The sequence below is a fragment of the Lactococcus sp. KTH0-1S genome (genome assembly GCF_052544945.1).
Window position 1 is genome coordinate 519,042 of record NZ_CP195165.1, and the last position, 461,373, is coordinate 980,414.

Below are 461,373 nucleotides of genomic sequence, written 5' to 3' on the forward strand. Positions count from 1 at the left end.
TTACTAGATTTTATTGTTTATCTCTGCATCATTAAATTTTCAAAAATTAATAAGTGGTCTGCATTCCTTCTAATTCCTTATTTTATTTGGATTATTTTCGCAACATATTTGAGTATATCAGTTGCTATCTTGAACTAAATAATTTGAGGAGAATCTGATGGTTTGGGCAATAAATAATAATTATATAATATAAAAATTTTGATATTCATGAGTATATACATCTGTAAAACTGAAAGTTATTGATTGGAGAAAAATAATGAATTTTATTAAACCCTTTATTATAAGTGGAGTAATTTTTTTAATTTTAGATATTTGCTGGCTCTTTTTTGCAAATAAAAAAATCTATCAGCCAAATATTGGCAACTTGATGGGAGATTTTAAAGTTATTCCGGCCATTATCTTCTATATTATTTATCTAGGAGCACTAACCTTTTTTGTATTAATGCCTGGACTTGAAAAAAATAGTATAACTTACGTCTTACTGAGTGGTGCTCTACTAGGATTAGTATGTTATTCTACATACGATTTAACAAATTTGGCATCAATTAAAGGCTGGTCACTAATGGTAACGACAATTGATATTATTTGGGGGACTTTTGTAAGCTCTTTAAGTGCAAGTCTTTCGTTTCTTGTGATTACAAAATTTATGGAAGGATAAAGAATGGAAAAGTTAAAATCTGAAGACCGTCTACTAGAAAGTATCATAGCAGGAGCGCAAAAGGTTATTAGTGGAAAAGATGAACTAAACAAAATAAATGTATTCCCAGTTGCCGATGGAGATACAGGGAGTAATTTAGCATCTTTAATGCAAACAATCATTGATAATTTATCTAATAATAATTATTCAACGAACCTTTTATTTGATGAAGTAGCTTCGGCAGCGCTCATTGGGGCTCGGGGAAATTCTGGAATTATTTTTGCCCAGTACTTAAATGCCGTTTCAGATTACTATAGTGTATATGAAACGAACTTAGAAATACTTGTTTTAGCTTTCAACAGAGCAGTAAAGAGCGCCTATGATTCTTTGATTGAGCCTAAAGAAGGAACGATTTTATCAGTTATGAAAAGATGGGCAGAAGTATTACTGATCACTTTTAAAGAAAGTACATCTTTTGAAAAAGCCTTGCTAGAAGCAAAAGGAGAAGCTTGGGAAGCTCTTAAGGAAACACAATTTCAGATGTCAATTTTAAAAAAGAATAAACTCGTTGACTCTGGAGCAAAAGGTTTTTACTACTTTATATCCGGTTTTACTGACGCTTACTGTGGAGAAAAGGTAAGTAAGATACAAGAAGAACTTATCCCTGCCATAAAAGAAGTAAATAAAGAAGCGATTAAAGAACACTTTATCTCTGATGCACCTAAAAATAGGTATTGTTCAGAATTTATTATCAAAGAACCCTTAAAACAAGAAAAAGACTTAAAAGAATCACTAAGGAAATGGGGAGATTCTTTAGTTATCGCTGGAAGTAAAAAACAAATAAAGATTCATATCCATACTAACCATCCAGAAAATATATTAGCATTGTTAGAAAAAACAGGAACGATTATCTACCAAAAAGTTGATGATATGCAATTACAATATGAAATATCACAAAATAGAAAATCATCCATTGCTATTGTCACAGATTCTGTTGCCGATCTATCTGCTGATTTTATACTTGAAAATCAAATTTTTGTTTTACCATTAAATGTTTCAGTTGGTGAGCAAGCCTTTTTAGATAAACTTACAATCAATCCTCAAATTTTTTCAGAAAAGTATAATAAGAATTTAAAAATGACAACTTCTCAACCAAGCATTCAATCTGTTGATTCACTTTTCTCCTTTTTAGAAGGAAAATATGAACATATCATCGTGATTTCAGTTTCTTCAAAACTAAGTGGCACTTATCAGCTTCTCAACCAAAGAATTACAGCAAAGAAATCCTTAGAAAACCGAGTACATCTCATAGATTCCAGATTAAATTCAGTGGCTCAAGGACTACTAGTTAAACAAGTTGCCAAATTGATTAGTGAAGAGCGTTCTATTGAATCAGTACTTAATGAAACAGAAAAAATAACTGACCGGATATTTATTTATGTGGCAGTAGAAGATTTATCGCCAATGATAAATTCGGGAAGAATTCCAAAAATTTTGGGAGAAACCGCACAAAAACTTTCAATGCATCCAATTATTAGTCTTGATAAAAGAGGAAACGGAAAGCTGATTGGTGCTTCTTTTAGTCAAAATAAGAGTATGGATAAAATTTTGAAAAAAATTAACCTATTGTCAAAAGAAGGACAAATCGAAGAATTAGCTTTGACACATGTTTTATCCGAAGAATCAGCTTTAAAGATAAATGAACTATTGAAAGAAAAAACTACTAAAAACTGTGAAATTATAGACAGTTCAGCAGCAATTGGAATTTCTGCAGGGATTGGAAGTTTAGCAATTGCCGGACTATTAAAGGAGGTCAAATGAATTATATAGCCGTTTTGGTAACTTTATTACTTTATTTCATCTGTTGGTTTCTTATTGCGACATCTAAGAAGAATTACGGATTGATAGATATTGCTTGGGGCGGAGGATTTGTTCTTACAGCTGTGGTCTCTTATTTATTTTCTCCGAGAATTACGATTCAAAATAGCCTAATCTTAGTATTAGTCATATTATGGGGAGTACGTTTAGCAATTCATTTAGGAAGACGAAATTGGAATAAACCCGAGGATTATCGCTATACAAATATGCGTAAAAGGTGGGGCAATAATTTTCCGAAATTGAAAGCTTTTCTAACGGTATTTATGGTGCAATATCTTTTGTTAATCATCATTTCACTCCCAATTATTCAAGTCAATTCAAATGTTAATTCTCAATTTTATTGGTGGCAAATTTTAGGTATAATAATTTGGATATTTGGCTTTATCTTTGAAGTTTTTGGAGATCGTCAGTTAGAAGTCTTTAAAAAACTACCCCAAAATAAAGGAAAACTATTGACTAGTGGCCTGTGGTCACTAACACGACATCCTAATTATTTTGGCGAGTCAATGTGTTGGTGGGGAATATTCTTGATCTCTTTGACGACTTTATCAACGCTTTGGTTGGTTATTAGTCCACTATTGATTACTAGTCTCCTTTTATTTGTATCTGGTGTACCAATTCTTGAAAAAAAATATAAGAATCGTGAAGATTTTAAAAAATATGCAAAAACTACCCCGAAGTTTGTTCCTTTTATTGGTAAAAAGGGCTTGTAGACTAAGTTCTCAATCATAAAGGCCCATAATTTTAGTAATTTCCTTTTTATTCTTATATAAAACAACATTCGTATGCTTTCAAAATTGTAAGCTTATTAATCCAGCTCCTTGATATAATAAGGGTATAAAATAAAGGAGAATATATTGTGAAGAAAGTATTAGTAGGATTGTTAGCTATTATGGTTATGATAATCGCTTCTGGATATACATATTATAAAATGAATTATGGTGGGGAAAGTTACTTTGTTCAAATATTAGTTAATGGTGAGCGGGAAGAGACGACTGCTGATGATCATACACCAATGGTAATTTATCACTACAAACTTGATTCTTTCAATTCAAAAGGAGATAAAAAGTTAGTAAAGTTTATGGCTAGTCATAATTTAAGAAACCAAGCCTATTTAGAACTGACTTATAACAAGCATAAAGGTGTAACAAACTGGAATGAGGTCCAAGAGAAAGAAATACCAAAACCTGCATTAAAAGAGCTACAAAGCTTAGAAAACTAATTTCTATTTTCCTTATCTAGATAAAGAATTTGTAAGCTAGGGAGCTAAAAGAAGTTAGTGGATATATTAAATATTTTAGCGATATAATGATAGTGTCAAAGGAAAAAAGGAAAATAAATATGGTTTTTGATATCTGTATCAATCTTTATGTAAAAGAAGTAGAAAAAGAAGTAGATTTTTTCAGGTCAATCGGTTTTTTAGAAATTGAAAGACATAAGATGGAAAACTCAGATTCAGTTGTAATTGCACCGCTATCAGATGGCAATGCTTTTTTACAAATTTGGGATATCGAGTTTATAAAAAAAGTCTCACCCGAAGTTGCGAATGATAAACCGTCATTACTATTCACAGTAGATAATATAGAAGAGATGAATGAAAAATTAAAGAAGATTACTCCTACAACAAGCGACTTGATGGATGCTAACGGGAAAAAAGCATTTAATTTCCAAAGCCCTTCGGGTAACTATTATGCTTTTATGGAACTTTAATTATATCTAATTTTATAATAGTCCTTAAAACTGTCATTAAAGGCAGTTCTTTTTATTTAAATGAGAAAATAAAGAAATCATATAAATTTTTATTCTGTGTAATCTAAAATATTTGCAAAAACAAGTAAAATATTTTATTATATGACTTATCAATCATTGACTCGTCAAGTATTTATTTTTCCAAAAATGGAAAAATAAATATCAATAAATAAAAAGGAATAAAAATTATGATTATTGTAAATGCTAAATTTTATATTAAAGAAGATAAAAAAACTCAATTCTTAAAAGAGATAGAAGGTCTGATTTCGGCTTCCAAAAAGGATGAAGGATGTCTGGAATACTCTCTTTATGAATCTACGGATAATCAGCTTGAATTTGTGATGATAGAAAATTGGGAATCACAGGAAGCGATCGAAAAACATAACACTAATCCCCTTTTGGTAGCGTTTGCTAAGAACTTGAGCACTTATAGTTCAAAAAAACCAGTTCTACAAATTGCGGAAACAAAGTAAAAAATAATTAACAATATAAAAAGATAGAGCAAGAAAAATATTGCTCTATCTTTTTATATTATAGGGAAAGAAATTAGTGAAGAATCTTCTAAGGTTTAGAAGGTAAAACGGGGAAAGGAAAAGTAATCGCTCAACTATATTTTAGATATGTAAATATTACTGGATTCCTTTATAACAATGCATTATAGAAACTAAAATAAAATTTAGTGTGCAGAATTTAAAAGACATAAAACAACAAGATACCATTGAAAAATATGAAAACTTATAAAATAAAAAGCCACTAAAGTTTAGTGACTTTTTATTTATCCTTTACTTGGTATGAATGGAATGATTGACTGTGCGAGGGCTTCAACATTTCTACTTTGAATCAGGATTTTTCCCTTACCTCGAAATTTATTAACTAACCCTTCTCCTGTCTTAAAACCAAATGTTCCGGAAGCAACTTCAATTGAATAACTCAAAGATTCAGTCCATGCTAAAACATGTTGGTTATCAACTACAAAATCTTCTGTTCCATCAAGAGCTATTTCTACAATATCCCCGTAACCGCTGATTAACATCTTTCCGCTGCCCTGTGTTTTCATCACAAAAAGACCACCAGTTCCTCCAAATAATGCTCCATCTAATTTTTGACGTTCCATTATGTAATGGACACCACCCTCACTAACGAGGAATGCCCCTGTGTTAAGATTCCACTGTTCTTGACCGACAAGAATTTCCTTGATTGAACCAAGGCTAGCAGGAGCAAGCGAAATTTTACCATTTGTACCTATTGCGCTTGCTTTAGTAATAAAGAAACTTTCTCCACTTGTAATTGAACGACCAAGAGCTTTTAAAGCACCTCCAAGTCCTCCTTTTCCATTGCTGTTCATTTTTCCTTCAAGTTTAACAGCAGCGTTATGATAGACCATCGCTCCAGACTCAATTTGAATCTCTTCATTATTGTTAAGACTAATCTCCACTAGTGGTGCCATTGATGTTGAACTTAGTTGATATTCCATAAATCTTCTCCTTTTGAACTTATTCTTTAAACAATTATATCATGAGATGTCATCTGAATAAATATTAAAAATTATTCTTATTTATGAAATTATTGTATTCAAAGAAGCTATAATAATAAAAAATGCATGTTTGGACATAACATGCATTTTTTATTAATTATGAAATATTTATAATTTTTTCGATAGATATGAGGTGAATTTTATCTGTGGATTTTATTCTAACTTGATTATTGATAAATTCTGATACAAAACCAAAAACTTCAGTTATTTTATCCTTAGATTGATATTTAATTTTGACTTGTACTTGATTAGTAAATGACTGGTTGAGAAGATGAAGTATAATGTGATGTGATAAAGGTTGTAAGATTTTATCACTATTTTGCTCTTTAACAAATGCATTTTGGGCCTCGGTCAACTCTCCGGTCGCAAATGATCCCCATTTCATCATTCCTCTATCCTGATATGCTCGAATGACTTCATAAGTACTATAAGAACGGTCAACTGACATCTTTATCCTCCTTATTTTGACTTACTGCATGACCTCCAATAAGTTTATTTCGATAAATCACACGTGAACCTTCGGATAAACTACTTGCTTTTTGAATGGATAGAAAATCAAATTTTTCTCTGATTTCGTCAATTGCTTTTTGAAGAGATTCCTGCTTTTCGTTGGCTTGACTTTCTTCAACAGTTTCAAATAAAGAAAGTTGTTTGACGGAATTATCAGAAAGTTGATTACCACTTATTCCTATTTGCCTTACTGCTCCACCTTGATATTTTTCACGAAATAAACGAATTGCGAGGTCTTGCAGTTCCTTTGTATTTTGCGTTGCTTCAATATTGCGTGAAATTTTAATAGAAGAGTGTTCAGAGCTTGCTGCAGCACCCACATAAAGTGAAAGATTGCTTGCCATTTTTCCACCCTTTCTTAGCCTTATCGCTAAGTTTTCAGCCATTTCTTTAATCACAAGTTCTATTTCTTTTTGTTTATGGTAGTCACGGGGTAGAATTTGAGAATTGCTGAAGCTAGAAGATTTAGGAATATATTTTTCCCTTACATTACTTTCATCAATTCCATTTGCATGGAAAAAATGTTGGAGTCCAATTGTGCCTAATTTTTGTTTAAGGAGAAGAGGGTCAGCATTTGCAAGCGCTTTAATAGAACTGATTCCTAACTTGTTCAAACGTTTCTCAGTTCGTTTTCCAATTCCCCAGAAGTCAGTCATCTTAGGAAGAGTCCAGAGTTTACTAGGCACATCTTCATACCGTATTAATGCTCTCATATTCTGATTATGTTTGGCATAGTTATCCATGGCAAGTTTTGCAAGTAGAGGATTATCACCCATCCCTACAGTTACATAAAGCCCTAACTTATCCAAAATCTCACGTTGTAAATCTAAAGCAATCAGATTCATTTGCTCATATCGGTTTCTAATATCAGGATAGAAGAAGTTAAGAGACTCTGTGATATCTAAAAATGATTCATCAATTGAGTAAGAGTGAATTTCTTCAATTGATGTGTAATTGGTTAGAATTTCAGTAACTTTGATTTTATAATCTACATAGAGCTGCATTTGAGGCGGAACAAGCCATGTTCGTTTTGCCCAAGATTCGATGAAAGCGACATACTGCAAAGTTGGTTCAGTCCGTTGTCCGTAAATATCTGTATGTGTTCGATACCATTGTGGGAAATTGAATTTTCTTGTTTCAATAATAAAGGGTAAATCACTGGCACGACTTATGTTTTTCATTCCAAAGACTTTTTTAAAAGTAGGACTAGAGGCAAGCGTTAAACCTTTAGTGTTATCTGCACGACTCATGACGCAAAGAGAAGTTGTCAAAGGGTTAAGATTTCGTTGAACGCATTCAATAGAGGCGTAATTTGATTTGACATCTTCAAAAAGGATAGCTCTGCGAGGTTCAAGTGAGTAGTCAAAAAAGTTATTTAATTTATTTTTATCCATCTCTCCCCTCCAGTAGCATATTTAACACAAAACATCTGTTTATCTGATATTATACTCCAAAAAAAACCATTAATCAATAGATAATATCACAAAAAATAGTAAAATGATATTGAGAAAAATATCTCAGTTTATTCCTTCACCCAAAAAAGAGCTTATTTTCTGATATAGTTAGATTTAGAGAAAGGCAAAGATGTTGTGTATTTAATTCATTATTTAAAAATATTTAAGAATAATTGATGTAAGTTTTAGGAAAACTCTAATTTTTAGGAAAAATATTTAATCAGTTCAAATATGTAAATATTACTGGTCCTCTTTGTAGCAATTAATTTAAAGAAATTATAATAAAATTTAATAAGTAGAATTTAAAATAAATTGAAAAATATTGTTCAAAAAAGAAAATTTATAAAATAAAAAACCACTAAAAAAAATAGTGGTTTTTACTTATTTTTAGATTTTCAATTATTTAAGACAAAATTCATAAAATACGCAATCGTCCCATCCTTTGTTATCAAAGCTCTTGAGATTGGTTCTCCCGCGAAATACAAATTGATGTTTTTCATAAAGTTTCTGTGCAGGTGTATTTTTAAAATTAGTATCTAATCTAATAGTTACCATACTATTGCTTTTGCCAAATTCTTTTATAAAGTTGATCATGGCACTTGCGATTCCTTGATTTAATTTTTTAGGATCTATAATTAAAGTATGGATTACCAAGATTTGATTAGGATCAAGCTCTGGAGTACCCCAGGTAATATTTTCATACTCTTTATCTGATTGATTATTTAGAATCACAGTTCCTGAAACAATATCATTTGAATCATAACAAACAAAGAGCTGAGATAAGTCAATTGCTTTTAGAGCCGTATCAATTGAGGGATAAATATTTTTTATCCAACTCGTTTGTTTTTCATCAATCAATGGTAAAGAATTATCATAGAATTTAGCAACTGCGGGTTTATCTTGCTCTGTAGCAAGGCGTACAAAGTATTTCATTTTATATTCTCCTATTTTAAGGTTGGAAAATTATAGCATAAAATAGCATGAATGTAAATCTTTTCTTTAATTTTTATCTGGGATTTTTGTATATATTATCAAAGAGGGATAATGCATGTTTTATATGTTATGCATTTATTGTTGTTCTTAGTTATTATTTCACAAGCATTTAAAGGGTATAGTCTTTGTGTGTGTGTATTGGTATCAAATCATTAGCGGATAATTATTGGACAGGACAATGATCAAGCATTGCGAGAAGTTCAAGATGCTCGAGCAAAATCTGATCAGGCTGTAAAAGATGTACAATAAATATAAAAACCTGACTTAAGTCAGGTCTTTTTATACAAATAATCAAAAATATTTAAATCTCTGTTTTCAAACTTTTATTTAAAGTGAGTAATTGCGAGAGAAGTAAGTCATAATTGATATTCTCGTTGCAAGAAACTAAATTGTCACCAATTTCAAGAGAGATAGAAGGTAATTCCTTTTTAACTTGCGCTCCCTTATCTGTGAGAAATAACTCAACACTTCTTTCATCTTTATCAGAACGTTTTCTTATAATGTATCCTTTTGCTTCCAATCTTTTTAGCAGAGGGCTTAATGTACCAGAATCTAAAGAGAGTTCTTCGCCTAATTTATTTATTGTCATCTTGTTTTCAATTGCTAACATAGCGATAAATCCAGTATAAGTAAGCGAATATCTATTTAAATAAGAATTATATTTTTTTATGATTTCCTTTGAAGCAATGTATAATTGAAAACATAATTCCTTGCTAAGAATATTGTCTGTCATATTTTCTCCTATCATTTCATTATATCTGAATCTATATATTTGTCAAACGTAATTGTATTTAGTACAATTATATTGTAAACAATTTAAAAAGGAGATTTCAATGAAAAAAATATTTTCTACAAAAATGATAAATACTGGCGGTCGAAATGGCGAAGTCCATTCTCCAGATAAAAGTTTTAATTTAGATATTGTTGCACCAGGCAGAAAGGTTGAAGGAGCAACAAATCCAGAGCAATTATTTGCTGCAGGATATAGCGCTTGTTTTAATAGTGCTTTAGACTATATTAAGAAATCAAAAAATATAGAGGGTGAATCAACCATTGAAGTTACAGTTTCTCTCTATAATTTAAGTCAAAATGAAATTCCAGATGTAGTATTAGGAGTTGATATTATAGGACATATCGAAGGAGTAGGTACTGAAGAAACAGAAGAACTCTTGAAACTAACACATAAAACTTGCCCATATTCCCGCGCTACTCAAGGTAATATTGAAGTAACGATAAAGGCTATCTAAAAGATTTTTCTAAAATCAGTTTTACAAGTTTAAACTTTTTACTAAGTTTAGGGAGCGCAAAACTCTTATTATTTTGTGTGTTGATGATATATTGAAAATAAAAGATAACAATAATTAATGCAGGATTGAAAATACAAAAATCAGCGAGGATCTTATTAAAAATTTTAAAAGTAAAAAAGCCAATAACAAAAATATTGGTTTTTTTATTTTAAAAAATTCCAGAATAGGTGTTTTCATCTCGAGTGCAAGAAGAAATAAGAAAATAGATAAAAGGGCCTTATTGCTGAAAAATTATAAAGACATACAATAAATGAAGTAACCTTTCCAACCTTTGATGGATTAATAAAACAGAGAGAAGGGTTAAAATATAAATGAAATATGATATAATTTAAGTTGTGTTTTAATTTGACCTCATTGAGTAAAAATTAGAGAAATCGAGAAAGTTTATGAAGTAATCTTTAGGGATTTTGAAGTACAGAACTTTTGGTATCAATGGTTTAGAAGCTAAAAAAATAAAAGGAAAAGTAATGGCGCAATTATATTGAGCTAAACAATTAAAGGATCTAGTAGCAAATTAAGCTCTAAAGCACCAAGAAAAGCACCATAAATTGAGTAAACAGATAAATAAAATCAGCTAAAAGAGCTGATTTTTTTTAATATAGCTAAAAAATAGCATAGAGTTTAAGTAACGGAAAAGAATTTACTCTCTAAATATTAAGGTGTATAATATAATCATGAGCAAATATCATTCAGACAAACCAATAGACGACAAGGCATTAGATGAATTCAACAGAAAAAATTTCGTAATAGAAGTTGTTGAAGCTTTAGAGAGACTTGAAGAAGATGAAAACTATATTATTGGTCTTTTTGCAAAGTGGGGCTACGGTAAAACTTCAACAGTAAATCTTTTGAGAAGTGAATTGGCTAGCAGAGATAATGTTTTTTCGGTGTATTCTAGCGCTTGGCAACTTGGTGGGGATTATGAGAAAATCGTCTGGGATATTCTTAATCAGGTTAGCACGGAGCTTACAGGCAAAAATGCCACTTCAAAAAGAAAAGCTGCTGGAAGATTTATAAATAAATTTGGAAATGCAGAACTTCCTTTTGAACTTGGAAAAGATTTTGATTTAAATCAAGGTGGAAGAAATGAAACAAAAGTTACTTCAGGTAAAATTCTGAATAGCGCGAGATTTATTGGGCAAATGCTAGAATCATCGGACAGCATAGAACGTGCTAGAAAAAGAATTGAAGCAGCAATAAAAGGCAGTAAAATAATAGTATTTATTGATGATCTAGATAGGTTAAATGGAAAACAGATAATTGATATTCTTCGAGCAATAAGTTCGGTTGCAAACTATGGAGGTATTACTTATATTTTACCGTTCGATAAGTTTTATGTTTGTTCAGCAATTGAAGAATTTTTACCCAAAAATCAATCAGGTGCAGACTTTTTGGAGAAACTCATTCAAATTCCTATAACCTTACCAGTTATACCACAAAATATTATTGATGAATTATTTGCAAATCAATTTGGACAACTTCTTGAAGAATTTGGTGGAGTTCTTAAACGTGAGGAGATTACGAGATTTCAGATGTTATTTTATAATGGAGAAGTCAACAAGTATATAAATTCTCCAAGAGATATAAATAAAATAATCAATGCCTTGAGATTTAAACTTCCGTCAAGTATTGGAGAAATAAATATTGTTGATACTATTACCTTAGAGGTTTTACGAGTATTTGACGAGGAATTTTATGAGCTTATACATCAAAATAAGAGTCTGCTAATCTCTTTTCAAAATTCTTTTGGAAAGTATTTTATGGATGGAAAGGGAGAAAAAAGAAAGGAAGATATTACTAAAATTTTTGGGTCGGAAGAAAGAAAAATTGGTATTTTAAGAAATCTTTTTCCTCTCATTGATAATTTATATACTAATGTGACAAGTACTGATGAAGCTTCATTAAGAAAGTTACAGCGAGTTGCTTCTGAGTATTATTTTGATGTGTTCTTTTCATCATTTGATGAGAAAAAAGGAATATCAGATAAAAAACTTGTTGAGCTGTACATAGCAGATATTGATGCAGTAGAAATGTATGAGCAGTTATGTGAGATAGTTACACCACAAAATATTGAAATTGCGATCCAAAAAATAAAAGAAAATTCAGAAAAAATAAAATCTAGGCTAGAACTTAGTAAGGCGTTACTTGATCTTATAGAATTACTTCCTGATAAATATGCAACCATATCATTTTTATTTAGCACTTTTGACAAAACAATATATACGGTTGAAGAAGTTTTGAAACTTTCTAATTCAAAACTTGATGATTTTATTTCTATACTGGACTATAATTTTGAAAAAAAGCGCTTTGATACTCTTCCTAATATTATCAATGATGTTATATTGCATAGTAAAGAAAAGGAATATGGAAAAACGCCTCTACTTAAAGAAAATGAGTTACAAATATACAAAAATCATGCTTTGGAAATTATAAGAAGAATATCAGAATTAGAAAATTTAACTGAAAATCCTTCATATAGAACTACATTAATCTATTATTTATGGGTTAGTTTGGGACAAGAAGATGAAGTGATAAACTATAATAATGGTAAAATTAATAGTTCTGAAAATGCTATAGATTTTATTTCAAAATTTTTAGGAACGTCATCCCCTTTAGGTACAAATGATTATCATAGGCATGACTTTGAATTTAAGAATTTAGAAACTCTAAAAAAATATGTTTCTGTTGAAAAGCTTTATGAGTTGATAGTTAATGATTTTAAACAATATAAAGAAATTTCTGAAGAAGAAGTGATTTATTTTGGAAGAGATCACTATTCAAGAAATTACAATTTATCAAGTGCAGGTAATGAGAAGCTAGAGAGTTTTAGAAAAATTGTAGCTTGTCAATTTATATACCATTATGAAAATTCTATCTCTGAAGACATGTAAAAGAAATTTATCACACTCTACATGGTGAAATAAACAAAATGAAAAATACATAAATTTATATTTTTGGATTTTTATATTAAGTATATTAGACGCGGTTTACCTATATCTTTCCATTTTTCTCTTCCATAATAATTATTTGCAAACTTTTTTATACACAAAGAACACAACGAAAAGTTCAATTCAAGTGAAAATAGTTCAAGATAATAAATCAAGAACGTTCAACTTAGTTTTAAATTGAATAGTCATTGATATTATAATTTAAAATGTACCACATCATTGATGAGGTACATTTTTTATTTACGGCTCCAGCCAGTTGAGTTTGCGGAGCATACGAAACAGAAAAACACGCGCTATTCGTTTTTACCGCAAGGTTGTATAAATGAGATGTTCAGGATCAATCAGCAAGGCAACTAACTTATGGCAAAACTAACTACAGTCCATCATATACAAAATAGAGGTGCAATTATCACATCGTTTTCACACCTAAATACCGTTGTAAGATTATTTATAACCAACTCAGACAAGGTATTCATGACCACATTCGTCAGCTATGCAATAGACGGACGTGGAAATTTTGGAAGGACATATGTTGCTGGGCCATGTTCATCTGTTACTCGCCATACTTCCAAAAATCTCCATTTCGAGTTTTATGAGTTATCTAAAAGAAAAAAGTTTACTCATGATTTTTGAGAAACATTGCAATTTGAAATATCAAATTGGAAATCGTGAATTCTGGTCGGAAGGCTATTATGTCAGTACAGTCGATTTGAATGAATCCATGTTTGCCAAATATATTCGCAAACAAGAAAAGCAAGACATCTCTTTGGATAAGCTGAGTGTCAAAGAATATGAAAATACTTTTATCAATGCACTAGGTAAGAAAAAAAAAGGTTTAGAGGGCAAGTTAAAGTGACGATCACAATGAGTCAGAACGATTTTTGTGAAGGCTAGCATCTTTAGGCGCAGTGAGTAATTACGGGTTATACCCGTGCCCCCCCCTTTTTTAACAGGTGGTTATGAATTTGGAACCTCTATTTCCCAATCATGTAATTCTCTAGCTACTTGAGTGGCTGTCTTAGAGCAATCACAAAACTTAAGAACTTCAAGGCATTTCTTCATGATTTTTGCTGCTTCCCTATCGCCTCTTTGAAATGAATAATTTGCACGATTATAAATAAGCGTGAGCTTCTCAAACATAAAATATTCATGGATTTCGTTGTCTTCAAGATATTTTATGAGCCGTCTTGCTGGTTCAAACATTTTTTGATTAACAAAAACATTAATGATGTTTAATACACATTGGATAACAGCAAGCTTGATATGATGAAGCTCACAATTGGTTTGCATAGGAGCTATCATCTTGGATGTAAGGTCAGCAAGTTTTAATATATCAATAAATTGAGCACACTGGCCAAAGAGGCGAATATCGTAAAGTCCCCACTCTTTTAAATCGTAAAAATAATTCGTTAGAAAATTCAATTCATTATCTGTAATAGTGTAAGAAGTGTTAACAAAATACAAGACAGATTTTATGCGAATATTATCAAGCTTCAATTTTTTGTTATCGGGATTAAAAGACAAGGCATTTTCTACTTTTTTTAATAACAACTCTAAAAGAGCAATATTCTGAGTCATGACGGCCTCAGAAACTTTAGTACTAAAAAGAAGAATGTCTTTAGAGTCGAGATATTGGTTGTAAGCATTTTGAAATTCAAACATGTCCACATTAATATTATTTAAAACAGCAAGAAAATGGTGGGTGACTAAGATTGTTTTCCCATGTTCAAAATTAGAAATTTGTGGTACAGAGATTTCTTTCCCTGCGGCTTCCCTTTGTGAAAATCCTTTTGCCTGTCGTAACATTTTAAAAACAATCCCAATGGCAAGTTCCTCTTCCGAATATTTCAGATTTTTCGTAACCAAAATAACTCCTTTTTTTATATTGTTTAAGTTTAAATTTTGAATAAAAACTCCCTATAAACTTTATTATATCACACATATATCGACTTTTTTGAATTAGGTTAAGGTTTTATATTGTATAAAAAAACAGTTTTTTTTAAAATAACAATTTATTGAGTAATAGTATAGAATATGGGTACAGAAAAAAATTGTCTGAAAATTACACCGATTTTCAAAAATTATTATTAAAAAGAAGGGAGAGATTATGAAGAAATATAAACTTGTCCATATTTTAGTGTTAGTGGCCGCTGTGATACTCGCTTATCCAATTATTACTTGGTAGCATTTTCTGAAACGATCATGGTCTTTTATATTTAAAAACAAATTTTACTTTTATCTAGATAAAAGGGAGGTACTAGGTGCAACCCAGTATCTATTATAACTGATACTTCTGGAAAACTTCAGAAGTTTTGAAGCACAGAAAGGTACGTTAAAATGGTTGCACTTATAAGGAGAAATTGGCAAATGTATCGACGATACTTTCCTTTAACTCTATTTATAAATCGAGTTCTTGATTCAAGTTTTCAGCTTATAGGTTTATGGCTTATTGCTCATATCTTATTTGCAAATGAGGTCTCAAGTACTTCAAAAAATCTTTTTCAAACGAGTGATTATTTTACGTATGCTACGGTAGGGATGCTCTTTTATAGCTTGAGTGTAACAATACTTATGAATGTTGGACGCGCGCTCATTACGGAAGTTAGAGAGGGCACGTTAACGAGCTTACTCATCACGCCTTATAAAATTATGAATTATTATTTTGGAGTTTTTATTGAGCAACTTTGGCGAGCACTTTTTGAATTTTTGGCATTGTTTCTTGTTGCACTATTTTTAGGAGCAAATCTGTTCTCGGTTTCATTTAGCAAATGGCTTTTAGGTATTTTATTTGTAACCTTGGCTTCCTTTTGCATGAGTATCTTTTTGTCCAATATCATGTTGATGCTTAGAGATACCTTTATCAGTCAAAATACACTCTTTATTCTGATGTTTTTAGTTTCGGGTGTCACGTTTCCACGTAGCATTCTTCCTCAATGGATACAGTTTATTGGTAATTTCATCCCTATGACACAAATTCTTGAAGTGATACGTATGCTTTATTCTTCTACTACCGTAGGTGCGCAGTTTTACCAAATTGTATTTTTAGGAAGTATCAGTTCTGTTGTGTATTTCCTTATTGGAATTATTTGGTATAAAAAAACAGAGCAAAAAATAATTGGCTATATTTTTGAATGAGGTGATTAAATGATTGAAGTGAAAAATGTAAGTAAAGAGTATCAAACCAAAAAAAGAATTGGGTTATTCAAGAATAAAAAGACGACGAAAAAGGCTTCCAACAATATTTCCCTCCAGGTGAAGCGAGGACAAATCATTGGTGTTCTTGGAGAAAATGGAGCGGGGAAAACTACACTTATTAAAATGATGACGACACTCTTGCTTCCAGATACAGGTGAAATTCTGATAGAAGGGAAAAATATCAATCAGGATTTAAAAACGACACGTCGTAGAATCAATATGATTAGTGGTGGTGAGCGAAATTTGTATTGGAGACTGAGTGCAATGGAGAATTTGTTGTATTTTGGTTCGCTTTATGGTTTGACGAAGCGTGAAATATTAAGAAGAGCAGAAATTTTGCTCAAAGAAATTGGGCTCTGGGAAGAACGAAATACACCTGTTGAACAATTTTCTAAAGGTATGAAGCAGCGTTTACAGATAATCAAAGGGTTAATTAATGAGCCAGAATATCTTTTCCTTGATGAGCCTACTTTGGGTCTTGATGTTGAAATCTCACAAGAACTCCGTAAGGCGATAAAAAATATTGCTCGCAAGCAAAATACAGGTATTCTTTTAACGACCCATTACATGGCTGAAGCTGAAGAGTTGTGCGACTATATCTATATCATTGACAAGGGAGCAGTGATTTTAGAGGGGGATAAAGAAGAGGTTTTTAAGGCACTGGATTTGGAAAAAGAAGTTATCGTAATCCTTCAGAGAAAAGAAAAATTACCGCTGAGAGAATTTCGAAAACTATTTCCTGATTTCACAACTGAAAATAAGGATGAGCAGACAATTCTCAAGATTCAATCCAAAACTCCTGATTTGCAACAAATTATCAAAGTTCTAAACCAACTTAATCTCTCTGCAAGCGAGATAAAAGTTAATAACCCAACACTTGAAATGGCTTTGATTACTGCTAAAAGAAGAAATCGAGGCATAAAATAATGAGCAATCTTTTACAGCGTTTTCGATCTGAATTAAGACGCACGTTATTCAACGATAGCGTTAACCTCTTCTATTTCTTTTCTATGATTATTTGGCCGATTATTTCTTTTGTTCAAGTGAATTACAATCTCCGAGTTTTTCCTTTGGCTACTATCAAGATAACTGGTATTTCTACGGAACAAACATTGTTTTATTTTATTTTTATTGGATACAGTGCATATATTTTATTCCAAAATGTGACTCAGAGCTGTTGGCGACTGGGAGAGGAACGCACGCAAGGAACATTGAGTCAAATTTTTATGGCACCAGTTAATAAGTTAGCGTGGCTTTACAGCCGTTCATTTGCGATGCTCTGGAGCAATACTTGGTTTTTTGTATTGATCTTTATCTTTGGAAATTTTTGGTTTATGAGCATCAGCGGGCAACATCTTGGACTAATTGTACTCTCTTTGTTTCTATTAGTTTTGGCAACGTGGATTTGGGGAGCGTTTATTAGTGTATTTTTCATTATTTTACGTGATGGAACGGTACTCTTTGTGTTTTTAGAAGGGCCTCAGGATACTTTCAGCGGAATACAAGTTCCGCTTGCCATTTCTCCAAGACTTGTACGTATGATTGGTAGCATATTTCCGCTAAGCTATAGCGTCACACTTTTACGATGTATTTTGCTTAAACACCAGATTTTATCTAACACGTTTGTTATTTTTGTTGGAATTAATCTTTTTTTGATTGTTGTAACGGTTATTACTTTAAAAAAGGGGGAGAGACACATGCGTGTGTCAGGAAATTTTGATTTATATTGATAGACAGAAATAGAGGTTTATGAGTGTATCCTCTCCGGAGAAAAAACTTAAATACATAGGAGGAAATTGGTATGACTAAGAAAAAGTATACTACACCAAAGGTAACTGAAGTAAAACCAACTGCAGGAACGAACGTAAAACTGTAATTTGTTTTTAGAATTTACAGGTTGTATTTACCCAATCTCTATTAGCTATGTGGGGATTGGGTAATTTATTTTAGGAGAGGATTAGTAAGAGTTTTATGCAAGTTATTTTTTTTACTATTACTACATTTTGGATTGCATTCCCACTTTCATTTCAAATTAGAGACTTGATTAGAGGTAATTTATTTTTGAGAATAATAAGAATTGTTGGAATGAATATACCGTATTTAGCAGTTTTCTCAGTTCTTCCGATTCCTCAATATGACTTTAGAGTAAAAACTTCGTTAATAATCATTTCAGCATTAGCCGCCCTAATTTATACTACGTTTGATATACAAAATCTGCGTAATTCTATGAATAAATATTTGTTTCACTACTTAAAAAAAGTTGAGGGAAAAAATCTAGTTTCAAGAGGTGGAGAAGTCATAATAGTACCGGTAATTGAGGAACTGTTTTTTAGAGGTGTAGTTCCTTTGGAGGCTTCCGTAAAAGAAATAATAATTGTTTTTGGGGTATCAACCTTACTTTTTCTAGTTGCTCACTACATAGGACAGAGTAAAGAAATGTATTATCATATAAAATTAATTTTACTCTCACTGATGGCTATGGGATTATATTTTTGGACAAAAAATATTTTGTATTCGATAATTTTTCATGCTCTATGTAATTTACCGTGGTTTGTGACTAATTTGAAGATGTATTTATATGAAAAAAATAAAGGAGAAAGTCATACTATCTAAAAATGAAGCTGCAAGTGCAGCAAAAAAAATGATGAGAGATTCCAAAATACTTAAAATTATTGGGGAAGAGAATATTTTTACTACCTATGTTTCAGGATCACTCTTTGAGGAATTTGGTAATTCTAAGTCTGACATAGATATTTTTATTATTGTAGATGAGTTCAATATAAAGAAAATTCAAAGTATCGCTGAAAGTGATGAAGATTTCACTTTTTATGATCGGGGACTTAGAAAAGTATTGGTGACTACGAAAGAAGAAATCGACTTTGATATAGAAATATACGAAAAAGAATATATCTTAGAATATATTTCCATGGTATCCTTGGGTACTGCAAAAAACCATGATAAAAGATATGATATTTTTCATAGATTAAAATTTGCTAAACAATTGATTAATGATTCTAATTTTGGAATTTTAAAAGCAAAAATGGAGTATGATAAATTTAGTTCGTTGTTTTCAAAAGAATATAGAATTTACTATGGGGTGAGAGTTACAGATATTTTGGGAGCATATCAGGAAGAAAAATTTGATACTTCTTTCAAAATGGCACTAGATTTGCTAGAAAGTGGAATTACTGCATATCTTTCTTTAGCTGAAGAAACAAACCCAAGTTCAAAATGGTTAATGAAAAAAATAGAAAGATATTCTAAAAATAAAAAAGAAACTGACCTAAATTTATTTGATATGTTATGTAGTGCTTATCAAAATATTGAATTAAATAATATGGAGCTTCTAAAGAAAAAAACGATCCAAATTCTAACTAATTGTCAATTGTTAAATTTAAAATGTGAGGAAAAATCTAATGAAAATTATTAAAAATCCGTTTGTTATAGAAAAATATCAAAGCAGAGAGTTATTTATTGTTTTTGACAATAAGGTATATCTTTTAAAAAATGTATCTCTCTTTATTTGGAGTACTCTTGAGCAAGGAATTTCAGAAGAACAACTTTTAGATAAATTAGTTGAAGAGTACGAAATTAGCAAGTCAAAAGCAGCGAAAGATTTAGCGAAGTTTCTGTCAAAAATGGAAAGTATTCATGTAATAGAAAAGCAGTAATTAAGATATCCTAAAAGAAAGATGTAGAAAAAAATTGAAAATGTTTGAAGGAATCATATTAGATATAGATGATACTCTGCTGGTTGATGGAGAGCTTAAAAAGGAGGATATCATATATATCCAAGAATTAAAGGAGAAAGGCTATCATATTCTTTTAGCTACAGGGAGATCGCTTAAAGAAGCTCTTCCAATATCAAAAGCTTTGAACTTAGGAACTCCGATGGTTCTCTTACAAGGAGCATTGACTTTCTACGATAACAATAGTGATAGGAGTATTGAGGTTCCTTTGAATAAAAATACTGCAAAAGATATTATTTATTGGTGCCGTACTAATAGGATTACACCTAGAGTTTATATAGGAGAACTAGATTATTTTTACGATTTTGAAACTAATCTGGAAGACAACTCTGAAGTGTTCTCAGATATTTTACAAATCCGAATGGAGTTTGAAAATAATGATTATAGAAAAGAGCGCTTCGAGAAGTACTTTGAAAATAGAGAAGATATAATTACTAGAATTCATCCTGATTCTATTGATTGCCTGAGCATGAGAACGGATAAAGGAGTGGCAGTAAGGAGAGTTGCTTTTGAAGAAGGATGGAGTTTATCAAAATTTATTTCGGTAGGAAACTTTCCTGGGGATTCAATGCTATTTGATGAAACGGACTTTAATATTGTTATTGAAAGAAAAAAAGAAATAAAGAAAACAAAAAATATCCAAAATATATCGAGCGGAACTGTAAATGAAGCATTGAAGAATGTTTTTAATTCACTAAAGGAGTATAAAGAGGGTAAATATCGAAAAAATACTGAAATTAGAATTCGATCTCTCGGAAGCTTTTATTATATATTTAGAGAAAATGATGTTGAAGAAGTTGATGAATTACTATACGACATATGGAAAATGGTGAATGAAGAGGAAGAACTGTCTTTAATTCTTCGAAGAGAAATTTCACGAAATAATTTTTTTGAGGTAATAGATAGGATAAATTATCTAATTTCAAACAATATCATTTATAAGATTGCAGACTAGTGCTATTGAAAATAGCAGAGCATTCGCAATATATATACAAATTTTAATAGATAATCATCTGAAAGCGCTTTGTCTTGGATAAATAATCATTTCTCTTAAAACGCTGTGAAAATATAAAGAGAGATATATTACTGCTTAGGAAGAAGTTCTATTGTACTTTTTCTATATTCGTAAGGTAATTGAAGTGAAAGAAAGAAAGAAGGAAGGAAGGAAGGACATGATTTGTTCTTAGGATGCTTGGTTATCTCTTCTTTGATAAGTTATAATCAGTTGAAATATTTTAGTTGGAAATGATCATTGTGCTTTTTGAAGATTGCTTTATTTATTTTTTGTACCTTGTAAGGTTAGGAGTTTAATAATGAAATATAAAATGCTTGAAACTATTTTAGATATAGATGAAAATTTAATTAATAAATTGGGATTGGCTGATGAAAGTGAATTTGAGTTATTGGGAAAAGTATCTGTTCTCAAAATAAATGAGGATATAGAGGGGCAATATAATATCGTAAGTGGTGATAGGTTGACTTTTGATGGGAGTAAAGTTACTTTTTATGATAAGAATTTAGATAGGGAGTTAGTCAGAAATCACTTTTATATTGTTCTGTTTTTATTGCATTTAATCATCAATGCGGAAAAGGGAATTGTGTCCTTGCATGCATCAGCCATTCAAATGGGCAATAAAGTAATCTTATTCTTGGGCCCTAAAGAGTCGGGTAAAAGCACCACAGCACTAGCACTAAACAGAGGTGGATATCCATTTGTTGCCAATGATTACATAGAGCTACTTTTGGAGAATGGTGGAACAAAAGTAATTAATGTGGATTTAAAGGAGTCAATTTCTTTTAGAAAACATTCGGCATATCAGCTTGGGATTTTAGAGTATGGATCTGTTAAAAAGAGTGTAAATGAGATTTATAAACTTCCCATAAAAATGCTCAACTACCAAGATAATTATAAGGAAATTGTTTTATGCTTACCACACCTTAAAAATGATCATCCTCTTGAAGTATATGAGTTGGATGGGCTTGAAAAAAAAATGAATTTGTTTCAACAAGTATCTTATTTTTATAGAAATATAGCTGTCTTGATGCTTGAAAAAGGCAGATTATCTAACGATATGATTCCGGATGAACTATTAATCAATACAACAATACATGCTGAACTTGACTGTTTGTTTAAAAAGTTAAATGAATCAACCGTATTTGAATTTTACGGTTCGCCAGAAGATATAGCTAATTATTTAATTGAGAAAAGTAGAGAAGAATGATATGAATCACATGATTAATCCATTTCCTAAAGTTATAGAATTTCAAACTCATAATATGTGCAATGCAAATTGTATTATTTGTCCATATAGTACTCTTCAGCACACTAGAAATATTATGGAAGATGATTTATTTAGAAAAATAATAATTGAATGTAAAGAAAATAAAATTGAAAGACTGGTACCCTACTTAAATAATGAACCTTTTTTAGATAAGACTTTTGTGTCAAAGCTTCAATTTATAAGAAAAGAGCTTCCGAATATCGAATTAGAGATTTCAACAAATGCCTCACTTCTTACGAAAGAAATTATAAAAGATCTAAGTAAAATTAATCTTACTGAATTAAGAATTAGTGTTTTTGGATTCACAGGAGCTCTTCATAAGAAAATAATGCCTGGTGTTAGTCACGAGAAAGTTTTTACAAATGTTGAATTAATTGCTAAATATTTTGAAAAAAGTTCCTGTTTGGTTTCAATAGTTATGATAGACAATGGGGATATTGACGAAATTGAATTTGAACAGATGGATAAGTATTCTAAGAGTCTGGGTTTCAATTTCTTTAGATGGGGATTTTTAGATAGAGCGAATAATGTAAAAGATTTTTCAAATGTTTACTATGATGCGAAAGCTCACTATTGTGAGCAAAGGCGGCCACTTGAAAGAATGCATATATTGACTAATGGGGATGTAATTTTTTGTTGTCAAGACTGGGGGCATGAGGAAATTGTAGGTAATATATCAAACCAAACACTAAAAGAAGTCTGGAATTCTAGATTCTATAATTTGAAAAGGGAACAGCTGTATTCTCCAGAGAAGGAAGCGCCAGAAATTTGTAAGAGATGTATCTTATCTAAAGGATGTGATATTTATGACAGAAAAAATAGCTTGTAAATCAAATATTAAAATATGGATTAATGCCGAGGAAGAATTTTTTGAAAAGTTCAAAATTAATAAGCACTATTCGATTGAGGAAACATATAAAAATAGTTACGATTTTCCTAAGATTATTTTAAGAAAAAAGGAGGTACCCCAAATTAGTTGGATTTCTGATGAGGACACAATTTTAATTGATTATGTTAGTTTAGATAATTCAGTTTATAATGCAGCAGATATTTTAATTAACACACTATTTATCATGGAGTTAGAAAGACGGAACATTTACTTACTTCATGCTTCTTGTGTATATTTTCCAGAACACGATAAGATATTAATTCTTTGGGGTGATAGTGGTGCAGGAAAAACTACAACAATGCTTGAATTAGTAGAAAAGCATAACTTTGAATATATATCAAATGGAACAACAGAGGTAAGGAGAAACGGAAAAGATTCCTACGAAATTTTTAATCCTTTTAAAAAAAGAATAAAATTAAGAGCTTCTAGTGTAAAATTGTATGATAATCAGTTATTCAGTAATTATTTTTTTAAGAATAATTCCAAAGAAAAAATTGAAATATTTCCAGAGGATTTGGGTTTAAAAATATATGAAGGAGAGAAAATCAATAAAAATATAGCAATATACTTTATTAAATTATCTAATTCTCCTTTGATAGTTAATCGAGAAATCAATTATAGAAACTCAATGCTCCTCTTTCATGACATAGCGCGTCATATGAAGTTTTCGGATTTATACCTAGAAATCAATGGAAATAATGTATTTCTTACCTCTATTGATTCAGAAAATCTATTTGAAAATAGAGTGAATTTTGTTAATAACATATTGGAGGAAAAATTTAAAGGATATATACACGGTAAACTAGATGATGTAGTTAAGTTCATTTTAGAAGATGAAGAGATACAAAATTAAATTACAAGGAAAAAATATTGAAATTTGCAGTAAGAGGTTTAAGGGAACAATAAAAGATGTGTGGCATTAAAAACAGGATATGATAAATTATATAAAAAGTTCACCATACTTTGGGCATAGTATCCTGTATCTTCAAGTGCAGTATGGAGTTGAATCGGGACAGAGTCAAGTTTTTTGGAAGCGAAAGTTTTTGAAAAAAATTCTCCCCTTAAACCAGAACAAAATCGTGCTTGTTCATAGCAACGTCAATTCCGACATAAAAGGTCGCAAGGTTTCTCCTAATCTAAATTTGCTGTTGTAAACATCACGCACTTTTAGCTCTGTAGGATTGCTACTCGACTTAGCGAGAGTAGCAATCCTACAGAGTGGAGTTACTGGAAATAAAACGTCTTACGTTATCAAACTGATTAACAATCAAACAAAAAGCTCTGGTTAGATTCTGTGTTAAATCGTAAAAGCGGTTGAATTGAAAGTACTAATTCACAGTGCATACTACAAGTTAATTGCTTGTACATTTGATAGCAAATAATTGCATTAACTATACTATAAGATAGAAAATGTTAGAAAATCGGGTGGAAATTTCCATAAATTATATAATACAAGGAGAGAATATTAATGAATATAACTATATTTGGAGATTCTATTGCCTCTGGTAAACAAAATGGCTGTGATTATTCAGATATTTTTGTAAAGTCACTAGAAAAAAGACTAAAGATATTGACGGATAATATTAACTTTTATCAGTTCACTATTCCAGGTATTGATTCGGAACAAGGGAAAAAGATGCTTAAAGATATACCGTTAGGCTGTGATTATTATATTTGTGTCTTTGGAGTAAACGATGCAGCAAAACATCATTCCGTAACTTCAACCGAATATATGGAGAATATGATCGGATTTTCAGAACATTTCGGGATTGATAAAACTTTCCTTGTAACTCCTCCAGCCTTTAATAATTCAGTAGGAACTATTAAAAGGGAAAATAACTTGGCTACTTTATATAGTCAAAGATTAATAGCGAGTGCTAATAGAAAGAATTGTAGGGTGGTTGACTTTAACTACCAACTAAATTTATATTCAGATTTTACTTATTTCTTACAAAAAGATGGGCTTCATCTTAATAAAGAAGGCTATACTTTGTTAGCTTATTTACTTACAAATAAAATAATATCAGACAATCTGATATAGAACAGGATTAATTATTATGGTAAAAATAGGGATTTATTTCTTTAGGACATTATATTCACAATCTATAAGCTCTTTGACAGTTGAAAAGATATCATCCGCTTTAATTGAAAGGCGATGTGATGTGAGTGTTAAGGTATTAAAAAATTTTGATCATTATGAAAATTTAGATGCTCTATCAGATGCAATTGGAAAAGAGTTGATAATTTATAAAACAAATTTTCAAGATTTTGAATATGGAATTCGTTTTTTTGAAAATATTTGGAAGAAAAGAAAAATGCCAATTATTTTAATTGGACCTTTTGCTTGCTTAAATAAAAGTGTAATTTTAGAAAAATATCCTTTTGTTGATAGAATTTTATCGCCATATGAGCTTGATGAATTTTTTGATAAAAAATTCTTAATTGAAACTCATTCAGCCTTCCGAGAGATTTTGGATAGGAGAGTTGAAGAGGGAGAAAAAGGGAAATACGTAAATTTAGAAAGATGTAATGGCTGTATTTATAAATGCAATTTTTGCCATATCCCTCAAGGACAAACTGCTTTATTTACCAAAAATGCTTATCAAGTAGTCGATGAAATAGAATTATTAGTAGAAAAGTATGGAAAAAGGTATTTTATTTTCAATGATCCAATATTTTGGAAGGGAAGGGTAGATAACGAATTTGTTGAAAAATTTTGTGACGAAATAAAGAAAAGAAACTTAAAAATTTTTTTCATGGTATATCTTGCTTTAGGTACAATGATACCAGACGAACTTTTAGATAAACTTTATTCTGTTGGATTAATTAGAGTCTTTTTTGGAATAGAAAATGTTACTAAAGATTTTCAAAAATTGAACCCTAAAAAAACTTCCAGAGCTTTGGCAGACAATTTTATATTCAAATTAAGGAAAAGAGGTATCTCATTTCATATTGGATTTATGCTTTTTCATCCAAGTTTAGAAAGAAAAAATATTTACCCTAATATACATTATCTTTGGGAATTAAAAAAATTATTTAGGCTAGGAGTAATTAGAGAAAAAATGAGAATTATTCCAAATTCACCAAATACAGGACTATTAGAGTTTAATAATAAAAAAATTGATCAGGCCTATAACTATAAATTTTTGGATCAAGAAACTGAAAAAACTTATGAACAATTTGTTTGTTTAATAGATATGGTTGATTATAGAGTATTTGAAAGTTTTTTTACTAATTTGGACTTACTCTTTGCCATCTTGCAAAAAGAAGAAAAAAGTTTATTGATGAAGGATATAATAGTAGGATTTATTGACCTGAAAGAAAATGTAAATAATAAGCTTTTATCAATCATGGAAAAAATAATTGAAGGTCAATATGCAGATGATTTCTATTCGGAAATGATTGATTTGTATTCAGAAGCTGAGTCGTTTTATCTTTTTGCTATATTAGATGCAAAAAGACTAAACTTGAAAGAATATTTGAAGATGATACCACATGGACAAGAAAGTAAAAACGTTAAAAATTTATACGATTGAAGGCAATGTTCATTCGGGCAAGACAACTTTTCTGAAAGGTATGGATAAAGAAAAATTTAGTGCCATATGGGAGATAAAAAGAACAGAATTTAAGAATTTTTACATAATACAATTTCACTATATTATTGAAGAGATTAAAAGAAAATGGAAAATAAATCAAGGTCAGATTAATTACTTAGATCGCTCCTACTTATCATTGATTTCCTATCAATATTTCTTTAATAAATTTCGAAATAGAATTATACAGCTGTTTATCTTGATATTGGTAAAAATGAATATAATTATATCCCCAGACAACATGTTTTTGTTCGTTATACCATATCAGATGACTTTAACTTATCAAGAAATGTTAAAAGAAGAAAAAGGGACTGAAAATCTATTGGTCAGTTATGAGTATTATTTTTTTATTGTTTCATACTTCAGAAAAATATTAGAAAAAGGATATAGTACAACCTGTCAAGAACCTTTTAGATATTCGTTGGAGGGAAAAATAAGAGGAGATATTTTGAATTATCTAATTAGTAATTCTTTTTTAAAAAAGAAAAAGGAAATACCTAAAATTTGTGTTGATGGTCCTTCAGCTGTTGGAAAGACAACTTTTGTTTCTAAACAAATAAATATTAAAAAAATATATGAGGAAGAAGATTATTTACCTTTTTCTGTAGAGTCTCCTCAAACTCAAATAGATTTTATATGCAAAAGAATTGAGATACTTAGCAGTGATGCGGCAGTGATTATTGACACAAGTTTTTTATCTGCGATATGTTATCTTTTTTATGGGAACACTAGAAAAGTCGACAGTAATTTAAAGATAGATTGGATTTTGAAAATATCTAAAAGAGTCTCCCCAATTTATTATGTAACAAGTTGTCTCTATTTACATGATTCAGTAGAGGGACTATATTTAAAAAGAAAACTTGATACTAAAAGAAATAGAGCAAATTTTGAAAAAAATATGGAGTTTAAAGATGATATGGATAAATTTTTCGATGCCTTAGATAAAAAAATGGGAAAAATTAGTCCAATACATATCGTTGACACTAAAGATCTGACTATAAATGAAAAAGAAAAAAAAGGTTATCATTTAGATAATAATGTGCTTGTAGTCGATATATTGTATGCGATTTATTGCTTAATAAAAGAAGGAAAAATATGATGAACTTAATTTTTTATTTTTTTATTGGAATTTTAATCATTGCAAGCTGTATGAGCTTCTACTTATATTCACAGGTTAAAAAATACTTACAATCTTTTGCTGATTTCAATGTTAGTCAAAAAGAAATTTTATATCCAAAAGTAACTTTACTAATTCCGATTTATCGTGAAGAGAATCTGATTAAAAAATCAATCCAATATTTTTCTGCATTCCCTTCAGATATCTCTATAATCTATATAACGACTAGTCGTGAGAAAGATAATAAAACATTAAGTATTGCGCAAGAATTTCTAAAAGAACACACGTATCAGTCAATACAAGTCATAAACTCTCCTAATACTTTTGGTAATATGGCTACTCAACTCAACTATGGTTTGAAGTATGTTCCATTGGAAAATATAGTTGGTATATATAATGTTGATTCAGAACCTAGACTTGAAACCATAAAATATGTACAGAAAAATATAAAAGAAAATCAGATAATGCAACAGGTTAGTATTTTTTCTGATAGTTTAAATGGAGTTATGAAAAGAGCTCAACTATGGCAAAACAGATGGTCCATAATTTACGAATTTGGAAATTTAATTTTAAAATCAAAGGATAGAATAGGGTTTATGTACACTATAGGGCATGGTTTATTTACCTATAAAAATGTATTGGAAAGAAACGGGGGTTGGGATGAAGATGAAATAAATGAAGACAATGTAATGGGGTATAAATTATCAATTGAAGGTATAAAATTTTTACCAATTCCATATTTTGAAAAAGCTTCCTTTGCTCATAGTAAGCTAGTTTATATAAAGCAACAGTCTGTCTGGTTTAATGGGCCGTTATACTCAATAAAATACTTTTTCAAATATAAAAAATCTGTTAAAAACTTTCTGTTTTCGCTACTTAATTTAAGAGCAGCGATTACTTGGCTTATTGGTCCAATCATGTTTCTTGTCTTATTTTTGTGGAATTTAAAGCAATGGCAATGGCTGAATATTGGTGTTTTATTACTCACCATGTCAATCTACATTTCTGGGATAGATTATTTGGCAGTACGCTTATTGAGTTCTCAAATAAAAGGGAAGTGTCTTCAACCAGCTGATATATTCTTCGATTATTTGTTCTATTTGATGCATTGTGTTGGCCCTGTTTTGACCATAGTTAAATTCGTTTGTGGTAGAAATAATATTCAGAATAAATATAAAACAGAAAAATAAAAGTGGTCTAAAGAATAAAATATGGACTAATGTCAAATAATTAGACAAAAAATCAGCTATATTTTTGGAAAGGTTATAATAAACTAATTTGTGTCTAGTTTTATAATATAGCTTCAGAAACTTATAGGCCCAGTTTGGAGTACACGAAAGTGGTGAAATATTTTTTTTGACCTTATTGAAATGGATAAACTTACAGTTTGGCTTTTAACATTGAAAGAAACTTTTAAAGTTATGAAAGAAGAAAAGCTGATTTAGCGTATTTAATAACATAGAGGGCGATAATTGAAAAGGAGATGTTACGCTCTGTATTGATAAAAATACATATCTTGATCAAGAAAATTTCGATCTAGAAATTGAATTTAACGAAAAAAAATTTGAGTACACAAGCTTTTTACGTAATAGCTTGAATCTGGATAACTTTAGTAAATCTGGCAAAAAGAAAATATTTTTTAGAAAGATAAAAAAATACTATAATAGTAGTAGGAGATAATGCTGGAGTTGTAATAGTGATTCTAAAAAACGAGGAATAAAAAATGACTGTAAAACTGATTGCACATGCGTTAATAAAAAATAATGGAAAATATTTGGTTATTCAAAGGACTGACATTAAAAGAGGAAAAGGAAATGTGTATCCTTCTTATTGGGACATTCCAGGAGGTAGTGTTGAAGAAGATGAAACACCTCGCAAGGGGGCACTACGAGAAACGTTAGAGGAAGTGAATTTAGAGGTAAATATTGAGAAAATAATTCATGAGGACAGCAATTATGATTTTGAGAAAAAGACAATATTTACTAGATTGGTATATGAAGCAAGCTTAGTGCATGAAGATATACCAAAAGATAGAGTTAATGATCGTATTTTACTAAGCCTAGAAGAGCATAAAAATTATAAGTGGATTTCGTCACTTGAAGAATTGAACGAAGAAAAAATTGTTCCGTATTTGTTAGAACTTATTCATAATTGATAAGGAATATATTAAATAGGAGTAGTTCAAAAGAAAGACTTAATGACTCTGATAAACAATAGTTAAAGCAAAAAGTAGTTGGATGGAGAAATTGTAAGATGTGCATGGAGGGCAAGAGAAAAAAGATTTCTCGATTATTTCACTTTCAAACAATTAGCGAATAGTTAATAATATATTGCGTACTAACAAAGAAATAGAAAATTTCTTTTTAAGTGGTGATAAGCAATAAGCAAGTCTACAAGTCCAGCTTGATAATCTGAACCAGGTTAAAATGATGCATAAATACAAGCATGTGATATTGCAAAGCTTCCATGACCACGGAGAAGGAGAATATATGCAACCAAGAAATGAAATAGTAGTTGATTATGAAAGAATATTAGCCAAAGAAATTTCTAAACGATTTAAGAAACTTCGTGGGAAAACTCCGTACGATATTATTGCAAACGGTCAAGCTACCGCAATTAAAAGAATTGAAAAAGGGAAAGTACCAAGTTCAGGAAATTTTATATCGGATACATTGTTAGAAAATTACCATGATTATTTTGGTATGGATAATATAGAGTTGATTTTTGGAGATGAAGAAGAGATAAAAACAGCGGTAGGATATGTTTTCCTTGAGTTGTCTCGTTCAATCATGCCTGATTTTGTTAAAGAAAAGCTTGGATTAGAAAAAAGCCTAAATACAGATAATAAAAGTCTTAAAGATTCAATGCTTACGCTCTTTTATACATTTTCTGATTTTGGAAGATGGTATAATTTGCGACAAGACAAGGTTTTAAAGGAAGATGAAAACCCCATTGATTTCATTGAGATGGAACGAATACTTTGGCAGGTATGCAAGATAAAGATGATTCGATTATTTAAGGAAAAAGTGATTAACCCATCTTTTAATGAGTACGACAATAAATTCCATTTTAATCTAATCAATGAAAAGTTAAATAAAAATTTTTATAATGATTTTATAAAAATTTTAATTCCTGAAATTGTTGAAAAATTAAAAAGTGATAGTATATTCAAAATAGGATATATGGTCAAAAGTTTGGTAGATGAACTATTTATTGGTGCTAGATTTGAACGAATCACATCTCGTTGAAATTCCACTCAAAGAATACTATCCACCTACCCGAACATGGTCATTTGGTCAGAGTGAGGATTCGGCAGATATAGGGAAATTTGCAGAGGAAATTGCTGAGTTTAATAGCCGAAAGTTTTACAGCTATGAAGAAATCAATGAATATTTCAAGAAAACAGAAGGGCAAAGAGGAGTAACAACCCATTATTTGATTGATAGGACTAGAACAGTCAATTTAGAATCATTTGTAGATAGTATTATAGAGACTCCTACAATCTTCAGTGAGGTTCATGATTTAAGATTTCAAATGATGAAAGTTCCAGGAATTTTGAATGTTAATAGTCAAACTTCAAAAGTATTTCAATCCAAACGAAATGAAACTATTTTAGAGATGATCAATGAACTGGTTAAAACTCAAAATGCGTTTATCAACTGTATTGAATTTAAAGAATTGGAAGAATTTGGAAAATAAAGGGAAAGCAGACAAAAGTTTGCTTTTTTTTGCTATAAAACTTTGGTCATGAAATGAGGCTCAGAAATAGTAAAAACAAAGCCTAAAACTATGACTTCATAAAACTCTAAACATCAGATAATAGAGTTATCAAAAGTCCAGCAAGGCTTGCAAGTGCAGTTGACTATTTGCTGATGGTCAATCTTTAATTATTGGAGATTTTAAAAATGAAAAAAGGATTCCAAAAAAACAATCAATACAATTCAGAAACAGCACGTAAATTTGTAGTAAATAGCCTACCCGTGCAATGTACAACCTCTTTCATTGAAACACAGTACAAATATGTGGACAAACAACGCACAGATGAAATCACTGGTTACAAATTATGGTTTGTACAAGAAGGATTGAATCCGTTCGTGGTCAAATTTGATAAAAAACCTGAACTTCCACCCTTTCTTTCTATCGTAGAATTTGAAAATTTACAAGGAATTGAGATTCGCTCCAACGTCTATTTCAAAGCAGATAGCTTGAAAGGAGTGAAATAATGAATCCATCCAAAGTAGAAGTCGAAAAATATTTACTCCAAAGTCTAAATATGGCTTTGGACGTTCAGGGAGAAACGAGTTATACCAACTCATTCGCAGTAAAAGTAGAGGAAGAAGGATTTTATTTCATTCCTCGCTTACCTGCAAGTTATTTGATTGATGAGGCACTTTATCAAAAGATTTTTATCATCGCAAATGCTTCACTTTATCCACAATATACGGTATTAAAACAGAACTCCGCTTACTTTGTCCCTTTGGATACAGAAGATATTCACACGCAAAGAGCGTTATTCTTTCCCTGGTTTAAAGGCATTTCAAAACGGTTAGCCATTCCAAATCTCAAAGAATTTATTCAAAAGAATCAAAACTGTAAAATTCCTATTATGGAAAATCTGACGATTGATTATAATAAAACGGTTGGCATTGTAGTCGCAGGAAATTCAGGCTCTGGGAAATCTTATTTCCTAACTTACTTACTTGAAAATCTAGCAAAAATTTCACGACTAATTATTTGTGACCCGAAGTTTGACAGCCCAAGTCGTTGGGCGAAAATTCATGAGATTTCTGTAATACATCCATCTCAAACCAGAAGTAAGAGCGATTTTGTCAGTGAGCTTAATGAAAGCCTGAGTAGTGTATTGAAGAACATCTATGAGCGTCAGGCAATTTTATTTGACAATCCCAATCATGAATTTGAACACTTGACGGTGGTTATTGATGAAACATTAGCCTTAACCGAAGGAGTAAATAAACAAATCAAAGAGAGCTTTCTCTCATTGCTTAGTTCGATTGCTTTACTCGGTCGGGCGACACGTTGCCATTTATTATTGATTAGTCAGCGCTTTGATTATAATGCGGTGCCTGTTTCAGTCCGCGAACAAATGAATGTATTGGTTCAAATTGGAAACATCAATTCTAAAACGGTTCAATTTCTTTTTCCAGACCTAGACCCATCAGGGATTGTGATTCCGATTGGTAAAGGTACAGGATTGATTCAAGTGATTGATAACGAACATCCGTTTCAAGTCTTACCACTTTTAACACCAACTTTCTATACAGAACAGGGGATTTTATGAAAAAAACTTATTTCATGCGATACTTTATCCGAAGTCTTCCACTGTTTATGTCCGTAGTTCTGATGGAATTACTAAGTCTTTTGTTTCAATTCCTGATTTTCTTCATGAATAAATTGGCTTTAGACACAAAGATTTCAAGCTTTATAGATTTAGTGAATCAAGGAATAGTCTACCTAAATATAGGAAGCTCATTTTTCAAAAATATTTCGATAGTTCTTATCACATTAGTAGGTTTGATAATGACCAGAGAGCTCTATTTCCGCTTATGGTATGATTCTTTAAAAAATTTAGCTTTATCTATTCGTGGAACAACAAAACTCAGAAGATATTTACACCATATTGAATCATTCAAAGCCTCAGAGGATAAGACTTCTAAAGCAGATATGGTTATCTCAAACTACAACAAAGCTATCAGAAAAATTGTGATGGATGTGAATAATGAAGAATTGTTACTTTATACCAAGTTACCCAAAGAACACCAAGCTCAAAAAATGTTGAAAGAGGTGGTTTCAGAAATAAAAGAAGAAGTCTCAAATGCTTATCCTGAATATTTGATTTCAGGTTTTGAGCGACATGGAAACTCATTGTGGTTGAAAGGCACAAGAAAATAAAAATCAGGAGAGATTTTGTGCCAAAGGCAAACAAAGAATCTCTCCTGAGCTTATTTAAAAAGAACAAAAAATAAATGAATAATACAGTTAAACAAATGAATGAATCAGCGGGTATTTCTAACAGCCCGCTAGAGGGTCAAAAATTAAACCTTAGAACTCAGCTCTCAGAAAAATATGGCTTTGTGTCTATCAAGATTGACCGCTTAACCATTATGGGAAATATTGAACTTGGAGGAAATCAAGTCTTTCAAAATCTTTGCCAGTTTTGGGATGTGATCGAACTTCAATCCAACGGAGAATACGCTGGATTTTACGGACAATTATTTCGTGATAGTACAGAAAATTTTTATGTGAGCTATATGCCCATTAAAGCTAAGAAAATGAAAACAAAGAACTTCTACTTAGAGTTCAATCCTGCTAAATCTGGTCAAGACAATCTGAACTATGTCTTTGACTATTTAGTTCCATTATTAGAAGAAGTCAGTATTTCAAGGATTGATATTGCACTAGACTTTGAGCGTGATTTATCTTCGTTTATTTTAGGCGGTCGCTCCAAAAAGAAAATTTTCTTTGGTACAGATGGCAAAATAGAAACACGATACGCAGGAAGTGGCGATGAATTTATTATTCGCTTGTATTATAAGAAAAAAGAGCGGACAGAAAAAGGAGATAAAATTGCACAAGAAGAAGTTCAGAAATTCGATCAGCTTTGGCGATTAGAATTTGAATTACACGGCTCAGGTTTCATTGAAAATCAACTGAAAAAAGAATTTCGATTTCTCTCAGATACTCCCATTGTTCAACTTGATTTTGAAGATAGAAATTATATTGAACTTTCGCCACAGGAAAAAATTATATTTCTTTCAAAAGATGAACATCCAGAACTCTTTGCGGAGTTGTCCAAAGCCACAAAAGCGAAATACAATGCGTTACGCAAAAAGGCAAGTATCATTGATTTGGCTGATATGACGCGTTTACCTTTTGAATTAACAGAAATCTGTTGGGATTATCCGCAAGAGATTGATTTGATTCAGTTTCTCAATGAAATTTTGAAAGTGTGATGTTTATGGAAAAATTATATGGAAATAAAGAAGAAATTTGTGATATTTTTGGTGTGGCAAAAGGGACACTCTCAAATGACTTAACGAGAATGCGAAGAAATCCTGAGTTTTCAAAGTATATCTTGCAACCCAGTCATGGACGTGTGAATATCTCTATTGAGGGGTATGAAAAATTTTTAAAATTCCGCTCCGAAGCACGTAAAAAAATATTGTAATTTGTGATAAAATAGAGAGTATCTGTTTACTCTCTATTTTATATAAAGATAGGAGTGAAATGTATAAAAAGCAACAACCCAATGGTAAATGGAAGTTCTTTGAAAAATATCAAGATAAGCAAGACAAATGGAAACAAGTTTCTGTAACCAAAAATTCAGGTGGTCGTGAGGCTCAAAGTCAAGCACGAATTGAACTTGAACTGAAAATAGCAGAAAAACTTTCAGAAGAAAAAGAAGCTGAAGAAGCACCAAAAACCATAAACGAGTGTTATGCGGAATCAAGAAAAATTCGTCAAGCTGAGTTGGCTGAATCCACATATCTCTCAGAAACATATGGTTTAAAAGATTTTATAAAAAAATTTGGACAGCGTGAAATAATTAGCATTGAGCCAAAAGAAATGCAAGAATATTTATTTTCTAATAAGTATTCTAATACGACACGGCACACCATAGCTTTGCGCATAGGACATATTTTTCAATATGCTTATTCAATGGGATTTACATATGAGAATATCATGAACCGTATCATACTTCCTAAACAAAAAAATCGGCTGAAAGTCTTGCCAAGTGGAAAGAAAAATTTTTCACTATGGATGAAATGCGAAAGTTTTTGAAAAGTTGGCGAAGTCATGCAGTAGAAAAAGATGATTTTAAACGTGCAGACTTTGTAGAATTTTTGTTTCTAACAGGTTTGAGAATTGGCGAAGCCTCTGGTCTTCAATGGTCACATGTAGATATTTTGAAACGAGTGATTTATATTCAATTTAGTTGGAACTGTAATCTTAAAAAGCTAGGACCAACTAAAAATCCTCAATCAGTTCGTTATGTCACTCTAAATGACCGTTGTCTTGAGATTCTTGAAAATTTTCGTAAAGATAAATATGGTTCAAAATTTGTATTTGTGAAATCAAATGGGGTTCAAATTCGTAATGCGGATATTAACACTTATTTGAAAATTGAGGGAGCTCGTGCCAATCTGTTTGGTAAGAATTATAAACAGTTTTCAGCGCATATGTTGCGACATTCTCATATTACAATGTTAGCTTTTCTAGGAGCACCTCAAAAGGCTGTTATGGAGCGTGTGGGGCATATGGATGCTCGAATTACAAACGGAGTTTACACGCATGTTCTTCCTGAAAATCGTCAAGATTTGCAGTTGAAGCTAGAGAATTTGAATTTATAATAAGCACCATGAAGTACCATAGAAAATCTAAGCAAGCACCATATAAGCACCAAAAGAAAATTAATTTGGGGAAATATGAGGAAATGGACTACTCTTACCAATACTCAATAAATTAGTATTGGTAAGGATAGGGAACTTTGAGGAAAAATAAGGAAACGAGGGAGATGATATGGCGCAATTATATTTCAAATATGGGAATATTAATAAATTCCTTTGTAACAGTGTATTATAGAAACTAAAATAAAATTTAGTGGGCAAATAGTGGGCAAAAAGTTAAAATACAAAAATCAGCAAGCGTTATATAAAAAATGAAAAACTTATAAAATAAAGAGTCACTAACGTTTAGTGCCTCTTTATTTTGTAAATTTAAATGCTCAATATATTAAGTGGAATTTTAATTATACTCTTTTTTATTATTAAATCTCAGCTTTTTAAATGGATTAATCAAAAAATAAAGTTAAATATAAAACGCTTTTATAATTAAAATTTTGTTATAATAAATTATTATCAGTACAATGATAGGGATGCTTTATTCATTATAATGTTTGGAGATTTATGGAGAAGAAATATTATACACAAAAAGAATTTGAAAATCTAGTAGAATCAATTGCCTATGCAGTAAATAATTTTAGTTTTTTAGTTTTTATAGGGGCGGGTATTTCACAATCTCAAGGGTATCCTAATTGGGATGGTTATGTCGAAAAATTAATTCATTATTGGCAATCGCATATAAATGATTTCGAAGAAGCAAAAGGGAAAATTTCAAATAAACTGCTTAACCAATTTGATGAGGTTTTGGTAGCCAATATTTCTCATAAAAGAAAAATTGATTTACTATATACACTTTTAGAAAAGACGTTAGGAGATAAATTTGAGGAAGTAAAACTCAATTTCGAAAAGTATTTTTTCAAAGAGGTGGAACCAGATTATTTAGAGAATAAAGTTATTGCGGAACTGATAAAATTAAATCCAATATTTGGAACGTCTAATTATGACTTTGAAATAGAAAAGCATTTATCTCGATCAAAACAAAAAAGAGATTTCAGACAGATAAATAATCTCCAAGAGTTCGTTCAGTTAAATGATAGCTTACATTCTGGTGATGTCCTACATTTACACGGAACATCTGATGGTGACGGTAAATTATTTGTGAGTTCTTCTAAAGATTACTCACGTCAATATCTGAGGGAAAAAGAAGATTTTGGTAAGTTACAAGAATGGTTTACGCATAAAAGTCCTGTAGTATTATTTTTAGGTAGTAGCTTAGAAGAAGATGAAATCTTGTCTTTGTTACCTCAAAGTGCTATTAACTTTGCATTAATGAAAGCTAATTCATGGGAGTCAGACGAATATAGGCAACTTTACAACGAAAGTTTCCAAAGAAACAATAATACAAGTATTTTATGGTTCGGAGATAATTTTGAAATTTTACCTGAAGTAGTTGAAGATATCGTAAAAGCTGTGCAGAAAAAATTGAAAGTTCCAGATAATATTGAGGATTGGAGTCTATTAAGAAGTGTAAGAACTCCAGAGGACACTTTAAAAAAACTTCTTGATAAATATTCAAAGGACTTTGAATATTTATCAGATGTTTTTCTAACCGAAGATAAAGTACTAGCAAAAAAAATATTAAAAAATGTTTTAGAGGTGAGAACAGCATTTGAAAATTTAGGTGGGTTATCAACTTTTTGGGACTTACTGCATAATAATATTGACTGTTTAGAAAGTAATGATAAACTAAAATTTTTTGAAATATTTCAGAAACAAAAAATAAATACTCATTGTGGTACTGCTTTTGAGGTATACGAAAAACTTTCAAATGAAAAACAAGTTAACCAAGAAAGGTTAGAGGAAGCCAGAAAAAACATTTCTAAAGTACAAGATATTTTTAGAACCCCTTTTTCTAAAGATAGTTATTTAATGGGGTATTGGTTATCAAATCAGGTACAACATTATTCCAAATATAGCTCTCTATTTTATGATGACCAAAATATTAAAATAAGTCTTTCGAAAAATATGTTGTCGGATATAAGTGAAATTATCTCTAAAGAATCTAGTTTCCGCTATTTGTCATTTAAAGAAATAGTTTTGGATGACATTGTAAAAGTTATATATAATTCTTTACTTAATAATAATTTGTATTTAGAAGAAGATTTTATACTAGATAATTTTCCGGAAGAGTTTTTAAAGACTCGTATTTTCCAAAGAATATTAGTTAATTTGGACAACAAAAATAATTTAGATGATAAATTAATTAAGCGATTGATTGATAATATTGATTTTTCAGATTCAATATTTGGAGATGAATTGAATGAATTTATTAGAAATCATGAGCCAGAAATTAAAAATGGTGGAAAAGAAATCCAAGCTCATTACCAAAATGGTATTGGTGAACTCGAGGGAGGCACTGTTCATGAACAATCATTTATTACTATCGAACAAATATCAGAATTGGATGAAGAGAAAATACTAGAGATTTTGTTAACTTCTGAAAGTGAAGGATTCTCTTCCAGAGAAAGCTTCTTTATAGAGAAGACGAATCAAGCAACCTCAGAATTTATTATTAATATATTAAAACAAAAAAACGAATTGTCTGAGAAACTTGAAAAGATAATTTGTGATAATGGTCAAATATTAATGGAGGACTTTGAAAAGATATTTATAGATGTCATACTGGATGATAATTTTGATATTGATTTAAGAAAAGCTTGTGAGAAAATTTATATAGAAAATTTTAATTTAAACCAATTTTCTTGGGAAGAAAGGAACTTGTTCCTTGAACTTATTAATAAAGAAAAATTTGACAGTCAACTGTTCGAGATCCTTTGGAAAATTAAAGTTAATAAGTTAAAAATTATATTTTCAGAGGATAAGCCAGAAGTACCAGAATTAATAGAAATAAATTATTTTATTAGTACTGAACTTGGTAGGTATCTTGATACATTAATTAGATTAAATAAGAAAGATAAGAAAAAACATGTCAAGATAAAGAACATTACTGATTCTGTTTATCAACGTGAATTTAGAGAGTTTACTCAAGGGGGATTAACTGACATAGAAAAATCAATTGAATATGATGAAATATCTATTAATACTTTCAGAGGATATTCTTATTCAATAACAGGCTTTTCAGAGGAAGATTTTGATAAATTCATAGCTGTAGGTAAAGAAATATTAAGTAAAGGCTTAGTTGAAGATTTCAGCAAACAAAATTTTTTCTTGTTAGCTTTGTCAAAAATTAGTCCAAACTCAACTTTAAAAATAGATTGGGAAAATATAAATTTTTCATGGTTAATTTATATGATTTTAAATAATGAATATATATTTAAGTTTGAAGAACAATGGATTGAAGAAGTTCTTTTACATGATAATGGGCAATATGTTATGCAAATTTTGAATAGTATAGGCGGTGAAGGCTCACTAGTTAATAAATTGAATAAAGTATATAACATATTTAAAGATGTAGTTGAAAAATATATAGGGATTATAAAAATTGATTCATTATCCATTTATATTAAAAATCAAAAAGATGAAAAAAAGAAGTCTTTATTAATTGAAATGCTTTTCTTGTTATTAGATAACTCAAAAATAGCTAAAAGTTATTTTATGCTTGAGACATTATCTGAAATTATGAATATGCTAGATGAACAGCAACAAAAGAAATTAGCAGGGCATAGTAATCTATACAAAATATTAACACCTCTAGAAATAGATTCTCTAAAGAGATTGGTTGATTAAATTTTAAAAATAGAGCTTAAGAAATAAAAAGCAATATAAGTTATAAAAATATTATAAGAAAAGAGAAAATGGGAAATTAAAAGCCTTATATATCAGCGATATAAGGCTTTTGACTTAATGTCATACTCTATCTTTCAATTGAGAGATAAATCAGATAATAAGTCATAAACATATATTCTCTTAGGAGTAAGAGATAGCACAATATTTTCTGAAATGAAATCAAAAAAGAATAAGAAAACTGCTAGATAAGATTAGTTTAGTAGTTTTCTTATGTATTTTAATTGATCGATTATACGCCTTTACGCCGAACTTCATGAGAACGGTTCATGAAGTAGAATAGAAATAGTAAAACAATGGAACCAATAAATAGTGTAGTAATAAATGGAAGGGGAGAGAATTCCTTTTCCCTAGAGTAACCAATGATTGATTTTAGAAAGTTGAACCACTTATTTTTCATTGCTGAATTTCCAAGTTGTATAAGAATTGAAAGTACAATAGGAATACTCATTACCAAAAGTAAAATAATAATTTTTTTAAATCCAGAAAAAATATCATTAAAAGTTCCTAGTACTAATCCTAATGATGAAAAGAAAAATAGTAGAATGAACACTAAGAGAAGAGAAAGTAAAAAGTTATCTGAATGGTAGGCATCTTTAGAAATTAAGAAAATTGTTAGATTGAATTTATCGACTGAGATTTTGGATAGTAATAATGCAATGATAGAACTCAGAAGTGAAGAAATAGCTATCGCAGATAAATTAACGATGAAAATTGAAAAACGTTTAAGACCACATTGAATAAAAAATTTGAAATCTGAGTTCATACTTAGGAAAGAGATAATAATTGAGAAAAATACTATCGGTATGAGCACATCAGATGAAACTGGATCGCTACTTCCAGAAAAGTATAGTCCAAAAACTGGAAAGAGGATTCCAAATAAAATCCACCAGATAAAGAAAATACCTAAAGAGATTAATTGGTGAATGAGGATATATCGAGTTGCTACTTGAAATTTCATACTAATTTCCTTTCTTTTTACTTGCAATTTTCATAAAGTAATCTTGTAAACTCATAGATTCTACTTTTATGTTACCCATTTTGTTCTGAGGTAACTCTCCTTTTACAAAAGCAGTAAGAGAACCTCCCAGAGTTGTTTTTTCTAAAATTTGTAGTTGATCTGTGAAAGCTTCTACCTCTTCAAGAGATCCCGTGACTATATAGGTGTTTTCTAATATATTTTCGACACTATCGTCTTCGATAATTTTGCCTTTATCTAAAATGATTACTTTCTCAAGTATATTTGATATCTCTTCAATTAAGTGTGTTGAAATAACAAAGGTTCGTGGGTTTTCTTGGTATGTTTCTATTAAATAGTTATAAAACAATTCACGATGATTAGCATCTAGACCAAGAACTGGCTCGTCTAGGAAAATATACTCACAGGGCACACATAATGCAATGATAAGTTTAGTTATGCTTCTATAACCTGTTGAAAGCTTATTCATTCTTTTAGTAGGTTCCAACTCAAACTCTGATAACATTTCATTAGCGAGTCTCCAATCAAAATCACCATAAAAACCCTCCATTAAATGAAATAAAGATTTTATTTTTAGTTTTGATGGGTAAAGGTCATCCTCGCTCATTAGATGGATATTATTTAATGATTTTTCATTTTCAGCAATAAGTCGACCATCAAGAGTCATTTTACCTTTGGTATCAAAAATTCTATTATTAATAATATTCAATAAGGTACTTTTACCCGCACCATTATTTCCCAATAGCCCATAAATTTTTTCTGCTTGAAAGTTAACAGAAATATCAGTTAAGATATTTTTTTTACCATATGTCTTATAAAGATTTTCAATATTTAAACTCATTTTTCATACCCTCTTTCTACTAATTCTATTAGTTGTTCTTGACTAATATTTAATTTTTTGGCTTCATCAAGGACTTTAAGTAGTTCTTTATTGATAAAATTATCCTTTCTTTGATTTAAAACTTTTTGTTGTGCGCCAATTGTAACAAACATTCCTAATCCTCTTTTCTTTTCGATTAGTTTTTCTTCTACTAATTGATTCATACCTTTTAATATCGTTGCGGGATTGATTTTATAATTTTTTGAAATCTCAGTAGTAGAAGGAATTTGAGTTCCTTCTGCGTAAGAACCATTAAATATTCCTTCAGAAATTTCTTCGGCTACTTGTTGATACAAAGCAATATCACTATCAAAATTAAAGTTCATATCTCTCCTTTCGTTAACTGGTTAGTTGGTTATGTAACTAAGTATATATCGTTTTAATTATTATGTCAAGTTCTAAAGTATAAAAGTTTTTTATAATATCAAACAAAAATAAAAAACTATTAAACAAGATGAGTCTAGTAGTTTTCTATGAGTTCAAATAAATTATTGTTTTTTCTGATAATACTCTTGCATTGCTATTTGTTTTAAGACTGAGTTTCTCTTTGAATGGATACACACTAGTTCAATCATTCGTGAATAGATTGTTAAAAAAGGAAATACATTGGTTTTTCTTGATAATAAATCCACAACTTTCCATAAAAAATAATAAAAAGTCAAAAGTTGAAAATTTAAATTATATAAGGAGAAGAGGAGATTATTTAGGCCACTCTCAAAGTTAAATTCAGGTTCTATAATACTTTATAAACCTGTTTCATAGAAAACCTCTTAAAATGAAAAATAAAATGGGACAACTTTGGGGCAATTATGGTATAAAATCATAGCTACGATTTAATCTCATTGAATTTTTGAGTTTATAAAGTTAAGGAACTAAGCATATTATTTTAGAAGATTTGAACAAAAAATAAACTAAAGAGTCATTAAGAATTGAACTAATGACTTTTTATTTTGTTAAGCTTGTTTGATGTTGTTAAGCTATATGTTTTTCTCTTTATAAACTAATAATCAGTATTGAGCTTAACAAGGTGCTATACTTAATTTTATGAGATCACAGTCTCTGTTGTAGAATAGAAACCAAAATTGGTTTCTATTTTTGATTACTATTGTAATTTCGAATTAAAGTGATATACTTAGCTCATGGGTGGTTTAGCGAAAGCACCACACCTTCATCATTAGCTGCTCAATTGTGAGTAGCTTTTTTAAAATAATGTGTAGTGATAAAGAATTAAGTCGCTAATAAGAGTGAGGAATGTCTAACGAATAAAAATAAAGAGAAAAAAGCGATTATAAGCTTACTATTTTTTGGGTTTGTAGTAAGCATATTAGTTATATACCTAGTAATAAGTTTTCTGATGTGAGAAAAATTTTGAGTTCTGTTCATAAAAATCCTTTTTAGTTAAATAATTATTGAACTTTAAGGGTTAAATTGACTTTAACTGATATTAGTGTTATACTTGCGAAGCGGGATGGAGCAGTTAGGTAGCTCGTCGGGCTCATAACCCGAAGGTCATAGGTTCAAATCCTATTCCCGCAATATTTTAAGGGCTTTAGGGAGCCCTTATTTTTCTTATATAGATCTCACCCTTAAGTAGTAAAATTTTTTCGTTAAATAGGCAAAGCCTAGATTGGAAGTGAAAAATGAAAACAGGAGATAAAATTACATTATCTAATGGGGAACAGGCAACAGTCGTTTCTGGAGACATTAATCTCTATAAGAATGCATTAATTGTAGAGTTAGAAAACCGTGATGTCAGGGTTGTGGATAGAGAAACTCTGACACTTGCTAAAGCAAATCCGCATGAAAATCTAGGAAATCATAAGAAAATTAAAAAGTTTTAAATAGACCAATTTGACTTTAGTATAAATAGGTGTTACTATTAAAAGGTAGGTTTTGTCTCGAGTTTAAATGTTTTAGGAATGCACTTTTTCGCAAAATAGGATTTACAGATGATGCGAAAGGATGTATTAATATAAATAAAGGAACAATAAATTGGTTTAACGCTGATAAAGGCTATGGTTTTATTATGGCAGATGATATGCAAGATGTGTTTGCTTACCTCTTGTCTATTCAAGGAAATGATTTTAAAAAATACGATGAAGGTCAAAAGGTTACTTTTGATATCAAAATGACGTCTCGTGGACGTTATGCTTCAAACGTACATAAAAGATAAATGATTTAAAGCATGGGATGTCCTTTGCTTTTTATTTATTGCTATTGCAAAAATGAATTAAAATGTTATACTGAGTGAGGGAAAGATTAGTTGCTTTCCCTACAGTTCATAAAATCCATGTCATTTCGATATGGATTTTATTAATGAGAGAGTAGTTTGACATTGAGTATAATTAGTGTTACTATGAGGGAGTAGATTTTGTCATGAGTAAAATGTTTTATAGATTCACTTTTCGCAAAATGAGATTTACAATTTTGTCGAAAGGAAATAAATATTATGGCAAATGGAACAGTAAAATGGTTTAACGCTACTAAAGGATTTGGTTTTATTACCTCTGAAGATGGTCAAGACTTGTTTGCGCACTTCTCAGCAATCCAATCTGATGGATTCAAATCACTTGACGAAGGTCAAAAAGTTGAATTTGATGTTGAAGAAGGTCAACGTGGACCTCAAGCAGTTAATATCACAAAAGCATAATTATATCTGAAAATCGTGCAAAAACTGAAGTAATGACTTCAGTTTTTTTATATTCAGTTGCAATTATGAGAGAGTATGATATACTTAGCCAGAAAGAGGAAACTCACACTTCCCTTGATTTAAATTAGGGCCACTCATAAGGGTGGTTTTTTCATTTAAGATATATAAGTTTTACAAAACAGTTCCAATATATGGTATACCCATATCTGGGAACTTAAACAGATTATGTTTCTAAATGTGATATATGTCATTTTTTGGATTTTATATTTTATATTTAACTTACTGTATCGACAGGAGTTGAAAGTTTCCCAGAAGGCACTAAAATGAAATAAGCAGGTTTGAGCTATAGTTATTTACGGTATAAAGTGTTATAGTTAACTAGAAGGGCCCATGCTTCAAAAAAATCATTATAGTCATTGGAGAAGATTGTTATCGAAAGAAACAAGACAAACTGTCTATAGATAAATATCTATTTGAATATTTTAATAAGAACAGTATGCACGAACTTTTGGGAAATTCAAGGTTATAAAAACCTTTTGTTTTTAACTTTTTATTGTTAAAAAAGTTTAAGGAGAGTGTACAATGATTCTAGGTTTAATTAAATCTAATTTTCCAGGAGAACGTCGTGTGGCCTTATTGCCAGAAGACATCAATAATTTTGAAAATGAGATTTTGATAGAGCAAGGTTTTGGAGAATCACTGGATATTGATGATTCAGAGTATGAAAAAGCTGGTTGCCATATACTATCTAGAAGTGGCGTTTTTGAACAATCAGATGCTATTTTTTCTTTAAAATTAATTCAGTCTGTAGATTATTCATTAATAAAATTTGGACAGCTTATTATTGGTTGGACACACCCTTATGGGTCTGGAAAAAGATTTATGAAAGAACAAGCATATCCCAAAGAGTTGGTTGTTGTAGATTTGGATAGCAATCTTCCTGAAATTTTTTATAAAAAAGAAGTGATAAGGGCACCACTACCAGAAGGCCTATTTCAGATGAATAGTTTTTACGCAGGATTTGCTGGCACAATAAATGCTCTTTTGGCATTTGGACTGGTACCAGATAATAAAACAAAGATAGCAATTCTAGGTTCAGGAAATGTTTCCCAGGGAGCATTTAATGCAATATCTAAGTTTTCAACAAATGTGAAAATGTTTTATAGAAGAACTATGCCTATTTTTGAGAAAACTTATACAGAATATGACGTAATTATAAATGGAATAGAGGTGGGAACGGAGAATTATCCAATTTTATCTCTATCTGAACAACAGCACTTGAAAAAAGGAACTCTTATAATAGATTGTGCAGCAGATGCTGGTAATGCTATTCAAGGGAGCCATTTTACAGAAATTGGCGCCCCAATTTACAAAGAGAACGGGATCTATTATTACGTTGTCCCCAATACTCCTTCAATTGTGCATCGTAGTATAAGTAGCATACTCAGTAAGACATTAAGTGAGCATGTTTTTAGAAGAGATGTTAAACAGTTTAATAAAATTAAAAATATTGGTAGTCTATATGATGGAAAATAAAAAGATATTATCTTAGATTCTAAAGCATAATTTTTCCTAAGGATTGACATTATATTTTAAAGTTTTACGGCTAATAGTTCTAAGGATAGTATTTTTGTATTAAATAAACTTTGAAAAATCTAGTGATATGGTAAGATTATAAATCGATAGATGCAAAAGAAGAATGTATAAATTCATAAAATAAAAAGTCATTAGTGTGTTTTAGAATGGCCATTTATTTTGGATATTTTATGGTGATGAAAGAAGTGAAGATGACTTAAAGAGTCACTTGGGGAACTTCTCATAGTTATTTTTATTTTCCAAATCTTAGATAGTTAAACAAATTTTTAGAATTATGGAAAGCTAACTGTGATAATTTTAGTAAGCTAGCATTCTATTCCGGTTAGTATTCTATTAACTACTTCTCCTAAGAACTAAAATTAACAATTTCGAAACAAAAATTTATTTGTTTTATTTATCTAATTAAGTTTGAAGTTATGGCATAATGCTTTTAGATGAATTTGAAGTAAAGTATTTTGTTGGTTGAAACTTCATTCGAATTAATCAATAATCTATTTGGAAGTTTCTTGGGTTGAAACAACTTTTTACAGCTCATATGAGTAAGTCAGCTGTCCCCATTTCTCTGATAATACTTGCACTTGGGTTTTCGGCACTGATTTATCAAGTTCCTTTTATTGCTCCATTTTCCTTAGCAATTGCTGGTATTGTGAGCCTTTATACCCTTTTTGGTAATCGGGGTATTTCTTATACTTTTTCTAAACCTAAAAAATTAGTTAGTACTTTTTTCATTGGCCTAATTGCTGCATTTGTGTTTGCTTTTAGTGGTTTAATTTTTGCTACAAGGGTATTAAACAGTAATACTCATGATAATCCACTTGCTACAAAAATGAATTGGGTTGAATTGTTAAAACCTATTCCGATGTTATTAGGCGAAGAGCTAATTACAATTGTGCTCCTTCTTATAATTGTCAATATACTAGGGGGACACGAAAAGCACTTGTTATTGTAGTAAATGTATCTACAATTATATTTGGTTTATTACATTTATCAACATATGATTGGAATTTTGCGCAAGTTCTATTAGTGATAGCCTTTGCAAGAAGTCCTTTTACGCTTGCGACTTTGCGGAGCGATTCAATTTATAGTGGTTATTTTATTCATTTAGCATATGACTGGATAGCTTTTTTGAGTTATATTTTGACCCATGATTAATATTATGTAGAGTTATAAGAAATTTTCAAAGAAGAACGACAATTACTAGGAATTAAGTTTATATTAAAGTGGAGCTTTCAATAGTTCCACTTTTTTAATATATAGTGCTTTATAGGAAGTAATCAAAATAGCATCCTTTTCTTTCAGGTATTATGGATCTATCGGAGTCCACTTCTAATAAGAGAATAATTATTTAATAAAAAGTTATTGATTTTGGACTTATATATTTTTTAAAAGATTTAATAATCTGATAAACTTGCGCATGTGAAAAAAGAATGAGTATCTTGAGGTTTGATGTTAAATATTGCTTAGTTGAAAAAACTCATAGCAAGGTAAACTTATACTATAAAAGAAAAATAAGGGGTCATGGATAGTGAAATTTTTAGAAAGATCATTTATTCAACCGTCAATGATCATTTTCGATTTTGGCCAAATTGATGATTGCTATAAAATTGGACTAATGTCAAATATTTAGACACAAAATGAGCTATATTTTCTTAAAATAATTTTCTTCTTTCTGATTTGGAGTTAAACCATTGTTGGCGGAATGAGGATTATAATTGTTATAAAATTGTTCGATGTATTCAAAGCAAGAGAGTTGAACTTCTTGAATGGAGTGATAAGTTCTGCGATTAATTTCTCGTTGTTTAAGATACTTGAAAAAGACCTCGGTGACGGCATTATCATAAGGATATCCAGGCTTGGAGTAAGAAGCAAGCAATTGATGCTCATCTAATAACTTTCTAAAGGAAGCTGATTTAAATTGGCTTCCTTGATCCGAATGAAAGATAATTGGTTCCTTAGGCTTCCTCTTATTTATAGCTGTTTCTAAGGTGTCACAGGCGAGTTTGGCATCAATCCTATCACTTACTTTCCACGCGATACATTTCCTTGAGTAGAGGTCAAGGATAGCACAGAGATAAACATGTCGCTTAGGTCCTATAGAGATATAAGTGAAATCAGTTGTCCAAACTTGATTCGGGGAGTTCGGGTTAAATTCTTGTTTAAGCAGATTACCAGAAGAAAATACAGGAGATTTATTTGATTTAAAACGAGGTTTGATGGTTGACATTTTAGGGAGTGTCATAGACTTGAGAAGTCTTAAGATACGGCCTTCAGAAATATTAACGCCATAATCACGCAGAAGAATGATTTTAAAAGCTCTCGTTCCAATTCTTTTCTTGGCTTTCATATAAATTTCAAGGAGTAATTTTCTCAAGCGTTGATTTTCTACTTCACGCTTCGAAGGCCTCTTGTTTATGAAGTTATAGTAGGTGGAACGATTGACATGTAAAACACGACAGAGCATAACTGTCGTGTGTTCAAATCGGAGTCGATAGACGGCTTTTAATCTCATTTGGAGTTTTGCATGAATATGGCACTCGCTTTTTTTAAGATCAGATTTTCTTCCTCTAGTTGGGCATTCCTTTTTTGTAATTCTTGAATCTGTTTAGCAGTCAACACCGTATTATCTTCAAGACGCACTTGAGAGTACTGCTTAATCCATTTTGCAAGTGCAGAAGAAGATACCCCATAATCTTTACAGAGTTCAGTTTGTGTTTTACCAGTTTGATAGAGATTAACGAGCGATTGTTTGAAATCCTCGTCGTAACGTTTAAAACCTGACATAAAAGTCCTTTCATTTTTGTGTCTTAATAGACAGATTATAACACACAATTTTCTGTCCACTTTTATAGTATAGCTCCAAAAAAGGTTATTATTAAGAAAGTGAGCAGGAGAAATCTTGCTCTATTTTTTTGTTTTCAGGAAAGGAAAAAATATGGAAGGAATAGTTATTGAAAAGAAAATGGTAAGTGCAGAAGAAATTTCAAAATTTTATGCCATTACAAAGAAAACAGCACAAAACAGAATAAGTGAGATGAAAAATAATCCTATATTTATGACGGGAGATTTTTTTAGAATGAATGGAAGGGTTTGGTTTCCAGCATTTGATGAATTTATTAAACAAAGAGATGAGTTAAAATATAAATGAAATATGATATAATTGAAATTGTATTTTAATTTGCCCTCTGTGTGTAAGGAAGGTAAAATGATAAAAATTGAAGATATACAAGAAGGTAGTTTATGGTATGAAGTTCGAGGGAAAAAGTTTTTATGGAGATTACGTTTTTATAATCCCAATACAAAAAGCGAGGATAAAGTATCAATCACTTTGAACTCGAATAGTTCTCAAGCAAAAACTAAAGCTAGACAATTATTGCTAAAAAAAGCTAAAGCAAAAATAGATGAAGAAGTAAATATTTTAGATCCTAATCTATCAATTACATCTTTTTGTTTTGAAGAAGTAGCCAATGTATGGCTTGATGATAGTCAAACAAAACTTAAACCTTCTACATTGATACAACGAAAAAGAATTATCAAATTATTTTGTAAAAAATTTGGAGAACAGCCGATGTCGGAATTTACTGTTTTTCAACTTCAGAACTATTTTAATCGTTTAAAATTAAAAAAATCAACAATTAATACATACTTTCAGGTAATGAAATTATTTTTTGATTTTGCTGAAAGAATGGAAATAATCGAAAATAATGTTTTGAAAAAGGTTAGAATTACTTATCCTCGTAAAACAATAGAAGATTACCAAAAATTAGAACGAAAATTTTTTACTTGGTCGGATTTATCAATTGTATTTGAAGAAATGAGTAAAAGTTCTAATCCACAGACTCAAAGAATTAAATTAATTTTGGAATTTCTATTTTTGACTGGTTTAAGATACTGTGAGTTGGCTGGACTAATGTCAAATATTTAGACACAAAATGAGCTATATTTTCTTAAAATAATTTTCTTCTTTCTGATTTGGAGTTAAACCATTGTTGGCGGAATGAGGATTATAATTGTTATAAAATTGTTCGATGTATTCAAAGCAAGAGAGTTGAACTTCTTGAATGGAGTGATAAGTTCTGCGATTAATTTCTCGTTGTTTAAGATACTTGAAAAAGACCTCGGTGACGGCATTATCATAAGGATATCCAGGCTTGGAGTAAGAAGCAAGCAATTGATGCTCATCTAATAACTTTCTAAAGGAAGCTGATTTAAATTGGCTTCCTTGATCCGAATGAAAGATAATTGGTTCCTTAGGCTTCCTCTTATTTATAGCTGTTTCTAAGGTGTCACAGGCGAGTTTGGCATCAATCCTATCACTTACTTTCCACGCGATACATTTCCTTGAGTAGAGGTCAAGGATAGCACAGAGATAAACATGTCGCTTAGGTCCTATAGAGATATAAGTGAAATCAGTTGTCCAAACTTGATTCGGGGAGTTCGGGTTAAATTCTTGTTTAAGCAGATTACCAGAAGAAAATACAGGAGATTTATTTGATTTAAAACGAGGTTTGATGGTTGACATTTTAGGGAGTGTCATAGACTTGAGAAGTCTTAAGATACGGCCTTCAGAAATATTAACGCCATAATCACGCAGAAGAATGATTTTAAAAGCTCTCGTTCCAATTCTTTTCTTGGCTTTCATATAAATTTCAAGGAGTAATTTTCTCAAGCGTTGATTTTCTACTTCACGCTTCGAAGGCCTCTTGTTTATGAAGTTATAGTAGGTGGAACGATTGACATGTAAAACACGACAGAGCATAACTGTCGTGTGTTCAAATCGGAGTCGATAGACGGCTTTTAATCTCATTTGGAGTTTTGCATGAATATGGCACTCGCTTTTTTTAAGATCAGATTTTCTTCCTCTAGTTGGGCATTCCTTTTTTGTAATTCTTGAATCTGTTTAGCAGTCAACACCGTATTATCTTCAAGACGCACTTGAGAGTACTGCTTAATCCATTTTGCAAGTGCAGAAGAAGATACCCCATAATCTTTACAGAGTTCAGTTTGTGTTTTACCAGTTTGATAGAGATTAACGAGCGATTGTTTGAAATCCTCGTCGTAACGTTTAAAACCTGACATAAAAGTCCTTTCATTTTTGTGTCTTAATAGACAGATTATAACACACAATTTTCTGTCCACTTTTATAGTATAGCTCCAATACTCATGTAACTCCAAAAATGAACCAAAAATTATTGGAAAAATTGAATAGTTTTAGTGGGCAAAAAGTGGGCAAAACTGAGTGAACTTTAGGGAATTATAGGGAATTTCAAAAAAATTATTTAATGCTTAATAAACCTTAAACCTTTGGTATCAATGGTTTAGACGATAAAAAAAGTAAAAGGAGAAGTAGTGGTACAGTTATATTTCAAATATGGGACGATGAATTCAGGGAAATCAATTGAGATTTTGAAAGTGGCTCATAATTATGAGGAACAGGGTAAGCCTGTTTTATTAATGACTTCTAGTCTGGATACACGCGCAGGGGTTGGGACAGTTGCTAGTCGAATCGGAATGAAAGCTGAAGCTGTCGCAATTGATGAGGAAATGTCTGTTTTTGATTATGTGAACAGCCTGTCTGCTAAACCTTTTTGTGTACTGATTGATGAGGCACAATTTTTAAATAAAAAACATGTCTATGATTTTGCGCGTGTTGTGGATGAACTAAATGTTCCAGTCATGGCTTTCGGTTTGAAAAATGATTTTCGTAATGAGCTTTTTGAAGGCTCAAAATATTTACTTTTGCTTGCTGACAAAATTGAAGAAATAAAAACGATTTGTTGGTATTGTAGTAAAAAGGCAACAATGGTGATTCGGACAATTGATGGAAAACCAGTTTATGAAGGAGAACAGTTGCAAATTGGTGGAAACGAAACCTATATTCCTGTTTGCCGTAAACATTATTTTAATCCAGAAATTTAAAAAATAAGTTTAGAATTTACACGAACAAACTTTATATCAAGAAGGAGGAACTCGATGTTTTATCATTTTAAAGGAACGATTACTGGTGAGGATTATCAAAAAATTCTTGGTCAAATGACCAAGCGGATGATGCTTGTTTTTTCGGGAATTATGCTTATTTTTTTGGTTATTAATTTATTTAGGAGTAAGGGGCAATGGCTTTGGCCGGTTGTTTCTGCTTTGCTTGTTCTTGTTTTAGGAAATCTTTTTTTACATTGGCAATTGAAAAGTCGTTTTTTGAAAAATTTTAAGCCACAAGAACTTGATATGTATGTGACAGAGGAACAAATTAAAGCTCAAATGAATGTACGTAATGTTGAAATTTTTTCAGATCGTGTGCACTTTTTTCAAGGGAGAAATCAGGTGATGATTTTTAAAAAAGACATGCTACAAGATGTGACACAATGGGATTCATTTGTCAATATGGCCAAAAATTTACCATTAAAAACTAAAAAATAATTAAAGGAAATAGAGAAATGTTTGATCAGTTAGAATCAATAGTTGGAAGATATGAAGAATTGGGTGAGTTATTGTCTGACCCTGAGGTGGTTTCGGATACGAAGCGTTTTATGGAATTATCGCGTGAAGAAGCAGATTTACGTGATAAAGTAGCGACTTATAATGAATACAAAAAAGTTCTTGAAACAATTTCTGATAGTGAAGAAATGCTTGGCGAAGGTGGACTTGATGATGATATGAAAGAAATGCTCAAAGAGGAACTTTCGTCAGCAAAATCACAAAAAGAGCTTTTGGAAGAAGAAATCAAAATTTTGCTTTTGCCAAAAGATCCAAATGATGGAAAAAATATTATTTTAGAAATTCGTGGAGCTGCTGGTGGTGATGAAGCGGCACTTTTTGCTGGTGATTTGTTGAATATGTACCAACATTTTTCTGAATCACAAGGTTGGAAGTTTGAAATTATGGAAGCAAACATCACCGGAATTGGTGGGTATAAAGAGGTTTCAGCATTAATTTCTGGTCCATCTGTTTATTCAAAATTGAAATATGAATCTGGCGCTCACCGAGTACAACGTGTTCCTGTAACCGAAACACAAGGGCGGGTTCATACATCAACGGCTACTGTTCTTGTTATGCCTGAGGTTGAAGAATTTGAGATGACAATCGACCAAAAAGATTTACGTGTGGATATTTACCACGCCTCTGGTGCTGGTGGACAGAATGTCAATAAGGTTGCTACTGCGGTACGTATGGTCCATTTACCAACTGGGATTAAAGTGGAAATGCAAGAAGAACGGACGCAACAAAAAAATCGGGATAAAGCTATTAAATTGTTGAATACAAAAGTCTTTGATTACTATCAACAAATTGAATTGGATAAGCAAAATGCAGAACGTAAATCAACTGTCGGAACTGGGGATCGTTCTGAGCGGATTAGAACTTACAATTTCCCACAAAACCGTGTGACTGATCACCGGATTGGCTTAACTTTACAAAAGTTGGATAGTATTTTATCTGGGAAAATGGATGAAGTGATTGATGCTTTGATTGTCTATGACCAAACTAAAAAATTAGAAGAATTAAATAAATAATGGATTTTGAATTTGAAGATTTTGTTATTCGAGAAGTGGGACATGAAAATAGGAAAATGCAAACTTCAAAAAAGGTGAATAATGTTTCAACAGAGGTGACTATTTTTAAGGTTAAAGGCTTTGATTTATCTTTTGATTTACTTTATTGTAGGGGTGAAAATGGAGATGTTTGGGTAGTTGCGGAAAAGATAGAGTCTCTTTCTAAACATTTGCACCGAGCGCAAAGAACTCGGATGTCAATTGAAAATTATAAAGAAAAGCAATATTGTCGACTTTGGCAAGAAGTAAAAAAAGATGAAGACTGGAGTCGGACCAAGAAAAGTTTACCTTTGTCTGAATTGGGAAAATATAGTAAAAATCCTTTACGTCAATCTTTCTCAGAACTTGGAGCAAAACTTGGAACTTTAGAAGAGTTGGTTTCCGAAACGAATCAAAATCGAAAACAGTATGCTTTGCTTTTTCCAGCTCAAGAAGTAAAAATCCCTTTATGTGCTTATCTTTTAACTCGAATTTCGCCTCTTATTTAGCAGAGAATCTTGTAAAATAATGATTACTTATAAAAATTATTAGTAGTGAGGAACTTATTTTGATGAATGATGAAACAATCATGAATCCAACGATTGAAAAAATGTTGCTCCATGCATCAGTTCGTGATTTTAAAGAGAAGCCTTTATCAGCTGATGTCAAGGAGTTGTTGTTAAAAGCTGCACAGTCTGGAGCTTCATCTAATTTTCTGCAAGCTTATTCAATCATTGAGATAGCAGATAATGATTTACGTCGTGAACTGGCTAAGATATCAGGTTCAGATGATTATGTGAATCAAACAGGTGTTTTTTATATATTTGTGGCTGACTGGTATCGACAAGCTCAGATTTTACGGACAGAAAATAAGGATGTGAAGGCTCTCCAGAATATGGAAGCATTGACGGTTGCCATTGTTGATACTACAATTGCTGCCCAGAATATGGCGATAGCTGCAGAATCTATGGGGCTTGGAATTTGTTATATTGGTGGGATTCGTAATGATATTGCTAAAGTGGCAGATTTACTGGATTTACCAGAATTGACTGTTCCACTTTTTGGTCTTACAATTGGGATGCCAAAAACACGAAATGAAGTTAAACCACGTTTGCCAAGAGCAAATATTTTGTCAGTTAATGCTTATAATCGTGTGGCAGTGAGTGATTTACAGGCTTATAATGAACAAACTTCAGATTACTATGCCAATCGGAGTCATCATCAAAAGTCTACTGATTGGACGCAGGAAATGAGCAATTTTCTCACTAATCCACGGCGTGAGGATGTTGCCGAATTTTTGAAAAAGCAAGGATTTACATTAAACTGAAAAGTTGATTAAGCCTGATTTTATTGGGCTTTTTTGCTATACTTGGAAGAGTAATTTAAAAAGATATTAGAAAAATAATTAATATTGGAAAGTAGAAAAAGAAAAATGCTTTGGATTGAAGCTGTGCGAACTTTGTCAGCAGATTTAGAAGACCCTTTTGAGTTGGAATTTGTCTGGCGAAATTTACATGAACTTGATAAATTATCTTGGTTGAATTTGATGCGAGAAAAAATTACTGACCAAGAATTAAAATTACTGACAGAAGTGTCAGAACGTCTTCATCAAAATGAGCCTCCACAATATATAGTGGGTTGGGCAGAATTCCGTGATTTGAAATTGAAGGTCGATGAGCGTGTTTTAATTCCTCGTCCTGAAACTGAAGAATTAGTGGAAATGATTTTGGCTGAAAATGAGAATGATTCCCTCAAAATTTTAGATATTGGAACAGGGTCAGGAGCGATTGCCATTTCTCTTGCTCAAGCGCGTGAAAATTGGTCAGTAAAAGCTTCTGATATTTCTAAAGAGGCACTAACTTTAGCAGCTGAAAATGCTGAAATAAATCAGGCTAATTTGGAATTCATTCAATCAGATGTACTAGATAAAATTACTGACAGCTTTGATATTATCGTTTCTAATCCGCCATATATTGCTTTTGATGAAACTTACGAAATGGATAATTCTGTCATTAAATATGAACCTGATTTAGCGCTTTTTGCGGAAAAGCAGGGATTAGCAATTTATCAAAAAATTGCTGACCAAGCGGTCAACCATCTGACTGATAATGGAAAAATTTATTTGGAAATTGGCTATAAGCAAGGGCAAGCTGTGCAAGCTATGTTTCAAGAAAAATTTACTGACAAGCTTGTTAGTATTCATCAGGATATATTTGGAAAAGATCGAATGATTAGTGTCAAATGATAAAAGCTACTGTTGGTATATTTAAGGAGAAAAATGAATTCTTTAATTTTTGAACAAGTATTTCAGCAAAAAGAAGATTTTTTACCAATATTATTATTAGCTGATGATGGACCACATTTAGAAAATTATCTGGAAAATGGTGATTTATTTACTCTGTCATTAAAAAATGATAAGACCTTTGCTTGTGCTGTAGTCATAAAAAAACAAAAAAATACTTATGAAATTGAGAATTTCGCGGTAGAAACTAGTTTTCAAGGACAAGGATTCGGTCAGGAAATGATGAAACAACTCATCACATATTTGAAAGAGAATTTGGCAGCTGATGAGCTAATTCTTGGGACAGATGATGTTTCAAACAATGTAGCTTTCTATGAAAAATGCGGCTTCACAATTACTCATAAAATTTCCAATTATTTTCTTGATAATTATGATCATCCTATTTTTGAAGGAAAAATTCAGTTAAAAGATAAAATATATTTAAGAAAGAAGTTAAAATGAAAGTTGAAAATGATTTACGAACAATGTCCTCTTTTTTGCAAGTGCAATTAAAAGATATCAAAACTTTGGTTGAGTCAAACAAGATAGACCAAGCTAAAGAAAATTTGAAGTTTGTGCAAGGGGGACTCAATAATTTTGCTAACGAACTTGAAAAAGTCGAAGGTGGATTTTATGGTATTATTGGCTTTCTCTTTCGTCGTCCCTACAAAGTACCCGATGACTTGAAAAATATCAGAGAAAATCTTTTTATTGAAGCAAAAACATTACAAAAAGCACTAGACAAGCAGTCAGAAAAAGAGAATAATAATAAAAATCGTTTATCAGCTAGAGCTATCAAAGCACTAAAATCTGGTCAGTTAGCTATTTTACCAACAGAAACAGTTTACGGTCTCTTTGCAGATGCGATGAATGAAGAAGCAGTCCAAAAACTCTATTCAGTTAAAGGACGTCCAACAGAAAAAGCTTTAAATATGAATATTTCAAGCTTTGAAGATATTTTAAAATATTCAATCAATCAACCAGTTTATCTCCAAAAAATTGTGGATGCCTTTCTTCCTGGACCTCTAACCATTATTTTAGAGGCATCTAAAGATGTTCCTGAATGGATTCATATTGGAAAAAGTACTGTTGGTTTTAGAATGCCAAATATTGCAGTAACTCAAAAAATTATCAAAGAAGTCGGTGTTTTGGTCGGACCTTCTGCCAATTTAAGTGGTTCTAAAAGTCCAAGTTTCTTTGCCGATTTAAGTCCTGAAATTTTAGAAAATGGCGCAGTCGCTGTTCAAGATGATAGCATCTATGGACTAGATACAACAATCATCGATTTGACGCAAGAAAAACCAAAATTACTGCGTCAAGGGGCTGTTACTAAAGAAGAATTACTTCAAAAAGTTCCTGAACTTGGTCAAATTGAATAAAATAAGCTGAAAAAAGTAATCTAAAAATTTCCGAACATTCTTTGGCAATGATGAGATTTACAAGCCAACTTATTTCAAAAAAAAGCCTTTAGCCGATATAATGGTTTTAGAGTTGAAAGTTTGCTTGCGAAAGTAAACTAAAATTAACTGATTAAGTTTATAGCGCCAATGACTATAAAATTCTACTTATATTTTTTAAAATATCCCAAAAGACATACAAGGAGAACCAATGATTTTTGATAAAGAAGATTTTGAAAGTTTTGACCCAGAATTGTGGGCAGCCATTCATGCTGAGGAAATTCGTCAGCAACAAAATATTGAATTAATTGCTTCAGAAAATATTGTTTCAAAAGCAGTTATGGCAGCACAAGGTTCTGTTTTGACAAATAAATATGCCGAAGGTTATCCTGGGAAACGTTACTATGGCGGAACAGAAGCGGTTGATGTTGTAGAAAATTTGGCGATTGAACGAGCAAAAGAACTTTTCGGTGCAAAATTTGCCAATGTTCAACCTCATTCAGGGTCTCAAGCCAATGCGGCAGCTTATATGGCATTAATTCAACCTGGAGACACAGTCTTAGGAATGGATTTAAATGCTGGCGGTCACTTGACTCATGGGGCTTCAGTCAATTTTTCAGGAAAAACTTATCATTTTGTTCCTTATGGAGTTAATTCTGAAACTGAGCTTTTAGATTATGATGAAATTTTAAAAATTGCTAAAGAAGTTCAACCTAAACTGATTGTTGCTGGCGCTTCTGCCTATTCACGCCTGATTGATTTTGCTAAGTTCCGTGAAATTGCTGATAGCGTTGGAGCAAAATTAATGGTTGATATGGCTCATATTGCTGGATTGGTAGCGACTGGTGCGCACCCTAATCCTCTTCCTTATGCTGATGTCGTTACAACAACAACACATAAAACCCTTCGTGGGCCTCGTGGTGGAATGATTTTGACTAACGATGAAGCTTTGGCCAAGAAAATTAACTCTGCAATCTTCCCTGGAACTCAAGGTGGGCCTTTAGAACATGTCATTGCAGCAAAAGCAGTAGCTTTTAAAGAAGCACTTGACCCAGAATTCACGACCTATATTGAACAAGTCATTAAAAATACGCAAGCAATGGCTGAGGAATTTGCTAAAGTGGAAGGCTTACGATTGATAGCTGGTGGTTCAGATAATCATTTGCTTAATCTTAAAGTTTTAGACTTAGGAATTAATGGGAAAGAAGCTCAAGATTTATTGGATAGTGTTCACATCACACTCAATAAAGAAGCAATTCCTGATGAAACATTATCACCATTTAAAACTTCAGGGGTGCGAATTGGAGCAGCAGCAATTACTTCAAGAGGATTTAAAGAAGCTGAAGCGAGAAGGGTGGCACAATTGGTGTCGGAAGCTTTGGTTAATCATGATAATCAAGAAAAACTTGCGGAAGTTAGAAAAGCAGCTTTAGAACTGACTCGTCAATTTCCCTTATAATATTAAAAAATTAGACAAAGAAAATTTGTCTATTTTTTAATATTAAGCTAAATTTAAAAGAGAAGTGTTATAATAAATTATATATAAAAATGACTGCAAAAAAATAATGATATGTGCTAGTAAAGAATAAGAGCGGTCAGAAAATTTAGGTAAGTGAAATGTTTAAAAAATTAATTGGATTAATAGTGCTGATACTTCTTGTATTCAGTGGTTTTTATGTTTACCGTATGCATGAAAATGTGAAACACGTAATGTCTTATGAGGCAGAAGTCGAAAAAACCCTTAAAGCACAAGGCTTGAGTGGTGATACAAAGTTGGCTTTGGCAATTATTTATACAGAAACTAAAGGAAAACAAGTTGATATTATGCAATCAAGTGAAAGCTTGAATGGTACAACAAATACTTTCTCAACAGAACAAGAAAGTATTAAACAAGGTATTTCTAATTTGTCAAAAGTTTTAGAATATGCTTCACAAAAAAAGGTTAACGCTTGGGCAGGAGTTCAGGCTTATAACTATGGGAAGGCCTATGTTGATTACATAGCTGCTCATGGTGGAAAGAACACTATCGCTCTTTCTAAGGATTATTCTCGTGATGTCGTTGCGCCAAGTTTAGGAAATACAACGGGTGAAACTTATTATCATTTGACTCTGGATTCATTGATTTATAATAAAGGAAAACTCTACTCTAATGGTGGGAATATTTTCTATGCCAAAGAGGTTGAATGGAACATGCTCTTACTTGATTTATTAAATTGGTAAATTACTGTTAAGGCAGAAAAACACAGTTGACTGTGGTTTTTTGTCGAACAGTATTTTTTTATATTTGAATTATCAGAAAATTATACTATAATAGTGATTAATAAATAATTTGAGGAAGTGAAATCGATGATTTATAATTTTGGTGCAGGACCCAGTGTACTTCCAAAGGAAGTCTTGAAGAAGGTTCAAGAAGAACTGTTAGACTTTGAAAAAAGTGGCATGTCAGTGATGGAAATTTCGCATCGCTCCAAGGCTTTCCAAAAAGTAATTGATGAGGCTGAGAACGATTTGCGTGATTTGATGTTGATTCCTCAAAACTATAAAATTTTGTTTTTACAAGGGGGAGCTTCCAGTCAATTTTCAATGGTTCCAATGAATTTGGCAATTGGCCAAAAGGCTTATTACAATATTTCGGGGGCCTTTGGTGAAAAGGCTTATGATGAAGCAGTGAAATTGAGTCATTTCCTTGATTTGATGCCGATTAGTTTGGGCTCAACTAAAAAAGATAATTATAATCATCTATTGAAAATTGATAAATCTAAAATTGATGAAAAAAATGGGGCCTATCTTCATTTGACAACGAATAATACGATTGAAGGAACAAGTATTTTTCCTGAAAATTTGCCTGAGTTTGCAAGCCTTCCTTTGGTTGCTGATATGAGTTCAAATATTTTGGCGGTTGATTATGATGTGAGTAAATTTGGCTTAATTTACGCTGGAGCTCAGAAAAATTTAGGTATTGCTGGTTTAACCATTGTCATTATTCGGGAAGACTTACTGAATGAAGCTGAAAGCCTCTCATCAATGATGGATTATCAGATTTTGGCTAAAAATGGCTCGATGTACAATACCCCACCGACTTTTGCTATTTATGTGGCCGGGCTGGTTTTCAAATGGGTAAAAGCGCAAGGTGGCGTAAAAAAACTCGAAGAAATGAATCAGAGAAAAGCTCAATTGTTGTATGATTTAATTGACCAATCTGACTTTTATCAGAACCCAATCAAAAATAAAGATGAGCGGTCGATTTGCAATGTTGTTTTTACAAGTCCAAACCAAGAATTGGATGAGCTATTCACCCAAAAAGCTGAAGAAAAAGGTTTTAAATCACTCAAAGGTCATCGTTCCGTGGGAGGAATGAGAGCAAGTATTTACAACGCTTTTCCTTTAGAGGGGGTTGTTGAACTAGTGAAATTTATGAAAGAATTTGAAGAGGAATATAAATGACTTATCATATCAAAACAATTGGAAATAATATCGACCAAATCGCATTAGATGAAATTGGCGAAGGCTTTCTTGTTAATCAAGTGTCAGAAGCTGAATCTGACGCATTTATTTGTCGTGCTCAGCCTTTCCACGATTATGAATTTTCAAAAGCGCTTTTGGCGATTGGACGTGCTGGTGCTGGTTTTAATAATATTCCGATAGAAAAGTGTGCCAGTAAAGGGATTGTAGTCTTTAATGCGCCTGGAGGAAATGCCAATGCGGTTAAAGAATTAGTTTTGTCAATGATGATTTTTGGAACCCGTAATTTAAAACCAGCAAATAAATGGTTGACAGGTCAAAAAGGCGATGATAAAGTCATTGATGAGGCGGTTGAACATGGGAAAAAGGCATTTTCCGGTTCAGAAATTTCAGGGAAAACTTTAGGAGTAATTGGCCTTGGAAATATTGGTTCAAAAGTTGCCAATGATGCACAGCGTTTAGGAATGAAAGTTATTGGTTATGACCCATATCTTTCAATTGAGCACGCTTGGAACTTGTCACACCATGTTAAAAGAGTGAATGATTTGGCTGAGATTTTTGAGAAGGCAGATTATATCACGGTTCATACGCCAGCGACGGATGAAACGACGAAAATGCTCAATTGGAAAAATTTATCTAAGTGTAAAAAGGGAGTGATTTTGCTCAATTTTGCACGAGATGAGATTACGGATAAAGAAGCAGTGCTTAAGGCGATTGATGAAGGAATTGTCCGCTTTTTTGGAACGGATTTTGGTTCTGAAAAATTCTATCATCATCCACAAGTTTTTTTAACTCCTCATTTAGGTGGTTCAACGGCGGAAGCGAGTTTAAATTGCACAAGAATGGCTCTGGATTCTGTTCAAACTTATTTGAAAACTGGCGAAATTATTAATTCAGTCAATTTTCCACGTGTTTTACAAGAGTTGAATACCCCTTATCGTGTGACCTTAATCAATAAAAATGTGCCTAATGTTGTGGCTCAAATTTCACTTGCGGTGGCCGCAGAAAATATTAACATTGCTAATATTGTTAATCGTGGTCAAGGAGATTATGCCTATACTTTACTTGATTTGGATGAAAAAGATGAAGGAAAGTTGGCGGCTTTAGTTTCACGTTTTGAGGCTTCTGATAATATTATTCGTGTTCGCTTAATTGAAAATCAGAATTTATTTTAAAAAACGAATGGAAAAAGGAAGAAAATGGCTGCAAAAGGATTACTTGTGATGGATGTGGATAGCACATTGATTGAAGAGGAGGTCATTGATCTCTTAGGGGAAAAAGCGGGTGTGGGTGATAAGATTTCAGAAATTACGGCTGCCGCTATGTCTGGCGAAATTGATTTTAAGGAATCTTTGAGAGAAAGAGTGGCTTTGCTTTCTGGTTTGCCCACAACTATTTTTGACGATGTTTACAAAGAAATTCATTTAACTAAGGGTGCAACGGGATTAATTGAAACTTTGCATGCGAAAGGCTGGAAAGTTGGCCTTGTTTCTGGTGGCTTTCATGAAATAGTGGATAAAATCGCGAGAGATTTAAAAATAGATTATGTTTTTGCTAATCGTTTGTCTGTGGAAAATGGCCATTTGACTGGAAAAACTCATGGGACAGTTGTGGATAAAGATTTCAAAGTTGATAGGCTCAAACAATGGGCAAATGAAAATAAGTTGAATTTATCTGAGGTTATTGCTGTAGGTGATGGCGCAAATGATATTCCAATGCTTAATACAGCTGGTATTGGGATTGCCTTTTGTGCAAAACCTGCGGTCAAAGCTGCTGTTTCCTATCATATTGATAAGCGAAATTTACTGACCGTTTTGGAATTTGTGGATAAACTTGCTGATAAAGAATAAAATGTAAATGTAAAAAATTACTGACGGAATTCCCGTCAGTAATTTTTCTATACTCGTCTTGGTCGCATTGAACTGACAAGCTTTTTGTCAGTGTTTTTTTATTTCTAATATTTGATATTGAAGTCTGTGAAATCAGGGAAATTTGCGGGGCTTGATCTGACATCAGTGACTTTAGCAAAGGGTGAAAGACGTCCTTTACTTGATTTTTCCCCACGAACAATGGCAGTGAATTCTTCTAATTTTTTTTCATCCTCTGTTTGCGCGAGTATTTCAACTGTACCGTCATCATTATTCCAAACGCGCCCTAAAATGCCCAGTTCACGCGCACTTATGATAACAAAATAACGAAATCCGACGCCCTGAACACGCCCAGAAACAATCATATTTACTTTGAACATTTTAATACCTCCTAGCTTTGCCTTGTTGAAATGATAATGGTTAAAACGTTTTCTTTTATTATAACATAAGCACCAGCAAGATTGACAAAAATCTGATAAAAGTTTCACTGCCTATGCTTCGCTGTCCTAACCAAAGGGATCTATGTTCTTCACAAGTCACAAATACTCAGCGGAAAATGATTGTTTCCACTTCATTTGATTATCAATGCAATGGATACTGGCAATGTAAAACTTTGTTTCGCCTTACTGGCTATGATATAATTGGAGAATGGAAATCATCAGTTCAAAAGATAATAAAAAAATTAAAGAAGCAAGAAAATTGCTGACAAAAAAATACCGCAAAAATTCATATCTCATCGAAGGCTTTCATTTGTTGGAGGAAGCGCTGAAAGCTGGTCGTTCAATAAAGCAAATTTTTGTTGAAGAAAATAAACTGACTAAACTGACAGAAATGATTGGGTCTGAAAAATCACTGACAGACTTATCTGTAAATCTGGTCAGTAAAGAAGTGTTGAAATCTTTAGCTGACAGCGAAAGTCCACAAGGACTGATTGCTGAAGTGACAAAAATTGAAGAAGTCATTGATTTTTCAGCAGCAAAATTTTTACTTTTAGAAAACGTACAAGACCCAGGAAATGTAGGGACAATGATTAGAACAGCTGATGCGGCTGGATTTTCGGCTGTGATATTACTTGGCGAAACCGCAGATATTTACAGTCCAAAGGTCATGCGGTCTATGCAAGGCTCAAATTTTCATTTGCCGCTTGTACGAATGGCTAAAGAAGATTGTTTTGCTCAACTTAAAAAATCAGGCATTTCAATATTGACGACCACGCTGTCAGCAAATTCTGTGTCTTATAAAGTAATCAATGAACCACGCTTCGCTTTGCTTATGGGAAATGAAGGGGCCGGAGTCTCTGACGAAGCCGTTAAAGCTGCTGACAAACTCGTTCATATTGACATGTCAGGGCAAGCAGAATCTTTAAATGTGGCTGTAGCAGCTGGAATTTTGATGTTTTCATTATAAAATTACTGACAGAAACTCCTAGCATATTCGTAAGCGCTCAAGCGCTAACGACTATCCTATGACAGAAATTTTCTCGGTGCTGTCAGTAAAAAATGGAGGTGGGTATGAAGATTTACACTGCAAAAATGGACCGCCCAATGGGTTATGTTCATCATGGAACAACTTATCCAATAAATTACGGATACATTGAAGGAATTATTGCTGGTGATGGCGAAGAACAAGATGTTTATATTTTGTCAAATTTGCCAGAAAATCAAAAAGCCCTGACAAATTTTACTGGCAAGCTCATTGCTATTATCCACAGAAAAGATGATGTCGAAGACAAATGGGTACTGACCAGTCCAACTGAAAATTTCACAAAATCAGAAATTGAACAAGCAATTCATTTTCAAGAACAATATTTTGACAGTGAGATTGAAATGGTCAAATAAATAAAAAATTACTGACAGAAAACCTGTCAGTAATTTTTATTACTTATCTTAGCTCAATCAGTTAAAGTGAGCCGCCAAAGTTTCCGCAAAGGCTTCGAGATGAGCTTCATCTTCATCTTCAGGAGACAAGTCAACACGAACAAGCTCAGCTCCTTTTGTTGCGCCAGTTTTTTCAAATTGCGCTTCAAACATATCGACACAGATACAGAAGTCATCATAGAAAGTATCACCTGACCCGAAACAACCGTAAATTTTACCAGATAAATCAACCTCAGCTAATTCTTCATAAAAATCCACAATTTCGTCAGGTAATTCACCGTCACCGTAAGTGTAAGTTCCAACGATACAAAGATCAGCATCAGCCATCTCATCGGCATCAACAGAAGAACATTCGTCAAGTTCTACTTCAAAACCTAATTCTTCAAGTTTATCAGCGACAATATCGGCACAAGCTTCAGTATTTCCTGTCATACTTGCATATACAATTTTTGCTAATGGCATTTTTTCACTCTCCTATAAGATGCAAGGAGCCATACAATTTAGCGCTCCAAGCTCAGTTAATTGATTAAAGTTCATCTATCTATTATTGAGATAATTCAATTCAATTATATCAAAAAACAAGTGAAATCAAAGCTAAAAACTACGAATTTTATTTGTTGACCTTCTTTTGTGAAAGGAACATGGCTGGAATAGCAATCACAATTAAAACAATCGAAGAGACAAGAAAGCCAAGTTGATAACCATTAAGCGTGACCGCTTTTTCAACAGAAGTTTTTGCTCTTGCAATGACAGTCGGTGTTAAATTGGTGTGCATCGCCGCTAATTGATGGAGTTTAGTTGTCATTTGTCCAGCAATTTCAGACGTCACAACCGCAGTCACAACTGCCGAGATGACAGCTGAACCAAAAGATGAACCAACGTTTTGAATGATTCTTTGTCCTACTGATGCACCAGGAATATCTTGTTTGTCTAAACCAATGAAAATATCAGTCATCATTGGCATTTGCAAACCACCAATTCCCATTCCACGAACAAATAAAACCAATCCCAACCAAATCAAATTTGTATTTTCGTGAACAAAAATGAAAGGAATTGTTCCAAGAAGGGAAATAGCCAGGGAAACAAGTACTACAGGACGAGCTCCCATACGGTCAATCATCTTCCCAATCAAAGGTCGGGTCACCATCATACCAAGCCCTTGAGGAATCAACATTAGACCTGCTTCAACGGCTGTAAAGCCTTTTGTATTTTGAAAGAAAAGTGGCAGTAAAAGCATAGGTCCATTAGAAGCAATCCCAGCTAAAAAGATTCCAATATTCGCTGCAGTGAAGTTTTTAGATTTGAAAAATCTGAGCGGAAGAACAGTATTATTTTTGCGAATGCGATTATAAATTCCGTAAATAACAAACAAGGCTAAGCCAATGATGACAAAAGTAATCATTTGACTATTGAAAAAATTTTTAGCATTAGTCGAACCCTTCATCATTCCGTAAATTAAGCCCACAGAACCACCTGCCAAAAGGAGTGTTCCAAACCAATCTAGTTTTGCTTTTGGGTTGAAAGGTTTGAAAGAAGTCAGATAAAAATGATTAAGGAGGACTGAAATAATTACGACCGGAATATTGACATAGAAAATCCAGTGCCAATTTGCTCCAGATACAATTGCACCACCAAGTACTGGCCCGATAATTGGTCCAAGAATAATAGGAGTTGAGACAACGGCCATCAATTGACCAAGTTTATCTGGAGGCGTAATTTGCATTAGCAGGGTTGTCATCAGTAAAGTGATAAAACCAGCTGAGAATCCTTGAACAGCTCGAAAAATGATAAAGCTATCAATATTCCAAGCAATTCCAGATAAAAAGCTAAAAAGTCCAAAACTAAGGAGTGACCACTGCATTACTTTTTTTCCATCAATGTGATTGACAACATAACCACAGACAGGGACGGCTACAGCAAGTGCAAGAACATAGCCTGTAATTGCCCACTGAATCATGTCTAGTGAAGTATGTAAGTCACTTTGAAGTTTGTTGATTGCGATATTGACCATGGTTGAATCAAGCATTGGAGCAATAGCACCAACGACTAAAATCCAAGCATTTCGCGTCAATTCCTTTGGCAATTTTTCTTTTTCATTCTTTTTTGATTTTGCCATATTAATCCTTTCTTTCGTCTGAGCGAAAACTAAGTTATCGAAACTTAGGAATTATAATTTAAAAATAACATACATTTTGTATCTTAAATACAAAATTATTATAAACCTAAGAATAAGTTTTGTCAATAATAAGATTCTTTTTGTATCTAATTTGATTTATTGGTATTAGCTAGAGATGATGTTATAATAGAATTAAGAAACAAGAGGTCTCTTATGTTTGAAGAAAAAGAAAAAAAATCACCTAGTCATTCTCGAAGAAGAGGGGATGAACTTAAGAAGGCAATTTATAAAGCGGCAGTTCATATTTTAGAAAATGAAGGCTACGAAAAAGTAACCTTTCAAAATGTTGCAAAAGAAGCCAAAACCACTCGAAGTGTACTTTATCGTTATTGGGATGATGTCTTTGACTTAATTTTTGAAGCTGTCCGTTTCAATATTTCACAAAATCCTGAGTGGCGAGGAAATGTGATAGACCAAGAAATTAACAGTGGGAGCTTGCGGCAAGATTTAATTGAACTTTTAACCTTTATGAGAGAAAATTTTAAACTCTATCCCAAAGGATTTCTGGCCTTTGTTTCATTTATGCAGTCACAAGGAAAAAATGTTCTTGAATCGACCGTTGGCAATGTCCTTCCAAGTAATCTGATTATTATGGAACGCTTGCTTGCAAGGGCTCAGGAAAGAGGGGAAGCGCGTGAAAAAATTGGACAAACAGCTAAGCTTTTACCTTTCCAGATGACCCGTTATCATATGCTCCTTGAAGGTCAATCCATGAATGATAAGCAAATTAATGAATTGGTAGATGAAGTTTTACTGCCAATTTATATAAAAAACACCTAGTTATAGGGAAATTTATGGTAAAATAAAGTGTATTTATACTAAATAGACTGTTTTGGATTACAAAAAAATCTGTTCAGTTGAATTAGCATTCAAAGTAATTTTGAAAAGGCTCATGATTGTCGAAGAAAATTCTTATAGATAAAGTCATAAATACTATCTTATAAGGATTCAGTAACCCCAGTAAATGAAAATTTATTTTTCGATGAAGTATGCGTCACTTCAAAATATTAATTTAAATAAAAAGAACTGAGTTTTCTCAGAACTTTAGAAGGAAAGAATAAATTGATTACATTAAAATCGCAACGTGAAATCGAGCAAATGGAACGTAGTAGCAAAATTTTGGCAGATATCCACATTGGGCTTCGTGAGTTGATTAAACCAGGGATTGACATGTGGGAAATTGAAGAATATGTCCGCAAAGTTTGTAAAGAAAAAAATGTTTTACCTTTACAAATCGGAGTGGATGAAGGAAATTATAATCCATTCCCTTATGCTACTTGCTGTTGTTTGAATGATGAAGTGGCTCACGCATTTCCACGTCATCAAATTCTTAAAGAGGGTGATTTGATTAAAGTGGACATGGTTCTCGGGTTGGTTGAAGATGGTTCTGTTGATGTTTCAAAACTTAATTTTGACGATGCTGAATCAATGGTTAAATACCAAGAAGAATTCCGCGGTGGCGTTGCTGACTCTTGCTGGGCTTATGCTGTAGGCCAAGTTTCTGACGAAGTGAAAAACTTGATGGATGTGACCCGCGAATGTCTCTATCTTGGAATTGAACAAGCCAAAGTAGGCAACCGTATTGGTGATATTGGGGCAGCTATTCAAGAATATGCTGAAAGTCGTGGCTATGGTGTTGTTCGTGACCTTGTAGGGCATGGCGTTGGGCCAACAATGCATGAAGAACCAATGGTGCCCCACTACGGACGTGCTGGACGTGGACTTCGTTTACGCGAAGGAATGGTCTTAACCATTGAACCAATGATTAACACTGGAGGCTGGGAAATTGACCATGATGGTGAACGTGGTTACGTTACACTTGACGGAAGTTTATCATGTCAATACGAACACCAGTTTGTTATCACTAAAGATGGTCCTGTGATTTTGACTTCTCAAGGCGAAGAACGGACTTATTAAGAAATAAAGGGAAAAATAGATGAGAGGAAAGATGAAAAAAGTTCTACAAAAAATTTCTGAACTAACGACAACTTTTATGACTTTTTTCAAAAGTTCAGAAATGAGTCTGTCTTCAATTGCTGTTGCTTATTACCTTTTACTTGCAATCTTTCCTCTAGGATTGATTGTCGGAAATATTTTACCCTTCTTACATATCAATACAACAGCTTTATTGAGTTTTTTATCTGAGCAACTCCCAAGTGATGTTTACAAAGGAATTGAACCAGTCATTAATAATCTCTTAAATCAAAGAAATACAGGCTTACTTTCACTCTCTGTTTTAGCAGGCTTTTGGACCTTTTCAAGGGCCTTATCTGCTCTACAAATGTCAATGAATAAAGCTTATGAAGTCTTTAATCATCGAGATTTTATTGTCAGTCGAATTATCGGTTTAGCTGCCGGATTTGCGATTTTACTCTTTCTTTACTTTTCAATTGTTCTCTCTACTTTTGGACAATTAATTCTCGAACAAGTTCATCGCTTATTTCCTTTTGATGATCATCTCTACCGAACGTTACACAATATGACTTTACCAGCGATTGCTGTAGCAACCTTTTTATCTTTGATGATGCTTTATTTTATCCTACCAAATGTTAAAATAAGAAAATTGAGATACACCATGCCTGGAACAATATTTTCAACCTTTGTTCTTGTTTTTCTAACCAACTGGATTGCAAAATATGTTAGCTTTGCTCTTCAGCGATTAGATGACTTGAAATTGATTGGGTCATTGGTTGTCTTTGCACTGATGATTTGGTTTATTTTCATTGCCCGCGTTCTGATTATTGGTGCCATATTAAATGCTGTTTATCAAAAAACAAAAGTTGGTAAGATTGAAACACGACGTGGTGAAATTGTTGAATTCATCAAGGAAATTAGAAAATAAGAAAACTGATAAAAATGAAAAAATACTGACAGAAAATCTGTCAGTATTTTTTTATCTAATATAATTTCTATCAGTAAAAAAAATAGTTATTCTGTTAAATTTTTATCTTTTTTGAAGACAAAGAATTTTGAATAAAGATAGTTAATAACAATAATTAAAACTTGAACGACGAGGTTAAGAGCAGCAACCATATTATTTTTAGAAAGTCCAAAAAGATTCATCAAAATATCAGGATGTTGGTCAATGAACCACCAGTTAATAAAGATGGATAGGAGTAAAAGAACAATTCGTCCTGAAGTAAAATTGATGAAATCACGTAATAAGTTTGATGATTCATGTTTGAAAACAAAAAGTTTATTGGTAAAAAATGCAAAAATAATACTTGAAGCTTGAGCGGCAGTTTCTGAACCCCAGCCAGAATGCCAAGCTTGCCAAGTTAACCATTTGACAAAAGCATAGACTGCTGTTGCTAGGACTCCAAAAATGAGATATCTAACAGTTTCAGACTTAAAAAGATTCATGAGTTTTTTCATGAGGTAATTATATCACACTCTTTTAATAGACTCCACTAAAAGTAGCAATTTAACAGATGTTTCAAATAAAAAGGGAAATAGGGTATAATAACAAAATAAATGTAATAAAATCAGTGACAAAGAAAAGGAAATAATTTTTGAATCAAATGATGAAGAAAGTGGTTGTTTTATTGCTCATCAGTGGCTTAGTTTTAGTCACACCTCATGCTTTTGCAACAGCAGGAGGATTTCGAGGGGGAGGAAATAGAAGTACAAGAACTGGCGGTAATTTTGGAGGTAGCAACACTAACAGTCATTATAATAATACAGGTTCTAATAGCTATACTTCTAATTCTAGGACATCTAGAATGGGGAGCAGATATAATAGAAATAGTATTTTTAGTGGGCTTGTTGCACTAATCGCCCTAGCTTTTTATTTTTTGAAAAAAAATCTTAAACTTTCTTTTAGAAAAAAAGAGTATTATCAGGAAAAGACATTAAATGATTCAGCTTTGTCAGCAGAAATAGAAGCAATTTTTCTAAAAGTTCAAGATGCTTGGGATAAACAAGACTTACGTGTTTTGTCAGCATCTTATGGTGATAATTTATATGAAAAACATGAAAAAATTCTCCAAAAGATGAGTGACAAAGGTCAAATTAATCACACACGTAGTGTAGTTTTGGATGGAATCACGCGTTATAAGGAAGTAAAAGATAATCAATTTGAAGTTGATCTCTATTTTGTAGCTATTGACTACCTTGTTTCTGTTAATTCTGGTCAAATTATTGCGGGAAATACTCAGGAAAGACGGGCGTTTAAACAACGTTGGACTTTTAATGGTCAAAAAGGGGCTCTTCGAGTTGAGAAAATGAAAGAATTTAAAATCTAATGATATTTAGTATAGATGTGAAGGGAGAAAAATGATGCTTTATTTATTAGTTTTATTAGCAGTTTGGAATCTTATTGTTTTTGTTTTTTATGCGGTGGATAAGTACAAGGCCCAACATCATCTGTGGAGAATTCCTGAAAAAGTTTTACTTGCACAAGCACTTTTAGGTGGAGGGATTGGAGCAATTTTGGCTGGGCATCTCTGTCATCATAAAACTAGAAAATGGTATTTCAATTTCTCATGGTACGTGGGACTATTGGTTGATGCTGGACTTATCTTTTTAATTATCAAATTCTTTGCTAAATAAATCATCAAATGAAAAGTTTTTTAGAAAATAAAAAGCTTTTTATTATTCAACACAATCCATTGACATTTCTGGCTTAAAAATGTCATAATAGAGGCATGCCTAAACAACGATTTTATTCTTTTATGATTGGAACGGTACTTGAAGCTTGGATTTTTAGCTGGTCCTTCCTATCTGCTTCGTGGTTTTTAGCCACGTTTTTCGGCTTTCTTTTAGTCCGCCGAATCTTCCTTGCTTATCGCTTGGATAAATTTATACGTGATATGAAAATGTGATTTTTATCACAATTTTTATTATAAAAGTACTGACAAAGTTTTATGACGAAAAAATATTCTCTGTCAGTTGTTCTTATTTATGAAATAATAGGGGAGACTTACAATGGCGGTTTCAGTTCAAGATTTACTTGACAAAATTCATTTTCATGTGATTTACTCAACAGAAACAGCATTACAAAAAGAAATTACAACTTCAGAAATTATGCGCCCGGGTTTAGAAATGGCTGGGTATTTTGATTATTTCACACCCGAACGAATTCAACTTTTTGGGATGAAAGAATGGTCATACATGATGACGGTAGTTGGAGATAATCGCTATGACCTCTTGAAAAAAGTCATGGCCAAAGAAACACCGGTTGTTATTGTTGCACGTAATTTAGAAATTCCTAGTGAAATGGTGGCAGCAGCTAAAAAGTCTGACATTGTTTTACTTCAATCGCGTGAAGCAACCAGCCGATTGAACTCAGTATTGACCTCATTTCTTGATGAACGTTTAGCTGAAAGAACGACTGTTCATGGTGTTTTGATGGACATTTTTGGGGTCGGCGTTCTTATTCAAGGGGCTAGTGGGATTGGTAAATCAGAAACTGGTCTTGAGTTAGTCAAACGTGGCCACCGATTAGTTGCTGATGACCGTGTAGATGTTTTTCAACGGGATGCATTCACACTTTCTGGGGAACCCGCAGAAATTTTGCGCAATATGATTGAAATTCGTGGCGTTGGGATTATTGACGTGATGAGTCTTTTTGGTGCTGGTGCTGTTAAAGATTCAACGGATATTGATATGGCTATATATTTAGAATACTACGATAAGGAAAAAGCTTTTGACCGTTTGGGAAATGCACCGACTATTGTTGAATTTTCTGACGTTGAAGTCCCACAAACCCGTATTCCTGTAAAAACTGGGCGTAATGTGTCAGTAATTGTTGAAGCTGCGGTTATGAATTTTAGAGCTAAGCAAATGGGCTTTGATGCAACAAAAACTTTTGAAGACCGTCTCACTGATTTAATCAGTCATAATAAAGAATCATAAGATAAAAACTTAGAAATTACTGACAGAAATTTCTGTCAGTAAATTTAGAAAACTGATAAAAAATATGAATAATCTATTTCCCTTTTTAGCTTTAAATAAGATTGCACTCCAATTAGGGCCGCTAGCCATTCACTGGTATGCTATTTTTATTGTGGGTGGTGCCGGATTAGCCGTTTGGCTCGCATGTAAAGAAGCCCCAAAGCGTAATATAAAAACTGATGATATTATTGATTTTGTTCTCTTTGCCTTTCCTATAGGAATTGTTGGAGCGAGACTTTATTATGTCATTTTCCAATGGTCTTACTATAGTCAACATCCTTCACAAATCATCGCCATGTGGGATGGTGGCGGAGCCATCTATGGAAGCTTAATCGCTGGAGCAATTGTCCTCTTTGTCTTTAGCTACTATCGAATGATTCATCCGCTAGATTTGCTTGATATTACTATCCCGGGTGTTTTTCTCGCTCAGGCAATGGGACGTTGGGGGAATTTTGTCAATCAAGAAGCCTATGGAAAAATTGTTTCAAATTTAGACTGGCTACCTGCTTTCATTAGAAATCAAATGTTTATTGGTGGTCATTATCGAATGCCTACCTTCCTATTTGAAAGTATTGGTACACTAAGCGGTTTTATTCTGGTCATGGTCTTTAGACATCGAATTAAAGGCATAAAACGTGGGGATATTTTTAGTTTCTATCTCGTCTGGTATGGAGCCGTTCGTTTTATTGTTGAAGGAATGCGAACAGATAGCCTAATGTTAGGACCTGCTCGTGTGTCACAATGGCTTTCAGTTTTATTAGTGATTGTAGGACTTATTCTCTTTATTTATCGCAGAATAAAAAAAAATTAAGAAGTCTATCCTGAAGGATAGACTTTTTGTCATAAAAAAATGTAAGTTATATTAGAAAATAGTGGAACAATTTGTTATAATGAAGTCAAATAGAATCGCTTTCATCAAAATGAAAGAAGATTGAAAAAATGGGTGCTGATTTTATACCCGAATAAAGAGGAGGAAACGTGGGAAATATTGCATTATTGATTATCGCGATAGCATTTGCTGTATTGGTGGTCTTCTTAGTTATTGTATTACATAAAGTTTCTAAGGTTGTGGAAGAAGCCAACCGTACGGTCAAATTAGTTTCTAGCGATCTAGATGTCTTACTTCATCAAGCTGATGGCATAATGGCTAAAGCCAATACCTTGCTTGATGATGTTAATGGGAAAGTCGCCACGATTGACCCTTTGTTTACGGCAGTCGCTGATTTGTCTGAAAGCGTTTCAGATATCAATGCTTCAAGTCGTAAACTTGTGACACGTCTTAATAGAGGTTCAACAAAACGAAAAACAACTTCAGCTTCAGCAGTCGTTTTGGCAAAAACAGCCAAAAAATTCTTTGTCAAAAAAGATAAAACTGAAGCGGGTGTAAAAGTAAATTAAACTTGCTTACGAAAGAAAGGACTTAACCGATGTCAAAAAAAACAGGATTTCTAGTTGGTGCTTTAGTTGGTGCCGCAGCTGCTCTATTTTTAGCTCCTAAAAAAGGAAGCGAACTCCGCGAAGGGGCTGGAAAAATTTATGATGATTTAAAAGAAAACCCTCAAGAAACATTGACTGGAATGAGAGATACCGCTCTCGATTTCTCAGCTGAAAAATTTAATGAAATCAAAGAAAAATTTGATTCAGGTGAAATTTCAGCTGACAAGGCCAAAGAATTTTTACTTTCAAAACGTGATTTAATTATGGAAAAAGTTGACTCAGGTGAACTGTCTAAAGATTCAGTTGTTGATTTCTTCAATGATACTAAAGATGCTGTCGTTGAAAAAATTAATTCAATGAAAGACAGTGGAGAAGAACTCTTTGATGAAAATGAATCAGACATCTCAGAAGAAGCCGCAGAAGTTGTGGCTAAGTTCAGTGATGCCAAAGATGAAGTGAAAGAAGATATTGATACTGAGTCTCTTGCTGAAGAAGCGAAAAAAATTGCTGACAAAGCCAAAGAATTAACAAATTTTCCTGACGAAAAAGAATAAAATTTAAAATCTGTCTTTAAGGCAGATTTTTTTGTCATGTAAAACATTTACATACTTAACTATGGTAATTGGAAATAAATTGCGTTATACTATATAGTATAGAATATAAAGAAATACTCTGGAGGATTTCAAATGGCACAAGCAAACTTTGGTGTTGTCGGAATGGCTGTAATGGGGAAAAACCTTGCACTCAACGTAGAGTCACGTGGTTATACCGTTGCAATTTACAACCGTACGACTTCAAAAACTGAAGAAGTTTATAAAGAACATCAAGATAAGAATCTTGTTCTCACTAAAACACTTGAAGAATTTGTTGGAAGTCTTGAAAAACCACGTCGTATCATGCTCATGGTTCAAGCAGGAGCAGCGACAGATGCGACAATTAAATCACTTTTACCACTCTTGGATAAAGGTGATATCTTGATTGATGGTGGAAATACTCATTTCCCAGACACAATGCGTCGTAATGCTGAACTTGCAGACTCAGGTATTAACTTCATCGGTACAGGAGTTTCTGGTGGTGAAAAAGGTGCGCTTTTAGGCCCATCAATGATGCCTGGTGGTCAAAAAGAAGCCTACGATTTGGTTGCACCAATTTTTGAACAAATCGCAGCTAAAACTCCTCAAGATGGTAAACCATGTGTGGCTTACATGGGAGCAAACGGTGCTGGACATTACGTTAAAATGGTTCACAACGGAATTGAGTACGGCGATATGCAATTGATTGCTGAATCTTATGATTTGTTGAAACGTGTTCTTGGTCTTAGCAATGCAGAAATTCAAGCCATTTTTGAAGAATGGAATGAAGGCGAACTTGATAGCTACCTCATTGAAATCACTAAAGAAGTATTGAAACGTAAAGATGATGAAGGCGAAGGCTACATCGTTGATAAAATTCTTGATAAAGCAGGAAATAAAGGAACTGGTAAATGGACTTCAGAGTCTGCCCTTGACCTTGGTGTACCACTTCCATTGATTACAGAATCAGTATTTGCTCGTTACATTTCAACTTATAAAGATGAACGTGTTAAAGCAAGCAAAGTTTTATCTGGACCAGCGGTTAATTTCTCAGGCGATAAAAAAGAAGTCATTGAAAAAATCCGCAAAGCGCTATATTTCTCAAAAATTATGAGTTATGCTCAAGGATTTGCTCAACTTCGTAAAGCTTCTGAAGAATTCGATTGGGACTTGCCTTACGGTACAATTGCACAAATTTGGCGTGCTGGATGTATCATTCGTGCAGAATTCCTCCAAAATATTACTGATGCTTTCGACAAAGATAGCGAACTTGAAAACCTCTTGCTTGACGACTACTTTGTAGACATCACAAAACGTTATCAAGAAGCTGTTCGTGATGTAGTTTCACTTGCTGTTCAAGCAGGAATTCCAATTCCAACATTCACATCAGCAATTAGCTACTACGATAGCTATCGTTCTGAAAATCTTCCAGCTAACTTGATTCAAGCCCAACGTGATTACTTCGGTGCTCACACTTATGAACGTACAGACAAAGCTGGAATCTTCCACTACGACTGGTACACAGAAGATTAAGTTGAGAAATAATTAATTAAAAGCTAGAATTTTCTAGCTTTTTTTCTTATAAATTTTGTAGTATTCTTTAGACCATTTTTTAACAAAAAATCAAGAAATTGTTATATGATTTAGGTAATCGAATGTGAATTATTTACTTTGATAAATTTTATGGAACTAGAGAAAGTTGAGGAAATTAGAATGGGTTATGAATCTAATCGCTCATTTAATAAAGCAACAGGTGCCGGTTTCATCATCGCAATGGGAATTGTTTATGGCGACATCGGAACGAGCCCTCTTTACACAATGGAATCAATTGTCCAAGGCCAAGGGGGGCTTGAGCGAATCTCAGAAACGTCAATTATTGGGGCACTTTCGCTCATTATTTGGACGCTGACATTAATTACAACAGTCAAATATGTGTGGATTGCTTTAAAAGCGGATAATAATCATGAAGGCGGAATTTTTTCATTATTTACTCTCGTTCGCAAGTATGCAAAATGGTTAATTATTCCAGCAATGATTGGTGGTGCTGCTTTGCTTTCTGACGGAGCCTTAACACCTGCCGTAACGGTTACGTCAGCAATAGAAGGCTTGAGGTCAATTCCAGCTTTTCATGAAGCTTTTGGTCAGCAGCAATTACCGATTGTTATTATTACTTTAGCGATTTTAGCGGTCTTATTTTTAATTCAACGATTTGGAACTTCAATCGTTGGTAAAGTGTTTGGACCAGTCATGTTTATTTGGTTTAGTTTTCTTGGAATTACGGGTTTGATTAATCTCTTTGGTGATTTTTCTGTCCTTCAAGCAATTAATCCTTATTGGGCAATTCATTTACTTTTAAGCCCAGAAAATAAAGCTGGAATTTTTGTTTTAGGTTCAGTCTTTTTGGCAACGACAGGTGCAGAAGCTCTTTATTCCGATTTAGGACACGTTGGTCGGGGGAATATTCATGTCAGTTGGCCTTTTGTTAAAGTTTGTATCATCCTATCCTATTGTGGGCAAGGGGCTTGGCTTTTACAAAATCGTGGGGAATCTTTAGGAGACATCAATCCATTTTTTGCTGTCCTTCCTCAAAATTTAATCATTTTTTCAGTAATTTTAGCGACCTTGGCGGCAATTATTGCCTCACAGGCATTGATTTCTGGTTCATTTACTCTTGTGTCAGAAGCTATTCGTCTTAAACTGCTTCCTCGATTAAGAATTTTTTATCCAGGAGAAACTTTCGGACAATTATATATTCCAGCCGTAAATTTGGGACTCTGGTTGGCAGCGAGTTTTATTGTGGTTTATTTCCAAAGTTCTGCTCACATGGAAGCGGCTTATGGTTTAGCAATCACAGTAACCATGCTTATGACAACAACATTGTTAACTGTCTATTTAAGTCATTATCAAAAAGTTAAAAAAGTATTGGTTGGCCTATTTTTCACCGTTTTTATCTTTATTGAAGGCTTGTTTTTTGCAGCTTCCGCTGTAAAATTTATGCATGGCGGTTATGTCGTTGTGATTATTGCTGCCATGATTCTATTTGTTATGGCAATCTGGCATAAATCTGATCAGCTTTTTTATAAATATCTTAATTCTTCAAATCTTAATGATTATAAAGAACAAATGGACAAACTCCGCAAAGATGAAACTTACGACCTTTATCATACGAATGTCGTTTATTTAACGGCTAAAATGGATAAAGAATGGATTGACCGTTCAATCTTGTATTCTATTTTGGATAAGCGTCCTAAAAAAGCTAAAGTTTACTGGTTTGTGAAAGTTAATGTTACAGACGAGCCTTATACTTCTGAATACGAAGTGGATATGCTAGGAACTGATTTTATTGTCTGTGTTAATCTATATCTCGGTTTTCATATGCGTCAAGAAATTCCTCGGTATTTACGGACGATTGTGACCAACTTGATGGAGTCAGGACGATTACCCCAACAAAATCAGCCTTATAGTATTACACCAGGACGAAAAGTTGGAGATTTCCGTTTTATTGTTTTAGAAGAAAAACTAATTAATGCAAGACAAATGCCTGGATTTGAACGATTTGTTCTTCAAACAAAAGAGCAAATTAAAAAAATTACAGCTTCGCCAGCACGTTGGTTTGGTCTTCACTTTTCAGAAGTGACGGTTGAAACTGTTCCTTTGGTTCTCTCGGATGTTAAAAATTTGGAAATTCACGAACGAATTTCAGAAGAAAATCAAGGAGAATCATAATAAAATAAAAGCAATCAAAAGATCGCTTACTGTTGCTATCATCGCTTTTGTGATGATTAATGTATTATATATAAAACTGTGAGAAATAAATAAATGTAATTTCCCACAGTTTTTTTTGAATAAACAGGGGATAATCTGCTATAATAAAGCTATTAAAAAACGAGCTACGCTTCGTTTTATTTTATTTGACTATTTTCGTTGAAGAAAGTTGAGGAGTTACAAAAGTGGGTCAAGTACACTTACATAATCGGTCGTTTAATAAAGCGACATCTGCAGGGTTCCTGATTGCATTAGGAATTGTTTACGGTGATATCGGAACAAGTCCACTTTATGCTATGCAGGCCATTGTTCGAGGACAGGGAGGATTAGCAAATCTTTCTGAAAGCTTTATTTTGGGGGCTGTTTCTCTTGTAATTTGGACTTTAACATTAATTACAACTGTTAAATATGTTCTGATTGCTTTGAAAGCAGATAACCATCATGAAGGGGGAATCTTTTCACTCTTTACCCTTGTGAGACGGATGAGAAAATGGCTGATTATTCCAGCAATGATTGGTGGAGCGACATTATTAGCGGATGGGGCATTGACTCCAGCGGTAACGGTCACCTCGGCCATTGAAGGTCTAAGGGGAGTAACACATGTTTACTCAAATCAGACGGCGGTTATGGTAACCACCTTGATAATCCTTGCCTTTCTCTTTTTGATTCAGAGGTTTGGAGCAAGTTTGGTTGGGCGTTTGTTTGGACCAATTATGTTTATCTGGTTTGGCTTTTTGGGTGTAAGTGGACTGATTAATTCTTTTCTCGATTTATCAATTTTAAAAGCAATTAATCCTTATTATGCAATTCACTTATTGTTTAGTTCAGAAAATAAAGCTGGTTTCTTTATCTTGGGTTCTATTTTCTTGGTAACGACAGGGGCAGAGGCACTTTATTCTGACTTAGGACACGTTGGGCGTGGAAATATTTATGTCAGCTGGCCGTTTGTTAAGATTTGTATTATCTTATCTTACTGTGGACAAGGAGCTTGGCTTTTAGCTCACCGTGGGGAACACATTGAAAAACTTAATCCTTTCTTTGCTGTTTTACCTGATAATATGGTTATTTATGTCGTTATCTTATCAACATTGGCGGCGATTATCGCCTCTCAAGCACTGATTTCGGGTTCATTTACTTTGGTATCTGAAGCGATTCGTTTGAAACTTTTGCCATTGTTCAAAATTTATTATCCAGGGCAAACTTTGGGACAACTTTATATCCCAGCAGTTAATTTTGCTCTTTGGGTAACGACTTCATTCTTTGTTTTGTATTTTAAAACTTCAGAACATATGGAAGCAGCATATAGCTTGGCCATTACCATCACTATGTTGATGACAACGACTCTTTTGACTTATTTCTTAATTCAAAAAGGAACGCCAAAAATTGCCATTGCCTTTATTTCTATTGGTCTCTTTTGTATTGAAGGCTCATTCTTTGCGGCTTCTCTTGTCCAATTTATCAACGGAGCATATATTGTGGTTCTGATTGCCTTGGCAATTATCTTCGTGATGTTCATCTGGAACAAGTCACACAAGATTGTCATGAAATATATCAAATCATTGAATATTAATGAGTATAAAAATCAACTTAATGCTTTGCGTCATGATGAATCTTATGATTTATATCAAACAAATGTGGTTTATTTAACAAGCAAAATGGACCATGAATGGATTGACCGTTCAATCTTATATTCAATCTTGGATAAACGGCCAAAACGTGCAGAATGTTATTGGTTTGTAAATGTAAAAGTTACTGACGAGCCTTATACTTCAGAGTATAAAGTAGACATGATGGATACTGACTTTATTGTTCGTGTGAATCTCTATCTTGGATTCCGTATGCGTCAAGAAGTTCCGCGTTATTTAAGAACAATTGTGACGGATTTGATGGAATCAGGACGTTTGCCACGTCAGCATCAACATTACAGCATCACTCCCGGACGTAAAGTTGGAGATTTCCGCTTTGTCGTTGTTGAAGAAAAGCTGATGAATGCACGTCAAATGCCAGGTTTCGAGCGTTTTGTTCTTCAAACTAAAGCACAAATCAAGAGAATTACGGCTTCACCAATTCGTTGGTTTGGTCTTCAATTCTCGGAAGTAACTGTTGAAACAGTTCCCTTGGTTCTTTCAGATGTACGTAATTTGGAAATTCATGAACGATTGGAACAGGTGGATGAAGCAGAAGCTTCAGCAACTCATTAAAGAATATAAAAAAACTTACTGACAAAATTTCTGTCAGTAAGTTTTTGTTTCTGTCAGTAAAATTTTTAACGAGCAAGTCGTTTTCTAGCGGCTTCTTTTCTTTTTTGAGCGATAAATTCGGCCTTGTCAGCAGAAGGAAGATAACCTTTTTTCTTGGCAATTAACAGGGCTGTACCTGCAACAAGAATTTCGACAGATTTTCCAATGAGATAGCCTTGGATAAATTTATTTTTCATTTGGTGGACTCCTTTATATTTTATTTAAAAATTGCTCTATCTTCATTATAAATCAAAAAATGTGAAAACGCTAACGAAGCACATTTTAAAAAGAAAGACTCTTTAATAATTAAGCGGTTAAGCTTAAGATTAGGTGCATGTGATATATTAGTAGCAGTTGTAATAAATAAATGATAAAGAAAGAAGGTAAGAAAAATGACAATTATAGGTGTAAAAACTGACAAAAAGTTTATGAGGGACTTACTCATACTTATTTTAGGTGTCGGACTTTATGTACTCTCAGTTCAGTTATTCGTCATCCCTAATCGTCTAGCAAGTAATGGTGTCGCTGGTTTTTCTGTACTTATGGATTTTGTTTTTGGCATCAACCCAGCCTTGACTTTCTTTTTGGTAAATGTACCACTTTTCATTTTCGGAGGACGTTCGCTTCCGCGGAGAATTTTACTACTGAGCATTCCTGGAGCGCTTGCCATGAGTGGTTGGTTAATGATTTATGAAGCATTAGGAGTTACTGGTTTCCAATTCTCACATGTTGTTTTTGCTGGAATTTTCGATGGACTTCTTTCAGGATTCGGGGCAGGATTAGTTATTATTTCTGAAGGAACATTTGGAGGATCAATCTTATTGAGCCGAATTTTGGAGGAGCAATGGAACTTTAAAATTGACAAGGTTTTGTTTATGGTCGATGTGGTCGTTCTAAGTGTTTCCTTATTAACATTCTTGTCACTTCCTAACTTTGCGGTCACACTACTTTCATGCTATATCTTTAGTAAAATGACTCTGATTGTGGGACGTGAAGATTATCGGAAATCTTTAATGAATCGTGGAAAAAGAATTTATCAAAAAGTTTTTGCTGCATAAAAACTTTAAGAATAATAGAATAAAAATTACTGACAGAAATTGAGCTGTCAGTAATTTTTTCTTGTCAGTGCTTGAATTTACAGGCTATTTCTGAAATAATAGAGAATGAAAATGGTGAGAGTGAGTCATAAAAAATAAATGAAAAAAAATAAAGTTTTAGTGGTTGTCGGGCCTACAGCTGTGGGGAAAACAGCACTTGGTATTGATTTGGCAATCAAATTTAATGGTGAAATTATTTCTGGTGATTCTCAGCAAGTTTATCAAGGATTAGACATTGGAACCGCTAAGGTGACTATGGCTGAACAAGCTCAAGTTCCTCATCATTTGATTGATGTACGTAAATGGACAGAAAATTTTTCGGTTCATGATTTTGTCATTGAAGCTAATCAATTAATTAAAGAAATTCTTGACCAAGGAAAAGTGCCAATTATCGTTGGAGGAACTGGCTTATACATTCAATCTCTTATCGAAGGTTATCATCTTGGCGGACAGGAAAATCATGAGGAGATGATGAAACTTCGTGAAGAATTATCTCTTTTATCTGATGAGGAATTGTTTGCAAAAGTGATTAAAATAAATCCAGAAATTCCTGAGTTAAATCGTAGACGGGCGATTCGTTTTTTGGAGTTGCAAACTTTTGGCTCTCAAGATGAAAATTTGGGTTCTGATTATGATTTTTTGCTTATTGGATTAAATGCTGACAGAAAAGTGCTTTATGATCGAATTAATCAACGGGTTGATCAAATGATGCGTGAGGGCTTATTAGATGAAGCTAGAACTTTGTATGAGCAAGCACCAGAAGTTCAAGCGGCAAAAGGGATTGGTTATAAAGAATTTTTCCCTTATTTTTCAGGGGACATTAGTTTGGAAGAAGCTGTTGAGTTGGTCAAAAGAAATTCAAGACGCTATGCCAAGCGACAATTGACTTGGTTTAAAAATCGAATGTCTGTCGAATTTGAAGATGTTTTTTCAAAAAAATATCCTGACCCAGTTTTTGATAAAGTCACTCAGTTTTTGAACTGACGCATTTTCTTAAAAATGTTATAATGAAAAAGATTGAAAAAAGGACTTTACAAGTAAATTTTATTAAAAATGGAGAGAAAAAATGACTGATAAAAAATGGATTGATTTGGGAATGAAATATGGTGGATTCATGGCTCAAGACCATATCTTTTTAGAAAATAGATTAGCTGCCTTGACCGATGTAAAAGATAAAAGACTTTTGGTGACTCCACCAGCATCAGTTTTAAATGCTTATTTTGCTGAACTTTATCAAAAACGCTCACCGAAAGATGCGACAGATTATTTCTTTGAACTTTCTAAAGCTTTTGATATTTTTGAAGAAAATCCAGATTTTCAACTTGAAGGAAAAAATGGTTATGAAAATTTCAGATTTATTCGACTCAATCTTTCTGGAAAATCATTTGGTTTTTCATATAAAAATGACGCAGAAGAAGCAATTATTTTCAGTGAATTTCCGGTAAAAGTGACAGCCGAATTGATGTTTGAAATTGTACAAATTTTCCCGCATTATCTACTAGTGGAAGAAGACGGAAAATTGATAATGAAACCTGCTCAATTTCAAAGTGAATTTGAGAAAGTGAAAGACCTAACAGCATTAACAGAACAAGCAGAAAATGGGGAATATATTCGCTTAGCCGGCTATAATATTGAAGATTTATTAGAACAAGCCGAAGAAATTGGCTTCTTAAGTCCTTTATGTTTTGGTCGTGACGGACGTAAACACTTTATCTATATTACAAAAGGTTTTTAATCGTTAGTTAATAAACTATCAAAAAAATTGCATTTCTCTTTGATAAGTGATAGACTATGTGAAAACGATTACTGGCGATGCTGTCAGTAATTAATAAGACTGAATTTTTTATAATTACTGACAGAAAAGTTTGTCAGTAACTTTTGGTCAAATATAAGGAGGAACTTTTATGATTTTTATTCCACTCGTTGTTTTAGCAATTATCCTACTCATTTTAATCTTTAGTTTGAGTACAATTGTATTTGTTGTTAAACAACAAACTGTTGCAATTGTTGAACGTTTTGGGAAGTATCAATTTACTGCAAACCCCGGTTTTCATTTGAAACTTCCTTGGGGAATTGATCGGATTGCTGCTCGAGTTCAATTGCGCTTATTACAAACAGAGATGACAGTTGAAACTAAAACTGCGGATAATGTTTTTGTTACGATGAATATTGCAACGCAATATCGAGTAAACGAACAATCCATCAAAGATGCATACTATAAGCTAATGAATCCAGGTGAACAAATTAAGGCTTATATTGAAGATGCCCTTCGTTCAGCAGTGCCAAAATTGACTTTGGATGATGTTTTTGAGAAAAAAGATGAAATCGCTCTTGAAGTTCAAAAAACAGTTGCTGAAGAAATGCAAACTTACGGTTATATTATCGTAAAAACATTGATTACTAAAGTAGAACCTGATGCTGAAGTTAAGCAATCTATGAATGAAATCAATGCGGCACAACGTAAACAAGATGCCAGCCAAATGTTGGCAAATGCTAATAAAATTCAAGTTGTAACTGCCGCTGAAGCAGAAGCTGAAAAAGACCGTCTGCATGGGGTAGGGATTGCGGAACAACGTAAGGCTATTGTTGACGGTTTGGCTCAACAAATTACCGAAATCAAAAAGCTTGGTGTGGCGCTTGATGAAGAACAAATTATGGCGATTTTGTTAACTAACCAATATTTAGATACCTTGAATCAATTTGCTGCAGGTGGAAATTCAACCATTTTCCTTCCAAGCGGAGCTGAAGGAGCAGAAAGTTTAAGGACTCAGATTTTATCAGCCATTAAAGCAGGTAAATAAAGTAAAAATGGAAAGCTATCGATGGATAGCTTTTTTTATTATAGCAAGCTTCTTCTTGCAATTTTTTTTGAAATTAGGTAGAATAAAGTGATTGTAGCGCGTCCGTAGTGTAATGGATATCACGTAAGATTCCGGTTCTTGAGATGGGGGTTCGATTCCCTCCGGACGCATTTAATTAAGTAAATAAACCGCTCGGTTGAGCGGTTTTTATTGTTTTTGTGCCAAACATGTGCCAATGACTGCGTTTTATAGAATCCTAAATATGTTATAATAAGATATTGACTCGAAGGTAAAAAGACTAGGTTTTAAATTTAAAAAATAGTTAGAATGAAACCGCGAGTTTTTTGATATTATCATTTTACAGGAGGGCTTTTATGAATCAAGAGAAACTTATTAAGTATTTAAGTTGGGTAGCGACTGGGATGTCGGTAATGATGTATGTGTCATACCTTCCACAAATTGCTAACAATCTTAGTGGAATGAAAGGAAATCCTATTCAGCCCCTTGTTGCTGCAATTAATTGTACACTTTGGGTCACTTATGGAATTGGCAAAAAGCCTAGAGATTTAGCTTTGGCAACGGCAAACTTTCCAGGTATAATTTTTGGATTGGTCACATTTTTTACTGCCCTTTGATGATGAAAAAAATGATTAATTGGACCTGTGTGTGGCCATTATCAGAGATAAATAAATAATAAATTTAAAAAAAATAAAAAAATTACAGCTGAGACTAGAAATTTCAGAAAGTCTGTGTTATAATATACTTCGTCGTGAAAATGACGCTTTAAGCATGACTCGTTAGCTCAGTTGGTAGAGCATTTGACTTTTAATCAAAGGGTCGCTGGTTCGAGCCCAGCACGGGTCACTAATTTATTGAAGAAAAGATTGTGGGGAAGTTTCACAATCTTTTCTTGTTTTGGAAAATAATTCTGATTTTTGAGAAAATAAAGTTTTAATTTGCCTTAAGGTGAGTTGAAACTGATGGAGGTTCAATGGAAATCCAATTTTTAGGGACTGGGGCTGGTCAGCCTTCTAAATCAAGAAACACTCAGGCAATTGCCTTGAAAATGCTTGATGAGCGTAATGAAATTTGGCTTTTTGACTGTGGTGAAGCAACGCAACATCAAATTTTAAATACGACAATTAAGCCACGAAAAATTACTAAGATTTTTATTACACATTTACATGGGGATCATATTTTTGGCTTGCCTGGTTTTTTGTCTAGTAGAAGTTTTCAAAGTTCAGATGAACAAACTGATTTGGAGCTTTATGGGCCTGTGGGAATTAAAGATTTTGTTTTGACCGCTCTTAGAATCTCGGGTTCACGTTTAGCTTATCGTATCAATTTTCATGAAATTGATTCGGCTGGAAAAATTTTTGAAGATGATAGTTTTGAAGTCCATACAGATTTGCTTGACCATACTATTTTCTGCTTGGGTTATCGCGTCGTAGAAAAAAATCGAATAGGTGAACTCGATGCCAATGCTTTAAAAGAAGCTGGGCTTCCTTTCGGACCCCTTTTTGGTAAAATAAAAAAAGGTGAGATTGTTCAGTACGAAGGAAAAACTTTTGATCCTAAAGATTATATCGGAGCGGATAAAGCTGGTAAAATAGTCACGATTTTAGGCGATACAAGAAAATCGAATGTTGCAGTACGTTTAGCTTATGGAGCAGACTTATTGGTTCATGAGGCAACTTATGAAGCAAATGAAAGTAAAATGGCAAGAGCACATGGTCATTCAACGACGAAACAAGCAGCAGAAGTCGCCAAAGAAGCCGGGGTTAATCGATTGTTATTGACTCATATTAGTGCACGCTATGTTGGACCTTTGGTTGGACAATTGGTGCGTGAGGCACAAACTGTTCATTCCAACACTTTTGTGGTTAAGGATTTTTACGAGGAAAAAATTGGTTAGAAATATTGTAATTACAGGTGCAACTGGTGATATTGCTAAAGAAATTGTCAAATCTTTATCTAAAGAAAATGACCATTTAATTTTGGTTTCACGTAGCCGTAAGGCTCTGATTGAACGCTATGGTCAGCTTGAAAATGTTACATTACTGACCAATGATGAACTTTTGACTAATGAACAATCTTTTGTTGTGGATATTTTGATTAATAATGCTGGTTTTGGTATTTTTAAAGAATTCACTGAACTTACTGATGGGGAAATTACAGAACAGTTTGTCATTAATACGTTAATGCCAATCCAGTTGACCAGATTATTAGAACCGAAAGTTCAATTGATTAATATTGCTTCAATTGCTGGAAAGTTACCAACAGGTAAATCATCAATTTATGCTGCCTCTAAGGCGGCTTTGATTACATTTTCAGATGCTTTGCGTATGGAAAATCCACAATTAATTGTGACAACTGTGAATACTGGACCTGTAAAAACCAAATTTCACAAAGATAATGGAGATTATCTGGAAAAGGTGGGGAAAAATGCAATTTCAGCATCTAAAGTTGCTGACAAAGTTGTGAATAACTTGGGAAAAAGGAAAAGAGAAATCAATTTACCTTGGACTTTATCCACAGCGGCCAAATTGCGAGCTATTTTTCCTTCGCTTTTTGATTTTATATCTGCCAAATTTTTTAATTTCAAATAGAATTTTTTTACTGACAGAAGCTTAATGCTAGTTCTGTCAGTAAATTATAGAAAAGTTTAGGATTTTATTAAATAAAAGAAAAATAATCTCTAAACTTAGCCATTTTTTTCGAGTAATTTATGCTAAAATAATTGAATTGAGCATAGAAAAGATAAAGAGAATTAAAATGATAAAAGCAAAATATGATTGGAAAGTGGCTGATACAGCCATTTCCGAAGATTTTCTAAAGATAGCGAAAAAACATAAATTAGATGAATTGACAAGTCGCGTGCTTTATCAAAGAGGAATTCATGCAGATGCTGAAATTGAGCAATTTTTAAAGCCAAGTTTAGAAAATTTACATGACCCTTTTCTACTTCATGATATGGAAAAAGCAACAGGGCGTATTTTATCAGCAATTGAGCAAGGTGAAAATATCTTAATTTATGGTGACTATGATGCTGACGGAATGACTGCAGCATCAGTCATGAAGTCCGCTCTGGACGAATTAGGAGCTGAGGCTCAAGTTTATTTACCCAATCGTTTTACTGACGGTTACGGGCCAAATCTTGACGTTTATCAGTACTATATTAAGAATGAAAATATCAATCTTATTATTACTGTAGATAATGGAGTTGCTGGCTTGGAGGCAATTACCTGGGCACAGGAAAATGGAGTGGATGTAATTGTTACCGATCATCACTCAATTCCTGAACAACTTCCCCCTGCTTATGCCATTGTCCACCCCGAACATCCTGACAGTCAATATCCTTTCAAATATTTGGCAGGAGTTGGTGTCGCCTTCAAAGTTGCCTGTGCTCTTTTAGAATATGCACCCAGTGAAATGCTTGATTTGGTTGCAATTGGTACAATTGCTGACATGGTCAGTTTGACTGATGAAAACCGAATTTTAGTGGCTCATGGCCTAAAAGTTTTGGCCCAAACAGAGCGTGCCGGCCTACAAGAATTAATGAAGTATGCCGGGGTTGATTTTGATAAAATCACTGAGGAAACGGTTGGTTTTCAAATTGCTCCCCGTTTAAACGCTTTGGGACGTCTCGATGACCCAAACCCAGCCATTGAATTGCTGACAGGTTGGGATGAAGATGAAGCGCATGAAATTGCCAAAATGATTGACCAAAAAAATTCAGAGCGAAAAGAAATTGTGGAAAAAATTCACAATGAAGCTCTGAGTATGCTGACAGATGAACCTGTTCAGATTTTATATCATAAGGACTGGCATAAAGGTGTCTTAGGAATTGTTGCGGGTCGCTTGTTAGAAGCCATACATAAGCCAGTAATCATGCTGGCCCAAGAAGATGGGATTTTGCGTGGGTCTGCTCGGTCAATCGAAAATTTTGATATTTTCAAGGCATTAAATGCCCATCGTGAACTTTTTATTGCTTTTGGTGGTCATAAACAAGCCGCAGGGATGACTTTAAGTCTGGAAAACGTAGAAGCAGTTAAAAAGGCGATGATTGATTATATCGTGGACAATCATTTAGATATGTCTAAAAAAAGTCCCTTAGAAATTGCTGACCGTTGCCACCTAGACGATATTTCGCTCTCAACAATCACTAATTTAGCAAAATTGGCTCCCTTTGGCATGGATAATCCTAAGCCTCGATTTTTAATCGAAGATTATAAGGTGATTCAAAGCCGAAGTATGGGGAAAGACAATGCTCATCTTAAATTAAAAATTCAGGAAGAAAAGCAACAAATTGATGCCGTTTATTTCCAACATGGTTCAGAAGAATTGGAATTTGAACAGGCACAAACAAAATTAGTTGCAACTCTTTCAAGTAATAGTTGGAATGGAAATACGAGTCTTCAATTAATGATTGAAGATGCTGATTCAGTTGGTGTCGAACTTCTTGATATAAGAAGTAAACAAATTCCTATCCCAAAAGAGGCTAATATTTTTTCTCAAAATCAGCTAAAACATGGTATAATGGAAGATGTGCTTGTCATCGAAGAGACACCTGGAGATTTAGCAGGTTTGTCAGTATTAAAAGAAGCTGTCAGTAAAGCAGCGCCGGATGATTTTAAAATGATTTATTTTAAAAATAAAATCACTGATAGCTATTATTTAACAGGAAGTGGAACACGAGAAGAATTTGCAAGACTTTATAAAGCAATTTATCAATTTCCAGAATTTGATATTCGCTATAAATTAAAATCACTTGCGGATTATTTGAAAATCCCTCATCTCTTGCTTGTCAAGATGATAAAAATCTTTGAGGAACTTGAATTTGTCAGCATTGACAATGGCTTAATGACCGTTAATAAGACGGCCGATAAACGTGAAATTTCTGAGAGTACAATTTATCAAGAACTAGAAAAAATTGTAAAAATGCAAGAACTTTTTGCTTTAGCACCCGTCAAAGAAATTTATCAAAATTTATTAGAAAAATAATTTCGTTTTTATAAAAAGTTACTGACGAAATCAGCTATACTCATAATAATAAAGCTGTCAGTAAAAATAACGAACTTATGTTAGAAAAAAGGAGCACTGACAATTCTGTCAGTAACAAAAACATGGAATTAAAAGACTATATTGCAACAATTGAAAACTATCCTAAAGAAGGCGTAGTTTTTCGCGACATCAGCCCTTTGATGGCAGACGGAAATGCCTATAACTATGCTGCTACCGAAATTGTTCAGTATGCAAGAGATAAAGAAATAGATATGGTTGTAGGTCCAGAAGCGCGTGGTTTCATCATTGGATGTCCAGTTGCTTTTGCACTTGGTGTAGGATTTGCCCCAGTTCGTAAGCCTGGTAAATTACCTCGTGAAGTCATTGAAGCAACTTACGAAAAAGAATACGGAACAGACACACTCACAATGCATTCAGATAGCATCAAACCAGGACAACGCGTCTTGATTGTTGATGATTTGCTTGCAACTGGTGGAACAATTGCCGCTACAATTGAACTTGTTGAAAAAATGGGTGGAATTGTTGTCGGATGTGCGTTCCTTATCGAACTTGATGAACTTAAAGGTCGCGAAAAAATCGGAGATTACGATTATAAAGTTCTAATGCACTATTAATTTCTTTACTGTCGGTAGCCAATAAATGTTATTAGTATTCTTTTGATAAAAATAAAAGGATACAGTTAAGCTAAAAGCAAGTAAACAGAGGTTTTTTGGCGTAAAATATTGACAGCAAGCTAATTTTGATATACACTATAAAAAGAAAATCCACATAGCGTTCGTTTTTTAGAAAATGAGCCTATATTTTATATTAGGAAAAGAGAGAGTAAAAACTTGAAAATTACAGCCTTAGAAGGACAAAAAATCTCAGAACTTTCAATGATTGAAGTTGCTCATGCTTTATTGGAGCAAAATGGCAAAGAAATGCAATTCTCTGAAATCATCAGAGCGATTCAAGATTATTTGGAAAAATCCGATGATGAAATTAAAGCTAGTATTTCTCGTTTTTATACAGAAATCAATACAGACGGAAGTTTCATTCCATTAGGAAATAATATCTGGGCACTTCGTTCATGGTATGCGATTGATGAGATTGACGAAGAAGTTATCGCTCTTGATGAAATTGAAGACGAAGAAGAAGAAAAACCAGCTAAGAAACGCAAAAAAGTCAATGCTTTTGGTATCGAAGACGAAATCGATCCAGAAGATGAAGAAGGCACAAAAGAAACAACTGAAGAAGACATGTCATATGATACTCAAGCAGAAGACGAAGATAAAGATGACGTCGCTGCATATGACGCAGAACTTGCAGAAGTTGAACTTGATAATGTAGATGAAGAAGTTGACATCGACGTAGAAGACGATGAAGATGATTCAGAAGATACTGATGAAGACTAAAACACATAAAAAGTGAGGCATCAGCCTCACTTTTATGAATATTCTCTTTTTATTTGTAAAAAATTAAAAGAACGGTTACAATTAGGAAAAGTAAAATTTTATTATTGAGCGAAAGCTAATCATAAGGAGAAAAAATTTGGTGGACAAAGAAACAACTGAATTTTCTCGAGGAAGTTTTAAAGAAAAAATACTTCGCCAACTTGAAGAAAATGCAGCGAAACAAGCAGAAACTAAGTTCCCAGACCCTGAAGATTTCGAACGCCCCAGCAGGAGCGACTCAGAAGAACCTGAGCGAAAAATCGAACCAAGGAAAGTTGATCTTGAACCTTTCAAACTTCCTGTCTTTGATTTTCCAGCAGCGGATGAAAACGAAGCAGAACCTTTTTTAGAAAATGAAAACCTTTCAGAAGAAGGTGATTCATTGCGTCAAAAATTAGATGGAATGGTTTCTGAGGAAATTCAAAACCAAGATATTCCTCCTCAATTTTCAAGTAGTGAAACAAAAGTTCAAGATGAAAAGATTGAACAAGAACAATTTTCAGAAAAAAAAGAATCAGAAAAAATGGTTAAACATCAACCTTCAAGAAGAACCAGCAATTCTTCTAAAAAAACTTCTTCTAGCAAGAAAAATAAGAATAAGAACAAAAATAAGAAAAAGAAAAAAGTAACAGCAGGGAAAATCATTGCTGTGATTGTTGTTCTTTTAGTTTTAGTTGTTGGAGGAACTGGTTGGTATGGCTATAACTTTGTAAAATCTGGTATTCAACCTTTGGATTCTAAGAATGCAACAGCTAAGTCAATCAATATTCCTGCTGGTTCAAGTAGTAAGCAAATTGGTGAAATTTTGCAAAGACAATCCATTATTAAAAATGGAATGGTTTTTCAGTATTATACAAAATTTAAAAATTATTCAGAGTTTAAAAGTGGCTATTATAATCTTGCGCCAAACATGAGCTTATCTACAATTGCTAGCAAACTTGAAGAAGGCGGAACAGAAAAACCTGTTGCTCCGACTTTAGGTAAAATTTTAGTTCCTGAAGGCTATACGCTAACGCAAATTGCTAAAGCTGTGACGGTTAATAGTGGAAGCAATGAAAAGAATGCGAAAACGCCATTTTCTGAAGCAGACTTCATGAAAACTGTTCAAGACCCAACCTTTATCGCTAAAATGGTTAAGGCTTATCCTAAACTGTTCGCAAGCTTGCCAACAAAAGATTCAGGAATCAAATACCAATTAGAAGGGTACTTGTTCCCAGCGACTTATGATTACACAAAATCATCGACAGTTGAATCAGTCATTGAAAATATGATTCAAGCAGCCAATACTCAGCTCACTCCTTACTATGATACAATTGCTCAAAAGAATTTGACTGTCAATGAAGTTTTGAGTTTAGCAGCTTTGGTTGAAAAAGAAGCCAACAATGATGATGATCGACGCAACGTTGCTGGAACCTTCTATAATCGTATGAATGCTGGAATGACTTTGGGTTCTAATCTGTCAATTCTTTATGCCGAAGGTAAACTTGGTGAAAAAACAAGTCTCTCAGAGGATGCTAATATTGACACCAACCTAGATTCGCCATATAATTTGTACACAAATACTGGATTTGGCCCTGGCCCTGTTGATAGTCCAAGTTTGTCATCTATTAAAGCTGTACTTGATCCTGCTCAAAATGACTACTTCTACTTTGTTGCTGATGTGACAACAGGAAAAGTCTATTTTGCGAAAACATTAGCTGAACAAAATGCAAATGTTCAAAAATATGTGAATGATAAGATAAGTAGCTAAGCTATCATTAATTTAGATTTGATTAAAAGAGAAAAAAGTTTATAAAAAAAGGAAAGAAATATAATGGAAAAAACATTCCCAATGACCCAAGAAGGGCTTGATAAATTAAAATTAGAACTTGAAAATTTAAAACTTGTGAAACGTCCAGAAGTCATTGACCGTATCAAAGTTGCTCGTAGCTATGGTGACCTTTCAGAAAACTCAGAGTACGAAGCAGCTAAAGATGAACAAGCCTTTATCGAAGGACGTATTTCAACTGTTGAAACAATGATTCGTTATGCTGAAATTGTTGATAACGCAAAAATTGCTAAAGACGAAGTAGCACTTGGTAAAAACGTAACTTTTGTTGAAGTTGGCGAAACTGACGAAGAATCTTATCAAATTGTTGGTACTGCTGAAGCTGACCCATTTTCAGGAAAAATTTCTAATGAATCACCAATTGCTCGAGTTTTGATTGGTAAAAAAGTTGGAGACATCGTAAATGTCCCACTTCCAGTTGGCGAAATGACAGTTAAAATTGTAAAAGTTGACTAATTATTTTAGAATATAATAAGTAAAAAAGCCGTCAGTAACGGTTTTTTTATTTTTCAACGCTTAATTCTGTCAGTAAGTTAAAATTGCTATTTTTGGTAAAAATAATATTTTTCAGGTATAATAGTCAGTAATAGTCAAAGATTATTTAGAAAATGGATGAAAGAAAGGATGGAGCGATGGCAGGTCAAAAAAATACATCAGATATTATCGAAGCTTATCTGAGAAAGCTTTTAGAAGAAGCACAAGTCATTGAAATTAAACGAGCGGACTTAGCCAATCAATTTGATGTCGTGCCGAGTCAGATTAATTATGTGATAAAAACACGATTTACGGCCTCAAAAGGCTTTGATGTGGAATCAAAACGTGGTGGTGGTGGATACATCAAAATTGTGAAGTATCAATATTCTGCTCGTCATGAATTCTTAACGGCTCTTTACCAGAAGGTTCCAGCTAATCTCTCGAGTAAAGCTGCCCATGATATCGTTCAACTTCTCTTTGATGAGAAAGTACTGACAGAACGTGAGGGGAATCTACTTTTGTTAGTCATTACTGACGGAGCTATTAGTCCCTTTACTCGTGGTATAATGATGAAAAGTATAATAAACAGATTGGACCGTGACGATGAAATTTGAAAATATAAAATATACACCAACGCTTGACCGAATTTTAGAAAAAGCGGAAGAGTATGCTCACCAATATCAATATGGCACCATTGAAAGTGCACATTTACTGGCTGCAATGGCAACGACCTCAGGCTCAATTGCTTACAGCCTTCTTGCAGGAATGAATGTTGATTCTTCTGACTTACTGATTGATTTAGAGGATTTATCAAGTCATGTTAAGGTCAAACGTTCAACTTTACGTTTTTCACCTCGTGCAGAGGAAGTGATGACTGTGGCAAGTTTTTTAGCAATTCATAATAACTCCGAAGCCGTTGGAACAGAACACCTGCTTTATGCCCTACTTCAAATAGAAGATGGATTTGGTCTCCAACTTCTAAAATTACAAAAAATCAATATTGTATCTTTGCGAAAAGAGCTTGAGAAAAGAACTGGACTCAAAGTTCCAGAAAGTAAAAAAGCTGTGACTCCAATGTCAAAACGCAAGATGGCAAAGGGAGTTGCAGAAAATTCAACGACGCCAACGTTAGACTCTGTATCCTCAGATTTAACCGAAGAAGCTCGTTTGGGTAAACTTGACCCAATGATTGGACGAGAAGCTGAAATTGACCGTTTGATTCATATTCTCAGCCGCAGAACAAAAAATAATCCTGTTTTAGTTGGAGAGCCCGGTGTTGGGAAATCAGCAATTATTGAAGGTTTGGCCCAAAGAATTGTCAATGGTCAAGTTCCAATTGGTTTGATGAATAGTCGAATCATGGCATTGAATATGGCGACTGTTGTTGCTGGGACAAAATTTAGAGGTGAATTTGAGGATCGTTTGACAGCTATTGTTGAAGAAGTTAGCAGTGATCCAGATGTCATTATTTTCATTGATGAATTACACACAATCATTGGTGCTGGTGGCGGTATGGATTCTGTCAATGATGCCGCAAATATTTTGAAACCAGCGCTTGCTCGTGGTGATTTTCAAATGGTCGGAGCAACAACCTATCATGAATATCAAAAATATATTGAAAAAGATGAAGCTTTAGAACGCCGTTTGGCGAGAATAAATGTTGATGAGCCAAGTCCAGATGAAGCGATTGCTATCTTGCAAGGCTTACGTGAAAAATTTGAAGACTATCATCAAGTGAAATTTACTGACCAAGCCATTAAAAGTGCTGTAATGCTCAGTGTTCGTTATATGACCAGCAGAAAATTGCCTGACAAAGCCATTGATTTACTTGATGAAGCTGCAGCAGCGGTGAAAATTTCTGTCAAAAATCAACAAGCAAAACGTCTTGATTTAGAAAAAGAACTAGCCGAAGCTCAAGAAGAATTATCAGAAGCTGTCATTAAGCTTGACATCAAAGCGTCTCGTACAAAAGAAAAAGCAGTTGAAAAAATTGCTGACAAGATTTATAAATTCTCAGTAAAAGAAGATAAACGTCAAGAAGTTACTGACCAAGCTGTTGTTGCTGTTGCCTCAACACTGACAGGTGTTCCAATCACACAAATGACTAAGTCTGAAAGTGATCGTTTAATCAATCTTGAAAAAGAATTACACAAACGAGTTGTTGGACAAGAAGAAGCTATTTCTGCCGTTTCAAGAGCCATTCGTCGGGCACGTTCTGGTGTTGCTGATAGTCGCCGTCCAATGGGTTCTTTCATGTTCCTTGGACCAACAGGGGTCGGTAAAACCGAACTTGCTAAAGCACTGGCTGACAGTGTGTTTGGTAATGAAGATAATATGATTCGTGTTGACATGAGTGAATTCATGGAAAAACATTCGACTTCACGCTTGATTGGAGCTCCTCCAGGGTATGTAGGTTATGATGAGGGTGGTCAATTGACAGAACGCGTTCGTAATAAACCTTATTCTGTTGTTCTTTTAGATGAAGTCGAAAAAGCTCATCCTGACGTTTTCAACATCATGTTGCAAATTCTAGATGATGGCTTTGTGACTGATACTAAAGGTCGCAAAGTTGATTTCAGAAATACAATTATTATCATGACTTCAAACTTGGGAGCGACTGCTCTTCGTGATGATAAGACAGTTGGTTTTGGCGCTAAAAATATCACAGCTGATTATTCAGCCATGAAATCAAGAATATTAGAAGAGCTTAAACGTCATTATCGTCCTGAGTTTCTTAATCGAATTGATGAAAATATTGTTTTCCACTCATTGGAAAGTCAAGAGATTGAACAAATTGTTAAAATTATGAGTAAATCTTTGATTAAACGTCTGGCAGAACAAGATATTCATGTTAAACTCACACCGTCAGCGGTGAAATTAATTGCTGAGGTAGGTTTTGACCCAGAATATGGTGCACGTCCGCTCCGCAAGGCTCTTCAAAAAGAAGTCGAAGACCTTTTAAGTGAACAATTGCTCTCTGGTGAAATCAAAGCAGGTAATCATGTTTCAATTGGTGCATCTAATAAAAAAATTAAAATCGCTCAAATTGTTTGAGATGAAAGCTGTTTCATGTTATAATTAAATTAGAAATAAAGGAAAGGACAGTTCGAAAAGATTCAGAAGTCCTGAAAATTCCAAAAGTTTAAGGGCTTCATTGAAACAAAAAGAACTGTTGAAGAGGTACTCTTATGATCAAATTTAATATCCGTGGCGAAAACGTCGAAGTGACTGATGCAATCCGCGCTTATGTTGAAGATAAAATCGGAAAACTTGATAAATATTTCAACGATGGTCATGAAGTAACAGCCTATGTTAATCTTAAAGTTTACAGCGAAAAACGAGCTAAAGTTGAAGTAACTCTTCCAGCTAAAAATGTCACTTTACGTGCAGAAGATACTTCACAAGATATGTATTCTTCAATTGATTTTGTAGAAGAAAAACTCGAACGTCAAATTCGTAAATATAAGACACGTATGAACCGTAAACCACGCAATGCTGTCCCAACAGGACAAGCTTTTGGCGATGAGTTTGCACCATTAGAAAAAGCCGATGAAGTTGCTGAGGATCACGTAGATATTGTACGTACTAAACATGTTGCTTTAAAACCAATGGATGCTGAAGAAGCGGTGCTTCAGATGGATATGTTGGGACATGATTTCTACGTCTTTACAGATGCTGATAGTAACGGAACCCATGTCGTTTACCGTCGTACAGATGGTCGTTATGGTTTAATTGAAACAGAATAAAAAAATAAGGATAGATTTTTCTATCCTTTTTTATTAATGTTCAGATAACAAAATTTCAAAATGTAAGCGCAAAACCTTTTGAAGTTTAGCTTTGCGAAGATTTTCACTTGAAAAATCTTTCAAAAAATAGTAAAATCAAAGATGTATTAAGAGTGCAGACGCACTTAAAAATAATAAGGAGACTAAAATGTCAATTATTACTGATATTTATGCTCGCGAAGTCCTTGACTCACGCGGTAACCCAACACTTGAAGTTGAAGTTTACACTGAAGACGGTGCATTCGGTCGCGGTATGGTACCTTCAGGTGCTTCTACTGGTGAACATGAAGCGGTTGAACTTCGTGATGGCGACAAATCTCGCTACAACGGACTTGGTACTCAAAAAGCTGTTGACAACGTAAACAACATCATCGCTGAAGCTATCATCGGTTATGAAGTTACTGACCAACAAGCTATTGACCGTGCAATGATCGCGCTTGACGGTACTGAAAACAAAGGTAAATTGGGAGCTAACGCTATCCTTGGTGTTTCTATCGCTGCTGCTCGTGCTGCTGCTGATGAACTTGGTGTTCCACTTTACAACTACCTTGGCGGATTCAACGCTAAAGTATTGCCAACTCCAATGATGAACATCATCAATGGTGGTTCTCACTCAGACGCTCCAATCGCTTTCCAAGAATTCATGATCGTACCAGTTGGTGCACCTACATTCAAAGAAGCGCTTCGTTGGGGTGCTGAAATCTTCCACGCTCTTAAGAAAATTCTTAAAGCTCGTGGACTTGAAACAGCTGTCGGTGACGAAGGTGGATTCGCTCCTAAATTCGACGGAACTGAAGACGGTGTAGAAACTATCCTTAAAGCAATCGAAGCAGCTGGTTACAAAGCTGGTGAAGATGGCGTTATGATCGGTTTCGACTGTGCATCATCAGAATTCTACGAAAACGGTGTTTACGACTACACTAAATTCGAAGGTGAAGGCGGTAAAAAACTTTCAGCTTCTGAACAAGTTGACTACCTTGAAGAACTCGTTTCTAAATACCCAATCATCACTATTGAAGATGGTATGGACGAAAACGACTGGGATGGATGGAAAATCCTTACTGAACGTCTTGGTAAAAAAGTTCAACTCGTTGGTGACGACTTCTTCGTTACAAACACTAAATACCTTGAACGTGGTATCCGTGAAAATGCTTCAAACGCTATCTTGATCAAAGTTAACCAAATCGGTACTTTGACAGAAACTTTCGAAGCTATTGAAATGGCTAAAGAAGCTGGTTTCACAGCAATCGTTTCTCACCGTTCTGGTGAAACTGAAGATTCAACAATCTCAGATATCGCTGTTGCAACTAACGCTGGTCAAATCAAAACTGGTTCACTTTCACGTACAGACCGTATGGCTAAATACAACCAATTGCTTCGTATCGAAGACCAATTGGCTGAAGTGGCTCAATACAAAGGTCTTAAAGCATTCTACAACCTTAAAAAATAAGGTTTACCAACGAATGATTTAGATATAATCCTTCTCTTTATTTAGAGAAGGATTATTTTTTATAAAAAATATTCTATGAAAAAACTACTAGTAAGCTAGTAGTTTTTATTTTATTTAGATTTTTGATAAGAGTCCATCTTCAATCTTATAAACACTGTCACTATTTTTAATCATTCTTTGGTCATGAGTGACCATGATTGTTGCTTTATTCTTCAAATGAGCTTCTTGTCTTAATAATTCAACAACCTGATAAGCATGCTCAGTGTCTAAACTTGCTGTTGGTTCATCGGCCAAAATTAAATTTGGTTCATTAAAGAGAGCACGAGCAATAGCTGCCCTTTGTCTCTCACCACCAGAAAGATCACTAGGATGTTTATCTTTTAAGTCTAAAATATCAAGTGATGTAAGAAGTTCAATCCCTTTTTTAGAAGTTAGTTTTTCGTGATTGATTTTATCAATAAGGAGAAATTGTTCTTCAATAGTCAAATAAGGAATCAAATTAGAACTTTGGAGGATGAAACCTATTTCTTTAAATCTAAGTTTAGAACGTTTTTTTTCTGACAATGGTGTAAAATCTAAGCCATTGATTGAAATATTCCCAGAAGTCGGACTTTGTAAACCACCTGCAATTGTGAGAAATGTACTTTTTCCTGAACCGGATGGACCAATAATTGAAACAAATTCCCCTTGATTGACTGCTAAATCAATCCCTTTGAGTGCCTGAATCTCATTATGACCACTACCAAAAGATTTTTTTACATTTTCCATTTTAAGAATTGTTTTCATTTTTAACCTCCAATTGCTTTCGTTGGGTCAATTTTACGGATAGTAATGATTGAAAAAAGTGACCCAATAATTGATACGATGATGAGAATTAAAGCATAGAGCAACCAGTTTGTAAGACTAATTTCAAAAGGCATTGCATCGGGTAAGATAAAGCTAGTTCCATAACTTGCTATAAAAGCAACGAAGACGCCAACTAAACTAATGATAAAGCTTTGACCAAGTAAAGAGTTCATTATTATGCGATTTGAAATTCCTTGGGCTTTCATTATGCCAAAAATCGGAACTTTTTGAAGAGTTATAACATACATAAAGACTCCAATAATCAACAGTACAATCAGAAATAAGAAGTAAATCATTGCGCTGAGTGTCATATTTTGAGCAGAATAACCTGGAATATCGTTAATTAAATCAGAAATAGAGAGGACTTTATATTGATTTGAAATAGAAGAATCAATCTTAACTTTCCCAGATTTTACAACGACAGCATTAACAGAAGAAGTTGAAGTGCTTTTTTCACCAAACTTTATCTGATTCAAAGCGGAAAATGAGGTATAGATAACAGGCGATGCAGAATAAGAAGAGGATTTTGAAATTCCGACAATTTTTATTTTAATATTATTATTTCCCACGGAAACTTCTTGACCGATTTTATATCCTTGATTTGCCAGCTTTTTTGAGATAATCATTTCTAAATGAGTGTCAGTAAATTTTTTCCCCTCAAGAACTTCGGGCATGATTTTAGACTTATCAGGCAGCGCAATAATAGCAATATTGTCTCGCTCGCTCTTTGATTTACGCATAGAAGTAGAAAACAATGATAATTCTGAACCATTTTCTACATGAATATTACTTAAATCATCAGTAGTAATTTGTGAAGCAGAAATAATATTATTTGAACTTGTTGATAAAACGACTTTTTCGGCCTTCCAATCAAGGACGGCTTGTTTAAATTGACTGGCAAGTCCTACAGATAGTCCGGACAGTATAAAGACTACATAAGCGATTAAAAAAATAATAGCTCCGATTAAGGTGTAACGAGCTTTATTATAACGTATTTCTCTTAGTGCTAAAAACATAAAATCTCCTTTCAGTTTTTTCTGTCAGTAATATAATTAAGTAAACCTTCGGTGACTAATTTGATTTCTTTATCATAATTTTCAATAAAAGTTTTCTCAGTCCAATTTTCACTGAATAATCTATAAACGAGATTATGAACAACTGATTTTAATACTTGTGAAATTGGATTATCATTTTCACTAGCTGGGACGGTTGCTGAACTTTGGGGTTTCCAATCTCTTTCAAGTTCATAAGTCCAATCTAAAAAGCGATATTTATAAAGTTGGTATTGGGGAGAATCAATTAAATTTTCAAGAAGGAGAGATTTGTATTTATCTAGAGCCTCTTCAATGGAATTATCTTTTAATAAATTAAAAAATAAATCATGGATTTCAAGGGTTTCTTGCGAGAGGACATAGAAATAAGCATCTTTTAAATCTTCAAAATACTGATAAAAACTCCCTCTCGGAATATCAAGAGCTTTTACGATGTGCATAATTTTGGCCTCGTGAAAAGAATGAGTCTGAAATTCATTTAAACAGGCATCATATACGAGATTACGTTTTTCGTCAGATAGACTAAAATAGGTTGATTTAGGCATTTTTTCTCCAATTCAATCAATTTATGACACTGTGTCATTTATTAAATTCTAACAAATTAATTGATTAACATCAATTAATTAATTTTTTTAAGCAAAAAAACTACTGACAGTTTTGTCAGTAGTTTTGATAATAAATTTGCTGATGTATAAGTGGCTGACAGTTTTGTCAGTAAAATTAGGAACACTTATTTAGCCAATTCTCTTTCAAGAGCTAATCGTTGAACTTTCATTGTTGCTGTACGAGGAATTTCATCGTAAGCCATAAGAATAGGTTCATTTAAAAATGGCAAATCAACAATTGAAGCCCACCAAGCTGACCAATCCATTTCCGCATTTTCAGCTAGAGCCAAAATAGGTTGTGGTTTACCAGATTTATCACGAATAATCACAACTTCATCTAAGAAGTCGTGTTGGTCTAACAGAAGATCTTCAATTGCCAAATTAGATTCAATTTTATCAATTAAATCAACTTGTCTGTCATGTAAAAAGAGAATTCCGTCTTCATTCATGAGACCCCAATCGCCAGTATCCCACCAGTCACCATAGACTTCTTTATTAAAACGTTCTTCTTCTTTATAGTAAGTCAAAGCTCTTCCTTTTGAGAGGAAGTGGATTCTTCCAGGCGTACCTGCAGGACATTCATTTCCATCTTCATCGGCAATACGTGCTTTAGATAATCCAGGCATACCAATCCCCATTTCACGGGCATTAGTGTCTGCTAAAGTTGATAAACGGTGCTTTTTCCAAATCATTGGGCCACATTCTGATTGTCCATAAATTTGTAGAAAGACTGGCTCTTTTTGTTTAGAGGCAGAAAGAAAAGTATGCATTGTTTCTTTATTAATTGCATCAAAAGTTGAGTGAAGGTAACGAATTGAAGCAAAAATCTCAGGTTCTTGCTTTACAAGATTCGCTAGACGAACAAAATCGTTTGGATGTGTTTCAAAGGCATAAGGCTGATGTTTAGCAAAAAGATTGACAAGATTATCTTTTGCTAAATCATTGAGGGGCATAAGTCCAAATCCAAAGGTCATTGCTGATGAAACCCCTATATTGAAACGAGAATGAACAGGAGAAATATGGAAAGCTAAAATTTCTTCCTTATCAGGCATCCAATCCATTACAGTTCTCTGAAGCACCCAACGCCAACCCATTGAATTAGCAGAGTGAGCGATTAATTTTGGTACACCAGTTGTTCCAGAAGTATGAGTGAGATAAGCAATCTCATCACTGGCCAATTGCTGACTGTCAGCAATTTGAGTAGGTTTTTCCAAAGCAAATTTACTGACAGAAAGTTTTTTAGAATCTTCAAGATTCTTCATTTCATTGACAGTTTTGTCAGTAACTTGGTCATAAATGAGCCAAGGATTGCCTAAACGTCCAGCTAAAATATCCATTGTTTCGGCAGGAAGATGATAAGAAATCATTGCTGGAACAGCGCCTAGATAAGAAACAGCAACAGCTAAAAGATAGGTATCAAAAGCACTTGATTTAAAAATAATGACTTTATCCGATTTTTTGATTCCCAACTCAGATAAGAGACTTGCCTTATCAACAATTGCTTGATGAGTCTTTTGGTAAGTCGTTTCAAGAGCTAGTTCAGGGAAAGCTCCAACAGCCTCATCAAAGATAATTGGGCTATCAGGAAACTGTTCAGCTGATTTTTTAAAGTTTAGATACAAATTTAGGGGTTCGTGTTTGAATTTCAAAAAAAATCTCCTCAAGTTAATAAGTTTATTATATCACAAAGTATTCTTTAGACCAATAGTTAATGTAAATGTTTTCTTAAGTCGTAGAGAATAAAATACTCGGAAAAAAAGTCTAAAATCTGCTACAATTAAAGGGACACTAAGAGGATTCCAATCCTCTTTTATCAGGAAAAGAAGGGATAGATAGGAAAATGATTAAAAATTATGAACTATCCAATGAAAAAAAATTAATTTCAACCTCTGAAATGAAGAATTTCACCTATGTTCTCAATCCAACACGTGAAGAAATTGGGAATATTTCTGAATACTATGACTTCCCTTTTGACTATTTATCAGGAATTTTGGATGATTATGAAAATGCCCGTTTTGAAACAGATGATAATGATAATAATCTGATTCTCTTACAATATCCTGCACTTTCTAATTATGGAGAAGTGGCGACTTTTCCATATTCTTTGGTTTGGACTAAAAATGAATCGGTTATTTTAGCACTTAATCATGAAATTGATAATGGCTTAATTTTCGAGCGTGAATATGATTATAAACGCTACAAACATCAAGTTATTTTTCAAGTGATGTATCAAATGACACACACTTTCCATGATTATTTGAGAGATTTCCGAACAAGACGTCGCAGACTTGAACAGGGAATCAAAAATTCAACGAAGAACGACCAAATTGTTGATTTGATTGCCATTCAAGCAAGTTTAATTTATTTTGAAGATGCCTTGAACAATAATATGCAAGTGCTTCAAGATTTTATTGATTACTTGAGAGAAGATGATGAAGATGGTTTTGCTGAAAAGATTTATGATATTTTTGTTGAAACAGACCAAGCTTATACAGAAACCAAGATTCAGCTCAAGTTACTAGAAAATCTCCGAGATTTGTTCTCAAATATCGTCTCTAATAACTTGAACATTGTCATGAAAATCATGACGTCAGCTACTTTCGTTCTAGGGATTCCAGCAGTAATTGTTGGTTTTTACGGAATGAATGTTCCAATTCCTGGTCAAAATTTTAATTGGATGGTTTGGCTTATTTTAGTTCTAGGAATTTTATTATGTGTTTGGGTCACTTGGTGGTTACATAAAAAAGATATGTTATGAAATGGAGAAAAATCTCTATTTTTTTCCTCTTTGTGAAAAAATTAATTAGTGGTTGAAGATTATGAAGTTAGCAATGTTTGTTAAAACTATTTTGTGAATTATTTATGAAAACGTTTTAAAAAAGTATAACAGATATTAAAATAATTGGAACTGTATTAGTAAAGAATCTGTAATTTCTCTTGAATTCTGTTTGCTATTCTCAAACTGTATGATATAATGAAGTTGTAATTTGAAACAGAAAGAACAAAGGAGATTTCAAAATGAAAACCGAAGTTACGGAAAATATCTTTGAACAAGCTTGGGATGGTTTTAAAGGAACCAACTGGCGTGATAAAGCAAGCGTTACTCGCTTTGTACAAGAAAACTACAAACCATATGATGGTGATGAAAGCTTTCTTGCTGGGCCAACAGAACGTACACTTAAAGTAAAGAAAATTATTGAAGATACAAAAGCTCACTATGAAGAAGTTGGATTTCCCTTCGATACTGACCGTGTAACCTCTATTGATAAAATCCCTGCTGGATATATCGATGCTAATGATAAAGAACTTGAACTTATCTATGGGATGCAAAATAGCGAACTTTTCCGCTTGAATTTCATGCCAAGAGGTGGACTTCGTGTTGCTGAAAAGATTTTGACAGAACACGGTCTCTCAGTTGACCCAGGCTTGCATGATGTTTTGTCACAAACAATGACTTCTGTAAATGATGGAATCTTCCGTGCTTATACTTCAGCAATTCGTAAAGCACGTCATGCTCATACTGTAACAGGTTTGCCAGATGCTTACTCTCGTGGACGTATCATTGGTGTCTATGCACGTCTTGCCCTTTACGGTGCTGATTACCTTATGAAGGAAAAAGCAAAAGAATGGGATGCAATCACTGAAATTAACGAAGAAAACATTCGTCTTAAAGAAGAAATTAATATGCAATACCAAGCTTTGCAAGAAGTTGTAAACTTTGGTGCTTTATATGGTCTTGATGTTTCACGTCCAGCTATGAACGTAAAAGAAGCAATCCAATGGGTTAACATCGCTTATATGGCAGTATGTCGTGTCATTAATGGAGCTGCAACTTCACTTGGACGTGTTCCAATCGTTCTTGATATCTTTGCAGAACGTGACCTTGCTCGTGGAACATTTACTGAACAAGAAATTCAAGAATTTGTTGATGATTTCGTTTTGAAACTCCGTACAATGAAATTTGCTCGTGCAGCTGCTTATGATGAACTTTATTCTGGTGACCCAACATTCATCACAACATCTATGGCTGGTATGGGTAATGACGGACGTCACCGTGTCACTAAAATGGACTACCGTTTCTTGAACACACTCGATACAATCGGAAATGCTCCAGAACCAAACTTGACAGTCCTTTGGGATTCTAAACTTCCTTACTCATTCAAACGTTATTCAATGTCTATGAGCCACAAGCATTCTTCTATTCAATATGAAGGTGTTGAAACAATGGCTAAAGATGGATATGGCGAAATGTCATGTATCTCTTGTTGTGTCTCACCACTTGATCCAGAAAATGAAGAAGGACGTCATAACCTCCAATACTTTGGTGCGCGTGTTAACGTCTTGAAAGCAATGTTGACTGGTTTGAACGGTGGTTATGATGACGTTCATAAAGATTATAAAGTATTCGACATCGAACCTGTTCGTGACGAAATTCTTGACTATGATACTGTTATGGAAAACTTTGACAAATCTCTCGACTGGTTGACTGATACTTATGTTGATGCAATGAATATCATTCATTACATGACTGATAAATATAACTATGAAGCAGTTCAAATGGCCTTCTTGCCTACTAAAGTTCGTGCTAACATGGGATTTGGTATCTGTGGATTCGCAAATACAGTTGATTCACTTTCAGCAATTAAATATGCTAAAGTTAAAACATTGCGTGATGAAAATGGCTATATCTACGATTACGAAGTAGAAGGTGATTTCCCTCGTTATGGTGAAGATGATGATCGTGCTGATGATATTGCTAAACTTGTCATGAAAATGTACCATGAAAAGTTAGCTTCACACAAACTTTACAAAAATGCTGAAGCTACTGTTTCACTTTTGACAATTACATCTAACGTTGCTTACTCTAAACAAACTGGTAATTCTCCAGTGCATAAAGGAGTATTCCTTAATGAAGATGGTACAGTAAACAAATCTAAACTTGAATTCTTCTCACCAGGTGCTAACCCATCTAATAAAGCTAAGGGTGGTTGGTTGCAAAACCTTCGCTCACTGGCTAAATTGGAATTCAAAGATGCAAATGATGGTATTTCATTGACTACTCAAGTTTCACCTCGTGCACTTGGTAAAACTCGTGATGAACAAGTGGATAACTTGGTTCAAATTCTTGATGGATACTTCACACCAGGTGCTTTGATTAATGGTACTGAATTTGCAGGTCAACACGTTAACTTGAACGTAATGGACCTTAAAGATGTTTACGATAAAATCATGCGTGGTGAAGATGTTATCGTTCGTATCTCTGGTTACTGTGTCAATACTAAATACCTCACACCAGAACAAAAACAAGAATTAACTGAACGTGTCTTCCATGAAGTTCTTTCAAACGATGATGAAGAAGTAATGCATACTTCAAACATTTAATTCTTAAAATTTAATGAATATTCGGTCTGTCAGTTTTACTGACAGACTTTTTTTACGAAAAAATTAATCATAATAGTTAAAAACTATTGTTTTTAGTTTAAGAAAGTTAAATTTTATGCTAAAATAGATGAATGAAAATGGTAATTGGATTGACAGGCGGAATTGCGAGTGGGAAATCAACGGTGGTTGATTTTTTGATTTCTGAGGGTTACCAAGTGATTGATGCTGACAAAGTTGTCCGTCAATTACAAGAACCTGATGGAAAACTTTACAAGGCAATAGTAGAAACTTACGGTTTAGATTTTATTGCTGACAATGGACAGTTAAATCGCGAAAAATTAGGGGCTTTAGTTTTTTCTGATTCAAAAGAGCGCGAGAAATTATCAAACTTACAAGATGAAATTATTCGTACAGAATTATATGATAGACGTGATGACTTATTAAAAAAAATGACTGACAATTCTGTCAGTAAAAATTTTGATTCAAAGAGTCAAGGAAAAAATCTGTCAGTAAATAAGCCGATATTTATGGATATTCCGTTATTAATTGAATACAATTATACCGGCTTTGATGAAATATGGTTGGTCAGCTTACCTGAAAAAATACAATTAGAAAGACTGATGGCAAGAAATAAGTTTACGGAAGAAGAAGCTAAAAAACGAATTTCCTCACAAATGCCATTGTCAGAAAAACAAAAAGTCGCTGATGTCATTCTGGATAATTCTGGAACGATTGAAGCGCTAAAAAAACAAATCCAGCGAGAACTAGCTAGGATAGAAGAACAGAAATAGAGGTGAATCGCACGAAAACAGTTAATTGGAAAAGGAATTTATTTATAACATGGATTGGCTGCTTTTTTGTAGGTTCATCATTTTCACTCGTCATGCCCTTTCTCCCCTTGTATATTCAAGGACTGGGCGTAAGCGGTGGAAATGTTGAACTTTACTCAGGGTTAGCTTTTTCTTTGCCAGCCTTAGCTTCAGGGTTAGTTGCCCCCATTTGGGGACGTTTAGCTGATGAGCATGGCCGTAAAGTGATGATGGTACGTGCCAGTATCGTCATGACCCTAACAATGGGAGGAATAGCTTTTGTCCCTAATGTTTGGTGGTTACTTGGATTACGTTTGCTGATGGGATTTTTCTCAGGCTATATCCCTAACTCAACAGCAATGATTGCTTCACAAGCTCCAAAAGATAAATCAGGCTATGCTCTTGGAACATTAGCAACAGCAATGGTTTCTGGAACACTAATTGGTCCTTCACTTGGTGGGTTACTAGCTGAGTGGTTTGGCATGGCAAATGTCTTTTTGATTGTCGGCGCTCTATTAGCCCTAGCAACTTTACTGACCATTTTCTTTGTTCATGAAAACTTTGAACCAATTGCTAAAGGTGAAATGTTATCTAGTAAAGAAATTATCAATAAAGTCAGTAACAAACAAATTCTTTTTGGATTATTAGTGACAACATTTATTATTCAAATCACCTCCCAATCCATTGAACCATTTGTGACCTTGTATATCAAAACCCTGACGACAAGCACGAACAATTTGATGTTCATTTCAGGTTTAATTGTGTCAGCAGTTGGATTGTCGGCAATGTTATCATCAAGTTTTCTAGGACGTTTAGGAGATAAATACGGTTCGCATCGTTTAATTTTGATTGGACTAGTTTTTACATTTATTATTTATTTACCAATGGCCTTTGTGCAAAGCCCACTCCAACTTGGGATATTACGCTTCCTTCTTGGTTTTGGAACTGGTGCTTTGATGCCGTCAGTAAATTCGTTGCTTTCAAAAATTACTCCCAAAGAAGGTGTCAGCAGAATTTTTGCTTACGCACAAATGTGTTCTAATTTAGGAATGGTAACCGGTCCATTGGTCGGATCAGCAATTGCGGGTTATATCAGTTATCGAGCAGCAATTGTAGGGACAAGTCTTTTTGTCATTGTTAATATTATTTGGTCCTTTATTAATTTCCGAAAATATCTGCGGAAACGGAGTATTATGGAATGAGAGTAAAAATCACATTAATTTGTAGTTCTTGTGGGAATAAAAATTATATTAGTAGTAAAAATAAAGCAACCCATCCGGAAAAAGTTGAAACAATGAAGTTTTGTCCCAAAGAACGAATTGTTACACTTCATCGTGAAGGTTAGACAGCAAGAATTATCTTGCTGTTTTTTTATTTATAATAAGTTTTTACTATGTACACTTATTAAGAATTGTGATAATATTATATAATAAAGTAAACAATATTTCATTAGAGGTGTTTTATGCAAAAAAAGACATTATTTTTTCATTATAATAGCAGTTGATGGAGACAGATAAAAATTTTAATCATAATTTTGTGGACTATTTATAAAAGAAAAAATTCAGTTTAAAAAATATATTCGGAAATACCTTATCTTTGGGTGGTAGAAACTTATAAGCACTTTGAAAATCTTTATAAATTATTCAACTCATGCTATAATAATATGAATGAGGAAAAAAGATAATGAATTTAAATAAGAATAATTTTTTAAACTACTCTATATTGATTCCATACCTAATTCTTGCAGGAATTGGTATTGTGATGGTTTTTTCAACCACGGTTCCTGATCAGTTACAAAAAGGATTAAATCCTTATAAATTAGTAATTAACCAAACAGCATTCGTATTATTGAGTCTCATTATGATTGCAGTGATTTACCGTCTGAAACTTAGAGCCCTTAAGAATAGAAAAATGATAGGAACAATAATGGTTATTTTGATTCTGTCATTAATATTTTGTAGAATAATGCCTTCCAGTTTTGCTCTGACAGCACCCGTAAATGGAGCCAGAGGTTGGATTCATATTCCAGGAATCGGAACGGTGCAGCCAGCAGAATTTGCCAAAGTTTTTATTATCTGGTATTTAGCCTCAGTTTTTTCAACAAAACAAGAAGAAATTGAAAAACGTGATATAAATGAAATTTTTAAAGGAAAGACGCTCTTTCAAAAACTTTTTGGTGGTTGGCGATTACCCGTAGTTGCCATTTTATTGGTTGACCTTATCATGCCTGACCTAGGTAATACTTTGATTATTGCTGCAGTTGCTTTGATAATGATTGGAGCCAGCGGTATATCTTGGCGTTGGTATTCCGGCTATTCAAAATTAATTCTATCTTTGATGGCCATTTTCTTAGGATTTCTTTTCATTGTAGGTGGAAATATCATTCCAAGTTTCTTACCCATCGCTTATATCAATAAACGATTTGAAGCTTTTGTTAATCCTTTTACAGACTTAGCCAATTCTGGACATCAGTTAGCTAATTCATACTATGCTATAGTTAATGGCGGTTGGACAGGGCGTGGCTTAGGAAATTCGATTCAAAAAAATGGTTTCTTACCAGAAGCTCAAACTGACTTTATCTTTCCAATTGTCGTGGAAGAATTAGGAATCATTGGCGGAATTATTATTCTAGCTATTCTCTTTTTCTTGATAAGCAGAATGTTAATTGTTGGAATTCGTGCTAAAAGTGCCTTTAACTCACTCATTATGATTGGGGTATCTGGTTTATTGTTAGTTCAAGTCTTTGTCAATGTGGGTGGAGCAATCGGGATTATTCCAGAAACAGGAGTAACCTTCCCCTTCCTATCACAAGGAGGGTCATCCTTCCTTGTTTTATCGTTGGGAATTGCATTTGCTTTAAATATTTCAGCTGATGAGAAACGAAGAGAAGTTTCTGAGCTCTCAAATCATTATAGTAGCAGTGTCCCAACTTATGAAAACGATTGACAATTGTCAGTCGTTTAAAAGTGTATAAAAGATTTTTATAATATATGAAAGAGTGAGAGGTAATGACTAATTACCTTTCCAAGCAAGCCTCATTAAGGAGTCAAAATGAAAAAACTACTCGTCGCCAATCGTGGAGAAATCGCCGTTCGTGTCTTTCGTGCCTGTAATGAACTCGGACTTTCTACTGTAGCCGTCTATGCAAGAGAAGATGAATATTCTGTTCATCGCTTTAAAGCAGATGAATCTTATCTAATCGGTCAAGGGAAAAAACCAATTGATGCCTATTTGGATATTGATGATATCATTCGTGTTGCCCTTGAATCAGGAGCAGATGCTATTCACCCAGGTTATGGCCTCTTATCTGAAAATCTCGAATTTGCTACCAAAGTTCGCGCAGCAGGTTTAGTTTTTGTGGGTCCTGAACTTCATCATTTGGATATTTTTGGTGATAAAATTAAAGCTAAAGCAGCTGCTGATGAAGCAAAAGTGCCAGGAATTCCCGGAACAAATGGAGCAGTAGATATTGATGGCGCTTTAGAATTTGCTAAAACTTACGGTTATCCAGTTATGATTAAAGCCGCTTTAGGTGGTGGTGGTCGCGGAATGCGAGTTGCGCGTAATGATGCTGAAATGCATGATGGTTATGCTAGAGCAAAATCAGAAGCAATTGGAGCTTTTGGTTCTGGCGAAATCTATGTTGAAAAATATATTGAAAATCCAAAACATATTGAAGTCCAAATTCTTGGAGATCGTCATGGAAATATTATTCACCTCCATGAGCGTGACTGTTCAGTCCAACGACGTAATCAAAAAGTCATTGAAATTGCGCCAGCCGTGGGACTTTCACCAGACTTCCGTAACGAAATATGTGAAGCAGCAGTCAAACTTTGTAAAAATGTTGGCTACGTTAATGCTGGTACAGTCGAGTTTCTTGTTAAAGATGATAAATTTTATTTCATCGAAGTAAACCCACGTGTTCAAGTTGAACATACAATTACGGAACTCATCACAGGTGTAGATATTGTTCAAGCTCAAATTTTGATTGCTCAAGGTAAAGACTTACATAGAGAAATTGGACTTCCAGCACAGTCTGAAATTCCACTTTTGGGTTCAGCAATTCAATGTCGAATCACAACAGAAGATCCACAAAATGGATTCTTGCCAGACACAGGTAAAATTGATACCTACCGTTCACCAGGTGGTTTTGGTATACGTTTAGATGTCGGAAATGCCTACGCTGGATATGAAGTAACTCCATATTTTGATTCACTTTTAGTAAAAGTTTGTACTTTTGCCAATGAATTTAGTGACAGCGTAAGAAAAATGGACCGAGTTCTCCATGAATTCCGTATTCGTGGGGTTAAAACAAATATTCCTTTCTTGATTAATGTTATTGCTAATGAAAACTTCACAAGTGGTCAAGCAACAACAACCTTTATTGATAATACACCAAGTCTGTTCAACTTCCCACGTTTACGTGACCGTGGAACAAAAACGCTGCATTATTTATCAATGATTACAGTTAATGGCTTTCCAGGGATTGAAAATACTGAAAAACGTCATTTTGAAGAACCGCGTCAACCTCTTCTTAATCTTGAAAAGAAAAAGACAGCCAAAAATATCTTAGACGAACAAGGCGCTGATGCTGTTGTTGATTATGTAAAAAATACAAAAGAAGTATTATTAACAGATACAACTTTACGTGATGCTCACCAATCCTTGCTTGCTACTCGCTTACGTTTACAAGACATGAAAGGAATTGCCCAAGCGATTGACCAAGGGCTGCCAGAACTTTTCTCAGCTGAAATGTGGGGCGGTGCAACCTTTGATGTGGCTTATCGTTTCTTGAATGAATCACCATGGTATCGTCTGCGTAAACTACGTAAACTCATGCCAAATACCATGTTTCAAATGCTCTTCCGTGGTTCAAATGCAGTTGGCTACCAAAACTATCCAGATAATGTGATTGAAGAATTTATCCGAGTAGCGGCCCATGAAGGAATTGATGTTTTCCGTATCTTTGATAGTCTCAACTGGTTACCACAAATGGAAAAATCCATTCAAGCCGTTCGCGATAATGGAAAAATTGCAGAAGCAACAATTTGTTATACGGGAGATATCCTAGATCCAAGCCGACCAAAATATAATATTCAATACTATAAAGACTTAGCAAAAGAATTAGAAGCAACAGGTGCTCATATCTTGGCGGTTAAAGATATGGCGGGTTTATTGAAACCTCAAGCTGCCTATCGTTTGATTTCAGAATTAAAAGATACCGTTGATTTGCCAATTCATTTGCATACACACGATACTTCAGGAAATGGAATTATTACATATTCTGGTGCAACTCAAGCAGGTGTAGACATTATTGACGTAGCAACAGCGAGTCTTGCTGGCGGAACATCTCAACCATCAATGCAATCTATTTACTATGCACTTGAACATGGTCCTCGCCATGCCTCAATTAATGTAAAAAATGCTGAACAAATTGACCATTATTGGGAAGATGTTCGTAAATATTATGCACCATTTGAAGCGGGTATTACAAGTCCTCAGACAGAAGTTTACATGCATGAAATGCCTGGCGGTCAATACACTAACCTAAAATCTCAGGCAGCAGCAGTTGGTCTTGGACATCGTTTTGATGAAATCAAACAAATGTATCGTAAAGTCAATATGATGTTTGGAGATATTATTAAAGTAACCCCTTCTTCAAAAGTGGTTGGAGATATGGCTCTCTTTATGATTCAAAATGATTTGACAGAAGAAGATGTTTATGCGCGTGGTAACGAACTTAATTTCCCAGAATCTGTAGTTTCATTTTTCCGTGGAGATTTAGGACAACCAGTGGGTGGCTTCCCAGAAAAATTACAAAAAATTATTGTGAAAGATAAAGCCGTAATTACTGACCGTCCAGGATTACACGCAGAAAAAGTTGATTTTGAAACTGTTAAAGCAGACCTAGAGCAAAAGATTGGCTATGAACCAGGAGATCACGAAGTTATCTCATATATCATGTATCCACAAGTTTTCCTTGATTATCAAAAAATGCAAAGAGAATTTGGAGCAGTTACACTACTTGACACTCCTACTTTCTTACATGGAATGCGTCTCAATGAAAAAATTGAAGTTCAAATTGAAAAAGGTAAAACACTCAGCATTCGTTTAGATGAAATAGGAGAACCTGACCTAGCTGGAAATCGTGTTCTCTTCTTTAACCTAAATGGTCAACGTCGAGAAGTCGTAATTAATGACCAATCTGTACAAACTCAAGTTGTGGCTAAACGCAAAGCCGAAACAGGAAATCCAAACCAAATTGGAGCTACTATGCCAGGTTCTGTTCTTGAAATTTTAGTTAAAGCTGGTGACAAAGTTCAAAAAGGTCAAGCCTTGATGGTTACTGAAGCCATGAAAATGGAAACAACTATTGAAGCACCATTTGATGGCGAGATTGTTGACCTTCATGTGGTTAAAGGTGAGGCAATTCAAACTCAAGACTTGTTAATCGAAATTAATTAATATAAATTAAACCTACCTTTTGGGTAGGTTTTTTATTTTTCTTCAAAAAAATATTTAAATTTTCAGAAAATATATAATTTTCGGAATAAAAAGTGTATAATAATGAAAGAGATGGAGGCGTTTATGAATTTATTAAGTAAAGAAGAAAAAATGATTAAAAATTCACAAATTCCTAGTGAATTTTACAAAAAGTACAATGTTAAAAAAGGTTTAAGAGACATTAATGGGAAAGGAGTTTTAGCGGGTTTAACCAATATTTCGGCGATACATTCTTTTGATAAAGAAGGAAACCAAATTCCCGGTATTTTAGAGTATCGAGCTTATAATATCAAAGATATTATTAATGATTTAAGAAAAGAAAATCGTTTTGGTTTTGAAGAAATAACTTATCTATTATTATTTGGAGAACTTCCCACAGCAAATGAACTTCATGAATTTCAAAGTCTTTTAGCCAGCAGGAGAACTCTACCAGAATTTTTTGTCCGTGAAACTATCTTAACCAACCCTTCGAGTGATGTGATGAATTCGATGAGCCGTTGTATACTAGCTCTTGCTAGTTATGATGAGAAAGTTTCAGATATCTCGATTGAAAATGTTTTAGAACAATCTTTGGGACTTATTGCTGATTTTCCACTTCTTGCGATTTACAGTTACCAATCTTATGTTCATTATTTTAAAAAAGAAAGTCTTTATATTCATTATCCTGATCCAAAAATGACGACCGCTGAGAATATTTTACGAATGCTTCGTCCAGACTGCCATTACACAGAGGTAGAGGCTAAAGTATTAGATATTGCCTTGATTCTTCATATGGAACATGGTGGAGGTAACAATTCGACTTTTACCACTCATGTGGTCACTTCAAGTGGAACAGATACTTATGCTACAATTGCTGCTGCCCTCTCCAGTTTGAAAGGGCCTAAACACGGTGGAGCTAATATTAAGGCAGCAAAAATGTTGGAAAATATAAAAGAAAATATTTCTAATTATGAAGATGACGCTGAAATAGAAAAGTATCTCCATAAAATCTTAAATAAAGAAGTTTTTGATAAGCAAGGATTAATTTATGGTATTGGTCACGCCATTTATAGTGTAAGCGACCCACGATTTGAGGTTTTTAAGTCCTATGTAGAGACTTTAGTAAAAGAAAAAGGATTGGAAGAGGAATTCAAGTTATATGAAAAAGTTGCAAGGCTAGCTCCTAAAGTAATATCGGAAAATCGAAAAATATATAAAACGATTTGTCCAAATGTTGATTTCTACTCTGGCTTTGTCTATAGAATATTAGAAATTCCACAAGAATTATTTACTCCATTATTTGCGATTGCTAGAATTGTAGGTTGGTTAGCACATCGTATAGAAGAACTAATTAATATGAATAAGATTATCCGTCCAGCCTATGAAAGTGTCTTAGAATCAAAAAAATATATAAAATTGGGGGAAAGATGAAAAAAATAAGTATTTCTAATAAAATATACCATTATTATGATATCTCAGAAACTGAAAGAATTGAAGATTTTCCATATAGTTTACGAGTTCTTTTGGAAAGTTTGATTAGACAGAAAAATGATGAGAATATTAATCAGGATCATATTCAATCCGTTAAAGACTATTTAAAAGGGGAAGTTGGTCAAGAAACAGTTTTCTTACCAAGTCGTGTGGTTCTTCAGGATTTCACAGGAGTACCAGCTATTGTTGACCTTGCGGCAATGAGAGACGCAATGGTTAAATTAGGAAAGAACCCTGAATTAATTAACCCAGAAATTCCAGTGGATTTGGTAATTGACCATTCTGTTCAAGTAGATTTTCAAGGAAATGAAGAGGCTTTTCTGTTAAATTCAAAAAAAGAATTTGAACGTAATCGTGAACGTTACGAATTTTTAAAATGGGCAGAGCAATCTTTTGATAACTTTAGAGTAGTCCCTCCAGCAACTGGTATTATTCACCAAGTAAATATTGAATATTTAAGTGAAGTAATTACCGAAAAAAATGGCGTTTTATATCCAGATAGTGTTTTTGGTACAGATAGCCATACAACAATGATTAATGCCCTTGGTGTTCTTGGTTGGGGAGTAGGAGGAATTGAAGCAGAAGCAGTGATGCTAGGAGAGCCTAGCTCATTGACTGTTCCAGAAGTAGTAGGAGTTAGATTAATAGGTAAGTTAGGTGCATTTGCTACTGCAACAGATTTAGCTTTGACAATCACAAAAATTTTACGAGATGAAAAAGTGGTAGGAAAATTTGTTGAATTTTTTGGAGAAGGATTAAAAAATTTAAGTTTAGCAGATAGAGCGACAATTTCAAATATGGCTCCTGAGTATGGTGCCACCTGTGGTTATTTTCCGATTGATAATGAAACTTTGAAATATCTTCGAGCGACAAATCGTTCTGAGGAAGTGGTTGCGCGAGTAGAAACCTATGCAAAGGCAAATAAGTTATTTTATGACGAAAAACATGAACCATACTACAATAAGATAATTAATATTGATTTAAATGAAGTAGCAACACGATTATCAGGTCCCTCTCGTCCCCAAGATATGCTTGAATTGTCTGAGTTAGCAAATAACTTTGAAAACTTTGCTAAAAAACAAAAACCTCTGAAAGAAGAGGATGGAAAAATTGCAATTGCCGCTATTACAAGTTGTACCAATACGAGTAATCCACATGTTATGATGATGGCGGGATTACTTGCAAAAAATGCAGTAGAACAAGGACTTGCGGTTTCTAGCTGGGTTAAAACTTCATTAGCTCCTGGTTCAAAAGTTGTTACCTCTTATTTAGAGAAGGCGGGTCTTCTTCCTTATCTTGAAACGTTGGGATTTTATGTAGTAGGATATGGCTGTACAACCTGTATAGGTAACTCAGGACCACTTTTAAGTGAAATGGAAACGGAGATTAGAAATAAAGAACTGATTGCAACGAGTGTTTTAAGTGGCAATCGAAATTTTGAAGGTCGAATTCATCCATTAGTGAAGGCGAACTATCTGGCAAGTCCTCCATTAGTAGTTGCGTATGCTTTAGCGGGTTCTGTTCGTAAAAATCTAACAACTGTTGCTCTGGGGACTAATCTAGAAGCTGAAAAGGTATATTTGAAAGATATTCTGCCAACTTCTGATGAAGTGAATGATTTAGTACAAAAATACGTAACAAGTGATTTATATGCTGAAAGTTATGCTAAGATTTTTGATGAAAATACAGTCTGGAACAATATCAAAACAAAGAAAAGTGAAGTTTATGACTGGAAATCTGAATCTACCTATATTTCTAATCCACCATATTTTGAAAACTTAACTATGATAAATAAGCCGATAGCTTCACTTTCAAATTTACATGTTTTAGCAAAATTTGGCGATTCTATCACGACTGACCATATTAGTCCAGCAGGGAATATCCCTTTAAAATCCCCAGCTGGGGATTATCTAAGTTCTCGAGGACTTGCTTATAAGGATTTTAATAGTTTTGGTTCAAGACGCGGAAATGATAAAGTAATGACAAGGGGAACATTTGCTAATATCCGTATCAAAAATCAGCTTGTTGCTCCTCTTGAGGGAGGCTATTCTCTATTCAATAATGAAACATTACCTATTTATGAGGTAGCAAAAAAATATAAAGAAAAAGGGCAAGGATTAATCGTTCTTGCTGGTAAGGATTATGGAATGGGATCGAGTCGAGACTGGGCGGCTAAGGGAACAAAATTACTTGGAGTCAAGGCTGTAATTGCTGAGAGTTTTGAACGTATTCATCGAAGTAATCTCGTCATGATGGGTGTTCTTCCTCTGCAGTTTTTAGATAATGAAAATGCCGAAACTTTAGGATTAAGTGGTTATGAAAGTTTTTCTATCGAGCTACCAGAAAATCCCAAAATTCATGAAAAAATTACTGTATATACTGACGAAAAAAATTTTGAGGTTCTTTTACGCTTTGATTCTCAGGCAGATTTAGATTACTATGCGAATGGCGGTATAATGCCTTATGTGATTCGCAAAAAATAAAAAAATAGGTGAAAATTATTATGAAAATTGAGATGGAAAATGGAAAATTAGTTGTGCCAAATTATCCAACAATTGGATATATTAGTGGAGATGGTGTTGGCGAAGATATTTTTCCTCAGGCGCAGAAAGTTTTTGATGCTGCGGTTTTAAAAATTTATGATCAAAAAAAGAAAATAGATTGGCAAAAATTGTTGGCAGGAGGAGAAGCGTTTGAGAAATGTGGAGAATATTTGCCCAAAGAGACTCTCGCTCATATTAATGAAAATTTAATTGCAATAAAGGGTCCACTAATGACCCCAGTTGGGGAAAGCTTTCGTTCAATTAATGTTACTTTAAGACAAAAAATGGATTTATATGCTTGCGTAAGACCAGTTGAATATTTTAAAGGAATAAAATCCCCAGTTAAAGCGCCAGAAAAAGTTGACATGACAATTTTTCGAGAGAATACAGAAGATATTTATGCAGGTATTGAATTTGCTAGTGAAACAAATGAATCTTACAGCTTATTAAAATTTTTAGAAAAAGAATTGAATATCCATTCTATTCGCTTCCCAAAAACTTCGGCACTAGGAATAAAACCTGTTAGTCCTGAAGGAAGTAAACGACTGGTTAATGCGGCTTTTGATTATGCTCTGAAAATGAACAAAAAACGAGTGACCTTTGTTCACAAGGGAAATATTATGAAATTTACTGAAGGAGGATTTAGAAATTGGGCCTATGAGGCTGCTAAGGAATATCCAACTTTTACAAAACTAGAATACGATAAAATCAAAAATGAAAGAGGAAGTTTACAAGCTGAAAATGAGAAAAAAGCAGCATTAAAATCAGGAAAAATTTATGTAGATGATGTAATTGCTGACAACTTCCTCCAACAGATTATTTTAAATCCTGACAATTTTGAAGTAATTGCCACTCTTAATTTAAATGGTGATTATATTTCAGACGCACTTGCCGCACAGGTTGGAGGAATCGGAATTGCACCAGGTGCGAATATTAATTATAAAAGTGGTCATGCTATTTTTGAAGCAACTCATGGAACAGCTCCAGATATTGCTGGAAAAAATATAGCAAATCCTTCTAGTTTAATTTTATCTGGAGTGATGATGTTTGAGTATTTAGGCTGGCAAGAGGTAGCTGAATTAATCAAACATGCTCTTTCATTTTCATTCATGAATGGAAATTTGACAGCTGATTTAGGTGGAAAACTTTCAACTTCAAAATTTTCCGACGTTTTGATTGATTTTATAAAAACATATTAAAAAATTACATTGATAATCAGAAAAATAAAAAAGCCCTGAAATCAGGGCTTTTAAAATTTACATCATTATTTTAAGGAATTATTTTCCATAATTTCATCGATGAAACCATATTCCAAAGTTTCTTTGGCGTCCATCCAATGGTCACGTTCGGCATCTTTGTGAATTTGTTCAAGTGAACGATTAGAATTATCAGCAAGGATTTGTTCCAAACGTTTACGAGTTTTCAAAAGTTGCTCAGCAACAATAGCCATATCAGTTTGTTGAGTGCCTTGACCTGTACCACCCATTGGTTGGTGAATAAGATATTCAGCATTTGGCAACATGAATCGTTTGCCTTTTGTTCCGCTTGAAGCAATGATTGTTCCCATAGAGGCAGCCATTCCCATAACGATAGTTTGAACATCTGATTTGATAAAATTCATTGTATCAACAATGGCAAGACCAGCAGATACAGAACCGCCAGGGGTATTTACGTAGAGATAAATATCTTTAGTGTTATCTTGTGCGTCCAAGAAAAGAAGTTGAGCAATGATAGAGTTTGCCATTCCATCTTCAACAGGTCCTGTCAGCATGATAATGCGGTCTTTTAAAAGTCGTGAATAAATATCATAAGCACGTTCGCCACGGCTTGATTGTTCAATAACGGTAGGTACTAAATAACCCATAGATTGAATCTCCTTTATAAATAAGATATGAATTTAATTTTAGATAAAATTGAATTCATTTGTTTATTTTTCTATATTATAACTCATTGGTCAAAAAAGGTCAAAGAATATTGTTTTTTTTTATGACTTTTCCTAAAACTTGATAAAAAAAGAGTTTAAACTTTCTTAACGCTTTCAAATTTGTTATAATTATGACATGAATACAGAACTTATTATTGCAATGATTTTTGGTCTGATTATTGGCGCGTGGCTAATGGTTGCAGGCATCTACATTTACAAAATTTATGATGAAAATCGTTATAAGAAACGATTAACAATTGAAAAATTACTTCGTGAAATTGAAGTTCGTAACACACTTAATCAAAAAGTTATTGAAATTCTTAATCGCCCAATTACTGGGAGTGATAAAGAATTAATTAATCCTCAAAGTGATGTAAAAGTTCCTTTTTACGATTATAATTTTTTGAAGAACTACACTTCAATGTATAATTTATACATTCCAACTTATTTTTTGAATACATTTTTCAAAAAGCTCTCTCACCATTTAGCTGTATTTGATGACGAGCAGGACTTGAAAAATGGGGGATATATTTTCAAAGAGTCTCGTACAATTTTCGAGAATTTTTCTGTCGAAATTACTGATGATATTGAGGCAAAAAAACGAGAGTTACAAAAGGCTAAAAATGTTTATCCATCAATGTTGAAAAAACAACATTATAATATCTAAAGCATGAAAAAAACTACTGATTTCAGTGGTTTTTTTATTGAAAAAATTTGTGAAAAAAATTTGAAAAGGTCTTTTTTTAAGTCTATAAATATGGTATAATTGTACAATCATTGATGTTTAATACTATTAGATAAATAAATATACACGAAGGAGAGACGATGATCACAATCTATACAGCACCCTCTTGTACGAGCTGTAAAAAAGCTAAAACTTGGCTTTCATATCACCACATCCCATTTAACGAAAGAAATCTCATCGCGGATCCTTTATCAACAACAGAGATTAGTCAAATTCTACAAAAATGCGACGATGGTGTTGAAGGATTAATTTCAAGTAGAAATCGCTTTGTGAAGACTTTGGGTGTTGATTTTGAAGATATTTCACTTTCACAAGCAATTAAAATTATTTCTGAAAATCCACAAATCATGCGCCGTCCAATTATTATGGATGAAAAACGTCTTCATGTTGGATATAATGAAGAAGAAATTCGCGCTTTTTTACCTCGTACAGTTCGTGTTTTAGAAAATGGTGGCGCTCGTTTGCGTTCAGCAATTTAATTCATAATTAAAATATTCATTTATTGGAATTTTTATAGACGCATTTGCGTCTTTTTTTGTTTAAAAAAACCACTGCCAGAAAGGAACAATGGTTTTTTGTTGAGTACATAGTAATTATTATTGGATAATAAAAGAAAATGAATTAAAAAAATATTTTATGTTTATTGTTATCCTTCAAATTCAATATCATCAAGCGTTGTGGCTGAAATAAAAATTGTGGGTAAGTATGGATCAACTGCAGAAACTGCAGCAAGTGAAAGGAGCAGTAAACTTTTAAATTCCATGATGAACCTCCAACCAAAAGATATTTGTGAAAATATTATAACACAATTTTCTGAAAATTCAACCTTTTTGTTTTTCTTATCTGATGCTTGAGGTAATTATTTTTGAAGGAGCTTTACTTGCCATTCGTTTCCTTCTTGAATAATTCCCCTGAGTGAATTAATAAACATAACGAGCCAGGTAAAAGCTACAGCAAAAGCAATAATTTCAAAGACCGTTAATGAGAGATAGTGAATTCCCATAAAGGCAACGGCAGACAAAATTAATGCTATCAAAGCAGTCCAAGATAATGCTAAAAATTCTTTAGAAATGGTGGGAACTAACCATTTAAGAAAGATAATCATAATAAGAACAACCGCAACCAGACCAAATGCAGAATTATTATGTATAGGCATTGTCCATGATTGGGCTGGAAAAATTCCGACGAAAGCGATCAAAAATGCTATGAGAATATAAAAAACACGAATTATTTTAAATTTATAATTGTAAAGGCTACTCTTAGAAAACTCGGCAAAGAGAAAATCAGTTATGGTTAGAAGAATAAGAGCAGAAAATATTAAGGTGATATTGAACTGCCAGTGCTGCGTGGCTTCACCGGTTCCTAAGAAGCTGAAATTATGTTGCCACCAATCTTTTTGATTGTTTGTCGCCATTGAAACAAGAATACCTCCTATGAAAGTAATAAAAAGTAGCAAAATAAGATTAGGTAAAGTGACGGAAAGAGCTGCTGAAATAAGAAAATAAAAGATGATTCCAACAAATACTAAGACAAGAAACCCTGCAGTAAAGGGGTCAAAAGTTACTCCGCTAAATGTTTTGCCAATTATGTACCAAAAAATGATTTGAACAGCGAAAGAAATACTTGTATAGGCTACTGATAGCGTTAAAGTTTCTCTAAAAATTTTAAATTTAGATTTGGATAAGTCACAACTTTTGCGAAGATAAGTCCATATGAAACCAAAAAAACCAAAAAGGGTTGATAGAATTATGCTCAAACTTGCAACAGAGAGGTGGCGGCTCCCCGTAAATGCGATTTGTGGATGATTGGTACTTAAAAAGATAAGCAATGCAATTATTCCAGATGCTAAACTAGGTACTATAAAATAGTGTAAAGCTAAATTTTGTTTATTGGTATGATTAATTTTCGGATTTTCTAATAATATCTGTTGATTTTCTAAACGGATTGATAGTTGGTCATTTTCTGCATAATCACTTAATTTATTATAAAGTTCTTCAGGGATTTCTAAGTAATTTTTAGTCATGATATTCTTTCTAGCTTTAAAATAATGGAAAATTCATTTATATAGTACATATTATAAATTCATACATTCTAATAATATTTTACCATTTAACTTACTAAAGGGGTTACTGGAACTTATTTGTTTTGGGAACGGAGGGATAATTTGAGTTTTAATATAATTATATATTGTGTTGTAGTCAAAACAATATAAAATGGATTGACTTACGATATGGATAATGTTAAAATATAATTAATTAAATAAACGACTAGGTTGGGCGCAAGCTTCAAGACATATCTCCAAGGGTGAGGAGATTGTTTTGAGGTTTGCGCTCTTTTTTGTCGTTTTTTACTAGAAAGGGATGATATGAAATTTTATCAAAAATCCAAAGAAGAATTATTACATAGTTATGATGTTAAGATAAATAGGGGACTTTCGAGTACTCAGGTTACTGATAATCGAGAAAGATATGGTGAAAATAAACTTCCAGAAGAAAAGGAAGAAAGCTATTTAAAAGTATTTTTTAAAAGTTTTAAAGAACCAATAATCATTGTTTTATTAGGGGCAGTCGCTCTATCATTTTTTAGTTCATTTTATTCATTCCAAATAGTTGGAGATAAAAAACATGGTTTAGAATCTTTATATGAAGCGATTGCTATAGCTATCTTGATTATTATAAATGCATTTTTAGGTTTTTGGCAAGAAATCAGTGCTCGTAAAAATTTAAATTCACTAAAAGAAATGAACAATCGTTTTGCATCTGTACTAAGAAATGGAGCCTTAGAAAAAATTTCATCAAATGAGCTAGTCGTTGGTGATATCGTAAAAGTTACAGTAGGTGATTTTGTGGAGGCCGATATAAGATGGTTAGAGCTTGATGAACTTCAATTAATTGAGTCTCATTTAACGGGTGAAGCTGATGCTATAATAAAAAATATAGAGGTCATTAATGAAAACGTCGAAATTGGTGATCAAACGAATATGGGATTTTCTGGCTCTATCGTTTCAAATGGACAGGGAATTGGAATAGTTGTAGCCACGGGAGAAAACACAGAACTTGGGAAAATTTCTCAGTTGATGAAAGATGAGGGAATAAAATCATCTCCATTACAAGAAACAGTAAAAAAACTTACTAAAACACTGATGAAAATATCCGCTGGGATTGTTTTATTAACTTTTGTATTTGGATTAATCAGTTCTGGAGAATTTTCAATTAACTCAATTACTTCAGTATTTTCAACCTCAATCGCTCTTGCAGTTGCCTCTATTCCAGATGCTTTACCAGTTGTTCTCTCAATAGTGTTGACAATCGGTGCAGTCAAAATGTCAAAAAATAAAGGTTTGATTAAAACGCTAAGTAGTGTGGAAACATTAGGAAGTACTTCTTACATCTGTTCTGATAAAACAGGTACATTGACCCAAAATGAGATGACCGTTACAAAATTTTATGCTAATGGCCAACTGTATAATGTAGATGGTCTGGGATATCGTTCCATTGGTGAAATTCACTTGGTATCAAAAGGTGAAAAAAATGTAAATTTTGCTCAATTTATGAAAAATATCGTTTTGTGTAATGATTCAAGTGTCAAAGAAGTTGAGGGGCAAGTAAAAACTTTTGGTAATCCTACAGAAGTTGCTCTTACCGTTCTTGGTAGTAAAGCCGGCTATAGTAAGAATAAGTTATTAAAAAACAATAAAATTATAAGAACTCTTCCTTTTAGTAGCAGTAGAAAAATGATGAGCGTTATTGTTCAAAATGATGAAGGATTTTACGTTTATACCAAAGGAGCACCGGATGTTTTAATGGAAAAAGCTTCGGGGATTTTGATTGGAGATATAGTTGACCAATCTGATCAGTCAAAAGTTAACTTTATTAAAGTGGTAGATGATTATGCGGATGAAGCACTAAGAACCTTGGCTGTGGCCTACAAAAAAGTTGATGAAGAAGAGGCATTATACGGAGCCACGGAAGACGTAGAAAAAGATTTTATATTAACGGGAGTTGCAGGAATAATTGATCCTCCACGAGAAGAAGTGAAAAAATCTATCAGACAACTTCATGATGCAAATATTAATGTGGTTATGATTACAGGGGATCATGAAAAAACAGCTCGTGCGATTGCCTATGATTTGGGGATTGTAAAGGAAAAAAATGCAATAGTTTTAAAAGGAATTGACCTTGAAGAAATGTCAGATCAGGAGCTTTATGCAGAAGTAAAAAATGTTAATGTTTATGCAAGAGTGACACCAGAGCATAAGCAACGTATTGTTAAACAGCTCCAAAATCATCAACAAGTTGTTGCTATGACCGGAGACGGAGTAAATGATGCTCCAGCTTTAAGAGCTGCTGATATTGGAGTGGCGATGGGAATTACTGGTACAGAAGTAACTAAAGATTCTGCAGATCTCATTTTACTAGATGATAAATTTACAACGATAGAAAAATCAGTTTATAGCGGTCGTACTATCTATGCCAATATAAAAAACTTTATGAGACACGAACTGACAACAAATGTTGCTGAAGTTTTGGCCCTTGTATTAGGTTTAGTTTTATTTAGAAGTAGTGTTGGAAATGTAGCAGCAATGACTCCGACATTGACTGCTTTAATGGTTCTTTGGGTTAATATGGTGAGTGACGCGATTCCATCTTTTTCTTTGGGTTATGATGTTGCCGAAACAGATTTGATGAAAGAAAAACCACGGAACCCTAATGAATCTATTCTTGCTAACCACACGTGGTCTAGGGTTTTGATTAGGGGAACAGTTATGGGAGCGATGGTTTATCTTGGATTTCTCCTAGCTGCTCAAAATGGATTGAACGCTAGTGAAGCACAAACAGTTGCATTTCTGACTTTAGTTTATGGACAATTATGGCATGTATTTGATGCGAGAAGTTCAAGAACATTGTTCAGACGCAATCCTTTTGGGAATATTAGACTTGTTGGAGCAGTGTTATTTGCAGGAGTTTCTTCATTTTTAGTAACAATCATTCCGTTTTTCAATAGTGTGATGGGAACTGCTCAGTTAACATTACCTGTATATCTACTTGTGATTTTTATTCCTGCTCTACCTACACTAATATTGTCAGGAATAAAAGAAGTTTTTAAAATAAAAATATGGTAAATTGATGCAAAAGTACTTACTTCAGTAAGTGCTTTTTTTGTATGTTACTAATTAAAACCTAATATATGTTTTTGATTTCTAATTTTGCTATTTAGAGCATTACCTATTATGCTTAAAATTAGCAAAAGTGCTATTATATAAAGGTTTTTTGCGATTTTTTAATTTATAAATATTTTACTTTATGGTTTTTAGTAATAATTAAAGGTGAAAAATATTATTATAATGAGTGTATATGTAATTTAAATATTACAATATTTCTTTTTATTATGTTATACTGTGATGAGTTCGTGGATTGCAATCAAAAATTAATGATTTTCGATAATTATAAATCCATATTAAATTAAAGTTAGGATAATGACATGATTTCGAGACAAGTTAGTGATGTAAAGGAAAAGTAATTACAAAGTTTGAATTGAGCGGTTATAACCCAAATTAAAGAAAGGATTTACAGTAGCAAAATTTGTCTGCTATAAATATAGAAAAATGAAACGTAATTCATCAATAGATTTAATGAAAAGTTGTGCAATATTCTTTGTCATTTCGGTCCATTTTTTATTAAATTCGGGCTTTTATGATATGACAATTCATTCCACTTTAGGAATTTTTTGGATTGGGATAAGAACGATTTTAATTACTTGTGTGCCCTTGTTTTTAGTAGCAACTGGATTTTTAATGAATCGAAAAGAGTTAAATGCTCAATATGTTCTGGGAATAGTTCCTGTCATCATTTCTTATATAGGTATATCTTTATTAGTATGGGGAGTTCTATCTCTTGTTGGAAAAGGAAGCGACTTCTCTAAAGCCATAAATGGAATTTTTGATTATTCAACCGATTCTTACTCTTGGTATGTTGAAATGTATTTAGGACTTTATCTTTTTATCCCTTTATTAAATATTATCTGGAATTATAAAAAAGAAATCAAAAATTATCATTTATATATTGTCTTCATCGCAAGTTTGCTAACATTCTTACCCTCTTTATTAAATAGTTTTGGAAAAGTTATTCCAGACTATTGGCAAATTTGTTATCCCGTTAGTTATTATTTTATCGGAGCTTGCCTTTATACTTATCAAAATGAAATAAAGAAAATTTCAATAGGAAAACTTGTTACAGCATTCTTAAGTGCACTTACAATTTTTACTTTGACGGACACTTTTGCAAGTTGGAATCAAGAATTCCAGTGGCTAGACCACAATGATTATTTTGGTTATCAAACAGCCATAATGACAGTATTAGTTATAGCAATCTTGTGGAGAATTCCCATTCCAAAATGGAGCGTTAGGTTGCTAAAGGCTCTATCTACCGCTACTTTGACTATCTATCTTATATCCGATTTAACGGATCAGTTTGTCTATGGATTTTTTAAGCATGAAATTCCAAACTTAAGTCAACGAGTGATAGCAGGACCGATTATTATTCCAGTAGCCTTTACTAGTGCGGCATTACTAGGAATTTTTGTGGGAAAAGTTTTAAATTTCCCTTTTAAGAGAAAAAAAGAAAGAAAGGAAAATTAAAACTATGATAATCTCAACAATGGTAGATGTTTATGTTGTTTATTATCCGATTATCTTGTCCTACATTTGGGCAAGTGGTGCTTTTTTATCTCGGTGGAAAGAAAGAGATAAGAAATCAATTGATGAAACAAAAGAATTTGAAAAAATTAGTATTGTTATTTCTGCGTACAATGAAGAAGAAACGATTGAGGAAGTTTTATTATCACTACGTAATCTAAATTACCCTTCCTTAGAGATCTTTATTGTTGATGATAAGAGTAGTGACCGCACTTTGGAGAAACTTTATGAAGTAAAAAAATCTTTCGACGATTGGGAAACATTAACTATTCTTGAGCAAAAGGAAAATAAGGGAAAAGCCACGGCTTTAAATGTTGCTTTGCAACAAGTTAACAGCAAGTATATGCTTGTTATTGATGCGGATTCATATCTTTCTAAAGATGCTCTATCTTATTTATTGGCCGAATTAACTTCTAGTTCAGATATTGGGGCTGTGACTGGACGACCTATTGTTAGAAACAGAACAACTCTATTGGGGAAATTACAAACCTTAGAGTATTTAAGTGTGATTGATGCGATTAAGAGAGCACAAAGTCTTTTTCTAGGCGCTATAATGACCGTATCAGGTGTGATTGTTATGTATCGTGTAGAGGCTTTGAAAGAAATTGGGGGCTTTAATACCGAAGTGATGACGGAAGACATTGATGTCACTTGGCGACTTCATCGTAATCAATGGAAAGTCAAATATGTCCCTAAAGCCTTAAGCTATATTCTCGTTCCTGAAAATTTAAAATCTCTTTTAAAGCAACGGAGAAGATGGGCAGTTGGTGGAGTAGAAGTATTAATTTCAAATTTATCATGGGTTTTTAAAAGAGGAGAATTTAAACATCGGTTTCTTTTGATTGAAATGATTTGTAGTCATATTTGGAGTTGGTTTTTCTTAATAGAATCTTATCAGTATTTTCTCCAAATGCTGTTAAATCAAGAATTCAAAGTATCGGGTCAAATTATCGTGATTTTTGTTCTTATTTCATTTTTTGTATTCTTTTTAGGACTTAATAATGATAAAGGGGAGAGTCGCTTATCCTTGACTGATAAATTAATATTTCCAGCTTATCTAGTTGCTTATTGGTTTCTAAATTTGATTAGTGCTCTTTCTGCTGAACTTGTTGTTTTAACTAATCGGACAAATAAAGGAAAATGGGAAAGTCCTGATAGAGGGGTGTAATAATGGAATTAGTAATACGTAAAAAAATGAAAAAACGACATTTTTTGGAATTCTTGGCTGTTTCACTATGTTGGCTGTTTATATTAATTGTTTTCATTCTTTTATTAATCTCTTTGCTGGGGATATATAGTGATGGAATTATCTCTGTTTTTGTAATCATTGGGTTTCCAATAACAAATTGGGAAGATATAATTTATGATTTTTTTTGTCTTCTTTCAATATTAACGATTCCTAGTCTTTATATTTTAACGAAGGAGGCTTAGATTTATAATATGAAATTTAGTAAAAAGAATATTTTTTTGATATTGATGTTTGGTCTTATTGCTATCTTGGTGTTTATGTCCACACGTGAAACAAAAAAATATGTACAAGATGGAAAAAAGGAGCAGCCAGATTTTGCTTATGAGAGTTTGCTTAAAGACAATGATGGAATTATTGTTCTTTGTTATCACCGTGTGTTAAAAGATACGGTGTTTACAAATTTCGCTTATTCAATTTCGCATAATTCTCAACTCCATGAATATAATGTATTCTTGCAAGATTTTGAACAGCAAATGACATTTTTAAAGAAAAATCATATTAAAGTTTTGACTAGTTCAGAACTGATAGAGAAGCTTAATAAAAAAGAGGTGATTGGCAAAGCAGTAGTGATTACTTTTGATGACATTGATAAGTCTTTGCCAGAGAACGCTTATCCAATAATGAAAAAATTAGACTTACCCTTTACGCAATTCATTATCACGGGAAAAGTTGGACAAACCATTGATGGTTCACAAATGTCGACTTGGAAAGAAATAAAGAAAATGAATGAAAATCCTTTGATTACTTCAGGGCTGCATACGAATGACTTACATTATCAAGAAAACTTTGAACCGATTTTATCTACTAATATTTCAAAAAAAGTAGTGCAAAAAGATTACCAAAAAAGTCAGAAAGCATTTGGTGAGAAGTTAGATCAAAAAGGAAAAGTTTTTGCTTATCCCTATGGAGCACAAAATAAAGACTTAGAAGATTATATGCTACAAGATGGAATTCAAGGAATATTCACACTATCTCCAGGTGTAGTGACTAATGAAACACTATATAGTAATATTCCTAGGTTGATTGTTACGAAGGATAATTGGAAAACTATCAAACATTGGCTCTTAAGTGAAGGGACACAATAATAAGAGAAAATAAGAAGGAGATATTCATGAAGGCGAAGAATAAGTCATTTAAATTATTAATGGTTCTGAGTTTATTGATGTGCTTGGTTGGAATTAATTTATTTAAACCTTCAAATATATTTGCTGCTGAATATGGAAATAAATTTATAACGGGACATGAACTGACTGATGATTTGGGAAATCCGAAAACAGATTTTGGTATTTATGATGATGTTCAGGCTCATTGGGATTTTGATATTCCAGTGGGAAGCGTTTCTCAGGGGGATACAATGAGTGTCAATGTTCCTGATTTATTAACTTTATCAAAAGATATTACTTTTGAAATAAAAGATGAAGCTGGAAATATTATCGGAACGGCAGTTGCTAATCATCTTACGGAGGTGGTAACTGTTACTTTTTCAAAACTTGTTGAAAATGCAACTTCAGACATTAAAGGTTCATTTTCCGTTTGGGTTAATTGGGATGAACAAAAAGTAGAGGAAGACACAAGGGTAGTAGTTGATTGGAAAGATGGAGGAACAACAGAGGTTAACATTGGTCCGGCAACAGGACCGGATAAAGATGAGGTACTTTATAAATGGGGATGGGTTGACGAGAATGATTCAACCTTAATTCATTGGCAGGTTCGGATCAATTATGCTAAAGAAAATATCCAGAAAGCTATTTATACTGATATTATTGGTGGGAATCAGAATTTAGTTTCTGGTTCGATTTCGGTAGCTAATGTGACTTATAGTAGTGATGGAGAGAATTATAATGTTGATAGCTATTATCCTCAGGCTAGTATTTTAGAAAATGGCGTGAACGGATTTACCGTGAATTTAGGTGATATTTCAAATACGATTATTATCGATTATTCAACGAGGGCAACGGATGGAGGGCTTTCTCAACAGTATGAAAATAGAGGAGAATTGACGGGAGAAAATATTGAAAAACAGGTAGTAGAAGTTCATACTCCTAACAATGGTGGAAATGGAAATGCAAGTATGAAACTTTCTATTTCTGGAGAGAAAACTTGGATTGATGACAATAATGCACGTGGTTTAAGAACAAGTTTTATTAGTATTGAGTTATATCGGAATGGAGAGAAAGTTGATTCACGAGATGTGACGGCTAAAGAAAATTGGAAATATTCGTTTACCAATTTGGATAAGTATGATGAAAGTGGGAAACTTTACGATTATGATGTAAAAGAGGTTTCTGTTAGTAATTACACGAGTCAACAAGAGGGGTATAATTTTATAAATACAATCATCCCTGTTAAAGAAGAAGCTCCTGAAAAAACCGACCAATCAATTACTACTCCTAGTTCATCCTCACAAGTAATGTCGACTTCGTCTTCTTCAATGGAATCAGAAACGTCTGAAGAGTTGCCTAAAATGGGGGATAGCCCACGGGATTTTTTCAAAGTGTTGGGAATACTTCTATTGATTTCTGGGGTGCTTGGAATGATTTATATTAAGAGAAAATCAAAAATTTAATTATCTGAGTTGATGTAAAAGAAAAGGAGTTATCAATTATTTGAAACTCCTTTTATATATTGTAGGCTCTCAACTTTTATGAAAGTGTTGAAGACTTTTTATTTTTATATACAGTAATCGCGATTTGACATAAACATCCGATTATAAAGCCTAAAACCGCCGGAAGAATCCAACCCATTCCTAGGGAGAAAAAGGGTAGAAAGTCTTTAGCAAAATTAATTATTACTGATATGAAAGTAATTGTGTGAAGACTGGCTGGAAGAGCATTGAGTCCGTCGATAATAGCCGCTAAAAGTGTAAAAGCAGTTGTTATCTGATAAACGAGTCTAGAATGTTTAAAAAGCGGGCTTAATAAAGCTAATAAAATAAGGATAATGGCTAAGGGATATAAAAACATGAGGACTGGAACTGAAAGTTCTATAATTTTTGTCAAACCAATATTTGCAAAGATGCAAGGAAGAATACTTACGATGAGGAGATAAAAACGGTATTCTTTTTTAGGAAATAATTCGGCAAAGGTTTCAGAAAAGGCAGACATTAAGCCAACGGCTGTTTTTAAGCAAGCGATGATGACAATGAGTGCTAAGATAATCATGCCGAAATTTCCTAAGTAGTGGTTGGAAATTTGAGCGAGAGCAATTCCACCATTTTCACTAATAGCAAATTGCCCAAGACTCATAGTACCTAGGTAAGAAAGGCAGGTGTAAATGATAGCCATTAGTCCTACACTGATGAGGCCAGCTTTTATGGTTTCTTTAGCAATAATTTTAGGATTTTTTACGCCACGTTGGCGAATAGTTGTGATGATAATGATTCCAAAAGCTAAGGCGGCCAAGGCATCAAGAGTATTGTAACCTTGTGTGAAACCTGTCAAAATAGGAGAGGCTTGATAGGCTTTACCAATTTCTGCTTGGCTAACTTTTCCTAATGGATGAGTGAAAGCAATGACCAAAATAATACCTAACAAAACCAAAAAGAGGGGATTTAAAAATTTTCCGATATAATCTAAGAGTTTTGTTGGCTTTCTGGACAGAAACCAGGCGGTTCCAAAGAAAAGGATACTAAAAAGAGCCAATAGTGGAGCTTGGAGTTCATGACTTAAAAAAGGTGAAATTCCAATTTCAAAAGAAGTGGTTGCTAAGCGAGGAAGAGCAAAAAAGGGGCCAATAACGAGATAAAGTAAAATTGTAAAAATATAAGCATAAATACGATTGACTCGGGAAGCTAACTCAAAAACCCCGTTACTTTGAGAAATTCCCAGGGCGATAATTCCTAAAAAGGGAAAGCCGACTGCCGTAATTAAAAAACCAAAATTTGCTTGTGAAATAGCGGCTCCGGCCTCTTGACCCATATGTATTGGAAAAATTAAATTTCCAGCACCAAAGAAAAGTCCGAATAACATTGACCCTATAAAGAGGTAATCTTTACCAGCTAATTTTTCCTCCATAAATACTCCTTATAATTGATTTGTTTGATAGATAAAATAATGAATTATTATAGCAAAAAAATTGTGAATTTACAACACAATTTTATAGAAAACATGACGATTGATTTTATTAAGCCTTTTAAATTACCAAGTAAATTCAGAGTTAAAGTAAAGTTTGAAGAAAAATTTTTCTCTTGCTTAATTTAGAATACATAAAAAAGACCCCGCTAAAAGGTCTTTTATATTTAAAAATTAGCTTATTTCAAAACATCAGTTAATTCTTCTTTGTGTTCTCTGAAATATTTGACGGCATAAGGGCAAGTGGCTCCTAATTTTAATTGTTCGCGTCTTGCTTTTTGGATTCCGGCAAGAACTAATTTTTCGGCTAGGCCTTGACCGCGATAGTCAAGTGAAACGCCAGTATGAGTGATTATTATTGAATTATTCATAGGCATATAGGCCATTTCGCCAATGACTTCTCCTTTATCTGACAGGAGTTCAAATAGATTTTCTCTTTCAATAATGTTCATTAGTTTTTCTCCTTCGCCAAATATTTTAGTGCTCCGGAAGGGCATCTATTGATTACTGATTGATTGGAAGCGATATCGCCATTATCGGGGATAATCCAAGGCTTACGGCCAACTTCAAATACTAAAGGATTTCCTCTAACACATTCACCTGCATGTTCACAAATTGCTACATTGTAGTAAATATCCATTTTTCCGCCATGATATTTACGATAATTTTTTTTAATAACTCTTCTTCGGTTACATCATTTCCAAATAGTTTTGAATTACTCATTTACTTCCTCCTGTTTACAATTGTAATTTTTAAAATGAAATTTGTCAAGGTAATTAGTAAAGGTAGTATACAAATTTTTGAAATTATATGAAGGAACTAAGAAGGGATGAAAGAGATCTACAGATTATAAAAAAGGAAATATAATTTATGGTGGATTAATCAATTATAAATTAATAAAAAGCCCTAATAATAACTAAAAGTCTTTATTGACTTATAAAAAATTACAGCCAAGGAGTTTCAAAGAGAAATGGAAATTTTTGATACACATATAAAGTGCGTTTTAACCTAGTTTTAAAAGATTTACTGTTAATAAAAATAAAGTGAACCAAAGAACTAACCAAAGCAAAACTATACAGCATTTACTTTATCCAAAACCTACTGTAAAATCTATAGTAGGTTTTGTAGTTTAAAATATTAAAGTAAATTTACAAATAACTCTTAAGTGAGATAGTCTAAATAAATGAATTGATGTGCACCCCAAAAGTTAGACTTTTTATCCAGGTATTTATGCTTGGATTTTTTATTGTTTAATTCCCTTTTTTGTATACAAGCTCGTATTCTTAACAAATAATTGGCATATCGGGTTTAAAAATACTATGTGTTTTAAGGAATCTCTCATGAGTTTGACGCCAATAACTTAGATTAAAATCACCGTCACCTTATTTTTAGGCACGTTCGGCAGTAACCTTATCAAATGTATCTCAGTCATTGAGTTTCATGATAGTATTTACTATTTTGATGGTTTTTGTTATTATCCAATCGTTAAAATGACAAAAACAAATAGATAAATAGATAAATAGATAAATATTTATGGGGAGGACAAGTGAACTTATCATGATTAATTGTAAACGATTGAGTTCTGAATGTTTCAAATTATGAGGAACAACAGAAGTTGGACTATTCTTTAAACGCCTCGACAATACCATCACTCTTCATTAGCCTAAAATTAACAAGTTAAAATCATTAGAATAATCTCTTTTACAAAAAATATTTATTTAAGTTATAGTTGACGAATATTTAATAATTTTATTAATATCTTGATTTTCTAGTTCCTGAATAATATAGAGATAGGTTTATTGAGTCTTAGACATAATTGAATGACCTAGTCTTATAACTATACTGACAATAGAAACATTAACAAATCTAAAACAGTCTTAATTCTATCTTGAGAAAGTATTGGCAATAATATTATTGTCGATAACGCGATCATAATAAACGGCTCTGATTAAATTCTGAAGTTTGTTAGATACAATGATTTCGTTCGAAGGAACTACAAAATAAATTATAAGGAGGCACTCAAAATGAGTACAAAAGATTTTAACTTGGATTTGGTATCTGTTTCGAAGAAAGATTCAGGTGCATCACCACGCATTACAAGTATTTCGCTATGTACACCCGGTTGTAAAACAGGAGCTCTGATGGGTTGTAACATGAAAACAGCAACTTGTAATTGTAGTATTCACGTAAGCAAATAACCAAATCAAAGGATAGTATTTTGTTAGTTCAGACATGGATACTATCCTATTTTTATAAGTTATTTAGGGTTGCTAAATAGCTTATAAAAATAAAGAGAGGAAAAAACATGATAAAAAGTTCATTTAAAGCTCAACCGTTTTTAGTAAGAAATACAATATTATCTCCAAACGATAAACGGAGTTTTACTGAATATACTCAAGTCATTGAGACTGTAAGTAAAAATAAAGTTTTTTTGGAACAGTTACTACTAGCTAATCCTAAACTCTATAATGTTATGCAGAAATATAATGCTGGTCTGTTAAAGAAGAAAAGGGTTAAAAAATTATTTGAATCTATTTACAAGTATTATAAGAGAAGTTATTTACGATCAACTCCATTTGGATTATTTAGTGAAACTTCAATTGGTGTTTTTTCGAAAAGTTCACAGTACAAGTTAATGGGAAAGACTACAAAGGGTATAAGATTGGATACTCAGTGGTTGATTCGCCTAGTTCATAAAATGGAAGTAGATTTCTCAAAAAAGTTATCATTTACTAGAAATAATGCGAATTATAAGTTTGGAGATCGAGTTTTTCAAGTTTATACCATAAATAGTAGTGAGCTTGAAGAAGTAAATATTAAATATACGAATGTTTATCAAATTATTTCTGAATTTTGTGAGAATGACTATCAAAAATATGAAGATATTTGTGAAACTGTAACGCTTTGCTATGGAGACGAATATAGAGAACTATCGGAACAATATCTTGGCAGTCTGATAGTTAATCATTATTTGATCTCTAATTTACAAAAAGATTTGTTGTCAGATTTTTCTTGGGACACTTTTTTGACTAAAGTTGAAGCAATAGATGAAGATAAAAAATATATAATTCCTCTGAAAAAAGTTCAAAAGTTTATTCAAGAATACTCAGAAATAGAAATTGGTGAAGGTATTGAGAAACTGAAAGAAATATATCAGGAAATGTCACAAATTCTTGAGAATGATAATTATATTCAAATTGATTTAATTAGTGATAGTGAAATAAATTTTGATGTTAAACAAAAGCAACAATTAGAACATTTAGCTGAGTTTTTAGGAAATACGACAAAATCTGTAAGAAGAACATATTTGGATGACTATAAGGATAAATTTATCGAAAAATATGGTGTAGATCAAGAAGTACAAATAACAGAATTATTTGATTCTACATTTGGCATAGGAGCTCCATATAATTATAATCATCCTCGAAAAGACTTTTATGAGTCCGAACCGAGTACTCTATACTATTCAGAAGAGGAGAGAGAAAAGTACCTCAGCATGTATATAGAAGCCATTAAAAATCATAATGTAATTAATCTTGACGACTTAGAGTCTCATTACCAAAAAATGGACTTAGAAAAGAAAAGTGAACTTCAAGGGGTAGAATTATTTTTGAATTTGGCAAAGGAGTATGAAAAAGATATTTTTATTTTAGGGGATATCGTTGGAAATAATAATTTGGGAGGGGCATCAGGTAGATTTTCTGCACTCTCTCCGGAGTTAACAAGTTATCATAGAACGATAGTAGATTCTGTCGAAAGAGAAAATGAGAATAAAGAAATTACATCGTGTGAAATAGTATTTCTTCCAGAAAATATCAGACATGCTAACGTTATGCATACATCAATTATGAGGAGGAAAGTACTTCCATTTTTTACAAGTACAAGTCACAATGAAGTTCAGTTAACTAATATCTATATTGGAATAGACGAAAAAGAAAAATTTTATGCACGAGACATTTCAACTCAAGAGGTATTGAAATTCTACATTACAAACATGTACAATAAAACGTTATTCAGTAATGAGCTAAGATTTCTTTACGAAATTTCATTAGATGACAAGTTTGGTAATTTACCTTGGGAACTTATTTACAGGGACTTTGATTATATTCCACGTTTAGTATTTGACGAAATAGTAATATCTCCTGCTAAATGGAAAATTTGGGGAAGGGATGTAAATAATAAGATGACAATAAGAGAACTTATTCAAAGCAAAGAAATTCCCAAAGAGTTTTATATTGTCAATGGAGATAATAAAGTTTATTTATCACAGGAAAACCCATTGGATATGGAAATTTTAGAGTCGGCGATAAAGAAGAGCTCAAAAAGAAAAGATTTTATAGAGCTACAAGAATATTTTGAAGATGAAAATATCATAAATAAAGGACAAAAGGGGAGAGTTGCCGATGTTGTAGTGCCTTTCATTAGAGCGAGAGCATTAGGTAATGAAGGGAGAGCATTTATAAGAGAGAAAAGAGTTTCGGTTGAACGGCGTGAAAAACTGCCCTTTAACGAGTGGCTTTATCTCAAGTTGTACATTTCTATAAATCGTCAAAATGAATTTTTACTGTCTTATCTTCCAGATATTCAGAAAATAGTAGCAAACCTGGGTGGAAATCTATTCTTCCTAAGATATACTGATCCTAAACCACATATTAGATTGCGTATAAAATGTTCAGATTTATTTTTAGCTTACGGATCTATTCTTGAAATCTTAAAAAGGAGTCAGAAAAATAGGATAATGTCAACTTTTGATATTTCTATTTATGATCAAGAAGTAGAAAGATATGGTGGATTTGATACTTTAGAGTTATCCGAAGCAATATTTTGTGCCGATTCTAAAATTATTCCAAATTTGCTTACATTGATAAAAGATACTAATAATGATTGGAAAGTCGATGATGTATCAATCTTGGTGAATTATTTATATCTGAAATGCTTCTTTCAGAATGATAACAAAAAGATTCTTAATTTTTTGAATTTAGTTAGTCCTAAAAAGGTTAAAGAAAATGTCAATGAAAAGATTGAACATTATCTTAAGCTTCTGAAAGTTGATAATCTAGGTGACCAAATTTTTTATGACAAGAATTTTAAAGAATTAAAGCATGCCATAAAAAATTTATTTTTAAAAATGATAGCTCAAGATTTTGAACTTCAGAAAGTTTATTCAATTATTGACAGTATCATTCATGTCCATAATAACCGACTAATTGGTATTGAACGAGATAAAGAGAAATTAATTTATTACACACTTCAAAGGTTGTTTGTTTCGGAAGAATACATGAAATGAGGACTAATAGATGGATGAAGTGAAAGAATTCACATCAAAACAATTTTTTAATACTTTACTTACTCTTCCAAGCACCTTGAAGTTAATTTTTCAGTTGGAAAAACGTTATGCAATTTATTTAATTGTGCTAAATGCTATCACAGCTTTTGTTCCGTTGGCTAGTCTTTTTATTTATCAAGATTTAATAAACTCTGTGCTAGGTTCAGGGAGACATCTTATCTATATTATTATCATCTATTTTATTGTTCAAGTGATAACAACAGTTCTGGGACAGCTGGAAAGTTATGTTAGTGGAAAATTTGATATGCGACTTTCTTACAGTATCAATATGCGCCTCATGAGGACTACCTCATCTCTTGAATTAAGTGATTATGAGCAGGCTGATATGTATAATATCATAGAAAAAGTTACTCAAGACAGCACTTACAAGCCTTTTCAGCTATTTAATGCTATCATTGTTGTGCTTTCATCGTTTATCTCATTGCTATCTAGTCTATTTTTTATTGGAACATGGAACATTGGGGTAGCAATTTTACTCCTTATTGTTCCAGTATTATCTTTGGTACTTTTTCTCAGAGTGGGACAATTAGAGTTTTTAATCCAGTGGCAGAGAGCAAGTTCTGAAAGAGAAACATGGTATATTGTATATTTATTGACTCATGATTTTTCATTTAAAGAAATCAAATTAAATAATATTAGCAATTACTTCATTCATAAATTTGGAAAATTAAAGAAAGGATTTATCAACCAAGATTTAGCTATTGCTCGTAAGAAGACATATTTCAATATTTTTCTTGATTTCATTTTGAATTTGATAAATATTCTTACGATATTTGCTATGATCCTTTCGGTAAGAGCAGGAAAACTTCTTATAGGTAATTTGGTAAGTCTCATACAAGCTATTTCTAAAATCAATACTTATTCTCAAACAATGATTCAAAATATTTACATTATTTATAATACTAGTTTGTTTATGGAACAACTTTTTGAGTTTTTAAAGAGAGAAAGTGTAGTTCACAAAAAAATAGAAGATACTGAAATATGCAATCAAGATATAGGAACTGTTAAAGTAATTAATTTATCATATGTTTACCCTAATTCGAATGCCTTTGCACTAAAGAATATCAATTTATCCTTTGAAAAAGGAGAATTAGCTGCTATTGTAGGAAAAAATGGTTCCGGGAAAAGTACACTAGTAAAGATAATTTCAGGATTATATCAACCAACTATGGGAATAATCCAATACGACAAAATGAGAAGTAGTTTGATGCCTGAGGAGTTTTATCAGAAAAACATATCGGTGCTGTTCCAAGATTTTGTGAAGTATGAGTTAACGATAAGAGAGAATATAGGATTGAGTGATTTGTCTTCTCAATGGGAAGATGAGAAAATTATAAAAGTACTAGATAATTTAGGACTCGATTTTTTGAAAACTAATAATCAATATGTACTTGATACGCAGTTAGGAAATTGGTTTCAAGAAGGGCGTCAACTTTCAGGAGGTCAGTGGCAAAAAATTGCATTAGCAAGGACATTCTTTAAGAAAGCTTCAATTTATATTTTAGATGAACCAAGTGCTGCACTCGATCCTGTAGCTGAAAAAGAAATATTTGATTTTTTTGTTGCTCTTTCGGAAAATAATATTTCAATTTTCATTTCTCATAGTTTGAATGCTGCCAGAAAAGCAAATAAAATCGTGGTTATGAAAGATGGACAGGTCGAAGATGTTGGAAGTCATGATGTCCTTCTGAGAAGATGTCAATACTATCAAGAACTTTATTATTCAGAGCAATATGAGGATAATGATGAATAAAAAAAATATAAAAAGAAATGTTGAAAAAATTATTGCTCAATGGGATGAGAGAACTAGAAAAAATAAAGAAAACTTCGATTTCGGAGAGTTGACTCTCTCTACAGGATTGCCTGGTATAATTTTAATGTTAGCGGAGTTAAAAAATAAAGATAACTCAAAGATATATCAGAAAAAGATAGACAATTATATTGAATATATTGTTAGCAAACTTTCAACATATGGGCTTTTAACAGGATCGCTTTATTCGGGAGCAGCTGGCATTGCATTAAGTATCCTACATTTACGAGAAGATGACGAAAAATATAAGAATCTTCTTGACAGCCTAAATAGATATATCGAATATTTCGTCATAGAAAAAATTGAAGGATTTAATTTGGAAAACATTACTCCTCCTGATTATGACGTGATTGAAGGTTTATCTGGGATACTTTCCTATCTATTATTAATCAACGACGAGCAATATGATGATTTGAAAATACTCATTATCAATTTTTTATCAAATCTGACTAAAGAAAACAAAGGACTAATATCGCTTTACATCAAATCGGAGAATCAGATGTCTCAATCAGAAAGTGAGATGTATCCACTAGGCTGTTTGAATATGGGATTAGCACATGGACTTGCTGGAGCGGGCTGTATCTTAGCTTATGCCCACATAAAAGGATATAGTAATGAAGCCTCATTGTCAGCTTTGCAAAAAATTATTTTTATTTATGAAAAGTTTGAACTTGAAAGGAAAAATCAGTTTCTATGGAAAGATGGACTTGTAGCAGATGAATTAAAAAAAGAGAAAGTAATTAGGGAAGCAAGTTTCATTAGAGATGCATGGTGCTATGGAGGTCCAGGTATTAGTCTGCTATACTTATACGGAGGATTAGCACTGGATAATGACTATTTTGTAGATAAAGCAGAAAAAATATTAGAGTCAGCTATGCAAAGAAAACTTGGTATTGATTCATATATGATTTGCCATGGCTATTCTGGTTTAATAGAAATTTGTTCTTTATTTAAGCGACTATTAAATACAAAAAAGTTTGATTCATACATAGAAGAATTTAATGTTAATAGTGAGCAAATTCTTGAAGAATACGGAGATGAAAGTGGCACGGGTTTTCTTGAAGGAATAAGTGGCTGTATACTGGTATTATCGAAATTTGAATATTCAATCAATTTTACTTATTGGAGACAAGCACTGTTACTTTTTGATGATTTTTTGAAAGGAGGGAAGAGGAAATGAGAAAATATTTAATACTTATTGTGGCCTTAATAGGGATAACAGGTTTATCAGGGTGTTATCAAACAAGTCAAAAAAAGGTGAGGTTTGACGAAGGAAGTTATACTAATTTTATTTATGATAATAAATCGTATTTCGTAACTGATAAGGAGATTCCTCAGGAGAACGTTAACAATTCCAAAGTAAAATTTTATAACCTGTTGATTGTTGACATGAAAAGTGAGAAACTTTTATCAAGTAGCAACAAAAATAGTGTGACTTTGGTCTTAAATAATATTTATGAGGCTTCTGACAAGTCGCTATGTATGGGTATTAACGACAGATACTATAAGATACTTCCAGAAAGTGATAAGGGGGCGGTCAAAGCTTTGAGATTACAAAACTTTGATGTGACAAGCGATATTTCTGATGATAATTTTGTTATTGATAAAAATGATTCACGAAAAATTGACTATATGGGAAATATTTACAGTATATCGGACACCACCGTATCTGATGAAGAATTGGGAGAATATCAGGATGTTTTAGCTGAAGTACGTGTGTTTGATTCAGTTAGTGGCAAAAGTATCCCGAGGTCTGAATGGGGGAGAATTGATAAGGATGGTTCAAATTCTAAACAGAGTAGGACGGAATGGGATTATGGCGAAATCCATTCTATTAGAGGAAAATCTCTTACTGAAGCATTTGCCGTTGAGATAAATGATGATTTTAAGCTTGCAACGAAGGTAGGAAACTAGAGTGAAAAAAATACTAGGTTTCCTTTTTATCGTTTGTTCGTTGGGTTTATCAGCAACTGTGCATGGGGAGACAACAAATTCACAACAGTTACTCTCAAATAATATTAATACGGAATTAATTAATCATAATTCTAATGCAATTTTATCTTCAACAGAGGGATCAACGACTGATTCGATTAATCTAGGGGAGCAGTTACCTACAGTAAAATCGACAACAAGGACTGAATTGGATGTAACTGGTGCTGCTAAAACTTTATTACAGACATCAGCTGTTCAAAAAGAAATGAAAGTTTCGTTGCAAGAAACTCAAGTTAGTTCTGAATTCAGTAAGAGAGATAGCGTTACAAATAAAGAAGCAGTTCCAGTATCTAAGGATGAGCTACTTGAGCAAAGTGAAGTAGTCGTTTCAACATCATCGATTCAAAAAAATAAAATCCTCGATAATAAGAAGAATAGAGCTAACTTTGTTACTTCCTCTCAGCTTATTAAGGAAAAACCATCAAATTCTAAAGATGCATCTGGTGTAATTGATAATTTTGCTTCTCCTCTATCTTATCGTAAAGCTAAGGAAGTGGTATCTCTTAGACAACCTTTAAAAAATCAAAAAGTAGAGGCGCAACCTCTATTGATAAGTAATTCTTCTGAAAAGAAAGCAAGTGTTTATACAAATTCACATGATTTTTGGGATTATCAGTGGGATATGAAATATGTGACAAATAATGGAGAAAGCTATGCGCTCTACCAGCCCTCAAAGAAAATTTCTGTTGGAATTATTGATTCAGGAATCATGGAAGAACATCCTGATTTGTCAAATAGTTTAGGAAATTATTTTAAAAATCTTGTTCCTAAGGGAGGGTTTGATAATGAAGAACCTGATGAAACTGGAAATCCAAGTGATATTGTGGACAAAATGGGACACGGGACGGAAGTCGCAGGTCAGATTACAGCAAATGGTAATATTTTAGGAGTAGCACCAGGGATTACTGTAAATATATACAGAGTATTTGGTGAAAATCTTTCGAAATCGGAATGGGTAGCTAGAGCAATAAGAAGAGCTGCGGATGATGGAAACAAGGTCATCAATATAAGTGCTGGACAGTATCTTATGATTTCAGGATCGTATGATGATGGAACAAATGATTATCAAGAGTATCTTAATTATAAGTCAGCAATAAATTATGCAACAGCAAAAGGAAGTATTGTTGTCGCAGCTCTTGGTAATGATAGTTTAAACATACAAGATAACCAAACAATGATAAACTTTCTTAAGCGTTTCAGAAGTATAAAGGTTCCGGGAAAAGTTGTAGATGCACCGAGTGTATTTGAGGATGTAATAGCCGTAGGTGGAATAGATGGTTATGGTAATATTTCTGATTTTAGTAATATTGGAGCGGATGCAATTTATGCTCCTGCTGGCACAACGGCCAATTTTAAAAAATATGGGCAAGATAAATTTGTCAGTCAGGGTTATTATTTGAAAGATTGGCTTTTTACAACTACTAATACTGGCTGGTACCAATATGTTTATGGCAACTCATTTGCTGCTCCTAAAGTATCTGGGGCACTGGCAGTAGTAGTTGATAAATATGGAATAAAGAATCCTAACCAACTAAAAAGGTTTCTTCTAATGAATTCTCCAGAAGTTAATGGGAATAGAGTATTGAATATTGTTGATTTATTGAATGGGAAAAATAAAGCTTTTAGCTTAGATACAGATAAAGGTCAGGATGATGCTATTAACCATAAATCGATGGAGAATCTTAAAGAGTCTAGGGATACAATGAAACAGGAACAAGATAAAGAAATTCAAAGAAATACAAATAACAATTTTTCTATCAAAAATGATTTTCATAACATTTCAAAAGAAGTAATTTCAGTTGATTATAATATTAATCAAAAAATGGCTAATAATCGAAATTCGAGAGGTGCTGTTTCTGTACGAAGTCAAGAAATTTTACCTGTTACTGGAGATGGAGAAGATTTTTTACCTGCTTTAGGTATAGTGTGTATCTCAATCCTTGGTATATTGAAAAGAAAGACTAAAAATTGATAGATTATATTTCTTCAGAATGAATGGTATAATGAAGTAATGAGTACTAAACAATCGGAGGTAAAGTGGTGTATAAAATTTTAATAGTTGATGATGATCAGGAAATTTTAAAATTAATGAAGACAGCATTAGAAATGAGAAACTATGAAGTTGCGACGCATCAAAACATTTCACTTCCCTTGGATATTACTGATTTTCAGGGATTTGATTTGATTTTGTTAGATATCATGATGTCAAATATTGAAGGGACAGAAATTTGTAAAAGGATTCGCAGAGAAATATCAACTCCAATTATCTTTGTTAGTGCGAAAGATACAGAAGAGGATATTATAAATGGCTTAGGTATTGGTGGGGATGACTATATTACTAAGCCTTTTAGCCTTAAACAGTTGGTTGCAAAAGTGGAAGCAAATATAAAGCGAGAGGAACGCAATAAACATGCAGTTCATGTTTTTTCAGAGATTCGTAGAGATTTAGGACCAATTACATTTTATTTAGAAGAAAGGCGAGTCTGTGTCAATGGTCAAACAATTCCACTGACTTGTCGTGAATATGATATTCTTGAATTACTATCACAACGAACTTCTAAAGTTTATACGAGAGAGGATATTTATGATGACGTATATGATGAATATTCTAATGCACTTTTTCGGTCAATCTCGGAGTATATTTATCAGATTAGGAGTAAGTTTGCACCATACGATATTAATCCGATAAAAACGGTTCGGGGACTTGGGTATCAGTGGCATGGGTAAAAAATATTCAATGCGTCGACGGATATGGCAAGCTGTCATTGAAATTATCATAGGTACTTGTCTACTTATCCTGTTGTTACTGGGCTTGACTTTCTTTCTACGACAAATTGGACAAATCAGTGGTTCAGAAACTATTCGTTTATCTTTAGATTCAGATAATTTAACTATTTCTGATATCGAACGTGATATGAAACACTACCCATATGATTATATTATTTTTGACAATGATACAAGTAAAATTTTGGGAGGACATTATGTCAAGTCGGATGTACCTAGTTTTGTAGCTTCAAAACAGTCTTCACATAATATTACAGAAGGAGAAATTACTTATACTTATTCAAGCAATAAGCATTTTTCAGTTGTTTTAAGACAAAACAGTATGCCAGAATTTACAAATCATACGCTTCGTTCAATTTCTTATAATCAATTTACTTACCTTTTCTTTTTTCTTGGTGAAATAATACTCATTATTTTTTCTGTCTATCATCTCATTAGAGAATTTTCTAAGAATTTTCAAGCCGTTCAAAAGATTGCATTGAAGATGGGGGAAATAACTACTTTTCCTGAACAAGAGGAATCAAAAATTATTGAATTTGATCAGGTTCTGAATAACTTATATTCGAAAAGTAAGGAGTTAGCTTTCCTTATTGAAGCGGAGCGTCATGAAAAGCATGATTTATCCTTCCAGGTTGCTGCACTTTCACATGATGTTAAGACACCTTTAACAGTATTAAAAGGAAATATTGAACTGCTAGAGATGACTGTAGTAAATGAACAACAAGCTGATTTTATTGAGTCAATGAAAAATAGTTTAACTGTTTTTGACAAGTATTTTAACACAATGATTAGTTATACAAAACTTTTGAATGATGAAAATGATTACAAAGCGAGAATCTCCCTGGAGGATTTTTTGATAGATTTATCAGTTGAGTTGGAAGAGTTGTCAACAACTTATCAAGTGGATTATCAGCTAGTTAAAAAAACAGATTTAACCACTTTTTACGGAAATACATTAGCTTTAAGTCGAGCACTTATCAATATCTTTGTTAATGCCTGTCAGTATGCTAAAGAGGGTGAAAAAATAGTTAGTTTGAGTATTTATGATGATGAAAAATATCTCTATTTTGAAATCTGGAATAATGGTCATCCTTTTTCTGAACAAGCAAAAAAAAATGCTGGAAAACTATTTTTCACAGAAGATACTGGACGTAGTGGGAAACACTATGGGATTGGACTATCTTTTGCTCAAGGTGTAGCTTTAAAACATCAAGGAAACTTAATTCTCAGTAATCCTCAAAAAGGTGGGGCAGAAGTTATCCTAAAAATAAAAAAGTAATTTAGTAATCTCTAAGGATTACTTTTTTTGTTTCTGAATAGATTCTGAAAATTGTTTTATATACTTTTTTTAAACATAAAATAAAGTGAGGAAATATAATGCAGGTAAAAATTCAAAATCTTTCTAAAACATATAAAGAAAAGCAGGTGCTACAAGATATCAGTTTTGATATTAAATCTGGAACAGTCTGTGGTTTATTAGGAGTTAACGGTGCAGGAAAATCAACTTTGATGAAAATTTTGTTTGGTTTAATTTCTGCAGATACTGGAAAAATTTTTTTTGATGGACAAGAAAAGACAAATAATCAACTTGGAGCCTTAATCGAGGCTCCAGCAATATATATGAATTTATCTGCTTTCGATAATCTTAAAACTAAGGCTTTGCTTTTTGGAATTTCAGATAAGAGAATTCATGAAACTCTAGAAGTGATTGGTTTGGCAGAAACAGGAAAGAAAAGAGCAGGAAAATTCTCTTTAGGGATGAAACAACGTTTGGGAATTGGTATGGCTATTCTTACAGAACCTCAATTTTTAATTCTTGATGAACCTACTAATGGTTTGGATCCTGATGGTATTGCGGAGTTGTTAAACTTAATCTTAAAACTTAAAGCTAAAGGTGTGACAATCTTGATTTCTAGTCATCAGTTACACGAAATAAGTAAAGTAGCTAGTCAAATTATTATTTTGAACAAAGGTAAGATTCGTTATAATCATGCGAACAATAAAGAAGACGACATTGAACAGTTATTCTTTAAGATTGTGCATGGAGGAATGTGATATGAAAAGAATAATAGCATCAGAAGCAATAAAATTAAAAAAATCAGGAACTCTTAGATTGGTATTAATTATCCCTTTTGTGACTCTATTTATAGCATTTCTTATGGGTGGAATACAGATTTTTAGTGTTTTTTCAATTTATTGGTGGGAAGCTGGTTTTTTATTCCTTTTGATGAGTTTGCTTTTTCTTTATGATAAAAAATCAGAGGAGCAAGCTGGAAATTTTCAAAATGTGAAATGGAAAAAGCTGAGTTGGAAAATTCATTTGGCCAAAATGTTGTTGATTTGGCTAAGAGGTATACTAGCGAGCATAGTCTTGATTATTTTGCTTTATTTGGTTGCTTTTGTGTTTCAAGGTATTGTAGTGGTGGATTTTATGAAAGTAAGTGTGGCATTGATTGCTATATTACTAGCAGCTTCTTGGAATTTACCCTTTATATACTTGATTTTCAAGTGGATTAATACCTACGTATTGTTAGCTGCGAATACCTTGATTTGTTTAATTGTTGCCCCTTTTGTTGCACAAACTCCAGTATGGTTCTTGCTACCATACACTTATCACTATAAAGTTACAGAAAGTTTGTTAAATATCAAACCATCAGGAGATTTGTTAACAGGGAAGATAAATTTCAGTATTTGGGAAGTTTTATTACCAGTTGGACTTTCCATAGTTGTAACGATAGGAGTTTCGTATTTACTTAAAGGAGTGATAGAACATGATAAGAAGTGAATGTCTCAAATTAAAAAATAGCTTAGGGTTTTATTTAGTTTTTCTCTTTACTTTATTAGAGCTTTTAACGGTTCCTATTTATTTAGCTTTTGGAAGAAGTCATGTTTCAATGACTGATTTGTCGCTCATGATTTTTTTGTTTTTTCCGTTACTGGTTACAATTTTGTCTATTCTAATCTTTGAACAGGAGAGTCTGGCCAATCATTTCCAAGAAATAAATGTAAATAAAAAAAGTAGCAGAATTTGGTTATCAAAGCTAATAGTAGTGGATTTCCTTTTGTTCTTTCCATCAGCAATGATCTGGATAATTACGGGAGTTTCACAGGCAGTAGGGCAACAAGGAATGATGATCGCAACAGCTAGCTGGTTGATGGCAATTTTTCTTAATCATTTTCATCTTTTATTGACTTTTATAATCAATCGAGGAGGGAGCATGATTATCGCGATTATTGAAATATTACTCATTATTTTTGCCAGTAATAAAGTTTTATTAGCAGCTTATTGGTGTCCTATTGCTTTACCTGTTAATTTTATGATAACTGGGCGGTGTGCTTATCTGATAGCTGCCGTAGGGTGGATTGTTTTATCCACAATAATTCTTGTGGCATTATCTAAAAAAAAGATTAGATAAAGTATTTTTTCTTATGGTAATTCGACCTAATATGTTTTTGCTATTTATCTCTTATTTCTGTCTATAGTAATTTATTCAAAGTACCTTTAGACTCATAAGTTTGAATAAAATTTCTATCAATATGTGACAGTTCTTACTCTAAGAATAATGTTTTCGTCGTTAGTTTTCTTTTCTCAGTAATTTTTTATAAAGTGGTTTCCTATCGACTTACACTTTTTCTTTTGGAGTTATTGGTGTCAAGCTCATGAGAGATTCTTTAAAGCATATAACATTTTTAAACTGATATGCCAGTTATTTGTGAAGAATATGAGTTTCTATATAAAAGAGAAAATTAAACAATAAAAAATCCAAGTATAAATACTTGGATTTTTTATTATTTTTGATAGACATATAAAGTGCATTTTAACCTAGAATTAAAAGATGTATCGTTGATAATAATAAAATGAACCAAAGCAAAACTATACAGCAACTACTTTATCATAAGCCTACTGTAAATTTACAGTAGGTTTTTGTAGTTGAAAATATTAAATCAAATTTACATATAAATCTTAGAGGCATAAATATTTATTATTCAACTAGTTTTTTCAATCAATAGCATACAAACTATTTTATTTTATATCCTATATTTTTAAGATTGGAAAAATGTAGCGAAAGAAAGCTTAAAAGTAAACTCTATCTTTTATTATATAAAATAGCCAGCAAAAATTTTTACAATTATAATATTAACAAAAAGTTTTCATTGTGGTATAGACTTTGCTTTTTAATATTTTTATGGATTCATAAAGATAAAATGTTAAATAAATTTTAATCAAGATAGTAAATTATAGGAATTTTTTGAAATATAAGTTAGTAGAAGCCAAAAATATAAACTAATAATAAATAAAATTATTTAAATTGACCAAAAATTTATTATATTATAAAAAATAAATAATTTACAAATTGGTATAATACAGATAAAGGCTTTTAAAGTACATAGTTATAGTATCTATTTTTATAGTTGTAAAGTAATTTTACAATTTATATTTTAATTGAAAATAACAATTATAATAATGAGCAGAAGTTACTTAAATATTCATCCCAATGTAAAAGTAAAGATATAGGAGAATGTGTAGATGCAAGACTATAATGATTTATTTTATCTTATTTATCAACCAATAGTAAATATTAAAAATAATGGAACATTAGAAATTTTAGAATATGAGGTTCTACTTCGATCTCAGGATAAAAGGCGTTTTCCAAATAAGGAATTTAATGAAATTTTATTTTCACCTGAAAAACACCAAATGTTTATGAAGTGGTATTTTGAAAAACTTAATGATATCTTAGTTAGAAATAAAAATATTAATTTGGCTATAAACATTGATCCCTTACAATGGAAGGAACCTATAATTTTTGATTTTTTTTATAAGTTAAAAGAGTTTTCAAATAGAATAAAAATTGAGTTAACTGAACATAGAAATTTTTTAGAATTTGATCTTGATATGGTATTCAAATCAAGATATGCTGAATTAGTTATGCTTGGATATAATTTTGTAATTGATGATGTCGGGAATGGAACAAATGATATAGACTTTGTCATCAAACATATAGAACAAGTTTCTAGTATAAAATTTTCCATATTGCCTTTTCGAGATATAAAAAAAGAAACTTTAATATTATTTATTGAAGCATGGTTTCATTTGGCGAAAGAATTTGATAAGGAATTTGTGGTTGAAGGTATTGAGTGTAAAATATTTTCCTCATGCTTATTAAATATGGGGATAAGACTACAACAGGGATTTCTATTTGGTGAAGGTAAAAGTCATGTTGCTTTAAGTAAATAAAAAGATTTTTTTAATTTTGTATTTATAAATTTAGGGAGTGTTGAATGTTTATTAGTATTTTAGCAAATATGAGCATTTTATTAGTTTCTCTTTATGGTTACTTAAGCTATTATGTGAATTATAACAAGTTTCATTCTTTTTTGAAAGACAAGGGAACTTTTTTTAATTCAATTTTTGTAACTATTGTAGGGATTTTTTTATTGTACTTTGCAATTGAAATTGGTGGTGCTAGATATGATTTAAGATTTCTTTTATTAGCATTTACTGTTAAATATTTTGGAAATAAAGTTACTATAACGAGCACTCTATTATTAATGGTTTTAAGATTATTTTGGGGCATAGATAATCATACACCTATTGCTATTTGTTATAGTGTACTATTGGTATTTACCTTACCCATGCTAAAATATATTGTGAGTAAAATTAATAGTGATATTATTCAACTCTTAATTTTGAATTACTACTGTTTATTAATTGGGAATTTTTTGAATGCTATAATTATTAAAAATCCACTTAGGGACATAAATATTTATCTGCATTTATATGTCATAAGTACGATATTGGTATTTGTCCTTTATTATATGATAAACGATATAAAAAAGATGCAGAAGAAGGCTACTCATGATTACCTAACAAAAATGAAAAATAGAAGTGAATTCCAAGCTAAACTAGAAGTATTACAGAAAAAGAAAAAATTTTTTTCTTTAGCTATTTTGGATATTGATTATTTTAAAGTATTTAATGACTCATTTAATCATTTAGTTGGTGATTTAGTCTTATTAGAAGTGAGCAAAGTTTTATTATCTTTTGAGGGAAATAAAATAAATTGCTACCGTATAGGAGGGGAAGAATTTTCACTCGTCTTTGAAGAAATAAATTTTGTAGAGGTTGAAAATAAATTAGAAAAAATTAGATTAGCAGTTCAAAAAATAGACATCGATGAAATGCTATTGGATGGAGAAGTAAGAGGTATTACTGTTTCCATAGGAGTATCCCATATAAAGATATTCTCAAATATTGAAAATTACATTTCAAGTGCGGATGACGCTTTATATAAAGCTAAGGAAAATGGAAGAAATCAATTAGTGGTAGGTAAGTAATTTTATTATTACTATTAAATCTAGTCAATTTATTTAAAGAGTAAAGGAAAAGCTTTGGAAAATCATTTGTTTTTTATTATAACTTCAATTTTTATTTTATTTATTATTTATTTTTAAAAATATATTAATCAGCTTATACATTATAACTATGACAATATATATTGTTTGGAGAATTCTTTATACGTTACCTCATGGTTCTGCTATAAGTGTTTTACTAGGATTATCACTTTTAATAGCTGAGATAGGTTCTTTTGTTTTATCAATCACATTTTACTTTTTATTTTGGAAAAAAAATACAAAAGAAGATAAGGAATTAGTAGAACTTCACCCCAACTATCCCACAGTAGATATATTTATTGCAACATATAATGAGTCTAGCTCAATATTAAAAAGAACAATCATCGCTTCAAAGAAGGTTAGATATCCTGATTTAAGAAAAGTTGAGATATACGTTCTGGATGATGGAGATAGGGAAGAAATTGCACTCATTGCTAAAGAGCTGAATGTTAAATATATTAGAAGAGATAACAATGAAAATGCAAAAGCTGGAAATTTGAATAATGCTTTAAAGGAAACCAAAGGAGATTTAGTAGTTACATTGGATGCTGATATGGTGCCCAGGGTGGACTTTTTAGAAAAGACGGTAGGATATTTCGAAGATTCAAAAATGGGATTTATTCAAGCACCTCAAACATTCTTTAATAATGATCCTTATCAATTCAATTTTTTTTCTGAAAAAAATCTAAATAATGATCAAGACTTTTTCATGCGTCGTATAGAAAATCAAAAAGATATATATAACTCAGTTATGTATATTGGATCCAATGCTGTTTTTAGAAGAGCAGCTCTCGAAAGCATTGGAGGTTTTTCTACAGGTGTAATAACAGAAGATTTAGCCACCGGAATGTTTATCCAAGCAAAAGGCTGGAAAACTAGATTTGTTAATAAGAATTTGGCAAGTGGTTTAGCTCCTGAAAACTTTTCAGATTTAATTAAGCAGAGAGATCGTTGGTCAAGAGGAAATATTCAAGTAGCAAGAAAGTGGTTGCCGTTAAAAATTAAAGGGTTAAATAAAGTTCAAAAGTTGCTGTATATGGATGGCATTCATTATTGGTTTTCGGGAATATATAAAATGATCTTTATGCTGGCACCTTTATGGTTTGTTCTTTTTGGATTTTACAGTTTGAATGCTAGATTCAGTGGTATATTAACTTTTTGGTTACCATCCTTTATAGCATCTCAGCTTGCATTTAATAGAGTTAGTCAAGGAACTCAAAGTATTTTATTAACAAATATTTATGAAACTGTTATGGCTCCATTCATCAGTTACTCTGTAATTAGTGATGCAGTTTTAAAAAGTAAAAAAGGATTTACAGTTACTAATAAAGGCTATAATACTAATAAAAAATATTATAACTGGCGCTTATCTTTACCACTTTTGATAATACTCTTTTTTTCTATTATTGCACTATGTAAATCAATATTTGTAATTTTTAACATATTACCATTTGAATCTGGGAAAGATGCGATATATATAAATGCATTTTGGTTATTATATAATGTTTTCATTTTAATTTTTGCGGTTTTAGTTCCGTTTGAAAGACCTCGATTTAGAAAATCAGAAAGATTTCTAAGCTCTAAAGAAGCTCAACTTTTGGATAAAGAGAGTCATTTAATTATAGATTGCAAAGTGATGGACTGGAATGAATTAGGTGCTGGTATAACAATAGAGTGTAATAATAAAATAGAACTAAAGGAAGAGCAAAAGATTATTCTTTCCGTAAATGGCTATGAATTAGAGAGTGTTATCAGGCGAATTATACCAAAAAAAGGCGGAACAAACATAGGGTTAATTTTTACTTCATTAAATTACGAACAATATGCTTATTTAATTACTCAAACATATGCAGTAGCGTCAAGTGAATTACCTATTCGAGAAGAGAAGGGTAACAATATTGGAAAGTTACTATTCGATATTTTCAAAGGCCATTTCATATTAAAAAAGAAATAGTATGTATAATGTTGACATAAAAAAATAGAAAAGTATATAAAATAAAAGGCACTGCAGAATTCAAGCAGTGTCTTTTTGAAGAAGTAAAGTATATTTTTAATCTATACCATAATGTAGCTGAACAGGAAGTTGATATGTAATGTCAATGTTATCTCCATCAATTTTTCGTATGATTAAATCAACTAAGAGTTCTGCTAAATCATTTATTGGTTGCTTTATCGTTGTTAGGTTAGGATAGTAGTTTTCTATAAATTCAGTTCCATCAAAACCTACCACATTAAGTGATTTTTTTAAATTTGAGGCGAGATCTTTTACTAATATAGCTGTTAAATCATCTGTACAAAATACACCATCAAAATCGTTGTTTTCTAGTATTTTTTTGATCTCAACTTTTTTGCGAAGAAGAGTCCATTGAGAAGGAATTTTTATTATATGAGGCTTTAATTGATTTCTTTCTAGCTCAAGCAGATATCCATCACGCCTTAAATATGTAGGAGAATTGGTATTATCGTTCCCAGTAAATATGGCGATTTTTTTACTTCCAGAGTTAATCAAAGCTTTAGTAGCTAGGATTCCTCCCTCAAAATTATCAGAGCTAACAACAGTCGTTTCAGGGGTTAATAAACGGTCAAAAGCAACAATAGGTGCTTCAATTGCTATATAATCATGTGCTTTTAAATTATGACTCCCATAAATAATTCCATCAACTTGGTTAGAAAGTAATAAGGCAAGATAGTCTCGCTCTTTTTGTTCATCATGTTCTGTTGTTGCTAACATAGCTTTGTAACCTCGTTTGAAAAGAGCTTGCTCAATTTTTTCAATCAATTCTGCATAAAAAATATTTTTTATAGTTGGAAATACTAGCCCAATTAATTTTAAAGACTTTCCTTGCAAAGAACGTGCGGCTGCGTTTGGAATATAATGCAAGTCTTGCATTGCTTTTTCTACTTTTGATATTGTTGCGTCACTCAAATATCCTTTACGATTTATAACACGCGAAACTGTCGTTACACTAACCCCAGCTTTATTTGCAACATCTTCAAGTTTAATCACTTTTTTAGCTCCCATAATTTTATTTTTATCGGATTTTGACTTCTAATCGAATACTGATTCTTATTTGGAAATACACGACCTGATAATACTTTTTCACCATCATTAATAAAAATTTCAAAAATTGATTGATCAATAAATACATTCATTTTTTCTATTTTAACATGTGCCAAACGTTTTTCATAATTTCTTATAAGTGTAATAGTATTATTTTCTTTATCTATCTCAACTTTAAGTGCACTATCCCCTTTTTCATTTGTCATTAAAGATAGAAGTGTAGAGGTTTGCTGACGAAAATCGACCTCAAGTTCATAAGAGTTAGATGTAATAATGTTATTATCTGCTAGTAAGAAATCTTGTTCCTTTTGTCTTAATTCTTTCATTTTTTCAACTGGATATTGATACAATTTGTTGTCTTTTATTGAAAGCTTCTTAACCATGGACAAGACACCTTGGACATTGTATTTATCAGTGGGGTATGATGTCTCAGGTAAACCTAGCCATGAAATGGCATAAGCAGAGCCATCAGGTGCATTAAATGACTGCGTAGCATAACAGTCAAAACCTTCATCCAAATTAATTAGTTGTCCTGCATTTTTTAGCTGATTTTTTGAACCAGTAGTAAAGTCATCCGCAATAACATACATATTAGGATATATATTATCATATTTAACAATCGATTTATCTAGTCCTTGTGGACAAAAAACTAATACTGATCTACCATTGACAAATATAAGGTTCGGACATTCAATCATATAACCCATTTTTTCTTTTGAAAAATCTAAGTTTCCCAAATCTTTCCAATCAGTTAAATTATTTTCTATTGCTTTATAAAGTTTGATTATACCATTTTTTTGAGAGCTTTGAGCACCAATTAAGCAATAAATTTGTCCTTGAAACGAAAAAATTTGGGGATCTCGAAAATGGTCGGTTGTTTGAGAAAAATCAGGAAAAATTAGTGGTTCAGTGAATTTGATTAACTGATTATTTTTGTCAACTTTTGCTCCGAGTTGATATGGAGTTCTAACCCAATCTTTGCCTCTGTGATTACCCGTATATATTAAAAATAAGGAGTTTTCAAAAGCTAAAGCGGACCCAGAATAAGCTCCAGCATTATCATATTTTGTATCTGGATAAAGGACTAGCCCTGTTTTCTCAAAGTGGACGAGATCATCTGAGACCAGATGTACCCATGATTTTAAACCATGTACTGGCCCAAAAGGGAAATGTTGGTAGAACAAATGCCATTTTCCATTGAAATAAGAGAATCCATTTGGATCATTAAGAAGTCCAGTTTCTGGTTCAATATGAAAATTTGATTTCCAAGGAGATTTTAGTGCCAGTTTGCGTAAACTCTGTAAATCATTTTCAGAATAACTATCGTAGGTACGATATCGTTGTTTGGTAGACCATTTCATTTTTTTTCCTCATTTACTAAATTATATATATTTATGATAAACGTTTTTTACAAAAAAATCAATATAAATAAGCGCGGAAAAATAAAAAATAAAAAAATATGGCAAACGCTTGACATATATCAGAAAAATGATAAAATAACTTCTGTAAGCGAAATCATTTTATTTGAGGAGAAAATTATGAATCATAAGCAGGTAGCTGAACGCATTTTAAATGCAGTTGGGCGTGATAACATTCAAGGAGCTGCACATTGTGCGACACGACTACGTTTAGTACTAAAAGATACTGGCGTTATTGATCAAGAGGCTCTAGATAATGACCCAGATCTTAAGGGGACTTTTGAAGCAGCTGGTCAATATCAAATTATTGTAGGGCCAGGTGATGTTAACACTGTATACGAAGAATTTATTAAACTTACAGGAATAAGTGAGGCATCAACTGCAGATCTCAAAGAGATCGCAGGAAGTCAAAAAAAACAAAATCCAGTAATGGCACTTGTAAAGCTGCTTTCTGATATTTTTGTTCCTTTGATACCAGCTCTTGTAGCTGGTGGTCTGTTAATGGCTCTTAATAATGCGCTAACAGCTGAACATCTTTTCGCGACGAAATCACTTGTTGAAATGTTTCCTATGTGGAAAGGATTTGCTGATATTGTTAATACTATGAGTGCCGCACCATTTACATTCATGCCAATTTTAATAGGTTATTCTGCCACAAAAAGGTTTGGCGGAAATCCATATTTAGGTGCTGTTATAGGTATGATTATGGTAATGCCTGGGCTTATTAATGGATATAATGTTGCTGAAGCAATTTCTAATCATACAATGACTTATTGGGATATATTTGGTTTTAAAGTTGCTCAGGCTGGATATCAAGGACAAGTTCTTCCTGTAATTGGGGTGGCTTTTATCCTTGCTAAACTTGAGAGATTCTTTCATAAATACCTTAACGATGCTATAGACTTCACATTTACTCCGTTGCTTTCAGTCATCATAACTGGATTTCTCACATTCACTATTGTAGGACCAGCACTTCGTTTTGTATCAAATGGCTTGACAGATGGTTTGGTTGGACTTTATAACACACTAGGAGCACTAGGAATGCTTGTGTTTGGAGGCTTCTACTCCGCAATAGTAGTAACTGGATTACATCAGAGTTTTCCTGCCATTGAAACAATGTTAATCACAAACTATCAACACAGTGGTATTGGTGGAGACTTTATTTTTCCAGTTGCGGCCTGCGCAAATATGGCTCAAGCTGGTGCAACTTTTGCAATTTTATTTGTTACTAAAAACATTAAGACAAAAGCTCTTGCAGCTCCAGCTGGTGTATCTGCCATCCTGGGTATTACTGAACCTGCGTTATTTGGGATTAATTTAAAACTAAAATATCCGTTCTTTATTGCTCTTGGGGCTTCAGCGATTGGTTCATTATTTATGGGATTATTCCATGTCCTTGCGGTTAGTCTAGGATCCGCAGGATTAATTGGCTTTATCTCTATTAAAGCTGGGTATAACTTACAATTTATGATTTCGATATTTATTAGCTTTCTTATTGCTTTTGTTGTTACCTCAATCTATGGTCGGCGGATGGAAGCTAAATCTATTACGAAAGAAAAAAATAAACAGAACGCAACAACTCAATACCAACCTGAGAAAGTTATTATCGATCCAGTTAAAAGTGATGAACTCCTTGCCCCAATAAATGGATTTGTGATTCCTCTGTCTGATGTAAGTGACCCTGTTTTCTCAAAAGAAATTATGGGAAAAGGTATTGCAATCAAGCCTAAATCTGGAGAACTTTTCTCACCAGCCGACGGAGAAGTTATTATTGCTTATGAAACAGGTCACGCTTACGGTATAAAAACAAAAAATGGAGGTGAAGTTCTTTTACATATTGGAATAGATACTGTTTCAATGAATGGTAAGGGATTCATACAAAATGTTAAAGTTGGCCAGAAAGTAAAAGCAGGGGATTTACTAGGATCTTTTGATAAAGAAGAAATCAAGAAGAGTGGATTCGATGATACTGTGATTATTGTTATTACCAATTCAGCAAGTTACAATGAGATTTTGCCATTGAGTGAAAATGTTGATATCAAAGTTGGAGAAAAGATTCTATTATTGAACTAGAGGGAGAGAACTATGTCCGTAAACTATGGATCAATTGAGGCTGGTGGCACAAAATTTGTACTTGCTATTGCAGATGAACATTTTAATATTATAAAAAAATGCAAATTTTCTACTACTACGCCACAAGAAACTATAAGTAAGACGATTAAATATTTTAAAGAAAACCGAGTTTCTGCCATTGGTTTAGGATCATTTGGGCCTATTGATCTAAATCTTTCAAGTAAAACGTATGGTTACATCACTTCGACGCCAAAAGTTGGTTGGAAAAATATAAATTTAGTTGGGCAATTAAAAGAAGCACTTGATATTCCAATATATTTTACTACTGATGTAAACGCATCTGCCTATGGTGAAATGAAAAATACAGGAATAAAAAATCTTGTTTATTTAACAATTGGTACAGGTATTGGAGGGGCAGCAATTCAAAATGGATATTTTATTGGTGGTATTGGGCATTCGGAAATGGGGCACCAGAGAATAAATCGTCATAAAGATGATTTTACTTTTGAGGGAATCTGTCCCTTCCATGGTGATTGTCTTGAAGGAGTTGCGGCGGGTCCGAGTCTTAAAGCAAGGACAGGAATACTTGGGGAAAAAATCCCTTCAGATGACTCTATATGGGATATCTTAAGCTATTATATCGCTCAAGCGGCTATTAATGCAACATTGACATTAGCTCCCGAGTGTGTAATTTTGGGAGGTGGTGTAATGGAAAAATCAAATATGATATCACTTACACAAAAACATTTCATTTCTATGCTTAATAATTATATAGATCTGCCTTGTTCTGTAGAAAAGTATATTCGCTTACCAACTGTCAAAGAAAATGGTTCAGCAACATTAGGAAATTTTTATTTAGCATATTCTTTATTTACAAAAAAATAATTATATAAAATCCATTTATTTCTCGCATGTAGTTCAACAAAATATAATGGTAATTGTAAATATTAAGCCAATATTATAACTATAAAAAAGTTTCAGTTTTTTGTTATCTTTTAACTTTTTGCAACATAATCGAAAGTTCTTTTATTGGAAGGCAGCATTTCACAAATTATGTATTATCTTATTTAGAATAAGAAAAGTTGAAATGCCCAAAAATATTTCAAATATGGGAATATTACTGAATGCCTATGTAGCATTGAATTATTGAAACTAAAATAAAATTTAGTGGGAAAATAGTGGGCAAAATTTAAAATACAAAAATCATGAAGCATTATCTAAAAAATGAAAAACTTATAAAATAAAAAGTCACTAAAAATTCTTAGTGACTTTATATTTTTTATATTAAATAAATTGAGTAACTACAATATAAATAATAGCTGAAAGTCAGTAAAAATGACAGAACTCTAATCTAAAGACTTTTTATTTAATATTTTGAAGACACCTATAAAATTAAATAGTGCTAAACAAAGCAATAAAATAAATAAATTATGGGTACCTTTTTCTAGACTTATTGAATTTGAAACAACGAGACTAGCAACTGAAGTTCCTAAAGATCCTAAAAATTGGTTTGTTGTTTGAAAGAAAGCGTTAGCATTAGTTTTATCTGACAAAGATATTTTATCAAGTGTATTTGTAATTATTGTATTCATAGGAAAGTTTCTACCAACTGTAAATCCTATATAGAGGAACATGATAGTTAGAAAAGATAACTGACCTGTATTTATAGATAAAAATGATAAAGAGATGACTAGTAATACATTACCAAAGATTATCCCAAGCTTAGGTCCTTTAGCATCATATAATTTTCCTACTTTAGGATTAAAAAGAGCTCCAATTAATGTACCCGGTAACATTGAAAAACCAGCTAATAAACTACCAGTTCCTTTTGAATTCTCTAAAAATATTGGAATAATAAAATTAACAGCTAGATTTGAAAATTGATAAATCCCAAAAAATAACAAAGAAAAACTGAAAAAAGAATTTGAAAATATTCTAATATTTAGAAAAGTTTTTGAGGAAGTAAGGCTTCGCCATATATACATACCTAAAGCGAGTAAGAAAACAATCAATAGAACTATATTAATATTACCTTTAGCTATACTATTTATTCCTAGAATAAAGCTAGTCAAAGTTGTTGATAACAGGATAAATGCTACTAGATCTAATTTTACTATGTTCTTAATACGTATAGAATTACTAAGATTTCGATTACCTATGAATAAAGCAATAATTGGTAGAGTGAGTAATCCGATAAAAATCCATCGCCAACCTGCAGTACTTACTAATAAGCCTCCGTAAGATGGTCCAATTGATGGAGCTATTGAAATAATTAAACTTCCAATACCCATCCATAATCCAATAACTTTGTGAGGAATACGCTCCAAAATTACATTAAACAAAAGAGGAGTTCCTATACCAGTAGAAATACCTTGAAAAAGTCTACCTAAAAGTAGCATTGGAAAGTTGATACTAAAAATACATATAATGCTACCTAGTAAGAAACTTCCTAAAGCCATAAAAAAAAGTTGTCTTTCTAAAAATTTCTGTTTTAGAAAAGCACTTAAAGTCATAACAATTGCCACATCTAGCAAATAAAAGCTAGTGAGTCCCTGTACAGTATTTAAACTGACATTAAAAAACTTCATTAAACTGGGGAAAGCGACATTCATACTTGTCTCTGAAATTATACCCGAAAAACTTATAAATCCAATGGATATTATTCCTAAAGCAGTTCTTTTATCCACTGTATTATCTATATTATTATCAACCACCTTTTCTACCTTCCATATCTAATTATATTTTTTCATTTAGATAAAAATCAAAGCTTAGCTTCAGAAATAATTTGTTCATGCAATTTTATATTTTCTAATCTACTCTTATCTTGGGAAAGTATCAGAAAAATTAATTCAATCAGATACATTGCTGAGAGTCTAGAGAAATAGTAGTCATTATGGAAGAAATAATCTCTACTGAAACTTGTTAGATGGAAATTAGAAAGTCGTGCAATAGGAGAATCAGGATGATTAGTTATTGAAATGGTAGGAATTTTTTTTTCTTTTGCAATATTAATTAATTTAATCAAAGACTTTGATTCGCCAGAGTTTGAAATGACTATTAATAAATCTTCTTTTCGCATATTTAAAGTAAAAGCTGTTTGTACTTGCCAATCATCAAATACAACAGATGTAATACCTAGTTGATTAAATCGATAACTTGCATCTTGAGCTACAGGAATAGTATTCCCAGATGCAACAAAATGAGTGAGTTTAACATTAGTTATAAGTTTAATGATGTTTTGTAGATTATCTATATCCAAATTGTCAGTTGCAGCAATGAGTTCAGTAGTTTTTATTTTGCTAATATTCTTAATTAATTCATTTAGTGACGTGTTTTTATTTACTTCTATATTTTCGTTGTCTTGTATTCTAGCTAGCTCAATTTTTAATTGATGAAAACCAGTCAAATTTAATTTTTTACAAAACCTTGAAATACTTGCTTCACTTACATTAGAGTTTCTGGCTAGCAATGCAATAGGCATATCAATAACTTTTTTAGGATTTTTCAGAATAAATTCAGCTATTTTTTTTTCACTTTCAAAGAAATTTTGAAAATTAACTTGTATTTGATCGAGTATATTCATTATCTATCCTTTTTTATTTTTTTAATATAAATATTAACCTTTATATATATTATTATAGCACAGATAAGATAAAACACAAAATTTAATTTCTTTTAAAAAAATTGCGTAAAATAAAATTTCGTGATATAGTTAATGTGTAAATGAATTTCACGGAGGTGCATCATAACGAAAGAAAATATCGCGAACTTTGCAATAAATCTTATAAAAGATGGGCAAACTATAGGTTTGGGTGGAGGAAGAAACGTATCATTAATTGTGAAGAGTTTAGAAAAAAGTTCTCTTAAGCATATTAGAATTGTGACAGTATCTAACGAAACAAAGACTCTGTGTGAACAAATGGGTCTTAATTTAGTTGAATTTGAAGAAGTAGATCAAGTCGATTGGACTTTTGATGGCTGTGATTGGATTAATAGAAAGTTTCAAGCGTTGAAAACAAGAGGAGGGATACAAACTGAAGAGAAAATGTTGGCTCAAGTCTCTAAACATTATGTTTTACTTGTAACAAAAGATAAACTATATGATCCTAAAAAAACAGAATTACCGATTTGTTGTGAAATCTTGCCAAATTCAATGAAAGTAATTAGAAAAAAATTATTAAATTATAATGCTGATTTTAATTTAAGGATTTCAAATAATATGCCAATAAAAACAAGACATGGAAATTATTTAATTGATGTTCAATGGAAAAATAGTGATATTCCAGAATATATAAGTATAGTCTTAGACTCATTAGCTGGGATAGTTTCTCATAGTTTTTTTTTGAATGAAATTACAGAAGTTCTATACAATGATGATAACGTAAAGCACATACATAAAAATAGAGAGAGAGAAGAAGAAGAATGGGAAAATATAATTGGGGAATTGTAGGTACAGGATGGATTGCTGGAGAGATGGCACAAACTCTAAGTGATAAACATGGAGAAATTTATTCGATAACGAGTACAAATTCAAAAGAGTTAAAAGAATTTATGAAAAAATACCCAGTTAAAAAAATATATTACTCTTTAGATGAATTATTAAATGATAAAGAAGTAGATATTATTTATATAGCTACACCTCATCATGTACATTCAGAAATAATTCAAAAGTCACTTGAGGCAGGGAAAAATGTTATTTCGGAAAAAGCTATCACAGTTAACAATGAAGAGTTAGAAGAACTAATCCAATTGGCTAAGGACAATGAATTAGTGCTAATGGAAGCAATGACTGTTTTACATATGCCATTATGGAAAACAATAAAAGATGAAGTTGACAAGGGACTTGTTGGAACAGTTAAAATGATTCAAGTTAATTTTGGGAGTCACAAAGAATATGATATCAATAATAGATTTTTTAACCCAGACTTAGCTGGAGGCGCTCTACTTGATATAGGGGGATATGCTATAAGCGTAGCTCGTTTATTTATGTATTCTCAACCCACTGAAATTTTAACTACTGTAAAATATTTTGAAACAGGGGTTGATGAACAATCAGTAATCGTATTAAAAAATAAAGAAGAACAAATGGTCTCTATTACTTTATCAATGCAGGCTAAACAACCTAAAAGAGTTTTAATCACGGGAGATAAAGGATACATCGAAGTATACGACTATCCTCGTGGGACAAAAGCAAAATTTGTAGAGACTGAAACTGGTGACGAGAGAATAATAGAAATTGGTGATTCACTAAAAGCGCTAGCTTATGAAGTTTCGGACATGGAAAAATTAATAGAACAGAAGGAATTTTCTTCTGCCAACAGTTTTACCTTAGAAGTGATGAAATTGATGACAAAAATAAGGGAGAAGTGGGGCTTCATTTATCCTTTTGAAAACAAGTAACAGTATTTCTACTGTTTAATTGACAGAACTTTTTACATGGTTATAGAATGTATGAAACACCTCTTAATTTACTGATAAATTAAAGAATACTTTATGTAAAAAATCCGGCCAAATTTAGCCGGATTTTTAATTAAGAAACTAATATCATATTCACATAGAATAAATGGTCCATCCAAAAAGAGTGAAGATAATAATTATAAGTACAATCAAAATATACTTTCCACTTTTATGGTAAGGATTTATGCTCATACCCTACCAAAGGCTTTTGGAACCCACAGTGGAGCATTCTTATCCCCTTTATAATCTTTATAAACAAATTTCAAGAATTTATAAGAAAGTAAGATTAGAACAGAACTCAGAATTAATAAAATAATTGTTAGAAATTTAGTAACAGGTATGCTGAATCTAAAGATAGATATTGAAATTGCCATAAGGATAATTATAACCAATAGAACGGTGAGTGTTAATGAATATTTTTTGTTTGCTTTCTTTAAATTGATCAGTTCATAATCCTTTTTTACTTGCTTCATAAGATATTCGTCTCCTTTTATAGTATCTAGTGAAAAAACATAATAGTTACTTAGTTTAATTAGGGTTGGAATGTTGGGAAAGTTTTTTCCGTTTTCCCAATTTGACAATGATTGTCTAGTAAGAAATAAATCACCTGCTACATTTTGTTGAGTTTTTCCCACTTTATGCTTTTCACTAACTAAAACTTCAGATAGTTTCATTTATAACCTCCTTATAGCTATAAGTATATATTATCATTCGATATTTTCCTAGAAATTATTTTTTGCAAGCTTGATAGTTATTTGCAAATAATTTTTGCATTCTTATAAATAAAGAATTATAGCCATTTATCCAATGTAATGTTTTTTTAAAATATAAAGTGGAACAAATCGGGAGTTTTATTGTTGGGTATAAAAAGTTTGAGATCGTTTAATATTTGTAAAAAGTATTTAGAGACTAAAAACGGGTATAATTCATTTTAAAAATGAATTATATGAATTTGTAAGGGGTTATACAAGAAATATATTTTGCTATTTATGTTATACTGATTTTGTAAATTCAATAATAAGGGGATCTGGAATGAAAAAAATGAGCAAGTTTTTAATTTTATTGATAATTATTATAAGTATTTTTTTTCTATTGACCATTTTCATAGTTACCAATATTAATTTATCAAATGCTTTATTAGGGTGGTCTGAGTACCAAGCAGTTGAATTTAGAGATAAATTAATTTACTTCTTAAGTCTTGGTTGGTGGTTTATACTTTTTATAATAATTGTTTTTGGATTTGTCATTTCAGTAAAAAATTTTAAAAAGAGATGGTTTATAGGTATATTAATTATAATAATCTCAACTGGGATATGGTACTTAATTGGTGTAAGCACATCTATTTCAACAACTGATCAAAATATTTTTAGGGAAAAAATGTCTTCTTACTCTGCTATGACTAGTCTTTTAAAAAAGAAAGATTTAAGACAAAAAGATATCCAACTGATTAGTTATAGCCTACATTTTCGGAACCCAGTTTTGCAAACAGGGGTATATGCGGTTAGTCGTATTATAAATCCTGTCACAGAATTACAGGATGAGTATTGGTATTATCCTACTAATCCTTTTCTAAAGTGGTCTAAATCGTCAAATAATATTACATTACCAGTAGATGAAACAATTAGTTATAATAAAATTCCTTGGGATTTAATTCCTAAAATGTTGAGTGAATCAAAACAAAGAGTTAATAAACTTCCGGTTTATTATAGGGGAATTTCAATTCTTATATTATCTGAGAGTGGTGGAAGATGGTATTGGACACTGAGTGCTGAAGATATCAGAGGACACACCACATATTCTGATATCTATTCCCTTGAGGGAAAATATATTGAAACAAATACAGCAGCGAGCACTTCAAATAGTAAATGAGTAAATAACATTTTTGTTAGATAGTGATCAAAGATTCACAAAAAATTAGTTGATCTTGCTATTAAAATTCTTGGTTATAAGAACCAATAAATATTGTTAATCATTTAATAAATGATTTAAAAATTGACAGATGTATTTTGTAATGATATAACATGAGAGATTTCAATGTTAATAAATCAGTATGCATGATGTGTGAAGATATTTTAGCAAAAATATGATATCACGAAAAACGAGCCCGACCCATCAAAACAGACATTTTTCACTTTACGTATTTGTTAGAACTTTTTGAATGAGATAATTTTTAGGATTATAAATAGTTGTTTTTTTTTAATTTAATTGAAACAAAAAAGTAACCAAAAGATATATAAAAGCGCTTGCATGCTTTGGCGAGCTGTGTTATAATTGACTCGAATAAAAGTAGGATTGTTACTGATAATGCAGGCGAAACCGAAATAAAATAAGCATTCAACGATATAATTGTTGACTACTTATTTTATTTCGGTTTTTTATTTGAACATTGGCCAATGTCCATGCATTTTATGAAGAAAAGGAGGTTCTGTTTGCTAAAGATGCGCATCTTAAAAGTATTCAATAATAATGCTCTACTTGTCAATGATCGATTTAACAATGAACGATTTGTCATGGGAAAAGGGATTGGCTTCAAAAAGAAACCTGGAGAAATAGTTGATGTAACACAGATTACTAAAGAATTTACATTTCAGAAAAAAAGCTCTAGAGATTCTTTATTAGAGATTTATGAACAACTCCCTTCTGAAGAGATTGATTTAGTTGCTGCTCTCATAAAAGAGGCTGAAGAACAGTTTCATCAAACTTATTTCCTTAGCCTTTATGTTTCATTGGCAGATCATATTCATTATGCTATTAGCCGAACACGTGACGGGATTTCAATTAAAAATCCTTTGGTGTGGGAGGTGAAGAAGTTTTATGCTAAAGAGTATGCACTAAGTAAAAAATATCTAATTAAAATTAATAAAGATATGGGAATATATCTTAATGAAGATGAAGCAGCAGCAATTGCTCTACACTTTGTGAATGCTCGTCAGGAAGACAGCCCCTTCACCGATACTTTTGAGATTACTCAATTTATTGATGATATCCTAAAAATTGTAAGATTATACTATAGCAAGGAATTTGATGAGGAATCACTCTCATTTCAGCGGTTTGTAACGCATTTGCATTACTTAGGTCAACGTATTATAAAAGGAAAACCTTTCAAAGAAATGGAAGATAGTTTTTTATTTGAACAAGTTCAGTTGAAATACCCAGAGGCTAGTAAGTGTGTAGAAAAAATTTTATTTTATCTAAGTGAAAGTAGAAAAACTAACTTAGATATAGATGAAATTGCCTATCTTACTCTTCACGTTCAACGTTTGATTGATAATTAACAAAAATTAAAAAGGAAAGCCAAAACAAAGGAGAAGAAAATGGCTAAAAATTATGATGAACTCGCTCAAGATATTCTTGAGCATGTTGGTGGACGAGATAATGTTAATAGTCTTGTTCATTGTATTACTCGTCTTCGTTTTAGACTTAAAGATGAAAGTAAAGCGGATGATGAATATCTAAAACAACGTGAAGGAGTTGTAACTGTTGTTAAATCAGGTGGACAATACCAGGTTGTTATTGGTAATGAAGTCACTGATGTTTTTGATGCGGTTAGTAAAGTAGGTCATCTAAAGACTAATGAAGCAGTAGATGAGCAGGATGAAGAAGCACCTAAAGGATTTGTTGCTAAATTTATTGATTTAATGTCGAAAATATTTGCTCCTATATTAGGGCCTTTGGCAGCTGCAGGAATGTTAAAGGGGATTGCAGCTATTCTTTCAGTTGCAGGGATGTCGCACTCGGGAACCTATCTTCTTATTCAAGCTGCCGGCGATGGATTATTCCAATTTTTACCCTTTTTCTTGGCATATTCTGCAAGTAAGAAGTTTAAAATGGATAAATTTACTGCAATGGCATTAGCAGCTGCAATGTTGTATCCTAGTCTAGTTAATCCAGTATCTGGACCTGCATTGTATACAATATTTAGCGGAACGATATTTGCAACAAAAATCTATTATACTTTTTTAGGTATCCCAGTGATCGTAATGTCTTATTATTCAACGGTTGTTCCTATTTTGTTTGCAGTTTGGTTTGCTTCTAAAATTGAAAAATGGTTGCGAAATGTTGTCCCAACGACAGTAAAATTATTTGTAGTTCCCTTTGGTACACTATTAATTTCGGTACCTGTCTCTATTTTACTCATTGGTCCAATATTTAGCTGGGCAGCAACCGGTGTAGGTAACCTTCTTATCCTAATTTATAATTTTGCACCATGGTTAGCTGCCGGACTTATAGGTGGATTGTGGCAAATTTTAGTTATATTTGGGCTTCATTGGGGACTTGTTCCTATTGCAATTAATAATGTTGCTACAAAAGGATTTGACCCAATTATTGCCTCTTCTTTTACAGCAAGTTTTGCCCAAATTGGAGCACTACTAGCTGTTATGATTAAAACAAAAGAGAAAAAAGTTAAAGAATTGTCTATCCCAGCTTTTATCTCGGGTATTTTTGGTGTTACCGAACCTTCGATTTATGGTGTCACCTTACCTATGAAAACTCCATTTGCAATTTCTTGTGTAGTAGCTGGTATAACAGCAGCAATTGGAGGTCTATTAAACTTTAAAATCTACGTAATTGGTGGATTGGGTATTTTTGGTTATTTAAGTAATATCAAAGCAGGAGAGGGAGTGAGCAATCTAATAGTAAGTATATGCACAACTTTACTTGCTTTTGTAATGGCGTTTGTTATTACAATGTTCATTAAAATACCAAAACTTTATGAAACAACAACAAAAGTTGAGGAAAACACTATTAATAATTCAAACTCTGCGTCAACTTCATTTGTTTCAAAAGGGATTCGAGAAATCATTGCAAGCCCTCTATCAGGACGTATCATTCCATTATCTGAAACACCAGATCCAGTTTTCAATTCTGGAGCCTTTGGACAAGGAATTGCAATTGAGCCAACTGATGGTAGTATATATGCTCCTGTAAAATCTACCATTCAAGCACTCATGCCAACAAATCATGCGATTGGTTTGATCACTGAAAATGGAACAGAAATACTTATACATATTGGAATGGATACAGTTCAACTTGAAGGAAAAGGATTTACCGTTCATGTTAAACAAGGAGATGTTGTTGAAGCGGGACAAAAGTTGATTGATTTCGATATAGATTATATTAAAAGTCAAAATTTACCATTAATAACTCCAGTTGTTGTGACTAATGAGTTTGAAGATGTTTTTACAACAGAAGAAAAAGAAGTTCAACATGGCGATTACTTGATGACTGTTCTAAAATAAAAGATAACTCTATATTATCTTTTATATAAATTTTGCAGGATGAAAAATAAAAAAATAAAAGGAGAGCTATGACATTTAAACCAGATTTTTTATGGGGAGGGGCTACAGCCGCTAATCAATTTGAAGGGGCATTTTTGGAAGATGGTCGAGGTTGGTCAACTGCTGATACAGCTAAATACTATCCTCATTCTGACAAAACATCGATGGATTCACTGATGGACCCTATGACTACGTCAAAAATTGAGTTTGCAAAAAAAGATTTGGAAGGGATTTATCCAAAGCGTTATGGAATAGATTTCTATCATCATTTTAAAGAAGATATTGCATTATTTGCGGAAATGGGATTTAAAACTTTTCGAATGTCCATTTCATGGTCACGTATTTTTCCGAATGGAGATGAATTAGAGCCCAATGAAACTGGCCTTCAATTTTATGACCAAGTGTTTGATGAGTTGTTAAAATATCATATTGAGCCTTTAGTAACAATGTCTCATTATGAGTTTCCTTTAGGGCTAGCTTTAAAACAAAACGGTTGGGAAAGCCGTGAAACAGTGGCCCATTTTGAAAAATATGCTCGAGTAATTTTAAATCGTTATAAGGATAAAGTGAAGTATTGGCTCACTTTTAATGAAATCAATATCATTGGTATCACGGGTTACTTAAGTGGAGGTTTATTAGCTGATAAAACTCAAAATATGTTACAATCTCAATTTCAAGCTGCGCATCACCAATTTTTAGCTAGTGCATTAGCTGTAAAAGCTTGTCATGAAATTATTCCAGAAGCTAAGATAGGATGTATGTTAGCACGTATGGAAACTTATCCTGAAACTTGCAATCCATTAGACGTTATGGCAACAATTGATTCAGACCATGCGAATCTTTTCTATAGTGATGTTCAGGTGAGAGGCTATTACCCAACCTATATGAAAAAAGTCTTCAAAGATCATCATTTAAAGATTATTAAGGAATCGGGAGACGATCAACTTTTAAAAGAAGGAAAAGTGGACTTTATGTCTTTTAGTTACTATATGAGCTCTATCTCTTCTAGTTCTGAAGAAGGGGAGGTCATTGGCGGTAATTTTACTCAGACCAAGAAGAATCCCTATCTAAAATCGAGCGATTGGGGTTGGCAAATTGATCCCGTCGGACTTCGCATCACTCTCCATAAACTTTACGATCGATATCAAGTACCACTTTTTGTAGTTGAAAATGGATTAGGTGCGCACGATACTCTAGAAGAAGATGGAACGATACATGACAATTATCGTATTGACTATTTAAGAGAGCATATCAAGCAAATGGGTATTGCGATTGATGAAGGGGTTGATTTAATGGGATATACGCCTTGGGGGTGTATTGATTTAGTCAGTGCAAGTACAAGTGAGATGAGCAAACGTTATGGTTTCATTTATGTCGATCAAGATAATGAAGGAGAAGGAAGCTTAAAAAGGTTTAAAAAAGATTCATTTTATTGGTATAAATCAGTAATTCAGTCTAATGGTGAAACCTTGTATAAATAAGTTATAAAATTTTAATTTATCTTTTTTGAATTTTGCCTTTGATATAACTCCTATATAATTATCATTCCATCATAAATGCAGATTTAATACTGATATATTAAAACTTATAAAAGTAACTCATAATTAATATTATGAGTTTTTCTGTTAATTTATTAATTTTACTTTTCAAAAATTTTTTATATAATATTCTGAATTACAGTGGTCTTAAAGTAAAAAAATTAAAATACATGGTTTTGATGTTAGGTGAAATAAAATTAACCAAGCAAAGATAAGTTAGAAACAAGATGAACAACACACATATAAATATATAATCTTATATGAGAAAGTGGTTGACATAATACGCTATATGTGATAATATATTAATAAATAAGGCATGTTACCGCATACAGGGCATTACCGTAATATCAAAGATGAGTTTTTTGATATTACAGTAGTGCTCTTTTTGTATGATTTGGAGAAACTAAAAATATGAGAATTAAAAAAATTTTGAATAATAATGTCGTTCTTGTTTCGGTTGATAATTTTAAAAAAGAACAGATTGTTATGCAGAATGGATTAGGATTTAACAAAAAGGTAGGAGATGAGATACCTGAAGATAGTAATCAGCAGGTATTTGTTCTTTCAGATTCTCTCTATAAGAAATATGAGCATTTGACAAATAATACTGATCCAATAGCTGCACAAATAGCAGAGAAAATCATTTCCTATGCTGAAGAGAAATACCAACTACAATTAAATGAAATGATTCATTTAACCTTGACTGATCATATAGATGGTGTAATTAGTAGATTTTCCAAAGGTATAGTTTTAAGAAATGAGTTAAACTTAGAAATTAGTCGAATATATACTCAAGAATATAAAGTCGGGTTATATGCAATAGACCAATTAAGAGAAGTGATAAAATCAAGTGATTTAGGAGATGAAGCTGCTTTTATAGCCATGCATATACTAAATAATCGCTTAGATCTTGATACCTCTGAGGAACAGATCAGAACTACTTTAGGATTTATTTCAGATATTATTAAAGTTGTAGAAACTTATTTTAATAAAAAATATGATGAAACTTTATTCTCTTACTATAGATTTGTGATGCATTTGAAAGGTTTGGCTAAAAGAATGTATGCCAAAAATTTATTTGAAGAGGATGAAATATTATATAAAGCCTTGGTCGCGGCTTACCCCGAGCCAGCTCGCTGTGCAGAAAAAGTCGCCAAGATGATATTTCTAAAGTATTCACTTAATATATCATCTGAAGAAAAAGCATTTCTGACCTTATATATAGAAAAATTAAATAGGGAATATGAATGATTTCACTTTAAAGAAATGGCCAATCTTAAAAGTGAAAGCACAAATTAAATAACGGAGAAGAATATGAATTACACAGATATCTCAAGAGAAATACTGGAACAAGTTGGTGGTGAGCAGAATGTAAAGTCCTTGATTCACTGCATGACACGATTACGATTTGTTTTAAAAGATGAGTCAATTGTAAATGACTCTAAAGTTGAAAAAATAAACGGGGTGATTGGTACTAATAGACAAAGCGGACAGTATCAAATAATTATTGGAAATAACGTTGTTCCTGTATATAACGCAATAAATAGTATTGCAAAGTTCAACGATAATTCAACTCAAGATAAAGAAAATTTAAAAGGGAAAAAACAAAATCCTGTATCAATTATCATTGAATTCATTTCTGCATGTATGTCACCACTATTTCCAGCACTTATCGGTGCTGGCTTACTAAAAGTTTTGCTTTTGGTTCTCGGACCCAGTGTTTTTAATATTATTTCATCAACTAATGATACTTATATTGTTTTAAACGCACTTGGAGATGCTACTTTTTATTTCTTACCTATACTTGTTGCTGTAACTGCATCACAACGGTTAAAAACAAATCCATATTTAGCCGTATCAGTTGTTTCAATGTTGATTTATCCAGATCTAATCACTCTTTTGGGAGGGAATTCTCCAACACATCTTTTTGGATTTATTCCTATTGTACATGCAAGTTATGCATCATCTTTAGTTCCAGCGCTTCTTGCTGTATTACTTTTAAAATATATTGAAATAGGGGTAGATAAATTAACTCCGGAATGGGCTAAAAACTTTTTAAAACCGTTTCTTATTTTGCTAATAACTGGAATTATTACTCTTGTTGCACTTGCACCTTTAGGTTCTATCATTGGGGTAGGCGTAATGGGAATTCTAGATGCAATTTATAATTTTGCTCCTTGGTTAGCTATGGGTGTATTTGCAGCAGCAATGCCTTTCATTGTTATGACGGGGATGCACTGGGCTTTTGTTCCACTAACATTGCTAGCTCTAGGATCAGGTGGAGTAGGATATGATTTAATGCTACTTCCAGCAATGTTAGCTTCAAATCTAGGACAAGCAGGAGCAACTTTTGGTGTAGCTTTTAAAACTAAGAATAAAGATATGAGAGGGATGGCTTTCCCAGCAGCTATTTCTGCTCTCCTTGCTGGAGTTACAGAACCGGCGCTTTACGGTGTAACTCTAAAATTGAAAAAGCCATTATATGCAGCGTGTATTTCTAGTGGTATAGCAGGGATTGTAGCGGGTTTATTCACTCTTAAAGCATTTGCATTTGCAACTCCAAGTCTTTTGTCTATTCTTCAATTTATATCTCCAAAGGGAACACAAAATTTCGTTATTGCATGTGCTGTTGGTGCCATTTCATTTATCGGTAGCCTAGTTTTATCTTATATTGTTACTGATGGAGATGAGTCAGATCAGAATTTAAACAATCTTATTGAAGATCATTTTACAGTTTATAATCCAATAAAGGGTAGTTCTATAGATTTATCAGAAGTTGATGATGCTACTTTTTCTTCTGGAGTTCTTGGTGAAGGCTATGCTATCAATCCAGAAATAGGAATTGTAAAGGCGCCTTTTACAGGTACTGTAGAGGTATTCCTAGATTCTAATCATGCACTTGGTCTAGTTTCAAATGATGGAATTAACGTTTTAATTCATGTGGGCTTAGACACAGTTAATTTAGGAGGGAAATATTTTTATCCTAAAGTGAAACAGGGAGACAAAGTGGTAATGGGGCAGACAATTTTGGAATTTGATCTTGATTCACTTGTTAAAGAAGGTTATCAAGTTACAACGCCAATTGTGATTACAAATAGTAATGAGTATTCTCAAATCATTATCGAAACCTTAGGAAAAAAAGACTATTTAGAACAAATGATTGCAGTAAAATAAAGGAGAATATCTAATGAAAAAATCAGTATTTCCAGAAAACTTTATGTGGGGTGGTGCAATTGCCGCCAATCAGGCAGAAGGAGCTTGGAATGTCGATGGAAAAGGAATTTCTATCTCAGACATTTGTACAGGGGGAAAGTTCGGACATAGTAAAACAATCACTCCGATAATTGACGAGAATACATTCTATCCTAGTCATGAAGGGATACAACATTATTACAGATTCAAAGAAGATATTAAGCTTTTCCATGAAATGGGATTTAAAACATTTCGCTTTTCAATAAACTGGACTCGTATTTTCCCAAATGGAGATGAATTAGAACCAAATGAAGCGGGGTTGAAACATTATGAAGAAGTCATTGATGAATGCTTGAAGTATGGGATAGAGCCCTTGGTTACAATAAGCCACTATGAGGTTCCTTTTGGTTTAACAAAGAAATGTAATTCTTGGGAAAGTAGGGAAATGATTACTTATTTCTTGAATTATTGTAATGCCATATTTAATAGATACAAAGGCAAAGTAAAGTATTGGTTAACATTCAATGAAATCAATTCTGCTATTGAGCCTATGGGTGCATTATTGAATCAAGGGATATTAAATGATATTGAAAAACCAACGTTATTCATGGATCAACCAGATGAACCGCAACAACGTTTTCAAGGATTGCATCACATGTTTCTTGGTAGTGCATTAGCTGTAAAAATGGCAAAAGAAATTGACCCAAGTTATCAAATTGGGAATATGATGATTTATATGGCGAGTTACCCCCTCACACCTCAACCTGATGATGTAATTGCTAATCAAGAATATAATCGTATAAATAACTATCTTTGTACAGACGTTCAGGTAAAAGGGAGTTATCCGTATTATGCAAAATCTTATTTTAAAAAACATGGAATTTCTATAAAAAGCGAGCCAGGAGATGACGAGATTCTCAGAAATGGAACAGTCGATTTTATTAGTTTTTCATACTACATGTCTACATGTCAAACAAGTGATTCTTCAATTAAAGGGGGGGAGGGTAACATTTTAGGAGGTGTTACTAACCCGTATTTAAATGCGAGTGATTGGGGATGGCAAATAGACCCGAAAGGGCTACGCTATGCTTTAAATGATTTATACGATCGGTATAATCTTCCTTTGATGGTTGTTGAGAATGGACTCGGAGCAAAGGATAAAGTAGAGGATGATGGTGCAATTAATGATGATTATCGAATTGATTATCTCCGCCAACATATTGAACAAATGGAGGAGGCCATCAAGGATGGCGTCAATTTATTAGCTTATACTCCTTGGGGCTGTATTGATTTAGTTTCAGCTTCCACAGGAGAATATTCTAAGAGATATGGTTTCATTTATGTTGATAGGCATGATGATGGTACGGGAGATTTTTCTCGTAAAAAGAAAAAATCCTTTGAATGGTATCAGAAAGTCATTGCTTCTAATGGTGCCATACGATAATTAATGATCATCAAATGTTCAAGCTTAGAGTGAAGAAATCTTTAACTTTAATATTTAAAAAGTGGTGAAATTGATTTATATTGATGTTGTAGATAATGCATAAAAAATAAAAGAAAAAATTAAGATAAAGAAAGGTGTTGCTTTAAGTAATACCTTTCTTTATCTTAATTCACAACTCATTATGTGCTAAAGATTTTTTTATTCTATGGCTAAAAATATTATATGAGGTGGTACTTAGTTTAAAAAGCCTAATATTTCAAACTTGGTAACTGAAGTTACTATAGAAATACTTAATCATCTTATCCTGTTGTTAGATTGCACCACCAATAGACGCAAATTATATATTGATATCATTTTCTGAGTCGTAAAGGCGCCCTTATCACAATGCTAGTCTTGAGTCCTGGAATGGGCATTTAAAAAGAGAGTGATTTTATTAATTTAAGTATAATAAATTTTAAGAATTCTATCGGAGTATTTTCTGATACATTGGAGCCTTTTATAATTCAAAACGAATTCATTAAAGTTTAGGATATATTACACCTAATCAATATAAAAAAATAATAGCTTAAAATAAATATATTAAGATTATATTTTTGGACTCTAAGAAATTGACTTAACGTCAATATTATAAGTAGAGGTGATAATTTATAAATATGAAGCACTAAAAATTTAATATTTAGGATAGTTAAGAATCTATCAAAAAACTAACCAAAAAATTAACCAAGCAATAGGATGTGTGTAAAATTTATAAAATAAAGGGTTACTGCTTAATTATAGGTAACCTTTTTATTTTACAGGTTTTAGAAATTGTACACTTTAGTGATACTAATTTATATTGGAGCTATACTGTAAAACTGGACAGAATAACGTATGTTATAATCTGTTTAATAAACACTAATAGGAAAGTCTTTCTATGGCTAAAATCAAACGTTATGATGATGAGTTCAAAAAAACTCTCGTTGACCTTCAAAGACAACGTAAAAAGAAAAAATATATTGAAAAAGCTAATTACTTAAAATGATTAGGTAACAAATAAGCAAGAAGTAATTTTGGGCAAGTAACCCATTATTAACTAAAGCCTTAAGTCATGTTTCTAAATTGTTTTCAAATAAAATCAGTCGAAAAACGTCTCAAGGGCCTCAACTAAAAGTAATGTTACAATATCTCCGAGAGAGATAGAGAGTGTGTGTTGTGGTGACGGAACTAGACCGTTTAGGAAGAAACAGTAAAGACCTAACACCGATAATGAACGAGATACAATACAAAGGAGCTACCTTGAAAGTTCACAATTTTCCCTCTATTAGAATGGGATTGACGATGAAAATATTCGAAGATTGATCAATAACTTAGTTGTAGAATTCTATAAGTATCAAGTTGAGTCAGAATGAAAAAGAATACGAGTGCGCCAAGCTCAAGGAATCATCCTTGCCAAACGAAAAAGTCGATTTAAAGGTGAATCGAGAAACTATCAAGAATCTCGTCTTCAACTGACTTTTAAACTCTTCTTAGAAGGGGCAACGGATAAGGAAGGGGAAGAACAAGCATAAATCAATCGCAGAACTTTCAAGAGATATCGGTCAAGATATGGCATTTCCGCAAAATATCAAACGAAATAATATAAAAAGAAACGAAGAAAGGGAATGTTCTTCGGCTTTTTTATATCGATTTCAGATTTTAATAGGTGACCCGCAGGCCTAAAATATAACCTCTGACTTTTACACTCTGTTGAGAAATTTTCAATAAAACACCAGTATCTTCTTTTTACTTGTCTAGAGATATGGACAAACAAAAGTAGTGGATTACACAAAAAAATAGTAAAATAAGAACATCAAAAGAGAGCGAATACATGGAGGGTTGAGATGTTTTTAGATACAAGTGAACGACAAGTACTAAGTCTTCTAAATTTTGAAAATTATGTTGTAGCTTCAGTGTTGGCAAAGCAATTGCTTGTATCTGATAAAACAATCAGAAGAATGATATCTAAAATTAATGAGGAATATTTAGCATACTATAATAATGCGTTGATTATTTCCCAATCAGGTAAAGGTTTTAAGCTATCAACAGATTTTAAAGGAAAAAACATTTATAAACATTTAAAGATTAGCGACCAAGAAGAAAATGAATTATATAGGATAACATTAAAAATTTTATTTAGCCATCCTTATAAGAGAAGAGATGATGTTTTAGAAACTGACTATTTATCTGCGAGTGCTAAAATAATCAAATTGAAGAAAATCAAAGAATTATTCAAAAATTATAATCTTATTTTTAAAGCTGAACAACATTATGTTTGGATTAACGGCGAGGAAGATAGTATCAGAAAAGCTATAAATAGTGTCATATTGTTAACAAGTAGCAGGACTACGAATATGAATCTTCAACTCTTCAAAGGGGATAATAACTTTATTAACAGTCAAGTTGAGTTGATCGAAGAGCAAATAAACCAATATTTAAGCTATCCTTATGACTGGACTATTAAGCTTTATCTCTCCATAATTGTAAAGCGGGTCAGGGAAGGAAAGATTTCTTGGAATATACCCAAAATAACGAATATAGAAGAAAAACTTGTGTCCAAAAACAAGGTACTGGCAACCTTGGCGAAACAAATCATGCAAAACTTATCACATTATCTTAATTTTTCGTTTGATAAAATAGAACAACTTTTATTATTCCAAACGCTATATGCTATTAATCTCAATAGACAAGAAAGTCTTAAGGTTGATGATGAGTTAGCGCATGAGATTATCAAACATATAACTCTTCAATTTTTTGACAAATCGGATTTCAAAAATTTGAAGCAAATTGATAGACTTCAAGAGGATATATATCAGCATATTTTACCTATGATTTCTAGATTACGATTAGGATTACACGTCGAAAATAATTTATTAAATGAAATTAAGTTAAAGTATAATCATACCTTTGTAAAACTCTCAACTATAATTGCTTCAATAAATAAAGAACTGGCATTTGAAACAAAAATTGATGAGTCGGAAATTGGATACCTTACTCTCTATTTTGAAAAATTTTATTTAGAAATTACTACTAACAAAAAAGTGTTGTTAGTATGTTCAACTGGTATAGGGACGAGTGAGTTATTAAAAATAAGAATTAAGAAGAAAGTTCCGAACTTAAATATTATTGGGACAATGAGCAACCGGCAGGCTGAAAAAAATAAGGAGTATGTTCAAGGAAACACGGATTTAATACTAACAACAATTGATACTCCTATAAAAGAAATTGGAGATATTCCAATTATAATGATCAGTCCGTTATTAACAGAAAATGATATTCAAAAAATAAACTATATTTTAGAGGATAGTGGTGAGTAATGATGACAGAAATAGATTTGAAAAAAGTAATTCATAAAGATTTGATGATTATTCCATCAAAATCTAAAAATAAAGCAGAAGTTATTAAAGAATTAGGAAGTTTGCTTTCTAGTAATGGCTATGTCAATGATGCTCAAGAATTTATAAATGATGTCTACCTAAGGGAAGCAGAGGGAGTAACAGGTATTGGACAGGGCGTTGCTATTCCGCACGGAAAATCTCCATCTGTGAAAGATACAACAATTGCTATCGCTGTACTAGAAAATGAAATTGAATGGGAGACTTTGGATAGTGAGCCAGTCAAAGTAGTTATTATGTTTGCTGTAAAGGATATAGATGCTACTACAACACATATTTTATTATTGCAACAGGTAGCTCAACTTCTAGCGCATGATGACTTTCTTAAAGAGCTAGTTCAAGTTACCAATGTTGATAACTTATATCAGTTATTGACAAAAAATGATTAATGTGCACATGGCAATTTTGCCAAAAAAATAATTTATATAAAAGGAGACCTACCAATGGTTTTAGTAACAGGAAAAGAATTACTCGATGTCGCAAAAGAACAAAACTTTGCAATTCCAGCATATAATTGCGGTTCCGGCCCTTTATTAAATGCTACACTAAAAGCGTGTGAAGAAGATCAAACGCCATTCATCATTGCCATTCATCCAGATGAGTTGAGCTTTTTGGAAGATAACTTTGTTGCTTCATGTATTGATGCAGCTAACAAAACTAAATTGCCAATTGCGATTCATTTAGATCATGGGGCAAGTTATGAACAAGTGATTCACTCAATTCAACTCGGAATGACATCGGTTATGATTGACAAGTCTTTGGCACCATTTGAAGAAAATATTGCAATTACAAAAAAAGTTGTTGAAGCAGCACATGCTGTGGGAGTTTCAGTAGAGGCCGAGTTAGGAACGATTGGTAACACTGGGAATAACGTTGAGGGTGGGAACCAGGAAGGAATTTATACTGATCCTGCTCAAGCTAAAGAATTTGTTGAACGTACAGGATGTGATTCACTTGCTGTAGGTATTGGTACCTCTCATGGTCTTTATCCGAAAGGGCTACAACCAAAATTGGCCATTGATGTTTTGGAGGAAATTGTCAAAGAAACTGGAATTCCTTTAGTTCTACACGGTGCATCAAATAACTTGGACTCAGAAATTGAAGCGGCTGTTACTCACGGTATTAATAAAGTAAATATTTCTTCTGATATCAAAATAGTTTTTGCTGAAAAATTACGAGAAGAATTAAATGATGGCAATTCCGAAAAAAGAGAACCTAATGTACTTTTCCCAGAACCAATGAAAGAAACTGAAAAAGTAGTCCATCATAAAAATAAATTGTTTGGGGCGGTTGATAAAGCCAAATACTATTTCCAATAATCTATAAAAAATCCCTTTGATGAAACTAATATCAAAGGGAAAATTAAAACCACGCTTAGTAAGCGGTTACTTTTTTAGAAGAAAGAGGTCAATTATGAATATCGTTGGAATTGCAGCTTGTACTGCAGGAATAGCACATACATATATTGCAAAAGAAAAATTAACTCAAGCGGGAGTCGAACACGGACATAAAATTCACATTGAAACCCAAGGTTTAGCCGGAACTCAAGAAAAACTTGATCCTAAAGAAATTTCAGAGGCAGATGTGGTAGTTATTGCTGCAGATATCAAAATTAACGGTCGTGAACGTTTTGAAGGGAAAAAAGTTGTAGAAGTTCCCACAAGTTTAGTGGTAAAGTCTCCTAATAAATTAATTGAGAAATTAGAAGAAATAAACCAAGGAGCTTAATATGAACACTTTAAAAACTATTGGTTTCAAAAAACACTTAATGACAGCTATTTCTTTCTTTCTTCCCGTTGTATGTGCCGCCGGATTTTTACTTGCGATTGGGAATATAATGGGTGGTGAAAGTATCAATGATTTTTCAAAATCGTTTACTTTTGCAGATACAATGTCAACTATGGGAGGATATGGTCTAGGTTTTCTTCCTGTAATTGTGTCAACTGCTATTGCATATTCTATTGCTGATAAACCAGGAATAGCTCCTGGTTTAATTGTCGGTTTTGTTGCACATGGAATCAATACTGGATTCATTGGCGGAATAGCTTCGGGTTTTGCAGTAGGGATAATTACTTTAATTTTCTATCAAAATATAAAAGTACCTAAATGGATGGAAGGGCTTATGCCTACACTTATTGTCCCATTTGTTTCCTCTTTTCTTGGAGGAATGGTCATGTATTTTATCCTAGGTACACCAATCAATTATTTAGTAAAAATTTTAACTGACTATTTAATGAATCTTGACCCCTCACAACTCTTGATTTATGGATTAATCATTGGTATTTTGTCTTCTATTGACTATGGAGGACCCATCAATAAAACGGTATTCGCTGTTGTTTTTACAATGTTTTCGGAAGGTATCTACCCTCCTCTTACTGTTTTAATTGGTGCATCTATGATCACTCCATTTGGGTATGGATTTGCGCTCGTCCTCCAAAAGATATTTAGAAAAAATGTTTTTGATAAACAAGATATAGAGACTTTAAAATCGGCTATTCCCATGGGATTCTGTCAAATTACTGAGGGGTGTTTTCCCATTGTTTTCAAAAATTGGTTGAAAAATATGATTGCAACCGGAATTGGCGGTGGTGTATTTGGAGCACTAGCAATGTTCTGGGAATGTGATAGTCATATTCCTGCCTCAGGTATGTTTGCAGTACCAACTATGACAGGTAATCATGGGTTACTTTTTATCCTTGCCCTTATCATTGGATCATTAGCACAAGCAATAACTTTTATTCTTATAATGAAACCAGTTGATCCAAATGAGATGGTTGAATTTGAAGAGAAAGAAGAAGAGGAAATTGATTTTAAAGACCTCAAAATTTCGTAAGGAGAGCAAAATGGAGTATGAAAAAAAGATAAAAAGCATTTTTAAAGATTCAAACATAGCGTTTACTCAACAAGAAATAGATGGCATTGACTATGCAGATTTTGGATTGAATAATATCACAGAAGAAGGATTGAATCTGATTGTCTACATTAATAATGACCGTTATTGTGCTAAAGAAATGGCTCTGTTAGCAGGGCAAACATGCCCTGAACATAGACATCCTCGTAGAGGCAAAAATCTAAAAATTGAAGGGAAAGAAGAAACCTTCCGTGTTCGTCAAGGACAAGTCTATCTTTACGTAGAAGGAGAAAAAAATGTAGAAAAAATTTCTGCTAGATTGCCAGAAAAGAATAAAGAATGGTATACAGCAATACATGAAATCGTTCTCAACGCAGGAGAACAGTATACGATTTCTCCCAATACACGCCACTGGTTCCAGGCTGGAGAGGAGGGCGCAATTATTTCGGAGTTTTCTTCTCCAAGTGATGATTCATCTGATATTTTTACTAATCCTAACATTAAACGATAATCCTGTTATATATGTATATAAAGTTTAATATTTTCATTTAATTAGAAAGGTAAATGATGGAAGTCTATAGATTAGAGAATTCAAAAGTTATTGTTGAGTTTTTGGATCTAGGGGGGTGTATAACCAAAATTGTAAAAAAAGAGAATGGAACAAACTATGTTTTATCATATTATGATTCTTACCAGTATAAAACAAATCCTTATTTCTTAGGGGCAACAATTGGGAGACTTGCAGGTCGAACATATCCTTCTAGGTATTATGATTACAAAAGAAGAAAGATAGAACTAATTCCTAATGAAGGGCGAGTTCATTTACATGGCGGAAAGGATGGTTTCCATTTAAAAAGCTGGGTAGTCAGTAGAACCGATAGATTTGAGTATACTCTTTCATATTCTGATAAGTACTCTAAACATGAGAAAATGGACTTTCAATTGATTTACAAATTAGAAAATAACAATTTTTTCATAATTTATAAAGGAAAATCAGATCACCCTACTGTATGTAACTTAACAAATCACACATATTTTAATCTAAATTTTGATAAGTCAAGCTCTATTGAGAATCACTTACTGAAAATTGATTCATCTAAAATTCAGTTGATCGATGAAGAATCTATTCCGACAGGATATTATGATGAGATAACATCCCTAAAAAAGAATTCTGGATTCAACTTTAGTACCCTCAAAAAGATCAAGTTAGGATTTGAACTGGGTACCGAATTATCAGAATTCTGTTCAAACGGAGTTGACTTGGCATATGTTTTTGAAAAGGATGACAATATAAATGTACCAAGAATACACTTGATAAGTGACAATAAGGAAAATGAGTTAAAAATCTATACTAATCAGGAATCTTGTGTAGTTTACACCTTAAATAAGGTATTTTGCCCGTCAATTATAAATGATGGTAATACAATTAAAAAATATGGTGGTATAACATTTGAAATGCAAAGAAAACCTAATTTTATAAATGAAGACCCTGAGTATTTAAGAAAAGACTACCATTCATTTATAAAATATGAAATACTTTAGAGGTAAAATATGTATGTTTTAGGAATTGACTTAGGGACTAGTTCTCTTAAAGGTGTACTAATCAATAGAGCAGGTCTAGTATTAGCAAGTAGCCAATATGAATATGCCTCGACAACTCCATCTTTTGGATTTTCAGAACAAAATCCATCTGACTGGATAAAAGCATTCAATCATGTCATCCAAAATTTCATAGATACTGTCGAAGATTTTCATGAAGGTTTGGAGGGTATATCAGTTTCAGGTCAGATGCATTCATTAGTTTTGCTTGATGAAAATAAAAATGTTCTTCGTCCATCAATTCTTTGGAATGATAATCGTACTACGCTTCAATGTAAAAGAATAAACTCAACTTTTGGCGATAAGCTTTTAAATATTACCAAAAATATTGCACTAGAGGGATTTACTTTACCCAAAATATTATGGGTTCAAGAAAATGAACCAGAAATATGGGAAAAAGTTAAATTTGTGTTGTTGCCTAAAGATTATCTAGGGCTATATCTTACAAAGACTTTTTTTACGGATTATTCAGATGCTGCCGGAACGCTATTATTTGACTTAGAAAAAAAGCAGTGGTCTGAAGAAATTCTCAATCACTTTAATATTGATAGAGACATTCTTCCCGAAATAAAGGTTTCAGGGGACTATGTTGGAAATTTAATACCGGAAATAAAAAATAAATACGGATTTAATAATGATATTAAAATTTTTATGGGGGGCGCAGACAATGCTTGTTCAGCTCTTGCGGCAAGTATTATAGATGAAGGAACTGGCTTATGTTCTATTGGCACATCAGGTGTGTTTTTAAGCTTTGAAAACAATTATAATGTTAACTATAATGGAAAGCTTCATATGTTTAATCATGCTTATACTAACGTATACTATTCAATGGGAGTGACATTATGTGCTGGAAGATGCCTGAATTGGTTTAGAGATACTTTTTACAAAGATGAGCATATATCTGATTTATTACGTGATATCGGTGAAGTTCCTCCAGGGTCTGAAGGTTTATTATTTACTCCCTATATTATAGGGGAACGTACACCTTATATTGATTCCCAAATTAGGGGAAGTTTCATAGGAATAGCTATAAAACATCAAAAAAAACATTTTTCTCGTAGCATATTAGAAGGGATAGTCTTTTCTCTCAAAGATTCAAAGTCTATTATGGAGAGTATTGCTAATAAAAAATTTAAAAAAATTGTTTCTGTTGGTGGAGGAGCAAAAAATGAAGAATGGCTCCAAATACAAGCTGATATTTTCGAAACGGAAATTGTTACTTTAAATACTGAACAAGGGCCTGGCTTTGGAGCTTGCATTCTTGCAGCGGTAGGATGTGGATGGTACAGCGAACTATCAGAGTGTGTTAAAAAATTCGTACATTATGAAAAAACTTACCAACCAATAGAAAAAAATATTGAGGTTTATAAGAAAGTATATAGTCAGTATAAAAAAATATATTCTGCTACAAAGTCTATTATTGAGTGAGAAGATTCTGTTTAAAAATTTACGATCACTACTATGTTGGACTACTATTAAATAATTAGACATGAAATGATATTTTTTCATTGTTATTTTCTCTCTTATAAAAATCGAAACTTTACCGAAAATATATATTCAGCTCATAACTTAATCGTTGTGAGCTTTTTTTGTTTTAAATTTTAATTGATTATTATTCTAAAGCTATAGGTGTAAATTAATTAATACTTGACAAGTATAGTGTATGGTGTATTGTGTATAATAGTACACATAGCAAAGGAGAACTATGCATATAGATCCTAATAATAAAGATGCCATTTACGAACAAATTGTATTTAATATAAAAAAAGACATTACCAAAGGGATTCTTGATGTAGGAGACAAAATCCTATCCGTTCGAGAGATGTCCAAGCAGTTGGGCGTTAACCCGAATACTGTTGCCAAAGCTTATAAGGAATTAGAGCATCAAAATGTAATCACAACTATTAAGGGAAGAGGTTCTTTTGTTAAAAATAATGATGGCCAGGATGAAGAAATTGATATTCAGACACAAAAAAATTAAGAAGTCAGCTTAAATCATGGTTAGTTGAAGCACAATATGCAAAAATTCCATTGAGTTTAATCTATGAGTGGATAAAGGAGGAGGAGTAAAATTGGAGATTCAAAATTTAAGTAAGAGGATTGATGGTAATGTTGTTTTGAAACATATTTACTTTTAAATGTAGAGCATGGGGAAGAATATGCAATACATGACTTTGAAAATTTTTATGGCTACAAAGGTTGGCGAGTATTCATCAATTCAAGAACTAAATGAGTATGCGGAAAAATTAGAAGAAATTTCTGATATAGATCATTTAAAAGATTTTCTTGAAATTTATAGTATTGATGATATTATCGATAATAAAGATGATTTGGAATTTGTGGAAGCAGAAAATGACGAAGATTTAGCACAGGAATTAATTGAACAAATGGGTGGTTTAGAAGTTCTAAGAATAGAAACGTTACAAAGATATTTTAACTTTGTTGCTTATGGTCGAGATTTAGCGATTGGTGATTATTCAAAAACAAGTCATGGATATATTAGAGATATTTAAAGTTTAAGTAAAGAGCAAGAAAAATCTTGCTCTATTTTTTGTTGGAGGAAAAAATGGAAGAAAATTATAAAGATAAACGGGGAATTTCGGAATTATTTGATGTACCTATAAAAACACTTAATAATGATTTAACTGAAATGAGACGGATAGAGTTTAATGTTTATATATTACGACCAAGTCATAAACGTATCTATATAAATGTCGAGGGGTATAAATCTTTTTTAGAATATAAGCAAAAATTAAGAGAAGAACAATTTGAAAAAAAGATAAAAGTAATATGCAGATATGATATAATATAAGTGCTGTATAGCTTTCTTTTATCTTTGGTAAAAGGAGGAAATATGTTTTATAAGCAACTTGATAGTGGAAAATATAGATACTTTGAAAAATACTTTGATGAAAAGAGGAATAAATGGCGACAAGTAACGGTCACATTAAAATCAAAATCAAGGGTTGCTCAATCAGAAGCTAAAAATAGATTAGCAAGAAAAATAGAGCAATCAAAAAAAGTACCAACTGCTAACGAGCTTCAGGAAAAAATCGTTCAAAATAAGACGGTACAAGAAATTTATGAAGAATGGGTTGTATTAGGAAACAAGACGTTAAGCCAGCAAGTTTTGTAGCGGAGCAAATTTCTTTAAAAGGATTTATCGAAAAATTTTCAAAATATAAAGTCTCAGATGTGACGACTGCAGAAATACAGAGCTATTTAATGGAATTAGATATTGCAAATTCAACAAGAAAAAATCGCAGAATTTATATTAGAATTTTGTTCAGATCTGCTGAAAACATCGGGTATATTGATTCAAATCCAGCTGACAAGGTAGTATTACCTAAAGTAAGGTTAGAAATTGAAACATTAGAACGGGCAAATGAAAAATTTTTAAGTAAAGAAGAAATGAGTTCTGTTTTGATATTTTGCAAATCTTATAAAAAAGATATAAGATACACTTTAGCTATGGAATTTATTTTTCTAACAGGATGTAGATTCGGTGAATTTGCTTCTATTCGTTATCAAGATATTGATTTCAAAAATAAGTTACTAAGAATTGACCACACTTTAGAATATCGTGTTGCAAAATATGATGATCGAGTTATTCAAACACCTAAAACGGTAGGTTCAATCCGCACTATTAGTTTAAGTAATCGTTGCTTGGAAATTATTGATTATTTCCAAAAAAACTGTTTAGATGATAAGTTTGTTTTTGTAAATGCGGTTGGTGGAATTTTCAGACAACCTGTATTTTATAAGTTTATTTGTGATAATTGTCAAAAAGTATTAGGGAGTGAAAGAAAATATGGTATTCATTTATTGAGACATTCTCATGTATCATTACTCGTGGAACTTGGAGTGCCAATTAAAGCAATTATGGAACGGGTTGGTCATAGAGACGAGTCAATTACTCTGAGGATTTATTCTCATATAAGTGGTACAATTAAAAATGAAATTAGTCAAAAATTGAACCCAATTAATCTCTAAAATAACTAACCAAGAGACTAACCAAGAACTAACCAAAGCAAAAAGAAGCATGAGGAAGATTAGGGAATATCAATTTTTGAAATTCATCTAAAACTCTTGCTAAGGACTATTGAGGAAAAATAAGGAAGTATAAATAAAAATATAATGGAAATTTTTGATACCCATACACATCTAAATACTAGTGAATTTGAAGGACGAATTCAAGACGAATTAGTCCAAGCTCAAACATTTGGAGTGACAAGAATTAATAATGTTGGAAGTAATTATGAATTAAATGATGCAGCACTTTTGCTGGCTGATAAGTTTGAAGAATGTTACGCAACAATTGGCTGGCATCCTGATGATGCTGCTGAATTTGATGACCAAGCTGAAAATTATTTACTGACCAATCTGTCAGCAAAAAAAGTTATTGCTCTTGGAGAAATTGGTTTGGATTATCACTGGATGGTTCGTCCGAAAGAAGAACAAGAACGAGTTTTTAGAAGACAAATCCAAATTTCTAAGGAAATGAGTCTGCCTTTTCAAGTTCATACACGTGATGCTCTTGATGATACTTATGAAATTATTAAATCAGAAGGTGTTGGTCCTGCTGGTGCGATTATGCATTCGTTTTCTGGGACAGCCGATGAGGCGTTGAAATTTGTAGAGCTTGGAATGATGATTTCTTTTTCAGGCGTGGTCACTTTTAAGAAAGCTCTCGATGTTCAGGAGGCTGCATCTGTGGTTCCTTTGGATAAAATTTTAGTGGAAACTGATGCTCCTTATTTAACACCAATGCCATATCGTGGAAAAGAAAATAGACCAGCTTACACAAAATTTATTGTTGAGAAAATTGCTGAATTACGTGAAATTTCTGCTGATGAAGTGGCTAAAGCGACAACAGAAAATGCTTTGAGAATTTTTGGTTTGAAAAAATAAATTCGTATTTATTTTGATTTGGATAGGAGCTATTTTTATGAAAATTATGATTATTGGTAGTTCAGGAAGTGGTAAATCAACTTTTGCAAGAGAACTAGGAAAAATTACAAGTTATCCTATTTTGCATTTAGATAAGGTTTTTCATAAATATCCAAGTGAAATTGCTAGAGAAAAGTTACGTGAGGCGACAATAATTTTTATTTTTCAAAATGAAAATGTGATTATTGATGGAAATTACGGTTCAACTTTAGATGAGCGATTACCTTTTGCTGATGAAGTAATCTGGTTGAAGACGCCCCGTTTAAAAACAACGTTTCGGGTGATTAAGCGCTCGATTAAGAGTCGTGTTTTTGGTAAAAATCGTCCAGATATTGCTGAAGAGTTTAAAGAAAAATGGGACAAGGAATATCTGGAATTTTTAAAATTTGTTTGGACCTTTCCTGAAAAAGAGTTTCCACAGATTGAGCAAAAAATAAAAGAATTTAATGTTGAAAGTAAAGTGATTGTCCTTAATAATCGAAAAGATAAAGAGAAATATTTAGCAAATTATGGTAGAAAAGCAAAAAATTAATGAAGTAATTGTGGTAGAGGGACGAGATGACACAGCGAATCTTAAGCGTTATTTCAACTGTGAGACCTATGAAACAGGTGGTTCATCTATTGATGACAGAGATTTAGAACGACTAAAGAGGTTAGAAGATAAGCGAGGAATTATTGTTTTTACTGATCCAGATTTCCAAGGAGAACGAATTCGTAAAATCATAATGCAAGCCGTTCCAAATGCTAAACATGCTTTTTTAAATCGAGATGAGGCAAGACCTAAAGGAAAAGGTTCTTTAGGAGTTGAGCATGCAAATTTTGAAGCACTGAATCAGGCTTTGTCAGAAGTATTTGGTGGAGAAAAAGTTACTGATGGATTTGGAAGTGTTAAAACGCAAGGACTATCCTCTGACAGAAGTTCTGTCAGTAAAAAAGAATTGCTGACAGAACTGACACAAACTGATTTAATGAGTTTTGGCTTAGTTATGGCCGCTGACAGTAGGAAACGTCGAGAATTTCTTTGTGAGCAACTCAGGATTGGTTATGCGAATGGAAAACAAATTAAGAAACGACTTAACATGTTTAAAATTACAAAAGAACAAATTGAAAATGTAATGAAGAATTACTGACAGAAGATAAATGTCGCTGATAGAATACATCAATGGTTTCTGTCAGTAAAATTTACTGACAAAAACTGAATATCAGTTTTAAAATACATAAAAAGTAAAAGAAAGAAAAAATGACAGAAAACAACATAGACCGCATTTCCAATATTATCCGTACTCAGGACATTTTACGTCGCCATGATTTTAATTTTAAGAAAAAATTTGGACAAAATTTCCTGACAGACCATAATATTCTGACAAAAATTACTCAAACCGCTGAACTTTCAAAAGAAGTAAATGTCATTGAAATTGGCCCAGGTATTGGTTCATTGACCCAATATTTATTGGAAGAAGCAGCTGAAGTGATGGCTTTTGAAATTGACAAATCTTTGATTCCAATTTTAGAAGAAACGATGGCGCCTTACGATAATTTTACCTTGGTTTCGGCTGATATTTTGAAAGTTGATTTACTTTCGGAAATTCAAAAATTTAAAAATCCAAATTTACCAATCAAAGTGGTTGCGAATTTACCTTATTACATCACAACACCGATTTTGATGCATTTGATTGAAAGCAAAATTCCATTTTCAGAATTTGTAGTGATGATGCAAAAAGAAGTGGCAGACCGAATTGCTGCAAGCCCTAAAACGAAAGCGTACGGCTCATTATCAATTGCTGTTCAATATTATATGGAAGCAAGTGTAGCCTTTATCGTACCTCGAACGGTCTTTATTCCAGCACCAAATGTTGATTCAGCTATTTTAAAAATGGTTCGTCGTGAAGAGCCATTGGTTGAAGTAGAAGATGAAGAATGGTTCTTTAAAACGATGCACAGCAGTTTTGTACATCGTCGTAAAACATTGATGAATAATTTACAAGCAGCTTTTGGTAAAGAAAGTAAACCTGAAATTGAAAAATTATTGGCACAAGCAGAAATATCGCCAACAATTCGTGGTGAAGCCTTATCTATTGAAGAATTTGCTAAATTAGCTGATGCCCTGCTTCCGCTTAAAAAATAAATTAAAAGGAAACGTTAACTCATGTTAGCGTTTTTGTGTTATCATGTAAGAAAATAAAGAAATATTCTAAAGTTTAATTCTTAATTTAAAGGAGAATAAAATGAGAATTGAAAAATTAAAAGCAAAAATGCTGACAGAAAATATTGATAGTTTATTGATTACTGATATGAAGAATATCTTTTATCTGACAGGGTTTTCTGGAACCGCGGGCACAGTTTTTTTGACAGCGAAGCGAAATATTTTTATGACAGACAGCCGTTATAGTGAAATGGCACGTGGATTGATTAGTGATTTTGAAATTATTGAAAGCAGAGATCCAATAAGTTTACTGACAGAGCTGTCAGCAAGTGAATCAATTAAAAATATAGCTTTTGAAGAAACAGTTGACTATGCTTTCTTTAAAAGACTTTCTGACGCCACTCCAGGATTAGAACTTTTAGCCACAAGTAATTTTGTTTTGGAATTGCGCCAATTTAAAGATGACACAGAGATTGATTTGATAAAAAAAGCCTGTGCAATTGCTGATGAAGCGTTTATGTCAGCTTTAAAATTCATTGAGCCGGGCCGAACTGAAATTGAAGTTGCTAATTTTCTTGATTTCAAAATGCGTGATTTAGAGGCGAGCGGAATTTCCTTTGAAACCATTGTTGCCTCAGGCAAGAGAAGTAGCTTGCCTCATGGCGTTGCGACCAGTAAAATGATTCAATTTGGCGACCCAGTGACCATTGATTTTGGTTGTTATTATGAACATTATGCTAGCGATATGACCAGAACAATTTTCGTGGGTTCTGTAGATGACAAGATGCGAACAATTTATGAAACCGTGCGTAAGGCTAATGAAGCACTTATCAAAGAAGTTAAAGCGGGAATGACTTATGCCGAATATGATAAGGTTCCGCGTACCGTCATTGAAGAAGCCGATTTTGGTCAGTATTTTACGCATGGAATTGGACATGGATTTGGTTTAGATGTTCATGAAATTCCTTATTTTAATCAATCAATGACAGAAAATCACTTGGAAGCTGTGATGGTCATTACAGATGAGCCAGGAATTTATATTCCTGAATTTGGTGGAGTCAGAATTGAAGATGACTTATTAGTAACAGAAAATGGCTGTGAAGTCTTAACAAAAGCCCCAAAAGAGCTTATCGTTATTTGAAAAAAGCAATAACTTGTGATAAAATAAGATGTTAAATCCTGTCATTTCACTTCTTTTGTGTACAGAAAAATTGCTGACAAAAGAAAAATGGCAGAATATCTAAATTTATAAATACTAGGAGAAACATAAACATGGTTTTAGCAAAAGACCTTAAATCAGGCATGACATTTTTGAATGGGGAAAAACTTCTCCGCGTTATGGAAGCAAGTCATCACAAACCAGGTAAAGGGAATACAATCATGCGTATGAAACTTAAAGACGTACGCTCAGGTTCAACTTTTGATGACACTTACCGTCCTGAAGATAAGTTTGAACAAGCTGTTATTGAAACTGTAACAGCACAATACCTCTACTCAATGGATGGTATTGCTAATTTCATGAATAATGAAACTTACGAACAATATGAAATTCCAGTAGAACAAGTTAAAGATGAACTTCTTTATGTTCTTGAAAATACAGATGTTAAAATTCAATTCTACGGTACAGAAGTAATTGGTATTCAACTTCCAACAACAGTTGTTCTTGAAGTTACTGAAACACAACCATCTATTAAAGGTGCAACAGTAACAGGTTCTGGTAAACCAGCAACTATGGAAACTGGTCTTGTTGTTAACGTTCCTGATTTCGTTGAAGCTGGAACAAAACTTGAAATCAACACACAAACAGGTGAATACTTGAAACGTGCTTAATTAAGTACGATTACTGAAAAAAGTTACTGACAGCCTTTTGTCAGTAACTTTATGAAGTTTTAAGACTTCGTCAGTAAAGAAAATTCATTTTGTAAGTGAAATTTTTCCAATTGGAAAAATTTGCAAAGACAAAAGGAGAAATCAAAATGGCAGAAAAAACTGTACATTCTGAAGAACTTGGGGATATCGTCATTGCCCCTGAAGTTCTTGAAGTAATTATCGGTATTACAACAGCCAAAATCGAAGGGGTACACGCCCTTCGTAACAAACGTTTTTCAGACCGCCTTGGTAAGAAAAATGAAGGCCGTGGTGTTTATATTGACTCAAAAGACGATAAAGTAGCTGTTGATATCTATGTGTACCTTACTTACGGTGTAAGCCTACCAACCGTTGCTACAAAAATCCAAAAAGAAGTGAAAGAAGCAGTTGCCCAAGCTACTGAGATTATTGTTGATGAAGTCAATATCCACGTTGTCGGAATTATGACTGAAAAACAACCAAAACCAGCGCTTGAAGACTTGTTTGATGAGGGATTTTTTGATGCCTAAGACGCTCACTCAACACCAGATTCGTCAACGAGCGGTCCAGGTCTTATTTTCTTATGCTGTCCAAAAAGAAATGGCAACAAATGTCGTAAGCTCTTTTAGAGAAAACGTCGAGAAATTAGAAGAAGAACTTTCTCAAACTGTTCGTTTTGACGTTGATTTTCGTGATGAACGAATTACTGTTCGTAAATTTCCAAAAGGACTTTCTCAACCTTTAGAAGCCATTTATGAAATTTATGAAATTCTTGGACTTAAAGATATCGAGAAAACAACGGTTGCTAAAGCTCTTGCTTTCATGCGAGATTTTGGTGGTTACGCTAAGAAAATGAATGAATATGAAGCAACAAATTTATTTGTTGGTGTCATGGCAAATTTGAAATTGATTCGTTTGTTCCAAATTGAACTTGATGAAGAACCTGTTGCGCCAAAAGTTCTAGAATTTTTCAAAAATCTTCCAGAAAATGCAACAGCTGAACAATCTCTTGAAACTTTCCAAAAAACCTTCTCATTCCTTCATGAAAATGTTCTTGAAAAATATACAAGTGATTTATTCACTCCAAGTACTTTAAAAGAAGAACTTGATGAAGAATTAGCACAAGCAGAAAATAATGCTCAATCACAATTGTCAGAGCTTTTGAAAAATACAAAACGCTTTGTTCTCAATTATGACAATGACCGTCCAGAAGATCTTGAAGCTCCTGAATACTTTACACAACTTGTCGATGGAGTTTTAGATAAAAAAGAAGATTTGGAAGCAAATATTTCTAAATATTTGGCAAAAACTTGGTCATTTTCACGTTTGACTCTTGTTGAACAAGCAATCCTTCAAGTTTCTAGTTATGAAATATTATATACAGAAACACCTAATGTTGTTGCGGTCAATGAAGCAGTTGAGCTTTCAAAAGACTTTAGTGATGAAAAATCAAGCCGATTCATTAATGGTGTATTAACCAACTTCTTAAAATAAAATTAATAAAAAAGTTACCGATAATTTTATCTGTAGCTTTTTTTATTACGATTTTCTAGCTTTTGTAATTAATGAGTTATCTTACTTAACATTACTTATTAATTTTCTGAAAAATCACACTAAATATTGGTATATTTTTTTTAAAAGATATATAATAAAAGAAAACGTTTTCTTTTGCGATTCTACACTATTTTTAGAGAATTAAGGAGTACAAATGCTCACCAATAATTTTTCAATTGAACCTTACGGAGAAAAAGCTTACCATACAGGGATAGCAGTGCCAGTTTTTTCACTAAGAACTGAAAACTCAAGTGGGGTAGGGCAATTTTCAGATTTGAAAGAGTTAGCCGATTTTGCCCACCGTTCTGGGATGGATATCATTCAATTATTACCAATTAATGATACCAGTACTTTTATGGACTGGCGTGATTCATATCCTTATCGTGCCATTTCTGTTTTTGCATTGCATCCAATTTATTTAGATATTCACATCTTTTGGGATTCTTTCACAAAAATTCAACAAGAAAAGCTTCTCATCGCGGAATTAGAATTAAATGCTTTAGAAAAAATAGATTATGAAAAAGCATTAGCCTTAAAATGGGAATATGCTGAAATTATTTATCAAAACTCAGCTCATAAATTTAAAGCAAGCAAAGATTATCAGCAATTTTATCAACAAAATGAGGATTGGTTAAAGGCCTATGCGGCATTTTCGTATTTAAGAGATATCAATCAAAGTGCTAATTTTATGAATTGGGGAAAGTATGCCACTTATAGTGAAGATTTCTTTGAAAAGTTAACTTCAGAAAGTAATCAATTGGATTTGTATATCTTTGTGCAATACCTTTTGCATTATCAACTTTCAGAAGCCGTTGACTATTGTCATCAATTAGGAATCGCACTAAAAGGAGATATCGCAATTGGAATTGCTCATGATTCCGTAGACGCTTGGACTCATCCAGAACTTTTTCATCTTGATAAACAAGCTGGCGCTCCTCCTGATATTTTTGCTGTAAATGGACAAAATTGGGGCTTTCCAACCTACAATTGGAAAAAAATGGCCGAAGATGGTTATGCATGGTGGAAAAAACGGTTGACAGCTATGTCTAATTATTTTGATGCTTATCGGCTGGACCATATTCTTGGTTTCTTTAGAATATGGCAGATGCCAGAGGATTCCGTAAGAGGTTTATTGGGCCAGTTTTCACCAGCTATTGCCTTGTCAGCAGAAGAAATTGAAAATAACTATGGTATTCCATTAAGACAATGGGGCCTCGAGCGGTTTATTAATCCTTTCATCAAGGATTGGGTAATTGATGAAATTTTTGGCCGAGATAATCGAGATTGGATTATTCAAACATTTCTGGATTATATAGGTAATGGAAATTATACATTTCAAAATGAGTATAATAACCAGAAAAAAGTAGAAAAAGCTCAATTAGAAGATTGGGTGCGAGAAGGACTTTATAAATTACATGAAAATATAATATTATTAAAAGATGATGAGAATTCAGAGAAATATCATCCACGTATTTCTTTAATGCAAACAATCAGCTTTCGAGAATTTGGTGATGACTATAAAGGACGGCTTGAAAAACTTTATAATGACTATTTTTATGGAAGAAATTATGAATTTTGGAAAGAAAAGGCCTATGAAAAATTACCAGTTTTAAAAGATGCTACGAATATGTTAGCTTGTGGTGAAGATTTAGGAATGGTTCCCGCCAATGTACCAGACGTCATGAATCATCTTAATATTCTACGTTTGATAATTGAGAGAATGCCTTCAGATAATCGATTTGTCAGTCCTTTAAATGAAGTCCCCTATTTATCGGTCCTAACGACTTCAAGTCACGATACAAGTCCACTAAGAGCTTGGTGGGAAGAAAATCATGAGGAAATTCAACGTTACTACAATGAAGTCATGGGTTGGTATGGCGAAGCTCCTTATTATGCAAGTGCAGAAATTATCCAAGAGATAGTTAAAAGACATTTAAACTCCAATGCGATGATGGTTATCTTACCTATTCAAGATTGGTTAGCAATGAGTGAACAATTGCGAAAAGAAGATGCAAAATCCGAACAAATTAATATTCCAGCAAATCCATACCATTACTGGAATTACCGATTGCATTGTCAACTTGAAACATTGATTGATAATCAGGATTGGACTGAATTTTTAAAGAAATTTATCAAAGAAAGTAAAAGAGCCTATTAAATTTCAAAGTAAATCATTTTGAATTAGAAAGTATAAATTATAAAATAATAATAAATATGTAAAAAAACAAAAATTTTGTGAAAAAAATGGAGGTTTCATTATGGCAATTGAAATGCTTGGTCTTATTCTTGCTGGTGGTCAAGGGACGCGTTTAGGTAAATTGACAAAAGATGTTGCAAAACCTGCTGTTCCTTTTGGAGGTCGTTATCGTATCATTGATTTTGCCTTATCAAATTGTGCAAATTCAAATGTAAAAAATGTTGGCGTCATTACTCAGTACCAACCTTTAACTCTAAATGCTCATATTGGAAATGGAGCACCATGGGGGTTAAATGGAATCAATAGTGGAGTCACTATTCTCCAACCCTATTCTTCACAAGAAGGTTCTAAATGGTTTGAAGGAACCTCTCACGCTGTTTATCAAAATATCTCTTATATTGACCAGCAAAATCCAGAATATGTTCTCATTCTCTCGGGAGATCATATTTATAAAATGGATTATGAAGCCATGTTAGAAAGCCACAAAGAACGCGAAGCCAGTTTAACAGTTTCAGTAATGGAAGTTCCGCTTGAAGAAGCAAGCCGTTTTGGAATCATGAACACCGATGATAATGACCGAATTATTGAATTTGAAGAAAAACCTAAAGAACCAAAATCAAATCTTGCTTCAATGGGAATCTATATTTTTAATTGGAAAAGGCTTCGCGAAGTTCTTGTGAATGGTTACTCAAAAGGAAACCCAATGGAAGATTTCGGTGGAGATGTTATCCCGGCTTATATTGAAGCTGGAGAAAATGTGTTTGCTTATCGCTTTAAGGGATATTGGAAAGACGTTGGAACCATTGATTCTCTTCATCAATCCAGTATGGAATTTCTTGATTTAAATAATGAACTAAATATTACAGATAAATCTTGGCGGATTTATTCACATAATGATATTTCAGCGCCACAGTTTATCACAGAAAAATCCAATGTAAAAAATGCACTTGTTGGTGATGGCTGTTACGTTGATGGAACAGTTGTTCATTCAATCCTTTCACAGAATGTCCATGTTCAAGAAGGAACAGTGATTGAGGATAGTTTCATTATGTCTGGGACATTTATTGGGGAAAACGTTACAATCAAAAATGCAATCATTGGTGAAAATGCAAAAATTGGTGATAATGTAGAAATAATCGGTGAAAATGAAGTCGCAGTGATTGGTCATGGAGAAATTAAAGGAGAAAATAAAAATGAACAATAGTAATAAAATGGCAGCAATCCTCTCAAATATTTCTTCAAGCAAACACTTAAGCCCCTTAACAGAGGTTCGTCCGATTGCTACTCTTCCTTTTGATTGTAAATATCGTTTGATTGATTTTCCATTGTCATCATTATCAAATGCCCATGTAGATAATATTTTTATGACCTTTAATGAAGGAGAAACGCAATCTGTTTTTGACCATCTAGGTTCAGGTGGCGAATGGGGCTTGGATGGCTTTAATAGTCGTTACTTTGTCTATATTCAACAAGATTTTGACCGCTTAAGGGAACAAGGTAAGGATTATTTTGCTCAACAGTTAAGTTTCTTACGTAAATCTAAAGCACCATATACGGTTCTTTTGGGAAGTAAATTTATTTGTAATGTCGATTTAACGGCTGTTCTTAAAATACATAAATTGGCAGGTAAGGAAATAACCACCGTTTATAAAAAAGTCTCTCCAGATTTAGCAAGTGAGTATGATACTATTCTTCGTTTTGATGAATCAGGGAAAATGAGTAACTGTTATGTTAATCAATTAGAAAATCCCCAAGAAAAAGAAGCCCTTTGTTTGAATCTCTTTATCGTGAACACCGATTGGTTGATTAATTTTATAAAAGAGATGCAAGATATAGGAGAATTGACTTCAATTGCCCGTCTCATTCGTGTTTATATGAAGAACTATGATGTGAATACTTATGAATACACAGGTTATATGAGTAATATCACTAATATTAAGTCATTTTATGATGCTAATATGGTCATGCTCGACCCCCAAAATTTTACCTCTCTTTTATATAGTAGCCAACCTGTTTATACTAAGATTAAGAATGAAGTTCCCACTTATTTTTCTGAGAATAGTAAAGTGGAGAATAGTCAATTAGGTTCTGGTTGTATGATCAATGGTAAAGTAAAAAATTCTCTCATTTCTCGTGGAGTTAAGATTCAAGATGATGCCTTAATTGAAGAATCATTAGTTTTTACCAACTCTGAAGTTAAAAGTGGCGCTCAAGTTAAATTTGCCATCATTGATAAAGGAGTGGTTGTCGAAAATAATGTCAAAATTATTGGTAGTTCAGAAAAACCAGTAGTGATTCCTAAAGGAACAGTTGTTACCGCAGATATCTTATAGAAGACAAATGACGCTGATAATATTTATCGGCGTTCTTGAATAAAATTCAAAAAAAGAATTATATTTTAAAGAGAAAATGAAAGAGGGAAAAATGAAAGTTTTATTTGCATCAAGTGAATGTGCCCCCTTTTTTAAGACGGGAGGACTTGGAGATGTAGCTGGAGCACTGCCCAAAGAATTGGCTAAAAAAAGTGAAATAGATTCAGTTGCTGTGATCCTTCCTTATTTTAAGAATGAAATGAAAGACGAATATCGTTCACTTTTAAAAGATGAATTTTATGATTTTGTTGATGTTGGTTGGCGACACGAATATGTTGGAGTTAAAAGTCTAGAAAAAGAGGGTGTGAAGTATTATTTTCTAGATAATGAACATTATTTTGGTAGGGGACAACTTTATGGTTATGGCGATGATGGAGAGCGCTTTGCCTTTTTTGACTTGGCTCTTTGCCAACTCTTAGAAAAGTTAGATTTCATTCCAGATGTTTTGCATGTCAATGATTGGCAGACTGCAATGGTTCCCTTTTTACTTAAAGAAAAATACAACTGGATTAAGGCCTATGAAAAAATTAAAACAGTACTAACCATTCATAATATTGAATTTCAAGGCTTGATGCATGGAGACGCTTTAAGTGAGCTTTTTGGTATGGGAATGGAACGCTATTTTGAAGGAGTCGTCCGTCATAATGGTATGCTAAATATGTTAAAAACAGGAATTTTATATGCGGGTTGGGTTAATACAGTTTCGCCAACTTATGCTAAGGAAATCCAGACCTCAGAATTTGGTTGTGGTTTAGAATCAATTTTGCAATATGTAGATGGAAAAGTTTCTGGAATTTTAAATGGGATAGATTATGATATTTATAATCCCGAAAATGATATATTAATTCCTTACCATTTCAGCGAGGAAGAGCTTTCTGGTAAAGGTCAAATGAAAGCAGAACTCCAAAAGCGAACAGGATTACCATTGAATCCAAATGTTCCATTGATTGGGATGGTCTCCCGTTTAACGAATCAAAAAGGATTTGATTTAATTTTGAGTCAGTTGGAAAAAGTATTGGAAGAAAATGTGCAAATTGTCCTATTAGGAACAGGTTTCCCTGAAATTGAAGAAGGTTTTAGATATTTTTCTCAAAAATATCCAGATAAGTTGTCAGCAAATATTGCATTTGACCTTCAATTTGCTCAGGAAATTTATGCTGGCTCTGATTTCTTCTTGATGCCATCTGCTTTTGAACCTTGTGGCCTATCACAGATGATTGCAATGAGATATGGAACTTTACCAATCGTTCATGAAATTGGTGGTTTGAAAGACACTGTGATTCCATTTAATCCTATTAGCAAAGAAGGAACAGGATTTGGTTTTGTTGATTTTGAAGGACAGATTTTATTGGAGACGATTAATCGTGCACTTGAAGTTTATGGAAAAGAACCAGAAGTCTTAAATAAAATGGTTTTAACAGCAATGAGTAAAGATTTTTCTTGGGGAACGAAGGCTCAACAATACATTGAGCTCTATCAAGAATTATAAAATTACGCAAACGTTTGCGCTTGTGATTAAATTGTGGTAGAATTCATTTTAAAATAAAAGATGTTTGAGAATAATAAAGGAGCGACGATTGAAACTTTCAAAAAAACAATTTAAGCAAGATTTCGAAGAGCGTCTAACTTCAAAATTTGCGACTGACCTGACAAAAGCAGGTTACCAAGAAATTTATGATGCATTGGCATCTGTTGTGAAACATTACTATGCTAATATTTGGGTAGCCGATAATCAATATAAGGATGAAACTGGAAAAAAACAAGCATATTATTTTTCGATTGAATTTTTACCAGGAAAAATGCTTAAATCAAATTTACTTAACTTAGGTATCTTAAATACCGTTCGAGAAGGGTTAAATGATTTTGGAATTGAACTGGATGAGATTGCTAAGATAGAACCAGATATGGCCATTGGAAATGGAGGTTTGGGACGCTTAGCTAGCTGTTTCATGGACTCTTTGGCTTCAACGGGGCTTCCAGGAAATGGAAATGGCATTCGCTATCGGTATGGATTGTTCAAACAAAAAATAGTAGATGGTTACCAAGTAGAATTACCTGATTCTTGGCTAAATAACGGGAATCCTTGGGAAGTTCGTAGAGCAGACAAAGCAGTTGAAGTGACATTTGGTGGTGAAGTTTGGTTAGAAGATGATGGTAATGGAAATCTTATTCCTCATTATAAGGACCAAGAACGTGTTCTAGCTGTTCCATATGATACGCCCATGGTTGGTTTTGAAAATACAACGGTTAATAATATGTGTCTGTGGCGCTCAGAAGTTCCAGAGGAATTAGACCCTAAATTTCAAAATTTGGATTATATGCGACAAACTTCGATGCTTACTGCTGAACTTTACCCAGATGATTCTAATTATGATGGGCGACTTTTACGTTTGAAGCAAGAATATTTCTTTGTTTCTGCTGGACTTCAACGAATTTTGCAACACTATAAAGGAACACAAAAAAAAGATATTCGAAAAATTGGGGATTATATTGCTGTCCATATTAATGATACACATCCTGCACTTTGTGTTCCGGAATTCATGCGCCTTTTAGTTGATGAATATGGTGTGGGCTGGAATCGAGCTTGGGATACAACCCTCAAGGTGATGTCTTATACCAATCATACAATTTTATCTGAAGCTTTGGAAAAGTGGCCAGAAGAGATGATTAAACAACTTTTGCCCCGGATTTATCAAATTATTGTGGAAATTGACCGGAGACGTACGGCTGAGTTGCTTCCTAAAGTGGGTGCAACACTGGTGCATAATACGAGAATCATCAAAGATGGACAAATTCATATGGCCAACTTGTCAATCATTGGTTCACATTCAACTAATGGTGTAGCCAAATTGCATTCTGATTTATTAAAGGATGTTGAACTTCATGATTTTTATGAAATTTATCCTGAACGATTTAATAATAAGACAAATGGAATTGCTGACCGTCGTTGGATTCAGATTGCAAATGAACGCTTGTCTGGAATTATTGATGAAACAATTGGTAAATCATGGCGTCATGATTTAGATGAACTGAAGCTGCTGAAAAATTTTAAAAATGATGAAAAAACGCTTGAACAACTTCAAAAAGCTAAATTAGATGACAAGCTACGATTGGCTGCAGTGATTAAAGAACAAAATGGAATTACGGTTAATCCTGATGCAATTTTTGATGTTCAAGTAAAACGGCTGCATGCTTATAAGCGACAATTGTTAAATGCTTTGCATATTCTAAAATTATATTTTGATTTGAAAGATAATCCGGAATTAGATAGGGTTCCTCGAGTATTTATTTTCGGGGCAAAAGCGGCTCCTTCTTATCATTATGCTAAATCTATCATTAAAGTAATTAACGAAATAGCAAATATGATTAATAATGATCAAGCGATTAAAGATAAACTCAAAGTTGTCTTTATGGAAAATTATAATGTAAGTTTGGCAGAAGTGATTATCCCAGCAGCCAATGTTGGAGAACAAATTTCTTTGGCTTCTAAAGAAGCATCTGGAACTTCAAATATGAAGTTTATGCTAAATGGTGCTTTAACCATTGGAACACTTGATGGCGCAAATATAGAAATTTTTGAAGCGGGAGGGGATGAAAATAATTTTGTTTTTGGGCTGACTAAGGATGAAGTTTATGAATATTATCGCAATGGTAATTATAATGCGCGTGATATTTATGAGCAAAATCCAGTAGTTAATCGAATTTTGAATGCCTTAATTGACGGAACGGTGCCAAATATTAAAAGTGAAGGTCGCGAAATTTTTGATTCGCTCACCGTTTATAATGATGAATATTTTGTACTTCGTGATTTTAATGATTATGTTCGGGCACAAGCTGAACTTGAAAAACTTTACCGTGACCAAAAAGCATGGACTCAAGCAAGTTTAATGAATATTGCTAATGTAGGACGTTTTAGTTCTGACCGAACAGTTAGGGAATATGCTGATGACATTTGGTATATAAAGGCTAAAAAAGAATGAAGAAATTTACTGACAGAAATTTTTGTTACTGACAGAGTAAATTTTAGGAGCCTTTAGCCTTAAGTGTTAATAAAGGAAATGAGAATTAGATGTATTATTATAATCCGTGGAATTTAGATTATAAACAACCTTTTGGGGCCATCAAGGTTGGAAACTCAATGAGCTTGAGATTTACAACTGACCAACCTTCTGTACTTGTGACATGTGTAATTCGACGTGATTTTGGAAAACGTTATGAATTTTCTATGAGCAAAGATTCAGGTGGAGATTTTAGAGTTACCATTCCTTTTGATGAAGAGCCAGGACTTTATTTTTATCATTTTGAAATAGTCGAGTCTTCGGATTTGGGAGAAACTAGGCGATTTTATGGTTGTTCTGGTATAGGAGGAGAGGGACTTCTATATACTGATGAAAATGATGTTAAACCTTATCAGTTGACGGTATTTGAAAAAGAAGATCAAGCTCCCAGCTGGTATCGGGAAGCAGTTTTCTACCAAATTTTCCCAGATCGTTTCTATAATGGAAATGAAAATGGTCAAATCAATCACCCAAAACCCAATTCTTTTATCTATGGAAGAAAAACGGATAGTCCTTTTTATGTTAAAGAAGAAAATGGTGATATTGCACGTTGGGATTTTTTCGGTGGAAATTTAAGAGGAATTATTAAAAAAATTCCTTACTTAAAAGAACTGGGAATCAACGCGATTTATCTTAATCCAATTTTTTCTGGTACAAGTAACCATCGCTATGATACGAATGATTACTTAAAAATTGATTCAATGCTGGGTAGGCAGGAAGATTTTGAAGAATTGATTCAGTTGCTTCATCAAGAAAAAATGCATTTGGTTTTGGATGGTGTTTTTTCTCATGTAGGAAAAAACTCGCTTTATTTCAATATTAATGGTGATTATGGCGATGATGAGGGAGCAGCAAAAAATCCTGATTCGCCTTATTTTGATTGGTTTAAATTTGAAAATTATCCTTTTGAGTATAAATCTTGGTGGGGAATTAAAGATTTACCTGAAATAGACAAAGATAATGATTCTTTTCGCAATTTTATTTATGGTGAGAAAAATTCTGTTTTAGCTAAATGGAATGACTTGGGTATCGATGGTTGGCGTTTGGATGTTGCAGATGAACTCCCTGATTCATTTATTAAAGGAATTCGAGAAAATCTTGACTCTTATTCAGATAAGATATTGATTGGTGAAATTTGGGAAGATGCTTCCAACAAAATTTCTTATGGAAAAAGAAGAAATTATATTCTTGGTGGAAGTTTGCAAGCTGCTATGAATTATCCGTTTCGTGATTTAATTATTAATTTATTAAATGGTCATCGTTCTAGTCAAGATGTTGCGCATCAATTGATGACTTTGCAAGAGAATTATCCTAAAGATATTTTTTATAATAATCTAAATAATCTAGGGACTCATGATACTGAACGAATTTTGACAATGGTTGGAGAAAAGAATCTGTCAGTAGCGTTAGCAATGCTTTTTGTATTACCAGGAATTCCTTGTATTTACTATGGAGATGAAGCAGGATTGTCAGGTGGAAAAGACCCTGAGAATCGTAAATATTTTCCTTGGGATAACATTTCACCCAAAATTTACAACGCTTATAAAAGTTGGACGCAAAAACGTCTGTCAGAAAATAGCTTGAAATATGGAGAGTTTTCAACATTTTTTACTGACAGGTTGTTAGGAATAGTGCGATATACAGATTCAGAAGTTTTTGTTGAACTCATTAATCCGAGTGAAGATGAGCTTAATATAGAAGTTCAAGAAATTACTTTTTTACAAAATCTGAAATTCTTACCAGAATTAAAAAAATTACTGACAGAAAAAGTGATTAGTGGAAAAACAAATTTAGAATTAAAGATGAAAATATAAAACTTGCTGATGCAAGTTTTTTTTACTGACAGATTTATTTGTCAGTAAAAAATGATAAAAACTATATTTTTTAGCTAAATCTTATTTTATAAAAGAAGAAAATATAAATAAATATCTATGAAATTTTGTTATTGTCCCTCTTTTTCCCGCGTTTTTCAAAGAATCTGTATAGGCAAAATTGTTTGACAACTTGACAAGTTGTATAGAAAACTTTATAATATAATCTATGCAAAACTTAAACAAAACAGAAAAAACATTTTTCGGTCAACCTCGCGGCCTATTGACGCTTTTTCAGACTGAGTTCTGGGAGCGTTTTTCTTACTATGGGATGCGTGCCATTCTGGTTTATTACCTCTATGCATTGACAACTGCTGACAACGCAGGTTTAGGACTTCCTAAAGCTCAAGCAATGGCGATTGTAAGTATCTATGGTGCACTTGTCTATCTTTCAACAATCGTTGGAGGGTGGGTTGCTGACCGCTTGTTGGGCGCTTCGCGCACAATCTTCCTTGGTGGAGTTTTAATCACTTTAGGGCACATCGCTTTAGCAACACCATTTGGTTTATCTTCACTATTCGTGGCATTATTCTTAATTATCTTGGGAACAGGGATGCTTAAACCGAATATTTCAAATATGGTTGGACATCTTTATTCTAAAGATGACTCACGTCGTGACACTGGATTCAATATCTTTGTTGTCGGAATTAACATGGGTTCTCTGATTGCTCCATTGATTGTTGGGACAGTTGGACAAGGTGTGAATTATCACTTAGGATTCTCACTTGCAGCTATCGGTATGATTTTTGCATTATTTGCTTATTGGTATGGACGTCTTCGTCACTTCCCAGAAATTGGACGCGAACCTTCAAATCCAATGGATTCAAAAGCAAGACGTAATTTTCTTATTACATTGACAATTGTTGTTATTGTCGCTATTATTGGTTTCTTCTTACTTTATCAAGCAAGTCCAGCTAATTTCATTAATAACTTCATTAATGTTTTATCAATTATCGGTATTGTTGTTCCAATTATTTATTTTGTAATGATGTTTACCTCTAAAAAGGTAGAATCAGATGAACGTCGTAAATTAACAGCATATATTCCTTTGTTCCTTTCTGCTATTGTCTTTTGGGCAATTGAAGAACAAAGTTCTACAATTATTGCGGTTTGGGGAGAATCACGTTCTAATTTGGACCCAACTTGGTTTGGAATTACTTTCCATATTGACCCTTCTTGGTATCAATTATTGAACCCGCTCTTCATCGTTCTCTTATCACCTATCTTTGTTCGTCTTTGGAATAAATTGGGTGAACGTCAACCTTCAACAATTGTAAAATTTGGTCTTGGTTTGATGTTGACAGGGATTTCTTATTTGATTATGACACTTCCAGGTCTCTTGAACGGAACTTCTGGTCGTGCAAGTGCTCTTTGGTTAGTATTGATGTTTGCTGTCCAAATGGCAGGTGAATTACTTGTTTCACCAGTTGGATTATCAGTTTCAACAAAATTAGCTCCAGTTGCTTTCCAATCACAAATGATGGCGATGTGGTTCTTGGCAGATTCAACTTCACAAGCAATCAATGCTCAAATTACACCACTCTTTAAAGCAGCAACAGAAGTTCACTTCTTTGCGATTACTGGTATTATTGGTATTATCGTGGGAATTATCCTCCTTATTATCAAAAAACCTATTTTGAAATTAATGGGAGATGTTCGTTAATTAGTAATTAATAAAACCTATCTTTAATGATAGGTTTTTTGTATTTTAAAAACTATAGAAGTGTCTGAAAAGTTACACTTGTTAAAAGTCTTTTACAAATCAATCGTTTTTATCTGCGCTTACATTATGATAAAATATAGTGTAACGTGATTTTAAATTATTTGCAGATGTTAGTGCCTTTGTTTAAAAATCAAAGACATTCACAAATGCTAAAATAAATTAAAAATATTAAAAATAAGAAAGGAGTTAAAATGAGTATAGGAACCCAAAAAAGAAGTAACAAGAAAGTCTTTATTATTATTATATTAGTAACAAGTATTTTTTCTTCAAATTTAATGTTCCAAAATGCTTATGCTACAACTGTCTATGGGAATGTTGGAGTTTCTAAACTAGATAAAACTAGTTCTGGTGTTCGTTGGTCTGTAAGGGAGGAAGTTTCAGACGGATATACATTCAGAGGTGAAATTACTGTAAAGTACTACAATAAGAAATACCGGACTCTATATTATCCAGTGGGAGGATATTCATGGGGAGGTTGGATTACAGGTTATGTTAATTTTCCAAGACGCTCTGGAGGAACTGTCACATTGACAGGGCAATCAGGAGATATTTTTGGAAAAGGAGCAAGAGTTGCTCCTGGTGTAAAAATAGGATTTTAATTATGACTAGTCTAGAAAAAATACTAGAAAACTATCTTGAAATAACCCAAGATGGGAATAGATACTCAATTGTCATTGAAGAAGAACTTAGGATTTATTCAATTGAAATTAAAAATATTAATATAGTTTCTCTTGTAAAAATGTATATGTATCTTATTCAACTTATTAGTAATGCACAATTACTTTTCTCTCAATCATACAGTGGTGAGAAAAGGGATACTATAGATACTATTACTATTTCGTTAAATGAAAGTAACTACAATAAACTTATTAGATTTTATGATAGTGTCAGTTTATAAAGCTATATTGTTATTAGTTACTTTTAAAAATAAAAAATATAAAAGATGGAGTTATTATGCCTACTATTGAAACTCTCGCACGCTTTCAGTTTGCGATGACGACAATCTTCCACTTTTTCTTTGTACCACTTTCTGTCGGAATGGTTCTCATGACAGCGATCATGGAAACGATCTATGTGAAAACTGGTGATGAAAAATGGAAAAAACGGACGAAATTTTTTGGATCAATTATGCTCTTATCCTTTGCAGTAGGGGTCGTAACCGGTATTATCCAAGAATTTCAATTTGGAATGAACTGGTCAGATTATTCTCGCTATGTTGGGGATATATTTGGCGCACCTTTAGCCGTTGAGGCCTTACTTGCCTTCTTCTTGGAATCTACATTCCTTGGAGTGTGGATGTTTGGTTGGGATAAATTAGGTAAGAAATTGCATAATGCAACACTTTGGATTGTATTTGTTGGGACCTTCTTATCATCTTTATGGATTTTAGCGGCAAACTCATGGATGCAAAATCCAGTGGGATATGAAGTTAAAGGTGGACGAGCAACATTAACAAGTTTCTCTGCCCTTTTGACAAATCCTCAAACTATTTTGGAATTTAGCCACGTGGCAACAGGTTTCCTTGTAACTGGTGGTTTTGTGGTTGCTGGTATTTCAGCTTATCAAATTCTTAAAAATCGTGAAATTGATATGTTTAAACCAGTTTTACGTTTGGGACTTTTAGTAGCTCTAATCGGTGCAGTTGGTAACTTTGTTGCTGGTGACCAACAAATGATTGAAGTTAAAAACTCTCAACCTATGAAATTTGCTGCAACTGAAGGGGTTTATGAAACAACACCTGACCCTGCGGCTTGGGATATGGTTGCCTTCTTTAATGAAGCTGACCACAAAGAAGTATTTGGAATTCAAATTCCTTATATGCTTTCAATTCTGACTTATCACCGTCCAAGCGGTTCGGTTGAAGGGATGAATGAAATTAACGCTCAACTTCAAAAGAAATATCCTGATGTAGCTAAAGAAATTGGCGGTAATTTCTTCCCACCAGTAACGGTTCTCTTCTGGACTTTCCGGATTATGGCCGGTCTATCAATGTTAATGATTTTACTTTCTGCTCTGGGGCTCTTTTGGACTAGAAAGAAAAAACCAAGTCTATATGAAAATAAGTTTGGCTTACAAGTTTATCGTTGGATGCTATTTGCACCTTTCCTTGCGATTACCTCAGGTTGGTTAGTTACTGAACTTGGTCGTTATCCTTGGACCGTTTATGGTTTATTTACAATCAAAGATTCAGTTTCACCAAATGTTTCTGTCGGTTCACTTTTATTCTCAAATATCGTCTATTTCTTCCTTTTCTGTTTCCTTGGTGCTGTGATGGTTTACTTTACGCTTCAAAGAATGAAACAAGGAGTAGAAGGAGCGGAAACAGCTTATGTTTCTTTAGATTCATTTAGTCAAGAAAATTTTGCTTCTTCATCAAAAGAAGATAGTGAAATTCAAAAAGAAACTGATGAGAAAGGGGTGGATAAATAATGACTGGATTACAACTTTTTTGGTTTATTATTGTTGGAGTATTATTTAGTGGCTTTTTCTTCCTCGAAGGTTTTGACTACGGTGTAGGAATGAGTGCAATTACAATTGCCAAGGACAAACGTGAGGTTGAACAAGCTATCGGATCAATTGGTCCAGTTTGGGATTTGAATGAAGTTTGGTTATTAACTGCCGGTGGGGCAATGTTTGCTTCATTCCCTTATTGGTATGCTTCATTGTTCTCTGGTTTCTATCTTATTCTATTTTTGATTTTAGTAGGTTTGATTTTCCGGGGAGTAACATTTGAATTTCGTCATCACTCACATACGGAAAAAGGAAAAATGCTCTGGACAAAAGTTTTGGGCGTTGCAAGTTTTGCTATTCCATTTCTCTTTGGATTGATGTTTACAAGTATGATTCAAGGCGTTCCAATGGATGCTAAAGGAAATGTGACTGCTACTTTTACTACTTACGTTAACTTTTTGTCAGTCGTTGGTGGTGTTGCTGTAATGCTCTTAGCTTGGCTTCATGGCTTAAATTATTTAGCCTTGAAAACAGAGGGAGCTTTACGTGAGAGAGCTGCAAAGATAGCTAATATTCTCTATTTTGTTCTTTATGCTGGTGAAGTTGTTTTCGCTGTATTGTTAGTTATTTTCACTGATTTCTTTGAAAAACATTTTATTGGAACTTTAGTTTTACTTGCTTTGATTGTTATTCTAACTCTTGTGGCACATTTATCTGTTCGTGCAGGAAAAGAAATGTCTGCTTTCTTGGCTTCAGGTTTGACTTTCATTGCCCTTGTTGCATTGATTTTCCAAGGGATTTTCCCACGTGTAATGATTGCAACTAACCCTGCTCACAGTATTTTGATTAAAAATGCTAGTTCAACAGGCTATACTTTGAAAACAATGACAATCATTACTCTGGTTATCTTACCATTTGTACTCATCTATATGGGCTGGACCTATTTCATTTTCAGAAAAAGAATTAAAAAATAAAACATGAAAATAACTGGTTGAACCAGTTATTTTCAGATTAGTTTGTAAATTGATATAATTAATTAAGACAACTACATATTATGGTCAGGAAAATTTTTTCTGACCTAAATTTTTTAGAAAGGAACTGAGGAATTTTATTTTACTGACAGAAATTCTATGAGCAGATTTTAGAAACTGCCGACCTTTCTGATAAGTTCTGTCAGTTGAATGCGCCCAGAGGAAGTCATTCAATCGGTAAATGAAGGAACTGTCAGCTTTGTTGGTAAGTTCTGTCAGTTGAATGCGTTAGAGGAAGTCATTCAATCCGTGAATGAAGGACCTATCAGCTTTGCTGGTAAGTTCTGTCAGTAAAATATTATCTCATCAGTAACTTTAAACATGATTGATAAATCTCTTTTTGAACTGCCAGGTGTAAGAAGAATGTTTCCGATATTGGGGATTCTGGCAGTTTTTCAATTCATTGCAATTGCCGGTCAAGCTTTATTTCTAGCTACTGCGATTACTAAGCTTTGGCAAGGACAATTATTTTCTCATACCATTCCTTGGGTTTTGGGCTTTTTTGCTTGCTTTTTGAGCCGTGAAATTATTAATTTTGGTCGTTCAAAGGCTCTGGATAAACTTGCTTACCAATTAGCAACAAAATTGCGGGGGAATATGTTGGATAAATTTTTCCGACTTGGTCCAGTTGCTATTGCTAATTTAGGTTCGGGCTCAGCTGCAACAACAGTAATCACAGGAATTGATCAGGTTGAAAATTATATTAAATTGGTCCTATCCAAAGTCTTAAATATGATGATCATTCCAATGTTAATTTTGATTCCAGTGTATTTTCTTGATTGGCAAAGTGGAATTGTGTTAACTTTGACATTTCCTTTTGCAATTATTTTTATGATTCTATTGGGATACGCAGCACAAGGACGTGCTGAACGTCAATACAAAACTTTCCAATATTTATCAAATCACTTTTTAGATTCATTGCGTGGAATTTCTACATTGAAATATTTTGGATTGTCTAAAGATTACTCAAATTCAATTTATAAAACTTCTGAAGACTTTCGTAAAGAAACGATGGGCGCATTGAGAATCGCTATGCTTTCAACCTTTGCCCTTGATTTTTTTGCAAGTCTTTCGGTTGCTGTTGTCGCACTGTTTTTGGGACTTCGTTTAATGAGCGGTGATATTTTACTTTTTCCAGCTTTGGCGGCTCTAATTTTAGCACCAGAATATTTCCTTCCACTGCGTGATTTTGCAAGTGATTATCATGCGACGCTTAATGGAAAAAATGCTTTGGCAGCTGTGAATGAAGTTCTTTCAACTGAGGAAAATACTTTGTCAGTACTTACAGAAAAAGTAACTTGGAGGGCAAATTCACAACTTCAACTGACAGAGTTAGGAAAAATTTATGACACAGGGCGTGGAATCTCAAATGTTAATCTGTCAGTAAATGGCTTTAAAAAAATTGCCATTGTCGGAAATTCAGGTTCTGGTAAATCAACATTGCTTTCAATGCTGGCTGGATTTCTAAAACCAACAGCTGGTGAAATTAAACTCAATGAGCAAAGTTTGACTTCTTTAACTGACGAAAACTATCGTCAGTCAGTTCAATTCATTCCACAAAAGACTTATATTTTTGCAGGAACTTTTCGTGAAAATTTAGCTTTTTACGAACCTGATTCTACTGATGACGAAATCAAAGCAGCGGCAAAACTTGCTGGTTTAGAAAGTCTAATTGATGAAATTGGTCTTGATGGACAAATTGGGGCCAGTGGTCGTACAATTTCAGGGGGACAGGCTCAACGTGTTGCATTAGCCAGAGCATTTTTAAGTCATACCCGCAATATTTTGTTTCTTGATGAACCGACAGCTCATCTGGACATTGAAACCGAATTAGAAATTAAAGCAAATATTTTACCTTTACTTGAAAATAAACTTGTTTTCATTGCTACTCATCGTCTTCATTGGCTTTCATCAATGGATTTGGTCATCGTATTAAACGAGGGACAGGTCGCAGGAATTGGAACTCCTGAACAACTATTATCTGAAAATACTTACTATCAAAAATTACTTAGTCAGATGCGTGGCGTTGATGATGACAAAAATTTATTAGACAATGAAACAAGCAAATCAGTAAAGGACCAAGAAGAAAAAGTATCTGAGAGGTCGAACTTTTCGTCAGTAAATGATAAATCTACTGACAGCTCTGTCAGCCAAGCTTCATCAGATAATGGAGGTCAGAAATAATGAAATTAAAAAATATTTTGTTTGGTAATGACTGGATTTCTCCATTTTTGAAAAAAAATCGTTCAGGCTTTATTCTATCTATTTTCTTAGGAACGATTACAATTTCGATGGCGGGACTTTTGATGTTCAGCTCAGGATATGTCATTTCTAAATCAGCAACAAAACCAGAAAATATCTTAATGATTTATGTTCCAGTTCTCTTTGTACGTATTTTTGGGATTGGACGACCAGTGATGCATTATGTCGAAAGATTAACTTCTCATAATTGGATTTTAAAAATCACAAGTCTCTTACGAAAAAAACTCTATTTGCGACTGGAAAAAACGGCCGTTACATTAGCAGATCGTTACCGTTTAGGTGACTTATTGGGTGTTCTTAATGAAGATATTGGAAATCTACAAGACCTCTTTTTGAGAACATTATTTCCAGTTTTAATTGCTGGAAGTTTATCGATTGCTCTAATTATTGCTGGAGGATTTTTCTCACTTTGGTTTGCTTTAGGTTTAGCGCTCTTCTTAGGATTTTTGATTGTTATCTTGCCATTAATTTCTTTGAAATTTACAGTAAAATTAGATGAAGAACTCAAAATTTATCGCAATCAACTTTTTTCTCATTTGACAGATGATATTTTAGGATTACAAGATTGGGTGCTTTCAGGACGAAAAGAAGATTTTCTGACAGCTTATCGAGGTTCTGAATTATCTGCTAGAAAAATTCAAGCCAAACTATTAGCTTTCGGACGTAGAAGAAATTTATTTTTACAAGTTGTCTATGGCGCATTAGTGATTTATTTGATGATTTGGTCTTCTGGTGCCTTAAGATTGGGAGACGCGCCTAATTATATTGCGGCAGTTAGTCTCGCTGCCTTCCCTTTATTTGATGCTTTTTCTCCTTTGTCTGATGCGGTGGTTGAAACGCAACGTTATGGCGATTCAATCAATCGTTTAAATGACTTACCAGACCAAGATGAAGAAGTAAGGACTGAGGAAATTGTTTATACAGATTTAGTCATCAATAATCTCCAATTTTCATTTGAAGAAAATAAAAAAATCTTTGATAATTTTAATTTAGAAGTTAAACAAGGAGAACATATTGCTCTATTGGGACGTTCAGGCGTGGGTAAATCAACACTTGCCGGCTTAATCAGAGGAGATTTAGTTCCCCAAAGTGGAAGTATTCAATTTTCTGGTGTTGAGCCATCTAAAGCTAAAAATGTTGAAGAAAAAATTGGTGTCATTAATCAATCCCCTTATCTTTTTGCGACAAGCCTTCGTTCTAATTTGACTTTGGCGAAACTCAATGCCAGTGATGCTGAAATTTGGGAAGCTCTTGAATTAGTTGGCCTCCGTAAAATGGTTGAATCATTACCTCAAAAACTTCTGACACCAGTAGATGAAGCGGGAGAACGATTCTCTGGTGGAGAACGTCAACGCTTAGCCTTGGCACGGGTTCTTTTATCAGATGTTGATGTTGTAATTCTTGACGAACCAACTGTATCACTTGACCCAATCACAGAAAATCAACTCTTAAGTCTCTTTTTTGAACGGCTCCGTGATAAATCAATTATTTTTATTACTCACCACTTATTAGGTGTTCATCATATGGACCGAGTTTTATTTTTAGAAAATGGCTCGATTAAATTTGATGGGAAACCCGCGGTATTACTGGAGAATAACCCAGCATTTAAAGAACTTTATCAACTTGATTTAGGAAATGAATAATATAAAAAATCAGTCTATGGGCTGATTTTTTTAATTTAGTTAGTTTTTGTGTTGACAAAACTAATTAAATGTTTTATAATCTTTTTTGTTAGGTAAATAAAAAATAAACTAACTAATTAATTTAAACTTTTCAAGAAATTAAAAGATAGTAAAGGAGAACCAATAATTAAGATGATAAAAATAATAATTCAAAAATTGAATTGGTTCATCAGACTTATTGAAGGCTCAGATGAACGACTAATCTATGCTTTTGATGACGAATTACAAAGAATTTGATATAAGGAGAATACATAATGTCAGAACAAACAAACAACTTATTGAATCTATTTTCAAAACTATTGCACAATCCAAACATCCTTTTTGCTTTAAGAGCAGATGGGATTTCAAAACAAATGAAAAACCGCGGTAACCGCAATGGCGCTCAAGGTTTACTCGTTGAATTATGGAATAATGATGGTCTAACCAATGCAGAAATTGCCGAACTTCTTGATATCAAACCTTCAAGTGTAACAGCTCAGGTTAAACAATTAGAAGAAGCGGAAATGGTTATTCGTAAACAAGATGAAAATGATAAACGTGTCAGCCGCATTTTCTTGACTGATAAAGGCCGTGAAGCTCAAGAAACACGTGATACAATGCATAATGATATTTCAGAAACAATTTTTGGCAATCTAACAGATGAAGAACAAGAACAATTAGCCTTTCTAATGGAAAAATTAGTAGAAAATAACGACGCACGTAATGATCAAGAGTTCCAACGAATGGCACAATTTTTCGGAAATCCATTTATGGAAAATATGATGAATGCTCATGACCGTCATGCATTTGGGAATCACATGCGCCGTGAAATGCAAAATTGGCAACGTGAAATGCGTCGTTCATCTCAAGAAATGAAACGTGGACAAAATCGTATGCGTCGTGACGAACGCTCACAAGCTCCGTTTGGTGAAGATTGGAAAGCCTTTGGTAAGCAGCTCAAAGATAGCTTTAAAAATAATTTTGGTGGAAGAGATCAAGCCGATTTTAATGAACATTGGGATCACTTTTCAGAGGAAATGAAAAATCGTTTTGGTGATTTTGACGGAAACCGTCGTCCAGATTTTGATTCTAAGCCAAAGACAGACAAAAATAAAGAACCTAAAAAACCAGAAAACTGGGATGATTTCTAAGGATTGAATAGATAAGGAGCGGAAAATGAGAACACTCAACGCTTACGCTGGTAAGACAGGAAATACTGCCAAGTGCGCTAGAAAGCTAGCGATACATTTAAATCAGGTCACACTTGTGGATTTAAATGCTGAAGTAGTAAATCCTAAAGATTTTGATGCTGTGATTGTTGCCAGCCCTGTTTATAGTCATAAATTTGAACGTTCAGTAGGCAGTTTCTTAAAAAAATATCAAGAAATTTTGCAAACGAAACCTTTTGCGGCATTCGTTACAATGGTTGAATATGATAGTTTTACGAAAGTGATTAAAAAAGAAATCGCCGAACCTTTGCGTAAAAATGCTGTAGCTATCGCAAACTTTGGAGGGGAGGTAAATAATTTGATCCCCTTTAATTGGCACGATAAAATTATTGCAAAATCAATGATTAAGCTAGAGTCTAAAAAACACCCGATTGAGTTTTTACCGGAAGCTGAGAAACAGTTTGTGGCTCAATTAAACAAAGTAGAGTGGATTTAAAATAGCTAAATTTATAGGAGAAGATAATGTCAAAAGAAACCAAAGCTCTTACGATAAACCCTCAACTTGCAGCTTTTCAAGAAGAACTTCTTAAAATCTATGACAAGGCAAACCTATCAGCAAAAAAAGGACAAACTTTATTTGTTGGCTCATCATTAATGGAAATATTTCCTATTGAGAAGTGGGAGGAAGCTGGGGAAGTTACTTTTTCACACTATATCTACAATCGGGCGGTTAGAGCTACGACGACCTCATTTTTATTAGAACACATAGAGAGTCAAATTTTTAATTTGGAACCTTCAAAAATCTTTATTAATATTGGAACGAATGATATCGGTTTTGAGATTCCAGAAGATGAGTTTTTGAATAACTATGATCAAATTCTTTCTCAAATAGAAAGTAAATTACCTCAAACGCAAGTTTATGTGATGCGCTACTATCCGATTAATACGGTTGATTTTGGTCAAGATTCAGATGAAAAAACTTTATTTGAAACGAGAAGTAATGAAAAGTTTCAAAAAGCTTCAGATAAAATAAAAAAACTTGCAGATAACCATCATTTTCACTTTATTGATGTTAATGATGGTTTATCTGATGAAAATGGCAATTTGAAAAAAGAATTAACTTTTGATGGAGCGCATCTAAACCCAGCGGGCTATCAACTTGTCTTAGAAAACCTCAAAGTTTATTTGGAAGAATAAAAAATAATTTAAGACGAAAAGTAATTGAAATCATTTATTTTCGTCTTGAAATTTAATAATTAGAAAAAGGAAGTAAGCAAACAATGGAAAGAGGTCCACAAATGGCCAATCGTATCGAAGGAAAAGCGGTTGACAAAACATCCATTAAACATTTCGTCAAATTGATTCGTGCTGCAAAGCCACGTTATCTTTTCTTTATCATTGGGATTCTAGCAGGAATCGTTGGAACACTAATTCAATTACAAGTCCCCAAAATGGTTCAACCACTTGTTAATAGTTTTGGACATGGAGTAAACGGTGGCAAAGTTGCCTTAGTTATCGCTCTTTATATTGGTTCAGCTGCTGTTTCTGCTATTGCAGCAATTGTCCTTGGGATATTTGGTGAATCAGTTGTAAAAAATCTAAGGACGCGTGTCTGGGATAAAATGATTCATCTGCCAGTAAAATATTTTGATGAAGTTAAAACAGGAGAAATGAGTTCTCGTTTAGCCAACGATACCACCCAAGTTAAAAATTTAATTGCAAACAGTATTCCACAAGCTTTTACGTCTATTTTACTTTTGGTTGGTTCAATTGTCTTCATGCTTCAGATGCAATGGCGTTTGACCCTTGCAATGATTATTGCTGTTCCAGTAGTTATGCTCATTATGTTCCCAATTATGACTTTTGGTCAAAAAATTGGGCGAACTAGACAAGATTCTTTAGCAAATTTCCAAGGGATTGCTAGTGAATCATTATCAGAAATTCGCTTGGTAAAATCTTCAAATGCTGAAAAACAAGCCTCTAAAAAAGCAGAAAATGATGTCAATGCGCTTTATAAAATTGGGGTAAAAGAAGCCATCTTTGATGGTTTGATGTCACCAGTTATGATGTTATCAATGATGCTGATGACCTTTGGACTTCTTGCTTACGGAATTTATCTCATCTCAACAGGAGTCATGAGTCTTGGGGCTTTGCTTGGAATGATGATGTATTTGATGAACTTAATCGGAGCCGTACCAACTGTGGCAACTTTCTTTACAGAACTTGCTAAAGCTTCAGGATCAACTGGCCGTTTGACTGAATTACTTGATGAAGAACAAGAAGTACTTCATCAAGGAGAAAGTCTTGATTTGGAAGGAAAAACCCTCTCAGCTCGTCATGTTGACTTTGCTTATGATGATTCTGAACAAATTTTACATGATATCTCTTTTGAAGCTCAACCTAATTCAATTATTGCCTTTGCCGGACCTTCAGGTGGGGGTAAATCAACAATTTTCTCTCTTTTAGAACGTTTTTATCAACCAACGGCAGGAAAAATTACAATTGATGATCAACCGATTGATAATATTTCTTTGGAAAATTGGCGGAGTCAAATTGGTTTTGTCAGTCAAGATTCAGCAATTATGGCTGGAACCATTCGTGAAAATTTAACTTATGGACTTGAAGGAGACTATACAGATGATGACCTTTGGCAAGTTCTTGACTTAGCTTTTGCAAGAAGCTTTGTTGAAAATATGCCTGATCAACTTAATACGGAAGTTGGTGAACGAGGTGTGAAAATATCTGGTGGTCAAAGACAACGTTTAGCAATTGCTCGTGCTTTCTTGAGAAATCCAAAAATCCTGATGCTTGATGAAGCAACGGCTAGTTTGGATAGTGAATCAGAATCAATGGTTCAAAAGGCTTTAGATAGTTTGATGAAAGGTCGCACAACGCTCGTAATTGCGCATAGACTTTCAACAATTGTTGATGCGGATAAGATTTACTTCATTGAAAAAGGTCAAATCACAGGGAGTGGTAAACATAATGAACTTGTTGCCACACATCCACTCTATGCTAAGTATGTTTCAGAACAATTGACTGTTGGTCAATAAACTAAAAAGCTCAACGATTTAAGTTGAGCTTTTTTTATTTTGACTTCTTATTGTCGCAATAATCATTTCTCCTGCTGTATAAATGAATACAAAAGGGGGATAGAAGAAAGTGATAATGAAGCTAATGACCATTCCAATCTTCCAAAAAGGATTCCGTAAATAGTGATAAACTTCCATTTGAGCGATTAGTTCAGCCTTTTCTTTAGGGTTGTCAGCAATAAAACAATCGGTCATATAACTATATGCAAATCCCCAAATATAAATCATCCCGATAAAGAGTAGGGCAGGTGCTTTTGGTGAGTGGATTCCGAAATCATGAAAGAAGTCCATTGTGCGTCCAGACCAAGCAGAAAGTACAGGAAGCATTGATAATGAGAGGACCCAAATCATGCAACTATGATAGATTCGACGAGTGATTTTCTCAGCCTGTGAAAGCATATATTGTTGATTAAACCAAGAAGTTGTAACATAGATAAAACTCAAAAGATAAGCAATCAGATAGACGAGATTATCTTTCAAAAAATCAAGAATTCCACCTGTTTTAGGTAATTCGAATTCTAATAACATAATAGTCATTACTACTGCAATAATTGCATCAATAAAACCGGCTAAACGCCCTTTAGATACCATAAAACCTCCTTTGTGTTACCAATTATAACAAAAGTTAATAAAATTTTATAAAAAAAATAAGCATTAAAGCTTATTTTTCTGTATCAGATGAATAGTTTTTATTTTTGGGGAAAAATCGTTTCTTGACAAAGATAAGAATCGCAAGGATGAAAATAATCCCTAAAATCACAACCACAACTGAAGAGTAAGAATCAAGAATTCCAGCAATCATCTCCCAGTTATCACCAAGAGCGGCTCCAAGGCACACTAGAACAATGTTCCAAATAAGTGTTCCCAAGGTTGTTAAAATAAGAAAACTTGGGAGTTTCATTTTAGCAGAACCAGCAGGGATGGAAATTAGACTTCTAATTAAAGGAATGAATCGGCAGAAGAAGATTGTTGCATATCCTCTCTTTAAAAACCATTTTTCAGCTTTTGTGATGTCCTCTGGTTTAAGACGAAGTACTTTTCCTAAACGTCCAGAAACTAATTTTTCTAAGCGTTCAACGCTTAAAAGACGACCGACGAAGTAGAGTATCAATGCCCCAAGCACAGAACCAATAGTGGCTGCGATAATCATGCCGATAATCCCCAGTTCGCTATAAGTAGTCATGAAACCACCGAAAGTTAAGATTACTTCGGAAGGAATTGGTGGGAAGATGTTCTCAATCATAATGAGAAAGGCAACACCAAAGTAGCCAAATTGGTTCATGACTTGGATAATTATTTCTTGCATTAATACTCCTTTTATTTGTCTATTACTTTAATTCTAACATAAGGCTGGAAGACCACCAAACAATATAAAGTACAAAAAATAGGCTTTGTCTTTTGGCAAGGTCTATTTTTTGAAATCATAGGTTTACTGACAGAGGCTGTCAGTAGATAAACTTCATCTACAAGTTCTGTCAGTCATTTGAAATGACTGACAGAAGAATTTGTATGTTATTCAGAAGCGAGGGCTTCAATTGTGTTCAAACGTGCTGCACGTCCACTTGGAGCTAAACTTGCGAGGAGAGCAATTAATACAGCAACGATAATCGCAAAGATAATGTGTCCACCAGAAATTTGAACGATACTTGCCCCGTCAAGGAAACTACTTAGAGCTTTATTGATGAGGAATTGTCCCAGGTAGGCAAATCCAATAGCGATAGCGGCTGATGACAGACCAAGAATCAAGCTTTCAGCGGTGAAGAGACGAGAAATATCTTTCTTACGTCCACCGAGTGCGCGGATAACACCAATTTCTTTTGTCCGTTCAGCAACAGACATGTAAGTAGTAACAACAATCATAAAGATTGAGACAATCAAACTGATTCCGGCAATAGCGGCAAGAACATAGCTGACGATATTTGTAATATTAGTGATGACATCGAGGAATGAAGTAACACTATATGTAACAAATGCTTTTGTTCCATCAATTTTCAAGTTTTGAATGTCAGAAGTTGCTGATTTGACATTATCTACTTTGTTAACTGTAACTACTGCATAAGTGGCATCACTATCTGCATTAGCAGATTCGAGAGCAGTTTTGACAGTATTGTAAGTGGCAATTAGGCTACTAGAAGAGCTTGCTGGGCCTTGAGGATTTTTCAAAATACCAGATACAGTGAATTCTTTTGTAACTTCAACACTTGTTCCAGCAGCTGTTTTAGCTGGAATTTTTAAAGTAATTTTCTTACCAACTAATGATTTATAATCTTTATTTAATTCTTTAGCATCACTAGCATAGATTGCGATTTCGCCATCAGCAGGTTTTGAACCAGCAACGTAATCATCATTGATATTTGATTGAGTCCAAGTATCAAGAGTCATTAAACCAGATTTAGATTTATCACTGGCAGTAAGTGTTCCTAAGCCAGAAATTGAATAAGTTGGCTCAACTTTTTTGACGTTATCAACTTTTTTCAATTTTGAAAGATGAGTACTGTCAAGGTTAGTAGCAGCATTTCCAAGTTCTTGTTGCGTTTGTTGGAGTGCTTGCTCATTTCCTAATTTATTATCAGTTGTTGTCCGCTTGAAGATGGTGACCACATTCGGATTGACACTTGAAGTAATGGTGTCATTCATATATTTGGTTGCACCATTTCCTAGTCCTAAGAAAAAGATGACTGAGAACAGGCCGATTGCTGTTCCGATTGCAATTAATAAATTAATTTTCCAAGAGTGAGTAAAGTGTTTAAAGGCTGTTCTGAAAGTATCACGATATGACAACGCTTTTGAGTTCATTCGTTGATGTGATTCAACAGGATAGGGTTCTTTTAGACGTTCGTCACCTGTGATTTGTCCATCGGCCAAACGGATAATTCTTGTACCGTAATCAGCAACTTCTTGTGAGTGAGTAACGACGATTACTGTTTTACCAGATTGAGCAATTTGACGTAAGAGTGCTAAAACTTCTTTCGTGTTTTGTGAGTCAAGAGCACCAGTAGGTTCATCAGCAAGAATAATTTCAGGGTCAGAAGCTAGGGCACGCGCGATTGCGACTCTTTGTTTTTGTCCTCCAGAAAGTTGTGATGGATTTTTCTTACGGTGTTCGTAAAGACCGACTTGTTTTGTGAGCTCAATCGCTCTTTCATGACGTTCTTTATCAGATAAGCTTGTCATTTTAAGACTAATTAAAATGTTATCTAATACACTCAAATAGCTAACAAGATTGAAAGATTGGAAGATGAAGCCGATAGTATCTCGACGGTAAGCATCCATATCTTTTTCTTTTTTTGTTTTTTGAGCAAGGCCGTCAACGATGACATCCCCCTCATATTTACGGTCAAGTCCTCCAATGATATTCATCAGAGTTGACTTACCTCCCCCAGATTCTCCTAGGAGACTGACGAAATCACCACGTTCAAACTCGAGGTTGATTCCTTTGAGGACAGGAAATTCTTCTTTTCCAAGAAAATAGGATTTCCTAATATTTTTTAATTCCAAAACGGCCATAAAGACTCTCTTCCTTTTCTTAAAGTATGTACTTTACATTATAACTTAATTTTCTTAAATAAAAATAAGACCTAAGTCTTATTTTCAAATTTATTGACTACCTAAGCTAACCGTTCAATAAAAAATCTAAAATATTCATTCCCGTACTCGTTTGTGCTTTGTAGAGTTCTGTATAACCACATTGAGAACAAGAAATAGTAATAAATTTCTTATTTTGAACATCAAAAATCTTTGAAAAATTTCCACCGGTTGCTTGAAGTTGATCTTCTTCAAAATTATGATTGCCACATTTGATACAAGTGTATTGTTGTTGATAACCGTTCATTTTAACTCCTCCTCGTTAGTAAAGTGAAAAATCGCTTGTCCTTAATCGTTTAAATTCATTATAACTCAAAAAAGTTGTTTCTTTTAGTCTTTTGAATCCGCTTCACTATTTAATATATTACTTAAATCTAGAATAATAAATAAAAAAGTGAAATTCAAACCATTATTGAAAAACAATGAAAATAATCTTTGTGATATAATTCTAATTATGGATAGACAAGTTAAAGAAAAACTGCGTATTGCATTAATTTTTGCATTAAATGCAGGTTTTATGGATGGTTTCTCATTCTTTCATTTTAATGACCGTTTTATTGGTGCACAATCAGGGAATGTTATTCAGGCGGGGATTAATATTGCTAAAGGAGATTTTGCTAGGTTTTGGGATTTTGCAATTCCGATTATCTTCTTTATATTAGGAGTAATGACTCGTGGTTTTTATTCTCACTATTTGATGAAACGTCGCCGTTTTGATGCCTCTTATTTGTTATTGGTTCAATGGTTAGGGGTGACAATTTTTGCCTTGGCTTATGGTTTGGGCTTGAAGATTCCTGTTTCCTTTTATGTTGGAATTTTCTCTTACTTTATGGCGATACAATATGATACTTTTACAAAAGTTCATGGTCGTGCTTACGGAAGTATCTTTATGACAGGTAATATGAAGTCCATGTCGGCAAATCTTGCTCAGTATATCATTACCAAAGATAAACAAAAACTCCGGTCAGTTGGTATATATGCCGCGCTTATCAGTATTTTCTTTGCTGGAGCAGCTATTGCAACACTTGCTGGAAATTGGTTTGGAAGTTGGACAATGATGGGCTCTACTTTCATGATAGGAGCCGTTTATTTAATTGTTCGTTTTGATGAAATATAAAAATCCTCAAATAAGAGGATTTTTTTAATCATTAAGACAGGATAATTTTTCCGATTGTATGATTTTCTTCAATGAGTTCATGAGCTTTTTTCACATTCTCAGCAGTAATTGGTCCGAGATTCTGAGTCATTGTACTTTTTAGAACGCCATTATCTAGCCATTCAGAAACTTTATTTAAAATATCATGTTGACTTTGTAAATCAGATGTATTTGAGACGACTTTTGTAAACATCCATTCAAAGTTAAAACGTGCAGATTTATGAGCTAGTTGATCTAAATTAATAGCTTGCCCTGGTTCAACAATATTTGCAATCGAACCTTGTGGCGCAATTAACTCATTTACTGCTGGCATATGTTCAACAACGGCATTTAAAATTAAAATATAATCTACAAACTTAAAGCCAAGTTCATGAACTTGAGGAACCAAATTTTCATGATGATTGACGGTATAATCGGCGCCAAAATTTTTGACCCATTCAATGGCTTGGGGATTTGATGCCGTAGCAATCACTGTCAATCCGGCATTTTTGGCCATTTGGATTGCTACTGAGCCAACACCCCCTGCACCATTAATAATGAGGAGTGATTTTCCTTTGGATTCATCAGTCACTTCTAGTTTTTCAAAGAGAAGTTCATAGGCAGTCAAACTTGTTAGAGGCATAGCGACTGCTTTTTCTTTGGTCAGATTTTTGGGAGCAAAACCAACAATTCGTTCATCAACGGCTTGGAATTCAGCATTTGAACCTGAACGAGTAACATCACCAGCCCAAAACACTTTATCCCCAACCTTAAAAAGTTTAGTTTCACTCCCAAGTTCGACGACAGTTCCTAAACCATCCCAACCTAGAATTTTTAGTTCTGCTAAATTTCCTTTAATCCCTTTTCTAACCTTTGTATCAACTGGATTGATTGAGATTGCCTCGACTTTTATCAATAAATCATGGGGTCTTAAGATTGGCTTTTCTATTTCAAAGTCAATAAAATTTTTGCTAGAATCAATGGTTCCAATTGCTTTCATCTCTCTACCTCTCTTATAAGTAAAAGTTTATACCAGTCTGACTCCTAAGTCAATCACTTGAATTTAATATTAAATATTTACATCATGTCATTGAAAATTTCTAAGACCAAAGAAATGACGCTTTGCTACAATGGAATGAGTTAAACTAATAGAATCTAGGTAATTTCATGACAAAAACTTATAAGCATTATCATTTTGACCACGTTGGAAGTTTTCTTCGTCCCCAAGCTTTAAAAGAAGCACGTTTGGCTTATTCAGAAGGGCAACTTCCATTAAGTGACTTTAAAAAAATTCAAGAATCTGAAATTAAGAGATTAGTGAAAGAAGAAGTGAACGTTGGCCTTAAAGCGGTGACAGATGGAGAATTTAATCGCTCGTGGTGGCACTTAGATTTCCTCTGGGGGCTTAATGGAGTTGGGATTTATGAACAAGAGGATTCTTATAAATTCCATGGTGCAAAAACAAGGACAACTAATATTGAATTGACTGGTAAAGTAGCTTTTAACCCAGAACATCCTTTTTTTGCGGATTTTAACTATTTAAAAAGTCTTTTACCAGAAGGAGTTGAACCTAAAGTTACTATTCCTTCACCTTCGTTAATTCCAAATCGTGATGGTCGTTCAGACCGTTGGCCAGAATTTTATGGAAGTTGGGAAGAATTCTTAGATGATTTGGCTCAAGCTTATCATGAAACTTTGCTCCATTTTTATGAATTGGGTGCGCGTTATATTCAACTGGACGATACGACTTGGGCTTATCTTATTGCCAGATTATTAGATGATCCAGAAAATCATGAAAAGTATGTTAAGATGTGTGAAGACATTGTCTATCTTGTTAATAAACTCTTGAAGGATTTACCTGAGGACTTGAGAGTTTCAACTCATATTTGTCGAGGGAATTTCAAATCAACTTATTTATTTGAGGGTTCTTATGAGCCTGTGGCAAAATACTTAGGTCAGCTTAATTATGATACTTTCTTTTTAGAATACGATGATGATCGCTCAGGTTCTTTTGCTCCCTTAGCAGAAATCTGGAATCAACGAAAAGATGTCTTGCTTGTGCTAGGACTTTTCACTTCTAAACATCCAGAACTTGAAAAGTATGAAGACATTAAAGCTCGCTTAGACGAGGCGCTTGAATCGATTCCACTTGAAAATTTAGCACTTTCAACACAATGTGGATTTGCTTCTACAGAAGAAGGAAACGATTTGACTGAAGAAGAAGAATGGGCTAAATTAGCACATATTAAAAAGATTGTGGATAAAATTTGGAAATAAAGTAAAAGTGGTGGATTCTACCACTTTTTTTGTTTGTCAGTAAAGTTTAAATGGCGCATAAGCTAAATTAGCTTTGCTTTGTTATAATAGACTTAAGCAAAAAAATAAAGAAAGCGAGAAAAAATATGAAATTAACAGCACTAGGTGTTTGGGGCGGATATCCTACGCGCGATGCCGGAACAACCTCTTATCTTTTACAATCAGAATCAGGTTTTAACCTGCTTTTAGATTGTGGTTCACGCGCGGTGACAGAACTTGAACATGAATTGCAACCAACTCAACTTGATGCAGTTATTTTGAGTCATTATCATGAAGACCATGTTGCAGATTTGGGGGCTCTTCGCCAATATCGTCAGCTTTATCCATTGGGTCAAGATGGTTGGGATGGAATGATGTTGCCTATTTATGGCCATGGGGAAAATGAATATGAATTTTCTAAATTAACTTTGGATAAGGTTTCTGAAGGTCATCTTTATGATGTCGAAAATGGAACAAAAGTTGGTCCTTTTGATATTACTTTTCTAAAAACAGTTCATCCTGTGGTCAATTATGCCATGCGCATTGTTGAACGCAGAACGGGACAAGTTTTGATTTACACTGGAGATACGGGTTATTTTGATGAATTGACTGACTTTGCCAAAGAGGCTGACCTTCTTCTTGCTGATGTTTATTTCTTTAAAGATAAAGCAAAAATGCCTAATCACTTATCATCAATTGAAGCTGGTCAAATTGCTAAGGATGCAAAGGTTAAAAAATTAATTTTGACTCATCTGCCACAATTTGGCGATTTGGATATTTTACTGACGGAAGCAAAAGAAGCAGCAGGAGATACTGTCATTACTGATTTAGCAGTTCCGCATAAAAAATGGCAACTTTGATAAGCCCTTTTAAAAAGCTAATTTTCCTCATTTCATTTATCATTTTACTGACAGGTATTTTCTTTGGTTTTGTCAGTATCCAAAATTGTGTGCTTAATTACAATCCACCAAAAACGAAAAGTCAGATTGAACAATTGGTTAAAGAAAGTGCTGATAGTTCTAAAATGAGGTTTGTCAGTGATGATAAGTACTATCAGCGAAATTTATTTGTTTCTGATATTCATGGACGCTTATCTGGCTTGAAAAAAACGCTGACAGAGATTCATTTTAGTAAAAATGACCGGCTTTTTGTCTTGGGAGATAGCATTGATCATGGCCGATTTGGCTTTGATGTCTTACTTTATTTATTAAAAACTTTGCCAGATGCTGGCTATCATGTGACAGTCATGATGGGAAATCACGAACAAATGTGGTCAGAACTTGCAAGTGACGGTAAAACGGATGAAGAGCAACTTTCTAATGCAATTGGAACGATTGATATTTATGAAGGGGCTCCACCAAATGGCTGGCAGTATTCAATTAAAAACTGGAAAAAACTGTCAGTTACTGACAGACAATTTTTACTGACAGAAATGAAAAATAACTTTGGTCAGCCAGAACAGTTGATTGAAAAAATTGGAAATAAGTGGGTGGTACTCTCTCATAGTGCAAAAATGAGCCTTTCTTATGAAAAAGAGAAGGCAAAAGATTTGTTTTGGGAACATTTGCCAGGTGATTCTTTTGAACGGCGAAATAGTGTTGCTAAAGCTGTGGGCGTACCAAACACTGATGTTCAGGTCTTTGTTGGTCATGTGAGTGGTTTTTTATTTGGGAAACATCGAAACTATATTTGTTTAGATGATACAATTGTCAATGGGACATTAGAACAATTTGAAGCAGTTCCAGTCAAAATATATTGTCTTGAACAAGAGAAATTTTTAGGATAAATGAATTTTACAGAAGAAGAAAAAGAATTTTTTATGAAGGAAGCACTCAAAGAAGCGCAGAAAGCAGCTGAAAATGAAGAAGTTCCGATTGGAGTTGTTATTGTCAAAGACGGCGAAATTATTGCGCGTGATTTCAATAGGCGAGAGCTTGATGGTCGGGCGACACATCATGCTGAAGTTTGTGCGATTGAAGCGGCAAATCAGGCAGTGGGAAATTGGCGACTTCTTGATTGCGCCCTCTTTGTCACCATTGAACCTTGTGTCATGTGTGCCGGAGCAATTGGGTTAGCGCGGATTCCACAAGTTTACTTTGGAGCGACAAATCCTAAATTTGGAGGAACGGTCAGTCTTTATCAGATTTTAGAAGACAAGCGACTGAACCATCGAGTCCAAGTAGAATCGGGGATTTTAGAAGACGAGTGTGCAAAAATCATGCAAGTTTTCTTTAAAAATAGACGAAAAAAATAAATTGTGTTATAATAGTTTTCGGAGCAATAAGTTTCTTACGAAGCGTGTCAGGACCTGACGGTAGCAGCACTAAGTATGGAGCTTATGTGCTCTTTTTTTTATCCTTATTTATGGTAAAGTATCATTATAAAGATGACAAAGGAGGAGTTTATGAAAAATGAAAATTGGAAAAATATGAAATGGGTAATTTTAGTTTTAGTGGTAATTTTGATTCCTTTGACAATTTTTAAATCTTGCCAGAGTTTGGTTAAAAGTCAAAATGAGAAGAAAAATAAAAAAGATTCGATTCATTTTTTGTATGGCGCTTGGATTTCAGATGTAAGATTACCAATGTCTAAAGAGCTCAAGGTACAATTTTATCGAGCCAATTTGGATAATGAGCCTCATTTTAAGTATGGTAAAGAACAAGTGGAGTTAATATTTAGAGAATTGAAAAATGGTCGAGGGAATATTGATGGGGAATTTGTAAGAGAAAATTCTGTTTATCGCCCATTGAATGAACGCGACAAAGATGGTTTTCGGCCAGTGAAAATAAATATTAATGAAAGAGGAGAAGAAGCTTTTTTCCGTTATAAAGTGATTAATAAAAATAAAGTAAAAATGAGAATTCTTCCTTCAGGAAGTGATAAGGTTGCTGATGAATTTGAGGTTTATTTTATAAGAGAAAATGGTTAACTTACGGCGTCTAAAAAAACTCTGACTATTTGTCAGAGTTTTTTTGTGGTACCAAAGCATTGACCACTGTGATTTGAGAAATGAGCGTTTCACTTTCGTCAGTGATTTTGATTTCCCAGACATGGTTGCGTTTGCCATTTTTGAGGAGAAGACCGCGGGCATTTACGAAACCTTCGCATTTTTTTGGATTGAGATGGTTGGCGTTAATGCTTTGACCAAGGGCAAAATATTGACCGGAGCCGATTGCATTACTTGCCATACCAGCTGTGATTTCAGCGAGGGCAAGACTTGCACCTCCATTTAAAAAGCCGTGCGGTTGAGCATGAAAATCGCTGAGGATCATTTTACTTGAGCATTTATAAATTTTACTGACAGACTTGTCAGAATTTTCGTCAGCAAAAACTTGAAAATCTGTGATATTGAGTTGGTCAATCATGTTCATTGGAAATCTCCTTAATAAGATGTGAGACCGCCCTAGGGCCTTAGCACTTTAGTGCACGAGCTTCGGGGACAGCAACAAGCAGTTTTGTCGCCGACTGTCTTGAAATGATGAAAAATGCCTTTTTGGCTGACGCTTGCCCTGCCAGCAAGTACTTGCGATTCTCGTTGCGCTTTAGCATAGACATTCGAGCGTAGCGAAGAACAGTACTTAGCTGGAACCGATAATGTAGCTAGCGACATTGCTAAAAGAGACAACGGAGCGGATGTAGGAAAAAAGTGGTTCTGCTTGAAGCAGAGCTTCAAGGTTGTGGATGAAATTTGCGAAGTAAAATTCACCTGTAAGTAGGGGTTCCAGTTTTTTTCTTTTTTCGTTCATCTAAAGTAGGTCATAATTAATTTATTGACAGTATAACCTTTGAGTAGCGTTTCATTAACTGACAGACCGATACCAATTCCAGTCGGGACGGTCATCCAACCGTTTGGAAATGCAATTTCTGGTTGAATGAGGTCTATGTCAAAATAATGCTTGGAATCGGATAAATCACCGGCCATAGCATTTCCAGAAAGCGCGGCGAGTTGGACATGGAGTATTTTTGAGATACCAGACTCAACCATACTGCCAATCCAAAAGCCAATCTGATGCTGTCTGCAAAATTCGATAGCTTTTTGCGTTTGATAAAGTCCACCTAAACGACCTATTTTTACATTGAGCATCGTTTGAAAAGGAAGTTCTGTCAGTATTTTTAGACTTTCCAAATCTTGAACGGATTCGTCAAAGCAAATTGGTGTTAAGAAGTTTTCTGTCAGTAATTTTAATTCGGATAAATCTTTGATATCAAAAGGTTCTTCGATACAAGCCAGACCAAGTTCGTCTAGCTCTTTGATGACTGACCAGTCTGTCAGTTGAAAACTTCGATTGGCATCAAGAGCAAATGTAATTTGTGGATATCTTTTTACCAGCTTTTTAATCAAGTCAGTCCCAATTTGTGGACTAATTTTTAATTTAATTCTTTTGACGCCACTGTTAATAAGTTGGTCAATTTCCTTAATGGTTTGCTCATCAGACATTTGTCCTAGCACAGCACCACGTGGGATTTTATCAGCTAATTTTTCTTGAAAAAGTCCAGCAATCAAATTTTCATTTTTTCCTTTAAAATACAAATCTAGAAGTGCATTTTCTAATCCAGCCAGTGCCATTGGTAAGGGATTTCTAAAAAATTCATGTATTTCAAAAGGGTGTGAGAATTCTTTTTGCAAAATTTCTGGCAGGTAAGTTTCTTCCAAGATTTTCCAAGAATCAGCAAAAGTTTCTGAAGTATAAAAAGGAGTCGTGAAAGCAACAACCTCACCAAATCCCGAAAGTCCGTTAGGACTTTCAACTTTTATAATAATTGTATCGCGGAGATTCAAGGAACCTTTGGCGGTCTTAAAATCAAATTTCATAGGGAGTTGAACATGAAACATTGTAATTTTTTCAATTATCATCCTTTAAGCTCTTTTCTTAAGATTTTTCCAGAAGCATTTTTGGGCAATTCATCCATGAAAGTGATGGATTGGGGGCGTTTGTATTTTGCCAGTTTTTCAGTGAGAAAGTTTTCTAATTTTTCTTGGGAAATATTGCCTGAAACGAAGAGAATTGGCACTTGTCCCCACTTGGCATCTGGCTTAGCAACAAGTGCACATTCCTTGATTTCAGGAAGAGAATAAACTAAATCTTCGATTTCTTTGGGGTAAATATTTTCACCGCCAGAAATAATGATATCTTTTCTGCGATTGAGCAGATAGAGAAAACCGTCCGCATCAAGGTAACCGATATCGCCTGTTTCAAAAGCAGTGCCGTAAGGCTTTTGGCCTAGGTAAGCTTTCATCAACATCGGAGATTTTAACCAAATTTCACCAACGCCAGCAAGGTCAGCTTGACGAATCTCAATTTCAACACCTGGTAAAGGTCGCCCGACAGAGCTTGTTTTATCAGGGAAATCTAAAATATTAAAAGTGACAGATTGTGAAAAACTTTCAGTCATTCCATAAGTTTTGTAAATAGGAAGACCTAATTCTTGGCATTTTTTGATTAAAGGTTGGGGAATAAATTCACCACCAAGTAGAATTAAACGTAAGTTATTGCTATGCAATTTGTCAGCAATTCTTGTAAGGAGGGTTGGGACGAGTGAAACCATGTTGATTTCCCCAGAATTGATCATTTCAAGAAGTTGGTTTTCATCAAATTTATCAACAACGGTCGCTGATGTTGCATTATATAAAGTACGCATAATAATGGAAAGCCCAGAGACATGAAACATGGGTAAGATGACAAGCCAATTATCATTGTCATAAGCGCCAAGCGTTTCCTTTGAGGCTTTGACGTGATTTGAAATCATGCCCCAAGTAATAGGGACAGATTTAAATTTTCCGGTAGTAGCGGAAGTGTTCATGATGACGGCAATTTTTTCATCAGGAAAATCTGCTGACAGACTTACAGGGCAAGGGTTACTAGTCCAAATTTCCGAAAAAGAAATGCTGTCAGCAATTTTTTCTGTCAGTGAATCCGATGTGAAGACTGTCTCAATCTCGAGTTCCTTGATTTGGTCAGCCAGTTCGTATTCGGTTAGATGCCTATTCAAAAGAAGAACTTCTTTTGACAAACCGAGCAAGGCAAACAAAACGACTGCCATTTCAACAGAGTTTTCTGAAAGGAGCGCAACCCGTGATTGATTGTCAATAAGAGGAGCCAAATGTTCAGCCATCTTATTGACTTCCTGATTGATTTGGGCAAAAGTATAGTCATTTAAAAATTGTTTTTGGGGATAAAGTTCCGCCTGTTTTTTTAACCATTTCATTATTTAAGCTGTGAGCGAACTCAACTTTCTCCTTTCTGTGTATTTTTTACTGACAGAAATTCTGTCAGTAACTTTTAAATCACAAAAAGCGTCAAAAAGACGCTTTGTCAGCAATTTTGGAAATTTTTATGGGAATTTTGGAAATTGGTCAAAATCAGGTTTGCGTTTTTCTTTGAAAGCATCGCGTCCTTCTTTGGCTTCATCCGTAGTATAGAACATAAGTGTTGCATCTCCTGCAAATTGTTGCAGTCCAGCAAGTCCGTCAGTTGCAGCATTCATTGAACCTTTGAGCATACGAAGCGCCATTGGTGAGAGGGCAAGCATTTCTTGGGCCCATTGAACGGTTTCTTCTTCAAGACGGTCAAATGGAACAACCGTATTAACCATTCCCATGTCCATTGCTTCTTGGGCAGTATATTGACGGCAGAGGAACCAGATTTCACGTGCTTTCTTTTGCCCAACCATAGCGGCAAGTAAACCAGCACCATAACCAGCATCAAAAGAACCAACACGCGGACCAGTTTGACCAAATTTTGCGTTTTCAGAAGCGATAGTCAAATCACAAACAATATGTAACACGTGTCCTCCACCAATGGCAAAACCATTCACCATGGCAATGACAGGTTTTGGTGTAATCCGAATCAAATGTTGCAAATCTAAAACGTTCAAACGAGGAATTTGGTCTTCACCAACATATCCACCATTTCCACGTACTTTTTGGTCACCACCAGAACAAAAGGCTTCTTTATCTTCACCTTTTCCATGATTTGCACCAGTCAAAATAATCACGCCGACATTGGTATCATCACGAGCGACACTAAAAGCATCAATCATTTCAACAACGGTTTTGGGACGGAAGGCATTGCGGACTTCAGGACGATTGATGGTAATTTTAGCAATTCCATCATAAGTTTCATAAATAATATCTTCGTAGTTACGGTTGAGAGCAACCCAGTTAAATTTTGACATGATTCTCCTTTAAGATGTGAGGACGAACGCTAGAAGTTGTGAAAATTAGAAAAATGCGGTTCTGGGCATAGCCCAGGTTCCATTTTATCTATTTTCATCAACTTCTGCGAGTCCGAACTCAATTAAAATTAAGATGTGAGCCCGACCGTTTTGAAGTGAGGAAAAATGCCTTTTTGGCTGTTGCTTTAGCGACATCGTCAAAACGGACAGCGTAGCAAAGCGTAGATAGGAAAATTTTATCTTTTTTCATTCACTTCAGAGAGGGTGAACTCAGTTAAAATTAAGATGTTAGGGCCCTAGGGTCTTTACGCTTTAGCGCTTAGACTTCAGGGTCAGCAACAAACTGATATCTCAGATTGTCGTTGAGTGTTTAGAAGTTATGAAATTCTATTATTTTCATTAACTTTCATAAGTCCACTTAGAAAAATTATTTTTATTGTATTTATTTCTGTCAGTAAAACTAATTCATCAGTTTTACTGACAGAAATGATATAGTCATTACTTTTCAATTATATCATAAAGCATTTTGACTAAGGTAAAAATTCCTCTAGTTTTTTTTGATAGGTGACCGGATTTTCTAGATGAATATTATGACCAGAAGCAGCAACAGAAATCCAAGTGACATTCGGATTTGGAGCAAAAATTTCTTTAGCAATTTTTGAATATTTTTCGTCTAAATCACCAGATAGATAGAGAATGTTGGATTTTATTAAAGAAATTTTATCGCCAACATAGGGAAGTTGGCCTTGACCTGTTCCATTCAAAGTTTGGGCAAGAGCTAAGGGTGAATTGCTTGCACGGCTTTCCCAAATTTCCTGTTGAATTTTTACTGACAGTTTTTTTTGTGATTCAAAAAGTGAAATATTAGCCCAAAAATCAGCAAACCAAGCAGACCCATTTAACAAAATCTTCTGTCCTAATTCTTCGTCAGCCAGTCGTCTTTTTTGGCGGTCTTCACTAGATAAAAGCCCAGGACCAGTTGACTCTAAAATCAAATATTTAACAGGAGCTGACGGATAAGCAAGGCAATAACGAAGCGCCAATCGTCCACCCATTGAATAACCAAGAAGTGAAAAAGCATTTCCGTCAGTAAATTGCGCAAATAGCAAGTGCAGATTTTTCAAAATCGCCTCAAGTTTATAAGGGGCAAGTGCCTTTGGCTTTGCTGATGAACCGTGACCTAACAAATCGATAGCAACAATTTTGTAGCCGGCCAAATGAAGATTTCGCCAGGTATTAGAACTTTCAGAAAAACCATGCAGTGCAAATAGGACCTCTCCAGTCCCCCAAATACGGACAGCATAATCAAAACCATCAATCGTAATTATTTTTTTATCAATTTTCATAAGTCGTATATTTTTGATGTAAAGCAAGACTTAAATCTTTATCCGTTTTAATTTCCAAAAGATGAATGCCAGATTGATGAAGAGAAGCCTCAAATTGCTGACCAAAATCAGCATAGCCACTGACCAAATGATAATCTAAACCAGTCAACTCAGCCAGTCCAGCAAAATTTAAACCATGAGGAGTTGAAAAAAGATAATCAAAATTCGGTACGCCTTTTTGAGCTAAATGATGAAAAATCCCACCACCGTCATTATTAAATAATACAATAGTCAGATTAAGTTGATGTGTTTTACCAACAATTAAACCATTTAAATCGTGTAGCATTGACAAATCCCCAGTCAACAAAACCGTCGGTTTACCTGTTGTAGCAATTCCGAGTGCAGTTGATTCAGTCCCGTCAATGCCATTCACACCACGATTTCCTAGAATTCTAACTTTGGCATCCGCTTTTTTCCACCAATAATCAATATCTCTGATTTCCATACTATTTGAAACAAGAAGTTGAGCATCCAGTGCTTCCAAATGTTTTTGTAGTTCTTGGACATAACGTCCTTCAAAAGCATTTTCTTCATAAGTCACTTTTTCAAGAAGTTGTCGCATTTTTTCTTGAGCATTTTGCCATTTTTCCAAATAAGAACTATCAGAATTTACTTTTTTAATTGAAGAAGCAAAAGGAAAAACATCAGACTGAACCATCGTTGTCGTTGTCAAACTAGGGTTGCGATAATCAAGAGCAGGGTCAACTTGAATAAATTCAGCTTCATTATTGAAAGCAACGAATTGTTGCAAACGTTTAGAAACAGGCATTTGTCCAAAAAGCAGAATAGCATCCGCTTTTAATTGAGTTTTTAAATCATTATTTGCTAAAAAAGCATCATAAGAATCTATGACCAAAGGATGATTATGATTACGCAGATTAGAAAGTGGGTCCGCTAAAATTGGAGCTTTTAATTGTTCCGCAAGTTTTAAAAGTGCTTCAGAATAATCTTTGTCAAAATTGGCACCGGCTAAAATTAATGTTTTTCCAGAAAGCAATGTTTCATCAAATGGAAGTATTACTTGTGCTTGTCCTTTATAGAATTTAAAGGCATGTTTAGAACGTCCTTTTTCGTAATTTTCACTTTTTAATTCTGGAACTAAAGGATCACGCAAGGGAACATTGATTTGCACAGGACCCGAAAGAGGGGAAATAGCTGATAAGACAGCTCGTTGTGCGACTTTACGTGGATAGGTCCAAAAGTTTTCTGTCTGAGACTGGGTTTGAATATGTGGAGCTTCAAGATTTTCAAAATGATTAACAAAATTTCCAAAAAATCTGGTCTGGTCGACTGTTTGAGGAGCTCCAACGAATTGAAGCTCAGCCGGTCTGTCCGCCGTTAAAATAATAAGGGGAACTCGACTCATTTTTGCTTCAAGAACAGCTGGGAAATGATGAGCCGCAGCAGAACCTGAAGTACAAACTAAAACAATAGGACGTTTTTTCGCTTTAGCAATTCCCAGAGCAAAAAAAGCAGCCGAACGTTCATCAATGTTGACATAAGTATCGTATTTTTTGTATTCCTCAAAGAGCATGGCTAAAGCCGTTGAACGTGAACCTGGACTAAAAACAGCTTCACGTACCCCTAAATTGAAAAGTTCATCAACGAAGGGAGCTAAATATTCATTGGTCATGACTATCTCCATTTCTAATTTAAAAATCTAAAATCATAAAATATTTTAAAAAGTTATAAAGCTTCTAAAATGGTTTTTAATTTTACCTTGGTTTCCCTAAATTCTTCTAAAGCATCAGAAGAAGGGATAATTCCACACCCTGCATAAGCATAAAGTTTCTTGTCCACAATCAAAGCCGAACGAATCCCGACAATCATTGTGCCATTTCCTTTGCTGTCAATTAAACCAAGAGGTGCAGCATATAGTCCTCGCTCATGATTTTCATGCTTTCTGAGGAATTCGAGGGCCTCATGACGAGGCTCTCCTCCAAGAGCAGGCGTTGGGTGAAGCTGTTTTGTCCAATCAATAAGTGAAAGCTCAGAATTTTTAGCACTTAAAATTGTCCGAAGATGATAAACATTTTTCAGCTCCATTAATTCGGTTGTTCCAACCTTAACTATCTCGGCTTTTTCAAGCAGATTTCTTTTTATTTTTTGGACAACAATATCATGCTCTAAAAGATTTTTGGGGTCTGTCAGCAATTTTTGCCCCGCATTTTCCATTGTTTTTGGAAAAGTTCCAGCTAAGGCATAACTAAGGAGTTGGTCATTTTCTTTTTGAACTAAAATTTCAGGCGATGCTCCAAGGAAAATTCTTTTTCCTTTTTGATAAGCAAAAATAAAAGCATTTGGATTATTATCTAATAAATTTTGGATGATACTTTCGAGTTCAAAAGAGGTTTGACTTGTAAATTCAAGTTCTCTTGAAGCGACAATTTTTCGACTCTTTCCGTCAGCAAAATTTTTTTGAATGGCATAAAAAAGTTCTTGCCAAGCCGAAAAATCAGAAGCTTTTTCAGTGAGTTGATGCTTAAATTTTGGAATAGTGATTTCAGGAATTTCTCGTGGGCTATCACAAGTGAGGGTGTAAGAATTTTCCTTATTGACAACGAAATAATGTTTAAAAGCAATGGTTTCGCCACCGAAATTTTCCCAAAGTTCTCCTTTAATGTCATCAAAAAAAGTCTGACTATGAAAGAGATAGGGATAGTCAGAAAACTTATCATGTTCAAGGTCAATGGCTTTCAAACGCTCACAGCCAATAACAAAAGTTTCTTTTTGAGGGTCAAACCAAAAGAAACGTTCGCTCTCTGAAAAGTTTGCCCAGAAAGCTAAGGGGTTATTTAATTTTAAATTGATTTTTATATAATTCATTTTTTCTACCATAAAAATTATAACATAGCTCAGCATAGGAGAGGAATAATGAGCCCTAAAATTACAAATCTTCATTCATTTTTCATAGACTTTCTGAAATAATGCCCATTAACCTTATCTTCACTGGCCGTGTACTTAGTTGCGAAGATTCGCTTCGTCAAAGCGTAGCTGTTGGCGCTTTATCACTTACAGATAGGCTTGTATTTCTATCAGGTCTTAATGATTAAATTTAGTATTAAAAACTATGATATAATTAAAATCATGAAAACATTCAAAAAGGAGTGCCATGAATATTTATGTCAAATTAGCTGAGTTTAGCATTATTGAAACAAAGCGATTGCTTTTGCGTTCCTTTGATTTAAAAGACGCTGAGGACATGTTTGACTATTCAGGTAATTCTGAAAATCTAAAATTTGTTTTTGCCCCGCATCTGTCACTTTCAGAAACACGTTTTTCAATTGCTAACGATTATATGAAAAGTCCTTTAGGGAAATGGGCAATTGAGTTGAAATCTGAACATCGGCTGATTGGAGATATTCATTTTGTGAAAATTTCTGATAAAAATCAGTCTGCGGAAATTGGTTATGTTTTAAATCAAAATTATTGGAATCAAGGGTTACTGACAGAAGCATTAAAAGTACTGACAGAATTTTCTTTTGAACAATTTGGACTTAAAAAGTTGATTTTATTGATTGATAAAGAAAATGTTCCGTCTAAAAAAGTTGCCCTTAAATCAGGCTATCACTTAGTTAAAAAATTTAAAGGGACAAATCAATACAGCAAAAAAATTAGAGATTTTGAACAATATGAACTTAGAAAAAGTGACGATGAAATTTATCAAAAAAATTCAGAGATTGGGGAAATTTGAAGTTTTATGTCAAAGCACGAAGAAATATTAAATTATATTGAAGGTTTGGAAATTGGTAAACAAGTCAGTGTACGTGGGATTGCCAATCGAATGAAAGTCGCTGACGGAACGGCATATCGCGCAATCAAAGAAGCAGAAATACTAGGTTTGGTAGCCGTAAATGACCGTTCTGGAACCGTTAGGGTGGCAGTTAAAGGACAAAAAGTAGCCAATCGATTAACCTTTGGTAAACTTGCAGAAATAGCTAATGCAGATGTTTTAGGTGGACTTGCTGGATTAGAAGTCGAATTCAGCAAATTTGTCATTTCAGCCATGCAAAGAGAATCCTTCAAGCGCTACCTCTCGCCCAATGGTCTAGTTATCGTTGGTGACCGAAAAGAGATTCAAAATCTAGCCCTCAGAGAGCAGAATGCTGTTTTAGTTACAGGGGGCTTTGACGTGGACCAAGAAGTTGTCAACTATGCTAATCAATTAGGGATTCCTCTTTTAAGGACAGCCTATGATACCTTTACCGTTGCCAATCGTATTAGTCACGCTTTAGCCAATGAACTCATCAAAAAAGATATTATTACGGTCGGAGATGTCTTTCATCAAAAAAGGGCAACCTTACGGGAAGAAGATACAGTCAAAGATTTTTTAGATTTAGTTAAAAAAACAAATGACAGTCGTTTTGCTGTCGTCAACACTTACAACGTTGTTGTGGGTGTAGTTGCCATGCGGGATGTTACAAATAAGAAAAACGATACTCCACTCAATAAAGTAATGACAAGGGCTAATGTTGCAAGAGCGAGTATGACAGTGGCAAGTGTTTCGCAAAAGATGATTTATGAAGGCTATGATATGATGCCTGTCGTTTACGAAAATTATACTTACGCAGGAATTATTACCAAATCAGACCTTCTCCAAAGCTTACAAAAAGCTCAGGAAGAAAGTCAGGTTGCTCACACTTTCAGTGATAATATTGCTAATTCTTTGGTAGAAAAAGGCTCAGCCTACACCGTGACGGTCGAACCATTTATGATAAATAGCATGGGAACAATCGCTAATGGTGTTTTTGCAGAACTTATTACGCAAGTTGTTCAACGTGTTTTTGTTAAAAAAAGACGACGGAATATCATCATTGAAGCATTAAATATGCATATGATGGGAGCCGCCGCTATTGACAATGTGCTAGAGATTTATCCAAAGGTGATTGGAGAAACACGAATTGGTGCAATGGTTGATTGTGAAATTTATCATGTCAATAACATCGTAGCTAAAGTTCTAGTCAATGTACAATTAACATAAAAATAAAAGAGGAAAAAATGAACGAAATTTTAGAAAAAATAAACGCCTATGAGCTTATTCTCATTCACAGACATAAAAATCCAGACCCAGACGCCATTGGTTCTCAAGCAGGACTTCGAGCAATTTTGAGAGAAAATTTTCCCGAAAAAAGAATTTATGCAGTTGGTTATGACGAACCAACCTTCACCTATTTAGCTGAAATGGATTTGGTCGAACTTAGAGAAGATGAAAAATATCTTTCTATTGTTTGTGACACAGCAAACACACCACGAATTGACGATGACCGCTACAAAAATGCTGATTTTCTAATTAAAATTGACCACCATCCAAATGATGATGCTTATGGAGATTTGTTGCTAGTAGAGCCTGAACGTAGCTCAGCATCAGAAATTGTTGCCGATTTTGCCTTTGAAACAGGTCTTAAATTGAATGCAGAAGCCGCCCGCCTCCTTTATGCAGGAATTATTGGAGATACTGGACGTTTCTTGTATCCAGCCACTTCGCCGAATACCTTAAAAGTAGCTTCAAAATTAGCAGAATTTCCATTTGACCGTCCAGCTTTAGGACGAGAAATGTCGTCATTTGATATGAAAGTTGCTCGCTTGCAAGGTTTTGTTTATGAAAATATGGAAGTTTCAGAAAAAGGAGCTGCACGTGTTTTATTAACTCAAGAAATTTTGAAAAAATTTGATTTACGTGACGCAGAAACTTCAAGTATTGTTTCTACACCTGGAAATATTCGAGGGATTGAATCCTGGGCAATATTTGTGGAACAAGCCGATGGACACTTCAGAGTAAGAATGCGTTCAAAAGTAAAGCCAATTAATGAAATTGCTAAAAGACATGATGGTGGAGGCCATGCACTAGCTTCTGGAGCTAATTCCTATTCTTTAGAAGAAAATCAACAAATTTGGCAAGAATTACAAGATAATTTAGAATAAAATTACTGACGAAAATAATTTATCAGTCAAAAATAAAAAATACTGACAGTTTAAAGCGATTGATTAATGAGCTTTAAATCGGCAAATAAAGGAATTGTCAGCAGAGCTGATAATTCTGTCAGTAGCGATTGATTAATGAGCTTTAAATCGGCAAATAAAGGAATTGTCAGCAGAGCTGATAATTCTGTCAGTAGCGATTGATTAATGAGCTTTAAATCGGCAATAAAGGAATTGTCAGTCAGCTGATAATTCTGTCAGTAGCGATTGATTAATGAGCTTTAAATCGGCAAATAAAAGAATTGTCAGTCAGCTGATAATTCTGTCAGTAGCGATTGCCTAATAAGCTTTAAATTGTTAAAAAAAGAGTCATCAGTCAGCTGATGATTCTTTTTTGTCAGTAATTTTTTTTAATTCTCCAAGAAATGCCGTAATTCTGATAAATCTTTCAAGCCAGCATTCAATGCAATAATCAATTTAATACGTGCTTTTTGAGAATTGACTTCATCAGCAAACATTACGCCAGCTTCATAAAGTTGTGAACCACCGCCTTGATAGGAATAGACAGGTTCAGCAATTCCGTTAAAACAACGAGAAACAAGAACGACAGGAACCTTAGCATCTAATAATCTTTGAAGCGATTGACTAGCAATAGGTGGGAGATTTCCCGCACCTAATGCTTCAATGACAAGACCATCTAGTTGTTCCAAATTGAGTAAATCTAAAATTTCCCCAGTCATCCCAGCAAAAGCTTTGACAATTGGCACCTTTCCATGAACAGTTGCAACATCTAAATGTTGATTTTCACTATCTTTATGGAAATAAATAATTTTATTTTTTGTCAGTAAACCGACAGGACCATGTGTAGGTGTTTGAAAAGTTGAAACATTAGTCGTGTGTGTTTTAGTGACATAACGAGCAGAATGAATCTCGTCATTCATTACAACAAGTACGCCACGGTCACTTGAATTACTGTCAGCAGCGACACGAATAGCTGTCAGTAAATTATAAATTCCGTCAGTTCCTAATTCATTACTTGAGCGCATGGCACCAGTTAAAACAATTGGTTTACCACGCGAAAGAGTAGTGTCAAGGAAAAAAGCTGTTTCTTCAAGTGTGTCAGTTCCATGTGTAATGACCACTCCATCAAAATCCTCAGCAATAAAAGCTGTTTTGATTCGATTTTTCAAAACCAACATATCTGATAAAGTGACATGTGGACTAGGTAAGTTAAAAATATCCTCTGTCACTAAGTTTACTTCATCAAACTGCATGCTCACAGCATTCATTGGATTGACTGCATTTGGGGAAACATGACCATTTTCATCTTCCGCCATCGAAATTGTTCCACCAGTGTGGAGAATTAAGATTTTTTTCATCATTATTTCCTTATCTATCTATAATAAACAATAATTAAATATTAAAATTAAAAGACTCCGAATAAAAGCCAGCATTAGCATTATATCAAAATTTAGTCCAGAAAAAAATAACTAATAAATGAAATAGAATTAAAATTACTGTATAATTTAGTTAATAAATGAAAGCTTTGCCAAAGCTAGAAAAGATTTGAGAGATGGATATAAAAGCAGTATTTTTTGATTTAGATGGAACCCTGTTTACTTCAACACGAGGAGTAGCAACAAGTACTCGTAAAGCAATACAAGAGCTACGTCAAAAAGATATTTTTGTCGGGATTGCCACCGGGCGAGGCCCAGCTTTTGTCATGCCATTATTAGAAGATTTAGATTTAGACTTTGCTGTAAGTTACAACGGTCAGTATATTTTCACACCAAAAGAAGTGATTTTCCAAAATCCTTTAGAACAAAAATCCTTAAAAAACCTGATAAATTATGCCACTGAAAACCATTCTGACATCTCTTTGGGAACAGCCCACGGTGTAAATGGCTCTGGCCTTTTAAAATTTGGCGAGACACGTTTAGCCAGTTTTTTGTCAGGCGTTTTGCCCTCAGGTACTTCCGGGGTGGCAAGAAACAGTTTTAAACACATTATTCGCAGAGTCTTACCGCAAAATTCAAATTTAGCTGATAATGAAGAAGAAGTAATTTATCAGGCGATGATGGTTGCAACAAGAAACGAAACGGCTCGCCTACAGGAGGCATTTCCAGAATTACTGGTGACACGAAGCAATCCTTATTCTGTTGACTTAATTTCAAAATCAGGAGGAAAATTACCAGGAATTCAAAGATTAGGAGAACACTATGGCTTTACTTTAGACCAAGTCATGTGTTTTGGCGATTCGGAAAATGATTTGACGATGATTTCTGGAGTTGGTTATGGGATTGCGATGGGCAATGCTGTAGCAGAAGTGAAAAAGATTGCGACTTATATTACAGATACCAATAATCAAGATGGAATCGCCAAAGCATTAGCTTACTATGGCTTAATTCATTATTCTGTTGAAAAAGACTTTGTTTCTAAAGACCAAAACTTCAATAAAGTAAAAGATTTCCACCGATTAATGGACGGAAAAACACAAGAAATTCCTAAAGCCTTTTCACCAACAGAAGCAAGTTTCCGGGCTGATTTCAAAGTCGAAGAAATTGTCGAATTTCTTTACGCCTCTGCTGACGGTAACCAAGAGAAATTTACAGAACTTGTGAATAATTTACATCAAGCCGTTGATAAGGCAGCAAATAAAGTGACTTTAAAAGAGCATAATGAAGACAGCTTGACTGGCCAAGTAGATGCTATGATTGATTTGCTCTATTTCACTTACGGCTCGCTTGTCCTTTCAGGAATTGACCCTTATGAAATTTTCAATGCTGTTCATCGAGCAAATATGGGGAAAATTTTCCCGGATGGACGTCCACACTTTGACCCAATCACACACAAAGTCTTAAAACCAGAAGATTGGGAAGAAAAATTTGCTCCAGAAGGACAAATAAAAAAAGAACTAGAACGACAAAAAAGAGTAGCCGCTAAAAAACACGAAAATAAATAAGAAAATAACAATTTTTTACTGATAAGCTTCTTCATAAAATGGTATAATATTAAGAAAGCGTAACAAAAAGCTTTCAAGGAGAATAAGGGATGCTATTTATTATTATTACTTTGATTATCATTGTACTCATCATCTTTTTAACAATCTTATTACTCCCAGGAATGGCATTTTTTAACAAAATGTCCGATCAAAAGTATAATGCGGATGAAAAAGATTTACTGACAGGAATTTTGACAACAGCTATCAGTTCAAAAGAGGCGACTGGCGAAGTTATGACGACTTTTGTCAATGAATCACGTAAAACAATGCCTGCAAAAATTTATCTACCAAATAAGGATAATATCGAGCAAATTGAATCAGGAGCGCAAGTTCTGATTATTGAGAGTAAAGCAGGAATTGCTTACGTGATTCCTTATCAACAAACGATTTATTAGCAATAGAGAACCTAAAAAATTGCTCAAATAAATAAAAATTTATTATACAAAGGAGACATTATGCCACTACTTTATATTTTGGCAATTGTGGTGATTGTTATTATCTTAATTCTATTAGGAATTATCGCTGCAAACTACAAAAAATCAGGACCTCAAGCGGCCCTTATCGTTTATGGTTCAGGTCTAGGTTCAAAAGGTGTCAATAAAGACTCACAAGGGAATCGATTAAAAGTGGTTCGTGGTTCTGGTACCTTTGTTTTACCAATCTTCCAAAATGCGAGATACCTCAGCTTACAATCTGCTGCAATCGATATTAAAACGGAAAAAGTTCTCTCGAAAGATAAAATTCCAGTAACGGTTGAAGCCACAGCTATGATTAAAGTAGGTTCTACTTTGCAAGATATTGCGACAGCTGCTGAGCAATTTTTAGGTAAAAGAGATGAACAACGTGATGCAATGGCTGACCAAGTTCTTCGTGGACATCTTCGGGCGATTGTTGGAACAATGACAGTATCCGAACTAATCGAAGACCGTAATAAGTTTTCAGCTGAAGTTCAAGGTCAAGCAGGGACTGACCTCTCAAAAATGGGACTTTCAATCGTTTCATTCGTTATTAATGATATTCGTGATGACCAAAACTACATCAAAGCATTAGGTGCTAAAGAAGTAGCGCGTGTTCAACAAGAAGCAGCAATTGCTGTTGCAAATGCTGATAAAGAAACTCGTATTCAAAAGGCAGCGGCTGATCAAGATGCCCAAAAAGCTGAAGCACTTGCCGCAACTCAAGTTGCCAATGCCCAAAAGGAAAAAGCAATCAGCTTAGCTCACTATGAGCAAGAACAATCAATTGCTGCTGCTGAAGCAAAAGCTCAAGCTGACCAAGCCCAAGCCTCTGCTGACCAAGCTTACGCGATTCAAGAAGCAATTTCTAAAAAAGAAACAACTGAAGCTGAAATGCAAGTTGAATTGATTAAAAAGCAAAGAGAAACTGACTTAGAAACCCAAGAAGTTCTCCGTAAAGCACAAGAAAATGAAGCCAATGTCGTAAAAGCTGCTGAAGCTGCCAAGGCTGCACAAATTGCTAAAGCCGAAGCCGATGCGCGTGAACGCGAAGTGAGAGCACAGGCTGAAGCAGCCGCTATTGAAGCTACAGCCAAAGCCACTGCTAAACAACGTGAAGTAACAGCAATGGCCGAAGCTACAGCTATTGAAGCAACTGGTAAAGCTGAAGCCGAAGCGATTCGCCTTAAAGGGCTTGCCGAAGCCGAAGCAATTGATAAAAAAGCCGAAGCAATGCAAAAAATGAATGATGCGGCTAAATTGAACATGGCACTTGAAATTCTTCCAGAAGTTGTTGCTAGTGTATCAAGTAATCTTCAAGCTGTCGATTCTATTAATATTTATGGTGGAGAAGGTTCGTCAAAAATTCTCGGAATGTCACAAGAAAGTCTTAAACAAGGCCTTGATGTCCTAGGAACAATGGGAATTGACGTCCCTGACTTATTAAATAATTTTAGCAGTCGTGGTAATTCCAATGAGACACTTGAAAAAGTCGAAAAAATAGAAGAATAAAAAACAGCTCTTAGAGCTGTTTTTTATTAACATATTTTAGTCAAAAAAGGCTGAATATATCGCTTTTAGAGCTTCTTTTTCGTATTTTTCTTTGACAATAAACATGACGGAAACTTCGCTTGAACCTTGCGAAAGCATAGCGATTGAAATGCCTTGTTTAGAAAGTGCTGCTGTTGCTCTAGCGGTAACCCCAACGTGTTCCTTCATATCTTCACCAACAATGGTGATAATAGAGAAATCACGGTCAATATAGACTTCATCTGGATGGAGCGATTCTGTAAGATTAGAAATAAGGGCTTTTGAAATGGGTTGAGTTAGATAGCGGCTACGAATAATGATAGACATGTCATCAATACCAGTTGGCATATGCTCAAAACGAACACCTAAATTTTCCAATACAGAAAGGACTTTTCGGCCGAATCCAACCTCACGGTTCATCAGATATTTACTGACATAAAGAGAAGAGAAGGCACTAGATGAAGCAATTCCAACGACAGGTGAGCCTTTAGTCTCTCTTTGAACAACAATTTTTGTTCCAGGATGATCAGGGTTATTTGTATTCTTGATGACTAAAGGAACATGGGCACGATAGGCAGGAACGAGTGCTTCGTCATGTAAAACAGAAAAACCAGAATAAGCAAGTTCTCGCATTTCACGGTAAGTTAATTCAGAGATATAAGCTGGATTCTTAACGATGCCAGGGTGAGCGGCAAAAATTCCATTAACGTCAGTAAAGTTTTCATAAAGCTCAGCTCGCACACCAGCCGCAATAATTGAGCCGGTAATATCAGAACCACCACGGGAAAAAGTGCAAACCTCACCCGCTTTTGTGATTCCAAAAAATCCAGGGATGATTAACGTTTCTTCAAGTTCATTAAGATATTTAATATGTTCATAAGCTCCACCAAGCAACCGAGCATTTCCAGGGTCAGATGAAACCATAATTCCAGCATCTGATGGATGAACATAGCGACTTGGTAAGCCAGAATGATTGAAAAAATCTGCGACTAATTTGGCATTATTATTTTCACCAGCGGCTAAAAAAGTATCATAAGTAAAAACATTATCTAAATCTAACTGGGCTAAATGGTTGATATTTTCTGCGATTTGATTAATGACTGGACTTTTTAAGCCAAGTTCATCATAGATTTCTCGAAATCTTTCAATAATCCAATTCTGATAATAGTGAATTCCTTTTTCATCAGCTGATTTATAAGCTTTATAATAAGCAATCAAAGCATCGGTAACTTTAGTATCAGCCCCCGAACGTTTGCCTGGTGCAGAAACCACAATAAATTTTCTTTGTTTATCGGCTTGAACAATATCAAAAACTTTTTTGATTTGCGAAGCTGATGCGAGAGACGAACCTCCAAATTTTGCAACTTTCACTAAATATTACCTTCCTTCAAGATTAAATTAAATTATAAATTGATTTATTATAGCTAATTTTCAGATAATTTTCAATAAATAACTCATTTATAGCCTATTTTAGTAGCAAAGTAATCAAAAAAACTTTTATTTTTTTTAACCAAATAAAAAACATACATAATTTAACGAAACAAAATAAGTGGTGACAGGAAAGAGAGAGTGTTTTATAGATTTTGAAAAGCTATCTACATTCATAAGCGGCTTTGAAACACATTACTTTTATAGTGAAGTCTATTGAACCATGCTTAGATACTGTGCTATAATGGTTCTATGAAATTTAAAGCAGTGATATTTGATATGGATGGTGTTCTTGTTGACACCGAACGTTACTATTTACAAAGAAGAGAAGAATTTTTTGGCGGACACGGAATTTCTATCAGCCACTTGACGCCTAGTGATTTTATTGGTGGAAATATGAAAGATATTTGGCCACGAATTTTGCAAGAGGCTTTTGATGAAGAAAAAGCGAGTGAATTGCAAGAAGACTATGAGCAATTCAAAGAAAATCATCCGATGCCTTATGCAGAACTTTTATTTTCTGATGTGCCTGATATTTTAGAATTTTTGCGTCAAAAAGAAGTAAAAATTGCACTTGCTTCAAGTTCGTCAATGTTTGATATCAAACAAATGTTAGATATTCATCAATTGAATTCTTATTTTGAAGTAGTGGTTTCAGGAAATGACTTTAAACAAACGAAACCAAATCCAGAAATTTATCAATCAACAATGAAGAAATTGGGTGTAACACCTTCTGAAACTTTGATTATTGAGGATTCTGAAAAAGGAATTCAAGCTGGAGAAGCAGCTGGTGCGACCGTTTGGGCAATTGAAGACAAGCGCTTTGGCATGAATCAAGAGAAGGCTGACTTAAAGGTAGATTCACTGACAGCTATTCAAAAATTACTGACAGAATCATCACTAAAGATGATAAAGGCTTAATAAACATTTTAGAAGAAAAAATCACTGACAGATCGGTGATTCTTTAAGTTTTTTCTGTCCTATGTTAAAATAGAGGAATATAGGAGTAATATTATGAATTTTGTCCGCCGGTTTTCACCGCTTGCTATTATTATCATAATGGTTATTGTTCAAATCATTGAGACTGTTGTTGTTCATGTTTCAGCAACACGTTGGTCAATTTGGATTTATTTGTTGATTTTGAACATAGCGATTACACTCATTTTACTATCACAAACTCAAAACTATCAATTGCGTCGTCAAGATTTTATTCGTAAAATTAATGATGAAGCAGAAAATTCGCTCAATGCTACCTTGGATAATATGCCAATCGGGGTCATCCGTTTTAATAGTGAAACCTTTGAACCTGAATGGTTTAATCCATTCATTGATATGATTTTTAAGGGAAATGACAAAGTTATCAATCGTGACGATATTAAAAAGATATTGAAAAATGCGAGCGAAGACCAGTATATCACCCTTGGTAAGCAAAAATATGTCGCAGAACTTGATTCTGATAAGAATCTTATTTATTTAATTGATGCCACAAAAGAAGTTGCTTTTAAATCAGAATTTAATGACAGCCGTGCGGTTATTGGTGCGATTTCTGTTGATAATTATGATGATGCTACAGATTTAATTACAGACAGCGGTCGAACAGCCATTAATAGTTTTATCGCTTCATTTTTAGAAGAATTTGCTGACAAATACGGAGTTTATCTTCGCCGTATTAATAGCAGTCGCCATTATTTTTTTTGTGATTATCGTATTCTTGAAAAAATGCTTAAAGATAAATTCGCTGTTCTTAAAGAGTTTCGTGAACTATCAGCTCAAAAAGATATTCCTTTGACTCTCTCTGTCGGCGTCGCCTACGGTTGGAATGATTTTCCAGCCATTGGTAAAGTTGCTCTAAATAATCTTGAATTAGCCCAAGTCCGTGGAGGAGATCAAGTTGTACTTAGAGAAAATACTCCTCAAGCTCGTCCCGTTTATTTCGGCGGCAATTCGGAGAGTAGAACGCAAAAAAGCAGAACAAGAGCGCGGGCTATTTCAACAGCACTTCGGACAATTATTGCTGAGGCAGAAGATGTCTTTATTGTAGGGCATCGCTTTACAGATATGGACGCGCTTGGAGCAGCGGTGGCTATGAAGGCATTTGCTAATATGTCTGGAAAAGAAGCCTTTGTCGTTTACGATCCTGAACAGTTATTGCCAGATGTTGAGCGTGCAATTAATAAAATGAATGAGTCGTCTGACGGTTTTACGCACATTGTTAAGTTAGAAACCGCTCAAAAACTGAAGAAAAAAGATTCATTACTTATCATGGTTGACCATTCAAAAACAAGTCAAACTTTAAATCTTGAATTCTATAAATCATTTGAGAAATTAGTGGTCATTGACCACCACAGACGTGATGATGATTTCCCAGAACATGCACTTCTTTCATATATTGAATCATCAGCAAGCTCTGCTAGTGAATTAACTGTCGAAATCCTTCAATTCCATGATAATAATCAAAGAAAAATGTCAACCATTGAAGCTAGTATTGTTCTTGCAGGGATCGAATTAGATACCAAAAACTTTACAAAAACAACGACTGAAAGAACATTTGAAGCAGCAGCTTATCTACGCTCTCGTGGAGCTGATAACGATTTGATTAAAATGATTATGGCTACTGACTTTGATAAATATAAGAAGGCCAATGAAATTGTTCTTAATGCAAAAATGGTTTTACCAGGAATTGCTTTAGGAGTTGGACTTAAACATCAGAAATATGATAATATTGCAACGGCAAAAGCTGCTGACACCCTCCTAGATATGGCAGGGATTACTGCTGCATTTGCGATTACACAACATAATAATGGCTATATTTCTATTTCTGCTCGTTCTCGAAATGGCTTTAATGTCCAAACGATTATGGAGCAAATGGGTGGTGGTGGACATTTTAATAATGCTGCGACCCAAATATATGAAAAATATATCGATGAAGTGCAAGAAGATTTAATTGAAATACTAAAAGAAAGAGAAAACGAAAAATGAAAGTTGTATTCTTAGAAGACGTTAAAGGACAAGGAAAAAAAGGTCAAATTAAAGAAGTCCCAACAGGTTATGCTCAAAACTTTTTAATTAAGAAAAATTTGGCAAAAGTTGCTACAGCAGCTGCTCTTTCTGAAGTGAAAGGTCAAGCCAAAGCTAAGGAAAAAGAAGAAGCAGAACTTTTAGCGGAAGCAAAAGCCCTTAAAGAAGTTCTTGAAAAAGAAGACACTGTTGTTGAAATTAAGATGAAAGTTGGACAAACAGGTCACACTTTTGGTGCTGTAGATAAAGCAGATATCGCAAAAGCCCTTAAAAGTCAATTTAATCTCAAGTTAGATAAACGCAAAATTCAATTGATTAACAAAATTCAAGCTTTGGGAACAAAAGATGTACCAGTGAAACTTCACCGTGATGTGACAGCCGTGGTTAAAGTCAAAATTAGCGAGGCCTAAACTAAATGCCCGAAATTGATTTAATAAAAGCCCCGCCTCAAGACCTAGCTGCTGAGCAGGCCGTTCTTGGGGCTGTTTTTTTAGATAGCGAACGCTTAGTCGAAATTAAAGAATTTTTAAGTTCAGATGACTTCTATAAAAACGCTCACAAGATAATTTTTCGGACAATGGAAAAATTGTCTGATGCTCGTGAAGCAATTGATGTCTTAACCATTCGTTCCCATCTTGAAAATCAAGGGGAGCTGGAGGCAATTGGTGGGATTGCTTATATTGCAGAACTTGCCACCGCAACCCCCACCGCAGCAAATGCGGCCTATTATGCCAAGATTGTTGCTGAAAAATCATTACTCCGTCAACTGATAAATCGTCTAACTGAATCAGTCGAAAAAGCTTATGAACAAGATTCACCAGCGGATGATATTTTAGCTCAAGCAGAAAAAAGTTTAATTGACGTTCAACAAGGACGTAATACAAATGGCTTTAAGAAAATTTCTGATGTCTTAGCGATTCACATGGATGACCTTGAGCAAAAAGCTCAACAAAAGTCCAATATCACAGGGATCGCAACAGGTTATCCTGCTTTAGATAACATGACAACAGGTCTTCATGAAGAAGAATTGATTATTCTTGCGGCTCGTCCAGCGGTTGGTAAAACAGCCTTTGCCTTAAATATTGCTCAAAATATTGGGACAAAGCAAGACCGAACCGTTGCAATTTTCTCTCTTGAAATGGGGGCAGAAAGTCTTGTCAGTCGGATGATTGCTGCCGAAGGTTCAATTGATTCACACAGCTTACGTACTGGACAATTAAATGACCAAGAATGGAATGATTATTTCATGGCAACAGGGACTTTATCAAGAGCAAGTATTTATATTGATGACACACCAGGGATAAAGATTTCTGAAATTCGGGCGCGTTCAAGAAAATTAGCCCAAGAAACAGGAAATCTTGGTTTGATTGTTATTGACTACTTGCAATTGATTTCTGGAACAGGACGAGAAAATCGTCAACAAGAAGTTTCTGAAATTTCTCGTCAGTTAAAAATTTTAGCTAAAGAATTAAAAGTTCCTGTTATTGCCCTTTCACAGCTCTCACGTGGAGTGGAACAACGTCAAGATAAACGACCAGTTTTGTCTGATATCCGTGAATCTGGATCAATCGAGCAAGATGCCGATATTGTCGCATTTCTTTATCGAGATGACTATTATGAACGTGGAACTGGTGAAGATGAAGACGGCGAAGAGATTCTGGAAGATAATAAAGTTGAAGTTATTATTGAAAAAAACCGTTCAGGAAGCCGTGGAACAGTCGAATTACTCTTTATTAAAGAGCATAATAAATTCGCAAGTATCGATAACAGATATGGCGACTAGATTTTTTTGACCAATTCGTGTTATAATATGAGTAATTGTCTAATTCTCTTTATTAATAAAAATGAATGATAAAGAATACACTATAAAATTTGATTCTTTTAATCAAAAAGAGAGATATAATCAAGGATAAAATTAGATTTATAAGGTAAGCGTTCGGAGAAATCCGACTTTTACGTCTTATTTGGAGGAAAAAATGGATAACCAAAATCAAGAAATAGGAAAAATCGTTGACATTCGTGAAAAAGTTCAAGCACACTTGGGTGAAACGATTGAAATTACTTCACAATTTGGTCGTAAACGCGAAAATCGTCATAAAGTGAACTTGATTGAAGCCTATGCAACACATTTCATTATTGAAAACATTCCGGCTCGTGGTCCCAAAACAACTGAGTCATATCAATATGCTGACATTTTGACTCAAACTATTTTAATTCACTATCCAAACGTATAAGTTTGAGGAATAAAGTAAATGGTTCAAATAATGATTAATCGATTTTTAAAGGAAAGGAGAAGATAAGGATGATGAAAGCCGATTGGGATATGACGCCTGTTAAAGGTGGCTCTGGCAATGCATTTTTTGGGAAAAGTGATCAGGAACGCGTTTTTATTAAAAAAAACGGCAGTCCTTTTTTGCCGAGTATTTATCTTGAGGGAATCACGCCAAAAGTCTTATGGACAAAACGTACGGCTGAAGGCGATACCTTATCTGCTCAACCTTGGATTGACGGTCATACACTAAGTCCTGAGGATATGGAAGACCGCCAAATTAATCATATTTTAGCACATTTGCATGACTCAAAAAAATTGGTTGAATCTTATAAGAAGTTGGGAAGTCAAATTATTCTTCCTGAACAATTATTAGAGGATTGTGTCCAAAATACTGAGGCTTTACGAACAAATCATTTTTTGTCAGGAATCATTGAAGAAATGCGTCAACAAGTTCCCGAAATCAAAAATGAAGAGGTCGTAGTCGTTCATGGCGATGTCAATCATAAAAATTGGTTAGTGGATGATAATTCAGGAAAAATTTATTTAGTAGATTGGGATACCGTCTTTTTATCAGATTCAATGGTTGATATGGCACATGTTTTATCACATTATATTAAACCAAATAATTGGTCTTTGTGGTTGATGACATCTGGTGTTAGACCTCGTTCAGATATTATGGATAAGGTGGCTTGGTATGGAAAACTTTCTTTTCTTCGCCAAATCTCTGAATATCTTTCTAGAGGAAAAATGAAAGAAGTAAATCAAGAAATCTTGGGACTTCGTAAATTTTGTGAATTATTTTAGTAAAAATAGGCTAGGGTTTGGACCTTCCTATTTTTTGGCTTATAATTGAATAATAAAAATAAAGAAATAGAAGATCACTTTTGCTGATTTTCTACAAAAATTAAAAAATTGAGGTAAAAATGCGCGTCAGAAATCGTAAAGGGGCAGGCGAAATGCTTGCTGAAAACGCACATATCGTAGTTGAAAATCCAGCGGACTTTAAAGGACGTTGGTCAGAACGTTTTGGAAATGATCATCCGATTCATATTGAAGTGGGTTGTGGAAAAGGAGCTTTCATCACAGGAATGGCAGCTCTTCATCCAGAAATAAATTACATTGCAATTGATATGCAATTATCAGTTTTATCTTATGCTTTAGATAAAGCAATTGAAGCAGATTTGCCAAACGTACAAATGATGCTTGTTGATGGAGCTGCTTTGAGTGAATATTTTGCTGATGGTGAAATTGACCAAGTCTATTTGAACTTTTCTGACCCTTGGCCAAAAGGCCGTCATGAAAAACGACGTTTGACTTATAAATCTTTTCTTGCAACTTATGAAAAGATTTTACGTCCTGAAGGTGAAATTCATTTCAAAACTGATAATCGGGGATTGTTTGAATATTCTTTAGTTTCTTTAGCTAACTATGGCATGGAACTTAAAAAAGTTTGGTTAGATTTACACCAAGACGAAGAATTTGCAACTCAAAATGTAATGACCGAGTATGAGCAAAAATTCTCACAAAAAGGTCAAGTAATTTATAGATTGGAAGCAAAATTTTTGCCTAAGAAGTAAATAAGTTGCTTTCTGTCATTAAAACTAATGAAAAAAGTACTGACAGAGTAAGAAAGTCTAAACCAATTTTCTGTCAGTAAAATTAATAAGAATTTATTATCTATTAAGGAGAATAAAATGAGATGTCCAAAGTGTTCTTCTGAAGAATCAAAAGTTGTTGATTCAAGACAAGCCGAAGATGCTATTCGCCGTCGTCGTGTTTGTGAATCATGTGGTTTTCGCTTCACAACCTTTGAACGTATCGAAGAAATGCCCCTTTTAGTCATCAAAAAAGATGACAAACGTGAACCCTTTAATCGTGAAAAAATTGTACGTGGTTTAGTTCGTTCAGCATACAAACGCCCAGTATCAAGTGAAGATATTGAAACAACAGTTGCAAACGTTGAAAGAAAAATTCGTCAACTAGACAGTAATGAAGTTGAATCAGATGTCATTGGTGAATTTGTGATGCAAGAACTAGCTGAATTGGATGATATCACCTATATCAGATTTGCCAGCGTCTACCGTTCATTCAAAGATGTCAGTGAATTAGAAGAGCTCCTTAAAAATATTACCAAAAAATAAATCCGTCAGTAAAATGCGACTGAATAGGGAGCATTTTATCGGCAAATAAAAGAAAGATCAGCTCGCTGAACTTTCTGTCATTAAAAGCGACTGAATAGGGGGAGCATTTTATCGGCAAATAAAAGAAAGATCAGCTTGCTGGACTTTCTGTCAGTAAAAAGTGACTGAATAAGGAGCGTTTTATCGGTAAATAAAAGAAAGATCAGCTTGCTGAACTTTCTGTCAGTAAAAAGTGACTGAATAAGGAGCGTTTTATCGGTAAATAAAAGAAAGATCAGCTTGCTGAACTTTCTGTCAGTAAAAAGTGAGGAAAAAAATGAGAGCAGGAGATTCATTTACAATGCTTAATCGAGGAAAGACCAGCTTTGACGCTGAGACTTTTCGTCTGCTCTATTTACCAATCATTGGCACGGATGCCTTTGCGCTTTATCAATTAATGCTAAGCTTCTCTACTGGAAGAATTTCTCACTTTTTGGAATATCTAAATCTCGGTCTCAATCCTTTTATTGAAGCATTAGATAAATTATCTGGCTTATCATTAGTTCGCGTTTATGATGATCATACCAGTCTTTATTTTGAAGTAAAAAGTCCGCTAAATTTTGAAAATTTCCTCGCAGATGATTTTTATAGACAACTTTTGATTTCAAGAATTGGTGAAAACCGAGTAGCTGCTTTAGCTAAAAGAATGGAACCAAAAGGAAAAGAAGTTTCCAAGAAATTTCATGAAGTTTATAAAGTTAGTTTTGACTCACAAGCTCAACAAAACCCTTCAAATACAAAGGAGCGTTTTGATATGGGGGCCTTTAAAAGTATTATGGAACGTCAAGGCTATCATTTAAACAATGAAAATCAAGACTCCTTAACGCTCTATTCACTAGCAGAAAAATTTGAACTCAATTGGTACGAATTATTCAAGCAAGCAGAAAAAACAGCCAATGCTGATAAAAGTTTGAACATGAATAATTTGATGAGAAGTCTTTCAGGAGCTAGCCAACCGCAACCAGCACTTTCAGCCTTTCCTAAAGCTTTTGCCGATTTGATTGTCATCAGTAAATCTCATGAACCAGATGATTTCATCCGACAGATAAAAGCGCAAGCTGGAGGCTTTGTCAGTTCGGAAGAACATAAGCTTTTAACTAATTTAAGTCGCCAAAATTTGCCAGCAGAAGTCCAAAATATTTTGATTCACTATGTTTTAGTACAGCAAAAAAATGCGTCGTTAAATCCAAATTTTGTAAATGCATTAGCCAATGACTGGATGAGAAATGAAGTATTTACAGCTGAAACAGCGGTAAAACGAATTTTGGAACGAGAAGAATTAGCTGCTGCTAAAGCTAAAACTGGAGCTGAAAAACTACCAATGAAAATCAAAAAAGAAGCACCAAAATGGTCAAATCCAGATTATGAAAATAAGACAAGCCAAGAAGAACTTGCAAAACTTGAGAAAATAAGGCTTGACTCTCTCAAAAAACTGAAAGGAGAGCAAAATTAATGGAATCTATCGGAGACATCTTAGGAAAACGTCAAGACATCCGTGAAAATTTTGAAAAATTAGTCACAGAAGTACTAAAAAATGCTGATGTGCAAGCTTTTATTGCCCAACATCAAATGACTTCTGACGAAATTCAACGCTCTTACTCCAAGTTTTATGAATACGTTCGTGAGCATGAAAAATTTGAAAAAGGTGAAAAACGGGCAGCTGACGGTTATGAACCTGTTTTAATCATGAATCACGGCTATGCTGATGTTTCATATCAAACGACAAATGAATTGGCGCAGCAACAAGCAGCTCAAAACCTTTTGCGACGTGTGAATATTATTGGACTTCCAAAAGATTTAAAACAAGTCACTTTGGCAGATATTGCCCTTGATGATGTTCAAAGAATCAAGCCATACCAAGCTCTAGTTGATTTTATTACTAATTTTCCCAAGAAAAAAGGATTGTATCTTTATGGAGATTTTGGGGTCGGAAAATCTTTCATGCTTGCGGCGATGGCAAACGAATTAGCTAAAAAAGGAATTTCAACCACGTTACTTCATTATCCCACTTTCATTTCTGATTTAGATTTTGACAATGCCAAGGTTTGGGTCAATGAAATAAAAGCCAGTCAAGTTTTAGTTTTGGATGATATTGGGGCAGAGCAAAATAACGCTTGGGTTCGTGACAGTATTTTACAAGTCATTTTACAACATCGCATGCAAGAAAATCTCCCGACTTTCTTCACTTCAAATTTAAGAATGGAAGAATTAGAACAGCATTTAGCCGAAACTAAGCGAGCTGATGAAATTTGGCCAGCAAAACGGGTTATGGAACGCGTGAAATATTTGGCAGAAGAAATGCGATTAGAGGGGACGAATAGACGTCATGACTGAAACAAATGAAACGATTGATTTAATGATGAACCACACTTCGGTCAGAAATTTTACAGAAGAAGCAATTGAGCCTAAAGATTTGGAAAAAATCTTAAAAGCTGCTCAAATGGCATCAACATGGAAAAATTTCCAATCATATTCTGTGATTGTTGTAGAATCACAAGCTCAAAAAGATGCGATTTATGAATTTCAACCACAAAAATCAATCAAAAATTGTGCAGCATATTTAGTTTTTGTCGGCGATTTAAATCGTGCCCAAAAGGCAGTTGAATTACATCAAGGCAATTTCCAACCGCAAGGAATTGAAAGTTTATTGATTACATCAGTTGATGCCGCAACAGCTGGACAAAATGCGCTTCTTGCAGCGGAATCTTTAGGTTACAACGGGGTGATGGTTGGCTTAATTCGAGACCAATCCTCAGAAATTTCTAAAGTCTTGAACTTGCCAGATTATACTTATCCTATTTTTGGCATTGCACTCGGTAAAGCCGCACGTTTGAACAAAGTAAAACCACGTCTTCCTTTGGAAGCAACAGCTTTTAAAGAAAAATATGTTGAGCAAACGTCTGAAACCATTGAAAAATATGACCAAGTTCAAGAAGAATATGCTGGAAATAGACGCTTAAACAAATGGTCTGAACGGATTGTTGACCAGTGGGGCCAACCAGAAATTTCAGCCTCAACAGAAAATTTAAAGGCGAAAAAATTACTGTGAAATTAAAGAAAATCTTAGAACCAAAACTTCCAGCCACCTATCAAGTAGCCACAAGTCAAGATTTTATTGATGGAGAAATCTATCAAGCAGAATTTATAGATGAAACTTTGACAATCAATCAAAGAACTATTTTTTCAGGCTGTTCTTTCAAAAACACAACCTTTGAATTTACTGACAATACGATCAGTGAATTTACAGATTGCCTTTTTGAAAAATGTGATTTTTCCAATTTAAACTTCAATAAAATTGGCATTTATCGCTCAATCTTTAAATCCTGCAAATTGCTAGGAACTGATTTTACTGAAAGTCACTTACAAGACCTTCAGTTTACAGAAAATCTAATGACTTATGCAAATTTTTCAGGTTCTACCTTAAAGTCAGTCCGTTTTTTAGAAAATGAAGCTAAAGAAACCTTCTTTACTGCCTGTAATTTTAAGAATGTGGAGCTTTTAAAAAATCAATTAGAAGCAGCAAATTTTTGGGAAACAGCACTTGCAGGAATTGATTTTTCTACGAATCAATTTGAACGCATGGAAGTTACACCTCAACTCGCTAAAAATATGAAGATAAGTCTTAGTCAAGCCCCATTTTTTACTAGCCTGTTTGGCATTGAAATTATCTAAAATGAACCTCGAAACCAAAGTCTAAAATTATATAGTCTATGGATTACAAACTCCTTCGCTATTATAATTTTTTATCCAATAAGTAAACAAAGAAAGAAATAAAAATATGAGCTTACCTACAGTAGCCATCGTTGGCCGTCCAAATGTCGGAAAATCAACGATATTCAACCGTATTGCAGGAGAACGCATCTCAATTGTCGAAGACATTCCAGGTGTAACTCGTGACCGTATCTATGCCACAGGAGAATGGTTAACCCGTAAATTCAATATCATCGATACAGGTGGGATTGAACTTTCAGATGAACCTTTCATGACTGAAATTCGTGCGCAAGCCGAAATTGCCATGACCGAAGCAGATGTTATCATCGCTGTTGTTGACGGAGAAACAGGTATTACAGATGCCGATGAAGCCGTTGCTAATATTCTTTATCGTACAGACAAACCAGTTATTCTTGTTGTCAATAAAGTCGATAACCCAGAACGTCGAATGGAAATCTTTGATTTCTACTCACTTGGACTTGGCGATCCTTATCCTGTTTCAGCCGTTCACGGGATTGGGACAGGGGATGTCCTTGATGCAATCGTTCAAAATCTTCCTAATGAAATTGAAGAAGAAAATGAGAATGTCATCAAGTTCAGCTTGATTGGCCGCCCAAACGTTGGGAAATCATCTCTTATTAATGCTATTCTTGGCGAAGACCGCGTAATTGCTAGTCCAATTGCAGGAACAACTCGTGATGCGATTGATACACACTTTGTCGATTCTGAAGACCAAGAATTTGTTATGATTGATACCGCTGGAATGCGTAAATCAGGAAAAATTTACGAAAATACTGAAAAATACTCAGTCATGCGTGCCATGCGTGCGATTGACCGTTCAGATATCGTTTTGATGGTGATTAACGCTGAAGAAGGAATTCGCGAATATGATATGCGTATCGCTGGATTTGCTCACGAAGCTGGTAAAGGAATTTTGATTGTTGTCAATAAATGGGATACTCTTGAAAAAGATAACGATACAATGAAAAACTTTGAATTAGAAATTCGGACAAAGTTCAAATTCCTCGATTATGCACCAATCGTTTATGTATCTGCTAAGACAGGACAACGTCTGAATAAACTCCCAGATATGATTAAAGAAATTCATCATGCACAAAACTTACGTATTTCAAGTTCTGTTTTGAATGACGTCATTATGGATGCCGTAGCGATTAATCCAACTCCGACGGACAAAGGAAAACGTTTGAAGATTTTCTATGCAACACAAGTAGCGATTAAACCACCAACTTTTGTTGTTTTTGTCAATGAAGAAGAACTCATGCACTTCTCATACCTTCGTTTCCTTGAAAATCAAATCCGTAAAGCCTTTGTTTTTGAAGGAACGCCAGTTCATTTGATTGCACGTAAACGTAAATAAAAAAAATTCACTGATTTTATCAGTGTTTTTTTATGCAAAATAATTGCAAAAATCCTAAATTTGAAATATAATATTAAAAAAATTAATTTAATTGAAAGAAGATTAAATGGTATATTTTAAATATGGGAAAGCCTTCCATGACCTTAGAATTCAACATGGTTTTTCGCTTTCAGCATTTGAGGAACTGGGAATTGCAAAGTCAACCCTCTCCAATTTTGAAAATGGTAAAAGCATGCTCTCCTTTGACCGACTTGACTTTGCCCTTCAAAAAATGAATGTATCTCCATCGGACTATAGCCTAATGATTAATAATGGCGAACAAGATAGTTATATTTCTACTTTTGATGAGATTGAACAATCTTATTATCAAAGAGATATTAAGCATCTCCAAGAAATTTATCAAGGAAATAAAAAGGGGAGTAAAGAACAAAAACTAGTAGCATATTCAGCCAAAGGACTTTATCAACATCTACTTCCGGAAGAAATTGATGAACTTGAAGATTATCTTAAAGGAGTACAGTTTTGGGGACTATTTGAACTTTCAATTCTTGCAAATATCGGAGATAAACTCAATGATACTTTAATAGATAATGTTTTAAAAGATTTTCTATATAATAAAGCATACTATGAGAATGATCTATATTATCGAGTGCTCATCTATCGTTTTCTCTATAAAGTAATTCTCAACTATGTTGATATTGGGGAAAAAGAAAAAGCTCAAGAAATTCTTGAAATTTCCGAGCAGTTTTTTATGCCTGGAGATGTGATGAGTCGCGTTATCATCAATTATGCTCAATCATTTTATTGTTATTATTATATTGATGAAAAAAAAGGGAAAAATCAACTGCAAGATACACTAAGATTTTTGAAGAGAATTGGTGCTATAGACTTTCGTAATACCTTAAAGATGCAATATGACAAGAGAATAACAAAGAAAAATCGTTCTGAATAATGAACGTTTTTTTTTTTTTTTTATCCTGGAATTTTAAAAATACGCATGCTTAAGCCACTTTTTTTAGTATATTTTATAAATGATAATATGATTTTTAAAAAATTAAGTACAATTACAAAACCTAAAAGTGCTATTTATATCTGTTTTAGAAATGTTTATGCAATGATATAATATTTTTGTAAACAAAAAGAAAAGAGGGAGGCAACAATGAAAAATAAAAAGTTTATTCTAGTAAGTTTAGTTAGTCTTTCAGTTTTAATAAATGCAACTCATACCGTTCATGCAGATTCTGCAAATTTTTCAGTCACACCCAAAATAGGTGAAAATCAAGTTGGACAAAACCTTGGCTACTTCAATCTTCTTTTGAAACCAAAGCAGACTCAAAACGTAGAGTTTACCTTAAATAATAATTCAAATCAGACGATTAAAGTGAAAACAACTTTTGGAACAGCCTTCACAAGTCAATCAGGAAATGTAGGCTACACTCCAGACTTAGTCAAGCCAGACCCTTCATTAAAAATAAATTTAAAAGACTATGTTAAACTTCCTCAAACGCTGACAATAAAGCCCAAAAGTACAACAACCGTAACCGCCACAGTAACAATGCCTGATGAAAACATCAAAGGAGTAATTGCTGGAGGATTTAACTTTGAAGATGCTAGCACTTCAGAAAGCACTCAAAAAAGTAGTGGCGTTTCTATCACCAACCGCTATCGTTATGTGATTGGACTTGTCCTGCAAAATGATATAGCAAAAGTTGACCCAACCCTTAACCTAGGTAAAGTTGGTCCAGACCAAGTAAATGGTCGAAATGTAATTACAGCAAACCTAACGAATAGCGCCCCTGCTTATCTCATGCAGATGAATACCGATGCTGTCGTCACAAAATATAATGATTCATCCATCAAATATACCTATAACAACGTCGCTATGGAAATGGCACCTAACTCAAACTTCAACCTAGCCATTCCAGTTTCTATCCCGGGTGCTCTCAATGGTAAAACATCTGAACCTCTCAAACCCGGAAAATATCATCTCAAGATGACCGTTTATGGTGGTAAAGATGACAAGGGTAAATATCAAACCATAGTCAATGGACAAGTCACAAAATATGATTACAAATGGGTTTTTGATAAAGACTTTATAATCACAGGAGCAAAAGCAAGCAGTTTAAATGCTAAAGACGCCACAATCAACCACAAACCTAAAATTGATTGGTTACTTATCGTAGGCTTTGCCGCTATCATACTTCTGCTGTTAATCATTATTTTCCTTCTCTTTAAACGTCGCAAAAAAGATGAAGAAGAAAATGAAGAATCTGTTGAGAATAAAAAAGACTAAAGGCAAATCAACAGATTAGGAAAAGAGATCCTTACTATGTTTCTTCGTTTTTATCAACAATGATAGAAACCAAGAAGCATAGTAAGGAAGCTTCAAAAAAAGAAAGGAGAAAACTAGAGTGAAAAAAATCATTGTTGCTCTTGTCCTCTTGCATCTCATAGGACCTCCGGCTCGTGCGGATGCTGTTATAGCAGATACAGTGACGAGCACATCAACAGTGACGTTTATCGCAAATCCTAATTTGCCTAAACCGCAAGCTCCAGGACTTTCCCCAGGAAATGGCCTGGAAGTTATTGTTCCAAAAGGAACCCTACCTAAGACAGGAGAAAGTGCAAACACGCTCCTCCCTGTTGGGTCATCTATTATTCTACTCGCGACTGTGCTTTATCTTGTCAAAAAAAGAGCAAAAGTCTAAAACAAAATAGTCTTTAATTTACTTCGAGAAAGGAAGTTTACACACTTTATGAAAAAAATAATCACATTCTCATCTGCAGCTTTGACTGCACTCTCTCTTGTCGCTATTGTCGCTCCAGCTTTTGCTGACACTGGTGCTGTAACTACTCCAGGTAGCTCAACAACAGCTCAACAATGGACTTCAAACACAGGAGTTACTTTCAATGCTCCTGGTCCTGATACACAATTGCCACCAATTGAAGTTCCAACAGAACCACCAGTTACCGTTAATCCACAACCAGGTGCTTTGACACTTGACTATGCGACTGACTTTGACTTCGGTGTGAACCAAATCGATGGTAGCACAACAGACTTTAAAGCGTTGACAGAAACAGATTCTTCAAAGAGCAATTCTCAAGCTTCTCCATTGGTTGCATTCCATGACTTAGATGGTGTATCAACAAACTACACAATCTCTGCTACAGCTTCAGGACTTTCTGGTCTTAATAGCTCTACAATTACATTGGGTGGCGCAACATTCTCAAACATCTCAGGTAATGGAGCAACAGATACTTCAGCACTTGCTGATGTTTCAACAAGCCATACGTTGACAAACCAACCACAAGTCCTCGTTACTTCTACTGGTACAGTATCTGGTTACTATGCTGATAAATTCAGCGATGCAACATTGACAGTACCAGTTGCTGATCAAGCAGCAGGTAACCACACAGGAACAATCACTTGGGATTTGACAGTCGCTCCTTAATAACAGCAGATTTATGAGTTGAGGGGTTTCTTTATTCAAGGAACCCCTTAGTTTTAGAGAGGAAACAACAATGGCAAATGTCAAAAACTTACTTAAAAAATCAACAAATCTTGGCGCAAATGCCTTACTTTTAGTAAGTACCTTGTTGCCAACTCTAAGTGTATTTTCAGCTCAAACTGTCTATGCGACAACTCAAGCACCAAGCACTGGCGGTCAAGCGCTCCAACCGACCGTTTACGATAATTACGATACGGGCGCACATAATTGGTCTGATTCTAGTCTTACCAATGTCGTAAGAGACAGTTCTAAGTGGTCAGCTTTAGGAACAACGCAAATCTCCGGAAACTGGTTTAATCTGACTCAAAACAAGAAAAACCAAGCAGGATATGGGATTTTTAATGCATCCATGGATATGAGTCAAACAACGTCAATCTCTGGGATGTTCAGAACACAAATCATTAATCCAGCAGCCGGTAATGATTTTAATCTGGCAGGAGATGCGGTTGGTTTTATACTGACGCCAACAAACAAAGCTCAAATCAATGCGAACTCTAGTAAACCCTCTTCGAATAATCGACCGGTTAATTTCCCAACGGGTGCAGGGCTTGGGATTGGTGGACTTCCAGGTTCAGTCTTTGTTGGACGTGACTTGTATTATAATGCTTCATCAGGTCTTGCAGATGACCCCACACAAGATATTGACGGAGCAAACCAGTGGTTTGGGCAATCTCCATCACCAATCTATGCGACGGTCATTCGAACGACTTATGATAGTAAGAATAACCAAATCCTTGCGACACCCGGCACGCTTTATGATCAGGGCGCTGGAAACCTGATTCCAGACCCTGTAGGCACTTACAATAATGGTTCGAAATATCCCATCGATAAATGGGGAGGAAAATCTTACTATTCAGCAGGTTCAGCTGCTGAAATTTTACAAGGGACTCTTGGGAAGCAGACAGAAGATGAAAAGGTCACAATGACCTGGACTCCTGATAGCGCAGGGGTAACAACGGCGACAATTTCAGGGACTTTGACTTATGTGGCGCAAGCTTGTAATTCTGATGGATCTATCAATACTGGAGCAGGTTCTGCAACAGTGTCTCAAAAGCTCGTTTTACCTCGCTCAATGTCTATTGGGGTTGTTGGTGGGACAGGGAGTAACTACGGAAACATCTCGTTCTCAAACAATACTTCAAATATTACAGGATATCGTGGAACAACAAATGCCCAAGTCAACTATATCAATGCGACGACAGGTAAAAAGATTGCCGCTTATCCAGCTTCTACCATCACTGCGAATGTCGGTGACCGTTTGGCGATTGGGGTGGCTGGCTCAGTGGCTGGTCTGCCCGGAAAGTACACATATAGTGCGCCAGCAGTACCGACTGGCTACACCGCACAAAGCAAAGTCACTTTTGGAGGAAGTTTTGATGCGAATGGAGTACTTTCAGGAGATGTTGACTCAACGAAGGATCCGAACGACTCGACCAATAGTACGGGCGGATTGACAATGATCAACTATGATGCGGAAGGTGCTAACAATCCAAATGAAATCAATATCTACTATACCCCTAAAAGTATCACTTCACACATCTATCAAGCTTTGAGTGCTGGATCACCCGGTTCATATACTCTGACCGATAGTCAATTGAAGACTTTAGGTGGTGCGGACTTTAGTGGTTTTGCTTCAAGCACTGACAGTATCGGTTGGGCAGGAGTAAATCCTGGTCTTGGGACTCAAGTGTCTGGGACTGATACGAGTGGTCTGAACTCAAGTGTACCAATCAATGTCAGTGGTATTACAGACAATGCTTATACTTATCCAAGTCTTACGACACCGACAGGTTACGTCATTGACAAAATCTACTATCAAAATGTGGACAACACTTGGGCGACTTACTCAGGGCAAGCAGGTTGGACTCAGCTCCAAAGTGACCATCCGAACATGAATGGCGGGACAAATGCTATCCTTGTGACCTATGCGAAGATGGAAAGTGGAACGGTGCATTTCCTTTACAATCCTGAAATCAGCCCCGGTGTTGACGAATCTGGTTTGCCCTCAGACAATCCAGAAATTGCTGGAAAACGACCACCAGACCTACCGAGTGATTATGCAATGAGCGGTCAGTTTGGTGCACACTATCCTTTTGAAGCTAGTAACATAAATAACGCTTTGACACCGGGCTACTATACTTATCAAGTTTATTACTCAGCTGAAGGTCTGAATTCAGATGCTCCAGGTGATGTTTCTGCACAAGCAAAACTTGATATATTTGCCGCTCAAAGTGGAGTAAGTGATTGGGCACATATGAGCTTTATAGATTCAAGTAACGATATAAATGTAATGATTTCTCCAATAAGCCAAAAGATAAATGTCAAGTATGTTGTTGATGATGATCCTAATGCGACTGTTCCTGATCAGTCAACGCTTAGCACGCAAAAAACGAATGCGACAATTTCACCTTCACTCATTACTAAGAGTGATACAGCAGTCAATACCGCTTTGGCTGGCTCGTCCTACATCGTTGGTTCTGTGACCGCGCCTGACGGAACGGTCTACTCTGCGAGTCCAGATGGCAGTGCTTCGGCGATGGTCAATGCGATGAACGGAACCAAATATGTCCTTCCTGGTGGAGAAAATGTTGCTAGCTATGATGGTGCCAATGACTATACCGTCCACTTGGTTGATGCGGGAACTCTTGAGTTGTCTGCACCAGACACGATTGATTTTGGGACACATCCCATCTCGGGGGCGACACAAAACCTGACGGGAAATCTTGATCAAGCCGTGGAAGTGACAGACACCAGAAGTAGCGCAAACTTATCGCCATGGACTTTGTCAGTGGCAGAAACATCACCTTTACAAGACGTGAGCGGTAAAATCAGCCAAACTTTTAGTGGATTGATGAGTTTTAACAACAGCACTTTGACGGATCAACCATTGGTGGTTCAAACACACAGTAATCCAAGCACAGGCGAAGTGACAACAGTTGTCTCTAAAAACAGTAGTGCCTTTCAATTGCAAGCACCAGAAAGCTTGCAAAGACAAGCGGACTACCAAGGACAGCTGACATGGACGCTGACCACAGCACCATAATCAAAGCCTACACTTAGAACGTTGATAAAACCTGTGAGACTTCTCACAGGTTTTTTGGTTAAAAAGATGATTACAAATAAATTACGTTATAATTTGTCATATATAAACCGTTCGTAAAACTAAACGTTTTTTTTTTTTTTTATTTTATTCTAAATAATACAAGCTTTTATAAGCTTTTATCAAAAGTCTTTTTATAAAAATTATTAGTTTTTCAAGTTTAGATAGATTGTTACATAGCGAGAAAGATTTTGATTACATTAAATACTTTGCTTTCGTTTAACTTGATGAAACAAAAATGCAATGTTAAAATAATAGCAAGATAATCAATTGAAAATTATATTCTTAAAACCCTCTTTTTAAATCAAGAGGTACAAATGAATAAAGAAAGTGAGGAATAAAATCCATGTACCATTCTAAGCATCAAAAAGGATATATAACCAGTCATCAAGTAAAAACAACTCGCTTTCGTACTTGGAAATCAGGAAAAAAATGGCTATATGGTGCCACAGCTCTATCACTCACGGTAACATCAATTCTTCCTGTTGGAAATTTAGCTTTTCTACCAAAAATTGAGAAAGCCCAAGCAGCAACGACTTCGTTGGGGACATTGGTAGCAGGACAAACTTATAATACAGGTGGTGGGACTTACAGCGGAACAGAGTTTGCCAATGCTAATAACTATACATTGTATGGAAGTCCTAAGCCTAGTGTAGCTGGAAATTGGCTTAATCTCGTATCAAATACGAAACCAAGTGTTGGAATTGGTATTTATAATGGTGCAGTTTCTACTGTTTCATCAGCGACAGCCTTTTCACTTTCAACAACTATTAAAGTTGACCCAGGAACAACCGGAAACTTTCAAAATACGGGTGATTCATTAGGAATTATCCTGACTGGTGTCTCTCAAAACCTCCTTCAAGCCAATGTTCAAAATGCAAATTCAACAGGGGCTGGTCTTGGCATCGAAGGTTTAGCAAACACCATCTTTATAGGGCGAGACCTTTATTCCAATTTATCCGCATCGACTTCTGGTTCAGTTGTTTTTAATGGCCCTGATGGGACTGTTTCTAATGGTTGGAGTGACGGAGGGGGAAACGTCATTGCAATACGTCAGACAGATTCCTCGGGACAATTAATCCAAGCAAATTATCCTAGTGGCACAACGAATAATAGCAATGGACAAGCTTGGATGCAAGCGGCAGATGATACAGCGGTCGGTACGATTGGCGCTGTTTCTGAACCAATCAAGATTTCTTGGGCACCGGATAATACGACAGCACCAGCAGGTTACACTCACGGAACTTTGACTTTTTCTTTAACCACTTCTAATAATTATGGCGGTGTAGCAGGTATTGGTGGTAGTCCAAAGACGTATACAATCTCTACTACGACTAATCTGCCCAATGCACTTACAGTTGGTTTTGTTGCATCTACAGGAGGAAATACTGGAAACTTATCCGTTTCTTTGAATGGAGCGACAATCACTGGTACTAAAGGGACTGCGAATGTTCCAGTTAATTATCTGAATAAGCTCACGAATCAGCCAATTTCTAATATGACAGCAAGTACGATTAATGCTAATGTCGGTGATACCATCGGAGCTATTCTTCCTGGAGCTACCACTAATCCAGCAGACACTTATGATTACACAATTCCAGCAGCACCTAATGGTTATCAAACCGTGTCAAGTACTACAACGAGTGTGAGTTCCCCTGTTACTGTTCAGAACTTTCTTGTAGGAACGATTAACCCAAATGCAATAAATGTGAGCTATACACCCAGTCAGCAAACCGTTTCATTCAACTGGGCGAAAGCTTCGGGAACAACACTTGCAATTCTTCCAACCAATCTTGCATACGGTGCAGCAGGAACAGGTGTAACAACGGATACATCGGTTGTAACCGACAATCCATTCTCAAACACGACTTCGCTATCCAATTATGCAACAACTCTTACAAACGCCGTCCCTGCAGGCTACAATATCACATCAATTAGCAACGGGACTGCAACCTATATAGGAGCGACAACAGCTGCAACACTAGCCGCTTTCACAGCTGCTAATCCGACGGTTTCAGCGACGAGTACCAACAATAATTATACTGTGACTTTAACAGCAAATCCTGCCAATATTGCAGGGAGCTTTACTTTTGTTGATGGGACACCTGGTTTTACCAATACAGCTGGAATTGCTGGACCAACAGGAAATCTGACTTTGAATGGCACAGGGACGACAGCGACAGTTACGGCAAATGTTGGGGATATCATTACGATTGCCAGAGGAACAAGTTTATCCACCACTGCGGGTGCAAATGTGCTTACCTCTTCGGTGACAATTAAGTCAACAACAAATACAAATCCTCTTACATATACAGCGCCATCAGGATACTATATTGTGGGTTATAGCTATGCAGGACAGATTCCTCAAGCTTTTACATCTTATAGCTCTGGAGGAGCTACTTTTACCGCTACTAGCCAAAGCAATAATACGATTCAGTTTTATCTAGCCCCTTTTTCAGGAGCTCACTATAAATCTGATGGAACACTTGATTTAACTCCTTCAACAACTGCTTATACTGATAGTATTTGGAAAATGTCAAATGCAGCAGGGACGACATCGACAAATGGTGTAGTTGCGACAAATGCTGCTCAACCAAAGGTATTATTGGAAACGACGACAGCGACTGGAACAACAACTTTGGGAGTCACAAGCGGTTCGAATACCTATAAGATGTACACGGGAACCGGATTAACGACAACCGCTCCGACATCAAATACGGTGAACGCTCCGACACAATTTATTGCTTCCCAAGGACAAGCATACTCTAGCATGCAGGGAGTCAGTGGAACCAACAAGTTTCCAACTACAAATGCGACACTTGCTATTCCGGGATATAAAATTGTAAGTGTTCGTCATAGTAATAATACGGGCGATATTAGTCAAACAACCGGAATTACAACATCGGGAATGACCGCGACGACAAACTTTAGCTCAATGGAAGTGGCTCTTGCTGGAAATAACGCTTATTATAATTTTCCACCCAATGCAAATAATTTCACAACAAATACGACAACCAATGCATCAATAGACCAGTTTGTTGTTCTTTATCAGCCCATCCCCGCGACAGTTAATGTCAATAATTTGACCTACACAGTGGGGAATATGCCGAGTACGAATCCAAGTATTTCTGCGCTTTTGACAGCTGCCCTTCAATCAAGTTCGACCAATAGTGATGGTTCAGCTGCGGCAGCAATTAAAATGACGATTTCTAATCTTACTAACGTGGGAACGGGTGCTAATCTTCAAGCTAGTCAATTGTCTAGTCAGCCTGCGGGACTCTATCAGGTGACCTATCAATATACCGACCCAATCAATGGGACGCAAACAACAGCTCTTGCTTACGTTAATCTCATTAATGGAACGACAACAAGTGTACCACTTATTGGTTCTGCAAACTTGACGAATACACTCAATCTTGGTCTTAATGGTTCTCTTACACCAACTAGCGAAAGTGTAACGAATATCAGTTATACAGACTATGAAGGTAATAGTAAGACAGTTGATATTACAGCAAACGATATTGAACTTGATAATCAAGGAAATGTGACGATTGCTCAGGGAAAACTTCATCAAGGAATTTATACTATCAGTGTGACTTATAGTTATGCTAGTGGGGGCACGGCGACTGTATCAGATACAATTAATGTTGCAGAACCTTTTAGCTTACCCTTTACAGGTGGAGAAGGAATTGCTGGAGTCGTGAGCTTAGCTGCGCTTACTGGAATGGGAGGAGTCTTTCTTAGAAAACGTAAAAAGTCAGAAGAAGAGAGTCTTTTAAAAGTTGATAATTCAGTGGCATTACGAAAGACTGAGAGAAATAAATCAAAGACTTTTCAACAAAATCGGAGAACGCGACCTTATCAAAAACTATTTCACACAAAAAATCGTGCTCATCTGGCGCAGTTACAGCGAAAGGGGAAATCATGTTGAATAATAAAATAGGAGAAAATTCTACTTAATCAATTTTTAGACTTGAGAACAAAGTAGGATTAGCTTTAAAAAGAGTAAATCAATCAAATAAAAATGGAGAAAAACAAATGAAACTTAATTCACTTAATAAAAAAATTGCACTGGCAAGTATCAACATTCTTGCCCTTAGTACACTTGCTGGTTTTAGTGGACTATTAAATGTAAATGCCAAAACAACAAATGTCACCGACCAAGTGTCCAATGGTGAAGTGGCCATCTATGCCCAATCAGCAGCTGGGAATCAGAGTGCAACACAAAATAACGGAGCTGTAGATTCCGATGGAAATCCTGTCAATGATAGTGGGATTGCTAATAATCAAACGGGAGGACAAGCAGGAAATACTGAGAGTACCAAAAATGATGGTAGCCAACAAACAACTCTTGAAGGCTCAACTCCAAGCACAATGGCAAATGTGACCTTTTCAGCAACAAAATATGTAGGGACAGGTGTTCCGACTGGTGTGACTGATCCTTCATTTACAGATACAACTTCTGTGGCCCCAGTCACTACAGATGCATCTGGTCTTGCTGATTTCACTGGATTGACCGATGGTTATTATCTGTTTCATCAAGTGACAACAGTCAATGGGATTACAACTGTTGGAGATTTTATCGTCCAAGTCAGCCACGAAGATAGCCAAGCGGGTATTGTTAACGTTTATCCAAAACTAGATATGTCAAGTTCAGCAGGTTTAGGAACGAGTGCGACAACAAATGCGGATGATAATTTCAATGGTCAAACACCAAATCAAATTGCTAATCCAAATGTGACGGGAAATTCTGACCAAACGCTCACAAATGTGGATGGTAATGCTGGTAACGAAAATCTGGCTAATGGAATATGGACGAATGGGGCTGATAATCAAAATACGACAACTGCGGCAGCTGGAAATACAGTGAATTGGAATGTGAATACAGTTTTTGATTCTTCACAAACGAACAACGGAAACGGGACTACAGGAGTTACAGGTACATATATTGTTACCGACCAATTGCCTAATAATCTGGTCAACAGCTCGACAGTAATAGCAAGTACGGTGATTGTGAATGTTACAAATGGAAGTGGAACAAAAGTAGGTACCTTGACTCCGACAACTGACTATACAATCACAAACGATGGCAATGGAAAAATCGTGGTTACTTTGACAATGGCTGGTCAACAACACGCAGCAAGCTTGCTTGGCAACGCAGATGGTGCTTTGAATATTATCATTCCATCAACGGTTAAAAGCGCCATTGGTAGTGCGACAGATTCAGCCACCACGACAATCACTAACGCTTATGGAGCAGATCTTTCAACGACGACAGCAGTTAAATCAACACTTAATGTGGGTGGTGTGGCAATGACTAAAGAGGATGTGAATTCTAATGCTCCTTTAGCAGGTGCTACATTCACTGTTGTACGTGCTGATAATAAAGAGGATGCTCAAGCCTTTGTTGAAGCAAATGCTGCTTACTTTAATAACTCAGCAGCTGGTGGAACGGTCACAAGTCTTGCTGGGAGCAATGCAGGATTTGTAACTGGGGATACTGAGGGTAATGCAAATACAAGTGCGACCACTCCTGTCACATTTACAACTGGGCTTGATGGTACTGCAACTTTCAATGGTTTGAACTTGGTTGATGATAACACAAATGGCAGTAACACAACGAATTACTATCTTGTCGAAGTTGCCGCTCCAACAGGTTATCAACTTCCTAGTGTTACTACAGCAGCTAACCTGACTGGTGCCGTCACCGCAAGCACAGCACCAGCTGCTACTGATACTACAATTACCAATAATAAACCATTTGCATTACCATTTACAGGTGGACAAGGTTTAGCGGGAATCATTGCTATTGCAACTGTTTCAGGGGTGATTGCTTTTGCTATTAAACGTCGTAAAGATAACGAAGAAGAAGTTGTGAAATAAAAAACTTTATCTTTAATGGAAGTGGTAAACTATCCAAATTGATATTGTAGATTAGGAGGGGATGATGGCAAAGAAAAAACCAAAAACCTCCCGTAAAAAGGGCTTCAGTTTCCGAAATTTACTGAGTATTATTCTTGGGATAATTGCTATTGGATTGTTGTTCTACCCGATTGTTGTTAACTATTTGGCAGGACAGCAAAATATCAAATCTGTTCAGAAATACGATGAAAATCTTTCAAATATAGGAAGTGCTAAAGTAAAGGAATTGCTTAGTCAAGCACAGCTTTATAACGCACAACTTTACAATGAATATATCTATGATGCAAGTCAGCATATTGCTTGGAATAAGCCAATTCCTAACTATAACAATGTCTTAAAAATTGATTCTACGGGAATGATGGGGTTCATCACGATTCCTCAGATTAAAGTTAATGATATTCCAATCTATCATGGAGATTCTGAAAAAATTTTGGGACTGGGGGTTGGACATGTGCCTCAATCCTCTTTGCCAATTGGAGGAATCAATAGTCATGCTGTCTTACCTGCTCATTCTGGGCGAGTGAATGATACTTTATTTACTAATCTAGATAAACTCAAAAATGGTGATATCTTTTATCTTCATGTTTTGAATCTCACTCTAAAGTACAAGATTAATGACATTCGCATCGTTGCTCCCAATCAAGTTTCATCTTTGAGTATTGAAAAAGGACGAGATTTGGTGACTTTAGTCACTTGTTATCCAACAGGAATTAATAACAAAAGATTACTAGTTACTGGTGAAAGAACAGCATTATCAAAGGTTACGCCACAAGAAGATATTCAACGCAATCAGTTTGGTTATAATTTTTGGGTGATGTTTGGGTCTGCTTTCTTAATGTTTCTTGGATTAGTCTATCTTTTATGGTTACTCTTTGGGAGAAAGCGGAACTTATATCATGTTGCTGCTAGAAAAATTGAAAAACCTGTTCTTTCTGATGGACAATTGGTAGGAGATTTTGGTGAAGGTTTTTATTTAACTGATTCTAAGAAACTAGCGTTTCAGTGGTTAGATGAATTTGCTCAAAAAGAAAAGCTGAACTCAGAAGAGCTTTTCTTAAATGTTTATCGATTAAAAAGAATTAAAAAGTTGTCCCGCTGGATATTTAAAGATAAAACGGAAAACTGGCAAAATTATATTAATGAGAAACAAGGTTATGGTGATGAAAAACATGCGCTTGTCGTAGGCCCTGCTTTTACTAGTGATAAGAAAATAATGCAGTATGTTTTGAAAACAGAAGAAGCATTGGGATATATAAAGTATATTAAATGCTTGAATATTAATAAATTAAAGAAAGGGGGAGGGATAATTGACAAAAAGTAGCAAGTTAATGGGGTTCTTAATAGTCACTTTGCTTTTGTTTTTGGGACTTGTCAGTCAAAAAGTTTTTGCTGATAGTCGCTTAATTATTGTAAAATATGGGCTAAGCCCTGGAGCGACAGGCTTTAGCGAGAATCAGACGACAAATGATGGACTACAGATTAATAACCTCCCCTTGGATAATTTAGGAAACGAACTGTCAGTTCTTTCTGGAATTCATTATTTAGTTTATGAAATTTCACCTACCGGGGATGGTTCAGAACTTAAGGCAACAAATCCACCGCCATCAAGTTATACAGTTTTAAAAGAGGTTGCTGATTTGGCGACTGACTCTAATGGAGTAGCTAGTTTATCTGTGTCTGATGGTTATTATTTGATTGAAGAACAAACTAACCCTCAGAAAGGTTTGCTGAAAGCAGCTTTACCTTTGGTAATCAAGGCTCCAGTTTCAGGATTAAATGAGGTTTATATTTATCCTAAATCTAGTGTTGATAAGGAAAAAACCGGACCTCCAAACAAACCTAAGCCTGCTCCTAAACCAATTGAAGTTCCTAAAGCTCCTAAAAGTAAGGATGATTCATCAAAAAAAGTTTTTGGATTATTACCAAAAACTGGTGTAGCTAGTCCTCTTTTATTAACTTCTTATGGTTTTGTCTTATTTCTGATGATTATCTGCTTAAAAAAACGCAGAAAAAAAGAAGAAGAAGTTAAATAAAATGATTAAATTTAGCTAAATAAATAAGGTTGGACAATTAAGTGTTCAACCTTTTTTATTTAGGAGTTTTTTAATAGCCAAGAATGATTTTGGCAATGATTGGAGCAAATATCACATACATAATACCAGTCACTCCGATACTAAGAGCTGCCATTGCACCTTGGGTTTTTCCAAGTTCAATCGCTGTTCCGGTTCCGACAGCATGTCCAGTTCCTCCGAGGGCAATCCCTTGAGCAACTGGGTCAGTAATTCTAAAGAGTTTTAAAAGAGGGCCACCTAGCACGCTTGTGAGGATTCCTGTAGCAACAACGACAACAACGGTAATTTGTTCAACACCATGCATTTTATCTGAAATTCCCATAGCCATTGCAGTGGTTACTGATTTAGGGAAAATTGAAAGAGAAGCGAGTTTACTAAGGCTGAAAAACTTAGCACAAAGGGCGGTGAAAATACAGTTGACTAGAGCCGCAATAGCAATTGAGCTAACAATTGAGCGCGCGTGATGCTTCATCAAGTGGAAAGTTTTATAGAGCGGAATTCCGAGAGCAACGGTACTAGGTCCAATAAGATCATTGATAATTGAACCTCCGATATAATAGTTTTTATAAGGGATATGAGCTAGTGAGAGAATTAGGATTATTACGACAGTCGCAAAGAGAAGTGGATTTGTCCAAGGTTTACGAAAGTTTTCATTAATTCGTACTCCAATCATAAAGACAAGAACGGTAAGGACAAAGCCAAAGAGAGGGTCGGTAGTGATAATATTCATGATTTTATATGCTCCAAATTATTGGTCTTCAGTGGAAGAAGTGACGGTAGTATCTGGGTTTAAAGCGACATAATCGCCTTCAAATTTAACTTTAATCCATTCAACTAATTTTCCTAAGATGAGCATATTTATAATGAGTGCTCCAACAACAATCAAGAGGATTTGTGCCCAAAAGTGGCTAATCAAATTCCATTTGGCCATAATTCCAACACCGGCTGGCAAAAATAAAATGGTCATATTATTGATAAGAAAGCTGCCGGCTTCATCAACATGACGAAATTCAAGAATTTTGAATTGTAATGCGAGGAAAAGTAGTATCATTCCTAGAATAGAGCCTGGAACTGGTAAACGAAAGACGTTTGAAATGACATTTCCAATAAAAGAAAAGCCAAAAATGATTAATAATTGCAGGTAAATTTTCATATTTGTTAACTCCCTAAGTTAATTACGGATAATTTTTACAACAATTTTTATTGTACTCTTCGAGATAGGCTTTTTCAAGGAAAAACTGGCTTTAGACTAATGAAAATGGCTTAATAAAAAATTTAAAATGTGTGCTTGACTTTTACTTGAAACGTGCTATAATAAGTATAAATAAACTATTAGAAAGGAGCGTTCGTAAGGGCGCTCCTTCTCTTGTGTTTTTAAAATAGAAGTTGACTTTAACTTTGTATTTTATGAAAGGAGAATTGCCTATGAATGATGTTGTTAAAATTGTAGAAGATTTCATTAGACCTCATATTCCTCAACCTTTTGAACTGTTTGCAGTTGAATGGGAAAAATTTGGTGGAGATATGATGCTTTCAATTCTGGTGGATAAAGAAGGCGGAATCGAAATTGATGAGACGGCTGAGTTGAGTGAAATCATTTCACCTTTGCTTGATACCATTAGTCCAGACCCGTTTCCAACAGAAGGTTATCTACTAGAGGTTGCAAGTCCAGGAGCTGAACGTCCTTTGCGTAAAGCTGAGCATTTTGCAGGTGCAGTTGGTGAGTATATTTTCGTTAAACTTTATCAAAAAATCAATAATGAAAAAGAAATTACTGGTGATTTGGTAAGCTTTGATGGAGAAACTTTAGTGGTAGATGTCTTGGATAAGACCCGTCATAAAAATATTGAAATTCCTTTATCTGCTGTTGCAAAAGCACAAACGATGATTAAATTTTAAAGATATGACAGGATTTATTGATTTTTCTAAAGAGAATCAATAATTAGAAGCTGAGTTCGATTTCCTTGAGTTAGGCGAAATGTAAAACTTCCTTGATTCAAGGTAGTCGAACTTAGCTTATATTAAAAATGAAATTTTCTTATAAAAAGAAAGAGAGAAAAAAATGAGCAAAGAAATGCTGAACGCCTTTGCAATGTTAGAAGAGCAAAAAGGAATCAAATCTGAGATTGTTATTGAAGCGATTGAGCAAGCTATCACAGCAGCTTATAAGCGTCAATATGGTCAAGCACAAAATGTTAAAGTTATCTTTGACGAAAAGAAAGGAAACTTCAATGTTTATTCGACTCGTGAAGTCGTGGATGAAGTTTTCGACAGTCGTCTTGAAATTTCACTTGAGGATGCGCATGAATTAAATCCTCACTATGAAATTGGCGACAAAATTATGTTTGAAGAAAAACCAAAAGATTTTGCTCGTACTGCTGCTGGAGCTGCTAAACAAGTTATCATGCAAAAAATGCGTGAAGAAGAACGCACAATTATTTATAACGAATATAGCCGTTACAAAGATGAAATCATCCAAGGAACTGTTGAAAAAGTTGATGCTCGTGCCGTTTATGTAAATCTTGGCCGTGTTGATGCGCTTTTGACTAAGAAAGACCAAATTCCACAAGAAAACTTCCATGTGGGAGATCGTGTGAAAGTTTATGTTACTGATGTTGTCTTGACTCCAAAAGGAACTCGTGTCTTCATTTCACGTACTGCGCCTGATATGCTCAAACGTATGTTTGAAAAAGAAATTCCTGAAGTTTTTGATGGAACTGTTGAAATCAAATCAATTGCTCGTGATGCTGGTGACCGTGCTAAAGTCATCGTTCAAAGTCATGATGAAAATGTTGATGCAATTGGTACAATGGTTGGGGCTAAAGGTTCACGTATCCAAGGAATCATTCGCGAGCTTGCGGGTGAAAAAATGGATATCATTGAATGGTCAGAAGATAAAGCAACACTTGTTGCCAATGCTTTAAAACCTGCTCGTATTGAACAAGTTTTGATTACTGCTGATGGTTCAAGTTTAGCAGTTGTTGCGCGTGACCAATTGTCACTTGCCATTGGTAAACGTGGTCAAAATGTTCGTCTTGCTGCACACGTTACAAACAGTAAAATTGATATTAAAGCGGCTGATGAATTCAATCTGGATGATTATGAATTCGTGGGTGAAGATGGGGAAGAAATTCCAACAACTGAAGTTGACGAAACTCTTGTAGTTGAAGAAGTTGTTGAAACACCTGAAGTTAGCGAAAGTGAAGAATAAATTTTAAAAGCTTGAAAATTTACTGACAGAAAATAATATTTTAGAAAAAGCATAAAGGTGCTGAAAATTTCTTTTTTATAGGTCTGTCAGTAAAATGGCTGATATTCTAGTGGTCAAGAAATTGGCTGTCAGTCATTTTTTCAACAGAAATTTTGAGGATTTTCGATGAAACAGAAAAAAACTCCAATGAGAAAATCTTTAGTCTCGAATGAACAATTTCCCAAAAAGGATTTGTTACGGATTGCTTATAATAAAGAGGGAGAAATTTCAATTGACCCTTCTGGTAAAGCACATGGACGCGGAGCTTATATTGCTATTTTGAATAAAGAAGCAAGAGAAGCTAAGAAAAAACGTGTTTTTGACCGAGCTTTTCAAACTAAAATTGCTGATGAGTTCTATGATGAGTTAATCACTTATGTTGAACACCTTGTTGCTCGACGAGAACTTGAATCTGCAACCTATTCCGCTGATTTAGCGCCGGACTACGACTAAAGATGGATAAAAAACAACAAATTTCAAATTTACTAGGAATTGCAAAACGAGCTGGAAAAATTATTAGTGGTGAAGAATTGGTGATTAAATCAATTCAAAGCAGTAAAGCTACATTAGTTTTTCTTGCCAATGATGCCGCAGCAAATTTGAGTAAAAGAATTACTGATAAATCAAATTATTATGAGATTGCTGTCTCAACACTCTTTACAGAAATAGAATTATCGCACGCCATAGGACAAAATCGCAAGGTTATTGCACTTGTGGACGATGGATTTGCAAAGAAAATGGAGAGCCTCATGAACAATTGATGATATAAGGAGGACAAAGATTGTCTGATAAAAAACGTATAAACCAAATTGCTAAGGAAACTGGATTAACAAATGCTGAACTTGTTTCGGCAGCACAAACTCTCGGTTTTGAAGTGAAATCACATTCAAGTTCTGTAACAGCAGAACAAGCAGAAAAAATCATTCAAAGTGCAAAAACAGGCACTGACCAAACTGCTAAAGTTGCTGAAAAGTCTGTTAAAAAAAGTCAACCAAAAGCTGATGAGGCAGCAAAGAAAAACAAGGAAGACCATCCACGCACTTTTGCTGGAAAAACAGTTGTTGAGGACCCAGCCATTTTAGCAAGAATTAAAGCTAAAGAAGAAGCTGAAAAAGCAGCAAAAGTAGAAGTTGGATCAACTGAACATCCTGTTGTTACAGAAAAACCTAAAGCTAGTGAACCAGTTAAAAAAGCTGAACCAAAAGTTGAAGCTAAATCTGAGCCAAAAGTTGAAAAAGTAGAAACAAAAGATAACACAGCAACGTCAAAAGCTGAAGTAAAACCAGAAAATGTTGCTGATAAAAAAGAACCAGTTGTTACTGAAGAGAAGAAAAAATCATTGACTCAAAAACCAAGAATTCAAATCAAAGTTATTAAACGTGCCGAAGATATCAAAAAAGAACAAGCGGCAGCTCGTCCTGAAAAGAAAAAATTCGACAAAAATCGTAATGACCGAAATAATCGTAATGATAATCGCCGTCCTAACCAAAATGGAAATGGTCAAGGTGGAAACCATTATGATAAGAACCGTTCATCTGGTCAAGGACAAAATCAAGGTCAAAAACGTGACAAATTCGCTTCATCAGGTAGTGCACCAGCAACAGATTCGTTTACACCAGCTACTTCTGGTAAAACAAACCGTCGTGACCGTGACCGTAAAAAATCTGATAATAACCGCGATAATACAAAAGATGGTAACCGTAAAGGTGGTCCACTTCGCGTAAATGATAATCGTAATCAAGTTCGTAATGCGCGTAACTCAAACTGGAATCAAAAAGGTGGTCGTGGTCGTCACCAAAACAACCAATCTTCAAGTGTTCCAGCAACTCAACGTAAATTCCATGAATTACCAGAAAGTCTTGAATATGAAGTAGGAATGAATGTTCAAGATATTGCTAAATCAATTAAACGCGAACCAGCTGAAATTATCAAAAAACTCTTCATGATGGGAACAATGGTCAACCAAAACCAATCACTTGATGAAGATACAATTGAGTTGATTCTCATGGATTATGGTGTAACACCAGTCAAAAAAGTTGAAGAAGACAAATCAGATATTGAACGTTTGTTTGTTGAAGATGGCTATCTTAAAGAAGAAAACATGGTTGAACGTCCAGCCGTTGTAACAATTATGGGACACGTTGACCATGGTAAAACAACCTTGCTTGACCGTTTCCGCGAATCTCGTGTGACTGAGGGTGAAGCAGGTGGTATCACTCAACATATTGGTGCTTACCAAATTAAATCGAATGGTAAGAAAATTACTTTCCTTGATACACCAGGTCACGAAGCCTTCACTTCTATGCGTGCTCGTGGTGCTTCTGTCACAGATATTACAATCCTTGTAGTTGCTGCTGATGATGGTGTAATGCCACAAACAATTGAAGCAATCAATCACTCTAAAGCCGCTGGGGTGCCAATTATTGTTGCAATCAACAAAATTGATAAACCAGGTGCCAACCCACAACGTGTAACACAAGAATTGACTGAACATGGTGTATTCCCAGTCGCTTGGGATCCAGAAAATGGTTCAGAATTCGTTGAAATTTCGGCTAAATTTAACCAAAATCTTGATGAATTGTTAGATACAGTTCTTCTTGTGGCAGAAGTGCAAGAACTTAAGGCTGACCCAACTGTTCGTGCCATTGGTACTGTTGTTGAAGCGCGTCTTGACCAAGGTAAAGGGGCAATTGCAACTCTCTTGGTACAACAAGGAACACTTCATGTTCAAGATCCAATTGTTGTCGGAAACACCTATGGTCGTGTTCGTACAATGACAAATGACCTCGGACGTCGGATTAAAGAAGCTGGTCCATCAACTCCAATTGAATTAACTGGTCTTTCTGACGTACCACAAGCTGGTGACCACTTCGCAGTATTTGAAGATGAAAAAGCAGCTCGTGCGGCTGGGGAAGAACGTGCTAAACGTGCTCAATTGATCAAACGTCAAAATACACGCCGTGTTAACTTGGACAATCTCTTTGATACTCTTAAAGAAGGTCAAACTAAATCTGTTAACATTATCATCAAAGCTGATGTACAAGGTTCTGCAGAAGCGCTTGCTGCTTCACTTCAAAAAATTGAAGTTGAAGGTGTGAAAGTAGATATCGTCCATTCAGCTGTTGGGGCAATTTCAGAGTCTGATATTTCACTTGCCGCAGCATCAAATGCGATTATCATTGGTTTCAATGTTCGTCCAACTGGTCTTGCACGTGAACAAGCGGCTCAAGAAGAAGTTGATATTCGTTTGCACAGCATCATTTATAAAGTGATTGAAGAAGTTGAAACAGCAATGCGTGGAATGCTTGATCCTGAGTTCAAAGAAGAAATCATTGGTGAAGCAATTGTTCGCGAAACATTCAACGTTTCTAAAGTTGGTACAATTGCCGGATTTATGGTTATTCGTGGTAAAGTTGCCCGTGATGCTTCTGTCCGTGTCATTCGTGAAGGTGTCGTGATTCATGATGGAGCTATTGCCAGTCTTAAACATTTCAAAGATGACGTTAAAGAAGTCGGAAATGCTCAAGAAGGTGGTTTGATGGTTGAAGACTTCAACGATGTTGAAATTGATGATACATTTGAAGTTTACAAAATGGTTGAAATCGAACGTAAATAATAAGAGGTGAGCTCGACTGTCCAGAAGCTATGATAATTGCTACTTCGACTAGCTGCTTTAGCGGTTTAGCGAGAATGGACAGTGGAGATAGAAAATGTGGTTCTACGCGTAGTGTAGGTTCCATTTTGTCTATCTACGCCACAATGTGGCTACGCTGTCGATTCATTCTAAGCGACTAAAGTCGCAAGATGAATCGCATTTTCACAGACTTCTAAGAAGGTGAACTCAGTTAAATAAAAGGTGAGGGCGACTGGTTAAAAATGATAAATTTATTTAAGTTTATTATTTCTGGGAGCTTTTGCTCATTTTAAATGAAAATGTGGAAAAGTGATTTAAAAATCATTTATCTACATTTTAAACGAAAAAAATAGGAGGAGAAAATGGGAAATTCTTTTCGTAGCGACCGTGTCGCTGTAGAAATTCAACGCGAAATCAATGATATTTTACGAAATAAAGTACGTGATCCACGTGTTCAAGATGTAAATATCACTGATGTTCAATTGACAGGTGATTTGAGTCAAGCGACTGTTTATTATAGCCTCTTGTCAAATCTTGCCTCTGATAATGAAAAAGCCGCAACTGCTTTGAAAAAAGCAACCGGACTTTTCAAAAGTGAATTGGCAAAACGCATGACCATTTTCAAAATTCCAGATTTAACTTTTGCAAAAGATGAATCTGTTGAATATGGTTCAAAAATTGATGAGCTTCTTCGTGGGCTTAACAATAAATCAGAATATTAATTAAAAAAGTTACTGACGAAAAAATGAGTGTATTCTTTAGGTTGAATACATTCTGACAGTTCTGTCAGTAACTTTTTTTGTCATAAAAATACTGACAGAATTGTTCTAGATAAATTTTGTGATATAATAGACATTGTGAAATGAAAGCGAATAAAATCTGCTCATTTGGAGGAAATTATGAAAGAACCATTGTTTTTGAACTCAGTTTTGCAAGAAAAAATCTGGGGCGGCGACCATTTGAAAGAGTTTGGCTATGATTTGCCATCAGACAAAGTTGGTGAATATTGGGCTATTTCTGCTCATCCACATGGTGTGTCAACAATTGCTAATGGCGAATTTAAAGGTCAAAAACTTGACCAATTATACGCAAGTCACCGCGAATTGTTTGGTGATAGTAAAAAAGAAGTTTTTCCCTTATTAACTAAAATTTTAGATGCCAATGACTGGCTTTCTGTGCAAGTTCATCCAGATGATGAATATGGACAAAAACATGAAGGTGAACTTGGAAAAACTGAATGTTGGTACATTATTTCAGCTGAACCAGGTGCTGAAATTATCTATGGACATAATGCTAAATCACGTGAAGAATTAGCAGAAATGATTAAATCTGGTGATTGGGATCATTTGTTACGTAAGGTAAAAGTGAAAACAGGAGATTTCTTCCATGTTCCGTCAGGAACAATGCACGCAATCGGTGCTGGAATTGTTATTCTTGAAACACAACAATCTTCTGATACAACTTACCGTGTTTATGATTTCGACCGTAAAGATGATCAAGGAAATCTGCGTGAATTACATATTCAACAATCAATTGATGTATTGAATATTCCGGGCGACAAAGTTCCTGAAAATCAAGTTAAAACTGAAAAATTTGCTGATGCAGAAATTACAACTCTTGTCAAATCAGATTTCTTTGATATTTATAAATGGCAAATTCATGGTGACCATGAATTTACCAAAGTTGCAGATTACACTTTAGTTTCTGTACTTGATGGTCAAGGAAAATTAACAGTTGATGGAAATGAATATCCAGTTGAAAAAGGAGCTCATTTCATCTTACCAAGCAACATTGAAAAATGGAATTTATCTGGTCAATTAGAAATTATTGCCAGCAATCCTGCCTAATGAATTCAAAAGTTACTGATGAAAACTTTAAATTTTCTGTCAGTAACTTTTTTTGTTGAAATTATTTCTGTCAGTAGTTTGGGAAGGCAAATTTTACTGACAGAAACTGATATTTTTTATAAAAATTGAGCAATGATGACGTTTTCTAAAAATTATTACTTGCAAATCATTCTAAAAAATAATATAATTTGATACAGAAAACCATTTGCAATATAAAAACAAATTGAGTTCATCTTGCGAGAAAAAAATAGAATAATAAATCAGGGGATAAGTTGATGATGTTTTTTGCATCAGTTTATCCCCTATCTAAATGTTATAATAAAATTTCATAAGGGGTTTTATTGATTTCAATTTCTTTTTTTTCGTAATGTCTAAAGTCGGACTCACATCTAAATAATGAAGAGGATGACAGATGAAAACAGATTTTGATAAGGTAAATGAATGGCTGATTCAACTCTTTCATGATTTTATGATATTAGAGGAGCAATTTTTAAAAGACTCAGCTTATTCAGATGTAACAGTAAAAGAATTACAAATTTTGACACTGGTTCATACGCTAGGAACTTGTCGTGCAACAGATATTGCCAAAAATCAAAAATTGGCCTTGTCAACAATTACAATTACCCTCAATCGATTAGAAGATAAGGGATATATTGAACGCAAGCGTTCTACAGCGGACAGACGAGTGACTCACATTATACTGACATCGAAGGGTGATGAGCTTTGTGCAACTCACCGTGAATTTTTCCATACGATTACAGATAATCTATTTGATAGCGTTTATGGAACTACTGAAAATAAATTGGCTGGTGAACTTGCAACCTTACACGATTCTTTGGAGAATATGAAATAATGACTTTTGCGAAAATTACGCAAGTGGCACACTATGTGCCTGAAAATGTGGTATCTAATGATGACTTGTCCAAAATAATGGATACTAATGATGAATGGATTTACAGTCGGACAGGGATTAAAAATCGCCATATTTCAACTGGCGAGAACACCTCAGACTTAGCAGCTAAAGTTGCTAAGCAGTTGATTAGCGATTCAAATTTAAGCCCAGAAACGATTGACTTCATCATTGTTGCTACGGTAACTCCGGACTCATTGATGCCTTCAACCGCAGCACGGGTTCAAGCTCAAGTAGGAGCAGTTAATGCTTTTGCTTACGATTTGACTGCCGCTTGTTCAGGCTTTGTCTTTGCGCTATCAACAGCGGAAAAATTAATTTCCTCAGGAGCATATCAACGAGGGCTTGTCATTGGCGCAGAAGTCTTTTCAAAAGTAATTGATTGGTCAGACCGATCAACTGCTGTTCTTTTCGGAGATGGAGCTGCTGGTGTGCTTATAGAAGCTGGCGCGAGTCAACCTCTGATTATTGCTGAAAAAATGCAAACAGATGGAAGTCGTGGGAACAGTTTACTTTCTAGTTATGCTGACATTCAAACTCCATTTGCCTCTGTTTCATACGAAAGTTCAAACTTGAGTATGGAAGGGCGAGCAATTTTTGATTTTGCCGTACGTGATGTTCCTAAAAATATCCAGGCAACTTTAGAAAAAGCTAATTTGTCTGCTGAAGAAGTAGATTATTATCTCCTTCATCAAGCAAATTCAAGAATCCTTGATAAAATGGCTAAAAAGCTTGGTGTGACGCGCCAAAAGTTCCTTCAAAATATGCAAGAATATGGAAACACATCGGCAGCAAGTATCCCTATATTGTTGTCAGAATCCGTAAAAAATGGTATATTTAGTTTGGACGGTCAAACAAAAGTCGTCTTGACAGGATTTGGCGGTGGCCTCACTTGGGGTACAGCAATTATTAATTTATAAGAGCTTCAAAGTTTAGCAAGTTTTTCTTAAGTTGTCTATATAAGAAAACATTATCAGCTAACTTTGACTGACAAGAAGTTTTTAAAAAATCTTCACTAACTAATGGTTATAAACCGCTTTGCGGATATAATATAAATATTTTCACTCAATTAAAGGAGAAAAAATTATGGCAGTATTTGAAAAAGTACAAGATATTATCGTTGACGAACTCGGTAAAGAAAAAGAAGAAGTAACACTCGAAACTTCATTTGAAGAGCTCGACGCTGATTCACTTGACCTTTTCCAAATCATCAATGACATCGAAGACGAATTCGACGTTGAAGTTGATACAGAAGCAGATATGAAAACAGTTGCTGACCTCGTTAAATACGTAGAAAACAACAAATAATTCGGGATGGGGGTGAAGCGAGCAAAGGAGTTGATTCTTTTGCGAATTTCGCCCCTTCTTTTCGTTGGACTAGTTCTATTTTCAAAATAGAATTCTAGTATAGGGGGCTCAGTAATGATATACTGAGCTTGTCCTATAATTTTCATATTGAAGAATGTCATTTTTTTTAAGATAAAAAACATTTTACAATACTAATAATTAACTTTATAAAAGAAAATACGAGGAATTCTAATTGACTGATTTTGAATCATTGATTCAAAAGGTTGATTACTATATATTATGACTAAAACAGCATTTTTATTCTCAGGTCAAGGGGCACAAAAGCTTGGAATGGCACGTGACTTATATGACCAATATGAAACAGTTAAAGCAACTTTTGATGAAGCAAGTCAAGCTTTAGGATATGATTTGCGAGCTTTGATTGATAATGATGAAGAAAAACTAAATGAAACAAAGTACACTCAACCTGCAATTTTAACAACCTCTGTTGCTATTTTACGTTTGTTAAGTGAGAATGGGATTAAACCTGACCTTGTTGCTGGTCTTAGTCTTGGTGAATATTCTGCCTTGGTAGCATCAGGAATCATTGATTTTCAAGAAGCAGTTAAGCTTGTAGCTAAACGTGGTCAATATATGACAGAAGCTGCACCGACTGGTTCTGGTAAAATGGTCGCTGTAATGAACACAGACCCAGCCTTGATTGAAGAAATTTGCCAGAAAGCGGCCGAATTTAAAGGCGGTATTGTGAGTCCAGCAAATTATAACACGCCCGCACAAATTGTTATTGGTGGTGAAGTTGAGGCGGTTGATTATGCTGTTGAATTACTTAAAGAAGCCGGAGTTCGTAAACTTATTGAATTAAAAGTTTCAGGACCTTTCCATACAGCAATTTTAAAAGCAGCATCTGAAAAATTGGCTTTGGAACTTGATAAAATTGATTTTAGACCTTTTGAATTACCATTAATCTCAAATACGAGTGCCAAAGTAATGGAAAATGATGAAGTCAAAGGACTTTTGACGCGTCAAGTCATGGAACCAGTTCGTTTTTATGAATCTGTTGAAACAATGCAAAAACTAGGGGCGACTCGCTTTATTGAAGTTGGTCCTGGGAGAGTACTTTCAGGTTTCATTAAAAAAATTGATAAAAATGCAGAAATTGCTAATGTTGAAAATTTAGCTTCATTTGAAGCTTTGATTAATCAGTAAAATTGAAGAAAGGAATTGAGTTTGTCCTTTTGAAATCTTAGTACTAAAGTGCTAAAACTTCTTAGGCAGGCTTGTCTTAAATAATGGAAATTAAAAATAAAAATGTCTTTGTGACTGGTTCAACACGAGGAATTGGTAAAGCAATTGCGCTTCAATTTGCTAAAGCGGGTTCTAATCTAATTATTAATGGTCGTTCAGCAATTTCAGAAGAATTATTAGCTGAATTTACAGCCTATGGGGTTAAAGCAGTTGGTATTTCTGGTGATATTTCAAAATCAGAAGATGCAAAACGAATGGTTGCAGAAGCAATTGAAACTCTTGGTTCAGTAGATATTTTGGTAAACAATGCAGGGATTACTCGTGATGGTTTATCTTTGAAAATGTCAGAAGAAGATTTTGAGTCTGTTCTTAAAATCAACTTGACTGGGGCTTTCAATATGACACAGGCTGTATTGAAACCGATGACCAGAGCTCGTTCTGGAGCAATTATTAATATCTCATCAGTTGTTGGGCTTATGGGAAATGCTGGGCAAGCAAATTATGCCGCTTCAAAAGCAGGACTTATTGGTTTGACAAAATCAATTGCTAGAGAAGTTGCGGCACGAAATGTTCGTGTCAATGCTGTGGCTCCAGGATTTATTGAATCAGATATGACTGAAGTTCTTTCTGATAAAGTTAAAGATGCAATGAAGGGGCAAATTCCAATGAAACGTTTTGGAATGCCTGAAGAAATTGCAACAGCAACTCAATTCTTGGCTGAACAAGAATATATGACTGGACAAGTACTTACCATTGATGGTGGAGTTTCAATGTAAATGATTCATTGATAAATTTTAAAATTAAGAGGATAAAAATATGACAAATAGAGTTGTTATCACTGGTTATGGCGTAGTTAGTGCAATTGGAAATAGCCCAGAAGAATTTTGGAACAATCTTAAAGCTGGTAAAACTGGAATTGGACCAATCACTCACTTTGATGCTGAAGCAACAGGGATTTCTGTTGCAGCAGAAGTAAAAGAATTTCCATTTGATAAATATTTCCAGAAAAAAGATGCACGACGCATGGATACTTTCTCACTTTATGCGGTTTATGCAGCACTTGATGCAATGGAAATGTCTGGTATTACAGAAGAAAATACTAATTTTGACCGTTTGGGCTGCATCATGGCTTCTGGGATTGGTGGACTTGAACAATCACAAAAAAATTCACAAGCCATTGTCGCTAAAGGACCTCGTAAAGGGGTAGCCCCACTCTACGTTCCACTTGCTATTGCTAATATGGCAACTGGTAACGTTGCTTTACGTACAGGTGCTCGTGGAGTTTCTCGTGCTGAAGTAACGGCTTGTGCGGCTGGTGCCAATTCAATTGGTTCAGCTTTCCGTGAAATCAAACATGGTTACGCTGATGCAATGATTGCTGGTGGTGCTGAAGCGGCTATTTGTGAACTTGGAATTGCAGGTTTTGCTAACTTGACTGCTTTGACTAAAGAAACTGACCCTGAAAAAGCATGTATTCCATTCGATAAAAATCGTTCTGGATTTGTAATGGGTGAAGGTTCTGGTGTATTGATTTTGGAAAGCCTTGAACATGCACAAGCTCGTGGCGCTAATATCTTGGCTGAGATTGTTGGATACGGAAATACAAATGATGCTTTCCATATGACAACTCCTTCAGGAGTGGGTGCTGAAAATGCGATTAAATTGGCTTTGGAAGAAGCTGGTGCAAGTCCAGCTGATGTTGATTACGTTAATGCACACGGAACTTCAACACATGCCAATGAAGAAACTGAAAGCAAAGCAATTCACAATGTAATTGGCGATAAAGCTTATGTTTCATCTACAAAAGCATTGCACGGTCATGCACTTGGTGCAACTGGTGCAATTGAGGCAGTGGCAACTGTGCAAGCACTTTTGAATCAATATGCACCAGTAAATGCTGGAACAACTGAACTTGATGAAGGAATGACAATTAATGTTGTTCTTGGTGAAGGTAAACCTGCTGAAATTAATCTTGCATTGTCGCAAGACTTTGGTTTCGGTGGACACAATGCTGTATTGGCATTCAAGAAATGGACTGGAGAGTAAACAAAAATGAACATTTCAGAAGTAAAAGATTTGATGAACCAATTCAATGGTTCTACTTTACGTGAATTTTCTTGGAAAAATGCTGATGGTGAACTATCATTTTCTAAAAATGAAGGTCAAGCCCTTGTTGGAGCTCAAAGTGCTGGACCTACTGCACCTGCATTTACAGCTCAACAAGCAACACCAGTTGCAGAAAGTACAGAAGTGCCCGTGGCAAGTGAAGTGGCTGTTGAAGCTGAGGGTGAAGCAGTGACTTCTCCATTAGTGGGTGTGGCCTATCTTAAACCTTCACCAGATAAGGCTGAATTTGCCAAAGTTGGTGATTCAGTTAAAAAAGGCCAAACTTTGCTTATTATTGAAGCAATGAAAGTAATGAATGAAATTCCTGCACCAAAAGATGGAGTCATCACGGAAATTATGGTTTCTGGAGAAGATGTCGTTGAATTTGGTCAAGATTTGATGAGAATCAAATAAAAAAATTACTGACAAAGCTCTGTCAGTTTATCTTTGATGTAAAAGTTACTGACAGCTCTGGTTGAGGTGCCAGAGAATTTACTGACAAGTTCTGTCAGTGAATCTCTAAAAGAAAAGTGAGAATAAATGACTGAAGTAAACATTAATGTAACTGAAATTATGGAGGCTTTGCCTCATCGTTATCCATTTCTATTAGTCGATCGTGTGATTGATATTGCTGAGGATGAAATTACAGCAATTAAAAATGTGACGATTAATGAAGAATTTTTCCAAGGACATTTTCCACAATATCCAGTAATGCCAGGGGTTTTGATTATGGAAGCTCTCGCACAAGCGGCTGGTGTTTTAGAATTATCTAAACCTGAAAACAAAGGAAAACTTGTTTTTTATGCGGGAATGGACAATGTTAAGTACAAAAAACAAGTCACTCCCGGAGATCAATTGGTCTTACATGCTAAGTTTATCAAACGTCGTGGTCCAATTGCAGTTGTTGAAGCAGAAGCAACTGTTGATGGAAAATTGGCAGCTAAAGGAACTTTGACTTTTGCCTTAGGGCGTTAGTGCTTTAGCACTTGCCTTTTTATCACTTGCTTTAGCAAGTAGAGAAAACGGACAGCGAAACGAAGTGGAGATAGGCTTATAACCATTACGACTAATCGCTTTAGCGATGTAGCGAGTATGGATAATCGAGCACGAAGTGTAAAGGTGGTCAAGGTGACCTGATATCGAAGATGTCATGTTGTATCCCGCCTTAGGTAAATAGCTCATCTTCATTTAAAAATAATCATATTTTTTATGATTAAGAAACAAAAATTTATTTTAACCATAAGATTTTTTACTTATGGTAAATTCGGACTTATTTTTATTTATCAAAAAATTGTTTTGTTGGGAATGACTTTCTTTTTTATCATTCTTTTCAAAACACCCATTGAGCAAAAGCTCGGGGTATTTTCCCATATGGAGAACATCTATGTTTAATAAAATTTTGATTGCCAATCGTGGCGAAATTGCTGTAAGAATTATTCGTGCAGCTCGTGAATTAGGAGTGGGTACAGTTGCCATTTATTCAACTGCAGACCGCGATGCTTTACATGTTCATTTAGCTGACGAAGCAATTTGTGTGGGCCCAGCTAGAAGTACTGAGTCTTATCTTAATATGAATAATATTCTGTCAGCTGCTGTGGCAACTGGCGCACAAGCGATTCACCCAGGTTTTGGATTCCTTTCTGAGAATTCAAAATTTGCTCGTCTTTGTGAAGAAATGAATATTAAATTTATCGGTCCGTCAGCAAAAGTTATGGATATGATGGGTGATAAAATCAATGCTCGTGCAGAAATGATTAAAGCTGGTGTTCCTGTAACACCAGGTTCTGAGGGCGAAGTTCATACCACTGATGAAGCAGTAAAAATTGCTGAAGAAATTGGCTATCCAATCATGCTTAAAGCATCAGCTGGTGGTGGTGGTAAAGGAATTCGTAAGGTTAATAATGTTGAGGAACTTGTTCCAGCATTTGAGGCAGCCCAAGCGGAAGCACAAGCTGCTTTCGGTAATGGAGCCATGTTCATCGAACGAATGATTTTCCCAGCGCGTCATATTGAGGTTCAAATCTTAGGAGATAGTCAAGGAAATGTGATTCATCTTGGTGAACGTGATTGTTCATTGCAAAGAAATAACCAAAAAGTTCTTGAAGAATCTCCGTCAGTTGCAATTGGACACACTTTACGTCAGGAAATAACAGCTGCGGCTGTTAAAGCTGCTCAGCATGTTTCTTATGAAAATGCGGGAACCATTGAGTTCTTACTTGATGAGTCTTCTGGTAAGTTTTATTTCATGGAAATGAACACACGTGTTCAAGTTGAACATCCGGTCACAGAATTTGTATCAGGTGTTGATATTGTAAAAGAACAGATTCGTGTAGCCAATGGCAATGAATTGTCTGTCAAGCAAGAAGATGTGACTTTTAGTGGACATGCGATTGAATGTCGAATTAATGCGGAAAATCCTAAATTTAATTTTGCACCAAGTCCAGGAAAAATTACTAATCTTTTCTTGCCAAGTGGTGGAGTTGGTTTGCGGGTTGATAGCGCTATGTACAGTGGTTACAGCATTCCACCATATTATGATAGTATGATTGCTAAAGTCATTGTTCATGGTGAAAATCGTTTTGAAGCACTGATGAAAATGCAACGCGCCCTTCTCGAATTTGACGTTGAAGGGGTCATTACAAATGTTGATTTCCAATTAGAATTAATTTCTGACCCACATGTTGTGGCAGGAGATTATGATACAAGCTTCTTAGGAAATGTTTTCTTACCAGAATATCAAAAAGAAGATTAATCAATAGATTAGTGACAGAATTGTCAGATGGCTTACAATTCATCTGTCAGTAAAATTTATAAAAAAATGAGAAAAGGATGCAAAGATGGCTCTTTTCCAAAAGAAAAAATACATTAAAATTAATCCAAATCGTTCCATTATTGAAAAGCAAGCCGAGCAGCCAGAAGTTCCTGATGAACTTTTTGCCAAATGTCCTGCTTGTAAACATACGATTTATCAAAAAGATTTAGGAAAAAATAAAGTTTGTCCTAATTGTGATTACAATTTCCGAATTACAGCCAAAGAACGGTTAGCAATTGTTGCTGACAAAGATTCTTTTGTTGAAATGTTCACTGGAATTGAAAGCAAAAATCCCTTGGATTTTCCAGGTTATCCTGAAAAATTGGCGGCAACAAAAGCACGGACTGGTCTTGATGAGGCAGTTATGACTGGGACGGCCACAATCAAAGGGCAAAAAACGGCTTTGGCAATTATGGATTCGACTTTTATCATGGCTTCAATGGGAACTGTTGTTGGTGAAAAATTGACACGCTTATTTGAATATGCAACTGCCGAAAAATTGCCGATTATTGTTTTTACGGCATCAGGTGGTGCAAGAATGCAAGAAGGAATTATGTCATTGATGCAAATGGCCAAAACTTCGGCTGCTGTGAAACGTCATTCAAATGCAGGACTTTTTTATATTACAGTTTTAACTGACCCAACAACTGGAGGAGTGACAGCTTCATTCGCCAGTCTGGGAGATATTATTTTAGCTGAACCCCAATCTTTAATTGGTTTTGCTGGACGTCGTGTCATCGAACAAACCGTCCGTCAAACTTTACCTGATGATTTCCAAAAAGCTGAATTTCTTTTGAATCATGGTTTTGTTGATGCAATTGTTAAGCGGACTGAATTACGTCAAAAATTGGCACTTCTTTTAGAACTTCATACGGAGGTGGAAAATGTCTGAAACAATTGATTCACTGACAGGTGAAGTTTCACAAAAAAATATTGCTGACATTATTAATGAAGCACGAGCGGCTGACAGAATTTCGGCAAGAGATATTATTGACAAAGTTTTCACTGATTTCTTTGAATTACACGGCGACCGTCAGTTAACAGATGATGAAGCGATTGTCGGCGGAATTGCTCGCTTTAATAATCAAGCTGTGACCGTTATTGGAATTCAAAAAGGACGTAACCTTGCTGAAAATTTAGCTACTAATTTTGGACAACCAAGTCCGAATGGCTATCGTAAAGCATTAAGACTGATGAAGCAAGCTGAAAAGTTTGGGCGTCCAGTCATTACGTTTATCAATACAGCTGGTGCTTATCCAGGAATTGAAGCAGAAGAACGTGGACAAGGTGAAGCAATTGCTAGAAACCTTTTGGAAATGTCTGACCTTAAAGTTCCGATTATTGCTTTCATCACAGGTGAAGGTGGTTCAGGAGGAGCATTAGCTCTTGCACTTGCCAATAAAGTATATATTTTAGAAAATGCTGTTTATTCAGTACTTTCTCCAGAAGGTTTTGCAACGATTCTCTGGAAAGATGGTTCACGTCGTGATGAAGCGGCTGAATTGATGAAAATTACAGCGCCACATCTTTTGGAAATGGGTCTTGTTGATGCTGTTATTTCTGAGGAAAATCTGATTGAAAATCTGAAAAGACAACTGACAGAATCACTTGGTGACTTGTCATTACTGACAGAAACAGAATTGGCAGAACAACGCTACGAAAGATTTAGAAAATATTAAAAAACGAAGGATGTCCTTCGTTTTTTTTATACATAAAAAAAGTTAATTCTGCTATAAAAAAATCTTATAGCACTGGGCACACTTTCGTGATATCTTTATATTAGATTGAAAATAGAAAGAAAAGGGCCAATGACAAGTTTAAAAACGAAAGTAATTCATGGTGGTATTTCAACAGACAAGACAACAGGAGCAGTATCTGTTCCGATTTATCAAACGTCAACTTATAAACAAAACGGACTTGGACAACCTAAAGAATACGAATATTCACGTTCTGGAAATCCAACGCGTCATGCCTTGGAAGAATTAATTGCAGATTTAGAAGGTGGTGTTCAAGGATTTGCATTTAGTTCTGGACTTGCTGGAATTCACGCGGTTCTTTCGCTATTTTCTGCAGGAGATCATATCATTTTAGCTGATGATGTTTATGGTGGAACTTTCCGTTTGATGGATAAAGTGCTGACAAAGACAGGGATTATTTATGATTTAGTTGATTTGAGTAATCTTGATGACTTGAAAGTGGCTTTTAAAGAAGAAACGAAAGCTATTTATTTTGAAACTCCTTCAAATCCTTTATTAAAAGTTTTGGACGTTAAGGAAATTTCAGCAATTGCTAAAGCTCATGATGCTTTAACACTGGTGGATAATACCTTTGCGACACCGTATTTACAACAACCAATTGCTTTAGGAGCTGATATTGTTTTGCATTCCGCAACGAAATATTTAGGTGGACATTCAGATGTAGTGGCAGGACTAGTTACAACCAATTCAAAAGAACTCGCCAGCGAAATTGGTTTTTTACAAAATTCAATTGGGGCGGTTCTTGGACCACAAGACAGCTGGTTAGTGCAAAGAGGTATTAAAACACTTGCGCTTCGGATGGAGGCTCATTCGGCAAATGCTCAAAAAATTGCTGAGTTTTTAGAAACTTCTAAAGCCGTCTCAAAAGTTTATTATCTGGGTCTTAATAGCCATCCGGGGCACGAAATTGCTAAAAAACAAATGTCTGCCTTTGGAGGGATGATTTCATTTGAATTAACGGATGAAAATGCCGTCAAAGATTTTGTTGAAAACTTGAGCTATTTTACGTTGGCTGAATCACTAGGTGGCGTTGAATCTTTAATTGAAGTGCCAGCAGTGATGACTCATGCTTCTATTCCAAAAGAACTTCGTGAAGAAATTGGGATTAAGGATGGCCTAATTCGTCTATCAGTAGGGGTTGAAGCAATTGAAGATTTACTGACAGATATCAAAGAAGCACTTGAGAAAAAATAATTTTACTGACAGACTTGTAAGCAAATCTTACGACTCCTTTCTCCCTCACTTTAACAGCTCACATTGGTCCTGTTGAACTGACAGAAAAATTAGACAGTAGAAATTGAAAGTAATTTACTGACAGAAGTGCATACAATTCATTTATCTCCCGCCTCAAGCGCTCATTTGGTTGACTTGAACTGACACAAAGCTGTCAGTAATTTAGGAATTAATTATGGTAAAAATTGTTGAAAATATTACTGAATTAGTTGGAAATAGTCCAATTATCAAACTAAAAAATGGTCCAGAAAATGGAGCAGAAATTTATTTAAAACTTGAATATTTTAATCCTGGAGGTTCAGTTAAAGACCGGATTGCTTTACAAATGATTCGGCAAGCCGAAGCAGATGGTCGCTTAAAAAAGGGAGGAACGATTGTTGAACCTACCTCTGGGAACACAGGAATTGGACTTGCCATGGCTGGTGCAGCTTTAGGCTATAATGTGGTTATTATCATGCCTGATAGTTACTCAAAAGAGCGTCGTCAGCTTATTCAAGCTTATGGAGCAGAATTGATTTTGACTCCAGCAGCTGATGGCATCAAAGCTGCCATTGATTTAGGTCAAAAATTAGTTGAAGAAAATGGTTGGTTTATGCCAATGCAATTTGAAAATCCAGCTAATTTAAAAGCCCATGAATTAACGACTGGTCCAGAAATAATTGAAGCATTTGGTGAAAATGGCCTGGACGCATTTGTTGCTTGTGCAGGAACTGGGGGGACAATTTCTGGCGTTTCTCACTATCTTAAAAGTCAAAATTCTAAAATCAAAACTTTTGTTGTCGAACCGGCAGAATCACCAATTTTAACAGGAGGTGAGAGTGGTCCACACCGCATTCAAGGAATTGGTATTCCATTTATGTCACCAAATTTAGATACGAGAGCTTATGATGGTGTAATTGATGTAACAAGTGATGATGCTTTAGATACCGCACGAAAAATTGGCAAAAGCGAAGGATTTTTAGTAGGTATATCTTCTGGCGCAGCAATTTGGGCAGCTTATGAATTGGCAAAAAAACTTGGCAAAGGTCAAAAAGTTCTCGCACTTTGTGCTGACAATGGTGAGCGCTATCTTTCAACAGAACTCTATGATTATTAAAACTTGGAATTTTCCAAGTTTTTTTTGTCTTATGAGCAGTTTTCTGTACTTTTTGAGCTACGGATGTTAGAATGAGAATAGATTAAGAAGATTAAAGGAGGGGAAATCGTAAATTATTGGTTGTCAGTCAATGATTGACAAATTTAACTGATTTAGTTTTTCTAACAAATTATTATGAAACTTTCATGATAATAAAAGAAAAAATCGCAATTACTAGGAGGATTTAAAATGGCTTTAAATGACAAACTTGATGCAACAAAAGATAAAGTAAGTGGAAAAGTTAAAGAAACCACAGGTAAAGTAACTGGTGATGAAAAACTAGAAGCTAAAGGTAAAACAGAAGGACTTATGGGAAAAGCTAAAGAAGGCTTGGAAAATATTAAAGACAAAGCTTCTGACCTAGCTGAAGATGTTGCAGAAAAATTTAATGATACGGTTGACTCTGTCAAACATAAAAACGAGAAATAATTGAATTTCTCAAAATTAAGAAAAACCTAAGTGATCTAAAACTTAGGTTTTTTTATTTGGAAATAATAAGCTTGACTTATATACCCTTGGGGGTATATAATTATTATAAATCAAATAATCAAGAGGTGAAAAATGCAAACAATTGACATAAGTGAATTAGAATTACTGACAGAAAGTGAAAATCTAGTAATTGTAGATGTCAGAGAAGATTTTGAGTATGATAGCGGTCATGTTCCTAATGCCAAAAATATTCCATTGAGTCAACTAGAAGAAAGATATGCAGAAATTACTGACGGAACTTATCTTATCTGTCAGTCAGGTGCTCGTTCGGCTAGGGCCTGTCAGTATCTTTCGACAAAAGGAATTGATACTATAAATATTTCAGGCGGTACCATTGCTTGGAATGGTCCCTTAGAATTTACTGACAGATTTTAGAGAGAGAACGATGTTTGAATTTTTTAAGAAAATAAAAAGTATCAGTCCAGCAGAAGTAAGTAATGAGTTAAAAAAAGGAACACAATTAATTGATGTAAGAGAAGCTCATGAATTTCAAAATGGACATATAAAAGGCGCTCGAAATATCCCTTTAAGTAAATTGGGAGAACATGTTCTAACCAAAAATAAAAAGTATTTATTAATTTGTCAGTCGGGAATTCGGTCAAAAAAAGCTTACAAAATATTAAACAAAGCTAATTTTGATGTGACAAACGTGAATGGAGGAATGAGAGCTTGGAGAGGAAAAATTAAAAAATGACAGAAAAAATATTAATTGTTGGCGGAGTTGCGGGTGGAATGTCAGCTGCAACCCGTTTGCGACGTCTTAACGAAAATGCAGAAATTATCGTTTTTGAAAAAGGTCCTTACGTTTCATTTGCCAATTGTGGCTTACCTTACTATGTGGGGGGAGAAATTGCAGAGCGAGAAAAGTTAATTGTTCAATCTGCTCAAGCTCTAAAAAAACGTTTTAACTTAGAGGTGCGCGAAAATTCCAAAGTCACTGCGATTGATAGTGAAGGAAAGAAAGTGACTGTAGTTTCAAATGGTGAAAGCTATGTTGAAAGCTATGATAAACTGATTCTTTCACCAGGGGCCAAACCCTTAATTCCTCAAATCAAAGGTTTGAACCAAGCGACCAATGTTTTTAGCTTACGAAATATTCCTGATGTGGATAAAATAATGGCCTATTTGAAAGACAAAGCTCCTCAAAGTGCGACAATTATTGGTGCTGGTTTTATCGGCTTAGAAATGGCTGAAAATCTTGCTAAACGAGGGTTAAGTGTCACAATCGTCGAAAAAGCACCACATGTTTTACCAACCATTGATCGCGAAATGGCAGCTTTTGTCAATGAAGAATTAATAAAAAATAAAGTTTCAGTAATGACAAATAGAGGAGCTGTCGAATTTAAAAATGACGAAATTTTGCTAGATAATGGTGAAAGTCTGCAATCGGATTTAACGATTCTTTCTGTGGGAATTCAGCCAGAAACGAGTCTAGCTAAAAGTGCGGGCATCAAATTAGGACTAAGAAATGCAATTCTTGTTGACGAACATTATGAAACATCGGTTAAGGATATTTACGCAGTAGGCGATGCCATTGTTGTCAAAAATCAATTAGGGCAGGATGCTTTAATTTCATTGGCTTCTCCAGCTAATCGTCAAGGGCGTCAGGTAGCTGATATCATTAGCGGATTACCAGTTAAAAATCGCGGGTCACTTGGAACGGCCATTGTCCGTGTTTTTGATTTGCAAGTGGCAAGTACAGGTCTTTCTGAGTTTCAGCTTAGAGGTTTAAAGATTAATCATAAAATTGTTCATGTCACAGCAAATAATCACGCGGGATATTATCCAGAGGCAACTTCTATTGTTTTGAAATTAATTTTTGAACCAGAAAGTGGACAAATATTTGGTGCGCAAGCAATTGGTAAAGAAGGAGTAGATAAAAGAATTGATATTTTATCTACGGCTATCAAAGCAAAACTAACCGTTTTTGATTTACCAGAATTGGAATTGACCTATGCCCCTCCTTTTGGTTCAGCCAAAGATCCAGTAAATATGGCTGGCTATGCCGCAATAAACCTTCTCTTGGGGCAATCAGAAAATATTCAGTGGCATGAACTTGCGGCTGAATTAGCAAAAGGGAAAGTCTTACTTGATGTGAGAAATCCAAATGAGTTGGCAAAAGGGAAATTTAAAAATTCTCAAAATATTCCGCTTGATGACTTACGTGAGCGGCTAAATGAACTGGATAAAAAGACTGAATATATTGTTAGCTGCCAGTCAGGACTTCGCTCTTACAATGCAGAACGTATTCTAAAACAAGAGGGCTACAAAGTGAAAAATTTAGATGGTGCCTTTGGATTATACAGCAAAGTTACCAAAGAATTACTTGATTAGGGAGCGAAACAAGAAAAGGATGACTAATGAAAAAATATGACAAAAAAATGGAAAATCGCTTGAAACGAGCGACAGGTCAACTGACAGGAATACTTAAGATGATGGAATCTGGAGAGGAATGTATTGATGTTGTGACTCAATTAACCGCTGTTCGCTCTAGCTTAGATAGTCTGATTGGTCTAATCGTAGCTGAGAATCTCAAAGAACTTTTACTGGACAAAGAAGTGACTGACAAGGAAGAAAAACTCGAACAAGCTATAAAATTAATCATTAAAAAATAGATTTTTCATAGAAAATTGGACCAAAAAATCCCTTTTTAATATGCTATAATAAAATTAAAGCATAAGGAGGATAAGATGTACGATTTTTATTGGTATCCAAAGTGTTCAACTTGTAGAAAAGCTAAAGCAAAGTTAGATGAACTTGGAATAGATTATCAAGCGATTGACTTGAAGGAAGCCCCACCGAGTCAAAAAAACTTTGAGAAATGGTTTAAAGAAGCAGATTTTCCCATCAAAAAGTTTTTCAATACAAGTGGTTTAGTTTATCGCGACTTAAATCTTAAAGACAAGCTAGCAACATTATCTGAAAAAGAAATGGCAGAACTTCTTTCGTCAAATGGAATGCTTATCAAACGTCCATTACTAGTGAAAAATGGTCAAGTTCAACAGATTGGTTTTAAAGAATCATCTTACGAAAAAATATAAAAAAATGAGTTGGTTAGACTCATTTTTTTATGTAATAATATTTAAATCTTAGGAGATTTCAAAAAAAGCAAAACTTTCAAACGAAAGTATAATTCTTTCTTATGAAGAAAATATATCATATTTTAGAAAATCTGTCAATAAAAAAATGGACATCGTCCATTTTCAATTAGATAGTAGTAACCTTTATTTTTTTCAAATCGAGAATTTTTTGACTTTCTGCATTGATTGACTTGTCAGTAAAAACTTGGGAAATTTCAGGGAATGAAAAACAGGTGACAGTTCCATTTTGGTTGAATTTAGAAGCATCAGTTAAAATAATCACTTCCTTAGCCGCAGCAGCCATGACATGAATGGCTTCACTACGAGCGAGATCATTACTTCTAAAACCGCGGACGGGGTCAAAACCATCAATACCGATAAATAATTTATCAACGTAAAATTCACCAACCACCTTTTTTATCAGAGGTCCAACGTTGACCTGTGAATTATTTTGATATTCTCCTCCTAATAAAATTACCTTTACCGAGTCGGATTTACGAATATAATTGGCAATAAAAACAGAGTTAGTGATGATAGTGACATTTTTTCGATTAAAGGCTAACTCTTCAGCAAGCAAAGCGCAAGTAGAACCAGATTCAATCATTACTGTATCCCCATCAAGAATATTTTCAGCAGCTTTGACAGCAATTTTTCGCTTTAAATCATAGTTTTTAGCTAAACGGAAATTGATATCATCTGTATTATTAATCAAAGCAAAACCGTGCTGGCGATTAATAATTCCTTTCTCTTCAAGTTTATCAAGGTCTTTTCGAATCGTTACGTTTGAAACATTAAGGAGTTGTGAAAGTTGATTGACTTCAATTTTTTTATAATCACTCACAATGCGAATGATTTCGTCAGAACGGGACATTTAGTAGCCTTTCGTCATCTTTTTTATATTTTAAGACTACCACAAAAATCTAAAAAAATAAACCTTTTTATTAGAAAACCTTTCGTTCGTAAGTCAATGAAGTAACTCATACTCATCTTTAGTAATTGCCCAATAATCTGTAAGAAGAGAATTTTTAAACTTAGGAAAGTAAGAATAAACCTTCCCTAAGTGTTTCATTCCTATTTTTTCCATAACCCGACCAGACTTTGCATTTTCTGTAAAATGTTTAGCTTGAATAACTTTAACTTCTAATTTATCGAAAGAAAGCGCCAAAAGGCATTCAGCAGCTTCTGGCATAAGTCCTTTTCCCCAATGGTCTTGATTTAAAATCCAACCCAGTTCGACTGTTTTTTCATTGATAGGATTAAGAAATATTTCACCAATGAGCTGACCAGAAGTTTTTTCAACAATCCCCCAATGATAGAGGCTGTTAGGCAGAAAAAACTTGGCAATTGTGGCTCTCGTTGTTTCTATAGAATCATGTGGTTCAAAGCTAGTAAAACGAGCAACTTCAGGATTAGAAGCATAGTTAAACATTTCTTGGGCATCCTCAAGTTGTAATTTTCTAAGAATCAAGCGCTCAGTTTCTAAGGTTTGATGCTCTGCTAAAACTAAATTTATATTAACCATAAACATGTTCTCCTCAACTATTTTTACTCAATTATAGTCTCTATTTGTTTTAATGACAATAAAAAAGAACCTTTAAGGTTCTTTTATTTTAGAGTTCAAATTCTAAGAGAATGGGGACGTGGTCTAAACGTTCACCAGAATCAAGGGGTTCAGAAACTTTAACTGCTTGTGCAAGACGATTGGAAACCAGCCAGTAGTCAATTCTCCAACCTGAATTATTTAGTTTTGAAGTTTTTGCACGTTGGGCAAACCAAGTATAAATACTGCGTCCTTCTTCATAAAATTTCTCAACTTGACCATGGAGTTGACGAAATGTATCAGTGAATCCAGCCTCTAAAAGTTGACCAAATTTTTCACGTTCTTGGTCAGTAAATCCAGCTGAGTTGTGATTACCACGGGGATTGGCTAAGTCAATTTCTGTATAAGCTGCATTGAAATCTCCGCAAGCAAAGACAGGTTTTTGAGCATCAAGGCTTGTGAGATAGTTACGATAGTTATCATCCCAAATTCCACGTAAATCAAGTCGTGTCAGGCCTTCTTGCGCATTTGGTGTATAAACCGTAGTGACAAAGAAATCAGGAAATTCAAGGGTGATGATTCGACCTTCGGCATCCATAGGTTCAGGAGCATCAATTTCAGGAAAAGTGATGGCTGGTTCTGGTAGAGTTTCTTTATAAAGAATCATTGTTCCAGAATATCCTTTACGAGCAGGTTCTACTGATGAACGCCAGACGATTTTATAACCTTTAAACAGTTCTTCCAAAACTTCCAAATGAGCTTTTTTAGGTCCAGTAGAAGGAAGTTTGGTTTCTTGAATGGCTAAAACGTCTGGTTGTGCTTGGGCAAGAGTTTTAACAACAGCAAGAGAAAGGGCAGCACGTTCTGAGGTTCCGGTCAATGCAGCATTGAGTGAGTCAATATTCCATGAGATAAATTTATAGTTCATAATCGTTCCTTTATTTTTTAAAAGAATTTCCAAAGAGCTGTGACTTAAAGGAATTCTTAACTTTTCTATGATAATTATAACAAACTTAATCAGACAATGCGATTTTAGAGGTTTTTTGGTATAATATTTAGATGAGAATCTTCTCAAATATCGAGCCTCATTTGCTCGGAAAGAGGAAAATATGACAGAAAATAAAACTTTTTACATTACAACCCCAATTTATTATCCATCAGGTAAGTTGCATCTTGGTAGTTCTTACACAACTATTGCTTGTGACGTGCTTGCTCGTTACAAACGTTTGATGGGCTTTGATACTTTTTATTTAACAGGGCTTGATGAACACGGAATGAAAATTCAACGAAAAGCCGAAGAATTGGGAATGACTCCTAAAGAATACTTGGACCCAATGGCGGCTGATGTTCAAGAATTATGGAAAAAATTGGATATTTCTTATGATAAATTTATTCGTACTACAGACACTTATCATGAAGAAGCCGTAGCGAAGGCTTTTGAACAGTTATTGGAACAAGATGATATTTATTTGGGAAAATATGCGGGTTGGTATTCTGTTTCTGATGAAGAGTTTTTCACTGAAACACAACTTGAAGAAATTTTCCGAGATGAATCTGGAAATATTACTGGTGGTATTGCACCTTCTGGTCATGAAGTGGAATGGGTTGAAGAAGAAACTTATTTCTTCCGCATGGGAAAATATGCTGACTGGCTTTTACAATATTATGATGAACATCCAGATTTTATTCAACCTGAGGTTCGTAAAAATGAAATGGTCAATAATTTCATCAAGCCAGGTCTAGAAGATTTGGCTTTGACACGGACAAGTTTTACTTGGGGAATTCCTGTCCCTTCTAATCCTAAGCATGTGGTCTACGTGTGGTTTGATGCTTTATTGAACTATATTACAGCGCTCGGCTATAATTCTGACAATGACAGTAATTTTAAAAAATACTGGCCTGGAATTAATATGGTTGGTAAAGAAATTGTTCGTTTCCATACGATTTACTGGCCAATTATGCTTCATGCTCTAGGTTTACCTGCTCCTAAAAAGATTTTCGGACATGGATGGCTCTTGATGAAAGACGGAAAAATGTCTAAATCAAAAGGAAATGTTGTTTATCCTGAGATGTTGATTGAACGTTATGGCCTTGATGCGGTTCGTTATTATTTGATGCGTGCGATTTCTTTTGGACAAGATGGAATTTTCACTCCAGAAGACTTTGTTGGACGGATTAATTTTGATTTGGCCAATGATTTGGGGAATTTGTTGAATCGTACCGTTTCAATGATTAACAAATATAATGACGGAAAAATCGAAGCAACTGGAGTTTCGACTGAATTTGATGCAAGTTTAGAAGAAGTGGTTGAAGAAACAATCAGTCATTTCCATAAAGCAATGGATAAATTTGAATTCAACGTGGCTTTGGCTGATGTTTGGACATTGATTTCAAGAACAAATAAATATATTGATGAAACAGCACCTTGGGTCCTTGCAAAATCAGAAGACGACAAAGCAAAATTGAATAATGTTTTGTATCATTTGGCAGAAAATTTACGGATTGCAGGTGCACTTTTACAACCATTTATGCGTGCAACATCAGGTAAAATCTTTGAGCAATTGGGAATGGATGAAAGATCATTTTCACTTGAAACTCTTGCTTTTGGCTATTCATTTACCCATCCTGTAGTAGCAAAAGGTCAACCTATTTTCCCACGTCTTGATGTGGAAGAAGAGGTTGCTTATATTAAATTACAAATGGCTGGTGGCGTATTGCCAGAAAAAGAGTGGGTCCCTGAAGAAGTTGAATTGAATTTAACTTTACCACAAATTAAATTTGATGATTTTGAAAAAATTGAATTAAAAGTTGCCGAAGTGCTTGAAATAGAACCTGTTGAAGGTTCTGATAAATTGTTGAGATTTAAATTGGATGCTGGTGATTCTGAACCACGTCAAATCTTGTCAGGAATTGCACAATTTTATCCAAATGAACAAGAATTAGTAGGTAAAAAATTACAAATCGTAGCCAATTTGAAACCACGTAAAATGATGAAAAAATACGTTTCACAAGGAATGATTTTGTCAGCCGAATTTGATGGAAAATTGCGTGTCTTGACCGTTGATGATGATGTTCCTGCTGGTTCATTGATCGGGTAAAATTAATTAGACAATAAAAAATGTGAAAGATTTGTTATCTTTCACATTTTTTTTACGTATAGTATATCAGGAGAGAAATCTTAGTGTTCACTTGGTTTCATGCACCCTGACAAATTCTCGATGGAGGAGGTGCCTATGAAGTCAAGATATTTCCTTGGTTATGGAGAGGATTTCATGCTAGCGGTACTTGGGATGATTATCGAAGTTTTGAACTTCGTAACTAATCTAGTCAGGCTCTGGCTTGAAATTAAAAAAACTAATCGCAATTAGCGATTAGTCCCACCATAACCAAGTTTGAACACGCGGTCTGTTAGCGCAGACCGTTTTTTTTCGCGTGTTGCACTTTGTTGAACTTATTATATCACAAAATTTAAGGGGGACAAATAGAGTATAATTTTTTGAGGACTATTTATTAGTTGAATCTATCGGATAATTAAAACTGGTTTTCATTTATCAAAAACCTCTCGAACTTTGTTATAATAAATTCAGTATGTTTTAAACAATATGGAGGAAAAAATGACTTTTGAAGAAGCATTAGCTTTACTTAAAGCTGGGAAAAAAGTAGTCAGAACACAAGGCTGGTCTGGTGCCGAAAATTATGTTAAACTCTATGACTCGATTGTTTTAGAATCTGGTGAGAAGCTGGAAGTTACCCCTTATTTCTTGATTAATGTCTCAGGAGAGGGTGAAGGTTTTTCAATGTGGGCCCCAACGCCTTGCGACGTTTTGGCTGATGATTGGGCCTTGGTTGAATAGATAGATAGGCTACAAAATGAAATTTTCTGGGAAAAAAGTGCTAATTACAGGTGCTGCCAGTGGTATTGGCTTGGCTCAAACAAAAGTATTTTTAGCCGAAGGCGCAGAGGTTGTTGCTGTGGACTTACAAGAATTTACTGACGAATCTGTCATTAATTCAAAAAATCTGTCAGTAAAAATTCTTGATGTTTCCGATGCTCAATCAGTTGAAAAATTGGCTGACGAAGTGGGAAGTGTTGATGTTTTACTCAATACAGCGGGCGTTTTGGATGCTTATAAAACTTTGGAAGAAACTGACTTTGCAGAATGGCAACGAATTTTATCAACGAATCTCAATTCGATGTATTTGATGATTTCAGCATTCTTGCCAAAAATGAAAGTTCAAAAATCAGGAGTAATAATCAATATGGCTTCGGTTGCTGGCTTGGTTGCCGGTGGAGGTGGCGTCGCTTATACGGCCAGTAAACATGCCATTGTTGGGTTGACAAAACAGTTAGCTTTGGATGAAGCGCAACACGGGATTCAAGTAGCAGCCATCGCTCCAGGTGCCATCAATACACCGATGAATGCGGCTGATTTCACTGAAAATAATGGTCTGATGGCCCAATGGGTAGCTGATGAGACACCAGCTAAACGATGGGCTAGTCCTCGCGAAGTGGCTGATTTGACCCTCTTTTTAGCAAGTCCACAAGCCTCTTATATGTCAGGAGCAATTGTCCCGATTGATGGTGGCTGGACAATCAAATAAAAGATATTAAAAGACTTACCAGCATGTTGGTAAGTCTTTTATTTATTGTGGGAAAGTCTGTATTAACTCCAAAAGTACTGAAAGACTTGTTGATTTTACTGACAAGTTGTTCAATTGCTTGTTTTCTGTGAAAAAATTTCTGTCAGTAATTTTTTGGCTTTTTGTTGGCAGGATATTCCGATGCTCCTTCTAGAATTTCTATCGAGTACAAAGAATGATTCCTTCGTTAGTGAAAAAAATGCCCAAATAATAATTAGATGAAAGCAAATATTTGTCAATCCTTTTCATTTCGCAAAAAATCTGCTAAAATAAAAACGTTGCTCAATAGTGAGTTAACCCTTGAGCCTTCATCCCTTTGCTCAAGCATATTATAGGCGAATTTTGTCGCCAAAGGAGAACCTTTTGAAAAAATCAAAAACTTATGATATTGTTACAATCGCAATTGTTGCGGCCCTGTATGTTATTCTAACGATGACACCAGGTTTGAGCGCAATTTCTTACGGACCTATTCAATTTCGAGTGTCAGAAATGTTGAATTTTACAGCCTTCTTCAATAAAAAATATATTATTGCGGTGACAATTGGTTGTATGATTTCAAACTTTTTATCTTTCACTTGGGTAGATGTGATTGTCGGTGGTTTGTCAACTTTAGTATTCTTAAGTCTTGGTGTTCTTTTGTTTGACCGCTTTAAAAAAGATTATTTTTGGAATGGTCAGTTAAATAAAGCATTTTTCTTTTTTGCAATTTTCTTTTCGATAAGTATGTTCACCATTGCTCTTGAATTAAAATTTGTCGCTGGATCACCATTTTTGCTGACCTGGGGGACATTAGCTCTAGGTGAATTTGCCAGCTTATTTATCGGGGCATTTGTCATGGATAAATTAGGTAAAAGAGTTGATTTGAGTCGTTAAATAAATGAAAAGCAGCTCAGGCTGTTTTTTTTTGAACCATTTTTAGAAGTCAGAATTACTTAATTTGTTATAATTAAAATAAATAAATAAGAGATTGGAGAGTTTTTTATGAAAAAAATCGCTGTAATTGCTGCTTCTGGTAAGGCAGGAAGTTTAATCGCTCAAAAAGCATTTGGGCGTGGTCATGAAGTGACTGCCATTGTTAGAAATAAAGCACGATTAAAAATTGAAGTGACTACTGTTCTTGAAAAAGATATTTTTGAATTAACTTCTGAAGATTTAGCGGGATTCGATGCAATTGTTTTAGCGCATCGGGCACCGGCAGGTCATGAGGAAGATTATTCAAAAGTAGCCCAAGTGATGATAAAACTTCTTGAAAATATAGATAGCCGTTTAATTGTTGTTGGAGGAGCAAGTTCTCTCTATCTTGATGAAAGTCACGAAAAACGCTTGCTTGATGTGACACCAACAGATTTACCTTACTATCCAACTCTTTTAGAGATGGCAAAAGCAAGCTTGATTTATGAAGCTTCAAAACTTAATGTGACCTTCTTCTCTCCTGCAGAATTTTTTGACCCAGAGGGAGCACAAACAAATAATTATACAATTACCGGCGATGTTTTAGAACATAATAAAGCGGATAAAAGTCGAATTTCATATGCTGATTATGCCGAGGCTGTGCTTAATATGATTGAGGATGGTAGCCATCAACATGAACATATCGGAATTTATGAAAACTAAAAATTAATGAATTATCAAAGAGAAAGAAATTAATTTCTTTCTCTTTTTTTTGTTTAAAAAAGTATAATAATACATAAAATTCTTGACAAATAAAAAATAGAGTAGTATAGTGTATAAAAATACATAGAAAGTGTGTAAATATGAAAAAAGTAGCAATTGTTGGAATCAGAGGTTATAGCGGCTTAGAACTGTTCCGAATTTTCTATTATCATCCAGAAGTAGAAGTAACAAAAATATATGCAACAAGTCATTATGGAGAAAAATTATCAGAGCTCTTTCCACAACTTGCAGGTTTGACTGACTTGGTTATCAGTGAATTTAATGAAGAAGAAATTATGGCAGAATGTGATGCAGTTTTCTTTGCAACCTCAGCGGGTGTTAGTCAAAAATTAGCTTTAACTTTTATTGATAATAATTTTCCTGTCATTGATTTATCAGGAGATTTTCGATTATCTGATTTAGAAATATACAATAAATGGTATAAAAATACAAATTTAAAAAATGAATATTTATTAAGTGCTCAATATAATCTGGCAGACATTGGTCAAGCAAAAGCAAACTATATCGCGAATCCAGGTTGCTATGCAACAGCCACACTACTTGCACTTTATCCGTTAGTTAAAAATAAGATGATTGATTTAGACTCAATCATTGTGGATGCCAAGTCAGGACTTTCGGGAGCTGGAAAAGGTCTGTCTGACGCGAGCCATTTTGTGAATGTTGTCAATAATATGTCCATGTATAAAATCAATAGTCATCAACATATTCCAGAAATTGCTCAACAATTGAAGATTTGGAATTCAAATTTTCAAGCCTTGCAATTTTCAACTTCTTTAATTCCTGTGAGTCGAGGGATTTTTGTTAGTAGCTATGCAAAAGTTGCGGCTGATTTTGATTTTGAAACGATAAAAAATGCTTATGAACAGGTCTATGCGACAAAAAACTTTGTCAGAATTCGACGACAAATGCCCCAACTCTCAGATGTGATTGGGACCAATTTTTGCGATATTGGATTAGCTTATAATCCAGTGACAAATGTTTTATCAGTTGTTTCGGTGATTGACAATCTTATGAAAGGTGCTGCCGGACAAGCAGTACAAAATTTTAATCAGTTATTTGGCTACGATGAAAGTTTAGGCTTGAAATTTATGCCAAGTCTTTAGAAGAGGAAGAAATGAAAGAAATAAAAGGGACAATTGCAAGTCCAAAGGGCTTTTTGGCAGATGCTGTTCATGCACAATTAAAATATAAAAACTTAGATTTAGGGTTAATACTAAGTCAAGTTCCAGCTGCGATTGCTGGCGTTTTTACAACCAATAAGGTTTGTGCAGCGCCAGTATTGATTGACCGTCAAATTGTCAAAAATGGACAAGCACGGGCCATTATTTGCAATTCGGCGGTTGCCAATGCAGTAACAGGCGAGCAGGGTTATGCAAATGCTTTGAAAACACAAAAATTGCTTGCTGAAAAATTTGAACTCAAAGCTGAGGAAGTGGCGGTTTGCTCAACAGGGGTCATTGGAGTACAGCTTCCGATGGAAAAAATTGCCACAGGGATTTCAAAGTTATCCCAAAATGAAGGGACAGCAGCATATTTTGCCAAAGCCATTTTAACAACAGATACCAAAACTAAAACAATTAACTTTGAAGCCGAAATTGGGGGTCAAATCGTGAATATGGCCGGGGTTTGTAAGGGGTCCGGGATGATTCATCCAAATATGGCAACCATGCTTGCTTTTATTACGACGGATGCAAAAATTGCTCAAGCTTTACTACAAAAAACATTATCAGAAATTATTGAAACGACTTTTAACCAGATTACAGTGGATGGAGATACTTCAACGAACGATACTGTTTTGTTGATGGCAAATGGCCAAGCCGAAAATAATGAAATTTTAGAAGGAAGTTCAGACTATCTTTTATTTAAAGAAATGCTGGCAAAGGTTTGTCAGTCCTTAGCCAAACAAATCGCCGCAGATGGCGAAGGTGCAACTAAACTGATTGAAGTGACCGTCAAAGGAGCGCCAAATGATTTAGCAGCACGATTTATTGCCAAAAAAATTGTGGGTTCAAGTTTAGTTAAAACGGCAATTTTTGGTGCAGACCCTAACTGGGGGCGGATTATTTCGTCAATTGGTCAGGTGGCTAATTTTGAAGTTTCTGATATTGAATTAAAACTTCAAGATGAACTTGTGCTTTATCATTCAACACCAGTTGACTTTGATGCAGCTTTTCTTTCTGAGAAATTAAAAGAAGATAAAATTGAAATTATTGCTGACTTGAATGCTGGAAGTGGCTTGGGTCAGGCTTGGGGCTGTGATTTGACTTATAAATATGTCGAAATTAATGCTTTATATACAAGTTAAGAAGGAGAAAAAATGACAAATTTATTTGAAAATTATGGTCGCCTACCATTTAGCTTAATCAAAGGAGAAAATCAATATTTATTTGATGACAGGGGAAATAAGTATTTAGATTTCACAAGTGGGATTGGGGTCATGAATTTAGGTTATAGTTTTGAAAAGGGAAGAGTGGCGGTGAAAGCTCAATTAGACAGCCTGTCTCATCTTTCAAATCTTTATCAAAATCCTTTGCAAGAAGATGTGGCTGAAAAGTTAAGTCAAAATCATTCTTATAAAGCTTTTTTTTGTAATTCTGGGACTGAAGCTAATGAAGCAGCTTTAAAATTAACTCAACTCATCAAAAAAGATCAGAAAATTTTGGCGTTTACAGATGGCTTTCATGGTCGTACTTTTGGTGCTATGAGTGCAACCATGCAAGAAAAAATCCAAGCAGGATTTTCGCCTTTATTACCAAATTTTGTGGCTAGTCCTTTTAATGATGTGGTGGCACTTGAGCAAATCCTTGAAAAAGAAAAAATTGGCGCGATTATTTTTGAAATTATTCAGGGTGAGGGTGGCGTTTTACCAATTTCTCCAGATTTTGTTGAAGCTCTAAAAACTTGTCAGCAAAAAGGAATTTTACTGATTATTGATGAAGTTCAAACTGGAATTGGTCGAACTGGAAAATTATTTGCTTTTGAACATTTTGATTTTGAGCCGGATATTTTTACTTTGGCAAAAGCATTGGCAAATGGGATTCCTACAGGTGCGATGCTCGCTAAGAATAAATATGCCAGTTATTTTTCAGCAGGAAAGCATGGCTCAACATTTGGTGGGAATCCTTTAGCTATGGCTTCGGCTAATGAAGTTTTAAAGGAAATTGACAGTGACTTTTTAGAAAAAGTGACTGACAAAGGCAATTTTTTCTTAAAATTACTGACAGAAAAGCTGTCAGTAAAAGCGACGGTTAAGTCCATCAGAGGTTTGGGATTGATGATTGGAATTCAATTAACTGACGAGAAAAAAGTTCCAGAAGTGCTTGCTTTACTGCGTGAAAATGGTCTCTTAGCCTTGTCAGCTGGTCATGATGTCATTCGCTTACTCCCACCGCTTGTCATGACGAAAGAAGAACTGCAAAAAGGAGCAGAGCTATTGGAGAAAATTTTATGAGAGATTCACAAAACACAGCTCAAACTTTGACCGAAAGTCTCAAATATTTTCTGAAATATCGTGACCAAACGGTTGTCATTAAATATGGTGGCAATGCGATGATTGATGAAAAAGTGAAAGAAAGTATTCTAAAAGATATTTTATTACTTAAAACGGTGGGAATTAAAGTAGTTTTGGTTCATGGCGGCGGACCTGCGATTGGAGAATTACTTGAAAAATATGAGCAAAAAAGCCAATTTGTTCAAGGTTTGCGCGTGACAGATAAGAAAACAGCTCAATTAGCACTGACAGCTTTAGCTGGAAAAGTAAATAAAAGTTTGGTTCAAGATATCATTCGTTTAGGTGGCAATGCGATTGGCGTTTCAGGAATTGATGGTAAATTGATAGAAGCCAAACCTATTTCTGAAGATTTAGGCTATGTTGGAGAAATTACAGCGATTCATCCGGAAATCATTGAGCGTATCAATCAAACGGATGCTGTTCCCGTCATTGCTTCGGCCGGCATTGGTCTTGATGGTGAAATTTATAATGTTAATGCTGATACCGCAGCCAGTCGAATTGCCGGTGCATTGAGTGCTGAACAATTTATCTTATTAAGTGATGTTCGTGGCTTATATGGCAATTTTCCTGACGAGGAGTCATTTATTGATGAAATCAATCTGACCAATCTAGAAAAGTTAGTCAAAGAGAAAAAAATTACTGACGGAATGATTCCAAAGATTGAAGCCATTAAATATGCCATGTTTGAAGGATTGGGCCAGGCTGTTTTATTAGACGGTCGTGTTCCTCACGCCTTGTTATTGGAATTATTTACTGACAAAGGGCAAGGGACAATGATAAATCATTGATAATTTAAGCAAATAAGAGGAGAGAGAATGTTTCAAGGAAGAAGTTTTTTAAAAGAAATAGATTTTAGTAAAGATGAATTGTTATATCTGATTGATTTTGCAATTCATCTTAAAAAGTTAAAAAAAGAACATATTCAACATAAATATTTATTAGATAAAAATATTGCCCTTATTTTTGAAAAAACCTCCACAAGAACAAGAGCAGCGTTTACAACGGCCGCTGTAGATTTGGGAGCACATCCTGAATTTTTAGGGCCAAATGATATTCAGTTGGGCAAAAAAGAATCTATTTCAGATACAGCGAAAGTTTTGGGTTCAATGTTTGATGGCATTGAGTTTCGTGGGTTTAAGCAAAGTGATGTGGAAATTCTCGCCAAAGATTCAGGTAGACCCGTTTGGAATGGATTGACTGATGATTGGCATCCGACACAGATGTTGGCAGATTTTATGACAATCAAGGAGCATTTTGGCCATTTGCAAGATTTAACCCTCGCTTATGTTGGTGATGGACGAAATAATGTGGCAAATTCTCTATTGGTGACTGGAGCAATTTTAGGCGTAAATATCACAATTATTTCGCCCGAGTCCTTGCAACCCGCTTTAGAAATACAAAAACTGGCACGTAAATATGCCATGAAAAGTCGCAGTAAAATAAGTATCCGAACAGATTTAAATGGCCTTGAAAATGCTGATATTGTTTATACTGATGTTTGGGTCAGTATGGGTGAGGAAGCTCAAACAGCCAAGCGAATTAAATTATTGAAGTCCTATCAAATCAATCAAAAAGTTGTTGAAAAAATTATTAATAAAAACTTTATTTTTATGCATTGTTTACCCAGCTTTCATGATTTAAACACGGAAGTGATGAAAGAAATTAAGGAAAATTATAACCTTAATGAATTAGAGGTTACTGATGAAGTTTTTAATTCAAAGAATTCGGTCGTTTTTGAGCAATCTGAAAATCGAATGCATACCATAAAAGCAGTCATGGCGGCTACTTTAGGGGATTTATTTATTCCTAAAATATAAAAAAAGAGAAAAAGCGTTAATTAAGGGGGAATAGTCCAGATTTAATGTTTTTTCTCTTTTTTATGGCGCAAAAGTCCCGTTCCACAGGGAAAGGCATACAAAAAACGTTTTTTTTGGTATAATAAGGGATAAAACTAAAAATTAAGAGAAGTTTTAAGTGAAGGAGATTTTTATGCTCAAGCTTCAAAAAAAATTAAAAAATGATTACGGATTAGTCTTCAATGATGAAGATTTATTAAAAACAGCTTTTACACACTCTTCATTTACAAATGAAGAACGGCTCCCAAAGATTGCAAACAATGAACGTTTGGAATTTTTGGGAGACGTTGCCCTATCTTTGGTTATTTCTGATTATCTTTACCGGACTTATCCTGAGAAATTAGAGGGAGAACTTTCCAAAATGCGATCAAGCATTGTTCGGACAGAATCACTTGCTAATTTTTCACGCTCATGCGGTTTTGGTGAGTTCTTGCGATTAGGTCATGGTGAAGAAAAAATGGGCGGTCGTGACCGCGAAACAACACTAGAGAACCTTTTTGAGGCTTTTTTAGGTGCACTTTTTATTGACCAAGGAATGGATGAAGTTCGTAAATTTATCCAACATGTAGTCATTCCTCACGTTAAAAATGATGACTATGTTAAAGTGATTGACTATAAAACAGAACTTCAAGAAGTGTTACAAATTGGTGGAGAAACAACGATTAGCTACAAGATTCTGAAAGAAGAAGGGCCAGCTCATGACCGTTCCTTTGTGGCCGCGGTTTTTAACAATGGTAAAGAACTCGGACGAGGGCTTGGAAAATCTAAAAAAGTTGCAGAACAAAAAGCAGCAGAAAATGCAATAAAAGGGCAAAACCATGTATCTTAAAAAAATGGAAATTGTCGGCTTCAAATCTTTTGCCGATAAGACTAAAGTTGAATTTGATAAAGGGATAACCGCAGTTGTCGGTCCAAATGGTTCTGGAAAATCAAATATTGTTGAAGCATTGCGCTGGGTTTTGGGCGAGCAATCGGCTAAAGCACTTCGTGGTGGGAAAATGCCCGATGTTATTTTTGCTGGAACTGAAAAAAGACGTGCTCTTAATTATGCTGAGGTTATTGCTCATTTTGACAACTCTGATCATTACCTGCAAGGACAAGATGAGAATGAAGAAGTTGTTATTACCAGACGTTTATATCGAAATGGTGATTCCGAATTTTTGATGAATGGTCGTAAATGTCGTTTGCGTGATATTCATGATTTATTTACAGATACTGGGCTTGGTCGTGACTCTTTATCGATTATTTCCCAAGGACGAATTGAATCTGTTTTTAATTCTAAACCGGAAGAAAGACGTGCCATTTTTGAAGAAGCGGCAGGCGTTTTAAAATACAAAAATCGACGAAATGAAACTGAATCAAAATTAAATTCAACCCAAGATAATCTTGACCGTTTAGAAGATATCATTTTTGAATTAAATAGTCAGCTTGTTCCCTTACAATCGCAAAGAGATACTGCACTCCGTTTTCAAGAACTAGAAGCAGAACGTTCAGACTTGTCACTTTCTGTACTGGTTGGTCAGTTGGAATCCAAAAAAGCCAAATATGATCAAACAGAACTTGATTTGGCGCAAGTGGCACAGGAATTAGCGAGTTTATCAACTCGTAAAAAAGTTTACGATGAGCAAGTCAGTCAATTACGTACAGAACGCCAAAAAGTAGAAGCCGAGCAAGAAAAATTGCAAGCTGACCAACTTAATTTTTCTAATCTAAAATCAGATTTAACAAGAAAAATTGAATTATTTGATGTTCAAAAAGATTCATCAGAAAAATCAGCTGCGGAACGCGAAGAACGTTTAGAAAACCTAAAAAGTCGTTTAGAAATCACTCAACAAAATTTGGCAGAAGTTCAAAAAAAATCAGAACTTTTACTGACAGAAAAAAATGACTTAGATAAATTACTGACAGAGCTGTCAGCAGATTTAGCGACCATATCTGAATCACCAGAAGTGGTCATGGAACGTTTACGTGATGAATTTGTTCAATTAGTTGAAGAAGAAGCCCAAATCTCAAATGAAATCGTTAGAAATAAAGCTGAAATTACAGATTTGAGCCGTAGACAATCTGAACAGGATGAGTCTGTCAGAGAAAATTTGACTAAATTTGAAAAAATCAGTCAAGATTTATCTGAAGCTCAGGAAAATTTAAATACTGTTAAAAAAGAAATCGAGACCCTTTTAGCGAAATTTGAAGAAGGAAATCAAGCAGAGAAAAAACAGGCAGAATTAGAACGTTTAGCCCAAAATAAAATGTATGATTATCTGCAAGAACTCAACCAACATAAGGCCCGTTTGACTTCCTTGCAAAACATCCGTGAGAGTCATAGTAATTTATTTGCTGGTGTCCGTGCAGTGATGCAAAATGCTTCGCAAATTGGTGGCGTGATTGGGGTTGTTTCTGATTTATTGACCTTCGACCCTAAATATACAACAGCCATTGATATTGCTCTAGGTGGCGGGAGCCAAAATGTAGTCACAGAAGACGAAAATGCGGCTAAAAGAGCAATTGCTTATCTACGTGAAAAAAGATTAGGACGGGCGACTTTTCTACCGTTGACAACGATTAAAGGACGGGACTTTAATGGTTTAAATCGTATTCAAAACATGACAGGATTTGTTGATTTAGCAATCAATCTTGTAAGCTTTGAAAGTCGGTTGCATAAGGCGATGAGCTCACTTTTAGGAACAACGGTGATTGTTGATTCTGGAGAAAATGCAACTGCTATCGCTCGAGCAATGAATTATAATGTTCGGATTGTTACGCTTGACGGAACACAGATTAACCCTGGTGGTTCTTATGCAGGGGGAGCTGGGAAACGTAATTCAACAACTTTTACTTCTGTTGAAATAAATAATTTAGAAAAACAAATTAAGTTATCAGAAGAGCAGTTAAAAATTTCAGAAAAAGAAGTTCAAAAAGCCCAAAGTGCTCGTCAAGAATTGCTAAAAGAAATTGAACTCTTGAAAACTCAAGGGGAAGAAAAACGTTTTGTTGAACAATCTTTGAATTTGAAAATTGAACAATTAACAGAACAAAAAGTTGCGCTAGAACAATTAACTAATCTGTCAGCAAATCAAGAAGCAACAGGTAATTTGCTTGAATTAACTAAAGAAAATGAACATAAAGTAGAAGTTCTTGCAAAAATTACAGAGCGAAAAGCTGAAATTGAAAAGCAACTTGAAGAAGTTAAAACGAATAGTCAAGCGCATAAAGCCTTGCAATCAGAGAAAACAACTGCTTTAAACCAGGCTCAACTTCGTCAATCAGAAGTCGTCAGTGAATTGAAATTCACCAAAGCAGATGAAAAACGTTTACTGACAGACTTGTCAGCCTTGACAGAAGAAAAAAATCAACTGACAGCACTTTTAAACCCTGTCCAATTTGATGAAACAGAAAGAAATAATTTCTCAAAACAACTGACAGAAGTAGAAGAACGCTTGAGTCAAATTAATGTCCGAATGATTAGTTTAAAATTTGAACGTGAAGATTTAGCAGCTCAAATGGAAGATTTAGAACAGCACAATCAAGAGTTTATCCAGCAAACGCAAGAACTTAACACGAAAAAAACGCGTTATGAAATGCAATTGGAACAAATCGAAGGACAATTGATGACACTTCAAGAAACGTTAAATAGTGAACATCAAATCAGTTTTGAAGAGGCGCAAGCCACTGCAAAAATAGTGGAGGATTTAGCGGAGGCTGAGCAAAAACTCAAAAATCTAGAACGTCAAATCAAGGCATTAGGACCAATTAACTTGGATGCCATTGCTCAATTTGATGAAGTCAATGAACGCTTTACTTTCCTTTCAAGTCAAAAAGATGATTTATTAGAAGCTAAAAATCTTCTATTGAGCACAATCGATGACATGAATGATGAAGTTAAAATTCGGTTTAAAACAAGTTTTGATGCGATTCGTGAAAGTTTCAAAATGACCTTTGCTCAAATGTTTGTCGGTGGGCTTGCTGATTTAGAATTAACAAGCGACAACCTTTTAGAAGCTGGGGTTGAGATTAAAGTACAACCGCCAGGTAAAAAATTATCAAGTTTAAATTTGATGAGTGGAGGAGAAAAAGCGTTGACAGCTTTAGCTTTAATTTTTGCAATCTTAAGAGTACGAACAGTACCTTTCGTTGTTCTTGATGAAGTCGAAGCGGCACTTGATGAAGCCAATGTTAAACGTTTTGGTGATTACATGAATCACTTTGATAATAGTAATCAATTTATTGTTGTAACTCACCGTCGTGGAACTATGGCAGCAGCAGGTTCAATGTATGGCGTTACAATGGCTGATGCTGGGGTTTCTAAGATGATTTCGGTGAAACTTGATTCGACTATTAATTGAAATTTAAGATAGTTTTAATCTATAAATGCTACACTATAAATTGATTTTTGAAGGACTGCCTAATTTATGGCTTAGTATATGATTTGCCTAAAAATAAGGAAAGTCGTATAATTTAAGCAACAAAAACATGAATTTAAAAAATTTCATTAATTAAAAAAATAATGAAATTGGCGTTTTTCGTATTCATTAATAAGTTTTATATTAATGAATTGACTGCAGTTTTTCTTTAAATTAAGGAAGAATGAGTATATTTTCTGGGGATAATAAATTGAAAAAATTACTATCTACTTTCAACACACGTGTTGGTTTGCTTAGTTTTATTGTATTTTTTGTATGGGTAAAATCGATGATTGCCTACTTCGGAGTTTTTAATCTTCGCGGAGTTGGTCCAGCAGAATTATTGCTGATGATTATTAACCCAATTGGTTTTACAGCTATTTGTTTTGCTGTTTTACTCTTTATTAGAAGAACTTCGCTTTTCTATTTAGCGACACTGGTTTTAACGATAGCTGCAAACTTTTTGCTCTATCTTAATATTCTCTATTATCGAGAATTCACCGATTTCATCACGATTGATACGATGACTGGTGGGGCCGGAATGTTCCAACATGGTTTTGATTTTGGCTCGGTGCCTGTTCATTTGATGGACTGGGTTTATTGGATTGACCTTGTAGTCATTATTGTTTTATTGATTGCTAAAAAAATGAAATTCGATCAACGACCAGTTGGTGCGAAAAGAGCATTTACTTATCTTTCAATGGGCTTGGCTTTGTTTGGTTTGAATTTCTGGTTTGGAGATTTTAATAAACACCAATTGATTTTGCGTAAGGCCCAATCAGATAAAACTTATATTGTTCGATATCTTGGCTTAGGCCCATGGATGTTAACAGACGGTTATTATACGAATTTAGCAAATACGCAACGGAAAGATGCCAGCAAAGAAAGTTTGCAAGAAATTCAAAAATACATTGCTTCAAATCGTTATTTAGCACCGAACTTGAAGATGTATGGAATTGCTAAAAACCGCAATGTTATTGAGATTCACTTGGAATCTTTCCAACAAGCATTGATTGATTTGAAAATTAAAGGAACAGACGGAAAAGAACATGTTGTTACACCTTTCCTAAATTCAATCTATCATTCAAATTCGACTTATTCATTCAGTAATTTCTTCAATCAGGTTGGACAAGGAAAGACTTCTGATGCCGAAAATCTATTGGAAACATCAACATTTGGTTTGCCAGCTGGTTCACTTTTTGCCAAATATGGTTCAACCCAAACTTTCCAAGCAATGCCGGCGATTTTGAATCAAACCGATGGTTATAGTTCAGCTGTAATTCATGGGAATGTTGGTGCTTTCTATAATCGATTGAATACATACAAACAAATGGGTTATCAAAACTTCTTTGACCAAAGTTTCTTTGATAATTCCGCATCAAACATGAGTCCTTGGGGAATTAAAGATAAATTACTCTTCCGTGATTCTGTACCATTGCTTGAACAAATGCAACAACCTTTCTATGTTAAGTATTTGACAGTTACAAATCACTTAACATATACAATGGATGATGAAGACAAAGATCCGAACTTTGCAACTGTTGATTCAGGGAATAAATTAGTTGACGGTTACTTTGAAACGGCTCATTACTTAGACCAAGCAGTTCAACAATTTTATGATTATTTGAAAAAATCTGGCTTATACGATAAATCAATTATTGTGTTATATGGTGACCACTACGGAATTTCTGGTAGTGATAATAAGGCATTTGCGCCTTATGTTGGCTATAATGCTGATACTTTCAATAGTTACGATAGTACAATGTTACAAAGAACACCATTCATGGTAGATATTCCTGGACAAACGAATGGTCATATCATTAACACCTACGTTGGGCAACTTGATGTCATGCCAACACTTGAGCACTTACTTGGGATTGACAGTAAAAAATATGTACAGTTTGGTCAAGATATGTTTGCTTCTGGTCGTCAAGATTTTGTTGCTCTAAGAAATGGTGGATTTGTTACTCCAACCATTACTCAACCAAGTTTGAATGGAAACTATTATGATACTCAAACGGGCTTGCAGATTGAAAAGCTTAATGCTCAACAAGAGCAATATGTTAAAGAAACCAAGCAAAAAGTTTCTGATCTCTTAAAAGCATCTGATAAATTAAATAATCAAAACCTCCTCAGGTTCTATACACCCGAAGGCTTTAAAGCTGTTGATCCTAAAGATTACAACTATACGGTTAAGGCAACTGAGAAGCGATTGAAGAAAGAAAATGAAGATTTAGCAGCTAGATCAAATAGTTTACTTAGTCAAAATCAAGGGAAATCAACTTTACCAGATTATTCGGTTGAAATTCCCGAAGTTGAAAAAGGACAAGATTCACCAAAGGTGAAAGATTAATAAAAATAAGATAAGTTACTGACAGAAAGCTTCAAAATGAGTTAATTTTGAGGCTGGTCAGCACTTTATATTAAGAGAGGAACCAATGAAAACAGGATATTTTCTGCCAGTGTCACTTAATCATCGATTAGTTTTGCTCTGGGGCATCATCATATTAAGCTTTGAGCGAACACTTTTTTATGAATTTAATAAAGAAGGCAACTGGTTTTTGACTATTTTGGCGATTGTTTCATATATTATCTTTATCACTTTGATTTGGCCACACCGTTTTTTCATTGCTGATGAGGAGCTTCACTTTACAACATTTCCCAGAGTGCGAATGAAAACAATTGAATTGAAATATATCACAGCCGTAAAAATAACTAAATTTGGTTTTGGATTTTCTTATGCTGGCAAACGTTATCAATTCTTCACTTTTGGAAAGTCTAAAGAAGCTTTAGCAACTTTGCATGATACGATAGAACATTCTGATAAAGTCAGTGATTTAAAAGCCTAATTACAAAGACGGCAGTTTTGTCGTCTTTTGATTTGTCATAAAAAATAGGACTAAAATTCATTGTTTTAGTCAATGAAAAAGGAAAGTTATGAATATAAAATGGATATTCAAGAAAATGCTACTTCCCATAATTTTTGCCATTGTTGCATTTTTTCTTGTGAGTCATGACCAATTTTTGTACAAGGCACCGGTTGGCAAAATTACGGTTGCCAAAACGGTAAGTAGTCACGAAGTGAGTGATGACTTTCAAAATAAAGACCGTCAAATCACGCAAGAATTGTCAATAAAAGTCATCAATGCAAAAGGAGCAGAGCCTGGCAATTTAAATTTAAAAAACACAACAACTCTCTCTCAAACAACAGGACAAATTTATCGTGTCGGTCAGCAAGTAATTTTAAAGAAAATATCGGGAAATTATCAAATTGTGACCTTAAAAAGGGATGCACTAATTGTTGGACTACTCGTTTTATTTATTGGTTTTGTCATTAGTTTTGAACGATTTAGGGCTTCAATTTTTCTTTTCTTATCTCTGGTCTTAAACCTTCTTTACTTTGTGATTGTCATCGCCTTTAACGTTGAATTTAATCCACCTGTCATTTTACTTTTTGGGCTTCTGTCAGTAATTTTTGCAGCTTCCTCCCTTTTATTTGTCTTGGGACCCACAAAACAGATGCTCTATACTTTTATAACTACCGTATTAACCACTGCTTTAACTTTTTCAATTGTTTTATTCGTTCTAAAAATGACAGGGAATTCGGGTATTCATTTTGAATATTTGGACTATGTCACCCAAAATCCATCAGAGTTTTTCTTTGTTGGGACAATGATTTCAGTTCTAGGGGCAATCATGGACGGTACAGGTGATATTGTTGCAGGGCTTTTTGGTATGGCTAGACAAAATAAATTGAACAAAATAAATATGGTCAGAAAAGATTACATTAAATCAGGAATTTCAATTGGGCAAGAGCTCATTGGAACTTTGACAAATGTTTTGTTCATGATTTTCATGGCGGAAACTTTGCCGATGACGCTTTTATTATTGAGAAATGGAAATTCATGGTCTTATATTGCGACTATTGGTCTTAATCTTGGGTTATTACAAACGATTATTTCGGCCATTGGAATCGTGTTAGCTGTACCAATTACCGCTGTTTTCACAAGTTTTGCTTTGACTAGAAATCATCAAGGAAAGGAGAGTTCTTTATGAATGCACTCTTGATCCTATTAATTTTACTGATTTTATTGATGCTTATCGTTGCCAAAAAAGATGGCTTACGAAATTTAATTGGTTTGACCTTTAATTTTATTGCTATTTTTGTGTTAATTACTTTAATTTCTTGGGGATTTAATGCAATAGCAGTTCTGATAGTTCTGTCAGTAATTATTTTGGCAATTGCTATTTTTATGTCTGCTGATGAAAGTGAAGTCACATTGATTGCTTTTAAAACGAGTATCATTGTTGTTTTATCTTTGCTCATTCTTGCTTTAATCATTCAACATTTTGGTCAATTTCAGGGATTTGCCACAGAAGATGTTGATGAATTGGAAAATCTATCATTAAATGTGGGACTTAATTTTTCAAATGTAGCCATTGTAGTCATGGTTATTTCCATGCTTGGAGCGGTAGCAGAATCAGCGATGGCTTTAGCAGCCAGCCTTTCGGAAGTTGTTGAGCAGGACGAAAATATGAGTCTTGACCAATTTAAAAATCAAAGAGAAATTATATCTCAACAAATTTTGGGAACGGCTGTCAATACCCTCTTTTTTGGAGTTTTGGGAGCAACTGTCGGTCTAATTCTCTGGTTTGTACGTTTAAACTATCGCTTGGCGGATATTTTTAATTCAAAATTACTGATGGCCGAAGTTGCCGCCATGCTTTTAGGAATGTTAGGGATTCTATTTGCAATTTGGCTTTCTGGTTATTTTGTTCAAAAATCTTTTGAGCAAAAAAATACTGACAAATAATTCTGTCAGTAAAAACAAAAAGACTTGATTAATTATCAAGTCTTTTTTATTAGTTTAAATTACTGACAGAATCATTCTTTTTTCGATAACTGATAAAGATGATGAAATAAAGAATTGCTGTGAAGACAGTCACACCAATTGGATTAGTAAATAAAATACCAATCAGAATGAGAAAGAGAGCAATCAGTGCTAAGAGACTCATTGTTCTACCGGATAATGATTTTGTTTTAAGAGAAAGACCAAAACCAGCGAGACTAATTAAAATCCAAACGGCTAAAACAGTGTAAGAAAGGGAACCAGCCAAGTAATTAAACAAACGATCACCAACAAAATAAGAAAGCACAACACCGATATAAAGTGTACCTGAACAGAAAATAACAGCTCTTTGAGGAACATGATGTTTATTTAAATGAGCCATTCTTTGAGCCATTTTGCCTTGACGATTTTTTAAACGGAAATAAAAAAGGCGAGATGAAGCATAGATTCCAGAATTAATTGATGAGAAGAGGGCAAGAATGATAATCAAGTTGACAATATCGCCAGCAAAAGGAATATGCATTTTATTAAAGACCATCACAAAAGGGCTCATTGAAGAAGTAGCCAATGTTTGCCAGTTATAAATTACAAGAAGTAAGAACATCGGAATAATATAAAATGAAATAATTCGACCGATTACACCTCGAATGGCTTTAGGAATGGCTCTTTTAGGATCTTCTGTTTCACTGACTGTAATAGCAATCAATTCAGAACCACCATATGAATAGATAACAATTAGTAAAGAATTAATGACCCCTTTAAAGCCATGAGGAGCAAAGCCACCATGAGCGGTCATTCCAGAGAAAGTAGTCACTAGATTAGTATTAAAAATTTGTTTTGCCACAAGAAAAACACCAAAAATAATCAACAAAATAACAACACTAATTTTGATAAATGCCAACCAGTATTCTGTCTCAGCAAAGAGAGCAACTGAGAATAAGTTAATAAGGGAAGTTAAAAGGGCAATAATCAAGACAAAAACCCAAGTGGGAACATTAGCAAACCAGAGCTGCAAAAAACTTGCAGCAGCAACAGCCTCAGCAATGATATTAATCATCCACATTGACCAATAAACCCAGTCCGTAAAATCAGCCGTATGATTGCCCAGATAAGGTTGAACAAGTCCGGACAAGCCGTGTGGATCTTTTGAACTTAGAACAAGCTTTTCTAAACTCTTCATTACAAAATAAAGAACGATTCCTCCGATAAAATAAGCGATTAAGACAGAGGGACCAGCGGCAGCAATGGCTGATGAGCTTCCTTTGAAAAGACCAGCACCAATTGCTCCACCAAGAGCAATCATAGTAATATGGCGTGCGGCCATTTTTTTCTTTAAGGATTGATTAGTTTCCAACGATAATTCCTAGCTTTCTAAATCAATAAGCAGAGACGTCTCTCTTTTATTGACTAATAAATTGATAATAAAACATTAAAAAAAGACGTCCTGAGGACGTCTCTTCGTCCTCGTTAATGACTAACGTCAAAGAGGACTCACACATTTAGCTTAAATTAGCTAGTGTGAGCCCTCCTTCAACAACAAGTTAAGAGAAGCTTGTGAATAAGTCATTTATTGGACCTCGTTTTTTTAATTATTCTAAGTGTAATCAAAAGATTTAGATTTGTCAAACATTTTTATGAATAATCTAAAAATATTAGTTAATGTTTAATTCTCCATCCGATCTTAGTGAGCATTATTGAACCTGACTGATACAGTGTGCTATAATTAAACAATGAATAAAGAAATTAAACTCATTGCCCTAGATTTGGATGGGACCTTACTCAACTCTTCAAAAGAAATTTCAAAAGAAAATCGTCTGGCTATTAATGCAGCAAGACAAAAAGGGGTCCATGTTGTTTTAACAACGGGGCGTCCTTTGATTGCAATTCAACCCTTTCTCAAAACGTTAGAAATGCTTGATTTTGAAGATTTTTCAATTACCTTTAATGGTGGTCTGGTCCAAAGAAATACGGGGCAAATCTTATCTAAAAAAAGTTTTTCACATGATGAAATTTTAGAAATTAAAGAATTGACTTCAAACCTTGGCATTCCTTGCGATGTTTTGAGCGAAGAAAAAGTTTATATGACGAAAAGTAAAATTGATTCGCAATATGACACTTTAAATAAGCTTTTAACTTTTATCAAAGTTGATTTTGATCAAGTTCCACTTGATGTGGTTTATAATAAGATTGTTTCTTGTACAGAAAAAGAATTGTTGGACGCTAGTCTTGATAAAATTCCTGAATCTTATTTTGACCAATTTGAGATTTTTAAAACTCAAGCGAAGCTTTTAGAATTTATGCCAAAAGGAATTAATAAAGCTTATGGTTTGACACAATTGATTAATCAGTTAAACTTAAAACCAGAAAATGTAATGGCTATGGGAGATGAAGCAAACGATTTATCAATGATTTCTTGGGCAGGATATGGTGTTGCTATGGCAAATGCTGTCCCAGCAGTTAAAGAACAAGCAAGAATTATTTCTGATTTAACTAATGACCAACATGCTGTTGCTCATATTATTGAAAAATATGTACTTTAAGGACTAATAATGAAAGATGAAGTTCAATTAAAAAAGTATTTGCCGAGTTTAATTTTTGCGATTATTTTACCAGTTATTGCCTATTTGTTTTTAAAAATGCTTGGGAATTCGGACACTTTAGCTTTAGGAATTGCAACAGCCTTTCCAGTTGTTCATATGCTCTGGTCTTTAATTAGAAAAAAAGAGTTAAATCCTGTTTCTCTAGTGGCAATTATTGGTTTTTTAATTTCACTCTTAGCTGTTTATTTGACGCATGGAAATAATCTTGCTTTCAAGCTCTGGCACCCGATTTTAACGGCTGCTATTGGAACGATTTTTTTACTGTCAGTCCTTCTAAATCGACCGCTTTTAGAGCTTGCTAGCGAGGGTGAAAATCACAGAAAAATGTTAATAATGACTCTTTTTATGGGCTTGGTTTTTATTTTTCATGCTTTGTCAGTCATTCTATTAGCCTTTTTTGTAGAGACCACGGCTTTCGTTTTGCTTTCAAAGGTAATTGATTTTTCAGCCGTCGGAGTCCTTGTTTTAGGGCTAGCATTTTTAAGAAAAAAATTAAATTAAAATCTTTCATTTTATGAATGAACTTTATCATCAAAATGTGATATTTTATTAAGGAGAAAAAATGGGACTTTTTGACCGACTCTTCGGAAAGAAGAAACAAGAGGAAACTAATCATGATGTGCCTGTCAGTGAAAATCAATCTAGTGAAATCACTGAAGCAGTCAAGAATGAAAAAGAAAATGAAACTACTAAACGGCCTGATGTAAATGAAGAGCCAGTAAAAGTAGAAAAAGTTACTGACGAGTCTGTCAGTAAAATGATTGTTGTTGAGCCAGAAATTACGGATGAACCTGTCAGTGAAAATGAACCTATTATTTTTGAAAAGGTTGAAGTAGAAGTTACTGACGAACAAATTGTTAAACCAAAAAATGATGAAAAATTAGAAAAAATTACTGACGAAAAAGTAATCTCTGAAACTACAGAAGTGACTGAGAAAAAAGTTACTGACGAAGATGAGGAAGAAGAGATTGTCATTGATATTGATGCTCTGGCTAATATTTTCACTCAATCACGTGAGGAAACTGAGAAAAAATATGAACAGTCATTAACTTTAACTCGTAAGACTTTTTCTGATGGCTTTAATGAACTTTTTGCTAACTTCCGGACAGTTGATGAAGAATTCTTTGAAGAACTTGAAGAAACTTTAATTATGTCAGATGTCGGTGTGGATTTGGCAATGGAAGTGACTGAAGAATTGCGCAAGGAAGCAAAATTAGTTAATGCTAAATCAACAGATGACTTGCGTCAATTGATTATTGAAAAAATTGTTGATAAGTTTGACGGTGAAAAATTACCGACAAAATTGGATATCCAAACGGATGGATTAAGTGTTTTCCTTTTTGTTGGGGTAAATGGTGTTGGTAAAACAACGACCATTGGTAAATTAGCTGCTCGTTATAAAAATGAAGGCAAAAAAGTACTCTTAGCAGCTGCGGATACTTTCCGGGCAGGTGCTATTGACCAATTAGTTGAATGGGGAAATCGTTCAGGCGTTGAAGTAGTCACAAAACCAGCTGGTTCAGATCCAGCGGCAGTCGTTTTTGACGCTCTCGCAAAAGCTAAAGCTGAAAATTATGATATTTTACTTGTGGATACTGCAGGACGTTTGCAAAATAAAGATAATTTGATGAAAGAGCTGGAAAAAATTGGTAAAGTGATTAAACGAGAAATTCCAGATGCTCCGCATGAAACGATTTTGGTACTTGATGCAACAACAGGCCAAAATGCCATTCAACAAGCCAAAGAATTTTCAGCAGTTACTCCAATTACAGGAATTGCTCTGACTAAACTTGACGGTTCGGCCAAAGGTGGGATTGTTTTGTCAATCGTTCAAAGTCTTAAAATTCCAGTCAAATTGATTGGTTTAGGTGAAAAGCTTAATGATTTACAAGATTTTGATGAAGAATTTTTCGTCAGAGGGCTTTTCAAAGAGCTTTTATAAAATATAAAATTAAGAAGTAAAAAAGTTTTGTTCAGTTTGGGCAATGCTTTTTTACTTGTCAACGGTTCCATTAAAATAAAGCCGATGAGCGTTTGAAAAAATTGAGAATTTAATGTAAAATAGAATTACATAAAATAGAACTGCTATGTTCTGTAGGAATTAAAGAAAGGCTCTTCATGTCGTATTCAAATTTGAAGTTGTTTTCGCTCTCTTCTAACCACGAATTAGCCCAAAAAGTGGCTAAAGAAATTGGAATTGAGCTTGGAAAAGTAAGTGTTGGTGCACATTCGGATGGCGAAACTGTCGTTCATATTGACGAATCAGTTCGTGGTGATCATGTGTTTATCCTTCAATCAACAAGTGACCCTGTCAATGATAACTTGATGGAACTCTTGATTATGATGGATGCATTGCGTCGTGCCTCTGCTGCATCAATTAACATTGTCTTACCTTACTATGGTTATGCTCGTCAAGACCGTAAAGCTCGTGCTCGTGAACCAATCACATCAAAACTCGTAGCAAACATGCTTCAAATTGCTGGTGCTGACCGTTTAATTACTTTCGACCTTCATGCACCACAAATTCAAGGATTCTTCAATATTCCAGTTGACCACCTTATGGGTTCACCATTGATTGCTGAATATTTCCGTCGTCAATTGGTTTCTGCTGGTGATGATATCGTTGTCGTTTCGCCTGACCATGGTGGAGTAGGACGTGCGCGCAAGTTAGCAAACTTCTTGAAAGCACCACTTGCTATCATTGATAAACGTCGTCCTCGTGCCAATGTGGCAGAAATTATGAATATCATCGGTGATGTTCAAGGGAAAAAATGTATCTTGATTGATGACATGATTGATACGGCCGGAACAATTACTTTAGCGGCCAATGCCCTTAAAGAACTTGGTGCAACAGAAGTTTACGCTTCATGTACTCATGCCGTACTTTCAGGACCAGCTATCGAGAGAATTAATAATTCAGCAATTACTAAACTCGTTGTTTTGGATACTATTGAAATGCCAGAAGAACGTCAAAGTGAAAAAATTATTCAACTTTCAATTGCTCACTTGCTTGCTGATGCGATTATTCGTATTCACGAACGCCGTCCATTGTCACCACTCTTTGAATTACATCTTCCTTCAGAACAAATCTAAACTAGTAATTGTTGGAATTCAAAGTGGATTTAGGATAAGACTTCAAGCGACCAGAGGTCGCTTTTTTAAAAAATGGAACTAGAAAAAATTAGAAAACTTTACGAGAAAGTTGACCCCAGTCAACTGACAGAACGAGAAAAGTTACTGACAGAATTGATTTTTACTGACAGAAAATTGAAGACTGATAAACTTCCTAATGGCCGCTATCGTATTTTACAATTTTCAGGAAATAATTTTGAAGAATTGGAAAATACTTTAAAGCTACTTTTACCTGATTTTGTAAAAAGTATTGGGGAAGAAAAAATTGTGATAGAAGCATTTTCAACTGATAGTCCCACAAACTCAGAACTTTTTGATATTTTTCAAACCCTTTCGCAAGATATGGGTGAAGAGGTGACGGCTTATGTTGGCCGTTTTGTCGAGAAAAATAAACTCTCTGAAGTATATTCTGAAGAATACAAAATTTTTGAAAGTCAGCAAACTTTTAGTGAATACATTTTATCAGAAAGTCTAAATCTATCAGAAAATAGAATTTTACAAGAAATCCGTAAAGAATTATTAGAAAATCCTGAAGACCAAAAACTAGTTGAAGCAATGTATAAAGCAAGTAGCAATCAAACGAAAGCAGCAAAAATACTTTATGTTCATCGAAATACGCTGATTAATAAAATCAAAAAATATGAGCAAAAATATGGCTTACAGCTTTCGGGAAGTGACCTAACTCTCGCTTATAATTTATTATAAAAGACAATTTACATTAGCAATATTATGAGAAAGGAACTGAGTTTAATAAAATTGAACTCAAATCTTTAATATGGAATACAATCATCAAGAAATAGAAGCCAAATGGCAAAAATACTGGGCGGATAACAAAACTTTCCGTACAGGAACAGATAAAAATAAACCAAAATTTTATGCTCTAGACATGTTCCCTTATCCATCTGGTGCAGGACTTCACGTTGGACACCCAGAAGGTTATACTGCAACTGATATTTTGAGCCGTTATAAACGTGCTCAAGGGTTCAATGTTCTTCATCCAATGGGCTGGGATGCCTTTGGTTTACCTGCTGAACAATATGCAATGGATACAGGAAATGACCCAGCAGAATTTACAGCTGAAAATATTGCTAACTTTAAACGTCAAATCAATAGCTTAGGTTTTAGTTATGACTGGGAACGTGAAGTTAATACAACTGACCCTAATTTTTATAAATGGACACAGTGGATTTTTACTAAACTTTATGAAAAAGGGTTAGCTTATGAAGCAGAAGTAGCTGTTAACTGGGTTGAAGAACTTGGAACGGCTATTGCCAATGAAGAAGTGCTTCCAGACGGAACTTCTGAACGCGGGGGTTATCCTGTTGTTCGTAAACCAATGCGCCAATGGATGCTTAAAATTACAGCTTATGCGGAACGTTTACTTGAAGACCTTGAAGAAGTCGATTGGCCTGAATCAATCAAAGAAATGCAACGGAATTGGATAGGGAAATCAGTAGGAGCAGATGTGACTTTTGAAGTTGCAGGAACCGACAAATCATTTGAAGTCTTTACGACTCGTCCTGATACCCTTTTTGGGGCAACTTATGCTGTGCTTGCACCTGAACATGATTTAGTTGATGCTATTACGACACCTGAGCAAAAAGAAGCTGTTGCTGAATACCGTCGCAAAGCGAGCTTGAAATCTGATTTAGCCCGTACAGACCTTTCTAAAGAAAAAACTGGAGCATTTACCGGAGCTTACGCGATTAACCCAATTAATGGCCGTAAAATACCAATTTGGGTTGCAGATTATGTTCTTGCTTCTTATGGACATGGTGCTGTCATGGCAGTTCCTGCTCACGACGAGCGTGACTGGGAATTTGCTAAGGTTTATGGACTTGAAATTTTGCCTGTTGTTGAAGGTGGAAATGTTGAAGAAGCTGTTTATACAGAAGATGGCCCTCATATTAATTCAGAATTTTTGAATGGACTTGACAAGGCAAAAGCGATTGAAAAAGCCATTGAATTTTTGGAAGAAAAGAAAATTGGGAAAAAGAAAATCACTTACCGCTTGCGTGACTGGCTCTTTAGTCGTCAACGTTATTGGGGTGAACCAATTCCAATTATTCATTGGGAAGATGGCACATCAACAGCGCTCTCAGAAGATGAACTTCCTCTTGTTTTACCCGTAACCTCTGATATCAAACCGTCAGGAACAGGTGAGTCTCCTTTGGCTAACTTGACAGATTGGTTGGAAGTCACACGCGCAGATGGCCTAAAAGGTCGCCGTGAAACTAATACAATGCCACAATGGGCAGGTTCGAGTTGGTATTACCTTCGCTATATTGACCCAAATAATAGCGAAGCTTTGGCAGACCCAGAACTTCTCAAAGAATGGTTGCCAGTTGATATCTATGTGGGAGGGGCTGAACATGCTGTTCTTCACTTACTTTACGCTCGTTTCTGGCATAAAGTGCTTTATGATTTAGGAGTTGTTCCAACTAAAGAACCTTTCCAAAAACTCTTTAACCAAGGAATGATTCTCGGAACCTCTTATCGTGATCATCGTGGGGCCTTAGTTGCAACTGATAAGGTTGAAAAACGTGATGGTGGCTTTTACCATATGGAAACAGGTGAAGCCCTTGAACAAGCTCCAGCTAAAATGTCTAAATCTCTTAAAAATGTTGTTAATCCTGATGATGTTGTTGAACATTATGGAGCTGATACTTTACGTGTTTATGAAATGTTCATGGGTCCACTTGATGCAAGTATTCCATGGTCAGAAGAAGGCCTTGAAGGGGCTCGTAAATTCCTAGACCGAGCTGTTCGAATGATTGAAAATTCAGAAATTAAAGCTGAAAATAATGGAGAATTGGACAAAGTTTACAATGAAACAGTGAAAAATGTCACTGAGCGTTTGGACTTGATGTACTTTAACACTGCAATTTCCCAATTAATGATTTTTGTTAATGCAGTTAATAAAGCAAAAGCTTTACCATTAGAATACGCTAATGGCTTTGTCCAACTTTTAGCGCCATTTGCACCACATATTGCTGAAGAACTTTGGGTAAAATTAGGGAATGAAGCTGGAATTTCTTATGTTGCTTGGCCAACATTTGACGAAAGCAAATTAATTGAATCAGAAGTTGAAATTGTTGTTCAAATTAATGGTAAATTAAAAGCAAAAATTAAAATTGCTAAAGATTTAGCGCGTGAAGAACTTGAAAAAATTGGTCGTGAATCAGTTGCTGAGGCTCTTGAAGGTAAAAACGTGGTCAAAGTAATTGCTGTTCCAAATAAATTGGTTAATATTGTTGTAAAATAAAGAGGACAATCTGAACATTTATCAGTTAAATCTTATAATAATTAGCTGTCAGTAAAAAGTGAGAGCTAAAGAATAAAAAGTAAAATAAGCTGGTTGACAATTTGTCGACTAGCTTATTTTACTCTGGAAGTCACAGAAGAGTTTAGAGTTGACCCTCAAAATTTTATCTGTCACTAAATCGGAGTACAGTTTAAAAATTCTGTCAGTAATTTATTTATTATATAAAAATCGGTACTGAAGAGTTTACTCAGGATAGCAAATAAATAATCAACAACATAAGAAAGGTTGGGTCAGTAAAATGATTGATTTCTTGCCCGAACAAGTTCGAACGCTCAATGAACTAGAAACTGCGACATTTAATTTTATCTTATCTAATTTATCAAGTATTGATAAAATGTCAGTCAGACAGCTTGCACAAGCTGTCCATGTTTCCACAGCAACAGTTATGCGCATGACTAGAAAACTTGGTTTTGAGGGCTGGGTAGAACTTAAATATTATCTTAAAAACCAAAATCAACTGACAGAAATTCCAGTTAATTACTATGAAAATTTATTACAACTCGACCTATTTTTACGAAAAATAACCTCTAAGGAAGCGGGAAGGAAATTAGAAGAAGCTGTCAAATTAATTCGAGAAGCTCGATATATTATTTTTATTGGAGTAGGTTCTTCAGGAGCTTTAGCTGAATATGGTGCCCGCTATTTTACAAATATTGGCTTAGAATCTTATGCCATTTCTGATCCTTATCAAGCCGTTAAAGGAAAAGGCGCGCCAGATGTTTTAAGCATTGTCTTATCCGCTTCGGGTGAAACAGATAAGATTATTGAACGAGTTGTCAAGCTAAGAGAGGAAGCACCAGCAAAGATTATTTCAATTACCAATCATCCAGAAACGACCTTATCCAAACTTTCAAATATAAATTTAACTTATGGATTCCAAACAGAATATTCCGCCTATGACCCACTTGAAAATTTGACTTCTCAGCTCCCAGTCATTGCTTTTATTGAAATACTAGCTCATCAAGCAATGGAAAAAGCTGATAAATGTAACTAATTCTGTAACAGGTAACAAAGATAGCAAAGCCCCTTGCAAAAAAAATTGTAAGGGGTATTATTATATTGTAAGCGGTTTAATTAAAAGAGTACAGTCTTCAAAGTACCTGAACTGCCTTAACAAATTGAGTTTGACCTTTTTGAAATGAGTGAAAATGCGATTCGCCTTACGACTTTAGTCGCTTAGAGCGAATGGGCAGCGTAGCAGCTTGATGCGTAGATAGATAAAATTTGAATCTGCACTGGAAAATGATGTTTGCTTCGCAAACTTTATCCACAGACTTGAAGTAGTGCTTCAAGCAGAGCCAAATATTTTCCTATCTTCTCTTTGTTACGTTGACCATTCCAGCTAAGTGCTAAAGCACTTGTTGGTGGGGCAAAACGTCAGCACAAAAGACAATTTTCCTCATTTCAGAACAGTCGGGCTCACATCTTAATCAACTGAGTTCGGACTCGCAGAAGTTAGTGAAAATAGATAAAATAGTCCAAAAACTTCGTTTTTCAAGTATTTTCTAATTTTCATAATTTCTAAATGCTCGTCCTCACATCTTAAAGGAGGTTTATTTATGAACGGCTTCATAAATAATAAAGTCTTACCGCCAATTATGAAATTCGTGAATACACGAGCGATGACGGCTTTGAAAAATGGAATGCTTTTTGCCATGCCATTTATCATTGTTGGGTCAATTTTCTTAATTCTGGCGAATATTCCAATTCCACCTGTGGCAAAATGGCTATCAGACAATGGCTGGTCAGCAATTTTTACCCAAGCATTTAACGTATCATTCGGTATTTTAGCGATTTGGGCAGCAGTTGGTATTGGCTATTCTTATGTCAAAGAAGCTGGATTTGGCGATGTTGCTTTACAAGGAGGATTAACTTCTCTCTCTGCATTTTTCATTGTTCAATCTCTAAGTATTGCAAATCCAATCACAGCGGCACTAGCTACTGGGAAAGAAGCTTCAGGCATTGGGAATCTCACAGGAACACAAGCAACGGCAGCTTTTGAAAAGCTTCCTCATGCCATGCAAGTCTTTCTAAATAATCCAGTGACAGGAGTGCTCAATTTAACTTGGAACGGTGGTCAAGGAATGATTGCGGCCATTATTATTGGTATTCTATCAGGCTGGGCTTATTCAGCAATGATGAAAGCAGGCTGGAAGATTACACTTCCTGAACAAGTCCCATCAAATGTTGCTAATCAATTCACTTCAATGATTCCAACAGGAGTAATTGTCGTCGCTGCTACGGTTGTCTATGCTTTATTTGATAAGATTGGACATACCGACGCAGTAACCTTTATTTATCATTGGTTATCTGTCCCTCTGCAAGGTTTAGGCGGCTCATTTGGTGGAATTATTATTATCTCACTCTTAGTTCCATTCTTCTGGTTCTTTGGGGTTCATGGTGGAATTATTATGGGAGCAATTACCTCTGCCTTTCTGATTCCAAATACCTTTGCCAATGCATCCCTTTATCAATCTCACAAATTGAGTTTAGCTAATGGTGCTCATATTGTGACCAATGAATTCTATAATAACTTTATTAATCTTTCGGGTTCAGGAATTACTTTTGGATTAATTATCTTTACGATTTTCTTTGCTCGTTCAGAACAGATGAAGTCAATTGGTAAAGTGGAGCTAGTCCCAGGTTTATTTAATATCAATGAACCTTTCTTATTTGGATTGCCACTTGTTTTAAATCCAGTCCTTGCTCTGCCATTCTTTCTTGTTCCAGTAGTCGTTTCGGCTACGGTTTACGGAGCGATTTTTTTCCACATAGTTCCGCCAATGAATGGTGTTGCTGCGCCTTGGACCACTCCACCAATTATTTCTGGCTTTTTAATCGGAGGCTGGCAATATGCAGTGCTGCAAGTTATTGCACTTTTAGAATCAATTTTGATTTATCTTCCATTTGCTAAAAAATATGACAAAATGTTGTTAGAACAAGAAGCAAATGCTGAGGCTGAATAAGTTATTGCTTAGTAATTGAATAAGGAGATTAGAAACTCCGGAGAAACTTTTTCTTCGGGATTTCTTTTTATAAAATTAAAGATAAAAGGGGACAAAATGGAAAATAAAATGCCAAAAGATTTTTTCTGGGGAAATTCAACTTCGTCAATGCAAACCGAAGGCGGCTGGAATGAAGGAGGAAAAGGACCCTCTGTCTATGATGTGAATACCGCTGGACGTTCTGCCAAAGATTGGCAAGTAACAAATGATAATTATCATCATTATTCACAAGATCTAGATCTTATGAAAGAAATGAATATGAATATGTATCGTTTCCAAATTTCTTGGTCACGAATTGTTCCTGACGGAGATGGTGAATTTAATGAGGAAGGAATTGTCTTTTATAATCGTCTGATTGATGATTTGCTGGCTCGTGGAATTGAGCCTATGATATGTCTCTATCATTTCGATATGCCATTAAATCTGGCTGAAAAGTACAATGGATTTTTGAGTCGAAAAGTGAAAGAAGCATTTGTAAGATTTGGGCAAGAAATGATGAAAAGATTTGCTGACAAAGTCAAATATTGGATTGTTTTTAATGAGCATAATCTTTATTTTGCTGACGGTTTTGAGCATTATTCGGGAGTTTTGAAAAAAGAGCTGACACTCTCTGACATGTACACTGTTTTTCATCATACCATGCTTGCTCATTGCGAATTAACCCAATTTTTGCATGAAAATTTTGAAGCAAAAATAGGAGGAATGTTGGCGACTACGGAAATATATCCCGCAACTTTTTCACCAAAAGATAATCTATATCTTAGAAAATTTGATGAATTTTATAATCGAAATCTCTGTGATGTTTATGCTTTTGGCCATTATTCGCATGAGGTTATGACCTATGTTAAAAATCAGAACATCCAAATGGATTTTCAAAAAGGAGATGAAGAAATTTTAAAAAATGGAATTTCTGATTTTATTTCTTTTTCTTATTATCGCTCAATTTTACTTGATGCAAGTCAGCTGACAGAAAATGATGCACCAAATTCTTATTTGACTAAAGGAATGAAATTAAATCCGTTGCTTGAACATAATCAATGGGATTGGTCCATTGACCCAGAGGGCTTTAGAAGAATTATAAGTAGATTATATAATGAATTTGGGTTGCCTGTTTTTCCTATTGAAAATGGCATTGGTCAGTCAGAAATCTGGGATGGGCAAACAGAAATTGCTGATGATTTGAGAATTTCTTATCATCAGAAACATCTTGAAGCCATGAAAAAGGCAATATTTACTGACGGAGTAGAAGTTATGGGTTATCTTGGTTGGGGATTGATTGATATTCCTGCTTCGTCTGGTGCTATTGATAAACGTTACGGTGCTGTTTATGTGGATCCAAAAAGTCATAAACGTATTCCAAAAAAATCATTTCATTGGTTTAAAAATGTTTTTGCTTCGAATGGTGATGATTTGGATTAGAATAATAAGTGATGAAAATGATATGATTATAGAAAACTTATGATTTACTCATATCTTTTAATTAAACTGATAGCTAGGCTGTCAGTTTTTAAATTCATCATTAAAAAATTTTACTGACAGAAATTTTTTTACTATTGTCAGTATTTTTATTTGCCGAAAAAATAATCAGTTACTAAAAATCATAATTGGTCAGTGCTGACAGAATTTTTGTTACAATGAAAACATTGGAAAAAGCTTGAGAGGAAACAAAAATGTCTTTTTTTACAACAAATGATTTAGTAAAAATAAATTTTCATGATTATGGCAATCAGTTAAATCAACCTCTGATTCTAATTGGTGGCTATTCGTCCAGTGAAGTGACATGGTTTGCCCAAATAGAAACATTTGTAAATGCTGGTTATCGGGTGATTACTTATGATCATCGCTCACATGGAGATTCACAACAAGTTGATTATGGCTTGACTTTACACCGTTTGGCAATGGACCTAAAAGAATTAATTGACTATTTACAATTAAAAAATGTTGTCTTAATTGGTCATTCAATGGGTGCGGCAACAATTATGGCTTATGAAGAATTATTTACTGACGAAAATGTATCAGCAATAATTACAGAAGATCAGGCCCCAACTTTCTTCAAATCGGCAGATTGGCTCAATGGTCAATATGGGAAAACACTGACAGAGCTGTCACTATTTATTGATGATTTTCCAAAAACTCGTTTGACACAAAAAAAGTTGTCAGATAGTGTAAAGCGAACACTGGGACATGGAATGAAACCTTTTGATTTCAAACGCTATCGTCCTTTACTGCAAAATGTCATTTTGCAAGATTGGCGTCCTGAGCTTGGGCAAGAAAAAAAACCACATTTATTTTTTGCTGGCGAGAAATCTCCGATTTTCCCAGCAATTCATGCTCAAGCAGCACGTGAATTACAAAACAATCCAAATTCAGAAGTTCAAATTTTTGAAGGTTGTGGGCATATCTTACATTTAGAAGAAATTGAGAAATTCAATCAAGCAGTCATTGATTTTCTCAACAAAATAAAAAAAGACTGATGTGATCAGTCTTTTTTGCTGACTATCAGTAAAATTAAAACTAGTAAGAAAGGCAGTATTATGCTCTTAAAAGTATTAAATAAATTTTATTTTCATATCATTTTTTTCTCATAATAAAACTTGATAAAATAGAATTAAGAAATGGAAAGGAGCTAAACCATGAAAAATAACAACATGGAACTTGCCCAAGATTTAAAAACTGATGATCAGCAAAAACCAAAGCATTTTAAAATTGAAACAACCGTAATGAAATTAGTAGTAGATAGCTATCTCCATGGCGCTCAAACCTGTGAAGTTCAAAAAGGAAAAATTTTAGGCGTCAGTATTCATCAAGGAGCATGTGATAGTATTCACCTTTTTATTAACGACGACCATAAAGTCACAGTAGAAGTTAGTCAAGGCATTAGCCGAATTTCACTGATGCAAAAGAAAAATATTGAAGATATTGATTATATACTTCCTTTCATGAAATGTTTAGGTGTATCTGAGGGGCAAGTCTTAAAAAATTATTCAATTATTTAAAAAAGCCGTATACTGCGGTTTTTTATTTTAAAAATTACAGAAAGTAAATTTATAAACAGAAAAATGTATATTTATTTCGATAAGAGGTATAATATTTTTTGGAATTATTATTAGTAGGAGGCCAAGAGAAATGGCTAAGAAAAAAATCGTTATTGTAGGTGCTGGATTTGCTGGAGTTTCAGCCACACGCTTACTTGCAAAAAATTTGAAAAATGATGCAGAAATTACAGTTATAGATAAACATGATTTTCAAACTTCAATGACCCAACTTCATGAAGTTGCAGCGAGTCGTGTTGAGGCAGATGCTGTTCAATATCATTTGAATCGAACAATTGGAAAATTTAATAACGTTAAAGTGGTAAAAGAGTCACTTGTTGAACTTGATAAAGCTAACAAAAAAGTGATTACAGATAAAAATAGCTATGACTATGATTATTTAGTCGTTTCAATGGGTGGAGAACCCAATGATTTTGGTGTACCAGGTGTTAACGAATATGGCTTCACACTTTGGTCACTTGAAGATGCTTTGAAAATAAAAGCACATTTGAAAGAAATGGTTCAAGCAGCAGCTAAAGAAGCTGATTCAGAAAAACGCAAAAAATTGTTAACCTTTAGCGTGGCAGGTTCAGGATTCACTGGAATTGAAATGGCCGGAGAATTGATTGATTGGCGTAAAAAAGTATCTAAAAAATACGGTATTCCAGAATCTGAATTTACAATCAATATTGTTGAAATGATGCCAACAATTATGAATATTTTAGACCGTAGTTTAGCAGATAAAGCACTCGTTTACCTTCAAAATAAAAATATCAATGTCCTTGTAAATCATGGAATTACAGCAGTAGCGCAAGATCATATCACTGTTAATGTTGGTGGGCGTGACGAGGAAAAAGTTGTTAAAGAAATTCCAGGAAATACCTTAATTTGGACAACAGGGGTTCAAGGAAATACAGAAGCAGAAGCTTGTCAACTTTCAGAAACAGAACGTGGTCATCGTCTTCAAGCAAATGAATACATGGAAGCCATTGGCGAAGAAAATCATGGCATCTATGTTGCAGGAGATGTATCAGGTTATATTGTTCCCGAAAATGGTCGTCCAACTCCTCAAATTGTAGAAGCAGCAGAACAAACAGGAAGCACGGCTGCTAAAAATATCATTGCAGATATTAAAGGTGGCGAAAAAACCAAATTTGTTGGAAATTATCGTGGAACACTGGTTTCTATTGGTTCAGGCTATGCGGTTGGGACAGTTGGAAAAACAAAATTAAGTGGTTTTTCAGCAACATTCATGAAACACATGGTTTATCTTGTTTATACCTTTGAAATTCGTTCTGGTCATTATTTCTTCAAATATATCAATGATCAACTTTTCCACAAAGGGGCAATTTAAGTTAAAATAAAATATAAATATAAAACTTTTCCTTAAAAAATTTGGAAAAGTTTTTCTTGTGTAACAGTTTACAAATTGCTCTAAAAAGGATATAATAGTGCCTGACGTTATTATTATATTACTAGTAGGAGAACCATTCTAAATGACTAAGAAACAAATCGTAGTCATCGGTGGTGGTGTTGCAGGAGTACATGCGACGCGTGAGCTTTCTAAAAAGCTCAAAGCAGATGCTGACATCACACTGATTGACAAACATAGTTACCACACAACCATGACTCAACTTCACGAAGTTGCAGCAGGACGTGTTCCATTCACAACTGTACAATATGATTTCCAAAAGCTTTTAGGAAAACGTAAAAACGTTAGTCTTGTCACTGACTCTGTCGTCAGTCTTGATAAAGAAAACAAACAAGTAATCACAAAACATGGTCGTTATAGCTATGATTATGTCATTGTTGCCCTTGGTGGCGAGCCAAATGACTTTGGAGTTCCTGGTGTTAAAGAACACGGGTTTACACTTTGGTCACTTGAAGATGCAATGCGAATCAAACGTCATTTGGAAAAAATCGTCCAATATGCGTCAACAGAAGTTGATGATGAAAAACGCCATGCTCTTTTAACAATTTCAGTTGCCGGATCAGGATTTACTGGGATTGAAATGGCAGGTGAATTGATTGATTGGCGTAAAAAAGTTTCAACAGATTGGAAGATTCCTGAAGAAGAAATCACAATCAACGTTGTTGAAATGATGCCAACAATCCTTAATACTTTAGACCGTAAACAAGCAGATAAAGCTCATGCTTATCTTGAAAAGAAAAATGTTCACGTTTTAACAAACCACGGTATTGTTGAAGTAGCAAAAGATCATATCAAAGTAAATGTTGGTGGGCGTGACGAAGAAAAAGTTGCCAAAGAACTTCCAACACACACATTAATCTGGACAACTGGTGTTCAAGGAAATACAGCTGCAAAAACAGACCTTAATGAAACAGAACGTGGACATCGTCTTCAAGCAAATGAATACATGGAAGCTGTTGGTTTTGAAGGAAAAGGGATTTATGTTGCTGGTGACGTTTCAGGATATATTGAACCAGATACTGGTCGTCCAACACCACAAATTGTTGAAGCTGCGGAACAAACAGCACACACAGCAGCGGCAAATATTCTTGCAGACATCAATGGTGGAAGCAAACATAAACATGAAAGTAAATACCAAGGAACAATGGTTTCAATTGGTTCAACTTGGGGAGTTGCCAAAATCGGTAGCATGCGTCTAACTGGTTTCTGGGCAATGTTGATGAAGAACATTGTTTACTTTATCTATACTTTACAAATTCGTTCAGCGCATTATTTCTGGCGTTATGCCTTGGATGAAGTCTTCCGCGTAAAAGATAATCGTAACTTTATGCGTGGTCATACTTCACGTCAAGGAAATGTACTTTGGGCTGTTCCACTTCGTATTTTCTATGGTGTGGTTTGGTTTACCGAAGCAATTAAGAAAATTGTCGGTGATGGTCAATACTTCAACCCAACGACTTGGTTTGGTAAAGGTTCTTGGTTTACAAATGACCTTAAATTCCCATTCTCATGGTTGCAAGAAGCACCAAAAGCCGCAGACGCAGCCGCAGGCGCTTCAACAGCCGCTTCATCAAGTTCTAGTGTAGCCGATGCAGCCGCAGGTGCTACAGGCGCAGCAACAACAGCCGCTTCAAGTGGTGGTGGCGAAGCTGCTCATAAAGCAACTGAATGGGGCCTCTCATACGCTTACGGTTCTGACCCAATGACTGTTTTTGACAAAGTGCCACATTGGATGGAACCTATCTTTAAGTTTATGATTCCAAACCGTGAAGTCGCATTGTTCATGCAAAAATTCATGTCAATTGTTGAAATCTTCCTTGCACTTGCCCTTATTTTTGGATTGTTCACTTGGATTGCAGCAGCAGCAACAGCCGCATTGACTGTTATGTTCTCACTTTCAGGAATGTTCTACTGGGTTAACATTTGGTTTATTCCAGTGGCAATTGCACTTATGAATGGTTCAGGTCGTTCATTTGGTTTAGATAAATGGGTTCAACCTTGGATTCAAAGATGGCTAACCAAAATATGGTATGGTCAATCGCGTTCAATTTACAAAGGACGTCAATAGAAAATAGCTCTGCGGAGCTATTTTTTTTTGCCTGAAAAAGCTTGAAAATTATGTTATGATATTTGAAGATAAAAGATAGTTTAAAAACTATCTTTGTAAGAACTGAGGTTTAAATGGATAATTTAAGATATAAAAGTGTCTTTGACATCATTGGTCCAGTGATGATTGGACCTTCAAGCTCGCACACAGCTGGTGCTGCTCGAATTGGTAAAATTGTACGTTCTATTTTTGGTGAACTTCCAGAAAAATTGGAGATTCATCTTTATGAGTCTTTTGCTAAAACCTATCGGGGTCATGGAACAGATGTTGCTCTTGTTGCAGGTGTTTTAGGAATGGATACAGATGATGAACGTCTGCCAATGGCGCCTCAGCTTGCTTTTGAACAAGGAATGGAAATTTCTTATGTGCCACATCCAGAAGAAAAAGCAGAACATCCCAATACCGCACGTTTAATCGCCAAAAAAGGGGATCGAACAATGACCGTGACTGGAATTTCAATCGGTGGTGGAATGATTCAAGTGACAGAATTGAATGGATTTGATATCGCAATTTCGGCTGGTGTTCCGACATTTGTGGTCATTCATGAAGATGTTCCAGGGATGATTGCTAGAGTTTCTAGCGTCCTTTCAGAACATCAAATTAATATCGCACAAATGAATGTAACCAGAGAAGCTAAGGGTGAAAAAGCGATTATGATTTTAGAAGTTGATACACCAAATGTTAAGGAAGTAATTGAGGAAATGAAACTTATTCCTCGTTTGCACGCCGTTAATTTCTTTAATTAAAAGCAGTATAGGAATACATATGTTTAAAAATATAGAAGAATTAATCGAGGATTCTAAAAATTATTCCTCGGTCACAGAATTAATGATTGCCATTGAAATGGAACAAACTGGACGGAATCGTGAACAAATTTGGGAAATGATGGAACATAACCTAGAAACGATGCTTGATTCTGTTAAAAAGGGGCTTGCTGGTAAAAAATCACTTACAGGTCTTACTGGTGGCGATGCAAAGTTGATGGATGATTATATTAAATCAGGCAAAGCACTTTCGGGTGAGCTCATCTTAGGAGCAGCTCGTGATGCGGTTGCCGTCAATGAAGTGAATGCACAAATGGGGCTCATTTGTGCGACACCAACTGCCGGATCAGCCGGCTGTTTGCCAGGTGTTTTAACTTCGGCTATTAAAACTTTAGACTTGAGTCATGAACAGCAAGTGGAATTTTTATTTGTAGCAGGAGCCTTTGGACTTGCGATTGCAAATAATGCAACGATTTCTGGAGCTGAGGGTGGCTGCCAAGCTGAGGTCGGTTCTGCTTCGGCAATGGCATCAGCTGCACTCGTTTTAGCTGCTGGTGGTTCTGCCGAGCAAGCAGGCTATGCGATTGCAATTGTCTTGCAAAACATGTTAGGATTAATTTGTGATCCTGTTGCTGGTTTGGTTGAAATCCCTTGTGTCCACCGAAATGCAATGGGGGCCTCACAAGCAATGATCTCAGCTGATATGGCTTTGGCAGGGGTTAAAACAGTGATTCCAGTTGATGAGGTGGTCAATACCATGTATAATGTCGGACGTTCTCTACCAGCTGCTTTTAGAGAAACAGCTGAGGGTGGTTTGGCCCAAACACCCACTGGACGTAAAATTATGGAAGAATTATTTGGTTAAGATTAAACTTAAAAATTCGAATGATAGAATTCGAATTTATTTTTTTAGGTTGAATACTTGACTTTTAGTGTTTACACGTGTAAACTTATCTTATGAAAATGAATAGGGAAAGGAGAAAAAATGAACGAAGTAGAATTTAATGTATCAAATGCCGAATTAATCGTTATGCGTGTAATTTGGTCTCTGGGAGAAGCGCGCGTTGATGAAATTTATGCGCAAATCCCTCAAGAATTAGAATGGTCATTGGCCACTGTTAAGACTTTACTTGGTCGACTGGTAAAAAAAGAAATGCTTTCTACCGAAAAAGAAGGAAGAAAATTTGTTTATCGTCCATTGATGGAAGAATGTACGGCTATAAATTTAATGGCCGATGGCCTGATCCAAAAAGTTTGTGAAACGAAACATGTCAATGTTTTGCAAGAGATGATTGAAAAATCGACTTTGACGGAAAAGGATATTGAACTTTTGCAAGCATCACTTAATGCCAAAGAAGTGGTAGGACAAAAACATTGTAATTGCTTAGAAACAAGTGGTCTTTGTGCTTGCAAACATGAACATGAGCAGATTTCTGCTTAAAAAGGAGAATAGAAAATGAAAGAAACTTTAAAAATTGAGGGAATGACTTGTGACCACTGTGTAATGCATGTGACAAATGCTTTGGAAGCTATTGAGGGTGTTGAAAAAGCGAAAGTCTCTTTGAAAAAAAATGAAGCACTTGTTAAATTTTCTGCCCCAGCAGATATGGATAAAATGGCTGTTGCCGTTGCAGAGGCTGGTTATAAAGTAATTTAAAAAACACTTCGTTTGTGAATTGAATTTAAATTTGCTAGAATGAAATTGGTAAAGCAAACCCCAAATATTGTTTTACTAAATAATAACAGGTCATCTTCATTCCCCAAATGAAGATGATTTTTTCTTGACTTTTTTCGTTTACAGTTGTAAACTATATTTAGAGATAAAATATAGAAGAGGTAAAAATGCGGAGTCAATCATTTGTAATTACAGGAATGACCTGTGCAAATTGTGTAAATACAGTTTCAAAAACATTGAATCAGTCAGATAAAATTATGGAAGCAACGGTAAATTTGGCGACTGAGAAAGCCAAAATTGTTGCTGACGATAATATTTCTGACCAAGAAATTATTAACTTAGTGGAAAAAGCGGGTTATGGAGCTATCGTTAATGACAAAGCTCATCAGGAAAAAATTGCACGTCAAGCTGCAAAAAAAGCAAGAAATTTGGCTTTGTCTTTTTGGATTGCTTTAATTTTGACTTTACCTTTAGTAGTTGCAATGTTTGCTGATATCTTCGGAGTACATGCAAATTGGGTCATGTTTTTACATGAACCAATCGTACAATTGATTTTGGCAACTCCAGTACAATTCGTTATTGGTTGGCGCTTTTATGTTGGGGCTTATCATGCTTTGCGAAATAAATCGGCAAATATGGATGTTTTAGTGGCTTTAGGAACTTCGGTTGCTTACTTTTCGAGTTTGATTTTGGCTGTTTTTATGAGCCAAGCGAATGCTTTGAATTTTGAATCATCGATGGTAATTATCACTTTGGTGGTCATGGGTAAACTTTTAGAACATAATGCAAAAGAGAAAACAACGCAAGCAATTACTGGATTAATGTCTAGTCGAGCAACTTTTGTTCATACGGAATCGACTGATTTAGCGATTGAAGAAGTTCAAATGGGACAAGTGATTCGCATTTTGCCAGGAGAGAAAGTGCCTTTGGATGCGATGATTCTTTCTGGCAAAGCATCTTTTGATGAATCTATTTTGACAGGTGAAGCCTTACCTGTTGTAAAAATGGATGATGAAGTCATTTTTGAAGGAACAATTAATTTAGATGGTGAAGTTAAAGCGGTTGTTGTTCATGATTTAAATGATTCAACAATTTCAAGAATGGTTGAAATGATGAGTGAAGCACAAGGCTCAAAACCAAACATTCAAAAATTAGCTGACAAGATTTCAGGGATTTTTGTGCCAGTTGTGTTAGTTATTGCTCTGATAACTTTCATTGCGACTTGGGCTGTCAGCGGAATTTTACTGACAGCAATCATGCATTCAGTAGCTGTTTTGGTCATTGCTTGTCCTTGTGCGCTTGGTTTAGCTACACCAACTGCCATTATTTCTGGGACTGGTTTGGCTGCTAAAAATGGTTTGTTGATTAAAAATGCCAATGCTTTGGAACTTGCCGGATTAGTTAAAACAGTATTTTTTGATAAAACTGGGACAATTACAACAGGTGAATTTGAACTGACAGATTTTAAATTGCTGACAGAAAGTGAAAAAGTTACTGACAGCTTTAATTCTATTGAAGAAAAACTAGCAAGTGATGAGTTTAAATTATTGGCTAGTCTAGAAGCTCACTCTAATCACCCCTTGGCTAAATCTCTTAGATTTCAAGGTGATTTATATAAACTGACAGATTTATCAGAACTTGCGGGACGTGGACTTTCTGCTAAAATTAATGGTCAGGAATATTTTGCGGGCAATGATAAATTAATGACAGACTTAAACCTGTCAGTCCCAGAAACAGATGATACGGTCATTTATTTGGCAAATAAAGAAAAATTATTAGCGATGGCTGTTTTTAGTTCAAGTCTCAAAGATGATGCGCTTAAGACAATTCAGACCTTGCAAAAACGTGGTCTAAAGACTGTTATGTTGACAGGAGATAATCAAAATTCGGCAGCAAAAATTCAAAAACTTGTTCATTTAGATGAAGTTAAAAGTGGTTTAAGACCTGAAGAAAAAGCAGAAATTGTGCAAAATAGCTCAAATTCAATGATGGTTGGTGATGGAATCAATGATGCTATTGCTTTAGCGTCAGCAACCGTCGGGCTGGCAATGGCAACTGGGTCAGATATAGCTATGGAAGCTGGTGATGTGACTGTTACTAGCGGTCAGCTTCATAAAATTTCCACTTTCTTTGAAGTAGCTAAAAAAACAATTTCCAAAATTAAGCAAAATTATTTTTGGGCTTTCGTTTATAATGTCATTGGCATTCCGCTTGCAGCTTTTGGATTACTCAATCCAATGCTCGCTGCAGCAGCAATGAGTTTATCATCAGTTTCTGTTATTTTGAATTCCTTACTTTTGACAAAAACAAAAATAAAAAACGTTGAATAATCAACGTTTTTTTGTTTAGAATTTACTGACAGAATTTTTTAAAGACAATCTGCCTTATTTTTTATACAATTCTGGGTCAAGCAAGCCACCTTTTTTGAAATTGACTTCAAAATGTTTGGTCTTTAAAGAATAAGAAACAGGGATGCTGACAGCAACTAGGATTCCGAGCGTAAAGGGGATAATTGATTTAGCTTTCATTTTTTGTTCCTCCAGATTTTTTAGGTTTATTAGTAAAATAGTTGTAACCAATAAATAACAGAATTCCTAAAATAAAGCAAATGATTCCTTCTTTTAGTCCATTAGGGAAGAATTTTAGTTCAAGACGATGACTGCCAGCAGGAACGCTAACTTTCATAAAACCAGATTGAGCTTTACTGACAGCCACTTTTTTTCCATCAACTTTTGCTGACCAGCCTTTATCATAAGGAATTGTCATGAAAATATCGCCCTTTTCTTTTTCCGTATAAGTCATGCGAACCCCGTTTTTAATCATTTCTGTTTTAGGACTACGAGATTGTAGAAGTGCCATTTCTTTTTGATAGGCTGCAGTGTCCAGACGCCAGAATGAAGTGGTATCAAAAGTAACTTGTGAATTTTCAGGAAATGCTAAGGTCACTTTTAGCTTAGTTTCCTTACTGAAACTTCCTAAATTCAAGAAGGAGCCAGTATCATTTGTACCAACGTAATAACTATTGAGAGAACGTGTCATTTTTGGATTGGAAACATCAGAAATAGTAATCAATGTATTCTCAGCATTACTATTTAGATAAGTAATATTGGGAACAGATAAATAAATTTGACTATTTGCCGCCACGGTAATTCCGTAGGTGACTGAAACATCAGTAGCTGTAGAAGTTTTTGGCCGAGTCAGAGTAACAGAATTGCCAGCACCCGTGATTTTATCAGCAGTTTCTTCACTTGTCGTGTAAAATGGAGTAAAGAATGTAGTTTTTGATTTTGTCAAAGCGTTAACTAAAGCTGTTTGATTATTAATAAAGCTGCTAGCTTGAGCTTTATCAGTAAATTTAGCATCTTCAAATCCATTGGGAACGAAGACACCAAGACCCATCGCATTTGAGTTTTTGCTCAAATTACTGAGCGCATTGGAAACGGGTGAAAATCCAAATTTTGGAGGTTGAGCTTGGCTTATATTATATTTAATTCCAAAAATCGAATCCATCAGTAATGTATTCCCAGGATAACGTAAATTCAAATAAGTACTGTCAGTGTGAAATCCTAACTGACGCATGATTGAACTGGCGTTGCTGTTACGAACAGATGAAAATTGGGAAAGTGCATTAAAATTGTACTTCATGCCATCATTTGCTGTATCAGGAACAGTGTTATCCATTCTGGCAAAACCAGAACCAGTAAGCTCATTTACCTTATTGGCAATCGGTTCTATAGAATTCACTTGGGTATTATAGTAATCACGACTAGCAAAATTCCACTCTTTTTGTATTCCTTGAACCTGATAAAGGGCATTAACACCAGCTTCAACAGTCATGAAAATAAAGAGAATAATGACAAATAGATGAGCTGAAATCCATTTCCTAACAGAATTAATAGACAAGATTAAATAAGCAAGACCGAACAAGAAAGTCAACATAACTTGAGAAGTCATTACATATTTATAGTGTCCAAAAATTAAAGTAGCAAGAAAACCTGTAATTAGAAAAAGACTAATAGTCAAAATATGCCAAGTCTTTATTTCCTCCCAGCGAGATAGAGTCTCCAAAGCCATTAAAACAAAAATCAAACTAAATAAGAAAGCATAGCGGTGCAAGAACATATTTGGTGAATGCATCCCTTGCCATAGTAAATCTAAAGCTTGAAGATAAAATGAAGCAACAAAGAAAGCAATAATTCCTAGAAAGGCAAATTTACTTCTGAGACGAATACTTTTAGTAAAAAAGAAGAGAATAGCCAGAGCTAAAGGCATCATTCCAACATAAATCATTGGAATGGCATTGAATTGAGTAGTATCATAAGTACCAACGAAATTCTTAGCGAAAAGGTCAAAAAGATGAGAATTTTCTGTAAAGACACCAGACAAAGTTGAAAGAGCATAGGAATTATTAGACTTCAAATCAAGATACATGGGTAAGAGCATGATTAAGCTGGACAGACCAGCTAAAGTAGAAGAAACCACAAAATCAAGCACTTTTGTCCAAGACCATTTTTCGTAAGTCATCCGTGCCAAGAAATAGAGCACTAAGAAAATAGCCACCATAAAGCCAAAATAATAATTTTGGATAAATAGAATCAATAAACTAACGAAATAAAGCCAGCGTTTTCGTTCATCCATTAAGCGATGAAGTCCCCAAATAATTAGAGGCAAGAGAATGAAAACATCTAACCACATCGTAATTTCAAGCTGTGAAGTTAAAAAACTCATCAGTGCGAAAGCTGTACTTATTGACAAAACAATCAATTTAGAAAGCTTTTGATACATGTTTTTGAAACTGACAAATGCTGATAGACCAATCAAGCCAAATTTTAGTATGGTCAGTAAATATAAAGCATCAGGCATTGATTTTACATCAAAGAAAAATGTAAGTGGCATGAGAAAACTTCCCATGTAGTAAGCCGAAAAAGCATAAAGATTGAGGCCGAGACCACTGGTAAAAGTATATAAGAAACCAGAAGAACCACCCGAATGTAAAATATTACGATAGAGAGAATGAATGGCGACATACTGATGATATGCATCCCCAGCCAAAATTGACCGTGAACTCCCCCAATAAATCCCAGTCATTGCAAGAACGATAACCATTAATAATAATGGAATAAAAAAACTTGCAAGAAGTGCCCATTTATTTTTCTTGATAAATTTCATACTTCTATTATACCAAAGATACAAAAATCAAACTTATATTAAGTGTATTAAAAAAATACTGACAAACCTGTCAGTATTTTTTATCTAAACGATTTCTAATCTCGTCAGCAATTTCTTCTAATGCTTCAATTCCATTGACTTGCGGGATTTTATAACCAATAAAATAAGGAGAAGTAATAAAGCGAGGAACAATTTTACAAATATATTTATCATCGAAATGATGGAAAAAGAGATTATAAGAATCACAACGCCCATTCATATAGTCTGTCATTAAATAAGAGGTAATCCCGTGAACATTGTCAGCCAATTTTTCAACATTTTCAAGTTCAGAAATAATAACATTAAATTCCACAAAGCCCATAATAGGTCGAGTAGACAAAGTAACAGTCAGACCATTCTTTTTGATTTCGACTCCTTCAAAATTTTCTTTTGCAATTTGAGCATAGCCGTCAGTTTCTTCTAAGCCAACAACTTGCAAATGAGGGTGACGCAATGTTCCGCCAGAGCGAGGCCCAAAATTTTTGAACATCAAAACGGATTGATATTTGCCAGATTGAATCATTTCATCCCAACATTCAAAAGCAAAAGAAAAAACCTCACGATTTTCTTCCACACCATAAGTAGAAATATCACCTAGATGTTCATCAGACTCAATAATCACAGTCATCATTGAATTTTTGAGTGTTGGAAATTTATTTTTTAACCAAATTTTATGGTCAGAAGTTTTTAAAATACCTGTCAGATTTTCCACATCACAAAAAGGACAAAGAACTTCCTTAGGTACAACTGTTTCATTACGTTTTTTTGTTCCAATAGCTGTATTGAAAACTAAAGGATTTTCACTATGTTTAATCATTATGACATTATACCACTTTTTTTGACTACTTTTTTTATTCAAAGGCTAGTTTTTACTTAGGCAATGTGTTATAATATTCCAGTTACCTATTAATGTTCAGCCTTCAACTGCAACATTTACAAAAGTCAGCCTTCAACTGATATTTTGTCTAACTTGAAAACAAAAAATTTACTGACGAAATCGTCTAGTTTTTTTCGTCAGCACTTTTATTTCTTTTCAAAATCAAAATAGAAAGAGATGGTGAAAAATTAATGGATAACACAAATACTCAACTTATGTCTGGTAAGAGTCCAGCACAAACACGTGTCGTTGTCGGAATGTCCGGTGGTGTCGATAGCTCAGTCACAGCTTTGCTTCTTAAAGAACAAGGTTATGATGTAATTGGCGTCTTCATGAAAAACTGGGATGATACCGACGAAAATGGTGTCTGTACAGCCACTGAAGACTACAAAGATGTAGCTGCAGTAGCTGATCAAATTGGCGTTCCTTATTACTCAGTCAATTTTGAAAAAGAATACTGGGACCGTGTTTTTGAATACTTCCTCGCTGAATATCGCGCTGGACGTACCCCAAATCCTGATGTCATGTGTAATAAGGAAATTAAATTTAAAGCTTTCCTAGATTATGCTATGGAATTAGGAGCAGACTACGTCGCAACAGGTCATTATGCCCAAGTTCGTACAGATGAAAATGGTATCGTGCATATGTTACGCGGTGCGGACAACAACAAGGACCAAACTTATTTCTTAAGTCAATTAACTCAAGAACAACTCAAGAAAACAATGTTCCCATTGGGACATTTGGAAAAGCCTGAAGTACGTAAGATTGCTGAAAAAGCAGGACTTGCAACTGCTAAAAAGAAAGATTCAACAGGAATTTGCTTCATTGGTGAAAAGAATTTCAAAAAGTTCCTTGGAGAATATTTACCAGCTCAACCAGGTAAAATGATGACACTTGACGGTATCGAAATGGGAAATCACGCCGGTTTGATGTATTATACAATCGGTCAACGTGGTGGTCTTGGTATCGGTGGACAACACGGTCAATTAACAAGTGACCCATGGTTTGTTGTTGGTAAAGACTTGACTACTAATACCCTTTATGTTGGACAAGGTTTCCACCATGAACACCTTTATTCAACAAGTCTTGACGCAAGCGATTTGAGCTTTACCAGAGAAATGCCAGAAACTTTTGACCTTCACTGTACAGCAAAATTCCGTTATCGCCAAGACGATACAGGAGTAACTATTCACGTTAATGGTGATAAAGTAACTGTTGATTTTGACGAACCTGTTCGAGCAATTACACCCGGACAAGCAGTTGTTTTCTATGATGGAGAAGAGTGCCTTGGTGGTGCGATGATTGACGTAGCCTACAAAGCACAAAAAGTAATGCAATATCAATAAAATATTGACCTGTCAAAGTTCTGACAGGTTTTTTTGAACAAAAAAGAAATGGTTTTCATAACTTGTTGATAATATTTCTGTATATAATAAAATACTTATAACTTTTTTAGTATAAATCGAGAAAAATGCTTTCCCTAAGCGATTTTTTATGGTATAATGTTTTGTAAGGCTGTGTACCAGCCAAATTGTTGGAGGAATTTTTTTTACAAATGAACGAATTTGAAACATTATTAAACAGCGTTGAAGACGTTAAAGTACGTGACGTCGTTAAGGGTGAAATCCTTTCAGTTGAAAACGGGCAAGCAACTGTTGCCATCGTAGGAACTGGTGTTGAGGGTGTCCTTACACTTCGCGAAATCACTAACGATAAAGATGCTGATATCAATACATTCGTTAAACCTGGAGATGTTCTTGATTTGCTTGTTATCAAACAAATCGTTGGTAAAGAAGCCGAAGGTGCAAACGTATATCTCCTTTCATTGAAACGTCTTGAAGCTCGTAAAGCTTGGACTCAATTGGAAGGCAAAGAAGGCGAAATCGTAACAGTTAAAGTTACTAAAGACGTTAAAGGCGGACTTTCAGTAGACTATAACGGTGTTCGTGGATTTATCCCTGCATCTATGATTGACACTTACTTTGTTAAAGATACTAAGAAATTTGTTGGCGAAGAAATCGAAGCTAAAATTATCGAAGTTAACGCTTCAGAAAACCGCTTCATCCTTAGCCGTCGTGCAGTTGTTGAAGCTGAAGCAATCGAAATGCGTAAAGAAGCTTTTGCACAACTTCAAGAAGGCGATATCGTTGAAGGTACAGTTTCACGCGTAACTAACTTCGGTGCATTCGTTGACCTTGGTGGTATCGACGGATTGGTTCACGTTTCTGAACTTTCACATAGCCGTATCAAACGTCCATCAGACGCAGTAAAACCTGGCGATGTTGTTAACGTTAAGATTTTGAAACTCGACCCGGAAGCTGGACGTCTTTCACTTTCACTTAAAGCTACACAACCTGGACCATGGGAACAAGTTGAAGAAAAAGCACCAGTTGGATCAACTGTTGAAGGAACTGTTAAACGCTTGACAGACTTCGGTGCCTTTGTTGAACTTTACCCAGGTGTTGAAGGACTTGTTCACGTTTCACAAATTTCATGGGAACGTGTTGAAAATCCAAAAGATGTTCTTAAAGTTGGTCAAGTTGTGAACGTAAAAGTTCTTGACGTGAAACCTGCTGAAGAACGTATCTCACTTTCAATCAAAGCGCTTGAAGAAGCTCCAGCTCGTCCAGCTCGTAACAACGACAACGACGGTGAAAAACGTGATCGCAAACCACGCGCACCACGTAAAGCAGCTAAACCTTCATACGATTTGCCTGAAACACAAGAAGGCTTCTCACTTGCTGATTTCCTCGGTGAAGACTTCGATATTAACGATTTGTAAGAAAAATTCAAAAATATCCTCTAAAAGACCCGCTGGGTCTTTTTTTGTACATATAAACAGTTAAACTAGCTTTGAATTGTTTGAAATATTTGCTATAATTTAATTGTTTAATAGTTAAGGATTATTTGTTTATTAAAAAGAGAGGGAAAAATGGAAGAAGGACAAGCGCATATTCAATTAAAGAAGACTGATGCTAGACTTGATGCAATTATTGTCGGTGATCCAGCTCGAATAGATCAGGTCGCAAAATTTTTGACCGATGTAAAAAATTTAAAATACAATCGAGAATTTCGCTCAATCTGTGGAACTTATAAAGGTAAGGAACTATTAGTTTTGTCAACAGGTGTAGGTGCACCGTCAGCTGCTATTGCGATTGAAGAACTTCATAATATTGGAGTTAAGAGAATTATCAGAGTAGGTTCTGCGGGTGCTTTACAGTTAGGGATTGATTTAGGAAGTCCAATTATTGGAGAAGGAGCAGTACGAGATGACGGTTTGACAAAAATGTATGTACCCGAACAATATCCAGCAGTTCCATCTACTGATTTGTTAAATAAAGCAAAAGAAATTGCTCCTGATGCTTTTTATGGAATTATTCGTTCTCATGATGGTTTTTATATGGATAATCATGAAGAAACTCAAGCATATTGGTCTAAATTTAGAATTGTGGGCGAAGATATGGAATCTGGTGCATTGTTTACAGTCGGACGTTTACGAGGAATAGAAACTTTATCCATTTTGAATAATGTTGTTGCTTACGGAGGAGATTTACAAGCGGGAGTCAATGATTTAGTTTCAGGAAATGATAAAGTTAATAAAGGTGAGCTCCGGACAATTGAGATTGCTCTAGAAATTTTAAATCGCTAATATAAATATTACTTTTAAATTGATTAGAATTGAAAAATAGAACTGAAATTACCATCATAGTTTAAATTAATAATGCCCTAAGCGATATTCTTGCCTGCATTTAAGCGTTAGGAATAAAAGGAGAAAAAATGACAAAAGATTCTTGGCTTTTTAAGCAACTTTTTGCAAATTGGAAGAAATTTGAAATCACATATATCTTAATTTTATTGTTCTTACAAGTGATTGTTTATATCATTGCCCCTGATTCTTTCATTGGAATGATATCTGGTGTATTTGGTGTACTTTGTCTCATTTATGGGATGAAAGGTCGTAAAATTAATTTTGCATTTGGTTTAGTTCAAACCTTAGCGATGACTTTAATTGCTTATCAGACTCACTCATGGATGAGTTTTGTTATGGGAATTTTTTATGTCTTATCTCAACCTGTGGGTTGGTTTTTTTGGGGACAGGATGATGCTATCCATGAATTTAGACCAAAAACTCGTCGTCTAATTTTTCTAGGTGCTTTTATTGCTTGGTTGGTCGTTTGGGGCATAGATGCCCTATTAAATGGGCAACTTCCTTATTTTGATGCTCTAAATTTAATTATTCCACTCATTGCACAAGTATTGTATATTTTGAAATATAAAGAAAATTGGTCGCTGTGGATTGTGGTTAACACGGCAGCAGTAATTTATTGGACAATTTTAACGATACAATTTATTATGGGAGTAAATACTCAAGGGCAGTTAGGAATGTATTTATCGCAAGTTGCCTTACAAGGAGCCCTGCTCTTCAATGCAGTCTACGCTAATCGAGTTTGGGCAAGTGGTGAAGCTGATAATGAAGGTGGAACTAAATAACAAGTGAAAAGGACTCAAATAAATGGGTCATTTTTTGTTTTATAAACGTCCAAAAGAAGAGCAGCTCCTACATTTTTTTGCTATAATAAACAATATGAATCAAACGATAAAAGCAAAGTTAGAACTATTACCAGATAGTCCTGGCTGTTATTTACATAAAGATAAAAATGGGACAGTTATTTATGTCGGAAAGGCAAAGAATCTTAAAAATCGAGTGCGCTCTTATTTTCATGGTTCTCATAATACCAAGACAGAATTACTTGTTTCCGAAATTGAAGATTTGGAATGGATTGTTGTAGGTTCAAATATTGAATCTTTAGTTTTGGAAATCAATCTCATTCAACGTTATAAGCCTAAATATAATATTATGCTTAAGGATGATAAATATTATCCTTTCCTAAAAATAACAAATGAAAAATATCCTCGTTTGTTGGTCGTCCGTAAAGTTCAAAAAGATGGTGCGACTTATTTTGGACCTTATCCAGATGTCAAAGCTGCCAATGAAGTTAAACGCCTTTTAGACCGAATTTTTCCATTTAGAAAATGTGGACTACACGAGAAAAAAGTATGTTTCTATTTTCATATTCATCAGTGTTTATGTCCAGTAGTTAATCATGTTGATCCTCAAGTTTATAAGGATATGACTCAAGAAGTGAAGGAATTTCTGACAGGTTCTGATAAAAAAATTGTTAAAGAACTTGAAGCAAAAATGATGATTTCTTCTGATAATATGGAATTTGAGCAAGCTGCTGAGTATCGGGATGTGATTAAGGCAATCGGAACTTTAAGAACAAAACAACGGGTGATGAATCAAGATTTGAAAGACCGCGATGTTTTTGGATATTATGTTGATAAAGGTTGGATGTGTGTCCAAGTATTTTTTGTGCGCCAAGGAAAATTGATTCAGCGGGATGTGAATATGTTTCCTTACTACAATGATGCTGAAGAGGATTTTTTAACTTACATTGGACAATTCTATCAAGATAATAATCATATGATGCCAAGGGAAATTTTTATTCCGCAAGACATCGATAAGGAATCTGTGGAAGCAGTAGTTGCAGCTAGCCAAGAGGGAAATTTATTAACTAAAGCTCAAGCTAAAGAAGTGGATGCAAAAGTTTTTACGGCCAAGACGCTTAAATTTTCTGATCAAAAAGATGTTGAGCAATCAATTGTTAAACTTGATAAAGAATTATCAGCCGAAAAACGTTTATCATCACTTTTAGCTAAAACACAGATTGTTCAACCAAGCCGTGGTGAGAAAAAACAATTGGTTAATATGGCAACTAAGAATGCTCAAAGTCAATTACAATTGAAATTTGATGTGGCTGAGCGTGATATTTTGAAAACGACTAAAGCAGTTGAAAACTTGGGTAAAATTTTGGGAATACCAAAACCTGTAAGAATTGAGTCTTTTGATAATTCAAATATTATGGGGACTTCACCAGTATCTGCAATGGTTGTTTTTATTGATGGAAAACCTTCAAAAAAAGATTATCGGAAATATAAAATTAAAACAGTGGTTGGTGCGGATGACTATGCTTCAATGCGCGAGGTGATGACGAGACGTTATTCACGAGCTTTAAAAGAAGAAACGCCTCTTCCTGATTTAATTGCAATGGATGGTGGAGCTGGTCAAGTTAACATTGCCAAGCAAGTTTTAAAAGAGCTTGGGCTATCAATCCCGGTTGCTGGGATGCAAAAAAATGATAAGCACCAAACGTCAGAATTACTTTTTGGTGACCCTTTAGACGTGGTTCCCTTGTCAAGACAATCTCAAGAATTCTTTTTGCTGACAAGAATTCAAGATGAAGTTCACCGTTTTGCGATTACATTCCATAGACAACTACGTGGTAAAAATACATTTTCAAGTAAATTGGATGGTATTGTTGGACTTGGTCCAAAACGAAAACAAAAGTTACTGACAACTTTCAAAAATTTGAAAGCAATTGAAGAGGCAAGTGTACAAGAAGTGGCAGAAGCTGGCATTCCTTATGAAGTAGCAGAGCGTGTGAAAACAACTTTGTCTGGACCAATTCAAGAAAATGAAAATTGGGAATCACTCAAGGATAATGTTCCTCTTTTAGAAGGTAAAAAATAAAGTAATCAAAAGAATTGTCAGTAAATCTGTCAGTTCTTTTGATTCTTGAAAAAACAAAAAAATTACTGACAGAAATTCTGTCAGTAAAATAAAGTAGTTATTGCAAATCTGTCAGTAAATATTTACTGACAAACTAGGAATTAAGAAAGTAATTGGAGAATCGATGGACTGGTCTAAGAATCAAATAAAGGAATTTCAGCAAGATTTACTTTCTTGGTATGATGATAATAAAAAGCCACTCCCTTGGCGAAAAACAACTGAACCTTACAAAATATGGATTTCAGAAATCATGTCCCAACAAACACAGGTTGAAACTGTCATGCCATATTATGAACGTTTCATGAAAAAATATCCGACGATTGAAACTTTAGCTCAAGCTGATGATGCTGAACTTCTAAAACTTTGGGAAGGGTTGGGCTATTATTCTCGCGCTCGTAATCTAAAAATCGCAGCGCAAGAAGTTGTTGATGAATATAATGGAAAATTTCCTGACAATCTAGCCGATATATTGTCATTAAAAGGAATTGGACCTTATACAGCCGCTGCAATTGCTTCAATTTCTTTTGGACTCGCTGAGCCTGCAATTGATGGAAATCTAATGCGCGTGACCAGCAGGCTGTTTGAATTAGATTGTGATATTTCTAAAAGCAGTTCAAGGAAAATTTTTGATGGCTATCTAAGAAAGCTCATTAGTAAAAAAAGACCAGGTGATTTCAATCAGGCGCTGATGGATTTAGGTTCTTTAGTTTGTAGCCCAAAGAGTCCAAAATGTGAAGCTTGTCCCTTACTAAACAATTGTGCAGCGGCAGCGTCAGGAAAACAATTAAATTATCCAGTAAAAACAAAAAAGATAAAACAAAAAGATTTGTATTTTGCAGCCTTTGCCTTAGAAAATTCATTAGGAGAATATTATTTAGAAAAGCGTCCATCAAAAGGCCTGTTAGCAGACATGTGGACATTTCCACTGACAGAATTACCAGCAGCAGATTTTGAAAAAATGGTTACTGACGGTTCTGTCAGTAAAAATATTATCATTCCAGAACTTCCGGAAAGTATTTCAAAAATGGAATATATAGCTAATTTTACTCACATTTTTTCTCATCAAAAATGGCATTTGGCAATCATTAAATTAAAACCAGAAGAGACCTTTGAAGGTGCTGACGAATTATTATCAGAAGACAAAATGTGGGTTCATTTTGATTCAAAAGTACTGACAGAAAATGGCCAACCAAAAGTAAGTCGTTCACAAATTCCACTTGCTGGGCCACAAGTGAAGATGTTTGAGATTTTAGATAAGAAGAATAAGAAAATTGATCTGCTAAAATAGTGGAGTAACCATCGAAACCAAATTTTTGGTATAATAGATAAATATACTACTTCAAGGAGAAGATTATGACAACTATTGATTTTAAAGCCGAAGTTGAAAAGCGTAAAGACGCTTTGATGGAAGATTTATTTAGCCTTTTGCGCATTGATTCTGCAATGGATATGGAACATGCAGATGCTGAAAATCCATTTGGTCCTGGTCCAAGAAAAGCGTTGGATGCGTTCTTGAAGATTGCTGAACGTGATGGTTATACAACTAAAAATTATGATAATTATGTTGGACATTTTGAATACGAAAATGGTGCAAGTGATGATGCAGAAGTTCTTGGAATTATCGGTCACTTAGATGTTGTTCCTGCAGGTTCTGGTTGGGATTCAAATCCATTTGAACCAGAAATTCGTAATGGAAATCTTTATGCTCGTGGAGCATCTGATGATAAAGGTCCAACTGTTGCATGTTACTATGCTCTTAAAATCTTGAAAGAACTCAATCTTCCATTAAGCAAAAAAATCCGTTTTATCGTTGGAACAAACGAAGAAACTGGTTGGGCAGATATGGATTACTATTTTGAACATTGTGAATTGCCATTGCCTGACTTTGGTTTCTCACCTGATGCTGAATTTCCTATTATCAATGGTGAAAAAGGAAATATTACAGAATATCTCCATTTTGCAGGCAAAAATGCTGGAGAAGTTGTTCTTCACAGCTTTAAAGCTGGTCTTGCCGAAAATATGGTTCCAGAATCTGCAACTGCAGTAATTTCAGGCGCTAAAGATTTACAAGCTGCACTTGAAAAATTCGTAGCTGAACATGCAAGCAAAAATCTTCGTTTTGACCTTGAAGAAACTGCTGGAAAAGCGACAATTACACTTTATGGTAAATCAGCACATGGTGCGATGCCAGAAAAAGGTGTAAATGGAGCAACTTACCTTACTTTATTCTTGAACCAATTTAATTTTGCTGATGGTGCTGCTGCTTTCATTAAAGTTGGAGCTGAAAAACTTCTTGAAGACCATGAAGGTGAAAAGTTGGGAACAGCTTATGTTGATGAATTAATGGGGAATACTTCAATGAACGCTGGTGTTTGGTCATTTGATGAGAATTCTGAAGGTAAAATCGCGCTTAACTTCCGTTTCCCACAAGGAAATAGTCCAGAACGTATGCAAGAAATTCTTGCTAAACTTGATGGTGTTGTTGAAGTTGAACTTTCAAAACATCTTCACGTTCCACATTATGTTCCAATGTCAGACCCACTTGTATCAACATTGATTGATGTTTATGAAAAACACACAGGCCTCAAAGGTTATGAAACAATCATTGGTGGTGGAACTTTTGGTCGTCTTTTAGAACGTGGTGTTGCTTATGGTGCGATGTTTGAAGGGGAGCCTGATTCAATGCACCAAGCTAATGAAATGAAACCTGTTGAAAATATTTATAAAGCGGCAGTAATTTATGCTGAAGCAATTTATGAACTTACAAAGTAATTTATAAAATTAAAGAGTTTAGTGACTAAACTTTTAAGGGTTTAAAATCTGGCATAATCTGCCAGATTTTAACCTTTTATTCCATAAATAGAGGTGGAAAAATGGTTTTTGGAACAGGTGTTGATAATGTAGAGCTTTCTCGAATTCAAAAAGCACTGACACGTTCTGAACGTTTTGTGGAACAGGTTCTTACGGCAGTGGAATTAGAAAAATATAATAGTTTTCAATCTACCGCTCGTAAAACTGAATTTCTTGCGGGACGTTGGGCAGCAAAAGAAGCTTTTTCTAAAGCTTACGGTACGGGATTTGGTAAGGCTTTGGGCATGCATGACCTTGAAATCAAAAATGATGAATTAGGAAAACCCTTTTTTACTAAACATCCTTTTGATGGACAGGTTCATTTATCTATCTCGCATAGTAATTTAGAAGCTGTTGCTTTTGTTGTTTTGGAAAAGAATTAAGAAGTAATAAAAATTTTTGCTTAAACTAGAGGAAGGTTTAAAAGATGAAAACTTCTCCACATCGCAATACGTCAGCCATTGTTGACTTAAAGGCGATTAGAAATAATATTGAAAAATTTAAAAAGCATATTCACCCTAATGCGGAAATTTGGCCAGCAGTGAAAGCAGATGCTTATGGTCATGGCTCGGTTGAGGTTTCTAAGGCGGTGAGCGATTTGGTAGGCGGTTTTTGTGTATCAAACCTTGATGAGGCAATTGAATTACGGAATCATTTGGTAACTAAACCAATTTTAGTTCTATCAGGAATTGTTCCAGAAGATGTTGATATTGCATCTGCTCTTAATATCAGCCTTACTGCCCCAAGTTTAGAATGGCTAAAATTGGTTGTTCAAGAAGAGACAGAACTTTCAGATTTAAAAATTCATATCGGTGTAGATTCTGGTATGGGTCGGATTGGAATTCGGGATGTTGAAGAAGCGAATCAGATGATTGAACTTGCTGATAAATATGCGATTAATTTTGAAGGGATTTTCACTCACTTTGCGACCGCCGATATGGCTGATGATACAAAATTTAAAGATCAACAGGCAAGATTTAACAAAATTATGGCCGGCTTATCACGTAAACCAAAATTTGTTCACTCAACTAATACAGCCGCTGCTTTATGGCATAAGGAACAGGTTCAAGCTATTGAACGCTTAGGTATTTCAATGTACGGCTTGAACCCAAGTGGTAAAACTTTGGAACTTCCTTTTGAAATCGAACCTGCTCTCTCTTTAGTCTCTGAATTGACTCATATTAAAAAAATAGCCGCAGGCGAAACAGTTGGTTACGGTGCAACTTATGAAACAAGTGAAGAAACATGGATTGGAACTGTTCCAATTGGTTACGCTGATGGTTGGACCCGTCAAATGCAAGGCTTTAAAGTACTTGTTGATGGAGAATTTTGTGAGATTGTTGGTCGAGTTTGTATGGATCAAATGATGATAAAACTTGATCAATCTTATCCTCTAGGAACAAAAGTTACCCTGATTGGTCGTGATAAGACTAATGAAATCACGACGACAGATGTTGCTGAATGGCGTGGAACGATAAATTATGAAGTGCTTTGTTTACTTTCTGATAGAATCAAACGAATTTATAAATAAAATGAAAAAAACTGTATTTTTGCAGTTTTTTTCATTTAGGTTAAAAATAAATTAATTCCTAATCTTTTTCTCATGATGCCCTTTACAAATTATCTTTTTATGGTAAAATGTAATTAAGAGATAAATGATAAAGCCATAAGAAAAAGATGAGGTGAACACTATGATAAAAATATACACAGTAGCATCTTGTAGCTCTTGTAAAAAAGCAAAAGAATGGTTGGAGAAACAAGATCTTGCTTACCAAGAAATAAATTTGGTTACGAGTCGAATTTGTAAGGAAGAGATATTAGAGATTTTAGCATTGACTGAGGAAGGAACTGGAGATATCATTTCTAGAAGAAGTCAAGCTTATCAACGATTAAATATTGATTTTGAAACGATTAAATTAAATGATTTGATTCAAATAATTGAAGAAAACCCAACGCTCTTACGTCGCCCTTTAATTGTCGATCATAAGCGACTACAAGTTGGTTACAACGATGATGAGATTAGAAAATTTTTACCAAGAAAAAAGAGAGAGATTCAAATTAAAGTCGCAACAGAAGCTTCTTATAATTTGGATATTGAAGAACAATTTCATGAAGGATAATTCAGTAGTTAGGCTACTGAATTTTTTTATATAAAGCAAAATAGTTTATTATTTTAGAGAAAAAAAGTAGAATTAAGCTAAAGTGTTATATCATGAGTACATTTTAAAGATTTAATAATATTTAGGAGGCTAAAGAATGTTTGATTATATTATTATTGGTGCTGGACCTGGTGGACTAGGATTAGCTTATCGTTTAAAAACTAAAGATAACAAAATCGGAATTATTGAGAATGATAAATGGGGAGGAACTTGTCCAAACTATGGTTGTGACCCAACAAAAATGATGATGGCAGTTGTGGAAGCCAAAAGTCGGGTTGAACAGTTAAAAGGGCAGGGGATTTCTGGTGAATTAAACATTGACTGGAAAGGGCTGAAAAGTCGTAAACTAAATATTACTGACCCTTATGAAAAATCAACTTTTACTGGTTTGAAAAATGCTGGGATAGAAACAATATATGGCAGTGCCGCTTTTAATGACCAAGGAGAGCTTGAAGTTGAAGGGAAAACTTATCAAGCTAAAACTTACATTATCGCAACCGGAAGCCGCCCACGTCTTTTAGATATTGCTGGAAAAGAATTTTTAAAAACAAGTAATGATTTTTTAGCGCTTGAAGAATTTCCCGCTCAAATCAGCTTTTTAGGAAGTGGTCCAATTTCTTTAGAATTGGCTCAAATTGCTAAAGCGGCTGGGAGCGATGTTACTATTATTTCACGTAAAAAAGCGAGTGTTGCTCATTTTGATGAAGAAATGGGGCATGAATTTATTAGTTACCTTAAAGCTCAAGGTATTAAATTTATCGAGGATATTTCTGTAGATAAAGTCGAAAAAGTTGCTGACGGATTTTTACTGACTGATGGGACTGATTTTGAACATAAAACAGATTTAGTGATTGCGGGAGTAGGCCGTCAGCCAAATAGTGATAAGCTAAATTTAGAAAAAGTAGGTGTCGAAACGGATGCTAAAGGCATCAAGGTAAACGAATATTTACAAACAAGTAATTCTAAAATTTATGCGATGGGAGATGTACTTTCTAAAAATCAACCTCATTTGACGCCTGTTTCTTCTTTTGAAGGAGCTTATTTAGGTGAAAATTTAGTTAAGGATGAACCACAAAAAATTGCTTATCCAGCAATTCCTACAATCATTTTTGGAACGGCAAAACTGGCTGAGGTTGGCCATATGTCAGGTGAAGGGCTTCATACTAAGGCTTTAGATTTAAGTTCTTGGTATACTTATAAAAGAATTAATGACCCCTTGGCAAAATTAAAAGTTGCACTCAATGAAAAGCGAGAAATCGTGGGGGCATCAACGGTAAGTTCAGTGGCTGATGAAGTGATTAATTTAATTAATATTTTAATTCAACAAAAAATGACTTTGGCGGATGTTGAAAAAATGATTTTCACTTATCCAACAGTGGCTAGTGATTTAGAATATTTTTACTGACAGAAAATAAATTACTGCTGATACTATAATAGTAGAAACAATGAGTTACGGCAGAATAAAATTTTTACTGACAGACTTTATTTCCAAGCTGTCAGTAAATTTTACTGATAGAAATGAGGACATTCATGATTGAATTCCAGAATGTGTCCAAGGCTTTTGCTGACAAAAAAATTCTTGATCATGCTAATTTTACAATTAAAGACCAAGAATTTTTTGTGCTAGTGGGGCCTAGTGGAAGTGGGAAAACGACCACTTTAAAAATGATTAATCAATTAGTCACTCAAAGTGAGGGAAAAATATTAATCAATAATGAAGAAATACCAACGGCAAATTTACGAAAATTGCGCTTATCTGTGGGCTATGTGCTGCAGCAAATTGCTCTCTTTCCTAATTTGACTGTCTCAGAAAATATTGCTTTAATTCCTGAAATGAAGGGGTGGGATAAAGCAAAAATTGCTGACAGAACCAATGAGCTACTTGATTTAGTTGGTTTGAACCCTAAAGATTACGCTCAACGCCAACCTAGTGAATTATCAGGTGGTGAGCAACAGAGGGTAGGAATTTTACGAGCCATTGCCGCAAATCCCAAAATTGTCTTAATGGATGAACCTTTTTCAGCACTTGACCCAATTTCACGGCGTCAATTACAAATATTTATCAAAGACCTACAGAAAAAAATGAATTTAACAGTGGTCTTTGTGACACATGACTTAGATGAAGCACTCTATTTAGCTGACAGAGTCGCTGTAATGAATGATGGATTAATCCAACAAATTGCTGAACCAGCAGATATCTATCAACATCCGGCAAATGATTTCGTTAAAACATTTTTTAAAGAATACCGTCAGAATTTATCAACGGTTTCTGTTGAAAATTTATTACTGACAGAGCTGTCAGTAAATCCAGAAGCCCAAGAAGTTGCTGACAATACAGCTATTTCGGAAATAATTAATCGTCTTTCTGATAAGGAAGTTTTAAAATACAAGGGCAAGTCGATTTCCTCAGATGATATTATATGCTATATCGCAGGAGGTGACAAATGAATCAGTTAATTTCAACTTTTCAAAGCCAGCAAGGCCAATTTTGGCAGGCGCTTTTAGAACATATCCAGATTTCATTAATATCAATTTTTATTGCAATTCTGATTTCGATTCCTTTAGCTTTATTGCTGCGACGTCTTCCCAAAATTGCTGAACCAGTTTTGCAAGTCACTGGAATTTTTCAAACTATACCAAGTTTGGCACTGCTAGGACTCTTGATTCCATTCATCGGAATTGGAAGTTTACCAGCAATTGTCGCTCTTGTTGTTTATGCGATTTTCCCTATTGTTCAAAATACTTATACTGGTTTAGAGCAAATTGAACCTTCTTTAATCGAAGCTGCAACAGCATTTGGGATGAATCGAAGAGAACGATTGATGAAATTTGAGCTCTCATTAGCGATGCCCTTTATCATGGCAGGAATTCGGACGAGTACAGTTATGGTCATTGGTACCGCAACACTAGCTGCTTTGATTGGTGCTGGAGGTTTAGGGAACTTTATTCTACTCGGAATCAATATGAATGATGTTTCATTGATTTTAATTGGAGCAATTTCGTCAGCACTTTTAGCGATTATTTTCAGTAGTCTTTTAAAATTTTTAGAAAAAGCCAAGATAAAAACAATTCTCATCAGTTTTTTCATTGGCTTACTCGTTCTTGGAGGCTCTTATTATCGACCTCAAACTTCTAATCATCCACAAATTACAATTGCTGGTAAATTGGGAGCAGAACCTGATGTTTTGATTAACATGTATAAACTAATGATTGAAAAAGATAGTAATATTCGCGTGAACTTAAAATCTAATTTTGGTGATACCACTTTCTTATATAATGCTTTGAAAGCTGGAAAAATTGATTTATATCCTGAATTCACAGGAACCATTACTTCAACATTTTTGAAAGATCCAGTGAGTTCAACTGATCCTAATGTCGTTTGGCAAAAGGCAGAAGAAGGAATAAAAAAACTTAATCAATTTACATATCTGTCCCCAATGAAATTTCAAGATACATATGCAATTGCCGTCAAATCTGATTTTGCTAAAGAGCATCAGCTCACCAAAATTTCTGATTTAGCGAATGTTTCAGGTTTAACTGCAGGCTTTGACGTTGAGTTTGCTAATCGTTCAGATGGAAATATTGGTTTGAGAAAGCTTTATGGTCTTGATTTAAATGTCAAAACCATGCAAAATAGTTTAATTTATAAAGCACTAAATTCTGGTGCTGTGAATGTCGCTGAGGTTTATTCTACTGATAGTCAAATCAAGCAATATAATCTGACTGTCCTGAAAGATGATAAAAATCTTTTCCCACCTTACCAAGCAGCACCATTGATGAAAGAAAGTTTATTAAAAAAATATCCTGAACTCAAAAAGATTCTCAATAAACTGTCAGGAAAAATTACTGACCAAGAGATGATTGAGATGAATTATGATGTTAATGTCAAACAAGAAGATGCTGCAAAAGTAGCAGAAAGATATTTAAAATCTAAAGGATTGATTTAAAAGAAAAGGTCATTTTATAATGGCTTTTTTTGCTTTAGATGATAAGAAAAAGCAAAAGCGCGTGTAAAAGTGCAAGAATATGATGATTTGGTGCTTTAGTGAAATAGCAGCCTACCACTTTTGGTGGGCTTTTTTGTATTCTAAAAGTCTTGTTTTTAAATTAAGTTAAAATAATTACTTTATTTTTACCAAAATTTCTAATTAAGCGTATAATGTTAAATAATCAGAAAACAAAAAATATTCACTAAAAGGAGGTTTTGCATTGGAAAATCAGAAAAAGCACTTTCAGATGAAGTCATCAAGTAAATTTTGGTTACTTAGCACTGGAATTCTTTTAAGTTTGTTTGTAACTAGTCAGCCTTTAGCAGTAAAGGCTGATGAAAATTTGGCTGTTAGCCCACCAAGCCAAACTGAAGCTGTCACCAATCCAACTGTAAATTCTTCTCTTGCCGCATCTGATTCGACAACCGAAGGAAATACAGGAAGTTCACAGGCAGAAACGCGAACTAAAGAGGCAAACTCACTAACTTCGCAGGCAAGCACAACCCTAAGCGCCAGTTCAGTTTCATCATCTTCAACCAGTTCGGCTCAGACTTCAAGTGAAGAAACAGGCTCTAATTCTTCAGAGGTTTCAGCTTCATTGATTTCAAAGGCCTCAACTTCAAAAGCCCCAAGTGTTCCCCTTGATTCATCAAAAGCAAACGTCACAATTGCTTCAAGCCTGTCGGCGAGCGGAACAATCATAAATCCTGCTCTCACAAATGGTTCAATTGCCAGTCAAGCCAATGGTCAAGACCCTGCAATAAGCACTATTGAAGCGACCGGTTCAGTCGCAAATGACATTACAGGACCAGCCACGCTAGATGGTATCAATATTACAATCAAGGCTAACAACCTTGTGCCCAATAACTTTTTAACGCCTGATGGTCTTCATTGGTCGGCAAATACAGAGGTTATTCCAATCACAGGTCAAACAACAGGTCAAATCAGTACTGAAAACTTTGGACAAACGGACGGCCCGACCATACCTGCGACCACTTATACTATGAATGCAGGAGATTCTGGACGAATTACTAATGTTGGAAGGACCCTAGCCGGAATGAATCTAGATTTGATCTACAAAGTCATTTCAACAGATGAATCAAGCTGGCAAGCCCCCGCAGAAAGTACGTCTGACTGTCCGATTGGATTGGCTTTTACAGGCGAACAAAACATTACCAACTCCGACGGAAACTCGATTGTCGCCCTCTACTACGGGGCAAATAATGTCACCCTCAATTATCAAATTGTCGCCCATAACACGAATTTTCAAATCCCTGTTCTCGCCTCTTTTATCACAACGGATATTGATATGGCACAAGGAGTCAAGACCAATCTTGCTAACCTTTTAACGGTCATTCCAAAGACCACTAATCTTGCGACCGATTCAAGTGGTGTTATTTATGATACGACAAGCCCTGATAGCGACTTGAATGGTCAAGCTAGTCTCCCTTATGGTGGTTATCTGGGTGTCGGTTTTCTCTCTAACTTTGACTATGATTTTTATAGTCCAGCACCAGTACGTAGTGGAGATTCTTATCAATATTCGCAAGGGGTTCGCTATGACCTCTTTGGTTCAGCGCTTCAAGCACATTTGACGACCCAAGTCAGAGATATTGTTTATCTTAACTATTATGATGCGGACGAAAACAATCAGCTTATCGTTCCCCAACATCAATTTATCTGGTTTCCAAATGTTTCTTGGAATGTTCCAGCCAGTAAATTCCCACATTATGCTTATGGACAAGAAAGTCAGCACAGAAATGGGAGCACAATAATAGTTGGTGATTATTATCATATCCAAAGTACCGTCACTTATGATTATTATGGTACGGACGGTATTTATCTAGGACAACAATCAATCACGGGGCTTTATAACAAGCCATATTCGGTCAATGTCCCTTATAACTTTGGTAATTACTACATCGAAGGAAGCACCACAGAGTCAGGACTTTATCCGAAAACTGATGAAACGTTAGATGTTTACTACAAATATGTGCCACCGATTGTTTACTATAACACGAGTAATCCTTATGCGACGACTTATTATGCCAATGGCTATGAGTATGTGCCAAATTATATTTTACCTGTGGTTTATTATGCACCAACTTATGATAGTTATGGTTATGGTGGAGGCTACTATTACTCTGGAGGTTATGCTTATTCATCAGGTGGATATAGTAGTTCTAGCGGAGCCTACTATCCAAATTATGTCCCACAATCTGCCTATTATTCTAAAGAAGCTCAACTTGTAGCAGAAGAAGGTGGGAATAATTCATCTAAAGTAAATTATTCCACGGATAAAGAAGATAACTCACTTTTGAATTTTGGAGAAAGTGTATGGTCTTCTAGTTTGGGAGAAAGCCTAAAAAATGTGACACGATTTGCTCCTTGGCAAATAAGTAGTTTTGTGGACTATGGGACACAGATTGTATCGGGAGAGGATGAAAATGATGCTCTAAATAAAACGGCTGTTCATGCTGGACTGAGTGCGGTGGGAGATGTAGCAGGTGGATATGTTGCAGAAGAAATTGGAGGAATGCTTGGGACTGCTCTTGCTCCTGGGGTTGGTACAATTATTGGAATTGGAATAGGTGCGGCTCTTGGTGTTGGTTTTGATTTTATTTACGATAAAATTAAAAAAAGAAGGAGGTAGATAATGGTAAATATAGAAAAGAAAAGTTCTATCTTTGATTCTCATAAACAATTTTTATATGAAGAAGTTGGGAAGAGATATTACATTGATACACAGACCTTTCAGCTTTTTTATATAAAAACTGAGATTAATAATTCTTCTTCAAATCAGAGGAAAAATTTTGCTCAATTTTCAGGGATTCTAGCAACTGTTCTTGGAGTGTTAGCACAATCGATTATTTCTTCACCAACTTATCTGGTAAAAATATCTTTAGTTTTAGGAATGGTTATTTTAACAGTTCTTATCACTTCTCTTTTATATTTTGTTGAGAGAATGTTTGATTATCCAAGATTTAAAGACTTGGATAGAGGATTAAAAGCTTGGAAATACAAAGCTATTGTGTTGGTGCCCGAAAAAAAGTTGAGGATACTTAGAGAAGTGAAAAAGCATATTAGGATAGTTATATTAATCTGTTTGTTTTTCTTAATCTTAACTCCAATATTTGGAGGACTATATGTTACAACTTCAGAACCTAGACTGTTTATTCTATATGGTATTGTATTTTTTCTGTTCACTTTACTCTTTCCATATTTAATTTTGGCAATTAAAAAAGCAAGAATTGTTGCTATATGGGAGAAAAAAACAAGAGAAAATGGTAATTTCAGAAAAAATATTTCTACTGACAAATGAGGGCGTTGACTATTTTATTGATACTGAAACTTACCGATTATTTACTGATTCAGAACAAAAGACTAACAATGTTCCTCAGTTAGTGGGTGTATCTGGTTCGATAGCAACTGTTTTGGGAATAATTTTTAAAGGAAATATTCTTATGATTAGCCCCACAAATAAAATTATAGTTGTACTGTCAATGTGGCTTATCATTTTTATTTCTTCCATTCTTCTGCCAATTTATCAAGCAAAAAGAAACAAGAAGGTTATTTCTAGTGGCAGGCTTGTTGTCAAAAAAAATGACAAAGTATATGACGCTTATCTGTTCAATAAGATTTATAAGGCATCAATATTTTATATAATCGCTTGGATTGCTCCTCTTATAATGATATTTATGTCAATTTATTTTATTGATTATTCTAATATTATTTTTTTAGTTGCACTTGTTGTAATGATGATTTTAAGTTCAATTTCGACGACATTTATCATAACAATTCCTAAACGTTACAAGCTGCTAAAAAAATGAAAAAGGAAGGAATTTTTTAAAGAGTTTTTTCCGAGAAATGAAAATGAAAGAAGAGAGTCTATTTTTAGGAAAAATAGACTCCCCATTATATGACTCTATTGGTGAAGAACTTTCTGAGGTTTTGTTTAGTGATTTTGAGAAAGTTGATATAGTCTCAGTTGAAGAATATTTAATGAGGCAGTATTTGAAAAAAATGTAAATATTTAGGTGGAAAATAAAAGATGTTTGAGCCAAAACTATGGATTAAACCAACAAACACAAAGTGGCTTGTTGAGGATAGGAGAAAAAGAGAAAAAAGAAAGCGGGCAAAAATAAGGGTAAGAAGAAAGAAAAAAAGAAGACACATGAAAAGAATGGGAAAGGAGTTTCAAAAAAAATGAATGAAGGATAGAAGAAATGAGAAAATGGCGTACAATGATAGCTCAGAAAATTTAGACGATATATTTTTGACCAAAGATAAAAATAAATCTCTTAAAAATAACGAGAAGACGAGTGAAGAAAAAGCCAAAAATGCTGAGCAGATTGTGGCCAATTTAAAAAATATGCAAGAGCCTATAAAGAGATGGAACGAAGGACATAAGAATGAGGTTCATTATGAAAGAAATGGACTCGTTAGCTTTGATAGTCTTACTAAACAAAAGCCAAGAAAAATTAAAAGAGGAAAAAGCTATCAAGTGTTTATGGAAAATATAGATATTTATCTTGATTCTAATGAGGTTAGATTAGAAATAAAAAAACTGCTTCAAGATACTAAAGATTATTTACTTCAAGGAGTCTTTGATGTTTTTGATGCTAATCGTTATCTTAGAGGTAATATTTATTTTTTAGTTCATCAAGGGAGTCAATTAAATGATTATGAACGAAAGATTCTAAAATCATTTAAAAATAAATCATATTTAAAAAATATCATTACAATCATTAGTATTTGTGTGATATCATACTTAATCTTTAAGTATATTTAAGTGATAAAAGTTTCATAATTAGTATGAAAAAAATAGAAGAGCATAGGCTCTTCTATTTTTTATCATACCTCAATCCCATCGCGTTGATTGAGACAATCACGGTTGAGATTGACATCAGGACTGCTGCAATGAGAGGGTCAATATAAATCCCTGTAAATGGATAAAGAATACCCGCTGCAACAGGAATAGCAATAATGTTATAGCCTGCTCCAAACCAGAGGTTTTGTTTCATTTTTCTAAGCATGCGTTTGGAGATATTAATCATATCCAAGACGTCACTTGGATTGGAGTTAACTAGGACGACATCAGCGGTACTGATAGCAACCGAAGTTCCTGCTCCAATCGCAAAACCAATCGTAGCAGTTGCAAGAGCTGGGGAATCATTGACACCATCACCAATGAAAAGCACGCCGGCTTTCTTTTGGTACTCTTTCACAATTTCTGCTTTATCTTCAGGTTTTAATTCCGCTCTAAATTCGGGAATATTTAGTGCACTAGCAATTTTTTGAGCAGTTTCTTTATTATCACCCGTGAGCATTACAGGGGTAATTCCTTGGGATAATAAACCATTAATAAAGGCTTTTGCGTCTGCTTTAGGAGAATCTCCTAAGGCAATAAATCCTAAAACATCTTCTTGTTCATTGATTAGGAAAGATACAGTTAAACCTAAATCTAAATATTGAGCAATCTTTTGTTCATCATAAGAAAGTTGATTTTCACGAAGATATTTATAGTTAACAATTTGATAAAAGTTTTGATTAACTTGCCCTTTAATTCCAACTCCTGGAATATTTTCAACCGCTTCAACTTTTAGATTTTCAAGAGGTTTAGCAGCTGAAACGATTGATTGAGCAATCGGGTGAGTGGAACTTCCTTCAAGTGCTGCCATGATTTGGAGAATTTCTGTTTCATCAGTAAAATCAATAACATTACGAACAATAAACTTACCGTCAGTTAATGTTCCCGTTTTATCCATTAAGGCATATTTAATTGTATTTATTTTTTCTAGAGAAGTTCTGTTTTGAATTAATAAACCATTTTTAGCAGAAATACTGGTTAAGCGAGAAACAACAAGTGGAACCGCAAGACCTAAAGCGTGTGGACATGCAATTACAAAAACAGAAACCGCAAGAAGTAGAGCAAAACTAAAGTTAGAGCTAACTGTCCAAAAAATTAATGAGAAGATACCGACAATAAGTGCAGTATAGAAAAGGTAACCAGCCACTCTGTCAGCCATATTTTCCAAATTAGATTTTTGAGCTTGGGCTTTCTTGACTAATTCGGCCACTTGATTGAGAAATGAATCTTTTCCAAGGGTTGTGACTTTCATCTCAAATGGTTGGTTTTGATTGAGGGAACCACCATAAACAAGGTCATTTGTTTTTTTATTGACTGCTTGGCTTTCACCAGTAATCATTGACTCATCAACGAGCGCTTCACTTAATATAAGGCCATCTGCAGGTATTTTCTCATTTTCTTTCACTAAAAGTAAATCGCCAACTTTTAGTTCTGAAAGCTCCACATCCTTCCCACTTTTTAAGTGAGCTTTTTTGGGAACAAGGCTTGCTAAATCTTTCAATGCATCGCCAGCACCCATGATTGCTTTCATCTCAATCAGGTGACCAATCAACATAATAACAATTAAAGTTGCCAGTTCAAACCAGAAGTTCATGCCCATATGTCCGTTAAGACTCATGATTGTGGCATAAACAGAATAAGCATAGGCAACGGTAATTCCCATTGTAATCAGCATCATCATGGCTGGCTTACGGCTTTTTAATTCACCTTTTGCTCCGCTAAAAAAAGGAGTCCCAGAGTAAAAGAAGATAATTGTACCAAGGATGAGTTGCAAAATTTCACTTCCGGGGAATTTAAGGATAGTAAAGCCAGCGATTGGTGAAATGAGTAGAAGGGGAATCATTAGAATGATAGCCACTTTGAGCTTTTTACTCATATCACCCATATGCATCATGTGTCCTCCATGATTCATCATATCCATATTGTCCATATCATGCATATTATCCATGCCATGCATCTCATGGTTTTCGTGCTTCATATCCACCATTTCATGATTGTGATGATGCTCAGACATCATTTCTTCGTGATTAGACGAATGAGTTTTATTTGACATATTTTCCTCCTAAATGAATGCTTTGAAATTTCTATCTATATATAGTTTACATTTGTAAACTATCAAAGTCAAGGAAAAAAGTTGTATTCTATAAATGTTACGAAATAACAATAGAAAGGTTTCTTTTGTAACTTAAATGTTATATCATGATATATAATCGTAGTGATACTTTATAAAAAGTATCAGCAAGGAGAGAATAAATGAAAAAAATACGGCCAGAAGTGTCTACTGTTATCTCCAAGTCCCATTTTAGAACCTGGAAATCAGGGAAAAGTTGGTTATTTGCTACTTCAGCATAGCTTTAATTATCGTTTCAGGAACGATTACTGACCAAAATGTAAAAGCGGACACAGCAGTTGATAGTAGTCAGCAAATTAGTGGTATTACAGAAGAAACAAGTTATTCAGCACTAGCTTCGTCGACAAATAGTGATGTTGCTGCTAGTCAAAATCAAGTTGCTTACGAACAAGCTAGTGACCAAAGTTCTAATAATTCACTGGCTAACACAGTAGAAACTGATACTGAGGGAATGACTTCAGATGTTTCAGATAGTAGCAACTCAATTAATGAAAGCCAAAATACGATAAGTACAGCGGTTATTCAAACTGCTACGAACAATATTGTATCACTTGCTGATTCAAGCTCATCAAATGATAATATCAGCAATTCTATATTAAGTTCTTCTAATGCTGCAGACAGCGTTGATTCGGCAGCTGTCTCTCAAAGTTCAACAAGTTCATCAGTAATTTTGAGTGAAAGTTCAGCAATTGATAGTGGTATTGGATCAACTTCTCAAAGTTCGGAAATAAATCTTGCGGAAAATAGTAGTGCCTAATGGTTCAAGTGCTGCTGTTGCTTCTTTTACAGCTATTCTAGCGACTAATTCGTCCGTGGTACCAATGCTTACTCAGGCACTAGCTGCAGCAGCGCCTGCTACAACAAGTGGTTCAGCTATTCTTAACACAACACTCGGAGATCTTGTAAATCAAGCAATTTCGACAGTGGGAATTAGTGGTTTAGAAAATATTTTAAACACTCTTGGAACTTTTAATATTCCAGGAATGACTACAGCCGCGTCAGCTCTTAATGGTGTTGAACAAATTGTCAATATTGTTGGAAATATTCAGGAAGCTGCTGCTAATCCTGGGGCCTTTCTATTAAATGGAATGAAATCTGCAGGTTTAGATGTTAGCCAAATTCCATTAGTTGGAGGGCAGATTGTGACGGCATTTAATGCCATCCCATCAATGAGCCCTGCTGCTATGCTTAATTTTCTTGAAAATCCAACAATTCCAGGACTTTCAAGTATTCCGGGGGCAAATCTAGTACTAAGCCCAGTACTTAGTGCAATAAGTACTGTAACAAGTGGGATTGTTAATCAACTTAATACGACAACTTCCAATGCCTTGGGTGGTGTTAATTTTGATATAGACACACTTGTCTCTCTTCAAGGAAATGATCTTGTCAACTACTTGGCTGGTTTAGTAGTTAATTCAGCAATTAATCGAGCAGGTCAAATTGCTTGGAGTCAATTATCTCCAACTATTAGTAATATTCCTCTTGTAGGTATTACAGTTAATAATGTTTTAAACCCAATATTAAATAATCTTACTGGAGCATCTTTGGGAGAAGTTGCGAATTTAACTGGAGTTTCCAGCCTTCTTGACCAAGTAAATAATAGTTTGGGTAATCTTACAAGCCTTGGTTCAACAGCCTTATCCACTATTGAGAACACGGTCCAAAATAGTCTAAACTCACTTGGTAATCTTCCTGTTGGTGCTTCGGATATTCTTAACCAAGTGGTCAATCAATTGCAAAATGCGATCAATAATATTGTTGAAAGTGCGACAGGGATTGTAAATAACTTACCAAGTCTTGGAGCTATCGAAAATGACCTTTCGAATACCATTAGTCAAATACAAAATTCGGATATTCTTAACCAAGTGGTCAATCAATTGCAAAGTGCTATTAATAATATTGTTGAAAGTGCGACGGGGATTGTAAATAACTTACCAAGTCTTGGAGCTATCGAAAATGACCTTTCGAATACCATTAGTCAAATACAAAATTCGGATATTCTTAACCAAGTGGTCAATCAATTGCAAAGTGCTATTAATAATATTGTTGAAAGTGCGACGGGGATTGTAAATAACTTACCAAGTCTTGGAGCTATCGAAAACGACCTTTCGAATACCATTAGTCAAATACAAAATTCGGATATTCTTAACCAAGTGGTCAATCAATTGCAAAGTGCTATCAATAATATTGTTGAAAGTGCGACAGGTATTGTAAATAACTTACCAAGTCTTGGAGCTATCGAAAATGACCTTTCGAATATCATTAGTCAAATACAAAATAATGTTAATAATTTTGTTAATAATGCACTTAATGGAATAACGACAATTATCAATTCTTTAACTCCAAGTGTTGGTGCTTCAACAGTTAATCCAAATTCTAGTGCTAATAGTAGCCAATCAAGCAGTAGTGCCAGTTCTTCATCAAGTGCAGCTAGTAGTTCAACTTCATCTTCAAATGTATCAAGCAACACGAGTTCTAATTCTAGTGAAGCAAATACTTCAAGTTCGACTTCTAATGATTCAAGTTCAACTTCCAGTGAAAGTGGTGTCCCAAGTTCATCCTCGGTAGAGTCAAGTCAAACAAGTTCTGCTGGAGTAAATAGTTCAAATTCAAGCTCAGAGAGTTCAAGCATTTCAAGTTCAACTTCCAGTGAAAGTAGTACTGCTAGTTCATCTTCGGCGGACTCAAGTCACTCAAGTTCTGTTGGGATAAGTAGCTCAGATTCAAGCTCAGAGAGCTCAAGTTCTTCAAGTTCAACTTCCAGTGAAAGTAGTACTGCTAGTTCATCTTCGGTGGACTCAAGTCACTCAAGTTCAGCTGGGGTAAGTAGCTCAGATTCAAGCTCAGAGGGCTCAAGTTCTTCAAGTTCAACTTCCAGTGAAAGTAGTACTGCTAGTTCATCTTCGGTGGACTCAAGTCACTCAAGTTCAGCTGGGGTAAGTAGCTCAGATTCAAGCTCAGAGGGCTCAAGTTCTTCAAGTTCAACTTCCAGTGAAAGTAGTAGTACTGCAAGTTCATCTTCGGTGGACTCAAATCACTCAAGTTCAGCTGGGGTAAGTAGCTCAGATTCAAGCGCAGAGGGATCAAGCGTTTCAAGTTTAAGTTCAAGCGAAAGTAGTATTACAAATTCTAGTGGGATAAGTGATTCAAATTCAAATACTGATCAAACTAGTACTACAAGTCCCTCTTCTGAAAATTCAAGTCATTCAAGTCTGAGTTCAAATGAATCAAGTAGTGCAAGTTTGACTTCATCTGAGTCAAGTGGTTCAACAACATCTTCAAGTATGTTGACTAATCCAAATTTACAAGCTAATGATAAAAATGGCTCAAGTTTAATTTCGAATAGTTCGTATACTTCAGAAATGAAACTAAATAACTTGAGTGACTCAAATTTACCTTCGAATGAAGCAAAAGTTTCGACTTTAATTTCTAAGGTATCAAGTAGTCCAAGTCTTTCAAATTCATTAAGCGCAACGAGCTTACAACTTGTACCAACTGTAACGAAAGAAGAACTTCCCAAAACAGGTGCTGATGACGATTTAAGTTTAGTATTAGCAGAATTGGGATTAGGCTTAGTGGCAACGTTAACTATTGGAAAAGTTAAATATAAAAAAGGTTTTGAGTAGTATATTTTAATTAAGGACTTCTTTTCTTTGGAAAGAAGTTTCTTTTTAATTTGGAATTATTTCTTTATTAAAAATTACGAACAATTTAAAATAAAGAAAGAAAAAGGAATGATAATGATTAGAGGATGAATGTTGGCTTATGGTATAATAGTTCTATGAACTTGATAGATGGAAAAGCACTTGCTGCTAAAATGCAAGCTGAGTTGAAAGTTAAAGTCGATAAATTAAAAGAAGCGGACAATGTTCCAGGTCTTGCCGTTATTCTTGTGGGCGAAGATCCTGCGAGTCAAATTTATGTCCGAAATAAAGCACGACAAGCCACAGCAATTGGATTAAATTCTAGTGTGGTTCGTCTACCAGAAACAGTGACAGAACAAGAACTGTTAGATTTAATTGAACAGTATAATCAATCAGAACAATGGCATGGTATTTTGGTACAATTGCCATTGCCAGAACATATTTCTGAAGAAAAGGTTTTACTAGCTATTGATCCAGAAAAAGATGTGGATGGTTTTCACCCAATGAATATGGGACGTTTGTGGTCTGGAAATCCTCTGATGATTCCTTCAACTCCAGCCGGTATTATGGAAATGTTCCGTGAATATAATGTGGAACTTTCTGGTAAACGTGCAGTTGTGATTGGTCGTTCAAATATCGTCGGAAAACCAATGGCGCAATTATTAATGATGGCTGATGCTACTGTGACAATTGCTCATTCAAAAACAGAAAACTTGCGCGAATTGACTAAGGAAGCTGATATTTTGGTAGTTGCTATTGGTCGTGACCGGATGATTAAAGCTGAGGATGTCAAAGAAGGTGCAGTTGTAATTGATGTTGGAATGAACCGTGATGAAGATGGAAAACTTCATGGTGATGTTGATTTTGATGAAGTAAAAAATGTTGCAAGTTTGATTACCCCAGTACCTGGTGGAGTTGGTCCGATGACGATTACAATGCTCATGGAACAGACAGTTCGTGCAGCAAGTAGAAAAATGAACGAAAATAAATAGTTAATTAATAAAAGAGTAACTAAGTTTATAGTAATTTCTAAGGACTTATTTTTAAGTTAGAAGTTTTTTGAAGATAAACTTTTTACTTTTTTTCGATTTTAGCAGTAGAAATCTTACTAACAGAATGATTAGTAAAAAAGTTTAATTAAGAACTAAAGAGTGAGGGAATGACAGAATATTTATCAGTATCAACCTTAACAAAATATTTAAAAGCGAAATTTGACCGTGATCCATATCTTGAACGGGTTTATTTGACAGGAGAAATTTCAAATTTTAGAAGAAGACCAAATCATCAATATTTTGCACTTAAAGATGAGGGTGCCGTGATTCAAGCTACGATGTGGGCGGGACAATTTCGCAAATTAGACTTTGAATTGGAAGAGGGGATGAAAGTTTTGGCTGTTGGTCGAATCAGTATTTATCCACCTTCTGGCTCTTATTCTATAAATATTGAAAGTTTAGTTCCAGATGGCGTTGGAGCTCTTGCGGTTAAGTTTGAACAGTTGAAGAAAAAACTGACTGCTGAAGGGCTATTTGAACAACGTTGGAAACAAACTTTGCCACAATTTTCTAAGAAAATAGCTGTGGTAACTAGCCCGTCAGGAGCGGTCATTCGAGATATTATTACGACGGTTCAACGTCGTTTTCCGATGAGCCAAATCGTTCTTTATCCGACAAAAGTTCAAGGACAAGGTTCGGCTGAAGAAATTGCTGAAAATATCCGTCGAGCTAATGAACGTGGTGATTTTGATGTCATGATTATTGGTCGTGGTGGTGGTTCTATCGAAGATTTATGGGGATTTAATGAAGAAATTGTGGTTCGAGCAATTTTTGAATCACGTATTCCAATTATTTCATCGGTTGGACATGAAACAGATGTGACTTTAGCTGATTTTGTTGCTGATAGTCGTGCAGCGACTCCAACAGCGGCAGCCGAATTAGCAACACCAAATACGAAGGTTGATTTAATAAATTGGGCGAATGAGCAGGAAAAACGACTTTTTAACCGCTTAACACATTTAATTAAAATAAGGCGTGAACGAGTAGATAAATTAAGCCAGTCAGTCGTTTTTAGACAGCCAGAACGCTTGTACGATGGACACTTACAAAAACTTGACCGTCTGTGTGAACGTTTGTCAGTGCTAACGGAAAATAAAGTTGCAAATATGAAACACCGTTATGAGCTGTCAGCTGGGAAATTAATTCCGACTTACGGAAAGATAGTTGAAGCTAAGAAGAATAAGACGGAGCAACTATATCAGTCTTTACTTTTATTAGATATCTCAAAAATAAAAGCCCGTGGTTTTTCCCTCGTTACTGACGAAAAGGGAAAGATTATTAAATCCGTAAGTGATGTGAAAAAAGGTCAGACTTTAGATGTTGAATTGACTGACGGAAAAGTAATTGTGGAGGTAAAATAATGGCAACAAAAAAAGAAGATGTAAAATTTGAAGATAATTTGGCAGAGTTAGAAAATATTGTTCGTAAGTTAGAGTCTGGTGATGTAGCGTTGGAAGATGCTATTGCTGAATTTCAAAAAGGAATGAAAATTTCGGAAACTTTGAAAAAAACACTTAATGAAGCGGAAGAAACATTAGTAAAAATAGTTGGAAAAAATGATCGGGAGAGTGATTTCTCTCCGGAACAGAAAGACTACTAAAATAAAAAAACTTTGATTTTTCAAGGTTTTTTTATTTTAAACAAAATTTTACTGACAAAAAAGCCTATTATTCTAATATCAATCTTATTTATTATATACTAATAGTAAATAGAATTGTGGTCAAGTCTTTTATAGAAAGAGTAGATTAAATGAAGAAAAAATTTGTATTAGCGCCAGATTCTTTCAAAGAAAGTTTGAGTGCGCTGGAAGTTTGTCAAGCAATGGAAAAAGGAATTAAAAAAGTATTTCCTGAGGCTGAAATAATTTCCATGCCAATGGCTGATGGTGGTGAGGGAACAACAGATGCTTTGATTGATGGAACGGGTGGACGACGGGTATATAAAAAAGTACAGGGTTCATTTGCAAATACAAATGTAGAGGCCTATTTTGGTATTTTGGGAAACTCAAATACGGCGGTCGTTGAGATGGCAAAGGCAAATGGTCTGGAATTGGTTGCTTTGGAAGATAGAAATCCATTGATTACATCAACCTATGGATCAGGACAATTAATTAAGGCCGCAATGGATGAAGGAGTAGATAAAATCATCATTGGCATTGGTGGGAGTGCGACTAATGATGGTGGTTCTGGCATGGCTCGTGCTTTGGGAGCTAGGTTTTTAAATAAAGACCAAGAAGAAATTCCGCTTGGTGGAGCTTTCCTTAAAGAAGTCAGAACAATTGATATGAGTGATTTTGACCCAAGAGTGGAAGAAATTGAAATATTAATTGCTACTGATGTCACCAATCCTTTAATCGGAAATAATGGCGCTTCTTATGTTTTTGGACCACAAAAGGGAGCAACTGAGGAAATGGTCAAAGTATTGGATGAAAACTTGAAGCATTATGCAGAAATTGTTCATAATAATCTAGGAAAAGATGTTAAAAATATACCGGGAGCTGGTGCAGCAGGTGGTTTGGGAGCAGGTTTGCTTGCTTTTACCAATGCAAAAATGCAATTAGGAATTGAGCTTGTTGCACAAACAATATATTTAGAAGATAAAATTAAAGAAGCTGATTATGTATTTACAGGTGAAGGTGGAATGGATTATCAGACAAAATTTGGTAAAGCACCTTATGGCGTCTGTAAAATTGCAAAAAAATACAAGAAACCTTGCTTTGCTTTGGCAGGATATATTGGGGATGGAGCAGAGGTTCTTTATGAGGAAGGTATGACCGCTATTTTTGGTATTTTGAGTCAAGCACAATCTTTGTCAGATGCCTTGGCTGACGGTGCAAAGAACGTTGAGCGAACAAGTGAAAATATTACAAGAGTAATAGCAATGAATGAGCAAAAGGCTCACTTATAAAAATGGAATGGATTTAAAAAATAAAAAATTTCCTCAAATCATCACGGTTTTTAGTCGTGAATTTTGGTATAATTAGGGTAATGGATACGAAGATACGAAAGTTAGAAGACTTTTTAACTGAATTTTATGAAAGCGCTGAATTTCCAACTGGCTTAGCCGAATCAGCAAAATATTCTTTATTGGCAGGCGGTAAACGAATTCGCCCTCTCCTTTTTTTAAACCTATTAGAGGCTTTTGATTTAGAACTGAATAAGACTCATTATCATGTGGCAGCCGCTCTTGAGATGATTCATACGGGTTCTTTAATCCATGATGACTTACCAGCAATGGATGATGATGATTATCGTCGCGGGCAGTTAACTAATCACAAGAAATTTGACGAGGCAACTGCAATTTTAACTGGTGATACTTTATTTTTTGACCCTTTCTTTATCCTTTCAACTGCTGATTTATCAGCAGAAATAATAGTAGCGTTGACGCGTGAATTGGCCTTTGCTTCAGGTTCTTATGGAATGGTTGCGGGGCAAATCTTGGATATGGCTGGTGGAGGAAAAGAGTTGACATTAGCTGAAATTGAGCAGATTCATCGCTTGAAAACTGGGCGACTTTTAACTTTTCCTTTCGTAGCTGCTGGAATTGTTGCTCAAAAATCAACGGATGAAGTTGAAAAACTTCGTCAAGTGGGGCAAATTTTGGGATTGGCTTTTCAAATTCGAGACGATATTTTAGATGTTACAGCAACTTTTGCTGAGCTTGGAAAAACACCAGGTAAGGATATTTTAGAGGAAAAATCAACATATGTTGCTCATTTAGGACTTGAGGGAGCAAAAAAATCACTGACGGAAAACTTGTCAGAGGTTAAAAAATTACTGACAGACTTATCAGTTACTGACAGCTCTGAAATTTTTAAAATTATTGAACAATTGGAAGTGAAATAAATGGATTTTCAAATCAAAATTTTGACAGAAAATGATAGAACTATCATTGAAAAATTTTTTGAAAAAGCGAGTGATTATGCAATTCTTGAGAGCGGTTTTTCAAATCCACAACTAGAGACGGAAAGTTTCATAAATGATTTACCACCTGCAAAAAAGCTGACTGACAAATTCAATTATGGTATTTTTGATAAAAATAATAACTTAGTCGGTGTGATTGATTTAATAAAGGATTTTCCAACAAAAGGGGAATTTATGCTAGGGTTACTTGAATTTGTACCCGCTGTCCGTCACCAAGGTTTAGGTAAAGCTGTTCATAAAATTTTGATTGAGAAAGTTCGTGATTTAGGAGCAAAGAGTTTACGAATCGGTGTCTTAGAAGTCAATAATTCTGCTATAAAATTTTGGAAATCCTTAGGATATATAAAATTCAAAGAAACAGAACAAGATTTTGGAAATAAAAAGCAAAAGATTGCCGTGATGAGATTGAAGTTATAATTTAAAAAAATGAAATAAAAAAAGAAATTATTAGTTACATTTCTAAGAAAAATACGTATAATTACTATAAAGAAAGATCTACATGAAAGAAAGAATTGACGTACTTGCCACGAATCAAGGTTTGTTTGAAACACGAGAGCAGGCCAAAAGAGGAGTAATGGCTGGTCTAGTTGTTGATAATAAATCAGGAGAGCGTTATGATAAACCTGGTCAGAAAATTGATGATGGAACAGAACTTCGTCTTAAAGGTGAAAAGTTAAGATATGTTAGTCGAGGAGGTTTAAAATTAGAAAAGGCTCTTAAAGAATTCCATTTAGAAATTGATGGAAAAACTTGTCTTGATATTGGTTCTTCAACTGGTGGTTTTACTGATGTAATGCTTCAAAATGGTGCCAAATTAGTCTATGCTTTAGATGTTGGAACCAATCAATTGGCTTGGAAAATTCGCTCAGATGAACGCGTTGTCGTTATGGAACAATTTAATTTCCGAAATGCTGTTTTAGCTGACTTTGGACAAGGAAGTCCGTCATTTACTAGTATAGATGTTAGTTTTATTTCTTTAGATTTAATTCTACCGCCACTTTATGAAATTTTGGAAGAAAATGGCGAAGTAGCAGCACTTATTAAACCGCAGTTTGAAGCGGGACGTGAACAAGTCGGAAAAAATGGAATTATTCGTGATTCTAAAGTTCACCAAATGACTATTGAAAAAGTTTTAAAAACAGCCACTCAACTTGGTTTTTCAGTAAAAGGTTTGACCTTTTCGCCAATCAAGGGTGGGGCTGGAAACGTTGAATTTCTTGTCCATTTACTTAAAGATGGAAAAGCAGAAATTGCTCAGCAGGTTAATATTGAATCAGTTTTACAAAAAGAAAGTGAAGAACTATGAAAAGAGAAGACCGATTAAACTTTATTGCTCAATTTATCCGTGAAAACGAAATTAAAACGCAAGAAGAACTTGTGAATACCCTCTTAACTCATGGAATTGACGTTACTCAAGCGACCGTTTCCCGCGATATCAAATCACTTGCTCTAATCAAGGTGCCAGCTGAATCTGGTGGTTATCGTTATGATTTACCAAAAAACAAGGAAGTTTTACAATCAAGTCTTCATAAAGCCTTAGCTTTTGAAGCAATTACGGGAACAAAAATCAAAGATAATATGCTCTGGATTCTTGCTAATCCAGGGACAACGAGTCTTGTGAAAAATTATCTTTTGGAAGAATATGGCGATGATATTTTTTCAATCATTATTGATGATAATAGTGCTTTAGTTATTTTTGAAATGGAAGAAGATGCTAAAAATCTTTATAATTTACTGACAGAATTTTAAATTTACTGACAAGAATATTGTGATAAAATTCTGCTGAATATTTTGAGCGAATTAATAGCTGTCAGTAAAAAAGAATCAAAGTAGGAAAAAGATAAGGTTATTAGTTTACTAATAGCCTTGTCATTTATTTTTGAGAAAGGAAATTTTGATGTTACAAGAGATTTCAATCAAAAATTTTGCAATTATTGAAGAAATTCATCTATCCTTTGAGAGTGGAATGACGATTTTAACTGGGGAAACTGGTGCGGGAAAATCAATAATTATTGATGCAATGTCTTTATTATTAGGTGGGCGTGCTTCGAGTGATTTTGTGCGGCATGGGGCAACCAAAGCCGAAATAGAAGGTCTCTTTTTCTTTGATAAAACTCCAGAATTGAAGGCGGTACTATTAGAACTTGGCTTTGAAGAAGTAGATTCTGAAATTATTTTAAGACGTGAGATTTTTGCCAATGGTCGCTCCGTTTGTCGAATCAATGGTCAAATGGTTAATTTAGCTACGCTAAGACAAGTGGGTGAATTATTAGTTGATATTCATGGTCAACACGATAGCCAAGAATTGATGAATCCGAAAAGCCATCTTCGTTTACTTGATGAATTTGGTGATGAAGCCTTTGATGCGATAAAAGATAATTACAAACTCAAATTTGAAAACTTCAAAAATTTGCGTCAACAGCTCAATTTACGACAAAAAAATGAGCAAGAATTTGCTCAAAGAATTGAAATCCTTCAATTTCAGGCTGAAGAAATTGAAGCGGCGGAAATTAATCTTGAAGAAGATGAACAATTAGTTAATCGCCGAGAAAAGTTAAATAATATTAAAAATATTGCTGATTCGCTTAGTGGTGCTTATCTAGCGCTTGATGATGAAGATAATGATTATTCAAGTCTTAATAATATCCGAACCACAATGACAGAACTGGATAAAATTAGTAACTTTGATAATGACTATCAAGAACTTGCTGACAAGACCGCTGAAAGTTATTATGTATTAGAAGAAGTTGCTAATCAAATTCAAAGAATCATGAGTGATTTAGAATTTAATCCAGCGGAACTTTTACAAATTGAAGACCGGATTATGACCTTGACTACTTTGAAGAAAAAATATGGCCCAGAACTGTCCGATGTGATGAACTATTTAGAGAAAGTCCAACTTGAACTCTCAGAACTGACGGGTTCAGAAAAGGACTCAGAAAATCTAGAAAATTCAGTTAAAGTTGCACAAGTTCAACTCATTGAAGCAAGTAAAAAACTTAATGAAGCGCGCCATAAAATTGCAAAAGAAGTTGAAAAAGATATTAAACACGAACTTTCTGAGCTTTATATGGAAAAAGCTGATTTCAAAGTTAGTTTTGAAGGGGCAAAGTTTTCGGCAAATGGAAATGAGCATGTTGAATTCTTTATTCAAACCAATCCGGGAGAAGGATTTAAACCACTGGCAAAAACGGCTTCGGGTGGTGAACTTTCACGTTTAATGCTCGCTATAAAATCAAGCTTTTCAAGACGCGAAAATAAAACAGCCATTGTTTTTGACGAGGTTGACACTGGTGTTTCTGGCCGTGTTGCTCAAGCGATTGCTAATAAAATATATAAAATTGCTAGACATGGGCAAGTTCTTGCAATTTCTCACCTTCCACAAGTTGTGGCCATTGCCGACAGACAATTTTATATTGAAAAAGCTTCAACCGATGATATTACTACTTCCACAGTTAGAAAATTAAACGCTGACGAACGAGTTAATGAAATTGCGAAAATGCTTGCTGGTGAAGATTTAACTAAAGAAGCCTTAGCTCAGGCTAAACGTTTATTGAGCAAATAAATCGAATATTATTAAGAAAAAGTCTTGATTTTTAATCAGGACTTTTTATCTTTTTGATGACAAAATCATAATCAGTGTAAAATTGAAACCACAAATATGTATATAACGAAATAATCAATGTTAAAATTAAATTGTAGTTACACTATTAAAAATATTGGAGTATATGTGAAAGTAAATAAAATTTGAATTTTAATCAATTTGGCCTGTTTTTTTTTTTTTTTTATGAGCATTATAATCAAAATTATTTTTTCTTGTTCGTAGGTATTGTTGGTGCCTGTGCGGGAATAATCTGTATGTTATGCGAAATGCTGATCCAAATTCTTAGAAATCAAAAGATAAAAAATAAATTAAAAAAACTAAGTATAGATAAATTTCTTTGATTTGTTAGCAAATGTTACTGACAAGCCTTTTGAAAAAGGCTAAAATATCTTTATATACTATGTGCCAACTTCCAAGTCAGAGAGCCATAGATAAAAACGCCTTCTCCTATATAAGATAAGGGCGTTTTTATTATAAATTTGAAGCCTCAATTTATTGGGGCTTTTTATCTCCAAAGGAAATATTATGAAGTAAAATTAGATTTTTTACCATTAAGAACTTCTGTTAAAGTTCTTTTATGAATTAAACTCAATATGTTATAATGAGATATCAACCATAGTACTGAAAGGAGAGGTTTGTAATTTAAAAACTGAAGTCGTATTTTATAATTTAGGAGTTAAAAATGAGTAAAACACGTTTAGAAGCATTTACGGATGCTGTCATCGCAATTATCATGACTGTCTTAGTTTTAGAATTGGTCCGTCCAGATTCAGATAGCTTACAAAGTTTTATTGCTTTACTTCCGCATCTGGGTGTCTATTTTGTAAGTTTTTTTATACTTGCTATTTACTGGGTCAATCACCATCATCTTTTTCAAAGCATCAAAAGAATTAATGGAAAAGTTCTATGGATAAATATTAGTTTTCTTTTTGTCTTATCACTTATTCCTATTTTTTCTAACTGGGTATCAATCTATCCTAATTCATTTATCCCAGAATTAGGCTATGTGATTATCTTTTTCTTAGGGAATTTTATTTATCTACTTTTGACAAGAGAGTTATTGAAAATCAATGGACATCGTAAAACGTCTGAGACAACGATTAGAAAAAATATCCTAAGTGTTGTGCTCAATATTGTCAGCATTTTATTAGGTTATTTTATAGCTCCAGTAATCATGCTTGTTGGTTCAGCCTTAATTTTTTCAATGTGGGTAATTCCAGATAAAAATATTGAAAAAATGTTTAAATAATCTTTTAATAAAAATATGAGTTTACTTAATAAAAAAGTTTGGAATAAATAACTGACCTTCTGTCAGTAAATAATATTATAAGTAAAGAGGAATAACAATGATTAAAGCATACATCAAATATTGGAAAAAAGCAGGAGATTTAAAATCTTATTCAAATCGTTCGGATTATTGGTGGGTTTTCTTGACTAATTCAATCATATTTGCGATTCTCAGCATTTTAAACTTTATGGTGACAATCCCCAAAGCTGGAAAAATAATGAGCCAATCTGCAACTTTATCACAAAAAGAAATTATTCAACAGGTGACAGACTTATATGCCAACCCCACGGGTGGAGCATTAGTAATAGTTATTGTTACAGCTCTCATTGGTCTAGCTATTCTTGTTCCTAATATCAGTTTGACAGCTCGTCGTTTACGTGATGCTAGGTTTCCTTGGTGGATTGCTCTTATTTTTGGAGTAGCTGCAATTTATGGGCTGGTTACAATGTTTATTCATCAAGATTTTCTAGCAAAAATGGGTTATTTTGTTGGATTTATCAATTTCATTATTTATATTCTTTGTCTTTTTCCAACTAAATATGGCATTGACGAAGAAGATGATTCAAGGACTTATGAATAATCATAAAAATAGAGAGGAAAAATATGGTTCAAGCTTATAAAAAATTTTGGCTAGGAGCTTTTACTTTCAATAGAAAAACTAGTCGTAAAGATTTTTGGTCAGCCTTATTAACTCATATCATAATATTTGTTATCTTGTTTAAAGCTTATCATTTTTTTAATTTATTAGATTTTTATCAACTAACGACTTTATGGCAAACTTTTGCTTCATTCTTTCAATTGGTATTTAACCTATATTTCTTTGGAAGTTTATTGTCCTTCATTGCTCTAACTGTTCGAAGATTAAATGATGCTGATTTACCTTGGGCACTTATTTTTCTTAATTTTATCCTTGGGTTAGGAACTCTTGTGCTCTTGGTACTTAACCTACTTCCAAGTTCACCTAGGGCTTTAAAATTCGAGGAATACAAGATTAATTCTTCTCAAGAATTTAATAATTTACCAGAGACAAAAACATTGTCAGGCATATTCAAGGACTATTTCAAAAATTACTTTGAATTTCGCGGAAGAACGACAAGAAGAAATTTTTGGTGGATGCAACTGTTTTGGGGATTGACCTTTATTCTTTTTCTGTTTTTAATTTATCTTTTCAATCAATTTGAACAAATAATGTTTGGCTACAATTTTATTGGTAGTATGGTACTGCGTTTATTCTTTTTCCTATTTATCTTAGGAACATTTTTCCCACAACTTACGATTCATGTAAGACGCATAAGAGATGCTGGTCTAAGTAATTTAGGACTATCACTTTTGTTAGGTGGAACAAGTGGAATATTAATTTTCTATCAAATGTTCACAAAGGCTTTAAAAATAACATATATAACCGGTCACTATCAATTAGTTCAATACCTCTTATTTTTACTAGTAATGATTGCAGTATTGAGTTTAATTATTGTAGAAATAATGGCGACAGGAGAATTAAAAACAAATAAAAAAAATTCTTTATTTGAAAAAATAGACTGATTAATTTCAGTCTATTTTTAGTATTAATTGTTAAACTATAAAAAGTCACGTTTACACAACTTGTAAATTGAATTGACATCAAAGAAGTCAGTAATAGATACAAATGCAGTTCATGTAAGCCTTTTTATTAAAAAAATCTTTACATAATCATGTAAACTACTACAAAAATAGAAAAAAAGTGATATAATAAACTGTAAGTATACAAGGAGGACGGCGCTCTTGCCAAAAACAATAGCATTTAAGCATGATACAGTCTTACTACATGAAACCGTAGATATGCTTGAAGTAAAGCCAAATGGAATTTATGTTGATGCGACACTAGGTGGCGCAGGACATAGTGAGTATCTTCTTCGTAAACTGACTGATGGTCATCTTTATTCATTTGACCAGGATGAAACTGCTCATGAAAACGCAAAAGTACGCTTAAGTGAGCAACTTGCAGAAGATAAAGTAACATTGATTAAAAGTAATTTTCGCTATCTTAAATCAGCTTTAGCTGAATTAGGAGTCACGAAAATTGATGGAATTCTTTATGATTTAGGAGTTTCTAGCCCACAATTCGATGATAGTCAACGTGGTTTCTCTTACAAAAAAGAGGCAAGATTAGACATGCGGATGGACCAAAATCAAACTCTTTCTGCTTATGAAGTTGTAAATGATTATCCTTACGAAGCATTAGTTCGCATTTTTTTCCGCTACGGCGAAGATAAATTCTCTAAACAAATTGCTCGTAAGATTGAACAAGCAAGAAAAATTAAACCTATTGAGACAACAATTGAGCTTGCGGATTTAATAAAATCTGCATTGCCTCAAAAGGAGCTCAAGAAAAAAGGGCATCCAGCCAAACGCATTTTCCAAGCGATTCGTATTGAAGTAAATGATGAACTTGGAGCAGCGGAAGAATCAATCGAACAAGCCATTGATTTATTAAAAGTTGATGGTCGAATCTCGGTAATTACTTTTCATTCTTTGGAAGATCGTTTAACAAAAACAATTTTCAAAGAATATAGTACAGTTAATGTTCCTAAGGGATTACCGATGCTTCCTAAAGATATGGAAGCTAAACTAAAATTGATTAATCGCAAACCAGTTCTTGCAAGCGAAGAAGAACTCGAATTTAATAATCGAGCTCATAGTGCAAAATTAAGAGTAGCGCAAAAACAAAGAGATTAATCAAATAACAAGTTGGTCTAATAAAGAGGGTTTTCCCACTTGAGGATTGTTTTTGGATGTCTTATATAAATGAAATAACAATATTTAGCTTTTCTCTTTTCAATAGTGAAGAGAGTAAGTTAAATTTCTTTAGTAAGATAAACGAGTGGAGGCAAAGATGGCAGCACAGCCTAAAGAATACTTCGATATAGAAACTGCGGCGAAAAAAGATAGTTATCTCATTGATACGGAAACTTTAGCGCCAGAGGTTCTAGCAAGTAAGTTTAAAAAGTTTTCTGGTGTTGAGAAGGTATTCTATCTGACAATGGTAGTTGCTGCTTTAGTGTTGGCTGTTGGTCTACTTTATGTTAAGACTAAGACACTTGAAGTTCAAGGGAATACAATGGACTTACGTTCAAAAATTTCTCAAGAAACAACACGAAAAACTGAATATGATCAACAAATTTTAGATTTAACATCAGGTACTAAAGTGCTTGATATGGCGAATAAAGCTGATTTAAAACAAAATCCTTCTAATGTATTGAAAGCAACGAAATGATAAAATTTTTAAAAAAACTAATTTTCTTTCCTTTTAGAAAAGTATCACGAAATGCCCGAAAAACGAATTGGAGTACAGAAAGAAATCGTAAACGAGTAGGTAAGAGCCTGTTTTTCCTAGCTATTGCGCTGTTTACGGTTTTTATATTTCGTTTTGTCTGGCTAATTACCGTCAATCATGTCGGTGGAACCAATCTTACAACAATGGCCAAGAATAACTACCAAAGCACAGTAACGGTTCAGGCGAAGCGTGGGACAATATATGACCGTACAGGTGCGGCTATTGCGGTAGACTCAAGTACCTATACAATTTATGCTGTAATTGATAAAACACAGGTTGATTCAAACGGAAATCCTCTTTATATTGATAAAAAAGATTTTACCAAAGTTGAAGATTTCTTGAATAGTAAACTTGGAATTGACCATGATTTAATTAAAAAGCAGCTCAATTCTAAATTGAAACAAGTTCAATTTGGCCCTAAAGGGAGTGATATCTCTCTTGAAAAAATGAAAGAGATTCAAAAAGCGGCTGAGAATGAAAAAATTGTTGGACTTGGTTTCACGGCAAATATTTCTCGTTCATATCCTTTTGGAAATTTTGCTTCTCAATTTATTGGTATTGCTCGTCCTAAAGATGAAAATGGTACTCAAGCTCTCAAGGGTGATATGGGCTTGGAAAAAGCCTTTAATAATGTTTTGAGTGGTGAAAATGGTAAAGAAACATATCAAAAAGATATCTATGGTCGCCCAATTCCAGGAACAACTAAAGTCATTGAACCTGTTAAAAATGGTCAAGACGTTTATACTACACTTGATGCACAACTTCAAAGAAATCTTGAAGGATATATGGACAAAGCGGCTACGGATACTGGAGCACAACAACTTTCAGGAACTTTAGTTGATGCTCATACCGGTGAGATTTTAGCAACAAGTCAACGTCCAACCTATACGGCAACAACGATCAATGACGCTGAGAAACAAAAGTATTTCACTTGGAACAGTTTGCTCTCACAATCAGCCTTTGAACCGGGTTCAACATTTAAAACTTTCTTGATGGCTGGAGCGCTTGATAGTGGAAAAGTAAATCTTAATGAAACTTACCAACGGAAACTTCAAGTTTATGATACAACGATTAATGACTGGGATGTAACAGAAAATAAAAGTTATACTTTGCCAGAAACAGTAACCTATGCTCAAGGTTTTGCTTTATCTTCAAATATTGGAATGAGTAAAATTGAAATGAACATGGGTAATGATTTATGGGGAAGTTATCTTAATAAATTTAAATTTGGTCTTAAAGTAAGAGCCGGTTTAGATGGTGAAAATCCGGGAGCCCTTCCTTCATCGAATGCCGTTACACAAATTCAATCTTCATTTGGTCAAGGGGTTGCGGTTACTCCACTTCAATTGATTAGAGGTTGGACGGCTATTGCTGGAAATGGAACAATGCTTGAGCCACATATTGTCAGCAAAGTAGTAGATCCGAATACAAAAACAAGTTTGACTTCTAAAGCAGAAGTTGTTGGACATCCGGTCTCTAATGATGCAGCAAGTGGTGTGCGTGATTTGATGTTAACAGTAAATACTGACCCTGTTTACGGAACATCTTATTCAACAAGTGGCGATTCTGAGCAAAATCTTGCTGCTGGTCCTTTATTTATGGTCAATGGTGAACCGGCTGCAGTTAAAACGGGGACGGCCCAAATTGCCTCACCAACGGGTGGTTATATGACAGGTTCTCAAGATTACCTTTACTCTGCTGTTGTGATGTATCCTGCTAAGAATCCTGATTTTATTTTCTATATGAATGTAAAAATTCCTACAGAAAGTTGGACACTTAAATATATTGCTCGTGTGGCAAATCCATTGTTAACAAGTGCTGAAGCAATGAAGAATGATTTATCAGTTAGTGCTGATACTGATACTAAAGCTGGTAAAGTGACCATTGAGAATTATAAAGGCAAAGATTCAGGAGATACTGCTGATAGCTTACGCCGTACTGTCCTTAGTCCGGTTATTATCGGGACAGGGGCAAAAGTAACTGCTCAATCGATTGCTGAAGGTGAAAAAGTTTCAGCAAATTCACGAATTTTACTTTTGACGAATGATAAAGATCAGGTGATGCCTGATATGTATGATTGGTCGAAAAAAGAAGTTGAGCAATTGGCTAATTGGTTTGGAATTAAAGTAACTTATGAAGGGTCAGGAAACAAAGTTTTGACTCAAAGTATCGAAACTTCTACCAATGTTAAAAAAGGTCAAACTCTAACTGTTAAAATGGGAAATTAAAAATTATTAATTGAGGCTCCACAGACACTAGTCTATGTGGAGCTTCAAAAATTAGGAGAAGAAAATGTTATTGAATGGGATAGTGGCGGCGGTAATTACAATGATTATAACAATCATTGGTATTCCTCGCTTCATTATGTTCTTCCACAAGAAAAAATTGGGTGGGCAACCAACCCTTGAAGATGTAAAACAGCATGCTAGTAAAGCTGGGACTCCTACAATGGGTGGCTTTGTCTTCGTTGTTGTGAGTTTAGTAGTTTCATTAATTGCCGCTTTGGTTTTTGGCAAATTTAGTCCAGCTTTCATTACTGCGTGGTGGGTCTTTGCCATGTATGCTGTCATTGGCTTCTTAGATGACTTTTTGAAAGTATTCAAACAAATTAATGAAGGTTTGACTGCCAAACAAAAAATGTTGGCTCAAATTTTAATTGGGATTGTTTCCTATTTCATTTATAGTCATGGGGAAAAATCACATATTATTCATCTTTTAAGTTGGGAATTTAATATTGGGATTTTCTTTTCAATTTTCATTATTATTTGGCTTGTGGGTTGGTCAAATGCGGTCAATCTTACTGACGGAATCGACGGTCTTGCTTCAATCACTGTTGCGATTTCACTGACAGCTTATGCAGTTATCGCAGTAGCACATCAACAGTACGATGTTTTGTTGATTATCTTGTCAGTCATTGGTGGTTTGCTTGGATTCTTTGTCTTCAATCACAAACCAGCAAAAATTTTCATGGGTGATGTTGGTTCCTTGGCTTTGGGTGGTTTTCTTGCCATTGTGTCAATCTTACTTCATGCCGAATGGACTTTGCTTTTAATTGGTGCGGTTTATGTCATTGAAACACTTTCAGTGATGCTACAAGTTGCTTATTTCAAGAAAACAGGTGGTAAACGTATTTTTAGAATGACTCCTATTCATCATCATTTTGAACTCGGTGGATTTTCTGGAAAAGCAGCTGGTTGGTCAGAATGGAAAATTGACATTGTCTTCTGGTTATTTACAGCAGTGCTGTCAGTAATTGCGCTTTGTATTTACTTTGCTTTTTAATTAATAAATTTACTGACAGAATGGTCAGTGAAAAGTCGCTCTTGTGAGCGACTTTTTTTATTTTTTAAAGTTAATATTTTACTGACAGAATACTCAAGAAAATATTATTTAACTTTTAGAAAAGCTTAAGTTTTACTTGGGTTGAAATTAAGTTTTAACAATTATAATCAATTTATCAAGAAAAGAAAGGATTCCAAAATGAAAAAAGTTCTTAAACTTTTAAAGGGGAAAGAAATTATTTTTGTTTCATTACTAACATTAATTGTTGGTGGAGTAGGTGGCTTTTTCATTGGTAAGGGCCAAAGTAATCAATCACAGCAAAATAATTTTCAAGAACAAATGCAACATCGCTTTGGACAAAATGGACGTAGTCCAGACACTAATAGCGGTGCGACTACGGGTGGTTCTAATAGTCAGTCAGGTAATTCAGGAACGACACAAGAAAGTAGTGACGAAAGTGGAACTGCATCAGCATAAAGGGCCAAGTGGTTTTTAAGGACGTTAAGCCAATCATTCTTTCTGTCTTTATTTTTAATAAATTGACTGACGTGCTTAAAATCGACTTACAAAAAAGAGTCTATCTATCAGAAGAAGACTCAGAAATGAGGAAAATATGGATTTTATAAGACGGGCATGGCTTTTCACTAAAGCCAAAATTGGACGGACGATACTTTTAATTGTTGCCTTTTCAGCAATTTTAATTTTTGTACTTTCAGGACTAATTATTAATAGTGCAGCTAATGTTTCTATTGATAATGCTAAAAAATCTGCTGGAGCAACCGTGTCACTCTCTGTTAACATGCAAAATGTTATCAAAGAAGCACAAAATAGTGCAACATCAAGTTCAAGTAGTAGTTCAAGTGATACTGCTGAAGCTGGTAAACGATTTAATATTGATTTACCAACGATTTCAGAAACAACTGCTGAAAAAATTGCCAAACTTGATGGTGTAAAATCAGCAAGTTTCACTTATCAGGCTCAAGCATCAGCAAGTTCTGGTATTGAAAAAGTTTCAACAAGTAGTAGTTCTTCAAGTTCATCAACAGATACGCAAGCAGCTGGTGGATTTGGTGGACGTGAAGGAGGAATGGGCGGAGCTTCCCAAGAGGACTTCACAATCAGTGGGACAAATGATTTAGCAGCAAGTACGAGCTTCACAGATTCTTATAAGATTAGTTCTGGACGTGCAATTAAGGATTCAGATGAGGGAACAAATAATGTTGTCATTGAATCAACCCTTGCTAGCCAAAACTCATTAAAAGTGGGTTCAACTTTCACAATCAAAGATAGTAATGACAAAACATATAAAATGACTGTTGTTGGTATCTATACAACAACAAGTAGCTCGACAGAAAGCTCAATTCAATACATGAATACAATGTATACTGCACTTTCTGTAGCAAATTCTATCAAAGGTACGACTGGCAAAGTATCAAATGCAACTTACAGCATGGAAAATCCTGCACAAGCAGATACTTTTGTAAAAGCTGCTAATAAATTAGTTAATGACAGTAATTTCCAAGTTTCTAAAAATGACCAAGCTTATCAAAATGTAAAATCATCATTGAATAATGTTGCAAGTTTTGCTAGAAATATTGTACTCATTGTAGCAATTGCTGGAGCAATTATCTTAGCGCTTATCGTGATGCTCATGGTTCGCGAACGTCGTTTTGAAATTGGTGTTCTGATGAGTCTTGGAGAATCAAAACTCAAAATTATTGGTCAATTTTTCTTTGAACTCTTCATGGTTATGATTGTTTCGGTTGGTATTGCATCAGCTGCTGGAAATGTAGTTGGAAATGTCGTTGGACAACAACTTTTAAAGCAAGAAACAACGCAAACAACGACAAGCACCAACAACATGCAAGGAGCTTCAGGAGAAAATGGAGGCAAAACCGAAGGTCAAAGACCATCAGGAAATGCTGGCGGATTTATGGGGCGTGCAGGTGGAGCAATTGGCTTTGGACAATCAGCTTCTGAAGCAAAAGCGCTTGAAAAATTGAATATTAAAACTTCTGTCAGTGAAATTTTACTTCTTGTTGCCATTGCGATTTTGATTACACTAATCGCTGTCGGTCTAGCAAGTATTGGAATTCTCAGATTGAATCCTAAACAAGTTTTAACAAATTGATTTCTAAGAAAAACCAGTCTAATAATTTACTGACAGCCTTCATTTTTTATCAAAAAATAATCACCAGATTCTGTCAGTAAATTTTTAAAATGAGAGGAGCAAAGATGACTCTAAAAGTTGAAAATTTAACTTATTATTATAGCAACCCCGATGACTATCTATTTAAAGATGTCACAGAAAGTTTTGAAAAAGGCACGATGTATGCCATTCTAGGACAATCCGGCTCAGGAAAAACTACTTTTCTTTCCCTGCTTGCCGGACTTGATACACCAAAATCTGGAAGTATGTCTTTTAATGATAAAACAATCAAATCAAGTAATTTAACAAATTATCGTAAAAAAACAGTAAGTACCGTTTTTCAAGCTTATAACTTACTGACCTACATGAGTGCTTATGACAACGTCAAAACAGCCGTAAAAATCTCGTCAGTAAAATTTGAAAATGAAAAAGCAGCAATAGAAGAAGCGTTGAATAAAGTAGGATTGAGCACAGACCTAATTTATAAACCTGTCAGTAAACTTTCAGGTGGTCAGCAACAAAGAGTGGCCATCGCTAGAGCCTTAGTTTTAAATCATGAGATAATTATTGCTGACGAACCCACAGGGAATCTCGATGAAGAAACAACAGCCCAAATTGTTGAACTCTTTAAAGAAATTGCTCATAAAGATAATAAAATTGTGATTCTGGTTACTCACGAAAATGAAGTTGCCAAAGCATCAGATGTTGTATTTACCCTTAAACATCGTAAATTTGAAAAGACAGCATAGAATATAAAAACCATTACAATAATTGTAATGGTTTTTTATCCAGTCAAAACAGATAAACTCAAGGTTTATGGACAATTAAACTAGAGTTGCTCAATAATACTTATGACACTAAGAATAATTACAAAATTATGTTAAAATAGCTTCTAGGAGTATAGCCATGAGTTTAAATTTAAGAGATCTTGAATATTTTTATCAATTGTCAAAATTGCGTTCTTTCACTAATGTTGCCAAACATTTCAGGGTTAGTCAACCCACTATTTCTTACGCAATCAAACGTTTAGAAACCTACTATGACTGTGATTTATTTTATAAAGATTCCTCGCATCAGGTAGTTGATTTAACTCCTGAGGGCGAACTTTTGGCAATGAGAACCAATGAAATTCTCTCTGAACTAAATCACACGAAAAAAGCTATTCATCGTTCGAGTATGAAAGATTTTAAAGTTGGTTTTCCGCCAATTATAAGTTCATATCTTCTGTCAAAGCAAGATAATTTGAACTTTTTGAATGCCTTACATATGATTTATGGTGGTTCTAATGAACTCTTGAGCCTACTTTTAAATGAAGAAATAGATTCGAGCCTTTTAGGAAGTCTAGAAAAGATTAAGCATCCCCAATTAGAAATAGAAGAACTCTTTCAAAAAGAATTTTTTATCATTATGTCGGATAGTCATCCACTAGCCAATGAAAAAGAATTAGGATTTAAAGACTTACTTAATGAAGACTTTATCTTATTGGGAGAGCATAATATCCACTTTAATGCCTTTAATCGTTTAAATGAAAAATATAATCAATCAGCTAATGTAGTTTTGAAATTAGATGATGCTCATACCATAAAAGAACTTGTCAGGAAAAATTTAGGAATCAGTCTTATGGCAGATATCCGCTTATCAGAAGATTTTAAAAATCTAGTTAAAGTACCATTTATTGAAGAAGATAAACAATTCTTTCATATTAATTATGCCTATCAAAAAAATTCTATTCTCTCTGAAAGTGAAAAAAACTTTTTAGAAATATTGAAAACATTAAAATAAATATTGCATAAGAGCATCAATGATTTGGTGCTTTTTTGATAGTAATTATTTACAGTAGAAAGCGCACAAAAAACTTTCAGGAAATGTTATAATTAGAAGTATGATGTGAATCATTTTTAGAGCAAATAGCATTATCCAGTCAAAGAAAAATATAAGGAAACTATATTATAATTTATTAATCACTAAATATTTGAGAAGAAATTAATAAGAAGATAAGACTAGATAGGAATTAAAGTAAAATGGAAAAAGATTATTTAAAAACAAGATTTGAACCAGAAGAATTTGAAAAATTAAAAAAGAAGCTTGTCAGATATGAGTGTGCTTTAGATGTTGTCAGAACTCAACTTTCTAATCTAAATACCTATTATAATAATTTTGAGGCAATCAACCCAATTGAGCATATCAAACATCGTTTAAAATCACCGGAAAGTATTGCGGGAAAGCTGAAAAAGAAAGATTTGCCTGTGACCGCCGACGCAGCTGATGAACATTTATCAGATATTGCAGGAATCCGTATTATTTGTTCTTATGCTAAAAATATCTATGAGATTGTTGAAATTATCAAAAGCCAAGAAGCTTTTACAGTTGTTAGCGAAAAAGATTATTTAAGAAACGTAAAAAAAACAGGCTATCGTAGTTATCATATGATTGTCGAAGTTAATTTAGGACATCTATTTAGTGAACAAACGTGTCGAGTTGAAATTCAGTTACGAACTTCGGCAATGGATTTTTGGGCAACGTTGGAACATAAAGTTCGTTATAAATATGATGGACAAATTCCTGAGCAACTCAGTGGCGAACTACAAAATTGTGCAGAGCAAATTCATGCACTAGATGAGAGAATGTATCTTATTCATAAAGTTTTGGATATGATTAATCAGTCTGAAGTTGATATCGAACAAATTGGTTACTGATAAAACTAAAAAAAGAACTTGTCAAAGGATGGATAATCTGTTATACTTATTGAGTATGTTTTTTGCATACTAATAAAACTGTTCATCCGCTGAGCTTAATTTGCTAGATGCTGCTTAATGATGGGCAAGAGGAGAAAAAAATGAACCTTATCGAATCTATCAACGCTGCGCAACTCCGCACTGATATCCCTGACTTCCGTCCTGGTGACACTGTACGTGTTCACGCAAAAGTTGTCGAAGGAACTCGCGAACGTATCCAAATGTTCGAAGGCGTTGTTATCGCTCGTAAAAACTCAGGAATTAACGAAACTTACACTGTTCGTAAAATCTCAAACGGTGTTGGTGTAGAACGTATCTTCCCAGTTCACACTCCACGTGTTGAACAAATCGAAGTTATCCGTCACGGTAAAGTACGTCGTGCGAAACTTTACTACCTCCGTGCACTCACAGGTAAAAAAGCTCGTATCGCTGAACGTCGTCGTTAAGATACACCAGTTTAACCGCTCTATTGAGCGGTTTTTTTATTTGTAAAGATTTATTTGCCATGCTAAAAGATTTAAGGATATTGTTTTATTGAATCTACTGAGCCGATTTAATGAAGTAGTTAATAATTTAAAACAGAAGAAGTTGAATAATAAGAGCCGTTTGATAATTTATCAGGACGGCTTTTTTTGTATTAAAATAATTACGCTTATGATGGATTTTGAAGGGGAAAAATGCGATAATTGGTTAAATGTATTTTATAATGTACAACGCTATTAAAAAGTTCAGAAAGGACTGAAATGAAAAAAAATATCAGCCGAGAAGAAGCAAAGAAATCTTTAGTCTATGACCCTTGTTTTGAAAAAGGCCATTATGGGAGTAAAATTTTTCAAACTATAATTGCTCTTTTAGGATGGTGTGGTGTTGTCATTCCATTTTTATGGATTAGTTTTCCCTTTGTTTTTCCAAATAGAGCAGATCTTAATCATATCATTGTTTATAGAGAAGAAAAAACTACACTTCTATTTCTTTTCATTTTTCTCTCTTTATCATTTGTTTTCCTGGCTATTTTATATATCATCTTAACTTTTTGGAATAATTATCGTTTTAAACATTTTCTACAAAAAGAAAAGCAGTACGATGCTGAACGTGTCGATGTAAGACGAAAATTAATTAATCAAGCTTATGATGAACGATTTGGCACAAAAGATTTTCGCCATAATGTTTGTTTTTATTCGGTCAAAGAAGAGCAAAATTTGGAAACAGATTTTGTGAAAAAACTTTATCAGAAGGGAGGAAACAATGATTAGCTTTGTTCAAACAGGAAATGGCATTGTTGACTTTATTCTGACATTGTTATTTCTGGTGTTAATTACTTACCCAATTTTAGGTGGATTCGCCTGGTTTATTGGTGTCTTATGTTATAGCTTTTTGTTCAAATATAAGCAGAAGGATTGGGATAATATTCCAGTAGAAGTTGAACCTTTTGTTACTATAATGGTTCCAGCTCATAATGAAGAAATAGTCATTGAAGATACACTTAATTATTTAATGACAAAAATTAATTATGAAAATTATGAGGTTCTAGTTACTGATGATGGTTCAACGGATCAAACTCCCGAAATTTTAAAAGAATTACAAGAAAAATATGATAAATTGCGCGTGATTAGAATTGAAAAAAATAAAGGAAAAGCGCATGCCTTTAATATTGGTTTAGGATTTGCAAAAGGAGAACTAGTTTTAAGCAACGATGCAGACACTGTTCCAGAACCTGATTCTTTAAATCGCTATATCAATTATTTCATTCGACAAGATTCTACTAACATCTCAGCAGTAACAGCTAACATGGATGTTCAGAATCGTGCAAAATTGATTGCAAAATCTCAAACAATTGAGTTTTCTAGTATTGTAGGAATTATTAAACGGACTCAACTTGGTGTGCTAGGGAGTATTTATGCCTACAGTGGTGCAAATACGATGTATCGAAAAGATGCCTTGATTGATGTAGGTTTGTTTCGACAAGATAGAGCCACAGAAGATATTAGTATTGCTTGGGATCATCAAATGGACGGTTGGTTATCCTTATTCGCGCCTCGTATTATGTTCTTTATGGAGGTCCCAGAATCTCTGAAAATGCTCTATCGTCAAAGGAAACGGTGGGCCAAAGGTGGAACAGAGGTTTGGTTGACTAATTTTAAAAAAGTATTTTTACACCCTTTTGACAATGTTGGCCGAACAATTATGTTTATTGACCAAAGTTTCAGCATTATCTGGTCATTCTTTTTCTGGATTTCGTCAGCAATTTTTATCTGGTCTTTATTTCATTTTGCCATTACCGGAAACTTAGAACGTATTTATCACATGTTAACGATGGCCTTTCTCTTTGTTTGCTTTGAAATGATTTCGGGAACTTTTCAATTAGTCGCTTCATTAATAGTTGATGACCGTGGAAGAAAAGTAAAATATCTATTATTTGCTCCACTTTATATGCTTTTTTACTGGGTAATGAATGCACTAACCATTGTAACAACTTTTGTTCCAGCAGTAAAAACTATTCTAGGTTTAGGGTCTGGAACCTGGAAAAGTCCGGAGCGTAAAGGGATAAAAGTGACAAATAAAAAAGATAATTGAAATTACTAACAATAAAAATTTGATTTTATGTCTTATCATTTGAAAATTTTTGAGGAGTTTAAGTACTCTTTTTTTTTATTAATTTTTTTAAGAAAACTAATAAAAAAATAATGACTTGTTTAAAGATAAAGAAGCGTAATTTTTTAATCATCAAGGACAAGATAATGTATTCATTATGTTATAATTAAATGAGAATTAAAGAATATTTTTTGGAGGTAAAGTTATGTTAACAGATTTTGAAAAACTTCGACGCGGAGTCGGATTTAGTGGAATAATTTCAATTATTATTGGTTTATTGATATTATTCTTACCTACAAAAACAGCAGCTATTGTCGCAGCTCTTGTAGGAGTAGCACTCGTAATTATGGGTGTCATTTATATTGGAGCAAATTTAGTCAAAAGAAGTGAAGAAAAAGGAAATTTCTGGAGAATTTCTCATCTCTTGCTGGGTTTTATCTACTTATTTGCAGGAATTTTTGTCTTTTCAGATTTGAATGCAGCCGCAGAATCACTATTTGTCCTTATTGGTATCTTTGTGGGGATTAGTTGGATTGTGGATGGAATTGTAACTCTTACAGTTTTAACTAATTTCAATAGTAAATTCTGGGGAATTTTCTTAAGTGTAATTAGTATCATTGCTGGTTTTACTTTAGTATTTTCTCCACTTTGGGGAGGGGTAACTTTGTGGTTACTTCTTGGAATTGAATTTTTAATTGTTGGGTTCATCAAAATGATTCACTATTACAGATGGGATAAATAGAAACGAAAAGGCCGATGAATATCGGCTTTTTTTTATTTATGCAACTTTATTAGAGATAAATAAAATTTTTATGGAACAAAATTGATAATGATTGGTCTCAAAAAAATCTAAAGAATATATTTGGAAGCGTCTGACAATTTTTTATTCGTGATATAATTTTTAATGGACGTTTTTTGACGTTCTTAGATTGGGGATGAGAATGAAAAATTATCTCAAATGGCTCAAAGATGAGCTAAAATCAATTAATACAGCCGGAAGCATCATGCTTTCGTTTATCATAGGAGTACAGTTGGCTTTCTTTTTAACGTCAACAATTACGGTCTTATCAGTTATCACATTGATTGCTACCTTAATGGGGTCGGCATGTACAGTTTACATGATGATTGGAAAACCAATTAATGGTCTTTTGGGGCTGATTAGTGCTTTTGGTTATATTTATATTAACTGGACTGCTGGTCACTATGCCTCCGTTTTAGATCAAATTGTTTTTGTTTTGCTGATTGACTTGCCATTGATTTTCACTTGGAAAACTTGGGGACATCGAATTGAAAATGGGGTCAAATTCATGAAGACAAAAGGATGGATTTTGACAATCCTCAGTATGTTGGTTCTTTGGTGGCCAATTACAGTCATTTATACAAAACTTGGAGACACCAATCCTTTATGGGATGCTATTACTTTAATTATTGGAGCTGCGGCTTCAATCTTGGTTGTTAGAGGTTATGGGGATAGTTACTCACTTTGGCTCTTATCTGATGTGGTCATGATTATTTTATGGGCAACAGCACTTATGGATGGCTATTCTGCAAGTTCTTTAGCAATGCTTCTAACAATTACTTTCTATTTGGTTACTTCTTTATATGGAAAATTCTTTTCGATTTGGAAGAATGAAAAAAAGGCAAGTGGAGAAGTAGTAACTGAGAGAAACTAAAAAGGGAGTTGCTCATTGAGCAGCTTTTTTTATTTAAAGTATAACAAAAGCACCTACTCTCAAAATTAAAGTAGATGCCTTTATCGATTGGGATACTCGCCCATTTTTTTCTCCTTAAACTAATTGTTCTAAGTTTTGTACAGCTTCTTCAATAGTATCTCCAGCACCATAAATATTTGAATCATTTACAAGTGATGCTCTAAAGATATTATGAGAAGTATCTAGAGTTACTGTATATTGGAAAAATTTGTTTTTGTTAGTGAATGTCATAGTACATTCTCCTTTCTTTATTTATTATACGAAAGGGAACCAAATTGGTTCATAACGAAATTCCAACTAAATTGTAGCATAAAGAAATCAGAATATCAAAAAAAGTGATCTAATATTTTCATAAAATTATATTTTTACTTCTAAGTAAAATTGGAAAAGAAGTCTCAAAAATAAAAGTTTCTTCTAAAAATATAGTGAGTGTTTAGTTGGACTTCTTAAATATTTTATCATAGAATATAGTAAAGGAGGCGTTTACAATGAGAGATGAATACAAGAAAATTTTAGTTGCAGTTGATGGCTCTGACCAATCGAAAGAAGCAATTCATGAAGCAGTCGCCATTGCCAAAAGAAATAAAACTTCATTATTTGTTTTACATGTTAAAGATGAAACAAGACTTCGGGGAACTCCTTATGCTTTGGCAATTAATTTGGATGATTTAGAAACAGAATCTAAAGAAATTATTGCTGAAGTTGAGGCTCTGATTAATGATGAAGTTGAGTTTGAAGTCCATGCCTTTACAGGGAATCCAAAGAAAGAAATCATTAATTTTGCAAAGCAATATGAATTGGATTTGATTGTGGTCGGTTCAAATGGTAAGGGATTATTAGACAGGATGCTAGTCGGTTCGACGACAAGTTATGTTGTTAATCATGCACCTTGCAATGTTATGGTTGTAAAATAACCAAAAAATCTTGGCGTAAGCTAGGATTTTTTATGAAGATTTATATGATGGCAAAAGAATTCACTAGAGTTAGTAAAGAAAAGGATGATAGGGGAATGTAGAAGATAGGAGCAATGAGTTAATGGCGTCAAAACAGGAGTTAATATTATGTAGAGCAGACGGTACAGAACTTTCAAAGTGAATGCAGCAAAGGCAATCAATGTCTTTGCTGCATTCACTTCCTATATTTCTGAAGGGACTCCCGTGCATATTTCAAATTTTGGAACTTTTGAAGTTCGTAAACGTGCAGCCAGAGTCAGTCATGATGTTCATTCAAGAGAAAAAATTTTAGTAGATGAACAAAATATTCCGGTATTTAGAGCTGGAAAAGCTTTAAAATTGGCTACGAAACAAGAACTATCTGATGAGGATATGGTGATTGAAACATTAAGCAATATGATTTTGGAAGTTCAGCATCATGATTAACACCTGTTAATGGCTATTATTTTCCAAATAGAATGATAAAAAAACGATTCTTCTAAAAGAACCGTTTTTTAATTGATGAGCTCAACTAATAGATTAGCAATTTGAGTGGGTGTTTCCTTTTGCTTTCGACGAATCCACGATTGAGTAGTTCCAAAAATAGCATTAGCATAGTAGGTTGTCGCATAAATTTCCCCTAATTTTCCTAATTTAAGATGTTTAGATTGAGGGAAAAAGGAACTTTGAATAAGTTCTTTGAGTTTTTGCAACATAAACTGGTGGATTTCTTTGCTACCATTTTCCGAAAGAAGAGCGGCATAGATTTGATTTCCTTTTAGAAATTCAAAAGTTTCAAGCATCGTTGCATGAATATTTCCGTTATTTTTTTCAAAGACATATTGAATAGTCTCAAAAAGTCGACGTTGATAGGCTTCAATCATGTCATATTTATCTTGATAATGAGTATAAAAACTACTACGACTAACTTTAGCTAATTTCACAAGTTCAGTCGTTGAAATTTGGTCAAAAGATTTCTCGCCTAAAAGTTGAATCATGGCATCTCGTAATTGAAGTTTTGTACGATCTTTTCTACTGTCATTAGACATTTAAAGGGGGACCTCCGTTCTTTTTAGAATGTAAGTGCTTTATTTGGACAGATTTAAAAATCTGTCCAAAACTGAATGGATAATAATTGTCAAATTTTCTAAAAAGTTTATAATACGTATTGTAACAGTTTTTGGACGTGTTGTCCATAAAGAAAGGGGAAAAGATGTTAAAAAAAGAATGGCAAGCCATTTTAAAGCACAAATTTTTTATTATTGTTATTATCGCTTTGGCACTTGTACCAGCAATTTATAACTATATTTTCTTAGGTTCTATGTGGGATCCTTATGGTAAATTGAATGACTTACCAGTAGCGGTTGTGAATTTGGACAAGACGTCTGAATTGAACGGTAAAAAATTCAAACTTGGTGATGATGTCATTGCTGAAATGAAAAAATCAAAGGATTTAGATTATCATTTTGTTTCGGAGGATAAAGCTTCTAAAGGGATAAAAAAAGGTGATTATTACATGGTTATCACTTTCCCAGAAAATTTTTCAGAAAATGCAACGACTTTAATGAATAAGAAACCAAAAACGGTCCAGTTAGATTATCAAACGACACGTGGTCATAACTATATTTCATCTAAAATGAGCGAAAGTGCGATGAATCAGCTTAAATCAGAGGTTTCTAAGAATATCACAGAAACTTACACCAAAGAAATTTTTGCTAAGCTTGGTGATATGAAGTCAGGAATGAAAGAAGCTTCTGACGGTTCAAATAAATTGGCTGATGGAACTTCTTCAGCATTGAATGGTTCAAAAGAATTAAGTAGTAATTTGAATACTTTATCTTCATCAAGTTTAACTTTTACTGACGGCGCAAATAGTTTGAGTTCAGGCTTAAATAAATACGTATCAGGAGTGAATCAAGCTGCCAATGGGGGAGAACAACTTTCTTCTGGTGCTGACCAATTTGTCAGTGGAACGCAACAATTAGCAGCAGGTACACAAACGCTGGCTGATAAATCAAAAGAGCTGTCAGCAGGAATTTCACAAATTTCTCAAGGGTCAGAAGCGGTGAGTCAATTGCAAGCAGGTACTCAAAGTTTGTCAGCTGGTTTGAACGAACTGGCTCAAAAAACAGACTTACCAGAAGATAAGAAAGCAAATATTACAACAGTACAAAATGGTTTGAACGAATTGAATGGACAATTGCAAAATGCGAAGGTTGATTCAACAACTGTCACTTCTGTGAAGAGTAATTTAGAGGAATTGTCAAAAAATCTAGAACAACTGGAAACTATTCAAGTAACAGAAGAGCAAAAAGCAGTTGCTTCTACAAGTGCTTTTACTAGTGGAAGTCTGACTGTGGATCAAAAAAATGAAATACTAGCTGCTATACAAAATTCAGCTAATAGTAGTGCAGTCCAAACAAATTTAAATTCAATTAAGAATAATGTGACATCGGTTGAAACAGGCTTAACTGCTGTGGAACCACTTTTAACAGAAGTTCCACAATTGAAAGCTTTAGTTCCAGGCGCAAGTCAAATAATTGCTGACCTTTCAGGTGGTTTGAACGAAGTAAACACTAATGTAAACACAAAATTTATTCCTGGTATCAATCAGTTAAATGCTGGTTTGACGAATTTTAATGACCAGTTAACTTCTGGAAGTCAAAAATTAACTTCTGGTTTTGCCCAATATGCTGACGGAGTTAATCAAGCAAACGCTGGCGCTCAACAATTAGCAAGTAAATCAAAAGATTTACAAAGTGGAACAATGCAATTAGTTTCTGGATTGTCACAATTACAAGCGAATGGTTCAACTTTAACTTCAGGTTCAAATCAATTGGTAGGGGGTGCTCAACAAATTTCCTCTGGTTCACAACAATTGGCAAATGGAGGTTCAAGTTTAACAAGTGGTTTGGGAACGCTAAATACGGGTGCTAATAACTTGTCAACAGCTTTAACCAAAGCAGATGATACTCTCTCAGCAACTAATAATTCTAATGAAAATGCTAAAAAAGTAGCTGCACCGTTGAAACTTAAACATACTGACCATGACAATGTACCAGAAAATGGTGCAGGAATGACACCATACATGATTAATGTTGCTCTCTTTATTGGTGCCCTTGCGACAAATGTTGTGATTGGAATTGGTTTCTCAGGTGAAAAATGGAAATCTGGTCGCGAATTTATGTTGGCGAAAATTGGTACAAATGGTTTGGTAGCACTTTTACAAGGAATCATCGTCTGGGGAGCAGTTGCTCTTCTTGGATTGAGGCCAAATCATTTGTGGGAAATGTTGTTGTCAGTACTTTTAATCAGCTTCGCTTACATGGCAATCAATACTTTCTTCTTAACGGCTCTAGGTAAGATTGGTGAATTCCTTATGATTGTAGTCTTAGTTCTACAACTGGCGACGAGCGCAGGAACTTACCCCTTACAACTGGCGCCTAAAATATATCAAGTCATCAGTCCTTGGTTACCAATGACTTATGGTTTAAAAATGTTACGCGAAACCATTGGTTTGAATGGAGCAATTTTACCAGAAGCAATTCTATTTGTGGTTATTATCGCTCTCTTTACTTTCATGTTGAGTTTCTTCAAGAAATTCTCGCGTTTTGCATAAAATAAATTACTGACAGAAAATTTTATGAATAAATTTTTCTGTCAGTAATTTTTTATCTAGAAATTTTAAAATAAATTTGGTAAAATAAAGCTGTAAAAAGAATTTGACAATTTGGATTTGTCCTAGAAAGCACATTCGTTCAACCTTTAAAGTTTTGCTTTTTATGACAGCCTAAGGAGATAAAATGGCAGATAAATACACAGAAGAGCAAGTGAATGAAATCAAGGACAAAATTCTCTCTGCCCTTGAAAACGTCATTGACCCAGAGCTTGGGATTGATATTATCAACCTCGGATTAGTTTATGAAATTAGCTTTGAAGATAACGGATTTACAGAAATTAAAATGACATTGACAACAATGGGTTGCCCTTTGGCTGACCTTTTGACTGAACAAATTCATGATGCTTTGAAAGAAGTGCCAGAAGTTGGTGAAATCAAGGTGAACTTGGTTTGGTATCCAGCATGGACAGTTGATAAAATGAGTCGTTATGCCCGTATTGCTTTGGGGATTCGATAGGCTTCTATCACTGGATTTAAGAGGGGGATGATAGAGGTTTTAATATCTTAAAAAGTACATTTAGTACGGTATCCCAGCCCTTTTTGAAAAATTATTTATTGTTGTTAAATCTACTAAAAAATAGAGGAAAACAACATGGAAATTTCAATCCAATCAGCAATTCAAGAAATGCTTTTTGATAATAAAGCAAGAGGGCTTTCAAAAAATACAATTATATTCAGAGAAAAAACATTGAGGATTTTCTCTGTTTTTTTGTGCCAAAATGATATTTTAAATATTAATGAAATCAAACCAATTCACATAAAAAAATATTTAGTTGATAGATTAGAATGTGGTTACTCTGAGACAACTGTTAATGGTCATTTAAGGGTTATTAGGGCACTATTTTCATATTGTATTAATGAAGAATACATTAGGTATGAGGAAGCGCCTATACACCGTGTTAAATGGATTAAAGAGAAGAAGACGATTGTAAATACATTTACAGATTCAGAGATAAAAACAATGCTCCAATATACCAGAAAAAGAACCTTTAATACCATCAAGAAAACTGGGAAGGGACGAACTGGATTTTGTACAAAATTTGTGAATGAGAGAAATTACTTGCTGTTACTTATACTTACAGATACTGGTATGAGGATAAATGAAGCATTGAGTCTAAAATTAGAAAATATTAATGATTCTCAAATTATCATAAAAAGTGGTAAAGGGAAAAAAGATAGAATTGTTCATTGTTCACCCCTTGTTTACAAACAACACCTGAAATATGTTAGAGCAAAAGAAAATTATTTTTCAAGTAATGGGATAATTCCCCTCGAAAATGTATTTGTAACTAAATTTGGAAAAAAATATGATTATAGGCTAGCCGAAAAAGAAATATATAAAATAGGAAAAGCGGTGAACATTCGTGACAGTATCCGTATCTCACCTCATACATTTAGACATTATTTTGCTCAAAAATTAGTACGTGAGAACGTTGATATATACATGATTCAAAAATTACTGGGACACGCTAGCATCAAGACTACTGAGATTTATCTTAGAAGTTTAAATATCGAGAATGAAATTAAGAAAGTCATTAAATACAGTCCTTTACAGAATTTAGACTGAAAAAAATGTAGATAGAAAAACCTCCTGTTGATTAGCAGGAGGTTGGTTGGTATTTTTTATATGGTCTATTTAAATTTTAAGTTCCGACAGGTTCGGTACGCTTAGTTCATAAACATCTTTAGCTGACAAAGTATGATTTTCGATTGATAAACTGCCATCTTTGGAGATTTCTAAACCTTGCCCAGTACCTGAAAGTGAGGATAGGCTTGCTCCCCATGCTGAAAACATATTTTTTAATATACTATTTTTTTCAACAAAATCTTTAGAGTTGTTAGTTCCAAGAAAACGAATCTCTTTGTTGTCAAAAAACAACTTCAATCGGAGGTTGGGCATCAATTCGGCTTTTACTAATTTAGGTATCATAAATCATCTCCTTTGATATTTTTTACAATTATTATAGCGTTTTCAAAACTGAAAGTCAATATTATTTATCAGTAATAGTAAAATATTTATAATTTATCAACTACACAAATTTACTTACAAAAGCTGACAAATGAACAATTAATAAGTAAGGCTGTCAAATTCAGTCCATTAAAACATTTAAAATAATATATCTTACAGAACATAATTTTAAACTTAACTATAACTTAATATATAAAATTATGTTTTTCTGATATACTAAATATATTATGAAATTATAGTTAATATCTAATAAATAAATTTAAGGAGTAACTCATGAGAAAGCTTACCAGTATTGGAGTTATTGCTTTATGTGAAATATCACTGAGTGCTTATTCTCAGGATAAAGACTCAGCTGAAACAAAAAGTACTACACAGAGCACAGTAAGAAATTTAATATAATTATTGGTTGAAAGGAAAAAATGAAAACGATAATTAAAAATAAAAAAATAGCCATAATTATTGCAATAATAGTTGTCTTAGGCACTATACTGTTAGGAGCATACCATCAATCAGTAAGCAGATATTCTTCTAAAATTGCTGTACAGATTGATAATGTTGAAAAATTGTCTGAAAACAATTTTGCACCACAAAATCATGTTAATGATTATGGTCAATGGATTGTATTGTCTAAAAATGCGAATAATAAGTCAAATTTATTTCAAATGATAAAAATGACTAGGGAATATGACAAAAAATTCTCTAAGGATGAATCTGAGGCTAAGAAAAACGAAAAAAAAATAACAGACGAAGTAAATAATAAATGGATAGAAATATATACACAATCCATGCTTAAAGCATCAGAATCAGAGTCTTATGGCAATAAAATCACTAAAGTCTGGAGAGATGCAATTTTTGAAAATTATGCCACTGTAAATGGAAAAAACTATACTGATTTTAAAGATGCTATCCATGCTTTTCAGACACAGTATAGTAATGAGTTTAGTGAATTGAATAGTTTCTTTCAAAACAATATTGACTCTGCAAACAACCTTTCGGAATTAATAAGAAAATATTTTCCAGAAAAATCAAATAGAGCTGATGATTTAGAGGAGTTCGCTCAGGATGTTTTTAATTTCAATGATGAAGCTATAAATCCATCTGGTTCATATTCAACTCGTTCATCTAAATTGAGCGAGTTAGATACTAAGGCTTTATCTAGTTCTAAAACTGTTGGAATGATTTTCTAAAAAGAGTTCTGTTATAAAGTTTAACAGATAATTCTTACTTAATTGTAAGAGTTTTTTTATTATCATAAACTAAAATAATCAATTTTTATATGTTAATGGAGGAAGGGGTAATTGAACGATATCGAAAGACAACTTTCTCAGACATGGGTAATTGTTTTATTGGAGATATTGCTTTTGTTTATGAGGAAAACGTTGTGAGTCTTTCATAAGGTGATATTCTCATAGAGATTACTAAGACAAGACTAGAAAAACTAATCTTTGGAAAATAAGAGTGTATAGTCTTTTTGGTATCTATCAAAAAGTACTAGATTATACATGCTTTTTTGATATATATCATTAACTTGACAAATGATACAAATTATGATATAATGGTAGCATAAAGTTAATTTAGACTCATAAAAGAAAATTAACTAAAAAAATTAACATTAACATAAAACTAAACATAAAACTAAACATAAAATAAACGTAAAATATTTTAGTAGTCCAGCCATTCTTTGGTTAGTCTTATATAAATATATTTTTTTGGGTTATTTTATGTTTTTTTGTTTCTATAATTTCTACAATAAAAAGAAAGCAGGTAAAAAAATATGACAACTTGGACAAACGAGATGAAAAAATCAGGACTAGTTGTCAAAAGTTATACATTATATGACCCAAACAAAAATATTTTACTTTACCATTCTTTTAAATTTAATGAACAGCAAAATAAAGCTGTGAATCGTGAAATTATGAAATACAGAAAAAAATATAATTTAAAAGTTGATTAATAATAAGGTAAAAAGAGACACGGTTTGAAAAGCTGTGAGCTATCGCTCACTCTGTCGCTTTTCTGGCACCGTCTACTCATTTCGCGAGACAAGCTCGTTCAAATCGTAGGACATGACTTTTCAGTTTTTAATGGAATACGGTTTTTTCCTATTAAATAATATATATAAGGTTATAACTAAGTCCTCTTTAAAATTAATAATAAATAGTTTTAAAGTATACATATCCGTTACCTTACTTAATTTCTTTTAAGGCAACAGACTTGTACACTTTAAAATATTTTAAAAACTTATTAATTTAGAAGACTAACAAAATTTGTCCTACGAATTGAACAGGCTCTGACTGTGAAATGAGTAGACGACGCCAGAAAAGCGCCCAAAGGCTTTAGCCTAGCTTTTCAAGTCGCAATCTTTTGACCTTGTGGTTATAAATATAAAAGAAAAAAATGAAAGGAAATAGAAATGGAAGATTTAAAAAAAGATATATATGTTTGCTACAGTACGAGACAATTTGATTATATCTATAGAGTTAAAAGTATAAATTATATTATTACTGGGCTTCATGTGAAAACAAAACAGCAGTTTTGGGCTTTTAAAAGAGATGAAGCGTTAAATAATGCACTAGCTAGTTACAAATAAAAATATTATTTAAAAATTATAAAGGATGGTTAAATTTATGAAATTAGAAATATCAGAATCTATTGAGGTGGATACAAAAAAACTTATTGAAGAATATGGTCAATTATTAACAGAAAGTTCAAAGCAATCTATAATTAAAAATAATTATAAGTTCAAAGGACTTACAACAGTTAAAGATTCAGTAATCGCTCAACTTGAAAATCAGTTTGAATCAGTTAAAGTTATTTCAAAAAAAGGTCGCTATGGTGGAACTAGCTTTAAACTTAAAGGATTTAAAGGTGTGGTTGAATATAATCCTTATAAAAATAATGGTGGTCAGTCTTTAGATTGGACAAACGAAATTCTTGTTATTCGTGAATTGATTAATCAAGAGGTGGCTCTTGGTCAGAATGAAAATTTTTATAAAGGGTTTACAGTAAATCAGCTTTTCGAAAAAATGGTTGGCTTTAACAAATATAAAATAAAAGCTATTGCTAAAGAAGAGGTTTCAAAGCATCGTATTTTTACATTAGCAGGCAAGCAAAAAGAGGATGAATCTGGTCTTAGAGATACTGTAAACAATCTAGTTAGAAATCAAAGACATATATATATGTCTTTGATTGAAGAAGAACTCTCAAAAACTAATCATAGAATTAGTTATTTAGATTCAAATAGAAATAAGATAGATGCTGAAAAATATGAAGAATACATGATTTTTAAAAAAGAAGTAGAAACAAAAATTAAAGCTGAAAACAATAGACTTAAGGAATTGAAAAACAAATATTTTAAGCTTGGTCAAAGTACTAAGGATTTTGATATTAAAAATGAAGTCCAATTGGTAAAAGAGGTTGATAATGCAGTTCAAGAAAAATTTGGCTTTAAATATGCTTATAGATTGTTTAATGTGTTTGATGAGATTCAAGTTGGTGGAGAAGGAGATATTGATAAGGTCAGAGAAAATTATTTCAACCGTATTATGAAAAACGCTAGTAGTTCACAAAAAAATCATCAACAAACAGAAGAAATAAATTATTCTGAGAAACCTTTTTATAGATTGGTTCATGCTGGATTGTATGTAGAAGTGATGAAATCAATTTTCTCTAAACTAGTAAATTTTGAATCTAAGACTGAATCTAATACGGGTGATGTGCTTGATAATTCAGTTGCAGAAGACGATGATGAAGCATACCAAGAGTTTTTATTTAACGTTGCACAGTATGAAGCAGAACAAGAAGAACACGATTATTTTTATAATCAAGATTATTATGTTGATGTTGAAAGAATTTTACATGAAATGAAAAATCCATTGTCAGATGAAGAATGTGAAGAGAGATATAAAGAATTGTTTGAATATTAATAGAAATTAGGAGAAAATAATATGAACAAACTCAAAAAATTACAAGAGTTGCAAGCTGAATCAGATAAACAAGCAGAGTTAATGAGTACACTTGAGGCAAGACTTGGACTAATAGAAAATAAACAGATATAAAAAGAAATTTATTTTTAAAATAGTATCGTTCTTTCTGATTTGGAATTAACCCATTTTGTCTGAATCAGGGGCTTCTGATTAATAATTCAGTAAGGATAACCCATCAATTGAGGGGAGGGGTTTTTACCAAATTAAGTAAATATAATACTTTTAAATATTATTACCACTATACTTGTTCAACTATACAATAAAACAGGGATTAGCTGATCCCTGTTTTATTATTATTTGTTTCCTTTAATATATTATATTGTTCTACAATTGATAGAAGCTGTAAAAAAAGTTGTTCTTGTTCCTCAGTTAGTCCACCCATTTTCAGTGAAAAATTGTCTGAGACTCCTAAAAGAAAGTCTGCGGAAATTTCTAATACCTGACAAATATTTACCAAAATTTCAATGGAAGAGTATTTTAATCCTTGTTCATAGGCAGATACAGTACCAGTAACAATATTTAATTTGTGAGCTAAGTCTGCTTGTGTTAAATTTTTGCTTTTTCTAGTAGCTTTTAAGCGATCGCTAAAAGTTCTAATGTCATTCGTAAACTAACATCTTATTATTGGTGAAGGAATTGTAGAGTTTTCTATACTTGTTGAGATTGAAATTAAATCTAAGACAGTTGATTTAGTTGAAGATGATCAAGCTTGAGCAGATTATTTATATTGTGTAGAACAGTATTAATCGGAACAACAACTAGAACTAGAAAACTATAAATATTGATGTAGAAAGATTTTTCTATGAGATGGAAAATCGAAAGAGAGTGATGCTGGGTTTTTCAATTATCATTATATTAACAGGTTAAAAAAGAGGAATACTTTCAACCTAATTAGTTAAATATGAGTTATAATTGGGAAATTAAACTTGATAGTGGCAGAGCTATACTCCAACTAGTGCGCAAGATTTTGGTGGAAAAATAAAAATAATGTTTTATTTACCCAATGCATATAAAGAAATTTTTGATAAACTATTGAATAAACATCATGTAAAAGTAGAGATTACTTATACAAATTATGATATAAGTAGAGAAAAATATTTTGTAATATGTAAAATATCTAAAGATTAGATATTTTAGAAAAAGGATAGGAGAAAATTATCATGGTTGATTTGAGTATAACTTTGGTTTTTTTATTAATAATATTAGTTGTTTTATACTTGTTCTCAAAAACTTCCGAAGGAAAAAAAGAAAATAGTAACAGAAAAAATATGAATATTAACTCTAATACTTGGATAATAGGTGCATTTATATTATATACTTTATCATTTGTTTCGGCGTGTGTCTCATTGTTTAAATTGTGGGTATATAGATCAGAAGATTTTGGTTCAAAAGTAAATTATTACGTTGGTGGGGATGCTTATAATTATATTATAAATGGAACTCATGCAACAGTATATATGCTATTATCTATATTGTTTACATTAATAGCTAGTGTCATATTAATCATCTTTTATTTGAAAAGAGCATTAAAATTGAAAGACACTGAATATTAAGGGAGAATAAATCATATATGGCTATTCAAATTAAAGAATGAAAATTCCAAGTATTATTTCTTTAAGTTCTTTTGCATAATTTTTTCCTTTGTGTAAATTTGTATTAATATCAAATAAATAAACACAAAGTTAAATATTTTTGGGTTTCTACATTTTGATCACTAAGCAGATAATGCCTATTAGTCTTGTAAGAATAATCTAAACATTGTCTTCTAATATCAATTAATTTAGGTTGTGGCACGCGCTTTTGTCCATTTGTATTCAATTATTTGTAAATAACCATGTTTCGCCCAACTATTCAAGAAATATAAAAAAGTAATCGAAAAAAAATACTATGTGATACATGGTATTTTTTATATATTTGTTTATAGCTATGCTAATTTTTTTATTAAAAAATGAGAAAAAAGTATGTAGCACATAGCTTTTTTTGATAATAATTAGTTGAATCAAAAATAAAAAATTTAAAAGTATTAGTTTTTGGGAGAAATAGTAATTTTGTAGCCGGAGTTGATCAATTATTATAGGACTTAACCAACAATATAAACCATAATGATTCAAACATACCTCTGTAAATAAAAATAGCTATATTATTTTTAGTAGATGCTATTTTTAAAGAACCCAGTTGTAAACTGGCTAATGTATTAGATTTAAAAAAAGTTATTGATATTTAATTTAGAGAAGATAATGATATGTTACAAAAGTTTCTACCGCGAGTTTTGTGGTGCGTATGGTAGTTGGTGGAATGCTAGCTGGGGGAATGGTGAAGATTGGGCAGCTTCAGCAAGTGCAGATGGATTTACAGTTGATAATAATCCTGTAGCAGGATCTACCATAGCAGTATTTGGACCGAATGTTCGAGGTGGAAGCTATGGGCATGTGGCAGTCGTTGAGAGTGTAAACAAAGCAGCAGGAACAATGGTGATCGGAGAGGCTATTGACCTAGGGAATGGTTATTTTAACACAACCAGTACAGTAAAAATAAGTGATGCAAACTATGGCTTTATACATGTTTAAGATTAATATTTAAATAAAAAACATTTAGGATATGGAATTTATCTCACATCCTAAATGTTTTTTTCTATTCAAAGAATTATAGGTATTGCTTAAATTAATTTGCAAGTGTAACTAGAATACTTATTAAACGGCAATAATCCTCCTAAATAACAAAATGAAACAAATAAGAAGGTGAAATCAGATAATATGCTTTGTACACTTTGTTGTTATAAAAATAAGCGTTCTCAGGTTGGAAAGGCTTTTACGTTTACGGTTGTAAACGATTTTCTTTACTTAAAAAAATTTAATTGATATACTTATAAATAATAGATAAAGAATTGAAGGACTTGATATGGATACAAAACCATTTATTATAAAGAAAATAACACTGAGAGCTTCTAATATTTCTGTAATGCGAAATTTTTATGAGAATCTACTACAATTTCATGTGATAAGTGAGACTGATAGTAGTGTTTCTTACGCTTTCAGGGAAAATGAAGAAGCTTTTCTCACTCTGGAATTTGGAGGTAGACTTAGAAAGAAAAATACAGCAGGTTTATTTCACTATGCAATATTGTTTCCTGATGTATCGTCAAAGGCGACAATAGTAGATAGAATTATTAAAAACAATTATCCAATAGGAGCTGGAGATCATTTAGTAAGTGAATCATTTTATATTAATGATCCAGAGGGAAATGGCATAGAGCTATATCACGATAGAGACTCTACTGAGTGGATTTGGGAAGATGGTAAAGTTAAAATGGGGACTTTACCAGTTGATGTTCAAGCTTTATTAGATCAAAAAAATAACCATTTAGATTATCCTAAAAATATGAAAATTGGTCATCTGCATTTCACGGGTAATTCAATTGCTAAATCAGATGAATTTTTTAATGAGCTATTAAATACCGATTTGGTATCATTTGTCGGGGATACGGCTCACTTTTATTCTCAGAATCACTATCATCATCATTTTGCCACAAATATTTGGGAGGGTGAAAATATAAATAAAAGAAATTTATTAGAAAATGGTATATTAAAATGGGAATTAGAAGTATCTAAAGATTACTATGACTCAATTTCACAAAGAATAATAGAGAAAGGTATTCCATTTAAAGATGATGAAAACTCAATCTCTATAGAAGATCATGTTGGATCGAAACTTATTCTATTTAAAAAAATATAGTATATTTATCATTCAAAAAAATTATTTATTGAACTTCTTATTTTATCTCTCTTATACAACAGTGGTGAATCCAAAACTTAACTATGAAAAAGTAGCACTAACTATATAGTGCCTCAATAGCCATGCTGAACAATAAGAGTCTAAGCATAGCAATGACATAAAAAAATACAATGATTGACTCTATATCAATAAAAATTTCATAAAATATTACTACTTCAAAAGTGCTATTAAGTAGTAATTAAATCTATTAAAATAAAAACAAAATAATTAAACTAAAATTTATTTTTGAATAATACGAGATAATCAGGGTGTGCATGCTTGGCTTTTAGTGAATTTTGTTATAATACATTACATAGAAAACCTAATAGTTTAACATTTGAAGGAGATGATTTATGAAAGATAAACAGTTATATCAAATAGCAAGTATTTGTTTTTTTATTGCAGGTCTTATATTTTTGATATTTGGACAAAGTCAACACACTATTTTCTTATTAGGTGTGTTATTTATAATTTTATCCATTAGTTTTATGGCTATTAGCAGAAATATACCAAAATGATAGGACTAAAATTGAAAGGCGCTTGTAAATATAAATAATATAAATACAAGAATTTTACTTTATTTTTGAGCGAGTTGTAAATCTGATTTTGTTTTAAAAAAATGGTAATGGTGAAAGTTAAAAAGACGAAATCGAATATTACTTATTACATGACACAGGTTTACTTTGATAGATAATCAAAAAAATTTCCTAGAGCCGGTTACATTGCAACGATTGAAGGTATTTTATAGGTTGATTTATAGTACATTTAGTAGATGCTTCAAGCCACATATTACTTGACTTTTAAAAATTTACTAGCCTATAATCATTGGTATAACAACAAATAAAAAATAACTTTCAAAAACCATCTAGCATGGACAGTTGATAAAATAAGTCGTGATGCCCGTATTGCTTTGGGGATTCGATAAATCTAATAAAAAACTCCTTAGTCAATACTGGCTAAGGAGTTTTTTATTTATTAACGAAATTCATTATTCCATTATAAGCTTTTTGTCTGTATATTTTAATCTTTGGTATTTTATTTTAAAAAATAGAATTTTTTCTTAGTTCTAATTTCTAAAAACTTAGTCATAACAAGAGGTTTAATCTAATAAAAAACATTTAAATTAGGTAATGCATTTGTTATTTGACTAAAAATATAGGTTATGTTATAATTTTTTTGCTTAGGAAATATTTTGAAAATTTAATTTAAGCAATTTTGGTTAGAGATTTTCTAACCATCGGTAGGTGAGGCTACCACAGGGATACGGGTTGCTGCCGCAGAGTCGTGGAGACACGATGAGAGGGCCAACAGTTCACGTCGAAAAAAGAAGGCGTGAAATAGTGCAACAACATCGCCCTGCGGAGCTAAAGCTTGAACGATACTGGGTACTTTAGTTCACTTGATAGTGTATCTTTTTGAAATCATACCTTGTCTACGTTCAACCGGCGTAGGCAATTTTTTTATAAAAAAGAAGGTGGTGAAAATGGATGGACAGAATAACAGTGGCTCAGACCCTGGGAGCTATAGGAAGAAAGATAGCATAAAAGTGGACAAGCATTTTTATCACTTCAATCTAATCTAGTTCTCTGAGTTGGAGCTATACAATCAAAATCTACTATAAATCAAAAATTGAGGTACAAGCCGATGACAAAAATGTTAATTCATAAAATAAAACAAAATAATAAAATAAGGGAGAAAAAGTTAGTAATTGATTTGCAACTAGAAATACTCTTATCGTTCATTTGGAAAATTAACAAAGGAGGATTCCTTTATGGATAAAAAAATTACAAAAAATAGTTTTTTAGATTTATCTATTTTGATTCCTTACTTGATTCTTTCAGCTGTTGGCTTACTCATGGTGTTTTCAGCAACTGTCCCCTATCAAATTAACCGAGGACTATCTCCTTATCGATTGGCAATTTCTCAAGGAGTCTTTATAATTATAAGTTTTGTGGCTTTAATTATTATTTATCGAGTAAAATTAAGAATTATAAAAAATGAAAAGATTTTAAAAATAATTTTTCTAATTATTATCTTGCTGATGATTTATTCAAGGGTTGGACCTAATACATCAGCGAATGGAGCACATGGATGGATTCCCTTACCAGGGATTGGAACCATTCAACCTGTTGAATTTGCAAAACTTTTTACTGTCTGGTTTCTTGCATCTATCTTTTCTAACAGACAAGAAGAGATTGAGAAAAATGATATTCAAGCAATTTTTAAGGGTAACAATCTCATAAAAAAAGTTGTAGGGGGATGGCGATTTCCGATTATCTTACTAATGATAGTGGAACTCAGTATGCCTAATTTAGGAAATACAGCAATTATTGGGCTCTTAGCCTTGATAATGATTGGTGCAAGTGGAATTTCTTGGCGATGGTTTTCAGGTTATGGGAAGATGTTGCTTACGATTAGTCTTAGTTTTTTGCTCTTTCTTTTTATCAGTGGAGGCGATTTGATTCCAGGATCTTATATTAATGCTCGATTTAAAGCATTCGTTAATCCTTTTACTGACTTGGCTTCTTCGGGTCATCAACTTGCTAATTCATATTATGCGATCGTAGATGGTGGCTGGTTTGGAAGAGGACTTGGGAATTCGATTGAAAAACAAGGATTTTTGCCTGAAGCTCATACAGATTTTATATTTTCAGTAATAGTAGAAGAATTGGGAATCATTGGTGGAATAATAATCCTAGCTGTCATTTTTTTCATGATTACCCGAATGCTTTTGGTGGGGATGCGGGCAAAAGATCCATTTAATTCAATGATTTCAATTGGTTGTTCATCTTTTTTGTTGATACAAGTTTTTGTCAATTTAGGTGGAGCAATTGGGTTGGTTCCAGAAACAGGAGTCACCTTTCCCTTTTTATCACAAGGTGGATCCTCATTTTTAATTTCAACTTTGGCAGTAGGACTGGTTTTGAATAGCTCGGCTGACGAAAAATTAAAGAGTTTAAGTAAGTTATAATTTTTAATAAAAGAAAGAAGTATTTTTGATATGAAAAGAAAAGAAATTAGACAAAAGAAAAAAATAAAAAGGTCTAAAAAAGTATATTTTGTTCGTTTTATGTCCTTTTTTGTTATTTTAGTCGTGGCAGTTAGTGCGGTTATCTACGTTCAAGCAGAAAAAACATTAACGAAAACTCATGTAAATACAAAAATAAAAAGTTCTAGTATATCTGCAAAGAAACCACTAACTATATTACTTATGGGAGTTGATACTGGCGATAATAGTCGAGGGGGTGCAGATTCATGGAATGGAAATTCAGATTCTCAAATTATTTTAACATTGAATCCTCGGACAAAAACAACCACTATTATTTCAGTGGAACGAGATACGATGACGAATATTGAAGATGCATCTGGAAAAATTCAATCTACTCAAAAAATGAATGCTGCTTATCCTTTAGGATTTAATAATGGTGGGTTATCTTCTGCTGTCACTTATGCTATGAAAACCATTGGTAATCAAGTAGGACTTAATCTTAATAATTTTATGATCGTTAATATGGACGGTTTAGTAAATCTCGTGAATGACGTTGGAGGAGTAGAAGTTGTAAATGATACTAATGGCTCAGATGTCTATCAGGGGACTGATTCAGGTAAAATAACTTTGCCTGGTTCAGATAAAACTGTAGATAGTGGAGCGATTTATATCTCAAATACAGAACCTGAATATAAAGCTTATGTTCCTTATCTTTCAGGAAATCCTAAGCAGCTCATCAACGGAGAACAAGCCTTAGTTTTTGCTCGAGATAGAGATACGTTAGCCAATGGGAATTATGGACGCGCCGCTCATCAACGAGAAGTTATGACTGAATTAATGAACAAGATGCTTAGTCTTAATAGTGTTTTTAAATATCAATCATTTTTAAATGATATTTCATCAGATTTTAAAACGAACATTTCGATAAATCTTGCTAATTTGACCGCACTTATGGCCTATAAAGATTGTCTTAACAAGGTAGTTTCTGTTCAATATCAAGGGGTAAGTCAAATGGTAGATGGCGGAAGTTATGAATTCATACCAGAAAATGTGGATTTGGCTATTCAAAATTTAATGAGACAAGCAAATGATGAGTCTGTCACTGATAAGCTTGATCAAAGTGTAATTACATATGAAAACTATTTTGGAAGTCAAACTGACCAATATTATATGCCTTCTGCGACGGTAACTATCAAAGGTGAAAAAAGTGAAACTTATGGAGTGGATACTAAAGGGAGTCTAGTAAAAATAAATAAGGAGAATGCCCAAGATTATGTTTCAAGTCAAGGAGGAGCTTTAGCCGCTAATTAAAATAGAGATAATAAAATAATGTTAACCAGTTGACATTGTTTTATTTATAGGATATACTTAACTGGTTAACTAAATTAATAAATGAAAGGATAATATTTTGGCGAAGAAATCAAAAATTGCTAAATTTAAAAAGCAACAAAAATTAGTTGCTCAATATCAAGAGCTTAGACAGGAACTTAAGAAAGAAAAAAATTATGAAGCTCTCCGAAAACTGCCTAAAGATTCTCATCCCAATCGAATGAAAATGCGAGATCGAATTGACGGAAGACCCAGAGCCTACATGCGAAAATTTGGTATGTCACGAGTTAATTTTAGAAAATTGGCGCATGAAGGTAAGATTCCAGGGGTTAAGAAGTCAAGCTGGTAGAAATCTTTTTGAAAAATTTTATGGGATATGATAAAAATATTTTTTATTAAGTAATTTAAAGAATACTTCATCTTAATGAATGGAGTATTTTTTCTCTATTTTTCTTAAGTAAAATTTAAGTCTTAAGTCCGAGAAAAAGTAAGCTTTTTTTTGGTACAATAGATTTATGAATAAAAAATTGAAAGCAATCTTTATTATAGAAATTTTTATTGTATTAGGATTGATTTTTCATGTGATTAGTACACCGCGTATGTGGGTAGTTCTAGCTTTAGCTATTCTCTTTACTATCTTGGCGACTCGTTCGCGTGCGCGTGTATTACGTATCATCAGTTTCATTTTTTGGGCAATATCGGTAATGATTCTCTTCACAGTTGGATGGTTCTGGTTAGCAATTATCTTCCCTACGATTGCTTGCATCGTTTTTTGGAAAAATAATCCACGAGAAGGAGGAGTAAGAAATTTTTCTTACGAAGATATTTCTCAAGATGAATCTGAGTCAATCATGAATGAAAATCAAAATGATATCATTGATCTTGATGATGTTACTTTTAAACCTTCTGGAAATAGTCTTTCTATTAAAAAAATGACAGGTAATACAAAAATTATTGTTCCTGATGACGTAGGAGTTTCGCTTGATTTAACAACAAATGCTGGGCTTGTAAAGATTTTCAATGAGGCAGCACAAATTAATGCGGGAAATGTTCGTTATTTTAGCGAAAATTTAGATCAGGCGGAAAAACGAATTAAAATCAATATCCGTGTTGATTCAGGAAATATTGAGGTGATTAGAGGATGAAAAAATCACTTTTCACAACCTTTTTAGCAGTTTTTAGTATCATCCTTATTATGTATCTTCTTCTATTTATAATGATGAATAGTGGTCAACCTTTAGGGGGACTAAATACCGCTAATATTATTAGGGAACTTCGAGATAATTTCTACGGTTTATGGATATTTATATCAGTTGCAGGATTACTTGCGCTGATTTTTACCCTTTTTAATCATATTGAAAATATGGCTATTCAACAAAAATTTCAAGATGATATTAAACTTTTAGAAGAAAATCAACAACCTGAATCTCCTGAATTACAAGTCGTTCATGATAAAATTATGAATATGTCAGCTGAACTCCAAGAATTATCTAAGCAAAAATCTGCTGACAAAGCTGAAATTATTGAATTAGAGCGTAAAAGAATTTCACGTGAACTTCATGATTCTGTCAGTCAAGAACTTTTTGCAGCGACAATGATTTTATCCTCTGTTGCTGGTTCGACACAAAATTTGACTAAAGAACAAATTGAAACACAGACACAATTAGTTTTAAAAGTGCTCCATTCTGCACAAAATGAAATGCGAGCGCTCTTACTACATCTTAGACCAGTAGAACTAGATGGTAAAAGTCTAGCAGAAGGCCTGTCAGCACTGACAGACGAGCTCCAAGCGAAAATATCAGCAAATATTACGGTTAAATTGGCTGATATTGAAGCAACAAGTAATGTTGAGGACAATTTATTTCGAATGGCTCAAGAGATTTTATCGAATACTTTGCGTCATTCGCAAGCCGAGCACATTGAAGTTTCTTTAAGAGAATCACTTGGAAACATTTTTTTGAAAATTGCTGATGATGGAGTTGGTTTTGATGTTTCTACTAGTGATAAGACGGTCAGTTACGGTTTAGCCAATATCAAAGAACGTGCTTTATTAATCGGCGGAGATGCCAAAGTAATCTCGGCACCAGGAGCGGGGACAACTGTTGAAATCATTATCCCTAAAGCGAAGCCGAGCCTTTAAAAATGATGCGTATTTAGAAAGAACAAAATGGAAAAAATTAAACTTTTAATTGTTGATGACCACCAGATGGTGCGACTAGGTTTATCAAGTTTCATGAATATTCAACCCGATATCGAAGTGGTTGGTGAAGCTGCCGATGGCGAATCAGGCTTTTTAAAAACTGAAATGCTTGACCCTGATGTTATTCTCATGGATTTAGTAATGGATCGACTTGATGGAATTGGAGCAACGCAAAAGATTTTAGCTAAAAATCCAGAACGAAAAATTTTAATTCTAACGAGTTTTATTGATGACGAAAAAGTTTTTCCGGCTTTAGCTGCCGGAGCTAAAGGTTATATTCTTAAAACATCACAAGCCGCTGATATCGCATCTGCAATCAGAAAAGTTGCCAATGGAGAAGATGTCCTTTCCGATGCTGTCAAGGAAAAGATTGCTCAACAAAAACATCGAAAACATGAATTATATGATGATTTATCAAAAAGAGAATTAGAAGTATTAAAAGTACTTGCGACGGGACTTTCTAATCAAGAAATTGCTGACGAACTTTTTATTAGTTTAAAAACAGTCAAAACTCATGTTTCTAATATTTTTAATAAGCTTGAAGTATCAGACCGAACTCAAGCAACAATTTATGCTATTCAACATCACTTAGTTTAAACTTGAGGAAAAACAAGTAAGAAATATGATATAATTAAAAATGTACAAATAAAAATAAAGTGAAAAAAAGATGGAAAAAATATTAGAAAAAGCTCAAAAAATAAAAATCATTTTTTTTGATATTGATGATACTTTGAGGGTCAAAGATTCAGCTTTCATGCCTGAATCAATCACTGAAGTTTTTTATAAACTTCGTGAAAAAGGGATTATTACAGGAATTGCAACGGGAAGAAATCTTTTCGGAGTTGTACCAGAAGTTCGAGCATTAAAACCAGATTTCTATGTAGCAATCAATGGTGCCTATGTCGAAAATGCACAAACGGGAGAAGTATTATATAAAAATACTTTTTCACCGGAATTAATTGAAGAAATAATCACTTGGTTGAAAAATGAACAAAGTGAATATTCTTTTGTAGCCGCCGATAGTTTGAAAATTTCAAAATGGGATAAAATTGCTAGCGATGCTATAGGACCAGTTTATGCAGAACTAGAAGAAAATCCTGAATACTATAAAACAAATGAAATTTACCAAATGTTGACAATTTCAGACCATGATGACCAATTGAGATTACCAGATAATTTAGCTGATAAAATTCGCTTAGTCCGTTGGCATCCAAATAGTTCAGATATTGTTCCAATGGAAGGTTCTAAAGCAATTGGCTGTCAAAAAGTCTTACAAGAACTTGGTCTAAAAGCTGAGAACATGATGAACTTTGGTGATGGACTTAATGACCGTGAACTCTTTGATTTTGCAGGTCTGTCAGTAGCGATGAAGGTTTCACATCCAGAAATTTTAGAAAAAGCAGATTACATTACTGATTCTGTTGAAAATGATGGAATTCTAAAAGCCTTACAAGCCTTAAAAATTATTGATTAAAGCTATCAGTAAAAATCTGTCAGTAAAAATTACTGACAGAAATTTATTAATATATAAAAAGAAAGGAAGGTATTTTTAGAAATAAAAATACTAACTAAAAAATATGAATTACCCACAACTTGAACTTGAAAACTACAAAGGTACTACAGCAATTATCAATACAAATCATGGAAAAATGACTGTAAAATTATTTGATAACCTTGCTCCAAAAACTGTAAAAAACTTTATTGAACTTAGCAAAGAGGGTTATTATGATGGAGTAATTTTCCACCGTATCATCAAAGATTTCATGGTTCAAGGAGGAGACCCAACAGGAACTGGTATGGGAGGTTCTTCAATCTACGGTGAAAAATTTGAAGATGAATTCTCAATGAACCTCTTTAATCTTCGTGGAGCTTTGTCAATGGCCAATGCTGGACCTAATACAAACGGAAGTCAATTTTTCATTGTTCAAAATAAAAACTTGCCTTATCCTAAAGATTCACTTATCCAAGGAGGGTGGCCTGAAGAAGTAGCTGAAACATATACTGGCGGTGGAACTCCTCATCTTGATGGTCGTCACACTGTCTTTGGTCAATTGGTTGATGAAGAAAGCTATAAAGTTCTCGATGAAATTGCAGCTGTTCGTGTAGGTGCGCAAGATAAACCAGTCGATGATGTCGTTATTGAATCAGTTGAAATTATCGAGCCATAATATGGAAAAGAAAAGTCCTAAAATCGGTGATATTGTTGAGGTTGAAATTATTGGAATGCAAGATTATGGTGCATTTGTAAAATTTTACCTGGATAATTCATCGAATAAAGAAAAAATTGAACAAAAAGGATTGATTCATATTTCTGAAATTCAATCTGGTTATGTCAAAAGTATTCATGATATTGCTAAAATCGGCCAAAAAGTGATGGCACAAATTATAGATATTGATGAATATAATGGCAAAATTAGCCTGTCAATTCGCAGTCTGGAAAAAAATCCGCAAGTTCACCATATTTACCGAAAAAAACATTTTACTGATTCTCGGGATAAAATTGGCTTTAAAACCCTTGCTAATTATTTGCCAGGTTGGATTGAAGAAAATGAAGCCTACCTTAAAGCCAAAAAAAATGCCCAAAGTGAGGATTTTCTTTGAATGATAACGTATTAAGATATATCAAACGAGTTTTTAATTTAATTACTATTCTTGGCTTTGTTGCGACAATTGTTGGTGGCGTTTATTTATGGCGCCTTGGTGCATTTCAAAATCAAGCGGTCTTACAACAATTGATTGTTGCACATCGGTTTTTAGGACCATTAATCTTCCTTTGTATGCAAATTTTGCAAGTCATCGTTCCAATCATACCAGGTGGGATTACAATGGCAGCAGGAGTCATGATTTTTGGACCAGTTTGGGGTTTTATTTATAATTACTTTGGAATTGTTGCGGGATCTTTTTTACTTTTTCACTTTGGAAAAAAATATGGATCTTCATTAGCCAAAACTTTTGTCAAAGAAAAAACATATAATAAATACATGGCTTGGTTGGATAAGGGGCAAAAACGTTTTAATATTGTTTTCGCGCTCCTCATTTTATCTCCGATCGCCCCAGACGATGCCCTTGTCCTAATTGCAAGTCAAACAAAAATGAGCTGGAAATTCTTCACTTGGAGTATCTTATTATGTAAACCATTGCCAATTCTCCTCTATTCTTATCTTTTGATTTTTGGAGGAGACCTTCTTGGGCACATTTTATAAAATGCTGAGAGTGCTTTCAGTGTTTTTTTATTGGAATTTTTGAGAAAGAATGCCCAAATCATCCAAAAAAATTGTATAATAGAATGGATTTATGATTTTAAACAGAAGTCACCTCAATAATAAAATTGTTTTTGTAAATTTGAAGCAAAAGTTAGAACTAAGTGATAGCAAATTGCCCCAAATGAATTGCCAAAACAAGATTAAACTGACTGGAGCTAGTTTTGAAAAACAAGAAAGCAAATAGATTTACATTTGATTCACGAATTGATTATGGGCTAATTTTACCAGCCTTTATGTTAATATTGATTGGTCTTTACGCACTTTATGTTGCAGTAAGTCATGACCACCCCACACAAGCAACAACAATGGTTGTTCAACAAGGAACATGGGTTATTGTTGGCCTCTTTGTTGCTTTAATCGTTATGCATATGGACTCAAGGTTTTTATGGAACTTAACACCGTTTTTTTACCTGCTAGGCCTTATATTAATGGTTCTACCAATATTTTTCTATGATAAAGCAACCTATGCTTCAACAGGTGCAAAAAACTGGCTTGCTTTTGGTGGACGTAATCTTTTTCAACCATCAGAGTTTATGAAACTTTCCTATATTTTATTTTCGGCTAGGATTGTGGTTACCTTCCAAAATAATCTAAAAAAACGAGTACTCAAAGATGATTTCCGCTTAATCGGACTTCTGATACTTGAAACAATTCCAGTTGCCATTTTATCAGTCTTTCAAAAAGACTTCGGAACTTTCTTGGTCTTTGCAGCTATCTTTGCTGGAATTATTTTAGTTGCTGGTATTTCTTGGAAAATACTTGCGCCAGCTTTTCTTTTCGTAGCAGCAGTAGCTGGAGGGATTGTTGCTCTAGTTGCTTCACCAGAGGGACAAAAATTTCTTGAAAGTACTAGTTTTGCTCAGTATCAGGTCAATCGTTTTATCGCATGGTTACATCCTTTTGAATATTCTCAGACCTTCAGTCTTCAACAAGCACGCTCATTAATTTCAGTTGGTGTTGGTGGTCTTTGGGGTAAAGGAGTTGGTGTAGCTAATGTCAATGTTCCCGTTCGAGAATCAGATATGATTTTCACTGTCATTGCTGAAGATTTTGGATTTGTTGGATCAGCCTTTTTGATTTTCCTTTACTTTATGCTGATTTATCGAATGATTCGAGTAACTTTCAAATCAAATAATCAGTTTTATACCTATATTTCAACGGGTATTATTATGATGATTCTCTTCCATGTCTTTGAAAATATTGGAGCAGCGATTGGTGTTGTTCCTTTAACAGGTATTCCCTTACCCTTCATTTCTCAAGGGGGATCGGCCTTAATGGCAAATATCATCGGCTTAGGGCTCGTTTTATCAATGAAATATAATCAATTACCAGAATTTGTCAAGGAACAAAGACAAATTCCAGTTAAGGGTGATAGTCGAAAAAATCGTCGAAGAAATAGACGTTAACAATTAATAAGAATACAAAAAAGTAAAAGTTACTGACAGAAAATTCAGTAGCTTTTTTATTACAATAAAATATTTAAAAGTCTATATATACCAAGGAAGAAAACGCTTTAATTTTTTGTAAATTATTAGAATTAATGATAGAATAAACTCGTGAGAGAAATCTCAAATACTAAATTTAATTGATTGCCTGAAACGACAACCATCCTATATAGAGGAGGCGTTTTTATGCGCGCAGCACGTTTTTATGACCGCGGCGATATCCGCGTTGATGAAATTAAGGAACCAATAGTAAAAGCTGGTCAAGTTGGCATTGATGTGGCTTGGTGTGGAATTTGTGGAACAGATCTTCATGAATTTTTAGATGGGCCAATTTTTTGTCCGTCAATAGAACATCCTAATCCAATTACTGGAGAAGTACCACCAGTCACTCTTGGACATGAAATGTCTGGGGTTATAAATTTTGTAGGTGAAGGAGTAAGCGGACTTAAAGTAGGTGACCATGTCGTTGTCGAACCTTATATCGTTCCCGAAGGGACTGATACAAGTGAAACTGGACATTATAACCTCTCAGAAGGTTCAAACTTTATTGGTTTGGGTGGAAATGGTGGAGGATTGGCTGAAAAAATTTCTGTTGATGAACGTTGGGTTCACAAAATTCCTGATAACTTACCATTGGATGAAGCTGCTCTAATTGAACCACTATCAGTTGGCTACCACGCTGTTGAACGGGCAAATTTAAGTGAAAAGAGTACGATATTAGTTGTTGGTGCTGGACCAATTGGACTTTTAACTGCTGCCGTTGCAAAAGCGCAAGGACATACTGTTATCATCAGTGAACCTAGTGGACTTCGCCGCAAAAAAGCACAAGAAGCACAAGTTGCTGATTATTTCTTCAATCCAATTGAAGATGACATTCAAGCTAAGGTTCATGAAATTAATGAAAAAGGAGTGGACGCAGCCTTTGAATGTACCTCTGTCCAACCGGGATTTGACGCTTGTCTAGATGCGATTCGTATGGGTGGAACAGTTGTCATTGTTGCAATTTGGGGTAAGCCTGCTAGTGTTGATATGGCAAAATTAGTAATCAAAGAAGCTAATCTTTTAGGAACGATTGCTTATAATAACACTCATCCAAAAACAATTGATTTAGTATCAACAGGTAAAATAAAATTGGACCAATTCATCACAGCTAAAATCGGTTTGGATGATTTAATTGATAAAGGATTTGATACGCTGATTCATCATAATGAAACAGCTGTTAAAATTTTAGTTTCACCAACTGGTAAAGGTCTATAAAATAATTAAATAAAGGAGAAAAAAATGTCTAAAATTGCAGCAGTTACTGGAGCAGGTCAAGGAATTGGTTTTGCAATCGCAAAACGTCTCTATAATGATGGTTTTAAAGTAGCTATTATTGATTACAACGAAGAAACAGCTCAAAAAGCGGCAAAAGAACTTGGAGAAAACTCATTTTCGGTTAAAGCTGATGTTTCCGACCGCGAACAAGTTATTTCAGCTTTGAATGCTGTTGTCGACAAATTTGGTGATTTAAATGTTGTAGTTAATAATGCCGGCATTGCCCCAACAACACCAATTGAAACAATTACACCTGAACAATTTCATCAAGTCTATGATATTAATGTTGGTGGAGTTTTGTGGGGGACACAGACAGCAACAGCACTTTTTAGAAAATTAGGTCATGGAGGTAAAATTATCAACGCAACCTCACAAGCTGGAGTTGTTGGAAATCCAAATCTAATGCTCTATTCTTCTTCAAAATTTGCGGTTCGTGGGATGACCCAAATTGCTGCTCGTGATTTAGCAGAAGAAGGAATCACAGTTAATGCTTATGCACCAGGGATTGTAAAAACACCAATGATGTTTGATATTGCGCATCAAGTTGGTAAAAATGCTGGTAAAGATGATGAATGGGGAATGCAAACTTTCGCAAAAGATATTGCCATGAAACGTTTATCTGAGCCTGAAGATGTGGCAAATGTTGTTTCATTTTTAGCTGGCTCTGATTCAAACTATATTACCGGTCAAACAATTATTGTTGATGGAGGAATGCAATTCCATTAATCTAAAAATGAACTGTCAAGTTTTTATCTTGACAGTTCATTTTATTTTGTGCTATAATTGTTTTAAATAAATGAACGAGGTAAGGTCTATTGAAAATCTAAGTTTTGAACTTTAAAAATATTCGTAAAAATCGAGTGTTTTTGTTGTCTTCATAACTTAGAGAGAATAGACTTTTATTATGTTTACAGATTGGGCAATTTGTCAGAATTTGTATCTTTTAAAGCTCTTTTCACCTAAGTTGTGAAAAGAGTTTTTTAATTTAAGGAGAAAATAATGAATCAAAAACAAAAAGAAATGCAAGCTAAACTAGAACAAATTAAGAAGAATAAACCGCAATTTGCTGGGAAAAATACTAATGGGATGACAGCAGTAAAAGCAACCAAGCAAAATCAACACGGAGCAAAAATTAATGCTCCAAGAAAAGCGGGAATTTGAGATTTATGAACATTCAGAGGAACTCACTCTGAGTTTTTCTACTCAAATTAGACTTCTTAATTCTCACAAATGAGAGGAGAATTAAATGTCAAATATTGAATTTAAAGACTTAACCTTTGGCTACGGGGATAACCTGATTTTCAATCATGCCCAAATAAATATTGATGACCGTTGGAAATTAGGATTAGTAGGGCGAAATGGCCGTGGAAAATCAACCCTTTTAAACTTACTACAAGGTAAAATAACTACTGACAGCTCGATAATTACTGACAAAAACTTTGTTTATTTCCCCCAATTACTGACAGAAGAAGATTTTAATGATAAAGATAAATCTAAAAAACAAAATACTGCTGATAAATACTCTGTAGAAAGTCTGTCATTAAAAATTACTGACAGAAATTCACAATTTACTTATTATGTGCTAAATGAATTAGCCGAATTTGAACAATGGAAATTAGAACGTGAATTATCTTTATTGAAAGTTGATTTAGAAATTCTTTGGCGTCCTTTTGGAAGTTTATCGGGTGGGGAACAAACCAAGTGCCTCTTGGCAATTTTATTTTTAGATGAGGACAATTTTCCACTAATTGATGAACCAACAAATCATTTGGATATAGAAAGCAGAAAAATAGTTGCTGACTATCTTCAAAAGAAATCAGGACTTATCGTTGTATCACATGACCGAAATTTTCTTGACGAAGTCTGTGACCACACCTTGGCAATTGAACGTCAGCAAATAGTTCTCTATCAGGGAAATTTCTCAACCTATGAACGAGAAAAGCAGTTGCGTGATAACTTTGAACTTGCTGAAGACGAAAAATTACGTAAAGATATTTCAAGGCTGAAAAAGACTTCGTTAGAAAAAAGAGATTGGTCTAATCAACGAGAAAATGTTGCCGGAGCAACCTTTGTGGATAAAAAAGTTGCCAAAAAACAGAATCAACGAGCAAAATCAATTGAAAAACGAATGGGACAGGAAGTTGAGAATAAAGAGAAATTACTCAAAAATATCGAAAAAACTGAACCTCTTGTCATGAATTTTCAACCTTCACATCATAAAAGACTGATTCAGTTTGAAAATTTTTCTCTTGGTTTTACCGAAAAATTACTTTTCCAGCCGATTGATTTTTCTTTGAAAGTGGGAGAGATTGCAGCGATTGTCGGACCAAATGGTCAAGGGAAATCAAGTATTATTAAATATTTATCTGGTGATTTTTCTGGTGAGCACAGTGGATTTGTTCAATTTCCTCAAGGGATAAGGCTATCATTTGTTCGTCAGATTTATGATAATCGTGGTTATCTGAAAGACTTTGCTACCGAATATCAATTAGATTATGAATTATTTTTAGCTAATCTCAGAAAACTGGGGATGGAGCGCAAGCAATTTAGCCAAAAGATAGAAACGATGAGTCAAGGACAACAAAAAAAGGTTGAATTAGCTCGTAGTTTATCACAAGAAGCAGAGCTTTATCTCTGGGATGAGCCGCTTAATTATCTTGACGTGTTTAATCGTGAACAAATAATTCAACTTCTAGAAACTTATCATCCAACAATGCTTCTGGTCGAACATGATCAAGCTTTTGTTGAAAAAATTTCTAATCAAATTATTAACCTAAAAGATACATAAATTTAAAAAATAAAAGTAGAGTGATTTTACTCTACTTTTTTAGAATACTTTCATATAATAGAAAATATGAATAAAGCAAAGCGCCCAATTTTTTTTATTTAAAAAAATGTATACTTTAGATACACAACCACCATTGACAAAAAATCTTAATCTTAAATTGTTTGAAAGCCCGATAAATTAGGAATAGTAATAGGAGAAGAATAGTTCATCATTTAATAGTTATAAGCTAATTATTACTATTATTTCTTTGATTAATATCATCTATTTTTATATCAAGCCTTTTAGATAAACATTGACATTATTTATGCGTTATAAATAAAATTTATCAACACCAAGGGATTTGACTATAACGATAAAAGAAGTTTATAGTAATAAAGTAATAACATTAATTATAATTTTTATGGAGGTTGTACGATGCGTGCACATGAAATTTTAAACAATCCTTTTTTAAATAAAGGAACAGCTTTTACTATGAAAGAACGTCAAGAATTGGGGTTGATTGGTATTCTTCCACCAACTGTTCAAACAATCGAAGAACAAGCTGAACAAACTTACGAACAATATTTGACAAAACCATCTGATTTAGAAAAACGTCATTTCTTGATGGAAATTTTTAATACAAACCGTACTTTGTTTTACTACTTATTTAACAAACATATTGTAGAATTTAATCCAATTGTTTATGATCCAACAATTGCTGATACAATTGAAAACTACAGTCATTTGTTCGTAGATCCACAATATGCTGCTTATCTTGATATTAACCACCCTGAAAACATTACTGAAACATTGAAAAATGCAGCAGGTGACAGAGAAATTCGTCTTATTGTTGTAACTGATGCAGAAGGAATCCTTGGTATCGGAGACTGGGGAACTCAAGGTGTTGATATCTCAGTTGGTAAATTAATGATTTATACAGCCGCAGCAGGTATTGATCCAGCGTCTGTACTTCCAGTTGTTATTGATGCAGGAACAAATAGAAAAGAACTTTTAGAAGATCATTTGTATCTTGGAAACCATCAAGAACGTATTTACGGTGACCAATACTACAGTTTCGTCGATCAATTTGTAGAAACTGCAGAATCAATTTTCCCTAAATTGTACCTTCACTGGGAAGATTTCGGACGTTCAAATGCTGCAACAATTTTAAATAACTATAAAACAAAAATCCCAACATTTAATGATGATATTCAAGGAACTGGTATTGTTGTTTTAGGTGGTATTTTCGGATCACTTGACATTACAGGTGAAAAATTAACTGATCAAGTATACCTTTGCTATGGTGGTGGTTCAGCCGGTGCAGGGATTGCTGGTCGTGTTCATGCTGAAATGGTTAGTGAAGGTCTTTCTGAAGAAGAAGCTTACAAACATTTCTTCATGATTGATCAACAAGGTTTACTTTTTGATGATATGGAAGACCTTACACCAGCTCAAAAACCATTTGCTAAAAAACGTGCTGATTATAAAGATGCTGGAGATATGACTGACCTTCTTAACGTTGTTAAGACAGTAAAACCAACTATTTTAGTAGGAACTTCAACTAATCCAGGTGCCTTTACAAAAGAAGTTGTTGAAGCAATGTGTGTTAATACAGAGCGCCCAGTAATCTTCCCTATCTCAAATCCAACTAAAAAAATGGAAGCTACAGCTGAACAAGTTATTGAGTGGTCTGATGGAAAAGCTTTTGTCGCTACTGGTGTTCCTTCAGGAACAATCAGCTACAAAGGTGTTGATTATCAAATTGGTCAAGCAAACAACTCACTTATCTATCCAGGTTTGGGCTTAGGAATGTTGGCATCTGAAGCAAAACTTTTGACAGATGAAATGATCGGTGCAGCTGCACATTCATTGAGCGGTTTAGTAGATCCAGGTAAACCAGGTGCTCCTGTTCTTCCTCCATTTGAATTTGTTGCTGACGTATCAATTAAAGTTGCAGAAGCAGTTGCTAAGAAAGCTCAAGAACAAGGTCTTACTGAATCTAAAGAAACTGATATGGCTAAAGCAGTTCGTGATCTGAAATGGTATCCAGAGTACTAAGGGGAATATCTTAAATGAAAAAACTTAAAGAAACGAAAATTTCGGGAATTAGTCTTCCCTTATATGCCTTTTTCGTAGCTGTCATCATAGTTGTAACACTATTAGGAAAACTTCCACTTGATATGGTAGGGTTAACTCTCCTACTTGTAACATTAGGTCACCTATTATACTTCATAGGAGAAAAACTCCCTATTATGAATTCATACTTAGGTGGGGGATCTGTTTTCACTTTAATTGGTGCTACTCTATTATCTTTCTTCCACATTGTTCCTTCAAATGTTATTGGAGCAGTTTCCAATTTTATGGGAGGGAAATTTGGATTTCTTGATTTTTATATAGCTGCACTTATCTGTGGATCTATTTTAGGAATGAACAGAAATCTTTTGGTTAAAGCTTCCAAGAAATTTATTCCGATTGCTTTAATCACTATGGTTATTGGTTTCTTCTCAGTAGGTCTTGTAGGAATGCTTATTGGTAATGGATTTGCTGATTCTGTAATGTATGTTTCTATGCCAATGATGTCAGGTGGTATGGGAGCCGGTATTACTCCACTCTCTCAAATCTATGCAGCCGGATTGGCTCATGGAAACCAAGCAGCTATCTTCTCTCAACTTGCTCCAGCAGTTACTTTTGGTAATATTCTTGCGATTATTGGTGCCTTATCTATCGCTAAAGTATTCAACAAATCTAAATATAATGGACATGGGACTCTTGTTGCAGCAACTAAAGAAGAGTTGGCTAAGCCTAAAATAAAATTAGATGCTCAACAAATCGGAACAGGAATGCTCTTTGCCTTTGCTCTTTTGATGGCTGGTGACATCTTGAACAAATTCTTCCCTAATATTCATCAATATGCATTTATGATTATTATTGTATTTATCTTGAAAGCAACAAATACTGTTCCTAAAGATTTAGAAGAATCTGTTGTAATGTTTAACCAAGTGATTATGACAAACCTTACTCATGCTGTTTTGGCAGGTATTGGTCTTGCTTTGATTGACTTGAATACTCTTGCTTCAGCATTTACATGGCAATTTGTTGTACTTTGCTTGACAAGTGTTGTTGTAATGGGACTTGCTAGCTGGTTCTTGGCTCGCCTCTTTGGACTTTATCCAGTCGAAACTGCCATTGGTGCAGGGATGATCAATAATTCTATGGGTGGAACAGGTAACATTGCTGTCTTGTCTGCATCAGATAGAATGGAAATGATTGCTTTTGCACAGATGGCTAATAGACTCTGTGGTGCAATTGTCCTTATCTTCGGTGGAATTCTTATCCGATTCTTTTATTAAAATAACCAAAAAACATTTTATATAAAATGTTTTTTTTTTAACAAAATTAACTGATTAAGGAAATAAAATAGTTGGGGCTATATCGCCTCTCGCATGAAGTAGTTCAACCAAATATAAAATTTGGAGCCAGATTGTTGGAGCCGTATTGAAAGTAAAATAATGTAAAGATTTAACAAATTTTTTGCTAAACTTTAAGATACACACTCCTTGTTTGATAAAATATTAAGCTATTCTTTTAGCTCCATTATGTCTTAAACTCACTAATAATCGAGAACGTAATATATAAAAATATAATGATGACTGAACCCTAATGAACCCTCTTGATGTATGGTATAATATAAAAATGAATGTAAAAAAACAAATTTTTAAAGGCACACTATATGCAATAGTTGCCGGTTGTATGTGGGGAATTTCTGGCATTTTTGGTCAGCTTTTTTTCCGTGATTATCATGGTAGCCCGCTTTGGATTACATCAACACGTTTAACGATTGCCGGTATTATTTTATTGGCCATGTCTTTTTCGCGAGACCATAAGCGTTTTTTTGATGTCTGGAAATCAAAAAAGAATATGCCAACCCTCTTTTTGTATGTTTTTGGTGGGGTATTTTCTGTTCAATATTTTTATTATGTGGCTATTCAACTTTCAAATAGTGCTACAGCGACAATTTTACAATATACAGCACCCGTTTTTATTATGCTATATTTACTCATTTTTCAACGTCAAGTACCAAAACCCAAATCGGTCTTATTCGTCATTTTAGCAATGATAGGTGTTTTTTTGTTGATTACGGACGGAAATATCAAACATTTATCAATCAGTCCCCTAGCTCTTGTAACAGGACTTCTCGCTGGTGTAGCTGTTGTTATTTACTCAATCATTCCTCGACCACTATTGGATAAATATGGCGCACTTAATATGACAGGGTGGGGAATGATGCTTGCGGGTATTGCCTGTAATATCTTCTATCCAGTTTGGCGTATTGATTTTCGAATTGAACCCTTGTCAATTTTTTATGTTTTAACAATCTCTATTGTTGGAACAGCACTGGCTTTTTTGTTGCTTTTAAGAGCCTTTCAATTGATTTCACCGCTTGTTGTTTCTGTTGCAACAGCTACTGAACCATTGACTTCTGTTTTTTTAAGTATTCCATTATTTGGCTTGAAATTAACCCCACTCGAATTACTAGGGATTGTTATGGTCATCGTGTCTGTTATTCTTTTATCAAAATCGGAACAAGCTTAAAAGAAACCCTGAGGTTTCTTTTTTTAAAACTATTTTATTAGAAAATTCTGATATAATGTTTTTATTAGGAGAGAATTTTTATGGAAGACTATTATTTACCATTGGAAATAAGAACTGACACTTGGACATTGGGAGGGTTATGGTCACTTTGTCTATTTTTACCTTCTATTGAGTATTTTTTGGTTTGGCAATCAATAGATTTCAATGTGCACCAATTTGTTTTATTGAGCCTGGTTATTGGAATACTATTTATTTATCTTTTGTTTTTTTTATTAAATCATTCACGTCGCAAATTAGCTGTCATTGATCAAGAAGGAATTTTATTACGATTATTATTTCGTAATGTTAAGATTGAATGGAGAAATATTCGGGGAATCTATGTTCGGTCAAATACCTTGTATATTTGCGAACAAAATTCTTTTGATTCTATTCATATTGAAAAAAAAGCTTGGTACAAACGTTTAAAATTTTATCAAAATTATTTTGAACCAGGTCACAATTTAAATATTAAATTGACGATTCACGGTTCTATAATTTCAATGGATATAAATGAGCTTTCTATTATTTGTGAAGAAGTGTGGTTTAAAAAAAGTGGCTTTGAACAAGATGACCTTTTTACAGAAAACCCTTTTGAAAAAATCGATAGATCTGTTCGAGCAAAAAAAGTGAATCCATGGAAAAAAGTTGTAATTTATATTGGGATTTTTGTATTCACCTTAGGAGGGTGGATATTCAAAGATAAAATTAAAGATACTTATAGCTTAGTAGATTCTCAAGTTTACTATGTTTTAGATTCAAAAACAAATAAAGTAGAATTTGCATTTGAAACATATGGGACCAAAAATAATCAAAAAGCAGTTGTTGTGACTGATAGAGTAATGCATGAATCTAGCATTTACTCTAAAGATGATTTTAAGGATATTGAGAATAGATATTATGATAATCAATTATTAGCAGGAGAAGGTTATGCAATTGTAGATGGTAAACATCCGGCATGGTGGAAACAAACCTTTGACTTCAGTAGATATGTTAAGAAAAATCAACTTCAAAAAATTACATTAACGAGTATAAAAAAACCACTTTTAAAGAATTATTTAACAGCACAGATGGAACTAACTCAGAATCAATTTAAAGGTAAAAAATTTCCAGTTAAAATTTTGAAAGCAAACTAAAAATATCCATTTCTGACAAAATATTAGCTACTAAAGTGTGTTATAATATTAACATGGACTACGAAAATTATATCTGGGATTTAGGCGGAACTTTATTGGACAATTATGAAAGTTCTAGTCATGCATTTGCTGCAACGCTTTGGTCAATGGCAGAGCGTGTTGTTTTGCGCACTGATGTATATGATGCGCTAAAAGTTTCAACGGCTTACGCTGTTGAAAAATATGCCAGTGATTTGCCAGGCTTTTTGGAAGAATACAAAAAGCTAGAAGCAGAAGAATTAGAAAAACCAATTCTCTTTTCCGGTGCTAAAAAAGTACTGACAGACCTATCAGTAAAAGGAAATAAGAATTTTATGATTTCACATCGCAATCATCAAGTTCTGACAATTTTGTCAGCAGCTGAAATTGATTCATATTTTACAGAGGTTGTCACGTCTGATAATGGCTTCAAACGAAAACCAGCACCAGAATCAATTAAGTATTTGTTAAATAAATATAAACTCAATCCAAAGAAGACAGTGATGATTGGCGATCGTCCTTTAGATATTGAAGCAGGAAATGCTGCTGGGATATCAACAATTTATTTTGATAGCTCAACAGATTCAACTCTGTCAGGACAAGCGATTAGCACTGTAAGTGATGGTTCGCTTAATAGCAAGCCAACTCACATTATTCATCAGCTGACAGAGATTATTTTGTAATCTTAAAAAAATGAATTAATGATAAGCAGATTTTTAGACAAAATTGCTTATTTTTTTTACAAGTTTGAGTGACAAAATACCATGCACTAGAGCTAAAATCGCTGATTTATGGTATAATGGTAGTAAGTTTTTCATAGAAATGAGAGTTAACTTTGAACGAAGAAAATAAAAATTTAGAAATGCTTGCAGACGAATATGACGCCAGTCAAATTCAAGTACTCGAAGGTCTTGAAGCTGTACGTATGCGTCCAGGGATGTATATCGGTTCAACCTCAAAAGAAGGTTTGCACCATTTAGTCTGGGAAATTGTTGACAATTCAATTGATGAAGCACTTGCAGGATTTGCAAGCCATATTGAGGTTTTTATAGAGCCTGATAATTCAATTACTGTTGTTGATGATGGACGTGGAATTCCGGTTGATATTCAAGAAAAAACGGGTCGTCCAGCCGTGGAAACAGTCTTTACAGTGTTGCATGCTGGAGGTAAATTTGGCGGAGGCGGCTATAAAGTTTCTGGTGGATTGCACGGTGTTGGTTCATCTGTTGTTAATGCTTTGTCAACAGTACTAGATGTTACTGTTCATAAAGATGGCCAAAAATATTATCAAGAATATCATCGTGGTCTCGTTGGAGATGATTTAAAAATTATTGGTGAAACTGACCGTAGAGGGACAACTGTTCACTTTGTACCAGACCCAGAAATTTTTACAGAAACTGTTGAATTTGATTTTGATAAGCTTGCAACACGTGTTCGTGAGTTAGCCTTTTTGAATCGCGGTCTTCGTATTTCCTTAACAGATAAACGTGAAGGAAATGAAAAAAATGAAGTTCATTTCCATTACGAAGGTGGAATTCAGTCTTATGTTGAATATTTAAATGAAAATAAGACAGTCATTTTTGAACCAGCAATTTTTACTGAAGGTGAAATGGATGGAATTGCTGTTGAAGTAGCAATGCAATATACTGATACTTATCATTCAGTAGTGATGTCCTTTGCTAACAACATCAACACTCACGAAGGTGGAACACATGAGCAAGGTTTTAGAACAGCCCTTACTCGTGTTATTAATAACTACGCAAAACAAAATAAAATTCTTAAAGAAAACGAAGATAATTTAACTGGGGATGATGTCCGCGAAGGATTGACAGCAGTTATTTCGGTTAAGCATCCTAATCCACAATTTGAAGGGCAAACCAAAACAAAACTTGGGAACTCAGAAGTAACAGGAATTGTTAACAAACTCTTTGCGGAAGCTTTGACAACATTTATGTTAGAAAATCCACAAGTTGCTCGGAAAATTGTTGAAAAAGGGATTTTGGCAAGTAAAGCAAGGATTGCAGCAAAACGTGCGCGTGAAGTGACACGTAAAAAATCAGGGCTTGAAATTTCCAACCTTCCCGGTAAATTAGCTGACTGTTCATCAAATAATCCAGAACAAACAGAATTATTTATCGTCGAAGGAGATTCGGCTGGTGGTTCGGCTAAATCAGGACGTAATCGTGAATTCCAAGCAATTTTACCTATTCGTGGTAAGATTTTGAATGTGGAAAAAGCAACGATGGACAAAATTTTGGCCAATGAAGAAATTCGTTCTCTATTCACTGCAATGGGAACTGGTTTTGGAGCAGATTACGATTTGTCAAAAGCACGTTATCACAAACTTGTTATCATGACCGATGCTGATGTCGACGGCGCACACATCCGTACGCTTTTATTAACACTCTTCTACCGTTATATGCGTCCAGTTGTTGAAGCAGGATACGTTTATATTGCTCAACCACCAATTTACGGTATTAAAGTTGGTTCGGAAACTAAAGAATACATTCAACCAGGTGAAAGTCAAGAAAAAGATTTACAAGAAGCTTTAGCACGTTGGGCACAAGGAAGAACAAAACCTACAGTTCAACGATATAAAGGTCTTGGAGAAATGGATGATCATCAACTTTGGGATACGACGATGGATCCTGAGCATCGGTTGATGGCACGTGTATCTGTTGAAGATGCAGCGGAAGCTGACAAAATATTTGATATGCTCATGGGAGACAGAGTCGAGCCTCGTCGTGAATTTATTGAAGACAACGCTCAATATTCTACGATTGATGCCTAATAAATAAAGAGCCCTTGTATATCAAGGGCTTTTTATTATTGTTTTTATAAAATCAAGGGAGAAGGGGCAGAAACTGTAAAAAGTATATTTTTTCATCTATTTTCATACGAAATATCATCAAAATAATTCCTTTATTTTAAGGCAATTTGAGATGTTATATACAACTTTCTACTATTAAATTGAGATTCTACGATTGATGTTTAATTTAATGAGCGGAATGTTAGCGCTTTTCTAAAAAGTGTAATATAATAAAAACAAGAAGGAGGTAGATTATGCCTGAAACAAATCCCAAATTAAGCAATGAGCAAATGAAGGAACTTGAAGATGAAGCACTCCGAAATGCAACAGTCGGTACGCAAACAGGAATTCAAGAAACCTTCGAGAAGACTACCAGTAAAGCCGATGAGCTATTTAGTGAAGCTTCAAAGGCACTTAAAGAAGTTGAAGATAAAGAAAAGTAGATTTTCTACTTTTCTTTATTATTTATTCCTTCAAACCGAATGACATTTTAAATGACTTATGATAGAATGTGAATATAAAATACATAAAAAAAAATTAATCCAATTATGAAAGAAAATAGATGAACAAAGGAATTATTGCTCAAAAAATTGTATTTTCCATGTAAATATTTATAAAATGATGAACTATATTTACATGGAGAAAAAAATGAAACAAAATAAATATGATAATGAACGTTTTTTCAAAAATTATGCATCAATGTCAAGATCCCAAAAAGGATTAAAGGCCGCTGGTGAATGGTCTGAATTAGAAAAACTACTCCCAAATTTTCAAGATAAAAAAATTTTGGATTTAGGTTGTGGATATGGATGGCACTGTAAATATGCAGTCAATCATGGAGCTAAAGAAGTAGTAGGAATAGACCTTTCACACAAGATGCTTGAAGTTGCTCTTGATATTAATAATGATAAAAAAATTACCTATCAACAATCCGCAATAGAGGATATTAACTTTCCTGCAGATACTTTTGATGTTGTGTTTAGTTCATTAGCTTTTCACTACATTTCAAATTTTGAAGACCTGGTCTGCAAAATTTCAAAGTGTCTTAAAAAGAATGGTGAATTAATTTTCTCTGTTGAACATCCCCTCTATACCTCATCAGGGAAACAGGATTGGTGCTATGATGCAGAAGGTAAAATTCTTCATTTTCCAGTTGATAATTATTATTATGAAGGAAAACGTGAAGTCAATTTCTTAGGAGAGCCAATTATTAAGTATCATCGGACATTAACAAGCTATGTAAGTTCTTTGTTAAGTTCTGGTTTTGAACTTGCTAATTTAATTGAACCCAAACCTCCTGTAGAAATGAGAAATCTTGAAGAAATGAAAAATGAGATGAGACGTCCAATGATGTTGCTTATTTCTGCAAGAAATAAAAAATCATAGTCATAAAGTAACTAAAATAAGAGTTCCTATTTGATTAAAGTGTGGGACTCTTATTTTTTATTTAGTTCTTTTAATGACATTAGTAGTTTTTTAATTACTTTTGAAGTAAAATTGTAGTTAGGAGAAGAAAAGATGAAAAAAATATATCTTGTTGCAATTTTTTTAGTAACAACACTTGGAATGTCAGCCTGTAGTTCAAAACAAAATTCTCAAACAACAAAAGAAATTTCCAAAAGTAGCCAAAGCTCGCGAAGCTCTTCAATAAGTCATAGTGCTTCGAGTACGACCCAGTCATCAAGTATTAGTAAAGAGTCCTCTTCATCAATAGAAAAATCAATTTCCCCCTCAACTTCTACACAAATAAGAAAATGGAACCCAGAGAAAAATCAACGTCTTGCAGAGTTTATGTCAGCGTGGGGGATAGAAATGGGACAATCTTACAGTAAGTATGATCCTAATCACAATCTTAATTTATATGGTCTCTCTATTCCTTGGTCAGTTATAGATAATAATTCAACTTGGAAAGCAGCAATAAATAATCAGCCTATTGAATTAAAATGGTCAGAAACGGGAGAAGATTCAGGAGGATATCAATTAGTTGATGTTTATTCAGATATGAATGAGAAAAACTCTGGTGTTAATCATGTTTATCTCTTTGTTATTAAATCAGGAAATCCCATGGTGCTTTATACCGCACAAAATCAAGGAAATACAAATAATTATTTATATCTAAAAGAAACAGAGAATAATGAATTAAAAAATGCCTTCGCACGAATTGTTGGATAATTTTTAAACTAAAAAAGCCTATTTTGGAATAGGTTTTTTTTAAATTAAAAACTAAAATTTTTATTCTTGACAAAAGATAGTGAACGGATTATAATAGTTAACGTCGTTAGTAAATATTACCGTTAGGGAGGAGTGAAAATGGATTACAATAAGGCAGCGGAGGTTTTCCTCACAACTGTTATCAAAAGAGGAAAAGCAGAGATGATGCACCGCTTTAATACCTACTCCCAAGGGGAGCATTTGGTATTGGGCTATCTTTATAAGGAAGCTGGTAAGCAAATTGTTCCAAGTAAGATTGCAAAATTCACGCATACAAGTACTGCAAGAATTGCGACAATCTTGAATAATCTTGAGAGTAAAAATTTGGTTACCCGTGAGATTTCAAGAACAGACCGTCGAAAAATTTTAGTAGCCATTACTGATAAAGGACGTCATGTTGCAGAAGAAATTCGAGTAGAAGCTTGCTCAAATTTAGCACGCGTTTTTGAAGAAATGGGTGAAGAACGAACAGAAAGTTTCATTGAAAATTTCAAATTATTTTTAGAAATTGGAATGAAGCTAGCTAAAGAAGACAAAGAAAAAGAGGAGGAAAAAAATGCCTGATACATACGAAAAAGATTACCATTTAGATATACATGGTAAACATTATAGCCGAATCGGAATGCTTATTTTGATTCTGGTTGGTACATTTGGAGCCATGTTGATGCAAACATCGCTCGGAACAGCAATTCCAACATTGATGAATGACTTCAACATCTCCATGTCAACAGCACAACAAGCAACAACATGGTTTTTATTAGCCAATGGGATTATGGTTCCTATTTCAGCATATTTAGCAACAAAATTCCCTACACGTTGGCTTTACGTTACAGCATACGCAATTTTATTTATCGGAATGTTTGTTGCTTACTCGGCTCCAACATCAAGCTGGTGGGTTTTCCTAGCAGGTCGGATTCTGCAAGCTATTGCAGTTGGGATTACAATGCCTTTGATGCAAGTTGCCCTTGTTAACATGTTTCCAGCTAAACAAATGGGTGCAATCATGGGGGTTGCCGGAGTTGTTCTTGTCCTTGCGCCAGCCTTAGGTCCAACATTTGCAGGTTGGTTAATTACTCATAAATTTAACCTTATCTTTTGGACATTTGCAGCAAGTTGGAGAACAATTTTCCTTATTCCAATGATTGTTGTCGGAGTTGTTTTCCTTATTTCAATCTTTGCAATGCGTGATGTTATTCCGAACCGTCCAATGAAATTAGACTTCTTGTCAGTTTTACTTTCAGTTGTTGGTTTTGGTGCTTTCCTTTGGGGATTCACTAATGTTGCAACTGACGGATGGGGCAAATTTAACACCGTTATTACCCCAATCGTTGGAGGATTGATTATTATCTTCCTCTTTGGTTTACGTCAACTTAAAATGGACGATCCATTCCTTGATATTCGCGTCTTTAAAATTAGACAGTTTACTTTGGTAACTCTTGCACTTGCTTTAAGTACAATGGCAATGATGGGTGTTGAAATGATGCTTCCTCTTTACCTTCAAGATGTCCATGGACTTTCCGCCTTTAATTCAGGTTTGGTTCTCTTACCTGGGTCATTAATGATGGCTGTTGTTGCCCCACTTGCTGGTGGAGTTTATGACCGAATTGGTTCAAAACGACTTGCAGTGATTGGTTTCCTCGTTTTGGCACTGGGAACTGTACCATTTATGTTCTTTACAGCTACAACTCCTGACCACTTTGTTACTCTTCTGTATGGATTACGTATGGTTGGTGTTGGTATGGTAATGATGCCATTAACAACTAGTGCTATGAATGCAGTTCCAGTTAATGAAGTCGCTCAAGCAACAGCTTCAAACAATACAGCGCGTCAAGTTGCGTCATCGGTTGTTGTTGCCCTCCTTTCTTCAGTCGCTCAAAATGTAATTACTAACAATATGCCTGCTTCATCATTAAAATCAACAAATCCATTGCAATTTGCAAATAAAGCAATCGAAGCAATGTTACAAGGTTACCACGCTTCATTCGCAATTGGACTCGTCTTTGCCATTATTGGTATCGGAGTTGCTCTCTTCTTGAAGAGTGGTCGAATGATTGCTGGTGTGCCTGTTGAAGAACAAGACTTGAAAGGAGAAAATAAATAATGCTAATTATATTATTATTGGTAGTGTTTATGATTGGAACTTTCTTTGGTTTCATGTTTATAAAAAACACAATCGCTCATTGGTTAGTTGGTGGAATTTCCTTTCTCTTATTAGCTGGTTCTGTGACCATGCTAACTATGCATATCAGAGATAACTGGGGAATGAAAGAAGTAACAACTTCAACTACTCACCAAATTTATACTGCTGGAGATAAATCAGCTCCTTATGGAATGATGATTAAAGCAGAAATCGGTAAAAACACTGATAATTATGTCTTTGTTTACCGAAATAATGAAAAATCGGAAAAAGCCGACACTAATTTTAAACCTGATGAAAAACACATTTCAGAAGCTGTTAAAAAATCAGCGACTTATAAATTAGTGGATGATACTAAAGCAACAGTTACAACTAAAACGACAAGACGCGTTTGGTCATCTGACTTTTATAAATTATTATTTAGTGTAGGTGGTGAACAAAATGAATTAGTTAAACAAAATTCAGTTGTTTCAGTACCTAAAGATACATGGTTAGTTTTGACTCAAGATCAAGTTAAAAAATTGGGTCAAGAAGCTCCAGCAATGCAAAAACAAATGGAAGCCCAACTTAAAGCTGACCCACAAAAAGCGGCTCAACTTGCTGCACTTCAAAAATCAAATCCAACAGAATATGCTAAAATGCAAGTAAAACAAATTAAACAACTTCTTGGAATTAATGAATAAATAATAAAAAGACTTCAAAATTATTTGAGGTCTTTTTATTACACTTGGGTTAGGTTTGTATAAATGACACAAAGAAAGTTACTTTTCGTTATTTTTCTTGACAATAAATGAAACTAATAATACAATTGATAGATGAATGCAACTTAAAGTTCATGTGTAGTAAAAAAAATAGTGATTGTGTCGCTAATCTTTGTTCTGCTTATAGCACTTATTGGTTTCAAAAAATATTTTTATGATAAGGCAACTGATATTTCTTCTGCTAATACGAATACTGGAGGACAGCTAGTTAAAAGAACGAGCGAATCTAATGGTTATTCATTTCAGCACTCAACAACAAAAAGTTCAAAAGAAATCTCTCAACCAGTAGCTCCAGTGGAAAATACTGGAACTGCCAGTTGGCTTCAGATAGTTTCTCAAGGAACTGGTGAAAAATTTACAGATCTTTCGAGTGGAGACTTTAAAATTTATAAAGCGCATAGTCCACAAATTTTGAAAACTGCCACTTCAGCTGAAAGCCCTGTGTTGAGTATGTCAGAAGTTATCAGTAAATATCCAAATAGTCTAATTATGAATGCCTCAGGATTTAATATGACTACTGGAAAAATTAACGGTTTTCAAATTAATAATGGAAAATTATTTAAGGATTGGAATTCAGATAAAAGAGCTACAAATGCCTTTGTTTTTAATAAAAATGGTTCGTCAGATATTTATAATTCAACCACTCCAGCAAGTGATATTTTGAAAAAGGGTGCCGAAATGAGTTTTAGCTTTGGATCAATTTTGATAAAGGACGGAAAAAGTTTACCGAGTGACGGGACGGTTAATTGGGAAATTCATTCTTTTATTGGAAACGATAAAGATAATAATATTTATCTCATTATTTCAGATACAAGTACAGGCTATCAGTCAATCATGGAAAAATTTCAAGACCTCCATTTAGAAAATGTCCAAGTAATGGATGGAGGAGGTTCTGGACTAATGTCAAATATTTAGACACAAAATGAGCTATATTTTCTTAAAATAATTTTCTTCTTTCTGATTTGGAGTTAAACCATTGTTGGCGGAATGAGGATTATAATTGTTATAAAATTGTTCGATGTATTCAAAGCAAGAGAGTTGAACTTCTTGAATGGAGTGATAAGTTCTGCGATTAATTTCTCGTTGTTTAAGATACTTGAAAAAGACCTCGGTGACGGCATTATCATAAGGATATCCAGGCTTGGAGTAAGAAGCAAGCAATTGATGCTCATCTAATAACTTTCTAAAGGAAGCTGATTTAAATTGGCTTCCTTGATCCGAATGAAAGATAATTGGTTCCTTAGGCTTCCTCTTATTTATAGCTGTTTCTAAGGTGTCACAGGCGAGTTTGGCATCAATCCTATCACTTACTTTCCACGCGATACATTTCCTTGAGTAGAGGTCAAGGATAGCACAGAGATAAACATGTCGCTTAGGTCCTATAGAGATATAAGTGAAATCAGTTGTCCAAACTTGATTCGGGGAGTTCGGGTTAAATTCTTGTTTAAGCAGATTACCAGAAGAAAATACAGGAGATTTATTTGATTTAAAACGAGGTTTGATGGTTGACATTTTAGGGAGTGTCATAGACTTGAGAAGTCTTAAGATACGGCCTTCAGAAATATTAACGCCATAATCACGCAGAAGAATGATTTTAAAAGCTCTCGTTCCAATTCTTTTCTTGGCTTTCATATAAATTTCAAGGAGTAATTTTCTCAAGCGTTGATTTTCTACTTCACGCTTCGAAGGCCTCTTGTTTATGAAGTTATAGTAGGTGGAACGATTGACATGTAAAACACGACAGAGCATAACTGTCGTGTGTTCAAATCGGAGTCGATAGACGGCTTTTAATCTCATTTGGAGTTTTGCATGAATATGGCACTCGCTTTTTTTAAGATCAGATTTTCTTCCTCTAGTTGGGCATTCCTTTTTTGTAATTCTTGAATCTGTTTAGCAGTCAACACCGTATTATCTTCAAGACGCACTTGAGAGTACTGCTTAATCCATTTTGCAAGTGCAGAAGAAGATACCCCATAATCTTTACAGAGTTCAGTTTGTGTTTTACCAGTTTGATAGAGATTAACGAGCGATTGTTTGAAATCCTCGTCGTAACGTTTAAAACCTGACATAAAAGTCCTTTCATTTTTGTGTCTTAATAGACAGATTATAACACACAATTTTCTGTCCACTTTTATAGTATAGCTCCAGTCAGAAGTTACAGCGATTTCGCAAGCAAATCTTGATTTGGCAAAAATACAATTTCAAGAAAGTTTAAAATAAAAGAATAAAAATCATTAGATAAAATTTCTAATGATTTTTATTCTGGCAATTATTAATCAAAAAGCAGATTTTAGAAAGAAAATTGTATTTTTTTAACAGCTTTGACTGCCCTTTTTGGAAGAGTTTATGTATAATAGAATTAGTTAGTTTTGCTATTGATATAGCAGCAGAAATGGAGAGATATAATGCCTAAAAAATTTGGTCGTATTCATCTTGTTGTAATGGACTCTGTCGGAATTGGTGCTGCACCAGATGCTGACAAATTCTTTAATCATGACGTTGAAACGCATGAAGCAATTAATGATGTGAACTCAGACACGATTGGTCATATTTCAGAAATTCGCGGGCTTGATGTGCCTAACCTTCAAAAATTGGGTTGGGGGAATATCCCGCGCGAAAGTCCGCTCAAAACGGTTCCAAAAGCTGATAAACCAGCAGCATATGTCACTAAACTAGAAGAAATTTCAAAAGGTAAGGATACAATGACTGGGCACTGGGAAATTATGGGCTTGAATATTCAAACGCCATTCCCAACTTATCCAGAAGGTTATCCAGAGGATTTACTTGAAAAAATTGAAGAATTTTCTGGTCGTAAAATCATTCGTGAAGCAAATAAACCTTATTCTGGAACAGCAGTCATTGAAGATTTTGGTCCTCGTCAATTGGAAACTGGTGAGTTGATTATTTACACTTCAGCAGACCCTGTTTTGCAAATTGCGGCACATGAAGATGTCATTTCTCGTGAAGAACTTTATAAAATTTGTGAATATGTTCGTTCAATTACCCTTGAAGGGTCTGGAATCATGATTGGTCGAATCATCGCTCGTCCTTATGTTGGAGAAGCTGGAAACTTTGAACGGACTGATGGACGTCGTGACTATGCTTTGTCACCATTTGCTGAAACAGTTTTGGAAAAACTTTATAAGGCTGGAATTGATACTTATTCAGTTGGGAAGATTTCAGATATTTTCAACACAGTAGGTGTAAAATATGATATGGGGCATAATCATAACGATATGGACGGGGTTGACCGTCTGCTTAAAGCAATGACAAAAGCTGAGTTTACTGAAGGATTTTCTTTCACAAACTTAGTTGACTTCGATGCTAAATATGGACATCGTCGCGATGTTGAAGGTTACGGAAAAGCAATTGAAGACTTTGACGGTCGTTTGCCAGAAATTATTGATGCAATGAAAGAAGATGATCTATTGATGATTACTGCTGACCACGGAAATGACCCTTCATACGTAGGAACTGACCATACTCGTGAATATATTCCACTCGTGATTTTCTCTAAATCATTGAAAGACCCTAAAGTTTTACCAGTGGGACATTTTGCTGATATTTCAGCAACTGTTGCCGAAAATTTCTCTGTTAAGAAGGCTCAAACTGGTGAATCATTCTTGCATGCTTTGGTTTAATAGGAAAAAATTTCTGTCAGTAAATTTTACTGACAGAGTTTAGAAAGAAAGATTTATTTATGGCTAAGAAAGCATTGTGTCAGTCGTGTGGAATGCCAATTGCTGATGATTCTTATAAGGGAACTGAAGTAAATGGAGAATTTTCAACAGACTATTGTATCTATTGTTATATGCAAGGACGATTTGTCCAACCCGAACTTACTTTTGATGAAATGGTCGAAATTGGGCGAAAAGGTTTAGATAATAATTCAATGCCCAAAATGCAAAAATGGCTTTTCAAAATGCTTTATCCAATGCAACTCAAAGGTTTGAAACGCTGGAAAAATTAAGTTCTTAACTTACTGATGGAAATTCTGTCAGTAAATTTGATAATTATATTAAAAGAAAAGGAAATTAAAAATGCCAACACCACATATCGAAGCTCAAAAAGGCGAAATCGCAGATAAAATTCTCTTACCAGGAGATCCACTTCGCGCAAAATTTATCGCAGAAAACTTCCTTGAAGATGCTGTGCAATTTAACCAAGTTCGCGGAATGCTTGGCTTTACTGGAACTTACAAGGGCCATCGTGTTTCTGTTATGGGAACAGGAATGGGAATTCCTTCAATCTCAATCTATGCTAATGAATTAATTACAGAATACGGTGTAAAAAGATTAATTCGTGTTGGGACTGCAGGTTCTGTAAATGAGGAGGTTCATATTCGTGACCTTGTCATTGGGCAAGCAGCTGCGACAACTTCAGCGATTATTCGTAATGATTTCCCTGATTTTGATTTCCCTCAAATTGCTGATTTTGATTTGCTTGATAAAGCCTATCATATTGCAAAAGACCTTGGAATTACAACTCACGTTGGAAATATTCTCAGCTCTGATTTGTTCTACGGTGGTCCAGATGCAGTTAAAGTTGGAAAACTTGGGGTGAAGGCTGTTGAAATGGAAGCTGCTGGCCTTTATTATCTTGGGGCAAAATATAAAGTTCAAACTTTGGGAATTATGACAATTTCTGACCATATTTTGACTGGAGAATCAACAACTTCTGAAGAGCGTCAATTGACTTTCACAGATATGATGAAAGTTGGATTGGAAACTTTGATTTCTGAATAAGTAGTTAAAGTTCTGTCTTAATGACAGGACTTTTTTATTTATTATCAATAAAAATGCATTTAATCATCTGCGCTTAAAAATTTTTGATATGATGGAATAAATAGGAAATTAAGTTTTCCTTCAAACAAAGGAGAAAAGATGACTTACGAAGATTTTATCAAAGAAGCAGGATTGGCAAGAGAAAATTTTAGGTGGGCTTGGGCATTTTGCAACGAGGTTGATGGTCCAATAACTGAGCCAGAATTGGCTGACAAACTTTTAGATTTAGTATTGGAGGGGAAAAAAAGGGCGACGGCTAGCGCTGTAGCTGAGTATGGTGAAGATGAACCATTTCCTTCAGTTGATGGAAAATTTGATATTTTACTAGATGGAAAAGGTCAACCAAGAGCTGCTATTACAACTTCTAAAGTTTATGTGCGAAATTTTTTTGATGTCAGCGCTGAGCATGCTTTTAAAGAAGGAGAAGGGGATCAAAGTTTAGACTACTGGCGGAAAGTGCATCAAGACTTTTGGAGTGACCTAAAAGTATATAGTCCTAATATGGAAGTGCTTTGTGAAGAATTTGAAGTTCTTTACCAAAACTAAAAGTAGTAAATAAAAAGTATTGACTATTTTTTAAGTCATGCTATAATTATTTTAAAATTATGTTTTATGAAAAGAGGGTTAAAATGGAAGAAATACTTATTGTGACTACAAATGAAGTGGCTGGTTATCGAATTACTGAAGTATATGGTGAAGTTTTCGGATTAACAACGCGTTCAAGAAATTTATTTTCAAGTGCTGGTCAACAAATGAAAACTGTTGTGGGTGGCGAAATAAATGGTTATACAAAACTTCAACACGAAACCCGTGAAACTTCGATTGATCGTATGAGAGAGGAAGCTAAAGCCAAAGGAGCTAATGCAATTGTTGCGATGCGTTTTGATTCATCGACTTTCCAAAATATTGATTCTGTCGCTGCTTATGGAACAGCTGTTAAAATTGAAAAAATTTAAAGACTGGCGAGAGCTAGTTTTTTATTTCCGAACAATTTTTAGCTAAGCCTGCCAAAATAAATACTATTAAAGGAAAATTGCTTCATTTTTTGTTAGAATAATATTAAAATTAGTATAATTAAACTCAAATATGAGAAGCCTTTAGAGGAGAATTATGAAAACGGATATTGAAATTGCTCAAGCTGCTGAGATTCAACCTATTACCAAAATTGCTGAAAAGATTGGACTATCATTTGATGATATCGAACTTTATGGTAAATACAAAGCTAAAATTCCTTTAGAGGTTTTAGATAAATTTGATAAAAAGTCTGAAGGAAAACTTGTTTTGGTGACATCAATTAATCCCACACCTGCTGGTGAAGGAAAATCGACAGTTACTGTTGGTTTGGCTGATGCATTTGCAAGACAAGGTGAAAATGTAATGGTGGCCTTACGTGAACCTTCTTTAGGGCCTGTTATGGGAATTAAAGGAGGAGCTGCTGGTGGTGGTTTTGCACAGGTATTGCCAATGGAAGATATTAATCTTCATTTTACAGGGGATATTCACGCGATTACAACTGCCAATAATGCTATTTCGGCATTTCTTGACAATTCGCTTCATCAAGGAAATCCGTTAAATATTGACCCAAGAAGAATCATTTGGAAACGTGTTGTTGATTTGAATGACCGTGCCCTTCGTCATGTCACTGTTGGACTTGGTGGCCCTTTAAATGGTGTGCCACGTGAAGATGGTTTTGATATTACAGTAGCCAGTGAAATTATGGCGGTTCTTTGTCTGGCAACTTCAATCAGTGATTTGAAAGAACGTTTAGGAAAAATTGTTCTGGCTCAGTCTTATGACCGTAAACCTGTAACTCTTGGTGATTTAGGGGTTCAAGGGGCTATTGCGATGCTCTTGAAAGATGCACTGAAACCAAACCTTGTTCAGACAATTGAGGGAACGCCAGCTTTGATTCACGGTGGGCCTTTTGCCAATATTGCACATGGTTGTAATTCTGTTTTGGCAACAAAAACGGCCTTAAAACTATCGGATATTGTCATTACAGAAGCTGGGTTTGGAGCTGACCTTGGTGGTGAGAAATTTTTGGATATCAAAACTCGTCAGCTCGGAAAACAACCTGATGCGGTAGTAATTGTGGCTACACTTCGTGCACTTAAAATGCATGGTGGCCTTGATAAAAAAGAATTGACTAAGGAAAACGTAGAGGCCGTTAAAAAGGGCTTTGCTAATTTAGAACATCATATTAAAAATATGCAAAGTTACGGTTTGCCAGTGATTGTGGCAATTAATGAGTTTGCATCAGATACTAAATCTGAAATTTCAGTATTAAAAGAGCTGACAGAAGCATTGGGAGTTCCAGTTTCATTGACCCAAGTCTTTGCTAAGGGGGGTGAAGGTGGTTTAGATTTGGCCGAAAAACTGTCAGGAATGTTACAAGAAAAATCTGATTTTAGCTATCTTTATGACCTAAAAGAGCCATTATCAGCTAAAATTGACAAAGTTGTGACAGAAATTTATGGCGGTTCCAAAGTCAATTATTCACCAAAAGCTAAGCGTCAGATGAGAGAAATTGAAGAAAATGGTTGGAATGATTTGCCAGTATGCATGGCTAAAACTCAATATTCATTTTCAGACCAACCAAATCTTTTAGCGGCGCCAGAAGGCTTTGAAGTTACAGTTCGTGAGCTACTTCCAAAAATTGGAGCTGGATTTATCGTTGCTCTTTTGGGGGACGTGATGACAATGCCAGGGCTTCCTAAAAATCCAGCAGCTTTAAAAATGGATGTCACTGATGATGGAAAAATCTCAGGATTATTTTAGAAATGAGTTTAAGTGGTTTTGTTACGTAAAGATTAAATGTAAATTTTTTCGGTAACAAATTTACAAAAAATTAAAAGCTTGTAAAACCGCTTGTCAGGCGGTTTTTTTGTGTTATACTTGCTAACAATGTTGAAAAAAATAATTATTTCTGCAGCACTTCTAACAAGTTTTAGTGCTGCCCTGATTGCGAATCCTGCAAAAGCAGATTCAGTATTTGATGATAATAAGGCACAAAGTTCACTGACAGATTTGTCAGCAGCAACAAATTCACTTGATGTTTTAACAAAAACAATGAATGATACTGTCAGTGCCGTTTCAAAAGTAGAAAAAACACAAAGTGCGGCTAAAGAAGTTCAGACAAGAGCTGACAAACTTGTCAGTACAGCCAAAAAATATTTAGGTGTTCCCTATGTTTGGGGTGGAACTACACCAGCTGGCTTTGATTGTTCAGGATTCACAAGTTACGTCTATAGAGAAGTTTTAGGTAAAGAAATTGGTCGTACAACTTGGGACCAAATTGCAAGTGGAAAACAAGTCGGGCTTGACCAAGCTAAAGTTGGAGATTTGATTATCTTTTATGGTGGAGACCATGTAGGGATTTATCTTGGAAATGGCCAAGTGATTCATGCACCACAACCTGGTGAGTCAGTTAAAATCAGTTCAGTTACTGATATGTCGGCTGATTTTGCATTAGAGTATTAAATATAATAGAAGGAAATAGCATTTATTGCTATTTTTTTGTTATTCTTATAGCTAAATCTGGCTATAAGTTTTTTTTATGGCAAAGGTCTTAAGTTCGTGTTAAGATAGGTCTATCAAATTTTTAAAGGGGAACTTTTATGAGAACATCACTAAAGGTCACATTTGCCGCTCTTTCACTTATCGCTGCTGGAACTTTGGTTGCATGCTCATCAGGTTCAAAAGATTCATCAGATAAAGCCACATCTGTTGTGATTGCGACAGATGGGGCAACAAAGCCATTTACATATTCAGATAGTCAAGGAAATTTAACGGGTTACGATATTGAGGTTGCTCGTGCGGTTTTCAAGAAATTGCCACAATATAAAGTGAAATTTCAAGTGACAGATTTTTCTGGGATTGCACCAGGGATTGATTCTGGTCGATACCAAATGGGAGCCAATGATTTTGGCTGGGAAAAAAGTAGAGCTGAAAAATATTATTTCTCATCACCACTTTCAAAATCAAACAATGCAGTTCTCGTGAAATCTGGGACTTATAAAACTTTGGCAGATTTGGCTGGGAAATCGACAATTGGTAATCCAGCATCAAATTATACAAAGTCAATTCAAGATTGGAACAAAGCCAATCCAGATAAAGAAATTAAAATTAGCTACTCAGCAGATTCTACTTCAATTAACACAAGATTCACGCAAGTAGAATCAGGAAAAATTGATTTCATGCTTTATGATAAGATTTCTTTAGAGTCTGCAGTTAAAGAACAAGGTTTTGACAATCTAAAAATTGAAGATATCAGTATGGATACTGGTGATGCTGAACATGACGGTTATGAATATTTCCTCTTTGGCAAAGATTCGCAAGGTAAAAAACTTCAAAAAGATGTGAATGGAGTTTTGGCAAAAATGCAGGCTGATGGTAGTTTGGCGAAAATTTCTAAGAAGTATCTTGGTGGGGATTTCGTGCCAAAAGCAGAAATGTTTAAGTAAATTTTACTGACAAGAAATTTTACCTAAAATCGAAGAAGTTGTCAGTAAAATATTTGTCTCTTGTCAAATCAAAATTTACTGATAGTTCAGTTCGTAAAAAATAGAAGAAAAAAAGACCAAAATTTTGTATAATAGTAGAAGTGATGGTCAGGTAAAAAATCGAACTTATAAGTAAAAATATTAAATGATAAGTTCAATAAATCCGAATAAACTCTGTCACTTTTTTACTGACAGAGTTTTCCCTATTAGAAAAATAAAAAATATGAAAAAAAATAAAAAAATAATTCTTGGGATTGTCTTGCTTTTGGCTTTAATTATCTTGCCAGCTCTTCCCTTTCTCTTAATCAAAGGCCAGTATAATTTTCATGATTTTTGGACCATGTTTTTCACAAAGATTTTTAGTTGGTCAGCATTTGTTGATGCCTTTTTACCAATTATAAAAATGATTCCGTCGTCTCTTGAAATGACAATTATTGCCATGGTCTTTGGTTTACTTTTAGGACTCATTCTTGCTTTGGTTCGTATTAATAAAATTCCGATTTTGAATCAATTGCGTGCATTGTTTGTTAGTTTCATTCGTGGGACCCCTATTTTGGTGCAATTATACCTTTCATATACAGGGATTCCGTTGATTTTAAAAGCAATCAATATGAATTATGGAACGAATTTTAATGTCAATACAATTCCAGCTATGCTTTTTGTCATTGTTGCTTTTGCACTCAACGAAGGGGCTTATAACTCGGAAACAATTCGTGCTGCAATTCAATCCGTTGATAAAGGACAAATCGAAGCAGCCAAATCACTCGGAATGACAAACTTCCAAGTTTTTATGCGTGTGACTTTACCTGAAGCAGCAACCGTTGCAACGGCACCATTAGGAAACGCTCTAATTGGACTTTTGAAATCAACTTCACTTGCCTTCGTTGCAGGTGTGGTAGAAATGACAGCTCGTGCTCAAATTATTGGGGGCTCAACCTTCCGTTTATTTGAAACTTATTTAGCCTTAGCTTTAGTTTACTGGCCAATTTGTATTATTTTTGAACTCTTAATTCGTGGATTAGAGCGTAAATTAGACGTAAGAATGCCAAATGACAAACGTAAAAATCGTGCACAAATTTCATTGAGCAAAAATCCATTTAACCAAGCCTAAGGAGGACGATAATGATTAAAATTACAAATATAAGTAAAACATTTTCGGGTAATCAAGTTCTCAATGACATTAGCTTGGGAATTGAAGAAGGAGATGTTGTTGCCCTTATTGGCGCTTCTGGTGCTGGGAAATCAACCTTTCTCCGCGCTTTAAATGATCTTGAAAGACCAGATAGTGGTCAAATTGAAATTGATGACTTAAAGATTGATTATTCGACAATCACAAAGCAAGAAGTACTTGAGCTTCGCAGAAAGACTGGAATGGTTTTTCAACAATTTAATCTTTTTGAACGTCGTACTGCCCTTGAAAATGTAATGGAAGGGTTGATTCAGGTTAAAAAATTATCTAAGGCGCAAGCAAAAGAGATTGCCGAAGCTGAATTAGATAAGGTTGGTCTAACTGACCGGAAAGATTACTATCCAAAATTTTTATCAGGTGGTCAAAAACAAAGGGTTGGAATCGCTCGTGCTTTAGCGATGCAACCAAAACTTTTACTTTTAGATGAACCGACATCTGCCCTTGACCCTGAACTAGTTGGTGAAGTTCAAGAAGTAATTTTAAATGCAGCTCAAAATAAGCAAACAATGGTTCTTGTCAGTCATGAAATGGACTTTGTTTATAATGTAGCAACAAAAGTGCTTTTTCTTGAACAAGGGAAAATCATTGAAGCGGGAACTCCTCAAGAAGTTTTCTACTCACCAAAAAATCCTCGTACACGAGAGTTTTTATCACGTCATGTCAAGAATTTAGAGGTTAATAACTAAAATGATGATTTTACAGTTTTATTTAAAAGGTCTATTAATTTCAGCTATCTTTGTTTTATTGGTAGGTGGATTATATGCTTTCACTTACCTTGTGCGAAATACGAAAAAACCGTGGACTGAAAGAAGAAACCGAATTTTTGATTTAATTTTAGTTGGTATTTTAACGACGCCTATCCTGAGTTTTGCTGTTTTAGGAGTACTTGTAATACTAAAAATTCGTGGACTTTGATTTTTATTTATGCTTTAAATAAATCGAATTAATGGAAAAATATCGTTTGACAATGTAAAATGGTGCTATAAGATTTTAGATATTAGAAAAAAGAGTTTTTAGAACTAATAAAAAGGGCTCAAGTTTGCTGAAAAAGCTAGCTTGAGTTTATGAATTTAAGGGGAGTTCTTTAGCTCTTAGAAAAGGGATTAAAATGACAGAAAAGAAATATGATGTTGTCATCATTGGTTCAGGTCCTGCGGGAATGACTGCAGCGATGTATACTGCACGTTCTGAAATGAAAACTTTGCTTTTAGAACGTGGTGTTCCTGGTGGTCAAATGAATAACACAGCTGAGATTGAAAATTATCCTGGCTATGAAACAATCATGGGTCCTGAACTTTCAATGAAAATGGCTGAACCTTTGGAAGGTTTAGGGGTAGAAAATGCTTATGGTTTTGTGACGGCTATTGAAGACCATGGGGATTACAAAAAAATTATCACAGAAGATGATGAGTTTGTCACTAAATCAATTATTATTGCGACAGGAGCTAATCACCGTAAGCTTGAAATTCCCGGTGAGGAAGAATATGGAGCTCGCGGAGTTTCCTACTGTGCCGTTTGTGATGGTGCTTTCTTTAGAAACCAAGAAATTTTAGTTATTGGTGGTGGGGACTCTGCTGTTGAAGAAGCTCTCTACTTGACTCGTTTTGGTCAATCCGTAACAATTATGCATCGTCGTGATAAATTGCGTGCACAAGAAATTATCCAACAAAGAGCTTTCAAAGAAGAAAAAATCAACTTTATTTGGGATTCTGTTCCTATGGAAATTAAAGGGGATGACAAAAAAGTTCAATCGGTTGTTTATAAAAACGTTAAAACGGGTGAAGTAACTGAAAAAGCTTTTGGTGGAATCTTCATTTATGTGGGACTTGACCCAGTTGCTGAATTTGCTGGTAATCTTGGAATTACTGATGAAGCCGGTTGGATTATTACTGATGACCATATGAGAACAAGTCTACCTGGTATTTTTGCCGTAGGTGATGTTCGTCAAAAAGATTTCCGTCAAATCACTACAGCTATTGGTGATGGAGCGCAAGCAGCTCAAGAAGCTTATAAATTTGTAGCTGAACTTGATTAAAATAAAAAAATTACTGACAAAATCGTCAGTAATTTTTTATTAAAGGATTCGGAATGACTTTTAATCGAAAATATGGTAAACTGTAAGTAACGCAATTTTGAAAAAGGAGATTAGGTTTATCGCCTAAGTAATTTATAAGACTATGGAAAAAGTAATTTATGACATTTTGCTTGTTGCAATGCTTGTAGTTTCAGCATTTATTATTATAGCGATTTTCATGCAACCTTCAAAACAAGATGGAGCAGCAGATGCTTTTTCAGGTGGAACAGGTGAATTGTTTGAACGTCGTAAAGCGCGCGGTTTTGAGGCAGTGATGCAGCGTTTTACAGCAATCATGATTGGCTTATGGCTAGTTATTGGATTTGCTCTTGTTGTTTTATCAACACGTTAAAATTGCGGGCTGAAAACAGTCCGTATTTTATTTTCTTATAAATGTTTTTCTAATTGTGTCAAATGTTTAGTTGTCCAAATTGTCAGTGGTAGAATTGATTCTATCAGTCGAAAATGTCTGATAAAATGATTAATACCACTGATAATCTCTTAAAATATTAGCTAAAAAATCAAGTTAATATTTGAAACAAAAAAAGAAAGGGGCTTTTTGTCCAATTTTTGTGGTCAAAAAGTTCATTGAGAGAATATAATGAGTATTAGAGAAGTAATCATGGACTATCTTGAGAATAGTTCAAAAAAAGCACTGTCAGTAGAAGAATTGTCAGTTGCGTTACATATGAATAAGGCTAAAGATTACAAGGTATTTGTCAAAACTTTAGCTTCACTAGAAGCCGAACATTTGCTTAATTTTACTGCAAAAGGTAAAGTTGAGCTAGCCGAAAAAGAAGAGGCAAAAGTTGTCATCAGCGGAATTTTCCGGGCCAATGCAGCTGGCTTTGGTTTTGTCAGTATAGATGCTGAAGAACCAGACGTTTTTGTCGCAAGAGGTCAAACTGCTTTCGCCCTTGATGGTGACGAAGTTTTTATTGAAATTGATAAAAATGCCAATGCGCTCAAAGGAACTTCTGCTGAAGGGCATGTTGTCGAAATCATTCGCCATGACGTCCATCAGGTTGTTGGAACTTTTGTAGGTTTGAATGATGATGAAAAAGAGCAAACAGGACTGATTGGTTTTGTTAAATCTCGGAATAAAAAAATTCCTTATCGTGTTTATTTAGGAAATGAAGGATTAATTCCTGAAAATAAAGCGATTGTTCGTGTTGAAATCACTCATTATCCAGATAAGGAATTTCCACAGACAATGCAAGGATTAGTCACTGAAATTATTGGTCAAGCAGATGACCAAGGAATTGATGTTTTGGAAGTTTTGGCTTCAATGGATATTGTTTCTGAATTTCCAAAAGAAGTTTTAGACCAAGCTGAAGCTGTTCCAGAAGAAGTTCCAGAAAATGAAATTGTGGGACGAGTCGATTATCGTAATGAAATCACTTTTACAATTGATGGAGCAGACGCAAAAGACCTTGATGATGCTGTGCATGCTAAACGTTTGGAAAATGGAAACTATGAATTAGGAGTACATATTGCGGACGTTTCACACTACGTCACTGAAAATTCTCCATTAGATAAAGAAGCTTACGAACGTGGAACATCTGTTTATGTGACGGATCGTGTAGTTCCAATGCTGCCCGAACGTCTCTCTAATGGAATTTGTTCATTGAATCCTCGAATCAATCGTTTAACACAGTCTTGTGTCATGGAAATTAGTCCTGAAGGTCGAGTGATCAACTATCAAATTTCTCAATCAATTATTAAAACGACAGAAAGAATGACTTATGATGCCGTTAATCAAATGATTGCAGGAGATGAAGTAGCACTTGAAAAATATGCTAAAATTGCAGATTCTGTAAAAATAATGGTTGAACTTCACCATATTTTAGAAGCCATGCGTAAAAGACGCGGGGCCATTGATTTTGATACAGTAGAAGCGAAAATCATTGTCAATGAAAAAGGACTGCCAATTGAAATTAGAAAACGAACACGTGGCATTGCTGAGCGAATGATTGAATCATTCATGCTTGAAGCGAATGAAACAGTTGCGACACATTTTGAAGCGCATGGCCTGCCTTTTATCTATCGGATTCACGAACAACCAAAAGCTGATAGATTGCAACGTTTTATTGATTTTGCAGCAACTTTTGGAATGCAGATTGAAGGAACTTCAAATGGTATTGATCAGAAGGTTTTACAAGCTTTCATGAAAAAAATTAAAGGTCAGCCTGGCGAAATGGTCTTGTCAACTATGTTGTTACGGAGTATGCAACAAGCGCGTTATTCAGAAAACAATGAGGGTCACTTTGGTTTAGCTGCGGAAAATTATACGCACTTTACTTCACCAATTCGTCGTTATCCCGATTTGTTGGTTCATCGATTGATTCGTGAAATTGGTGAGGGGAAAACACCAGCTAATATTTTACAAAAATGGGAAGATAAAATTCCTGAAATTGCAGAACATTCTAGTCATCGTGAACGCCGGGCGGTTGATGCTGAACGTGAAGTTGAAAAAATGAAAAAAGCCGAATTCATGGAAGAACATGTGGGTGAAGAGTTTGAAGGGATTATTGCTTCAGTTACTCGTTTTGGAATGTTTATTGAACTTGAAAATACGATTGAAGGTTTAGTTCATATTTCAACCCTTAAAGGTGATTATTTTAATTATCAAGAACGAATGTTGGCGCTTATTGGCGAACGAAGTGGACTTACCTTTAAAATTGGTCAGCCTATTAAAATAAAAGTTGTCAAAGCTGATAGAATGACTGGGGAGATTGATTTTGAATATCTACCTTCAGAATTAGATTTGATTGATAAAGCAGCAAAAGCGAAGAAAAAACCTGAACATAAAGGTCGCAAAAAATCAAATCAATCTCTTAAGGTTAAATCAGTAGCGCCAAAATCTACTGACAAATCTGCTAATAAATCAAAAAATGGCAGAAGAGCTGACGAGAAATCTGAATTTGATAAAAAGAAAAAGAAATCTGCCAAGAAACCATTTTACAGTAAAGCTGCTAAGGGCAAATTTACTGACAAAAAAGATAATGGCAAAAAATTTACTGACGGAAGAAAAAAGCCACATAAAAGAGGCTAAAATTTGAGAGAAAAAAATATGACAACTTTGAATTTAGAAAAAACAGCCTTGGTTATTATTGACCTACAAAAAGGAATTGCAGGGCGTGAGGGATTTGCTCCTTATTCTGCACAAGAGGTTTTAGCCAAAAATAAAGAACTTGTAACAAGTTTAAAAAATACAGGCGCATTAATTGTTTTTGTTCACGTCAAAAACTACGGTGGCGAAACTTTAAAACCAAAAACTGACAATCCAGCTGTTGCACAAGGACAAATTCCGGCAGATTTTGCTGATTTTGTCATGCCTGAAGCTTATGATAAAGAATATAATAATGTCATTCATGTCGCTAAACATAACTGGGGCGCATTTTACGGCACGGATTTAGATGTCCAATTACGTCGTCGTGGAATTGATGAAATCCTCTTGACTGGAATTGCTACAACTATCGGTTGTGATACTACGGCCCGTGAAGCTTTCCAGCATGGTTATCAAGTTATTGCTATTGAAGATGCAATGACAGATTTTAATGGACAACTCCATCAAGGAATTGTTGAGGGGATTTTCCCACGCCTTGGACGAGTTCGCTCAACACAAGAAGTTTTAAAAATGATTGAAGAAAGTAAATAAGTTTGGGATAAATATTTTACTGACAGACTGTTTAGGAATGGCTGTCAGTAAATTTTCCTAGAATTATTTAGTGAATAATATGAAAAATCGCTTAAAGTTAATTGGAAAAATTTTTGTCAGCATTATTTTAGTAGTTGCTCTGATTATTGTCTCTTATGTCATCTATGTTTATGCACAATATCATCGCCTTCCTAATGATATGAAGCAGACAATTAAAAACCCTCAAACTCAGCAAGTTGAGCTGGGGCAAGCCTATAAAATGATGACTTTTAATATCGGTTATGGATCTTACCCTCCTTCTTTCAATTTTTTCATGGATGGTGGGGATGATGTGCGAGCTTATAGTAAATCTGCTGTCAAATCTGCAATTCAAGAAGATATCAGACTTATTAATAAAGAGAAGCCAGACTTTGGAAATATTCAAGAAATCGATTGGCAAGGAGATCGTAGCCAACAAGTAAATGAACCTCAAATGGTTCGTGCTGGTCTTTCTGATTATAGCAGTGTTCTGACACAGAATTACGATTCAGCCTATCTTTTTTATCCGGTGACCAAGCCAATTGGAAAAGCTAAATCTGGAATTATGACTTATTCTAAATATGAAATTGAAAGTTCAACAAGATATAAGTTGCCTATCGAAACTAATTTTAATAAATTTTTTGATTTAGATCGAGCTTTTGCTGTCAGTATTTTGCCAATTAAGAATTCAGATAAAAAATTCGTCATCTTTAATACACATCTGTCAGCATTTATTACTGACCAAAAAATTCAAAAACAACAATTATTGACTTTATTTGATGAGATGAAAAAGTATGTTTCTAAAGGAGATTATGTCATTTGTGGGGCTGATTATAACCATGCCCTAGCTGGTAAAGCTCATCCAGAATTAACATGGATGAAGGAATTTCCCACGGAAAATTTGACAAAAGGAATGCGAGTGGTCGCACCAACCAATGCCCCAACTGTTCGTTCACTTGATTATGCTTATGATAAGAAAAATCCCAAAAATACATTTGGAATTATTGACGGATTTCTTGTTTCAAATAATATAAAAGACTTAAAAATACAAACCATTGATAACCAATTCAAATCATCGGACCACCAGCCGGTCGTCATGGATTTCTCTTTGGAAAAGTAAAAAAAGCGCTCAGCGCTTTTTTATTTTACTTAAAAATAATTCCCAGTAACAACGTAAGGGCAAGAGAAGCATTAAATAACATCAGATTGTCAATTTGAAGGTGGAAAGTCTCTGATTTACTTTGTTTGGCTCTAAATTTTTTAATATTAGGAATAACTTTCAAGGCAATGACGCTCATTAATAATGACCAAATTGGTAAAATTCCCAAAGCGATGGCAAGTAAAATACAAAGTCCAGCAAATAAATATAGTCCAGTAAATACTTTTAAACTGAGTGGAAGCTTTAGATAATAAGGTAAAGTATAACGTTCATTGCGAATGTCCTGTTCTAAATCGCAAATATTATCAGAAAACATAATATTAAAATTTTGAACGAAACACATCAGACCGACTAGAAGGATTGGTAAAAGAATTTTAAAGTCCCAAGTCCATGTCATGAACCAATTCCTGTCAAAATTAATGAAAAAATAGCCTTTATCATAAGAATTAATATAGACAGCAAGGAAAAAACCAAAGAACCCTTCGCAAAGACCCGCTAAAATTTCGCCCAAAGGAAAACGAGAAAAAGCAAAAGGACCATAAGTATAGAAAATAGCAATTAAGAAACAAAGTCCACCAATTGGTAAAATCGCAAGATTAGTCAAGAAAAGAACAATGAGTCCAACGACTACATCAATCGCTAAAAGTGCCAAACAAATGTTTAAAGCAAGTTTAGGATTAATCGATTTAGCAACGATAATATTCCATTTCTTATACTCAGGATCAAGTGCTTTTTGATAATCCATCAGATTATTCCAAGCCGAAACAAAAAGATTAATGCTTGCTAAACCAATAAAAAATAGAAGCGTAGGCCAAAAATGAAAACTTCCAAAGTACCAAAAGGCAAAAAGACAGCCAGCAATCGGTGATAATAATGCTGCGGGCAAGGTTTGAATACGTGTAAAATTAAAAAAAGTTTTTAAAGTCATGATAAGCTGATTATAGCAAAAACTAGCCAATAAATCATGAATGATTTTGACTGACAGAGCTGTCAGCAAAAGTTTATTTTACTGACAAGAAAATTGACTGAAAATTTAAATAAAAATGTTATAATAGGATAAAAATTTGAATGGAGAAACAAAATGCGCGCAGTTGTAACAGTAGTAGGAGCAGATAAAATTGGGATTGTTGCTGGAGTCACAGCAACATTGGCAGAACTTGAAGCAAATATCATTGAAATTTCACAAACCTTGATGAGTGGAGCTTTTACCATGATGATGGTAGTTGAAACACAAAATAGTGATTTTTTAGCCTTTCAAGCAGAACTTTCAAGAAAAGGTGAAGCCTTGGGTGTCAATATTCATGTTCAAAATGAAGCAATTTTTAACGCCATGCACAAATTATAATTTACTGAAAAAAATTAGCCAATAAATGACTTTTATTTAAAAGTATTTTTACTGACGGCACGAAAAAAATTTCTGTCAGTAAAATTTTAATCAAAACTAAGGAAATTAAATAATGGATATTCAAAATATCAAAGAAACAATTGCGATGATTGAAGAACAAAATTTCGACATTCGCACAATAACAATGGGAATCAGTCTTCTTGATTGTATCGATGCTGATATTGATAAAGCAGCTGAAAAAATCTATCAAAAAATTGTTAAAAAAGCAGGAAAACTTGTTGAAGTAGGTAACGAGATTGGACATGAACTCGGTATTAAAATTGTAAACAAACGTGTTTCTGTTACACCCATTGCAATTATCGGAGCAGCAACAGCTGCTGATGATTACACACCACTTGCTCTTGCGATGGACCGTGCAGCAAAAGAGATTGGCATTGACTTTATTGGTGGCTATTCTGCTCTTGTGCAAAAAGGCTATCAAAAAGGTGATGAAATTTTGATTAAATCAATGCCTAAAGCCCTAGCAGCAACTGAGCGTGTTTGTGCTTCGGTAAATGTTGGTTCAACTAAAACAGGAATTAACATGACAGCAGTTCGTGATATGGGTGAAACCATCAAAATCATGTCTAAAGGTGATAAATGGCTCAATGCCAAACTTGTTGTCTTTGCTAATGCCGTTGAAGACAATCCATTTATGGCAGGAGCTTTTCATGGAGTGGGGGAAGCAGATACGATTATCAACGTCGGAGTTTCAGGACCTGGTGTAGTTAAACGTGCTCTTGAAAAAGTCCGCGGAGAATCTTTTGATATTTTAGCCGAAACCATTAAAAAGACAGCTTTTAAAATTACTAGAATAGGTCAGCTTGTTGGTCAAATGGCTTCAGAAAGACTTAATGTTGAATTTGGAATAGTTGATTTATCACTCGCACCTACACCAGCAATTGGCGACTCGGTTGCACGCGTTTTGGAAGAAATGGGACTTGAGACTGTTGGGACTCATGGAACAACAGCCGCCCTAGCCATGCTTAACGACGCCGTGAAAAAAGGCGGAGTTATGGCAGCTGAACGTGTTGGTGGACTTTCAGGAGCTTTTATCCCAGTTTCAGAAGACGAAGGAATGATTGCCGCTGTCAATTCTGGGGCATTGAATATTGAAAAATTAGAAGCCATGACTTGTGTTTGTTCAGTTGGCTTGGATATGATTGCTATTCCTGAAGAAACACCGGCATCTACCATTGCAGCAATGATTGCTGATGAAGCCGCCATCGGGGTCATTAATCAAAAAACGACAGCAGTACGGATTATTCCAATGGGCAAAGAAGGCGAACAAATTGAATTTGGTGGACTTTTCGGTGTAGCACCAGTTATGAGAGTAAACAAAGCGTCGTCAGCAGATTTTATTGCTCGTGGCGGTCAAATTCCAGCACCAATTCATTCATTTAAAAAC

General features: G+C 34.1%; 421 protein-coding genes, 3 tRNA genes, 1 other RNA gene, 13 pseudogenes, 2 riboswitches and 1 other annotated feature (2 of these 441 running past the window's edge). Of the genes and pseudogenes, 376 read left to right on the top strand and 62 right to left on the bottom strand.

Going from position 1 to position 461,373, the window contains the following annotated elements:
• The 7 genes from ACRYLU_RS02660 to ACRYLU_RS02690 all read left to right on the top strand — a co-directional run.
• A protein-coding gene (locus tag ACRYLU_RS02660; RefSeq protein ID WP_334201916.1) for a TspO/MBR family protein crosses the window boundary here: on the top strand, positions 1–138 show its final stretch. It extends 345 nt beyond the left edge of the window; the window shows 138 of its 483 coding nt (coding positions 346–483); its start codon lies beyond the left edge, outside the window; the stop codon is at positions 136–138.
• Positions 139–256: 118 nt separating this feature from the next.
• Positions 257–658: a DUF2177 family protein gene (locus ACRYLU_RS02665; RefSeq protein ID WP_146978414.1), complete on the top strand. Its 402-nt coding sequence runs from the start codon at positions 257–259 to the stop codon at positions 656–658.
• Positions 659–661: 3 nt separating this feature from the next.
• On the top strand, positions 662–2,458 hold the full coding sequence (locus ACRYLU_RS02670) for a DAK2 domain-containing protein (protein ID WP_445081160.1): 1,797 nt from the start codon (positions 662–664) through the stop codon (positions 2,456–2,458).
• Entirely contained in the window at positions 2,455–3,228 is a 774-nt protein-coding gene (locus ACRYLU_RS02675) for a DUF1295 domain-containing protein (protein ID WP_305774429.1), read from the top strand. Before ACRYLU_RS02670 ends, ACRYLU_RS02675 begins: the two co-directional genes overlap by 4 nt.
• Positions 3,229–3,374: 146 nt before the next feature.
• The gene (locus ACRYLU_RS02680; protein ID WP_103054494.1) at positions 3,375–3,737 is read left to right on the top strand and encodes a YxeA family protein; all 363 of its coding nucleotides are present in this window, start codon (positions 3,375–3,377) and stop codon (positions 3,735–3,737) included.
• Positions 3,738–3,856: 119 nt separating this feature from the next.
• On the top strand, positions 3,857–4,225 hold the full coding sequence (locus tag ACRYLU_RS02685; RefSeq protein ID WP_445081161.1) for a glyoxalase: 369 nt from the start codon (positions 3,857–3,859) through the stop codon (positions 4,223–4,225).
• Positions 4,226–4,452: 227 nt separating this feature from the next.
• Entirely contained in the window at positions 4,453–4,737 is a 285-nt protein-coding gene (locus ACRYLU_RS02690; protein ID WP_259746089.1) for a putative quinol monooxygenase, read from the top strand.
• A 302-nt stretch (positions 4,738–5,039) separates the two neighbouring features.
• On the opposite strand, the gene ACRYLU_RS02695 is transcribed toward ACRYLU_RS02690, so the two are convergent.
• The 5 genes from ACRYLU_RS02695 to ACRYLU_RS02715 all read right to left on the bottom strand — a co-directional run bounded on the left by ACRYLU_RS02695 (position 5,040) and on the right by ACRYLU_RS02715 (position 9,488).
• Positions 5,040–5,738, bottom strand: a complete 699-nt coding sequence (locus ACRYLU_RS02695; RefSeq protein WP_146978417.1) for a TIGR00266 family protein — start codon at positions 5,736–5,738, stop codon at positions 5,040–5,042.
• Between the two features lie 157 nt (positions 5,739–5,895).
• Positions 5,896–6,246 (bottom strand): hypothetical protein, encoded by a 351-nt coding sequence (locus ACRYLU_RS02700; RefSeq protein WP_042230115.1) that lies wholly within the window; start codon positions 6,244–6,246, stop codon positions 5,896–5,898.
• On the bottom strand, positions 6,236–7,702 hold the full coding sequence (locus ACRYLU_RS02705) for a Y-family DNA polymerase (RefSeq protein WP_445081162.1): 1,467 nt from the start codon (positions 7,700–7,702) through the stop codon (positions 6,236–6,238). The genes ACRYLU_RS02700 and ACRYLU_RS02705 overlap by 11 nt, the downstream gene beginning before the upstream one ends.
• Before the next feature lie 459 nt (positions 7,703–8,161).
• Positions 8,162–8,695: a GNAT family N-acetyltransferase gene (locus ACRYLU_RS02710; protein WP_098394093.1), complete on the bottom strand. Its 534-nt coding sequence runs from the start codon at positions 8,693–8,695 to the stop codon at positions 8,162–8,164.
• Positions 8,696–9,056: 361 nt separating this feature from the next.
• Positions 9,057–9,488 (bottom strand): MarR family winged helix-turn-helix transcriptional regulator, encoded by a 432-nt coding sequence (locus tag ACRYLU_RS02715; RefSeq protein ID WP_445081163.1) that lies wholly within the window; start codon positions 9,486–9,488, stop codon positions 9,057–9,059.
• Positions 9,489–9,588: 100 nt separating this feature from the next.
• Between ACRYLU_RS02715 and ACRYLU_RS02720 the strand changes: the two genes are divergently transcribed.
• The 3 genes and pseudogenes from ACRYLU_RS02720 to tnpA all read left to right on the top strand — a co-directional run bounded on the left by ACRYLU_RS02720 (position 9,589) and on the right by tnpA (position 13,866).
• Entirely contained in the window at positions 9,589–10,002 is a 414-nt protein-coding gene (locus ACRYLU_RS02720) for an Ohr family peroxiredoxin (protein ID WP_038599463.1), read from the top strand.
• Positions 10,003–10,736: 734 nt separating this feature from the next.
• Positions 10,737–12,953, top strand: a complete 2,217-nt coding sequence (locus ACRYLU_RS02725) for a KAP family P-loop NTPase fold protein (RefSeq protein ID WP_445081164.1) — start codon at positions 10,737–10,739, stop codon at positions 12,951–12,953.
• Between the two features lie 470 nt (positions 12,954–13,423).
• A pseudogene (tnpA, locus tag ACRYLU_RS02730) lies at positions 13,424–13,866 on the top strand (IS200/IS605 family transposase).
• A 101-nt stretch (positions 13,867–13,967) separates the two neighbouring features.
• Here the strand turns inward: tnpA and ACRYLU_RS02735 are convergent.
• A complete protein-coding gene (locus ACRYLU_RS02735; protein ID WP_445081165.1) occupies positions 13,968–14,876 on the bottom strand; it encodes an Rgg family transcriptional regulator in 909 nt (302 codons plus the stop codon).
• A 471-nt stretch (positions 14,877–15,347) separates the two neighbouring features.
• On the opposite strand from ACRYLU_RS02735, the gene ACRYLU_RS02740 reads away from it, so the two are divergent.
• The 25 genes from ACRYLU_RS02740 (at position 15,348) to ACRYLU_RS02860 (ending at position 39,942) form a co-directional block, all read left to right on the top strand.
• A complete protein-coding gene (locus tag ACRYLU_RS02740) occupies positions 15,348–16,145 on the top strand; it encodes an ABC transporter permease (protein ID WP_445081166.1) in 798 nt (265 codons plus the stop codon).
• Between the two features lie 9 nt (positions 16,146–16,154).
• Positions 16,155–17,132: an ABC transporter ATP-binding protein gene (locus tag ACRYLU_RS02745; RefSeq protein WP_445081167.1), complete on the top strand. Its 978-nt coding sequence runs from the start codon at positions 16,155–16,157 to the stop codon at positions 17,130–17,132.
• 83 nt (positions 17,133–17,215) lie between these two features.
• Positions 17,216–17,935, top strand: a complete 720-nt coding sequence (locus ACRYLU_RS02750) for an ABC transporter permease (protein ID WP_445081168.1) — start codon at positions 17,216–17,218, stop codon at positions 17,933–17,935.
• A gap of 241 nt (positions 17,936–18,176) precedes the next feature.
• Entirely contained in the window at positions 18,177–18,818 is a 642-nt protein-coding gene (locus tag ACRYLU_RS02755) for a CPBP family intramembrane glutamic endopeptidase (protein ID WP_445081169.1), read from the top strand.
• Positions 18,784–19,635 carry a hypothetical protein gene (locus ACRYLU_RS02760; protein ID WP_445081170.1) on the top strand — a complete coding sequence of 284 codons (852 nt, stop codon included), beginning with the start codon at positions 18,784–18,786 and terminating at the stop codon, positions 19,633–19,635. The genes ACRYLU_RS02755 and ACRYLU_RS02760 overlap by 35 nt, the downstream gene beginning before the upstream one ends.
• Entirely contained in the window at positions 19,622–19,876 is a 255-nt protein-coding gene (locus ACRYLU_RS02765; RefSeq protein ID WP_445081171.1) for a PqqD family protein, read from the top strand. Before ACRYLU_RS02760 ends, ACRYLU_RS02765 begins: the two co-directional genes overlap by 14 nt.
• Positions 19,877–19,916: 40 nt before the next feature.
• Entirely contained in the window at positions 19,917–20,909 is a 993-nt protein-coding gene (locus ACRYLU_RS02770; protein WP_445081172.1) for an HAD-IIB family hydrolase, read from the top strand.
• Between the two features lie 358 nt (positions 20,910–21,267).
• The gene (locus ACRYLU_RS02775) at positions 21,268–22,176 is read left to right on the top strand and encodes a hypothetical protein (protein ID WP_445081173.1); all 909 of its coding nucleotides are present in this window, start codon (positions 21,268–21,270) and stop codon (positions 22,174–22,176) included.
• Positions 22,177–22,231: 55 nt separating this feature from the next.
• The gene (locus ACRYLU_RS02780) at positions 22,232–23,065 is read left to right on the top strand and encodes a radical SAM/SPASM domain-containing protein (protein ID WP_445081368.1); all 834 of its coding nucleotides are present in this window, start codon (positions 22,232–22,234) and stop codon (positions 23,063–23,065) included.
• Entirely contained in the window at positions 23,043–23,978 is a 936-nt protein-coding gene (locus tag ACRYLU_RS02785) for a hypothetical protein (RefSeq protein ID WP_445081174.1), read from the top strand. Before ACRYLU_RS02780 ends, ACRYLU_RS02785 begins: the two co-directional genes overlap by 23 nt.
• Positions 23,979–24,593: 615 nt before the next feature.
• Positions 24,594–25,166, top strand: coding sequence for an SGNH/GDSL hydrolase family protein (locus ACRYLU_RS02790; protein WP_445081175.1), 573 nt, complete (start codon positions 24,594–24,596; stop codon positions 25,164–25,166).
• A 16-nt stretch (positions 25,167–25,182) separates the two neighbouring features.
• On the top strand, positions 25,183–26,661 hold the full coding sequence (locus ACRYLU_RS02795; RefSeq protein WP_445081176.1) for a radical SAM protein: 1,479 nt from the start codon (positions 25,183–25,185) through the stop codon (positions 26,659–26,661).
• Positions 26,621–27,817 carry a hypothetical protein gene (locus tag ACRYLU_RS02800; protein ID WP_445081177.1) on the top strand — a complete coding sequence of 399 codons (1,197 nt, stop codon included), beginning with the start codon at positions 26,621–26,623 and terminating at the stop codon, positions 27,815–27,817. Before ACRYLU_RS02795 ends, ACRYLU_RS02800 begins: the two co-directional genes overlap by 41 nt.
• Positions 27,814–29,025 carry a glycosyltransferase gene (locus tag ACRYLU_RS02805; RefSeq protein WP_445081178.1) on the top strand — a complete coding sequence of 404 codons (1,212 nt, stop codon included), beginning with the start codon at positions 27,814–27,816 and terminating at the stop codon, positions 29,023–29,025. Before ACRYLU_RS02800 ends, ACRYLU_RS02805 begins: the two co-directional genes overlap by 4 nt.
• Positions 29,026–29,558: 533 nt before the next feature.
• Complete coding sequence (locus tag ACRYLU_RS02810; protein ID WP_014573065.1) at positions 29,559–29,990, top strand: NUDIX hydrolase; 432 nt, start codon at positions 29,559–29,561, stop codon at positions 29,988–29,990.
• A 334-nt stretch (positions 29,991–30,324) separates the two neighbouring features.
• Positions 30,325–31,083 carry a hypothetical protein gene (locus ACRYLU_RS02815; RefSeq protein ID WP_445081179.1) on the top strand — a complete coding sequence of 253 codons (759 nt, stop codon included), beginning with the start codon at positions 30,325–30,327 and terminating at the stop codon, positions 31,081–31,083.
• Positions 31,037–31,534: a hypothetical protein gene (locus ACRYLU_RS02820; protein WP_445081180.1), complete on the top strand. Its 498-nt coding sequence runs from the start codon at positions 31,037–31,039 to the stop codon at positions 31,532–31,534. The genes ACRYLU_RS02815 and ACRYLU_RS02820 overlap by 47 nt, the downstream gene beginning before the upstream one ends.
• Before the next feature lie 206 nt (positions 31,535–31,740).
• Positions 31,741–32,058 carry a hypothetical protein gene (locus ACRYLU_RS02825; RefSeq protein WP_445081181.1) on the top strand — a complete coding sequence of 106 codons (318 nt, stop codon included), beginning with the start codon at positions 31,741–31,743 and terminating at the stop codon, positions 32,056–32,058.
• Positions 32,058–33,134, top strand: a complete 1,077-nt coding sequence (locus tag ACRYLU_RS02830) for a cell division protein FtsK (RefSeq protein ID WP_445081182.1) — start codon at positions 32,058–32,060, stop codon at positions 33,132–33,134. Before ACRYLU_RS02825 ends, ACRYLU_RS02830 begins: the two co-directional genes overlap by 1 nt.
• A complete protein-coding gene (locus ACRYLU_RS02835; RefSeq protein WP_445081183.1) occupies positions 33,131–33,745 on the top strand; it encodes a hypothetical protein in 615 nt (204 codons plus the stop codon). The genes ACRYLU_RS02830 and ACRYLU_RS02835 overlap by 4 nt, the downstream gene beginning before the upstream one ends.
• A gap of 74 nt (positions 33,746–33,819) precedes the next feature.
• Complete coding sequence (locus ACRYLU_RS02840) at positions 33,820–34,806, top strand: Replication initiation protein (RefSeq protein ID WP_445081184.1); 987 nt, start codon at positions 33,820–33,822, stop codon at positions 34,804–34,806.
• A 5-nt stretch (positions 34,807–34,811) separates the two neighbouring features.
• Positions 34,812–35,021 (top strand): hypothetical protein, encoded by a 210-nt coding sequence (locus ACRYLU_RS02845; RefSeq protein ID WP_014573057.1) that lies wholly within the window; start codon positions 34,812–34,814, stop codon positions 35,019–35,021.
• 59 nt (positions 35,022–35,080) lie between these two features.
• A complete protein-coding gene (locus tag ACRYLU_RS02850) occupies positions 35,081–35,635 on the top strand; it encodes a hypothetical protein (protein ID WP_445081185.1) in 555 nt (184 codons plus the stop codon).
• The gene (locus ACRYLU_RS02855) at positions 35,611–36,204 is read left to right on the top strand and encodes a site-specific integrase (protein WP_289434690.1); all 594 of its coding nucleotides are present in this window, start codon (positions 35,611–35,613) and stop codon (positions 36,202–36,204) included. Before ACRYLU_RS02850 ends, ACRYLU_RS02855 begins: the two co-directional genes overlap by 25 nt.
• A gap of 555 nt (positions 36,205–36,759) precedes the next feature.
• Positions 36,760–39,942, top strand: coding sequence for an SIR2 family protein (locus tag ACRYLU_RS02860; RefSeq protein ID WP_445081186.1), 3,183 nt, complete (start codon positions 36,760–36,762; stop codon positions 39,940–39,942).
• A gap of 289 nt (positions 39,943–40,231) precedes the next feature.
• On the opposite strand, the gene ACRYLU_RS02865 is transcribed toward ACRYLU_RS02860, so the two are convergent.
• Genes ACRYLU_RS02865 through ACRYLU_RS02875 form a run of 3 tightly spaced genes read right to left on the bottom strand, consistent with a single transcriptional unit; the run spans position 40,232 to position 42,184 of the window.
• The gene (locus tag ACRYLU_RS02865) at positions 40,232–40,960 is read right to left on the bottom strand and encodes an ABC transporter permease (protein WP_445081187.1); all 729 of its coding nucleotides are present in this window, start codon (positions 40,958–40,960) and stop codon (positions 40,232–40,234) included.
• Between the two features lies 1 nt (position 40,961).
• Positions 40,962–41,819, bottom strand: a complete 858-nt coding sequence (locus ACRYLU_RS02870) for an ATP-binding cassette domain-containing protein (RefSeq protein WP_445081188.1) — start codon at positions 41,817–41,819, stop codon at positions 40,962–40,964.
• A complete protein-coding gene (locus tag ACRYLU_RS02875) occupies positions 41,816–42,184 on the bottom strand; it encodes a GntR family transcriptional regulator (protein ID WP_047207077.1) in 369 nt (122 codons plus the stop codon). The genes ACRYLU_RS02870 and ACRYLU_RS02875 overlap by 4 nt, the downstream gene beginning before the upstream one ends.
• 1,136 nt (positions 42,185–43,320) lie before the next feature.
• Between ACRYLU_RS02875 and ACRYLU_RS02880 the strand changes: the two genes are divergently transcribed.
• The 7 genes from ACRYLU_RS02880 to ACRYLU_RS02910 all read left to right on the top strand — a co-directional run bounded on the left by ACRYLU_RS02880 (position 43,321) and on the right by ACRYLU_RS02910 (position 47,256).
• Positions 43,321–43,394: transfer RNA gene (locus ACRYLU_RS02880), tRNA-Met, on the top strand.
• A gap of 104 nt (positions 43,395–43,498) precedes the next feature.
• A complete protein-coding gene (locus ACRYLU_RS02885; RefSeq protein ID WP_058224269.1) occupies positions 43,499–43,699 on the top strand; it encodes a hypothetical protein in 201 nt (66 codons plus the stop codon).
• A 131-nt stretch (positions 43,700–43,830) separates the two neighbouring features.
• Positions 43,831–44,031 carry a cold-shock protein gene (locus ACRYLU_RS02890; protein WP_003132324.1) on the top strand — a complete coding sequence of 67 codons (201 nt, stop codon included), beginning with the start codon at positions 43,831–43,833 and terminating at the stop codon, positions 44,029–44,031.
• 276 nt (positions 44,032–44,307) lie between these two features.
• Complete coding sequence (locus tag ACRYLU_RS02895) at positions 44,308–44,508, top strand: cold-shock protein (protein WP_011835124.1); 201 nt, start codon at positions 44,308–44,310, stop codon at positions 44,506–44,508.
• 582 nt (positions 44,509–45,090) lie between these two features.
• On the top strand, positions 45,091–46,044 hold the full coding sequence (locus ACRYLU_RS02900; protein WP_270332049.1) for a N(5)-(carboxyethyl)ornithine synthase: 954 nt from the start codon (positions 45,091–45,093) through the stop codon (positions 46,042–46,044).
• A 571-nt stretch (positions 46,045–46,615) separates the two neighbouring features.
• The gene (locus tag ACRYLU_RS02905) at positions 46,616–47,053 is read left to right on the top strand and encodes a hypothetical protein (protein WP_270332047.1); all 438 of its coding nucleotides are present in this window, start codon (positions 46,616–46,618) and stop codon (positions 47,051–47,053) included.
• Positions 47,054–47,070: 17 nt separating this feature from the next.
• Positions 47,071–47,256 (top strand): hypothetical protein, encoded by a 186-nt coding sequence (locus ACRYLU_RS02910; RefSeq protein ID WP_270332050.1) that lies wholly within the window; start codon positions 47,071–47,073, stop codon positions 47,254–47,256.
• Positions 47,257–47,727: 471 nt separating this feature from the next.
• Here the strand turns inward: ACRYLU_RS02910 and ACRYLU_RS02915 are convergent.
• Positions 47,728–48,885, bottom strand: a pseudogene (locus ACRYLU_RS02915) (IS3 family transposase).
• 151 nt (positions 48,886–49,036) lie between these two features.
• On the opposite strand from ACRYLU_RS02915, the gene ACRYLU_RS02920 reads away from it, so the two are divergent.
• Positions 49,037–49,249 (top strand): hypothetical protein, encoded by a 213-nt coding sequence (locus ACRYLU_RS02920; protein WP_038599532.1) that lies wholly within the window; start codon positions 49,037–49,039, stop codon positions 49,247–49,249.
• A gap of 57 nt (positions 49,250–49,306) precedes the next feature.
• Positions 49,307–50,026 (top strand): tyrosine-type recombinase/integrase, encoded by a 720-nt coding sequence (locus tag ACRYLU_RS02925; RefSeq protein WP_445081189.1) that lies wholly within the window; start codon positions 49,307–49,309, stop codon positions 50,024–50,026.
• On the opposite strand, the pseudogene ACRYLU_RS02930 reads toward ACRYLU_RS02925, so the two are convergent.
• Positions 50,023–51,180: pseudogene (locus tag ACRYLU_RS02930) on the bottom strand (IS3 family transposase). The gene ACRYLU_RS02925 and the pseudogene ACRYLU_RS02930 overlap by 4 nt on opposite strands.
• Before the next feature lie 270 nt (positions 51,181–51,450).
• On the opposite strand from ACRYLU_RS02930, the gene ACRYLU_RS02935 reads away from it, so the two are divergent.
• The 13 genes and pseudogenes from ACRYLU_RS02935 to serB form a co-directional block, all read left to right on the top strand.
• Positions 51,451–52,020 carry a thymidine kinase gene (locus tag ACRYLU_RS02935; protein WP_445081190.1) on the top strand — a complete coding sequence of 190 codons (570 nt, stop codon included), beginning with the start codon at positions 51,451–51,453 and terminating at the stop codon, positions 52,018–52,020.
• A 54-nt stretch (positions 52,021–52,074) separates the two neighbouring features.
• Positions 52,075–52,518, top strand: coding sequence for a hypothetical protein (locus tag ACRYLU_RS02940; protein ID WP_445081191.1), 444 nt, complete (start codon positions 52,075–52,077; stop codon positions 52,516–52,518).
• 17 nt (positions 52,519–52,535) lie between these two features.
• A complete protein-coding gene (prfA, locus tag ACRYLU_RS02945) occupies positions 52,536–53,609 on the top strand; it encodes a peptide chain release factor 1 (RefSeq protein ID WP_003129495.1) in 1,074 nt (357 codons plus the stop codon).
• Positions 53,609–54,136, top strand: a complete 528-nt coding sequence (locus tag ACRYLU_RS02950; protein ID WP_015425927.1) for a hypothetical protein — start codon at positions 53,609–53,611, stop codon at positions 54,134–54,136. Before prfA ends, ACRYLU_RS02950 begins: the two co-directional genes overlap by 1 nt.
• A 62-nt stretch (positions 54,137–54,198) precedes the next feature.
• Complete coding sequence (gene nfsA / locus ACRYLU_RS02955; protein WP_200984845.1) at positions 54,199–54,954, top strand: oxygen-insensitive NADPH nitroreductase; 756 nt, start codon at positions 54,199–54,201, stop codon at positions 54,952–54,954.
• Positions 54,955–55,059: 105 nt separating this feature from the next.
• Positions 55,060–55,872 (top strand): peptide chain release factor N(5)-glutamine methyltransferase, encoded by an 813-nt coding sequence (gene prmC / locus ACRYLU_RS02960; RefSeq protein WP_058205286.1) that lies wholly within the window; start codon positions 55,060–55,062, stop codon positions 55,870–55,872.
• Between the two features lie 33 nt (positions 55,873–55,905).
• A complete protein-coding gene (locus ACRYLU_RS02965; RefSeq protein WP_058205285.1) occupies positions 55,906–56,370 on the top strand; it encodes a GNAT family N-acetyltransferase in 465 nt (154 codons plus the stop codon).
• A 332-nt stretch (positions 56,371–56,702) separates the two neighbouring features.
• A complete protein-coding gene (locus ACRYLU_RS02970; RefSeq protein ID WP_445081369.1) occupies positions 56,703–57,287 on the top strand; it encodes an L-threonylcarbamoyladenylate synthase in 585 nt (194 codons plus the stop codon).
• A 229-nt stretch (positions 57,288–57,516) separates the two neighbouring features.
• Entirely contained in the window at positions 57,517–58,764 is a 1,248-nt protein-coding gene (gene glyA, locus ACRYLU_RS02975) for a serine hydroxymethyltransferase (protein ID WP_445081192.1), read from the top strand.
• Positions 58,765–58,922: 158 nt separating this feature from the next.
• Entirely contained in the window at positions 58,923–59,525 is a 603-nt protein-coding gene (locus ACRYLU_RS02980; protein WP_445081193.1) for a lysozyme family protein, read from the top strand.
• Between the two features lie 126 nt (positions 59,526–59,651).
• Positions 59,652–60,749 (top strand): phosphoserine transaminase, encoded by a 1,098-nt coding sequence (gene serC / locus ACRYLU_RS02985; protein ID WP_445081194.1) that lies wholly within the window; start codon positions 59,652–59,654, stop codon positions 60,747–60,749.
• Positions 60,746–61,942 carry a phosphoglycerate dehydrogenase gene (locus ACRYLU_RS02990; protein WP_038599552.1) on the top strand — a complete coding sequence of 399 codons (1,197 nt, stop codon included), beginning with the start codon at positions 60,746–60,748 and terminating at the stop codon, positions 61,940–61,942. Before serC ends, ACRYLU_RS02990 begins: the two co-directional genes overlap by 4 nt.
• Positions 61,943–61,963: 21 nt before the next feature.
• Positions 61,964–62,617: pseudogene (gene serB, locus ACRYLU_RS02995) on the top strand (phosphoserine phosphatase SerB); the annotation flags it as partial.
• 104 nt (positions 62,618–62,721) lie between these two features.
• On the opposite strand, the gene ACRYLU_RS03000 reads toward serB, so the two are convergent.
• Positions 62,722–63,015 (bottom strand): acylphosphatase, encoded by a 294-nt coding sequence (locus ACRYLU_RS03000; RefSeq protein ID WP_098394077.1) that lies wholly within the window; start codon positions 63,013–63,015, stop codon positions 62,722–62,724.
• A gap of 268 nt (positions 63,016–63,283) precedes the next feature.
• On the opposite strand from ACRYLU_RS03000, the gene ACRYLU_RS03005 reads away from it, so the two are divergent.
• Both ACRYLU_RS03005 and ACRYLU_RS03010 read left to right on the top strand, forming a co-directional pair.
• Entirely contained in the window at positions 63,284–64,042 is a 759-nt protein-coding gene (locus ACRYLU_RS03005; protein ID WP_038599558.1) for a TrmH family RNA methyltransferase, read from the top strand.
• A gap of 92 nt (positions 64,043–64,134) precedes the next feature.
• Positions 64,135–64,473 carry an inorganic diphosphatase gene (locus ACRYLU_RS03010; protein ID WP_324249846.1) on the top strand — a complete coding sequence of 113 codons (339 nt, stop codon included), beginning with the start codon at positions 64,135–64,137 and terminating at the stop codon, positions 64,471–64,473.
• Between the two features lie 57 nt (positions 64,474–64,530).
• Here ACRYLU_RS03010 and ACRYLU_RS03015 read toward each other — a convergent pair whose 3' ends face one another.
• Together ACRYLU_RS03015 and ACRYLU_RS03020 are read right to left on the bottom strand one after the other, a co-directional pair.
• Entirely contained in the window at positions 64,531–64,974 is a 444-nt protein-coding gene (locus ACRYLU_RS03015; protein ID WP_003129515.1) for a flavodoxin, read from the bottom strand.
• 148 nt (positions 64,975–65,122) lie between these two features.
• Positions 65,123–66,628: an MDR family MFS transporter gene (locus ACRYLU_RS03020; RefSeq protein ID WP_058205283.1), complete on the bottom strand. Its 1,506-nt coding sequence runs from the start codon at positions 66,626–66,628 to the stop codon at positions 65,123–65,125.
• Between the two features lie 213 nt (positions 66,629–66,841).
• On the opposite strand from ACRYLU_RS03020, the gene ACRYLU_RS03025 reads away from it, so the two are divergent.
• The 3 genes from ACRYLU_RS03025 to ACRYLU_RS03035 all read left to right on the top strand — a co-directional run bounded on the left by ACRYLU_RS03025 (position 66,842) and on the right by ACRYLU_RS03035 (position 69,530).
• Positions 66,842–67,468, top strand: a complete 627-nt coding sequence (locus tag ACRYLU_RS03025) for a TetR/AcrR family transcriptional regulator (RefSeq protein ID WP_015425938.1) — start codon at positions 66,842–66,844, stop codon at positions 67,466–67,468.
• 282 nt (positions 67,469–67,750) lie between these two features.
• On the top strand, positions 67,751–68,605 hold the full coding sequence (locus ACRYLU_RS03030) for a methionyl aminopeptidase (protein WP_038599569.1): 855 nt from the start codon (positions 67,751–67,753) through the stop codon (positions 68,603–68,605).
• A 31-nt stretch (positions 68,606–68,636) separates the two neighbouring features.
• Positions 68,637–69,530, top strand: a complete 894-nt coding sequence (locus ACRYLU_RS03035; RefSeq protein WP_038599572.1) for a YihY/virulence factor BrkB family protein — start codon at positions 68,637–68,639, stop codon at positions 69,528–69,530.
• An 86-nt stretch (positions 69,531–69,616) separates the two neighbouring features.
• On the opposite strand, the gene ACRYLU_RS03040 is transcribed toward ACRYLU_RS03035, so the two are convergent.
• Positions 69,617–70,063 (bottom strand): GtrA family protein, encoded by a 447-nt coding sequence (locus tag ACRYLU_RS03040; protein ID WP_003129522.1) that lies wholly within the window; start codon positions 70,061–70,063, stop codon positions 69,617–69,619.
• A 146-nt stretch (positions 70,064–70,209) separates the two neighbouring features.
• Between ACRYLU_RS03040 and ACRYLU_RS03045 the strand changes: the two genes are divergently transcribed.
• The 10 genes from ACRYLU_RS03045 to ACRYLU_RS03090 all read left to right on the top strand — a co-directional run bounded on the left by ACRYLU_RS03045 (position 70,210) and on the right by ACRYLU_RS03090 (position 80,558).
• The gene (locus ACRYLU_RS03045) at positions 70,210–70,932 is read left to right on the top strand and encodes a TIM44-like domain-containing protein (RefSeq protein WP_235589873.1); all 723 of its coding nucleotides are present in this window, start codon (positions 70,210–70,212) and stop codon (positions 70,930–70,932) included.
• Between the two features lie 31 nt (positions 70,933–70,963).
• Complete coding sequence (locus tag ACRYLU_RS03050; protein ID WP_038599581.1) at positions 70,964–71,239, top strand: DUF1294 domain-containing protein; 276 nt, start codon at positions 70,964–70,966, stop codon at positions 71,237–71,239.
• A gap of 95 nt (positions 71,240–71,334) precedes the next feature.
• Positions 71,335–71,511, top strand: coding sequence for a DUF3272 family protein (locus ACRYLU_RS03055; protein WP_010905464.1), 177 nt, complete (start codon positions 71,335–71,337; stop codon positions 71,509–71,511).
• A 103-nt stretch (positions 71,512–71,614) separates the two neighbouring features.
• Complete coding sequence (gene hprK, locus ACRYLU_RS03060; RefSeq protein WP_003129528.1) at positions 71,615–72,544, top strand: HPr(Ser) kinase/phosphatase; 930 nt, start codon at positions 71,615–71,617, stop codon at positions 72,542–72,544.
• A 64-nt stretch (positions 72,545–72,608) separates the two neighbouring features.
• Positions 72,609–73,394, top strand: coding sequence for a prolipoprotein diacylglyceryl transferase (gene lgt / locus ACRYLU_RS03065; RefSeq protein WP_098394075.1), 786 nt, complete (start codon positions 72,609–72,611; stop codon positions 73,392–73,394).
• A 167-nt stretch (positions 73,395–73,561) separates the two neighbouring features.
• Positions 73,562–73,981, top strand: coding sequence for a DUF948 domain-containing protein (locus ACRYLU_RS03070; protein WP_098394074.1), 420 nt, complete (start codon positions 73,562–73,564; stop codon positions 73,979–73,981).
• Positions 73,982–74,010: 29 nt separating this feature from the next.
• On the top strand, positions 74,011–74,574 hold the full coding sequence (locus ACRYLU_RS03075; protein WP_015425946.1) for a YtxH domain-containing protein: 564 nt from the start codon (positions 74,011–74,013) through the stop codon (positions 74,572–74,574).
• A 132-nt stretch (positions 74,575–74,706) separates the two neighbouring features.
• On the top strand, positions 74,707–76,125 hold the full coding sequence (gndA, locus tag ACRYLU_RS03080) for an NADP-dependent phosphogluconate dehydrogenase (RefSeq protein WP_445081195.1): 1,419 nt from the start codon (positions 74,707–74,709) through the stop codon (positions 76,123–76,125).
• A gap of 180 nt (positions 76,126–76,305) precedes the next feature.
• Entirely contained in the window at positions 76,306–78,318 is a 2,013-nt protein-coding gene (locus ACRYLU_RS03085) for a KUP/HAK/KT family potassium transporter (protein ID WP_058205281.1), read from the top strand.
• Positions 78,319–78,542: 224 nt separating this feature from the next.
• A complete protein-coding gene (locus ACRYLU_RS03090) occupies positions 78,543–80,558 on the top strand; it encodes a KUP/HAK/KT family potassium transporter (protein WP_038599592.1) in 2,016 nt (671 codons plus the stop codon).
• Positions 80,559–80,623: 65 nt separating this feature from the next.
• Here the strand turns inward: ACRYLU_RS03090 and ACRYLU_RS03095 are convergent, their stop codons facing one another.
• Positions 80,624–80,794 (bottom strand): DUF3042 family protein, encoded by a 171-nt coding sequence (locus ACRYLU_RS03095; protein ID WP_011675764.1) that lies wholly within the window; start codon positions 80,792–80,794, stop codon positions 80,624–80,626.
• Between the two features lie 195 nt (positions 80,795–80,989).
• Between ACRYLU_RS03095 and ACRYLU_RS03100 the strand changes: the two genes are divergently transcribed.
• The 18 genes from ACRYLU_RS03100 to eno all read left to right on the top strand — a co-directional run bounded on the left by ACRYLU_RS03100 (position 80,990) and on the right by eno (position 98,490).
• The gene (locus ACRYLU_RS03100; RefSeq protein ID WP_445081196.1) at positions 80,990–81,655 is read left to right on the top strand and encodes a YitT family protein; all 666 of its coding nucleotides are present in this window, start codon (positions 80,990–80,992) and stop codon (positions 81,653–81,655) included.
• A 138-nt stretch (positions 81,656–81,793) separates the two neighbouring features.
• Positions 81,794–82,678 (top strand): tRNA (adenosine(37)-N6)-dimethylallyltransferase MiaA, encoded by an 885-nt coding sequence (miaA, locus tag ACRYLU_RS03105; RefSeq protein WP_098394072.1) that lies wholly within the window; start codon positions 81,794–81,796, stop codon positions 82,676–82,678.
• An 82-nt stretch (positions 82,679–82,760) separates the two neighbouring features.
• Positions 82,761–83,429: a hypothetical protein gene (locus tag ACRYLU_RS03110; RefSeq protein WP_098394071.1), complete on the top strand. Its 669-nt coding sequence runs from the start codon at positions 82,761–82,763 to the stop codon at positions 83,427–83,429.
• Positions 83,430–83,598: 169 nt separating this feature from the next.
• Complete coding sequence (locus tag ACRYLU_RS03115) at positions 83,599–84,495, top strand: SPFH domain-containing protein (protein ID WP_003129543.1); 897 nt, start codon at positions 83,599–83,601, stop codon at positions 84,493–84,495.
• 98 nt (positions 84,496–84,593) lie between these two features.
• A tRNA-Arg gene (locus ACRYLU_RS03120) sits at positions 84,594–84,665 on the top strand.
• Positions 84,666–84,869: 204 nt separating this feature from the next.
• The gene (locus ACRYLU_RS03125; RefSeq protein ID WP_445081197.1) at positions 84,870–85,130 is read left to right on the top strand and encodes a SemiSWEET family transporter; all 261 of its coding nucleotides are present in this window, start codon (positions 84,870–84,872) and stop codon (positions 85,128–85,130) included.
• 156 nt (positions 85,131–85,286) lie between these two features.
• Positions 85,287–85,359, top strand: a tRNA-Lys gene (locus ACRYLU_RS03130).
• 127 nt (positions 85,360–85,486) lie between these two features.
• On the top strand, positions 85,487–86,410 hold the full coding sequence (gene rnz / locus ACRYLU_RS03135; protein ID WP_146977843.1) for a ribonuclease Z: 924 nt from the start codon (positions 85,487–85,489) through the stop codon (positions 86,408–86,410).
• Positions 86,403–87,104 (top strand): SDR family NAD(P)-dependent oxidoreductase, encoded by a 702-nt coding sequence (locus tag ACRYLU_RS03140; RefSeq protein WP_015425952.1) that lies wholly within the window; start codon positions 86,403–86,405, stop codon positions 87,102–87,104. The genes rnz and ACRYLU_RS03140 overlap by 8 nt, the downstream gene beginning before the upstream one ends.
• 166 nt (positions 87,105–87,270) lie before the next feature.
• A complete protein-coding gene (gene recJ, locus ACRYLU_RS03145; protein WP_445081198.1) occupies positions 87,271–89,499 on the top strand; it encodes a single-stranded-DNA-specific exonuclease RecJ in 2,229 nt (742 codons plus the stop codon).
• A 122-nt stretch (positions 89,500–89,621) separates the two neighbouring features.
• Entirely contained in the window at positions 89,622–90,134 is a 513-nt protein-coding gene (locus ACRYLU_RS03150) for an adenine phosphoribosyltransferase (RefSeq protein ID WP_012897343.1), read from the top strand.
• A gap of 216 nt (positions 90,135–90,350) precedes the next feature.
• The gene (rpoE, locus tag ACRYLU_RS03155) at positions 90,351–90,914 is read left to right on the top strand and encodes a DNA-directed RNA polymerase subunit delta (RefSeq protein ID WP_195935588.1); all 564 of its coding nucleotides are present in this window, start codon (positions 90,351–90,353) and stop codon (positions 90,912–90,914) included.
• 136 nt (positions 90,915–91,050) lie between these two features.
• A complete protein-coding gene (gene mltG, locus ACRYLU_RS03160; RefSeq protein ID WP_445081199.1) occupies positions 91,051–92,703 on the top strand; it encodes an endolytic transglycosylase MltG in 1,653 nt (550 codons plus the stop codon).
• 60 nt (positions 92,704–92,763) lie between these two features.
• On the top strand, positions 92,764–93,237 hold the full coding sequence (gene greA, locus ACRYLU_RS03165; RefSeq protein ID WP_025016857.1) for a transcription elongation factor GreA: 474 nt from the start codon (positions 92,764–92,766) through the stop codon (positions 93,235–93,237).
• A 176-nt stretch (positions 93,238–93,413) separates the two neighbouring features.
• On the top strand, positions 93,414–93,869 hold the full coding sequence (locus tag ACRYLU_RS03170; protein ID WP_010905471.1) for a CtsR family transcriptional regulator: 456 nt from the start codon (positions 93,414–93,416) through the stop codon (positions 93,867–93,869).
• A complete protein-coding gene (locus ACRYLU_RS03175; protein WP_445081200.1) occupies positions 93,859–96,309 on the top strand; it encodes an ATP-dependent Clp protease ATP-binding subunit in 2,451 nt (816 codons plus the stop codon). The genes ACRYLU_RS03170 and ACRYLU_RS03175 overlap by 11 nt, the downstream gene beginning before the upstream one ends.
• Before the next feature lie 134 nt (positions 96,310–96,443).
• Positions 96,444–97,001, top strand: a complete 558-nt coding sequence (gene hpf / locus ACRYLU_RS03180) for a ribosome hibernation-promoting factor, HPF/YfiA family (protein ID WP_003129564.1) — start codon at positions 96,444–96,446, stop codon at positions 96,999–97,001.
• A 187-nt stretch (positions 97,002–97,188) separates the two neighbouring features.
• Complete coding sequence (eno, locus tag ACRYLU_RS03185; protein ID WP_010905473.1) at positions 97,189–98,490, top strand: surface-displayed alpha-enolase; 1,302 nt, start codon at positions 97,189–97,191, stop codon at positions 98,488–98,490.
• A gap of 114 nt (positions 98,491–98,604) precedes the next feature.
• Here eno and ACRYLU_RS03190 read toward each other — a convergent pair whose 3' ends face one another.
• The 4 genes from ACRYLU_RS03190 to ACRYLU_RS03205 form a co-directional block, all read right to left on the bottom strand.
• Positions 98,605–99,276 (bottom strand): ABC transporter ATP-binding protein, encoded by a 672-nt coding sequence (locus ACRYLU_RS03190; protein ID WP_038599611.1) that lies wholly within the window; start codon positions 99,274–99,276, stop codon positions 98,605–98,607.
• Between the two features lie 2 nt (positions 99,277–99,278).
• The gene (locus ACRYLU_RS03195; RefSeq protein WP_445081201.1) at positions 99,279–100,352 is read right to left on the bottom strand and encodes an ABC transporter permease; all 1,074 of its coding nucleotides are present in this window, start codon (positions 100,350–100,352) and stop codon (positions 99,279–99,281) included.
• Between the two features lie 11 nt (positions 100,353–100,363).
• Positions 100,364–100,933, bottom strand: a complete 570-nt coding sequence (locus ACRYLU_RS03200) for a TetR/AcrR family transcriptional regulator (RefSeq protein ID WP_445081202.1) — start codon at positions 100,931–100,933, stop codon at positions 100,364–100,366.
• Between the two features lie 185 nt (positions 100,934–101,118).
• On the bottom strand, positions 101,119–102,642 hold the full coding sequence (locus tag ACRYLU_RS03205) for a class I adenylate-forming enzyme family protein (protein WP_038599620.1): 1,524 nt from the start codon (positions 102,640–102,642) through the stop codon (positions 101,119–101,121).
• A gap of 191 nt (positions 102,643–102,833) precedes the next feature.
• Here ACRYLU_RS03205 and ACRYLU_RS03210 point away from each other — a divergent pair, with 191 nt between their 5' ends.
• From ACRYLU_RS03210 to icd, 10 genes are all read left to right on the top strand, one after another.
• Entirely contained in the window at positions 102,834–103,751 is a 918-nt protein-coding gene (locus ACRYLU_RS03210) for a magnesium transporter CorA family protein (protein WP_029344951.1), read from the top strand.
• A gap of 260 nt (positions 103,752–104,011) precedes the next feature.
• Positions 104,012–106,375: a formate C-acetyltransferase gene (gene pflB, locus ACRYLU_RS03215; RefSeq protein ID WP_038599623.1), complete on the top strand. Its 2,364-nt coding sequence runs from the start codon at positions 104,012–104,014 to the stop codon at positions 106,373–106,375.
• A 131-nt stretch (positions 106,376–106,506) separates the two neighbouring features.
• A complete protein-coding gene (gene coaE, locus ACRYLU_RS03220; RefSeq protein ID WP_445081203.1) occupies positions 106,507–107,166 on the top strand; it encodes a dephospho-CoA kinase in 660 nt (219 codons plus the stop codon).
• A gap of 2 nt (positions 107,167–107,168) precedes the next feature.
• Positions 107,169–108,386, top strand: coding sequence for a multidrug efflux MFS transporter (locus ACRYLU_RS03225; RefSeq protein WP_012897350.1), 1,218 nt, complete (start codon positions 107,169–107,171; stop codon positions 108,384–108,386).
• Positions 108,383–108,529, top strand: coding sequence for a 50S ribosomal protein L33 (gene rpmG / locus ACRYLU_RS03230; protein WP_003129585.1), 147 nt, complete (start codon positions 108,383–108,385; stop codon positions 108,527–108,529). Before ACRYLU_RS03225 ends, rpmG begins: the two co-directional genes overlap by 4 nt.
• Before the next feature lie 338 nt (positions 108,530–108,867).
• On the top strand, positions 108,868–110,130 hold the full coding sequence (locus ACRYLU_RS03235; protein ID WP_012897351.1) for an FtsW/RodA/SpoVE family cell cycle protein: 1,263 nt from the start codon (positions 108,868–108,870) through the stop codon (positions 110,128–110,130).
• A 105-nt stretch (positions 110,131–110,235) separates the two neighbouring features.
• Positions 110,236–113,649, top strand: coding sequence for a pyruvate carboxylase (locus tag ACRYLU_RS03240; protein WP_038599633.1), 3,414 nt, complete (start codon positions 110,236–110,238; stop codon positions 113,647–113,649).
• Positions 113,650–113,772: 123 nt separating this feature from the next.
• On the top strand, positions 113,773–115,098 hold the full coding sequence (locus ACRYLU_RS03245) for a citrate/2-methylcitrate synthase (RefSeq protein WP_445081204.1): 1,326 nt from the start codon (positions 113,773–113,775) through the stop codon (positions 115,096–115,098).
• Positions 115,095–117,641 (top strand): aconitate hydratase AcnA, encoded by a 2,547-nt coding sequence (acnA, locus tag ACRYLU_RS03250; RefSeq protein WP_445081205.1) that lies wholly within the window; start codon positions 115,095–115,097, stop codon positions 117,639–117,641. Before ACRYLU_RS03245 ends, acnA begins: the two co-directional genes overlap by 4 nt.
• A gap of 20 nt (positions 117,642–117,661) precedes the next feature.
• Complete coding sequence (gene icd, locus ACRYLU_RS03255; RefSeq protein WP_038599642.1) at positions 117,662–118,900, top strand: NADP-dependent isocitrate dehydrogenase; 1,239 nt, start codon at positions 117,662–117,664, stop codon at positions 118,898–118,900.
• A 65-nt stretch (positions 118,901–118,965) separates the two neighbouring features.
• Here the strand turns inward: icd and ACRYLU_RS03260 are convergent, their stop codons facing one another.
• Positions 118,966–119,565 (bottom strand): ATP-dependent Clp protease proteolytic subunit, encoded by a 600-nt coding sequence (locus tag ACRYLU_RS03260; protein WP_003129593.1) that lies wholly within the window; start codon positions 119,563–119,565, stop codon positions 118,966–118,968.
• Positions 119,566–119,761: 196 nt separating this feature from the next.
• On the opposite strand from ACRYLU_RS03260, the gene ACRYLU_RS03265 reads away from it, so the two are divergent.
• Entirely contained in the window at positions 119,762–120,292 is a 531-nt protein-coding gene (locus ACRYLU_RS03265; protein ID WP_003129594.1) for a hypothetical protein, read from the top strand.
• A gap of 158 nt (positions 120,293–120,450) precedes the next feature.
• Positions 120,451–120,849, top strand: coding sequence for a transcriptional regulator Spx (gene spx / locus ACRYLU_RS03270; RefSeq protein ID WP_003129597.1), 399 nt, complete (start codon positions 120,451–120,453; stop codon positions 120,847–120,849).
• 380 nt (positions 120,850–121,229) lie between these two features.
• On the opposite strand, the gene ACRYLU_RS03275 is transcribed toward spx, so the two are convergent.
• Entirely contained in the window at positions 121,230–122,393 is a 1,164-nt protein-coding gene (locus ACRYLU_RS03275; RefSeq protein WP_038599645.1) for an ABC transporter permease, read from the bottom strand.
• Positions 122,394–122,640: 247 nt separating this feature from the next.
• Positions 122,641–122,684 (top strand) — a sequence feature (sodium ion sensor (DUF1646 type); this cis-regulatory element may regulate processes involved in with the transportation of sodium ions).
• Positions 122,685–122,735: 51 nt separating this feature from the next.
• Between ACRYLU_RS03275 and ACRYLU_RS03280 the strand changes: the two genes are divergently transcribed.
• From ACRYLU_RS03280 to ACRYLU_RS03300, 5 genes are all read left to right on the top strand, one after another.
• Entirely contained in the window at positions 122,736–125,492 is a 2,757-nt protein-coding gene (locus tag ACRYLU_RS03280; RefSeq protein WP_445081206.1) for a cation-translocating P-type ATPase, read from the top strand.
• A gap of 483 nt (positions 125,493–125,975) precedes the next feature.
• Entirely contained in the window at positions 125,976–127,007 is a 1,032-nt protein-coding gene (locus ACRYLU_RS03285) for an acyltransferase (protein WP_445081207.1), read from the top strand.
• A 4-nt stretch (positions 127,008–127,011) separates the two neighbouring features.
• On the top strand, positions 127,012–128,232 hold the full coding sequence (locus ACRYLU_RS03290) for a glycosyltransferase family 2 protein (protein WP_445081208.1): 1,221 nt from the start codon (positions 127,012–127,014) through the stop codon (positions 128,230–128,232).
• Positions 128,233–128,504: 272 nt separating this feature from the next.
• Positions 128,505–129,398 carry a polysaccharide deacetylase family protein gene (locus ACRYLU_RS03295; protein ID WP_445081209.1) on the top strand — a complete coding sequence of 298 codons (894 nt, stop codon included), beginning with the start codon at positions 128,505–128,507 and terminating at the stop codon, positions 129,396–129,398.
• A 26-nt stretch (positions 129,399–129,424) separates the two neighbouring features.
• Positions 129,425–130,879, top strand: coding sequence for a collagen binding domain-containing protein (locus ACRYLU_RS03300; protein WP_445081210.1), 1,455 nt, complete (start codon positions 129,425–129,427; stop codon positions 130,877–130,879).
• Positions 130,880–130,955: 76 nt separating this feature from the next.
• Here the strand turns inward: ACRYLU_RS03300 and brnQ are convergent, their stop codons facing one another.
• The 3 genes and pseudogenes from brnQ to ACRYLU_RS03315 form a co-directional block, all read right to left on the bottom strand.
• On the bottom strand, positions 130,956–132,326 hold the full coding sequence (gene brnQ / locus ACRYLU_RS03305; protein WP_058203230.1) for a branched-chain amino acid transport system II carrier protein: 1,371 nt from the start codon (positions 132,324–132,326) through the stop codon (positions 130,956–130,958).
• 236 nt (positions 132,327–132,562) lie between these two features.
• The gene (locus tag ACRYLU_RS03310) at positions 132,563–132,835 is read right to left on the bottom strand and encodes a GNAT family N-acetyltransferase (protein WP_021214922.1); all 273 of its coding nucleotides are present in this window, start codon (positions 132,833–132,835) and stop codon (positions 132,563–132,565) included.
• Positions 132,835–133,106: pseudogene (locus ACRYLU_RS03315) on the bottom strand ((4Fe-4S)-binding protein). The gene ACRYLU_RS03310 and the pseudogene ACRYLU_RS03315 overlap by 1 nt, the downstream one beginning before the upstream one ends.
• A gap of 1,301 nt (positions 133,107–134,407) precedes the next feature.
• Between ACRYLU_RS03315 and ACRYLU_RS03320 the strand changes: the two are divergent.
• The 14 genes from ACRYLU_RS03320 to ACRYLU_RS03385 all read left to right on the top strand — a co-directional run bounded on the left by ACRYLU_RS03320 (position 134,408) and on the right by ACRYLU_RS03385 (position 152,666).
• The gene (locus ACRYLU_RS03320; RefSeq protein ID WP_015425978.1) at positions 134,408–134,581 is read left to right on the top strand and encodes a gallidermin/nisin family lantibiotic; all 174 of its coding nucleotides are present in this window, start codon (positions 134,408–134,410) and stop codon (positions 134,579–134,581) included.
• 107 nt (positions 134,582–134,688) lie between these two features.
• Complete coding sequence (locus ACRYLU_RS03325) at positions 134,689–137,670, top strand: thiopeptide-type bacteriocin biosynthesis protein (RefSeq protein WP_445081211.1); 2,982 nt, start codon at positions 134,689–134,691, stop codon at positions 137,668–137,670.
• A gap of 10 nt (positions 137,671–137,680) precedes the next feature.
• Positions 137,681–139,483, top strand: a complete 1,803-nt coding sequence (locus ACRYLU_RS03330; protein WP_445081212.1) for an ABC transporter ATP-binding protein — start codon at positions 137,681–137,683, stop codon at positions 139,481–139,483.
• On the top strand, positions 139,473–140,720 hold the full coding sequence (locus ACRYLU_RS03335; protein WP_235585319.1) for a lanthionine synthetase C family protein: 1,248 nt from the start codon (positions 139,473–139,475) through the stop codon (positions 140,718–140,720). Before ACRYLU_RS03330 ends, ACRYLU_RS03335 begins: the two co-directional genes overlap by 11 nt.
• The gene (locus ACRYLU_RS03340) at positions 140,717–141,454 is read left to right on the top strand and encodes a NisI/SpaI family lantibiotic immunity lipoprotein (RefSeq protein ID WP_058204581.1); all 738 of its coding nucleotides are present in this window, start codon (positions 140,717–140,719) and stop codon (positions 141,452–141,454) included. The genes ACRYLU_RS03335 and ACRYLU_RS03340 overlap by 4 nt, the downstream gene beginning before the upstream one ends.
• A 1-nt stretch (position 141,455) precedes the next feature.
• The gene (locus tag ACRYLU_RS03345) at positions 141,456–143,504 is read left to right on the top strand and encodes a S8 family peptidase (protein ID WP_445081213.1); all 2,049 of its coding nucleotides are present in this window, start codon (positions 141,456–141,458) and stop codon (positions 143,502–143,504) included.
• A 68-nt stretch (positions 143,505–143,572) separates the two neighbouring features.
• Positions 143,573–144,259: a response regulator transcription factor gene (locus ACRYLU_RS03350; protein ID WP_014734918.1), complete on the top strand. Its 687-nt coding sequence runs from the start codon at positions 143,573–143,575 to the stop codon at positions 144,257–144,259.
• Positions 144,252–145,595, top strand: coding sequence for a HAMP domain-containing histidine kinase (locus ACRYLU_RS03355; RefSeq protein ID WP_058205262.1), 1,344 nt, complete (start codon positions 144,252–144,254; stop codon positions 145,593–145,595). Before ACRYLU_RS03350 ends, ACRYLU_RS03355 begins: the two co-directional genes overlap by 8 nt.
• Before the next feature lie 98 nt (positions 145,596–145,693).
• Positions 145,694–146,371 (top strand): ABC transporter ATP-binding protein, encoded by a 678-nt coding sequence (locus ACRYLU_RS03360; protein WP_015425986.1) that lies wholly within the window; start codon positions 145,694–145,696, stop codon positions 146,369–146,371.
• Position 146,372: 1 nt separating this feature from the next.
• Positions 146,373–147,101: a lantibiotic ABC transporter permease gene (locus ACRYLU_RS03365; RefSeq protein WP_017864241.1), complete on the top strand. Its 729-nt coding sequence runs from the start codon at positions 146,373–146,375 to the stop codon at positions 147,099–147,101.
• Positions 147,088–147,732, top strand: a complete 645-nt coding sequence (locus tag ACRYLU_RS03370; RefSeq protein ID WP_017864242.1) for a transporter — start codon at positions 147,088–147,090, stop codon at positions 147,730–147,732. Before ACRYLU_RS03365 ends, ACRYLU_RS03370 begins: the two co-directional genes overlap by 14 nt.
• Positions 147,733–148,844: 1,112 nt before the next feature.
• On the top strand, positions 148,845–149,555 hold the full coding sequence (locus ACRYLU_RS03375; protein WP_445081214.1) for an EAL domain-containing protein: 711 nt from the start codon (positions 148,845–148,847) through the stop codon (positions 149,553–149,555).
• Between the two features lie 44 nt (positions 149,556–149,599).
• Entirely contained in the window at positions 149,600–150,655 is a 1,056-nt protein-coding gene (locus ACRYLU_RS03380; RefSeq protein ID WP_445081215.1) for a GGDEF domain-containing protein, read from the top strand.
• A gap of 148 nt (positions 150,656–150,803) precedes the next feature.
• Complete coding sequence (locus ACRYLU_RS03385) at positions 150,804–152,666, top strand: glycosyltransferase (protein WP_253954210.1); 1,863 nt, start codon at positions 150,804–150,806, stop codon at positions 152,664–152,666.
• Positions 152,667–152,762: 96 nt separating this feature from the next.
• On the opposite strand, the gene ACRYLU_RS03390 is transcribed toward ACRYLU_RS03385, so the two are convergent.
• A complete protein-coding gene (locus tag ACRYLU_RS03390) occupies positions 152,763–153,734 on the bottom strand; it encodes a LacI family DNA-binding transcriptional regulator (protein WP_017864246.1) in 972 nt (323 codons plus the stop codon).
• A complete protein-coding gene (locus tag ACRYLU_RS03395) occupies positions 153,716–155,134 on the bottom strand; it encodes a sucrose-6-phosphate hydrolase (RefSeq protein WP_058205258.1) in 1,419 nt (472 codons plus the stop codon). Before ACRYLU_RS03395 ends, ACRYLU_RS03390 begins: the two co-directional genes overlap by 19 nt.
• A 177-nt stretch (positions 155,135–155,311) precedes the next feature.
• On the opposite strand from ACRYLU_RS03395, the gene ACRYLU_RS03400 reads away from it, so the two are divergent.
• Both ACRYLU_RS03400 and scrK read left to right on the top strand, forming a co-directional pair.
• Complete coding sequence (locus tag ACRYLU_RS03400; RefSeq protein ID WP_038599697.1) at positions 155,312–157,264, top strand: sucrose-specific PTS transporter subunit IIBC; 1,953 nt, start codon at positions 155,312–155,314, stop codon at positions 157,262–157,264.
• A 12-nt stretch (positions 157,265–157,276) separates the two neighbouring features.
• A complete protein-coding gene (gene scrK, locus ACRYLU_RS03405; protein WP_098394052.1) occupies positions 157,277–158,149 on the top strand; it encodes a fructokinase ScrK in 873 nt (290 codons plus the stop codon).
• 461 nt (positions 158,150–158,610) lie between these two features.
• On the opposite strand, the gene ACRYLU_RS03410 is transcribed toward scrK, so the two are convergent.
• Together ACRYLU_RS03410 and ACRYLU_RS03415 are read right to left on the bottom strand one after the other, a co-directional pair.
• Positions 158,611–159,978, bottom strand: a complete 1,368-nt coding sequence (locus ACRYLU_RS03410) for an MFS transporter (RefSeq protein ID WP_052053832.1) — start codon at positions 159,976–159,978, stop codon at positions 158,611–158,613.
• Positions 159,979–160,025: 47 nt separating this feature from the next.
• On the bottom strand, positions 160,026–160,847 hold the full coding sequence (locus ACRYLU_RS03415; protein ID WP_445081216.1) for a MurR/RpiR family transcriptional regulator: 822 nt from the start codon (positions 160,845–160,847) through the stop codon (positions 160,026–160,028).
• A 177-nt stretch (positions 160,848–161,024) separates the two neighbouring features.
• On the opposite strand from ACRYLU_RS03415, the gene rpiA reads away from it, so the two are divergent.
• Both rpiA and ACRYLU_RS03425 read left to right on the top strand, forming a co-directional pair.
• The gene (gene rpiA / locus ACRYLU_RS03420) at positions 161,025–161,714 is read left to right on the top strand and encodes a ribose 5-phosphate isomerase A (RefSeq protein WP_445081370.1); all 690 of its coding nucleotides are present in this window, start codon (positions 161,025–161,027) and stop codon (positions 161,712–161,714) included.
• The gene (locus ACRYLU_RS03425; RefSeq protein WP_445081217.1) at positions 161,687–162,664 is read left to right on the top strand and encodes a Gfo/Idh/MocA family protein; all 978 of its coding nucleotides are present in this window, start codon (positions 161,687–161,689) and stop codon (positions 162,662–162,664) included. The genes rpiA and ACRYLU_RS03425 overlap by 28 nt, the downstream gene beginning before the upstream one ends.
• Before the next feature lie 245 nt (positions 162,665–162,909).
• Here ACRYLU_RS03425 and ACRYLU_RS03430 read toward each other — a convergent pair whose 3' ends face one another.
• On the bottom strand, positions 162,910–163,395 hold the full coding sequence (locus ACRYLU_RS03430; RefSeq protein ID WP_445081218.1) for a helix-turn-helix transcriptional regulator: 486 nt from the start codon (positions 163,393–163,395) through the stop codon (positions 162,910–162,912).
• A gap of 358 nt (positions 163,396–163,753) precedes the next feature.
• On the opposite strand from ACRYLU_RS03430, the gene ACRYLU_RS03435 reads away from it, so the two are divergent.
• The 47 genes and pseudogenes from ACRYLU_RS03435 to lmrA all read left to right on the top strand — a co-directional run bounded on the left by ACRYLU_RS03435 (position 163,754) and on the right by lmrA (position 216,377).
• Positions 163,754–164,590 carry a hypothetical protein gene (locus tag ACRYLU_RS03435; protein ID WP_445081219.1) on the top strand — a complete coding sequence of 279 codons (837 nt, stop codon included), beginning with the start codon at positions 163,754–163,756 and terminating at the stop codon, positions 164,588–164,590.
• Between the two features lie 569 nt (positions 164,591–165,159).
• Positions 165,160–165,996: a BglG family transcription antiterminator LicT gene (gene licT / locus ACRYLU_RS03440; RefSeq protein WP_038602732.1), complete on the top strand. Its 837-nt coding sequence runs from the start codon at positions 165,160–165,162 to the stop codon at positions 165,994–165,996.
• A 39-nt stretch (positions 165,997–166,035) separates the two neighbouring features.
• Positions 166,036–167,961: a beta-glucoside-specific PTS transporter subunit IIABC gene (locus ACRYLU_RS03445; protein WP_445081220.1), complete on the top strand. Its 1,926-nt coding sequence runs from the start codon at positions 166,036–166,038 to the stop codon at positions 167,959–167,961.
• Positions 167,962–168,029: 68 nt separating this feature from the next.
• Positions 168,030–169,481, top strand: a complete 1,452-nt coding sequence (locus ACRYLU_RS03450; RefSeq protein WP_038599721.1) for a glycoside hydrolase family 1 protein — start codon at positions 168,030–168,032, stop codon at positions 169,479–169,481.
• A 468-nt stretch (positions 169,482–169,949) separates the two neighbouring features.
• The gene (locus tag ACRYLU_RS03455; RefSeq protein ID WP_012897376.1) at positions 169,950–170,789 is read left to right on the top strand and encodes a PRD domain-containing protein; all 840 of its coding nucleotides are present in this window, start codon (positions 169,950–169,952) and stop codon (positions 170,787–170,789) included.
• A gap of 63 nt (positions 170,790–170,852) precedes the next feature.
• Complete coding sequence (locus ACRYLU_RS03460) at positions 170,853–172,712, top strand: beta-glucoside-specific PTS transporter subunit IIABC (RefSeq protein ID WP_445081221.1); 1,860 nt, start codon at positions 170,853–170,855, stop codon at positions 172,710–172,712.
• Positions 172,713–172,725: 13 nt separating this feature from the next.
• Positions 172,726–174,174, top strand: a complete 1,449-nt coding sequence (locus tag ACRYLU_RS03465; protein WP_445081222.1) for a glycoside hydrolase family 1 protein — start codon at positions 172,726–172,728, stop codon at positions 174,172–174,174.
• Positions 174,175–174,548: 374 nt separating this feature from the next.
• Positions 174,549–174,695, top strand: a pseudogene (locus ACRYLU_RS03470) (IS3 family transposase); the annotation flags it as partial.
• A gap of 553 nt (positions 174,696–175,248) precedes the next feature.
• A pseudogene (locus tag ACRYLU_RS03475) lies at positions 175,249–175,872 on the top strand (recombinase family protein); the annotation flags it as partial.
• Positions 175,873–176,033: 161 nt separating this feature from the next.
• Positions 176,034–177,506 (top strand): BglG family transcription antiterminator, encoded by a 1,473-nt coding sequence (locus ACRYLU_RS03480; RefSeq protein ID WP_445081223.1) that lies wholly within the window; start codon positions 176,034–176,036, stop codon positions 177,504–177,506.
• Positions 177,506–177,973, top strand: a complete 468-nt coding sequence (locus ACRYLU_RS03485; RefSeq protein ID WP_038599735.1) for a PTS sugar transporter subunit IIA — start codon at positions 177,506–177,508, stop codon at positions 177,971–177,973. The genes ACRYLU_RS03480 and ACRYLU_RS03485 overlap by 1 nt, the downstream gene beginning before the upstream one ends.
• Positions 177,974–178,027: 54 nt before the next feature.
• The gene (locus ACRYLU_RS03490; RefSeq protein WP_038599738.1) at positions 178,028–178,903 is read left to right on the top strand and encodes a ketose-bisphosphate aldolase; all 876 of its coding nucleotides are present in this window, start codon (positions 178,028–178,030) and stop codon (positions 178,901–178,903) included.
• Positions 178,904–178,997: 94 nt separating this feature from the next.
• Positions 178,998–179,312 (top strand): PTS fructose transporter subunit IIB, encoded by a 315-nt coding sequence (locus ACRYLU_RS03495; protein WP_038599742.1) that lies wholly within the window; start codon positions 178,998–179,000, stop codon positions 179,310–179,312.
• A gap of 1 nt (position 179,313) precedes the next feature.
• On the top strand, positions 179,314–180,417 hold the full coding sequence (locus ACRYLU_RS03500) for a PTS fructose transporter subunit IIC (RefSeq protein ID WP_038599745.1): 1,104 nt from the start codon (positions 179,314–179,316) through the stop codon (positions 180,415–180,417).
• A gap of 10 nt (positions 180,418–180,427) precedes the next feature.
• Positions 180,428–180,946 carry a D-lyxose/D-mannose family sugar isomerase gene (locus tag ACRYLU_RS03505; protein ID WP_445081224.1) on the top strand — a complete coding sequence of 173 codons (519 nt, stop codon included), beginning with the start codon at positions 180,428–180,430 and terminating at the stop codon, positions 180,944–180,946.
• Positions 180,947–180,999: 53 nt separating this feature from the next.
• Positions 181,000–181,977 (top strand): aldose epimerase family protein, encoded by a 978-nt coding sequence (locus ACRYLU_RS03510; RefSeq protein ID WP_118263500.1) that lies wholly within the window; start codon positions 181,000–181,002, stop codon positions 181,975–181,977.
• Positions 181,978–181,986: 9 nt separating this feature from the next.
• On the top strand, positions 181,987–183,462 hold the full coding sequence (xylB, locus tag ACRYLU_RS03515) for a xylulokinase (protein ID WP_445081225.1): 1,476 nt from the start codon (positions 181,987–181,989) through the stop codon (positions 183,460–183,462).
• A 277-nt stretch (positions 183,463–183,739) separates the two neighbouring features.
• Positions 183,740–184,015 (top strand): GntR family transcriptional regulator, encoded by a 276-nt coding sequence (locus ACRYLU_RS03520; RefSeq protein ID WP_445081226.1) that lies wholly within the window; start codon positions 183,740–183,742, stop codon positions 184,013–184,015.
• A gap of 147 nt (positions 184,016–184,162) precedes the next feature.
• Positions 184,163–184,547: pseudogene (locus ACRYLU_RS03525) on the top strand (antirestriction protein ArdA); the annotation flags it as partial.
• Positions 184,548–184,600: 53 nt separating this feature from the next.
• Positions 184,601–184,846: a DNA-binding protein gene (locus ACRYLU_RS03530; RefSeq protein ID WP_098394043.1), complete on the top strand. Its 246-nt coding sequence runs from the start codon at positions 184,601–184,603 to the stop codon at positions 184,844–184,846.
• A 42-nt stretch (positions 184,847–184,888) separates the two neighbouring features.
• A pseudogene (locus ACRYLU_RS03535) lies at positions 184,889–186,027 on the top strand (tyrosine-type recombinase/integrase).
• 144 nt (positions 186,028–186,171) lie between these two features.
• On the top strand, positions 186,172–186,945 hold the full coding sequence (locus ACRYLU_RS03540; RefSeq protein WP_445081227.1) for a TatD family hydrolase: 774 nt from the start codon (positions 186,172–186,174) through the stop codon (positions 186,943–186,945).
• 37 nt (positions 186,946–186,982) lie between these two features.
• A complete protein-coding gene (locus tag ACRYLU_RS03545; protein WP_445081228.1) occupies positions 186,983–187,516 on the top strand; it encodes an adenylate kinase in 534 nt (177 codons plus the stop codon).
• Positions 187,494–188,114 (top strand): toprim domain-containing protein, encoded by a 621-nt coding sequence (locus ACRYLU_RS03550; RefSeq protein ID WP_038599763.1) that lies wholly within the window; start codon positions 187,494–187,496, stop codon positions 188,112–188,114. The genes ACRYLU_RS03545 and ACRYLU_RS03550 overlap by 23 nt, the downstream gene beginning before the upstream one ends.
• A gap of 110 nt (positions 188,115–188,224) precedes the next feature.
• Complete coding sequence (gene rsmA, locus ACRYLU_RS03555; protein ID WP_015426034.1) at positions 188,225–189,109, top strand: 16S rRNA (adenine(1518)-N(6)/adenine(1519)-N(6))-dimethyltransferase RsmA; 885 nt, start codon at positions 188,225–188,227, stop codon at positions 189,107–189,109.
• Positions 189,110–189,209: 100 nt separating this feature from the next.
• Entirely contained in the window at positions 189,210–190,268 is a 1,059-nt protein-coding gene (locus tag ACRYLU_RS03560) for an aminopeptidase P family protein (protein WP_445081229.1), read from the top strand.
• A gap of 131 nt (positions 190,269–190,399) precedes the next feature.
• Positions 190,400–190,957, top strand: a complete 558-nt coding sequence (gene efp / locus ACRYLU_RS03565; protein ID WP_003129623.1) for an elongation factor P — start codon at positions 190,400–190,402, stop codon at positions 190,955–190,957.
• Between the two features lie 146 nt (positions 190,958–191,103).
• Positions 191,104–191,505, top strand: coding sequence for an Asp23/Gls24 family envelope stress response protein (locus ACRYLU_RS03570; protein ID WP_038599769.1), 402 nt, complete (start codon positions 191,104–191,106; stop codon positions 191,503–191,505).
• On the top strand, positions 191,498–192,469 hold the full coding sequence (gene nusB / locus ACRYLU_RS03575) for a transcription antitermination factor NusB (RefSeq protein ID WP_146977876.1): 972 nt from the start codon (positions 191,498–191,500) through the stop codon (positions 192,467–192,469). The genes ACRYLU_RS03570 and nusB overlap by 8 nt, the downstream gene beginning before the upstream one ends.
• A 214-nt stretch (positions 192,470–192,683) precedes the next feature.
• Positions 192,684–194,687 (top strand): 4-alpha-glucanotransferase, encoded by a 2,004-nt coding sequence (locus tag ACRYLU_RS03580; RefSeq protein ID WP_445081230.1) that lies wholly within the window; start codon positions 192,684–192,686, stop codon positions 194,685–194,687.
• 100 nt (positions 194,688–194,787) lie between these two features.
• Positions 194,788–195,930: a glucose-1-phosphate adenylyltransferase gene (locus ACRYLU_RS03585; RefSeq protein ID WP_012897406.1), complete on the top strand. Its 1,143-nt coding sequence runs from the start codon at positions 194,788–194,790 to the stop codon at positions 195,928–195,930.
• A complete protein-coding gene (glgD, locus tag ACRYLU_RS03590; RefSeq protein WP_195927903.1) occupies positions 195,920–197,059 on the top strand; it encodes a glucose-1-phosphate adenylyltransferase subunit GlgD in 1,140 nt (379 codons plus the stop codon). Before ACRYLU_RS03585 ends, glgD begins: the two co-directional genes overlap by 11 nt.
• A gap of 91 nt (positions 197,060–197,150) precedes the next feature.
• Entirely contained in the window at positions 197,151–198,587 is a 1,437-nt protein-coding gene (glgA, locus tag ACRYLU_RS03595) for a glycogen synthase GlgA (RefSeq protein ID WP_445081231.1), read from the top strand.
• A gap of 88 nt (positions 198,588–198,675) precedes the next feature.
• Entirely contained in the window at positions 198,676–201,078 is a 2,403-nt protein-coding gene (locus ACRYLU_RS03600; RefSeq protein WP_445081232.1) for a glycogen/starch/alpha-glucan phosphorylase, read from the top strand.
• An 89-nt stretch (positions 201,079–201,167) separates the two neighbouring features.
• Positions 201,168–202,970, top strand: coding sequence for a glycoside hydrolase family 13 protein (locus ACRYLU_RS03605; protein WP_445081233.1), 1,803 nt, complete (start codon positions 201,168–201,170; stop codon positions 202,968–202,970).
• A 226-nt stretch (positions 202,971–203,196) separates the two neighbouring features.
• Positions 203,197–204,690, top strand: a complete 1,494-nt coding sequence (locus tag ACRYLU_RS03610) for a peptide MFS transporter (RefSeq protein WP_015426042.1) — start codon at positions 203,197–203,199, stop codon at positions 204,688–204,690.
• A 251-nt stretch (positions 204,691–204,941) separates the two neighbouring features.
• Positions 204,942–205,349 (top strand): hypothetical protein, encoded by a 408-nt coding sequence (locus ACRYLU_RS03615; RefSeq protein ID WP_445081234.1) that lies wholly within the window; start codon positions 204,942–204,944, stop codon positions 205,347–205,349.
• A gap of 2 nt (positions 205,350–205,351) precedes the next feature.
• A complete protein-coding gene (locus ACRYLU_RS03620; RefSeq protein ID WP_445081235.1) occupies positions 205,352–205,648 on the top strand; it encodes a hypothetical protein in 297 nt (98 codons plus the stop codon).
• A gap of 56 nt (positions 205,649–205,704) precedes the next feature.
• Positions 205,705–207,180, top strand: a complete 1,476-nt coding sequence (locus ACRYLU_RS03625; RefSeq protein WP_038599788.1) for a cytochrome ubiquinol oxidase subunit I — start codon at positions 205,705–205,707, stop codon at positions 207,178–207,180.
• Positions 207,180–208,175: a cytochrome d ubiquinol oxidase subunit II gene (gene cydB, locus ACRYLU_RS03630; protein ID WP_445081236.1), complete on the top strand. Its 996-nt coding sequence runs from the start codon at positions 207,180–207,182 to the stop codon at positions 208,173–208,175. The genes ACRYLU_RS03625 and cydB overlap by 1 nt, the downstream gene beginning before the upstream one ends.
• Before the next feature lie 207 nt (positions 208,176–208,382).
• Entirely contained in the window at positions 208,383–208,526 is a 144-nt protein-coding gene (locus ACRYLU_RS03635; RefSeq protein WP_158423270.1) for a hypothetical protein, read from the top strand.
• Between the two features lie 27 nt (positions 208,527–208,553).
• Positions 208,554–210,416 (top strand): thiol reductant ABC exporter subunit CydD, encoded by a 1,863-nt coding sequence (gene cydD, locus ACRYLU_RS03640; protein WP_445081237.1) that lies wholly within the window; start codon positions 208,554–208,556, stop codon positions 210,414–210,416.
• On the top strand, positions 210,416–212,137 hold the full coding sequence (gene cydC, locus ACRYLU_RS03645) for a thiol reductant ABC exporter subunit CydC (protein WP_445081238.1): 1,722 nt from the start codon (positions 210,416–210,418) through the stop codon (positions 212,135–212,137). The genes cydD and cydC overlap by 1 nt, the downstream gene beginning before the upstream one ends.
• A gap of 293 nt (positions 212,138–212,430) precedes the next feature.
• Positions 212,431–213,306, top strand: a complete 876-nt coding sequence (locus tag ACRYLU_RS03650; protein WP_445081239.1) for a MarR family winged helix-turn-helix transcriptional regulator — start codon at positions 212,431–212,433, stop codon at positions 213,304–213,306.
• A gap of 25 nt (positions 213,307–213,331) precedes the next feature.
• Positions 213,332–213,820 (top strand): flavodoxin domain-containing protein, encoded by a 489-nt coding sequence (locus ACRYLU_RS03655; RefSeq protein ID WP_445081240.1) that lies wholly within the window; start codon positions 213,332–213,334, stop codon positions 213,818–213,820.
• A gap of 26 nt (positions 213,821–213,846) precedes the next feature.
• Positions 213,847–214,521, top strand: coding sequence for an SGNH/GDSL hydrolase family protein (locus ACRYLU_RS03660; RefSeq protein ID WP_445081241.1), 675 nt, complete (start codon positions 213,847–213,849; stop codon positions 214,519–214,521).
• A 101-nt stretch (positions 214,522–214,622) separates the two neighbouring features.
• Positions 214,623–216,377 (top strand): multidrug efflux ABC transporter LmrA, encoded by a 1,755-nt coding sequence (gene lmrA, locus ACRYLU_RS03665; protein WP_445081371.1) that lies wholly within the window; start codon positions 214,623–214,625, stop codon positions 216,375–216,377.
• Between the two features lie 18 nt (positions 216,378–216,395).
• On the opposite strand, the gene ACRYLU_RS03670 is transcribed toward lmrA, so the two are convergent.
• From ACRYLU_RS03670 to ACRYLU_RS03685, 4 genes are all read right to left on the bottom strand, one after another.
• Positions 216,396–217,007, bottom strand: a complete 612-nt coding sequence (locus tag ACRYLU_RS03670) for a TMEM175 family protein (RefSeq protein WP_334202074.1) — start codon at positions 217,005–217,007, stop codon at positions 216,396–216,398.
• A 70-nt stretch (positions 217,008–217,077) separates the two neighbouring features.
• Complete coding sequence (locus tag ACRYLU_RS03675; protein WP_010905527.1) at positions 217,078–217,722, bottom strand: DedA family protein; 645 nt, start codon at positions 217,720–217,722, stop codon at positions 217,078–217,080.
• 206 nt (positions 217,723–217,928) lie between these two features.
• On the bottom strand, positions 217,929–219,923 hold the full coding sequence (locus tag ACRYLU_RS03680; RefSeq protein WP_038599812.1) for an ABC transporter ATP-binding protein/permease: 1,995 nt from the start codon (positions 219,921–219,923) through the stop codon (positions 217,929–217,931).
• Between the two features lie 106 nt (positions 219,924–220,029).
• On the bottom strand, positions 220,030–220,248 hold the full coding sequence (locus tag ACRYLU_RS03685) for a zinc ribbon domain-containing protein (protein WP_003129656.1): 219 nt from the start codon (positions 220,246–220,248) through the stop codon (positions 220,030–220,032).
• Positions 220,249–220,455: 207 nt separating this feature from the next.
• On the opposite strand from ACRYLU_RS03685, the gene ACRYLU_RS03690 reads away from it, so the two are divergent.
• Complete coding sequence (locus ACRYLU_RS03690) at positions 220,456–221,118, top strand: YoaK family protein (RefSeq protein WP_003129657.1); 663 nt, start codon at positions 220,456–220,458, stop codon at positions 221,116–221,118.
• 31 nt (positions 221,119–221,149) lie between these two features.
• On the opposite strand, the gene ACRYLU_RS03695 is transcribed toward ACRYLU_RS03690, so the two are convergent.
• A complete protein-coding gene (locus tag ACRYLU_RS03695; RefSeq protein ID WP_445081242.1) occupies positions 221,150–222,136 on the bottom strand; it encodes a zinc-binding alcohol dehydrogenase family protein in 987 nt (328 codons plus the stop codon).
• Positions 222,137–222,303: 167 nt separating this feature from the next.
• Here ACRYLU_RS03695 and ACRYLU_RS03700 point away from each other — a divergent pair, with 167 nt between their 5' ends.
• The 6 genes from ACRYLU_RS03700 to ACRYLU_RS03725 all read left to right on the top strand — a co-directional run bounded on the left by ACRYLU_RS03700 (position 222,304) and on the right by ACRYLU_RS03725 (position 226,360).
• The gene (locus tag ACRYLU_RS03700; protein WP_445081243.1) at positions 222,304–223,413 is read left to right on the top strand and encodes a vitamin B12 independent methionine synthase; all 1,110 of its coding nucleotides are present in this window, start codon (positions 222,304–222,306) and stop codon (positions 223,411–223,413) included.
• Positions 223,414–223,538: 125 nt separating this feature from the next.
• Positions 223,539–224,291, top strand: coding sequence for an MBL fold metallo-hydrolase (locus tag ACRYLU_RS03705; protein ID WP_038599825.1), 753 nt, complete (start codon positions 223,539–223,541; stop codon positions 224,289–224,291).
• Entirely contained in the window at positions 224,279–225,217 is a 939-nt protein-coding gene (locus tag ACRYLU_RS03710) for a metallophosphoesterase (protein ID WP_445081244.1), read from the top strand. Before ACRYLU_RS03705 ends, ACRYLU_RS03710 begins: the two co-directional genes overlap by 13 nt.
• A complete protein-coding gene (tadA, locus tag ACRYLU_RS03715; RefSeq protein ID WP_029343584.1) occupies positions 225,218–225,685 on the top strand; it encodes a tRNA adenosine(34) deaminase TadA in 468 nt (155 codons plus the stop codon).
• Positions 225,686–225,700: 15 nt separating this feature from the next.
• Positions 225,701–225,786, top strand: an RNA gene (gene ffs, locus ACRYLU_RS03720) — signal recognition particle sRNA small type.
• A 49-nt stretch (positions 225,787–225,835) separates the two neighbouring features.
• The gene (locus tag ACRYLU_RS03725) at positions 225,836–226,360 is read left to right on the top strand and encodes a hypothetical protein (RefSeq protein WP_445081245.1); all 525 of its coding nucleotides are present in this window, start codon (positions 225,836–225,838) and stop codon (positions 226,358–226,360) included.
• 25 nt (positions 226,361–226,385) lie between these two features.
• On the opposite strand, the gene ACRYLU_RS03730 is transcribed toward ACRYLU_RS03725, so the two are convergent.
• From ACRYLU_RS03730 to ACRYLU_RS03765, 8 genes are all read right to left on the bottom strand, one after another.
• Positions 226,386–226,802 carry a PaaI family thioesterase gene (locus ACRYLU_RS03730; protein ID WP_098394015.1) on the bottom strand — a complete coding sequence of 139 codons (417 nt, stop codon included), beginning with the start codon at positions 226,800–226,802 and terminating at the stop codon, positions 226,386–226,388.
• A 371-nt stretch (positions 226,803–227,173) separates the two neighbouring features.
• On the bottom strand, positions 227,174–228,286 hold the full coding sequence (gene menC, locus ACRYLU_RS03735; RefSeq protein ID WP_445081246.1) for an o-succinylbenzoate synthase: 1,113 nt from the start codon (positions 228,284–228,286) through the stop codon (positions 227,174–227,176).
• The gene (gene menE / locus ACRYLU_RS03740) at positions 228,283–229,638 is read right to left on the bottom strand and encodes an o-succinylbenzoate--CoA ligase (protein ID WP_445081247.1); all 1,356 of its coding nucleotides are present in this window, start codon (positions 229,636–229,638) and stop codon (positions 228,283–228,285) included. Before menE ends, menC begins: the two co-directional genes overlap by 4 nt.
• Positions 229,639–229,764: 126 nt before the next feature.
• Complete coding sequence (gene menB / locus ACRYLU_RS03745; RefSeq protein ID WP_003132444.1) at positions 229,765–230,607, bottom strand: 1,4-dihydroxy-2-naphthoyl-CoA synthase; 843 nt, start codon at positions 230,605–230,607, stop codon at positions 229,765–229,767.
• Positions 230,608–230,984: 377 nt separating this feature from the next.
• Positions 230,985–231,116: a hypothetical protein gene (locus ACRYLU_RS03750; protein ID WP_256293747.1), complete on the bottom strand. Its 132-nt coding sequence runs from the start codon at positions 231,114–231,116 to the stop codon at positions 230,985–230,987.
• Positions 231,117–231,137: 21 nt separating this feature from the next.
• A complete protein-coding gene (menH, locus tag ACRYLU_RS03755) occupies positions 231,138–231,953 on the bottom strand; it encodes a 2-succinyl-6-hydroxy-2,4-cyclohexadiene-1-carboxylate synthase (RefSeq protein ID WP_445081248.1) in 816 nt (271 codons plus the stop codon).
• Positions 231,943–233,625 (bottom strand): 2-succinyl-5-enolpyruvyl-6-hydroxy-3-cyclohexene-1-carboxylic-acid synthase, encoded by a 1,683-nt coding sequence (gene menD / locus ACRYLU_RS03760; RefSeq protein ID WP_445081249.1) that lies wholly within the window; start codon positions 233,623–233,625, stop codon positions 231,943–231,945. The genes menH and menD overlap by 11 nt, the downstream gene beginning before the upstream one ends.
• A 53-nt stretch (positions 233,626–233,678) precedes the next feature.
• The gene (locus tag ACRYLU_RS03765; protein WP_058205921.1) at positions 233,679–234,818 is read right to left on the bottom strand and encodes an isochorismate synthase; all 1,140 of its coding nucleotides are present in this window, start codon (positions 234,816–234,818) and stop codon (positions 233,679–233,681) included.
• Positions 234,819–235,104: 286 nt separating this feature from the next.
• On the opposite strand from ACRYLU_RS03765, the gene ACRYLU_RS03770 reads away from it, so the two are divergent.
• Genes ACRYLU_RS03770 through ACRYLU_RS03780 form a run of 3 tightly spaced genes read left to right on the top strand, consistent with a single transcriptional unit; the run spans position 235,105 to position 237,914 of the window.
• Entirely contained in the window at positions 235,105–235,686 is a 582-nt protein-coding gene (locus ACRYLU_RS03770) for a GNAT family N-acetyltransferase (protein ID WP_301675817.1), read from the top strand.
• Between the two features lie 6 nt (positions 235,687–235,692).
• On the top strand, positions 235,693–236,973 hold the full coding sequence (locus ACRYLU_RS03775; RefSeq protein WP_260311205.1) for a DRTGG domain-containing protein: 1,281 nt from the start codon (positions 235,693–235,695) through the stop codon (positions 236,971–236,973).
• A gap of 17 nt (positions 236,974–236,990) precedes the next feature.
• On the top strand, positions 236,991–237,914 hold the full coding sequence (locus tag ACRYLU_RS03780; protein ID WP_445081250.1) for a DHH family phosphoesterase: 924 nt from the start codon (positions 236,991–236,993) through the stop codon (positions 237,912–237,914).
• A 407-nt stretch (positions 237,915–238,321) separates the two neighbouring features.
• On the opposite strand, the gene ACRYLU_RS03785 is transcribed toward ACRYLU_RS03780, so the two are convergent.
• On the bottom strand, positions 238,322–239,290 hold the full coding sequence (locus ACRYLU_RS03785; protein WP_445081251.1) for an asparaginase: 969 nt from the start codon (positions 239,288–239,290) through the stop codon (positions 238,322–238,324).
• Positions 239,291–239,484: 194 nt separating this feature from the next.
• On the opposite strand from ACRYLU_RS03785, the gene ACRYLU_RS03790 reads away from it, so the two are divergent.
• The 3 genes from ACRYLU_RS03790 (at position 239,485) to ACRYLU_RS03800 (ending at position 242,879) form a co-directional block, all read left to right on the top strand.
• On the top strand, positions 239,485–240,873 hold the full coding sequence (locus tag ACRYLU_RS03790) for a Cof-type HAD-IIB family hydrolase (RefSeq protein ID WP_058205925.1): 1,389 nt from the start codon (positions 239,485–239,487) through the stop codon (positions 240,871–240,873).
• 89 nt (positions 240,874–240,962) lie between these two features.
• Entirely contained in the window at positions 240,963–241,307 is a 345-nt protein-coding gene (locus ACRYLU_RS03795) for a hypothetical protein (RefSeq protein ID WP_003132455.1), read from the top strand.
• Positions 241,308–241,367: 60 nt separating this feature from the next.
• Positions 241,368–242,879: a flotillin family protein gene (locus tag ACRYLU_RS03800; RefSeq protein WP_010905537.1), complete on the top strand. Its 1,512-nt coding sequence runs from the start codon at positions 241,368–241,370 to the stop codon at positions 242,877–242,879.
• Between the two features lie 36 nt (positions 242,880–242,915).
• On the opposite strand, the gene ACRYLU_RS03805 is transcribed toward ACRYLU_RS03800, so the two are convergent.
• A complete protein-coding gene (locus ACRYLU_RS03805) occupies positions 242,916–244,268 on the bottom strand; it encodes an aspartate kinase (protein WP_038599866.1) in 1,353 nt (450 codons plus the stop codon).
• 309 nt (positions 244,269–244,577) lie between these two features.
• Between ACRYLU_RS03805 and ACRYLU_RS03810 the strand changes: the two genes are divergently transcribed.
• The 22 genes from ACRYLU_RS03810 (at position 244,578) to ACRYLU_RS03915 (ending at position 271,448) form a co-directional block, all read left to right on the top strand.
• Positions 244,578–245,246, top strand: coding sequence for an HAD family hydrolase (locus ACRYLU_RS03810; RefSeq protein WP_058205926.1), 669 nt, complete (start codon positions 244,578–244,580; stop codon positions 245,244–245,246).
• 93 nt (positions 245,247–245,339) lie between these two features.
• The gene (locus ACRYLU_RS03815; protein ID WP_038599873.1) at positions 245,340–247,304 is read left to right on the top strand and encodes a DHH family phosphoesterase; all 1,965 of its coding nucleotides are present in this window, start codon (positions 245,340–245,342) and stop codon (positions 247,302–247,304) included.
• Positions 247,301–247,753, top strand: a complete 453-nt coding sequence (gene rplI / locus ACRYLU_RS03820) for a 50S ribosomal protein L9 (protein ID WP_003132464.1) — start codon at positions 247,301–247,303, stop codon at positions 247,751–247,753. The genes ACRYLU_RS03815 and rplI overlap by 4 nt, the downstream gene beginning before the upstream one ends.
• A 5-nt stretch (positions 247,754–247,758) precedes the next feature.
• The gene (dnaB, locus tag ACRYLU_RS03825) at positions 247,759–249,126 is read left to right on the top strand and encodes a replicative DNA helicase (protein WP_003132465.1); all 1,368 of its coding nucleotides are present in this window, start codon (positions 247,759–247,761) and stop codon (positions 249,124–249,126) included.
• A 193-nt stretch (positions 249,127–249,319) separates the two neighbouring features.
• Positions 249,320–249,577, top strand: a complete 258-nt coding sequence (locus ACRYLU_RS03830; protein ID WP_445081252.1) for a Veg family protein — start codon at positions 249,320–249,322, stop codon at positions 249,575–249,577.
• 68 nt (positions 249,578–249,645) lie between these two features.
• The gene (locus tag ACRYLU_RS03835; protein WP_003132467.1) at positions 249,646–250,419 is read left to right on the top strand and encodes a phosphotransferase family protein; all 774 of its coding nucleotides are present in this window, start codon (positions 249,646–249,648) and stop codon (positions 250,417–250,419) included.
• 119 nt (positions 250,420–250,538) lie between these two features.
• The gene (gene trmB, locus ACRYLU_RS03840; protein ID WP_058205928.1) at positions 250,539–251,192 is read left to right on the top strand and encodes a tRNA (guanosine(46)-N7)-methyltransferase TrmB; all 654 of its coding nucleotides are present in this window, start codon (positions 250,539–250,541) and stop codon (positions 251,190–251,192) included.
• 117 nt (positions 251,193–251,309) lie between these two features.
• A complete protein-coding gene (nrdR, locus tag ACRYLU_RS03845) occupies positions 251,310–251,756 on the top strand; it encodes a transcriptional regulator NrdR (protein WP_003132469.1) in 447 nt (148 codons plus the stop codon).
• Between the two features lie 316 nt (positions 251,757–252,072).
• Positions 252,073–253,248: a DnaD domain protein gene (locus ACRYLU_RS03850; RefSeq protein WP_445081253.1), complete on the top strand. Its 1,176-nt coding sequence runs from the start codon at positions 252,073–252,075 to the stop codon at positions 253,246–253,248.
• The gene (gene dnaI, locus ACRYLU_RS03855) at positions 253,248–254,129 is read left to right on the top strand and encodes a primosomal protein DnaI (RefSeq protein WP_098394006.1); all 882 of its coding nucleotides are present in this window, start codon (positions 253,248–253,250) and stop codon (positions 254,127–254,129) included. Before ACRYLU_RS03850 ends, dnaI begins: the two co-directional genes overlap by 1 nt.
• Entirely contained in the window at positions 254,122–254,844 is a 723-nt protein-coding gene (locus ACRYLU_RS03860) for an NADPH-dependent oxidoreductase (protein ID WP_003132474.1), read from the top strand. The genes dnaI and ACRYLU_RS03860 overlap by 8 nt, the downstream gene beginning before the upstream one ends.
• A complete protein-coding gene (locus ACRYLU_RS03865) occupies positions 254,841–255,467 on the top strand; it encodes a pentapeptide repeat-containing protein (RefSeq protein WP_012897442.1) in 627 nt (208 codons plus the stop codon). Before ACRYLU_RS03860 ends, ACRYLU_RS03865 begins: the two co-directional genes overlap by 4 nt.
• Positions 255,468–255,573: 106 nt before the next feature.
• Positions 255,574–256,884, top strand: coding sequence for a ribosome biogenesis GTPase Der (der, locus tag ACRYLU_RS03870; RefSeq protein ID WP_003132476.1), 1,311 nt, complete (start codon positions 255,574–255,576; stop codon positions 256,882–256,884).
• A 106-nt stretch (positions 256,885–256,990) separates the two neighbouring features.
• Positions 256,991–257,836 carry an Rgg/GadR/MutR family transcriptional regulator gene (locus tag ACRYLU_RS03875; RefSeq protein ID WP_104142378.1) on the top strand — a complete coding sequence of 282 codons (846 nt, stop codon included), beginning with the start codon at positions 256,991–256,993 and terminating at the stop codon, positions 257,834–257,836.
• Between the two features lie 207 nt (positions 257,837–258,043).
• On the top strand, positions 258,044–259,177 hold the full coding sequence (locus tag ACRYLU_RS03880) for a DUF916 and DUF3324 domain-containing protein (RefSeq protein ID WP_445081254.1): 1,134 nt from the start codon (positions 258,044–258,046) through the stop codon (positions 259,175–259,177).
• A gap of 118 nt (positions 259,178–259,295) precedes the next feature.
• Positions 259,296–259,592 (top strand): LPXTG cell wall anchor domain-containing protein, encoded by a 297-nt coding sequence (locus ACRYLU_RS03885; RefSeq protein WP_038599895.1) that lies wholly within the window; start codon positions 259,296–259,298, stop codon positions 259,590–259,592.
• Between the two features lie 48 nt (positions 259,593–259,640).
• A complete protein-coding gene (locus tag ACRYLU_RS03890; RefSeq protein ID WP_445081255.1) occupies positions 259,641–260,336 on the top strand; it encodes a WxL domain-containing protein in 696 nt (231 codons plus the stop codon).
• A 70-nt stretch (positions 260,337–260,406) separates the two neighbouring features.
• Entirely contained in the window at positions 260,407–263,436 is a 3,030-nt protein-coding gene (locus ACRYLU_RS03895; RefSeq protein WP_445081256.1) for a WxL domain-containing protein, read from the top strand.
• A 403-nt stretch (positions 263,437–263,839) separates the two neighbouring features.
• Positions 263,840–267,424, top strand: a complete 3,585-nt coding sequence (locus tag ACRYLU_RS03900) for a KxYKxGKxW signal peptide domain-containing protein (RefSeq protein WP_445081257.1) — start codon at positions 263,840–263,842, stop codon at positions 267,422–267,424.
• A 107-nt stretch (positions 267,425–267,531) separates the two neighbouring features.
• Complete coding sequence (locus tag ACRYLU_RS03905; protein ID WP_445081258.1) at positions 267,532–269,376, top strand: SpaH/EbpB family LPXTG-anchored major pilin; 1,845 nt, start codon at positions 267,532–267,534, stop codon at positions 269,374–269,376.
• Positions 269,377–269,440: 64 nt separating this feature from the next.
• A complete protein-coding gene (locus tag ACRYLU_RS03910) occupies positions 269,441–270,736 on the top strand; it encodes a class C sortase (protein ID WP_038599913.1) in 1,296 nt (431 codons plus the stop codon).
• Positions 270,723–271,448 carry a pilin N-terminal domain-containing protein gene (locus ACRYLU_RS03915; RefSeq protein ID WP_445081259.1) on the top strand — a complete coding sequence of 242 codons (726 nt, stop codon included), beginning with the start codon at positions 270,723–270,725 and terminating at the stop codon, positions 271,446–271,448. The genes ACRYLU_RS03910 and ACRYLU_RS03915 overlap by 14 nt, the downstream gene beginning before the upstream one ends.
• 70 nt (positions 271,449–271,518) lie before the next feature.
• Here the strand turns inward: ACRYLU_RS03915 and ACRYLU_RS03920 are convergent, their stop codons facing one another.
• Together ACRYLU_RS03920 and ACRYLU_RS03925 are read right to left on the bottom strand one after the other, a co-directional pair.
• On the bottom strand, positions 271,519–272,217 hold the full coding sequence (locus tag ACRYLU_RS03920) for an LrgB family protein (protein WP_003132485.1): 699 nt from the start codon (positions 272,215–272,217) through the stop codon (positions 271,519–271,521).
• An 18-nt stretch (positions 272,218–272,235) separates the two neighbouring features.
• Positions 272,236–272,640 carry a CidA/LrgA family protein gene (locus ACRYLU_RS03925; RefSeq protein WP_038599921.1) on the bottom strand — a complete coding sequence of 135 codons (405 nt, stop codon included), beginning with the start codon at positions 272,638–272,640 and terminating at the stop codon, positions 272,236–272,238.
• 272 nt (positions 272,641–272,912) lie between these two features.
• Between ACRYLU_RS03925 and rimP the strand changes: the two genes are divergently transcribed.
• The 15 genes from rimP to fabZ all read left to right on the top strand — a co-directional run bounded on the left by rimP (position 272,913) and on the right by fabZ (position 286,762).
• Entirely contained in the window at positions 272,913–273,386 is a 474-nt protein-coding gene (gene rimP / locus ACRYLU_RS03930) for a ribosome maturation factor RimP (RefSeq protein ID WP_445081260.1), read from the top strand.
• 163 nt (positions 273,387–273,549) lie between these two features.
• Positions 273,550–274,698 (top strand): transcription termination factor NusA, encoded by a 1,149-nt coding sequence (gene nusA / locus ACRYLU_RS03935; RefSeq protein WP_015426082.1) that lies wholly within the window; start codon positions 273,550–273,552, stop codon positions 274,696–274,698.
• Positions 274,699–274,863: 165 nt separating this feature from the next.
• Positions 274,864–275,190: an RNase P modulator RnpM gene (gene rnpM / locus ACRYLU_RS03940; RefSeq protein ID WP_003132489.1), complete on the top strand. Its 327-nt coding sequence runs from the start codon at positions 274,864–274,866 to the stop codon at positions 275,188–275,190.
• A gap of 2 nt (positions 275,191–275,192) precedes the next feature.
• Complete coding sequence (locus ACRYLU_RS03945; protein ID WP_003132491.1) at positions 275,193–275,498, top strand: YlxQ-related RNA-binding protein; 306 nt, start codon at positions 275,193–275,195, stop codon at positions 275,496–275,498.
• A 20-nt stretch (positions 275,499–275,518) separates the two neighbouring features.
• Entirely contained in the window at positions 275,519–278,353 is a 2,835-nt protein-coding gene (gene infB, locus ACRYLU_RS03950; RefSeq protein ID WP_445081261.1) for a translation initiation factor IF-2, read from the top strand.
• Between the two features lie 380 nt (positions 278,354–278,733).
• Positions 278,734–279,093, top strand: a complete 360-nt coding sequence (rbfA, locus tag ACRYLU_RS03955; RefSeq protein WP_003132494.1) for a 30S ribosome-binding factor RbfA — start codon at positions 278,734–278,736, stop codon at positions 279,091–279,093.
• Between the two features lie 177 nt (positions 279,094–279,270).
• On the top strand, positions 279,271–280,218 hold the full coding sequence (manA, locus tag ACRYLU_RS03960) for a mannose-6-phosphate isomerase, class I (protein WP_445081262.1): 948 nt from the start codon (positions 279,271–279,273) through the stop codon (positions 280,216–280,218).
• Positions 280,219–280,630: 412 nt separating this feature from the next.
• The gene (locus ACRYLU_RS03965) at positions 280,631–281,071 is read left to right on the top strand and encodes a MarR family winged helix-turn-helix transcriptional regulator (RefSeq protein WP_003132498.1); all 441 of its coding nucleotides are present in this window, start codon (positions 280,631–280,633) and stop codon (positions 281,069–281,071) included.
• A complete protein-coding gene (locus tag ACRYLU_RS03970) occupies positions 281,071–282,048 on the top strand; it encodes a beta-ketoacyl-ACP synthase III (RefSeq protein ID WP_003132499.1) in 978 nt (325 codons plus the stop codon). The genes ACRYLU_RS03965 and ACRYLU_RS03970 overlap by 1 nt, the downstream gene beginning before the upstream one ends.
• A gap of 166 nt (positions 282,049–282,214) precedes the next feature.
• On the top strand, positions 282,215–282,436 hold the full coding sequence (locus ACRYLU_RS03975) for an acyl carrier protein (protein ID WP_003132501.1): 222 nt from the start codon (positions 282,215–282,217) through the stop codon (positions 282,434–282,436).
• Between the two features lie 279 nt (positions 282,437–282,715).
• On the top strand, positions 282,716–283,642 hold the full coding sequence (gene fabD / locus ACRYLU_RS03980) for an ACP S-malonyltransferase (RefSeq protein WP_017864319.1): 927 nt from the start codon (positions 282,716–282,718) through the stop codon (positions 283,640–283,642).
• An 83-nt stretch (positions 283,643–283,725) separates the two neighbouring features.
• Complete coding sequence (gene fabG / locus ACRYLU_RS03985; protein WP_015426088.1) at positions 283,726–284,457, top strand: 3-oxoacyl-[acyl-carrier-protein] reductase; 732 nt, start codon at positions 283,726–283,728, stop codon at positions 284,455–284,457.
• A 40-nt stretch (positions 284,458–284,497) separates the two neighbouring features.
• Positions 284,498–285,727 (top strand): beta-ketoacyl-ACP synthase II, encoded by a 1,230-nt coding sequence (gene fabF / locus ACRYLU_RS03990; RefSeq protein WP_038599938.1) that lies wholly within the window; start codon positions 284,498–284,500, stop codon positions 285,725–285,727.
• Between the two features lie 6 nt (positions 285,728–285,733).
• A complete protein-coding gene (gene accB, locus ACRYLU_RS03995) occupies positions 285,734–286,201 on the top strand; it encodes an acetyl-CoA carboxylase biotin carboxyl carrier protein (RefSeq protein ID WP_098393994.1) in 468 nt (155 codons plus the stop codon).
• Between the two features lie 126 nt (positions 286,202–286,327).
• Positions 286,328–286,762, top strand: a complete 435-nt coding sequence (fabZ, locus tag ACRYLU_RS04000) for a 3-hydroxyacyl-ACP dehydratase FabZ (RefSeq protein ID WP_003132511.1) — start codon at positions 286,328–286,330, stop codon at positions 286,760–286,762.
• On the opposite strand, the gene ACRYLU_RS04005 is transcribed toward fabZ, so the two are convergent.
• Entirely contained in the window at positions 286,751–286,939 is a 189-nt protein-coding gene (locus ACRYLU_RS04005; protein ID WP_445081263.1) for a hypothetical protein, read from the bottom strand. The two genes, fabZ and ACRYLU_RS04005, sit on opposite strands and share 12 nt — an antisense overlap.
• Positions 286,940–287,171: 232 nt before the next feature.
• On the opposite strand from ACRYLU_RS04005, the gene accC reads away from it, so the two are divergent.
• The 11 genes from accC (at position 287,172) to ACRYLU_RS04060 (ending at position 296,254) form a co-directional block, all read left to right on the top strand.
• Positions 287,172–288,539, top strand: coding sequence for an acetyl-CoA carboxylase biotin carboxylase subunit (gene accC / locus ACRYLU_RS04010; RefSeq protein WP_012897458.1), 1,368 nt, complete (start codon positions 287,172–287,174; stop codon positions 288,537–288,539).
• An 85-nt stretch (positions 288,540–288,624) separates the two neighbouring features.
• Positions 288,625–289,491, top strand: a complete 867-nt coding sequence (accD, locus tag ACRYLU_RS04015) for an acetyl-CoA carboxylase, carboxyltransferase subunit beta (protein ID WP_029343621.1) — start codon at positions 288,625–288,627, stop codon at positions 289,489–289,491.
• Complete coding sequence (gene accA / locus ACRYLU_RS04020; protein ID WP_047206560.1) at positions 289,484–290,278, top strand: acetyl-CoA carboxylase carboxyl transferase subunit alpha; 795 nt, start codon at positions 289,484–289,486, stop codon at positions 290,276–290,278. Before accD ends, accA begins: the two co-directional genes overlap by 8 nt.
• Before the next feature lie 129 nt (positions 290,279–290,407).
• Entirely contained in the window at positions 290,408–291,550 is a 1,143-nt protein-coding gene (locus ACRYLU_RS04025) for a cystathionine gamma-synthase (RefSeq protein ID WP_445081264.1), read from the top strand.
• 214 nt (positions 291,551–291,764) lie between these two features.
• The gene (gene cysK / locus ACRYLU_RS04030) at positions 291,765–292,685 is read left to right on the top strand and encodes a cysteine synthase A (protein ID WP_354473472.1); all 921 of its coding nucleotides are present in this window, start codon (positions 291,765–291,767) and stop codon (positions 292,683–292,685) included.
• A 228-nt stretch (positions 292,686–292,913) separates the two neighbouring features.
• On the top strand, positions 292,914–293,153 hold the full coding sequence (locus ACRYLU_RS04035; RefSeq protein WP_003132523.1) for a CsbD family protein: 240 nt from the start codon (positions 292,914–292,916) through the stop codon (positions 293,151–293,153).
• A gap of 132 nt (positions 293,154–293,285) precedes the next feature.
• Positions 293,286–293,588, top strand: a complete 303-nt coding sequence (locus ACRYLU_RS04040) for a rhodanese-like domain-containing protein (protein WP_058205946.1) — start codon at positions 293,286–293,288, stop codon at positions 293,586–293,588.
• Between the two features lie 10 nt (positions 293,589–293,598).
• Positions 293,599–293,907: a rhodanese-like domain-containing protein gene (locus tag ACRYLU_RS04045; protein WP_058205947.1), complete on the top strand. Its 309-nt coding sequence runs from the start codon at positions 293,599–293,601 to the stop codon at positions 293,905–293,907.
• Positions 293,904–295,547 (top strand): FAD-dependent oxidoreductase, encoded by a 1,644-nt coding sequence (locus ACRYLU_RS04050; RefSeq protein WP_445081265.1) that lies wholly within the window; start codon positions 293,904–293,906, stop codon positions 295,545–295,547. The genes ACRYLU_RS04045 and ACRYLU_RS04050 overlap by 4 nt, the downstream gene beginning before the upstream one ends.
• Before the next feature lie 26 nt (positions 295,548–295,573).
• Complete coding sequence (locus ACRYLU_RS04055; protein ID WP_011835555.1) at positions 295,574–295,828, top strand: metal-sensitive transcriptional regulator; 255 nt, start codon at positions 295,574–295,576, stop codon at positions 295,826–295,828.
• A 75-nt stretch (positions 295,829–295,903) separates the two neighbouring features.
• Positions 295,904–296,254: an arsenate reductase family protein gene (locus ACRYLU_RS04060; protein ID WP_021722954.1), complete on the top strand. Its 351-nt coding sequence runs from the start codon at positions 295,904–295,906 to the stop codon at positions 296,252–296,254.
• A gap of 166 nt (positions 296,255–296,420) precedes the next feature.
• On the opposite strand, the gene ACRYLU_RS04065 is transcribed toward ACRYLU_RS04060, so the two are convergent.
• From ACRYLU_RS04065 to ACRYLU_RS04075, 3 genes are all read right to left on the bottom strand, one after another.
• Positions 296,421–297,164: a DeoR/GlpR family DNA-binding transcription regulator gene (locus tag ACRYLU_RS04065; RefSeq protein WP_118263488.1), complete on the bottom strand. Its 744-nt coding sequence runs from the start codon at positions 297,162–297,164 to the stop codon at positions 296,421–296,423.
• A gap of 93 nt (positions 297,165–297,257) precedes the next feature.
• Positions 297,258–297,821, bottom strand: coding sequence for a GNAT family N-acetyltransferase (locus ACRYLU_RS04070; RefSeq protein WP_445081266.1), 564 nt, complete (start codon positions 297,819–297,821; stop codon positions 297,258–297,260).
• 82 nt (positions 297,822–297,903) lie between these two features.
• The gene (locus ACRYLU_RS04075) at positions 297,904–298,761 is read right to left on the bottom strand and encodes an exodeoxyribonuclease III (protein WP_038599967.1); all 858 of its coding nucleotides are present in this window, start codon (positions 298,759–298,761) and stop codon (positions 297,904–297,906) included.
• A 172-nt stretch (positions 298,762–298,933) separates the two neighbouring features.
• Between ACRYLU_RS04075 and metG the strand changes: the two are divergent.
• The 17 genes and pseudogenes from metG to ACRYLU_RS04160 form a co-directional block, all read left to right on the top strand.
• Positions 298,934–300,931, top strand: a pseudogene (metG, locus tag ACRYLU_RS04080) (methionine--tRNA ligase); the annotation flags it as partial.
• 135 nt (positions 300,932–301,066) lie between these two features.
• Positions 301,067–301,201 (top strand): hypothetical protein, encoded by a 135-nt coding sequence (locus tag ACRYLU_RS04085; protein ID WP_256293760.1) that lies wholly within the window; start codon positions 301,067–301,069, stop codon positions 301,199–301,201.
• A 246-nt stretch (positions 301,202–301,447) separates the two neighbouring features.
• Positions 301,448–301,687, top strand: a complete 240-nt coding sequence (locus tag ACRYLU_RS04090) for a DUF2829 domain-containing protein (protein ID WP_011835550.1) — start codon at positions 301,448–301,450, stop codon at positions 301,685–301,687.
• Between the two features lie 16 nt (positions 301,688–301,703).
• Complete coding sequence (locus ACRYLU_RS04095) at positions 301,704–302,435, top strand: 3-oxoacyl-ACP reductase (protein ID WP_146977909.1); 732 nt, start codon at positions 301,704–301,706, stop codon at positions 302,433–302,435.
• A 299-nt stretch (positions 302,436–302,734) separates the two neighbouring features.
• Positions 302,735–302,840: riboswitch (PreQ1 riboswitch) on the top strand.
• Entirely contained in the window at positions 302,838–303,347 is a 510-nt protein-coding gene (locus tag ACRYLU_RS04100; RefSeq protein ID WP_445081267.1) for a QueT transporter family protein, read from the top strand. It overlaps the preceding riboswitch by 3 nt.
• 108 nt (positions 303,348–303,455) lie before the next feature.
• The gene (locus ACRYLU_RS04105) at positions 303,456–304,088 is read left to right on the top strand and encodes an NAD(P)-dependent oxidoreductase (RefSeq protein ID WP_038599980.1); all 633 of its coding nucleotides are present in this window, start codon (positions 303,456–303,458) and stop codon (positions 304,086–304,088) included.
• Positions 304,089–304,228: 140 nt separating this feature from the next.
• Positions 304,229–305,251 carry an N-acetyl-gamma-glutamyl-phosphate reductase gene (gene argC / locus ACRYLU_RS04110; RefSeq protein WP_038599983.1) on the top strand — a complete coding sequence of 341 codons (1,023 nt, stop codon included), beginning with the start codon at positions 304,229–304,231 and terminating at the stop codon, positions 305,249–305,251.
• Positions 305,252–305,262: 11 nt separating this feature from the next.
• The gene (argJ, locus tag ACRYLU_RS04115; RefSeq protein ID WP_445081268.1) at positions 305,263–306,453 is read left to right on the top strand and encodes a bifunctional glutamate N-acetyltransferase/amino-acid acetyltransferase ArgJ; all 1,191 of its coding nucleotides are present in this window, start codon (positions 305,263–305,265) and stop codon (positions 306,451–306,453) included.
• Positions 306,454–306,465: 12 nt separating this feature from the next.
• Positions 306,466–307,599, top strand: coding sequence for an acetylornithine transaminase (locus tag ACRYLU_RS04120; protein ID WP_445081269.1), 1,134 nt, complete (start codon positions 306,466–306,468; stop codon positions 307,597–307,599).
• Entirely contained in the window at positions 307,596–308,447 is an 852-nt protein-coding gene (gene argB, locus ACRYLU_RS04125) for an acetylglutamate kinase (protein WP_011835542.1), read from the top strand. The genes ACRYLU_RS04120 and argB overlap by 4 nt, the downstream gene beginning before the upstream one ends.
• Positions 308,448–308,474: 27 nt before the next feature.
• Positions 308,475–309,476 (top strand): ornithine carbamoyltransferase, encoded by a 1,002-nt coding sequence (gene argF / locus ACRYLU_RS04130; protein WP_098393981.1) that lies wholly within the window; start codon positions 308,475–308,477, stop codon positions 309,474–309,476.
• 172 nt (positions 309,477–309,648) lie between these two features.
• Positions 309,649–310,344: a ribonuclease III gene (gene rnc / locus ACRYLU_RS04135; protein WP_010905569.1), complete on the top strand. Its 696-nt coding sequence runs from the start codon at positions 309,649–309,651 to the stop codon at positions 310,342–310,344.
• Positions 310,334–313,858, top strand: coding sequence for a chromosome segregation protein SMC (smc, locus tag ACRYLU_RS04140; protein WP_445081270.1), 3,525 nt, complete (start codon positions 310,334–310,336; stop codon positions 313,856–313,858). The genes rnc and smc overlap by 11 nt, the downstream gene beginning before the upstream one ends.
• A gap of 241 nt (positions 313,859–314,099) precedes the next feature.
• Complete coding sequence (locus ACRYLU_RS04145) at positions 314,100–316,268, top strand: LTA synthase family protein (protein WP_445081271.1); 2,169 nt, start codon at positions 314,100–314,102, stop codon at positions 316,266–316,268.
• An 85-nt stretch (positions 316,269–316,353) separates the two neighbouring features.
• On the top strand, positions 316,354–316,764 hold the full coding sequence (locus tag ACRYLU_RS04150) for an EbsA family protein (RefSeq protein ID WP_260311672.1): 411 nt from the start codon (positions 316,354–316,356) through the stop codon (positions 316,762–316,764).
• A gap of 88 nt (positions 316,765–316,852) precedes the next feature.
• Positions 316,853–317,971, top strand: coding sequence for a YibE/F family protein (locus ACRYLU_RS04155; RefSeq protein WP_445081272.1), 1,119 nt, complete (start codon positions 316,853–316,855; stop codon positions 317,969–317,971).
• Positions 317,968–318,729 (top strand): YibE/F family protein, encoded by a 762-nt coding sequence (locus ACRYLU_RS04160; RefSeq protein WP_445081273.1) that lies wholly within the window; start codon positions 317,968–317,970, stop codon positions 318,727–318,729. The genes ACRYLU_RS04155 and ACRYLU_RS04160 overlap by 4 nt, the downstream gene beginning before the upstream one ends.
• Before the next feature lie 49 nt (positions 318,730–318,778).
• Here the strand turns inward: ACRYLU_RS04160 and ACRYLU_RS04165 are convergent, their stop codons facing one another.
• The gene (locus ACRYLU_RS04165) at positions 318,779–320,119 is read right to left on the bottom strand and encodes an amino acid permease (protein ID WP_445081274.1); all 1,341 of its coding nucleotides are present in this window, start codon (positions 320,117–320,119) and stop codon (positions 318,779–318,781) included.
• A 376-nt stretch (positions 320,120–320,495) separates the two neighbouring features.
• On the opposite strand from ACRYLU_RS04165, the gene ACRYLU_RS04170 reads away from it, so the two are divergent.
• From ACRYLU_RS04170 to ACRYLU_RS04255, 18 genes and pseudogenes are all read left to right on the top strand, one after another.
• On the top strand, positions 320,496–321,305 hold the full coding sequence (locus ACRYLU_RS04170; protein WP_098393976.1) for a Cof-type HAD-IIB family hydrolase: 810 nt from the start codon (positions 320,496–320,498) through the stop codon (positions 321,303–321,305).
• A 9-nt stretch (positions 321,306–321,314) separates the two neighbouring features.
• On the top strand, positions 321,315–321,866 hold the full coding sequence (locus ACRYLU_RS04175) for a hypothetical protein (RefSeq protein WP_003132565.1): 552 nt from the start codon (positions 321,315–321,317) through the stop codon (positions 321,864–321,866).
• A 61-nt stretch (positions 321,867–321,927) separates the two neighbouring features.
• Positions 321,928–323,307: a signal recognition particle-docking protein FtsY gene (ftsY, locus tag ACRYLU_RS04180; protein ID WP_445081275.1), complete on the top strand. Its 1,380-nt coding sequence runs from the start codon at positions 321,928–321,930 to the stop codon at positions 323,305–323,307.
• A 176-nt stretch (positions 323,308–323,483) separates the two neighbouring features.
• Positions 323,484–324,458: a ribose-phosphate diphosphokinase gene (locus ACRYLU_RS04185; protein WP_445081276.1), complete on the top strand. Its 975-nt coding sequence runs from the start codon at positions 323,484–323,486 to the stop codon at positions 324,456–324,458.
• Positions 324,459–324,530: 72 nt separating this feature from the next.
• Positions 324,531–325,202: a helix-turn-helix domain-containing protein gene (locus ACRYLU_RS04190; protein WP_003132570.1), complete on the top strand. Its 672-nt coding sequence runs from the start codon at positions 324,531–324,533 to the stop codon at positions 325,200–325,202.
• Positions 325,203–325,272: 70 nt separating this feature from the next.
• Positions 325,273–327,762, top strand: coding sequence for a leucine--tRNA ligase (leuS, locus tag ACRYLU_RS04195; protein WP_445081277.1), 2,490 nt, complete (start codon positions 325,273–325,275; stop codon positions 327,760–327,762).
• Between the two features lie 298 nt (positions 327,763–328,060).
• Positions 328,061–328,816 carry a MurR/RpiR family transcriptional regulator gene (locus ACRYLU_RS04200; RefSeq protein WP_003132572.1) on the top strand — a complete coding sequence of 252 codons (756 nt, stop codon included), beginning with the start codon at positions 328,061–328,063 and terminating at the stop codon, positions 328,814–328,816.
• 565 nt (positions 328,817–329,381) lie between these two features.
• Positions 329,382–330,788 carry a PTS sugar transporter subunit IIC gene (locus tag ACRYLU_RS04205; protein ID WP_445081278.1) on the top strand — a complete coding sequence of 469 codons (1,407 nt, stop codon included), beginning with the start codon at positions 329,382–329,384 and terminating at the stop codon, positions 330,786–330,788.
• Positions 330,789–330,884: 96 nt separating this feature from the next.
• Positions 330,885–332,246, top strand: coding sequence for a glycoside hydrolase family 1 protein (locus tag ACRYLU_RS04210; RefSeq protein WP_445081279.1), 1,362 nt, complete (start codon positions 330,885–330,887; stop codon positions 332,244–332,246).
• A gap of 251 nt (positions 332,247–332,497) precedes the next feature.
• Entirely contained in the window at positions 332,498–333,301 is an 804-nt protein-coding gene (locus ACRYLU_RS04215; RefSeq protein WP_104142313.1) for an alpha/beta fold hydrolase, read from the top strand.
• A 159-nt stretch (positions 333,302–333,460) separates the two neighbouring features.
• The gene (locus tag ACRYLU_RS04220) at positions 333,461–333,823 is read left to right on the top strand and encodes a hypothetical protein (RefSeq protein ID WP_139916408.1); all 363 of its coding nucleotides are present in this window, start codon (positions 333,461–333,463) and stop codon (positions 333,821–333,823) included.
• A 130-nt stretch (positions 333,824–333,953) separates the two neighbouring features.
• Positions 333,954–335,195, top strand: a pseudogene (locus tag ACRYLU_RS04225) (NAD(P)/FAD-dependent oxidoreductase); the annotation flags it as partial.
• Positions 335,196–335,355: 160 nt separating this feature from the next.
• Positions 335,356–337,359 carry an NAD(P)/FAD-dependent oxidoreductase gene (locus ACRYLU_RS04230; RefSeq protein WP_081213433.1) on the top strand — a complete coding sequence of 668 codons (2,004 nt, stop codon included), beginning with the start codon at positions 335,356–335,358 and terminating at the stop codon, positions 337,357–337,359.
• 113 nt (positions 337,360–337,472) lie between these two features.
• Positions 337,473–338,144, top strand: coding sequence for an L-serine ammonia-lyase, iron-sulfur-dependent subunit beta (gene sdaAB / locus ACRYLU_RS04235; RefSeq protein ID WP_012897487.1), 672 nt, complete (start codon positions 337,473–337,475; stop codon positions 338,142–338,144).
• Between the two features lie 19 nt (positions 338,145–338,163).
• On the top strand, positions 338,164–339,027 hold the full coding sequence (gene sdaAA, locus ACRYLU_RS04240; protein ID WP_012897488.1) for an L-serine ammonia-lyase, iron-sulfur-dependent, subunit alpha: 864 nt from the start codon (positions 338,164–338,166) through the stop codon (positions 339,025–339,027).
• Between the two features lie 120 nt (positions 339,028–339,147).
• Entirely contained in the window at positions 339,148–339,603 is a 456-nt protein-coding gene (locus tag ACRYLU_RS04245; RefSeq protein WP_038600045.1) for a CopY/TcrY family copper transport repressor, read from the top strand.
• Between the two features lie 15 nt (positions 339,604–339,618).
• A complete protein-coding gene (locus ACRYLU_RS04250) occupies positions 339,619–339,819 on the top strand; it encodes a heavy-metal-associated domain-containing protein (protein ID WP_021722979.1) in 201 nt (66 codons plus the stop codon).
• A gap of 185 nt (positions 339,820–340,004) precedes the next feature.
• Positions 340,005–342,167: a heavy metal translocating P-type ATPase gene (locus tag ACRYLU_RS04255; RefSeq protein WP_445081280.1), complete on the top strand. Its 2,163-nt coding sequence runs from the start codon at positions 340,005–340,007 to the stop codon at positions 342,165–342,167.
• 54 nt (positions 342,168–342,221) lie between these two features.
• On the opposite strand, the gene ACRYLU_RS04260 is transcribed toward ACRYLU_RS04255, so the two are convergent.
• The 3 genes from ACRYLU_RS04260 to ACRYLU_RS04270 form a co-directional block, all read right to left on the bottom strand.
• The gene (locus ACRYLU_RS04260) at positions 342,222–342,365 is read right to left on the bottom strand and encodes a hypothetical protein (protein WP_003132587.1); all 144 of its coding nucleotides are present in this window, start codon (positions 342,363–342,365) and stop codon (positions 342,222–342,224) included.
• A complete protein-coding gene (locus ACRYLU_RS04265; RefSeq protein ID WP_445081281.1) occupies positions 342,355–345,006 on the bottom strand; it encodes a YfhO family protein in 2,652 nt (883 codons plus the stop codon). Before ACRYLU_RS04265 ends, ACRYLU_RS04260 begins: the two co-directional genes overlap by 11 nt.
• A 70-nt stretch (positions 345,007–345,076) precedes the next feature.
• Positions 345,077–345,862 (bottom strand): DUF4931 domain-containing protein, encoded by a 786-nt coding sequence (locus ACRYLU_RS04270; RefSeq protein ID WP_010905582.1) that lies wholly within the window; start codon positions 345,860–345,862, stop codon positions 345,077–345,079.
• Positions 345,863–346,137: 275 nt separating this feature from the next.
• On the opposite strand from ACRYLU_RS04270, the gene mnmA reads away from it, so the two are divergent.
• The 20 genes and pseudogenes from mnmA (at position 346,138) to ACRYLU_RS04370 (ending at position 366,343) form a co-directional block, all read left to right on the top strand.
• On the top strand, positions 346,138–347,268 hold the full coding sequence (gene mnmA / locus ACRYLU_RS04275; RefSeq protein WP_038602767.1) for a tRNA 2-thiouridine(34) synthase MnmA: 1,131 nt from the start codon (positions 346,138–346,140) through the stop codon (positions 347,266–347,268).
• Between the two features lie 209 nt (positions 347,269–347,477).
• Complete coding sequence (gene rpsA / locus ACRYLU_RS04280; RefSeq protein ID WP_003132594.1) at positions 347,478–348,704, top strand: 30S ribosomal protein S1; 1,227 nt, start codon at positions 347,478–347,480, stop codon at positions 348,702–348,704.
• Between the two features lie 150 nt (positions 348,705–348,854).
• A complete protein-coding gene (locus tag ACRYLU_RS04285; RefSeq protein WP_038600055.1) occupies positions 348,855–349,571 on the top strand; it encodes a nucleoside phosphorylase in 717 nt (238 codons plus the stop codon).
• 128 nt (positions 349,572–349,699) lie between these two features.
• Positions 349,700–350,413 carry a nicotinamide riboside transporter PnuC gene (gene pnuC / locus ACRYLU_RS04290; protein WP_445081282.1) on the top strand — a complete coding sequence of 238 codons (714 nt, stop codon included), beginning with the start codon at positions 349,700–349,702 and terminating at the stop codon, positions 350,411–350,413.
• A gap of 94 nt (positions 350,414–350,507) precedes the next feature.
• Positions 350,508–351,470 (top strand): annotated as a pseudogene (gene uvrC / locus ACRYLU_RS04295) (excinuclease ABC subunit UvrC); the annotation flags it as partial.
• Between the two features lie 48 nt (positions 351,471–351,518).
• Positions 351,519–352,514 carry a hypothetical protein gene (locus ACRYLU_RS04300; RefSeq protein ID WP_375710658.1) on the top strand — a complete coding sequence of 332 codons (996 nt, stop codon included), beginning with the start codon at positions 351,519–351,521 and terminating at the stop codon, positions 352,512–352,514.
• Between the two features lie 163 nt (positions 352,515–352,677).
• Positions 352,678–353,841 (top strand): A/G-specific adenine glycosylase, encoded by a 1,164-nt coding sequence (mutY, locus tag ACRYLU_RS04305; protein ID WP_445081283.1) that lies wholly within the window; start codon positions 352,678–352,680, stop codon positions 353,839–353,841.
• A gap of 65 nt (positions 353,842–353,906) precedes the next feature.
• Positions 353,907–355,325 carry a dipeptidase PepV gene (gene pepV / locus ACRYLU_RS04310; RefSeq protein WP_038600061.1) on the top strand — a complete coding sequence of 473 codons (1,419 nt, stop codon included), beginning with the start codon at positions 353,907–353,909 and terminating at the stop codon, positions 355,323–355,325.
• 101 nt (positions 355,326–355,426) lie between these two features.
• The gene (gene acpS, locus ACRYLU_RS04315; RefSeq protein WP_003132600.1) at positions 355,427–355,786 is read left to right on the top strand and encodes a holo-ACP synthase; all 360 of its coding nucleotides are present in this window, start codon (positions 355,427–355,429) and stop codon (positions 355,784–355,786) included.
• 44 nt (positions 355,787–355,830) lie between these two features.
• Positions 355,831–356,934 (top strand): alanine racemase, encoded by a 1,104-nt coding sequence (alr, locus tag ACRYLU_RS04320; RefSeq protein ID WP_445081284.1) that lies wholly within the window; start codon positions 355,831–355,833, stop codon positions 356,932–356,934.
• Between the two features lie 160 nt (positions 356,935–357,094).
• Entirely contained in the window at positions 357,095–357,523 is a 429-nt protein-coding gene (locus ACRYLU_RS04325; protein ID WP_038600070.1) for a Spx/MgsR family RNA polymerase-binding regulatory protein, read from the top strand.
• A gap of 136 nt (positions 357,524–357,659) precedes the next feature.
• On the top strand, positions 357,660–358,967 hold the full coding sequence (locus ACRYLU_RS04330; protein WP_038600073.1) for a dihydrolipoyl dehydrogenase family protein: 1,308 nt from the start codon (positions 357,660–357,662) through the stop codon (positions 358,965–358,967).
• A gap of 125 nt (positions 358,968–359,092) precedes the next feature.
• Positions 359,093–360,010 (top strand): ABC transporter ATP-binding protein, encoded by a 918-nt coding sequence (locus ACRYLU_RS04335; protein WP_260311693.1) that lies wholly within the window; start codon positions 359,093–359,095, stop codon positions 360,008–360,010.
• A complete protein-coding gene (locus ACRYLU_RS04340) occupies positions 360,007–361,509 on the top strand; it encodes an ABC transporter permease/substrate-binding protein (protein WP_015426150.1) in 1,503 nt (500 codons plus the stop codon). The genes ACRYLU_RS04335 and ACRYLU_RS04340 overlap by 4 nt, the downstream gene beginning before the upstream one ends.
• 262 nt (positions 361,510–361,771) lie before the next feature.
• Positions 361,772–364,204 (top strand): cell wall anchor protein, encoded by a 2,433-nt coding sequence (locus ACRYLU_RS04345; RefSeq protein WP_445081285.1) that lies wholly within the window; start codon positions 361,772–361,774, stop codon positions 364,202–364,204.
• Positions 364,205–364,207: 3 nt separating this feature from the next.
• On the top strand, positions 364,208–364,873 hold the full coding sequence (locus tag ACRYLU_RS04350) for a hypothetical protein (RefSeq protein WP_445081286.1): 666 nt from the start codon (positions 364,208–364,210) through the stop codon (positions 364,871–364,873).
• Positions 364,836–365,381 (top strand): hypothetical protein, encoded by a 546-nt coding sequence (locus tag ACRYLU_RS04355; RefSeq protein ID WP_445081287.1) that lies wholly within the window; start codon positions 364,836–364,838, stop codon positions 365,379–365,381. Before ACRYLU_RS04350 ends, ACRYLU_RS04355 begins: the two co-directional genes overlap by 38 nt.
• Before the next feature lie 37 nt (positions 365,382–365,418).
• Positions 365,419–365,580, top strand: a complete 162-nt coding sequence (locus ACRYLU_RS04360) for a hypothetical protein (RefSeq protein WP_182407457.1) — start codon at positions 365,419–365,421, stop codon at positions 365,578–365,580.
• Positions 365,581–365,602: 22 nt separating this feature from the next.
• Positions 365,603–365,761 carry a hypothetical protein gene (locus ACRYLU_RS04365; protein ID WP_445081288.1) on the top strand — a complete coding sequence of 53 codons (159 nt, stop codon included), beginning with the start codon at positions 365,603–365,605 and terminating at the stop codon, positions 365,759–365,761.
• Complete coding sequence (locus tag ACRYLU_RS04370) at positions 365,762–366,343, top strand: DNA repair protein (RefSeq protein WP_445081289.1); 582 nt, start codon at positions 365,762–365,764, stop codon at positions 366,341–366,343.
• 52 nt (positions 366,344–366,395) lie between these two features.
• On the opposite strand, the gene ACRYLU_RS04375 is transcribed toward ACRYLU_RS04370, so the two are convergent.
• Positions 366,396–368,474, bottom strand: coding sequence for a heavy metal translocating P-type ATPase (locus ACRYLU_RS04375; protein ID WP_445081290.1), 2,079 nt, complete (start codon positions 368,472–368,474; stop codon positions 366,396–366,398).
• Positions 368,475–368,674: 200 nt separating this feature from the next.
• On the opposite strand from ACRYLU_RS04375, the gene ACRYLU_RS04380 reads away from it, so the two are divergent.
• From ACRYLU_RS04380 to pnuC (ACRYLU_RS04520), 29 genes are all read left to right on the top strand, one after another.
• Positions 368,675–368,773, top strand: a complete 99-nt coding sequence (locus ACRYLU_RS04380; protein ID WP_445081291.1) for a KxYKxGKxW signal peptide domain-containing protein — start codon at positions 368,675–368,677, stop codon at positions 368,771–368,773.
• Entirely contained in the window at positions 368,749–369,309 is a 561-nt protein-coding gene (locus tag ACRYLU_RS04385; RefSeq protein WP_445081292.1) for a hypothetical protein, read from the top strand. The genes ACRYLU_RS04380 and ACRYLU_RS04385 overlap by 25 nt, the downstream gene beginning before the upstream one ends.
• Positions 369,287–372,178 carry a KxYKxGKxW signal peptide domain-containing protein gene (locus ACRYLU_RS04390; protein WP_445081293.1) on the top strand — a complete coding sequence of 964 codons (2,892 nt, stop codon included), beginning with the start codon at positions 369,287–369,289 and terminating at the stop codon, positions 372,176–372,178. Before ACRYLU_RS04385 ends, ACRYLU_RS04390 begins: the two co-directional genes overlap by 23 nt.
• Before the next feature lie 155 nt (positions 372,179–372,333).
• Positions 372,334–373,188 (top strand): bifunctional methylenetetrahydrofolate dehydrogenase/methenyltetrahydrofolate cyclohydrolase, encoded by an 855-nt coding sequence (locus tag ACRYLU_RS04395; protein ID WP_047206475.1) that lies wholly within the window; start codon positions 372,334–372,336, stop codon positions 373,186–373,188.
• Between the two features lie 167 nt (positions 373,189–373,355).
• Positions 373,356–374,609 (top strand): exodeoxyribonuclease VII large subunit, encoded by a 1,254-nt coding sequence (gene xseA / locus ACRYLU_RS04400; protein ID WP_098393960.1) that lies wholly within the window; start codon positions 373,356–373,358, stop codon positions 374,607–374,609.
• Positions 374,609–374,848: an exodeoxyribonuclease VII small subunit gene (locus ACRYLU_RS04405; RefSeq protein ID WP_445081294.1), complete on the top strand. Its 240-nt coding sequence runs from the start codon at positions 374,609–374,611 to the stop codon at positions 374,846–374,848. Before xseA ends, ACRYLU_RS04405 begins: the two co-directional genes overlap by 1 nt.
• A gap of 149 nt (positions 374,849–374,997) precedes the next feature.
• Positions 374,998–376,155, top strand: a complete 1,158-nt coding sequence (locus tag ACRYLU_RS04410) for a glycerate kinase family protein (RefSeq protein ID WP_445081295.1) — start codon at positions 374,998–375,000, stop codon at positions 376,153–376,155.
• An 80-nt stretch (positions 376,156–376,235) separates the two neighbouring features.
• Positions 376,236–377,093, top strand: coding sequence for a polyprenyl synthetase family protein (locus ACRYLU_RS04415; RefSeq protein ID WP_445081296.1), 858 nt, complete (start codon positions 376,236–376,238; stop codon positions 377,091–377,093).
• Between the two features lie 21 nt (positions 377,094–377,114).
• On the top strand, positions 377,115–377,588 hold the full coding sequence (locus ACRYLU_RS04420; protein WP_259746427.1) for a GNAT family N-acetyltransferase: 474 nt from the start codon (positions 377,115–377,117) through the stop codon (positions 377,586–377,588).
• An 82-nt stretch (positions 377,589–377,670) separates the two neighbouring features.
• A complete protein-coding gene (locus ACRYLU_RS04425; RefSeq protein WP_445081297.1) occupies positions 377,671–378,477 on the top strand; it encodes a TlyA family RNA methyltransferase in 807 nt (268 codons plus the stop codon).
• On the top strand, positions 378,474–378,920 hold the full coding sequence (locus tag ACRYLU_RS04430; protein WP_270225180.1) for an arginine repressor: 447 nt from the start codon (positions 378,474–378,476) through the stop codon (positions 378,918–378,920). Before ACRYLU_RS04425 ends, ACRYLU_RS04430 begins: the two co-directional genes overlap by 4 nt.
• A gap of 148 nt (positions 378,921–379,068) precedes the next feature.
• Positions 379,069–380,736 (top strand): DNA repair protein RecN, encoded by a 1,668-nt coding sequence (recN, locus tag ACRYLU_RS04435; protein ID WP_445081298.1) that lies wholly within the window; start codon positions 379,069–379,071, stop codon positions 380,734–380,736.
• Positions 380,737–381,457: 721 nt separating this feature from the next.
• Positions 381,458–382,024 (top strand): TMEM175 family protein, encoded by a 567-nt coding sequence (locus ACRYLU_RS04440; RefSeq protein WP_038601472.1) that lies wholly within the window; start codon positions 381,458–381,460, stop codon positions 382,022–382,024.
• Between the two features lie 97 nt (positions 382,025–382,121).
• On the top strand, positions 382,122–382,643 hold the full coding sequence (locus tag ACRYLU_RS04445; protein WP_058205392.1) for a DUF805 domain-containing protein: 522 nt from the start codon (positions 382,122–382,124) through the stop codon (positions 382,641–382,643).
• 23 nt (positions 382,644–382,666) lie between these two features.
• Complete coding sequence (locus ACRYLU_RS04450) at positions 382,667–383,605, top strand: DUF805 domain-containing protein (RefSeq protein WP_445081299.1); 939 nt, start codon at positions 382,667–382,669, stop codon at positions 383,603–383,605.
• A 219-nt stretch (positions 383,606–383,824) separates the two neighbouring features.
• Entirely contained in the window at positions 383,825–384,778 is a 954-nt protein-coding gene (gene rsmH / locus ACRYLU_RS04455) for a 16S rRNA (cytosine(1402)-N(4))-methyltransferase RsmH (protein WP_260310929.1), read from the top strand.
• A 157-nt stretch (positions 384,779–384,935) separates the two neighbouring features.
• On the top strand, positions 384,936–385,316 hold the full coding sequence (ftsL2, locus tag ACRYLU_RS04460; RefSeq protein WP_259762975.1) for a cell division protein FtsL: 381 nt from the start codon (positions 384,936–384,938) through the stop codon (positions 385,314–385,316).
• Complete coding sequence (locus ACRYLU_RS04465) at positions 385,313–387,604, top strand: penicillin-binding protein (RefSeq protein WP_445081300.1); 2,292 nt, start codon at positions 385,313–385,315, stop codon at positions 387,602–387,604. The genes ftsL2 and ACRYLU_RS04465 overlap by 4 nt, the downstream gene beginning before the upstream one ends.
• A 64-nt stretch (positions 387,605–387,668) precedes the next feature.
• On the top strand, positions 387,669–388,658 hold the full coding sequence (gene mraY / locus ACRYLU_RS04470) for a phospho-N-acetylmuramoyl-pentapeptide-transferase (RefSeq protein WP_010905599.1): 990 nt from the start codon (positions 387,669–387,671) through the stop codon (positions 388,656–388,658).
• A 198-nt stretch (positions 388,659–388,856) separates the two neighbouring features.
• Positions 388,857–389,135 (top strand): hypothetical protein, encoded by a 279-nt coding sequence (locus ACRYLU_RS04475; RefSeq protein WP_047206451.1) that lies wholly within the window; start codon positions 388,857–388,859, stop codon positions 389,133–389,135.
• A gap of 136 nt (positions 389,136–389,271) precedes the next feature.
• Positions 389,272–390,789, top strand: a complete 1,518-nt coding sequence (locus ACRYLU_RS04480; protein ID WP_260310925.1) for an ABC transporter permease — start codon at positions 389,272–389,274, stop codon at positions 390,787–390,789.
• 104 nt (positions 390,790–390,893) lie between these two features.
• The gene (locus ACRYLU_RS04485) at positions 390,894–391,556 is read left to right on the top strand and encodes an ABC transporter ATP-binding protein (RefSeq protein ID WP_260310924.1); all 663 of its coding nucleotides are present in this window, start codon (positions 390,894–390,896) and stop codon (positions 391,554–391,556) included.
• Between the two features lie 157 nt (positions 391,557–391,713).
• Positions 391,714–392,589, top strand: a complete 876-nt coding sequence (locus ACRYLU_RS04490) for a LysR family transcriptional regulator (protein ID WP_012897518.1) — start codon at positions 391,714–391,716, stop codon at positions 392,587–392,589.
• Between the two features lie 239 nt (positions 392,590–392,828).
• On the top strand, positions 392,829–393,503 hold the full coding sequence (locus ACRYLU_RS04495; protein ID WP_038601459.1) for a GTP pyrophosphokinase: 675 nt from the start codon (positions 392,829–392,831) through the stop codon (positions 393,501–393,503).
• A gap of 140 nt (positions 393,504–393,643) precedes the next feature.
• The gene (gene rplS / locus ACRYLU_RS04500; protein WP_012897519.1) at positions 393,644–393,988 is read left to right on the top strand and encodes a 50S ribosomal protein L19; all 345 of its coding nucleotides are present in this window, start codon (positions 393,644–393,646) and stop codon (positions 393,986–393,988) included.
• Positions 393,989–394,285: 297 nt separating this feature from the next.
• Positions 394,286–394,795, top strand: a complete 510-nt coding sequence (locus ACRYLU_RS04505; protein WP_445081301.1) for a cell division protein — start codon at positions 394,286–394,288, stop codon at positions 394,793–394,795.
• A complete protein-coding gene (locus ACRYLU_RS04510) occupies positions 394,788–396,116 on the top strand; it encodes a glycosyltransferase family 2 protein (protein WP_445081302.1) in 1,329 nt (442 codons plus the stop codon). The genes ACRYLU_RS04505 and ACRYLU_RS04510 overlap by 8 nt, the downstream gene beginning before the upstream one ends.
• Positions 396,117–396,339: 223 nt before the next feature.
• A complete protein-coding gene (locus ACRYLU_RS04515; RefSeq protein ID WP_010905603.1) occupies positions 396,340–396,876 on the top strand; it encodes an HdeD family acid-resistance protein in 537 nt (178 codons plus the stop codon).
• Positions 396,877–397,075: 199 nt separating this feature from the next.
• Positions 397,076–397,807: a nicotinamide riboside transporter PnuC gene (gene pnuC / locus ACRYLU_RS04520; protein ID WP_058205386.1), complete on the top strand. Its 732-nt coding sequence runs from the start codon at positions 397,076–397,078 to the stop codon at positions 397,805–397,807.
• A 114-nt stretch (positions 397,808–397,921) separates the two neighbouring features.
• On the opposite strand, the gene ACRYLU_RS04525 is transcribed toward pnuC (ACRYLU_RS04520), so the two are convergent.
• Positions 397,922–398,077: a hypothetical protein gene (locus ACRYLU_RS04525; protein ID WP_003131383.1), complete on the bottom strand. Its 156-nt coding sequence runs from the start codon at positions 398,075–398,077 to the stop codon at positions 397,922–397,924.
• A gap of 257 nt (positions 398,078–398,334) precedes the next feature.
• Between ACRYLU_RS04525 and ACRYLU_RS04530 the strand changes: the two genes are divergently transcribed.
• Entirely contained in the window at positions 398,335–398,760 is a 426-nt protein-coding gene (locus ACRYLU_RS04530) for a universal stress protein (protein WP_058205385.1), read from the top strand.
• A gap of 177 nt (positions 398,761–398,937) precedes the next feature.
• Complete coding sequence (locus tag ACRYLU_RS04535; protein ID WP_098393954.1) at positions 398,938–399,225, top strand: HU family DNA-binding protein; 288 nt, start codon at positions 398,938–398,940, stop codon at positions 399,223–399,225.
• 68 nt (positions 399,226–399,293) lie between these two features.
• Here the strand turns inward: ACRYLU_RS04535 and ACRYLU_RS04540 are convergent, their stop codons facing one another.
• A complete protein-coding gene (locus ACRYLU_RS04540) occupies positions 399,294–399,827 on the bottom strand; it encodes a TetR/AcrR family transcriptional regulator (RefSeq protein WP_003131387.1) in 534 nt (177 codons plus the stop codon).
• Between the two features lie 164 nt (positions 399,828–399,991).
• On the opposite strand from ACRYLU_RS04540, the gene ACRYLU_RS04545 reads away from it, so the two are divergent.
• The 3 genes from ACRYLU_RS04545 to ACRYLU_RS04555 all read left to right on the top strand — a co-directional run bounded on the left by ACRYLU_RS04545 (position 399,992) and on the right by ACRYLU_RS04555 (position 404,024).
• Positions 399,992–402,397: a YhgE/Pip domain-containing protein gene (locus tag ACRYLU_RS04545; RefSeq protein ID WP_311866616.1), complete on the top strand. Its 2,406-nt coding sequence runs from the start codon at positions 399,992–399,994 to the stop codon at positions 402,395–402,397.
• Positions 402,398–402,581: 184 nt separating this feature from the next.
• On the top strand, positions 402,582–402,914 hold the full coding sequence (locus tag ACRYLU_RS04550) for a metal-sulfur cluster assembly factor (protein WP_003131392.1): 333 nt from the start codon (positions 402,582–402,584) through the stop codon (positions 402,912–402,914).
• A gap of 135 nt (positions 402,915–403,049) precedes the next feature.
• Positions 403,050–404,024, top strand: coding sequence for a tyrosine-type recombinase/integrase (locus ACRYLU_RS04555; protein WP_445081303.1), 975 nt, complete (start codon positions 403,050–403,052; stop codon positions 404,022–404,024).
• A gap of 69 nt (positions 404,025–404,093) precedes the next feature.
• Here the strand turns inward: ACRYLU_RS04555 and ACRYLU_RS04560 are convergent, their stop codons facing one another.
• Entirely contained in the window at positions 404,094–404,387 is a 294-nt protein-coding gene (locus ACRYLU_RS04560; RefSeq protein ID WP_445081304.1) for a hypothetical protein, read from the bottom strand.
• 458 nt (positions 404,388–404,845) lie between these two features.
• Between ACRYLU_RS04560 and ACRYLU_RS04565 the strand changes: the two genes are divergently transcribed.
• The 4 genes from ACRYLU_RS04565 (at position 404,846) to ACRYLU_RS04580 (ending at position 408,352) form a co-directional block, all read left to right on the top strand.
• Positions 404,846–405,613 carry a hypothetical protein gene (locus tag ACRYLU_RS04565; protein WP_445081305.1) on the top strand — a complete coding sequence of 256 codons (768 nt, stop codon included), beginning with the start codon at positions 404,846–404,848 and terminating at the stop codon, positions 405,611–405,613.
• A 587-nt stretch (positions 405,614–406,200) separates the two neighbouring features.
• Entirely contained in the window at positions 406,201–406,380 is a 180-nt protein-coding gene (locus ACRYLU_RS04570) for a hypothetical protein (RefSeq protein WP_282676065.1), read from the top strand.
• Positions 406,381–406,839: 459 nt separating this feature from the next.
• Complete coding sequence (locus tag ACRYLU_RS04575; protein WP_021722697.1) at positions 406,840–407,016, top strand: hypothetical protein; 177 nt, start codon at positions 406,840–406,842, stop codon at positions 407,014–407,016.
• 37 nt (positions 407,017–407,053) lie between these two features.
• Positions 407,054–408,352, top strand: coding sequence for a hypothetical protein (locus ACRYLU_RS04580; protein ID WP_445081306.1), 1,299 nt, complete (start codon positions 407,054–407,056; stop codon positions 408,350–408,352).
• A gap of 331 nt (positions 408,353–408,683) precedes the next feature.
• Here the strand turns inward: ACRYLU_RS04580 and ACRYLU_RS04585 are convergent, their stop codons facing one another.
• The gene (locus ACRYLU_RS04585; protein ID WP_445081372.1) at positions 408,684–409,010 is read right to left on the bottom strand and encodes a helix-turn-helix domain-containing protein; all 327 of its coding nucleotides are present in this window, start codon (positions 409,008–409,010) and stop codon (positions 408,684–408,686) included.
• Between the two features lie 562 nt (positions 409,011–409,572).
• Between ACRYLU_RS04585 and ACRYLU_RS04590 the strand changes: the two genes are divergently transcribed.
• The 32 genes from ACRYLU_RS04590 to ACRYLU_RS04745 all read left to right on the top strand — a co-directional run bounded on the left by ACRYLU_RS04590 (position 409,573) and on the right by ACRYLU_RS04745 (position 442,109).
• Positions 409,573–409,965 (top strand): hypothetical protein, encoded by a 393-nt coding sequence (locus ACRYLU_RS04590; RefSeq protein ID WP_445081307.1) that lies wholly within the window; start codon positions 409,573–409,575, stop codon positions 409,963–409,965.
• A gap of 684 nt (positions 409,966–410,649) precedes the next feature.
• On the top strand, positions 410,650–410,979 hold the full coding sequence (locus tag ACRYLU_RS04595; protein WP_244735686.1) for a CHAP domain-containing protein: 330 nt from the start codon (positions 410,650–410,652) through the stop codon (positions 410,977–410,979).
• Between the two features lie 331 nt (positions 410,980–411,310).
• On the top strand, positions 411,311–412,144 hold the full coding sequence (locus ACRYLU_RS04600) for a VOC family protein (RefSeq protein WP_011835471.1): 834 nt from the start codon (positions 411,311–411,313) through the stop codon (positions 412,142–412,144).
• Between the two features lie 392 nt (positions 412,145–412,536).
• Positions 412,537–412,701, top strand: coding sequence for a hypothetical protein (locus ACRYLU_RS04605; protein WP_311867330.1), 165 nt, complete (start codon positions 412,537–412,539; stop codon positions 412,699–412,701).
• Positions 412,702–413,412: 711 nt separating this feature from the next.
• Positions 413,413–413,574: riboswitch (M-box (ykoK) riboswitch) on the top strand.
• Positions 413,575–413,954: 380 nt separating this feature from the next.
• Positions 413,955–415,154 (top strand): FtsW/RodA/SpoVE family cell cycle protein, encoded by a 1,200-nt coding sequence (locus tag ACRYLU_RS04610; protein ID WP_012897536.1) that lies wholly within the window; start codon positions 413,955–413,957, stop codon positions 415,152–415,154.
• A gap of 30 nt (positions 415,155–415,184) precedes the next feature.
• The gene (locus tag ACRYLU_RS04615) at positions 415,185–416,483 is read left to right on the top strand and encodes an LCP family protein (RefSeq protein ID WP_058205373.1); all 1,299 of its coding nucleotides are present in this window, start codon (positions 415,185–415,187) and stop codon (positions 416,481–416,483) included.
• A 97-nt stretch (positions 416,484–416,580) separates the two neighbouring features.
• On the top strand, positions 416,581–416,850 hold the full coding sequence (rpsN, locus tag ACRYLU_RS04620; RefSeq protein ID WP_010905608.1) for a 30S ribosomal protein S14: 270 nt from the start codon (positions 416,581–416,583) through the stop codon (positions 416,848–416,850).
• 166 nt (positions 416,851–417,016) lie between these two features.
• Positions 417,017–417,646 carry a cell wall-active antibiotics response protein LiaF gene (liaF, locus tag ACRYLU_RS04625; protein WP_058205372.1) on the top strand — a complete coding sequence of 210 codons (630 nt, stop codon included), beginning with the start codon at positions 417,017–417,019 and terminating at the stop codon, positions 417,644–417,646.
• Positions 417,643–418,641, top strand: a complete 999-nt coding sequence (locus ACRYLU_RS04630; RefSeq protein ID WP_260310916.1) for a sensor histidine kinase — start codon at positions 417,643–417,645, stop codon at positions 418,639–418,641. The genes liaF and ACRYLU_RS04630 overlap by 4 nt, the downstream gene beginning before the upstream one ends.
• A 27-nt stretch (positions 418,642–418,668) precedes the next feature.
• Positions 418,669–419,298, top strand: coding sequence for a LuxR C-terminal-related transcriptional regulator (locus tag ACRYLU_RS04635; RefSeq protein ID WP_003131402.1), 630 nt, complete (start codon positions 418,669–418,671; stop codon positions 419,296–419,298).
• Positions 419,299–419,368: 70 nt separating this feature from the next.
• Positions 419,369–420,175 (top strand): Cof-type HAD-IIB family hydrolase, encoded by an 807-nt coding sequence (locus ACRYLU_RS04640; protein WP_445081308.1) that lies wholly within the window; start codon positions 419,369–419,371, stop codon positions 420,173–420,175.
• Between the two features lie 103 nt (positions 420,176–420,278).
• Complete coding sequence (locus tag ACRYLU_RS04645) at positions 420,279–420,869, top strand: peptidylprolyl isomerase (protein WP_260310914.1); 591 nt, start codon at positions 420,279–420,281, stop codon at positions 420,867–420,869.
• A 1-nt stretch (position 420,870) separates the two neighbouring features.
• Complete coding sequence (locus ACRYLU_RS04650) at positions 420,871–421,302, top strand: CvfD/Ygs/GSP13 family RNA-binding post-transcriptional regulator (protein WP_003131405.1); 432 nt, start codon at positions 420,871–420,873, stop codon at positions 421,300–421,302.
• Entirely contained in the window at positions 421,299–421,904 is a 606-nt protein-coding gene (locus ACRYLU_RS04655; protein WP_305774412.1) for a TVP38/TMEM64 family protein, read from the top strand. Before ACRYLU_RS04650 ends, ACRYLU_RS04655 begins: the two co-directional genes overlap by 4 nt.
• Before the next feature lie 221 nt (positions 421,905–422,125).
• Complete coding sequence (locus tag ACRYLU_RS04660; protein WP_038601409.1) at positions 422,126–423,370, top strand: FtsW/RodA/SpoVE family cell cycle protein; 1,245 nt, start codon at positions 422,126–422,128, stop codon at positions 423,368–423,370.
• A 225-nt stretch (positions 423,371–423,595) separates the two neighbouring features.
• Positions 423,596–424,666, top strand: coding sequence for a 2,3-butanediol dehydrogenase (locus tag ACRYLU_RS04665; protein WP_305774411.1), 1,071 nt, complete (start codon positions 423,596–423,598; stop codon positions 424,664–424,666).
• Positions 424,667–424,690: 24 nt separating this feature from the next.
• Entirely contained in the window at positions 424,691–425,452 is a 762-nt protein-coding gene (locus ACRYLU_RS04670; RefSeq protein ID WP_445081309.1) for a (S)-acetoin forming diacetyl reductase, read from the top strand.
• Between the two features lie 273 nt (positions 425,453–425,725).
• Positions 425,726–425,887 (top strand): hypothetical protein, encoded by a 162-nt coding sequence (locus ACRYLU_RS04675; protein ID WP_003131412.1) that lies wholly within the window; start codon positions 425,726–425,728, stop codon positions 425,885–425,887.
• A gap of 85 nt (positions 425,888–425,972) precedes the next feature.
• Positions 425,973–427,514, top strand: coding sequence for a ribosomal protection-like ABC-F family protein (gene abc-f / locus ACRYLU_RS04680; RefSeq protein ID WP_269887675.1), 1,542 nt, complete (start codon positions 425,973–425,975; stop codon positions 427,512–427,514).
• Between the two features lie 414 nt (positions 427,515–427,928).
• On the top strand, positions 427,929–429,551 hold the full coding sequence (locus ACRYLU_RS04685) for a malolactic enzyme (protein WP_038601403.1): 1,623 nt from the start codon (positions 427,929–427,931) through the stop codon (positions 429,549–429,551).
• Between the two features lie 14 nt (positions 429,552–429,565).
• Positions 429,566–430,843 carry a 2-hydroxycarboxylate transporter family protein gene (locus ACRYLU_RS04690; protein WP_003131417.1) on the top strand — a complete coding sequence of 426 codons (1,278 nt, stop codon included), beginning with the start codon at positions 429,566–429,568 and terminating at the stop codon, positions 430,841–430,843.
• Between the two features lie 343 nt (positions 430,844–431,186).
• Positions 431,187–432,086, top strand: coding sequence for a DMT family transporter (locus ACRYLU_RS04695; protein WP_038601401.1), 900 nt, complete (start codon positions 431,187–431,189; stop codon positions 432,084–432,086).
• Positions 432,087–432,166: 80 nt separating this feature from the next.
• A complete protein-coding gene (locus tag ACRYLU_RS04700) occupies positions 432,167–433,258 on the top strand; it encodes a hypothetical protein (RefSeq protein ID WP_038601399.1) in 1,092 nt (363 codons plus the stop codon).
• Positions 433,259–433,311: 53 nt separating this feature from the next.
• Positions 433,312–433,959, top strand: coding sequence for an HAD family hydrolase (locus ACRYLU_RS04705; protein ID WP_038601397.1), 648 nt, complete (start codon positions 433,312–433,314; stop codon positions 433,957–433,959).
• Positions 433,960–434,111: 152 nt separating this feature from the next.
• Entirely contained in the window at positions 434,112–436,067 is a 1,956-nt protein-coding gene (gyrB, locus tag ACRYLU_RS04710; protein ID WP_038601395.1) for a DNA topoisomerase (ATP-hydrolyzing) subunit B, read from the top strand.
• Positions 436,068–436,339: 272 nt separating this feature from the next.
• Entirely contained in the window at positions 436,340–436,528 is a 189-nt protein-coding gene (locus ACRYLU_RS04715; protein ID WP_038601393.1) for a hypothetical protein, read from the top strand.
• Positions 436,529–436,733: 205 nt separating this feature from the next.
• Entirely contained in the window at positions 436,734–437,471 is a 738-nt protein-coding gene (locus ACRYLU_RS04720) for a class I SAM-dependent methyltransferase (protein WP_104142274.1), read from the top strand.
• Between the two features lie 132 nt (positions 437,472–437,603).
• Positions 437,604–438,257 (top strand): DUF4767 domain-containing protein, encoded by a 654-nt coding sequence (locus ACRYLU_RS04725; RefSeq protein ID WP_278216204.1) that lies wholly within the window; start codon positions 437,604–437,606, stop codon positions 438,255–438,257.
• A gap of 138 nt (positions 438,258–438,395) precedes the next feature.
• Complete coding sequence (locus ACRYLU_RS04730; protein WP_012897558.1) at positions 438,396–438,860, top strand: MarR family winged helix-turn-helix transcriptional regulator; 465 nt, start codon at positions 438,396–438,398, stop codon at positions 438,858–438,860.
• On the top strand, positions 438,853–440,397 hold the full coding sequence (locus ACRYLU_RS04735) for an MDR family MFS transporter (protein WP_038601389.1): 1,545 nt from the start codon (positions 438,853–438,855) through the stop codon (positions 440,395–440,397). Before ACRYLU_RS04730 ends, ACRYLU_RS04735 begins: the two co-directional genes overlap by 8 nt.
• Positions 440,397–441,116, top strand: a complete 720-nt coding sequence (locus ACRYLU_RS04740) for a DUF4811 domain-containing protein (RefSeq protein ID WP_038601387.1) — start codon at positions 440,397–440,399, stop codon at positions 441,114–441,116. The genes ACRYLU_RS04735 and ACRYLU_RS04740 overlap by 1 nt, the downstream gene beginning before the upstream one ends.
• Before the next feature lie 171 nt (positions 441,117–441,287).
• Positions 441,288–442,109 (top strand): phosphodiester glycosidase family protein, encoded by an 822-nt coding sequence (locus ACRYLU_RS04745; protein WP_445081310.1) that lies wholly within the window; start codon positions 441,288–441,290, stop codon positions 442,107–442,109.
• Here the strand turns inward: ACRYLU_RS04745 and ACRYLU_RS04750 are convergent.
• Positions 442,106–443,263 (bottom strand): annotated as a pseudogene (locus ACRYLU_RS04750) (IS3 family transposase). The gene ACRYLU_RS04745 and the pseudogene ACRYLU_RS04750 overlap by 4 nt on opposite strands.
• Positions 443,264–443,599: 336 nt before the next feature.
• On the opposite strand from ACRYLU_RS04750, the gene ACRYLU_RS04755 reads away from it, so the two are divergent.
• From ACRYLU_RS04755 to ACRYLU_RS04830, 16 genes are all read left to right on the top strand, one after another.
• Positions 443,600–444,835 (top strand): phosphopentomutase, encoded by a 1,236-nt coding sequence (locus tag ACRYLU_RS04755; protein WP_038601361.1) that lies wholly within the window; start codon positions 443,600–443,602, stop codon positions 444,833–444,835.
• A 59-nt stretch (positions 444,836–444,894) separates the two neighbouring features.
• Positions 444,895–445,164 carry a zinc ribbon domain-containing protein gene (locus ACRYLU_RS04760; RefSeq protein ID WP_058205349.1) on the top strand — a complete coding sequence of 90 codons (270 nt, stop codon included), beginning with the start codon at positions 444,895–444,897 and terminating at the stop codon, positions 445,162–445,164.
• A gap of 70 nt (positions 445,165–445,234) precedes the next feature.
• Positions 445,235–445,939, top strand: coding sequence for a purine-nucleoside phosphorylase (deoD, locus tag ACRYLU_RS04765; protein ID WP_038601359.1), 705 nt, complete (start codon positions 445,235–445,237; stop codon positions 445,937–445,939).
• A 138-nt stretch (positions 445,940–446,077) separates the two neighbouring features.
• Entirely contained in the window at positions 446,078–446,524 is a 447-nt protein-coding gene (locus ACRYLU_RS04770; RefSeq protein ID WP_038601358.1) for an ASCH domain-containing protein, read from the top strand.
• An 83-nt stretch (positions 446,525–446,607) separates the two neighbouring features.
• Positions 446,608–446,934 carry a heavy metal-binding domain-containing protein gene (locus ACRYLU_RS04775; RefSeq protein WP_010905638.1) on the top strand — a complete coding sequence of 109 codons (327 nt, stop codon included), beginning with the start codon at positions 446,608–446,610 and terminating at the stop codon, positions 446,932–446,934.
• 154 nt (positions 446,935–447,088) lie between these two features.
• Positions 447,089–448,756, top strand: a complete 1,668-nt coding sequence (locus tag ACRYLU_RS04780) for a formate--tetrahydrofolate ligase (protein WP_445081311.1) — start codon at positions 447,089–447,091, stop codon at positions 448,754–448,756.
• Between the two features lie 126 nt (positions 448,757–448,882).
• On the top strand, positions 448,883–449,458 hold the full coding sequence (locus tag ACRYLU_RS04785; RefSeq protein ID WP_047206359.1) for a C40 family peptidase: 576 nt from the start codon (positions 448,883–448,885) through the stop codon (positions 449,456–449,458).
• Positions 449,459–449,595: 137 nt separating this feature from the next.
• Positions 449,596–450,441, top strand: coding sequence for an amino acid ABC transporter substrate-binding protein (locus tag ACRYLU_RS04790; RefSeq protein ID WP_015426227.1), 846 nt, complete (start codon positions 449,596–449,598; stop codon positions 450,439–450,441).
• A 262-nt stretch (positions 450,442–450,703) separates the two neighbouring features.
• Entirely contained in the window at positions 450,704–451,591 is an 888-nt protein-coding gene (locus ACRYLU_RS04795; protein WP_004255026.1) for an amino acid ABC transporter permease, read from the top strand.
• 11 nt (positions 451,592–451,602) lie between these two features.
• Complete coding sequence (locus ACRYLU_RS04800; protein ID WP_104142235.1) at positions 451,603–452,355, top strand: amino acid ABC transporter ATP-binding protein; 753 nt, start codon at positions 451,603–451,605, stop codon at positions 452,353–452,355.
• A 1-nt stretch (position 452,356) separates the two neighbouring features.
• A complete protein-coding gene (locus ACRYLU_RS04805; RefSeq protein WP_038601354.1) occupies positions 452,357–452,584 on the top strand; it encodes a DUF4059 family protein in 228 nt (75 codons plus the stop codon).
• Positions 452,585–452,777: 193 nt separating this feature from the next.
• On the top strand, positions 452,778–453,704 hold the full coding sequence (gene trxB, locus ACRYLU_RS04810; RefSeq protein WP_010905642.1) for a thioredoxin-disulfide reductase: 927 nt from the start codon (positions 452,778–452,780) through the stop codon (positions 453,702–453,704).
• Positions 453,705–453,846: 142 nt separating this feature from the next.
• Positions 453,847–454,095, top strand: a complete 249-nt coding sequence (secG, locus tag ACRYLU_RS04815) for a preprotein translocase subunit SecG (RefSeq protein WP_011675893.1) — start codon at positions 453,847–453,849, stop codon at positions 454,093–454,095.
• Between the two features lie 249 nt (positions 454,096–454,344).
• Positions 454,345–456,798, top strand: coding sequence for a ribonuclease R (rnr, locus tag ACRYLU_RS04820; RefSeq protein WP_445081312.1), 2,454 nt, complete (start codon positions 454,345–454,347; stop codon positions 456,796–456,798).
• Positions 456,799–456,816: 18 nt separating this feature from the next.
• A complete protein-coding gene (locus ACRYLU_RS04825) occupies positions 456,817–457,404 on the top strand; it encodes an isochorismatase family protein (RefSeq protein WP_003130916.1) in 588 nt (195 codons plus the stop codon).
• Between the two features lie 79 nt (positions 457,405–457,483).
• The gene (locus ACRYLU_RS04830; protein ID WP_445081373.1) at positions 457,484–458,542 is read left to right on the top strand and encodes an endonuclease/exonuclease/phosphatase family protein; all 1,059 of its coding nucleotides are present in this window, start codon (positions 457,484–457,486) and stop codon (positions 458,540–458,542) included.
• 25 nt (positions 458,543–458,567) lie between these two features.
• On the opposite strand, the gene ACRYLU_RS04835 is transcribed toward ACRYLU_RS04830, so the two are convergent.
• On the bottom strand, positions 458,568–459,509 hold the full coding sequence (locus tag ACRYLU_RS04835) for a UbiA family prenyltransferase (RefSeq protein ID WP_038602873.1): 942 nt from the start codon (positions 459,507–459,509) through the stop codon (positions 458,568–458,570).
• A 153-nt stretch (positions 459,510–459,662) separates the two neighbouring features.
• Between ACRYLU_RS04835 and ACRYLU_RS04840 the strand changes: the two genes are divergently transcribed.
• A complete protein-coding gene (locus tag ACRYLU_RS04840) occupies positions 459,663–459,926 on the top strand; it encodes an ACT domain-containing protein (RefSeq protein WP_038601352.1) in 264 nt (87 codons plus the stop codon).
• Between the two features lie 112 nt (positions 459,927–460,038).
• A protein-coding gene (locus tag ACRYLU_RS04845) for a PFL family protein (RefSeq protein ID WP_003130925.1) crosses the window boundary here: on the top strand, positions 460,039–461,373 show its 5' portion. It continues 3 nt past the right edge of the window; 1,335 of the gene's 1,338 nt are visible here — the first part of the coding sequence; its start codon is at positions 460,039–460,041; its stop codon lies beyond the right edge, outside the window.

Excerpts from the sequence above, each read along its gene's own strand:
- ACRYLU_RS02665 (WP_146978414.1), top strand. The coding sequence starts at position 257 with ATGAATTTTATTAAACCCTTTATTATAAGTGGAGTAATTTTTTTAATT.
- ACRYLU_RS02670 (WP_445081160.1), top strand. The coding sequence starts at position 662 with ATGGAAAAGTTAAAATCTGAAGACCGTCTACTAGAAAGTATCATAGCA.
- ACRYLU_RS02675 (WP_305774429.1), top strand. The coding sequence starts at position 2,455 with ATGAATTATATAGCCGTTTTGGTAACTTTATTACTTTATTTCATCTGT.
- ACRYLU_RS02685 (WP_445081161.1), top strand. The coding sequence starts at position 3,857 with ATGGTTTTTGATATCTGTATCAATCTTTATGTAAAAGAAGTAGAAAAA.
- ACRYLU_RS02690 (WP_259746089.1), top strand. The coding sequence starts at position 4,453 with ATGATTATTGTAAATGCTAAATTTTATATTAAAGAAGATAAAAAAACT.
- ACRYLU_RS02695 (WP_146978417.1), bottom strand. The coding sequence starts at position 5,738 with ATGGAATATCAACTAAGTTCAACATCAATGGCACCACTAGTGGAGATT.
- ACRYLU_RS02700 (WP_042230115.1), bottom strand. The coding sequence starts at position 6,246 with ATGTCAGTTGACCGTTCTTATAGTACTTATGAAGTCATTCGAGCATAT.
- ACRYLU_RS02705 (WP_445081162.1), bottom strand. The coding sequence starts at position 7,702 with ATGGATAAAAATAAATTAAATAACTTTTTTGACTACTCACTTGAACCT.
- ACRYLU_RS02710 (WP_098394093.1), bottom strand. The coding sequence starts at position 8,695 with ATGAAATACTTTGTACGCCTTGCTACAGAGCAAGATAAACCCGCAGTT.
- ACRYLU_RS02715 (WP_445081163.1), bottom strand. The coding sequence starts at position 9,488 with ATGACAGACAATATTCTTAGCAAGGAATTATGTTTTCAATTATACATT.
- ACRYLU_RS02720 (WP_038599463.1), top strand. The coding sequence starts at position 9,589 with ATGAAAAAAATATTTTCTACAAAAATGATAAATACTGGCGGTCGAAAT.
- ACRYLU_RS02725 (WP_445081164.1), top strand. The coding sequence starts at position 10,737 with ATGAGCAAATATCATTCAGACAAACCAATAGACGACAAGGCATTAGAT.
- ACRYLU_RS02740 (WP_445081166.1), top strand. The coding sequence starts at position 15,348 with ATGGTTGCACTTATAAGGAGAAATTGGCAAATGTATCGACGATACTTT.
- ACRYLU_RS02745 (WP_445081167.1), top strand. The coding sequence starts at position 16,155 with ATGATTGAAGTGAAAAATGTAAGTAAAGAGTATCAAACCAAAAAAAGA.
- ACRYLU_RS02750 (WP_445081168.1), top strand. The coding sequence starts at position 17,216 with ATGATTATTTGGCCGATTATTTCTTTTGTTCAAGTGAATTACAATCTC.
- ACRYLU_RS02755 (WP_445081169.1), top strand. The coding sequence starts at position 18,177 with ATGCAAGTTATTTTTTTTACTATTACTACATTTTGGATTGCATTCCCA.
- ACRYLU_RS02760 (WP_445081170.1), top strand. The coding sequence starts at position 18,784 with ATGAAAAAAATAAAGGAGAAAGTCATACTATCTAAAAATGAAGCTGCA.
- ACRYLU_RS02765 (WP_445081171.1), top strand. The coding sequence starts at position 19,622 with ATGAAAATTATTAAAAATCCGTTTGTTATAGAAAAATATCAAAGCAGA.
- ACRYLU_RS02770 (WP_445081172.1), top strand. The coding sequence starts at position 19,917 with ATGTTTGAAGGAATCATATTAGATATAGATGATACTCTGCTGGTTGAT.
- ACRYLU_RS02775 (WP_445081173.1), top strand. The coding sequence starts at position 21,268 with ATGAAATATAAAATGCTTGAAACTATTTTAGATATAGATGAAAATTTA.
- ACRYLU_RS02780 (WP_445081368.1), top strand. The coding sequence starts at position 22,232 with ATGTGCAATGCAAATTGTATTATTTGTCCATATAGTACTCTTCAGCAC.
- ACRYLU_RS02785 (WP_445081174.1), top strand. The coding sequence starts at position 23,043 with ATGACAGAAAAAATAGCTTGTAAATCAAATATTAAAATATGGATTAAT.
- ACRYLU_RS02790 (WP_445081175.1), top strand. The coding sequence starts at position 24,594 with ATGAATATAACTATATTTGGAGATTCTATTGCCTCTGGTAAACAAAAT.
- ACRYLU_RS02795 (WP_445081176.1), top strand. The coding sequence starts at position 25,183 with ATGGTAAAAATAGGGATTTATTTCTTTAGGACATTATATTCACAATCT.
- ACRYLU_RS02800 (WP_445081177.1), top strand. The coding sequence starts at position 26,621 with ATGGACAAGAAAGTAAAAACGTTAAAAATTTATACGATTGAAGGCAAT.
- ACRYLU_RS02805 (WP_445081178.1), top strand. The coding sequence starts at position 27,814 with ATGATGAACTTAATTTTTTATTTTTTTATTGGAATTTTAATCATTGCA.
- ACRYLU_RS02810 (WP_014573065.1), top strand. The coding sequence starts at position 29,559 with ATGACTGTAAAACTGATTGCACATGCGTTAATAAAAAATAATGGAAAA.
- ACRYLU_RS02815 (WP_445081179.1), top strand. The coding sequence starts at position 30,325 with ATGCAACCAAGAAATGAAATAGTAGTTGATTATGAAAGAATATTAGCC.
- ACRYLU_RS02820 (WP_445081180.1), top strand. The coding sequence starts at position 31,037 with ATGAACTATTTATTGGTGCTAGATTTGAACGAATCACATCTCGTTGAA.
- ACRYLU_RS02825 (WP_445081181.1), top strand. The coding sequence starts at position 31,741 with ATGAAAAAAGGATTCCAAAAAAACAATCAATACAATTCAGAAACAGCA.
- ACRYLU_RS02830 (WP_445081182.1), top strand. The coding sequence starts at position 32,058 with ATGAATCCATCCAAAGTAGAAGTCGAAAAATATTTACTCCAAAGTCTA.
- ACRYLU_RS02835 (WP_445081183.1), top strand. The coding sequence starts at position 33,131 with ATGAAAAAAACTTATTTCATGCGATACTTTATCCGAAGTCTTCCACTG.
- ACRYLU_RS02840 (WP_445081184.1), top strand. The coding sequence starts at position 33,820 with ATGAATAATACAGTTAAACAAATGAATGAATCAGCGGGTATTTCTAAC.
- ACRYLU_RS02845 (WP_014573057.1), top strand. The coding sequence starts at position 34,812 with ATGGAAAAATTATATGGAAATAAAGAAGAAATTTGTGATATTTTTGGT.
- ACRYLU_RS02850 (WP_445081185.1), top strand. The coding sequence starts at position 35,081 with ATGTATAAAAAGCAACAACCCAATGGTAAATGGAAGTTCTTTGAAAAA.
- ACRYLU_RS02855 (WP_289434690.1), top strand. The coding sequence starts at position 35,611 with ATGGATGAAATGCGAAAGTTTTTGAAAAGTTGGCGAAGTCATGCAGTA.
- ACRYLU_RS02860 (WP_445081186.1), top strand. The coding sequence starts at position 36,760 with ATGGAGAAGAAATATTATACACAAAAAGAATTTGAAAATCTAGTAGAA.
- ACRYLU_RS02865 (WP_445081187.1), bottom strand. The coding sequence starts at position 40,960 with ATGAAATTTCAAGTAGCAACTCGATATATCCTCATTCACCAATTAATC.
- ACRYLU_RS02870 (WP_445081188.1), bottom strand. The coding sequence starts at position 41,819 with ATGAGTTTAAATATTGAAAATCTTTATAAGACATATGGTAAAAAAAAT.
- ACRYLU_RS02875 (WP_047207077.1), bottom strand. The coding sequence starts at position 42,184 with ATGAACTTTAATTTTGATAGTGATATTGCTTTGTATCAACAAGTAGCC.
- ACRYLU_RS02885 (WP_058224269.1), top strand. The coding sequence starts at position 43,499 with ATGAAAACAGGAGATAAAATTACATTATCTAATGGGGAACAGGCAACA.
- ACRYLU_RS02895 (WP_011835124.1), top strand. The coding sequence starts at position 44,308 with ATGGCAAATGGAACAGTAAAATGGTTTAACGCTACTAAAGGATTTGGT.
- ACRYLU_RS02900 (WP_270332049.1), top strand. The coding sequence starts at position 45,091 with ATGATTCTAGGTTTAATTAAATCTAATTTTCCAGGAGAACGTCGTGTG.
- ACRYLU_RS02920 (WP_038599532.1), top strand. The coding sequence starts at position 49,037 with ATGGAAGGAATAGTTATTGAAAAGAAAATGGTAAGTGCAGAAGAAATT.
- ACRYLU_RS02925 (WP_445081189.1), top strand. The coding sequence starts at position 49,307 with ATGATAAAAATTGAAGATATACAAGAAGGTAGTTTATGGTATGAAGTT.
- ACRYLU_RS02940 (WP_445081191.1), top strand. The coding sequence starts at position 52,075 with ATGTTTTATCATTTTAAAGGAACGATTACTGGTGAGGATTATCAAAAA.
- prfA (WP_003129495.1), top strand. The coding sequence starts at position 52,536 with ATGTTTGATCAGTTAGAATCAATAGTTGGAAGATATGAAGAATTGGGT.
- ACRYLU_RS02950 (WP_015425927.1), top strand. The coding sequence starts at position 53,609 with ATGGATTTTGAATTTGAAGATTTTGTTATTCGAGAAGTGGGACATGAA.
- nfsA (WP_200984845.1), top strand. The coding sequence starts at position 54,199 with ATGAATGATGAAACAATCATGAATCCAACGATTGAAAAAATGTTGCTC.
- prmC (WP_058205286.1), top strand. The coding sequence starts at position 55,060 with ATGCTTTGGATTGAAGCTGTGCGAACTTTGTCAGCAGATTTAGAAGAC.
- ACRYLU_RS02965 (WP_058205285.1), top strand. The coding sequence starts at position 55,906 with ATGAATTCTTTAATTTTTGAACAAGTATTTCAGCAAAAAGAAGATTTT.
- glyA (WP_445081192.1), top strand. The coding sequence starts at position 57,517 with ATGATTTTTGATAAAGAAGATTTTGAAAGTTTTGACCCAGAATTGTGG.
- ACRYLU_RS02980 (WP_445081193.1), top strand. The coding sequence starts at position 58,923 with ATGTTTAAAAAATTAATTGGATTAATAGTGCTGATACTTCTTGTATTC.
- serC (WP_445081194.1), top strand. The coding sequence starts at position 59,652 with ATGATTTATAATTTTGGTGCAGGACCCAGTGTACTTCCAAAGGAAGTC.
- ACRYLU_RS02990 (WP_038599552.1), top strand. The coding sequence starts at position 60,746 with ATGACTTATCATATCAAAACAATTGGAAATAATATCGACCAAATCGCA.
- ACRYLU_RS03000 (WP_098394077.1), bottom strand. The coding sequence starts at position 63,015 with ATGTTCAAAGTAAATATGATTGTTTCTGGGCGTGTTCAGGGCGTCGGA.
- ACRYLU_RS03005 (WP_038599558.1), top strand. The coding sequence starts at position 63,284 with ATGGAAATCATCAGTTCAAAAGATAATAAAAAAATTAAAGAAGCAAGA.
- ACRYLU_RS03010 (WP_324249846.1), top strand. The coding sequence starts at position 64,135 with ATGGAGGTGGGTATGAAGATTTACACTGCAAAAATGGACCGCCCAATG.
- ACRYLU_RS03015 (WP_003129515.1), bottom strand. The coding sequence starts at position 64,974 with ATGCCATTAGCAAAAATTGTATATGCAAGTATGACAGGAAATACTGAA.
- ACRYLU_RS03020 (WP_058205283.1), bottom strand. The coding sequence starts at position 66,628 with ATGGCAAAATCAAAAAAGAATGAAAAAGAAAAATTGCCAAAGGAATTG.
- ACRYLU_RS03025 (WP_015425938.1), top strand. The coding sequence starts at position 66,842 with ATGTTTGAAGAAAAAGAAAAAAAATCACCTAGTCATTCTCGAAGAAGA.
- ACRYLU_RS03035 (WP_038599572.1), top strand. The coding sequence starts at position 68,637 with ATGAAAAAAGTTCTACAAAAAATTTCTGAACTAACGACAACTTTTATG.
- ACRYLU_RS03040 (WP_003129522.1), bottom strand. The coding sequence starts at position 70,063 with ATGAAAAAACTCATGAATCTTTTTAAGTCTGAAACTGTTAGATATCTC.
- ACRYLU_RS03045 (WP_235589873.1), top strand. The coding sequence starts at position 70,210 with ATGATGAAGAAAGTGGTTGTTTTATTGCTCATCAGTGGCTTAGTTTTA.
- ACRYLU_RS03050 (WP_038599581.1), top strand. The coding sequence starts at position 70,964 with ATGATGCTTTATTTATTAGTTTTATTAGCAGTTTGGAATCTTATTGTT.
- ACRYLU_RS03055 (WP_010905464.1), top strand. The coding sequence starts at position 71,335 with ATGCCTAAACAACGATTTTATTCTTTTATGATTGGAACGGTACTTGAA.
- hprK (WP_003129528.1), top strand. The coding sequence starts at position 71,615 with ATGGCGGTTTCAGTTCAAGATTTACTTGACAAAATTCATTTTCATGTG.
- lgt (WP_098394075.1), top strand. The coding sequence starts at position 72,609 with ATGAATAATCTATTTCCCTTTTTAGCTTTAAATAAGATTGCACTCCAA.
- ACRYLU_RS03075 (WP_015425946.1), top strand. The coding sequence starts at position 74,011 with ATGTCAAAAAAAACAGGATTTCTAGTTGGTGCTTTAGTTGGTGCCGCA.
- gndA (WP_445081195.1), top strand. The coding sequence starts at position 74,707 with ATGGCACAAGCAAACTTTGGTGTTGTCGGAATGGCTGTAATGGGGAAA.
- ACRYLU_RS03085 (WP_058205281.1), top strand. The coding sequence starts at position 76,306 with ATGGGTTATGAATCTAATCGCTCATTTAATAAAGCAACAGGTGCCGGT.
- ACRYLU_RS03095 (WP_011675764.1), bottom strand. The coding sequence starts at position 80,794 with ATGAAAAATAAATTTATCCAAGGCTATCTCATTGGAAAATCTGTCGAA.
- ACRYLU_RS03100 (WP_445081196.1), top strand. The coding sequence starts at position 80,990 with ATGACAATTATAGGTGTAAAAACTGACAAAAAGTTTATGAGGGACTTA.
- miaA (WP_098394072.1), top strand. The coding sequence starts at position 81,794 with ATGAAAAAAAATAAAGTTTTAGTGGTTGTCGGGCCTACAGCTGTGGGG.
- ACRYLU_RS03110 (WP_098394071.1), top strand. The coding sequence starts at position 82,761 with ATGACTGATAAAAAATGGATTGATTTGGGAATGAAATATGGTGGATTC.
- ACRYLU_RS03115 (WP_003129543.1), top strand. The coding sequence starts at position 83,599 with ATGATTTTTATTCCACTCGTTGTTTTAGCAATTATCCTACTCATTTTA.
- ACRYLU_RS03125 (WP_445081197.1), top strand. The coding sequence starts at position 84,870 with ATGAATCAAGAGAAACTTATTAAGTATTTAAGTTGGGTAGCGACTGGG.
- rnz (WP_146977843.1), top strand. The coding sequence starts at position 85,487 with ATGGAAATCCAATTTTTAGGGACTGGGGCTGGTCAGCCTTCTAAATCA.
- recJ (WP_445081198.1), top strand. The coding sequence starts at position 87,271 with ATGATAAAAGCAAAATATGATTGGAAAGTGGCTGATACAGCCATTTCC.
- ACRYLU_RS03150 (WP_012897343.1), top strand. The coding sequence starts at position 89,622 with ATGGAATTAAAAGACTATATTGCAACAATTGAAAACTATCCTAAAGAA.
- ACRYLU_RS03170 (WP_010905471.1), top strand. The coding sequence starts at position 93,414 with ATGGCAGGTCAAAAAAATACATCAGATATTATCGAAGCTTATCTGAGA.
- ACRYLU_RS03175 (WP_445081200.1), top strand. The coding sequence starts at position 93,859 with ATGAAATTTGAAAATATAAAATATACACCAACGCTTGACCGAATTTTA.
- hpf (WP_003129564.1), top strand. The coding sequence starts at position 96,444 with ATGATCAAATTTAATATCCGTGGCGAAAACGTCGAAGTGACTGATGCA.
- eno (WP_010905473.1), top strand. The coding sequence starts at position 97,189 with ATGTCAATTATTACTGATATTTATGCTCGCGAAGTCCTTGACTCACGC.
- ACRYLU_RS03190 (WP_038599611.1), bottom strand. The coding sequence starts at position 99,276 with ATGAAAACAATTCTTAAAATGGAAAATGTAAAAAAATCTTTTGGTAGT.
- ACRYLU_RS03195 (WP_445081201.1), bottom strand. The coding sequence starts at position 100,352 with ATGTTTTTAGCACTAAGAGAAATACGTTATAATAAAGCTCGTTACACC.
- ACRYLU_RS03200 (WP_445081202.1), bottom strand. The coding sequence starts at position 100,933 with ATGCCTAAATCAACCTATTTTAGTCTATCTGACGAAAAACGTAATCTC.
- ACRYLU_RS03210 (WP_029344951.1), top strand. The coding sequence starts at position 102,834 with ATGATTAAAAATTATGAACTATCCAATGAAAAAAAATTAATTTCAACC.
- pflB (WP_038599623.1), top strand. The coding sequence starts at position 104,012 with ATGAAAACCGAAGTTACGGAAAATATCTTTGAACAAGCTTGGGATGGT.
- coaE (WP_445081203.1), top strand. The coding sequence starts at position 106,507 with ATGAAAATGGTAATTGGATTGACAGGCGGAATTGCGAGTGGGAAATCA.
- rpmG (WP_003129585.1), top strand. The coding sequence starts at position 108,383 with ATGAGAGTAAAAATCACATTAATTTGTAGTTCTTGTGGGAATAAAAAT.
- ACRYLU_RS03235 (WP_012897351.1), top strand. The coding sequence starts at position 108,868 with ATGAATTTAAATAAGAATAATTTTTTAAACTACTCTATATTGATTCCA.
- ACRYLU_RS03240 (WP_038599633.1), top strand. The coding sequence starts at position 110,236 with ATGAAAAAACTACTCGTCGCCAATCGTGGAGAAATCGCCGTTCGTGTC.
- ACRYLU_RS03245 (WP_445081204.1), top strand. The coding sequence starts at position 113,773 with ATGAATTTATTAAGTAAAGAAGAAAAAATGATTAAAAATTCACAAATT.
- acnA (WP_445081205.1), top strand. The coding sequence starts at position 115,095 with ATGAAAAAAATAAGTATTTCTAATAAAATATACCATTATTATGATATC.
- icd (WP_038599642.1), top strand. The coding sequence starts at position 117,662 with ATGAAAATTGAGATGGAAAATGGAAAATTAGTTGTGCCAAATTATCCA.
- ACRYLU_RS03260 (WP_003129593.1), bottom strand. The coding sequence starts at position 119,565 with ATGGGTTATTTAGTACCTACCGTTATTGAACAATCAAGCCGTGGCGAA.
- ACRYLU_RS03265 (WP_003129594.1), top strand. The coding sequence starts at position 119,762 with ATGAATACAGAACTTATTATTGCAATGATTTTTGGTCTGATTATTGGC.
- spx (WP_003129597.1), top strand. The coding sequence starts at position 120,451 with ATGATCACAATCTATACAGCACCCTCTTGTACGAGCTGTAAAAAAGCT.
- ACRYLU_RS03275 (WP_038599645.1), bottom strand. The coding sequence starts at position 122,393 with ATGACTAAAAATTACTTAGAAATCCCTGAAGAACTTTATAATAAATTA.
- ACRYLU_RS03280 (WP_445081206.1), top strand. The coding sequence starts at position 122,736 with ATGAAATTTTATCAAAAATCCAAAGAAGAATTATTACATAGTTATGAT.
- ACRYLU_RS03285 (WP_445081207.1), top strand. The coding sequence starts at position 125,976 with ATGAAACGTAATTCATCAATAGATTTAATGAAAAGTTGTGCAATATTC.
- ACRYLU_RS03290 (WP_445081208.1), top strand. The coding sequence starts at position 127,012 with ATGATAATCTCAACAATGGTAGATGTTTATGTTGTTTATTATCCGATT.
- ACRYLU_RS03295 (WP_445081209.1), top strand. The coding sequence starts at position 128,505 with ATGAAATTTAGTAAAAAGAATATTTTTTTGATATTGATGTTTGGTCTT.
- ACRYLU_RS03300 (WP_445081210.1), top strand. The coding sequence starts at position 129,425 with ATGAAGGCGAAGAATAAGTCATTTAAATTATTAATGGTTCTGAGTTTA.
- brnQ (WP_058203230.1), bottom strand. The coding sequence starts at position 132,326 with ATGGAGGAAAAATTAGCTGGTAAAGATTACCTCTTTATAGGGTCAATG.
- ACRYLU_RS03310 (WP_021214922.1), bottom strand. The coding sequence starts at position 132,835 with ATGAACATTATTGAAAGAGAAAATCTATTTGAACTCCTGTCAGATAAA.
- ACRYLU_RS03320 (WP_015425978.1), top strand. The coding sequence starts at position 134,408 with ATGAGTACAAAAGATTTTAACTTGGATTTGGTATCTGTTTCGAAGAAA.
- ACRYLU_RS03325 (WP_445081211.1), top strand. The coding sequence starts at position 134,689 with ATGATAAAAAGTTCATTTAAAGCTCAACCGTTTTTAGTAAGAAATACA.
- ACRYLU_RS03330 (WP_445081212.1), top strand. The coding sequence starts at position 137,681 with ATGGATGAAGTGAAAGAATTCACATCAAAACAATTTTTTAATACTTTA.
- ACRYLU_RS03335 (WP_235585319.1), top strand. The coding sequence starts at position 139,473 with ATGATGAATAAAAAAAATATAAAAAGAAATGTTGAAAAAATTATTGCT.
- ACRYLU_RS03340 (WP_058204581.1), top strand. The coding sequence starts at position 140,717 with ATGAGAAAATATTTAATACTTATTGTGGCCTTAATAGGGATAACAGGT.
- ACRYLU_RS03355 (WP_058205262.1), top strand. The coding sequence starts at position 144,252 with ATGGGTAAAAAATATTCAATGCGTCGACGGATATGGCAAGCTGTCATT.
- ACRYLU_RS03360 (WP_015425986.1), top strand. The coding sequence starts at position 145,694 with ATGCAGGTAAAAATTCAAAATCTTTCTAAAACATATAAAGAAAAGCAG.
- ACRYLU_RS03365 (WP_017864241.1), top strand. The coding sequence starts at position 146,373 with ATGAAAAGAATAATAGCATCAGAAGCAATAAAATTAAAAAAATCAGGA.
- ACRYLU_RS03370 (WP_017864242.1), top strand. The coding sequence starts at position 147,088 with ATGATAAGAAGTGAATGTCTCAAATTAAAAAATAGCTTAGGGTTTTAT.
- ACRYLU_RS03375 (WP_445081214.1), top strand. The coding sequence starts at position 148,845 with ATGCAAGACTATAATGATTTATTTTATCTTATTTATCAACCAATAGTA.
- ACRYLU_RS03380 (WP_445081215.1), top strand. The coding sequence starts at position 149,600 with ATGTTTATTAGTATTTTAGCAAATATGAGCATTTTATTAGTTTCTCTT.
- ACRYLU_RS03385 (WP_253954210.1), top strand. The coding sequence starts at position 150,804 with ATGACAATATATATTGTTTGGAGAATTCTTTATACGTTACCTCATGGT.
- ACRYLU_RS03390 (WP_017864246.1), bottom strand. The coding sequence starts at position 153,734 with ATGGGAGCTAAAAAAGTGATTAAACTTGAAGATGTTGCAAATAAAGCT.
- ACRYLU_RS03395 (WP_058205258.1), bottom strand. The coding sequence starts at position 155,134 with ATGAAATGGTCTACCAAACAACGATATCGTACCTACGATAGTTATTCT.
- ACRYLU_RS03400 (WP_038599697.1), top strand. The coding sequence starts at position 155,312 with ATGAATCATAAGCAGGTAGCTGAACGCATTTTAAATGCAGTTGGGCGT.
- scrK (WP_098394052.1), top strand. The coding sequence starts at position 157,277 with ATGTCCGTAAACTATGGATCAATTGAGGCTGGTGGCACAAAATTTGTA.
- ACRYLU_RS03415 (WP_445081216.1), bottom strand. The coding sequence starts at position 160,847 with ATGAATATACTCGATCAAATACAAGTTAATTTTCAAAATTTCTTTGAA.
- ACRYLU_RS03425 (WP_445081217.1), top strand. The coding sequence starts at position 161,687 with ATGGGAAAATATAATTGGGGAATTGTAGGTACAGGATGGATTGCTGGA.
- ACRYLU_RS03430 (WP_445081218.1), bottom strand. The coding sequence starts at position 163,395 with ATGAAACTATCTGAAGTTTTAGTTAGTGAAAAGCATAAAGTGGGAAAA.
- ACRYLU_RS03435 (WP_445081219.1), top strand. The coding sequence starts at position 163,754 with ATGAAAAAAATGAGCAAGTTTTTAATTTTATTGATAATTATTATAAGT.
- licT (WP_038602732.1), top strand. The coding sequence starts at position 165,160 with ATGCGCATCTTAAAAGTATTCAATAATAATGCTCTACTTGTCAATGAT.
- ACRYLU_RS03445 (WP_445081220.1), top strand. The coding sequence starts at position 166,036 with ATGGCTAAAAATTATGATGAACTCGCTCAAGATATTCTTGAGCATGTT.
- ACRYLU_RS03450 (WP_038599721.1), top strand. The coding sequence starts at position 168,030 with ATGACATTTAAACCAGATTTTTTATGGGGAGGGGCTACAGCCGCTAAT.
- ACRYLU_RS03455 (WP_012897376.1), top strand. The coding sequence starts at position 169,950 with ATGAGAATTAAAAAAATTTTGAATAATAATGTCGTTCTTGTTTCGGTT.
- ACRYLU_RS03460 (WP_445081221.1), top strand. The coding sequence starts at position 170,853 with ATGAATTACACAGATATCTCAAGAGAAATACTGGAACAAGTTGGTGGT.
- ACRYLU_RS03465 (WP_445081222.1), top strand. The coding sequence starts at position 172,726 with ATGAAAAAATCAGTATTTCCAGAAAACTTTATGTGGGGTGGTGCAATT.
- ACRYLU_RS03480 (WP_445081223.1), top strand. The coding sequence starts at position 176,034 with ATGTTTTTAGATACAAGTGAACGACAAGTACTAAGTCTTCTAAATTTT.
- ACRYLU_RS03485 (WP_038599735.1), top strand. The coding sequence starts at position 177,506 with ATGATGACAGAAATAGATTTGAAAAAAGTAATTCATAAAGATTTGATG.
- ACRYLU_RS03490 (WP_038599738.1), top strand. The coding sequence starts at position 178,028 with ATGGTTTTAGTAACAGGAAAAGAATTACTCGATGTCGCAAAAGAACAA.
- ACRYLU_RS03495 (WP_038599742.1), top strand. The coding sequence starts at position 178,998 with ATGAATATCGTTGGAATTGCAGCTTGTACTGCAGGAATAGCACATACA.
- ACRYLU_RS03500 (WP_038599745.1), top strand. The coding sequence starts at position 179,314 with ATGAACACTTTAAAAACTATTGGTTTCAAAAAACACTTAATGACAGCT.
- ACRYLU_RS03505 (WP_445081224.1), top strand. The coding sequence starts at position 180,428 with ATGGAGTATGAAAAAAAGATAAAAAGCATTTTTAAAGATTCAAACATA.
- ACRYLU_RS03510 (WP_118263500.1), top strand. The coding sequence starts at position 181,000 with ATGATGGAAGTCTATAGATTAGAGAATTCAAAAGTTATTGTTGAGTTT.
- xylB (WP_445081225.1), top strand. The coding sequence starts at position 181,987 with ATGTATGTTTTAGGAATTGACTTAGGGACTAGTTCTCTTAAAGGTGTA.
- ACRYLU_RS03520 (WP_445081226.1), top strand. The coding sequence starts at position 183,740 with ATGCATATAGATCCTAATAATAAAGATGCCATTTACGAACAAATTGTA.
- ACRYLU_RS03530 (WP_098394043.1), top strand. The coding sequence starts at position 184,601 with ATGGAAGAAAATTATAAAGATAAACGGGGAATTTCGGAATTATTTGAT.
- ACRYLU_RS03540 (WP_445081227.1), top strand. The coding sequence starts at position 186,172 with ATGGAAATTTTTGATACCCATACACATCTAAATACTAGTGAATTTGAA.
- ACRYLU_RS03545 (WP_445081228.1), top strand. The coding sequence starts at position 186,983 with ATGAAAATTATGATTATTGGTAGTTCAGGAAGTGGTAAATCAACTTTT.
- ACRYLU_RS03550 (WP_038599763.1), top strand. The coding sequence starts at position 187,494 with ATGGTAGAAAAGCAAAAAATTAATGAAGTAATTGTGGTAGAGGGACGA.
- rsmA (WP_015426034.1), top strand. The coding sequence starts at position 188,225 with ATGACAGAAAACAACATAGACCGCATTTCCAATATTATCCGTACTCAG.
- ACRYLU_RS03560 (WP_445081229.1), top strand. The coding sequence starts at position 189,210 with ATGAGAATTGAAAAATTAAAAGCAAAAATGCTGACAGAAAATATTGAT.
- efp (WP_003129623.1), top strand. The coding sequence starts at position 190,400 with ATGGTTTTAGCAAAAGACCTTAAATCAGGCATGACATTTTTGAATGGG.
- ACRYLU_RS03570 (WP_038599769.1), top strand. The coding sequence starts at position 191,104 with ATGGCAGAAAAAACTGTACATTCTGAAGAACTTGGGGATATCGTCATT.
- nusB (WP_146977876.1), top strand. The coding sequence starts at position 191,498 with ATGCCTAAGACGCTCACTCAACACCAGATTCGTCAACGAGCGGTCCAG.
- ACRYLU_RS03580 (WP_445081230.1), top strand. The coding sequence starts at position 192,684 with ATGCTCACCAATAATTTTTCAATTGAACCTTACGGAGAAAAAGCTTAC.
- ACRYLU_RS03585 (WP_012897406.1), top strand. The coding sequence starts at position 194,788 with ATGGCAATTGAAATGCTTGGTCTTATTCTTGCTGGTGGTCAAGGGACG.
- glgD (WP_195927903.1), top strand. The coding sequence starts at position 195,920 with ATGAACAATAGTAATAAAATGGCAGCAATCCTCTCAAATATTTCTTCA.
- glgA (WP_445081231.1), top strand. The coding sequence starts at position 197,151 with ATGAAAGTTTTATTTGCATCAAGTGAATGTGCCCCCTTTTTTAAGACG.
- ACRYLU_RS03605 (WP_445081233.1), top strand. The coding sequence starts at position 201,168 with ATGTATTATTATAATCCGTGGAATTTAGATTATAAACAACCTTTTGGG.
- ACRYLU_RS03610 (WP_015426042.1), top strand. The coding sequence starts at position 203,197 with ATGCAAAACTTAAACAAAACAGAAAAAACATTTTTCGGTCAACCTCGC.
- ACRYLU_RS03615 (WP_445081234.1), top strand. The coding sequence starts at position 204,942 with ATGAGTATAGGAACCCAAAAAAGAAGTAACAAGAAAGTCTTTATTATT.
- ACRYLU_RS03620 (WP_445081235.1), top strand. The coding sequence starts at position 205,352 with ATGACTAGTCTAGAAAAAATACTAGAAAACTATCTTGAAATAACCCAA.
- ACRYLU_RS03625 (WP_038599788.1), top strand. The coding sequence starts at position 205,705 with ATGCCTACTATTGAAACTCTCGCACGCTTTCAGTTTGCGATGACGACA.
- cydB (WP_445081236.1), top strand. The coding sequence starts at position 207,180 with ATGACTGGATTACAACTTTTTTGGTTTATTATTGTTGGAGTATTATTT.
- ACRYLU_RS03635 (WP_158423270.1), top strand. The coding sequence starts at position 208,383 with ATGCGCCCAGAGGAAGTCATTCAATCGGTAAATGAAGGAACTGTCAGC.
- cydD (WP_445081237.1), top strand. The coding sequence starts at position 208,554 with ATGATTGATAAATCTCTTTTTGAACTGCCAGGTGTAAGAAGAATGTTT.
- cydC (WP_445081238.1), top strand. The coding sequence starts at position 210,416 with ATGAAATTAAAAAATATTTTGTTTGGTAATGACTGGATTTCTCCATTT.
- ACRYLU_RS03650 (WP_445081239.1), top strand. The coding sequence starts at position 212,431 with ATGTCAGAACAAACAAACAACTTATTGAATCTATTTTCAAAACTATTG.
- ACRYLU_RS03655 (WP_445081240.1), top strand. The coding sequence starts at position 213,332 with ATGAGAACACTCAACGCTTACGCTGGTAAGACAGGAAATACTGCCAAG.
- ACRYLU_RS03660 (WP_445081241.1), top strand. The coding sequence starts at position 213,847 with ATGTCAAAAGAAACCAAAGCTCTTACGATAAACCCTCAACTTGCAGCT.
- lmrA (WP_445081371.1), top strand. The coding sequence starts at position 214,623 with ATGGCCAATCGTATCGAAGGAAAAGCGGTTGACAAAACATCCATTAAA.
- ACRYLU_RS03670 (WP_334202074.1), bottom strand. The coding sequence starts at position 217,007 with ATGGTATCTAAAGGGCGTTTAGCCGGTTTTATTGATGCAATTATTGCA.
- ACRYLU_RS03675 (WP_010905527.1), bottom strand. The coding sequence starts at position 217,722 with ATGCAAGAAATAATTATCCAAGTCATGAACCAATTTGGCTACTTTGGT.
- ACRYLU_RS03680 (WP_038599812.1), bottom strand. The coding sequence starts at position 219,923 with ATGGCCGTTTTGGAATTAAAAAATATTAGGAAATCCTATTTTCTTGGA.
- ACRYLU_RS03685 (WP_003129656.1), bottom strand. The coding sequence starts at position 220,248 with ATGAACGGTTATCAACAACAATACACTTGTATCAAATGTGGCAATCAT.
- ACRYLU_RS03690 (WP_003129657.1), top strand. The coding sequence starts at position 220,456 with ATGGATAGACAAGTTAAAGAAAAACTGCGTATTGCATTAATTTTTGCA.
- ACRYLU_RS03695 (WP_445081242.1), bottom strand. The coding sequence starts at position 222,136 with ATGAAAGCAATTGGAACCATTGATTCTAGCAAAAATTTTATTGACTTT.
- ACRYLU_RS03700 (WP_445081243.1), top strand. The coding sequence starts at position 222,304 with ATGACAAAAACTTATAAGCATTATCATTTTGACCACGTTGGAAGTTTT.
- ACRYLU_RS03705 (WP_038599825.1), top strand. The coding sequence starts at position 223,539 with ATGAAATTAACAGCACTAGGTGTTTGGGGCGGATATCCTACGCGCGAT.
- ACRYLU_RS03710 (WP_445081244.1), top strand. The coding sequence starts at position 224,279 with ATGGCAACTTTGATAAGCCCTTTTAAAAAGCTAATTTTCCTCATTTCA.
- tadA (WP_029343584.1), top strand. The coding sequence starts at position 225,218 with ATGAATTTTACAGAAGAAGAAAAAGAATTTTTTATGAAGGAAGCACTC.
- ACRYLU_RS03725 (WP_445081245.1), top strand. The coding sequence starts at position 225,836 with ATGAAAAATGAAAATTGGAAAAATATGAAATGGGTAATTTTAGTTTTA.
- ACRYLU_RS03730 (WP_098394015.1), bottom strand. The coding sequence starts at position 226,802 with ATGAACATGATTGACCAACTCAATATCACAGATTTTCAAGTTTTTGCT.
- menC (WP_445081246.1), bottom strand. The coding sequence starts at position 228,286 with ATGATAATTGAAAAAATTACAATGTTTCATGTTCAACTCCCTATGAAA.
- menE (WP_445081247.1), bottom strand. The coding sequence starts at position 229,638 with ATGAAATGGTTAAAAAAACAGGCGGAACTTTATCCCCAAAAACAATTT.
- menB (WP_003132444.1), bottom strand. The coding sequence starts at position 230,607 with ATGTCAAAATTTAACTGGGTTGCTCTCAACCGTAACTACGAAGATATT.
- menH (WP_445081248.1), bottom strand. The coding sequence starts at position 231,953 with ATGAAAATTGATAAAAAAATAATTACGATTGATGGTTTTGATTATGCT.
- menD (WP_445081249.1), bottom strand. The coding sequence starts at position 233,625 with ATGACCAATGAATATTTAGCTCCCTTCGTTGATGAACTTTTCAATTTA.
- ACRYLU_RS03765 (WP_058205921.1), bottom strand. The coding sequence starts at position 234,818 with ATGAATTATATAAAAATCAATTTAAAATTAAATAACCCCTTAGCTTTC.
- ACRYLU_RS03770 (WP_301675817.1), top strand. The coding sequence starts at position 235,105 with ATGAATATTTATGTCAAATTAGCTGAGTTTAGCATTATTGAAACAAAG.
- ACRYLU_RS03775 (WP_260311205.1), top strand. The coding sequence starts at position 235,693 with ATGTCAAAGCACGAAGAAATATTAAATTATATTGAAGGTTTGGAAATT.
- ACRYLU_RS03780 (WP_445081250.1), top strand. The coding sequence starts at position 236,991 with ATGAACGAAATTTTAGAAAAAATAAACGCCTATGAGCTTATTCTCATT.
- ACRYLU_RS03785 (WP_445081251.1), bottom strand. The coding sequence starts at position 239,290 with ATGAAAAAAATCTTAATTCTCCACACTGGTGGAACAATTTCGATGGCG.
- ACRYLU_RS03790 (WP_058205925.1), top strand. The coding sequence starts at position 239,485 with ATGGATATAAAAGCAGTATTTTTTGATTTAGATGGAACCCTGTTTACT.
- ACRYLU_RS03795 (WP_003132455.1), top strand. The coding sequence starts at position 240,963 with ATGCTATTTATTATTATTACTTTGATTATCATTGTACTCATCATCTTT.
- ACRYLU_RS03800 (WP_010905537.1), top strand. The coding sequence starts at position 241,368 with ATGCCACTACTTTATATTTTGGCAATTGTGGTGATTGTTATTATCTTA.
- ACRYLU_RS03810 (WP_058205926.1), top strand. The coding sequence starts at position 244,578 with ATGAAATTTAAAGCAGTGATATTTGATATGGATGGTGTTCTTGTTGAC.
- ACRYLU_RS03815 (WP_038599873.1), top strand. The coding sequence starts at position 245,340 with ATGAATTTTGTCCGCCGGTTTTCACCGCTTGCTATTATTATCATAATG.
- rplI (WP_003132464.1), top strand. The coding sequence starts at position 247,301 with ATGAAAGTTGTATTCTTAGAAGACGTTAAAGGACAAGGAAAAAAAGGT.
- dnaB (WP_003132465.1), top strand. The coding sequence starts at position 247,759 with ATGCCCGAAATTGATTTAATAAAAGCCCCGCCTCAAGACCTAGCTGCT.
- ACRYLU_RS03830 (WP_445081252.1), top strand. The coding sequence starts at position 249,320 with ATGGATAACCAAAATCAAGAAATAGGAAAAATCGTTGACATTCGTGAA.
- ACRYLU_RS03835 (WP_003132467.1), top strand. The coding sequence starts at position 249,646 with ATGATGAAAGCCGATTGGGATATGACGCCTGTTAAAGGTGGCTCTGGC.
- trmB (WP_058205928.1), top strand. The coding sequence starts at position 250,539 with ATGCGCGTCAGAAATCGTAAAGGGGCAGGCGAAATGCTTGCTGAAAAC.
- nrdR (WP_003132469.1), top strand. The coding sequence starts at position 251,310 with ATGAGATGTCCAAAGTGTTCTTCTGAAGAATCAAAAGTTGTTGATTCA.
- ACRYLU_RS03850 (WP_445081253.1), top strand. The coding sequence starts at position 252,073 with ATGAGAGCAGGAGATTCATTTACAATGCTTAATCGAGGAAAGACCAGC.
- dnaI (WP_098394006.1), top strand. The coding sequence starts at position 253,248 with ATGGAATCTATCGGAGACATCTTAGGAAAACGTCAAGACATCCGTGAA.
- ACRYLU_RS03860 (WP_003132474.1), top strand. The coding sequence starts at position 254,122 with ATGACTGAAACAAATGAAACGATTGATTTAATGATGAACCACACTTCG.
- der (WP_003132476.1), top strand. The coding sequence starts at position 255,574 with ATGAGCTTACCTACAGTAGCCATCGTTGGCCGTCCAAATGTCGGAAAA.
- ACRYLU_RS03875 (WP_104142378.1), top strand. The coding sequence starts at position 256,991 with ATGGTATATTTTAAATATGGGAAAGCCTTCCATGACCTTAGAATTCAA.
- ACRYLU_RS03880 (WP_445081254.1), top strand. The coding sequence starts at position 258,044 with ATGAAAAATAAAAAGTTTATTCTAGTAAGTTTAGTTAGTCTTTCAGTT.
- ACRYLU_RS03890 (WP_445081255.1), top strand. The coding sequence starts at position 259,641 with ATGAAAAAAATAATCACATTCTCATCTGCAGCTTTGACTGCACTCTCT.
- ACRYLU_RS03895 (WP_445081256.1), top strand. The coding sequence starts at position 260,407 with ATGGCAAATGTCAAAAACTTACTTAAAAAATCAACAAATCTTGGCGCA.
- ACRYLU_RS03900 (WP_445081257.1), top strand. The coding sequence starts at position 263,840 with ATGTACCATTCTAAGCATCAAAAAGGATATATAACCAGTCATCAAGTA.
- ACRYLU_RS03905 (WP_445081258.1), top strand. The coding sequence starts at position 267,532 with ATGAAACTTAATTCACTTAATAAAAAAATTGCACTGGCAAGTATCAAC.
- ACRYLU_RS03910 (WP_038599913.1), top strand. The coding sequence starts at position 269,441 with ATGGCAAAGAAAAAACCAAAAACCTCCCGTAAAAAGGGCTTCAGTTTC.
- ACRYLU_RS03920 (WP_003132485.1), bottom strand. The coding sequence starts at position 272,217 with ATGAATATTATCACTACCGACCCTCTCTTTGGCTTTGTCCTTACCGTT.
- ACRYLU_RS03925 (WP_038599921.1), bottom strand. The coding sequence starts at position 272,640 with ATGAAAATTTACCTGCAATTATTAATCATTTTTGGCTTTTCTTTTATT.
- rimP (WP_445081260.1), top strand. The coding sequence starts at position 272,913 with ATGAATGATGTTGTTAAAATTGTAGAAGATTTCATTAGACCTCATATT.
- nusA (WP_015426082.1), top strand. The coding sequence starts at position 273,550 with ATGAGCAAAGAAATGCTGAACGCCTTTGCAATGTTAGAAGAGCAAAAA.
- rnpM (WP_003132489.1), top strand. The coding sequence starts at position 274,864 with ATGAAACAGAAAAAAACTCCAATGAGAAAATCTTTAGTCTCGAATGAA.
- ACRYLU_RS03945 (WP_003132491.1), top strand. The coding sequence starts at position 275,193 with ATGGATAAAAAACAACAAATTTCAAATTTACTAGGAATTGCAAAACGA.
- rbfA (WP_003132494.1), top strand. The coding sequence starts at position 278,734 with ATGGGAAATTCTTTTCGTAGCGACCGTGTCGCTGTAGAAATTCAACGC.
- manA (WP_445081262.1), top strand. The coding sequence starts at position 279,271 with ATGAAAGAACCATTGTTTTTGAACTCAGTTTTGCAAGAAAAAATCTGG.
- ACRYLU_RS03965 (WP_003132498.1), top strand. The coding sequence starts at position 280,631 with ATGAAAACAGATTTTGATAAGGTAAATGAATGGCTGATTCAACTCTTT.
- ACRYLU_RS03970 (WP_003132499.1), top strand. The coding sequence starts at position 281,071 with ATGACTTTTGCGAAAATTACGCAAGTGGCACACTATGTGCCTGAAAAT.
- ACRYLU_RS03975 (WP_003132501.1), top strand. The coding sequence starts at position 282,215 with ATGGCAGTATTTGAAAAAGTACAAGATATTATCGTTGACGAACTCGGT.
- fabD (WP_017864319.1), top strand. The coding sequence starts at position 282,716 with ATGACTAAAACAGCATTTTTATTCTCAGGTCAAGGGGCACAAAAGCTT.
- fabG (WP_015426088.1), top strand. The coding sequence starts at position 283,726 with ATGGAAATTAAAAATAAAAATGTCTTTGTGACTGGTTCAACACGAGGA.
- fabF (WP_038599938.1), top strand. The coding sequence starts at position 284,498 with ATGACAAATAGAGTTGTTATCACTGGTTATGGCGTAGTTAGTGCAATT.
- accB (WP_098393994.1), top strand. The coding sequence starts at position 285,734 with ATGAACATTTCAGAAGTAAAAGATTTGATGAACCAATTCAATGGTTCT.
- fabZ (WP_003132511.1), top strand. The coding sequence starts at position 286,328 with ATGACTGAAGTAAACATTAATGTAACTGAAATTATGGAGGCTTTGCCT.
- ACRYLU_RS04005 (WP_445081263.1), bottom strand. The coding sequence starts at position 286,939 with ATGACATCTTCGATATCAGGTCACCTTGACCACCTTTACACTTCGTGC.
- accC (WP_012897458.1), top strand. The coding sequence starts at position 287,172 with ATGTTTAATAAAATTTTGATTGCCAATCGTGGCGAAATTGCTGTAAGA.
- accD (WP_029343621.1), top strand. The coding sequence starts at position 288,625 with ATGGCTCTTTTCCAAAAGAAAAAATACATTAAAATTAATCCAAATCGT.
- accA (WP_047206560.1), top strand. The coding sequence starts at position 289,484 with ATGTCTGAAACAATTGATTCACTGACAGGTGAAGTTTCACAAAAAAAT.
- ACRYLU_RS04025 (WP_445081264.1), top strand. The coding sequence starts at position 290,408 with ATGACAAGTTTAAAAACGAAAGTAATTCATGGTGGTATTTCAACAGAC.
- cysK (WP_354473472.1), top strand. The coding sequence starts at position 291,765 with ATGGTAAAAATTGTTGAAAATATTACTGAATTAGTTGGAAATAGTCCA.
- ACRYLU_RS04035 (WP_003132523.1), top strand. The coding sequence starts at position 292,914 with ATGGCTTTAAATGACAAACTTGATGCAACAAAAGATAAAGTAAGTGGA.
- ACRYLU_RS04040 (WP_058205946.1), top strand. The coding sequence starts at position 293,286 with ATGCAAACAATTGACATAAGTGAATTAGAATTACTGACAGAAAGTGAA.
- ACRYLU_RS04045 (WP_058205947.1), top strand. The coding sequence starts at position 293,599 with ATGTTTGAATTTTTTAAGAAAATAAAAAGTATCAGTCCAGCAGAAGTA.
- ACRYLU_RS04050 (WP_445081265.1), top strand. The coding sequence starts at position 293,904 with ATGACAGAAAAAATATTAATTGTTGGCGGAGTTGCGGGTGGAATGTCA.
- ACRYLU_RS04055 (WP_011835555.1), top strand. The coding sequence starts at position 295,574 with ATGAAAAAATATGACAAAAAAATGGAAAATCGCTTGAAACGAGCGACA.
- ACRYLU_RS04060 (WP_021722954.1), top strand. The coding sequence starts at position 295,904 with ATGTACGATTTTTATTGGTATCCAAAGTGTTCAACTTGTAGAAAAGCT.
- ACRYLU_RS04065 (WP_118263488.1), bottom strand. The coding sequence starts at position 297,164 with ATGTCCCGTTCTGACGAAATCATTCGCATTGTGAGTGATTATAAAAAA.
- ACRYLU_RS04070 (WP_445081266.1), bottom strand. The coding sequence starts at position 297,821 with ATGTTTATGGTTAATATAAATTTAGTTTTAGCAGAGCATCAAACCTTA.
- ACRYLU_RS04075 (WP_038599967.1), bottom strand. The coding sequence starts at position 298,761 with ATGAACTATAAATTTATCTCATGGAATATTGACTCACTCAATGCTGCA.
- ACRYLU_RS04085 (WP_256293760.1), top strand. The coding sequence starts at position 301,067 with ATGAAGTCAAGATATTTCCTTGGTTATGGAGAGGATTTCATGCTAGCG.
- ACRYLU_RS04090 (WP_011835550.1), top strand. The coding sequence starts at position 301,448 with ATGACTTTTGAAGAAGCATTAGCTTTACTTAAAGCTGGGAAAAAAGTA.
- ACRYLU_RS04095 (WP_146977909.1), top strand. The coding sequence starts at position 301,704 with ATGAAATTTTCTGGGAAAAAAGTGCTAATTACAGGTGCTGCCAGTGGT.
- ACRYLU_RS04105 (WP_038599980.1), top strand. The coding sequence starts at position 303,456 with ATGAAAAAAATCGCTGTAATTGCTGCTTCTGGTAAGGCAGGAAGTTTA.
- argC (WP_038599983.1), top strand. The coding sequence starts at position 304,229 with ATGAAAAAAGTAGCAATTGTTGGAATCAGAGGTTATAGCGGCTTAGAA.
- argJ (WP_445081268.1), top strand. The coding sequence starts at position 305,263 with ATGAAAGAAATAAAAGGGACAATTGCAAGTCCAAAGGGCTTTTTGGCA.
- ACRYLU_RS04120 (WP_445081269.1), top strand. The coding sequence starts at position 306,466 with ATGACAAATTTATTTGAAAATTATGGTCGCCTACCATTTAGCTTAATC.
- argB (WP_011835542.1), top strand. The coding sequence starts at position 307,596 with ATGAGAGATTCACAAAACACAGCTCAAACTTTGACCGAAAGTCTCAAA.
- argF (WP_098393981.1), top strand. The coding sequence starts at position 308,475 with ATGTTTCAAGGAAGAAGTTTTTTAAAAGAAATAGATTTTAGTAAAGAT.
- rnc (WP_010905569.1), top strand. The coding sequence starts at position 309,649 with ATGCTCAAGCTTCAAAAAAAATTAAAAAATGATTACGGATTAGTCTTC.
- smc (WP_445081270.1), top strand. The coding sequence starts at position 310,334 with ATGTATCTTAAAAAAATGGAAATTGTCGGCTTCAAATCTTTTGCCGAT.
- ACRYLU_RS04145 (WP_445081271.1), top strand. The coding sequence starts at position 314,100 with ATGAGTATATTTTCTGGGGATAATAAATTGAAAAAATTACTATCTACT.
- ACRYLU_RS04150 (WP_260311672.1), top strand. The coding sequence starts at position 316,354 with ATGAAAACAGGATATTTTCTGCCAGTGTCACTTAATCATCGATTAGTT.
- ACRYLU_RS04155 (WP_445081272.1), top strand. The coding sequence starts at position 316,853 with ATGAATATAAAATGGATATTCAAGAAAATGCTACTTCCCATAATTTTT.
- ACRYLU_RS04160 (WP_445081273.1), top strand. The coding sequence starts at position 317,968 with ATGAATGCACTCTTGATCCTATTAATTTTACTGATTTTATTGATGCTT.
- ACRYLU_RS04170 (WP_098393976.1), top strand. The coding sequence starts at position 320,496 with ATGAATAAAGAAATTAAACTCATTGCCCTAGATTTGGATGGGACCTTA.
- ACRYLU_RS04175 (WP_003132565.1), top strand. The coding sequence starts at position 321,315 with ATGAAAGATGAAGTTCAATTAAAAAAGTATTTGCCGAGTTTAATTTTT.
- ftsY (WP_445081275.1), top strand. The coding sequence starts at position 321,928 with ATGGGACTTTTTGACCGACTCTTCGGAAAGAAGAAACAAGAGGAAACT.
- ACRYLU_RS04185 (WP_445081276.1), top strand. The coding sequence starts at position 323,484 with ATGTCGTATTCAAATTTGAAGTTGTTTTCGCTCTCTTCTAACCACGAA.
- ACRYLU_RS04190 (WP_003132570.1), top strand. The coding sequence starts at position 324,531 with ATGGAACTAGAAAAAATTAGAAAACTTTACGAGAAAGTTGACCCCAGT.
- leuS (WP_445081277.1), top strand. The coding sequence starts at position 325,273 with ATGGAATACAATCATCAAGAAATAGAAGCCAAATGGCAAAAATACTGG.
- ACRYLU_RS04200 (WP_003132572.1), top strand. The coding sequence starts at position 328,061 with ATGATTGATTTCTTGCCCGAACAAGTTCGAACGCTCAATGAACTAGAA.
- ACRYLU_RS04205 (WP_445081278.1), top strand. The coding sequence starts at position 329,382 with ATGAACGGCTTCATAAATAATAAAGTCTTACCGCCAATTATGAAATTC.
- ACRYLU_RS04210 (WP_445081279.1), top strand. The coding sequence starts at position 330,885 with ATGGAAAATAAAATGCCAAAAGATTTTTTCTGGGGAAATTCAACTTCG.
- ACRYLU_RS04215 (WP_104142313.1), top strand. The coding sequence starts at position 332,498 with ATGTCTTTTTTTACAACAAATGATTTAGTAAAAATAAATTTTCATGAT.
- ACRYLU_RS04220 (WP_139916408.1), top strand. The coding sequence starts at position 333,461 with ATGAAAAATAACAACATGGAACTTGCCCAAGATTTAAAAACTGATGAT.
- ACRYLU_RS04230 (WP_081213433.1), top strand. The coding sequence starts at position 335,356 with ATGACTAAGAAACAAATCGTAGTCATCGGTGGTGGTGTTGCAGGAGTA.
- sdaAB (WP_012897487.1), top strand. The coding sequence starts at position 337,473 with ATGGATAATTTAAGATATAAAAGTGTCTTTGACATCATTGGTCCAGTG.
- sdaAA (WP_012897488.1), top strand. The coding sequence starts at position 338,164 with ATGTTTAAAAATATAGAAGAATTAATCGAGGATTCTAAAAATTATTCC.
- ACRYLU_RS04245 (WP_038600045.1), top strand. The coding sequence starts at position 339,148 with ATGAACGAAGTAGAATTTAATGTATCAAATGCCGAATTAATCGTTATG.
- ACRYLU_RS04250 (WP_021722979.1), top strand. The coding sequence starts at position 339,619 with ATGAAAGAAACTTTAAAAATTGAGGGAATGACTTGTGACCACTGTGTA.
- ACRYLU_RS04255 (WP_445081280.1), top strand. The coding sequence starts at position 340,005 with ATGCGGAGTCAATCATTTGTAATTACAGGAATGACCTGTGCAAATTGT.
- ACRYLU_RS04260 (WP_003132587.1), bottom strand. The coding sequence starts at position 342,365 with ATGAAAGCTAAATCAATTATCCCCTTTACGCTCGGAATCCTAGTTGCT.
- ACRYLU_RS04265 (WP_445081281.1), bottom strand. The coding sequence starts at position 345,006 with ATGAAATTTATCAAGAAAAATAAATGGGCACTTCTTGCAAGTTTTTTT.
- ACRYLU_RS04270 (WP_010905582.1), bottom strand. The coding sequence starts at position 345,862 with ATGATTAAACATAGTGAAAATCCTTTAGTTTTCAATACAGCTATTGGA.
- mnmA (WP_038602767.1), top strand. The coding sequence starts at position 346,138 with ATGTCTGGTAAGAGTCCAGCACAAACACGTGTCGTTGTCGGAATGTCC.
- rpsA (WP_003132594.1), top strand. The coding sequence starts at position 347,478 with ATGAACGAATTTGAAACATTATTAAACAGCGTTGAAGACGTTAAAGTA.
- ACRYLU_RS04285 (WP_038600055.1), top strand. The coding sequence starts at position 348,855 with ATGGAAGAAGGACAAGCGCATATTCAATTAAAGAAGACTGATGCTAGA.
- pnuC (WP_445081282.1), top strand. The coding sequence starts at position 349,700 with ATGACAAAAGATTCTTGGCTTTTTAAGCAACTTTTTGCAAATTGGAAG.
- mutY (WP_445081283.1), top strand. The coding sequence starts at position 352,678 with ATGGACTGGTCTAAGAATCAAATAAAGGAATTTCAGCAAGATTTACTT.
- pepV (WP_038600061.1), top strand. The coding sequence starts at position 353,907 with ATGACAACTATTGATTTTAAAGCCGAAGTTGAAAAGCGTAAAGACGCT.
- acpS (WP_003132600.1), top strand. The coding sequence starts at position 355,427 with ATGGTTTTTGGAACAGGTGTTGATAATGTAGAGCTTTCTCGAATTCAA.
- alr (WP_445081284.1), top strand. The coding sequence starts at position 355,831 with ATGAAAACTTCTCCACATCGCAATACGTCAGCCATTGTTGACTTAAAG.
- ACRYLU_RS04325 (WP_038600070.1), top strand. The coding sequence starts at position 357,095 with ATGATAAAAATATACACAGTAGCATCTTGTAGCTCTTGTAAAAAAGCA.
- ACRYLU_RS04330 (WP_038600073.1), top strand. The coding sequence starts at position 357,660 with ATGTTTGATTATATTATTATTGGTGCTGGACCTGGTGGACTAGGATTA.
- ACRYLU_RS04335 (WP_260311693.1), top strand. The coding sequence starts at position 359,093 with ATGATTGAATTCCAGAATGTGTCCAAGGCTTTTGCTGACAAAAAAATT.
- ACRYLU_RS04340 (WP_015426150.1), top strand. The coding sequence starts at position 360,007 with ATGAATCAGTTAATTTCAACTTTTCAAAGCCAGCAAGGCCAATTTTGG.
- ACRYLU_RS04350 (WP_445081286.1), top strand. The coding sequence starts at position 364,208 with ATGGTAAATATAGAAAAGAAAAGTTCTATCTTTGATTCTCATAAACAA.
- ACRYLU_RS04355 (WP_445081287.1), top strand. The coding sequence starts at position 364,836 with ATGGTAATTTCAGAAAAAATATTTCTACTGACAAATGAGGGCGTTGAC.
- ACRYLU_RS04360 (WP_182407457.1), top strand. The coding sequence starts at position 365,419 with ATGAAAATGAAAGAAGAGAGTCTATTTTTAGGAAAAATAGACTCCCCA.
- ACRYLU_RS04365 (WP_445081288.1), top strand. The coding sequence starts at position 365,603 with ATGTTTGAGCCAAAACTATGGATTAAACCAACAAACACAAAGTGGCTT.
- ACRYLU_RS04370 (WP_445081289.1), top strand. The coding sequence starts at position 365,762 with ATGAAGGATAGAAGAAATGAGAAAATGGCGTACAATGATAGCTCAGAA.
- ACRYLU_RS04375 (WP_445081290.1), bottom strand. The coding sequence starts at position 368,474 with ATGTCAAATAAAACTCATTCGTCTAATCACGAAGAAATGATGTCTGAG.
- ACRYLU_RS04380 (WP_445081291.1), top strand. The coding sequence starts at position 368,675 with ATGAAAAAAATACGGCCAGAAGTGTCTACTGTTATCTCCAAGTCCCAT.
- ACRYLU_RS04395 (WP_047206475.1), top strand. The coding sequence starts at position 372,334 with ATGAACTTGATAGATGGAAAAGCACTTGCTGCTAAAATGCAAGCTGAG.
- xseA (WP_098393960.1), top strand. The coding sequence starts at position 373,356 with ATGACAGAATATTTATCAGTATCAACCTTAACAAAATATTTAAAAGCG.
- ACRYLU_RS04405 (WP_445081294.1), top strand. The coding sequence starts at position 374,609 with ATGGCAACAAAAAAAGAAGATGTAAAATTTGAAGATAATTTGGCAGAG.
- ACRYLU_RS04410 (WP_445081295.1), top strand. The coding sequence starts at position 374,998 with ATGAAGAAAAAATTTGTATTAGCGCCAGATTCTTTCAAAGAAAGTTTG.
- ACRYLU_RS04415 (WP_445081296.1), top strand. The coding sequence starts at position 376,236 with ATGGATACGAAGATACGAAAGTTAGAAGACTTTTTAACTGAATTTTAT.
- ACRYLU_RS04425 (WP_445081297.1), top strand. The coding sequence starts at position 377,671 with ATGAAAGAAAGAATTGACGTACTTGCCACGAATCAAGGTTTGTTTGAA.
- ACRYLU_RS04430 (WP_270225180.1), top strand. The coding sequence starts at position 378,474 with ATGAAAAGAGAAGACCGATTAAACTTTATTGCTCAATTTATCCGTGAA.
- recN (WP_445081298.1), top strand. The coding sequence starts at position 379,069 with ATGTTACAAGAGATTTCAATCAAAAATTTTGCAATTATTGAAGAAATT.
- ACRYLU_RS04440 (WP_038601472.1), top strand. The coding sequence starts at position 381,458 with ATGAGTAAAACACGTTTAGAAGCATTTACGGATGCTGTCATCGCAATT.
- ACRYLU_RS04445 (WP_058205392.1), top strand. The coding sequence starts at position 382,122 with ATGATTAAAGCATACATCAAATATTGGAAAAAAGCAGGAGATTTAAAA.
- ACRYLU_RS04450 (WP_445081299.1), top strand. The coding sequence starts at position 382,667 with ATGGTTCAAGCTTATAAAAAATTTTGGCTAGGAGCTTTTACTTTCAAT.
- ftsL2 (WP_259762975.1), top strand. The coding sequence starts at position 384,936 with ATGGCAGCACAGCCTAAAGAATACTTCGATATAGAAACTGCGGCGAAA.
- ACRYLU_RS04465 (WP_445081300.1), top strand. The coding sequence starts at position 385,313 with ATGATAAAATTTTTAAAAAAACTAATTTTCTTTCCTTTTAGAAAAGTA.
- mraY (WP_010905599.1), top strand. The coding sequence starts at position 387,669 with ATGTTATTGAATGGGATAGTGGCGGCGGTAATTACAATGATTATAACA.
- ACRYLU_RS04475 (WP_047206451.1), top strand. The coding sequence starts at position 388,857 with ATGAAAAAAGTTCTTAAACTTTTAAAGGGGAAAGAAATTATTTTTGTT.
- ACRYLU_RS04480 (WP_260310925.1), top strand. The coding sequence starts at position 389,272 with ATGGATTTTATAAGACGGGCATGGCTTTTCACTAAAGCCAAAATTGGA.
- ACRYLU_RS04485 (WP_260310924.1), top strand. The coding sequence starts at position 390,894 with ATGACTCTAAAAGTTGAAAATTTAACTTATTATTATAGCAACCCCGAT.
- ACRYLU_RS04490 (WP_012897518.1), top strand. The coding sequence starts at position 391,714 with ATGAGTTTAAATTTAAGAGATCTTGAATATTTTTATCAATTGTCAAAA.
- ACRYLU_RS04495 (WP_038601459.1), top strand. The coding sequence starts at position 392,829 with ATGGAAAAAGATTATTTAAAAACAAGATTTGAACCAGAAGAATTTGAA.
- rplS (WP_012897519.1), top strand. The coding sequence starts at position 393,644 with ATGAACCTTATCGAATCTATCAACGCTGCGCAACTCCGCACTGATATC.
- ACRYLU_RS04505 (WP_445081301.1), top strand. The coding sequence starts at position 394,286 with ATGAAAAAAAATATCAGCCGAGAAGAAGCAAAGAAATCTTTAGTCTAT.
- ACRYLU_RS04510 (WP_445081302.1), top strand. The coding sequence starts at position 394,788 with ATGATTAGCTTTGTTCAAACAGGAAATGGCATTGTTGACTTTATTCTG.
- ACRYLU_RS04515 (WP_010905603.1), top strand. The coding sequence starts at position 396,340 with ATGTTAACAGATTTTGAAAAACTTCGACGCGGAGTCGGATTTAGTGGA.
- pnuC (WP_058205386.1), top strand. The coding sequence starts at position 397,076 with ATGAAAAATTATCTCAAATGGCTCAAAGATGAGCTAAAATCAATTAAT.
- ACRYLU_RS04525 (WP_003131383.1), bottom strand. The coding sequence starts at position 398,077 with ATGACATTCACTAACAAAAACAAATTTTTCCAATATACAGTAACTCTA.
- ACRYLU_RS04530 (WP_058205385.1), top strand. The coding sequence starts at position 398,335 with ATGAGAGATGAATACAAGAAAATTTTAGTTGCAGTTGATGGCTCTGAC.
- ACRYLU_RS04540 (WP_003131387.1), bottom strand. The coding sequence starts at position 399,827 with ATGTCTAATGACAGTAGAAAAGATCGTACAAAACTTCAATTACGAGAT.
- ACRYLU_RS04545 (WP_311866616.1), top strand. The coding sequence starts at position 399,992 with ATGTTAAAAAAAGAATGGCAAGCCATTTTAAAGCACAAATTTTTTATT.
- ACRYLU_RS04550 (WP_003131392.1), top strand. The coding sequence starts at position 402,582 with ATGGCAGATAAATACACAGAAGAGCAAGTGAATGAAATCAAGGACAAA.
- ACRYLU_RS04555 (WP_445081303.1), top strand. The coding sequence starts at position 403,050 with ATGGAAATTTCAATCCAATCAGCAATTCAAGAAATGCTTTTTGATAAT.
- ACRYLU_RS04560 (WP_445081304.1), bottom strand. The coding sequence starts at position 404,387 with ATGATACCTAAATTAGTAAAAGCCGAATTGATGCCCAACCTCCGATTG.
- ACRYLU_RS04565 (WP_445081305.1), top strand. The coding sequence starts at position 404,846 with ATGAAAACGATAATTAAAAATAAAAAAATAGCCATAATTATTGCAATA.
- ACRYLU_RS04570 (WP_282676065.1), top strand. The coding sequence starts at position 406,201 with ATGACAACTTGGACAAACGAGATGAAAAAATCAGGACTAGTTGTCAAA.
- ACRYLU_RS04575 (WP_021722697.1), top strand. The coding sequence starts at position 406,840 with ATGGAAGATTTAAAAAAAGATATATATGTTTGCTACAGTACGAGACAA.
- ACRYLU_RS04580 (WP_445081306.1), top strand. The coding sequence starts at position 407,054 with ATGAAATTAGAAATATCAGAATCTATTGAGGTGGATACAAAAAAACTT.
- ACRYLU_RS04590 (WP_445081307.1), top strand. The coding sequence starts at position 409,573 with ATGGTTGATTTGAGTATAACTTTGGTTTTTTTATTAATAATATTAGTT.
- ACRYLU_RS04595 (WP_244735686.1), top strand. The coding sequence starts at position 410,650 with ATGATATGTTACAAAAGTTTCTACCGCGAGTTTTGTGGTGCGTATGGT.
- ACRYLU_RS04600 (WP_011835471.1), top strand. The coding sequence starts at position 411,311 with ATGGATACAAAACCATTTATTATAAAGAAAATAACACTGAGAGCTTCT.
- ACRYLU_RS04605 (WP_311867330.1), top strand. The coding sequence starts at position 412,537 with ATGAAAGATAAACAGTTATATCAAATAGCAAGTATTTGTTTTTTTATT.
- ACRYLU_RS04610 (WP_012897536.1), top strand. The coding sequence starts at position 413,955 with ATGGATAAAAAAATTACAAAAAATAGTTTTTTAGATTTATCTATTTTG.
- ACRYLU_RS04615 (WP_058205373.1), top strand. The coding sequence starts at position 415,185 with ATGAAAAGAAAAGAAATTAGACAAAAGAAAAAAATAAAAAGGTCTAAA.
- liaF (WP_058205372.1), top strand. The coding sequence starts at position 417,017 with ATGAATAAAAAATTGAAAGCAATCTTTATTATAGAAATTTTTATTGTA.
- ACRYLU_RS04630 (WP_260310916.1), top strand. The coding sequence starts at position 417,643 with ATGAAAAAATCACTTTTCACAACCTTTTTAGCAGTTTTTAGTATCATC.
- ACRYLU_RS04635 (WP_003131402.1), top strand. The coding sequence starts at position 418,669 with ATGGAAAAAATTAAACTTTTAATTGTTGATGACCACCAGATGGTGCGA.
- ACRYLU_RS04640 (WP_445081308.1), top strand. The coding sequence starts at position 419,369 with ATGGAAAAAATATTAGAAAAAGCTCAAAAAATAAAAATCATTTTTTTT.
- ACRYLU_RS04645 (WP_260310914.1), top strand. The coding sequence starts at position 420,279 with ATGAATTACCCACAACTTGAACTTGAAAACTACAAAGGTACTACAGCA.
- ACRYLU_RS04650 (WP_003131405.1), top strand. The coding sequence starts at position 420,871 with ATGGAAAAGAAAAGTCCTAAAATCGGTGATATTGTTGAGGTTGAAATT.
- ACRYLU_RS04665 (WP_305774411.1), top strand. The coding sequence starts at position 423,596 with ATGCGCGCAGCACGTTTTTATGACCGCGGCGATATCCGCGTTGATGAA.
- ACRYLU_RS04670 (WP_445081309.1), top strand. The coding sequence starts at position 424,691 with ATGTCTAAAATTGCAGCAGTTACTGGAGCAGGTCAAGGAATTGGTTTT.
- ACRYLU_RS04675 (WP_003131412.1), top strand. The coding sequence starts at position 425,726 with ATGAATCAAAAACAAAAAGAAATGCAAGCTAAACTAGAACAAATTAAG.
- abc-f (WP_269887675.1), top strand. The coding sequence starts at position 425,973 with ATGTCAAATATTGAATTTAAAGACTTAACCTTTGGCTACGGGGATAAC.
- ACRYLU_RS04685 (WP_038601403.1), top strand. The coding sequence starts at position 427,929 with ATGCGTGCACATGAAATTTTAAACAATCCTTTTTTAAATAAAGGAACA.
- ACRYLU_RS04690 (WP_003131417.1), top strand. The coding sequence starts at position 429,566 with ATGAAAAAACTTAAAGAAACGAAAATTTCGGGAATTAGTCTTCCCTTA.
- ACRYLU_RS04695 (WP_038601401.1), top strand. The coding sequence starts at position 431,187 with ATGAATGTAAAAAAACAAATTTTTAAAGGCACACTATATGCAATAGTT.
- ACRYLU_RS04700 (WP_038601399.1), top strand. The coding sequence starts at position 432,167 with ATGGAAGACTATTATTTACCATTGGAAATAAGAACTGACACTTGGACA.
- ACRYLU_RS04705 (WP_038601397.1), top strand. The coding sequence starts at position 433,312 with ATGGACTACGAAAATTATATCTGGGATTTAGGCGGAACTTTATTGGAC.
- ACRYLU_RS04715 (WP_038601393.1), top strand. The coding sequence starts at position 436,340 with ATGCCTGAAACAAATCCCAAATTAAGCAATGAGCAAATGAAGGAACTT.
- ACRYLU_RS04720 (WP_104142274.1), top strand. The coding sequence starts at position 436,734 with ATGAAACAAAATAAATATGATAATGAACGTTTTTTCAAAAATTATGCA.
- ACRYLU_RS04725 (WP_278216204.1), top strand. The coding sequence starts at position 437,604 with ATGAAAAAAATATATCTTGTTGCAATTTTTTTAGTAACAACACTTGGA.
- ACRYLU_RS04730 (WP_012897558.1), top strand. The coding sequence starts at position 438,396 with ATGGATTACAATAAGGCAGCGGAGGTTTTCCTCACAACTGTTATCAAA.
- ACRYLU_RS04735 (WP_038601389.1), top strand. The coding sequence starts at position 438,853 with ATGCCTGATACATACGAAAAAGATTACCATTTAGATATACATGGTAAA.
- ACRYLU_RS04740 (WP_038601387.1), top strand. The coding sequence starts at position 440,397 with ATGCTAATTATATTATTATTGGTAGTGTTTATGATTGGAACTTTCTTT.
- ACRYLU_RS04755 (WP_038601361.1), top strand. The coding sequence starts at position 443,600 with ATGCCTAAAAAATTTGGTCGTATTCATCTTGTTGTAATGGACTCTGTC.
- ACRYLU_RS04760 (WP_058205349.1), top strand. The coding sequence starts at position 444,895 with ATGGCTAAGAAAGCATTGTGTCAGTCGTGTGGAATGCCAATTGCTGAT.
- deoD (WP_038601359.1), top strand. The coding sequence starts at position 445,235 with ATGCCAACACCACATATCGAAGCTCAAAAAGGCGAAATCGCAGATAAA.
- ACRYLU_RS04770 (WP_038601358.1), top strand. The coding sequence starts at position 446,078 with ATGACTTACGAAGATTTTATCAAAGAAGCAGGATTGGCAAGAGAAAAT.
- ACRYLU_RS04775 (WP_010905638.1), top strand. The coding sequence starts at position 446,608 with ATGGAAGAAATACTTATTGTGACTACAAATGAAGTGGCTGGTTATCGA.
- ACRYLU_RS04780 (WP_445081311.1), top strand. The coding sequence starts at position 447,089 with ATGAAAACGGATATTGAAATTGCTCAAGCTGCTGAGATTCAACCTATT.
- ACRYLU_RS04785 (WP_047206359.1), top strand. The coding sequence starts at position 448,883 with ATGTTGAAAAAAATAATTATTTCTGCAGCACTTCTAACAAGTTTTAGT.
- ACRYLU_RS04790 (WP_015426227.1), top strand. The coding sequence starts at position 449,596 with ATGAGAACATCACTAAAGGTCACATTTGCCGCTCTTTCACTTATCGCT.
- ACRYLU_RS04795 (WP_004255026.1), top strand. The coding sequence starts at position 450,704 with ATGAAAAAAAATAAAAAAATAATTCTTGGGATTGTCTTGCTTTTGGCT.
- ACRYLU_RS04800 (WP_104142235.1), top strand. The coding sequence starts at position 451,603 with ATGATTAAAATTACAAATATAAGTAAAACATTTTCGGGTAATCAAGTT.
- ACRYLU_RS04805 (WP_038601354.1), top strand. The coding sequence starts at position 452,357 with ATGATGATTTTACAGTTTTATTTAAAAGGTCTATTAATTTCAGCTATC.
- trxB (WP_010905642.1), top strand. The coding sequence starts at position 452,778 with ATGACAGAAAAGAAATATGATGTTGTCATCATTGGTTCAGGTCCTGCG.
- secG (WP_011675893.1), top strand. The coding sequence starts at position 453,847 with ATGGAAAAAGTAATTTATGACATTTTGCTTGTTGCAATGCTTGTAGTT.
- rnr (WP_445081312.1), top strand. The coding sequence starts at position 454,345 with ATGAGTATTAGAGAAGTAATCATGGACTATCTTGAGAATAGTTCAAAA.
- ACRYLU_RS04825 (WP_003130916.1), top strand. The coding sequence starts at position 456,817 with ATGACAACTTTGAATTTAGAAAAAACAGCCTTGGTTATTATTGACCTA.
- ACRYLU_RS04830 (WP_445081373.1), top strand. The coding sequence starts at position 457,484 with ATGAAAAATCGCTTAAAGTTAATTGGAAAAATTTTTGTCAGCATTATT.
- ACRYLU_RS04835 (WP_038602873.1), bottom strand. The coding sequence starts at position 459,509 with ATGACTTTAAAAACTTTTTTTAATTTTACACGTATTCAAACCTTGCCC.
- ACRYLU_RS04840 (WP_038601352.1), top strand. The coding sequence starts at position 459,663 with ATGCGCGCAGTTGTAACAGTAGTAGGAGCAGATAAAATTGGGATTGTT.